The 461,373-nt window shown below is 51.4% G+C and carries 402 protein-coding genes, 5 tRNA genes, 3 pseudogenes, 3 riboswitches and 2 other annotated features (2 of these 415 only partly in view); of the genes and pseudogenes, 118 read left to right on the plus strand and 292 right to left on the minus strand.

Features of this window, described 5'->3' with window-relative positions:
* The 5 genes from NYE33_RS33540 to NYE33_RS33560 form a co-directional block, all read right to left on the minus strand.
* Window positions 1-2: a 2-nt sliver of a DUF4062 domain-containing protein gene (locus tag NYE33_RS33540; RefSeq protein ID WP_341069611.1), read on the minus strand. 1,183 nt of this gene lie to the left of the window's left edge; a 2-nt sliver of its 1,185-nt coding sequence is all that appears in the window; only part of the start codon is in view: it crosses the left edge, with 2 bases visible at window positions 1-2; its stop codon lies beyond the left edge, outside the window.
* 65 nt (window positions 3-67) lie between these two features.
* Window positions 68-1,198, minus strand: a complete 1,131-nt coding sequence (locus NYE33_RS33545) for a DUF4062 domain-containing protein (RefSeq protein ID WP_341069613.1) — start codon at window positions 1,196-1,198, stop codon at window positions 68-70.
* A gap of 15 nt (window positions 1,199-1,213) precedes the next feature.
* Window positions 1,214-4,150: a UvrD-helicase domain-containing protein gene (locus NYE33_RS33550; RefSeq protein ID WP_341069616.1), complete on the minus strand. Its 2,937-nt coding sequence runs from the start codon at window positions 4,148-4,150 to the stop codon at window positions 1,214-1,216.
* A 190-nt stretch (window positions 4,151-4,340) separates the two neighbouring features.
* Window positions 4,341-4,973 (minus strand): hypothetical protein, encoded by a 633-nt coding sequence (locus NYE33_RS33555; protein WP_341069617.1) that lies wholly within the window; start codon window positions 4,971-4,973, stop codon window positions 4,341-4,343.
* A 15-nt stretch (window positions 4,974-4,988) separates the two neighbouring features.
* Window positions 4,989-5,798, minus strand: coding sequence for a toll/interleukin-1 receptor domain-containing protein (locus NYE33_RS33560; RefSeq protein WP_341069620.1), 810 nt, complete (start codon window positions 5,796-5,798; stop codon window positions 4,989-4,991).
* Window positions 5,799-6,024: 226 nt separating this feature from the next.
* On the opposite strand from NYE33_RS33560, the gene NYE33_RS33565 reads away from it, so the two are divergent.
* The 3 genes from NYE33_RS33565 to NYE33_RS33575 are packed head-to-tail and all read left to right on the plus strand — an operon-like array spanning window position 6,025 to window position 10,204.
* Window positions 6,025-8,022 (plus strand): ATP-dependent nuclease, encoded by a 1,998-nt coding sequence (locus NYE33_RS33565; RefSeq protein ID WP_341069622.1) that lies wholly within the window; start codon window positions 6,025-6,027, stop codon window positions 8,020-8,022.
* A gap of 2 nt (window positions 8,023-8,024) precedes the next feature.
* Window positions 8,025-9,827, plus strand: coding sequence for an ATP-dependent helicase (locus NYE33_RS33570; protein ID WP_341069625.1), 1,803 nt, complete (start codon window positions 8,025-8,027; stop codon window positions 9,825-9,827).
* A gap of 38 nt (window positions 9,828-9,865) precedes the next feature.
* A complete protein-coding gene (locus NYE33_RS33575; RefSeq protein ID WP_341069627.1) occupies window positions 9,866-10,204 on the plus strand; it encodes a hypothetical protein in 339 nt (112 codons plus the stop codon).
* Between the two features lie 63 nt (window positions 10,205-10,267).
* Here NYE33_RS33575 and NYE33_RS33580 read toward each other — a convergent pair whose 3' ends face one another.
* From NYE33_RS33580 to NYE33_RS33595, 4 genes are all read right to left on the minus strand, one after another.
* On the minus strand, window positions 10,268-10,819 hold the full coding sequence (locus NYE33_RS33580; RefSeq protein ID WP_341069629.1) for a hypothetical protein: 552 nt from the start codon (window positions 10,817-10,819) through the stop codon (window positions 10,268-10,270).
* The gene (locus NYE33_RS33585; RefSeq protein ID WP_341069632.1) at window positions 10,812-11,597 is read right to left on the minus strand and encodes a hypothetical protein; all 786 of its coding nucleotides are present in this window, start codon (window positions 11,595-11,597) and stop codon (window positions 10,812-10,814) included. Before NYE33_RS33585 ends, NYE33_RS33580 begins: the two co-directional genes overlap by 8 nt.
* A gap of 343 nt (window positions 11,598-11,940) precedes the next feature.
* Window positions 11,941-12,873, minus strand: a complete 933-nt coding sequence (locus tag NYE33_RS33590; protein WP_341069634.1) for an AlbA family DNA-binding domain-containing protein — start codon at window positions 12,871-12,873, stop codon at window positions 11,941-11,943.
* Between the two features lie 243 nt (window positions 12,874-13,116).
* The gene (locus tag NYE33_RS33595; RefSeq protein ID WP_341069637.1) at window positions 13,117-14,109 is read right to left on the minus strand and encodes a toll/interleukin-1 receptor domain-containing protein; all 993 of its coding nucleotides are present in this window, start codon (window positions 14,107-14,109) and stop codon (window positions 13,117-13,119) included.
* Window positions 14,110-14,500: 391 nt separating this feature from the next.
* Here NYE33_RS33595 and NYE33_RS33600 point away from each other — a divergent pair, with 391 nt between their 5' ends.
* The 8 genes from NYE33_RS33600 to NYE33_RS33635 all read left to right on the plus strand — a co-directional run bounded on the left by NYE33_RS33600 (window position 14,501) and on the right by NYE33_RS33635 (window position 20,145).
* Complete coding sequence (locus tag NYE33_RS33600; protein WP_341069640.1) at window positions 14,501-15,007, plus strand: hypothetical protein; 507 nt, start codon at window positions 14,501-14,503, stop codon at window positions 15,005-15,007.
* 268 nt (window positions 15,008-15,275) lie between these two features.
* Window positions 15,276-15,926, plus strand: coding sequence for a DUF4304 domain-containing protein (locus NYE33_RS33605; RefSeq protein ID WP_341069643.1), 651 nt, complete (start codon window positions 15,276-15,278; stop codon window positions 15,924-15,926).
* A gap of 299 nt (window positions 15,927-16,225) precedes the next feature.
* Window positions 16,226-17,209 (plus strand): hypothetical protein, encoded by a 984-nt coding sequence (locus tag NYE33_RS33610; protein ID WP_341069644.1) that lies wholly within the window; start codon window positions 16,226-16,228, stop codon window positions 17,207-17,209.
* A 30-nt stretch (window positions 17,210-17,239) separates the two neighbouring features.
* Window positions 17,240-17,464: a hypothetical protein gene (locus tag NYE33_RS33615; RefSeq protein ID WP_341069647.1), complete on the plus strand. Its 225-nt coding sequence runs from the start codon at window positions 17,240-17,242 to the stop codon at window positions 17,462-17,464.
* 603 nt (window positions 17,465-18,067) lie between these two features.
* Complete coding sequence (locus NYE33_RS33620) at window positions 18,068-18,199, plus strand: hypothetical protein (protein WP_341069650.1); 132 nt, start codon at window positions 18,068-18,070, stop codon at window positions 18,197-18,199.
* 28 nt (window positions 18,200-18,227) lie between these two features.
* Window positions 18,228-18,359 (plus strand): hypothetical protein, encoded by a 132-nt coding sequence (locus tag NYE33_RS33625; RefSeq protein WP_341069653.1) that lies wholly within the window; start codon window positions 18,228-18,230, stop codon window positions 18,357-18,359.
* A 234-nt stretch (window positions 18,360-18,593) separates the two neighbouring features.
* Window positions 18,594-18,908, plus strand: coding sequence for a hypothetical protein (locus NYE33_RS33630; protein ID WP_341069656.1), 315 nt, complete (start codon window positions 18,594-18,596; stop codon window positions 18,906-18,908).
* A 238-nt stretch (window positions 18,909-19,146) separates the two neighbouring features.
* A complete protein-coding gene (locus NYE33_RS33635; protein ID WP_341069659.1) occupies window positions 19,147-20,145 on the plus strand; it encodes a hypothetical protein in 999 nt (332 codons plus the stop codon).
* 406 nt (window positions 20,146-20,551) lie between these two features.
* On the opposite strand, the gene NYE33_RS33640 is transcribed toward NYE33_RS33635, so the two are convergent.
* From NYE33_RS33640 to NYE33_RS33660, 5 genes are all read right to left on the minus strand, one after another.
* Window positions 20,552-20,947, minus strand: a complete 396-nt coding sequence (locus tag NYE33_RS33640; protein ID WP_341069662.1) for a nucleoside 2-deoxyribosyltransferase — start codon at window positions 20,945-20,947, stop codon at window positions 20,552-20,554.
* 288 nt (window positions 20,948-21,235) lie between these two features.
* Window positions 21,236-23,119, minus strand: a complete 1,884-nt coding sequence (locus NYE33_RS33645; RefSeq protein WP_341069664.1) for an S-layer homology domain-containing protein — start codon at window positions 23,117-23,119, stop codon at window positions 21,236-21,238.
* A gap of 300 nt (window positions 23,120-23,419) precedes the next feature.
* A complete protein-coding gene (locus NYE33_RS33650; RefSeq protein ID WP_341069667.1) occupies window positions 23,420-24,166 on the minus strand; it encodes a hypothetical protein in 747 nt (248 codons plus the stop codon).
* Between the two features lie 533 nt (window positions 24,167-24,699).
* Entirely contained in the window at window positions 24,700-25,209 is a 510-nt protein-coding gene (locus NYE33_RS33655) for a hypothetical protein (RefSeq protein WP_341069670.1), read from the minus strand.
* 33 nt (window positions 25,210-25,242) lie between these two features.
* The gene (locus NYE33_RS33660) at window positions 25,243-26,067 is read right to left on the minus strand and encodes a hypothetical protein (protein ID WP_341069673.1); all 825 of its coding nucleotides are present in this window, start codon (window positions 26,065-26,067) and stop codon (window positions 25,243-25,245) included.
* 398 nt (window positions 26,068-26,465) lie between these two features.
* On the opposite strand from NYE33_RS33660, the gene NYE33_RS33665 reads away from it, so the two are divergent.
* Window positions 26,466-26,786, plus strand: a complete 321-nt coding sequence (locus tag NYE33_RS33665) for a hypothetical protein (RefSeq protein ID WP_341069676.1) — start codon at window positions 26,466-26,468, stop codon at window positions 26,784-26,786.
* Window positions 26,787-26,988: 202 nt separating this feature from the next.
* Here the strand turns inward: NYE33_RS33665 and NYE33_RS33670 are convergent, their stop codons facing one another.
* On the minus strand, window positions 26,989-28,197 hold the full coding sequence (locus tag NYE33_RS33670; protein WP_042138433.1) for an IS110 family transposase: 1,209 nt from the start codon (window positions 28,195-28,197) through the stop codon (window positions 26,989-26,991).
* Between the two features lie 338 nt (window positions 28,198-28,535).
* Between NYE33_RS33670 and NYE33_RS33675 the strand changes: the two genes are divergently transcribed.
* Complete coding sequence (locus tag NYE33_RS33675) at window positions 28,536-28,820, plus strand: hypothetical protein (protein WP_341069677.1); 285 nt, start codon at window positions 28,536-28,538, stop codon at window positions 28,818-28,820.
* Window positions 28,821-29,180: 360 nt separating this feature from the next.
* Here NYE33_RS33675 and NYE33_RS33680 read toward each other — a convergent pair whose 3' ends face one another.
* Window positions 29,181-30,020 (minus strand): hypothetical protein, encoded by an 840-nt coding sequence (locus NYE33_RS33680; protein ID WP_341069679.1) that lies wholly within the window; start codon window positions 30,018-30,020, stop codon window positions 29,181-29,183.
* A 1,123-nt stretch (window positions 30,021-31,143) separates the two neighbouring features.
* On the opposite strand from NYE33_RS33680, the gene NYE33_RS33685 reads away from it, so the two are divergent.
* Complete coding sequence (locus tag NYE33_RS33685) at window positions 31,144-32,031, plus strand: trypsin-like peptidase domain-containing protein (protein ID WP_341069682.1); 888 nt, start codon at window positions 31,144-31,146, stop codon at window positions 32,029-32,031.
* A gap of 155 nt (window positions 32,032-32,186) precedes the next feature.
* On the opposite strand, the gene NYE33_RS33690 is transcribed toward NYE33_RS33685, so the two are convergent.
* The 5 genes from NYE33_RS33690 to NYE33_RS33710 all read right to left on the minus strand — a co-directional run bounded on the left by NYE33_RS33690 (window position 32,187) and on the right by NYE33_RS33710 (window position 36,654).
* Window positions 32,187-32,387 (minus strand): hypothetical protein, encoded by a 201-nt coding sequence (locus NYE33_RS33690; protein ID WP_341069685.1) that lies wholly within the window; start codon window positions 32,385-32,387, stop codon window positions 32,187-32,189.
* Window positions 32,388-32,796: 409 nt separating this feature from the next.
* Complete coding sequence (locus NYE33_RS33695; RefSeq protein WP_341069688.1) at window positions 32,797-33,354, minus strand: hypothetical protein; 558 nt, start codon at window positions 33,352-33,354, stop codon at window positions 32,797-32,799.
* Window positions 33,355-33,372: 18 nt separating this feature from the next.
* The gene (locus NYE33_RS33700) at window positions 33,373-34,164 is read right to left on the minus strand and encodes a type II secretion system F family protein (RefSeq protein ID WP_042140822.1); all 792 of its coding nucleotides are present in this window, start codon (window positions 34,162-34,164) and stop codon (window positions 33,373-33,375) included.
* Window positions 34,165-34,183: 19 nt separating this feature from the next.
* Complete coding sequence (locus tag NYE33_RS33705) at window positions 34,184-35,500, minus strand: CpaF family protein (protein WP_341069690.1); 1,317 nt, start codon at window positions 35,498-35,500, stop codon at window positions 34,184-34,186.
* Complete coding sequence (locus NYE33_RS33710; protein ID WP_076242372.1) at window positions 35,497-36,654, minus strand: hypothetical protein; 1,158 nt, start codon at window positions 36,652-36,654, stop codon at window positions 35,497-35,499. The genes NYE33_RS33705 and NYE33_RS33710 overlap by 4 nt, the downstream gene beginning before the upstream one ends.
* 293 nt (window positions 36,655-36,947) lie before the next feature.
* Between NYE33_RS33710 and NYE33_RS33715 the strand changes: the two genes are divergently transcribed.
* Window positions 36,948-38,138 carry a copper amine oxidase N-terminal domain-containing protein gene (locus tag NYE33_RS33715; RefSeq protein WP_341069693.1) on the plus strand — a complete coding sequence of 397 codons (1,191 nt, stop codon included), beginning with the start codon at window positions 36,948-36,950 and terminating at the stop codon, window positions 38,136-38,138.
* Window positions 38,139-38,247: 109 nt separating this feature from the next.
* On the opposite strand, the gene NYE33_RS33720 is transcribed toward NYE33_RS33715, so the two are convergent.
* From NYE33_RS33720 to NYE33_RS33730, 3 genes are all read right to left on the minus strand, one after another.
* The gene (locus NYE33_RS33720; RefSeq protein WP_336103098.1) at window positions 38,248-38,646 is read right to left on the minus strand and encodes a thiol-disulfide oxidoreductase DCC family protein; all 399 of its coding nucleotides are present in this window, start codon (window positions 38,644-38,646) and stop codon (window positions 38,248-38,250) included.
* Between the two features lie 127 nt (window positions 38,647-38,773).
* Window positions 38,774-39,052: a hypothetical protein gene (locus NYE33_RS33725; protein ID WP_039296361.1), complete on the minus strand. Its 279-nt coding sequence runs from the start codon at window positions 39,050-39,052 to the stop codon at window positions 38,774-38,776.
* A 283-nt stretch (window positions 39,053-39,335) separates the two neighbouring features.
* A complete protein-coding gene (locus NYE33_RS33730) occupies window positions 39,336-39,755 on the minus strand; it encodes an organic hydroperoxide resistance protein (protein ID WP_042140820.1) in 420 nt (139 codons plus the stop codon).
* A gap of 187 nt (window positions 39,756-39,942) precedes the next feature.
* Between NYE33_RS33730 and NYE33_RS33735 the strand changes: the two genes are divergently transcribed.
* Window positions 39,943-40,422 (plus strand): glutathione peroxidase, encoded by a 480-nt coding sequence (locus NYE33_RS33735; RefSeq protein ID WP_076242370.1) that lies wholly within the window; start codon window positions 39,943-39,945, stop codon window positions 40,420-40,422.
* A 139-nt stretch (window positions 40,423-40,561) separates the two neighbouring features.
* Here the strand turns inward: NYE33_RS33735 and NYE33_RS33740 are convergent, their stop codons facing one another.
* The 3 genes from NYE33_RS33740 to NYE33_RS33750 all read right to left on the minus strand — a co-directional run bounded on the left by NYE33_RS33740 (window position 40,562) and on the right by NYE33_RS33750 (window position 42,170).
* The gene (locus NYE33_RS33740) at window positions 40,562-41,476 is read right to left on the minus strand and encodes a polysaccharide deacetylase family protein (RefSeq protein WP_076242369.1); all 915 of its coding nucleotides are present in this window, start codon (window positions 41,474-41,476) and stop codon (window positions 40,562-40,564) included.
* Between the two features lie 123 nt (window positions 41,477-41,599).
* Window positions 41,600-41,682 (minus strand) — tRNA-Leu (locus tag NYE33_RS33745).
* Between the two features lie 119 nt (window positions 41,683-41,801).
* A complete protein-coding gene (locus NYE33_RS33750; protein ID WP_042134309.1) occupies window positions 41,802-42,170 on the minus strand; it encodes a helix-turn-helix domain-containing protein in 369 nt (122 codons plus the stop codon).
* Window positions 42,171-42,318: 148 nt separating this feature from the next.
* On the opposite strand from NYE33_RS33750, the gene NYE33_RS33755 reads away from it, so the two are divergent.
* Together NYE33_RS33755 and NYE33_RS33760 are read left to right on the plus strand one after the other, a co-directional pair.
* Window positions 42,319-42,516 (plus strand): Rha family transcriptional regulator, encoded by a 198-nt coding sequence (locus NYE33_RS33755; RefSeq protein ID WP_076242814.1) that lies wholly within the window; start codon window positions 42,319-42,321, stop codon window positions 42,514-42,516.
* A gap of 36 nt (window positions 42,517-42,552) precedes the next feature.
* Complete coding sequence (locus NYE33_RS33760) at window positions 42,553-43,194, plus strand: hypothetical protein (protein ID WP_076242368.1); 642 nt, start codon at window positions 42,553-42,555, stop codon at window positions 43,192-43,194.
* A gap of 19 nt (window positions 43,195-43,213) precedes the next feature.
* Here the strand turns inward: NYE33_RS33760 and NYE33_RS33765 are convergent, their stop codons facing one another.
* The 43 genes and pseudogenes from NYE33_RS33765 to NYE33_RS33975 form a co-directional block, all read right to left on the minus strand.
* Window positions 43,214-44,206: a hypothetical protein gene (locus NYE33_RS33765; RefSeq protein WP_341069696.1), complete on the minus strand. Its 993-nt coding sequence runs from the start codon at window positions 44,204-44,206 to the stop codon at window positions 43,214-43,216.
* Window positions 44,203-44,640 (minus strand): DUF3788 domain-containing protein, encoded by a 438-nt coding sequence (locus NYE33_RS33770; RefSeq protein WP_042134303.1) that lies wholly within the window; start codon window positions 44,638-44,640, stop codon window positions 44,203-44,205. Before NYE33_RS33770 ends, NYE33_RS33765 begins: the two co-directional genes overlap by 4 nt.
* A gap of 531 nt (window positions 44,641-45,171) precedes the next feature.
* The gene (locus tag NYE33_RS33775) at window positions 45,172-45,573 is read right to left on the minus strand and encodes a hypothetical protein (RefSeq protein WP_179093403.1); all 402 of its coding nucleotides are present in this window, start codon (window positions 45,571-45,573) and stop codon (window positions 45,172-45,174) included.
* 17 nt (window positions 45,574-45,590) lie between these two features.
* The gene (locus tag NYE33_RS33780) at window positions 45,591-45,743 is read right to left on the minus strand and encodes a deaminase domain-containing protein (RefSeq protein WP_081969850.1); all 153 of its coding nucleotides are present in this window, start codon (window positions 45,741-45,743) and stop codon (window positions 45,591-45,593) included.
* Window positions 45,718-46,404, minus strand: coding sequence for a hypothetical protein (locus tag NYE33_RS33785; protein WP_340947706.1), 687 nt, complete (start codon window positions 46,402-46,404; stop codon window positions 45,718-45,720). The genes NYE33_RS33780 and NYE33_RS33785 overlap by 26 nt, the downstream gene beginning before the upstream one ends.
* Before the next feature lie 373 nt (window positions 46,405-46,777).
* The gene (locus NYE33_RS33790; RefSeq protein WP_042134298.1) at window positions 46,778-47,119 is read right to left on the minus strand and encodes an Imm3 family immunity protein; all 342 of its coding nucleotides are present in this window, start codon (window positions 47,117-47,119) and stop codon (window positions 46,778-46,780) included.
* Window positions 47,120-47,151: 32 nt separating this feature from the next.
* On the minus strand, window positions 47,152-49,260 hold the full coding sequence (locus tag NYE33_RS33795; RefSeq protein WP_052421705.1) for a deaminase domain-containing protein: 2,109 nt from the start codon (window positions 49,258-49,260) through the stop codon (window positions 47,152-47,154).
* A gap of 109 nt (window positions 49,261-49,369) precedes the next feature.
* The gene (locus NYE33_RS33800; RefSeq protein WP_042134296.1) at window positions 49,370-49,669 is read right to left on the minus strand and encodes a WXG100 family type VII secretion target; all 300 of its coding nucleotides are present in this window, start codon (window positions 49,667-49,669) and stop codon (window positions 49,370-49,372) included.
* Between the two features lie 189 nt (window positions 49,670-49,858).
* Window positions 49,859-52,513, minus strand: coding sequence for a DUF5704 domain-containing protein (locus NYE33_RS33805; protein ID WP_341069700.1), 2,655 nt, complete (start codon window positions 52,511-52,513; stop codon window positions 49,859-49,861).
* A 718-nt stretch (window positions 52,514-53,231) separates the two neighbouring features.
* Window positions 53,232-54,467, minus strand: a complete 1,236-nt coding sequence (locus NYE33_RS33810) for an S-layer homology domain-containing protein (RefSeq protein ID WP_341069703.1) — start codon at window positions 54,465-54,467, stop codon at window positions 53,232-53,234.
* 40 nt (window positions 54,468-54,507) lie between these two features.
* Entirely contained in the window at window positions 54,508-55,437 is a 930-nt protein-coding gene (locus NYE33_RS33815) for a hypothetical protein (protein ID WP_341069706.1), read from the minus strand.
* A gap of 37 nt (window positions 55,438-55,474) precedes the next feature.
* Entirely contained in the window at window positions 55,475-56,026 is a 552-nt protein-coding gene (locus tag NYE33_RS33820; RefSeq protein ID WP_042134293.1) for a hypothetical protein, read from the minus strand.
* 15 nt (window positions 56,027-56,041) lie between these two features.
* Complete coding sequence (locus NYE33_RS33825; RefSeq protein ID WP_042134291.1) at window positions 56,042-56,404, minus strand: hypothetical protein; 363 nt, start codon at window positions 56,402-56,404, stop codon at window positions 56,042-56,044.
* Entirely contained in the window at window positions 56,404-56,943 is a 540-nt protein-coding gene (locus tag NYE33_RS33830) for a hypothetical protein (RefSeq protein ID WP_042134289.1), read from the minus strand. Before NYE33_RS33830 ends, NYE33_RS33825 begins: the two co-directional genes overlap by 1 nt.
* A gap of 24 nt (window positions 56,944-56,967) precedes the next feature.
* The gene (locus NYE33_RS33835; protein ID WP_042134287.1) at window positions 56,968-57,492 is read right to left on the minus strand and encodes a hypothetical protein; all 525 of its coding nucleotides are present in this window, start codon (window positions 57,490-57,492) and stop codon (window positions 56,968-56,970) included.
* 61 nt (window positions 57,493-57,553) lie between these two features.
* Entirely contained in the window at window positions 57,554-58,054 is a 501-nt protein-coding gene (locus tag NYE33_RS33840) for a hypothetical protein (RefSeq protein ID WP_341069709.1), read from the minus strand.
* A gap of 13 nt (window positions 58,055-58,067) precedes the next feature.
* Window positions 58,068-60,149, minus strand: coding sequence for a hypothetical protein (locus NYE33_RS33845; RefSeq protein WP_042134284.1), 2,082 nt, complete (start codon window positions 60,147-60,149; stop codon window positions 58,068-58,070).
* Complete coding sequence (locus NYE33_RS33850) at window positions 60,146-62,089, minus strand: pilus assembly protein CpaF (protein ID WP_341069712.1); 1,944 nt, start codon at window positions 62,087-62,089, stop codon at window positions 60,146-60,148. Before NYE33_RS33850 ends, NYE33_RS33845 begins: the two co-directional genes overlap by 4 nt.
* Window positions 61,986-62,816, minus strand: a complete 831-nt coding sequence (locus NYE33_RS33855) for a hypothetical protein (protein ID WP_336103508.1) — start codon at window positions 62,814-62,816, stop codon at window positions 61,986-61,988. Before NYE33_RS33855 ends, NYE33_RS33850 begins: the two co-directional genes overlap by 104 nt.
* A 2-nt stretch (window positions 62,817-62,818) precedes the next feature.
* Complete coding sequence (locus NYE33_RS33860) at window positions 62,819-63,397, minus strand: hypothetical protein (protein WP_042134276.1); 579 nt, start codon at window positions 63,395-63,397, stop codon at window positions 62,819-62,821.
* 5 nt (window positions 63,398-63,402) lie between these two features.
* Window positions 63,403-64,425: an SAF domain-containing protein gene (locus tag NYE33_RS33865; protein ID WP_341069715.1), complete on the minus strand. Its 1,023-nt coding sequence runs from the start codon at window positions 64,423-64,425 to the stop codon at window positions 63,403-63,405.
* Between the two features lie 45 nt (window positions 64,426-64,470).
* Complete coding sequence (locus NYE33_RS33870) at window positions 64,471-64,824, minus strand: hypothetical protein (RefSeq protein WP_144025951.1); 354 nt, start codon at window positions 64,822-64,824, stop codon at window positions 64,471-64,473.
* A 20-nt stretch (window positions 64,825-64,844) separates the two neighbouring features.
* Entirely contained in the window at window positions 64,845-66,296 is a 1,452-nt protein-coding gene (locus tag NYE33_RS33875) for a hypothetical protein (protein WP_341069718.1), read from the minus strand.
* Window positions 66,297-66,324: 28 nt separating this feature from the next.
* A complete protein-coding gene (locus tag NYE33_RS33880) occupies window positions 66,325-66,576 on the minus strand; it encodes a hypothetical protein (protein ID WP_042134268.1) in 252 nt (83 codons plus the stop codon).
* Complete coding sequence (locus tag NYE33_RS33885; protein ID WP_336103511.1) at window positions 66,545-67,303, minus strand: hypothetical protein; 759 nt, start codon at window positions 67,301-67,303, stop codon at window positions 66,545-66,547. The genes NYE33_RS33880 and NYE33_RS33885 overlap by 32 nt, the downstream gene beginning before the upstream one ends.
* A 20-nt stretch (window positions 67,304-67,323) precedes the next feature.
* A complete protein-coding gene (essC, locus tag NYE33_RS33890) occupies window positions 67,324-71,313 on the minus strand; it encodes a type VII secretion protein EssC (RefSeq protein WP_341069721.1) in 3,990 nt (1,329 codons plus the stop codon).
* Window positions 71,267-71,482, minus strand: coding sequence for a hypothetical protein (locus NYE33_RS33895; protein ID WP_341069723.1), 216 nt, complete (start codon window positions 71,480-71,482; stop codon window positions 71,267-71,269). The genes essC and NYE33_RS33895 overlap by 47 nt, the downstream gene beginning before the upstream one ends.
* A gap of 538 nt (window positions 71,483-72,020) precedes the next feature.
* Complete coding sequence (locus tag NYE33_RS33900) at window positions 72,021-72,278, minus strand: ABC transporter permease subunit (RefSeq protein WP_052421700.1); 258 nt, start codon at window positions 72,276-72,278, stop codon at window positions 72,021-72,023.
* 11 nt (window positions 72,279-72,289) lie between these two features.
* Window positions 72,290-72,454 (minus strand): hypothetical protein, encoded by a 165-nt coding sequence (locus tag NYE33_RS33905; protein ID WP_341069725.1) that lies wholly within the window; start codon window positions 72,452-72,454, stop codon window positions 72,290-72,292.
* Window positions 72,455-72,563: 109 nt separating this feature from the next.
* Window positions 72,564-72,646: transfer RNA gene (locus tag NYE33_RS33910), tRNA-Leu, on the minus strand.
* 4 nt (window positions 72,647-72,650) lie between these two features.
* Window positions 72,651-72,725 (minus strand) — tRNA-Glu (locus NYE33_RS33915).
* Between the two features lie 172 nt (window positions 72,726-72,897).
* A pseudogene (gene ald / locus NYE33_RS33920) lies at window positions 72,898-74,033 on the minus strand (alanine dehydrogenase).
* Window positions 74,034-74,257: 224 nt separating this feature from the next.
* Window positions 74,258-75,454 carry an ABC transporter substrate-binding protein gene (locus NYE33_RS33925; protein ID WP_042134262.1) on the minus strand — a complete coding sequence of 399 codons (1,197 nt, stop codon included), beginning with the start codon at window positions 75,452-75,454 and terminating at the stop codon, window positions 74,258-74,260.
* A 75-nt stretch (window positions 75,455-75,529) separates the two neighbouring features.
* Complete coding sequence (locus NYE33_RS33930; RefSeq protein ID WP_336101724.1) at window positions 75,530-76,231, minus strand: ABC transporter ATP-binding protein; 702 nt, start codon at window positions 76,229-76,231, stop codon at window positions 75,530-75,532.
* A 4-nt stretch (window positions 76,232-76,235) separates the two neighbouring features.
* Window positions 76,236-77,018 carry an ABC transporter ATP-binding protein gene (locus NYE33_RS33935; RefSeq protein ID WP_341069727.1) on the minus strand — a complete coding sequence of 261 codons (783 nt, stop codon included), beginning with the start codon at window positions 77,016-77,018 and terminating at the stop codon, window positions 76,236-76,238.
* Entirely contained in the window at window positions 76,987-77,955 is a 969-nt protein-coding gene (locus NYE33_RS33940; RefSeq protein ID WP_171717810.1) for a branched-chain amino acid ABC transporter permease, read from the minus strand. Before NYE33_RS33940 ends, NYE33_RS33935 begins: the two co-directional genes overlap by 32 nt.
* A 12-nt stretch (window positions 77,956-77,967) precedes the next feature.
* Complete coding sequence (locus NYE33_RS33945) at window positions 77,968-78,873, minus strand: branched-chain amino acid ABC transporter permease (RefSeq protein ID WP_039296535.1); 906 nt, start codon at window positions 78,871-78,873, stop codon at window positions 77,968-77,970.
* Window positions 78,874-79,346: 473 nt separating this feature from the next.
* Complete coding sequence (locus tag NYE33_RS33950) at window positions 79,347-80,429, minus strand: Gfo/Idh/MocA family protein (protein ID WP_042134256.1); 1,083 nt, start codon at window positions 80,427-80,429, stop codon at window positions 79,347-79,349.
* Window positions 80,430-80,447: 18 nt separating this feature from the next.
* Entirely contained in the window at window positions 80,448-81,365 is a 918-nt protein-coding gene (locus NYE33_RS33955) for a helix-turn-helix domain-containing protein (RefSeq protein ID WP_341069729.1), read from the minus strand.
* A gap of 42 nt (window positions 81,366-81,407) precedes the next feature.
* Window positions 81,408-82,412: a Gfo/Idh/MocA family protein gene (locus NYE33_RS33960; protein WP_341069732.1), complete on the minus strand. Its 1,005-nt coding sequence runs from the start codon at window positions 82,410-82,412 to the stop codon at window positions 81,408-81,410.
* 333 nt (window positions 82,413-82,745) lie between these two features.
* Window positions 82,746-82,834: transfer RNA gene (locus NYE33_RS33965), tRNA-Ser, on the minus strand.
* A 6-nt stretch (window positions 82,835-82,840) separates the two neighbouring features.
* Window positions 82,841-82,916: transfer RNA gene (locus NYE33_RS33970), tRNA-Asn, on the minus strand.
* A 104-nt stretch (window positions 82,917-83,020) separates the two neighbouring features.
* Entirely contained in the window at window positions 83,021-83,773 is a 753-nt protein-coding gene (locus NYE33_RS33975; RefSeq protein WP_076242348.1) for an MBL fold metallo-hydrolase, read from the minus strand.
* 133 nt (window positions 83,774-83,906) lie between these two features.
* Between NYE33_RS33975 and NYE33_RS33980 the strand changes: the two genes are divergently transcribed.
* Entirely contained in the window at window positions 83,907-84,335 is a 429-nt protein-coding gene (locus NYE33_RS33980) for an Lrp/AsnC family transcriptional regulator (RefSeq protein ID WP_179093399.1), read from the plus strand.
* A gap of 1,093 nt (window positions 84,336-85,428) precedes the next feature.
* On the opposite strand, the gene NYE33_RS33985 is transcribed toward NYE33_RS33980, so the two are convergent.
* Complete coding sequence (locus tag NYE33_RS33985) at window positions 85,429-92,337, minus strand: S-layer homology domain-containing protein (RefSeq protein ID WP_341069734.1); 6,909 nt, start codon at window positions 92,335-92,337, stop codon at window positions 85,429-85,431.
* Between the two features lie 227 nt (window positions 92,338-92,564).
* Between NYE33_RS33985 and NYE33_RS33990 the strand changes: the two genes are divergently transcribed.
* The gene (locus NYE33_RS33990; RefSeq protein ID WP_042134244.1) at window positions 92,565-93,206 is read left to right on the plus strand and encodes a pentapeptide repeat-containing protein; all 642 of its coding nucleotides are present in this window, start codon (window positions 92,565-92,567) and stop codon (window positions 93,204-93,206) included.
* Here NYE33_RS33990 and NYE33_RS33995 read toward each other — a convergent pair.
* Window positions 93,203-93,688: a SprT family protein gene (locus tag NYE33_RS33995; RefSeq protein ID WP_081969846.1), complete on the minus strand. Its 486-nt coding sequence runs from the start codon at window positions 93,686-93,688 to the stop codon at window positions 93,203-93,205. The genes NYE33_RS33990 and NYE33_RS33995 overlap by 4 nt on opposite strands.
* A gap of 121 nt (window positions 93,689-93,809) precedes the next feature.
* Between NYE33_RS33995 and NYE33_RS34000 the strand changes: the two genes are divergently transcribed.
* Window positions 93,810-94,169 carry a hypothetical protein gene (locus NYE33_RS34000; protein WP_039296308.1) on the plus strand — a complete coding sequence of 120 codons (360 nt, stop codon included), beginning with the start codon at window positions 93,810-93,812 and terminating at the stop codon, window positions 94,167-94,169.
* A gap of 127 nt (window positions 94,170-94,296) precedes the next feature.
* Complete coding sequence (gene cmpA / locus NYE33_RS34005) at window positions 94,297-94,434, plus strand: cortex morphogenetic protein CmpA (protein WP_099052445.1); 138 nt, start codon at window positions 94,297-94,299, stop codon at window positions 94,432-94,434.
* A 113-nt stretch (window positions 94,435-94,547) separates the two neighbouring features.
* Here cmpA and NYE33_RS34010 read toward each other — a convergent pair whose 3' ends face one another.
* Together NYE33_RS34010 and NYE33_RS34015 are read right to left on the minus strand one after the other, a co-directional pair.
* The gene (locus NYE33_RS34010) at window positions 94,548-94,715 is read right to left on the minus strand and encodes a hypothetical protein (protein ID WP_197074337.1); all 168 of its coding nucleotides are present in this window, start codon (window positions 94,713-94,715) and stop codon (window positions 94,548-94,550) included.
* Between the two features lie 124 nt (window positions 94,716-94,839).
* Window positions 94,840-95,334 (minus strand): DinB family protein, encoded by a 495-nt coding sequence (locus tag NYE33_RS34015; RefSeq protein WP_039296306.1) that lies wholly within the window; start codon window positions 95,332-95,334, stop codon window positions 94,840-94,842.
* A 182-nt stretch (window positions 95,335-95,516) separates the two neighbouring features.
* On the opposite strand from NYE33_RS34015, the gene NYE33_RS34020 reads away from it, so the two are divergent.
* Window positions 95,517-96,092, plus strand: coding sequence for a CGNR zinc finger domain-containing protein (locus tag NYE33_RS34020; protein ID WP_341069737.1), 576 nt, complete (start codon window positions 95,517-95,519; stop codon window positions 96,090-96,092).
* 3 nt (window positions 96,093-96,095) lie between these two features.
* On the opposite strand, the gene NYE33_RS34025 is transcribed toward NYE33_RS34020, so the two are convergent.
* Both NYE33_RS34025 and NYE33_RS34030 read right to left on the minus strand, forming a co-directional pair.
* Window positions 96,096-97,229, minus strand: coding sequence for a GGDEF domain-containing protein (locus NYE33_RS34025; RefSeq protein ID WP_341069740.1), 1,134 nt, complete (start codon window positions 97,227-97,229; stop codon window positions 96,096-96,098).
* 290 nt (window positions 97,230-97,519) lie between these two features.
* Complete coding sequence (locus NYE33_RS34030) at window positions 97,520-97,693, minus strand: hypothetical protein (RefSeq protein ID WP_042134236.1); 174 nt, start codon at window positions 97,691-97,693, stop codon at window positions 97,520-97,522.
* Window positions 97,694-97,825: 132 nt separating this feature from the next.
* Here NYE33_RS34030 and NYE33_RS34035 point away from each other — a divergent pair, with 132 nt between their 5' ends.
* Both NYE33_RS34035 and NYE33_RS34040 read left to right on the plus strand, forming a co-directional pair.
* Window positions 97,826-98,125 (plus strand): hypothetical protein, encoded by a 300-nt coding sequence (locus NYE33_RS34035; protein ID WP_042134234.1) that lies wholly within the window; start codon window positions 97,826-97,828, stop codon window positions 98,123-98,125.
* Between the two features lie 250 nt (window positions 98,126-98,375).
* Window positions 98,376-99,371, plus strand: a complete 996-nt coding sequence (locus tag NYE33_RS34040) for an S-layer homology domain-containing protein (protein WP_341069742.1) — start codon at window positions 98,376-98,378, stop codon at window positions 99,369-99,371.
* A gap of 150 nt (window positions 99,372-99,521) precedes the next feature.
* Here NYE33_RS34040 and NYE33_RS34045 read toward each other — a convergent pair whose 3' ends face one another.
* The 4 genes from NYE33_RS34045 to NYE33_RS34060 form a co-directional block, all read right to left on the minus strand.
* Window positions 99,522-99,722 (minus strand): hypothetical protein, encoded by a 201-nt coding sequence (locus NYE33_RS34045; protein ID WP_144025949.1) that lies wholly within the window; start codon window positions 99,720-99,722, stop codon window positions 99,522-99,524.
* Between the two features lie 131 nt (window positions 99,723-99,853).
* Window positions 99,854-100,045: a hypothetical protein gene (locus NYE33_RS34050; RefSeq protein ID WP_156118546.1), complete on the minus strand. Its 192-nt coding sequence runs from the start codon at window positions 100,043-100,045 to the stop codon at window positions 99,854-99,856.
* 113 nt (window positions 100,046-100,158) lie between these two features.
* Complete coding sequence (locus NYE33_RS34055; RefSeq protein WP_341069746.1) at window positions 100,159-100,572, minus strand: hypothetical protein; 414 nt, start codon at window positions 100,570-100,572, stop codon at window positions 100,159-100,161.
* A gap of 82 nt (window positions 100,573-100,654) precedes the next feature.
* On the minus strand, window positions 100,655-102,634 hold the full coding sequence (locus tag NYE33_RS34060; RefSeq protein WP_341069749.1) for a translation factor GTPase family protein: 1,980 nt from the start codon (window positions 102,632-102,634) through the stop codon (window positions 100,655-100,657).
* Window positions 102,635-102,926: 292 nt separating this feature from the next.
* On the opposite strand from NYE33_RS34060, the gene NYE33_RS34065 reads away from it, so the two are divergent.
* The gene (locus NYE33_RS34065; RefSeq protein WP_336101717.1) at window positions 102,927-103,901 is read left to right on the plus strand and encodes an S-layer homology domain-containing protein; all 975 of its coding nucleotides are present in this window, start codon (window positions 102,927-102,929) and stop codon (window positions 103,899-103,901) included.
* A 116-nt stretch (window positions 103,902-104,017) separates the two neighbouring features.
* On the opposite strand, the gene NYE33_RS34070 is transcribed toward NYE33_RS34065, so the two are convergent.
* The 13 genes from NYE33_RS34070 to NYE33_RS34130 all read right to left on the minus strand — a co-directional run bounded on the left by NYE33_RS34070 (window position 104,018) and on the right by NYE33_RS34130 (window position 118,905).
* Window positions 104,018-104,770, minus strand: coding sequence for a hypothetical protein (locus tag NYE33_RS34070; RefSeq protein WP_341069752.1), 753 nt, complete (start codon window positions 104,768-104,770; stop codon window positions 104,018-104,020).
* A 71-nt stretch (window positions 104,771-104,841) separates the two neighbouring features.
* A complete protein-coding gene (locus NYE33_RS34075; protein ID WP_340947728.1) occupies window positions 104,842-105,321 on the minus strand; it encodes a GNAT family N-acetyltransferase in 480 nt (159 codons plus the stop codon).
* A gap of 66 nt (window positions 105,322-105,387) precedes the next feature.
* Window positions 105,388-106,302, minus strand: a complete 915-nt coding sequence (locus tag NYE33_RS34080; protein WP_341069755.1) for a GNAT family N-acetyltransferase — start codon at window positions 106,300-106,302, stop codon at window positions 105,388-105,390.
* A gap of 920 nt (window positions 106,303-107,222) precedes the next feature.
* Window positions 107,223-109,385 carry a Tex family protein gene (locus NYE33_RS34085; RefSeq protein ID WP_341070088.1) on the minus strand — a complete coding sequence of 721 codons (2,163 nt, stop codon included), beginning with the start codon at window positions 109,383-109,385 and terminating at the stop codon, window positions 107,223-107,225.
* 693 nt (window positions 109,386-110,078) lie between these two features.
* Window positions 110,079-111,290, minus strand: a complete 1,212-nt coding sequence (locus NYE33_RS34090) for an MFS transporter (protein WP_042134223.1) — start codon at window positions 111,288-111,290, stop codon at window positions 110,079-110,081.
* 321 nt (window positions 111,291-111,611) lie between these two features.
* Window positions 111,612-112,253, minus strand: a complete 642-nt coding sequence (locus tag NYE33_RS34095) for a TetR/AcrR family transcriptional regulator (RefSeq protein ID WP_341070090.1) — start codon at window positions 112,251-112,253, stop codon at window positions 111,612-111,614.
* A gap of 202 nt (window positions 112,254-112,455) precedes the next feature.
* Window positions 112,456-112,806 (minus strand): type II toxin-antitoxin system PemK/MazF family toxin, encoded by a 351-nt coding sequence (locus NYE33_RS34100; protein WP_019913013.1) that lies wholly within the window; start codon window positions 112,804-112,806, stop codon window positions 112,456-112,458.
* A 3-nt stretch (window positions 112,807-112,809) separates the two neighbouring features.
* A complete protein-coding gene (locus NYE33_RS34105; RefSeq protein WP_039307597.1) occupies window positions 112,810-113,091 on the minus strand; it encodes a CopG family ribbon-helix-helix protein in 282 nt (93 codons plus the stop codon).
* 212 nt (window positions 113,092-113,303) lie between these two features.
* A complete protein-coding gene (gene alr / locus NYE33_RS34110; protein WP_042134217.1) occupies window positions 113,304-114,485 on the minus strand; it encodes an alanine racemase in 1,182 nt (393 codons plus the stop codon).
* Window positions 114,486-114,667: 182 nt separating this feature from the next.
* Complete coding sequence (locus NYE33_RS34115; RefSeq protein WP_042134215.1) at window positions 114,668-115,750, minus strand: LolA family protein; 1,083 nt, start codon at window positions 115,748-115,750, stop codon at window positions 114,668-114,670.
* A 299-nt stretch (window positions 115,751-116,049) separates the two neighbouring features.
* Window positions 116,050-116,949 carry a DUF4367 domain-containing protein gene (locus NYE33_RS34120; protein WP_042134213.1) on the minus strand — a complete coding sequence of 300 codons (900 nt, stop codon included), beginning with the start codon at window positions 116,947-116,949 and terminating at the stop codon, window positions 116,050-116,052.
* On the minus strand, window positions 116,946-117,509 hold the full coding sequence (locus tag NYE33_RS34125; protein WP_042134211.1) for a sigma-70 family RNA polymerase sigma factor: 564 nt from the start codon (window positions 117,507-117,509) through the stop codon (window positions 116,946-116,948). Before NYE33_RS34125 ends, NYE33_RS34120 begins: the two co-directional genes overlap by 4 nt.
* A gap of 193 nt (window positions 117,510-117,702) precedes the next feature.
* The gene (locus tag NYE33_RS34130) at window positions 117,703-118,905 is read right to left on the minus strand and encodes an MFS transporter (RefSeq protein WP_340947734.1); all 1,203 of its coding nucleotides are present in this window, start codon (window positions 118,903-118,905) and stop codon (window positions 117,703-117,705) included.
* 183 nt (window positions 118,906-119,088) lie between these two features.
* Between NYE33_RS34130 and NYE33_RS34135 the strand changes: the two genes are divergently transcribed.
* A complete protein-coding gene (locus NYE33_RS34135; RefSeq protein WP_042134209.1) occupies window positions 119,089-119,664 on the plus strand; it encodes a TetR/AcrR family transcriptional regulator in 576 nt (191 codons plus the stop codon).
* A 7-nt stretch (window positions 119,665-119,671) separates the two neighbouring features.
* On the opposite strand, the gene NYE33_RS34140 is transcribed toward NYE33_RS34135, so the two are convergent.
* The 3 genes from NYE33_RS34140 to NYE33_RS34150 form a co-directional block, all read right to left on the minus strand.
* Window positions 119,672-119,854, minus strand: a complete 183-nt coding sequence (locus tag NYE33_RS34140) for an aspartyl-phosphate phosphatase Spo0E family protein (RefSeq protein WP_039307562.1) — start codon at window positions 119,852-119,854, stop codon at window positions 119,672-119,674.
* Between the two features lie 264 nt (window positions 119,855-120,118).
* Window positions 120,119-121,024 carry a DMT family transporter gene (locus NYE33_RS34145; RefSeq protein WP_341069757.1) on the minus strand — a complete coding sequence of 302 codons (906 nt, stop codon included), beginning with the start codon at window positions 121,022-121,024 and terminating at the stop codon, window positions 120,119-120,121.
* Between the two features lie 173 nt (window positions 121,025-121,197).
* Complete coding sequence (locus tag NYE33_RS34150) at window positions 121,198-121,614, minus strand: MarR family winged helix-turn-helix transcriptional regulator (protein ID WP_039307558.1); 417 nt, start codon at window positions 121,612-121,614, stop codon at window positions 121,198-121,200.
* Between the two features lie 341 nt (window positions 121,615-121,955).
* On the opposite strand from NYE33_RS34150, the gene NYE33_RS34155 reads away from it, so the two are divergent.
* The 3 genes from NYE33_RS34155 to NYE33_RS34165 all read left to right on the plus strand — a co-directional run bounded on the left by NYE33_RS34155 (window position 121,956) and on the right by NYE33_RS34165 (window position 124,630).
* Window positions 121,956-122,492: a DoxX family protein gene (locus NYE33_RS34155; protein WP_042134203.1), complete on the plus strand. Its 537-nt coding sequence runs from the start codon at window positions 121,956-121,958 to the stop codon at window positions 122,490-122,492.
* Between the two features lie 208 nt (window positions 122,493-122,700).
* The gene (locus NYE33_RS34160) at window positions 122,701-123,825 is read left to right on the plus strand and encodes a stalk domain-containing protein (RefSeq protein WP_341069759.1); all 1,125 of its coding nucleotides are present in this window, start codon (window positions 122,701-122,703) and stop codon (window positions 123,823-123,825) included.
* 25 nt (window positions 123,826-123,850) lie between these two features.
* Window positions 123,851-124,630 (plus strand): TatD family hydrolase, encoded by a 780-nt coding sequence (locus NYE33_RS34165; RefSeq protein ID WP_341069761.1) that lies wholly within the window; start codon window positions 123,851-123,853, stop codon window positions 124,628-124,630.
* A gap of 344 nt (window positions 124,631-124,974) precedes the next feature.
* On the opposite strand, the gene NYE33_RS34170 is transcribed toward NYE33_RS34165, so the two are convergent.
* The 4 genes from NYE33_RS34170 to NYE33_RS34185 all read right to left on the minus strand — a co-directional run bounded on the left by NYE33_RS34170 (window position 124,975) and on the right by NYE33_RS34185 (window position 129,151).
* Entirely contained in the window at window positions 124,975-125,550 is a 576-nt protein-coding gene (locus NYE33_RS34170; protein ID WP_341069764.1) for a histidine phosphatase family protein, read from the minus strand.
* Between the two features lie 81 nt (window positions 125,551-125,631).
* Window positions 125,632-126,921 carry an MFS transporter gene (locus NYE33_RS34175; protein ID WP_341069767.1) on the minus strand — a complete coding sequence of 430 codons (1,290 nt, stop codon included), beginning with the start codon at window positions 126,919-126,921 and terminating at the stop codon, window positions 125,632-125,634.
* A gap of 86 nt (window positions 126,922-127,007) precedes the next feature.
* Entirely contained in the window at window positions 127,008-128,162 is a 1,155-nt protein-coding gene (locus NYE33_RS34180) for a winged helix-turn-helix domain-containing protein (RefSeq protein WP_341069768.1), read from the minus strand.
* 233 nt (window positions 128,163-128,395) lie between these two features.
* Entirely contained in the window at window positions 128,396-129,151 is a 756-nt protein-coding gene (locus tag NYE33_RS34185; RefSeq protein ID WP_336100494.1) for a YjgB family protein, read from the minus strand.
* 281 nt (window positions 129,152-129,432) lie between these two features.
* Between NYE33_RS34185 and NYE33_RS34190 the strand changes: the two genes are divergently transcribed.
* From NYE33_RS34190 to NYE33_RS34200, 3 genes are read left to right on the plus strand one after another with little or no spacing between them, the layout of a single operon-like run.
* Entirely contained in the window at window positions 129,433-130,092 is a 660-nt protein-coding gene (locus NYE33_RS34190) for an RNA polymerase sigma factor (RefSeq protein WP_341069772.1), read from the plus strand.
* Complete coding sequence (locus tag NYE33_RS34195) at window positions 130,089-130,433, plus strand: hypothetical protein (protein ID WP_076242330.1); 345 nt, start codon at window positions 130,089-130,091, stop codon at window positions 130,431-130,433. Before NYE33_RS34190 ends, NYE33_RS34195 begins: the two co-directional genes overlap by 4 nt.
* Entirely contained in the window at window positions 130,423-132,786 is a 2,364-nt protein-coding gene (locus NYE33_RS34200) for a carboxypeptidase-like regulatory domain-containing protein (protein ID WP_341069775.1), read from the plus strand. Before NYE33_RS34195 ends, NYE33_RS34200 begins: the two co-directional genes overlap by 11 nt.
* 93 nt (window positions 132,787-132,879) lie before the next feature.
* Here the strand turns inward: NYE33_RS34200 and NYE33_RS34205 are convergent, their stop codons facing one another.
* Complete coding sequence (locus tag NYE33_RS34205) at window positions 132,880-133,431, minus strand: RDD family protein (protein ID WP_336100491.1); 552 nt, start codon at window positions 133,429-133,431, stop codon at window positions 132,880-132,882.
* 20 nt (window positions 133,432-133,451) lie between these two features.
* Window positions 133,452-133,916 (minus strand): hypothetical protein, encoded by a 465-nt coding sequence (locus NYE33_RS34210; RefSeq protein WP_341069778.1) that lies wholly within the window; start codon window positions 133,914-133,916, stop codon window positions 133,452-133,454.
* A gap of 158 nt (window positions 133,917-134,074) precedes the next feature.
* Between NYE33_RS34210 and NYE33_RS34215 the strand changes: the two genes are divergently transcribed.
* Window positions 134,075-134,986 carry a copper amine oxidase N-terminal domain-containing protein gene (locus tag NYE33_RS34215; protein ID WP_336100488.1) on the plus strand — a complete coding sequence of 304 codons (912 nt, stop codon included), beginning with the start codon at window positions 134,075-134,077 and terminating at the stop codon, window positions 134,984-134,986.
* Here NYE33_RS34215 and NYE33_RS34220 read toward each other — a convergent pair whose 3' ends face one another.
* A complete protein-coding gene (locus NYE33_RS34220) occupies window positions 134,987-135,295 on the minus strand; it encodes a hypothetical protein (RefSeq protein WP_042134179.1) in 309 nt (102 codons plus the stop codon). It lies immediately after the preceding gene.
* A 201-nt stretch (window positions 135,296-135,496) separates the two neighbouring features.
* Between NYE33_RS34220 and NYE33_RS34225 the strand changes: the two genes are divergently transcribed.
* The gene (locus tag NYE33_RS34225) at window positions 135,497-136,477 is read left to right on the plus strand and encodes an N-acetylglucosamine kinase (protein WP_341069781.1); all 981 of its coding nucleotides are present in this window, start codon (window positions 135,497-135,499) and stop codon (window positions 136,475-136,477) included.
* 64 nt (window positions 136,478-136,541) lie between these two features.
* Here NYE33_RS34225 and NYE33_RS34230 read toward each other — a convergent pair whose 3' ends face one another.
* The gene (locus NYE33_RS34230) at window positions 136,542-137,450 is read right to left on the minus strand and encodes a L,D-transpeptidase family protein (RefSeq protein ID WP_336100486.1); all 909 of its coding nucleotides are present in this window, start codon (window positions 137,448-137,450) and stop codon (window positions 136,542-136,544) included.
* A 256-nt stretch (window positions 137,451-137,706) separates the two neighbouring features.
* On the opposite strand from NYE33_RS34230, the gene NYE33_RS34235 reads away from it, so the two are divergent.
* Window positions 137,707-138,270, plus strand: a complete 564-nt coding sequence (locus NYE33_RS34235; RefSeq protein ID WP_063779782.1) for a hypothetical protein — start codon at window positions 137,707-137,709, stop codon at window positions 138,268-138,270.
* A 119-nt stretch (window positions 138,271-138,389) separates the two neighbouring features.
* On the opposite strand, the gene NYE33_RS34240 is transcribed toward NYE33_RS34235, so the two are convergent.
* The 4 genes from NYE33_RS34240 to NYE33_RS34255 all read right to left on the minus strand — a co-directional run bounded on the left by NYE33_RS34240 (window position 138,390) and on the right by NYE33_RS34255 (window position 144,509).
* Window positions 138,390-139,397 carry a sugar kinase gene (locus NYE33_RS34240; RefSeq protein WP_341069785.1) on the minus strand — a complete coding sequence of 336 codons (1,008 nt, stop codon included), beginning with the start codon at window positions 139,395-139,397 and terminating at the stop codon, window positions 138,390-138,392.
* A complete protein-coding gene (locus NYE33_RS34245; RefSeq protein ID WP_341069787.1) occupies window positions 139,394-140,449 on the minus strand; it encodes an SPFH domain-containing protein in 1,056 nt (351 codons plus the stop codon). Before NYE33_RS34245 ends, NYE33_RS34240 begins: the two co-directional genes overlap by 4 nt.
* Window positions 140,450-140,797: 348 nt before the next feature.
* A complete protein-coding gene (locus NYE33_RS34250) occupies window positions 140,798-144,157 on the minus strand; it encodes an Ig-like domain-containing protein (RefSeq protein ID WP_341069790.1) in 3,360 nt (1,119 codons plus the stop codon).
* Between the two features lie 184 nt (window positions 144,158-144,341).
* Window positions 144,342-144,509 carry a hypothetical protein gene (locus NYE33_RS34255; RefSeq protein WP_341069792.1) on the minus strand — a complete coding sequence of 56 codons (168 nt, stop codon included), beginning with the start codon at window positions 144,507-144,509 and terminating at the stop codon, window positions 144,342-144,344.
* Window positions 144,510-144,597: 88 nt separating this feature from the next.
* On the opposite strand from NYE33_RS34255, the gene NYE33_RS34260 reads away from it, so the two are divergent.
* Window positions 144,598-145,617: an ABC transporter substrate-binding protein gene (locus NYE33_RS34260; RefSeq protein WP_341069795.1), complete on the plus strand. Its 1,020-nt coding sequence runs from the start codon at window positions 144,598-144,600 to the stop codon at window positions 145,615-145,617.
* Window positions 145,618-145,763: 146 nt separating this feature from the next.
* On the plus strand, window positions 145,764-147,476 hold the full coding sequence (locus NYE33_RS34265) for a helix-turn-helix domain-containing protein (protein WP_341069798.1): 1,713 nt from the start codon (window positions 145,764-145,766) through the stop codon (window positions 147,474-147,476).
* A gap of 813 nt (window positions 147,477-148,289) precedes the next feature.
* On the opposite strand, the gene NYE33_RS34270 is transcribed toward NYE33_RS34265, so the two are convergent.
* The 11 genes from NYE33_RS34270 to NYE33_RS34320 all read right to left on the minus strand — a co-directional run bounded on the left by NYE33_RS34270 (window position 148,290) and on the right by NYE33_RS34320 (window position 161,157).
* Window positions 148,290-149,795: an alpha-L-fucosidase gene (locus NYE33_RS34270; RefSeq protein WP_445669829.1), complete on the minus strand. Its 1,506-nt coding sequence runs from the start codon at window positions 149,793-149,795 to the stop codon at window positions 148,290-148,292.
* Window positions 149,796-149,809: 14 nt separating this feature from the next.
* Window positions 149,810-150,502 (minus strand): copper homeostasis protein CutC, encoded by a 693-nt coding sequence (locus NYE33_RS34275; RefSeq protein ID WP_341069803.1) that lies wholly within the window; start codon window positions 150,500-150,502, stop codon window positions 149,810-149,812.
* An 8-nt stretch (window positions 150,503-150,510) separates the two neighbouring features.
* Window positions 150,511-151,410, minus strand: coding sequence for an ROK family protein (locus tag NYE33_RS34280; RefSeq protein WP_341069804.1), 900 nt, complete (start codon window positions 151,408-151,410; stop codon window positions 150,511-150,513).
* Window positions 151,407-152,123, minus strand: a complete 717-nt coding sequence (locus NYE33_RS34285; RefSeq protein ID WP_042134161.1) for an N-acetylmannosamine-6-phosphate 2-epimerase — start codon at window positions 152,121-152,123, stop codon at window positions 151,407-151,409. Before NYE33_RS34285 ends, NYE33_RS34280 begins: the two co-directional genes overlap by 4 nt.
* A 93-nt stretch (window positions 152,124-152,216) precedes the next feature.
* Window positions 152,217-153,035 (minus strand): carbohydrate ABC transporter permease, encoded by an 819-nt coding sequence (locus NYE33_RS34290; RefSeq protein WP_336102854.1) that lies wholly within the window; start codon window positions 153,033-153,035, stop codon window positions 152,217-152,219.
* Entirely contained in the window at window positions 153,032-153,913 is an 882-nt protein-coding gene (locus tag NYE33_RS34295) for a carbohydrate ABC transporter permease (protein ID WP_336102855.1), read from the minus strand. The genes NYE33_RS34290 and NYE33_RS34295 overlap by 4 nt, the downstream gene beginning before the upstream one ends.
* Window positions 153,914-154,263: 350 nt before the next feature.
* Window positions 154,264-155,559, minus strand: coding sequence for an ABC transporter substrate-binding protein (locus NYE33_RS34300; RefSeq protein ID WP_076242318.1), 1,296 nt, complete (start codon window positions 155,557-155,559; stop codon window positions 154,264-154,266).
* Between the two features lie 182 nt (window positions 155,560-155,741).
* On the minus strand, window positions 155,742-156,938 hold the full coding sequence (locus tag NYE33_RS34305; protein ID WP_341069808.1) for a response regulator: 1,197 nt from the start codon (window positions 156,936-156,938) through the stop codon (window positions 155,742-155,744).
* A 3-nt stretch (window positions 156,939-156,941) separates the two neighbouring features.
* Window positions 156,942-158,792, minus strand: a complete 1,851-nt coding sequence (locus tag NYE33_RS34310; protein WP_341069811.1) for a cache domain-containing sensor histidine kinase — start codon at window positions 158,790-158,792, stop codon at window positions 156,942-156,944.
* A gap of 641 nt (window positions 158,793-159,433) precedes the next feature.
* Window positions 159,434-160,165, minus strand: coding sequence for a ThuA domain-containing protein (locus NYE33_RS34315; RefSeq protein WP_039309665.1), 732 nt, complete (start codon window positions 160,163-160,165; stop codon window positions 159,434-159,436).
* A gap of 113 nt (window positions 160,166-160,278) precedes the next feature.
* Window positions 160,279-161,157, minus strand: coding sequence for an AraC family transcriptional regulator (locus NYE33_RS34320; protein ID WP_076242317.1), 879 nt, complete (start codon window positions 161,155-161,157; stop codon window positions 160,279-160,281).
* 245 nt (window positions 161,158-161,402) lie between these two features.
* Here NYE33_RS34320 and NYE33_RS34325 point away from each other — a divergent pair, with 245 nt between their 5' ends.
* Window positions 161,403-162,023 (plus strand): sensor domain-containing protein, encoded by a 621-nt coding sequence (locus NYE33_RS34325; RefSeq protein WP_340947753.1) that lies wholly within the window; start codon window positions 161,403-161,405, stop codon window positions 162,021-162,023.
* A 123-nt stretch (window positions 162,024-162,146) separates the two neighbouring features.
* On the opposite strand, the gene NYE33_RS34330 is transcribed toward NYE33_RS34325, so the two are convergent.
* Complete coding sequence (locus tag NYE33_RS34330; RefSeq protein ID WP_341069813.1) at window positions 162,147-163,013, minus strand: GNAT family N-acetyltransferase; 867 nt, start codon at window positions 163,011-163,013, stop codon at window positions 162,147-162,149.
* 209 nt (window positions 163,014-163,222) lie between these two features.
* Window positions 163,223-163,675, minus strand: a complete 453-nt coding sequence (locus tag NYE33_RS34335) for a YhcH/YjgK/YiaL family protein (RefSeq protein WP_340947755.1) — start codon at window positions 163,673-163,675, stop codon at window positions 163,223-163,225.
* A 145-nt stretch (window positions 163,676-163,820) separates the two neighbouring features.
* On the opposite strand from NYE33_RS34335, the gene NYE33_RS34340 reads away from it, so the two are divergent.
* Window positions 163,821-164,423 (plus strand): hypothetical protein, encoded by a 603-nt coding sequence (locus NYE33_RS34340; RefSeq protein ID WP_042134142.1) that lies wholly within the window; start codon window positions 163,821-163,823, stop codon window positions 164,421-164,423.
* A gap of 8 nt (window positions 164,424-164,431) precedes the next feature.
* Here the strand turns inward: NYE33_RS34340 and NYE33_RS34345 are convergent, their stop codons facing one another.
* The 5 genes from NYE33_RS34345 to NYE33_RS34365 all read right to left on the minus strand — a co-directional run bounded on the left by NYE33_RS34345 (window position 164,432) and on the right by NYE33_RS34365 (window position 168,608).
* A complete protein-coding gene (locus NYE33_RS34345) occupies window positions 164,432-164,959 on the minus strand; it encodes an NAD(+) diphosphatase (RefSeq protein WP_042134141.1) in 528 nt (175 codons plus the stop codon).
* 159 nt (window positions 164,960-165,118) lie between these two features.
* The gene (locus NYE33_RS34350; RefSeq protein WP_076242314.1) at window positions 165,119-165,907 is read right to left on the minus strand and encodes a VOC family protein; all 789 of its coding nucleotides are present in this window, start codon (window positions 165,905-165,907) and stop codon (window positions 165,119-165,121) included.
* Entirely contained in the window at window positions 165,904-166,719 is an 816-nt protein-coding gene (proC, locus tag NYE33_RS34355; RefSeq protein WP_076242313.1) for a pyrroline-5-carboxylate reductase, read from the minus strand. Before proC ends, NYE33_RS34350 begins: the two co-directional genes overlap by 4 nt.
* Window position 166,720: 1 nt before the next feature.
* Window positions 166,721-167,563, minus strand: coding sequence for a MetQ/NlpA family ABC transporter substrate-binding protein (locus tag NYE33_RS34360; RefSeq protein ID WP_042134134.1), 843 nt, complete (start codon window positions 167,561-167,563; stop codon window positions 166,721-166,723).
* Window positions 167,541-168,608, minus strand: coding sequence for a uroporphyrinogen decarboxylase family protein (locus NYE33_RS34365; protein WP_341069816.1), 1,068 nt, complete (start codon window positions 168,606-168,608; stop codon window positions 167,541-167,543). The genes NYE33_RS34360 and NYE33_RS34365 overlap by 23 nt, the downstream gene beginning before the upstream one ends.
* A gap of 284 nt (window positions 168,609-168,892) precedes the next feature.
* Here NYE33_RS34365 and NYE33_RS34370 point away from each other — a divergent pair, with 284 nt between their 5' ends.
* Entirely contained in the window at window positions 168,893-170,062 is a 1,170-nt protein-coding gene (locus NYE33_RS34370; protein ID WP_042134131.1) for an amidohydrolase, read from the plus strand.
* Window positions 170,063-170,214: 152 nt separating this feature from the next.
* Window positions 170,215-170,949 carry a glycerophosphodiester phosphodiesterase gene (locus tag NYE33_RS34375; protein WP_042134129.1) on the plus strand — a complete coding sequence of 245 codons (735 nt, stop codon included), beginning with the start codon at window positions 170,215-170,217 and terminating at the stop codon, window positions 170,947-170,949.
* A gap of 376 nt (window positions 170,950-171,325) precedes the next feature.
* On the opposite strand, the gene NYE33_RS34380 is transcribed toward NYE33_RS34375, so the two are convergent.
* Window positions 171,326-172,177 carry a GGDEF domain-containing protein gene (locus NYE33_RS34380; RefSeq protein WP_340947756.1) on the minus strand — a complete coding sequence of 284 codons (852 nt, stop codon included), beginning with the start codon at window positions 172,175-172,177 and terminating at the stop codon, window positions 171,326-171,328.
* 234 nt (window positions 172,178-172,411) lie between these two features.
* On the minus strand, window positions 172,412-172,993 hold the full coding sequence (locus tag NYE33_RS34385; protein ID WP_341069820.1) for a histidine phosphatase family protein: 582 nt from the start codon (window positions 172,991-172,993) through the stop codon (window positions 172,412-172,414).
* A gap of 192 nt (window positions 172,994-173,185) precedes the next feature.
* Between NYE33_RS34385 and NYE33_RS34390 the strand changes: the two genes are divergently transcribed.
* The 16 genes from NYE33_RS34390 (at window position 173,186) to cysC (ending at window position 191,849) form a co-directional block, all read left to right on the plus strand.
* Window positions 173,186-174,337: a phosphodiester glycosidase family protein gene (locus tag NYE33_RS34390; RefSeq protein ID WP_042134127.1), complete on the plus strand. Its 1,152-nt coding sequence runs from the start codon at window positions 173,186-173,188 to the stop codon at window positions 174,335-174,337.
* A gap of 186 nt (window positions 174,338-174,523) precedes the next feature.
* Window positions 174,524-176,146 (plus strand): spore germination protein, encoded by a 1,623-nt coding sequence (locus NYE33_RS34395; protein WP_341069822.1) that lies wholly within the window; start codon window positions 174,524-174,526, stop codon window positions 176,144-176,146.
* On the plus strand, window positions 176,143-177,246 hold the full coding sequence (locus tag NYE33_RS34400; protein WP_340947759.1) for a GerAB/ArcD/ProY family transporter: 1,104 nt from the start codon (window positions 176,143-176,145) through the stop codon (window positions 177,244-177,246). The genes NYE33_RS34395 and NYE33_RS34400 overlap by 4 nt, the downstream gene beginning before the upstream one ends.
* Entirely contained in the window at window positions 177,243-178,475 is a 1,233-nt protein-coding gene (locus NYE33_RS34405) for a Ger(x)C family spore germination protein (RefSeq protein WP_341069825.1), read from the plus strand. Before NYE33_RS34400 ends, NYE33_RS34405 begins: the two co-directional genes overlap by 4 nt.
* A gap of 255 nt (window positions 178,476-178,730) precedes the next feature.
* Window positions 178,731-179,828 (plus strand): GerAB/ArcD/ProY family transporter, encoded by a 1,098-nt coding sequence (locus NYE33_RS34410; RefSeq protein ID WP_042140797.1) that lies wholly within the window; start codon window positions 178,731-178,733, stop codon window positions 179,826-179,828.
* 113 nt (window positions 179,829-179,941) lie between these two features.
* On the plus strand, window positions 179,942-180,904 hold the full coding sequence (locus NYE33_RS34415) for a helix-turn-helix transcriptional regulator (protein ID WP_042134118.1): 963 nt from the start codon (window positions 179,942-179,944) through the stop codon (window positions 180,902-180,904).
* Between the two features lie 84 nt (window positions 180,905-180,988).
* Entirely contained in the window at window positions 180,989-181,447 is a 459-nt protein-coding gene (locus NYE33_RS34420; protein WP_042134116.1) for an SRPBCC domain-containing protein, read from the plus strand.
* 298 nt (window positions 181,448-181,745) lie between these two features.
* Entirely contained in the window at window positions 181,746-182,000 is a 255-nt protein-coding gene (locus NYE33_RS34425) for a FeoA family protein (protein WP_340947761.1), read from the plus strand.
* Entirely contained in the window at window positions 181,997-182,728 is a 732-nt protein-coding gene (locus NYE33_RS34430) for a FeoB small GTPase domain-containing protein (protein WP_042134113.1), read from the plus strand. Before NYE33_RS34425 ends, NYE33_RS34430 begins: the two co-directional genes overlap by 4 nt.
* The gene (locus tag NYE33_RS34435) at window positions 182,706-184,115 is read left to right on the plus strand and encodes a nucleoside recognition domain-containing protein (protein ID WP_042134111.1); all 1,410 of its coding nucleotides are present in this window, start codon (window positions 182,706-182,708) and stop codon (window positions 184,113-184,115) included. Before NYE33_RS34430 ends, NYE33_RS34435 begins: the two co-directional genes overlap by 23 nt.
* A 1,260-nt stretch (window positions 184,116-185,375) precedes the next feature.
* Complete coding sequence (locus tag NYE33_RS34440; protein WP_341069828.1) at window positions 185,376-186,221, plus strand: STM4015 family protein; 846 nt, start codon at window positions 185,376-185,378, stop codon at window positions 186,219-186,221.
* The gene (locus NYE33_RS34445; protein ID WP_341070092.1) at window positions 186,221-187,699 is read left to right on the plus strand and encodes an STM4014 family protein; all 1,479 of its coding nucleotides are present in this window, start codon (window positions 186,221-186,223) and stop codon (window positions 187,697-187,699) included. Before NYE33_RS34440 ends, NYE33_RS34445 begins: the two co-directional genes overlap by 1 nt.
* Entirely contained in the window at window positions 187,696-188,481 is a 786-nt protein-coding gene (locus NYE33_RS34450; protein WP_341069830.1) for an STM4013/SEN3800 family hydrolase, read from the plus strand. Before NYE33_RS34445 ends, NYE33_RS34450 begins: the two co-directional genes overlap by 4 nt.
* 31 nt (window positions 188,482-188,512) lie before the next feature.
* On the plus strand, window positions 188,513-189,901 hold the full coding sequence (locus NYE33_RS34455; RefSeq protein ID WP_341069833.1) for an STM4012 family radical SAM protein: 1,389 nt from the start codon (window positions 188,513-188,515) through the stop codon (window positions 189,899-189,901).
* Window positions 189,898-190,800 carry an STM4011 family radical SAM protein gene (locus tag NYE33_RS34460; protein WP_341069836.1) on the plus strand — a complete coding sequence of 301 codons (903 nt, stop codon included), beginning with the start codon at window positions 189,898-189,900 and terminating at the stop codon, window positions 190,798-190,800. The genes NYE33_RS34455 and NYE33_RS34460 overlap by 4 nt, the downstream gene beginning before the upstream one ends.
* 488 nt (window positions 190,801-191,288) lie before the next feature.
* Window positions 191,289-191,849 (plus strand): adenylyl-sulfate kinase, encoded by a 561-nt coding sequence (gene cysC, locus NYE33_RS34465; RefSeq protein ID WP_076242303.1) that lies wholly within the window; start codon window positions 191,289-191,291, stop codon window positions 191,847-191,849.
* A gap of 206 nt (window positions 191,850-192,055) precedes the next feature.
* Here the strand turns inward: cysC and NYE33_RS34470 are convergent, their stop codons facing one another.
* Both NYE33_RS34470 and NYE33_RS34475 read right to left on the minus strand, forming a co-directional pair.
* Window positions 192,056-192,727, minus strand: coding sequence for a hypothetical protein (locus NYE33_RS34470; protein ID WP_341069838.1), 672 nt, complete (start codon window positions 192,725-192,727; stop codon window positions 192,056-192,058).
* Window positions 192,728-193,100: 373 nt separating this feature from the next.
* A complete protein-coding gene (locus tag NYE33_RS34475; RefSeq protein ID WP_341069840.1) occupies window positions 193,101-194,537 on the minus strand; it encodes an aminotransferase-like domain-containing protein in 1,437 nt (478 codons plus the stop codon).
* A 233-nt stretch (window positions 194,538-194,770) separates the two neighbouring features.
* Between NYE33_RS34475 and NYE33_RS34480 the strand changes: the two genes are divergently transcribed.
* Complete coding sequence (locus NYE33_RS34480; RefSeq protein WP_341069843.1) at window positions 194,771-195,721, plus strand: DMT family transporter; 951 nt, start codon at window positions 194,771-194,773, stop codon at window positions 195,719-195,721.
* A gap of 103 nt (window positions 195,722-195,824) precedes the next feature.
* Here the strand turns inward: NYE33_RS34480 and NYE33_RS34485 are convergent, their stop codons facing one another.
* A complete protein-coding gene (locus NYE33_RS34485; RefSeq protein WP_042134094.1) occupies window positions 195,825-196,418 on the minus strand; it encodes a hypothetical protein in 594 nt (197 codons plus the stop codon).
* A gap of 314 nt (window positions 196,419-196,732) precedes the next feature.
* Between NYE33_RS34485 and NYE33_RS34490 the strand changes: the two genes are divergently transcribed.
* The 3 genes from NYE33_RS34490 to glpX are packed head-to-tail and all read left to right on the plus strand — an operon-like array spanning window position 196,733 to window position 199,226.
* Window positions 196,733-197,377 (plus strand): helix-turn-helix transcriptional regulator, encoded by a 645-nt coding sequence (locus NYE33_RS34490; protein ID WP_340947771.1) that lies wholly within the window; start codon window positions 196,733-196,735, stop codon window positions 197,375-197,377.
* An 18-nt stretch (window positions 197,378-197,395) separates the two neighbouring features.
* Complete coding sequence (locus tag NYE33_RS34495; protein ID WP_039302045.1) at window positions 197,396-198,196, plus strand: pyruvate, water dikinase regulatory protein; 801 nt, start codon at window positions 197,396-197,398, stop codon at window positions 198,194-198,196.
* A 34-nt stretch (window positions 198,197-198,230) separates the two neighbouring features.
* Window positions 198,231-199,226, plus strand: a complete 996-nt coding sequence (gene glpX / locus NYE33_RS34500; RefSeq protein WP_340947772.1) for a class II fructose-bisphosphatase — start codon at window positions 198,231-198,233, stop codon at window positions 199,224-199,226.
* Window positions 199,227-199,671: 445 nt separating this feature from the next.
* On the opposite strand, the gene NYE33_RS36610 is transcribed toward glpX, so the two are convergent.
* Window positions 199,672-200,850 (minus strand): YsnF/AvaK domain-containing protein, encoded by a 1,179-nt coding sequence (locus NYE33_RS36610; RefSeq protein ID WP_445669830.1) that lies wholly within the window; start codon window positions 200,848-200,850, stop codon window positions 199,672-199,674.
* Between the two features lie 378 nt (window positions 200,851-201,228).
* Here NYE33_RS36610 and NYE33_RS34515 point away from each other — a divergent pair, with 378 nt between their 5' ends.
* The 4 genes from NYE33_RS34515 to NYE33_RS34530 all read left to right on the plus strand — a co-directional run bounded on the left by NYE33_RS34515 (window position 201,229) and on the right by NYE33_RS34530 (window position 204,850).
* Entirely contained in the window at window positions 201,229-201,540 is a 312-nt protein-coding gene (locus NYE33_RS34515) for a (2Fe-2S) ferredoxin domain-containing protein (RefSeq protein WP_042134087.1), read from the plus strand.
* 251 nt (window positions 201,541-201,791) lie between these two features.
* Window positions 201,792-202,637 carry an AraC family transcriptional regulator gene (locus NYE33_RS34520; RefSeq protein ID WP_042134085.1) on the plus strand — a complete coding sequence of 282 codons (846 nt, stop codon included), beginning with the start codon at window positions 201,792-201,794 and terminating at the stop codon, window positions 202,635-202,637.
* Window positions 202,638-202,796: 159 nt separating this feature from the next.
* A complete protein-coding gene (locus NYE33_RS34525) occupies window positions 202,797-203,786 on the plus strand; it encodes an aldo/keto reductase (RefSeq protein ID WP_039302057.1) in 990 nt (329 codons plus the stop codon).
* A 155-nt stretch (window positions 203,787-203,941) separates the two neighbouring features.
* Window positions 203,942-204,850 (plus strand): aldo/keto reductase, encoded by a 909-nt coding sequence (locus NYE33_RS34530; protein ID WP_341069846.1) that lies wholly within the window; start codon window positions 203,942-203,944, stop codon window positions 204,848-204,850.
* Window positions 204,851-204,969: 119 nt separating this feature from the next.
* Here the strand turns inward: NYE33_RS34530 and NYE33_RS34535 are convergent, their stop codons facing one another.
* From NYE33_RS34535 to NYE33_RS34545, 3 genes are all read right to left on the minus strand, one after another.
* Window positions 204,970-205,263 carry a hypothetical protein gene (locus NYE33_RS34535; protein WP_042134081.1) on the minus strand — a complete coding sequence of 98 codons (294 nt, stop codon included), beginning with the start codon at window positions 205,261-205,263 and terminating at the stop codon, window positions 204,970-204,972.
* 166 nt (window positions 205,264-205,429) lie between these two features.
* On the minus strand, window positions 205,430-205,579 hold the full coding sequence (locus tag NYE33_RS34540; protein WP_341069848.1) for a hypothetical protein: 150 nt from the start codon (window positions 205,577-205,579) through the stop codon (window positions 205,430-205,432).
* Complete coding sequence (locus NYE33_RS34545) at window positions 205,576-206,310, minus strand: ZIP family metal transporter (RefSeq protein WP_081969841.1); 735 nt, start codon at window positions 206,308-206,310, stop codon at window positions 205,576-205,578. The genes NYE33_RS34540 and NYE33_RS34545 overlap by 4 nt, the downstream gene beginning before the upstream one ends.
* Window positions 206,311-206,666: 356 nt before the next feature.
* On the opposite strand from NYE33_RS34545, the gene NYE33_RS34550 reads away from it, so the two are divergent.
* Entirely contained in the window at window positions 206,667-209,528 is a 2,862-nt protein-coding gene (locus NYE33_RS34550; protein WP_341069851.1) for an S-layer homology domain-containing protein, read from the plus strand.
* Between the two features lie 164 nt (window positions 209,529-209,692).
* Here NYE33_RS34550 and NYE33_RS34555 read toward each other — a convergent pair whose 3' ends face one another.
* The 20 genes from NYE33_RS34555 to NYE33_RS34650 form a co-directional block, all read right to left on the minus strand.
* Window positions 209,693-211,009 carry an amidohydrolase family protein gene (locus tag NYE33_RS34555; protein WP_341069853.1) on the minus strand — a complete coding sequence of 439 codons (1,317 nt, stop codon included), beginning with the start codon at window positions 211,007-211,009 and terminating at the stop codon, window positions 209,693-209,695.
* Between the two features lie 12 nt (window positions 211,010-211,021).
* The gene (locus NYE33_RS34560) at window positions 211,022-212,434 is read right to left on the minus strand and encodes a Zn-dependent hydrolase (protein WP_341069856.1); all 1,413 of its coding nucleotides are present in this window, start codon (window positions 212,432-212,434) and stop codon (window positions 211,022-211,024) included.
* Complete coding sequence (hutI, locus tag NYE33_RS34565; protein ID WP_341069857.1) at window positions 212,434-213,708, minus strand: imidazolonepropionase; 1,275 nt, start codon at window positions 213,706-213,708, stop codon at window positions 212,434-212,436. The genes NYE33_RS34560 and hutI overlap by 1 nt, the downstream gene beginning before the upstream one ends.
* Complete coding sequence (gene hutU / locus NYE33_RS34570; RefSeq protein WP_341069860.1) at window positions 213,708-215,387, minus strand: urocanate hydratase; 1,680 nt, start codon at window positions 215,385-215,387, stop codon at window positions 213,708-213,710. Before hutU ends, hutI begins: the two co-directional genes overlap by 1 nt.
* A 150-nt stretch (window positions 215,388-215,537) precedes the next feature.
* Window positions 215,538-215,660, minus strand: coding sequence for a hypothetical protein (locus NYE33_RS34575; RefSeq protein ID WP_341069861.1), 123 nt, complete (start codon window positions 215,658-215,660; stop codon window positions 215,538-215,540).
* A gap of 238 nt (window positions 215,661-215,898) precedes the next feature.
* The gene (gene hutH, locus NYE33_RS34580; protein ID WP_341069863.1) at window positions 215,899-217,443 is read right to left on the minus strand and encodes a histidine ammonia-lyase; all 1,545 of its coding nucleotides are present in this window, start codon (window positions 217,441-217,443) and stop codon (window positions 215,899-215,901) included.
* 347 nt (window positions 217,444-217,790) lie between these two features.
* Complete coding sequence (gene msrA, locus NYE33_RS34585; RefSeq protein WP_341069865.1) at window positions 217,791-218,768, minus strand: peptide-methionine (S)-S-oxide reductase MsrA; 978 nt, start codon at window positions 218,766-218,768, stop codon at window positions 217,791-217,793.
* A gap of 174 nt (window positions 218,769-218,942) precedes the next feature.
* On the minus strand, window positions 218,943-219,317 hold the full coding sequence (locus NYE33_RS34590) for a hypothetical protein (RefSeq protein ID WP_341069867.1): 375 nt from the start codon (window positions 219,315-219,317) through the stop codon (window positions 218,943-218,945).
* The gene (locus tag NYE33_RS34595) at window positions 219,304-219,480 is read right to left on the minus strand and encodes a hypothetical protein (RefSeq protein WP_156118540.1); all 177 of its coding nucleotides are present in this window, start codon (window positions 219,478-219,480) and stop codon (window positions 219,304-219,306) included. The genes NYE33_RS34590 and NYE33_RS34595 overlap by 14 nt, the downstream gene beginning before the upstream one ends.
* Window positions 219,477-219,731: a hypothetical protein gene (locus NYE33_RS34600; RefSeq protein ID WP_039302090.1), complete on the minus strand. Its 255-nt coding sequence runs from the start codon at window positions 219,729-219,731 to the stop codon at window positions 219,477-219,479. The genes NYE33_RS34595 and NYE33_RS34600 overlap by 4 nt, the downstream gene beginning before the upstream one ends.
* 690 nt (window positions 219,732-220,421) lie before the next feature.
* Complete coding sequence (locus tag NYE33_RS34605; RefSeq protein ID WP_341069869.1) at window positions 220,422-220,718, minus strand: hypothetical protein; 297 nt, start codon at window positions 220,716-220,718, stop codon at window positions 220,422-220,424.
* Window positions 220,719-220,760: 42 nt separating this feature from the next.
* Entirely contained in the window at window positions 220,761-221,096 is a 336-nt protein-coding gene (locus tag NYE33_RS34610) for a hypothetical protein (RefSeq protein WP_246354306.1), read from the minus strand.
* Window positions 221,097-221,263: 167 nt separating this feature from the next.
* The gene (locus NYE33_RS34615; RefSeq protein ID WP_341069870.1) at window positions 221,264-222,424 is read right to left on the minus strand and encodes a hypothetical protein; all 1,161 of its coding nucleotides are present in this window, start codon (window positions 222,422-222,424) and stop codon (window positions 221,264-221,266) included.
* A gap of 256 nt (window positions 222,425-222,680) precedes the next feature.
* Window positions 222,681-224,309, minus strand: coding sequence for a chaperonin GroEL (gene groL, locus NYE33_RS34620; RefSeq protein ID WP_039302101.1), 1,629 nt, complete (start codon window positions 224,307-224,309; stop codon window positions 222,681-222,683).
* A gap of 139 nt (window positions 224,310-224,448) precedes the next feature.
* The gene (groES, locus tag NYE33_RS34625) at window positions 224,449-224,730 is read right to left on the minus strand and encodes a co-chaperone GroES (protein WP_039302104.1); all 282 of its coding nucleotides are present in this window, start codon (window positions 224,728-224,730) and stop codon (window positions 224,449-224,451) included.
* Between the two features lie 323 nt (window positions 224,731-225,053).
* Window positions 225,054-225,818, minus strand: a complete 765-nt coding sequence (tatC, locus tag NYE33_RS34630; RefSeq protein WP_039302107.1) for a twin-arginine translocase subunit TatC — start codon at window positions 225,816-225,818, stop codon at window positions 225,054-225,056.
* 116 nt (window positions 225,819-225,934) lie between these two features.
* Window positions 225,935-226,177 (minus strand): twin-arginine translocase TatA/TatE family subunit, encoded by a 243-nt coding sequence (gene tatA, locus NYE33_RS34635; RefSeq protein WP_039302110.1) that lies wholly within the window; start codon window positions 226,175-226,177, stop codon window positions 225,935-225,937.
* Between the two features lie 128 nt (window positions 226,178-226,305).
* Window positions 226,306-226,791: a MogA/MoaB family molybdenum cofactor biosynthesis protein gene (locus NYE33_RS34640; RefSeq protein WP_039302112.1), complete on the minus strand. Its 486-nt coding sequence runs from the start codon at window positions 226,789-226,791 to the stop codon at window positions 226,306-226,308.
* Between the two features lie 90 nt (window positions 226,792-226,881).
* Complete coding sequence (gene moaC, locus NYE33_RS34645; protein ID WP_042134058.1) at window positions 226,882-227,358, minus strand: cyclic pyranopterin monophosphate synthase MoaC; 477 nt, start codon at window positions 227,356-227,358, stop codon at window positions 226,882-226,884.
* Entirely contained in the window at window positions 227,349-228,008 is a 660-nt protein-coding gene (locus NYE33_RS34650) for a 5-formyltetrahydrofolate cyclo-ligase (protein WP_341069872.1), read from the minus strand. Before NYE33_RS34650 ends, moaC begins: the two co-directional genes overlap by 10 nt.
* A 309-nt stretch (window positions 228,009-228,317) precedes the next feature.
* Between NYE33_RS34650 and NYE33_RS34655 the strand changes: the two genes are divergently transcribed.
* The gene (locus tag NYE33_RS34655) at window positions 228,318-230,273 is read left to right on the plus strand and encodes an ABC-F family ATP-binding cassette domain-containing protein (RefSeq protein WP_341069874.1); all 1,956 of its coding nucleotides are present in this window, start codon (window positions 228,318-228,320) and stop codon (window positions 230,271-230,273) included.
* Between the two features lie 867 nt (window positions 230,274-231,140).
* Here NYE33_RS34655 and NYE33_RS34660 read toward each other — a convergent pair.
* The 8 genes from NYE33_RS34660 to NYE33_RS34695 form a co-directional block, all read right to left on the minus strand.
* Complete coding sequence (locus NYE33_RS34660; protein WP_341069876.1) at window positions 231,141-232,709, minus strand: 2-isopropylmalate synthase; 1,569 nt, start codon at window positions 232,707-232,709, stop codon at window positions 231,141-231,143.
* Between the two features lie 81 nt (window positions 232,710-232,790).
* Window positions 232,791-233,090: a binding site (T-box leader), on the minus strand.
* 46 nt (window positions 233,091-233,136) lie between these two features.
* Window positions 233,137-233,431: a binding site (T-box leader), on the minus strand.
* A 54-nt stretch (window positions 233,432-233,485) separates the two neighbouring features.
* Complete coding sequence (gene tsaD / locus NYE33_RS34665; RefSeq protein WP_042134052.1) at window positions 233,486-234,535, minus strand: tRNA (adenosine(37)-N6)-threonylcarbamoyltransferase complex transferase subunit TsaD; 1,050 nt, start codon at window positions 234,533-234,535, stop codon at window positions 233,486-233,488.
* On the minus strand, window positions 234,532-235,056 hold the full coding sequence (gene rimI, locus NYE33_RS34670) for a ribosomal protein S18-alanine N-acetyltransferase (protein WP_042134051.1): 525 nt from the start codon (window positions 235,054-235,056) through the stop codon (window positions 234,532-234,534). Before rimI ends, tsaD begins: the two co-directional genes overlap by 4 nt.
* Window positions 235,053-235,886, minus strand: coding sequence for a tRNA (adenosine(37)-N6)-threonylcarbamoyltransferase complex dimerization subunit type 1 TsaB (gene tsaB / locus NYE33_RS34675; protein WP_042134049.1), 834 nt, complete (start codon window positions 235,884-235,886; stop codon window positions 235,053-235,055). Before tsaB ends, rimI begins: the two co-directional genes overlap by 4 nt.
* Window positions 235,883-236,374: a tRNA (adenosine(37)-N6)-threonylcarbamoyltransferase complex ATPase subunit type 1 TsaE gene (gene tsaE / locus NYE33_RS34680; protein ID WP_081956381.1), complete on the minus strand. Its 492-nt coding sequence runs from the start codon at window positions 236,372-236,374 to the stop codon at window positions 235,883-235,885. The genes tsaB and tsaE overlap by 4 nt, the downstream gene beginning before the upstream one ends.
* Before the next feature lie 237 nt (window positions 236,375-236,611).
* Window positions 236,612-237,622 (minus strand): DMT family transporter, encoded by a 1,011-nt coding sequence (locus NYE33_RS34685; protein ID WP_341069879.1) that lies wholly within the window; start codon window positions 237,620-237,622, stop codon window positions 236,612-236,614.
* 643 nt (window positions 237,623-238,265) lie between these two features.
* Window positions 238,266-238,451, minus strand: a complete 186-nt coding sequence (locus NYE33_RS34690) for an H-type small acid-soluble spore protein (RefSeq protein WP_039302140.1) — start codon at window positions 238,449-238,451, stop codon at window positions 238,266-238,268.
* Between the two features lie 12 nt (window positions 238,452-238,463).
* Window positions 238,464-238,643, minus strand: a complete 180-nt coding sequence (locus NYE33_RS34695) for a hypothetical protein (protein ID WP_341069881.1) — start codon at window positions 238,641-238,643, stop codon at window positions 238,464-238,466.
* A 214-nt stretch (window positions 238,644-238,857) separates the two neighbouring features.
* Between NYE33_RS34695 and ku the strand changes: the two genes are divergently transcribed.
* The 3 genes from ku (at window position 238,858) to ligD (ending at window position 241,901) form a co-directional block, all read left to right on the plus strand.
* Entirely contained in the window at window positions 238,858-239,850 is a 993-nt protein-coding gene (gene ku, locus NYE33_RS34700; RefSeq protein ID WP_336103790.1) for a non-homologous end joining protein Ku, read from the plus strand.
* Window positions 239,843-240,841, plus strand: a complete 999-nt coding sequence (locus NYE33_RS34705) for an ATP-dependent DNA ligase (RefSeq protein WP_256703720.1) — start codon at window positions 239,843-239,845, stop codon at window positions 240,839-240,841. Before ku ends, NYE33_RS34705 begins: the two co-directional genes overlap by 8 nt.
* A 175-nt stretch (window positions 240,842-241,016) precedes the next feature.
* Window positions 241,017-241,901 carry a non-homologous end-joining DNA ligase gene (gene ligD, locus NYE33_RS34710; RefSeq protein WP_076242282.1) on the plus strand — a complete coding sequence of 295 codons (885 nt, stop codon included), beginning with the start codon at window positions 241,017-241,019 and terminating at the stop codon, window positions 241,899-241,901.
* Window positions 241,902-242,093: 192 nt separating this feature from the next.
* Here ligD and NYE33_RS34715 read toward each other — a convergent pair whose 3' ends face one another.
* Window positions 242,094-243,002 (minus strand): YitT family protein, encoded by a 909-nt coding sequence (locus NYE33_RS34715; RefSeq protein ID WP_039302151.1) that lies wholly within the window; start codon window positions 243,000-243,002, stop codon window positions 242,094-242,096.
* Window positions 243,003-243,170: 168 nt separating this feature from the next.
* On the minus strand, window positions 243,171-244,601 hold the full coding sequence (cls, locus tag NYE33_RS34720; RefSeq protein ID WP_340947792.1) for a cardiolipin synthase: 1,431 nt from the start codon (window positions 244,599-244,601) through the stop codon (window positions 243,171-243,173).
* A gap of 213 nt (window positions 244,602-244,814) precedes the next feature.
* Here cls and NYE33_RS34725 point away from each other — a divergent pair, with 213 nt between their 5' ends.
* Both NYE33_RS34725 and NYE33_RS34730 read left to right on the plus strand, forming a co-directional pair.
* On the plus strand, window positions 244,815-246,038 hold the full coding sequence (locus NYE33_RS34725) for a M23 family metallopeptidase (RefSeq protein ID WP_076242280.1): 1,224 nt from the start codon (window positions 244,815-244,817) through the stop codon (window positions 246,036-246,038).
* 22 nt (window positions 246,039-246,060) lie between these two features.
* On the plus strand, window positions 246,061-246,510 hold the full coding sequence (locus NYE33_RS34730; protein ID WP_042134037.1) for a bactofilin family protein: 450 nt from the start codon (window positions 246,061-246,063) through the stop codon (window positions 246,508-246,510).
* Between the two features lie 55 nt (window positions 246,511-246,565).
* Here NYE33_RS34730 and NYE33_RS34735 read toward each other — a convergent pair whose 3' ends face one another.
* The 5 genes from NYE33_RS34735 to NYE33_RS34755 form a co-directional block, all read right to left on the minus strand.
* The gene (locus tag NYE33_RS34735) at window positions 246,566-247,357 is read right to left on the minus strand and encodes an ABC transporter permease (protein ID WP_042134035.1); all 792 of its coding nucleotides are present in this window, start codon (window positions 247,355-247,357) and stop codon (window positions 246,566-246,568) included.
* Complete coding sequence (locus tag NYE33_RS34740; protein WP_341069883.1) at window positions 247,350-248,276, minus strand: ABC transporter ATP-binding protein; 927 nt, start codon at window positions 248,274-248,276, stop codon at window positions 247,350-247,352. The genes NYE33_RS34735 and NYE33_RS34740 overlap by 8 nt, the downstream gene beginning before the upstream one ends.
* A gap of 515 nt (window positions 248,277-248,791) precedes the next feature.
* A complete protein-coding gene (gene gltB / locus NYE33_RS34745) occupies window positions 248,792-253,387 on the minus strand; it encodes a glutamate synthase large subunit (RefSeq protein WP_042140782.1) in 4,596 nt (1,531 codons plus the stop codon).
* A gap of 374 nt (window positions 253,388-253,761) precedes the next feature.
* Window positions 253,762-256,116: a YhgE/Pip domain-containing protein gene (locus NYE33_RS34750; RefSeq protein WP_341069885.1), complete on the minus strand. Its 2,355-nt coding sequence runs from the start codon at window positions 256,114-256,116 to the stop codon at window positions 253,762-253,764.
* A 197-nt stretch (window positions 256,117-256,313) separates the two neighbouring features.
* Window positions 256,314-256,889: a TetR/AcrR family transcriptional regulator gene (locus tag NYE33_RS34755; RefSeq protein WP_039302173.1), complete on the minus strand. Its 576-nt coding sequence runs from the start codon at window positions 256,887-256,889 to the stop codon at window positions 256,314-256,316.
* 296 nt (window positions 256,890-257,185) lie between these two features.
* Here NYE33_RS34755 and NYE33_RS34760 point away from each other — a divergent pair, with 296 nt between their 5' ends.
* Window positions 257,186-258,382, plus strand: coding sequence for a UDP-N-acetylglucosamine--LPS N-acetylglucosamine transferase (locus tag NYE33_RS34760; RefSeq protein WP_042134030.1), 1,197 nt, complete (start codon window positions 257,186-257,188; stop codon window positions 258,380-258,382).
* A 151-nt stretch (window positions 258,383-258,533) separates the two neighbouring features.
* Here NYE33_RS34760 and NYE33_RS34765 read toward each other — a convergent pair whose 3' ends face one another.
* Both NYE33_RS34765 and thpR read right to left on the minus strand, forming a co-directional pair.
* On the minus strand, window positions 258,534-259,442 hold the full coding sequence (locus NYE33_RS34765; RefSeq protein WP_341069887.1) for a cell wall hydrolase: 909 nt from the start codon (window positions 259,440-259,442) through the stop codon (window positions 258,534-258,536).
* 76 nt (window positions 259,443-259,518) lie between these two features.
* Window positions 259,519-260,130 (minus strand): RNA 2',3'-cyclic phosphodiesterase, encoded by a 612-nt coding sequence (gene thpR / locus NYE33_RS34770; RefSeq protein WP_341069889.1) that lies wholly within the window; start codon window positions 260,128-260,130, stop codon window positions 259,519-259,521.
* 91 nt (window positions 260,131-260,221) lie between these two features.
* On the opposite strand from thpR, the gene NYE33_RS34775 reads away from it, so the two are divergent.
* Window positions 260,222-261,178, plus strand: a complete 957-nt coding sequence (locus NYE33_RS34775) for a D-2-hydroxyacid dehydrogenase (protein ID WP_042134025.1) — start codon at window positions 260,222-260,224, stop codon at window positions 261,176-261,178.
* Window positions 261,179-262,181: 1,003 nt separating this feature from the next.
* Here the strand turns inward: NYE33_RS34775 and NYE33_RS34780 are convergent.
* The 3 genes from NYE33_RS34780 to NYE33_RS34790 all read right to left on the minus strand — a co-directional run bounded on the left by NYE33_RS34780 (window position 262,182) and on the right by NYE33_RS34790 (window position 267,463).
* On the minus strand, window positions 262,182-263,966 hold the full coding sequence (locus NYE33_RS34780) for a methyl-accepting chemotaxis protein (protein WP_076242277.1): 1,785 nt from the start codon (window positions 263,964-263,966) through the stop codon (window positions 262,182-262,184).
* A 227-nt stretch (window positions 263,967-264,193) separates the two neighbouring features.
* Entirely contained in the window at window positions 264,194-265,585 is a 1,392-nt protein-coding gene (ltrA, locus tag NYE33_RS34785; protein ID WP_081969899.1) for a group II intron reverse transcriptase/maturase, read from the minus strand.
* Window positions 265,586-266,053: 468 nt separating this feature from the next.
* Complete coding sequence (locus tag NYE33_RS34790; protein ID WP_042134021.1) at window positions 266,054-267,463, minus strand: deoxyguanosinetriphosphate triphosphohydrolase family protein; 1,410 nt, start codon at window positions 267,461-267,463, stop codon at window positions 266,054-266,056.
* Between the two features lie 246 nt (window positions 267,464-267,709).
* On the opposite strand from NYE33_RS34790, the gene NYE33_RS34795 reads away from it, so the two are divergent.
* The gene (locus tag NYE33_RS34795) at window positions 267,710-268,486 is read left to right on the plus strand and encodes a polysaccharide deacetylase family protein (RefSeq protein WP_042134019.1); all 777 of its coding nucleotides are present in this window, start codon (window positions 267,710-267,712) and stop codon (window positions 268,484-268,486) included.
* 143 nt (window positions 268,487-268,629) lie between these two features.
* On the plus strand, window positions 268,630-269,640 hold the full coding sequence (locus NYE33_RS34800; protein ID WP_042134017.1) for a substrate-binding domain-containing protein: 1,011 nt from the start codon (window positions 268,630-268,632) through the stop codon (window positions 269,638-269,640).
* Between the two features lie 92 nt (window positions 269,641-269,732).
* On the opposite strand, the pseudogene dhaK reads toward NYE33_RS34800, so the two are convergent.
* The 7 genes and pseudogenes from dhaK to NYE33_RS34835 all read right to left on the minus strand — a co-directional run bounded on the left by dhaK (window position 269,733) and on the right by NYE33_RS34835 (window position 280,032).
* Window positions 269,733-271,376: pseudogene (gene dhaK, locus NYE33_RS34805) on the minus strand (dihydroxyacetone kinase subunit DhaK).
* Window positions 271,373-272,473, minus strand: coding sequence for a glycerol dehydrogenase (locus NYE33_RS34810; RefSeq protein WP_341069891.1), 1,101 nt, complete (start codon window positions 272,471-272,473; stop codon window positions 271,373-271,375). Before NYE33_RS34810 ends, dhaK begins: the two are co-directional and overlap by 4 nt.
* 134 nt (window positions 272,474-272,607) lie before the next feature.
* The gene (locus NYE33_RS34815) at window positions 272,608-273,615 is read right to left on the minus strand and encodes a PocR ligand-binding domain-containing protein (protein ID WP_341069892.1); all 1,008 of its coding nucleotides are present in this window, start codon (window positions 273,613-273,615) and stop codon (window positions 272,608-272,610) included.
* 718 nt (window positions 273,616-274,333) lie between these two features.
* A complete protein-coding gene (locus tag NYE33_RS34820; protein ID WP_076247442.1) occupies window positions 274,334-276,544 on the minus strand; it encodes an alginate lyase family protein in 2,211 nt (736 codons plus the stop codon).
* 42 nt (window positions 276,545-276,586) lie between these two features.
* Window positions 276,587-277,456 (minus strand): carbohydrate ABC transporter permease, encoded by an 870-nt coding sequence (locus tag NYE33_RS34825; protein WP_042134005.1) that lies wholly within the window; start codon window positions 277,454-277,456, stop codon window positions 276,587-276,589.
* 24 nt (window positions 277,457-277,480) lie between these two features.
* Window positions 277,481-278,389, minus strand: coding sequence for an ABC transporter permease (locus tag NYE33_RS34830; RefSeq protein ID WP_042134003.1), 909 nt, complete (start codon window positions 278,387-278,389; stop codon window positions 277,481-277,483).
* Window positions 278,390-278,469: 80 nt separating this feature from the next.
* On the minus strand, window positions 278,470-280,032 hold the full coding sequence (locus NYE33_RS34835; protein ID WP_042134002.1) for an extracellular solute-binding protein: 1,563 nt from the start codon (window positions 280,030-280,032) through the stop codon (window positions 278,470-278,472).
* A gap of 224 nt (window positions 280,033-280,256) precedes the next feature.
* On the opposite strand from NYE33_RS34835, the gene NYE33_RS34840 reads away from it, so the two are divergent.
* Together NYE33_RS34840 and NYE33_RS34845 are read left to right on the plus strand one after the other, a co-directional pair.
* A complete protein-coding gene (locus tag NYE33_RS34840; protein WP_042134001.1) occupies window positions 280,257-282,062 on the plus strand; it encodes a sensor histidine kinase in 1,806 nt (601 codons plus the stop codon).
* Entirely contained in the window at window positions 282,049-283,668 is a 1,620-nt protein-coding gene (locus tag NYE33_RS34845) for a helix-turn-helix domain-containing protein (RefSeq protein ID WP_341069895.1), read from the plus strand. Before NYE33_RS34840 ends, NYE33_RS34845 begins: the two co-directional genes overlap by 14 nt.
* A 60-nt stretch (window positions 283,669-283,728) precedes the next feature.
* Here the strand turns inward: NYE33_RS34845 and modB are convergent, their stop codons facing one another.
* The 11 genes from modB to NYE33_RS34900 all read right to left on the minus strand — a co-directional run bounded on the left by modB (window position 283,729) and on the right by NYE33_RS34900 (window position 294,191).
* The gene (gene modB, locus NYE33_RS34850; RefSeq protein WP_042133997.1) at window positions 283,729-284,391 is read right to left on the minus strand and encodes a molybdate ABC transporter permease subunit; all 663 of its coding nucleotides are present in this window, start codon (window positions 284,389-284,391) and stop codon (window positions 283,729-283,731) included.
* Between the two features lie 29 nt (window positions 284,392-284,420).
* Complete coding sequence (gene modA / locus NYE33_RS34855) at window positions 284,421-285,200, minus strand: molybdate ABC transporter substrate-binding protein (protein WP_336101172.1); 780 nt, start codon at window positions 285,198-285,200, stop codon at window positions 284,421-284,423.
* A gap of 204 nt (window positions 285,201-285,404) precedes the next feature.
* Window positions 285,405-286,298, minus strand: a complete 894-nt coding sequence (gene nikC, locus NYE33_RS34860) for a nickel transporter permease (RefSeq protein WP_042133992.1) — start codon at window positions 286,296-286,298, stop codon at window positions 285,405-285,407.
* Between the two features lie 11 nt (window positions 286,299-286,309).
* Window positions 286,310-287,314 (minus strand): ABC transporter permease, encoded by a 1,005-nt coding sequence (locus NYE33_RS34865; RefSeq protein WP_042133990.1) that lies wholly within the window; start codon window positions 287,312-287,314, stop codon window positions 286,310-286,312.
* Between the two features lie 78 nt (window positions 287,315-287,392).
* The gene (locus NYE33_RS34870; RefSeq protein WP_341069897.1) at window positions 287,393-289,063 is read right to left on the minus strand and encodes an ABC transporter substrate-binding protein; all 1,671 of its coding nucleotides are present in this window, start codon (window positions 289,061-289,063) and stop codon (window positions 287,393-287,395) included.
* Entirely contained in the window at window positions 289,047-289,184 is a 138-nt protein-coding gene (locus NYE33_RS34875) for a hypothetical protein (protein ID WP_179093601.1), read from the minus strand. Before NYE33_RS34875 ends, NYE33_RS34870 begins: the two co-directional genes overlap by 17 nt.
* The gene (locus NYE33_RS34880) at window positions 289,184-290,176 is read right to left on the minus strand and encodes an ABC transporter ATP-binding protein (RefSeq protein ID WP_341069900.1); all 993 of its coding nucleotides are present in this window, start codon (window positions 290,174-290,176) and stop codon (window positions 289,184-289,186) included. Before NYE33_RS34880 ends, NYE33_RS34875 begins: the two co-directional genes overlap by 1 nt.
* A complete protein-coding gene (locus NYE33_RS34885; RefSeq protein WP_042133986.1) occupies window positions 290,173-291,162 on the minus strand; it encodes an ABC transporter ATP-binding protein in 990 nt (329 codons plus the stop codon). Before NYE33_RS34885 ends, NYE33_RS34880 begins: the two co-directional genes overlap by 4 nt.
* Before the next feature lie 271 nt (window positions 291,163-291,433).
* On the minus strand, window positions 291,434-292,399 hold the full coding sequence (locus NYE33_RS34890) for a helix-turn-helix transcriptional regulator (RefSeq protein ID WP_076247430.1): 966 nt from the start codon (window positions 292,397-292,399) through the stop codon (window positions 291,434-291,436).
* 234 nt (window positions 292,400-292,633) lie between these two features.
* Window positions 292,634-293,317: a hypothetical protein gene (locus NYE33_RS34895; protein ID WP_341069902.1), complete on the minus strand. Its 684-nt coding sequence runs from the start codon at window positions 293,315-293,317 to the stop codon at window positions 292,634-292,636.
* Between the two features lie 187 nt (window positions 293,318-293,504).
* Entirely contained in the window at window positions 293,505-294,191 is a 687-nt protein-coding gene (locus tag NYE33_RS34900) for a M50 family metallopeptidase (RefSeq protein ID WP_042133981.1), read from the minus strand.
* A gap of 212 nt (window positions 294,192-294,403) precedes the next feature.
* Between NYE33_RS34900 and NYE33_RS34905 the strand changes: the two genes are divergently transcribed.
* Complete coding sequence (locus NYE33_RS34905; protein WP_341069904.1) at window positions 294,404-294,913, plus strand: hypothetical protein; 510 nt, start codon at window positions 294,404-294,406, stop codon at window positions 294,911-294,913.
* Between the two features lie 52 nt (window positions 294,914-294,965).
* The gene (locus tag NYE33_RS34910; protein WP_042133978.1) at window positions 294,966-295,670 is read left to right on the plus strand and encodes an AIM24 family protein; all 705 of its coding nucleotides are present in this window, start codon (window positions 294,966-294,968) and stop codon (window positions 295,668-295,670) included.
* A gap of 82 nt (window positions 295,671-295,752) precedes the next feature.
* Here the strand turns inward: NYE33_RS34910 and NYE33_RS34915 are convergent, their stop codons facing one another.
* The 23 genes from NYE33_RS34915 to NYE33_RS35025 form a co-directional block, all read right to left on the minus strand.
* Window positions 295,753-296,208 (minus strand): Dps family protein, encoded by a 456-nt coding sequence (locus tag NYE33_RS34915; RefSeq protein WP_042133976.1) that lies wholly within the window; start codon window positions 296,206-296,208, stop codon window positions 295,753-295,755.
* 231 nt (window positions 296,209-296,439) lie between these two features.
* Entirely contained in the window at window positions 296,440-297,918 is a 1,479-nt protein-coding gene (locus tag NYE33_RS34920; RefSeq protein ID WP_042133975.1) for a potassium/proton antiporter, read from the minus strand.
* Between the two features lie 87 nt (window positions 297,919-298,005).
* Window positions 298,006-300,552, minus strand: a complete 2,547-nt coding sequence (locus NYE33_RS34925) for a discoidin domain-containing protein (RefSeq protein ID WP_341069906.1) — start codon at window positions 300,550-300,552, stop codon at window positions 298,006-298,008.
* Window positions 300,553-300,772: 220 nt separating this feature from the next.
* Window positions 300,773-302,287, minus strand: coding sequence for a glycosyl hydrolase (locus tag NYE33_RS34930; RefSeq protein WP_341069907.1), 1,515 nt, complete (start codon window positions 302,285-302,287; stop codon window positions 300,773-300,775).
* A gap of 211 nt (window positions 302,288-302,498) precedes the next feature.
* On the minus strand, window positions 302,499-305,003 hold the full coding sequence (locus NYE33_RS34935) for a PA14 domain-containing protein (protein ID WP_341069909.1): 2,505 nt from the start codon (window positions 305,001-305,003) through the stop codon (window positions 302,499-302,501).
* A gap of 13 nt (window positions 305,004-305,016) precedes the next feature.
* Window positions 305,017-305,097: riboswitch (cyclic di-GMP riboswitch) on the minus strand.
* Between the two features lie 137 nt (window positions 305,098-305,234).
* The gene (locus NYE33_RS34940) at window positions 305,235-306,608 is read right to left on the minus strand and encodes a sugar phosphate nucleotidyltransferase (RefSeq protein WP_042133969.1); all 1,374 of its coding nucleotides are present in this window, start codon (window positions 306,606-306,608) and stop codon (window positions 305,235-305,237) included.
* An 893-nt stretch (window positions 306,609-307,501) separates the two neighbouring features.
* A complete protein-coding gene (locus NYE33_RS34945; RefSeq protein WP_042133965.1) occupies window positions 307,502-308,842 on the minus strand; it encodes a UDP-glucose dehydrogenase family protein in 1,341 nt (446 codons plus the stop codon).
* A 4-nt stretch (window positions 308,843-308,846) separates the two neighbouring features.
* The gene (locus tag NYE33_RS34950) at window positions 308,847-309,947 is read right to left on the minus strand and encodes a glycosyltransferase (protein ID WP_042133962.1); all 1,101 of its coding nucleotides are present in this window, start codon (window positions 309,945-309,947) and stop codon (window positions 308,847-308,849) included.
* Between the two features lie 102 nt (window positions 309,948-310,049).
* On the minus strand, window positions 310,050-311,189 hold the full coding sequence (locus NYE33_RS34955; RefSeq protein ID WP_042133960.1) for a glycosyltransferase family 4 protein: 1,140 nt from the start codon (window positions 311,187-311,189) through the stop codon (window positions 310,050-310,052).
* Window positions 311,186-312,376, minus strand: coding sequence for a glycosyltransferase family 4 protein (locus NYE33_RS34960; RefSeq protein ID WP_042133957.1), 1,191 nt, complete (start codon window positions 312,374-312,376; stop codon window positions 311,186-311,188). The genes NYE33_RS34955 and NYE33_RS34960 overlap by 4 nt, the downstream gene beginning before the upstream one ends.
* Window positions 312,363-313,217: a glycosyltransferase family 2 protein gene (locus NYE33_RS34965; protein ID WP_042133955.1), complete on the minus strand. Its 855-nt coding sequence runs from the start codon at window positions 313,215-313,217 to the stop codon at window positions 312,363-312,365. The genes NYE33_RS34960 and NYE33_RS34965 overlap by 14 nt, the downstream gene beginning before the upstream one ends.
* Window positions 313,218-313,455: 238 nt before the next feature.
* Window positions 313,456-314,835, minus strand: a complete 1,380-nt coding sequence (locus tag NYE33_RS34970; protein ID WP_042133953.1) for an oligosaccharide flippase family protein — start codon at window positions 314,833-314,835, stop codon at window positions 313,456-313,458.
* Window positions 314,801-316,300 carry an O-antigen ligase family protein gene (locus NYE33_RS34975; RefSeq protein ID WP_042133951.1) on the minus strand — a complete coding sequence of 500 codons (1,500 nt, stop codon included), beginning with the start codon at window positions 316,298-316,300 and terminating at the stop codon, window positions 314,801-314,803. The genes NYE33_RS34970 and NYE33_RS34975 overlap by 35 nt, the downstream gene beginning before the upstream one ends.
* Window positions 316,301-316,331: 31 nt before the next feature.
* The gene (locus tag NYE33_RS34980; protein WP_039302998.1) at window positions 316,332-317,105 is read right to left on the minus strand and encodes a WecB/TagA/CpsF family glycosyltransferase; all 774 of its coding nucleotides are present in this window, start codon (window positions 317,103-317,105) and stop codon (window positions 316,332-316,334) included.
* A complete protein-coding gene (locus NYE33_RS34985) occupies window positions 317,102-318,448 on the minus strand; it encodes an O-antigen ligase family protein (protein ID WP_042133950.1) in 1,347 nt (448 codons plus the stop codon). Before NYE33_RS34985 ends, NYE33_RS34980 begins: the two co-directional genes overlap by 4 nt.
* Window positions 318,449-318,462: 14 nt before the next feature.
* On the minus strand, window positions 318,463-319,398 hold the full coding sequence (locus NYE33_RS34990) for a glycosyltransferase (RefSeq protein WP_042140779.1): 936 nt from the start codon (window positions 319,396-319,398) through the stop codon (window positions 318,463-318,465).
* Between the two features lie 25 nt (window positions 319,399-319,423).
* The gene (locus tag NYE33_RS34995; RefSeq protein WP_039302991.1) at window positions 319,424-320,116 is read right to left on the minus strand and encodes a sugar transferase; all 693 of its coding nucleotides are present in this window, start codon (window positions 320,114-320,116) and stop codon (window positions 319,424-319,426) included.
* Between the two features lie 30 nt (window positions 320,117-320,146).
* A complete protein-coding gene (gene galU, locus NYE33_RS35000) occupies window positions 320,147-321,037 on the minus strand; it encodes a UTP--glucose-1-phosphate uridylyltransferase GalU (RefSeq protein WP_042133948.1) in 891 nt (296 codons plus the stop codon).
* 46 nt (window positions 321,038-321,083) lie between these two features.
* Window positions 321,084-321,725: a CpsD/CapB family tyrosine-protein kinase gene (locus NYE33_RS35005; protein ID WP_042133946.1), complete on the minus strand. Its 642-nt coding sequence runs from the start codon at window positions 321,723-321,725 to the stop codon at window positions 321,084-321,086.
* Window positions 321,709-322,449 carry a YveK family protein gene (locus NYE33_RS35010; protein WP_039302983.1) on the minus strand — a complete coding sequence of 247 codons (741 nt, stop codon included), beginning with the start codon at window positions 322,447-322,449 and terminating at the stop codon, window positions 321,709-321,711. Before NYE33_RS35010 ends, NYE33_RS35005 begins: the two co-directional genes overlap by 17 nt.
* Window positions 322,450-322,812: 363 nt before the next feature.
* Entirely contained in the window at window positions 322,813-323,448 is a 636-nt protein-coding gene (locus NYE33_RS35015) for a response regulator (RefSeq protein ID WP_042133942.1), read from the minus strand.
* A 23-nt stretch (window positions 323,449-323,471) separates the two neighbouring features.
* Window positions 323,472-324,917 carry a sensor histidine kinase gene (locus tag NYE33_RS35020; RefSeq protein ID WP_256704006.1) on the minus strand — a complete coding sequence of 482 codons (1,446 nt, stop codon included), beginning with the start codon at window positions 324,915-324,917 and terminating at the stop codon, window positions 323,472-323,474.
* 827 nt (window positions 324,918-325,744) lie between these two features.
* Window positions 325,745-326,599, minus strand: a complete 855-nt coding sequence (locus tag NYE33_RS35025; protein WP_336101748.1) for a helix-turn-helix domain-containing protein — start codon at window positions 326,597-326,599, stop codon at window positions 325,745-325,747.
* An 84-nt stretch (window positions 326,600-326,683) separates the two neighbouring features.
* Between NYE33_RS35025 and NYE33_RS35030 the strand changes: the two genes are divergently transcribed.
* On the plus strand, window positions 326,684-328,618 hold the full coding sequence (locus NYE33_RS35030; RefSeq protein WP_341069913.1) for a glycoside hydrolase family 20 zincin-like fold domain-containing protein: 1,935 nt from the start codon (window positions 326,684-326,686) through the stop codon (window positions 328,616-328,618).
* A 399-nt stretch (window positions 328,619-329,017) separates the two neighbouring features.
* Here the strand turns inward: NYE33_RS35030 and NYE33_RS35035 are convergent, their stop codons facing one another.
* Window positions 329,018-330,094, minus strand: a complete 1,077-nt coding sequence (locus NYE33_RS35035; protein ID WP_340947821.1) for a Gfo/Idh/MocA family protein — start codon at window positions 330,092-330,094, stop codon at window positions 329,018-329,020.
* A 222-nt stretch (window positions 330,095-330,316) separates the two neighbouring features.
* On the opposite strand from NYE33_RS35035, the gene NYE33_RS35040 reads away from it, so the two are divergent.
* Window positions 330,317-331,255, plus strand: a complete 939-nt coding sequence (locus NYE33_RS35040; protein WP_340947822.1) for a hypothetical protein — start codon at window positions 330,317-330,319, stop codon at window positions 331,253-331,255.
* Window positions 331,256-331,339: 84 nt separating this feature from the next.
* Window positions 331,340-331,579, plus strand: a complete 240-nt coding sequence (locus NYE33_RS35045) for an NHLP leader peptide family RiPP precursor (protein ID WP_039302970.1) — start codon at window positions 331,340-331,342, stop codon at window positions 331,577-331,579.
* 15 nt (window positions 331,580-331,594) lie between these two features.
* Here NYE33_RS35045 and NYE33_RS35050 read toward each other — a convergent pair whose 3' ends face one another.
* Together NYE33_RS35050 and NYE33_RS35055 are read right to left on the minus strand one after the other, a co-directional pair.
* The gene (locus NYE33_RS35050) at window positions 331,595-333,511 is read right to left on the minus strand and encodes a sensor histidine kinase (RefSeq protein ID WP_231575288.1); all 1,917 of its coding nucleotides are present in this window, start codon (window positions 333,509-333,511) and stop codon (window positions 331,595-331,597) included.
* Window positions 333,512-333,627: 116 nt separating this feature from the next.
* Window positions 333,628-335,526 (minus strand): ATP-binding protein, encoded by a 1,899-nt coding sequence (locus tag NYE33_RS35055; RefSeq protein WP_341069915.1) that lies wholly within the window; start codon window positions 335,524-335,526, stop codon window positions 333,628-333,630.
* 275 nt (window positions 335,527-335,801) lie between these two features.
* Here NYE33_RS35055 and NYE33_RS35060 point away from each other — a divergent pair, with 275 nt between their 5' ends.
* From NYE33_RS35060 to NYE33_RS35070, 3 genes are all read left to right on the plus strand, one after another.
* Window positions 335,802-335,981: a hypothetical protein gene (locus NYE33_RS35060; RefSeq protein ID WP_042133927.1), complete on the plus strand. Its 180-nt coding sequence runs from the start codon at window positions 335,802-335,804 to the stop codon at window positions 335,979-335,981.
* A gap of 21 nt (window positions 335,982-336,002) precedes the next feature.
* Window positions 336,003-336,608 carry a hypothetical protein gene (locus tag NYE33_RS35065; RefSeq protein WP_052421682.1) on the plus strand — a complete coding sequence of 202 codons (606 nt, stop codon included), beginning with the start codon at window positions 336,003-336,005 and terminating at the stop codon, window positions 336,606-336,608.
* A 49-nt stretch (window positions 336,609-336,657) separates the two neighbouring features.
* Window positions 336,658-336,719, plus strand: a riboswitch (Fluoride riboswitch).
* Between the two features lie 64 nt (window positions 336,720-336,783).
* Window positions 336,784-338,091: a voltage-gated chloride channel family protein gene (locus NYE33_RS35070; RefSeq protein WP_042133926.1), complete on the plus strand. Its 1,308-nt coding sequence runs from the start codon at window positions 336,784-336,786 to the stop codon at window positions 338,089-338,091.
* A gap of 19 nt (window positions 338,092-338,110) precedes the next feature.
* On the opposite strand, the gene NYE33_RS35075 is transcribed toward NYE33_RS35070, so the two are convergent.
* Window positions 338,111-339,328, minus strand: coding sequence for an MFS transporter (locus tag NYE33_RS35075; protein ID WP_042133924.1), 1,218 nt, complete (start codon window positions 339,326-339,328; stop codon window positions 338,111-338,113).
* A 173-nt stretch (window positions 339,329-339,501) separates the two neighbouring features.
* On the opposite strand from NYE33_RS35075, the gene NYE33_RS35080 reads away from it, so the two are divergent.
* Window positions 339,502-340,224 carry a peptidylprolyl isomerase gene (locus NYE33_RS35080; protein WP_144026184.1) on the plus strand — a complete coding sequence of 241 codons (723 nt, stop codon included), beginning with the start codon at window positions 339,502-339,504 and terminating at the stop codon, window positions 340,222-340,224.
* A gap of 123 nt (window positions 340,225-340,347) precedes the next feature.
* Here NYE33_RS35080 and NYE33_RS35085 read toward each other — a convergent pair whose 3' ends face one another.
* The 9 genes from NYE33_RS35085 to NYE33_RS35125 form a co-directional block, all read right to left on the minus strand.
* On the minus strand, window positions 340,348-340,689 hold the full coding sequence (locus NYE33_RS35085) for a DUF898 family protein (protein WP_039302961.1): 342 nt from the start codon (window positions 340,687-340,689) through the stop codon (window positions 340,348-340,350).
* A 244-nt stretch (window positions 340,690-340,933) separates the two neighbouring features.
* Window positions 340,934-342,028, minus strand: a complete 1,095-nt coding sequence (locus NYE33_RS35090; RefSeq protein WP_042133922.1) for a Leu/Phe/Val dehydrogenase — start codon at window positions 342,026-342,028, stop codon at window positions 340,934-340,936.
* Window positions 342,029-342,210: 182 nt separating this feature from the next.
* On the minus strand, window positions 342,211-342,540 hold the full coding sequence (locus NYE33_RS35095) for a hypothetical protein (protein WP_076247394.1): 330 nt from the start codon (window positions 342,538-342,540) through the stop codon (window positions 342,211-342,213).
* A 37-nt stretch (window positions 342,541-342,577) separates the two neighbouring features.
* Complete coding sequence (locus NYE33_RS35100; protein ID WP_341069917.1) at window positions 342,578-343,279, minus strand: pirin family protein; 702 nt, start codon at window positions 343,277-343,279, stop codon at window positions 342,578-342,580.
* Between the two features lie 180 nt (window positions 343,280-343,459).
* On the minus strand, window positions 343,460-344,107 hold the full coding sequence (locus tag NYE33_RS35105) for a nitroreductase family protein (protein ID WP_340989043.1): 648 nt from the start codon (window positions 344,105-344,107) through the stop codon (window positions 343,460-343,462).
* Window positions 344,108-344,227: 120 nt separating this feature from the next.
* Entirely contained in the window at window positions 344,228-344,665 is a 438-nt protein-coding gene (locus NYE33_RS35110) for an RrF2 family transcriptional regulator (protein ID WP_340989045.1), read from the minus strand.
* 30 nt (window positions 344,666-344,695) lie between these two features.
* Window positions 344,696-345,271, minus strand: coding sequence for a hypothetical protein (locus NYE33_RS35115; RefSeq protein WP_336103547.1), 576 nt, complete (start codon window positions 345,269-345,271; stop codon window positions 344,696-344,698).
* 168 nt (window positions 345,272-345,439) lie between these two features.
* Window positions 345,440-346,372: a manganese-dependent inorganic pyrophosphatase gene (locus NYE33_RS35120; RefSeq protein ID WP_336103548.1), complete on the minus strand. Its 933-nt coding sequence runs from the start codon at window positions 346,370-346,372 to the stop codon at window positions 345,440-345,442.
* Between the two features lie 88 nt (window positions 346,373-346,460).
* Entirely contained in the window at window positions 346,461-347,300 is an 840-nt protein-coding gene (locus NYE33_RS35125; protein WP_336103549.1) for an AAC(3) family N-acetyltransferase, read from the minus strand.
* A 192-nt stretch (window positions 347,301-347,492) separates the two neighbouring features.
* On the opposite strand from NYE33_RS35125, the gene NYE33_RS35130 reads away from it, so the two are divergent.
* Window positions 347,493-348,476 carry a ring-cleaving dioxygenase gene (locus NYE33_RS35130; RefSeq protein WP_341069918.1) on the plus strand — a complete coding sequence of 328 codons (984 nt, stop codon included), beginning with the start codon at window positions 347,493-347,495 and terminating at the stop codon, window positions 348,474-348,476.
* 198 nt (window positions 348,477-348,674) lie between these two features.
* Here NYE33_RS35130 and NYE33_RS35135 read toward each other — a convergent pair whose 3' ends face one another.
* Together NYE33_RS35135 and NYE33_RS35140 are read right to left on the minus strand one after the other, a co-directional pair.
* Window positions 348,675-349,346: a stalk domain-containing protein gene (locus NYE33_RS35135; RefSeq protein WP_052421681.1), complete on the minus strand. Its 672-nt coding sequence runs from the start codon at window positions 349,344-349,346 to the stop codon at window positions 348,675-348,677.
* Between the two features lie 147 nt (window positions 349,347-349,493).
* A complete protein-coding gene (locus tag NYE33_RS35140) occupies window positions 349,494-350,177 on the minus strand; it encodes a YjjG family noncanonical pyrimidine nucleotidase (RefSeq protein ID WP_039302939.1) in 684 nt (227 codons plus the stop codon).
* Window positions 350,178-350,377: 200 nt separating this feature from the next.
* On the opposite strand from NYE33_RS35140, the gene NYE33_RS35145 reads away from it, so the two are divergent.
* Window positions 350,378-351,337, plus strand: coding sequence for an MraY family glycosyltransferase (locus tag NYE33_RS35145; protein WP_171720677.1), 960 nt, complete (start codon window positions 350,378-350,380; stop codon window positions 351,335-351,337).
* A 382-nt stretch (window positions 351,338-351,719) separates the two neighbouring features.
* Here the strand turns inward: NYE33_RS35145 and NYE33_RS35150 are convergent, their stop codons facing one another.
* From NYE33_RS35150 to NYE33_RS35175, 6 genes are all read right to left on the minus strand, one after another.
* On the minus strand, window positions 351,720-352,241 hold the full coding sequence (locus NYE33_RS35150; protein WP_144026182.1) for a mismatch-specific DNA-glycosylase: 522 nt from the start codon (window positions 352,239-352,241) through the stop codon (window positions 351,720-351,722).
* A 279-nt stretch (window positions 352,242-352,520) separates the two neighbouring features.
* Window positions 352,521-354,527 (minus strand): DUF6449 domain-containing protein, encoded by a 2,007-nt coding sequence (locus NYE33_RS35155; RefSeq protein WP_341069920.1) that lies wholly within the window; start codon window positions 354,525-354,527, stop codon window positions 352,521-352,523.
* Window positions 354,502-355,404 (minus strand): ABC transporter ATP-binding protein, encoded by a 903-nt coding sequence (locus tag NYE33_RS35160; RefSeq protein ID WP_042133894.1) that lies wholly within the window; start codon window positions 355,402-355,404, stop codon window positions 354,502-354,504. The genes NYE33_RS35155 and NYE33_RS35160 overlap by 26 nt, the downstream gene beginning before the upstream one ends.
* Window positions 355,397-355,786 carry a GntR family transcriptional regulator gene (locus NYE33_RS35165; RefSeq protein ID WP_042133893.1) on the minus strand — a complete coding sequence of 130 codons (390 nt, stop codon included), beginning with the start codon at window positions 355,784-355,786 and terminating at the stop codon, window positions 355,397-355,399. The genes NYE33_RS35160 and NYE33_RS35165 overlap by 8 nt, the downstream gene beginning before the upstream one ends.
* Window positions 355,787-356,039: 253 nt before the next feature.
* The gene (gene aguA / locus NYE33_RS35170) at window positions 356,040-357,140 is read right to left on the minus strand and encodes an agmatine deiminase (protein ID WP_076247379.1); all 1,101 of its coding nucleotides are present in this window, start codon (window positions 357,138-357,140) and stop codon (window positions 356,040-356,042) included.
* Between the two features lie 237 nt (window positions 357,141-357,377).
* The gene (locus NYE33_RS35175; RefSeq protein WP_341069922.1) at window positions 357,378-358,814 is read right to left on the minus strand and encodes an MFS transporter; all 1,437 of its coding nucleotides are present in this window, start codon (window positions 358,812-358,814) and stop codon (window positions 357,378-357,380) included.
* A 157-nt stretch (window positions 358,815-358,971) separates the two neighbouring features.
* On the opposite strand from NYE33_RS35175, the gene NYE33_RS35180 reads away from it, so the two are divergent.
* Entirely contained in the window at window positions 358,972-359,589 is a 618-nt protein-coding gene (locus tag NYE33_RS35180; protein ID WP_042133887.1) for a TetR/AcrR family transcriptional regulator, read from the plus strand.
* A 164-nt stretch (window positions 359,590-359,753) separates the two neighbouring features.
* On the opposite strand, the gene NYE33_RS35185 is transcribed toward NYE33_RS35180, so the two are convergent.
* On the minus strand, window positions 359,754-360,893 hold the full coding sequence (locus NYE33_RS35185; protein ID WP_076247374.1) for a polysaccharide deacetylase: 1,140 nt from the start codon (window positions 360,891-360,893) through the stop codon (window positions 359,754-359,756).
* Between the two features lie 503 nt (window positions 360,894-361,396).
* On the opposite strand from NYE33_RS35185, the gene qoxA reads away from it, so the two are divergent.
* From qoxA to qoxD, 4 genes are read left to right on the plus strand one after another with little or no spacing between them, the layout of a single operon-like run.
* Entirely contained in the window at window positions 361,397-362,413 is a 1,017-nt protein-coding gene (gene qoxA / locus NYE33_RS35190) for a cytochrome aa3 quinol oxidase subunit II (protein WP_042133885.1), read from the plus strand.
* Window positions 362,414-362,456: 43 nt separating this feature from the next.
* Window positions 362,457-364,406: a cytochrome aa3 quinol oxidase subunit I gene (gene qoxB / locus NYE33_RS35195; protein WP_171720564.1), complete on the plus strand. Its 1,950-nt coding sequence runs from the start codon at window positions 362,457-362,459 to the stop codon at window positions 364,404-364,406.
* On the plus strand, window positions 364,403-364,999 hold the full coding sequence (qoxC, locus tag NYE33_RS35200; RefSeq protein WP_042133881.1) for a cytochrome aa3 quinol oxidase subunit III: 597 nt from the start codon (window positions 364,403-364,405) through the stop codon (window positions 364,997-364,999). The genes qoxB and qoxC overlap by 4 nt, the downstream gene beginning before the upstream one ends.
* Before the next feature lies 1 nt (window position 365,000).
* The gene (gene qoxD, locus NYE33_RS35205) at window positions 365,001-365,294 is read left to right on the plus strand and encodes a cytochrome aa3 quinol oxidase subunit IV (RefSeq protein ID WP_039302907.1); all 294 of its coding nucleotides are present in this window, start codon (window positions 365,001-365,003) and stop codon (window positions 365,292-365,294) included.
* 200 nt (window positions 365,295-365,494) lie between these two features.
* Here the strand turns inward: qoxD and NYE33_RS35210 are convergent, their stop codons facing one another.
* The 15 genes from NYE33_RS35210 to NYE33_RS35280 all read right to left on the minus strand — a co-directional run bounded on the left by NYE33_RS35210 (window position 365,495) and on the right by NYE33_RS35280 (window position 392,416).
* Complete coding sequence (locus NYE33_RS35210; RefSeq protein ID WP_341069924.1) at window positions 365,495-366,580, minus strand: hypothetical protein; 1,086 nt, start codon at window positions 366,578-366,580, stop codon at window positions 365,495-365,497.
* A gap of 285 nt (window positions 366,581-366,865) precedes the next feature.
* Entirely contained in the window at window positions 366,866-368,575 is a 1,710-nt protein-coding gene (locus NYE33_RS35215) for a methyl-accepting chemotaxis protein (RefSeq protein ID WP_042133876.1), read from the minus strand.
* A 144-nt stretch (window positions 368,576-368,719) separates the two neighbouring features.
* On the minus strand, window positions 368,720-369,406 hold the full coding sequence (locus tag NYE33_RS35220) for an ECF transporter S component (protein ID WP_042133874.1): 687 nt from the start codon (window positions 369,404-369,406) through the stop codon (window positions 368,720-368,722).
* The gene (locus NYE33_RS35225; RefSeq protein WP_341069927.1) at window positions 369,379-371,220 is read right to left on the minus strand and encodes an ABC transporter ATP-binding protein; all 1,842 of its coding nucleotides are present in this window, start codon (window positions 371,218-371,220) and stop codon (window positions 369,379-369,381) included. Before NYE33_RS35225 ends, NYE33_RS35220 begins: the two co-directional genes overlap by 28 nt.
* Window positions 371,136-372,080 carry an energy-coupling factor transporter transmembrane component T gene (locus tag NYE33_RS35230; RefSeq protein WP_341069929.1) on the minus strand — a complete coding sequence of 315 codons (945 nt, stop codon included), beginning with the start codon at window positions 372,078-372,080 and terminating at the stop codon, window positions 371,136-371,138. Before NYE33_RS35230 ends, NYE33_RS35225 begins: the two co-directional genes overlap by 85 nt.
* On the minus strand, window positions 372,077-372,973 hold the full coding sequence (locus NYE33_RS35235) for a DUF4430 domain-containing protein (protein ID WP_341069931.1): 897 nt from the start codon (window positions 372,971-372,973) through the stop codon (window positions 372,077-372,079). The genes NYE33_RS35230 and NYE33_RS35235 overlap by 4 nt, the downstream gene beginning before the upstream one ends.
* 476 nt (window positions 372,974-373,449) lie before the next feature.
* On the minus strand, window positions 373,450-373,716 hold the full coding sequence (locus NYE33_RS35240) for a hypothetical protein (protein WP_341069932.1): 267 nt from the start codon (window positions 373,714-373,716) through the stop codon (window positions 373,450-373,452).
* Window positions 373,717-374,485: 769 nt separating this feature from the next.
* Window positions 374,486-376,645 (minus strand): S-layer homology domain-containing protein, encoded by a 2,160-nt coding sequence (locus tag NYE33_RS35245; RefSeq protein ID WP_341069934.1) that lies wholly within the window; start codon window positions 376,643-376,645, stop codon window positions 374,486-374,488.
* Window positions 376,646-376,837: 192 nt separating this feature from the next.
* Window positions 376,838-377,026: riboswitch (cobalamin riboswitch) on the minus strand.
* A 517-nt stretch (window positions 377,027-377,543) separates the two neighbouring features.
* A complete protein-coding gene (locus NYE33_RS35250) occupies window positions 377,544-380,726 on the minus strand; it encodes a GAP1-N2 domain-containing protein (RefSeq protein WP_341069935.1) in 3,183 nt (1,060 codons plus the stop codon).
* Window positions 380,723-381,985: a hypothetical protein gene (locus NYE33_RS35255; protein WP_042133863.1), complete on the minus strand. Its 1,263-nt coding sequence runs from the start codon at window positions 381,983-381,985 to the stop codon at window positions 380,723-380,725. The genes NYE33_RS35250 and NYE33_RS35255 overlap by 4 nt, the downstream gene beginning before the upstream one ends.
* Before the next feature lie 564 nt (window positions 381,986-382,549).
* Window positions 382,550-383,185, minus strand: coding sequence for a hypothetical protein (locus NYE33_RS35260; RefSeq protein ID WP_042133861.1), 636 nt, complete (start codon window positions 383,183-383,185; stop codon window positions 382,550-382,552).
* 35 nt (window positions 383,186-383,220) lie between these two features.
* Complete coding sequence (locus NYE33_RS35265; protein ID WP_042133858.1) at window positions 383,221-384,492, minus strand: vWA domain-containing protein; 1,272 nt, start codon at window positions 384,490-384,492, stop codon at window positions 383,221-383,223.
* Window positions 384,493-384,685: 193 nt separating this feature from the next.
* Window positions 384,686-387,109 (minus strand): transcription initiation factor TFIID, encoded by a 2,424-nt coding sequence (locus NYE33_RS35270; RefSeq protein WP_341069936.1) that lies wholly within the window; start codon window positions 387,107-387,109, stop codon window positions 384,686-384,688.
* Between the two features lie 4 nt (window positions 387,110-387,113).
* The gene (locus tag NYE33_RS35275; protein ID WP_341069937.1) at window positions 387,114-390,503 is read right to left on the minus strand and encodes a tubulin-like doman-containing protein; all 3,390 of its coding nucleotides are present in this window, start codon (window positions 390,501-390,503) and stop codon (window positions 387,114-387,116) included.
* A gap of 89 nt (window positions 390,504-390,592) precedes the next feature.
* Entirely contained in the window at window positions 390,593-392,416 is a 1,824-nt protein-coding gene (locus NYE33_RS35280; protein ID WP_336102412.1) for a vWA domain-containing protein, read from the minus strand.
* Window positions 392,417-392,658: 242 nt separating this feature from the next.
* Here NYE33_RS35280 and NYE33_RS35285 point away from each other — a divergent pair, with 242 nt between their 5' ends.
* From NYE33_RS35285 to NYE33_RS35295, 3 genes are read left to right on the plus strand one after another with little or no spacing between them, the layout of a single operon-like run.
* A complete protein-coding gene (locus NYE33_RS35285; RefSeq protein WP_341069940.1) occupies window positions 392,659-392,811 on the plus strand; it encodes a hypothetical protein in 153 nt (50 codons plus the stop codon).
* On the plus strand, window positions 392,804-393,727 hold the full coding sequence (locus NYE33_RS35290; RefSeq protein ID WP_039305825.1) for a hypothetical protein: 924 nt from the start codon (window positions 392,804-392,806) through the stop codon (window positions 393,725-393,727). The genes NYE33_RS35285 and NYE33_RS35290 overlap by 8 nt, the downstream gene beginning before the upstream one ends.
* Before the next feature lie 56 nt (window positions 393,728-393,783).
* Window positions 393,784-395,586, plus strand: coding sequence for a hypothetical protein (locus NYE33_RS35295; RefSeq protein ID WP_341069942.1), 1,803 nt, complete (start codon window positions 393,784-393,786; stop codon window positions 395,584-395,586).
* A gap of 118 nt (window positions 395,587-395,704) precedes the next feature.
* Here NYE33_RS35295 and NYE33_RS35300 read toward each other — a convergent pair whose 3' ends face one another.
* From NYE33_RS35300 to NYE33_RS35340, 9 genes are all read right to left on the minus strand, one after another.
* Window positions 395,705-396,037, minus strand: a complete 333-nt coding sequence (locus NYE33_RS35300; protein ID WP_336102416.1) for a hypothetical protein — start codon at window positions 396,035-396,037, stop codon at window positions 395,705-395,707.
* Between the two features lie 98 nt (window positions 396,038-396,135).
* Window positions 396,136-397,278: a 3-dehydroquinate synthase gene (gene aroB / locus NYE33_RS35305; RefSeq protein WP_341069944.1), complete on the minus strand. Its 1,143-nt coding sequence runs from the start codon at window positions 397,276-397,278 to the stop codon at window positions 396,136-396,138.
* A gap of 48 nt (window positions 397,279-397,326) precedes the next feature.
* Window positions 397,327-398,115, minus strand: coding sequence for a WecB/TagA/CpsF family glycosyltransferase (locus NYE33_RS35310; RefSeq protein ID WP_341069946.1), 789 nt, complete (start codon window positions 398,113-398,115; stop codon window positions 397,327-397,329).
* A 407-nt stretch (window positions 398,116-398,522) separates the two neighbouring features.
* Window positions 398,523-399,965 carry an MFS transporter gene (locus NYE33_RS35315; RefSeq protein WP_341069948.1) on the minus strand — a complete coding sequence of 481 codons (1,443 nt, stop codon included), beginning with the start codon at window positions 399,963-399,965 and terminating at the stop codon, window positions 398,523-398,525.
* The gene (locus NYE33_RS35320) at window positions 399,962-400,600 is read right to left on the minus strand and encodes a cysteine hydrolase family protein (protein WP_042133847.1); all 639 of its coding nucleotides are present in this window, start codon (window positions 400,598-400,600) and stop codon (window positions 399,962-399,964) included. Before NYE33_RS35320 ends, NYE33_RS35315 begins: the two co-directional genes overlap by 4 nt.
* Window positions 400,601-400,652: 52 nt before the next feature.
* Window positions 400,653-401,702 carry an ABC transporter substrate-binding protein gene (locus NYE33_RS35325; RefSeq protein WP_341070096.1) on the minus strand — a complete coding sequence of 350 codons (1,050 nt, stop codon included), beginning with the start codon at window positions 401,700-401,702 and terminating at the stop codon, window positions 400,653-400,655.
* 42 nt (window positions 401,703-401,744) lie between these two features.
* Window positions 401,745-402,554 carry an ABC transporter permease gene (locus NYE33_RS35330; protein WP_371916297.1) on the minus strand — a complete coding sequence of 270 codons (810 nt, stop codon included), beginning with the start codon at window positions 402,552-402,554 and terminating at the stop codon, window positions 401,745-401,747.
* A 111-nt stretch (window positions 402,555-402,665) separates the two neighbouring features.
* On the minus strand, window positions 402,666-403,451 hold the full coding sequence (locus tag NYE33_RS35335) for an ABC transporter ATP-binding protein (protein ID WP_341069950.1): 786 nt from the start codon (window positions 403,449-403,451) through the stop codon (window positions 402,666-402,668).
* 125 nt (window positions 403,452-403,576) lie between these two features.
* On the minus strand, window positions 403,577-403,951 hold the full coding sequence (locus tag NYE33_RS35340; protein ID WP_179093602.1) for a Na-translocating system protein MpsC family protein: 375 nt from the start codon (window positions 403,949-403,951) through the stop codon (window positions 403,577-403,579).
* 285 nt (window positions 403,952-404,236) lie between these two features.
* Here NYE33_RS35340 and NYE33_RS35345 point away from each other — a divergent pair, with 285 nt between their 5' ends.
* Together NYE33_RS35345 and NYE33_RS35350 are read left to right on the plus strand one after the other, a co-directional pair.
* A complete protein-coding gene (locus tag NYE33_RS35345; protein ID WP_341069952.1) occupies window positions 404,237-405,346 on the plus strand; it encodes an ATP-binding protein in 1,110 nt (369 codons plus the stop codon).
* 35 nt (window positions 405,347-405,381) lie between these two features.
* Window positions 405,382-406,083: a class I SAM-dependent methyltransferase gene (locus NYE33_RS35350; protein WP_341069954.1), complete on the plus strand. Its 702-nt coding sequence runs from the start codon at window positions 405,382-405,384 to the stop codon at window positions 406,081-406,083.
* Between the two features lie 655 nt (window positions 406,084-406,738).
* Here the strand turns inward: NYE33_RS35350 and NYE33_RS35355 are convergent.
* The 6 genes from NYE33_RS35355 to NYE33_RS35380 form a co-directional block, all read right to left on the minus strand.
* The gene (locus tag NYE33_RS35355) at window positions 406,739-407,245 is read right to left on the minus strand and encodes a hypothetical protein (protein ID WP_144026173.1); all 507 of its coding nucleotides are present in this window, start codon (window positions 407,243-407,245) and stop codon (window positions 406,739-406,741) included.
* 84 nt (window positions 407,246-407,329) lie between these two features.
* Window positions 407,330-408,253 (minus strand): ADP-ribosylglycohydrolase family protein, encoded by a 924-nt coding sequence (locus NYE33_RS35360; RefSeq protein WP_042133835.1) that lies wholly within the window; start codon window positions 408,251-408,253, stop codon window positions 407,330-407,332.
* A complete protein-coding gene (locus NYE33_RS35365; RefSeq protein ID WP_341069955.1) occupies window positions 408,250-408,624 on the minus strand; it encodes a hypothetical protein in 375 nt (124 codons plus the stop codon). The genes NYE33_RS35360 and NYE33_RS35365 overlap by 4 nt, the downstream gene beginning before the upstream one ends.
* On the minus strand, window positions 408,617-409,615 hold the full coding sequence (locus NYE33_RS35370) for a Gfo/Idh/MocA family protein (protein ID WP_042232765.1): 999 nt from the start codon (window positions 409,613-409,615) through the stop codon (window positions 408,617-408,619). Before NYE33_RS35370 ends, NYE33_RS35365 begins: the two co-directional genes overlap by 8 nt.
* 105 nt (window positions 409,616-409,720) lie before the next feature.
* Window positions 409,721-410,050: a nucleoside triphosphate pyrophosphohydrolase gene (locus NYE33_RS35375; RefSeq protein WP_144026174.1), complete on the minus strand. Its 330-nt coding sequence runs from the start codon at window positions 410,048-410,050 to the stop codon at window positions 409,721-409,723.
* A 671-nt stretch (window positions 410,051-410,721) separates the two neighbouring features.
* Window positions 410,722-411,438: a YceI family protein gene (locus tag NYE33_RS35380; RefSeq protein ID WP_336101046.1), complete on the minus strand. Its 717-nt coding sequence runs from the start codon at window positions 411,436-411,438 to the stop codon at window positions 410,722-410,724.
* Between the two features lie 189 nt (window positions 411,439-411,627).
* Here NYE33_RS35380 and NYE33_RS35385 point away from each other — a divergent pair, with 189 nt between their 5' ends.
* The 4 genes from NYE33_RS35385 (at window position 411,628) to NYE33_RS35400 (ending at window position 415,478) form a co-directional block, all read left to right on the plus strand.
* Window positions 411,628-412,308 (plus strand): response regulator transcription factor, encoded by a 681-nt coding sequence (locus NYE33_RS35385; RefSeq protein WP_042133826.1) that lies wholly within the window; start codon window positions 411,628-411,630, stop codon window positions 412,306-412,308.
* Entirely contained in the window at window positions 412,305-413,708 is a 1,404-nt protein-coding gene (locus NYE33_RS35390; protein WP_341069958.1) for a HAMP domain-containing sensor histidine kinase, read from the plus strand. The genes NYE33_RS35385 and NYE33_RS35390 overlap by 4 nt, the downstream gene beginning before the upstream one ends.
* A 97-nt stretch (window positions 413,709-413,805) precedes the next feature.
* The gene (locus NYE33_RS35395; protein WP_076247182.1) at window positions 413,806-414,300 is read left to right on the plus strand and encodes a hypothetical protein; all 495 of its coding nucleotides are present in this window, start codon (window positions 413,806-413,808) and stop codon (window positions 414,298-414,300) included.
* Between the two features lie 437 nt (window positions 414,301-414,737).
* Window positions 414,738-415,478 (plus strand): hypothetical protein, encoded by a 741-nt coding sequence (locus NYE33_RS35400; RefSeq protein ID WP_341069961.1) that lies wholly within the window; start codon window positions 414,738-414,740, stop codon window positions 415,476-415,478.
* 83 nt (window positions 415,479-415,561) lie between these two features.
* Here NYE33_RS35400 and NYE33_RS35405 read toward each other — a convergent pair whose 3' ends face one another.
* Window positions 415,562-416,464 carry a DUF6612 family protein gene (locus NYE33_RS35405; protein ID WP_076247184.1) on the minus strand — a complete coding sequence of 301 codons (903 nt, stop codon included), beginning with the start codon at window positions 416,462-416,464 and terminating at the stop codon, window positions 415,562-415,564.
* A 208-nt stretch (window positions 416,465-416,672) separates the two neighbouring features.
* Here NYE33_RS35405 and NYE33_RS35410 point away from each other — a divergent pair, with 208 nt between their 5' ends.
* On the plus strand, window positions 416,673-418,130 hold the full coding sequence (locus tag NYE33_RS35410) for an amidase family protein (protein WP_340947877.1): 1,458 nt from the start codon (window positions 416,673-416,675) through the stop codon (window positions 418,128-418,130).
* Window positions 418,131-418,148: 18 nt separating this feature from the next.
* On the opposite strand, the gene NYE33_RS35415 is transcribed toward NYE33_RS35410, so the two are convergent.
* Both NYE33_RS35415 and NYE33_RS35420 read right to left on the minus strand, forming a co-directional pair.
* A complete protein-coding gene (locus tag NYE33_RS35415; RefSeq protein WP_052421675.1) occupies window positions 418,149-418,469 on the minus strand; it encodes a YciI family protein in 321 nt (106 codons plus the stop codon).
* A 13-nt stretch (window positions 418,470-418,482) separates the two neighbouring features.
* Window positions 418,483-419,040, minus strand: a complete 558-nt coding sequence (locus tag NYE33_RS35420) for a DUF1273 domain-containing protein (RefSeq protein WP_042133814.1) — start codon at window positions 419,038-419,040, stop codon at window positions 418,483-418,485.
* Window positions 419,041-419,288: 248 nt separating this feature from the next.
* Here NYE33_RS35420 and NYE33_RS35425 point away from each other — a divergent pair, with 248 nt between their 5' ends.
* From NYE33_RS35425 to NYE33_RS35440, 4 genes are all read left to right on the plus strand, one after another.
* Entirely contained in the window at window positions 419,289-420,011 is a 723-nt protein-coding gene (locus NYE33_RS35425) for a hypothetical protein (RefSeq protein ID WP_341069964.1), read from the plus strand.
* A gap of 236 nt (window positions 420,012-420,247) precedes the next feature.
* Window positions 420,248-421,921, plus strand: coding sequence for a spore germination protein (locus NYE33_RS35430; protein ID WP_445669831.1), 1,674 nt, complete (start codon window positions 420,248-420,250; stop codon window positions 421,919-421,921).
* Between the two features lie 32 nt (window positions 421,922-421,953).
* The gene (locus tag NYE33_RS35435; RefSeq protein ID WP_042133808.1) at window positions 421,954-423,057 is read left to right on the plus strand and encodes a GerAB/ArcD/ProY family transporter; all 1,104 of its coding nucleotides are present in this window, start codon (window positions 421,954-421,956) and stop codon (window positions 423,055-423,057) included.
* A gap of 16 nt (window positions 423,058-423,073) precedes the next feature.
* Window positions 423,074-424,249: a Ger(x)C family spore germination protein gene (locus NYE33_RS35440; protein ID WP_341070099.1), complete on the plus strand. Its 1,176-nt coding sequence runs from the start codon at window positions 423,074-423,076 to the stop codon at window positions 424,247-424,249.
* A gap of 63 nt (window positions 424,250-424,312) precedes the next feature.
* Here the strand turns inward: NYE33_RS35440 and NYE33_RS35445 are convergent, their stop codons facing one another.
* Window positions 424,313-426,343, minus strand: coding sequence for a beta-galactosidase (locus tag NYE33_RS35445; RefSeq protein WP_076247199.1), 2,031 nt, complete (start codon window positions 426,341-426,343; stop codon window positions 424,313-424,315).
* A 118-nt stretch (window positions 426,344-426,461) separates the two neighbouring features.
* Between NYE33_RS35445 and NYE33_RS35450 the strand changes: the two genes are divergently transcribed.
* Window positions 426,462-427,298 (plus strand): AraC family transcriptional regulator, encoded by an 837-nt coding sequence (locus tag NYE33_RS35450; protein WP_042133802.1) that lies wholly within the window; start codon window positions 426,462-426,464, stop codon window positions 427,296-427,298.
* A 451-nt stretch (window positions 427,299-427,749) separates the two neighbouring features.
* On the opposite strand, the pseudogene NYE33_RS36615 reads toward NYE33_RS35450, so the two are convergent.
* Both NYE33_RS36615 and NYE33_RS35455 read right to left on the minus strand, forming a co-directional pair.
* A pseudogene (locus tag NYE33_RS36615) lies at window positions 427,750-427,933 on the minus strand (IS1182 family transposase); the annotation flags it as partial.
* Between the two features lie 271 nt (window positions 427,934-428,204).
* Window positions 428,205-429,119, minus strand: a complete 915-nt coding sequence (locus NYE33_RS35455; protein ID WP_340947881.1) for a LysR family transcriptional regulator — start codon at window positions 429,117-429,119, stop codon at window positions 428,205-428,207.
* 150 nt (window positions 429,120-429,269) lie between these two features.
* On the opposite strand from NYE33_RS35455, the gene NYE33_RS35460 reads away from it, so the two are divergent.
* On the plus strand, window positions 429,270-429,506 hold the full coding sequence (locus tag NYE33_RS35460; protein WP_144026175.1) for a hypothetical protein: 237 nt from the start codon (window positions 429,270-429,272) through the stop codon (window positions 429,504-429,506).
* A 28-nt stretch (window positions 429,507-429,534) separates the two neighbouring features.
* Here NYE33_RS35460 and NYE33_RS35465 read toward each other — a convergent pair whose 3' ends face one another.
* The 4 genes from NYE33_RS35465 to NYE33_RS35480 form a co-directional block, all read right to left on the minus strand.
* Window positions 429,535-431,568 carry a beta-galactosidase gene (locus tag NYE33_RS35465; RefSeq protein WP_341069967.1) on the minus strand — a complete coding sequence of 678 codons (2,034 nt, stop codon included), beginning with the start codon at window positions 431,566-431,568 and terminating at the stop codon, window positions 429,535-429,537.
* Between the two features lie 190 nt (window positions 431,569-431,758).
* Window positions 431,759-433,060: an ABC transporter substrate-binding protein gene (locus NYE33_RS35470; RefSeq protein WP_081971905.1), complete on the minus strand. Its 1,302-nt coding sequence runs from the start codon at window positions 433,058-433,060 to the stop codon at window positions 431,759-431,761.
* 58 nt (window positions 433,061-433,118) lie between these two features.
* Window positions 433,119-433,952, minus strand: a complete 834-nt coding sequence (locus NYE33_RS35475; RefSeq protein WP_039305922.1) for a carbohydrate ABC transporter permease — start codon at window positions 433,950-433,952, stop codon at window positions 433,119-433,121.
* Window positions 433,953-434,834 (minus strand): carbohydrate ABC transporter permease, encoded by an 882-nt coding sequence (locus NYE33_RS35480; RefSeq protein ID WP_042133796.1) that lies wholly within the window; start codon window positions 434,832-434,834, stop codon window positions 433,953-433,955. It lies immediately after the preceding gene.
* Between the two features lie 134 nt (window positions 434,835-434,968).
* Between NYE33_RS35480 and NYE33_RS35485 the strand changes: the two genes are divergently transcribed.
* The 3 genes from NYE33_RS35485 to NYE33_RS35495 all read left to right on the plus strand — a co-directional run bounded on the left by NYE33_RS35485 (window position 434,969) and on the right by NYE33_RS35495 (window position 438,699).
* The gene (locus NYE33_RS35485) at window positions 434,969-436,807 is read left to right on the plus strand and encodes a cache domain-containing sensor histidine kinase (protein WP_042140763.1); all 1,839 of its coding nucleotides are present in this window, start codon (window positions 434,969-434,971) and stop codon (window positions 436,805-436,807) included.
* A complete protein-coding gene (locus NYE33_RS35490; RefSeq protein WP_341069970.1) occupies window positions 436,804-438,465 on the plus strand; it encodes a helix-turn-helix domain-containing protein in 1,662 nt (553 codons plus the stop codon). The genes NYE33_RS35485 and NYE33_RS35490 overlap by 4 nt, the downstream gene beginning before the upstream one ends.
* Window positions 438,466-438,603: 138 nt before the next feature.
* Window positions 438,604-438,699 (plus strand): YjcZ family sporulation protein, encoded by a 96-nt coding sequence (locus NYE33_RS35495; RefSeq protein WP_231575287.1) that lies wholly within the window; start codon window positions 438,604-438,606, stop codon window positions 438,697-438,699.
* An 85-nt stretch (window positions 438,700-438,784) separates the two neighbouring features.
* Here the strand turns inward: NYE33_RS35495 and ltrA (NYE33_RS35500) are convergent, their stop codons facing one another.
* The 4 genes from ltrA (NYE33_RS35500) to yicI all read right to left on the minus strand — a co-directional run bounded on the left by ltrA (NYE33_RS35500) (window position 438,785) and on the right by yicI (window position 444,895).
* Window positions 438,785-440,176: a group II intron reverse transcriptase/maturase gene (gene ltrA / locus NYE33_RS35500; RefSeq protein WP_081969805.1), complete on the minus strand. Its 1,392-nt coding sequence runs from the start codon at window positions 440,174-440,176 to the stop codon at window positions 438,785-438,787.
* Window positions 440,177-440,631: 455 nt separating this feature from the next.
* A complete protein-coding gene (locus NYE33_RS35505) occupies window positions 440,632-440,916 on the minus strand; it encodes a hypothetical protein (RefSeq protein WP_336101354.1) in 285 nt (94 codons plus the stop codon).
* 87 nt (window positions 440,917-441,003) lie between these two features.
* Window positions 441,004-442,179, minus strand: coding sequence for an SGNH/GDSL hydrolase family protein (locus NYE33_RS35510; RefSeq protein WP_341069972.1), 1,176 nt, complete (start codon window positions 442,177-442,179; stop codon window positions 441,004-441,006).
* Between the two features lie 394 nt (window positions 442,180-442,573).
* Window positions 442,574-444,895 carry an alpha-xylosidase gene (gene yicI / locus NYE33_RS35515; RefSeq protein ID WP_340947886.1) on the minus strand — a complete coding sequence of 774 codons (2,322 nt, stop codon included), beginning with the start codon at window positions 444,893-444,895 and terminating at the stop codon, window positions 442,574-442,576.
* Between the two features lie 127 nt (window positions 444,896-445,022).
* Between yicI and NYE33_RS35520 the strand changes: the two genes are divergently transcribed.
* The 3 genes from NYE33_RS35520 (at window position 445,023) to rarD (ending at window position 447,478) form a co-directional block, all read left to right on the plus strand.
* Complete coding sequence (locus tag NYE33_RS35520; RefSeq protein WP_340989128.1) at window positions 445,023-445,940, plus strand: AraC family transcriptional regulator; 918 nt, start codon at window positions 445,023-445,025, stop codon at window positions 445,938-445,940.
* A gap of 115 nt (window positions 445,941-446,055) precedes the next feature.
* Entirely contained in the window at window positions 446,056-446,406 is a 351-nt protein-coding gene (locus NYE33_RS35525; protein WP_341069974.1) for a nuclear transport factor 2 family protein, read from the plus strand.
* A 193-nt stretch (window positions 446,407-446,599) separates the two neighbouring features.
* Window positions 446,600-447,478 (plus strand): EamA family transporter RarD, encoded by an 879-nt coding sequence (gene rarD / locus NYE33_RS35530; protein WP_341069977.1) that lies wholly within the window; start codon window positions 446,600-446,602, stop codon window positions 447,476-447,478.
* A gap of 86 nt (window positions 447,479-447,564) precedes the next feature.
* On the opposite strand, the gene NYE33_RS35535 is transcribed toward rarD, so the two are convergent.
* On the minus strand, window positions 447,565-449,649 hold the full coding sequence (locus NYE33_RS35535; RefSeq protein ID WP_341069980.1) for a class I SAM-dependent methyltransferase: 2,085 nt from the start codon (window positions 449,647-449,649) through the stop codon (window positions 447,565-447,567).
* Window positions 449,650-449,826: 177 nt separating this feature from the next.
* A complete protein-coding gene (locus NYE33_RS35540; RefSeq protein ID WP_341069982.1) occupies window positions 449,827-450,669 on the minus strand; it encodes an NAD-dependent epimerase/dehydratase family protein in 843 nt (280 codons plus the stop codon).
* A gap of 117 nt (window positions 450,670-450,786) precedes the next feature.
* Here NYE33_RS35540 and NYE33_RS35545 point away from each other — a divergent pair, with 117 nt between their 5' ends.
* The gene (locus NYE33_RS35545; RefSeq protein ID WP_341069985.1) at window positions 450,787-451,620 is read left to right on the plus strand and encodes a helix-turn-helix transcriptional regulator; all 834 of its coding nucleotides are present in this window, start codon (window positions 450,787-450,789) and stop codon (window positions 451,618-451,620) included.
* A gap of 89 nt (window positions 451,621-451,709) precedes the next feature.
* Here NYE33_RS35545 and NYE33_RS35550 read toward each other — a convergent pair whose 3' ends face one another.
* The 8 genes from NYE33_RS35550 to NYE33_RS35585 form a co-directional block, all read right to left on the minus strand.
* Complete coding sequence (locus NYE33_RS35550; RefSeq protein WP_341069988.1) at window positions 451,710-453,644, minus strand: cellulase family glycosylhydrolase; 1,935 nt, start codon at window positions 453,642-453,644, stop codon at window positions 451,710-451,712.
* A gap of 102 nt (window positions 453,645-453,746) precedes the next feature.
* Entirely contained in the window at window positions 453,747-454,757 is a 1,011-nt protein-coding gene (locus NYE33_RS35555; protein ID WP_076247225.1) for a carbohydrate ABC transporter permease, read from the minus strand.
* 24 nt (window positions 454,758-454,781) lie between these two features.
* Window positions 454,782-455,681: a carbohydrate ABC transporter permease gene (locus tag NYE33_RS35560; RefSeq protein WP_042133775.1), complete on the minus strand. Its 900-nt coding sequence runs from the start codon at window positions 455,679-455,681 to the stop codon at window positions 454,782-454,784.
* Window positions 455,678-458,257 carry a DUF5696 domain-containing protein gene (locus tag NYE33_RS35565; RefSeq protein ID WP_341069991.1) on the minus strand — a complete coding sequence of 860 codons (2,580 nt, stop codon included), beginning with the start codon at window positions 458,255-458,257 and terminating at the stop codon, window positions 455,678-455,680. Before NYE33_RS35565 ends, NYE33_RS35560 begins: the two co-directional genes overlap by 4 nt.
* A 14-nt stretch (window positions 458,258-458,271) precedes the next feature.
* Window positions 458,272-458,892: a YIP1 family protein gene (locus tag NYE33_RS35570; protein ID WP_042133771.1), complete on the minus strand. Its 621-nt coding sequence runs from the start codon at window positions 458,890-458,892 to the stop codon at window positions 458,272-458,274.
* On the minus strand, window positions 458,873-460,381 hold the full coding sequence (locus tag NYE33_RS35575) for an NHL repeat-containing protein (RefSeq protein ID WP_341069994.1): 1,509 nt from the start codon (window positions 460,379-460,381) through the stop codon (window positions 458,873-458,875). Before NYE33_RS35575 ends, NYE33_RS35570 begins: the two co-directional genes overlap by 20 nt.
* A 13-nt stretch (window positions 460,382-460,394) precedes the next feature.
* Window positions 460,395-461,243 (minus strand): carbohydrate ABC transporter permease, encoded by an 849-nt coding sequence (locus NYE33_RS35580; protein WP_341069997.1) that lies wholly within the window; start codon window positions 461,241-461,243, stop codon window positions 460,395-460,397.
* Window positions 461,244-461,299: 56 nt separating this feature from the next.
* On the minus strand, window positions 461,300-461,373 hold the 3' portion of the coding sequence (locus tag NYE33_RS35585) for a carbohydrate ABC transporter permease (RefSeq protein ID WP_081970408.1). 799 nt of this gene lie beyond the right edge of the window; only the last 74 of its 873 coding nucleotides appear in the window; its start codon lies off the right edge, out of view; its stop codon occupies window positions 461,300-461,302.

The following is a 461,373-nucleotide window of genomic DNA, read 5'->3' on the forward strand; positions in this document are numbered from 1 at the left end:
ATTAAATCCCCCCACTACTCAATATTATTAAGATAAAATGAGAATTAATTACTATGAGTTTATTGTGTTAACCATCAATTAATTGCATTAATTCTGTACCTTCTAAAGTAAGACTGATATTAGCGAAATTGACTGAAGTAATTACATTATTGTCGCTAAAAAAGGGATTTTCTAAATAGCAAATTAGTCCATCGTCTTTCAAATTAACTACTGAGCGCGCTACATCGGTATAGTCTTCCAATTGTGGGAACACAGTTTTAAACTCAAGGAATAAAATATTTTCCCCCTTTGCTCTGTTTAATCTTCTCATGATGTATTTTTCAAGTTTTGTAACTAACTCATATAAATTTATATTTTTTTCAGCTATACGGATTCCTCTCTCAGTAAGTGTATCGGTATTAATGGTATTTCTTGCTAAATAACTGTATTTCAGCAGGTATTTATGTGCTTTTTCAATTTCATTCACATGAAAATGGAGTTCTTGCCCAATAGTATGTATATTAACAGGATATTTCAAATGCATTTTATACATGTGTATCAGAATCGGTACATATCGTCCATTTAATTCTCTCACATATGTTAGATGATCATTCTTTTTAATCGGCGTTACTTTCGTTTCTCTTAGTTTTTGATTTTCAACTTGTAAAACATCCCGAAGCGCTTCTAACACCTGGTATTTCGCTTCAAATTCTCCCGATATCCAACCAGTTAAATACGGAAACTCTTCTTGTATTTTTGTAATTGCTCCAAGAACAGCTATTTTAATATCTTTGGTATCATTAAATTGACGAGACATATGGCTTAATACTTCTTGTTTAAAAGCTTGATATTTCGTGTAGTTTTCCTGTTCAATAAATTTTGAACCTTCCTTCGCTTTCATTTCATAAGCTTCTTCGGAAATGTAAACTGCGAATCGAGGTTTACCCGCATCTCCTGCGTAATCATATTCCCAATGAGTATAACTTTTCTCTGAAAGAGGCTCAATACTTCCATAACGGCTTCCTAAGATAAGTAAATACACATCCGATTCGTCAATCCAACGTTGGATCGTATCTCTTTGTGATTTCGAACCTGCTTGAAAGAGCTCCATTCCTGCAGGAATATGACCCGCCTCCAAAACTGCTTCAACCGCTGCTTGCCGTTCTGCAATTAAGTCAATATATGTAGATGAAATGAAAACTTGTAATTTCTTTTTCAAAATTATAACCCCCAACTAAATTGTTCTTATATATTCCTGTATATAGCGACAATTGTGTTTAAAATTTGTGCATCCATAAAACGGCCCTCGTGAACCTTTTCTATAGACTAAAAATCCCCCACATCGCGGACAAACCCTTGGCTTTTTTAAGATTTCAATATACCCATTGGTATAATCACAGCCAGGATAATTGGTACATCCCAAAAATGTCGTATTCCCCACCCTACGCGTTAAATGCCCCGTTTTGCATCTAGGACACTTAGGGTTCTCCCCTACACTTACTTCTTGCGTCACTAATTGATACGGAATCTTATCCTTCTCGATCAGCTCTTTCACAAAAACAGACATGCGCTGCTCAGAGGTCAGAATATACACGGAGTTTCGTGTACGCGTTAGTGCCACGTAGAAAAGACGTCGTTCTTCTGCAAATTCAAATACCTCTTGATCCGTCAGTACCCAAGAAAGCACAGGATCATCCGCGATTTTATTTGGAAATCCCACGAAACTGTTATCCGCGTTCAGCAAAATAACATGATCTTCTTCTAAGCCCTTTGATTTATGCGTCGTCAAAAATGGGAGCTGAAGCTCGTGATACTTTGAATAGGTAATCTGATTCTTTTCAGCATTCAAATAAAATTCAGGGTCCTCATTTAAGAACTGGATATCGAAGCCGTTTCTCCCCAACAGAAGAATCTTTGCCTTTTTACCATAGTCCTTCACAATGCGTTCAATGGCCACACGAAGGGCTATCCCCTTATCCTTTTGGTATCCCAATATCTGAATGGGCTCAGGATTTTGATGGTTGGATTTCAGTTCCTTTCGGAGCTGACTTTTATTCCGCATCACAAATCGTCCAGCCACATCTACAAGCTGCTGTGAGTTCCGATACGTCTGCTCGATCTTCATCAGCTCATAGACACCAAAATACTGGTCAAATTGGGTGAACAGTTGAAGATCACTACCCGCAAACCGATAGATCCCCTGCCAGTCATCACCCACACACATGACTTTCGCCTGGGTTTGATCACGAATCGCCTGAATCAACCCAAAACGGCTTTTCGAAATATCCTGATACTCATCAATGATGATATACGTATAAGGAAAACGCTGATTCTTTCGCCGCACGGTATCTGTCGCTTGGTTGATCATGTCGTTGAAATCGATACTGGGTATCTTCTTTAAATGATCTTGGTAGTAGGTGTAGATGGGCCGCACCAACGATAAGAACAAATCCATCCGTCGCTTTAGAAAAGGAATATCACGTTTATCCTGGTTTTGCTGAACAAAAATCTGAAGCTGATCTTCTTTAAAGCCACTGGACTTAAACAAGCTGATGAACGTCGCAATCAGCTTCACAAACTCCTTAAAATACTTATCCTGATTTTCTCTATAAACGCTATTGAAAATGGACAGATAATCAGCTTCTTTAAATTTGACGCCGTGCGCGAGTAATTGCTCCTTTAGATTTTCGAGCAGTATCCCCTGCTTATTGTAGTACGAATAAGTTTCAATTAGTTTCGTCTCTTGAGCTGCATGTTGTGCCCTTTTCCACCGCATTCCCTCTCGGTACTTTTCCTCTTCGATCGGGCTTAACCACGGTGTACGCTCCTTCTCATCCACACCGAAATGTTCAATATAGAGATCATATCCTGGGAGATAAAAATCGGGTTTGTACTGCCGATATTGTTCATTCCTCGTGTCTAGGGGATAATTTCGTTCATATTCGTATTCCACACAATTCAGAAACAGAAAGTTTGCAATCAGTGTCTCTTCAAAGCTTTTGACTGATTCGCCTGCTAAAGTTTTCATTTGACTTCGCTGCGCTTTCACTGTCTGGCTTGTATAGTTCGATTTATCCATCTTTCCCTTTAGCGTTTCAAAATCGATATTGCGATGGAAATCGTGATATTCTCCCAAATTTTCAAAATCGGAATAGTCCTTTGGAATACTCAAATAATATCCAAAAAATTCGATGAGATGGCGTATCTGCTGTCCATCTTCGAATATTTGATCTTTCATATACGATTGGATGACTTGATCTAGGCCATTAAAAATATCGGGCTTGGCCTGTTGATCCTTAGCTAAGATCTCAAGCCCAAGGGCATGAAATGTTTTCGCTTCTACAGGAATTCCAAGGCGATGCTTAATTCGTTCTGTCATTTCAAGCGCTGATTTTTTGGTAAAGGAAATCAGCAGAATTTCTTCTGGCTTTACGCCTTTACGCTCCACCAAGTGCTTTACTTTGCCCGCAATCGTTAACGTTTTTCCACTACCTGCTCCTGCCAAAACTAAGTTGCTGTCTTCATCAGTAACGACAGCGATTCGCTGCTGTGCATCTAAGGATTTTCCGTCAATATCAGCTAGGAGATTCTCTGCCTCCAGCAGTTCTCTCTGAATATATGCTTTGTTCCAATCTGAACGATATTGATTTAGTTTTTTGTAAATATCGATGCTTTCCGCCGTTGACTCGGAAATTCCGCTGATATCTCCCACATTGAAGTAATCAAACGTGTCTTTATATTGAGAAGCCAAATTAGTTGCCACCGAATGGGTTACATACTCTTTCCGAACACTCTGAATATCCAACAAAAAAGTCGCAACACGTTCCGTTTGTGCTGAAATTTCTTTATTTAATTGTTCAATGCGAGAGCAAAGCTCAGAGTACCTGCTCCAGTACTTTTCTTTCTGAAATTGAAATAAGGCATTTATTTTTAAGTATCGAGGATCATGATTACGTTCTATGGGTACTGATTTAAAATAACGCTCAAGCTTCGGGTTTATTATGTAAAGTAAATCCTGAGTATAATATTGATGCATTAGTTTTGATGTTGAATTTGCGACTTGTTCTTCCGATATGAAAAATCTCTGTAAAGAGAACTCTTCAAACCGCTTTTGTAATCTTATATCTGAGCCTGAAATAAGTTTTAATTGATAGTCAAGCTGCTTCAACATTTTATTCCATTTCCTATTTTTAAAATAGGTTATTATCCATGAAATCAAGTTGCATCACATTACCCTTCAAATTACAAAATAGAATTTAAAATCTTTAATCATTAACAATAAAGAAAAAGCGCCGTAAGGCGCTTTTAGTATTTAAGAGATAGGCCTACCCCAACAACTTACCTTTAATCAATTACTCCATCTATATTAATATATCTCTGGGGGCATTCATCTCAGTTTGCGAGATCCAATCAGCAACTCTATTCAGCATATCTTGTACTTGATCATGGCTAAGACCCTCATCTTTGGCAATAGTCCATACTGAGGCCATGTAGCTATCTACATTTCTAGGAAAAGAAATACTGTCTTGTACCATAGATCCGTAGAGAACATTGCTCTCATATAAACCGTCTTCTCCTTTGTACGACATATGGTCAATAAACCACCCCTTTGCAGTACGAGTGAGAGTATATTTATCATGATGTCCCCAACGACTCGAATATACATTAAATTCAAATTCATCATTTAAAGTATGGTCAATAGGATCATCATTTGCTGATGTATCTTCTATATATTTCAGTAAGTCTTCAGTAGGATGAATGTGGTTATAAAACTCTGGATCATCGGGTTGCATTCCACGATTCTCAATCATATATTGATGATGCTTAGGACGAGGTGATAGTTGCATATGAAGGTCGTGAGCTGCTTTTTTCATTTTTTCAAATGCGATATTAATTTTTTCTCTATCCGAACTCTGCCATTTCCTTACTATCGCAAGATTCTCTATAATCTCTTTTTTCAGTACTTCTTGTGCTGGATTTAAAGTTACTTTCATTATTTCAATCCCCTTTTACCCATAATATGGAGTATAACTAAATTCTATTTCATTCTCTGGATTTTGAGTTGGTGCATATCTAGAATCTTTTTTTTGAGTGCTGATAAAGATAATTCTGTTTTCGCCACTGTAAAGCAATTGATTATATGATTCGTCCTCGTACAATAAAGAATTCCCATAATTGTCTTTTAAATTGACTTTAATTGAATTAAATTCAATTGGATATGTTAAATTGTTTATTGTTCTTATTGCAATTCTAATATTCTGTTCTGGTAGAATTCTAACTGATTCCAACTGAACTTTCACGAATGAATTCTGTTCTAACTCAACACGCGCAGCATCTTTTATTCTTTTCAAAGAAGTATCACGAACACTTTCCCAAATATTATCATTTATTTTTATATGAAATTCATCTAAAATCAGCATTTTGAAATCATTGAGATTTGATTTATCGTCTAATTTAAGTGCATTCCGAGAAGGATCGATTGCGCCTGCAATTTGTTTATAAGAAAAGTTAGGCGTTATAAAAGTAGAATATCTTTTATTCTGAACCCAAGTTGCCCCCATTTCATTTAAACACGCATAACTAGCGTAATAATTATTAGAAAGAACATAAATAACCCATACATTCCCTCTAAGTTCTTGTTTTAAATAATCGTATATATTCACGTCTGGTGGTATATTGTGTCCAGGATATGAAGAACAAATGATTCTAACATCGTTTTCCTCTACTGCGGTTACCTTTATTATATTTACTAATTCATGTACGTACACTGAATCCTTATGCGAATGGCTAATTAGTATAGTGTCAATTGGTTGTGTCATATGTACTCCTTTTTTAAAAACTTAGTTTTAGAATTATTATCAACACCATAATTACACACACTTAATTCCCATAATTAAAACCTTCATTATCATCTATTATAATCCATTTTATTCCTATGGTATAGATCAACCTAAGATTCCAAATATATGTTTTCCCAAAATATAATATGGTCTATAATTTTGTTAGGCTGATTCTTTAGTCACAAAATAGCAGAGGAGTCTTTGTATGAAGTCACCCTATATTTCACGCATAAAGATAAAAAACTTTCGGAATTTTAAGGATATAGATGTTTCGCTAAGCCATAAACAAGTAATTATCGGCGAAAATAATATTGGTAAAACAAATCTAATCCGCGCCATACAACTTATTTTAGATCCTAGACTGAGCGATGCCGATCGTCAACTGGTCGAATCCGATTTTTTTAACGGCCTGGAAAGTCCAATGAAAAGCGGAGAAGAAATTGAAGTTTTAATTGAAGTGCAGGGGTTCGAAAACAATAAAACACTCCTTGCTGTTTTATCAGATGCTACTGTCTCCAAAATACCGCCAACCTTAAGACTTACCTATAGGTATTATCCTATTGAAAGGGGTGATGGTTCTTATGAGTATATGTTTACTATTTACCAGGGCGAGGATGAAACTAATTTATTCACCCATCGGCAAAGAAAGTATTTTAATATTCGAGTCATTAGTGCACTACGAGATGTCGAAAGTGAAATGAAAAATTCAAAAAAATCACCAATTACAGAACTTTTGAAGGAATATGATTTTGATAAAAATGAATTAGAAGTAATTACTCAGAACTTAAAATCACATAGTAATGAACTACTAACCATGGATGAAGTTCAAGACCTAGTGGTCAATATTAATTCAAGATTCAGTAAAGTCATTGGAGTCCAACCTGATTCCGAGCTTCACCTTGAAACAATGGATTTTAATCCTAACAGAATCTTAAATACACTTAAACTAATGATGGGACAGAATAAAAGACCCACAAGCGAAACAAGTATGGGTTTAACCAACATTTTATATATATCCTTAATTCTTCTTTCACTTGAGGACAAAACTGTACCTAGCTATCTTAAATCAAGTCATTATCATGCTTTACTTGCTCTCGATGATTCGGAAATCGTTGAAGATTCTTATGAAAAGACATCCAAAGGGAACTATACATTGAAGAATGAAATTGAAGAAGATACATTTGCTCAGTTGTATACTTTTATGGATAATTCCAGTCAAAATCCAAAAGGATTTACTTTGCTCGCTTTAGAAGAACCTGAAGCTCATTTACATCCTACACTTCAGCGCATTATCTACAAAGATGTTATGCATGGCGATTCCTCCATTTTGATGACTACCCATTCTCCACATGTAACATCAGTAGCCCCTATAGATTCTATAGTGCATTTACGCTGGACAAATGGTGGAACTAAGGTTACGACAACTTCAAATGTAGAATTAACATCTACTGAAAAACATGATTTAGAACGATATCTTGATGTTAAACGTGGTGAATTCTATTTTGGTAAAGGGGTTATTTTGGTGGAAGGAATAGCCGAAGAATACTTAATCCCTAAATTTGCAGAGCTATTAGAAAAGCCTCTAGACTTGAAAGGGATTCTGGTCTGTAATATTAACTCCACAGACTTCACTCCTTATATAAAATATTTAGATGGACTTGGGATTCCATATGTTTGTATAACAGATGGTGATTATTATATAAATGTTTTAGATGATAAGAAAAATGACGGATCATTCGTAAAGAAGTTCCATACAATCTGGAATGATAAAGACCCTGAACACAAATCATTTTTTTATCATGGATATGATAACGTAAATAAAATACTTATCAATCTCGGAAAAATAACAGATCAAACATATTTAAATGATGCAAGCTTATTTGCTGAACATAGCTTCTATATAGGTTGGTATACTCTTGAAACAGATATTATGCTTAGTTCATTTTCCGATCCTCTTGCCCGCAAAACTATATACAGTACATTTAATGAACTAACATCAGGTGGAGATCAACAAAAGCTTAACTTTAAAACAGAACTCGAAAATGGAAAATATGATGCTTGCCTTAGAAAAATTGAAAATAGTGATAACGGTATTGGGAAAGGCCGTTTCGCTCAGCGGCTATCAACAAAATGCCAAAAATCTCATATTCCAAAATATGTGCAATTGGCAATCGAAAATATCTATGAAAAAGTGGATGCTTAAAAATGAACTACTACAATCAAAAACTTGCTGAAATTAAACGGGACCCTTATCAAGATCAGGCGTTTAACTCCACTAATAGTACTGTTGTCATTGCTGGACCAGGAAGTGGAAAGACTACTGTTTTAACCTTAAAAATTATGAATCTTCTTCAAGAAACGATAAATGAACCCAGAGGTCTTGCTTGCGTAACGTATAATAGAGCAGCCGCTAAAGAATTTAATGATCGACTACGTTCATATGGTTATAAAGAAAGAACAAATGTATTTTTAGGTACTGTGCATTCGTTCTGTATTGCTGAAGTCATAAAACCATTCGCTCATCTTTTTGATTACTCTATTCCTATGCCACTAAAAATAATCTCACAAAAAGATAAGTTGCGAATTTTTAACGAGGTGCGTACGACTTTGAACTTAGATGTTCGCTCTTTATCCATCGAAGAGATGGATAAAGAGCGAACCTTAGGTATAACAGGATTAAGTAGAGTTAACGTTCCACGTTATGATACAGGACTAATGGCCGCTGTAGAATATGAAACTAGACTGCATGCCTTAGGTAAAGTGGACTATATCGATATAGTCAAATACGCTACCTTAATTATTCAGAATGAAAAGTATGTAAGAGATTGCTTAGAAGCAAAATTTCCGTGGATTTTAATCGATGAATACCAAGACTTAGGGAAGCCGTTACATGAGATGATCCTTTCCATATTCAATTCAACAAATATTAAAATTTTTGCAGTAGGCGACCCTAATCAGTCGATCTATAGTTTTAATGGAGCGATCCCTCATTATCTCCTGGAGTTATATGATATGCCTAATATAAATTCCATAAAATTATTAACCAACTTCAGAAGTAACCAAGGAATCATTAATGCATATCAACTCGCCTTGCCACCAGCAAGTGTTGCAAATTATAGAGCTGGTACAAGAATTGATGAAGATGCTGAGTTCAACTTTGTTACCTGCTCCAGGGGCATAGAGGACCAGTTCAAGGAAGTAGTTCAGTCAATTATTCCAAATTGTCTTCAGGAAGGTATTCCCTTCAATGAGATCTGCGTTTTGGTTGGAAATAATAATTATGCCAAACGACTGAGCGAACTATTTCAGGAAGCCGATATTCCTTATTACCTTAATAAACGCAAGGATTTCGAAATAACAGAAATAGTTCGCTGGTTAATTCAATGCGCCTCTTGGAGTATTGATTTAGGAAACGATTCTTTCACCAAATTGTATGAGTTCTGGGCTAATTTGTTCATACAGCACAACGGATACTCTATAATGGACAGCTTAATGGAAAAGAAAGTATTTTACGATGCCTTATGTACAAGTCAACAACACTCTGAAAGCCTTTCTCGCTGGCTTGTCTGGATCGAGGAAAAGTTGTCTTTAAAGAATACCTTAACAGACTCTGCTGCTTACCCCGATGAAAACGAAAATCTAACTACATTAATGGAGTTAGCGGCAAATGGTGAATTCAGGGAATTTTCCGTTGAAAAGTTTGTGAAAATTTTAAAAGTTGATAATCAGGTGACGATTTCAACCAGGCATAGTTCTAAAGGACTTGAGTTTGAAGTAATTATCCTCTTAGGATTAGAAGAGGAAAACTTTCCGTCTTATCGGAGTATCCAAAGTGTTGATCCTAACAAGATGGAAGAAGAATATAGAGTGTTTTTTGTTTGTATCAGTCGAGCAAAAAGGGTGTGTTATTTACTACGCTCTTTAACAGAACAAAATCAGTGGGGGCGAGTTTTTAATAAGCAGCCTTCTAGATTCTGGACGATGCTTTACGATGTTTACGGAAACTGATGTTGTAATTATCAAGATAGGAAATAGGAGCTGAAAATATGCAACAATTACCTAAAGTTTCTTCTTTACGCGATGCTGTACAAACTGTTATTTCTAGTAATAAGAAAGATGGCTATCCTCCTACCCGTTTTATTCAGATGACAAGCGTTAATGACGCTGAGTTAACGGGTGTATGCAGCAAAGTGATCATGAAGCCCGAATCCTTAACAGCCCTATATATGGCCATTTGTGGTAACCATCCCGAATTACTCACAATAGAAGATTTTGTTGCTGTATACGGTGAGGCTTGGGGTTTCCATACCGACATTATTAAAGAAGCTCAACGTCGTAAAAATCAATTTGATGAATGGGCAAAATGTACACGTTACATTCAATAGCTTTCATCATATAAAAAATCACGGGCAATTTAAATCGCTCGTGATTTTTTTATATACTTATTACTATTTGGCTTCATGTTCTAATTTTCTTTCGTGATACTCTTTTTCTTTTTGACAAATAAAAATCCAATAAAATTCAGATTTTTCCTTGAGTGCATTTTCTAATCTAAATGAAAATGGAAACTCTGATAACTCCACATTGAGTTTATCTAGACTTTTTCTTATCATATCCATTTTATTATAGAAATCATAAAAATTAAAATCTTCCTTTCCTTCACTCAAACTACGATGATGTTTTTCTAGATCATTTAAAATTTGTCTAAGCACTGAAATTGCCTTTTCTTGATCTTTGTTTTTCCGATTCCATAAATCCACACCTATTGCGAGTGCAGAGAAAAACAATATCAACAAAGCTAACAATATCTTAACTAGCTCAGAGAAAAAAGAAGAATATAGCGACGTTAACTGTATCATACCAATAAAAAGGATAATTACACTTGTGATTAGTGGAAATATGCTATAAAACAAGATACCTCTTTGATACTTGATGATCTTGCGAGCAACAGAAAAAGATTCAATTGTGAGTCGCTCATATGCACGAAAATAGTTATTCATTAATTTCCACCTCAGTTACTAAAACCTCATCGATGGATGTATCATCGGGATTGTTAGGTTCCCCTCCTAAATGATTCTTTAACAATTTCAAAATATGCGAAATTTCTTGTCTATAATCCAATGAAATCTCCAGAGATTGAACTTCTACTAAAAATTCATAATATTTAATATAATAATCATCATTAACCTTTTCTTTTTTATAAAAAAAATTTGATGCTCTGGACGACAATTTATATTCCTCTTGGGATAATAAACTTTCCAGATGCCTAGCAAAGTAAGGAAGTACGTTTAACGATTCAATCTTACCCCACTGTATAGTAAACGACCTAACTAAATCATCTAATAATTGCGACTTGCTTACATATAGCATTTCAGTATTAGAATATTCACTAGATACGATCTCAACCACTTCAATCCCCTTAATTACACCATCCCTCACTCTGAAAACATTCCATCCTCTATTCAGATAAATCTTGAGGACTTCTAATTGTTCTCGTTTTGAATTGGAATTTTTCTTATACGTAAGAATCATTATAAGTAAAGGTAGTATATAGCCTAACATACTTTCAATAATTACAATTATTTGTCCAGGTCCTACTATTTCAAAGTAAAAGGGAGTGTGAAAGAATACACTAACGCTATATAGAAAGAGCTCAATAAAAAACTGATTGTATGATCCTTGAATACGGTTAGACACATCAAACGATTTTAGCATATCGAAAGTTATATTATTGATTTTCCCATCAATTAAAGTTTGTAGATCAGATATTGCAATCATTAAATAAAAGAATGAAAACATAATAATAAACGAAAATGAAATTATAGAAATATTCAATAACATTTTGTATAATAATTTTTTCTCATCTCGAAATAAAAACCTTAACATGAAAAAAAGAAATAGAACTATACCAAAAACGAGTGGCAACATTCCATACATATCAGAGTACGTCATACAATACCTCATTAGCTTATTTTTTTAAAAGTTACTTTTTTTCACATAGTTTCTTTGATATCGATCCTAATAAGTTCTTTCATCTCCGAGTTCATTTTGAACTCCATTTCGTCATTATCTCACTCAAACTTATCTACAATTAGAGCAAGTGTACTTATTAAAAATCATTCTAGGATGAAACAATCTCAACTTTTTCACGATTCCAAAGGTCAACTATTCGCTTATTGCTTAATCGGGGAAATAAAATTCTTAAAAAGAAAATATGATTTTTAATCTCTTGGTCAGTCGGATCAGTACTTTCTCCATCGTATTTTTTCATAAAACGTTTTGTCATTTCCTTCGCAATTTGTTCCTGCTGATCTATATTTTCTAACTCTATATTTTTTGTACTTATCATAGGCAACAAATACAGTGAATATTTAAGTATTTCCCAAATATCATTTACGGTATCTTCCATTTTATCAACGGTATATTCTACATTACTTGAATTTGACTCGGCACTATCAGCAGCACTTTCGATTGTATCTAGCGACCACTGAATTGAATTCTCAAAGTCTTTTAGCATATCTAACATCTTATCTGTTTCATTAATAATCGATTCTCTTGTAATCGCAAGCTGCTGTTCCAAGTTTTCTGTGGCATCCTTGAAATTCGTAATAAATTTATCTCGTTCACTTTGCATAAACAATGCTAACAATTCATTAGGAAAAAGAGCTCGATTTCGACCATCATCCCTAATCTTATACATCCCATTTTCAGTACAGTAAGGCTTGTATGCTCCACTGGGAATTTCCACAACATAAACATCTTTACCTTCAATATCTACAGAACTAATCTTTAAGCTCACAGGAGGCCGACAGTTCTGAGTTTTGTTCATAATCATAAGCCTGTTGGAATCACTAATTTCACAGCCAACTACAGTTCCTTTTTGTCTACCTCCATTCGATACTTTATCTTTAACTCCAATTACGATGACGCCACCTTGAGAGGAATTAGCGAAGGCTACGATGTCTTCAGCCTTCAAACCAGAAACTATCTCTTTAAATTCTAATGTCGTGTTTTCTTCACTCTGAATTAGTTTTATTAACTCTCTTTTTCTCAAGCTTGACTCCCCTTAGTGTGATATTATCGATCACCAAAATTGTCATCTTTACACACCATCATTAATTTAATTATAATGCCATTTATTTCTTTGGCATATATCATTAAATCCTGATTATTCAACATTATGATTTATATACAACTGCTCAAATAAATCAGTTGGACTTTTATATTGCATTTAGAAGTGAAAAGAGAGTGGAAGATTAACCCCCCACTCCCCTTACGGTGATAATTCAAAATTACATTAATTTCGTAAAGAAGGTTCCAAATGTTGAATCCATATCCCTCCAGCTACTTCTCTCGGGGTAAGACTCTTTTCTTGCCTTCCAAAGGCACTAAAATTCATTTTTAGCTCCAATTGCTTTTCACTGTCCTCTTCACAGACAAGTGATTCATTATATGCATCATTATCAATACGACTATAAGAGTTACTATAGAAAAGAAATATCTGGTCATACCCACGGGTGAAAAAATTATCCCTCCATATTTTCAACGAAGCTTTTTGTTGACCATTCACATATAAAACAAAAATATTCTTTTTTTCGGATACCTTATCATTTTGAAACTCAAAATTCGAATTTTTCTCTTTTACTTTTTTAAGAATGCCTTCTAATGTTACGACAATTTCATTATAACTATTACGCATAAAATAGTTTCGATCCAAGTCTGTATTTTCCCTCAAGTTAGGAATTTTAAAATCATCAAAGCTAGTTTCCTTTTCAATCTTCTTGGCAATTGAAGTTCTAGACTTCAAAACTGGAATTTCCCCTAAAGGCTCTACCGCAAGCCATGGAACTTCCTGAATTCGATAAATAAGTTTTTCTAATGCCTCAGCATACTTTTGATCATTAGAAAAATCGATAACATTATATCCTTGCAGATGAAAGGGGAGTATTTTATTGAAATCACTTTGACCTCTTCCTAAAAAGATAAACTTATCTGGATTGTTCTTTAGAGTTTCAAAAGATAATATAGTTTCAAAACCAACACCTCCAGCTAGAGCATCTGCCTTTTGAGCATATTTCTCTGTAAGTACAAATATCACAAAATCTCGGTCACGCATATTTTGGACCATCATCACATTCAAGTTCGTAGTTTGTGTTTGCGTTATAGTTATATCAATTGAAGCATCTATCCCTCTTTTTCTAAGATCCTGCATTAATTCATAAACCCACTGCTGGTGCTCTGGGCTATCCCAGCTATAACTTAAAAAAGCTGTCTTGTGCACCGTTCCCATACAAATGGCCTCCCAGATAATTGTACTTGCTTCAAATATACAATTCAGATGGTTTAAAAATGATAATCTAAGCCTTTCCCAGCAGCAGCGGGTGTAAGCCCCATTTCTGCTACCAACAACAGTATATCAAAATCAATCAAGCCATTTAAAGAACGAAAAACCTAAAGTATATGTCCTTTCGTTTCTTTTTTATTTAAGTTTATATATTTGACTAATATAGGACTTAAGCAGGAATAAATCACTCTTTCATAGAATCCTCATTAAACGCTGGTGGGGATGGAATGTCATGACATCCATTAAGCCACGGGTAAATATGACAATACGGAGAGCATTTAACTCAGCATGAACTTGGAGGGTGTTTCTTTTGCAGATCATTATTCCTACACGGAGAGTGACTTTTAACCAAGAACAATTACACAATTGGATAAACGGAGATCGAGAATACTGTAGGGATTCCTATTGCAGAAATTTAACAGGCTCAAAAGGGTTTGGCGAATATATTGCGGGACAATTTTACGAATCATTAGGTTATCAGTGGATTCATCACGATTTTAATCTTTTAGGCGGAAACAAACCAGGTAAGTATCCCGAAGCCGAAACCATATTACGCAAACACTTCGGTGATCTACGATACGAGAGTGGTCGAGGGTACTATCCAGCTTTTTCTCAATTTGCGAAAACGGAAGAACCCGATTTATTGATTTTCAAACCTGACTTTTCCGAGATCCGATTCGCTGAATGTAAGAGGTTGGACACACAGGATAAATTACGCGAGAGCCAGATCAGAGGTTTGGCCCTTTTGAAATTATTATTTAACTGCACCGTTGAGGTAATCGAAATTGTCGATGAATCTAAAATTCAGCTTAATGAACCACAACCTGTGGTGTGGCAGTTTTAGCCAAACAAACTCATGATGGAATCATTCTAAGGACCCATCAAAGATGTAAAAGTCTTCATACTCATCATAATCCAGAAGGTCTCCAAACGAGCATTAGAGAGTGTTGTGTTGCTCAAGTTCCGTTTTAGAAAGAAATAAGGTCTTAACCATTGATGAGCTGATAAGTTATCAGGCAAATTCGTTAAGTTGATATCTCAGAGGGGATTATATATTCCCCCGAATTACAAGTCCCCCTACGATAGGAATATAGCTAAGAGGGTATACATAAATGAAAACAAGTCAATTTAGAAAGTTAATAAAGACAAATCTAGCGCCCGTATTACATGAACTTGGTTTTTCAGGAACAGATCATCATTTTGTTAAAGTTGATAAGAACCATGTAATAAACACTATTGTTATCCAGGCTGATAAGTATGGTGGCTCTTGCGTTGTTGAGCTAGGGGTTCATTTCGATTTCCTTCCAAACCCTTTGGGGGAATTAATTCCTGCCAACAAAATAACCGTCTATGACTGTGAATTTAGAACTCGCATAGTTCATGAGTTAACCTGGTTTCAGTCAAATGTTCTACGCAAAAAGAAAAGTGAAGCTTGGTTTCGATATGGCGATACAGAAGATGAATCAATCGCTGTAGTACAAAAAATGAAAGAAATGATTGTTCGTCAGGGGACAATGTACTTCGCTAAATTCAATGATTTCCCTCATGTAATAACCTCAATAACAACGAACGAGTTATCTCACCGTACGAAGATACTAGACAGCTATGGAGCACCTTTGGATTTAAGATTAGCCTTGTTAATCGCACGTACACATGCTTTTCTCGGAAATGCTGTAGACGCTGCCAATTTCGCTCATTGGGGACTTGAAAACATCGGTAACGCAACAGGGCTAATTCAGGACTTCACAGAATTTTTCGATTAAAGTAATAGGTAGATTAACGATCCCACGAGGAGGATGGTAATGTTCTCACTAATTGAAGATTTTCAATATCGAGAAAGTTACTTTATTACTGGGAACCCTTGGTTACCAATAATTATTATTAGTATTTTAATTATTTCCATTGTATTTATCTTTAAGCTACTAAGAAAGAAGCGTTGATTAACTTCAGATGCTATTGACCTCCCATGAAAATCAAATCTAACAGACAGGATTGGTTGTACGTGAACCCCATACATTACGAAATCATAAAGAAGAATCTTGCGATATCTTATAATGACAACGTGTTCGAACGGATATTACAATATGAAATTCAGCATCAAGTGGACCAATTAGATGTCGTAGAAGAACAAATCAACAGCTTCATTTATAAACAATATGGGAAGTCTTATGCTTCCTTTTTTTCAGATCAAAGCACAAAACTATTAAACAATGTACTCTTCCATACCTACAACTTCCATAAACATCACAAAAAACATTTCCGATATGAAGAAAATCTGACAGCTATGCTGCTTAAGACCGATTTACAAAATGTCGATTCTTCTTTTATCCGTTTGCCGTTTCAAAGCATCTATATTTCCGTACCTAAAAACAGCTTTAAATTAACCGCTGAGCAGAAGCATTTCTATGTAGAAGGATTCTATATTCACGAAGTAAACCTGGCTACTTTTAAAAGGGATCAAGTGATTAAAGAACTTGGTAAAGGGATTACTAAATTCACACGAATCTTAACTGTACTCGCCCCTGTAGGCAGTGAAGCCCCCCCTCCAATTGAGGACTACAACTACATCACTCTCAATTTACGATTTAAACGTGGCAACGTATTTGAACAGTTGGAAGAGAACTATAAGCGAGCAGGACTGATGGATTTTGCAGATCAAGCAACTGAAATCTTTTCATTTGTCATAAACGCTATTTTTTATTTAAATTCGTCATCAAAAGAAGTCGATTACGTCGAACTGAAGCAGGAAGTGGAGCAAGGGAAAACAGACGTGAATCGTTCAACCAGAGTTTCCAAGATTCCCTATTATGCCGTTGGGAAAACCATTGTGATTTCAAAACAAGGCGGAAAACCTGTTCCTGAAAACAACATGGTTCAGCAAGGCAAAGATAAAGTTCTTGATAAGCAATGGCTCGTTCGAGGTCACTGGCGTAACCAAGCGCACGGCGAGAAGCTTTTGCTTCGCAAGCTCATTTGGATTCAGCCTTATTTAAAGGGTAATCTTCAACAGCCCTTACTTCATACTGATTATTGGGCAAAGCCATAAAACTAAGAGAACTTGAGGAGGCTATTTTTAATGCATGAATTTGAAGAAGACGAATATCATGAAGGTGATTACGGAAAAAGAATATGTGATTTTTGTGGTAAAGAGGTAGATTGGACCGAACCCGTTACCGATATTGATGAAAATGGAAAAGAATTTGAGTTGCGTTCATGCTTGATGTGTTCTTTTGACGGAACAGGTATTGCTAGTAGAGAAGAAATTCAAGCAATGATGGATCAAATGAAGAAGGACAAATGAAATAAATTATGAAGAACGGCAAAAATTAGTTCAATGGCAACAGCGGGGACCAAGAATTGGGTAATAACTCCTTGGTGGCCGCTTCTTCTTTTCTTAATGAATATCCTTCCGAACATTCTGTAACTTCAAACGCAAATAAGAACTATCGTAACTTTGAATCGCCGATAAGCTTTATCTGCTTATTATTTGATTTTTCTCACATAGATAATCCCCGTTCGATATGCCTACAGTGACACCATTTCGGCCTTTGATGTGAAAATTCTTTTGGTCATATAATTCCCTCTATTCTAACAAGCCCCCATCCCGTGTATAAGCCCCTCTACTTCACCCTTAACATAACAAAACATCTTTGTCTCCCCTACTTCATAGAGAGAGTTAAGAATATCCATCTCCATCTTCCCAAATCGAATCATACGTTCGCCAGAACACTTGTTATTTCCACATTGAATTTTGTTCCTTTTTGTGGATAAATATATGGGAACATGCGTACTTTCCGTTAATATCCTGTGGACAAACTGTTAATAGAAAAATTTGTTTACAAACACAATATATTGGGTTAATCTTATTTTGTAATCACAATATATAGAAAAGGAGGTCTTCATCATGGCTAAACCTAGTTCCAAAAAAACTTCTAGTCCCAAGATGTCTACTGTTGCTTCGAAAGCTCTGCAAAGCAAACAAACAAGCAAACTAACCAAGTCTTTAGCTGCCAGCGTACTCTCTCAATCCAAATAATGTTAAATACCAAATCAAGGAGGAATCTATGAGCAAAACATTTAAGATTAGAGTCGGCGGATCGAAGTCACAAACCAAAAATGATCTAAAAAAGTTTGAACGAGAAGTCTCGCGTGAAATGAACAAGCAAGTTGATAAATTAATAAAAAAAATTAAGTAAGCATCATAACCTTAATTTCTCCTCCTTCAGATGCGGGTACATCTGAAGGAGAACTCTTAACTTTCAGGTAATATATTCTCGATCATTTGTGTCGAGTTAATCCTCTCCCGAATCACATATCCCCCATCCAAGAGTGGTTCTTAATCATATATTCATACTCTTCTTTTCGAAAATAACCATAGCTTCTACACATAAGGTTTATCATACAAAAATACTTGTAAAGGTGTGATCCAGATGGTAAAAGTAACTGGCTTTAAAGAATTAAACAACAGATTGAATCAAATAAGTAAAGGCGCTCAGGAGCTTGGTGCTCAAAAACAAATGTCCTTTGATGAGCTCTTCCCAGATTCATTTATTCAGAAACACACCCCGTCTGAAAATATCTCTGCTTTTTTAGAAGGCGTTGGCGTTAAATCCAAAGAAGACTTTGCAGCCCTTCCCCAGGAGGACTTAGAGAGCTATGTTCGTTCTACAACGAAGTTTTCGACGTTTCATGAAATGTCCCAAGCTGCTCTTGCTGAAGTCGTATATAAAAGATTGGGCCTTTAGTTTGACAGTAGACAAGCCCCTGCGTATCAGCAGGGGCTTGTCGCTAAGGATCGACTTCTAACTTTAAATAGTGCATCATAACACGTTCCGCCCTCTATATAATGAATAACACTGCACTTGGTTTACACTATAGAAATGATGAACCAGAATTGAGTTAACGGGCTGACACTTACAATATGTGTTAATGTTAACTTACAATAATAAGGGGTAGCGGAAAATGTACTAAGGAGTGTATCTCATGGCATCCGTCACACAAAGAGTAGAGAAATTCAAGCAGCCTTATGGAGGCTTTTTAAGACCAAACGATTTTACTAAAACAGTTTTCGATGACGGGATCGAGTTGTACTCAGAGGAGAATATATATGCTGGTTTAGTCGGGATAGCGGTAGATTATCTGATTCGCTTCATGACTGGAACCTCTGCGGAAAAGGCATTTAAGATTTCGCTGATTGGTTCTCAATACATGAAACAAGAAAAAAAAGCAAAAGAATTCATAAATCACATAAAGGACTTGGATGATCAATCCATAATTTATGCCTGTAAACTCGTAGGTTATGACGTGTGCGCTAGGGTGGGCACATTCAGGTATAAGCCAGTAGAAGACATTAATCCAGATGAAAACACTGTGTCTAACATTCGTACAATGGTGAATAGGAGCCTTTCTTTCTGGGAACATTCAGGACCAATTATTAAGGAAGGTTTCAATTTTGAATTAGCTTATACACCGACGATTACGTGCGGCGACGGGGATTATCTGACAGAAGATACTTTGTGGGATTTAAAGGTGTCTAAGAATTCTCCAACAAGTACGCATACTTTGCAATTGTTAGTCTACTATATTTTGGGTCTTCGCTCAATTCATTTGGAGTTCCAAAATATAAAAAAATTAGGCATCTACAATCCAAGGCTTAACATAGCCTATTTGTTAGAAAATTCAAAGATTGATTCTTCCGTGATAAAAGAGGTGGCTACTTATGTTGTAGGTGTTCATTCGCCCCTCGAAAGGTTTGAGACCCACATGCACGCCAAGGAGTGGGTTATCGTGTCTCCAGACGGCAAGACCTATCGTTGCAGCAATCTTAAGCACTGGCTGCGTGAGCACGAACATTTGCTTGATGGTACAGTCGCTCAAGCCTCGGACGGTATAAGAAAGATCAAATACTCCTTGCAGGGCAAACGGAAGAATAAGTCGTACCATTGGAAAGGGTGGCAACTCTTAGAGTGGGGCGACAATTAAAGTGACGATTCTCCATGCGTGAATCCGCGTTTTGGCCCAGTACCAGCGTATCTGACACCAGGGACAACGTTTGTAAATAAATGTTAGTATTTGGATTGGGGAAATTTCTTTTTTGATGGGAGTCGGAACAATCCTGTCCAATTTAGCCATCCCGACAGACCTCGATGAGAGAGTCTGTTTTTTTCAATACATAAGATAAGTTATGCACGCTGCGATCATTAAGCCTAACGGGCAGGTTAATTAAACAAGATAGGTGGTGATTTTATGTCGTATTTGACGTAAACTGTTCACTAGCGACTTCCCAGAGAGCGCGTTTTGAAGAGTTCAATATAAAAAGCAACAGCTGTCTTAAACCGAGAAATAAAGTCCTAGACTACTGTTGGTTTGTGGACTAATGCCTCGTTAGCTAATGATGCTGGTATTCAAGACAGACTGAATTTATTAAGTCATCTAAGGAGCCAATCCTCTGTTCTACTGAGTCTACATGATAAAATGTACATGTGTTTCCAATTTCATTTAGTTCATTAGTTGAGGAGTATAAATAAATTTTCTTTCTTGCTCCCAGAGCAATTCCTAACTCAACATGACTCCCTTTCCCAGCTGGAATCATGACAATCACTACATCTGCAGCCAAAACCCCAGAAACCTCTTCTTCGCCAATTTTACGGAGTTTGGTAATAGAGTCTATGTTCGAGTTTATTGTCCAGTCGTATGTATGTTGAAATCCATGTGCTTTCAAAGTCTCAGCGACTTCCCGCACTTTCTCTATATTTTTGAGACTAGATGCTATGTAAAATTTCATTTTGTTCCCCCACCCATAAAACCCTTATGTATGAATAAAAAAGCGCCTGCGGAGCAACTAAGTAGGCTTCCTTTTATGTCACATGCTCCCTTAGCTATGATCATTCTTGATGTTAAAAATCAGCGGCATAATGTCAACTTTATTTAATCAAATAGCTCCTACCGAGCGAACAAGCAGACACTATACTTTAGTTGTTACACCCACAAAAAAGGGAGAATCCACGTTCATGCGGCTTCTCTTCTTTTTTAGATATAATCTTTTCCAGCCATTCTTAAGTCGTTCTTTAAATTACTTCACTAGTCGGTTAGCCATAATAATGGCCTGTTCAATTGTTGTATTCTGTTTTGGAGCAAATGTAGTTTCACTCAGACCCTTCACAATATTTGCTGCTGACATTGCGCTTACAGCTTCCTTAGCCCAACTAGAGATTTGAGCATAGTCTGAGAAATTCTTTGTACTGCCTTTTTCTAATGTCTTTCCTGCTTTATCTACAGTACGTTTTAACATTGTCGCCACTTCTTCACGTGTAATAGTAGCTTGTGGAGAGAAAGTGGTTTCTGAAGTTCCCTTGACAATGCCTAATTCATATGCTTTCAGTATTTCAGGATTGCTAGTATCCTTAAAAGTATTCTTACTCGATAAAGGTGCTGACTTTTGAGTTAATTTCTCATATAGTTTAACAGCTATTTCACAAAATTTTTCACGTGTTATTGCCTTATTATAACTCAAATCTTTAACGGGAAGTGTAAGTCCAGATGTTCTAGCTGAACGCAAATCAACGAGTGCCCAGTCAGAGGCATCCTTGAATATTTTCCCTTCATGTATCTTAGCTGCTGGCTTTGGCGCTAATCCATTCCCATTCATAATTTTCCTTGGCAAGAGTGTATCATTTTCACCCTTCTCCAATATGTAGACCTCACCGTTTGTTCTTATTACAAACCCTTCGAACACATAGGAAACATCGTCCATAAGCTTACGGCTGTCATTATAATCAAAGAACCAAAGGCTATCGTCATTTTTAATATAATAACCTCCTGCTTCCGACCAACGCCCTCCATCCTTGTAATAATAATCTTCAAAAATATATTTTACATCTCGATCAATTATACCTCGTTCATAATCATCGGCGTGGGCATATAGGGTTCCATTATTCTTTAAATAGAGATCAGTTGTGAAATCCTTGATATCATTGCTTACTTTATTATCATTACGATACAGTGTCCCATCCTCCAATAATTTAATGTTACTATTGTTGGAATGGTTAACAATATTAGGGGCAGCTAAAGTATTAAATTCATTTTGACCTGGGAAACCAATATAGGTGTTACCTAATTTATCAATAAAGAATCCTTTATAACCTGGAGATTGATTTATTTGATCAAATCCATTGCCACCGTTGTAGTTGGGATTAATCTTATACACCAAATTTTCGGCAGAGTAGTAAGATGGATTAATGTAATCAATATTCTCAGCAATCTTAACCGCTGTGTTAGAACTTGCTTGATAGGCAAATGGGAAGAGCATGCTTATGGATATTGTCTGTTGAATATGCCTCCCACCTACTTCCTTATTTTCAACAGACACTTTAGGTATTACATTCTTATTTTCAATGAATAACTTTTTGTTTATATCTGGAATATCAGTGGGACTTCCCATTATGTATAATTCCCCATCATTAGTAAGAATGGTCGACAATTGTACAGTAGTAACCGATTCAATATCAGAAACTACACTGTAAGAATCTTTGTTGTAATTAAATCTGGCACTTTGTAACTCCATGATTTCACGTGATTTTAAATAAGGAACATCAATTTTGGATATCGACTTTACATTACTCATAATTTTCGAAAAATTACTTTCATTCATGTTTTCGTCTGAAGATAAAAACAGATCCCCATTATCATATAGAATAAAGTGCTTAAGTTTATAAGATTGCAAATCTCTGACATAATATTTTTGTCCTGCATAAGTAGATGAATAATCGTAACCACCATACTCCCACACCCTGTCCGAATACTCTGGTTGGAGCTCACTTTGTAAAAGTGTACTCCAATAATGAGTCTGCATGTCTCTTATGGGAACTTTAGAAGCTTCAGCAGACGCATAAAACGGGGATATTATACAAGTGAGCAAAGACATTAGAGCTAAAATACTTATTAGTTTTTTCTTCATAGTATACCTCTTCTCTCGATGATTGATTAGATTCAAGTATAAGTTATAAACCAAATTAAGGATACGTTAAGACATTGATTGTCGTTCTAAAAACCGTATTATGTCGGTTACGCTAACGGGAAATATAAGGTCAAGTAACAGCAGCGATCAAGACTTAGACAGTTAAGTCTTGATCGCTTTTCTATTATTAATATATGGGCCATTTGGACGCAAATAATAACTGTTACTTACTGGAACAGAAACTAATGTATTCTAAAAAAGCAGATCACTCATAAGAGCAGTCTGCTTTTAGTAGTAGTATTATTTAGCTTTAGCAGAGGAATAAGAATTTAAAAAATTAGTGATTCCATTTGGAACAAATATCTGTTTCTTATCATTGAAAAGGTCTGGAGACGTAACCGTGATAATTTTAATTGGTACTTTTGTGAGATTTGAAAAATATTGTTTATAGGCCTTATCATAGGCTGATTTTTTCTCTTCTTTTTGATTTACATAGAATAAATCTGAATTATCCGTCTTTTCTTGATCTATTAGATTGGCCTGAAAAATCTCTTTATCGTTAAATTTAGTTCCTTGAAGGCTAACCTCGAAAACTTGAGTACTATTTTCGACCGAGCTCTGTCTAGTTACAAATGCGATATAGCGATAAGCTCCATCTTTTTTGCTTTTATAAAGTTGTAGATTATCTGGCGCTAAAAATCCGCCCATTCCCACATTAAATATGCCCTCTGAAGAAGTACTCAATTTCTTCTGGTAAATAAATGGAACAACTTTTCCATTTTGAACAGCTACAGCAGATGTAATACTCGAAGCTAAACCCATTGAGAACCCTTGTATAAGTTCGGGGGTACCATCTAAGTTTAAATCTACTAAGGTGAAATAATAGGAGCTATCATAATAATTTTTATTATCTGTGAGAACCTTTTTAATATACTCAGAGTAAAGAATTTTCCATGATTTAACAGTATTTGCTTTTGCTGAAGCGGTTATGGGAACACTCCCCAATAATATCAGCAAAGCTGCAAAGATCCATGTAATTCGTTTCATGTTTTAGTAACTCCTTATCTTATTATTACGTACTCAATATTTAATAGTACTATTGAAAGTTGAAATTTTCCAGCAATAATATGGGGATTTTAACTTTCACTATAATATGGGTATTAAGTTAATTTATCGTGTTTTCACATTAAAAAATAAAGCTTTAATATACTTACAAACAATTTTACGCTCGGACGCAAATAATAATTATCGTTACTTTGAATCGCCGATAAGCCGAATCCGCCTATCATTCAATTTTTCTCACAAATATGAATCCCCATCCGTATGTCCAAAAGACCTCCCAATCAATATCACACTTTTTTATTCAGCATCAGTAGTGATGATTGTTTACACTCTATTGGCTTTTTGATTATAGATACTATAAATCCGTTTGCCATATTCTTCATTGCATTTCTAACGTGCTTCAGTATGTGTATATGCCATCCGCATGTCTACTAAATGGCGCCTACAAAGAAACAAGCCCTTGGTGGCCACCAAGGGCTTGTTGTTTAGAAACTAAAAACTGAACTTTCGGAATAAAGCTATAATATAAACTTTCTTACTTCGCGATATTTTTTATAAAAATTTTCAGTTAAAAAGAGATCCAGTTGCCCACCCTGCTCGCCTGATCTAGTCCCAATTGTAAATGCAGCTAACATGACAGTACTGGTGCTAATTAGTTTACTCGTCATATTTTCATCAAGGTGAACCTCAGAATATCCCTTTGCCGCAATGTTTTTACGAACTACATTAATATCCCCTTGAAAACCAGGGGATTCTAATAAGTGAAAAAAGTGCGCCCGAACATTTGCTAATACTTCATATAGGGTTTCTTGTGAGTATTCTCCCTTTTCGATTCTATCCCAAAACATGTTTAAGAACATATTCCAAATTTTTATGTACGCCACATTTATCTGTGCCGATTCAACACGAATTTCATCAGTCGATATAAATCCTAAAAAATCAAGAATCGATTTGCAATCTTCATTTCTAAGATTTTGTTGTTGAATGTTTGGTATCACTCTTTTTAAATAATTAAAGATCTCTTCCATTATACTTCCATCCTTTTCTTAATTTTTGGTTATTTAACCCCAAATGGATCTACTATATAACATTGTGGCTAACTGACGGTTAATATATTGTGGATCATTTGTTTGAAGTTGTTCTTTACATATGTTCCTTAAGTACAGTAATCCCTCAACATATTGATCACCTAACCCCGCTATATTTTCTAAAGCCCCCGAAAAAAATCCATGAAATTCGTGAAAGGACATATTTTCTACTTCTTTAACACTTCCAAAACCATTTACTTTTTTATCGATAATACCCTCATAAACAACTTCTTCTATATAACTCATAAAAGAATCAAAGAAAAGTTTATCTTTTTCAAACACGTAAGAAGTACGATTTTGATTTCCTAACGAATGATCAATAGATTTCGCATAATTAGGTTCACGATACACGGGAATTTTAAAATCTTGATCTACAAATCTCACATAAAAATATGTGGTTATCTGAAACGCTTCGTATAAACTCCGTTTAGCAAGTTCGATTGAAGTTCCATTACTATTATGAATAGTACTATTCCCTCGTATTCTAATTGAATGAAGAAGTGTTAATATTTCGTTGTCGAGATAATTCCCCCTCTCAAGTACATTCAAATTCAAAAAGAAGCTATCTGATTTTTGCACGTTTATAAATTCCAAAATAACCTGGACAAGTTCTTCCCCTAGCTTGCGTAATTTATATAAGCTAGTATCTGCGTCATTAAAAATATTATGTTCAGCCAAATAACCTAATTCGTATAATGAGGGATAAGCATTTTTAATAAACATAAAATTTGAGAACATAACTTCTCCTTTGTTCTTTCCCTTATCTTTTTCAATACTCTTAAGTATAATTGATATCATTATCTATTCTGTAAGAAATTCATATCGATTTCTATGCATTAATTTATTGACTTACGACCTCTACTCGCTGCTTACATTGTAGGACAGCGCGAGATACGGACAATCCTAAACCGTTCATGCGAGAGCGTCACTTACATTGTACCTTTTAACTATACTTACGCTAATGTGAATCTTTAGGTAACAGTAACAATAGTAATCAAGACTTAGGTAGATGTTCAAAATCAGTGGCTTAATCCTTAAATTTCTCATTGCCAACTTTATTAATCAATACATGACATGATGAAGGATATGAAAGAACTATAGAGCTATGATAATAGACAGCCGCTCACTCTGATGACTGCATTTGTTCAACTGACGGGCATGATGAGACGTTTATACTAAACGAGGGAGGAATTCAAGTGGAAATTGAGCCCTATAACGGAAGAAGTTCTAGTGGAAGAACCAAGTATTTTACTGTTACTGGTCCAAAGGGAATCCTGCAAATTGGTGTTACATATACGAACAGAAAGAAGAACGGTGTTTTCTTTAAACGTGAATTTCAAGTCGATGAAATTAATACAGGGAACGGTTGGACCGATGAATGTCCAGATACTCGGGCAATACTGCTTAACACCATCGGTGAAACGTTCGAAGGAAAGAGAGATCGAATAAAATGGCTCGAAGCCGTATATAATGGTTCGCGTCTTCCTAAAACGATCTCATCGATTGCAACAGATTAAGCTAAGGGAGAACTTCGGCCCGAAGAAATCACGAAAGGAGCTAATCACGTCGGTTGGTTGCTTTTGTTCATCTATACCAGCTAATAGCTTGTCAACATTACCAGTAAAGTGATTCTAAATCATGTGGTATAGTTAAAATGAGGCATGCCAAAAAACCCTCCAATTTTCTTTGTGTCTTGGAAGGTTATGCCAATAATATTTTTTAAATTGGACGAAATTCCTTTTTATTTTTTAAGATCGCATAGAGCCAATGGACGAGTTTATTTGCACATGCGATTAGAGCTACTTTATGTGGTTTTCCTTCAGCTCTCTTACGTTCATAGAACGCTTTGATTCGCATATTTCGGGAGCGTATAAGTCCACACTGAACAGCCATCACCAGTGCGTAACGCAGCTGCCTGGAACCACGTTTCGTGATTCGGTTTCGAGTCGCTGTAAACTTACCGGAAGCAAAGACACTCGGGTCAATGCCTGCGAAGGCGACTAACTTCTTAGGATGATCAAATCGTTCGACTTCTCCTATTTCGGATAAAATTGTTGCAGCAATTTTATGCCCAATCCCGGGAATCGACTGAATTAATTCATACTCTTCAATTTCTTCAGCCAGAGCATCTATGTTCTGTTCCAGTTCAGCAAGATGCTCTTGGTATTGAAGAATAAGGGTAATAAGAACTCTCATATTGATTAAATGACTTGCATACATGGTTTGCTGAAATGGATTTTGTTTTGCCGCATCTACTAATCGTTGAACCCGTTGGTTAATCCAGTCCTCTGAACGCCCCCGTTTCGAAGAAAGCAGTTCTTTCATCTTAGCTCTAAGTGTATCTTCATCCGTCTGTAAAACTAAATATGAGGTTGGGAATTCACTTAAAAACCGCAGTGAAACACCGGAATACATAGCTCCAAACACGCCTTTATAACCCGGGAAAACCTGATCTAAAACAGCTTGGAATTGCAGTTTAGTCGATACACACATCTTTGAAAGAGTCTCATATTGCCTTGTAAGATAGCGCAGATTGAGAAGTTGCACACCTCTTTTCTTAAAAGGTTCAAACTCTTCCCTGTAGTACAACTCACCCAATAGGTAAGCGTCAGCAGCATCCGTCTTTACTTTACGAAGCTGAGACTTTCTAAGCCGATTGGAGATTAGCGGGTTAATGACAATGTAAATATAGTGATGTTCCTCTAAGAACTGAACAACAGGGCTTTGGTAATGTCCTGTTGCTTCTAGAATAAGCAAAGGACGTTGTTTGGATACCGATTCAACGTCCTTTAAAACTTGATGTAGATTTGCTAGGCCATCACGAGTGTGCTCGAAGTGGAATGTCCCTCTGAAGAGCTTTCCGCGCGCTAAAAAGGCTTGTCCATGACTTTCTTCTTTTGAAATATCTAGACCGACAACTGGATTCATTTCATCTCATCTCTCCCTGTAAGTTTAAATTCACCGGCATCCCTACGGTTCTTCTTGTCGCTCCATAGCATCGCTTGTTATACGGGATCTTACGTCCCAACCAGCCTCAATCATGGTCATGACAAGTAGGGTGAACATTATAGCGCTCGGGATCAAGTCCCACGGGCAGGTACGTTCGACCAGGCTACTTTAATCCTCTATGCAAATGAAAAAAGGATCAACCAGAAAGAACTGGTTGATCTCATAATACGAACGGGCAGGTTAATGCAACTTTCTAACCCCCAACTCGTATACACGAATGGCATGGAAAAATAACCATTTTATGGGGGGAGATGTAGTTGAAAGCATCAAATAAAGTCGTTACGCAATTTCTCCTAGCAGTTTCAGTAATCGTAATGATCATAGGGTATATACAATTAAATAACTCTGTTTTATGGGGCACTGAAAAAGTACTTGAATATATGGTTGTGCAGGGCGGTATGGATTCAGTACAGTACAATATCATATTGCAAGGGTTTATAGAACAAATTAAGTGGAGTGGAAGCATTCTATTAGGACTTGGTGGGATTCTATTTATAGCCTGCATTGCTTTAGTTCTGAATAAGCGTTCAGGTTTGAACTAACGGGAAACATTAGTTTAATGGAAACAGCGGCAACCAAGACTTAGGCAGTTAAGTCTTAGTCGCCGCTTCTTCTTTTGATGAACCCCCAGCTTATCTTATTTAAGAGCATCCTTCCGAGCAATCTGTACGTTCGGACGCAAATAATTACTGTTATTCTTTGAATCAATGATGAGTTGTAGCTGCTTATCATTTGGTTTTACTCACATAGATGATTCCCCATCCATATGTCTACAGGGGCCACAATTTAAAATTGAACCTTTCAGATTATCATCCTTTGTTGGATGAATCGCTCTTTGCCCCTTCAGTAAACCAGATTCTTCACGTGCCGTCTAGAAGCCCTCTTAAAAAAAACACGTTAGTTTACTTAGGTCCCTCTAACAACCATTCTTTAAAAAGCCTCAGCGCAGATATCGTTGTAATTAATTTATATGCATCTATTTTACTCCACGCTGATGGATTATCCCTCCCATGAAGAACTCTGTTTCTATTTATTAAGTTCGAACGGGAGTTATTAAATGGTCTATTCTTAAATAAACTATTTTCTAGGAGATAAACAATGGATGACCCAATGATATTATCAAAGCTTGTTGTTTCATCTTTTTCTTTAAGTTTAGGCCGTATAACATTAATGAGTCTCCATCCAATATCTTCGGTTTGACCAATGTTTTTAAGCTCATGCTCAATTGCTGTTAGTAGTGATGGAATACAGACTTTAAACATATTACTTTCAATGGATTCAAAACACTCCCGATAAAATTCTTCCCAATCCTTATTACTTGAAGAGAGAATATACTCCTTCTCATTCTTATACAAGCTGAAACCATTTGCTTCGAAATACTCTAAAAATTGTTTATTCTTACTATTCTGAACATCTGTAGTTCCGCCAATCCGTCTATATTCAGGTAGAGACATACAAGCTGAAAGACACCAGCCATACTTCACATTGCTAACACATTCCTTTGTCAAATTTGTATAGAATTCTCCCCAATCATTTTCGGGGATCTCAGGAATATCAATCGTGGGTTTCTGTATTTGTTCAAGTAGTTCAATGTACTCCTCTATAGCTTCCAATATTGGTAGAATACATTCTAATTCTTGCGGCACCTTATCTTTAAAAAGCTTATGTACTGGTTTTGGCCATTTAGCATGTGTCTGTGACATCTCATTGATTTCATTGGAATCCTTTTCATTTAAACTCATCGTATCGCCTCCCTCTCTTACTTCTACTCCCAAAATACTACAAATCTGAAGTAGCCGACTACAACTCAAAAATCGCTTTCCTCAAATATCCGCTTATGTAATCAGGCAAATAAATAAATGCTTTCATTTAAGTTGCCTCAATCAGTAACACATAATCAATATCAGCGTTCCTATATTATCACGTCTAGCTGCGTCGGAATACAGGGCAGAAGTATTACGACATCGTGAAAATAAAGTTGCCCTCATGAGCTAAAATTGCCCAATGAAGCATTACGCTAAAGGGAAACATTAGTTTGATGGAAACAGCGGCGACCAAGACTTAGGAAATAAAATCTTAGTCGAAGCTTCTTTATTAATAAATCACTCCAGCTTAACTTATTAAAGAACATCCTTACGAACAATCTGTACGTTAGCTGTTGTTACTTTGAATCGATGATAGTGTAATCGCAGCATTTAAAGAAAATACGTAAGAAAAAAGGATAATGAAACAATAAATATAAATATATACATGTAAAAAAAAAGCCCCCTCGCAATGATCGAGGGAGCTGTCGGCGTTACTGATGTCCAGCGAGGTACATGTATACTATGAATATGCATGTTAGTGTTATTGAAGACCCTATCGAGTAAAAAACCTCGAACCTCCCTATAGTTTTGTTTTTCTCTGTATTCGAAAGCAGTGTGTCTTTGATGAGCACATAAAAAAAGGTTAACCACACACATGCAAAAACGAATAGCGCAAGAGCAGTAATACCGAAAGAATCACTAATAAAATTTTCCATACTAGTACCTCCATAAAAAAAAGGAAGACTATTTTATCTATCTAAATAGCCCTGTTTTGGACAAAAAAAAAGTCCGCCACATAATTATTTTACCATTAATTCCACTTAAATGTAATACCATAAAAAAAGATACAGCGCTATGTATCTTTTTTTTTAATTGACTCACTATACTAATGGTTTTAATACGCCTCAACGTTAAAGTCGAAAAATTATATTAAACTAACTTCTTCACCTGTTTGTTCTCATGCAATGTCTCACTCAATAGAAAATAAACTGTAATAAATGGCATATATTCCCCGATATTTAGGGAGTAAAATTGAAAAAAATACTAATCGGAGGTTTTCATGGACAACAAACAAGAACCATCCATTGAGGAAATTATCATCCCTCATTTGGAGCAAGCAAAAAAAATGCTTGCAAACAGAGAACAGGAAAATCTGAGTCAGCTATTGAGTGAAGTAATTGATCTTTTGCAGGATCACAAAGCGCAAATTGAGCACGGAGCGCTTAGAAACACAGCTTATGCCGATCTGCTCTTTCGCTATTTGCCATGTTTCGTGACTCCAATCATCATTACAGGGGAAGGAGAAATTCATAACGGTACCTGCTTTTTTGTGGAACTCGAAAACAAATGCATTGCCATAACAAATCATCATGTGGTCCAATTTTGGCGAGACCTTCGAAAAGAAGGAAAGCCCGCAGGTTTTCAAATTGGCGATCTGATTAGCACTGGAAATCTAGAAGAGCTGATCCTTGGCGATTCGGATTTACTTGATCTCGCCACGATACTAATTACCAGCGATATTAAAGAGGAACTGACACAAAAAGGAAAGCAGTTCTTCCGTTACCACCATACACGTAACGCTGAAGTGGGAGATCGGGTGTTTGCTTTAGGCTGGCCAGGCGTCCTGCGGGAAGACGAACCTGATGAGCGCCAAACCACCTCTTATTTTGTCGGAATCCAGGGAGATGTGATGGATGCGACCGACCGTAAGTTGATTGTGAGTCTAGATCGGGAAAATTGGGAAAAACATATGGGTGAACGGGAACTAGAAGAGTTGACTGTATTTGGCGGAATGAGCGGCGGGCCTATCTTCCTTTTTGTCGACGGTGTGCTCCATCTGGTCGGGGTGATCTTTCAAGACTTGGGTAAGGACGGTCTGTGGGGAGAGGGACTTCAAGCCGTTCATGCTCATTTCATAAAGCCAGATGGCTCGATTGAGGAGTTATGATTGGAATGATCAATGTCCATGAGAAAGGCATTGAAATTACTATAGAGTTACTCCTCTAACGGAAACATTAGTTTAATGGAAACAGCGGCGACCAAGACTTAAGCAGTAAGTTCATGGTCACCGCTTCTTCTTTTGATAAACAAACCAAACTTAGCTTATTGAAGAACATCCTTACGGTCGATCTGTACGTTCGAACGCAAATAATAACAGTCATTACTTTGAATCGCCGATGAGCTGTAGCTGCTTATCATTTGATTTTCTTCACATAGCTGATCTCCCATCCATATGTCTACAAGCGCACCAATTAACATTGCACTTCTTAGCTCATCATCGGTTGTGATGAATCGTTTATTCATTTATAACACTCCTCTTCTAATGGGCTCCATTTCGCGTATAAGCCCTCCTATGTTTTAACCTCATGTTCCCTTGTGTATGAAACAAAAAGGCGTCTGCGGAGCAATTAAGCGGGCTTCCTTTTATGTCACATGTTTCCTTAGCTATGACCATTCTTGATATTTAAAATCAGCGCCATCATCCTTCGTTTTTCCATTGCCAACTTTAAATTAATCGCTTCGGACGTTCTATATTCGATTTTCGGGCTTTTCATTGCCAACTTTAAATGCGCTTTTCCAACTTTAATTGTGCTTTGCCAACTTTTTTTATCATTGCCAACTATATTTAATCGAAACACCATTTTTACAATTAATTACATTTGATGATCGACTTTAATCTCTCATGATCAACTTTAATCTCTCATGATCAACTTTAATCTCTCATGATCAACTTTAATTTACTGGAACAGTTGACACAGCGGAGGATTGCCCGCTGCACCGTCTCGCCTGCACCAACAAGCAAGACTAGGCTATTCAGCAGCTCCGGCAGCTCAAGCAGGATTTGCTGCTCCCGCAGGCGCACCTTCTTGTGCAGGTCACTGACCATCGCAACCGGAAGTAGAACTGCCAGGAGGCCGCCAATTGAGATTCCCGCCTGCTCACCCGTAAACAAGGTTAGTGCGCTGCCTCCTGTGATCAACAGCCAGCTGTAGCTGAACATCTCTCCAATGAATAGCAAAGTTCTTTCTGCGCTATGGCGCATGCCGTAGATCCGCTGCAGTGAGCTCTGAATTTTGAACATTACTGCCGGGATTAGGCTAACGACCTTCCCCTTCTCCACAAGCAGCAGGATTGGCTCGCCCAGCCACCGCAGCCGGAGCCCTGCCATGGGCAGCTCACGCAGCGCTGCGTAGCGGCCGCTGCATTTGAAGCGCAGAATCATCCAGCCGGCGGTGAAGATAAGCATGACTGCAGCACATAACAGTGACATGTCAACCCTCCCTCCTCTTCACAATGGAATATCCATGATCTTGGAGGTCCAGAGATAGCAGAGAAATAAGGCAATCAGCGCCAGCGTGGAGACCCCTATTCCAGCACCTGTATACATCGGCTGCATATAGTCTCCCGCTGTCAGGCTCATGAACATCACCATCATCAGCGGAGAGACGAGTAAGGCCTTGGCCTCAAATTTCTTCTGGGCAATACTGACCGCAATATCCTGCTGAATATCCAGCTTCTCTCCAATAATTGTAGAAGTGCGGCGCACGATCTCCACGAGATCCCCGCCCGTCCGCTTGCAGACCATGAATACATCTGCAAAACGTTCCACATCCTCCATGCCTGCCCTTTTGCTGAAATCATACAGCGCCTCTTCTACCGGCTCCCCGTACTCCATGCGGGTACAGATAATATTCAGCTCAGCGATCATGTCACCGCTTCCCTCAGGGTCAAGCATCCGTAGATCAAGCACCGCCTCGCGAAATGCATTCTCTACCGACCGTCCGGCAGATAGCGATGAAGAGAGCGAGAATAGCATCTGCTTGAACTGCAGATTAAGCGCTGAGCGCCGGCGCTGGAGCAGATATTTGCGCAGCAGGCGGGGGCCGGCTGCACTGCCCGGCACAAGCAGCACAGAGAGAAGCAGATGATGATAGAACAGGTAACCAAGGCCAAATAACAGTACACCCCCTGTCAGAATGACCAGAATTCGTTGCATGGCGTTCAATTCGTACCGGGTATAATCCGGAAGCACTGCTTGCTCGCCCGCAGCAGACCCGCCAGGCGGCTGAACCGGCTTTATTCCTTTCGCGAATATCCTTCTATCCGCTTTGGGTACACTCTGGCTTCTGTTCTTCAAGGCATTCAGGACACAACCTCCTCTGGCTTCCGGCTGGCTGAGCTGAAGCGCGCAGCAATGAATAATCACTGATTCCGGCCATTCGCAGTTTGTTTATATGCAGCAGCGGATTGCCACAGGCGGCAAGGCCGCCAAGTACCCGGCCATCCCGTTCCCCGGTTTCCCGAAATTCATATAACGGATTCAGCTCGACCTCTCCGCTGCGCAGACCCGTAACTTCACAAATCTCCATGACTCTGCGCGAACGGTCCCGCAGCCGTGAGAGATGTACGAATATATCAATCGCTGACCCGATCTGCTGACGGACTACAGCTACCGGCAGCTCCGCAGCACTGAGGACCATAGTTTCCAGACGGCTGACCATATCATGCGCACTGTTGGAGTGGCCTGTTGATAAACTTCCGTCATGGCCGGTATTCATCGCCTGCAGCATATCCAGGCACTCTGCTCCACGCACCTCACCAACAACAATACGGTTCGGCCGCATCCGCAGTGAAGTGCGGATCAGATCGCGGATGGTAATCTCACCCCTTCCTTCCGTGTTGGCATTTCTGGTCTCCAGCGAGACCAGATTCGGGACCGTGACAATCTGCAGCTCCGCAGAATCCTCTACCGTAATCACACGCTCCTGCGGCGGTATGAACTGCGACAGGGCATTCAGAAAGGTAGTCTTTCCCGAGCCTGTCCCCCCGCTGATGAAGATGTTGTACTTGGCCGCAACCAGAATCTGCAGCAGCTCTGCAGCTTCCTGACTGAGCGCTTCACGCGTCACCAGCTCGGCCATGGTCATAGGTGTCTCAGGGAACTTGCGGATGGTCATTGCCGGGCCCCTTAGCGCAGCAGGCGGCAGCACGATATTGACACGCGAACCGTCCTGCAGCCGGGCATCTACAATTGGCGAAGACTCATTCACCACCCGGTTAACACCTGAGACTACAGTCTGGATAATATCCTCCAGCCGGCTTCTGGATTCAAAAGCCAGCGGCAGTCTGCGGATCATGCCATCCTCCTCCACAAAGATCTCCTCATGGCTATTGATCATAATCTCGGTAATGGCCGGATTATCTATCAGCGGCTGCAGGATATCCAGCCCCCGGAAGGAGTCGAACAGCTTCTTCACCAGCTCGTGCTTCTCCTTGGCCGTCAAAAATTGCAGATTGTCCCGTCCAAGAATAATCCGTTCAATAAAAACGGCAAGCTCATGGTTTCCTATGGCCGAAGTAACGTCCAGCCCTGCCCGGATGTCGCTGCGCAGTGCTCTGAACATTTCTTCATTCATGCAGAACTCCCGGTAAATACGCCCGGCAAAGCCGGTTCAATTATGCTTCTGCAGAGCTGCTGTACTCCCGCTATGAATTGAGGTGAGCTCAGGCACAGCTCTCCGTAATGCTGCATCCCCCAGGAAGGAATATACGGAAGTGTACCCGCCAGCCCGGTTCGGGCATCCGCGAGGTTGTCATTCACCGCATCCGAACAGCAGTTCATCACGAATCTGCTCCTGGCTCTCAGTTCCGTGGGCATGCCGGAATGCGGGCTGTCGAAGTAGGTAAGCCAGCGTTCCGTCTTGTGCCGGCTTACCTGCTCGTTCTTCAGTACCCACAGCAGGAGTCCGCATCTGTGTAATACAGCCTGAGCCCGCTCCTCCTCAATGCTTCCGGTATCCGCAATGATCACATCATAGCTTCCGGACGCAGCCAGCCCTTCTAATATCTCCAGCGTATCCTGCCGTGACATCTGAAGCATTTCCCTGAAATTCTCCACAGGTCTGAATGCATCACAACGCAGGCTATCATGCCTGAACGCATAATCCTTCCATAAGGGCTTCCCCCTCCCTCCCTTGTTCTCTCCCCCAGCCTTGAGTTCGTAGAGCAGGCGTTCAAAGCCCGGAGCGTTACCGCCCGGCATCCGCAGATATAATCCGCTGCTGTCCACACTCTCCAGGTTGAGGTAGAACACCGAGAGGCCGAGTGCACCAAGCTGCTTCGCCATATTCAGGGCAAGCGTTGTTTTGCCGCTGCTGCCGCTTGCCGAGACAACCCCCAGCAGCAGTGTTTGCTCCTTGGGAGCAGCAGCAGTCCTGACCCGCTTCAGATCACACAGCTGGAGAACGGACTCCAGCAGCGAGGGAAGCGCCTGGTATTTGGCAATCCTCATTCCTCCTGCCACATTACCGGCATTCGGCAGATCTCCCGCATCACTCAACACTGCCCACGGAACCGTGCTCCTTCCTTCCACCAGCCAAGCTTCAATGAAGGAAGGGTCACCGGCAACGGCATCCGGAATCTCGTCTCCCTTCATAAATTCCATAAAAGTGTCCAGCCTGCTGAACGCTGTGATCCGCAGCATTTCCCCATACTCACTATGGTGAAGATAATGCAGCAGCGGTTCAATGTACTCGCTCTCCCGGACTGCAAGTACAATTCTTGCCGTCATGAAATCACTCTCCTCTCAGAATATTGGCAAAAATGGCAGCAAAAAAAGCACCGCCAATAACCGTGGGATACGGTCATTGAACGGTGCTTCCGTTACTGTTCCTTAATTTACAGCTATAGTAGCATATATATAAGAGCTCAGCAATATCTTTTTTACCAATATCCGAGTGAACCTCCCAGAATCCCCCTACCTTACATGTCCTGCAAGGGATATGTGATCATTCTCCGCGTACCTTTATAATACATACGTACATACATAAGTTAGTCCAGATTATAGAGAGGAGTTTTACAATTATGAAACTAATTCCCGGATTCCTTGCCGTTCTTGCCTTATCCGGTGCAGTCAGCTTATCCGCTGCCGCAGCAGAACAACCTATTACAGTCCTGATTGATCAGCAGAAGCTGAACCTGAGCTCCAGCTCGCCGGTCAAAGACAACGATTCTATCCTCGTGCCTATGCGCCCGATCTTCGAGAAGCTGGGCCTGGAGCTTACCTGGGATGCCAAGACCAGCACCATCACCGCCAGTAAGGAAGGCCTGAGCATCAAGCTGCAGATCGGCAGCAAAAAAGCAAGCGTGAATGGAACGGTCAAGTCGCTGGTATCCGCTCCCCGGATGATTAATAATGTGACGTATGTCCCGCTGCGCTTCGTCAGTGAAGCTACCGGCAACCAGGTGAGCTGGGATGCCAAAGCTAATACCGTAGCGATTACCAGCGCAGCAGACACTGCTGCATCCACCAAAGAAATCTCAGCCCTGTTCGATAAGTACGCCGACTATTTGAATAATGAGAATGCCAAAGGTTTCGTGTCGCTTATCGATCCGCAGTCTCCGCTAACCGCGATTGGTCCGCAGCTTGAGGAACAAATGGCGGAGTATGATACCAAGACCACCATTGAGCAGCTGAACATTATTGATGTGCAGAAGAGTGAAGCAACTGTGCAGACGATCGAAACCAGCAAGAAGCTCGGCGGTGCTTTTATGCTGAACAGCAAAGCTGAGTACATCTATTCCCTGACCCGGAGTACCGCCAGCACACAGTGGCAGATCAGCAATCTGCAGATCAAAGCAATAGAGTATTCCCTTCCGGAGGGGACACTCGAAGCAGCAGTTTCGGTCCCCAAAGCTGAGGAAGATCTGATCAATGCTGTGGTTCAGGCTAATTTTGATTATACCAACAAAGAGAACCTGGACGGCCTGCTCTCGACCATTGACGAGACTTCTCCCGCATATACTCAGACCAAACAGGTGTATGCCCAGATGTTCCAGGTCTATGATCTGGATTCCGCTATCGAGTCTTCCAAGATCATTGATTATACAGCCGATGAAGCTTCCGTATATCTGGTGCAGACGACCAAGAAACTAAGCGGTCCTGCGTTACCGGATAGCCGCTCCACCACTGTGACAACCCTGAAGAAGTCTGCTGACGGCAAATGGAAGCTATCCCAGAGCTATATGCTTAAAACGGAACCTTTGAAGCCGTAAGGAACTGCTCAGGAAACATTGAATTCATCTGCGTCAAAATAATCTGCACCCCAAAAAGCAGTGCCGCCCTCAGAGGACGGCACTGCTTTGTATTAAACCCGGTTTCCGGCTACAGGAATCTCCGCTTCAGATCCGGTGACGGGAGCAGACACTGTTCATCCCGGCCGAACCAGCGGTAGCGGTTCCTTGCCACAAGCCTGTACAAGGCGTTACGCAGCGGTTTCGGCACCAGGATGAACACATATGCGAGCGGCCACGGAAACCGCAGTCTGCGGGCAATCCGCAGCACTGCAGCCGACTCTGTATAATAGCAGCCGTTCTCCACAAGCACCACAGTGTTTAACTGATTGCCGGGCAGGCTGCCAGCCCTCAGCAATTCCTTGGCCGGCTCACTCTGCAAGGAGGCGAACATGAAGTTCGCCCGGGGATCACGGGGAACAATGAACCGGACCAGCCCCTGGCACAGATGACAGACTCCATCAATCAGCACAATGGATTTACCCTGCATTTCCTTGTACTCTTCAGCCACTTCGCCGCCCCCTTCCTCTTAATCATAGTGTACCCTTCATATCCTCTTCTGAAAAAAAACAAAAAACGCGGGATAGCTCCCGCGCCTACAACGTCCGTACGTGTAATTATTCAGCAATTGCCTTGTTAATCCACTCGTCCCCGATCATTTGCCCTTCGAAATCAGCTGTGAAGGAATCCATGCATCTGCAGATGAAATCTTTGCGGCATACCGGACATGGCGTCTTGAGCAGGCGGCTGATGTTCGTCATTTTCCATTCCGGAAACCGATTGTAGAACGCGCGGCACTCCGTTCCGTCAGCAAGCTTGATAATGAACTCGTACAATCCTTCCTTATCATTGCTGCTGGCTTTGGTCACATTCGTAATATTCGGTCTGTAAGACATCTTCATCACCCATTATTTAAATTTTTGGTAGTTAATAGCACACGCGACATTAACAGATACTTAGACATATTAAAGAATTTCCGGGGTGATGTCAACCAAACAGCAAGCTCGCGCCCGCTATTTATTGCACTTCTAACCTTCTCCGACTCTATTTAGCCATTATTCCCAGCTTTGTTCATTCCTACCCGTTGTTTCTGCGGCTCCACATAGTATAAGACCGGACATCGGCTGTCCGGCCTTATACGGGAACATATCATTTTCAATGATATAACTTCACCATACCTTACAGTACGTTCAGTTCAACCTCAATATTTCCGCGGGTCGCCTTCGAGTACGGGCAGAAATCATGAGCTTTCTTCGCCAGATCTTCCGCTACAGACCGTTCAATACCCGGCAGCTTCACATCCAGTTTAACCGCAAGCTTGAAGCCTCCGTCGCTCTCGTCCTTGCCAATCAGCACGTTGGAAGTGATCTCCACATCCTGCAGCTTCACGCCCTCCTTACGGGCAATGTTGGCTAGTGCACTCTCATAGCAGGCACCATACCCTGCCGCGAACAGCTGCTCAGGATTCGTACCGGCACCGCCGGGACCGCCAAGCTCCTTCGGAATTTTGAGGTCATGCTTAAGGGCTCCATCCGATGATTCCACTGAACCCTCGCGGCCCCCGCGAACGGTTGCTGTAGCTGTATATAACGCCTTCAGTTGCACTGCAGTCATCTTTGATCTTCTCCTTTTTCAAGCGGATTTTGTACCGACACATACCTTTAACTTAAACATCCCCTGCATTTTGAAACGATTATGCAATGTTGTCACAACCTGGAGGGTTGCTTCTGACGGTGAATAGTGTACAATTAAATTGTGATAAATCAATGTTCGGGAGGAATTATCCATGAGTGTCTATGATTATGAAGCCAACACCCTTAAGGGCCAGGAAGAATCACTCTCCAAATACAAAGGTAAAGTACTGCTTGTCGTGAACACAGCCAGCAAATGCGGTTTCACTCCTCAATATAAGGGTCTCCAGGAAGTGTACGATAAATTCAAAGACCGCGGATTCGAAGTTCTGGGGTTCCCCAGCAACCAATTCGCCGGACAGGAGCCGGGTGAGAGCGAAGACATCGCCGAGTTCTGCGAGATTAATTACGGTGTAACCTTCCCTATGTATGAGAAAATCAATGTCAACGGCAATGAAGCCCATCCTTTATTCAAATATCTCTCCAAAGAAGCACCCGGCGTACTCGGCTCCAAGAGCGTGAAATGGAATTTCACTAAATTCCTGGTGGATCAGGAAGGCCGCGTGCTGAAGCGGTTCTCACCGCAAACCACACCGGACCAGATTGAAGCAGACATCGCCAAGCTGCTGGAGTAGAGCGACCTAATTCATCTGTCTGCCGCAAAATACAAACACCCTTACTGCCCGCATGAATGCCGGGTGTAAAGGGTGTTTTTTTCATCTTAAGCTTACCGGTAACTTCCTGTAATTAACCCCGGCGCAAGCCTTGCCTTATCTAGCCCAAGCGCATCTGTTCACGTACGTCCTTCCAGGATATCAATCGGATTTCTTCGTCCACCAGCAGCTGTCTGAATTCCTTGTCCATACACAAGTTATATTCCATTTCTCTTTTGGCCGAAGAGGGGGTAAGGGTGCGCATTTCAGCAGTGTCCCTTGAAGGGTGCACGACCAGCTCCGTTATTCCAGCTTTCATTTCTTGGATGGCCTGCGATAATTGCCGCCTCACATCAGGATAACCTTCCCCCTGCTCCTGCTCATAAGGCAGAATGATTAAATCATCAATCAGCGGGATTCCCCGGCGGTCTGCCGAATGAATTCTCTTCTGGAACAACTCCCGCATCTGCGGAGATAAAAAAGACTGGTTCACAATGTTCCGGGGCAGCTTGAACGGCAGCCGGTATTCCTCACACAAGTCGAAGGCCAGCTCCAGAAAATCGCGTCCGCCCGCCAGTCCCAATAGACTGCCCTCATGACTGTCCAGATGTGTCGGATCAATCCCCATCCGTATGGCGGCTTCGATCTGATTGCGTACTTCAGTCCTGACTGCTTCTTCAGCAGCCTGAAGCTCCACTTCAGCCGATGTCCCCCAAAAGTACCCCTCTTGAGTCATTAACGATTGAACCCTTCCATCTCTCGTCACCGGCCCCCACTTATACTGCGGGAAACTGGAAGTAAGCGTAAGATGCACACCGATATTCGCTTCGCGGTTATGTGCGGCATAGTCAGCTGCCTGCTTAGCCCAGGGCCCTGGCATCATAATCATGGCGGAAGTAATGGCCCCTGTGTCCCAAAGCTTCATAATCGCCTCATTCATAGAGTGGCACATGCCGAAATCATCCGCAGTAATAATCAGGCAGCGCCCGTTCAGACTCCGCTTCCCACTCCATTCTTTACTCCGTCCGGTATACATTATCCTCATCCCCTTCTTATTTGATTTCACTCCATGCTCCTGCAGCTGCAAACCCAAATAAACAGCAAAAAACCTGAAGTCCCTTATGGATAAGGAATTTCAGGTTTCTGCTGTTACATGTTATGCGGTAGAGAGGACTCGAACCTCCACGGGTATACACCCACTACCCCCTCAAGATAGCGTGTCTGCCATTCCACCACTACCGCGCGGTGTGTACAAATGTTAAAGCTTTGTTTGAGGCCAACATTCAATATTATAAATCCATTGCCGCAAAAAGTAAAGATCCCCTTTTAAGAATTTTCACTCCTGTCAGAGCATCGCTTATTTAATTAGAATTCCCGTCATCCGCCTTGCGCTTACGGTACTCTGTAAATTCAATGTATTCCTTGATAAACTCCTTCTCTTTCTGCAGCAGTTCATCCGTTTGGCAATTCAATTGCCGTATTTGGCCAAAAAAATAATCCTCTCCGCTTTCTTTCACCGTGTCCACACTCCGCTTGCCCAGAATCAGCCAATCGAGGCTGACATTAAAAAATGCGGCGATCTCAATCAGCTTATGCGTGCCGGGCGTCGACTTGCCCCGCTTCCAGTCTCCCATGTTGCCGGTGCTGATATTCAGCTGCTCACAGAAAGCTTTCTTCGTAAGTCCTTGCCGTTTGATGAGAGATTCAATTCGTTCGTAAATGGAGTGCATTCGGTAACCCGCCTTCCGCCAAAATGTTTTATACGTAAAAACGTTATTTTTTATTGTAAAATGACGTAAAAAAGTATATAATTAACTATTATTATGTCTTTTCCTAATTATAACATAGCGGCTGGATAGTCGATAAGAGGTGAGTGATCTGAACAGCAAACGACCTATTACTCCATATGGCTGGGCTATCAAACAGCGTCTGACAGAACTGCATTTGGACCAGAAGAAATTCTGTGAGTTACACGGCATCCCACCCTATCGGCTATCCAACCTGATTCACGGCACACGTAAAGCCGACCGCTACCGCCGCCAAGTCGCCGAACTGCTGAACCTCCCGCCATCCTAGCTTGTCATTCCTGCACCACCCAAGGAGCGATTACCATTGCCGGACAGTATCTCTTCTTCCATCATTCAATCCCTGAATGCCATGAAGCATAACTCGCTGGTAATCGGCAGCACTGGGGACATCCGTTTCGCCAGCGATCACTGGGAAGACTTTAACCGGCTGTACGGCTTCTCAAGTGCTGGGGACTGGCTCGAATTGAATGTGCTGGAGCTGTTTCGGCACAAGCTGGCTGATCCGGACGGGATGGTAAAGCTGGAGCAGCTGCTGTGTGATATTTTCAAGGGAATCCGCCTTGTTGCCAGCGCTCAGCTAACACTACTGACCTGGAATAACGGCAGCAGAATATTTCACCTGGATATCTTCCCGCTCCTTACTGAACAACAAGCACCCGCGCATCAGACTGCCGTCCTTACACTGCGTGATATTGGACCTTCCCCTAAGTCAGAGGAATCTGCCGGTCCTCCCCTTGTAACCCAGTGCCCCAGCGTCCATCTACACCCAAGCCCCCAGCTCGTGCCCATCTGTGCAGCCTGCAAATCAGTCCGCAGCAGCCAGGAGGAATGGATTACCATTGAACGTTTCCTGAAGCTGCAGCTCTCTTTACAGTTCACCCATGATATCTGCCCGGACTGTATCCGCGAGCTGTATCCGAAATATGCGGCGGCTCTGAAGTGGTGAATCCTGTTAATAAGCTCTGTTAGCGAGACCTTGCCAGAATAATTAATTCTCCATCCCATTCGGGAATAAACAAGTGGTTGTTATAATAGTCAAGACTGCAAATTTTGGGTAGCTGCAGAGCAAGCGGATTTATAGATATAGCTGAATCATTAATGTAAGAAGGGACTCTTGAAGTACGGCCAGCAATCGTGGTTATCCGCCCCGTTTCGTGTTCGACCGTTCGAACCACATGATTCTGTGTGTCTCCAATGAATAGATTGCCCGCCTCATCAATCGCCAAAGACCAGGGCCCATCGAAGTGCTCATCCTGATTAGATCCGAAGGTTGCCTCTAATGCCGAGCCGCCATCTCCGGAATAACCACCTGTCCCCGTACCTGCCACTCGTATTACTACATCACAGCTAACATCAATCATCCGTACACAATAATTCCCGCTATCCAGAACATAGATATTGCCATCAGGCCCGCGCCGCAGATCAAAAATCCAATTAAACTGCACTTCATCCCTTGCTGCCTTATCCTGCGCAACCCCTGGTACACCGTTACCGAAAGTGGTAAGCAGCCGGCCTTCAAGGTCGAACTTGTGCACTCTGCATCCGGTCACCTCATTAATCCACAAGAAACCGCCCGGATCATACTCGCAATTGCCGATGTCCTTCAGCCCCCATACGTCTCCGGCGATCAATAGCTGCGAACTGCCTGTAAAGTGATTTATCCGGAATACCTTGTTATTCCCGCTGCTTACAACCATGATTGTATCTGAATCTATTGTAGTCATATAAGTGGGGTTAGCCAGATCAACATGGATATGCCGGACTCCAGCCCTCACCGGTGACTTCCCGGCCGTCCAGCTGAGCGTATTGCTGCTCCTGCTTATTTTCCCCAGCCAATGTGTATCATGATCCAGTATGAACCGGTTCCCCTGACCGTCGTGAAAACCGAAATGACAGTATCCGTCGATAATTGTGCTCCGCTCTTCAAAATGCAGAATACGTTCAACCGTCCAGTTCATCGGCGGACTCTCGCTTTCCTCTTGATCAGAATCATCCTTTGGATATCCTCAAGCTGTCCGGCAGCTTCGACCCTTATCCATAACCATTTCCCGTCATGATACTGGGCTGCAGAATCATACACGGAGCGGAAAGCGCCGCTGAACTCTGCACATCTGTCCTGATATCCTTCAATCTCCTTTTTTCCAAGGACAAGCAGGACGGTAAATCCGTTTTTCTCCGGGAACATGTTAAATAGGGTTTTTCCACTTTTACGGTACCTGACGTTCCAGCCGTAATTCTTGCCGCCATAATTCCATTCGGCTACATGGTCGTAATGCTCCTCTGCAAAGCTCATTAATTGAACCCAGGCATCCTTCGCCCCACTTCCAAGAGATGAATACAGCTCGTCTTCCGTTGGCATTTCGTTTTTATCGGTAAACCGGTCACTATTCATACCTGCACTCCCCTGAATTTATGATTCAAAGCAAGCATTCGCAGGCTGTCATTACGAGTATTGTAGCATTTTATTGCAAAAAAACGGAAACCCTTATCGCTAAGGATTTCCGTTCTCCATAGCTTGATTCAATTCCGAAGGAATACCTTGCTGTGACAAATATACCCCAGATTTAACCAGTAGTGTCCGTTAGGCTCCATACCAGTGAGGACGGTCACTCTTGGCACGTAACTGCTGAAGCGCCTTTATCCATTGAAGCCAGCTTCTCATTACTAGGATGGTCTGACAGTAATACTGAAATGAATAGCAAGGCTAATCATGGTCGTATCTAACCATAATCAGCCTGCTTCGGTGACGAATAACGTTATTCGGTTACACCATTAAAGTATTCCCGTGCTTTCTAACAAAATAGTAAAATCTTCATAAGGGCATTACATGGTTATATCTGTTATTTGTTGACTGATGCTTTCATTCGGCACTAAGTAGCCTCCACCTGTTTAAGTTCGTAGTACCACCTTTACAACACTAACGTCAATCAACTTTCAAACCTAAGATGTATTCTACTCTTGACTTAGTAGCAAAGCTTGTCTCCCTAATTTTATACTCATCTTTACTATCAATTAATTTCTTACATACTTGAATATCTTGCACCAGCTTTTCAATGTCATTTTTATCTATATTTTCTTCGAATTCAACGTTTTCAAGGTAAATATCCAGCTTGTAATATATAAAATCAGCAATTTCTTTATATTTTAAACTCTCTATGGCAATAGAAATAAAATATAATGTTTTAGTAAATAAACTATCGTTTACTCTTCTCCAGTCTTCTTCCAAGGTTTTTGCTGAAACTTGAGCCACATTTAAACCTTCTTCTTCAATGTATTCCTCAAAATCTAGCCCTATTGATGATTTTATCGATTCATAACTTGTCATATTCATATCATCAGTCCTTATTTCATATTTTTAGAATAGACATTCAACTCAATATTTGGAAACTTACGTCTAAACCCCATAATTAAATTAGAACAACTTTGACACGCATCTAGTTCTGTAAACAAATCTATTCGCCCTTTAACATTAGGATCTTTTATTTGAGAGCGCATATTCTTCCTTCTCCAGCAGTGGTACGCTTTTGTCTGTAATGGAAGGATCGTAGTCACAGGCTTTGATAGCTGACTGCTTGTAATATCCGCTGAGGTCCTTCCCGGGCTGATACTGGACTTCGCTTATCCCCATCGACTTCAGCTTCTTGCGCGCTTCTTCTGCCTGCTGATGTGCAGCCTCCATTTGTGCCTGATTGCCAAAGGTCTTATACACCTCGTAGGCGGTCTGTGACTTTCCAATCTGCTCCCGTGCTTCGTAAATCTCTTTCAGCTTCATCTGCGCGGCCAGTCCATTGATGCTTACCAGGCCTGACTGCTGAATCATTCCCCGCAGCTTCTGCACCACCGGATCGCTGCTCCATTCATCCCTGGTACTTAGAATCGTTAACGTACATATCAGGCTGGTCACGGCCTTCTGTGCCAAGAAGGGGATAGAAAGTGGACCGAATGACCCACGGCTGCCTCCGCTTCCAAATAACCCTGCCAGTACACCCAGTTGCTGGCTGAGCTGACCTGCCTGCCGCTTATTCTCGGCTTGTACACCCTGGACGCCCTGAACGGCACTACGGATCAGATCCTCCAGCTTCTCAGCCTCGCTGGTTAATTCCTTGATGAGCAACTGGCTTTCTGATGGTTTGACCCTGCTAGGATGGTCTGACAATAATACTGAAATGAGAAAACAGGCCAATTATGTCGTTTTTGACTATAATTGGCCTGCTTCGGTAACGGAATAGCATTATTCGGGCTACAACATTAAAGTATCTTTGTACGTGCAATCAAAATAGTAAAAACTTTATCCGGGCATTATTATTGGTTGACTGATGCTTTCATTCAGACTCTGTGTAGCTTCCCAACAAAGAAAAACTTTGAAAAGCACGAAGTCAATCAAGGTTGTTTACTCCACCTGATCAAACTAAAATTGCGATAGTTCATACGGCACTTAATGCATCTATCTACCATCTACCATCAATCAGATAGTCACAGCACTAAAGATAACTCATTTTTAGCTCTATTTAAAAAACATATTCCCTTAATTAGGTTACTCTGAAAAGCCGCCTCCGTATCTCTTCTATCTCCTTTTTCACAATGTTTAGTTCAGCATCCTCAAATTGATTTAGTGTGTGCAATAATATATCGGCTTCTGTAAGTTTAAAAAACTCATCAGAAACATCGGGTCGAACTTCATTATGCTCAACGCTTAATTTCACCAAAATAATATAAATCATTAGTTTTTCCAATTCATTTGCTTCAATTACTGTTTCAAATTCATAAAGCGCTCTTTCAACTGATTGGGTGACATTCAGTCCAAGAGCTAAGGATTGGTCAAAATTTTCACGAACTATTTCACTAGCCTCTTCATAACTCCAAATCTCCATTGGAATCCTCTCTTCATTCAATCTTAATAGAATTATTTCTTTCCAGTATAAATGTTCAGTTGTATATTGGGATATCTTCTTCTAAATTCCAAGATAACATCACTACAGCTAGCACAGGCCAACCGTTCAGTAAATAAGTCAATAGTTCCAGTGGCTTGTGTGTTTTCCCCAAGTCTATATGCTACGTCTTCCAATATTTTAACTTCTGTATCCCATTCCCGGCTATAAGCTTTTTCTGTTCCAACATATCCATCCTTATCGACATTAATTGTTTCAAAGCTCCTTTGCTCTTTTGATTTTAATAAAATAAAACCGTCTGAACCTTTATCAGTTGCAAAGTTTACGCTACTGTGAGCTTTTAATTCATTAGGAAGTCCACTAATTTCTATCTTGGCAACACCTAGATTGCCAGATTTTTTGATTGAGCTTGGTAATTCACTTCTTATCTCATCAACTCGTTGTTGGAGTGCTGCTGCCACTCCAGTCTTTCCCTTCCCCCCAACCCGAACCTCCTCAAGCTCCTTACCCTTCCCATCAATCTCCGCCTTGGCCTTAGCGGTGCCATCCACCTCTTTAAACTTCACTTCACGGATAGACCCGTTCACGAGCTTCTTTACACTCGCCAGCCCTTTGCTGGCGGCGGTGAATAACGCATCTCCCGCTCCCGCTATTGTCGTGTTCACACCTACCGAGATTAAGCGCTCTCCCACGCTTTGCTTCCCATCATCCCGGTAATCGTTGATCGCGTCCATGGTTTCTTCAAGGGTTCCGCTGATCGCTCCGGCTACCATCGATTTAAGTAAGGTGGGCGAGAACTTACCTACCACGCCTGGTGTCTTCACTGCGCCCAAGAACTTCCAGGGCAGGCCGATGCTAATGAAGGTTCCGGCTATTTGTCCCGCTTTTTTTCCATACGGATCGTCCATTGGGTTCACATAGCCTTCCGGCATTGGACCTGCAATCCAGTCCCCCAGCATCCTTGGGAGTCCAAATGTGGCCGTGTTAATGGCTTGGACCATCATATTGCTTCCACCCATTAGGATGTTCGCCACTGTCTGATTCCCTACTCCGCTTCTCGCCAAACGGTCTTGATCTGCTGCTTCCTTATCCAGCTTCTCGTAATACGCCTTGAGTTCTTCATATATCCGGTCCTGTTCCTCAGCTGGTAAAGTAACCCAGTACGTTCCTTTCAGCCGCTCGATCACCGCCGGATCGTTCCGGTTCAGGATATCCGCTTCTGACACGCTGTTACGCGGGTCTACCGGCCCTATCGTTGCTTCCGGTTGGATCAGGGCCAACTGCTGCTTTGCCCACTCCCCCTGTATTCCCGGCTCCATCGCCATCCGCAGCAAAAGCGCATATTCTTCCTTCTCCAGCAGCGGTACGCTTTTGTCTGTAATGCTCGGATCGTAGTCACAGGCTTTGATCGCGGACTGCTTGTAATATCCGCTGAGGTCCTTCCCGGGCTGATACTGGACTTCGCTTATCCCCATCGACTTCAGCTTCTTGCGCGCTTCCTCCGCCTGCTGATGGGCCGCCTCCATTTGTGCCTGATTGCCAAAGTTCTTGTACACCTCGTAGGCGATCTGTGACTTTCCAATCTGCTCCCGTGCTTCGTAGATTTCCTTCAGCTTCATCTCCGCGGCCAGTCCATCGATGCTTACCAGGCCTGACTGCTGAATCATTCCCCGCAGCTTCTGCACCACCGGATCGCTGCTCCATTCATCCCGGGCACTCAGGATCGTTAACGTACGAATCAGGCTGGTCACGGCCTTCTGTGCCAGGAAGGGGATAGAAAGTGGACCGAATGACCCACGGCTGCCTGCGCTTCCGAATAGCCCTGCCAGTACACCCAGCTGCTGGCTGAGCTGACTTGCCTGCCGCTTATTCTCGGCTTGAACACTCTGAAATCCCTGGACGGCACTGCGTAACAGATCCTCTAGCTTCTCAGCTTCACTGGTTAATTCCTTGATGAGCACTTGAGCCTTTAGCAGCTCCTGCCCCAGCGGGATGCCGCCCCAGTCCGAGGCTTTTCCCTTGAACTGCAGATGCAGGCGGTTTGTGTCCTGGCTGACCAGTCCAATCTTCGTCCGCAGGCGCTCTACTTCATCGACATTGAACAATAGTTTCGTCGTCGCCATGGCTTCCCCCTGCTAGTTTCTAATAAAATCAGCTATGCAGTATGCTGCATAGCTGATTGCATTCTTATGTAGTGGGACTCTTGCTGTTTATTTGGATAAAGAAAATTATTTAGAAACTTTTGTTCTGAGCAGCTTTAATTTCTTTAGAAAGAGTTTCATAACTGTTCGAAACATTTCTCATATGAATTCCAATATTCTCAAGAGCTTGGCCAAATGCAGTAAAAGTTTTATCCATTCCTTTCACCTTTTCCGCAAACTCTCTTGCGGCAGTATCCTCCCAGATACTGTTCAACGTCGTAGCTGTAGTCGTAATTTTTTTCATTAAATTATCGTATTCTCCTTTTTGTTTTATAATATTCTCTGCAAGTGTTTTCAAACCATCATAGTTTACTGTTACTTTGTCTGCCATTATAAATCGCTCCTTATAAATCATATTTTTATATAAAAATGAACTTGAAAAACACAATTATTAATTTGAAGGAATTTCAAGTTCATTAGTATAACTCAGGTTTCACTTAATTTATTTATCGGATAAACGCGTAAATTATTTTATATTTTATTCCTTTAAAAGAACTTTTTACCTTAATTTAAATTATCTTCATTTCCCCTGCCCCTGATAGTCATTGCGCACCGAGAAATCCGATTCGAACAGGATTATATCTCCCGAGGTAAAGGAAAAGGTCTGCCCCATTTCATCTGTGTCTGCGGTCATCTGGCCCTCAATCGACCACATATTGGCTTCAGGCGCTTTGTAGCCCAGAATGCGGGTGCCGGCATCACTATTTTTGACCGTATAAATTTCGAACTTCACCAGGATATATCCGCCGGTAATGAACTCCTGTTCATGGCCGTCCAGTGCGCCTCCATAATGATTCGCCAAAGTCACAATGTTAGTCCCCTTGGGCAGGATATAAGGAGCTATCGGCAGGTTGTATTCCCCGTACCAGTGCTGCACGCTGCGTACTGCGGCAACGGGGTTTACTCCATTCGGAATATTCGTAGGACCGACTAAGGTACGGGATGTATAAGGCAGAATTTCCAGGTTATAGCCTTCGGAAATCTCGGTTTTACGCTTTATATACTTCTCGTAGAACTTCAGCCAATTAGTTTGTCCCCGCTCCGCCTCCGCGAGGATATAGTTATACTCATAGCTGGCCGCCGTGGATAACTCACCGCCTGATATATTCCGCAGGCCATCGGCCAAGCGGTAGGTGCGGGTATAGCTCAACTTGTCCTTCGGTGAGCCGACGCCGATCATCTTATTGCCCGAACCCGAGACGTCATAATACAAATCTACGGGCGCTGCACTTCCTCCGGTTTTCGGAATAAAGTAGAAGCTTGGCTCAATGCGAATTCCCTCTCCCGGCTGCCACAGATTCCCAATGGTCCGGAAATCGAACAGAAACGAGTAGCCGTTATGCGGAACCGTTATTTGCTCCGTGGGATGTGAACCTTTGCGGATAGGGAGATGCCACTGTCTTTGTCCGCTTAAAGCCGTTGGTGCACCATTCTCATCGTTCCCGCCCGTATAATACATTGCGCTGCTATGGTCCAAATTGCCCGTTCCCGTGCGGAATACTTTTTCAAACCGGAAATCTCCGATATCCCAGATCCGAAAATCGAACAGCCGCCCGACCACACCGACATTGAAGCTCTCTGCTGCGCAGTAATTCGCCAGATTACCGTTCAGATTAACCTGACACAACTCCGCCCCGTCTGAAGGTGCATTAATTGCCCAGGATTGTGTATGAATGGTATAGTCCCCTTCGTTAACCCAAGTAGGCATGGTAAAGTTCATGTACGGTGTCCCGACAGGGATGTTGATCCAGGTGTTTTCCGGGTAATACTGCCCCTCTTGGAACACACCGAACGGAAACTGGATGCGTTTGTTCTGCGTGTACTTGCCATAATCCCGGTTGCCGTAGCCGGGAATGTTCAGGTGCTGCCCGCTCTCTGTGAAATGAACAGTAAAGGGCCGGTCCAGAATCAGCACCGTCCGATCGTAATCCGGGTCCATCCGCTGGTCGTAAGGACGGTTATCATCCGGGAGAAGCGAATAGTTGACGACGGGTGTGTGTACGGTGATGGAGTTAATTCCATTGATTGGATACGACTGGTCCCCCTGTCCCTCCACATTCTCCGGCAGCATCGTGTAATATATTGAGCCAGAACTGGCCGCATTTGCCCGGTTGAGCAGACTCCGGTTAATCATCAACTGGCCTTGATAAAGTACATCGCCTCCGGTATCCTGCGGATCGGCAATCCTTCCCGGAACGGGCCCGGTCTTTGTAGAGACAGTGTCATCCATAATTATCTGTCCGTTGAATACCAGCCGGTCATTCTGCACCTTTGGATCGTTCGTTTGCGATTCTGCAAGACTCTTAAGCTCCGCTGAATCATCAACATCGTCCGGGCCAGGTTCATGGTCCCCACCATCAACCACCTCCGGCGTAAACGATAGGGTTCCTGTCTCTTGGGGAACAACATGCTCTTCCACCACTGTGCTATTGGCAAGTTCAAGCGCTGGAGGATTATAGTTATTAGGGTAAAGTGTGACTGAACCATCCGGCAGTGCATAGTTCTCCATCAGTGCCCGGTCGATTTGATAGACAGATAACTGATCGATCTGCCAGTACGCATATTCTCTAGGCGTCAGTTCAAAGGTATAGGTTTTGTCAAAGGATGAATCTTTGGGAATTGGATCTTGGGGGATCGGATCTCCACCATCCTCTCCCGGAAGATCCGGCTGCGCTTCCTCCCATTTAGTAGGATAGGTAACATCCACACTGCAGGAATAGCGTATCTGCCCTGCCATATTGGCAAAGGTATGTTCAAACAAATAATTCTTTCCCCACGCATTGGCGTATAAATGATCTGAGGTAGGAATTCCGGTCGGTGCATCAAAATGTATCCCATTCGCTGCATCATCACCCAGAATGACCCCGCTCGCTGCCGGGTCCATAAATGATGCTTGCGGAGCCGCAATCTTGTTCGGAGGTTGAATGGTGTAGGTGCATTCGCCTGAGCCGGAGCCTTCTCCCCCGCCTACGGTTATGGTAGCAGTTCCATATAGGGAATATGGATATTTGTTCCACTTGGCTGTGATATGTGCAGTTCCTTCTGCATGGGCCACTACTTTCCCATACTGGTCTACAGTAGCTACTGCTGAATTATCTGAGCTCCAGATCGTATTCGTTGTCGCCGATGTCACATCGTTCCAATTGTTGGAGAAATCGGTCATATCAGTAGCCATTGTCCGCACCTGAGCCTGCAGATTTTTCGAATCATTAACTTGAAGAGTAGCATTTTGGAGTACACGCATTTGTTTCTTTTCAACTACATATCCTTCGTATTTTACATCCATTGGAATATAGTATTCTGCTGTATATTTATTCGCCCCATCCGCTCTAGTACCAAATTTTGTTTTTAGATTATAATTTAACGGATAGCCCGTATAGACCTTGATGTTAGCTGTCATTGTACCTGCCTGAAACTCCGGATTTCCGCCAGCCACAGCTGGCGTATAAGTGGCCCCAACTGCTTTCCATGCCATATCTGATATTTCCAGATTTTTGATTTCAGATATGGGGAATGCATTTTCTCTTTGGTCTTTCATGGATTCAGGGGCATAATCTCTCATATCCAAAATAAAATCGGTACGTTCTTTCTTCGGAACCGCAGAGTCTCCAGATCCATTCGTTAAAGTTGTTTTTGGCCCGCCTGTATAAGTTGCTGTCCATTCGGGACCATCTGATTGCACCCATACGACTTTGGGACGTGCCTCTTTCTCACCTCTTACTTTTACTTTCACAGTCTGCATGGGTGCCAGACCTTGCGGAGTTACATCAATGTCTAGGACCCCCTCCGGGTATCCCTGATTAAATCCTGTTGCATAAGACGGAACTGGAAATAGAGCAAGTATTAAAGCTAGAAGGAGTAAACCTACGCCCCACTTTTTCATACCGCCTCACCTATTCCTCTTTCGGTTTATAATAGAGCCAGTATCCGTCATCCATCGTCAAACCCTTTTTACTTTGCCCAACTTCTATGAATTGCACCTGCCATAAAGTAACCCCTTTTCCGTCCATATAGTTTGCAAAGAATTGCTGAGGTTCATCATAGGGTAAAGTATTATATCCATATTTATTTTTAAGATTATCAGTCCTTGTTCTATTTCCTGTAAATAAACCACTATCATGATCACTGTAATAATCACCTATGGAGAATGGACTTTTCAACGGATAAATAGTAACTTCAACATACGCCCTATATACTCCAGGTTTATCTTGTTCAGCTATTATTTCACTTTCATCGAAAAACAAAGGTGCATAAATCCCTTTAGGATTTTTGGGATCCTGTGCATTCACAAAAATGAAATGATTTAATTTGACAATACAGCTTTTATTTTTGAATGTGAATGTTTTCTCAGCAGCATCATTAAAGGAAGATTTACCCGTCGTAAACGGACTGATGCTCTCCATATTCGTCCGCTTGGTTCCCACTTCCCGCAGCTCATTTAATCCCACGAAACTGGCTGCCGGCTGCTGACCGACCTCATTCAAACGCAGCAGGATAGCGGATGCTTCCGCTCGTGTCGCTTTTTGAGTTAATCCAAAGGATCCGTCCGGATAGCCGCTCATCAGCTTGGTCCCCAGCGAAACCGCAATATACGGAGCTTGGGACTGTGAGACTCCCGGTTTAAAATACTCTTTTACCGGAAGCACCGTTGTAACCGTGTCCCGCAAGGCCTCCTTATACTCTGGATCGGCTGCCGCAAGTCCGGATGCCATCCATTTGGCAATTTCCATCCGTGTAATAGGCGTGCTTGGCTTGAACCCGTTCGGATAATCACTGATATTAATGTATCCCAGTGCAACTGCCCGGTTCACTTCAGTCTCACTCCAATGCCCTGCCAGATCCGGGAAATTTCCCGGTTGTGCTGTCTCAGGCTGTACCTTCGACGCCCTTGCCAACAATGCCGCGAACTCTGCCCGGGTTACTGATCCATTCGGTTTGAATGTGCCGTCAGCATAACCTTTGAAGTAGCCATTTTTCACCGCCGTATCGATAGCCGCTTTAGCCCAGTGCCCTTTAATGTCCGTAAACGTAACAGTCTGCTCTGCTGCTAGCACTGGACGACTCTGCACCAACAAACTTGTGCATACCATAGAAACAATTAATAGGCTGTTAAGTATTATTTTTTTCATCCTGTCCCTCCTCTATTGGATTGAACTCATTCATTTGATTTCACCTAACCGCACAATCCTCCACAAAATACCCTTTCCTCGCAGCCTCCTCGGGATCGAACAGGCTCTCAATCACATTTGCTCCGGCAGGCAAGCAGCTTTCACCGTAGGCTGTACGCCGGCCTGCTGCATTCCGGGTTCCGATCAGCACTTTGCGCCGCATGACCGCGCCGCTGCCGAGGGAATAAGCATCCAGCAGCTCCCCGCCGGGAAGCGGATAGCCTTGTATAAAAGCCATCATCCCCACATCCTGTATCGACTGCTCCTGAAGACCGCGCGGCAGTGTGAACTGGATGGACAAGCCCATCCGCTTCACCAGCTCCAGGTGCCTGTTAATGGCCGTGGCCAGATCCTGTTCGACCAGTGAAGTGATCGTGCTCTGGCGGATCTCACGGAATAGCTCAAGTGAGTTGATAGGTGCGAGACTCGTCTCTGCAGCCAGCTCCGCATACTCTCCTTCATAGAATTCATTGGTCCCAGTGTCGTATACCCGTGCATTATCGTCCAAAGTGAAATAGAGCAAGTTACCATTCTGAAGCTTATAGTAGTAGGGCCGTTCCGGCCAGCTGACAGGCTTAAGCTCCTTCTCTCCTCCATTACTGGCTGTATCATCGAGCGTAACCAGCGTATATCCGCTATAACCGAACATCACAAGTGCCGGCATATGCATTTTCAGATTGTTCAATTCAGTCCTATTATTCTCCAGTCCGAATTTCAGCGCCAGGTTACTGTAGAACACACTCAGCACATCCTGATCCAGCTTCAGCTGGCGTTCCCGGCCATAATGGACTGCTGTTATCGTCGGCTGCATTTCCAGCCGGGACAGATAGTCTCCGGCATCATCCACTGCGGCCTGAAAATCATCGGAATAACGTTTGTACTGGTCTTCATTAAAGACCCGGAGGTCTTCTCTAGTATCATTAATAAGCACTAGCGGTATTACTATAATCAGAAAAACAAGCACTACACTAAGGGGCTTCACTTCGCACCATTCCCCCGTACTTCAAATTGAGCGGAATCAGCTCACTATGGAATAACATGGACCGCATCCGCGAAGCCAGTGTCGTCCCTGCGGATTCCACCCGGACATTGAACAGATCACCGACATGCATGGTGAACCTTCTGCCGGGAGCATCTGCAGCAAGCGAAGCTGCTGATCCAGGATACAGGACTCCCAATATATCCTTATTAAAATATCCGTCATACCTGACACTGAAGCTGTTCTGAAAGGTCGAATAATCATCAGGATTGGTGTATAGAGGCTCCAGGTTCTTTTTGTAATATTCCATTTGAACATCGAATACTGCATATGAAGCATCCAGCGTATGAAGAAACCTCTCATAATCTCCGACATCCACATACCCTTTGGCACGAACCGTATCTACGAACTCCACCATAGCCGCATTCGCTGCAAGCTTCGTATTCCTCTCTACTACCTCTGATTGGCGGAAGGCCGGGTAGACTCCAAACACAAATGCCAGCAGAATCACGATAATTACACCTTTTAGCGCATCTGCCATGCGGCTCCTCCTTTCTCAGCGGGCAGCAGAGATTTCCGTAACCATCTCATTAGTCCGCGTAACCCTTAGCTCATAAGCAACACCAGGCACACCCCGCAGATCCACTGCATCAAGGTCTGTTTCTTCATTAAATACAATGCCGTCTATCACTAAAATGTAATCCCCTTCGAGTGCCTGAGGAATCATACCAATTAGCTGCTCTCCTGAGACTTTCTTCAAATCACCAGTCCCTGTATAGGGGGCTAATGCAACTGTAGGCTGCTCCGGCCGACTGGCCTGAACAGTGCTGTCAGCTTCCAGGCGCAGAAACGTAAAGCCGCCAATTACGAACATGATCCAGGCGAATAGGGTTAGCAGGAATTGGGTGGCGGTTTTCATTACTTCACAGGGTCTTGATTAAACTCAATAATCCGGACCTCACCGTTTTTATCCCTATGCAATGTGGCTGTAAAGATAGAGAGCGTATTAATATTGCAGTTATAATCATTAGCCGCATTTACACTTTGATCGAGCATTTGGGATACGGAATAATTGTCAGCATCATCGTTTATATCTGAAAGATTAAGCTCTGTAGCCGCTGTTCCTTCGACAGCCGCTTTCGCTGGCACATAATAAGTTGTGTATGTATTCCGGGCATAGAAACCTTTCTTATTGACGCCTGTCTTAATCAGAATGGAAAATTGAGGTCTTCCCTTATACCGCATAGCAGCATTAATCACATCCTGACCGGACACATCCTTGTTATCATACATATTGAATTCCGCCTGATTGATCATTTGGGTCTGGGCCAGTGTCTGCTCCTGGGCACGGATAAAGTAATTGTTAATAATCAGATAAATACTTACCCCTGCAGCAACAATTAAGATGGTAACAATAATACCGATAACCCATTTCAGACCCGTTGAAATATTCTCCATCTTCAATAACTCCTTCCTGAATATTTATTTCTGCGTAAACACAATTAAACGCACTTCCTGATTACTGTCCCTGTAAACAACAGCTTTAAAGACGGATAGCGTATTTACCAAATGATTTTTATCTCCGTAGGAGGATGGTATCTTGGTCTGATCCAGCATTTCTGAAACACCGATGCCTGCATCGGAATTTTCAGTTTTCGTCAAATCAACAATAGGCTTATTTATATCAGTAGGCTGAGTATAGTTCTTCCCATATGTATTCTCTGCATAAAACCCTGTAGTATTTTCCCCGGTAATGATCTTAATCGCAAACTGCGGACGCCCCTTGTACCGCATCGCCGCATTGATTACATCCTGGCCGGACACATCCTTGTTGTCATAGCTGTTAAATTCCGCCTGATTAATCATCTGGGTCTGAGCCAGTGTCTGCTCCTGGGCGCGGATGAAGTAGTTGTTAATGATCAGGTAAATACTTACACCTGCGGCGATGATTAGAATGGTAACGATAATGCCGATGACCCATTTTAGACCCGTTGAAATATTTTCCATGAAGTTCTCCTCCTCACTTTATATTGAAAGGTTGCTTCTATATACTGTCAGTCCAACAACACTACTGTGCCTGAAAATAAATAGCCGCAATCCGCTCGTTCTTGTCTTTGATCAGCTTAGCCCTGTACCTGGATTGGGGGCTGATGTAATAGTGGCCGGATGCGTCCGAAATATCCTCATCGGTCCGACTGTAACCCGTCCCTTCTTTGAATTCCCCGCTTGAATAATCAAAATTACGGCAGGAGCCTTCATCACTCGGATTCATACTGAATTCCCTGTACGCCTCTTGCCCGTAGACATAAGGTCTTTGAACGTAGAGGCAGAAGCCCGGCTGTGACTCATAGCGGCGGTAAGCTGTAAGAATCTGTGAGCCGCTGACCAGCTGATTATCGAAGGCGGAATATTGCTGCTCCGACAACGCCCTCGCCTGTGCTGCTGCCTGGCTGTTCGCAAGCTCAACTACAGGCTGTGTTTTCCCCCACAGGAACAGGCCGGAGGATATAATGGCCAGCGTGATCAGAATGGATATGGTTGTTTTCAAAAAGCTTGCTATATTCTCCATGCCTGTAGCTCCTTCACATTTTGCCGGTCACAACAGTCAGGTCGCCCAGCTGCTGGAAGGCCATATAGACGAAGGGAAGCAGTAAATATAAGGTGAACGTTGCCTGCATCGGCAAGAACCCGAACATTTTGCCCAGTGTACTTTTCCTGCTGATTACCTTCTCGTAGTGCTCCTTGCGCTGATCCATCGCGAACGCTCTTTCGGCATCCATATCATCGAATGCTTTTTTTACCGGAATCAGATCAGCAGCAACCTGCAGGCGGTCAGCCAGCCGTTCCAGGGGAACAAAACGCGCATCCTCCTTCAGCTTCTCAATGGCATCCCAGCCTCCCGCTTCATAATCCAGCATGCAGCGCAGCAGCTGCCGCTCAAAGATATAACTGTAACGGTGCAGCCACTCTATAATTTCATACACGCTGATATTCGGAAATTGCGACAGCATCATCGACAGCGTATTGAAGCCGTCCACCTCATTCTGCATTTCCCATTTCCGCAGCTGGGTGCGGATAATCAGGTAAGCATCCGGGAGGAAGAAGCCTGCCGCAGCCAGCCCGAATGCCAGCAGCAGCTCATACCATTTGTAATATTCCCGGTGGTACTGCTCCACTCTGTTCATCAGCTGCTGTGCATAGGCATTCTGGTCCAGGCTGGACTGAAGAAACGGCTTATGCTCGGCCTGCTCCTGAATATATAGCAGCATCTGATCCGGTGTAATATCTCTCGCTACCAGTTCTCCAATCAGCGACTGCTCGAAGGCATACCGTTCCTCACTGAGCATCTTCTGGGATTCCGTCTGATTCCCGCCCGTCGTAATCAGTACATTGGGATGGAGGAGGTTATGTCTGATATTCACATGGATAGAGAACTGAATAATCACTACGAGCAGGAATATGCCCACTGCAGCCAGGGTCTTCTGTAAGTAGTAGGCATGATGGGAGAGGCCGGAGTTGGCATCCTTCAGAACACCCGCTACCTTAAAGTGGACGGGTTCATGCTCTTCCGGAGTAATCCGGTCCGTTACTCTGTAGACCCACTTGTTCTTCAATAGCCGGTTTAACCACTTGCCTTCATCCTTAATAGCCTGCGTATCCTCATCAACACCCTTCAGAATCCGCAAGGCAACGAACGATACAATAAACGTAATGTACAGCAGAATCAGTGAATACAATCCCCAAGCGGAATTATAGTAATTAGTCACAATCGGGAACATGCTCTCTGCCCATTTACGGATCGGGTCCAGCATGAATACCGGTGACACCGCTACAAAGACAATCCCGTACAACAACCGGTCAATCCGCTCACGGCGGTTGATATCCATATGGATCTCTTCTCTGATATTGCCAAGCATGGACAGATAGATAGAGCGCTCGCCCTTATGAATATCCGCATCGCCATATTCACCTATCTTGTAGCTCACTCCGGCCAATTGCTTCATATACCGGTTAGGTGCAACCTCATAATACCGCTGCAGCTCATCTTCCGGGTCCACCGCTGCAAGAATGCCGGCAATCTGTCTGGCATGCATAGCCACCATAGGCTTGGAACGCTCTGCAGAATTCTCCAGGCTGACCTGCACCATATGTGTCTGATGATATTCATGGCGGATATCCAGAATCATGGAAGACTGGTCATACAGCATCTGCTTGGCCAGACGGCCTATGAAGAGGTCGCTTAGAATTCCTCCCAGATAAATGGAAACCAGCATAATGGTTGCACGGCTGACCCAGGAAGAGGTCCAGAGAAAGGACAGCAGCGAGATCAGCAGAATACAGGCAACGATCATTAGAGTCAGTGCAGCTGCACGGCTTCTGATCATAATTTCATTTCCGGCATGAATTAAGGTGAGGCGGGACCGCATCCGGTGGAGCAGTTTTTTGATGACCGGAAGTTCATCAAGTACCGGATAGGCCTTATGAGCTTGTTCCAGCCATCTTTTGTCCTTGGTACGTGTAGGCAGCAGTGCCTTGAGGCGCCTTTGCTCCTGATATTGCGTGCCCTTCAGCTTACGCTGCACAATGCTGAGCAGGACAAGCAGGAGAGCCAGCAGGATGACGGATGTAACGAGAACAATCAGCACTATATTTTGCAGACTCATGCAGATTGCCCCCAGTACTTATCAATAAATGCAGTGAACTCCGCCGCATCATCCTCATCCATGTTTTTGCGCATTTCATCAATTTTCCGGCTGCTGATTGGATGCTTGACCACGTATTCTCCGGCTTCCCAGACAATGATATCCTTGTAATCATAAGAACGCCTGTCAGTCATCCGCCCGAAATATTCAGTCATGGTATCCATAAAAGCATCCAGCTTGTCCGTAATTTCAGCGCGCTCCGCGTAACTCCGGGGATATTCGAACTGAGGGTCGGCCGGAATAATCTCTGTAATCCGCTCAATATAACGTTTGCCGGCTCTGAGCACCAGATGGACGTTGAAGCCCAGCGCCTCAACCACCTGCACCTCGGCAATTTTTTCATTGCTGAATGCTCCCGAGGCAATCAGGCTGTTGCGGAGTGCACTGACGAGATTCGCCAGTGTTTTGCCGTGATGGGTAAACAAGGTATACTCAGAGGCCACCTGGGCTGCCTGAATGACATAACTGACCACACTGTGAGTGGCGGCTTCGCCGACAATGTTAACCGCACCATCTGTTTTCTTTTGTACATCCAGCCCGTCCTGACCGCTGACCGAGGGCGTTTCCCGAAAAGAAAGGATATTTTTACCCGGATACATTTTTCTCGCCCAAATTTCAAAAGAGGTCTCCTGAATCCGGATATTCTTCGCATCAATATATTTGATTAGCGCTTTGAGCAGCGTTGTTTTACCCGATCCCTGTCTTCCTGTAATTGCAGTTACTTGATGACCAAGGATGAGGTAGACCAGCATATGAATAGCAAGCGGCGCACCCTGATCTTTGATCTGCTGGTCCAGTTCTACCAGTGAATCATTGAATTTGCGGACAAAGAACGCCCAGCTCTCTGCCATTTTGGGCCTCACCACCACGACACGGCTACCGTCAGCCATATCGTTGATGATATAACCCTTGGATTCATTCAGCTGGCCTGGATTGCCGAAGCCGTAAATGTTCTGGCAGACCCGCTTCAGCTCCTTCTCGGAACCGAAGCTCAAGAATTCCAGATGAAGCGATTTCCCCCGGTAAAACGTCCATACCGCATCATAGGATTGCGGAATGAAATGCTGCTGTTTGGTATATTCCAGAAAATCAGTGGTTTGCACGACATCCGGAGGCATCCCGCTTGTTCCGCCATTCACACCGTCGATATTCTGATCCCGCAGCTCATCAATGACCCCAAGACCTTTATAAATTTGATAGGCCCGTTGTACAATAATTTCAATCTTGTCCTGCATGGACAATCCCGGATGCTCCGATTGATAGATGTGGCGGATCTGCTCTTCTGTAATCTTGTATCCCCGGGAACCGTCAGGCAGTCTTTGCAGAGTATCCAGACTATATTTGCTTACCATTACATTAAAGGCATCCTGCCCGTGATCTTTCTTGAAGACATGGAGCAGGATATCGAAGCAATCCTGTGAAGTCAGACGGCCCGCATGGCCGAAGCTGATGATCTTGTCCACATTTCCTTCATCCAGACCATAGGTCTGCACCAGCAGATCCTTCATGTACAGCTTGACGTATTTCTTGGCGGATAAATCACCATGCATGCAGCTTCTAAGTGCCTTCTGCAATTCTCTGCGCCGTGCTTTGCGGCGGTTATATTCTTCTTCGCTCGGACTGCCTTCATAGAGGGAAGAGGCGATAATCTCCTCGAACGCACGTCTCAGAAACAGCACGATTTCATTCATATCGTATTTCAGCTGCACGGATGGCGGAGCCGAGTTTTTACGTCTGCCCAGCCATAAGAACAGGAATACTCCAATAATAATCAGGACTATAAATATCAGGATAAGATTAATCATTTGCAGCTTCCAATTCCGGCAAGGCGGATATTTCCAGCGTCTGAAGAATAAGCTGGCCCATCCCCCGCACTGCAGCAGTGAAAGTTCCGTCTTCACTAAATTCCAGAAAACGGGTCCGGACCTCCCTAGCTTTCAGCAGGAACGGCACAGTCCGGCGCTCATTCTGTGCATCCATGAACCCGGTATGATAAGGAACTATGCCGACAGCAGATTTTTTCAGCCGGTATTGTTTAATAATTCTTTCCTTATTCATCCTTGAGCTGCGCTCGTAGGCACCCAGGCAATAGAGCACTTGCTTGTCGCCCGGCACAGGCGATCTTCCGCTTGTCTCAAAGTAGGTGTTCAGGCTCACCTGATTTTGACTCAGGTTCACAACAATCAAATCCGCCTGCTCCATAACCAGTGATACCACCTCCGGGTCATCTTCGGCCGAGAGGTCCACAAACAGAAGATCATAAAATCTTCTGTAATCTTTGAAAATATGCGGAAGTAAAAGCTTGGCCGTGTGCTTCTCTGTATTCAAAGATCCGCTTAACAGCTCCAGGCGGTCTTTAAGAATAGATTCCGCATGATCTCTTATCCCCTCGGGGGTAAGCATCCCGCACTGCACCAGCCGCTCAATGGCATCCATCCCCCCGGAAGTCGCCGCCTGAGCAGCCGCCCTTGTCTGAGAGAATACATGTTCAAGCACCCCTTGCTTCAAATGCGTGTGCGTCATCAGCACCCGGATATGATGATCCAGTGCAATCGTTGCCGCCACAACGGCCATATTTGAAGTTGTTCTCCCCTGCCCTCGGGCAGGCCCCCAAAACGCTACCAGCACCTTTACTCCCCCCGTTTCCTCGCATACTGCCATAATTTCTTGATGTCATTCTTAGGCACATTGCCGATTTCAATTAAAAAATCATTTACAGCCACGGCAAAATCCTTATCCACCTTAAGATTCACCCGTCCATCATGAACCCAGTCAATTCTCCGCTCTGCGCTGGTAATATAACTAATCTTGGAGGTGATTACCGGGTAATACCGGTCCACATATTTCAGTCCAAGCCCGCATTCCTCTTCGATAACAACCAGAAGAGCAGGCATATGCTTTTGATCCAGCAATTTATCCACATGTTCCATAGCCTGGCGCTCGTAGCTGGTTGCAAACACAATCTGCTCATCCTCCAGTCCTTCCGGATAACCATGATGCCAGTCATACAGGACAATATCCGGTCTGTCAGCCACATCCGGCTCAGCATCCCGTATCTGTATACCGGATACTTCTCCATCGAAATATTGATAATGCCTGTGGTTGTCCGAAATGATCATGACGTCATTGTTGTAATAGCCTTTTAACAGAATAGCGGCTACCAGGATGAAATCATGTTTCTCACAATCTCCGGCGACAACAATATTCAAATCTGTCACTCTCCTTCCAGCAGACTGTCTTCGCCTGTAGCTTCTGTATTCATCCCGCCCGCCGAACTCTGGTCTGCGCTGGAATCCACAGGTGCCTGATTACTCTGGTCAATGATTCCGTTAACCGATTGGCTGTTGTCCACTTGGGCAGCCTCAGCGGCTGCAGCTCCCTGCTCCGATTTCCGCTTAATTACACCGCTGCCGCTAGGGGCGTCGGCCCCGACACGTATGTTATCTTCATCTTCAAGGGCTTCAAGCCGTTTCTCCAGCTCTTTACGCAGATCCTCAGCCAGGCTCCACTTGGCCTGATCAATAATAAAGGGATTGCTTTTAATGACTTTCAATACATCCAGGTTAGGCACATAATTCACTACTGGCTCCGGCTGAAGCTCAGGCTCCACATACTGCTTCATATACAGCTCAGCATTGTTAATATAGGCATCCACTAAGGCTGCCTGAAGCAGCTGCGCTTCTTCTTCACTATCGTTGAAGAATGTATACTGATTCCCCAGGTCAACATCCTCGAGCGATTTCTTTCCAACAACTATGTAATCCTCACCGTTAGGAAATACGATTCGGATATCGACAACATCCCGTTTGGTCAGCCGCAGCGGAAGCTTGATATACTCTGTCTCTTCCTTACGTTCCGAAGGCTCAAGTCTCGCCTCATCACGCACCATCTCAGTAGTTACCGCTGTCCCCGGCATGGCATTGATCTTCAGGTATTTGCCGACGATTCCCTTGGAATCGCCGATCAGATTGTCCGGAGAAGAGAATTTGGGAAGCTTCTCTGCCATTACATCCTCTGCGGTAATTGCCTCACCGGCAAGCTTGGCGGAGACGAGAACATAGGCTGTCTGGGACTGGTCCATATACCGCTGCAGGACATCATCCTTGTCCGCCAGCTGTGCTTCATAAGCGGCCCGCTCATCAATTAGCCTGGCATTGTAGTGACGGTAGGTTGCGAACCATACCCCGGATGTTGCGACGGCAACAAGACAACCTGAAATTATCGTGTATCTCAACATTTTTTTCCGCTTGCGTACTGCCACTTCATGACCTCATTTCCATCCCTATTTGATTTTCCCTGTCTTTTTCGCTGCAGCTGCAGCTGCTGCTTCAGCCGCAGCCTTTTCACTGGCTTGCCGCTGTGCTTCCTTCACTCTTGCAGCCTCCGCCTCTTCTGTCCGCTGTAATTCAGTTGCATAACTCATCATTTCTGATTCAATCTGGACAATGGCGGCCTTGAACTGATTCATTTTCTTAATCCATTCTGTGCAATGCTGCTTAAACTCCTCACCGCCCATATCTACCCAGTAATCAGATACGCCTCCGATCGCAGTACTCATCTTGTCGCTGCATTCCTGGGCAGGAGCAAGCAGCTGATGGCAATTAAAAGCCATACTTCTAACCAAACCTGAATTCATAGCAGCCTCCTAGTTATGAATTAACGGCTCTCCGAAACAAATGAGAAACCGATACCTATTAACAGCAAAGTCACAAATAATACCGTTCCTGCGATGATCCAGAACAGCGTTTGCTTACGGATAAGCTTCTTCTGGACGGTCAACAGCTTCATAACCCATGCGACAGCCGCTTTATCCGGATAGAGCGGGTCCTGATGCGCCGGCATCAATGTTGCTTCAATTTCCGGGAAATCCTTCTTTAGCACTTGCAGCACTTCCTGATGCCCGTTCTCCAGCAGCAGTCTGCATCGTTTGCGTTCAAACGGGTTCAGGGTATTCAGCTTCTCTTTCAGCAGTTCATATTTCCACATAGCCCCGTTGCCTATCATCATTGGAATTTGTGAGTTCCACCACAGCTCCAGCCCGCCAGTCCCCTTCCGTTCACGGTGAATATCGAGCCAAAGAATGATATGTGTGAAGCCGCTGGCCAGAAGCTCGGACATATCCCAGGAATATCCGCGGCGGTAAAAAGTAACGCCTTCATATTCAAACATAGTGGACACGGAGTCTTCCTTCTCACCTTTAAATACAATCTGTTCAAGTGAGCCGATTTCCGGCCGGTCATCTCCGCAGACCAGTGGCTTCCAGCCCAATTCAGCCAGTCCTGCCGCAACCAGAAAAGCAGCTGCACCTACATCCTCTTCCCCGCCAACGCCGCACACCCCAATAACGAGGGGAACATTGCTGCCCAGTATTCTCTGACCCGTTACAGGCGCAGTTTGCTCCTCAGACGGTAGGGATTGCTCCAGGCTTTCCAGCGTTCCTGTTACGGAAGGTGCCGGAGACTCTGTTCTTGCCGGAGGCCTTGACCTTGTTGCAGTAGCCGCTGTGGCTGGACGCGCAGCATTGGCAGCCCTCCCGGTGTTACCTGCCGGAGCTTGCGGAGCGGCTGCGGGCTGCGGGCGGGTAAGCGACTGGACCGCTCTTACGGGAGCGGGCGGAAGCTCTTCCCTTACCGGAGCAGAGGTAGTTGCTGCCGATTGGCCTCTAAAGGAGAAAAGCCCCTTCTTCTTTCCTAGGATATGGTAGTAATCCCTTGTTGTTTTCTTTTCCTTAATCCAGTTCAGCAGATCATCGCCCTGGAATTCGGTGGTGAACTGCAGATCATGAATGTTCATATTTACCATAGACCGGATGAACTCAATATCTGTACGCAGCGCAGGGTCCAGCTGTACAATCAGTCTTGTATGCTTGAGATACTTGCGGATCAGTGTCATGAATCCGGTAATATCAGCAGCCTTAACCGGTGTACCCAGACCCGCTCCGCCCTCCATGATTACGATTGAGGAAGGATCGACCTCTTTACTGCTGAACCCGCTGATAAAGCTATGTAAGGTGGAGTGCTTACCTGAAATAACGTAGCCCTCATGCTCCAGCGCCCTTGACAGAAGCATAATGAGTTCAGGTGAGCAAACTAAATGTACGCTTTTCATAAGAAACCTCCTCGGGTAATTCACCCGCTTAGTAAGGTAATATCCGGATAATTGACCCGTCTCCTTGAATTACATCTGCCAGAAGCACCTGCAGTCCAAGCTCCGACCATCCCTCTCCGGTACTGCTGACCTCACATTTAAATTCCCAATCATCGGGGAGCCAGTTTGCCTGCTTCAGAAGCTCCACACATTCCCCCGCCGTAAGGAAGAGCGACACCTCCAGATCGAGTTCCTTCTCTCCTTTGCCTTTAAACTGAAATGTTGTTAATGCTGTCGACATATACGGCCTCCTCTGAGCGATGTGTCTCTTGCAGCCAAGCTATTAATCCCTCTACCGCTGCTGCAAAATGAACTGGAGTTCTCATGACTCGTTCTTCTGTCCCGCGTTGCAGCAGCGACATATGATCTTCATGTATCAGCAAATTCAGTTCACGTTGTACTTGTACCTTCTCCTCAGTGCATTGGATTTCCGCCAGAGAGAGTACTGATGCACCGGCCAACAGCATTTGTTCCACCCATTTTTCCAGGTCAGACTCTTTATCTGCAGCAAGGAATTGTTCTGAGTTACCCAGACCTTGCACTAACGGGGTTCTGTTCACTACCTGGAACACCAGCTCATGCCACGCATAAATTTCCTGCACTTTATAGCTGCTGCCATCCGGCTGATGTTCAAGCTCAAACCAGGTGCCGTCCCGGAAGAAATAGTAGACCTTAAGCGTCTGCTGATGCTTTTGTATAATCTGACACAGATATGCCGTACTGCCTGAGGCGATACGGATAAATTCATGAAGCCCTTCCTTCACCTGCGCGTTCCCCATAAAATCAGTCTCCAGATACCCTTTCCTTTCAAGCGATCTCATCTGTGCATCCATAAGGGCGCGCAGACTGCGCTCAGACTCCGCCTTGAGATCCGTATCCAGTCCCGGAAAGCTGTTTCCTCCCGTTAATGCCGTCAGATAGATAATTTCCAGAGCATGCAATTCAAACACTTCACGAACTGGTTTCATTGCTTCCTTCACCTGCTTATCTAAAGTTCTGTTATCATTTTGAGCCGCCGGATTACTCCTTCTGTAAGCAGCATCGCCTCACTGGCGTCCATTCCCCTGTTAAGCTCGTCGTAATCAAGGTGTTCCATCACGGCAGCATAGCACGTGTGATCACTTGGTGCTCCGCCCGACAACAGCGCATTTCCACTGTTAATCAGTTCACCCGCAAGTTCAGTGGTTAATTGCATTTTACTCAGCTCAACAGCATTGCTGCCGACCATCAGGAGCACACCCAGCCTGCCGCCAAATCTCGCAATCCGCTCTAGGTGATCCAGGGATTCATTGTCCATCAGATCAAAGGCTGATTTGAAATGCGGCATCAGAATTACGAGAAGCGGGTATTTGGACAGAATATAACCAGCTTCGTCAAATGCCCCAGGCTCCGGAGAATCGGCAGAGGCCTGCCGGGCATCATTTTTTCGCAGCTGCAGCTGTTCAATGAGTGATTGTGTAAGTTCCAGGAACGCTTCAGCCGTGTCCATATAACGGGTAAGAACAGGGTTGGCCCTCAGGCCCGCCAAGTTGGCCACACCGCTGTCGAGCAGATAGAATTCCTTAGTGACCTGGTCTGCCGAATCATGAAAAGTTTGCACTAATGAGTTGAACCTGAAATCCACCTGCTGCAAGCCGGTGTACGATACAACAAAGTTACTGACATGCTTGATATTGATCACTGCCGGAAGTGTGGTATTCCAATCCAACCCTACCGGTACAAGATATTCTCCATCCTCCGGTTGCGCCTTGGAGGCGCACTCCAGAAGCTCTTCCAGCGAAAGCTTGTCCGGAATTACGGCAATACCTACCGGTTCAATCTCTCCGGCCACAGCCTTCATCTCTGCACTAATCCTGCGAAGTGAGGCTGCAACCTGATCATCTGAGCTGCCTTCCCCCGGAAGTGCAGTATGGAATTCCAGAATCCGGTTATCTTTGAGCAGCCCGCGTCCCACAGTACTCGTTGGCTCCATCCCGTCCGTTCGGCCCAAAATGCTGCTGTAATCCAGCCTGTCAGACATTTGGAACACCAGAGCCTGCTTGACATTCTGACTGATCCGGTAAGGATAGGAGCTGACTGCATTGGCTGCAAATACAAAATAAATCCCGTAGTTTCCGCCTTCGCGCACCAGCTTCGCCAGATCTAATACATGGTCATCGTACGCTTCCGCAAATCCGGTGTAGTTATCAAGGAGAATAACAATGTATGGAACCTTTTCACCAGTTGCTGCACAGTAAGACACCAGATTACTAATGCCAAGCTGCGAGAATTTACGTTTGCGTTCATCCAATTGGGACAACAGCCAGCTGATCAGTTTAGCAAGCTTCTGTTCCTCCTCAGGATAAATAATATCGCCCAGATGAGGCAGCTCATGAAAGACACCCAGTGTCCGTGTACCGAAATCCAATATGTAAAAATGCACGTATTCAGGATCATATTTCAGGGCAAGCGACATAATAATGGTCTTCAAAAGCATGGTTTTGCCGCTGCTCGGCGCCCCGTACACAAGCAAATGTCCATTCAGGTTAAAATTAATGTCCAGATTGTATTGATCCTGATCCGCAGGGTTATCTACCCGCCCAACGGTTGCCGTCAGATTATCCGTTGGCTGCTGCCAGTGGATTCCATTCCAGATTTGCTGCGGCTCCAGCACTTCCGTAAGCAAGAGAGTCTCCGGAAGCGGAGGAAGCCACAACTGGAAGGCCTCCCGGATGGAGTGCTCGGCCGAAAGGGCAGCGATGTGATTAACCACTGCCTGAAGCTCACTTAGTTGCGAAGCCCCTTCACCACTCTTCACCTTCGGCAGCAGGGATCTCCGCTCACCGCCCAGGGTGACAATATCCATCTGAGGTCTTTCATCGCCCGCCGAATCACCACCAGCGTACGGTGCTCCGCTCCAGGAGGACTGGAATAGGGTGAAGACCTCATTATTGCCCACCTGCAAATATCCGCGGCCCTTCTCTTTGATCTCTGCCGCTTCAGGGCGTTTCAGCATTTCCTGGCTATCCGATGGTGTCTGCACCTTCAGACATAGCTTGAAACGCGAGTTACTCCAAATCTGCTCATCGACTACTCCGGATGGCTTCTGGGTTGCCAGTATTAAGTGGATACCCAAGCTTCTTCCTACCCGCGCCGCACTGACCAGCTCTTTCATGAATTCCGGCTGATCCGATTTCAGCTCCGCGAATTCATCCACCACTATGATCAGATGCGGCAACGGAAGACTGGCCTCCTTGTTGCGGTACAGGATGATGTAATTATCAATGCTGGTTACACCGGCATCGCTGAACAGCCGTTGTCTGCGCAGCAATTCGCTTTTGATGGATGCGAGTGCACGGTTAATCTGGTTGCCGCCCAGGTTCGTGATCGTTCCTACCAGATGGGGTAGCCCCTGAAACGCATTGGCCATTCCCCCGCCCTTGTAGTCAATCAGGACAAAAGCAACCTCATGAGGATGGTAATTTACCGCCAGACCCAGCAGCAGGGATTGTAGCAGCTCACTCTTCCCTGAACCGGTGGTCCCGGCAACCAGTCCATGCGGACCGTAGCTTTTTTCATGCATATCGAACAGCAGGGACTTCCCGCCCGCCCCGAGTCCCAAGGGAATAGACAGCGTCCGGTTGGCCTGATTTTTAGACCAGCGCTGTAGCACATTCAGCTCCTCCACCTGCTCTACCTCAAAGCTCTCCATGAAGGTGACCATTGGCGGAATATAACTGTTATTTTGCCCCTCCTTGATTCTAAGCGGAGATAACGAACGGGCAAAAAACTCTGAATGCTGCTTATCCAGAGAGTCAACTGTAAAATGATCTGCTAAATGATTTAATAGCTGCTTCGTATCTTTGCGGACCATTCCTTTACCGTCCCTGATTTCAAGAATGGCCTGGCAGTTAAGCGGCAGCGCAACATCTATCTTCTCAGAGATAAAAATACTCGTCGCGCCAAGCACAGAATTATTGGACAGCAAAACCTTCATCATTTCTGTGCTGTCCCACAATTCAGGAGCAAACACCAGGAATACATAATGTGGGGTCTGCAGCGTCTGCAAGCCATAGCCGCTCTGGCCGCTTTCCTCTCTTTTTCTAAGGACAGGGAGCAGTTCATCGGCAAAATTGGAGGCTTCGTAAGAGGTCGTAGCCAGACTTCTAAATCTCCGGCCTTTGTCCCATGTATGGGGCAGCCATTTCAGCCATGCCCAGTGTTCCAGATCCTCAGGCTGCATCACACATACGATTCTTACGTCATCGTAGCCCTGATGTGTAGTCAGATGAACGATAGCTGCATTCAGAAAATCGCGAACCTCCCGCTTTCTGCCGAATATGCCAAGCGTATTAATATTGCTAAGCGGAATGTACACAGGAATGTCTCTTACGAAATACATTTCTTCGCAGATTTTGGCAGCGATTTCTTCAAGCGGATTATCATCGTCGATTGCTTTGGTTCTGGGGCTGTATGTAGGTACCAGTGAAATGGGCTGTATCCCCACTCCGATCCGGATATTCAAGAAATCATCTTCAATTGCCGTTCTCTCCCATAGCTGCTTGCTTCTGCCGCGGACGATTTCAATGCAGCTGGAGATATCCGGATGTATGTATGTGTAAGCCTCGCGCTGCGTACTGGCAGCATTTTGCAGCTCATTGCGGACTTGGAATAAATAATTCAGATATTTCTTCTCCAGCTTTTTATTTTGCTCCAGATGCTTCTTCACACTGGATTTGTAATTCATCACCGAGATCATAACCGTTAGAAACGTCATACTCATCGTCGAGATCAACATCGTATACGACCTGGTCAAGGTTGACATGAAAATTGCAATCAGCATCATCCCGATCGGCGGAATAATAATGGTCAGCCAGGAGAAGGTCGGTTTGCCCGAAGGCTTGGCAGGGTCCTCCAGAGCCAGTTCGCCTTCCGGATAGCTTGGTTTAATTCTAGGGGTTCTTTGTACCTGATTGGTTAGCATTTCTTGTACGCTCATTTTTTTCATCACCACTGGATAGGAATTTTGGATTACCAAACTCATTTAATTTAAAATTTTTAATAAAAAAATATAAATTTTCATTAATTTGGGATTTATATTTAGCATTATCGGTAATCCTCGACAATAGTTTATATTTTCCATAACATTTATTGTTAATATAGTTCATTAATCCCTAATTAGTCACCCTTCTCTTTAACGTATTAAAATTAACAGAGTATAAAGATATAGTTCAATAGCCACTATGCTCATTTCTGCAAGCACCGGAATTATGCATAATGGCATATTTACTTTTTTTACCTAACCCCGATTACATTTACCATCCGTTTTCTGTCTTTACTTAAAATGTATTTTTTTCGTTAGTACACCCCCGTCAAACTTTTTTATTTATTTATCAGCCACTGCCGGCTTCTCTACTTCAGGACTTCAATACTATGAATAATGACTGTGTCAAAACTATTCCATTGTCCTATTAAAATAAAATACCTGCGGGAATTTACTTCTTAGCCTCAAGTCTTGAAGTACTCAAAAACAAATAGGCCGCCAAAATGGCGGCCTATTCTTCTGCTGCTGAACCTGGTTCAGGTATTCTGCTTGATTTCATATCCGTTTTTTGTCCTTACCCTTTAACCGCACCGCCAGTAAGTCTCCGGACCAATGTTTTGAAGCCGAAGAGGAAGAGGAGATCAGCGGAAGCGTGCCCAGGGTCAGACCCAGGATACTTGCCGAATAATCCGTAAGGAGATCAGCCCCAGGGTGCTGATGCCCGGCACCAGGAACGGAACTACGATTCTTGTGAGAATGGCCGATTCCGAGCAGCCGTCGATCCGCGCGCTTTCGATGACCTCGGTCGGGACTGAGGAGCGGATGAACTGGGTCATGAAGAATACGCCGAAGGCGTTGTTCAGTCCGGCCAGAATCAGCGGCGCATGGGTGTTGTTGAGGTGGAACCACTTCATTTCCATAACATAAGCAATCAGACCCAGGGCATCATATCGTATACTTTCTCCAGTGCAAGCGGCTCATCATCCACAAGCATGACCGAAATTACAAAATCCATTGCAGCCCCCCCGCTCCTGTCGATGTCTAATATATATGCAGGTATAACGGAACATAAGGCGCCGTCAATGGATGTACCCACAACAACAACAAAAAGCAACTCATCCGGAGACAAGTCGCTATTCTAAACGCTCTATTTATATAACAAAAAAACCCTTGAATCATCAAGGGTTTCCTGTCCATTACAATTATGCGGTAGAGAGGACTCGAACCTCCACGGGTATACACCCACTACCCCCTCAAGATAGCGTGTCTGCCATTCCACCACTACCGCATATTGGTGACTCGTATGGGATTCGAACCCATGTTACCTCCGTGAAAGGGAGGTGTCTTAACCCCTTGACCAACGAGCCAGATGATAATTTTGTGTGTTTGTCACAACAAAAATGAGTATATCAAACCTTAATGAATTTGACAAGCTTTATTTTCTCAAGAAAATATGAGGGAGAGTTGGGCGTGCAGCCTCCGCTTCTCCCCATCCCAGCCCCGCCTTCCCGCGAGGACAGAAACTATATTCTCCCATTCTTAAATACGTCCGCCAGCGGCAGCTAGGACACGGATTCCATCGGCACATTCATAGCCCAGACTCTGCGCTACTGCGGGATTCGTTACGTGTCCAGCTACCACATTCAAGCCGCGGGCAAGCGCCGCATTATTGACCGCAGCCACATGAATGCCATGATTGGCAATCTGCAGCGCATAAGGGATCGTCACATTGGTCAGTGCCAGTGTAGAGGTCCGGGCGACCGCCCCCGGCATATTGGCCACCGCATAGTGCACCACGCCATGCTTCACATAGGTCGGGTTCTCATGGGTTGTAATCCGGTCGATGGTCTCAATCGAGCCGCCCTGATCAATCGCCACGTCCACGATCACAGAACCCTCTGCCATTTGCTGCACCATATACTCTTTGACCAGCTTCGGCGCACGGGCACCGGGAATCAGTACAGCCCCGATCAGCAGATCGGCTTTGCGGACAGCCTGCTCAAGATGATAAGAATCCGACATCACCGTAATGAGCCTACCGCCAAAAATATCATCCAAAGCCCGCAGCCGGTTCGCATTCAGATCCAGGACTGTCACGCGTGCCCCCATCCCCAGGGCAATCTTCGCCGCATTGGTGCCGACAATACCGCCGCCGACAATCACTACCTCTCCAGGCTGAACTCCCGGCACACCGCCCAGCAGGACGCCTTTGCCTCCCTGCGGCTTCTCCAGCAGCCCGGCACCGATCTGCACAGCCATCCGTCCGGCAACCTCGCTCATCGGGATAAGCAGCGGCAGGGAGCCATCTTCAAGCTGGATGGTTTCATACCCTACCGCCGTCACCCCGCCCTCCACAAGCGCCTTGGTCAGAACCGCCTCCGGCGCCAGATGCAGATATGTGAAGAGAATCAGGCCTTTGCGGAAATAAGCATATTCCTCCGGCAGAGGCTCCTTCACTTTAATGATCATCTCCGCCTTGCCCCAGACTTCCGCAGCGGTGTCCAGAACTTCAGCACCTTTATCCAGGTATTCTTGATCTTCGAAGCCGCTGCCTGTGCCGGCAGAGGCCTGGACGAACACCTCATGCCCCGCCTTCCGGAGTGCTTCTACCCCGGCCGGGGTTATGGCGACGCGGTTCTCATTATTCTTGATTCCGCGGGTACGCCAACAATCATGCTGATTCCCCCTCAAAGTTTTGTAAGCATAACCTTCCTTGATATAACATCGGCAAAACTCGCTTCGGAAGCACAGGCAAAGTTTGGTGAGCATAGTGATATGAGAAAAGAAAGGCTCAGAATTGAGCCTTTCTCTTCTCAGCTAAGGTGATGCAGGAGGCCGCACGGCCTCCTGCGGTTTAGAACCCCAATTCCATTCACCTTAGTATATGCGGATTTCCTTCTTAAGGATTAACCTTTGTTTCGAAGGTCTGTTTACCGTCAACGAATTTCAGAACGACAGCCGCTTTAACCGGGTCATGTGTTTCGTTCAGGGTAATTTTGCCTGTAGCGAGCTGCAGATCTTTGGTTGCTGCCAAAGCTTCTGTAATTTTGGCCGGATCAGCTTCACCGGCACGGGTGATGGCATCAGCCACCAGCTTCAGTGCATCGTAACCAAGGGCAGCCATACCATCCGGAACTGCACCGCCGTTAGCTGCTTTGTAAGCTTCAACGAAGCTCGTTACTTCAGTAGCTGTATCTTCAGGCGAGTAGTGATTGGACATGTAAGTGTTCTCCAAGGCTTCTGCACCAGCGATTTCAGCCAGCTGCGGAGAATCCCATCCGTCGCCGCCCAGGAATGGAACGGTAATACCCATTTCACGGGCCTGTTTCACGATTTTACCAACCTCTTCATAGTAGCCCGGCAGGTAAATTACATCGGGGTTAGCTGCTTTGATACGTGTCAGAACGGCTTTGAAGTCAGAGTCTTTCTGTTGGTAGGACTCCTGGCTCAGCACTTCGCCGCCTTTAGCTTTGAAGGTCTCTTCGAAGAACTTCTGCAGACCTTTGGAGTAGTCACTCGAAGTATCTGTATAGATTACTGCTTTTTTGGCTTTCAGGGAGTCGATTGCAAAGTTAGCCATCACTTCACCTTGGAATGGATCGATAAAGGCTGCGCGGAACACATATTCATTCACATTGCCACTGCGCTCATCTACAGTAACTTTAGGATTGGTGGCACCTACTGCAACGAGTGGAATCTTCTTCTCGGTAGCAACCGGAACGATACCCAGCGTATTGGTAGAAGTGGAAGCACCAATGATTGTAACAACCTTATCATTGGTAATCAGCTTCTGTGCTGCTTGCGTTGCTTCTTCAGACTTCGAAGCGTTATCGGCAATTACCAGTTCCAACTGCTTACCAAGAATCCCGCCTGCTGCGTTGATCTCATCAACAGCCAGCTTCGCGCCCTTCGATGCGGAGTCGCCGAAAGAAGCTTGACCGCCTGTGAGCTCAAGGTCAGCCCCGATTTTGATTGTGCCTGCGGCAGCATTTCCGCCGCTTGCAGAGTTACCGCTGTTCTCTGTGTTGTTGCCACAGCCCGATGCTAATACCGCAGTCAGTACTGTCGACAAAATAATGGCCCCAATTTTCTTCATTGTTTCTCCCAGCCTCCCGATTAATTAATTTTTATATGTTGTTTCTGTGATGCTGCTGTAGTTAGGCGTATCTGTTTAGTGACCAAGATAAGCCATTTTGATTTCATCGGAATCGGCCAATTCCTTGGCGTCTCCTTCAAGTACTACCCTGCCTGTCTCCAGAACATAGGCACGGTCGGCGATTTTGAGCGCCTGATGTGCATTCTGCTCAACCAGCAGCACAGTGGTTCCGGCGTCATTGACTTCTTTAATGATTTTGAAAATATCCTGGACCAGCAGCGGCGCCAGCCCCATGGACGGTTCATCCAGCAGCAGCAGCTTGGGGTGTCCCATAATCGCCCGCCCCATGGCAAGCATCTGCTGTTCCCCGCCGGACAGCGTTCCGGCCTGTTGCTTCTTACGTTCCAGCAAACGGGGGAAGGTATTGTAGACTCTCTGGAAGTCAGCTGCCAGGCTGCTGGAATCCTGCAGATAAGCACCCAGCTCCAGGTTCTCCTCAACGGACATATTCGCGAAGACACGGCGTCCTTCAGGACAATGAATTAGCCCTTCCTTAACAATCGCTTGAACACTTTGACTGACAATCGATTTATCCAGGAATTCAATACTTCCTGTCTTGGGTTTAAGCAGCCCCGAAAGCGTCTTGAGCAGCGTTGACTTGCCGGCGCCATTGGCACCGATCAGTGTAACGATCTCTCCCTGCTTCACGTTGATGCTGAGATCCTTCAAGGCATGAATAGCTCCGTAATAAACATTGATTCCTTGTACTGTAAGCATAGTTCTACGCCTCCTGTCCCAAATACGCTTCGATAACCTTCGGATTATTCCGGATTTCCACCGGAGTTCCGTCAGCGATAAGGATTCCGCGGTCCAGGACGTAAATCCGGTTGCAGACACCCATAACCAGCGACATATCATGCTCGATCAGCAGAATGGTAAGGTCGAATTCCTCGCGGATCCAGGCAATGAGATTCATCAGATCACGCGTCTCATTCGGGTTCATTCCGGCCGCCGGCTCATCGAGCAGCAGCAGCTTGGGTCCGGCCGCGAGCGCCCGGGCAATCTCAAGGCGGCGCTGGTTACCATAGCTCAGATTGCTGGCTACCTCTTGACTCTGATCGGCAAGATTGAATATTTTGAGGATATCCATCGCCTTCTGAGTGATTTCGTCCTCTCCCTTGAAATGCTTCGGCAAACGGAGCATAGAAGAGAACAATGAGTGTTTCGCATGCTGATGAAAAGCAATTTTGACATTCTCCAGCACAGTCATAGCCGTAAATAAGCGGATGTTCTGGAACGTACGGGCGGCACCCTTATGGTTAATTTTATAAGGCTTCATACCGCCAATGGATTCGTTATTTAGAAGAATGCTGCCTGATGAAGGGGGGTACACCCCGGTCAGCAGATTGAATAATGTTGTTTTGCCGGCGCCGTTGGGTCCGATCAGCCCAATCAGTTCACCTTTATTAATATGAAGGGAAACATCACTGACTGCCTTAAGTCCGCCAAAGGATCGGCTGGCCTCCTTAACGTCAAGGAGCACTGCTGCCTTCGATTGCGTCATTTGCCTTAGCCTCCTTTTTGCCGAACTTGCCGAATGAGAATTTGGTTGTGCCCAGCAGACCGCTTGGGCGGAAGATCATCATCAGGATGAGCACGATGGAGTAAATAATCATGCGCCATTCCGGGAATTCCCGAAGGTATGTGTAGAGCAGGGTAACGAACACCGCTCCGACGATGGAACCAGCCGTGCTGCCAAGTCCCCCGAGAACAACCATAACGATAATTTCAAACGACTTCAGGAAGTTGAAACTGCCCGGCGTGATAACGTAGAACGTATGAGCTGACAGCCCGCCAGCAATCCCGGCAAACAAGGCACCGATGGTGAAAGCGATAATTTTGTAGCGTGTCGTATTAATACCCATAGCCTCTGCTGCAATTTCATTCTCACGGATAGCAATACATGCCCGGCCGTGTGTAGACCTAATGAAGTTATTAATCAGAACCACAGAAATCAGGGTGAAGAAGAATAACATCGTCCATGTTGTTTTGGCAGGAATACCGCTGAGCCCTGAAGCCCCGCCGACGAATTCTGTATTCAGCATGATAATCCGGATGATTTCACCGAATCCCAGTGTGGCGATGGCAAGATAGTCACCATTAAGCCGGAGGGTAGGCATTCCGATCAATACGCCGAATACCGCTGCCAGGAGTCCGCCTGCAATAATGGCTGGAACGAATGGCACGTTGTAGTCAAGGGTAAGGATCGCCGAAGTGTATGCACCTACGGACATAAATCCGGCATGACCAATGGAGAACTGCCCGGTAATCCCGGTAATCAGGTTGAGCGATACGGCAAGCATGATGTTAACACCAATTAGAAGCAGCATAGATTGGTTTACATCACTTAGCACTCCCGTTGTTAGAAGAACTTTAACGACTCCATAGAACGCAAGGGCAACGATAATGCCCATCCAGAACTTTTTATTTATATTTTTCACGGTAGTTCCCTCCTACACTTTCTCCCGGACATTCTTGCCAAACAGTCCGGATGGTTTAAAGATAAGGATCAGAATCAGTACCGCGAATGCCACGCCGTCACGCCATGAGGAGAACCCGAGTGAAGAAATCTCTGTCTCTACCGTTCCCAGCAGCAACCCGCCTACAAGGGCACCAGGAATACTTCCGATTCCCCCGAGCACTGCAGCTACGAATGCTTTGAGTCCAGGCATAACGCCCATCAAAGGATCGACTGAGTTATACGTCATTCCAAAAATGACTCCGGCAGCAGCAGCGAGCGCTGAGCCGATTGCGAATGTAGCTGAAATGGTGCGGTCTACGTTGATCCCCATCAATCGCGCCGCCTCCACATCGAATGATACCGCACGCATTGCTTTACCGGTTTTGGTATAACGGACGATATACTGCAGGACAAGCATTAGAATAATCGTTGTTAGCAGAATCATTATCTGATTGGATTCCACTTGGATGGAAGAACCGAACAGATGATATTGCTTCTTCTCCATAATATCCGGGAAGCCTTGAGCCTGAGGCCCAAGAATCAATACTCCGGTATATTCAAGCAGGAAGGATACACCAATCGCAGTGATCAACGCGGCAATCCGGGTTGACTTGCGAAGCGGCTTGTAAGCCAGACGCTCTATTGTGATACCGAGCAATGCGCTGATGGTCATCGAAATGATCAGCGACAAGAGCAGGACAACGATGGGCGGCAATCCGGCATTCGCCAGATATTTGGCACTGTAGAGTCCGATGAACGAACCTACCATAAATACATCGCCGTGCGCAAAATTGATCAGTTTGATGATACCGTAAACCATAGTGTAACCAAGGGCGATCAGAGCATAGATACTGCCTACGGAAATCCCGTTAATTAGTTGCTGAATGAAGTACTCCATCGCCATCCCCTTTTCCCCATAATAATCAAAATTCCCCTTTCTCTGCCTTGCCTCTCTTTTATTTCTTTATGATGTCATTTATATTAACACAAGGGTTGGGTGTCGTCACTAATTTTTATGTGAATTAATATAAAATTCAAGATTTAATGTTATGTTACATAACATGGTATGTGTAGTATTCGGTAGGTTTTTGTTAGTTTTCGAAAAATTCGTAGAAAACGGGAGTAAAACAGAGGATTTTAAAGCAGGATAGTTTTAGGATTTGTTTCCTTTTCTTATACAATACTTTATTTTCACGCAATTAATATAACATTTGTCTCTTTACAGCATCACTCCTTCAATTTATTAAAGGGGTAACGGGTTGAACCGGCAGACTTTTTGTCGTTATTTGTCTAGAAAGCAAATAAGCTGGCACCTCTTACACCGCGAGGTCCAGCTTATTTGCCTGATATATTCTGCAGACCGTCTAACGTTTAGTCCAAATAAACTGCCTTACCCGTCTGTGCAGATTCATAGATAGCCTCCAGAATCCGGGAGACTACATAAGCCTGTTCAGGAGTCACGACCGGATCTTTATCCTCTTCAATGGCTTCAATCCACTTTCTCAATTCCACATCTGTAGCCTTCTCTGTTTTCCCTTCATAGAAAGCTACTCCTCCGGCATCGAGCTCAATTTCATTCGTGTACAGCTTACTGTGCTTCTCCCCGTTAATTCTGAGACCATTCTTCATATCCGCACCCGCTTCCGTTCCGCTTAAGCTGCACTTGGCTTCATCCACGTCCAGCGAATTAAGCGCCCAGCTCGCTTCCAGCGTAATCGTTGCGCCATTCTCCATCACAATCATCCCGAAGGCGGAGTCTTCCACGGTGAATTTCTTCGGATCCCAGGGTCCCCAGGCATTTGCAGCCTCTTCTTTTCTGGAAAGCTCATGGTATTTGGTACCCAGTACAACCTTCGGCTTATAATTGTCCATCATCCAGAGCGTCAGATCAAGCGCGTGGGTTCCGATATCAATAAGCGGGCCTCCGCCCTGCTTCTCCTCATCCAGAAAAACACCCCAGGTCGGAACCGCTCTACGTCTGATCGCATGCGCTTTCGCATAATAGATATGGCCAAGCTCCCCTGCTTCGCAAACCTTTTTCAAATATAAGCTGTCTTGTCTGAACCGGTTGTCATAACCGATCGTCAGCTTCTTGCCTGTACGTTTCGCCGCCTCGGCCATACGCTTGGCATCTGCCGCTGTTTTGGCCATTGGCTTCTCACACATCACATGCTTTCCCGCTTCTAATGCCGCAATAGAGATATCCGCATGCGCATCATTTGGAGTAAGCACATGGACAATATCAATAGAAGCATCCTTCAATAATTCCAGATAATCCGTATAGACAACAGCATCCGCGTTTCCATATTGTTCTGCAGCCGACTCCGCCCGTTCCTTAATAATGTCGCAAAAGGCAACCACCTGGACCTTATCCTGTCTGCTCAAGCTCGGAAGATGCTTCCCGTTCGCAATGCCTCCACATCCGATAACTCCAACACGATACACTTTGCTCATACCCTCTCATCCTCACTTTTAATTTAATTTTTTGGACTTGCGGTAGGCCGCCGGAGTCATCCCGAGCCGCTTGCGGAAAACCGAATGCAGATAGGTCGCATTTGTAAACCCTTCGGACTCAGCAATGTGTTCTATCGGCAGGGTGCTAGCTTCAAGCTTGCTGCATACGGCCTCTAACCTTATATCTTCAAGAACCCGGCTGAAGGTTTTATCCGGATCAATCTGCTTAAATATTCGCTGCAGCTGCCTGGAGCTGATATTCAGCTTCTCAGCCACATTCTCCAGGGTCACGGTTGCTGAAGAATTCGCTTCCATGTATTGAATGGCATATTGATAGCGGTAGGCCAACATATCCCGGACCGGTGCCGAGGTTCCCATCCCGCCTGCATCGTAAGCTCTGGTTACCTTCAATAAAATACTGATCACAAGATGTTTAATAGAAGTATAATATCCCGTAAGCTTGCCGTCGCAGGCCTCATACGCTTCAAGAAAGCATCTCATAGCCTTGTGATAATCCTGCGCAGGTACAGGGGGAAGCTTCCTCAGCTTCTCAACGCATTCCTCGGCTTCCGCAACCTCCCATGAATCCGCATCTTCTCTGAGCTTTTCCGCAATATTGACATGCAGACACAACTCATCCATCGCCTCTTCCGGGTTCGCTTCCTGACGATGCATCACTCCCGGTCCGGTTAAGTAGAGCATTCCTTCCGTTAAAGCATACGCCTGCTCGCCAAGAATGACCGTTCCCTTGCCCCGTGGTATGAAATGAAATTCAAATTCAGCATGGTTATGGAAATCAATGACCTTTCCCGGCGGAAAAGAGGTCAAATGAAACCGGAGAACTGAAATTTCATAATGTCCCCACAGGATTGAAATATCCAGTCTTTCAAGCATATCCTGCTTCTCAAACATAATCCCGAAGGGAAAATGGCTCATTATAATCCTCCTGCTTAAGCTAAGCTCTTCATGGATGAGGGATCAGGCGTTCAATTCGTCTAACCGGATAACACGGCCTGCCTTCGCGGAGAGATTCGCCGCCTCCATTAACCTTGTAAGCTCAGTTGCGACTTGAATATTCTCGGCAGCAATCGTGTTGTTCTGAATGTGGGTGACCCATTGTTGAAATGCACTCTCCCGGTGGCCCTGCAGAGGCACATCTATCCAGGAATCCCCTTTGTCTGGCGCTTTAGTACTTCTAACGAGCAGCTTCTCTTCAGGCGTTCCGTATAAAAGGGTTCCTTCCGTTCCATGCACTTCGATCGTAAACGGTGAGTAGCTATTCACGAATCCGGCTTCCACCACACCAATAGCCCCTGAATCGGTATAGAGCGTCGCCACCGCGTTGTCTTCCACTTCCTTGCCTGTTACATATCCAAAGTTCGCACTTACACCGGTCACTTCTTGACCCAGAAAGAGCCTGGTCAGGTACATGGGATGACAGCCAAGGTCAATTAAGGCACCGCCCTGGCATTGCTCCAAGCTAAAGAAATGTTCGGGAAGCCAGTTTGCAGTTGCACCATTATGAGATAAGCGGACTCTGACATACGTTATTTCTCCAAGCAGTCCCTGGTTTAGAATTTCTTGAACCGATAAAGTATAACCATCATTTAGACGCGGGAGGGAAACCGTTAGCTTCACCCCATGACCCGAGACTTCTGACAGGATTTCATTGACCTCACTCAACGTTGCAGCCACAACCTTTTCGGTGAAGATGTGCTTGCCGGCTTGGGCAGCCGCAATGATGATATCCCGGTGCTGACAGGTTGGCGCGTCGACAATAACGGCATCTATATCCTTCCGGGCAAGCAGGTCTTCCAAGGAATCAAAAAACGGAACATTCAAGCTGTCCGCAGCCTTCTTGCCGCGCTCCGCATCCTCGTCCCACACCGCAGCGATTTCAGTATCACTATGTTCCTGCGCCTGCTTCGTATAATCCCAGGCATGCACATGCCAAAAGCTGATTTTGCCAATCCTAATGTTCATTCTCTTGCACCTCCATATATATTATTCTGACATTACCTATAAGGTATCATATAACATGCAGGTTTTTTAGTAGATAAATGCGACAATAACTATATGTAATTACGACATCAAAAAGGAACCCGCATACTTCAAGGCTTCACATCGCTCTGACTGGATGAACGCAAAAAAAGAAGCTCAAAATGAGCTCCTTTTGTATTAATACGTATGAATAGTTGCAGGAACGGAGAGAGAGGGATACTCTCACTGCGCGAGAGATTGCGAAGAATCCCTAACGAAGCTTATGCTCCAACGAACCACTGAGGGTTCTCATCCCAAACAGGGAAGTATATCATACGGAGAGAGAGGGATTCGAACCCTCGCACCGCTTACGCAGTCTAACCCCTTAGCAGAGGGTCCCCTTATAGCCACTTGGGTATCTCTCCAAGTAATGGCTCCCCGAACAGGACTCGAACCTGTGACAACTCGATTAACAGTCGAGTGCTCTACCAACTGAGCTATCAGGGAACATTAACATGAACAAGGATTAATTTATCATGATTCTTTAGGTTAGTCAAGCTTAGCGAAAGAGATTGTAAGAACGTTTACAAACTATACAAATTTCCTTGGGACTACACCCATTCTCCGTCCAAAGGTACAGCGACACGGTTAAGCAGTTCCTCTTGTTCAAGGCGGAGCTTCAGCAGTTTACGGGTAACGTGGCAGTGGTTAATGGCATCCATATGAACGGCAATCACGGATGCTTCCGGGGCTGCATGGCATACATCCACAATATCCTGTTCGTTCATAGTGATATGTCCTCCGCTTACGAAGCTTGCTCCTCCGGCATTCACGACGATAACTTCCGGGTGATAATCATCAAGTACCTGCCGGACTTCGCCGCACCAGATTGTGTCTCCCGCCAGATACAGATCGGGTTCTCCTTCCGCCTGGAATACGAAACCGGAGACTTTGCCCATTCTCTCCCCGATCTCTCCCGTTCCATGTCGGCCATCAGTACGCGTCAGGGTTACTCCACGCACAGAAGCTGCCGCACTGTCTTTAATCTCTGTAACATGGGCGAAGCCCTGCGCTGTAATTTTCTCTCCATCTCCCTCCTGGCATAGTACCGGAAGCTCATGCGACAAAAGCTCCGCCGCCGCTGCATCCCAGTGATCCTGGTGGAGGTGCGTCACGAGTACAGCATCCGGCTCCAGCCACTGCTCTACAAGCCCCGGTAAAGAAACCAGCGGATTCCGCTGCTCATTCGTGGTATTTATAATTGGCGGATTGACTCCCTGTGCACTCAGCATCGGGTCAACCAGAAAGGTTACGCCGCCGTATTCCAGCCATAATGAGGCGTGGCGGATCAGTTGGATTTTCATAATAAACACCTCTTTCTTATACTTGTGCTTGGGTTCTGCTACAATTAATTATAAATCGGCCGCAGATAAGAATACATTGTGCCGCGAAAGAGATTAGCCTGTTCTACTTTCACCCGGAAAGGAAATTACACTTATGATGCCCTACCTCATTGACGATACGGATTACCGCATCTTACAGCTTCTCATAGAAGACTCTACATTAAGCCACAAAGATATCGGAGCTGAAGTTCACCTGACCGGCCAAGCCGTTGGCGCGCGTATCCGCAGAATGCGGGAGCTGGAGATTATTGAAGGCTACACTATCCGCTGGAACCCGCTCCGGATCGGGCAGAATATGCATGCTTTTATTACGGTTTTTCTCAGCACCAACGCCGCTCATCTGCCCTTCCAGAACTTTGCGAAGAACCATACGAGTGTCGCGGAGCTGTACCGCATCAGCGGGGAGGGCTGCTATTGGATGCGCGTACGTACCGTGAATCAGGAAGCGCTGACTGCTTTTCTCGATGAGCTGCTGAGGTACGGCAATTACCGGGTCAACCTGGATATGGGCCAGATCAAGTAGTTCTGTTGCAGGCTGAGGGCAGGTATAGGGCAGGCAGAGGGCAGCAGAAGGCAAACAGAGCGAACCTTTTGTAAGGCTTGCCTTCCTTGCGGATAGGGGGCGAGGTTAAAGTCATAGTTAGAAACAAGTTATCCGGGCTGCGAATTAATTGGTTCTCTAGGAGTTGCACCCGCGAACGTGCTCACGATAGAACTACGTATGGAATCATCCATAAGACCGGCAGCGGAAGTAGCTATGGAACCAGCAGTGGGAGTAGCTATGGAATCAGCAGTGAGACCGCCCTAGGAAAACTTCAGCAAAAATTTCGACGAAAATATTATTTGCAACTGCAGATGAAAATTTAAAACACTCTCCACTCTGTATGCCCCGCTCAGCCGACTTTGGGTAAAATTATAGCTACTCTTCCTATATGAGCGGGAGTACTGGAGAATTGTTACCTTCAGATCCGGAATTGTTGTACTTTTTGCAAGATTTTTGGCGGTTTGGCGGTTGTGAACCCACATTGTTGTACTTTTTGCAAGAATTCTGACGGGTTGGCAGTTTTGAGCCTCAAATTGTTGTATTTTCTGCAGGATTTCTGGTAAGTAGGTAGTTTTGAACCATACATTGTTGTATTTCCTGCAAGATTTCAGCCGTCTCGCACCTCTCTGTCCCACCAATCTGCCGGCTTCGGGCGATATTAAACACACTTCTGCGTCTCTCCTTTTCTCCATTCTGTTGACTTCAGCTTATTCAAACACAATTCTGCGTCTCCGTTCCTCCAAACTGCCAACTTTGAGCGATATCAAAGACACGTCTGCGCCTCCGTCCCTCCAATCTGGCAACTTTGAGCGATACTTAGGATACTTCGTCGTCTCCTTTCCTTCACTCCATTCTGCCAACTTTCAGCTAATTCAAAGACACTTCTGCGTTGTATTTCCTCTTTAGTCCACTTCCTGCTTTAGTCTATTTCCTCTTTAGTCCACTTCCTAAGAACTAAAAGCACTGCCTCCTGGCCTAGATAAAAATAAGCCGCCGCAAAGGAAGACGGGGGAAATCCCGCGTTCCTTTGCGGCGGCTTGTAGGTTGTTCGTTAAGCCGTAACGACTAGCGGCTACTCGTTCAGCAGCTTGCCCGCACGGAGCAGGCGGGTCAGAATAACGGCGGTTTCTGCACGGCTGGTGTTGCTGTCCGGCGCAAAGTATCCGGCGGATTGGCCGTTCATAATGCCGGTGGCGGTTAATGTGCCCACAGCTTCCTTAGCCCAAGCAGAGATACTGGCAGCATCCTTAAATGTGCCTGGCCCCGGCAGTGCTGACGCAGAAGCTGCTTCATTAATTGCTGCATTGGCGTGAAGCAGCTTCCAGGCTCTGGCGGCCATGACCGCCATCTGCTCTCTGGTGATCATCGCATCCGGACGGAAGGAACCGTCCGCGTAGCCTTGAACCAGCCCCAACAATACGGCGGTCTCCGCGTCAGCGGCGTACCAGGAGCTGGCCGGCACATCGCGGAAAGCGACGGCTGCAGCCGGCGGCGCATCCGGCTGCAGGCCAAGCGAGCGGACCAGCATGGACGCGAATTCCGCCCGGCTGACGGTACGCTGCGGCGCAAAGACACCGGCCGACTGGCCGTTCACAATCAATCTGCTGGCCAGCAGATTGATCTCATCCTTGGCCCAGTGAGCGTAGATATCGCCGAAGCTTGCCGGATTCACGGCAACGGCCATTATACCTCCGGCCAAGCTGCTCTTAACGGTAACCCGGGTCACACCTGCCCCGGATTCGAATACTGCCGGAACGTAACGGAAGGTTCCGTCCTTGGCATTATAGACCAGCGCCACTGCTGTCTTGACGTCCATTACTTCGTTAATGGTGAATGTACGCTCGACATGTACAGTGCCGAAGCTTCCGGCCGGCAATGAGGTCTTGCCGTCCGTAACATTCAAGGTGAAGCCTGCCGGCGTTCCCTTCACCTTATAGTTCTGCTTGCCTGCAGCGGCAAGCAGCCCCGCAAGCTCCGCGCCTGTCTGCGGCGCGAGCTTGAACTCCAGCGTTCCATCAGGCAGCTTCGCGCCCTTCAGAACGCTGTCCGCCAGGGACAGCGGGAGACGGTAGGACGCGTCCCCGCTCCGCACCACCAGTACAGCGTCTGGACTCGCCGCTGCCGCTGCCCGCAAGGCAGTCCCGCTGAAGCGTGCGGTACCCTCTGCATCAGCCGCCACTTCAATTACCTTCTGCCCGGCGGCAATACTCTTGAGCTGCGCATCGTTATTAGCCGCAGGCACAATCACGGGCGCCGGAGTAGCCGTAGGAGTTGCCTGCGGGTTCGGGTTCGCATTCGGACTCGGAGCCGCCGTCGGACTTGGAGTCGGACTTGGAGCCGCAGTCGGACTCGGACTTGGAGTTCCCGGATCCACAGGATCGACAGGGTCAGCAGCCGATATCACAAGATCATACACTCTTGTGCTGCCAAGGGCGGACACGGTAAAGGTAGTGTTCCCTTTAGCAACTGCCTGCAGCTTCCCTTCTTCCACAGTGGCAAGGCTGCTGCCTGCAATACTGATGACTGCCTGTGCAGTGATATCTGTACCTTTCTGATCCATTACCTGCAGCTTGGAGCTGGTTCCCTCTTTTAATACCACAGGTCCGGTCTGTCCATCTCCAAGCTTGATCGAGAATGGCTTGACGCTGCTTGCGATACCTTGATTCTTCTCCAGAACCGTAAATGTTGACGAGGTGTTCGCCACCAGATTCATCCGCTCCCCGCGGATAATCAGGTTATCAGCCAGCAGACTGCCTCTCATCTCCTTCGTAATCTCTACTCCGTTAGTGCCTGCTCCATCGATCACGTTATCTGTTAGGGTGATTCCGTCCATATTCAGATTACCGTGGACGATGAGCCCGGAATAGGTGCTGTCCAGCGCAATGTTATTGCGGATTAGCACATTGCTGTTGATGTTATTTTCCCCGGTATAGAGCCATATTGCCCCCAGATTCACACCATAGCCGGAATCATAACTGCCGGTACGCAGCAGGGTGTTCCGCTCCACAACGGTCGTGCCCTGGAACGGCTCTGCGCTGAAGCGTGTGGATACAGCAATCCCCGCTCCGTTCGTCACCGTGTCCTTCACAATATTGTCCTGGATCTTATTATCCTTGCCGCCGAACACGACGATATTATCAGCCAGCCACGGCAGAGATACATTGTTAAAGCGTACCGTATTATTAAAGCTTGGCGTCCGCTCGCTGCCGTTGACATCATTCAGCCCGGCATCGGTGAAGGACCACATGGCGATACCATCATCGCCCGGATAGCGGATATCGCTCTGCTCCATCATGCTGTTCCCTGTACCTACAGCGAAGTTGATCCCGTCCGCCATCAGGTTGCGGATACGCAGCCCGGCCATATAGAGGCCATTGGTGCGCGCTTTCTCACCTTTGGGCTGGGTCAGCCATAAGCCTGCTTTGGTATGCTCAATCCATACATTCTGAATGACCGAACCTTGACCGAAGGCGCCGTGAAAAGCATTCGTAACCGCCTCATCGTCACGCACGTTAATGCCGCCCTCAATCAGCAGATCGTATACGCCGGTCTTGCCGCCGTGGCCGTAGAACTTGGCGCCGTTCAGCGTCGTGTACCACATGCCTGCGCCGCGGATCTCCGCATCGTCCAGATCCAGCAGTCCGCTGCCGACATTGAAGCTGCCTTCCGGGAACCAGACGCCTGCATCCTGAGCTTCGGCTACGGCAAGTGCAGCCTTAAATGCAGCAGTATCATCGCCATCATCCCCGGCAATGGCTCCAAAATCAGTGACAGACAGGAAGCCCTCAGGCTGAGCCAGCGCAGGTGCAACCTGCTCCATATCCGCCAGATCGATTACATAAGAGGCGGCATGATCATCCGCGCTTTTCTCTAGGCGGATTACTGCTCCTGCCGGAGCCTCACCGATCAGCGCATGAATCTCGTCATAGAAGCGGTGTCCGCTGCCTTGACGCGGGTCATTCGACCATGGGTAGCTGCCGTATTCCCAGGCGTATTTTGACGTGAGATTAAGCACCCGGCGTTCCCCATTCACGAAGAGCGACAAGGTTTCCTCTGCTCCCGCCCCATCCGGACTGTCCGGTATGGAATAACGGAGTACGATTGAATTCGCAGGTTTGGCCAGCGTAAATTCCACATACTCACCGGTGTTCTTCAGGATGACTGCTTCGCGTCCTGAAGCCTCCGAAGCCAGACTGCGGTATTTCCGTGAAGGCGTGACCTGTGTTCCATTCGTAACGGCATCCTCCGCTTCATAGCTGATATAAGGAAGCGTAGCTCCGCGGTAGGTTTTATTGATGCTATCTTTGACAGTCAGGCTATCGATAGTCATTCCGCTCAATGACGCCTCTGCGCCACTGAATGAAACCGTATTGATTCCTGTCCGCAGGTCAAGCGTAAGCTCAGCCGTCTGCCATACGGAAGCGGAGGCTCTGGCAGCAAGGCTTACATCGCCCTGCTTAAGACCATTGACCAGGGTCTCCAGCTCAGCCGCAGCGGCGGAAGCATTCCGGTAACGGAGCACAACGTCGTATTCCCCCGCTACATCAGCATTCACGGCAAACCGCAGCACCCCGTCCCCATGAAAAGCCTCTTGCCCGGCATACACAGCATCCTGAGCTACGGGAATGAAGCTCCACAGAGCGTCCTGTGCTTCAACAGCCCCCAGTTGAACTCCTGCTTCCCCGTGAGCAAGAGCAGATTGCTTATCCGCACTTAACAGCAGCCGGTATCCCAGCTTATCCTTGATATTCCACTGCGAATCTTCCTTGTCACCGGAATCCACGAGGACAACAGCGCCCTCCTGATCGCGCGCAAGATAATGGCCCGTCTGAACGTTCATCACCCGGTTCCGGCCATTGAAATCCTGCACCAGCCACTGCGCCTGGGCAGGACTTACGGAAGCATCAGCATAAACCAGCTTGCCGTCCTTTTCCGCCACTATCGTGCCGTCCATTCCTTGCGGTGCAATGGTAATGATATTCGTGTCGTTCTGGACCGGTGCAGCCGTATCCGTGTTTCTGGCTTCGCCTTCCGGCATGTTGAATTCTTGCGGTGCAGCTTCGAGTGTCCATTGCAATGACGCCTCAGTGTCCAGCAGCAATGCGCGCTCAGCATACCCCGTCTTATTCTGCAAATGGATGTACTCATCGTTATATTCACCGTAGAGACTGCGGATGGTGTAATGCTTGGCATCTGCAGCGAGACTGACATCCCATGCTGAAGCGCCGGTATCCGCCGGATCACCGCCGGTACTCTCCAGGAAGGAGTAATCACTATTTAGAGTAATATAATGGCCCGTGGCACGATTCACGATATATTGCTGCCCTGCATCCGTAACGATACTCCAGTGCGAGTAACCATTATCTGAAGCAGGCTGGCCGTACAGCACAACTCCGTGTTCGTTCTCATACAGGTAATCTCCGGTGCCTGCATTTTTGAACCGGACAGGGGCGACTGGAAGCGGCGGTACCGGTTCGAAAACAGGCTCAGCAGTAAACTGCGCACTGTCCCTGACGGCAGCATCCGCAGCCTTGCTAATCCGGATTACCGGATAGCCGTTATCATCAGCGGCGCCATACAGGTAATGGCCTGCCCAGGCACTTTTGAAGGTAGTACGTCCGGATTCCTGCATATCAACTATCCATCTGATGCTTGCCCAGACGTCATATACCGTCTGCTCCGTCCGGACGGGGCCCGCGGGCTCTTCCTGTTCAATGACCGCTGCCAGACTCTCCAGGGAAATGTACCTGCCGGTCCCTCTATTCTTAATCTTTACCGCACCGTTACTGCCCGGTATGTCGATCAGCTGCCAGACGAAGGAATCGTCTCCGGGAATAAGCTCTCCGTAAGTAGCCTGACCGACCGTGGGATCAGCAGCACCGCCACCGCCACCCGCACCAGCAGTTGCAGTATCACCTGCATCCAGAGCGAGCAATGCCTCTTCCTCTTTAGCAGCCTTCTCCGCTATATCCTCCAGGTCTCCGCCAGCCTGATCCTGCGGATCATACACATCCGCTGTAACTGTACCGTCATTAACCGGAAGTGTAACCTTCAGCACAGGAGCAGGAACAGCATCATCCTTAAGATACTGATCGGCCCCGTTCACTCCATCCAGCTTGAAGCGGAACAAATCATGTTTCTTCTCGGTTACGGGTACGAACTTCCACTTGGGACTGCCCCAATCGGGATTGATCACCCCATATTCGGCATATTTGGTCAGATTCTGCAAAGAAATATACTTCAGTGGACGCTTATTCGGCTCCTTATCCAGCACACTCGCGATCACATAGGTGCTGTCGCCGGTATTTCTGCCGGTCCAGATGTACGCCGGATCCACATTATCCTTACCGTCAAGCGGAGCCACTGAAATATGACCATCCGGCATCTGCGCTACATTCATGTAGTGGCCTGTTTTTTTATTCTGAAAAAGCTTGCGGCCATTGTACTTCTCAATCAGCCACTGGTCTGACCCATCCTCCTGCATATTGCCGTATTTCAGCACACCGTCGCTGCTCTCATACCAGTAGAAGGACTGCCAGGTATTCTGAATCCGGTAATAATGAAGGGAGCCGTCTGTCGGGACGTCCGGATCAAGCAGCTGCCACTGGGCAGACAGCGAGCTTGCATCAGAGCCTGCGCCGGCATGTCCGCCTCCAAGCAGAGACAGATAGTTTCCCGGAGTCCCTACATTCTCAATCGTCTGGTAGTCATCATAATCATCCGATTCATTGAAATCCCACTGATCGGAAGGCAGACTACTATTCATCGTCACGGCAGCAGCGGCACCATCCGCATAGTTCAGATAATGTCCTGTTGCTGCATTGCGGATGCGTTTATGGCCGTCATAGTCCTCGGCGTACCACAGGTATTGACTCTCATCTGCTGCATCCGGGGCGATAACCCCATGCTGGAGCTCGCCGCCTGCAGCTTCATACAGGAAATCGGTTGCTACTTGCGCATCGGTATAGGTGGTAATCCGCACCGGCTGCAGCTCGCTAACCGTGACGATCCGCCACTGCGCACTTGGATTGCCTCCCCAGCCCGGCCAATTGTTGGAGCGCACATCGCTGTCACCGTCATACTGGGGATTGAGCCATAATGCATTCCCGCCGTCGGTCAGACCCTGATTGCGGAAGGTTACGAGCCCTTCCCCGGAGGTGCCCGGTGCCGGCTCTTGTACCCACTCACTCAGATTTGCATTGGCCGGATCAATCTCAGCCGAGAAGACCCCATACCAATGCTCTTCATTCTGCTTGATGTAGTGTCCGGTCGCCCGGTTGCGGATCAACAGTGTCCCGGAATCTGTACCCGGTTCCAGAAACCACTGTGCTGCCTCATTACTGAGCGGCTGTGCACCGTGCTGTACCTTCCCCTCATTCTCAAACATGACGTTGCCCGGGCGCATCACACTTTCGATCCGGACAGGCGCTGCATTCAGACTCACAAAAGCCCACTGCGGACTCTCAAACGTAATGTTGATATCCGCACTGGCCTGGGCATAACCCAGCTGATTCTCCTCATGGATGACCAGCTTGCTCTCCTGAGCCGTCGCACTGCGGATGACCATATAGCCGGCTCTGTTTGAAGTATCTATCAGCCATTGGTCAGCGGTGCTCCCCCCGCCCGGGGCAGCAGCTGCCTTGAGTGAATCCTCTTTGCCCGCATTGCCTTCAAGCGTAATGAAGTGTCCGGTCTTCACATTCTGAATCCGTGATAAGCCGCCCTCCGTGACCACATTCCAATGGGAAGAGGTATCCGCCGGGTTAGTCATTCCGTAGCGGACAACGCCTTCGCTTGTCTCATACAAAAAATTGCTCTTCCACTTGTTCTTAATCAGAACAGTACCCGCTGGAATTTGCGCTGCGCCTGTTCCCAGGACACCCTCTGCATGGACGGAACCTCCTGTTCCCGCCAGAGACAGGTTCGGAAAAATAAGCAACAGCGCCAGCAGTCCCGCGACCACGGACCTGAATCGTTTCATAAGTGCGCCCCCTCTAACTAAAATGGACTTCTTTTTCATCTTAGTTTGGTAACGCTTACAAAACGATGTGTGATTTTATCCATCCACAGGTGTATTTGTACGTACATGCTTAAGGCGGGCTGTAGCCGCTGTAATTGACAAAAGCCCCGGTTCGCAGGATAGTTAACTCATTCAGCCGCCAAGTTGTCCATACTTGAACGGGTGGAACTAATTCTACGGAGGCATTCATGAATAACAAGATTGAACAACCCAGAATCCCGGAACCGGAGCTATTGCTGCCGCAGCAGATTCACTCTCTGTCTTCCAAGGACGAATTCAGCCGCTGTCTCATTTCCGGAGCGCTAATTGAATACCAGGATGCTGCCAGAGTGTCCTTTGATAAGGTTATTTTCAAAAATGTAACGATCACTGAATCCTCTCTGCACGGCATTGAGCTAACCGATGTCATCTTCGATCATTGTGACCTGTCCAATGTCGATTTCAGCGATGCCTTCATGCATAGGACAGAATTCAGGGATTGCCGTTTGATTGGCACGGACTTCACGAGAGCGAGGCTTCAAAATGTATCGGTGACCGGGTGCATCGGGGAGTTCGCGGTGTTCCGGTTTGCTAATTTCAAAGGAGCCTCCTTCGAGCGCAGCTCGCTGATCAGCGCCGATTATTATCAGTCCACCTTAAGCGGCCTCTATTTCTCGGAATGCAATCTGGATCAGGCCACACTGGCCGGGTGCAAGCTGAAGGATATCGATCTGAGCGATTGCGAGTTCACCGGCCTCGTGGTGGACCTCCAGGACCTGGACGGCTGTGTAATCTCTGCGGAGCAGGCGGCTTCTTTCGCCGGACTGCTGGGCCTGGTGATTAAATATTAAGTAGCCGGACCCGCACCTGCCTCCAGGGTGACCAGCTTCAGCTTGCCCGAACATTTCCCGCAGCGGTAACGCTTCGGATCGGCTCTGCGTTTGCGCAGATATTCGGTGGCACAGGCCACGCACACCAGCTTGTACCGGTAAGGCTGCGGCTTCCTCGCCTTGGCTCCCGGCAGTGTCTGGCAGTAGCGGCTGCCCCCGACCCGGGCGAGCAGTGTTTTGAAATCGGCATCCCGGTGCATATATCCCCGCTTCGCCAGATGCAGATGGTAATGGCAGAGCTCATGCTTGATGATTTTCTCCGTCTCCTCCCGGCCGTGGATGGCAAGCTGCTGGGGATTGATCTCTATATTATGGCTTTTGGTAAAATATCGTCCGCCCGTTGTCGTAAGTCTGCTGTTAAAGCTGGCTGTATGCCGGAAAGGCACGCCGAAGCTGTTCAGTGACACCTGCTCGATCCACTGCTGCAGCTCTTCGTTACTCATACTTATCATAGCGCTCCTTCACGGCTCCTCTCCTTAAGGAAATAAGATCTCTACTTGAATTGTAACTTGCCCATAGGCTACACTGTCAAGAAGGAAGACAAGTCCGGAGGGAGAATGAGTTATGCCGAAAATGCGGTATGTAATTTTGCAGCAGGATCAGGAACTGCAGTTCGTGGAGATGCCGGAGGAGTATGCTTACCAGCTGAGCGCCCTCAATCTTCGCCTGAATAAAGAAATTGACAAGCTGACTGCGGAGAATGTACCCGGTCTGCCGCGGGCGATTGCCGAGTGCGATTCCCTGGAGCTGCTGCGTGAGGAGCATCACCTGGAGTCCGGGCTGGCATATATCAACCGTCTGGAAAATGCTTTTGCCTCTATACAAGAGACTGAGTATCCGCTGATCTCGCTATTAACGGAAATCCGCGCGCTGCAGGCCCAGCTTGAGCAATGGTATGAAGAGGAAGAGGAAAGTGTGCAGTAGCTGGCAGTTGTATGGATGGAGCTGTAAGGCTAATTACCACATGTAAATGAATGCTGCTGCCGCACCTTTGGGCGGCCTTCCCCATATGCTATCTGTACATAGGATGCATGCCAGAGGAGGGGTACCCTTGCCGCAGTGGCTTTGCCAACAGCTCATGAAGGCTTATTTCAAGAAAGACCGCCGTCAGATCAAACTGCTGAATGAATGCTGGTTCTTTTACCGGAATTCTGCCGAAACCCGTGAATTCATCACCAAAGACGTATAGGTATTATTCCGCATTATATCCGCAAACGCCAAAAGGGAGTGCCCGTGCAGCCGTAGAATTCATGGCTGTGGGGCACTCCCTTTAACATATATATCCCGGCCGGATTCTGTTGCTTAGAACATCGGGAATACATATTTCACCAGGAAGAACAGCAGTCCAAAAATGATGATGATATATGCGGCATATTTAATAAAGGTGGATGCGACGAGACTGGAATCCGATTTCTTGTGCACCTCTGTCCGTTCTACTTCAACACTTCTGTCCTTGTAATTCGGTTCCATCTTCAATCTCTCCTCTCGGTTCGTTAGCTGTATGTCATCCATTAACCCCCGTATTTCAGACTGAAACAAAAAGAAACGGGCACCGCCCTAAGGGACAGCGTCCGTTTCTACAGGAAATCAGCTTTTAGTCAAAGCTGCGTTGGCCCGGCCAGGAGCCCTGCAGCTTACGGACCAGTACGATCTGTCCTGTATGATAGGAATCATGCAGAATCAGACTCATCACTTCTTCGCCCGGCGCATGCCCGGAGCCGCCCCATTCATAAGCGCCTTCCTCCAGGGCCACAATAATCTCCCGCAAAGAGGCATGAACAGACTTCAGCTTCGCAACTGCCTGGTTCCACGCCTCTTCCCCGCTCTCCGTTACCGTAAACGTAGCATCATTGCTCTCAAGATCAGGCAATTTCTCCAGACCCTTAAGCTTGCGCAGCAGACGTTCCTTATAATAAGTCAGATGATTGACGGTCTCCCAGATGGAATTGCCCGCTGCCCCCTCCGGCTTCCAGCTTGCCTGTTCACTAGTCACCCCTTCAAGCGCGTCTTTAAGCGGCGGCTGCCAATCCTCAACATCCATCACATAATCCCAGTTCTCCACCAGAACATCGCTAATCTTATTTTGCATATTTCACCCTCCTAAAGTTATATGGAACATCCTCTTCTCTGACTTTGGTAACGATTAAACAACCCAAATAACGGTTACATTAGAAATGTAGCATATTTGCCGGAGTGCTTCAAGTAACTAGCAAAACTTATTTTTAACTGTTACAATCAAAGGAAACATCGTGGTGAAAGGAAAGATGCAGCTTGCTGTGGGAGGATTTCATTAACAGCTACTGGCGGAATTGGCGGACAGGCGACCGGAGCAAGGACCGGGATAGGCTGGATGAACCGGAGTGGCTGGCAGAATGGCTGGCGGCACAGAAATTACCTGCGGCAGGACCGATTCTGCCGGTTGAACTGGAGCGGCTGAAGAAGCTGCGCGGATTATTATGGGACGAGGTACAACGGCTGGTGCAGGGACAACCTACGGAAAGCGCTCTGCTGGAACAGCTGAATCAATATATGGGTAACGGGCCTGTTCTGCGGAAAGTAGTCTGGGGTACCGGCGGCGAAGCCGGGATTTCATTGCTTCCCCAGCGTGCAGACTGGGAGCAGATTATGGCGGAGATAGCGGCTTCTTTTGCCGAAGCACTACTGGAGAAGGAAGCCTCACGTTTCCGGATTTGCGGAAATCCCGATTGTCTCTGGGTCTATTACGACGATACCCGCAACCGCTCGAAGCGCTACTGCGACGACAAGCTCTGCGGGAACCTGATGAAGGTCAGACGGTTCCGGGCGCGCAAGAAGGCTTCGGAGGATGAAGGAAATCTGCCGGACTAGCATTTAGACAGACTGCAAATGCCGGGTCTGCTGAAGCGGAGTCAATGTTGTGTTTTTGCCGGATTTTTTGGCAGTATAGAGCAGTTCATCCACTTCCTCAAACAACTGTTCTTTGGTGGCTCCTTCGGAGTAGCTTTTGAGTCCGATACTGACGGTCACTGCAGTATTCTCCAACTCTTCATGTAGAGTCTCCGACAGTTGCTGACGTACCCTGTCTGCCAGCTCGTAGGCTTCTTCATAGGTCTTCTCAAAAAAAAGAACCGCAAATTCCTCGCCCCCATAACGTGAGGCAATATCCGTTGGAGTGATATTATCTTTAATCACCTTGGCGACCCGCGCCAGCACTGCATCACCGGTACGGTGGCCGTATTTATCGTTAATCCGCTTGAAATTGTCAATATCAATCAAGGCCAGATGAAACGGCGCACCTTGATTCCCGTACTCCAGCGCTTTGTCGTAGAACTCGTGGAAGGAGATATGATTGTACAGGCCGGTCAGCGCATCCGTAGTGGACAGCTTGCGGATCACCGCGTTCTCGATCATCAGATTCTGCTTGGCCGTCAGTGTCGCTTCCAGATCACTCGCCAGCTCCCGCCCGTTAATAATAATAATGCTGGCTACCAGCGTGCCCACCAGCAGAAATAGCGGAATGGCAATCAGATCGAAATCATTCAGATAATATTTGAACCAGTAATCCCAGCGGTAGAGAATGAAGAACGCAGCCGCCTGCAGGGCAGACGTAAATAAGGTCAGATCCAGCCGGAAAAAGATCGCCGAAGCAAAAATCGGCAGCAGCATCAGCGCCCCGATAATCCGGATATCCATATTCAGATGGATAATCATCATGGCAATAATGGTCCCGGACACAAACAGCAGGACAAAGGAATATTTCGGCGCAATCGCATCAACGAACTGGGTCACCCCGACAACCGCACTCATCAGCAGCGTCGGGTAGAGCAGAACATCATAATAAAATTCATGCGGGCCCATTGGGTATGAAAGAAATAAAAAAGCCCAGAGCTGCGCAGCAAAATGCAGAGCAATTACGAGCCAATAGGTACGCAAAAAACGCTTGATCCACTTGGCCTGCCGCTGTGCGGAAGTATCCGAGGGGCCCAGGAAATCTCTTAATCTCAAACCATTCACCCGCTGCATGTAGATTTGATCAACACATTTCTATTATTTTAACATGATTTGCCCCGGGTACGATACTCACTTACGGGATATGTACTGATTTTTTTGGGGGTTAATGCGTCTACATATAGTGAGGGAAGTTACGAATGTCAGCCCTAGTGGAGCCTTGTGTGTCTGACAAATTCTAAGGTACGAAGGAGCTAGGAATTTCATAGGCGGGATATCAAAAAGCAAATAAAAAATGACCATCCAAATTGTGAGTTCTGGAGGCCATTACTTCTTCCAAACATGCTTTATTCTTCCGTCCCAATCTTTCCTTTTTCTTTTTCAAAATCTGCTATGTGTTGCTCGATCAAGTATTCGATCTGCATAGCAATAGACCGCTTATTTTTATCTGCGATATATTTAATTTTGTTGAAATTATCATCTTTTAAACGTAAAGTAAATACTCTTTTATCAGTTGCCATATGTTTGTACTCCCTAAAAGTGATGTCATTATTCTATCATTGTGAAAATAACGTTCATAGATTCACATTGACATCTAAGTGATGTCACCTTATAATTTTAGCTATATCATATTTTTTATCGGGGGAGCATACATGACAGATGTGGAGCATGCCTTTAACAAGTTTCTTTCCATACGTATGGAGTATATAGGAAGTTCTATACTATCTAATTCTGATGACTATAAGCATTTAATTTACGAATGCAATCAGTTGTTTGTAGAGTTGATTTCCTTGCTTCCCCAAGACTGCCAACTTCGTCTACAACATTATGAGACTAGTACCGTTCTACTCCAAAGTATTTCAGAAACGCTAATGTACAAGCAAGGCTTAAAAGATGGAATGAATCTCAACACTCTTCTACCCAATGAGTCACCTCAAAATAATCTTCAATAATTCCTTAGAACAGAAAAGTTCGTAATTGGCCTACTACAGCATCATTCCCTTTTTTCCACATTAGTATATCCTCATATTTCCACATTAAGATCCCGACAGTTTTACACTAACAACAAAAACAGCTTTCCCCCATTTCAACTTTCATAATTTCAGTTCTTTGCTCTCAATGCATACGCATACAGGAATTTTTCTTCGCCGGGTGCAACATTTCTCACCTAAAAGCCATCTTAATAGGTAGAGGTGATGCACAATGAGAACAACTAATATTATAAAGCGCGAAAAAAAAATGAGCATCGCGTGCGGAATCCTGGCTGCCAGCTTGTCGTTTGGAGCATCCGCTTTTGCCTTTTCTGATCTGAACGGACATTCTGCCGAAACCAAAATCAATGCGCTGCATGACGCCGGTGTGATTAACGGTATAACCAGCGATCTTTTTGCTCCCAACGCTAAAGTAACCCTGGCGCAAGGCGTTCAATTTCTCGTCAAAGGGCTGGCGCTGACGCCACTGACAGATACGGGCAGCACTTCCACGGCCAGCAGTTTTTTTGACAATGTAAAAGACAATGCCTGGTATGCCTCCTCATTCCTGACCGCCAAGCAGAGCGGTTTGACTCTGGCACAGAATGCCAATCCGAACGCAAACCTGACCCGCGCAGAATTCGCTCATCTGTTAACCGAAGCCTTGCAGAGCAAGGGTGATTTCCCGGTTACCAAAATGTATTTCATGGTCGAGGATGGCGACAAGCTCTCTTCCGATGTTATGAACAGCCTGCAGATACTGCTGAACACGAAGGTTATTACGCTGGACAACGGAAAATTCCGCCCGGCCGATATCATCACCCGCTCCGAGGCTGCTGTTATGGTTCATGATGCCGCTGAGTTTGCAGCACGGGCCATCAACCAAGACGATACAGTAATTGAGCCTTCTGAACCAGAACCAGTTCCGGTTAATAACTACGTTTCCAATGTTGTCCTGGAAAAAGCTGCTGAAGGCATCAATAAAGCCACCATCACCGTCGATAATCTGCCTAATCCCGGCTACGGCCTGGCGGTAGAGCGCATCGAATTCACCAGTCCCACCAAAGCAGTGATCTACTTCAAAATAACCCTGCCCGATCCGGATATGATGTACCCGCAAGTCATCACCAAAGGGACGGTCTCCACTTATCTGCCCGAAGGCTACACTGCTACAGCAGAGCCTGTAATGGGTTCGCGTTGGCTGCAGCCGGCAACCGATGTTGAGTGATTCTTGATAAAGACTTATTGTAAGGTTACAAGCAAATGAAAAACAGATCATGCCTGCATTCAGGGACATGATCTGTTTTTCATTTCACGCATTCCATTTTAAACAGTAGACGCATATTGCGAAGGACTACTTTCATCTAGCTATAGTAACCTATTTCTCTTTTGGAAGAAGCAATTCTCTTATAAAGGCGCCAACAAAACCAGAAAGAAGAACAATTACTACAATATTTAGTGATTTATCAAGTACTGAAGATGAAAAAATCACTCGAAAGCTCTTTGTTATGATGGTTATTACAAATACTAAAGACATAGTGATAAAACCTGCTCGGGCAGATATTTTCACTTCATTCATTCCTCTCTAAAACAAAATTACCAAAATCTAAAATATATTTATCACAAAGTGATTAAGTAATACGCAGTACGAGGAGGCCAGTAAAAAGCAGACCACTTACTAGCGGATTCTAAAGGAGCTCGTTTTAGAGTTCAAAATTTATCGGGATTTTTAATTCTAATTGAGGCTACTTCCCCACATTTTTTGCAGAATGTGTAAATAACCGGAGAACCAAAAGAAAATGTTTTACCAATCGGCATTACTCTAGCATCCACAGCGTTCACTTCACCTTTAGTAAAGGTAGTGCTTCCACAAGCTTTACAAGTTAAGCTTTCTTGGTTCATAATGGCCACCCCCAATAAAACATACGAATTATTCCAAATGGAGGTTTCATTATTAAAAAGCAGTAATGCACAGTTCGAAAATATTGGTTTTTTATATTGAATCTAATTCCCTCCTACGTATGAAAAACCGTCATCAGAAGAATCAGCAAACCGCTGATCAGCCCGAACAGTTCGAGTGCAAACATTCGGGAACGGATTTTGCGGAAAAATACGATAGAAGGATGGACCAGTCCAGCCGCCATATACAGAAGAGACAGCAGCAGGCCGAAGCTGAGCAGGGAAAAAATCGGGTTATCCGCCTGGGGCACACCAAGGAAAATGACCAGTAGGATGAGCGCGGTCAGCAAATACAGAAACCAGCGGGCAATTCGGATAGCTGGTCCGGATTGTACCGGGGGAGTGTTATCAGCGGCTAGCTGTTCACGGGTATGCTTCTCCAGTGCCCGCCGGAACTCCTCTGGATTCTCGTTGCGCATTCGCTGCATTTGGTTCGCATTGTCAATTCGCTGCTTCAGGCTTCTAAACATGCGGTTCTCTCCTCTCCATTGCTGCTTCTATCGTTATACTGTGCTACTGCTTCTCATGCCCTGCCTATTTCTTTTACCCATCCTACCCCTGCAGCGCCTTCCGCACGCTTAGAATATACTTGGCCTGATCCAGCGGGTTCACGCCCCGGCGGGTGCGCTCGGCAGTGACGTCCGGCGGGCACGGTTCATAGCCGGCAAAAAAGGAAGTAAACGTGCTCCGCCCCTTCGTGTAGGAGCTTAAGGTCACAGGATAATCTAGCGAGGTTGCCAGCGGCAGCCTGCCTTCGATGATCATCCGCTCGCCCTGCAGCACGGGCGGCTCGAAGGTGCCGCGCATCTGCACGAGGTCGTTCATCACGCGGCCGCCGTTCTCCTCAGGCACGACGATGCGCACCTGCAGGATCGGCTCCAGCAGGCTGGTGCCGGTATGGGCCAGCCCATCCATGATGGCCATGGGCGTAGCCACGGCAAAATCCAGCGGATGGGTATGCCACACATGGTGGTTCCCCTCCACCAGTGTGATCTTGAGGTCGGTGACCTCCCACCCGCGCAGACCCTGCTGCAGCGCCTCCGGCACACGGCGGGCCGTCTCATTCTGGTATTGCGGCAGCAGATCGGAGCTGCGCACCAATGATTCATAGACGAGGCCGCTGCCCGGCGGCCCCGGCTCTATCTGGAACCTCAGAATCGCCCAGCACGGCTTCGGCATCAGGTACGCAACGTAGCCTTCACCTGTGCGGCTTGGCGTTTCCCGGTAGATCACCGACGGCTGGCCGAAGGTAACCTTCAGCCCGAATCGCTCCTGCAATACACTATCCAGAATCTCCAGCTGGATCGGCCCCATCACCTTGATATGCAGCTCCCGCTCCTCCTGCAGCCACTGGGTATCCAGCAGCGGGTCCTCGTCGGCAAGCTCCTGAAATGCGGCAATCACCTTATGGTCGTCGGCATCCGCTCCCCAGAAGACACGAACGGTCAGCAGCGGGACGGCAAGCTTGGCCTCCTGCGGAATGGCCTCCGGTTGGCCCAGTACATCGCCGATCCGCACGCCAGACAGCCCATAGACTACAGCGATGTCACCCGCTTCCAGCGCCCCCACATCCTCGGTGCGTCCGCCTTCGACCTTGCGGATCTGCGTCACCTTGCCCTGAACCTCCTGCGTATAATTCATCACCGTGTCCCGGTTGCGGATAGTTCCTTGATAGAGGCGCACGAAGGCCATGCGGCCCATGCTTTTGTCACGCTGGATGCTGTACACGATGCCGGACACCGGCTGCTCCGCATCCCCGCCCGCGCGGGGGAAATACTGGGTCATGGCATCGAGCAGCGCCGTGACACCGAGACCTTTGGCCGCTACGCCATACACCAGCGGATACATTCTTCCTGCGGCCGTCCGAACGGCCAGCTCTCTTTTCCACTGCGCCAGTTCTGCCGCACCGCCCGCCATATACAGCTCCAGCAGTTCCTCGTCCCGCTCCGCGAGCGCTTCCAGCAGTTCTGTCCGCGCCGCCGCGTCCGCACCTTCACTCCACAAATCCGCCGCCCCTATGTATTCCCGTTCCCTATATAAGGGCTGCTGCACAGGCACAATATCCCCGGACAGATAGGTCCGCGCCTGAGTTAGCACAGCGGCTGGATCAGCGCCGATCCGGTCCATTTTATTCACGAAGATGAGCGTCGGAATTCCCAGCTTGCGCAGCGCATTCCAGATCATCTCACTCTGTGCCTGCACGCCCTCCACTGCTGACAGGATCAATACCGCACAATCCATCACCCGCAAGCTGCGCTCCACCTCGGACAGGAAATCCACATGCCCCGGGGTATCGACCAGGTTGATCTGCACTCCTTGCCACGTAAATGAAGCCAGAGCCGCCCGCACAGAAATCCCCCGCTGCCGCTCCACCTCCATGGAATCCGTCAACGCCGTTCCGCTGTCGACACTGCCAAGTGCGCGAATTCGCCCGCTCTCATATAATATATGCTCCGTCGTCGTCGTCTTCCCCGCATCTACATGAGCAAAAATCCCCACGTTGATCCGTTCAACCCTCTGCTGCTGAATCATCTATGTTCTCCTGTCATAAGCCGAATGTATGAATGCCTGATAGTGTTTGAATCCGTTTACTGATTCTACTTCAAGTGTACAGCCAAATGCCGCTAATGTTCAATCGGTAAGCACTTTCCCGGATGACGGCCCCGCGGTCTGCTGATACTAACAACAATGCGCCTTCTGCAATTAGGTTACTTGGTGACAGACGCACATTACTCAGCCCAACAACAATTTTTTCAGCTTATACAGAACTGCCTGCAACATTTCGGCCCCTTTGGCCATCTAAGAGTATAAGAGGTGAGGCACAATGAAGAATAAATCATCATTCCAGAAGCGCGCTACAAAAATCACTCTAGCGTGCAGCATTCTGGCAGCAACAGTATCATTCGGAGCATCGGCTTCTGCCTTTTCGGATCTGAAGGGCAATGCTGCCGAATCCAAAATCAATGCACTCCATCAAAATGGCATCATTAACGGAATTACCAGTGATATGTTCGCACCGAAATCCAAGCTGACTTACGCCCAAGGCCTGCAGTTCATCGTCAGCGGCCTTAAGCTGTCCCCACAGAATACAACCGGCAGCAAAGCCAGCGATTACTTCGACAAGGTAAAAGATAACGCATGGTATGCCTCCGCATTCGTGGCTGCCAAGCAGAGCGGATTGTCTCTGGACAAGTCCATCGACCCCAACGCGGCAATGACGCGGATCCAGTTCGCTCATTTGCTGACCCAGGCGCTGCAGAGTAAAGGGAATTTCCCGGTTACGCTGATGTATGCGAATATCACGGATGGCGGCAAGCTGTCTACAGCGGAGATGAACAGTCTGCAGATTCTGGTCAATACCCGCCTGATCATGCTGGAGAAGAACAACACCTTCCGTCCGAATGAACCGGTTACCCGTGCGGAAGCCGCTGTCCTAATCTATGACGCAGCCAAATTCGCCAAAGAGGTAATCACTCCGGATGACAGCGCCACTGCTCCGGTTAATGACTATGAAGCAGCGGTTACACTGGAAAAAGCGGCTACTGGTGTAAACAAAGCCACTGTCACAGTTGAGAATCTGCCTACCTCGGGTTACGGCCTGTCGATTGAGCGGATTGAATTCGGCGCTAACCAAACAGCAGTGATCTACTTCAAAGTGACTGCGCCGCCTGCCGGTTCCATGAATCTGCAGGTCATCTCTACCGCCTCCGCGGTAACTTACCTGCCTGAAGGGTATACAGCGGTAGCCAAATCCGTAACAGGTTCGGCTTCTGCTGCCGCTTCTTCCGCAGGGATGTAAGTGAGAAATTTATAAACGCATATACGTCAAAAGAAGCCGCATCGCCGTTGGGATAACCAAGGGATGCGGCTTTTTGCGATTTTACTAATAACTGGCTGGCGCTTTCAGTCCTTACGTTAAGGTGTCCACTGATCATGAATGATGCCTACAAGGATATGGTCCTGACCATTCTTCTCGAAAACCAGCCGCAGGCTGCGCCAATCCATGCCCTCTGCGGAAGGATCGATCCCCTTGATATAATAATCAACGAAATCATGAGTTTCCTTAGGATACACCTCGTTGATATTGTTCAGGGTTGTACCTTGCCCCTGGCTTTGATTCACAGCAACTTCAGCCTTCCCTGCAAAATCCTCATCGTACACATACTGCTTATAATAATCCGCAAAGGTTAGCTTAATCAGCTCTCCGGTACCGGCGAACTCACGCCATTCACGCTTTACCGGATCTTGCATTGCAGCTTTCAGCTCTTCCTGGCTTAACACAATGTCTTTATCAACATCAACATAAGCGTAAGGGGAGAAGCGGACCCCTCTGTCCCGGTGTACCCACGCGGCGAGCGTCTCCATACTCCCGTTCTTCAGCGCCCGCATTACTGTGGTTGCCGCTTCCAGCGCTGTAGGCGGTGTGCCTTCCTCCGGCGGTCCGGGGTCTTCCGCTACCGGAGTTGGTTCCGTACCCTCAGGACTTGGAGCAGGCGTTGCAGCCGGTGCCGGGGATGGTACAGCCGGAGCGGGCTCCTGAGTAGGTGCCTCTGTCTGATCCGGTGCGGGTGTTGCTTCCTGAGCCGTGTCAGGCGCTGAACTGCAGGCTGCAAGAAACAGCATTACAACCATCAGCGCAGTAAATCCAATAGATCTTGCCTTGTACAAGATATCCCTCCTCATTCTGCCATACTTACCCATTAGACGCTGCCCGGCCGGATATAGTTGCAGGGCGTTTGTCACTTGTCCAGGTAAGCGGCGGGAGGGGCTAGTTCACTGATTTGCAGCAGACGTACGATTTCACCGTCGATTACTTCTTCCCCAGCTTGTGAAAATCCTAAAGATTCATACAGCTTCCCCGCAATCAGATTGTCCGGCCGGTGTCCAATCATGATTCTAGTACATTTGGAATCACTCATCAGCTGAATCAATGTTTCCATTGCTGCCTTGCCATACCCTTTGCCTTGATGCTTGTGATCAACCATTAGGGCAGGAATCCAATAATTATCATCCTTGTCCGGACGGGTGCAAAATACGAGAAATCCGACTAGAACCTCTTCTGAGTAAATCGCACGCAATTCAAATTCATCAACATACTTCGATTCAGCAATCCAATAAACCACAGGTGCAGGAAAAACATTCAGCTGCTCTGGCTTAACCGTAAGCTGGGTACATTCATACCAATTCTCACTAGAGACAGGCTTTAGTTCCACAGACATATAAACTTCCTCCCAACTTTCACTGTGCGGATTTCACTGTGTAGAGGAATTCATCCTGAGTGATTATTACTCCAGCTCCGTATACAATCTGATCTCCTGCCGTCCCGTTTGGAAACCCACGGATGCGTACAGGGACAGTGCCGATTCATTGGTAGTCATGGCGATAAGCTGCGCCTGCTCCAGCCCGTGCTCCTTCAGATATGCCAGGGCGCGGACCAGCAGGGCCTTGGCGATCCCGCGTCTTCTCCATGGCTCACGGACAAACACGTCCTCGATAATGCCGTTCTTATCTTCCTGCCAGACCATCAGACTGCCGGCCACCTTGCCTTCATCCAGTACAACAGCCGATGTCCAAAGCGGATGCTCCTGATACTCCAGTAGACGCTCCAGTCCCAGCGGGACATCCGGCCAGATCTCCGCCTCCAGTTCCAGATAAGCTTCTCTCTGCTCCGGTGAATCCAACTGAACCCACGCTGATTCAAGCCCTGCCGCAAGCTCAACCACGGGTATTGGTTCGTTCAAGTCACGATGGAGCGTATATAACCGGCTATGCGGCAGGTAACCCAGATGCTGTGCGAAATAAGTGTTGCAGCTCTCTTCTGCGGCATAATTCCCCGTACACAGAACCGTTCCGTATTCCCGGGGCAGTGTCCCCTTCAGTTCATGCGCCCGTTCCAGCAGAAGGGAGTAGACACTGTCGAGCAGTCCGATATCCTGTTCACGCCCGGGCAGTGTTTTCAGATTCACAAAAATCTTATGTTTGCTTCCAGGCAGACGTCCCGGGGGAACCACATTGAAGATCTGCAGCTGGCCTTTGGCCACCATTTTGTCCCCTTCAAAGGCACAGATTACATTCTCCCAATTGCTCTCCTCCCCTACCCACCAAAAAAGCACATCCTCCTGTGCCGACACCCGCGCATACATTTCCCCAAGCGCCGCCATATCGTTCTGTCCGAAATTCCTGATTACTCTATTGCTCAATACCGGTCCGCCACCTTCTGTTTTTGTTCATCATAACACTGTGTGGAAGAGGGATTAAGATCATTAACAATTATAACTATTCTCTACCGCAGCTTGGCCCGGAGCGTTACATCTGCTATTTGGGGTTGCCAAAAAACGGCTGCGCCGTCCTGGTCAAGGAAGCGCAGCCGTCCGGCTGGTCATATGGGTTGTTCTTGGGTTGTTCTTGGGTTGTTCTTGGGTTGATGCTGATTTGGGTCTTATTCTGTCTTGATTGGTCATTAGCCGTGGTGTTTCGTATTCGTTTCTTCTGCTGCTGTATTCGCGGGCTGGTCATTATTAACAGGTTAGTTTGCTGGAGCTCCATAGTGACTATCCAAGATCCAGTTGCCCGGGTGCTCCACTCCAGTGTACATGTCGGCATTCTTCCTTGCGGACTCCAGAGACGTTATTTTGCGAAAATAACCTGTTCTGCTCCCCTTGCGGACTCAGAAGACGCTATTTGATCTTTCGGGCATGCCAGCAGACCTCGAGCCATGAAATAGAGGCCTTTGAGTCCGCAACCACGATCAAAACGCTGATTTCCGCAAAATAGGGTCATCTGAGTCCGCAACAGTTCGTGCAATAGAGCTCAGACGGGCCAGTTTCCGCGTGTTCGGCAAGCCCGGCCCAATGGGCCCGGCTTCCCTTGTGCCACGAGTCTGTGCCAGCCCCGGCAACTGCTTCTTGGCCCTATTTCACGCTGCAGGCCACCTATTTCGCTGCTCTGACTTCTCGCATGGCCAGCCTCGTATACCGTTTGCCCTTGCTTCAACCTGCCAGACGATGTAGCCGGCCTGCTTCACGCTGCCGCCCAGCTTGCAGCGCCGGTCTGACTTCTCACATGGCCAGCCTCGCATACCGCCTGCCCTTGCTTCAACCTGCCAGCGATGCCGCCGGCCCTACTTCACGCTGCCGCCCGCCTCGCGCGGCTGGCGCATGGTCAGGCTGACGCGGCCCTTCTTCAGGTCGACGCCCATCACCCATACGGTGACATTGTCTCCCACGGAGACCACGTCCATCGGGTGCTTCACGAAGCTGCCGCTCAGCTGGGAGATATGGACCAGCCCGTCGTTCTTGATGCCGATATCGACGAACGCGCCGAAATCGATCACGTTGCGGACGGTTCCCTGCATCTCCATGCCGGGAACCAGGTCCTCGATCTTCAGCACATCCGTGCGGAAGATCGGCAGCGGCAGCTCCTCGCGCGGATCGCGGCCCGGGCGCTGCAGACTCTCCAGGATGTCGCGCAGCGTAGGCACGCCGACATCCAGCTTCACAGCCAGCTCGGCGGCATCCTGCACCTCCAGCTGCTGGGCTACTTCCTTGCTGCCGAGCTTCTCCACAGCGAGGCCCAGCTCGCGGAACAGCCGGTCGACCACCGGATAGGATTCCGGGTGGATCGGCGTACGGTCCAGCGTGTTATCCCCTCCGGGGATACGCAGGAAGCCGATGCACTGCTCGTAAGATTTCGCGCCCAGGCGCGGCACCTTCTGCAGCGCCTTGCGCGTGGCGAACTTGCCGTTCTCCTCGCGGAACTTCACAATATTCTTGGCGATCGTCGCATTGACTCCCGCCACATAGGACAGCAGCGAGGCCGAAGCGGTATTCACGTCGACACCGACGTGGTTAACCGCCGACTCCACGACGCCCTTAAGGCTCTCTTCCAGATGCTTCTGTGACACATCATGCTGGTATTGCCCGACACCGATCGCCTTCGGGTCGATCTTCACCAGCTCCGCGAGCGGGTCCTGCACGCGGCGGGCGATGGAGGCGGCGCTGCGCTCCGCCACATCCAGGTCCGGGAACTCCTCCTGCGCCAGCTTGGAGGCCGAATACACGCTGGCCCCTGCCTCGTTAACGATCAGATAGGCCAGCTCAGGATTCCCGACCTCGGCAATAACCTCGGCAGTGAACTGCTCCGTCTCCCGCGAGCCGGTGCCGTTGCCGATTACGATGAGCTGGATGCCATATTTGGCAATCAGCTCTTTGAACTTGGCCGCCGCCTCTTTCTTCTTGTTGTTCGGCGGCGTCGGATATGTGACCGCTACCTCCAGCAGCTTGCCGGTATCGTCCACAACGGCCAGCTTGCAGCCGGTGCGGTAGGCCGGGTCTACGCCCAGCACATGGCGGCCCTTCACCGGCGGCTGCAGCAGCAGGCTGCGCAGATTTCCGGAGAAGATGGAAATCGCTTGCGCCTCGCCTTTTTCCGTCATCTCCCCGCGCACCTCGCGCTCGACGGAAGGTGCAATCAGCCGTTTGTAGGCATCCTCGGTCACTGCTTCGAGCAGCTCTTTGACCGGGGACGGACCCTTCACCAGCTTGCGGATAATGAAAGCGTGAATCTTGTCGGCAATAATCTCAATGCCGACCTTCAGCACATTCTCCCGCTCCCCGCGGTTGATGGCCAGAATACGGTGCGGCGGCATTTTGTGCACAGGCTCACGGTAGGAATAGTAATTCTCATATACGCTCTCCTGCTCCGCATCCTTCGCTTCAGAGACCAGAATCCCCTGGCTTGCCGTATACTGGCGCACCCAGGAACGGATGGCCGGATCATCGGCAATATTCTCGGCAATAATATCCATTGCCCCTTGGACAGCAAGCTCCGCACTGTCTACACCTTTATCCGCATCTATATATTTCGCCGCTTCTTCATAAGGATGGCCCTGGCGGCGCTGCTCCATGATCCAATCGGCAAGCGGCTCCAGCCCCTTCTCCTTGGCAACACTGGCCCGTGTCTTGCGCTTCTGCTTGAACGGACGGTACAAGTCCTCCACTTCCTGCAGCTTCACAGCCTTCATGATCTGCGCCTGCAGCTCCGGGGTCAGCTTGCCCTGCTCCTCAATGCTGCGGATGACATCCTTCTTCCGCTCGCCGAGGTTGCGCAGATATCCAAGCCGTTCTTCGATATCGCGCAGCGCGTTCTCATCCAGCTCTCCGGTCATTTCCTTGCGGTACCGGGCGATAAACGGAATTGTGTTGCCCTCATCCAGCAGCCCCACCGTAGTCCGTACCTGCTTCAGGCTAATGCCCAGTTCCTTCGCAATTGCTGCAGTAATCAGTTCCTGCTCCTGGCGGGCAGCCGCATCTTCCGCCGCTTTACCCGCCCCATTAGTATCAACGCTCAAGTATATCCCTCTTTCTATACGCAGTCTGAGTTCATAACTCTCTACTAAAATACTATCACAGTTTGCCGCAGGACCAAAGTTTGGCACGGTAAAGTACCCCCGCAACGCAAGCTACCAACCGGGTGATAACTCAGCAGATTTACGGGGACCCCAAAGCATATTCCGCCCGGAAGGCGAAATATACAGCTTACCAAGGTTAATTGGACCCTACCTTGCATACCTTTACCTTTCCCGTTTAAGGTTCCCTCAGGCACCCACCCGCTCTGCAACAATAGCTGGATAAACGTATCTTATTTTAGCTGTTTTGGAGCATTCGAGTGTTTTAGTTGGATAAACGTCATTTAATTCCATGCACTTCCTCAACTTTGGCTAATATGCCTTATATTAAGTGCTGTTTTTCCAACTGCTGTTTCAGAGGGGCTTCTCCACTTATGAGCAAGTGGAACAAATCCAACTCCCTGCCCCCCTGCAGCATCCCCTGGCTAATGAGGAGGTTTCCGGTGTCTTTACCCGCCCCAGTGGAGTTATACAAAAAACGGCTACACCGTCCCTCGCGGGACAGTATAGCCGATTCATAACCTCTAACGCTTGGACATGGTTATATAGGTATCCAACCTTCCCCTCCATTTACCGCATCACCGCACTCCGCCGGCTCCGTTTCCGCCGCCCGTAACTCAGCGACATGAGGAAGCAGAGCACCATGACGAGCGCAGCCGCCGCATATGGGAAATTCACATCCATATCGAACAGGATTCCGGCAACAATCGGGCCGGCAATATTGCCCAGACTGGTGTAGGCAGAGTTCATCCCCATGACAAACCCCTGCTGCGATTCATCCGCCATCTTGGAGAGCTGCGTACCGACGGCGGGGCGGAGAATATCCATCGCCAAGAATACGATGAAGGTCACTGCAACAATAGCTGCGAACCCGTGAACGAACAGCGTGAGGAAGATAGACAGTCCGGCAATGAGCAGACAGATGGAGATCACTCTATTTTCGCCGAAACGGTTCAAAATCCAGCTAAACACCGTAACCTGAACCACCGCACCCGCGATGGAACCGAACGTCAGGACGAACGCAATATCCTTGGGGGTGAACCCGAACTTATGATCCACAAACAGCCCGAACACTGTATCATAATTAGCCAGCCCGAAGGAGAGCACGAATATGATCACCAGACCGAAGAAATAAGGCTCGCGGTAAGAGCGCAGCATCTGCATTCCCAGATTCTCCTTGTTACCCTCATCAGACTTCGCTACATCACGCTTCTCCGCAGACAGTGATTCCGGCAGAACGGCAAAAGTAATGAGTGCGACAACGGCAGCCGCTCCGGCAGCGACGAAAAAGGGTACCCGGATGCCGAGCTCAGCCAAATATCCGCCAATTCCCGGCCCGATGATGAATCCCGTAGTAATGGCCGCATTGATCAAGCCCATACCTTTGGCGCGTTCTTCAGAAGAGGTCGTATCCGCAACATAAGCCATAACCGCCGGCATAATCATCGCCGCACCCGCACCGCCGAGCATTCTGGATACGAAGAGCAGCCAAGGCACATTAGCCAGACCAAAGAGCAGCTCCGACAAGGCAAAGACAATCAGTCCGGCGATAATGATTTTTTTGCGGCCCATCCGGTCCGACCAGTTCCCGGCAAACGGTGATACCAGCAGCTGCGTCAGGGCAAAAGCGGCCACCAGCAGTCCGACAACACTCCCGCCAATGCCCAGCTCATTCATGTAGGTCGGCATAATAGGGACAACTAGACCAATTCCCGTGAACGCCAAAAATATATTCAACATCAGGAGCAGCATCGCGCCCCGGTTTCTTAGTAATAATGACATTGTAAATCCCTCCGTAATTCCCGGGCAAATCTTCAGGCTCCAGGTGTGCTTCATTTCATGTAATAACAGTCTCTCCCATTAACGGGCGAAGAACTCATAACGGCGCGGGTACAGCTGCTTGCATAACGCCGTGGACAAGACCGACCATCCGGTCTATTTAAAATATAATAATTTATACGCTTCGCAACGCAAAAAATTATCCCTAGCTTTCACGCAGAAACAGCCTGAAAGCGATATGCAATATCGATGCCTCGGAAGCATAAGCTCCTATGAATGAAGCTTAGCCGTTTCTGCTTGTGGATTAAAAATCCCGTTTACCGTTCAGCTCTCCCGGGTACGCAGTCCTTGAAGCAGCAGCTGAATGGCCCCGCGGTAATATTCCCTGATATCCTCAGGCCCCTTGGCGAGTGCTGTAATCTCGCTGACCCTGCCGATCCCTTCCAGCATCCCGCTGACGATGGTCACATAGTTGTCCAGGTTGCCTGGAATCAGATATCCGGAATCCATACCCTCCTGAAGCAGGTCACGGCAGGCCTGTGAAGCAGATTCGTAGATCTGCGAGAGCCGCTGGCGCATATCATCGGTAAGCGTACGGGATCTGGCGTATTCCTCAAGTGCATGAATCAGCGGATTCTGGAAGTCATTCGCGTAATGATCTCCCAGCGCGAACAGCCTGGCTTCCGTCCCGGTGATCTTGCTCCGCAGCTCCTCCCACTCACAGAGCCACTTCTGGGTATCATCCTCCACCACATACAGGAACAGTTCATCCTTGCTGGGAAAATGGTGATACAGGCTGCCCTTGCTGACCTTGGCAGTTATGCAGACTTCATTCATACTTACCGCACCATAACCCTTATGTGCGAACAAATGTGAAGCATTCTGCAGAATACGGTTCTTGGTTTCTTCTCCATCCGAGCGTCCTTTGATATGTATCCCCCCTATAGACCGACTGACCGGTCTAATTGTAACATAAGGTCAAGCCCTTGCACAACACCCGGTGGAACTGCCAAATAACCCACACAGCGGGGCATTATCTTCAAGCATTACTCCGCTACTTTCCGTTGACCCCGAACGTATTCATTCTTATCCTTGTAAAAAAGGCATACCGGATACAATCTCCGGCATGCCTTTTAGTACAATTATTGATGTCATAGCCCTATAAGGTTCAGAAGTCAATCAGACCCAGGCTGATTTGCAGCGAATCATCCACCAGCTTCATGGTCTCATCGTCCAGGTGGGTGATCTTATCGGTTAAGCGTTGTTTGTCAATGGTCCGAACCTGCTCCAGCAATATAACGGAATCCCGGTCAAAGCCATGGGCAGCCGCATCAATCTCCACATGCGTCGGCAGTTTGGCCTTCTGGATCTGGGCAGTGATAGCTGCCACGATTACAGTCGGGCTGAAGCGATTGCCAATGTCGTTCTGAATGACCAGTACCGGCCTAACTCCGCCTTGCTCTGAACCCACGACCGGTGAAAGGTCGGCAAAAAAAACGTCGCCGCGTTTAACAATCAATATTTACACCCCGCTTACTAAGCGGCCAAGAGTACTGTCTGCATCTTCCTCTGCGAGAAAGGCCTCGCTTGCCATGGTCAAATTAATCTTAGCCATTTCCATGTATCCCCGCTGCATCGACTCCCGGATGGTACGTTTCCTCCGTTCGGTCAAGTACAGCTTCATGGCCTGCCTGATCAATTCACTACGGTTAGAGTTCTCCAATTGAACGATCCCATCCACTTCCTGCAAGAGATGATCGGGCAAGCTGATCATGATTCTTTTGGTGTTCTGCAAATTGGCCACCTTCTCTTCCACCCCCACAAACCTTCTGCCCTTGTGTTCCAGTGTTACAATATACAAGGAATTTTATACAAGGAATATATGCCGCCAGTATATCAAGTATGCTGCATCCCATTATAAACTAGAAATGGCGGTTCGTATAGACTATAAGTCACACGCTCTATACGGGTTAGTCCTTATTTTCAATTCCTGCACAAGGTCCCCTGGTCCGGGCTTCAAGTCTGCAGCAAGGGATTCACGAGGTTGGGTAACATGCCTTCGCGTACATATACGCGGGGCACCCGGTGAGCCAGCATACAGATGACTTCGTAGTGAATCGTCCCAAGATGGAGCGCCAGTTCGTCTGCCGTGATCGACACGGCTCCCTGGCGGCCGATGAGTACAACCTCTTCGCCAGCTTTGATTTGTTCCGCTTCTTCAGCGAAAGATTTGAGTGATACCATACACTGGTCCATGCAGATTGTTCCGACGACAGGAACGCGGCGTCCGCGTATTAGCACCTCCGCTTTGCCCGTTAGCATGCGGGAATATCCGTCAGCGTATCCCACGGGAAGCGTAGCGATTACCTCATCGCTGTCCGTGAAATACCGGGTGCCGTAGCTGATGCCTGAGTCAGGCGGCAGGGTCTTGATATAGACAGCCTGCGTCTTCAGCGTCATTACCGGGTGTAAAGCCACCAGCTCGCGGTTCACCTCACTTGAAGGATAGAATCCGTACAAGCTTATGCCTACACGCACCATGTTGCTGGATAAGAGAGGTGTATCAATGGCCGTAGCGCTATTGCCCGTATGTATGATCGGGATCTTAATATCCATGTCCCGAAGCGTTTCCGCCACGCTCATGAAACGTCGGTGCTGCATCAGTGTATAGCTTTTGTTCTGTTCGTCTGCCTTAGCAAAATGAGTAAACATGCCCTCCAGCTCCGCCTGCGCTACTGAATGCACTTCAGCAATGAAAGCAGGTGCATCGGCCGGTAATAATCCCAGCCTGCCCATCCCGCTGTCAATCTTGATGTGCACCTTCAGCCGGTGCTCCTTCTCTACAGGAAGCGCTCTAACAGCTTCCAGTACTTCCGGTGTGAACAGTGTTACGGTAACGTTATTCTTCCAGGCAACGGCTATTCCTTCAGGGGAGGTGTAGCCCAGCACCAGAATAGGAATTAGTATTCCCGCCTGACGCAGCTCCAATGCCTCATCCAAAAAGGCGACACTAACATAATCCGCTCCAAGTCGTTCCAGCTCCCGGGTCACTTCCACGGCACCGTGTCCGTACGCATTTCCTTTGACGCATCCCATGAATTTGGTCTCCGGCAGCAGTGCCGCCCGGAAAGCCTCATAATTGGCACGCAAATCATCCAGATTGATCTCGGCTACTGTCGGTCGATAGCTTGCTTGCACTTCAGGTTCACCTTCTTACATTGTAGTAAAACATCTACGCTGAAATCGCATAGAACTTGGGGTCTTACTGCAATGGTAATGCTTAGAGAAGGCCTCTGTCAATGTGAGCAGAACCAGCAAAAAAACGGATACTGCGTGTAGAGGAATATTTCCCACGTTGCGCAGTATCCGCCTACTGATATTTATTTACCCGATTGTTCCTCCATAGAAGCGGCAATTTGCATCATTTCCGTAACTGGCAGATTATCGCTCGTAATCCGGTACTCGACACCCTCATTCATCCAGGTCAATGTCTGCTGCTCGTCTCCGCTGAGAAGTGCCCAAGTGAACCCGAGATCGATCACACTGCCTGGAGCCAGCGATACCGCACGGTCCAGCGGACGGGCTTCCATAATGGTGTACTGGTAGATGCCGTCATAACGGATAAGCACCGCATGATCCTTGCTGCCTTCAATTTTGTTCGTATCCTTCAGCTTCACGCCTGCCGGAACATAATCCGGCTCGATGATTCCGAAGTCACCCATTTCTGCCGCAACCGGCTGGACGGCCTGTTCCCCGTCTTCCGCCACTACCGGATTACCGTTCTCATCCACCTCAGCTACAGTGCTCTCCGAAGGTGAGCCCGTGGCCATATTCTTTTGCATATCAAAAGAATCTGCGGCGAATTCCGGATCAAACTTGAAGCTGTCGAAGGTCACGTTAACGACAACCTTGGCTTCGGAATCCGATACCTGAACCTGCTTTGGTTCATAGGTTTTTTTGGCGAGCCAGATCTTCTGGCGGACCAGCGCGCTGCTCTGATAATTCGCTGCTACCTCAAACACATAATTGTCCCCGTCCTCTACGAACTGGCGGTTGTTGTCAGAGACAATTCCCTTGAGCAGCGTCTGGTACAGATATACCTGTCCCTGGCTGTCCGGCCAGTCGCTCTGGAACCGGAAGCTTTTGCCGAGGCTTGGTGTCAGAACGAATACGCCCTCATCATTGCGCAGCACAATCTGCTTCACATCCTTCTGGACATTGGACAGGCTGATCCGGTAGTAGGACGGATTCTTGTACCACACTTCCACTTTGTATTCCTGCGGCTGCTCCCCGGTGTACAAGGTCATCGTGCCTGAGCCTTGATAAGCTCCCTGCTTGCTCTCCAGCTTGTCAGACACACTATTCAAATCCTTGACCACAGAGGCGGCATCCTTCTTCCCGCACCCCGTCAATACTAAGGCCACGCTCATAATGATCGCGAGTACCCATGTTATCCGGCGCATGACATCATCCCCTTAACCTGTTTTGAATGCATTGATTAGTACATGTCTATGAAGGACTTGGCCTCAATATGCAGACGGGCATGACAAGCAGGCGGAGAAGTATTCATCCGGCCCCGAATCCGCTCCGGCCTCCCGGGAATCTTACAATCTATGTATGGTTCCTCTTATTACTTCTTATATAATAGAAACGCTATTTCAAAAAGCACCGGACCGCGTTCCCCGCTACGCTCGGGGGTTGCAGTCTGGTGCTGTGATTCATCCTGTTCCTGGTACCTGTTCCCTTCTCTGCTCCTGCCTGCTTACCAGTTGATGGACTCTGCGATCTTCATTACCTCAGCCCGGTCAAGGCCGCGGGTGCTGAGGCCGTACAGTACTCCGTTTGCTTCCCAGTCCAGACCTCTGCCACTGACTAGAACCGCATCGGTTCCCTTGATCTTCACCTGCTCTACCGTACCCTCTGTCGACATTGCAAAGGCGTTGTCCTCATTGGCCAGGCGCAGCTGCATCCAGATCCGCTTCCCCTTCTCCTTGCTGGAGAAGAATAATTCAACAACCTGACCGTTCACGCCTTCCTCGCCCTTGAAGAATTCTCCATGGTCGAAGGCGAAGCCCTCAGGCAGATATTCCGGCAGCTTTACTTTGAAGAGGGCGTATTTGTCCAGCTCCGCAGGCTCCTTGACAGCAAATTTATGCGCTGCCTCCTCTTTCTCCCGCTGCTCCTGCTCGCTCAGTGTAATCAGTTGATCCCCGTCAAAATCCACTATGGCCTCACCGGCTGCATTGAAGATGGCTTCCGGCATGGGGCGGAAGGAATTGACCGGATTGCCTTCCTGATCAAATATTTTGCCCTTCCAGGCATCCGGGAACACCGGCGGAACGCTCGCATCCATCTGACTTACCTCAATGTGTCCCAGATTTACCGACATTAGCACCCTCTCCAGCATCTCCTCCGCGAAAGAAGGTCTGACGAAGGAAACACTTACTATCCCTGCCACCAGAAGGGAAGCCACGATCATGGCCGGACGTCTAAACCGTTGTTTAATATTCATCTTTAATTCCTCCTGTTCCTGTAATGAGCGGCTTCTCACTTGGCGGAGAATGGCTGCCTTATCGGAGTCCCGGGAAAAGTCCTGCTGTGCCAGAAATTGTTCCAGCTCCAGCAGCTCAAGCGAATCCGCTGTCTCCTGCTTGTTCTTCATAGCCCTTCCACACTCCCTATTTCAGATTTCAGTTTCCGCATACTGCGATAGAGAATGACCCCAACGTTGCTCTCCGTCATTCCTGTGACCAGCGCAATTTCTGTATTCTTAAGATCTGCCCCGAATTTCAGCGCGATGATATTCCGCTCCTTCTCACTGAGCGTATCCAGCGCCAGCTTGAGCCTGTCACTTCGCTCGCCTTCGAGAATCAGGTCTTCAGGCTCCTTTTTGCCGGATACCAGCTCCCGGATTGCATCCAATGAGAAGAACCGGTGCCTGGCGCGGCTTCTGTAATAGTCATTCACTACATTCCTGGCAATGGCGAACAGCCATACCTCCAGCGGAGCTTTCTCCGGAGAGTAGCCGGGCAGCTTGGACAATGTCTTCTCGAACACCTGGCTGGCCAGGTCTTCAGCGGTATAACGGCAGTTCACCCGGTAGGCAATATAATTGAATATCCGTTTATAGTAGGTTTCAAAAACCGCTGTGAACTCCAGCTCGGTTTCCGTCTTTTCTTGAACTCTTCCGTGAATCAAAGGCAGCAATGCGCGCTCTTGCATCCTTAGAGGCCCTCCTTCCAGGCTGAATTTACTTGGCCAAGTAATTTACATGAGCTAGTACGCTCTTCATCCCGATTCCATTACATCACGCGGCAAAATAAAAAAGACAGAGGATCGAAGCTCCCCTGCCTACTTTAGTTATATTCGAAATATCCGGCTATGCGGATTATTGCTGAACACCATGCTCCCGGTCTTAAACCAGATTCTTCTTCTCGGTCAAAAAGTACACCAGAGCCAGCACCGGCAGGGCCAGCCCGATCAGTGTAGCCAGACTCCAGCCGCCGTAAGCATAAGCCCAGCCGCCCAGCGAGGAGCCTACTGCTCCGCCTACGAAGAATATCGCCATGAACAATCCGTTCAGCCGTCCTCTTGTTTCATTGCCGAGCGAATAAATCGCCCGCTGCCCCAGCACCAGGTTGCCGGATACACTCATGTCCAGCAGAATGGCCGTTAGAACCAGCAGGCCGAGTGTTAGATTCGAATCATCCCGGAGCAGATAAGCCAAGATAAAGGATACGGCGGCAAGTGAGATGGCCAGACCTGTAAGCAGTCTGGTCCAGCCCCGGTCTGCCAGTCTGCCCGCAATAGGGGCTGCCACTGCTCCGCCCACACCGGCCAGTGCAAACAGGGCAATTCCTTGCTGGGACAGGTGATAGTAGCTGGACAAGTACATAGGAACTGTCGTCCAGAACAGACTGAAGGCACCGAATAAGCTGGCCTGATAAATCGCCCGGCGCCGTAGAACCGGCGTTTGCATCCACAGTGTACCCAGAGAGCGGATTAATTGGCCGTAATTCAACGTAGGTTCTGGCTTGCGTGCCGGAAGTATGCGGGACAGAAGCAGGGTCAGGAGCGCAATCACAACTGCTGAGACCACAAATATAGACTTCCAGCCCCATAGTCCGGCCATGAAGCTTGCTACCGGCCGGGCAAACATAATACCCAGCAGCAGTCCGCTCATCACATTGCCTACCACACGGCCGCGTTCTTCCTCTGCTGCCAGATAGGAAGCATACGGCACCAATATCTGCGCAGCTACCGAGCCCAGCCCGATAAACATGGAGGCTGCAAGAAACAGCGGTGCATTCGGTGCAAGTGCCGCAGCTGCCAGTGCAGCTACAACCAGAATTAGTGACGTTACAGCTAGCCGCCGGTTCTCGATAATATCACTGAGCGGTACAATGAACAGCAGCCCGACAACATAACCGATTTGTGTCAGCGTCACAATCAGCCCCGTGGCTCCGGGAGACAGATGAATGGCTTGCCCGATCGGTCCGACCAGCGTCTGTGCATAATAGAGATTCGCCACAATCAGTCCGCAGGATACTGCGAGCAGAAATGTGATCCAATCGGGAACGGCTTTGTGATTCATAGCGGATACTGCTTGTTGTTTCATTAGTAACTCCACCTTTCAATTTGTAATACTGAACGTACAGTTTAGTAATTCCTATGACCAAATAATATACTAAACGTTCAGTATTGTAAATAGGCATTTTTATGTTATACTCCAGTTACAGATCGATCTTAAGTTTGGATGTCGCAGGTTATCTATGTAGTAATCTATTAGGAGGAACGAGCCATGGATAAGAAGAGAGGCCGGCCGCGCAATACGGAGGCGAAGAATGCCATTCTGAACGCTTCATATGATTTATTGCTGGAGATGGGATTCGGTGCAGTGACGGTGGAGAAAATCGCGGAACAGGCTCAGGTCAGCAAAGCGACCATCTATAAATGGTGGCCGAATAAAGCTGCGGTAGTGATGGACGGATATCTTTTTGCCGCAACCGCCAGGCTGCCTATACCGGACAGCGGCTCTGTGAAGGAGGACTTGCTGATTCATGCGGGAAATCTGGCCATGTTCCTGTCCAGCCGGGAAGGCAAAGTCATTACTGAACTGATCGGTGAAGGGCAATTTGACGCAGGACTGGCTGAGGCTTACCGCAGCAGATATTTCGGTCCGCGCCGCCAGGAGGCCTGGCAATTGCTTGAACGGGGAGTAGCCAGAGGAGAATTGAAGCAAGAGCTCGACATCGGGAGCAGCATCGACTTGATTTATGGGCCTATTTTTTACCGGTTATTGCTGACGGGGGATGCACTGAACGAGGAATCTGTCCGGAACTTAGTCTTGCTGGCGCTTGAGGGGATTCAGGCCTGACTGCAGTTTAACGCTTAGGATCGCGGTTTTTATCGATGGCATCCGCTTTATGATATTCATTAATGAGGTCGTCCAATTTTTTGGACTGTCTGATTACACTGGGATGCAGGCGGCCGTGCTGCTCTTCCATCTGGTTCAGCCGGGTCCGTTCTGCTTCGATATGCTTTTGTATAGCTTCCAAATGATCCATTATCTTCCCTCCTGCAAATATTTTATAAGGATATGGCGAATTGCAGGGTACTCCGTACAATGCAGTATGGCAAGTGGAAACGGCTTTGCCGTCCTTTTGTAAGGACGGTACCGTCTCAGCGAGAAATAGAAGGATAAGTTATCATGTGAAACATATAAATTCTTATATTTATAAAAAAACCACCGGATATACGGGAATCTTCCCCATCCGGTGGTTTTTGATTTTGTGCATGGTTATTGGAAGGATTCAGGGATTTCGTTCGATTTATTTCGCGGTCTCTTTAGTCCGTGATTTCAAAGAAACCATTACAGTCATAAGTACAACCATTCCCGCTCCCAGTGCCTGGTACAGATTGAAGGGGACGGACAGCCAGATTACGGAGGAGACAATAGCTGAGACCGGTTCCGTACAGGACAGCAGGCTGGCTTCATGCGGAGCAATGTGGCGGAGACTGCCGATGTATAGATAGAATGCGGCTAATGTTCCTAGCAGAATAACGAATAGTATAGCCAGAATGATAGACAGCGACCAATCAGCAGACGGTACGGACCAGACCGGATGAATCAGACTCATCCCCGCTCCCCCCACAATCATCCCCCAGCCCATCAGCAGTGAAGTGCTGTACAGCTTAAGCAGCGGACCGGAATAGAGTGTATAGAACGTCAAGGACACTGCGGATAGAATCCCCCAGATCAAGCCTCTCAGAGGAACGGTCAGCTCCGAGGAATCGCCGCCGGTCAGCAGTAAATACGTTCCTCCCAGCGCGAGTAGCGCACCGGTGATATCCAGCGGAGCCAGCTTGGTTTTTCTCCAGATAACAGTGTACAGGAGAATAAACAACGGGGCTAAATACTGCAGCAGTGTGGCGATTGCAGCATTGCCTGACTCAATGGAAGCGAAATACGTGTACTGTACCCCAAGCATGCCCAGCAGCCCGAACAGCAGCATTTGAAGAACGAATCTCCGGTCCAGCCACAGCTTCCATACCTGCGAGCCCTCCTTGCGGAGTGTAAACATCAGGAACAGCGCTCCCGATACCAGCAGTCTCAGGGTCACCAGCCAGGCCGCAGGCAGCATGGCCTGCTGGAACAAATGCTGGGCTACCGTCCCCGATACTCCCCATAATAACGCTCCGCCGGAGGCCATAATAATTCCTCGGGTCCGTAACATTGTCTCCATCCCTCCTGCGTATATGTATAGATATTTAGTGTTAATTATACGGAATTACCGGCTGTCTCTTCTGGTAGATAGATCATATCTGGCGGAGCATATCCCCCTTATTCTTCACAGCAAACAGAGCCTTTCGTTCTCGAAAGACCCTGCTTCTCCGGCATGCACTTGTATTACAGCTTAATCTTGGCAAGCAGGCTCATCAGCTGCTGCTTCTCTTCAGGAGCGAACTCCTCATAGACCGCTTCCAGCAGCGATTCGGATACCGCCTCGAACACCGGCTGCAGCTCCCGTCCTTTTGGAGTAAGAGATAATCTGAATATCCGTCCGTCCTGCTGGTCCTGCTCCCGTCTCACGTAATCCAGCCGCAGCAATTTGTCCACTAATGCCGTAATCGTAGACTTATCCTTATCAATCCCACGGGACAACTCGTTCATTGTAAGAGCTTCCCGGGCAAACAGCTGATACAGAATATCTCCGTGCGATGGAGCGATGCCGTGAATATCATGCTTTTTCAATTCCTGTTCAATGAACTTATTTCCGCGTCGGTGAATACGGCCAATGACCGCCAATACATTTTTTTCATTCATATCTTATATGGTAGATTTATATAAATTAGGTGTCAAGCGGCTTCGTCCAGCCCTCTAAAAGTATATATAATCCGGGTATTGAAAATTTTATGAAATATTAATCAAATTTTAGTTTGATATAAAATTTTATTTGGATTTTGTGATTTATATCACACTAATTGTGAAAAAAATCACTTAAAATTAAGGTATCGAAGATGATCATCCGATACACAGATAAAGATTTTCAGGATAGGTAGCTCACAGACAGTTAGCCAATAAAACTTAAGCCAATGCTTCCGAAGTGAGTTATGAACGACGTGACTTGCAGAAGGTATGCTAACTAAACTTTAGGAGTGGAGAGTATGTTCAACAACTGGTTTCGCACAAACAAAGCAGCTATGGTGCTGCTCACAATAGTACGTCTATATGTAGGTTATCAATGGATTGAAGCAGGCTGGCACAAACTTACCGGCGGTTTCGATGCTTCTGGCTTCCTGAAAGGGGCCATTGCCAAAAGTGTCGGTGAAGATGCCACTGTACAAGCCTGGTGGGGCAGCTTCCTGCAGCATGCGGCGCTTCCCGGTGTCAATTTCTTCAATCTGCTGGTTCCTGCAGGTGAATTTCTGGTCGGACTTGGCCTGATTCTGGGCACCTTCACTACCTTCGCCGCTCTGATGGGAATCGTTATGAACTCTGCCTACCTGCTCTCAGGCACGGTCAGCACCAACGTCCAGCTGCTGCTTATGGGAATGATCATTGTGGTCTCGGCGGCCAATGCCGGCAGAATCGGTCTTGATTATTGGGTCCTCCCTTACCTGCGCAGCTTGTTCCACAAGAAGGATCATACTCCCGCAGCCCGGCCTCTGGCTCCCGTTCAGGCTATGAAACGTTCCGTATAACTAAATTAATAGACTGTATCTTAAAGGACCCGCAAGAAAAGGACAGCATCCGCTTCCTTCTCCTGCGGGTCTTTGTCATACGCTTAGCGCGCAGAGCAGGTAACCGTAACAGGCTTGTCTTATCTTTGTTAACAGAACGTGACCCGCTAGCGGAGTTTTTCATTTATAATAAAATGGATTGGAATTTCCAGACTCCGGAGGTTATCTTATGAAAAAATTAATTGCCGCTTCCGCTATCGCCCTGCTCCTAGCAGGCCATGCGGCGGCTTCATCCATAAATATTGCCCATTCTGCTGCAGCTCCTCTATCCCTTAAGGTAGACGGACAAGCCGTTCTTCCCCAAGTTCCGCCATTTCATTCCAATGGGATATTATATGTACCGGCTCTTGCCCTGATGGAGTTTTACCCTGTCCAGCTGCAATGGAATAATGTCCTCAAGCAGCTTACTCTCACGACTGGCTGGGATAATAAAGTCCTTACCCCCGGCAGCTCCTCTATCCAGGTCCGCTATACACAAACAGATGGAAGTTATAAAGATAGCCTGGAGGCCCCTGTTATTCTTAAGGCCGGACATGTATATATTCCGGCAGATAGTATGAATTCGCTTACGGGTGCTACCACAGAGCTGGAAGCGGGAGGAACCCGGGTCGCGATTACGCCGGGCAGTCTCAGCACAACGGTCAGGGTTCCCGCTGAACCCCTCGTTGTGGCCGGGGATAATGCCAAGGTCAAGCTGTATGCTTCGCTGAAGGACGGCAACACCTACAAAGGATTCATCCTGGAAGTGAACGGCAAGAAGCACAGCTTCGACTGGACCGTAGACAGAGATTTCTCGAATCCGCCCCAGCTCTTCTATGCTGATATAGATTCTGACGGGAAGCCTGAAGTAACGGTTGTGTTCACAGTGGGTACCGGAACTTCGCTGGTAGTTCAGGAAGTACATGTGGTCAAGCCTGAACAATGGAAGGAGCTCTCCGTGCCTGCAGCGGACCAAGCGGCTTCTGCTGTAGTATCCTCCAGCATTTCAATAGATCAGAACGATGTGCTGCTGAAGCTTGAGCTCCAAGGAGCAACCCCGTCCAAAGTAACAATGAGAATTCCGGACCGTGCAGAAGAAGCATTGAAATATTTCGGCAAGACTGCCGGTATTGGTTCGGTTACCTATTACTCGGTGAAGGACGGCAGGCTGTTAGCGGATACCAGCCTAATGGTAGGAATGACCGAGAGCATGGGTACGCTGAAGCTGGTATACAAGGCAGGCGCAGCGGGGATGGAGCTCGGATCCATCACCTTTGAACCGCATGATACCACTCAGCAATTTGTAGTGAAATAACCTGCGGAGGAAGGAGCAATTACGCATGATTGATGCCCATATTCATCTGGACCAATATGAAGAGACTTTGTTATCCTCTTTGCTGCAGAACCTGCCGGAGCAGGACATTGAGGCGCTGATTGCTGTCTCGATGAACCTCGCCTCCAGTCTGCGTACTCAGGGGATAGCAGCCCGTTATCCCGGGCTGGTGAGACCCGCCTACGGCTTCCATCCCGAGCAGCCGCTGCCGCCGGAAGAGGATCTGGCCGCGCTGCTGGACTGGATCACGCTCCATGCCCCGGATATGACCGCTATAGGTGAAATCGGGCTTCCCTACTATTCCCGGACCGAAGCTATAGAACGCGGGGAAGCATGGGATATGGAACCTTATATCCGGCTTCTGGACAGACTCCTTGGTCTGGCGGCACGATTAGCCAAACCAGTGGTGCTGCATGCCGTCTACGAAGATGCCTGGACCGTATGTGATTTGCTTGAACAGCATCACATTACCCGGGCCCATTTCCATTGGTTCAAGGGCCCGGGAGTTACTGTCGACCGTATGATCAGCCGGGGCTATTATATCTCGTTCACTCCCGATATTCTCTATGAACAGGAGATTCAGGATCTCGCACGCCGCTACCCGCCGGAGCTGGTCATGGCGGAGACCGATGGTCCGTGGCCTTTTGAAGGCCCATTCACCGGGCGTACCACCCATCCGTCGATGGTGCATGACGTTGCCGCCGCCTGGGGAGCGCTGCATGGTTATACCGGGAGCGAGGCGAAGGCTATTTTAACAGCGAATACGGTGCGGTTCTACGGACTGTAGCTTAGCCGTCACCGTACCCCAGTGAATGATGGACTCCGCCGTGCCGCGGCGACCGCCAGCAAATCCTGTACAAACTACAACATTTCCCGCATTAAATGGGCCGCAATCTCAAATTGTTGTAGAAAAGGCAGCATTTCTCCTCCTCCAGGCGGTTTGGCGGGACAATTAATGTATTTCATACAACAATCCTCCGGATTGCCCGGATATCTATGGATCGAAGTTGCAATTTGTACAACTTTTTTGCTTATGCAAGCGAACTTAAGATGCTCACTCTCCTCCCTCGCGCCAAAGAACGCACTCAGCCCATCCGCGGCTTGGTACGTTCTTCCGGCCATTCTCCATGCTCATCCCTTAACTATAAGACGCTCCACCCCGGTCAGCTGGCCTGCCGAGAAGGCCATGACATAAATATCTGGCTTGGTGGTCTTCAGCAGGAAGTCCAGATCATATTCCGGGGCAAAATAGCCCATCATTAGCGCCATTACGAGCCCGTGGGTACCGATGGCAACTCTTTCTCCTTCATGTGCCTGCAGGATTTCCTGCAACGCTTCTACCGCCCTTGCCTGGCATTCGCGGTTCGATTCCCCGCCCGGCAGGGCATAGTCCGGATCGGCATACATCGCCTGAAGTGAAATAAGCAGATCCTCGTCCGGCAGTTGCCGGTTGCCCTCCATCCAGACCTTCTCTCTTAGATCCTCCTCGAGGGTAATTTCCTGCCCAAGTACCTTTGCCAAATCGGCAATCGTATGTATGGCGCGGAGATACGGGCTGCTGTACAGCGCGTTAATGCCTTCATTACGCAGGCATGCTGTTACTCTGCGGGCATCCTCTTCCCCTACAGGAGATAGGCCGCGCGTCCATTCGTCCACCCCGGTCCGGAGTGAATCCCCGTGTCTCACCATGTAAATATAAGTCGTCATTGGTTCCTCCTGAATATGTAATGTGGCAGTGCAGAAAAAGCCCCGAAGGGCTTGATCTTAAACTTACTGTCTGCCTTTAAGCTACCCCTGTTCTATTGCAGCTGCTGGCTGTACACCTTCCAGCTTGAGCTTGGCCACAGGCCAGAGCAGCCGTCCGAAGAGCAGACCCGCCAGACCCAGAAGGAGCTGCAGAAGGCCGATGTTGATAAAAATACGGGCAGGGCCTACATACTGGACAAGTATGCCGCCTAATAAAGGTGCAACAATAAGTACCGTGCTCAGTACGGTGTTCTGGATGCCGAAGATACGGCCGGTCATATGCGGCGGGGTTTCTTTTTGCAGACAATAATTGAACGTAACCATGAATACCCCGTTTCCGATCCCCAGTACAAATCCGATCAGCAGAACCCATACTATCGAAGCGCCGGGCTGAAGCAATCCAAGTGCAGCAATGGAACCGCCGATCAGTACATATCCCGAGCCGAGCCTCCAGCTATATCCCGTTTCGGGATTCAGCTTGTTCAGCAGAAGGATGATCAGCACAGCTCCTACTCCGGTAGCGGCTACCATCCAGCCGAGCAGGGATTCCCGCTCCGGTGCAAATACCCGGAACAGGCTGGTGAACTGGAAGTCGACCACCTGAAGTACAAGTGCCCCGGCCAGCCCAAACAGCATAGTATTCAGCAAAATCCGGCTGCGCAGCATGAAGCTCCAGCCTTCCCGCCACATCGTATGCAGCGGAATCTTGTCTTCCGGCGCCTCTGGCTGTTTGCTGTCCTCTTCATCTGTACGGATGTTCTTAACGGACAGCAGCAGCAGATAAGAACAGCCGCGCAGCAAAGCATTGATCAGTATGCACCATTGCGGCGTAAGGAAGGCGAGCGCCAGACCTCCGAGCAGAGGGCCGGCAATTTTGGAGCCCTGGTTAACCAGCCCATTGAGCGACGAGGCTTGCAGCAGCTGATCCTCTCTGACCAGGCTGCGGGTCAAAGACTGCTGGGCAGGCATATTCAGCGTGGATAGCGCTGAACGCAGCGCCAGCAAAGGCAGTAGCCAGAACATGCTCGGGGCGAATAGCACCAGTACAGTCAGCAGCGCAGTCAGCAGATCGCAGACACGCATCAGCTTCAGCTTGTTCAGCCGGTCGGCGGCTACTCCCGCAATCGAGCCGAACAGAATGCTCGGCAGCGCCAGCGCTACCGGAATAAGCGCCAGCATCAGCGGCCCGGCCTGCCAGCGGTAGCCGACCAGCACCTGAATAGCCAGTGCATCGAACCAGTCGCCGAAGCTTGCCGTGGCGAATGCGCTGTATACCCGCATGTACGTTTTGTTATGCAGCAGGCTGGTTCCCTGCTTGGTTGTAAGCTCCATCTGACATTCCTCCAGGTTACATGTAATATCATTGAATGTGCGAAACATTCATGATCCTACTGTAACGGAGAATTGTCAGAGAATTATCAGGGGGATTCGAGCAGCGGCAGCAGCAGATTTTCGAGAGGCAGTTCCAGCCTTAGCAGACCAAAAGCTTCAAGCTCTGCTGTAAACAGGCTCTCATACTTGCGCGCCAAGGAGCTCCCGGCCAGATACATCCGGCAGAAATGATAAATCCGGTACACCGAATAGAAGCGCAGCGGCACAAAGCCGGACATATCGAGCACCTGCAACCCCTCATGTATCAGTTTCTCTCCCTCTGCCCACTGTGCACGCCGAAGCGCCCACAGTCCCTTTACTACTTTGTAACCGCCCATCTCCCGCAGAAAAGGCTTGCCCCTCAGTGTCCGGCTGACGGTTTCATCCATACGATCCAGCTGCTCATCCCCGGTTCCCGCCACCAGATGAATGAACAGCTCCGTAATCTGCGTCGCCGGAACGAAGTTCTCATAATCCGGTTCGGATATTACCTGATAGGAACGTTTTAGGCGTTCCAGCGCTTTTTCCGGCTGGCCTGCCAATGTGTAGAGATCCAGCATGGTCAGAATCTCCAGTTCCATCTGTTCAGGGGGGTTCAGCAGTTTCCGCTCAATCAGACGCTCGGCGTATTCCACCTTCACCTTGGGGTCACCTATGAAGAAGTAGAACAGGTTGAGGTAAAAAAGCCGGTCCTTCAGCGGAACCTCATCCGTGTAGATCAGCCACTCCAAATCTCCCTGGACGAAATGAACGACCATGGAATAATGCGGGTCCAGCTCGTAGCCGAGAATATCCTGCTGGCGCGCGAGGGTCAGCATCGATTTGCCCTGACCGTAGATATGAAATTTCATGAATACCTCACTCATGGTATCCCGCAGCTCCGGATCATTCGTTGCAGGGGTCATTGCTACCCCTTCCGGTGAGCCCGGTACGGCCAGGCTATAACCGAACCCGCGGATGGTCTTGATATCAATCCCGCCCAGCCCGCGCAGCTTCTTGCGCAGCCGGTAGATATGATCATCGACGGTCCGTTCCACCGGATACTCCATCGGCCACACTTTATCGAGAAGCTGCTCGCGGCTGAAGGTCCGCCCCCTGTTGCGGTACAGAAACTGCAGAAGCGCAAACTCCTTGGGCAGCAGCTCTATGGTTAACCCGCCGGCAGATACTTTATATTCGCTTCCGTTCAACTCCAGATGCATAGCTGTGCCTCTCTTCTTTCTACAGATCAACCCATAAACTGATTATATCAGCAAGAAGTTCTGCGCACGATAGCAGCAGCTGCATTCATGAAGGGCAAATGCCCGGTACTTGTATCCGATGATCAAGAAGAGAAAAGTCCCTCCACAGTTGCCGCTGCGAAGGGACTCTTCTTAAACTTGCTCTACCTATGTGACAGCGGCTGCCGTAAATCCGGACACCTATAGAGGCTGATCTAGCCTGCCATATTGTTGAATGAATCCTGTTCGGAGAATACAGAGATATGATCCACGGTACCCGTTGAATCCGGAATGATGAACTTGAGCTGATACTGCTTGCCCGCCTGGTATATATAAATGTCATCACTGCCGTTCACGGAGGTAGCGTCCGGCTTGCCGAGGACTTCTTCAATCTGCTTCAGCGTCAGCTTCTGTAAGTCGGAGGCGCTTGAACGCACATCAAAGATTTGGCTGCCCTTGTTAAAGCCGATTACCACGTGCTTGCCGGCATACGTGGAATAAATGCCTTTGCCTGCCGATTCTTTGGTGTCCGGCTCTCCCCATGCTGCTTCCACATCATCAATGAGTCCGCTGTGTGCAGCATATTCCACGCCGGGCACCTTGCCCTGCTTGGCTAGCTGCAGCAGCTCTTTCAGCTGCTTGCTCAGCTCCTGCGGCGTGGCGGCCGCAGAGTTCCCGGCCGCAGCTCCAGGCTCAGCAGCCGCTGGTGAAGCGGCCGCTGGTGAAGCGGCCGCAGCAGAGCCGCCTGCGTCAGGCGCAGCTGTTGCTGCAGCGCCGCCAGCTTCAGCCGGCTCCGTGCCCGCCGCCGGGGCGGGACTCCCTTCCGGCTGTGCAGACGCCGGAAGCTCCGAGGCTTGCGCAGCCGCCCCTCCGGTATCCGCCGCATCCGGCTTACCGGAATTACAAGCCGTTAGACTGAGCATTCCGCCGAGTAGAATTATGCCTGCTATCGTTTTGAATGATGTGATCATGATGCCATCTCCTTCGTAATAGGTACCATCTTTTAAAGTTTAAACTGTTATCCTATGACGCAGTGTCCCCGTTAAAGGTTGCACGATGCTCCTTCTCAGGCTGCTCCTTCTATAGAACATTTTTGGCATGGAGCAGCTGGGGAATGATGCTGCCGCGTGAAGTTGCAGCGCTGCTCTCACCGCAGAACGCCCCCAAAGCTGCATTACCGGATCTGTTGCATTTAGTACAATAGAACTCCCTAAAAATTACCCGGAATTCGATTCTATTGCACTTTCTGCAATTGAGAAGCATATTCGCTGCTCAAGTCCTTCAATTCAGGAATTATTTCCCTGCGGCACGCAACCTTCCTCCCGCAGCACGCATCTTACTAATAAAGGGAGGGGAGCTTCATCTGGATATTATAGAGAGAATCAAAGCCAGGGATGAGTCCGCTCTCCGCCAGCTGATGGAGCAATATGGGGATATGCTGTTCAGGACCGCCTGGCTGCTGCTGCGTGACCGGCAATCTGCCGAGGAAGCCGTACAGGATACCTTCATTCAGGCCTATGCCAAAATCGGGCAGCTGAAGGACCCTCAGCGTCTGAGACCCTGGCTGATCACCATTGTGGTTAACCGCTGCCGGATGAGACAGCGGACATGGAGCTGGCGAAATATTTTTCCTGCGCCGGAGGGCGGGGCCTGGGTACAGAATGAAGCAGGCGCCTCCGCAGGCGCAGAAGAGCTGTTTATAGCAGAATGGCATAATCTGCAGCTAAGTGAAGCTGTAAGAAGTCTGGATTACATCTACCGCGAATGCCTGACGCTGTACTATTACCATGAGATGAGCATCCGTGAGATCAGCGGGCAGTTGAGATTACCTGACAATACTGTGAAATCCCGGTTATCCCGGGGACGGTTATTGCTAAAGCAGATTCTGGAGAAGGAGGGGCATGTTCTATGAGCAGTGAACAAGAACACATCAAACGCCGTCTGGATGAAGAGTTGAGCAGCCTCTCCTTCAGCGGACAGGAACGGGTTCTGCAGCAGACTCACCCTAACGTACCGCTGGCCCGCCTGCGGGCACTATGGAATAAGGAGCTGGAAATTCCACTCAAGCCACTGGGTGCGCTATCTGCACTGTTAATCGCAGGTGCGCTGATCCTCTGCTACCCGCAGAGCGGGACCCCGGAACATGAGGCCCGTACACTGCCGGCACAGGGCCAGCGGGAACTGATTGAAGCCGGCGGCAATACGTACTGGAAAGACATTTATGAACAGGCGGTGAGACGCCATGAAAATTAGAATCAAGGTCAAACAGCTGGTGCTGTTCGTCCTGCTTCCGCTTACGTTGTTGATACTATTACCGGGTGTTCTGCAGCAGGCAGCAGCGCCATCCGTTCAGCCTGCAACCTCCGCCACAGCGGATACCGGGGCCAAGGCACGCCAGGAACTGCTGAACACTCTGAATTCCAGCACCGGCAGCAAGCGTATGACGCTTATCCGTACCAGGATCATTGAGCCCGGCAATGCGAGGCCTCCATATCAGTACAATGTATATATCGGTTCTTCCTCAAGCCAGTGGAGCCAGAACAATAACGAAGAACCCCCTTCCCTACTGCTTCCCGGGGATAAGCTGCGGTTCCTGAGAGAGTATATGCTAGAAGGCCCTATAGACCGCTATCTGCTTACTGCGGCTAAACAGCTGGTCTATGAATATGATGTCCTGGGCACCGGAAGTGACGGAGACAAGGTCCTTACGGAGGCTATTGCAAGAATTAGCAGCAAATCCTCTTTGGCCAGAGAGCTGCTCCTGCTTCAGGCACAGCGGGCACTGAGTGCAGGGAATTGGGCGGCTGCAAAAGTGCTGCTCGTGCAGGCTGACTCCCCGGGGCATTATGGTGAAGAAGAATCAGATGCCCGTTCGGCCTGGCTGAGTGCACGGCTGCTCTTTGCAGAGGGAGACAGCAGCGGAGCGCTGAAGCTGATAAACAACGGTCTGGAGAATTACCAGGAGGTCCGTGACCGGAAGTATCAGGAGATGAACGATGGGAGTGGCGGGGACTCCCAAGACTCCAAAGACTTCCAAGGCTCCACGGGGGACTCTGCATCCGCACCGGAATCCTTTACAGCAGCTTCACAGTTTCTGGAGGAGCCACATTCTGAATCAGAGCGGCAACTGCTCCTGATGCAGAACGCTTTATTATCCGCTGCGGAAGCAGGAAACTCTGCTCCTGCCACCTTGTCAGGGACACTAACCTACAGCGACGGCACTCCGGTCTCCCGGGCAGGCATCTTCCTGCGGCCGGAGAGCGAAGTTAATCATAGTGTGTTATATGGCTCGGAGCCGTATGAAATCGTCACAGATGCACAGGGCCGTTTTTCCTTCTCAGGCGTCATTCCCGGCTATTATCAGTTATTTTTGGGCCTGAGCTTTGAGCAGATCGACGGCTGGACTTGGCCTGTACAGGCGGATGATTGGATCGAAATCAATCCAAATGACCGTTTGACCCACAATATTGACCTTCAGCCCTTGCTGGAGCTGAAGTCACCGGTGAATTCGCAGATCCTTACAGGTGATTCTGTAGAATTCGAGTGGGAAACTGTCCGGAATGCCGCCTCATACAGTCTCAGCGGCACAGTCTCAGCGGAAGGCAGCACCTTCAGTTATGTAATCCGCCAGCATATCACGGGTAATAAGGTTTCCATCCCAGTAACAGAGCTGTATAGCAGCGGCGGCTTCTCCACCAGCAGCAGCGGAGAAGGCTGGGAATCGGTTGAGCCTTCGTCTCTGCTCGGCTTCGCCGATCCAAGCGGCCGCTTCTCGTGGAGCATCGAAGCCTATGATGAATCCGGACGGGTGATTACCCGCAGCAATGGCTACCGGCTGAACGAGGACAACGTCGGCAATCTGCCTTTCTTCTATTTACATTCACGCAGTCTTACCGCTGCCGATCAGCTGGTTAAAGCGCAGAAGCTTGAGCAGTCACTGGAAGCGTACCGCCACGACTATGCCGGAGATCCGCAGGATGATCATGCCCTCAAGATGCTGGTTCATCTCATGACAGCCAAGGCTTCCTATACTAAAGACAAATCCTTAGAGGCCGCAACGATACCTCTGCTAGTGAAGCTTGTAGAGCTGCGTCCGACTGCAGACTATGTCTTCAACCTGGCGCATTACTACTATGAGCAGTCCGACTGGAAAAGCTACAATCATTATTATTCCTGGTTTCTTGAGCTGCGTGATCAGAAACCGCACAGCTATGATCAGGGAATTAACGCTACCGCGCTGATGTACCAGGGGAAATTGGACGAAGCCCGCAGGCAATTCGTCGCCTCACTGGAGGAGGATGGCAGCCACCGCTTCACCGGCAGCTATCTGGCTGCAGAGCTGGCGGCGGGACAGCCGCTCGATGCCGTACTAAAGCTTGCTCAGCGTTATCCCCAGCATAGTCCCGGCTCCAGCCCAGTTAACTGGGCGAAGCTGATAACCCTGATGAAGGCAGAGCGTACGGGACAGCCGGAGCTCTTTGACCGGGAGCTGGAACAGATGCTGAAGCTATACACAGCAAGGTCCGGGAAGCTCAGGGAATGGACCAGAGAAAGCGGGGATTCCGCGCTCAAAACGTTCATGAAGGCTGTTCTGGAGGTGGACTAATCCACATCCAGAACAGGGTAAAGGGGATAGAACAGGAGCGGCAGCGCCGCCTGGTCTATCCCCTTTGCAATTGGCTTATTCTATTCTTTTGGCTCAAACAAGACGGTCCAGTGCATTCTTCTTAACCACATAGGTTCCGGCCATCATATCATGCAGCGCCCGGTTGCGCCGGGTGAATGCAACGAATAGGCAATCGGCGACCACGACCCAGCCAAAGAACACATTCAAAATCGTAGCGAGCGGGGTCCAGTTGGCCAGACTGCTGGAAACCGCAGATAATTCCTCAGTGTTCAGACTCACAATAACCGCAAGAAAGCCGTTGACGATGAAGAAGAGATATCTAATCAAAGCCTGCTTCAGCGCCGGATATCTCCCGTCCTCGTTAATAATCCTTACCCCCAGAAGCAGTCTGCCCGGAGTGCCTCCATATTTGACAACCATGAACACATTGAAGCCTATCAGCAGCACAAACTGAATAAAAAGTGGAAACGCCGACTCCGCCGACTCTGCGGCAGAGACGCACAACCTGTTCAAAAAATAAGTAGGAATGGCCAAAATCAGAAAATCAATGAAGCTGATCAGCACCCTTTTCCAAAAACCTACATAGTCATCCAAATCGAGCTGTTCCTCTATCCGCTGCTCCATACTGTTCCCCCTCAGTGCTTCTACTTGCTATCCCTGGCTGAACCCATAATATCCTTCCCGGTCTGTATGGCCTCCTCTAGCGTATTAGCCGGACCCGAGATATATCCCTCTCCGGCTGCAAGCCCGTAGCGCTCATCAAGATGGGTCAGCATAATCCAGAACTTATCCAGCTTTTGAGACGCGATAACCGAACCAATCGAACGCCGTGACCGGTCTGCATCCAGGACCGTCAGAATTCCCAAGTAGTATCCGCCGCCATCCTTAAGCTTCACATCATAATGAAGACCTCCATCCAGTGTAAGCTCGCCGGTAAACTCACTGCTTCCGGGCACACCTCTCCATACTTCACCCCTCAGCCCGATTGCGCTATGCTTCACGACTTCATTATTGGAGTAGATCACACTAGGGTACACCCGCTCCACATGCTGCGGACGAAACCATACATAGCCCAGGGATGCTACGATCAGTACTGTTATTGCTGACACTATCCATGATTTCCGGGTCAAAGCTCTCCCCCTTTTCTATCAACTCCTATGAACTGTTGGAGTACAACTGGCATATACGCAACTTTCAAATAGATCCGGCGTCTATAACTGTATAATTTTAGTAAACCAACAAAATTTTCGAAGGAGGACTACTCAAGATGAAAGTCATCAAATTTATCTGCCTGCCGCTGCTGCTGTTAATATTGCTGTCCGGCACTGCCCTGGCCGCCCCTGCTTCAGCTCCAACCATTACAGTAGAAATAAACAACTCCACGATAAGCACGGACATTCCCCCTTATCTCACACAAGGCACAACCATGGTCCCGTTAAATGTAGTGAAGCATATCCCGGGGATTACTGTCGCTTGGAACAATGGCACCAAGACGGTTACAATTGGCCGCAGCGGGGAAACAATCACACTGGTTGCGGGTCACAAGACTGCCCTGATTGGAAGCAAACCAACCGCACTGCCTGTCGCCTCGGTTTTGCATAAAGGCAGAGTCATGGTGCCGATCCGCTTCATAGCAGAAGCTGCAGATGCGCATGTAGCCTGGAATGCTGCCACCCGGATTGTGTATGTCGCCAAAGCAGATGAGGCGCTGATCACTCAACTCCAATCTGCGAATCTGGGGGAAGCACGTACAGCAGCCCTTCATTTTCCCCGCGTTAGCACGCTTAAGCAAATCCCTATCATTAATGAGTCACAGAATCAGGACTATTATTTCCCGGAAGGCACAGCGGCCCGTTTCTTCATTCAAGGCGGGCCTGGTTTTTCGTATTATGAAGTTACAGGTAATTATGCGGAAGAGATCTGGTCTGCCAAAATAGACTATAGTGCCCCATCCTCTGCCGGACTCTTCTTTGTACCCTACAAAATTGTGGATCAGGCCGGAAAAATGCCCGCCTATAAGGGTAGCCTCGCATTCTATCATCTGATGCTTCCGGTTATGGAGGCAACCTATGGATTCATTGATGCTACGGGTGCCTCCAGGACGGTCGGGCAACAAAATATGAAGCTAAATGAGTTCTTTGAAATACCAGGGGAAGCATCATCCTCTGTACAAAACTAATTACATCCAGATCGGTACCGCAAACGGAACAAGAATCAGCAGCAGCGCGGCGACACTCAGACTCCGGGTCCACACCGGCTTCAGCTTCTGATTCTTCTCCGATTTGTACCAGCCCTTGAACTGCCAATAATTCCGGTACATCACTAAGAATATGAGAAAATTACCGATTACTGCAGTATACAAATACCCGGTCCATCCATATAACATTTTGAAGATCCACTGCTCCACACCCCCGAGTACACCTAGTGTCAGAACCAGCAGAACCACTAAACGCAGCATTTCTGCCATAAAACTTGCGAGTTTACTCATTTTGTCCTCCGAATCAATGTTTTCCAGTGCTCTTCTATAACTTCTATATTTACCCTGTTAATCCTGCTTCAGCAACAGCAAGCTCCCGGTATAGCGGCTGCCGTGAAGGAGTATTATCCCCTCGCAGTATCTGCCTGTGTCATATCCAACGCTGGAGTGATTATAGTATTCTGTAGAAAAGAACGTGAAGAGGTGTCCGGAATGCAGCGAACAGATGTTGTAATTGGAATCGATGGAGGAGGAACTCATACGCGGGTTATAGCCGCCGATATTGAGGGAAATGTACTAGCCTATTGCAAAAAGGGAAGCGCTTCCGCGTACCGGGACTCTGCCGCTCAGCATAACGTGAGGTCAGCGATTATAGAAGCGCTGGAAAGCGGCGGCATCGAGCCCGGCAGGGTCATCGGCATGGCTGCCGGGGTTGCCGGATATGACTCGCCGGAGGATTTGAACTGGATATTGCCGCTCACCGGGGTTCCGGAGCTGACTTGTCCGAGGTGGCACGTCAATGACGCGCTTATCGCCCATTACGGAGCACTGCTTGCGCAGCCCGGCATTATTGTCATCTCGGGAACTGGCTCCATCATTATTGCCATTAATGAAGACGGACGTTATTTACGCAATTATGATTTTCATCATTATGCCGCAAGTGCCGCCCGGCTCCTCTCATATGATACCGTCTTTGAAGTGCTGGCCGGTCACACAGATTCAAGCGATGAGCTGCTTGTCGCCCGGATGCTTGCGCACTGGAACGTTGCTGCAGCCTCTGAACTATATATGCTTGCAAGTAAAGGGTTTGACGATGACCGGAAAGCCCGGGACAGACGCTTTGGAGAATTTGCTCCTATAGTTACGGAAGAAGCGGAGCAGGGAAGCTCCACCGCCGTCCGGGTATGCGGCAGGGCTGCAGAGCAGATTAAGACGGGCATCGGTCTGCTGGCTTCTTCTTTTGCGCAGCAGACCGTCCCGGTAGCCTTCATCGGCAGTGTGGCAAACAGCAGGTATTTTCAATCGGAATTACGCAGTTTACTGAAGAACGGGGCCAACAAACAGTATAAGGTGGTAACGCCACAGCTCCCGCCCGAAGCAGGGGCTATCCTATATGCATTGGAGCAATTAGGCCAGCCGGTCACCGAAAATATAATCAGCCGGCTGCAGCATAGCAGCAAGCTGCCTCAGTGAGCATATACGCAGCGCGTGATTGCTACGGATAGACCTTCATCTGGCAGCTTCTAGTATAGGCGCATCACAGCTCCACAGCCGTCTCTTTGGCGTTCCATATGACGGGAAGGCCAAAGAGCGGCGTTAAGCTGCCTAAGGGAATATACAATCGCCCGTTTACAGTCCGCGAGGCCAGCATGGCCACCGTTTTGCCGTTCACCTTCGCTGTTTCGCTAAGCGGTTGATGGACCGCGGTATGCTCACCTATAGTAATGATAAGCGCTCCGGTTCCCGCTTCCTGCTTCAAGGTTCCCCCCAGCAGGGCAACCGATTCTCGGAGCGGAACGAATACCCGTGAATTCTCCAGCAGGAAAGAATCCTTAACCTCCAGCTTTTCTCCATTGATGATAAAGACGCCTGCAATCATTGTCGGCCCGGTGGAATAGCCGCTCTTCACTGCGATGCTTGCCATATCAAGTCCTGAAGTAGTAATGATCACGGGAGTGTTATTGGCTACCCTTGGATACAGCCAGTGGATATCCTCATTATGCATCCGGATGCATCCGGCGCTGACATATTTACCGATGGAGGCTTCATTATTGTTGCCATGAATGGCATAAGTCGTGCCGTAGGTATCGTTCACTTCCAGCCCCAGCCAGCGGTCGCCCAGCGGATTGGCCGGATCGCCTCCGGGAATCTTTTCTTTGTAATAGGGTCTGTTCTTGATTTTGACCACAATTTTGAAGCTGCCTTCAGGCGTCAGGCTCTTGTTCTTGCCGGTGGCGACCGGAAAAACCTTCTCCAGCTTACCGGCGCTGAAATAGGCCAGCTTATTCGTCTTTTTGTTCACAATAATCAGATCTGAGGATGATGATGACGCTGCTGCGGCTGATCCTGTGAAGCATGCTGTGAACAGCACTGCGAACACAAGCATAAGCTTGATGCTCCTTGGAACATAAGTTGTAGTCAGGCTGATACGCTCACGCAGATTCATGGTTGCCCCACCTCCAGGTTATGGGTGATACTGGAAACTCTTTTCTACATAGACGTCAGTCTGTCGCATTAGTTGCACAGCAGCTTGTACCTATTCTTATCAACTCGTCCCTGCGGATTTGAAGCAGAGTTTGCACAATTGTAACCGTTCAAGCGGTGCTTCGCGTGCGGTTTCATGAGGATGAATATTAAGTGCCTCCGCCAGAGATAATAAGCCCGCATGACCATTACAGCACCCGCCAAGGAGGCCATTTACTTTGAATTCAAACCATTCCAGCCAGATCAGCCAAAGCGAGCAAATCATCCAGCAGCTGATGACACAGACCCAGCAGGGCACGCAGAATTATCAGCAGCTTCTGCAGCAGGAGCAGGAGCATGCCGCCAAATTGCAGGAGCTCAGCCAGCACAGCAATAAGGCCATTCAGATGATTCAGCAGGCATTACAGGGCCATCAGACCGCTATGCAGCAGCTGCAGCAGGTCTCACAGTTAATCAGACAGCTGGAGCAGATTCCGCAGACTGCCGGCTACAATACAGGTGGTATTCAAAGATTCAATACCGAACAACAGGGCTTTAATACAGGAATCCCAAGCTTCAGTACTGGTAACTCTGGAAATCAAAGCTTCAGCACAGGCTCTGGAGGATATAATTCTTCCTTCAGCCCGTCCTTCACTTCCAATAGCCAGCCGGTAAATTCACTGCATAGCCCAATTAACTCTTCAATTAACTCTTCTTTTAACCCGCAGCCGCTGCATACACCCATGCAGACTAACCATTCCTACGGTTCACCGATGAATCAGGGACGCAGCTTCCAGCAGTAATATAAGCCGGACTACGCGGTTCAAGACAAAAGGGGTTCTCTCAGGCCGTACCAGCGGCACTGCGGAGAACCCCTTCTTTGCATCTGCACTTCGCGCCTGGGCATTCATACATATGCATGTTAGACTACCAGCCGTCCCCTCTTCTCCGCGAGGCCAATCGTCGCCTCTACGCCGGAGTTGAATTCCAGGTAGTCGCTCTCGACTCCATCACTGAAGATTACCCCGTCCTCCGGCATCTGCGAAGTAATTCGCAGCGGCATACGGCTGTTGATCCTGCCGAATACCAGACCAGCCGAAGTCGTCCGGCTGGGAAAAGGCTCCCGTACCGTAAAGTAGAGCTCCGGATGATCCCAGGCCAGCTTGAGCGCCGCCCCGTTTTCCTGCGGTCTGCCCCCATGTACAGACGCATGTGCTCCCAAGCCCGCCGTTACCGTCACCTGTTCCGCTGCCTGCCATTGCGCCGCCTGGCTGACAATTCCCGCTGCTCCGGCGAGAACGCTTTTGAGCCAGCCGGTGGAGCCCATGCCGGTAGAGACAATAATCCCGCTGGAGGACTGCTGCTCCAGTGTGCCGTTCAGTTCAAGCTGATAACGGGCCGAGACATGGGTCCGGCGGCCGATGAACAGATCGTTGACACCGTACAGGCTCTGGCCGTCATTCAGTTCTGCCCTGGCAAGGGTAACCTCGCGTACCTGCCGCTGGCTGCGGAGCACCTCCGGCACCAGCTGCCGCAGGTCCTTAACCGTGAAGGGCAGCAGCACACCATCCCAGCGCTGCGGGTCGGGATTTACACCGATCAGCGGCTGCTCCCGCAGGTATTTCAGCGTATTGGCAACCAGACCGTCCTGCCCCAGCACAACTACTGTATCCCGCTCTCCAAATATAAAGTTAGGCACATGCTGCCGGTCCAGAAGCTGCAGCCGGCCTACCGCGCTCAGCTCGGTTACAGCAGCCTCTACCGCCTTGCGGTAAGTGAAGTCCTCGCTCAAATAATCACTGAAATCGGCCCCCAGCCGTTCAATATAGAACTGGGCCTGCTGGATCGTATTGTAGCGGACCACCAGTTCTTCCAGGCGCGTCTTGCGCTTGATCAGAATAATCTTATTCTCGGATACCGGGCTGCTCATCGTCCGTTGCCTCCTCTTGCCGCGCCCGCTCCGTTACCCGGCGACCCGTCCATAATTCCCTGCAAAAGATCCGGGGTAATATTGAGCTGCCCGATCTTCCCGGCATTCTCAGCCAGCTCCTGGAACGCGATGGCAATCAGCTTATCCGGATTCATGCCTACATTCGTCAGTGCCTGAAGTACACCAGGTGCTACGCCCTGGAGCGAATTCATCACCGCCGATAACTCGTAGGCCTTGGCATCCGCTTCCGCTCTCTGATTCGCCACTGTCAATTCAATCAGCTCCTGCTTCTTCTCCTCCAGCGCAGTATCGAAGCTGAGCTGCTCCTCCTTCATCTCATTCTGCTTCTGCTTCACCGAGCGTTCGGCATCGAGCTGGGTTTCGCGGATCTGCCGCTTCTTCGTCTCCACGGCGATCTCCGTATTCAGCTCATTCTCCTTCACCCGCCGCTCCTGCTGAATCGAGGCATTGCGCCGTTCATAGAGCGCATCGTCGGCGCTGCGGAGAATCTCTTCGCGGGCCTGCGCCTCCAGCGCGCGCAGCGTTTCCTTATTCGGCACGATTGCCAGAATGGACAGCCCCATCAGCTCGATGCCCAGCTTCTCTATCTCCGCACTCTGTCCGATTTCGAGCGTAATTGTCTTAGCCAGACGTTCACTCGACTGAATGGCTTCCTTCAGCGGCAGCTGCCCGAGCTGCTTCTTGGTCAGCACCTTGGCGATATTGATCACCCGCTGGGCCAGCTTGTGCGGATCATCGGAGAGGTAGGAATTCTTCCGCAGATTATACGTATAGTTAAGAATCTGTGTAGTCTTGCGGTAATCCACGATCCGGTAGGTCAGCTGCCCCTGCACGGTCACCGTCTGATAATCAGCCGTAATTTCCTCGAACATGAACGGTACATCAATCGAAGAGACCGGCACCACTACAACCGAGGTCGTAGGCGCGTAATAATGGAAAGAAAGTCCTACACCTTCCTGCACTACCTTACCGTTCTTCACCTTAAGGACATATTCACTGGGCTGGAACTTTACGAAGCGGAATCCGAACATGGTCATTACCTCCTGTTGTTTATTTTAGTGATTGATATTAACTAAATGTTATTATTAATTTGTTATTAACAACATCTTAGCAGACTTTGATGATATTATCAATATGTTAATAACAAAAATCCGCAAAAAAAACACCTCACTCTCCAAAATGGAAAATGAGGCGGTGGAATGCAAGAGAGTCAAACGCAACTACGTTGAATATTTGGACTTCCGGCCGCTGTTGTCTACAGATTTCTTGATACTTACCGCAGTAGCGGTTGAAATCCGTAGACAAAGGCGGACGCTACCGCTCCTCCAGTTCCAAAATCCCCCTCCTTTGCGCCCCTCTCTTGCTTTGGTGTGAGTAAATTACTTAACAGTGACCTTTATCTTCACGGTTTTGCCGCCGTATTTCACGGATATGCTCGCAGTACCTTTACTGTTGGCCTTAATCAGGCCGTTTTTGCCGGTAGCTACAAGCTCCTTGGTGGAAGTCCAGACTGCTGTCTTGGATACATCCGATTCACTGCCGTCCTCAAAAGTAGCCGTTGCCGCCAGCTGCACCGACTGGCCTGCACTCAGCGTAAGATTCATCTGGCTGACCTCGAGATATTTCAGCACATCAACGGTTACGGGGACTTTGACGGTTTTGCCGCCGTATTTGGCCGTCACATAGGATTTGCCGTAAGCCACTGCCTTGACCGAGCCTCCGGTAACTGTGACGATCTTATAGCTTCCGCTTTTCCACTCCGCCTTGTCCGTCACATCCTTCGTTTTGCCATCGCTATAAGTGATGCTTACTGCGATTTTGGCCGTATCGCCGGATTTCATCGCCAGGTTGGTCACCGATGCTTCGATGACAGTGATCTGATCCACTTCAATGTTGACCGTCACTTTCTGCCCTCCATAGGAGGCGGTGATCGCCGTTTTGCCCTTCAGCACTCCGGTTACAAGACCTTTCTTGACCGTAGCGATTGTAGTCTTGGCCGAGCTCCAGTCTGCATCAGCCGTTACATCACTCTCTACACCTGCGGAATCCGTGGCAGTCAGTGTAATCTGCTCCTTGTCTCCGGCAGACATCGTAATCAGGCTCACATTGGCAGCCAGCTCATCCACAAGGCCCACATTCACGGTAATGGCCGCCTTCTCCGTACCTATTTTGGCGGTAATCACCGCTGTTCCTACAGAGAGGCCGGTAATCAGACCGTCCTTAACTTCGGCAATCTTCTCATCGCTGGAGCTCCACTCCACCTCACTCGTGATCGTCTTGTCGCTGCCATCACTGTAACTGCCGGTAGCCTCGGCCTGATAAGTCTCGTCTTCCTTCAGTTCAATGGTCTTGGCCTGCAGCGCCAGTTTGTCCGGTGTGCCTGCCGTGATTTTGACCGTTGCCGTCTTGCCGCCGTAAGAGGCCGTAATTACAGCACTGCCTGTGGCATAGGCGGTAATGGTTCCTTTGCTAACGTCAGCTACATCCGCATTATCCGTACTCCACACTGCATTCTCTGTGACATCCTGTGACGTTCCGTCTTCATAACTGGCCATAGCCGTTACCGCTTTGCTCTGGTCCTTGCCGAGGTTCAGCTTGCTGACCGTAAGATTCAGGCGCGCAGCTGTTTCGACGCTCACCGCAACGGTGAGGGTTTTGCCGCCATAAACGGCGGTAATTGTAGTTTTGCCGGACTTGTAGCCTGTAACCAGACCTTTGTTCACGATAGCGATATTCTCGTCAGCGGTGGTCCAGACTGCGCTGTCTGTCACCGTGCTTGGGGTGCCGCTTGCATCCAGGGCGGTCAGCACAAGCTGATGAGTTCCGTTCAGGCGCAGGTTCAGGCTGTCGTTATCGACGCTGAGCCTATTGCTTTTGCCAACTGCGGCAGTTGCAGTTACTGTCTTCCCGCCATAGGCTGCTGTTATCGTCACATTACCTTCTGCGTAGGTTGTAATACTTCCTTTATCCACATAAGCCACAGCTTCATCACTGGAGGTCCAGGTTGCCTTGCTGGTTACATCAGTTACCGTACCGTCCGCAAAAGTCGCCTTGAGCACAAGCACCTTAGCAGCATCCACCGCAAGATTCAGACTGGTTTCACTTAAGGCCAGATGTCTTGCTGTTCCCACATCAACGGTAACCGTGGCCGCCGCTCCATTATAAGTTCCTGTAAGGGTCGCCGTACCTACGGAATAACCGGTGATCAGGCCTTTGCTGACCATAGCGATGCTCTTATCGCTTGTGGTCCATGCCGCACTGCTTGTAATATCCGATGAGGACCCGTCGCCTGCAACGGCAGTCAGCACAAGCTGCTTCGTCCCGCTGATCTGCAGGAATACATTATCATCGCTGGCTACCAGTTTACTTACGGCTCCAACTTCCACCTCCGTCGAGGTTTCAAGTGTGCCATAGACGGCAGAGATTGTTGCGGTTCCAGCCAATTTATAAGTTGTGAGGGAGCCTTTTTTGACAAAAGCCACAAGCTCATCACTCGAACTCCATGCCGCCTTAGAAGTAACATCTTCTGTGCTGCCATCGGCATAAGTCGCCGTCAGAGTTAGCGCATGGGTGGAGCTTGTCTTCAGGCCAAGCTGTTCTTCGCTCAGATCCAGATACCGGGCCACCGCAACATCCACATCCACCTGTACAGACTTATCGCCATAGGCTGCTGTAATCGTCGCCGTTCCGGCTGTATAGCCGTAAACCTTGCCTTTGTATACATAAGCGATACTGGAATCACTCGAGCTCCAGACTGCGGTGCTGGTCACATCTTTGGTCGTCCCATCCGGGTAGACGGCGGTGAGTTTAAGCTGCTGATCTTCTTCCGTCTTCAGAAAAACACTCTGATCATCCACCACCAGCTTACTGGTCTGGTCAACCGTTACCTCTACTGTGGTAGTCTTGGTGCCGTATTTGGCGGTGATAACTGCCGTTCCCTGCTTGTAGCCGGTAATGACGCCCTTAAGGACATCGGCAACCGCTTCATCACTGGAGGACCAGGCAGCCAGGGACGTTACATTCTCCTGCGTGCCATCCTGGAAAGTAGCTGTAAGCTTAACAGCAGAGCTGTCTTTCAGCAAAAGCGCAAGCTCGGGCTGATCCGCTTCGATCCGGTTGGCTACCTCTACATTCGCTGTGACGGTGATGGTTTTTTTGCCATATACGCCTGTGATTGTGGCTGTCCCGGAGGATATCCCTTTGACTGCACCGTTCACCACGGTAGCTACCGCAGCATCGCTTGTGCTCCAGACTGCCTTGTTCGCCACCGTGGCGTCCGTTGTATTATCCGAATACGTTGCGGTCAGAATAATGCTGCCCGATTCGGCTTTGCGGAGATCCAGGCTCTGGACATTCTGCGTCAGCGCTTTAACCTTCTTGGTTACAGTAACCGTTGCGGCCTGGGAGAACTTCGTGCCGTCACTATATGTAAATACCGCAACAATTGTAGCTGTCCCTTCCGCCTTGGCCGTCACAATCCCGTTATATACGGTGGCTACCGCCGGCTTATCGCTGGACCAGTCACTGTTAACCGTCACGTCGCCTGACGTGCTGTCGGAATAGACCGCAGTAGCTGTTAGAGCCGAAGTCTCTTCCACCGCGAGCGTAAGTTCACTTACATTCAGCACAATTTTGGAGACCGTTACCGTGGTGGCTGCCAGCGCCAATCCTCCGTTAGTCAAGACCAGAAGCAGTGGCAATGCCATCAGCAAAAACCGGAAAAAGCTGTTTTTCTTCAATCTGTTATCCTCCTTGGTGAATTATGATTTGAATCTCTTATCGACATATCCCGGCTTTTAATTCAGGTACTAAAGACTTATATTTTTTCTTATAACAACGGTAATGAATCAGTTATTTATCTATGTATTTACACAATCCGCAGAAAAAGAACACCTCTAAATACACCCTGCTCAAGAGATAGGCTTAATGCATCATAACAACCCAAACTGAATGTAGTCTGAATAGCCTCATTCTTTTTTTAAAACCTGAAAATTCACAGCGGATATCCGGTTTTGCACAAGCTCCATTCTCTTTTGCACAAACAAGATTCTTCTTTGCACAAACTAAATTCCAGCTTTGCGTTTTGTCCATTGAGTAACGGATGGTTATCATCTATGATCATTTCAACGAGAATGATTATCATTATTGGTAATCGATATAATTGGGAGGCCTACTTACAATGAACAAGGCAAGACAACCTTTCGCTATCCTGTGCATCATCTTCCTGATGAGCACCTTACTGCTCGCCTGCAGCAGCACCAAGAATGATGAAGGCAACGCTGCAGCTAACACAGCTGCCGGCAATACAGCTGCAACCGCCGCTCCAACCGCAGAAGCTACTGCAGAAGCTACTGCAGAACCGGCAGCCACAACACGCTCTTACACCGATTACAAAGGCCATACGGTTGAGATTCCTGTGGACCCGCAGCGGATCATCTACTCCGGGGAAACTTACGGCGATCTGATTGCCCTGGGCGTACAGGCCATCGGCTATCCGCTCTCCATGGCTGAAGGCCAGGTGTTCAAGGACAAGCTGACCGGGGTAGAAGATGTCGGCTTCCCGATCAACCTGGAGAAGACGCTTGAGCTTCAGCCGGATCTGATCATCTATGCCGGAATTGAAGAGGCTGATTTCGATGCCTTGTCCAAAATCGCTCCAACCATTATCTTCGATACCTTCGCCCCGCTGAAGGAAAGGATGCAGGAAATCGGCGGTATCCTGGGCAAAACAACAGAAGCAGAAGCCTGGCTGGCCCAGTACCAGACGCAGGAAGACGCCATGTGGGCCCAGCTTAAAGCTTCAGGCATGAAGGAAGGCGAAACCGCCGCAGTCTTCACTTACTATCCGGGCGACAGACTGTTTGTAATGGCTACAACCGGCCTGTCACAGGTACTGTATGGAGAGAACGGATTCAAGCCTACTCCGGCGATCCAAAAGGTGCTTGACGCCGACATGGGCTTCCAGGAGATTTCGATGGAGGTTATCCAGGAATACGCAGGGGACCGTATTTTCCTTCTGACGCCGGTAGCTGACGAAGCCAAAGCATCGACCGACAAGCTGCTGGAAAGTGCAGTCTGGAAAAGCCTGCCGGCCGTTAAGAACGGCTATGTCTACACGCAGGACATCATGAAAACCTCCAGTGATGCCGCCACCAGAGAATGGCTGCTGGGCGAAATCCCCGCAATGCTGAATAAGTAACGATTACGCATGCAGACAGGACGAATATTAAAAGCAGCTTATCAACTAATGTTGATAAGCTGCTTTATTTTATATACAATGAGATTTATTGATAATCGTTCTCAATATACATATAAATTCAACTGCCCTGAAAGGAGTGCTGAGCCTTGAGACAGAATGCCCTGAACCCGGGACTCCCCCCTGCCCCCGCACTTGCAGCGGCTCCGGCTCTGCCGGCAGTTCCGCTCCGCTCCCTGCTGTTTCAGCTGAAGGGCATTGAGCTGGTAATCCAGAGTGCCGACACTGTGTCCGCTGTGCAGACTGCCGGTCAGCATACACTTCTGATCTTTACCGGAGGCCGCGGTGAACTCTGTATCGGGGAGCAGCCGGCCCTTTCAGTACATGCAGACAAGTGTTGTCTGCTGTCCCCCGGAACTTCCTACAGTACGGATAACGCGGAAATGACACTATACTATTATTTGATATCCTTTGCCGCTATTACGGCTGGAGATTCCCCTGCTTCCCATACAGCTGAATTGCTGCCTGGCCGGAAAGAGCTAATCGTCCACCCTTTCACCCGGGTGATCCGGCTCGCGGAAGAGCTGCTTGCGAACCAGGGCAGCGGGGACGAGCTCCAGTATTTCAGACAGCAGCTGCAGTTCCAGGAGCTGCTGCTCCTGCTGTTTGAACATAATTACTCCACCCGCCAGCTGCCCAGTCCCGCGCAATCCGTGGAGAGTACGATCCAATTCCTGCAGGATCATTATATGGAGAGCATTACGGTGAAGCAGCTTGCGGAGCTGGCACAGGTCTCTCCCTGGCAATACACCCCAATCTTCCAGAAGCTGACCGGCAAGCGGCCGCTCGATTATCTGACCGATCTGCGCATCGGGCACTCCAAGAACTATCTGCTGGAATCGGCCGAGCCGTTGCGCGAAATCGCCCGGCTGGTCGGCTTCTCCGATGAATATTACTTCAGCCGCCGCTTCCGGCAGAAGACGGGAGTCACGCCCGGGCAGTATGCCCAGGCCCAGCAGCGCAAAGTTACCGTCAAGGATTGGACGGGGCATGAAGTGGAAATTCCGGAGCGGCCGAAGCGGATTGTCTACCACGGGGAGACACTGGGAGATTTGCTGGCGCTGGGAGTCAAGCCTGCCGGAGGCGATGAGGCCTTTGCCCGGAACAGCGTCTATAAGCACCGGGTCAAGAATCTGGCCAATGTCGGCTTCCCGCTGGACCCGCAGCTGACCCGGCTGATCAGCCCTGACCTGATTATTATCGCGAATTCGGACGAGCGCGCCTATACGTGCGTCTCCGGTATCGCCCCGACCCTCACCTTCGATTCGTTCGCGCCGCTTGAGCATCGGCTGCGGATACTTGGCGGGTGGCTCGGCAGGCAGCGCGAAGCGGAAGCCTGGCTGGAGGCCTATCACGCCAAAAACGCTGCCATGTGGCAGCGTCTGTACGCAGAGGGACTCCAGCCGGGAGAAACCGCCTCCGCGCTGGTCTACGACCATGGCAACCGCCTGTTCGCTATGGCGATGACCGGACTGTCCACGGCCCTGTATGCTCCCGGCGGCCTGCAGCCGACGGCAGAGATTAAGGGCCTGCTGGACCAGGGGCTTGGCTTCGGCGAGGTTGATCCGGCGAAGCTGCACAGCTACGCGGGGGACCGCGTCTTCATGCTCATCCCGGAGCGCGAAGACTCGCGGGAAGCCATGGAGCAGCTGCTGCTGACGCCGCTGTGGAACAGCCTGCCCGCCGTACAGGAGGGCCGCGTCTATATGCTCGACGGCGCCAAATGGAATTCCGGCGATGCCCTGACCCGCGAGCGGCTGCTGACTCTGCTGCCCAGGCTGCTGGGGGGAGCGGGCGGGTAGGCGGGTTCGGGAATTCAGAGTGACTGGAACCTGGTACAATATCATAACTAAAGAAGTGAGTCCATTTAACAATGCAGTAACTGCTGTATTCCGTTCCAAATGGAAATTCAGTGATAGTTGTATAATGTGCAATTAAAAACAGCGAAAAGAGAGGCTTGCCTCATATAAGTGCAATCTGTACAACTAAAATTACCCAAATGAGTGAAAACAATCTACAAACAGCTATTTAATTGCACGAAATACAACTAAACGGATAATTGGGTGTATATCAGACGATTTAGTTGTACAAAGTGCACTTATGCACATCGCTTACCGCACACACCTAGGCATATACCGTAATCGGATCATCTCAGGCCATTAGCAAGCGATTTACCAAAATGGTTTTCACTAAATAAATCTGACGCTACACCAGGAGCTGCCCTAGATCGCCTGAATTCGTACCTCGGCAGAGTTCGTACAATAGATTTCTTCCTTTCAGCCACAATTAGGGACGATCCCTAAATTCTGTTGCAGTAAATACATTAGAATGCCTTTGCAGACCCTTAAAACCCCGATTCTGTTGTACAAAATACGATCAGCCGGCTGTGAGGTTAGTCCGGAGTGGCTTGGAGCCAGTTTGGAGCTTGTTGCAGCTTGTTGCAGCTGGTTTGGAGCTGGTTTGGACCGGTTTGCAGCTGGTTTGGAATTTGTTCGAAACATGCCGGCGACCCGGAGCTTGCCCAGAATATGCAACTTGGCCGGAATATGAAGCTTGCCGGATTCACCCGGAGCAGTCCCGTAACTCCTGCGCCCGCTCCTTTACAGCTCAAATGTCTATTTCGCCGCTTCAGGAGTAGAATACTTGATCTTCAATACCAGAATGCCCCGGCTGCGCATGTCAGAGGGCAGTTCTACAATCAGGCCTTCTCCGGCCCGGCTCCACTGCAGCTCCCCGTTCCAGCCCAGCAGCTCCACCTGCAGAATCTCTCCGGCAAGCTGCTTGGAGCGGTTGCCCAAGGTCTCGATGACTGTTGTTCCGCCCTCCGGCCAGCCCATAACAGCGGCATAGAGCAGCTCCCCGCCTCTGGCGGTGAAGCGGATATCCTGCGGGGTGAACGGGCTGCGCTTCGTATCGTTAAATGTTCCGCTGACGATCTGGGTCGGCCCTTCGCCATATACCTTCCAGGGCCGCGTTCCGTAGATCGCTTCCCCGTTTACCGCCAGCCAGTCCCCTACCTCCAGCAGCAGCTGCTGCTCTTCTTCAGGAATGGTCCCGTCCGCACGCGGCCCGACATTCAGCAGCATGACGCCGTTTTTGCTGACTATATCGACCAGGTCGCCGAGTATAACTCCCGAGGTCTTATATTTGTGGTCGGCAATATGGCACCAGGCGGTTTCACCTACCGAGGTGCAGGTCTGCCAGACCTCCGGATTAATATCGGCCAGCTGGCCCCGCTCCATATCATAGACGGCGGTTCCTTCGGCAAAAGCATCAAATTTATAGTTGATGACTGCCCCCTGGCCCCATTCGGCAGCCTTGTTGTAATAGTAGGCGGCGAGCTTTTGCAGATAAGGCTCGAAGACCGGCTGCTCGATCCACCAGTCGAAATAGACCAGCTGCGGGCCGTAACGGTCGATCAGGTCGCAGGTGCGGACCAGCCAGTCGTCCAGAAACTCCTCATTCGGCGGCAGAATCGGCAGCGGATACGCCGGATCACCGTAGCAAGACTGCGCCGGACCGTACAATTCCGCGTATTTCGGGTCCTGCACATCTGAAGGCAGCTCGCGGCCTCCGTTGTAGTACCACCAATTCTCCGCACGGTGGCTGGAGACGCCGAAGGTCATATAATGCCGCCGCACGGCTGCGCCAAGCTCGCCGATAATGTCTCTGCGCGGACCCATCCTGGCAGCGGTCCACTCCGAATAAGGGCAGTCATACATGGCGAAGCCGTCATGATGCTCGGCAACCGGCACTACGAACGCGGCACCGGCGCGCTTGAACAGGGCAGCCCACTCCTCGGCATCGAATTTCTCCGCCGTGAACTGGGGAATGAAATCCTTATAGCCGAATGTGTCCGGCGGGCCATAGGTCTTCAGATGATGCTCATACACCTCTGTGCCTTCCCTGTACATATTGCGCGCATACCACTCTGTCCCGAAGGCGGGAACAGAATACACACCCCAATGAATGAAAATCCCAAACTTCGCATCCTCGTACCAGCGGGGAACGGAGTACTCCTCCAGAGACTTCCACTCAGCTCTAAACGGGCCGTTCTCTACAGTATCCTTGATCTCCAGCTTCTTCTGTCTGCGCAGCTCATGCAGCGATGGTTTTGACAAGGAACTCACCTCTTCTATGGTTTGAGAATCTTGCGGACGGCTTCCAGCCGCCCGGGGTCAACCGGCCTCAGCGGATCGCCGTCCTCCCGGACAGCCGAACCGAAATGCACCCGGCGGACAGCCGTCCGGGAGATGAAATCCTGCAGACTTGCAGCGTTTAAGCCGCTGCCTGCAAGGATGGAGAGCGAAGAACCAGCGGACAGCCGTTCCAATACGGCAATCCTCGCCATACCCTCAGCGGAAGTAGCCTTATCGCTGCCGCCGGAGGTCAATATATCCGTAATCTGCGGATACCGCTTCAAGACTTCAAGCGCCTCAAGCTGATCCCGCACCTCATCAAAAGCCCGGTGATACGTTACCTCCATCCCGGCCGCAGCATCAAGCAGCCGGACCAGCAATTCTTCATCCACGGTCCCGTCACTGCGGAGCATGCCCGTGACCAGGGACAATCCGCCCACTCCGGCAATATGCCGGATATCGCGCAGCATCGTTTCCGCGTCGGATGGGTCATACCGGAAGGAGCGCGCATGCGGCCGCACCATTACTCTTATGGGAATACTGACCGCTTCCCGCACCGCTTCAACCAGCCCAAGGCTGGGTGTTAAACCGCCTTCCCGGATTCCGGTAATCAGCTCGATCCGGTCCGCTCCATAACGTTCAGCGGTAACTGCATCACTTACTGTCGTGGCTATAACCTCTAACAGCATTGTTCACTCTACTTCCCTTCCTTGTTCATAATCATCCGTGCCGCACCGATCATTCCGGCATCATTGCCAAGCTCGGCAGGAAGCATCTTAATGGACAGCGGTGACAAGGCGGCAAGCCCGCTCATCCAGGCATCCCACCATAAGGCATGGGATTCCGCGACTCCGCCGCCAAGAATAATCGCCTCCGGGTCCATGAAAGACTGGATATTATGCACGGCCAGGCTCAGGTCGTGCATATATCTCTTCATGGGTGCAGCCGCTGTGGCGCTGCCTGCGGCGAATTCCGCCAGCAGTCTGCGGCCGTCCCAGCCCTCCGCGGCTTCTGCGCCCAGCCGGCTAAGCGCCTTGCCGGACAGATAATGCTCGGCGCAGCCCCGCTGCCCGCAGCTGCAGGGAATTCCTCCGGGATGGAGCACCATGTGCCCGATCTCCCCGGCCCCGCCCTGTCTGCCTGAGATAGCCTCAGCATTATGAATAACAGCTCCGCCGACACCTGTACCCAGCGTCAGCATTACATAATGCTCCAGCCCCGCAGCCGCCCCGCGCCAGCCTTCGCCAAGAGCGGCTGCATTGGCATCGTTGCCAACCGACACAGGCAGCGCGAACTCCTCCTCCACAGCTTCCGCCAGGCGCATGCCGGTCCAGCCCGGCAGATTCTCCGTCGCATAGAGGACTACGCCTTCAGCCGGATCTACCCGCCCGGCAGTGCCTATGCCAATGCCGCTGATCCCGTATCCGCAGCACACAAGCTCTGCAATAATCTTCTTCAGCGCAGCGAGAATCCCTGCTGCCCCCTCGTTCACAGGCGTAGCGGTACTGCGGCGGGCAACAATCTCCCCTTGCCCGTCCACCACTGCCGCCTTAATGAAGGTTCCGCCGATATCGGCCCCGATATAATAGCGGCTCATCCTTCGGCCTCCGTTGTTGCGCCGCCCGCCTTCTCTTTCATCGCCTTCACATAACGGGCGGCTATCCACTGCGGACGGGTAATCGCCGAGCCCACGACGACGAAGTCCGCACCCAGCTCCAGCGCCGCAGCCGCCTGCGCCGGCTCGGATATCCCGCCTTCGGCGACTACCGGCACCTCCAGGACAGCAGACAGCCGTTCCAGCAGATCCAGATTCGGCAGCGGAGTTCCCAGCGTCTCTGCGGTATAACCGCATAGCGTAGTCGAGATGTAATCCGCGCCCCATCCGGCCGCCTGCACCCCTTCTTCGAAGGTCGAAATATCGGCCATCACCGGTATCCCCGCAGTCTTCAGCGCGGCAAGGGTCGCCTCCAGCGTGCGCCCGTCCGGCCGGAGCCGTCCGGTACCATCGATGGCCACAATATCGGCCCCGGCCGCATAGACGGCAAGTGCATCCTCAAGCGTCGGCGTAATGTAGACCTCACTGCCTTCATGCTGTATTTTGACCAGTCCGATCAACGGCAAGCCGGCGGCATCCTTAATCGCCCGGATATCCGCCAGTCCTCCGGCACGGATACCGGCCGCCCCCGCTTCCTTCGCCGCCATCGCCATCGCCACCATATGATGGCTTCCGAACAGCGGCTCGTCCTCCAGCGCCTGGCAGGATACGACCAGACCCTGATAGGGAATGAGACTCCCTGAACCTTTTCCCATAACCTCGCTCACCCTCCCTGCATATCATTTTCGCGTATCACACGGCTGCCCTCTTAACATTCTCTCATTCTTGCACCTTAGCCATCCAGCCTCCTAGCCCTTAACCGCCCCGCCCACCAGACCTTTAATAATGAAGCGCTGGACGAACAGGTAGAGAATGATGATCGGCAAGGCCACAAGTGCAGCACCGGCGAACATCTGCGGCCAGTTGGTGTTGTATTGGCTTTTGAAGGCCATGAGGCCCACGGGCAGCGTACGCATATCCGGCGAAGACAGATAGACCAGCGGATTGAAAAAGTCATTCCACGAGTTGATCGCCACCACGATAATACAGGTCGCCGTAATCGGCAGCGTCAGCGGAAAAATAATTTTCAGGAAGGTCCGCCAAGGTCCGCACCCGTCCACCAGCGCCGCCTCCTCAATTTCACTTGGCACGGTCTTGAAGAAATTCACATAGAGGAAGATCGGCAGGGCCAGCCCGGAAGCAATCTGGATCAGCGACAGCCCGACATGCGTGTTGAGCAGATGGATCTCCCGCAGCACCAGGAACGCCGGAATCGTGCCGGAGAAGGCCGGAAGGATCAGCCCCATCAGGAAGAAGGTCGACATCGCGTCCGATTTATATCTTTTGCCATGATGCAGACCGTAAGCGGCCAGCACCGAGACGCCGATGGCGGCTGCGGTTGTCATCACCAGTACCAGAATGCTGTTCCCGAAATACGGCAGCAGATTGCCGGTGCGGAACGCTTCGGTATAATTGCTCCACTGCGGGTCTTTGGGCAGGCTGAGCGGATTGATCGTTGACGGCGTCTGCAGCGAAACCGAGATCATGACCGCCATCGGAACGAGTACAATAATGAGCGCGATAATCAGCACGGTGTAAATAGAGGTTTTCTGTAATGTAGTCGTCAATTCGCCACCTCCAGACGGCTGAGCAGCTTCATCTGCACAAAGGTTACAACCAGAATCATCACGGACAGGATCATCGCCATCGCGGTGCCGTAGCCCATTTGCGAGGTTTTGAAGGCATATTGATAGATCATAATCCCGAATGTCTGCGTGGAATTGGCCGGTCCGCCTTGCGTCATGATGAAGACATGCTCGAACATTTTCATACAGCCGATCACCGACAACACTGTGTTCACAATGACCGAAGGAATCAGCAGAGGCAGTGTAACTTTCCAGAATTTATTCCACGGCCCCGCGCCGTCAATGCTTGAGGCTTCATATATTTCACCCGAAACGGATTGTAGTCCAGCCAAGTAGATCATCATTGAGTAGCCTGTGTACTGCCAGACCATGACGAGTGCAATCGCGTAGATTGCCAGGGAAGGATCACCGAGCCAGTCCAGCTGCGCCAGACCCTTCAGCCCGATTGCGGCAAAAAACTTCGGCAAAAATCCGACCATCGGCGCATACATGTAGCTCCACACATAGCCGATTACAACGGTGTTCAAGATAACCGGGAAAAAGATAATCGCCCGCATCCACACAATGCCCTTAAGCTTCTGGTCGAGCAGTACGGCCAGCAGAATTGATGCGCTATGCTGCAGCACGATGACTACAACGGAGAGAATCGCCATATTCTTCAGCGCCGTCAGGAGCAGCGGATCACGGAAGGCTTCGCGGAAATTCTCCAGCCCGACCCAGTCGGCCTTGAATGAGAAGCCGTTCCAGTCGGTGAAGCCGTAGTACAAGCCGCTGAAGATCGGTCCGGCAAAAAACAGCAGGTAGATCAGGAGCGCCGGCGCGATAAACAGCAGGTAATTGCGAAAATTCATGAATTTCATCTTCTGCCTCCATCCCTCACCCCAAATTTGGGTAAAAAAAAAGAAACCTAAGCGAAAGACAGGGTTGTCCTTGATCTGAGCTTTCGCTTATTCTCTTGTGTTGTGTGTGTTCTATAAAGATTGTGCCTGAAACTCCTCCCATTTAGGTTCAGCCGTGACTGCAGAGAATGTTTGGACCTCCGGCCGCTGTTATGTTTGGATTTCCTGATTTGGACCGCTGATCGCGGTAGAAATCCAAACATAAAGGCGGACGCTACCGCTCCTACAGTTCCAAACTTCTCTTCCGCCACTCTCCCTAAAAGGTATACTTTTCAAACCCAATCTTTATAGTTTTGTTTGTCTTATATGTTCTATATGTCCTTATCTTGAGCTGTTTGCATTTGTTCCAGCAGCTTGGTGGTGTCCACGTCCTGCTTCAGCAGAATCTGCTGGAAGATCGGGAACATTACCGGCTCGATGGACGAGGTCATGCTCGGGAAAATCTGGGCTTCGCTGGCGTCAATCAGCGGCTGGAGGGAAGCGGCCAGCGGGCTGTAGGTTTCGGAAGTGCCGCCTTTTACCGTTACCGCCTGCTTCGTTTCATCGGACCAGATTTTAGCCATTTCCGGCTCGGCCACGAATTCCATGAACAGCTTGATTTCTTCCTGATGCTTGCTCCAGGATACGCCAACCAGCAGGTTGTCGGACACCAGATTCGTTACGAGCGGCTGATCGCCGCGGTTGACCGGAATCGGGAAGGCACTGAGTTCAAAGGCGGAGAAGTCTGCATCAAAGTTCTCGCTGTAGCCCCATTCGCCCATCGGCCACATAGCGGCTTTGCCTTCTTTGAATACCTGCGCCACCTGGTCATAGCTGAGGCCGACGGAGTTCTCCAGCAGATAACCTTTATCCGCCAGCTCCTTCATGCCGTCGAAGTAGCCGGTGAACTCAGGATCGGTCCACTTTTTGTCTCCGCTGGCCAGCTGCGGGAATACGTCTGCATTGTCATGCTGATACAGTCCGAACTGTGAAGTGGTGATGAACTGGGTCGCCCAGCCGTCCTTGCTTCCGATGACCATTGGTGCGGTGCCGCTGGCTTTGATGGTCTCGCTCACCGCCATCAGCTCTTCCCAATTGGTCGGAATCGCAAGCCCCAGCTGGTCGAACAGCGTTTTATTATAGAACATTACGATCGGCTGGCTGTTATAGGGAACGCCGTAGGTTTTACCGTCCACTGTGCCCAGCTTCACCGCAGCTTCAAGATAATTATCCAGCCAAGGGCTGCCGGAGATGTCCATCAGGACATTCTCTTTGGAGAATTCGGCCACCTGATTCGGGAACAGCCACAGCATGTCCATATCGGACTTGGAGACAATCCGTGTACGGATGATTTCCCGGAATTGATCGTATACCTTGTCGTGCTCTATCGTGATGTAGGGATATTTCTCCTGGAATTTATCAACCACCGTCTGGCTGATCGGGTTCCATGTGGTCAGCTTCAGCACCACCGGCTCTTTCTCAGCATCCCCTTCTGCAGCGGAACCGCTTGTAGCAGCCGCTCCGGAATTACCGTTTGATGCCGCATTATTACTGCCGCAGCCTGCAAGAATGACCAACAACCCAAGACATAATACCGACAACCACCAGAACCCGCCTTTTCTTCTCATGTGTTAGCCTCCCTGACATTATGTTTGTTTCATGAGTTAATCGTACTCTGTTTGTGTCAGGTTAACTACCAGGTTGATCTGCTGCTTTATAGCTATTAATTGCTTATCTTGACCGCTCTGCCGGATGACTGATCCTCCAACTAGACGAGAATTGCGGTTTCCGTCAAATATTTGCTCTTTACTCACTGATTGCGGAATTCCAGTGGTGTCAGACCTGTGTCATCTTTAAACAGCTTGCTGAAATAATGCGGGTTGGCATACCCCAGCTCCTCAGCCACCTCGTACACCTTCCGGTTGCTCTCGCGCAGCAGCTTGCGGGCCAGGAGCATTTTTTTGGCGGTCATATATTCATTGAAATGCTGTCCGGTCTCCTTAAGAAACTGGCGGCTCAGATGGCTGACGCTGACATGAATCGCCTCTGCGGTCCGCGCCAGCGTCACATCCTCCAGCAAATGCTCATCGATATAAGCCGTTGCCAGCCGGATAATTCCGCTCAGCTTCCCGCCGCTCACCGGCTCACGCTCCGCCGCACTTCTATAGGCCTCCGGCAGCTCCGCCGCTGTCCGGTGAAGTCCGCTGCAGGTATACGCCATGCGGATGCCCAGCATTTTGTACAACCCTTGTTCCAGCTGATCCAGATAACCCTGCATCGCACCGGCTCCCGCTTCGTCAACGGACGCCTTCTGCGGCAGCAGCCAGACCAGCTCCTTGTTCTCCCGGCTGAGCAATATCCCGCCCCATTCCCGGGAAGTATATTCCTCCAGATAATACCGGAACGACATAAAGCGGGCCAGCGCTGCCTGCGGTTCAACCCCTTCGTTCTCGGCCATGCGCAGAATAGCCAGCCGGTAGCCCGCTCCATACAGGGACTCCAGTCCATACTGCTGCCACTGCTCCAGCCAATTCTCCAGGGCGGCCTGTGTCTCAAGCATCGACTGTAGGAATAGATCCCGGTCCTTATCGCTGTATCCCGGCACCTGCGGCACTGCCGCCTGATGAAGCTGCTCCAGGGTCCCCGCTGCTTTGAGCAGCGCCGCTGCAATCTCCTCGGCCGCCATCGTCGGCTTATGCAAATAATCAACGACTCCGATGCGGACAGCTTCTTTTACATAAGGAAAGTCCTCAAAGCTGCTGAAGAAGATAATCTGCACACTGGGGTACTGTTCCTTGATTCTGCGCGCCAGCTCCAGGCCATCCATACCCGGCATGCGGATATCCGTCATCACAATGTGAATCTCCTCCCGGGCCAGCACCTTAAGCGCCTCATGCCCGTTCGCAGCTTCGGCTTTCCAGGCAATGGCAAGCTCATCCCAATTCAGCATATAGCGCAGCCCCAGCCGCACAATGGTCTCATCCTCCACTACAAGCAAATTCCACATGCTTCATTCCTCCATTCGCGGCCGGGACGTATCTCCGTCCTCCGGTTGATAAGGCAAATATAATTCTGCCCGGGTTCCCTGGCCCGGACCACTCTTCAGCGTCAAGGTATACGGCGGTCCGAACCTAAGCCGGATACGGTCACGGACGTTGGCTACACCGATGCTTGAACCCGCGTTGCCGTCCCCATCAGGGGCTGGGCCCTGCTCTCTCTCGCCGTTGAGCACCTCCAGTGTATCCTGCGGTATACCGTGCCCGTTGTCCGTGATGGTGATCAGCAGCTCATCCCCGCCGTTCCCTGTTATCCGGGCACCCACCTCAATCAGCAGCGGGCCTTCGATATCGAAGGAGCCGTGAAAGATCGCATTCTCCATCAGCGGCTGCAGAATCATCGGCGGGACCATCGCCTGCCCGATATTCTCTTCAATCTGCCACTCCACCTTGAAGCGGTTCGTGTAGCGCAGCTCCATCAGCCGCACATAATGATGCAGCAGCTCCAGCTCCGCAGACAGCGGCACCAGCTCGCTGTCCAGCTTCATATTGGCATGCAGCAGCTTGTTCAGTGACTGCAGCAGCCGGGCGATGCCTTCCGACTGCTGCAGCACGGCCAGCATGCGGATGGAATTAATCGTGTTATACAGGAAGTGAGGAGCGATTCTCGCTCTAAGCGCATACAGCTCGGCCTCCCGCTTCTGCCGCTCCTTCTCTTCGATCGACTGGACCAGCACATCGAGCCGCCGCACCATCGTGACATAGCTGAGATGCAGCTGGCCGATTTCGCCCTGGACCGGCAGAGCCGCCGGAGTGATGAACAGTCCCCGCTCTACGTCGCGCATGGAAGAGATCAGGCTGCGGATCGGCCTTGAGAGGTTCCGGGCCAGCAAGAGCGACAAGACCGCAGCCGCCACACTGAAGATCAGCACCAGCACCACGGTGAAGTTGCGGATCACATTCGCATCGCCAAGCAGTTCTTCCCGGTCAATCATGAGATAGCTTGTCCAGCCCAAATACTCGCTGTGCGCATATACCCCGGTCGCCGCTGCCAGCCCGCCGCCCAGATCGGGCAGATTGATCAGGCCGCGGCTTGTCCCGCTGTGCGAGGACTTCTCTGCCGCAGCGCGGAGGAACCGCTCGTTGTCTCCGGTCTGTGTGGAATAGATCAGCTCCCCCTTCTCATCGGCCACAATCACATGCATGCTCTCCAGCTGGAAGGAACGGACAATCTTGTCCATGAAGTCAGGACGGATATCCACGGCTACTACTCCGGCCGGAGTGAAATCATCATTAAGCAGCACGCGGGAAGCGGTAATTGTGGGGAACGGAGCACTGTTGAACTGCCGCTCCAGCCGCAGTCCGGAGATGAATACGCCTCCGCTTCGCTTGAGGGTCTCCTTATACCATTCCTCGTCTACCGGACTTACGGCTTCATTAATGGAGGAGCGGTCGCTAACCCTGTAGCCGTAGATATTGCCTTTGGTGCTGTAGAATACCAGACCCTGAATCGTGGAGAAAATCGAAGGGTAAGTCACGAGCAGCTTGGCGAACTGCTGCTGGGTTTCAATCTCGCGGTAACCCCACTGGTCGCGGGGCACGTAAGGCTGGTTCAATATTTGAAAGATTTCCGGTGTGAAATAAGGAAAAGTACTGAAACGGTCCACATCCTCCACCTGGCGCTGGATCGCCGCATTCAGCTGTCCGGCAATGACGCCGAGATCGGCGTTCACCCGCGACTCCAGCGTGCTGACCGATTTGAAATATGCCATCGTGCCGATCACAATCGACGGGATAATCCCAAGCATGAAGAAGGCGAGCATCAGCTTGCTCTGGTATGTTAAGTTGTTCCACCGCCGCATCATCAGCCTCTCCTCCTGGTCCGTTAAATTTTATTCAGTATAAAGGATTCTGCAGACTGCTGCATGGAAAATAACGGAGTAAATATTTAACATCCTCTCACTCCAGACTTGGCAGAATAGCCAAACCCTTGATATACAAGCATTTATATCTAACATATATATGCCGCAACTTAATTGGTTTAAATTCAACATTGTTAGTTTATCTGCCACAAGCGTAAGGTTGGTCATGGCTAACCGGAGACGTGCGGGAGTGCGGGAACCTAGCGCTGAGCTTATAGCGGAAGCAGTCCAGCTAATGATAGATGTGGCGGAGGATGGTGTCGGCCAGCGGTGAAAGGCATGCGGCTTGTGAAGGCCGGCCTCAAAATGAAAATGTTGTACGTATTGCAACTCGAACCTCCCAATAATGGAGGATTCCTAAGGATTGTTGTACGAAATACAAGAATTCCCCCGCTTGGCCGCTTTCAGGAGAGAAAATGTTGCCTTTCGTACAACAATCCTGGATTAGAGCCGCTATCCTGAAGAAATTGTTGTATTTTCTGCAGGATTCTACAGCGTAACCCATCTGTTAGCGCGTCAGCACAAAAAACCGCCAGACCGTTAGGTCTGGCGGGTAACTTTTTCATCGACTGCAAGACTATAGGTTATACGCCTACTGTGCTTCTAATCGGCTCCAGCGCTTCGGAATGGCCGTACACCGGAACATCACGCTTGACCGGAGCACACCAGTTCACGCCGTTGATGATAACCTGCTGAATTTCCTTGTTGTAATAGGTTGGATAGGACTCGTGGCCGGGCTGGAAATAGAAAATATTCCCGCTGCCGCGCCGGTACGTTGATCCGCTCGGGAACACATTGCCGCCTTCGAACCAGCCGACAAAGATCAGGCTCTCCGGTGCAGGCACGTCAAAGTGCGCCCCGTACATCTCTTCCTGCTCCAGGTCAATATATTCACCGATGCCTGCGGCAATCGGATGGCTTGGCTCCATCACCCAGAGGCGTTCTTTCTCCCCGGCTTCGCGCCATTTCAGATCACAGCTTGTGCCCATGAGCTTGATGAAGATTTTGGACATGTGGCCTGAATGCAGCACCACCAGCCCCATCCCCTCCAGCACGCGCTTATGAATCCGGTTCACTACCTCGTCACTCACTTCCTGATGGGCAACATGCCCCCACCATACCAGTACATCAGTGTTATTCAGCACTTCTTCTGTCAGACCATGCTCCGGCTCGTCCAGCGTTGCCGTTCTTGTATCCAGTCCCGCTGCGCTCAGAAAAGAGGCCAGCTGTACATGTATGCCATTCGGATAGACCTGGCGGATTCGTTCTTCCTGCCGCTCATGGCGGTATTCATTCCATACGGTTACTCTGGTCACTATGGACACTCTCCTGTTTCAAAGATGAATTTTACGGTTAAGTTTAGTTTTTGACTACTTTTTATACCTCTATCATACAAATCTGCAAGCAGGCTTTCTTCCTGCATTCTTGCTCAATTATTCCCGGATATTGTCTTGCGGTATTTAAGCGGAGAGATCCCCGTAGCTTCCTTGAATAAATGGTGAAAGGTCTTCCCGCTGCCGAACCCGGCCGCTTCCGCTACCGCTGACATCGGCAGGTCTTCGTTGAGCAGAATCCACTTGGCCTTATTCAGCCGGTACTCCGTCAAAAAAGCGACAAAGGTCATACCCGTATTCTTCTTGAACAGCTTGGTGAAATAATACGGGCTGAAGCCCATGTATCCGGCCACCTCATTCAGTGTAATCGCTTCCTGATAATGCTGCTCTACATAGCTGAAGATCCGCTCCAGCCGCTCCAGCGTCTCTCTGGACTGGGACAATGTGTCTTCCGAGAACTTGGGCTGCTTCTTGACCCTGCTCTTCGGCACCTCCCGCATAATAACCGTCAGCATTTCAAACATCCTGGCCTTAATCAGATAAGCGTAGCCTTCCCGGCGCTGTGTATCCTCCTCATAAATGCTCTCAATCAGAGCCATCATACTGGCGGCAGCCCCTTTCGGCCACTTTGAACTGGAGAATTCCATCTCCGTGAACATATCCCGCAGCGGATAGTCATTGCCTCCCAGTGCTGCAACCTCCTGAAAGAAATTCAGATCAAACTGTATCACTACCCGCTCACTGTCAGGTGACGCCAGGAAATAATGCACATCTCCGCCGTTGATGAACTGCACTTCCCCCTGCTCCATGCGGATCGGCACATCATTGATTCCCAGATTCAGACTTCCTTTGGTTACATAGATAATCTCGATTTCTTTATGCCAATGCGGATAGGTCAGATCATCTCCTCCGCAGACCAGGCTGCGAAACGGAAAATGCTTGTCCACATCCGGAATTTCCAGATAGATATTCATAAGCGCGGCTCCTTGTCCGGGATATTGATCATTGCGTACTCTATATTCATTTTAGAGAAATACGCCTGCCCATGCCAACTTAAAGTAAAGGAGAGCTGCACTAGACCAAAGACCAGTATTATTCCCGCCTCCGGGTGCGTGTATTGTATGGATTTAACCTTTATACTGAAGAAGGTAAAATTTGGAGAGGGGTTGCCCTGATGTTACGACGAAGTATAAACGCGTGGAAAATGCTCATGCTTTCTTTGCCCAAAGGAATAATCGCTTTTGTTATTGCCATTACAGGCCTATGTGTAAGTCTGCCTCTGGTAATTATATGGGTTGGGCTGCCTCTGCTGGCCCTGACACTAACCTGGTGCCGCACGATGATGATCAGTGAACAGAAGGCTGCCGAAGCCTGGTCTCACGGTAAAGGGGGAGCCTCGCAGCATATTATGCCAGACCATCCGGCTGCCTTCCGCTGGGAAGGTCTGCGGACATTAGGAAACCACCTTCGCCAAGGCCAGTCGTACCGGGGAATCCTGTACAGCATACTGCAGCTGCCCGCTGGCATTCTGGGATTCACCCTTGCTCTTGCCCTGCCCTCGGTTGCCATTAGTGCCCTCCTGTCGCCTGTAGTCCAGAGAGTCAGTTCTTCCGTATTCTCCTATGACCAGAATATGCTGGACCCGGACGTCTTCGTGTTCCTGTCTGATACAACACCGGACGAACGCTCCTGGATCGTATGCGGAATGGGATTTGTACTGCTGCTGATGCTGCCGTTACTGCTTTCGGGCCTTGGACGTTTGTATACTGCCTGGATCAACATGATCTCTGGAACACACCAGGATGTGAAAGCTCCGCTCGAAATCCTACATAACGCTTAGAGGCTCCACTTCTGGCGAAGGTACCGGCTTGCACCTGTTGTACTATTCCGGTTCACGAAAAAACGGCGGTACATCACCATGATGCGCCGCCGTTTCTTTTCTGCATATGCACGCCTCATTCTACTAATCAAATTTTAACTGGAGCGAATCACAAATTGGTATATAGCCTATCTTTTGATAGATGCTATTAGATATGGGATTTGCTAAGTCCGTATATAAGACGCACTTCGTAAACCCTTTATCCAAGGCAAGCTGGCTTATTTGCGCCACAATTGAAGTAGCGTAACCCTTGCCGCGCTCATATGGAGGGGTATATACAAATGCCACGCCAATAGCCGTCTGCATTTCCCTTGTATATCCAGCCATAGAAACGGGTATCCCGTTGTCTTCTAAAATATAGATTTTTTTCGATGCTATCCGGTAGAGGTAAGGGTCTGCCTCTTGCGGGATGGACATTTCTGTTTGGCCATAACTCCCCGCTGCATAAAATGCTTCAGCCCAGTATGGGAAAAAGTGAATATCCTTTTCATTCAGCAATCGAACGGTACCAACCTTTTGAATGTCCGGGTTTACTGCCGTAAGTTCATATATACGCTGGCTCATGGTTGTATTACAGGTTATTCCCTTGCGCAAGGCATATTCTTTGGCAAAATACTCTGCCAGGTTTTTTTCGGTTGTCACACCTGGAATTTCACGGTCCTTCAACCCGTCTATCAGACAGTTTATAGCTTCCGGGTTAATGATGTTGTCTGTTGCATAAAGCGTAATATTGTGTGGCGGTGTCATTATGGCGGTAAGTTGTATGCCCTTAGCATCCGAAATAGTTGCCATTACCCAATTTACAGGGTCACGCCAGTCTGTTTTGTCTTTTCCTTCATGCCCAATGATGATATTGCCAAGAGGAATCAAATTTTGTGCTTCATGACGCATCAGGACATCATAGGTATCACGGTAAAACTCATGCACATCCGTATACAACTTGAATTGCATTGAAATATCACCCTTTCATCTGCTCACAGATCTACTTGTCCTCTTCACCGCATTTGGTCTAACAATCCTGCCCGAAAGCTTAATAAAAGCATCGTCAGTCTACAACTTTACTTTCTTTTGACAACGGGAAGCGTTGTTCCTGCAGCTTAACCAGAAACGGCTACACCGTCCCTGAGGGTCAGCATAGCCGTTGCTCCTTGTCCTAAGGACTATAGCTTAATCTTCAAAACTACCTTCCGCACAGCCTCGGGCTTGCCTGCTTCAATCCCTGTCATATGTCCGTCCTGCGGATAACACACGACAAGAGCACCCGGCCCTGCAGTTACCGTAGATTCTACTGCACCGGTGAAGAAGATCGCATCCTTCTCTGCGCTGTAGTCATCTCTCACATCAAGCTGCTCAACCGCAGCATAGCCGATCCGCTCTGTACCTTCCAGAATATAATGCAGATCGAGATTCACACGGTGCGCTTCCCAGAAGCATTCTCCGGCATCCTTGGTCTGATATTCGTTGATGAAATAGAACATCTCATCATTGACCTCATGGCGTCCGGCCGCTTGCCCGGTGAAATCGGTATCGCGCAGAAACTGCAGCCCCCTCTGGATCTTCTCTCCGTGTGCAGCCTCATCTTTGAGCAAATGGCTAAGTGTATCAACAATCATGCCTGGAATCCCCCTGGAATCTCTGAATTATTCCCCGCCTTGCAGAATACCCAAATAATATATGATCCCGGCAGGCCCGGTCTATGTATTTGTTCACGTACTCCCCGCATATCTATTAAATAGTTACCTTTTAGGAGGCGGTTCAGTGCTTATTATTCTGATGTACATGTTTGCTGTGCTTGGCGTTTCGCTCCTGCTGTCAGCTGCGGTGCTTCAGTTCATACGGTCCCATCCCCAAGCACCCGGCCGGAAAGAGGCCATCCATGCCTTGTCCGCATTCAATCTTAAGTTTCCCCAGCGGTTCATCACACCTGACGAATCCCATCTGATCGCCTTGGATGAGGCGGGCCAGACTATGGCCATCGGTCTGCTCCATCCCGGCAGGCAGGAGCCGGCTACAGCCACTATCTACACGTTCGATACCATTCTGGGAGCGGAGATCGTCGAGAATGCCTTAACGCTCAGCAAAGTCAGCAAGACCAGCCGGATTACGACCAGTGCGCCGAGAATCCGCCCAAGTGTAGCCGCCACCCCCGGGTTCGCAGAAGCTGTCCAAGCCGTAAGCAATGCCGAAGAGATCAGCGAGCTGACGCTAAAAATCTATTTTAATAACGCGGATACGCCTGTCGTATCGATTCCCTTCCTGCCCCGGCTGCTGCCGGCCCGAAAAACAGATCTTCAGTACTCCGCAGCCTTTCTGGAGGCGCAGCAGGTGCACGAGAGAATCCGCAATATCGTCTCAGCCTGAAATCATGCTTAACGTGAGGCCGCTGTGAAGCTCTCCAAGGTCCGTCCTTGTCTTAGCTTACCGATGATCGTCAGCAGGAAGCTCTCCGCGAGACTGCCCTTCAGTATGGCGTCCGCAGCTTCATCCAGCGTGAACCATGCCGCATGATCCAGCTCAGCGCTCATTGCGCTTAAGTCCTCCGTGTCAGCCACACTGATGAAATTAAGCATCAGCGTATTGGAAGGGGCGAAATACTGGCTGCGCATGTATTCATAAGCGATGATCTCAAGCCCTGCTTCTTCCTGCACTTCGCGGATCAGCGCTGCCTCGGCGTTCTCCCCTTTATTCACGTAACCGGCCAGCAGGATATAATCCTTGCGGTTATACTGCTGGATGAGCAGGATTCTATCCAGCTCCCTGTTCAGCACCGCTGTACTCATTGCCGTGCTGAACACCGGGAACCGGAACGCGGCACAGGACTCACAGTAGGGTACCTCCCCTTCTCCGTTACATTCCTTCAGGACCAGACGGCTTCCACATTCGAGACAAAACTTCAAGTGTATCGCTTCTTTCTGTTATGGGTATAGTTCAGACTTATTCTAAGCGATTGCTGAAGAACACACCAGCCGTAATTCATTACCGCACATAGACCGCTTCCCGGCAACAAAAAGCCCGCTGCCGGCAACACACGCAGGCAACGGGCTTGCAATTCGTCATTACTCGGCTGTAAACACATACTCGCCTTGAGCAATAGTGAGCGTACGGCCCGCCAGTCCCGGAGCATCGCCGCTTAGCAGCAGCCGGGTCATCTGCCGGTCTTCCCCGCGCCGGAATTCAAATACCTTATCGCCAACCGCCAGTGAAACGCTATCGCCGGGGGTTGCAGATGAACCGGCCTGGACTTCCGCCAAGCCGAAGATTTCTCCCCAGTGAGCCGCCGCCGCTGCCGGATCAGGTACGGAGAATACAGCACGGCGGACCGTCACTTCTCCTGCCGGATGGGGAACGATAATTCCCGCTGCCGTCAGCTCCTCTTCCCGCAGGGCATCGGTTCCCTTCCACTCGATTATGAAGGGATAGACCAGACCCTGGTAATGGCCGCCGATAGTCAGCATGCGCCATTCAATCCACTGTCCCTGTGCATTCAGCCGTCTGCCATCAAGTATGGGTGACAGCTTCAGGCCCTGCTTCTCCAGCGCTGATGCGGTTGCTTCAATATCATCGGTGCGGATCGCTACCCTGCTGAACCCTTCATGATCAGGCAGCAGATTCACGGCATCCTTCACTACCAGATTAGGGGTATCCAGACTTGCCGCTAATTCCCGGTCCTCAATCGCCAGGAATTCGATGTAGTTCAGCCCGAAATAGCTTAGCGCGTTATGAGTCCCCCACAGCTTATGCGATCCGCCGTAGGAAGCGGCCAGGCCATTGTCCCTGAAGGCTCCGATGGCCTGTTCAAGATCATTGACATAATGCACGGTATGATCCCACTGCAGCACGCTCATGACTTCACCTGCCCCAGCTCCGTTGTGCGTTTCACAGCAGCCTTGACACTGCGCTGAAGTCCGGCTGCGAAGCCGCTGTTGTTCAGCTCATACAGCGCGTGAATGCCAACTCCGCCCGGAGAGTTGTTGATGTCCAGCAGCTGCCGGGGATGCAGTCCGCTGTGCCGAAGCATGGCTACGGCCCCCTCTACATTCTCCAGCGCCGTCGTCCAGGCTTGTTCGCGCGGCAATCCTGCCAGCACTCCGGCATCGGCCAGGGACTCGATGAAATAATAGACATAATTCGGCCCGGCCACCCCGTACCCGGTAAAGATATCAATCAACGCTTCCTCCAGATACTGCACCTTGCCGAACCCGTTCAGGAACTCCTCCACCTGCTCCTTACCAGCGAAAGCGTTCAGAGCTGCCCCGCTGTAGCCGAGTCCGGTATCGGTCAGCGTATTCGGGATCACCCGGATAATCGGGCGTTCCGCTCCAACATAACCAGCCAGCCTATCGATGGTCACTCCGGCGACAATGGACAGGACCGCCGCTCCGCTTGACGCATAGCTGGAGATGGCCGCGCCAACAGCTGCAAGATCATCCTGAGGCCGGACGGCAATAATGATCAGCTCCGCTCCGGCAAGCTCCGCCTCCTGAGACTCTCCGGCTGCCCGCACGCCATAGGCAGTATTCAGATAAGCCGTCCGTTCTTCATGAATGTCTGCCACGCTGATCTGCTCAGCCTTATAAGTACCATTGCCAACAACGGCCCGGATGATCGCTTCCGCCATTTGCCCGCCGCCGATGAAATGAATTCTGCCCGCTGCCATATCAGTTCTTCTCCCAGGCATCCGGAAGGATGAAGCCGTCGTATTTATCCTGGGCGTTGATGTAATCCTCGAACTCCTGCGATTCATACGCTGCCTTCAGATCCTTGGCCCACTGGGTATCCAAATCGCCCTTGTTCACCGTTACGGTTACCCGGTGCTGCTCAGGCGTGTTCTCAATCTGGAGCGCTTCGGTAATCTGCCGCTTGGCATTGGCGATATAGTTGCCGTTCACCACGCCGTAATCCACATCGGCCAGCGAGACCAGAATCTGCGCCGAATCCAGCGACTCCAGCTTCAGATCGTATTTGTCCGGCTCCACACTGCTGAGGTTGAAGTCTGTGGTCCCGGCATCCGCCTTGACCTTCACCCAGCCGAGATCCTCCAGAATTCTTACCGCACGCTCCTGGTTAACCGGATCATTCGGCAGGGCAATCACAGAGCCGTCCTTCACTTCATCAAGCGATTGATGCTTCTCGGAATAGAGTCCCTGCGGTGCGCTCGGCACGAAGTTCAGCACAGCCATATCCGCATCCAGTTCCGCGTTGATGCCTTCCATGTAAGCCGTACTCTGGAAGATGCTTGCGTCAATGGAGCCTTCCTTCATCGCCGGATTGACCTGCATGTTCTGGGAGAAGGTTTTGATCTCCACCTTGTACCCTTCCTTCTCCAGAATCGGCACAATACCAAGCCGGAACTGTTCTTCATAGGTGCCCACGCCAAAGCCGACAACGATATCCTTCTTCTCTTCTCCGGTAGCCGTTTTGTTCCCGCAGGCTCCCAGCACGACCGACATCCCCACCAGAACCACAGCTGCCAATTTCTTAAACTTCACGATATTTTTCATTATTTGAACCCCTTTTCATATGTGACTCATGCGGAATAGAATCACGTAATGCCTGTAACGAACGATCTTCCACGGTAATCGGGATCGCGCAATTGGGTGCAAGCAGGAACGGCTCGTCCGCCATAAGGCGCAGGGCGAATTCAGCCTGTGCACGGATGCGCCCGGGATCATGTGCTGCGAATAAGGCATGATCCACTCCCCCCACCTTCGTCGGCCTCAGCTCTGCATGCAAACCGGGGTTACCCGGTGCTGCGGTATCCCAGCTGATGCCCTCAATGGGATAATTATTGAACCTTTCCGGCTGCGAATAGGCACCGCAAGTATGCAGAATCCTTTTGCCATAACCGGCGGCTTCCAGCACCATCTCATCATACGGCCGGGACAGCTCCTGAAACGCCGCATCATCAAAAACCCCCGGATGAGCAGTGCCGGTCACCGCATAAAAAATCCCGTCCAGCCCCCGTTTGCCCAGCTCCTGCACATAATCCGCCAGCGTCAGGGCGATGGCCTTCAGCGCTTGATGTACACCTGCACGCTGCTCCTCCAGCAGACTTTCCACGGTCACCGGCTCACGGCTGCCATAAACCGTGTCACCGGCATAAGCCGACTGGCCCGCCAGAAACAGCAGCACGGTAAGCGGCGAGAAAATGGTCTGGGTCAGCGGAGTATCCGGCAGGCCCTGGCGTATAAGGCTTACAGCCTCTATCTGCTCGGCCAGCGGCGCTGAGGCTGCAGCCTGCTGCGCCTGTATATTCCAGACATCCTCCGGCTTCCGGATCACCGCACGGGTCTGCTTGGGAAATACCGTACGGTAATCCGCGAAATCATAGGTGTTTCCCCATGTCTCTGCATAATACGTAGCCCGCGGATTGATTTTGACCCAGTCCCAATCGAATTGCTTCGTATAAGCTACTGTACTGTCTGCAAGATCACCGGCATTACTCTCCCGGTCTACGAAATGGCGCCAGCCGCTAACAATCGGCCGATCGGCCCGCTCCCCTGACAGCAAGGCCGCAAAACGCTCCTGTCTCGACCACTCTCCCATATGTTCTCCCCCTTCTGGATGCAACACATTGTCTCCGAAATATTAAATAAAGAGTTATTCTATCGGATTTAAATGAATTGGCCGTATAATAGCATGGGGAAAAATGAAACGTCAATGAGATATCCATCACTTTCATGAAATATTTCATAAATTCCCGGATCGTTAAATAACACATTGACAGCGCCTTTCCGTTAAAGGTATTATGCGCAGTAAATAAATCAATCGGATTAATCAGGAATCTACAGGAATGATAGATTAATTGGAGAAAGCGGGGCTGTACATCCATGCCGTCATTAACTCAAGATCAGGAACAGCAGCTGGCTCAGCGTTTGATTCAGGTGCGCAGGGAGCTTCATCAGCAGCCCGAGCTGTCGAACGAGGAATTTCAGACCACTGACAAGCTGCGCCGCTGGCTGGCTGAAGCGGGAATTACTGTGCTTGATCTTCCGCTGCAGACAGGACTGATTGCCGAGATTGGCAGCGGCCGGGGCCCGGTTGTTGCCATCCGTGCAGATATCGATGCCCTGCCTATTGAAGAGGATACGGGGCTGCCCTTCTCCTCCGTGATTCCCGGCAGGATGCATGCCTGCGGGCATGATTTCCACACGGCAGGCATCCTTGGCGCAGCCTGCTTGCTGAAGGCACAGGAAAGCGAGCTTGCCGGGACCGTCAGAATACTGTTCCAGCCTGCGGAAGAGACCGGGCATGGGGCCATAGCCGTACTCGAGTCCGGCGGGCTCCGCGGAGTAGATGCCATTTTTGGACTGCACAATAACCCGGACCTGCCAGCAGGCTCATTCGGAACACGCAACGGTGCACTTACTGCCGGTGTAGACCGGTTTGTCATTAAGGTTCTCGGCAAAGGAGGACATGCAGCTCAGCCGGAACGCGGCCAGGATACGATTGTAACAGCGGCGCAGATCATCACCTCGCTGCAGACAATCGTGAGCCGGCTTACCAGTGCGGTTGAATCGGTGGTGGTCAGCGTAACCCGGATACAGGGCGGCAACACCTGGAACGTCCTGCCCGGCGTTGTAGAGCTGGAAGGCACAGTCCGGACGTATAATGAAGCCATCCGCCAAGCCGTGCCACGGCAGATCCGGCAGATTATCGAAGGGGTCGCTGCCGCTGCAGGAGCTGAAGCACAGCTTGAGTGGATACCCGGACCGCCGGCAACGGTCAATGACCCCCGCTGGGCCGGGTTTGCCGCAGCGACTGCGGCCCGTCTTGGCCTCACTGTCTTTGAGCTTGATCCGCAGATGGGGGGCGAGGATTTCGCCTTTTATCTGCAGCAGCTGCCGGGCGCATTCGTCAACATCGGTACCGAAGGGGTTTACGGCCTTCATCACCCGCGCTTTGACGTCGATGAATCGGCGCTGCTGCCGACAGCACGGTATTTCGCAGAGCTTGCTGCTGCGGCCCTGAATGAGCTGGGAATTAATCCCCCATTCTAATGGCTTCTGCCGGTGCAAGGGTAATTTCCAAGAAATCACACCCTTTTCGCTGCTTGCGGACAGGGTTTCTTCATGTTATGTGGAATACACTACAAGGGGGCCCGTCCAACACGGGCATCATCACAACCAAGAGACGGAGGGAATTACAGTACATGAACATCATTAATTTCGCGCATCGCGGCGCATCCGCAGTCGCCCCGGAGAACACAATGGCGGCATTCCGCAAGAGTCTTGAGCTTGGCGCAACCGGCATCGAAACAGACGTGCAGATGACGAGTGACGGAGCCATAGTAATCATTCATGATGAGAATCTTAGCCGCACCACTACAGGCAGCGGATATGTGAAGGATAAGACGCTTCGTGAAGTGCTGGAGGTCGATGCGGGGTCCTGGTTCAGTCCTGAGTTCACAGGAGAGCGGATTCCGACACTGGATGAGCTGCTGGATCTGCTTCAGGGACGTGAGACAGTACTTAATATTGAGCTGAAGAACGGCACATTCCTTTATCCCGGTATGGAGGAAAAGGTAATAGCCGCTGTACGGGAGCAGGGCATGAGTGAGCGGGTAGTCATCTCCAGCTTCAACCACTACTCCCTTGCTTATTGCAAGTCGCTGGCACCGGAGATCCGCACCGGCATACTGTATGGCGAAGGCTTATACCGTCCGTGGGATTATGCGGCTACGCTTCAGGCGGATGCGCTGCATGCCCATTACTCTTCCGTTCTGCCGGAGTTCGTCACCGATGCAGCGGAGAGCGGAATCGTCTATCATCCCTGGACTGTAAATGATCCCGAACAGATGACCTATCTGATTGAGGCCGGAGTGGCCGGCATCATTACCGATCACCCGGATGTACTTGCCGGGCTGCTGGCAGCCCAGGGATTATAGTATTGGCAAAAAGGCCGGAGTGGCTGCTGCTTCCGGATCAGGAGCCGTCTGAAGCACTCAGGCAGCAGCCGTACCAAACAGAAACGGATACCGTCCTCTAAGGGATGGTATCCGTTTCTGCGTAAAGCTATCACTGTCTCATACCTGGCTCGTACCCGCCTCATACCAGGTTCATTGCTGGCCCCGGTATTAATGTTGTACGTACTGCAACTTTGCTTGCCACCTGCCCAGCTGTCCGGGAGAATTATTGCACGAAATACAAGAATTCTCCCGCTAATCGGCTTAAATGAGGAGAAATGCTGTATTTCATACAACATTTGATGATTAGGGCCGATTTCATGAGCAAAATGTTGTATTTTGGGCAGGATTTCACAAGCTACTGGGCTCTGGAGCTGCTGACCAGCTTCACAGGAGGAAGACTATTCTCCTGCTTATGGACCGCATAACGCCCGCTGCCCAGCTGCTTGGCATTGTACATAGCGGAATCAGCTTCCTGGAGCAGCCGCTTCCGGTCAATTCTGCCTTGGCTCATAGTGATGCCGACGCTCGCGGATACGAACAATTCATGCGTCTCCAACTTATAATTCCGGGTGATATTCTCCAGAACCTTAAGGGCCAGCTGCTCCGCATCCTTGCGGCTGCAGCGTTTGGCGATGATGACGAATTCATCCCCGCCTACCCTGAATATATGTCGTTTGCCTTTACGCGAAAATTGCTGCAGACTGCCGCCAACGGCTTCCAGCAGCAAATCCCCCGCATGATGGCCGAGCGTATCATTAATCGATTTGAAGCGGTTAAGGTCCAGATATAATACCGCAAGCTGTTCGCCTGATTTGCAGTGATCCCAGAAATGATCCATTCCATTCTTGTTGAGCAGTCCGGTTAAGGTATCCCGGTAGGCCAGTTCTTTCAGCTGCTCGCGCTCTCCGAGGAGCATACGCACACGCAGGAACAGGTACAATATTCCGGCGAGCGTAAGCACATAGAGTGCCATAGTAATAAACAGATTGCTATCTTCAGCGGTGAACCCCGACAAAGTTCTCTTGCCCAGCAGGTGCATGCTGCCAAGACCTGCACTAATAACTAGTACAACCAGGCTCGTGCGGACCGCGCGGGCTCTTTGGTGACATTTGGAGAAATTCCGCGTCAGCCTGAGGATGCTGTACACCGTTAGTACTCCAATGAGAATAGATAATACAGCCAGTATATAATTCCGGGCCTCTTCCAAATTACTCTGCCCTCCTTTGATAATCATATGATTTATCGCTTTTAAGCGCTACTGTACAGGGTTAGTCTGAACATATTCTGAACATTTCCGGCAGGTAAGGCCAGACTTTGCATAAATGCTAAGAATATTATCGGCAAAAGCTGCAGAATTGGCGATGGTATGTTCTGGGACATATGGAAGAGAGCCGCCCTTTGCACGGGAGACTCTCTTGTATTCCAGAATCGTCCAGACTGTCTATTCGTTCATATGTTCCACGCCATTGTACAGTTCGCAGGTCCAGCCGCCGGCATCTCTGATCATACGGGTAATTGAAGTATTCTTCAGCACTACACTGAGATCCAGTGAGGGAACAAGTCCTGCCAGCGTACTGCGCAGAATGGCGCCATGACTGACTATGAGGACATTGCGCCCCGGATGGCGGGCGGCAACCTCCTCAACAGCCCGGACACCCCGCTCCTGGGCCAGGTCCCGGCTTTCCAGCTTCATATCCATCGTCTTCCACCCGCTGCCGAACCGCTCGATCCGCTCCTTCTCCGTAGTCCCTTCTATTAACCCGCCGTTCATTTCCCGAATCCCCGGGATCAGACCAGCCAGCGGAATCCCCAGTCTCCCGGCAATGACCTCCGCCGTCTGTCTGGCCCGCAGCATATCGCTTGAATAGATATGATCCCACGATTCACTGCTGAGACGCTCTGCAAGTACGGCTGCCTGCCGGAAGCCCTCCTCGTCCAGAGGATTATCCGTATGGCCCTGTATCCGGCCTTCCTGATTCCAGAGTGTGCTGCCGTGCCGAATCAAGCCTATTCTTGTTATCATCGCTTCCCGCCTTTGTGCCAATATCCGTAAGTGTTTTCATTATAAACGAACAGCCCGCTCTATGCATGTTCCATTGACGGTCAAGAGAGCCCGCTATATTATAGTATTTCAAGTGCTTCTTTCTGGAGTCCGTTCCAGATTCATCCTAAACTGCAGTTATACTGCTACAAATTGAAGGAGATTTCGTTTACTATGAAAAGAATGTCCGTCCTCTTCACCGCTTTCTGTCTGCTTGCTGTACTTCTGTCCCCATTGCAATCCCGGGCCGCTGCGGCGGCACCAGCCAAACTTGCCGTCTATGTAGATAAGGAGAACCATTCGTTCATTCCGCTAAGATTCCTGAACGGCTTCGCCGGCATCCAGTCTGTAGTAAGCTCTGCCGGAGGACAGATCCGGGTAACACGCGATGATTTGTCTGTTACCTTCACTCCAGGCACGGCCGGAGCCTCCGTCAACGGCAAGCCCGTTACCCTGGGCGAACGTCCCTTTAGCGAGAATGGCATGACTTATATTCCGTTGTCTCTCGTCAGCCAGACGCTTGGCATACAGCTCCAGTGGAATAAAGATTCCGCATCGCTCAAGCTCACGAGCGGCGAGGCAACAGCCACCCTGCCCGTGCAGAATGGCGCCCTGATCAAAAGCGGTACGCCTGCTGTAGTCAGCGGCAAACATACATACAAGGTCGGCGGACGTTCCTTCTCCGTGCAGACCGTTACGGTCTCCCTGCTGCATCCGTCAGTGAAGCTGGATGCCGTTCTTGCCGGAAATACTGTCGGCAAGACAGAAGCGCTCGCCAGCATCGCTAAGCGCAGCAATGCCGCAGCCGCCATCAACGGCACCTTCTTCGATGCCTACACCAAAGGCACCTATTATGCTCCCTACGGCTATATTATCAGCGGCGGCAAGATGCTGAAGAACAGCCCCGGAGATAAGCGGACGGTCTTTGCCTATGACGGCAACCTTCTGGCTGAGCTGATTCCGGGCAGTGAATTCAAGAACCGCTTCGACAGCGGCTCCATTCAAGGAGCATTGCAGGCAGGCCCCCGGCTGCTGGTGAACGGCAAGGTATCCCTCAATGTGCTCGCCGAGGGCTTCAAGGACCCTAAGATATTGACAGGCGGAGGCTCCCGCAGTGCGCTGGGCCTGACGCGCGACCACAAGCTGATTCTGTTGACCTCCGGCGGGGCGACCATCCCCCAGCTGGCGGAAATTATGAAGCAGGCAGGGGCGTACCAGGCGATGAATCTGGATGGCGGCGCCTCCAGTGGTCTCTACTATAACGGCAAATATCTGACCACCCCCGGCCGCCTGATCAGCAATGCATTGGTCGTCCAGACCAAATAGTATCTGGCCATAAGCATCTATATGGAGGCATTTCTACCATCCTGAACAGGTTGGAGAAATGCCTTTTTCGCGTTCACAAGCCTGGATTTCACCTACTGATTCCGTAAATCAGGCAGAATAAGGAATCCACCTGCGGGGGATAATACAGCCAAAGAATCCAGAATCCAGCAGAAAGGAGCCCCGAAGATGCCGCAGAATCAGCAGAAAGGCCGGAAGACAGGCAAAGATCCCGTGGAAACCTCTGTACCCGCACCGCTCCCCCTGAACCCTTCACTTGAAGTGAATTTGCAGGAAATCGGAAAGAGGATCGGCAGCAGCTCGGATATCGTCATCCGCAACTTCACCAATGAATCCTTGAGCTCCCTTTCCCTTACGTTCATATATATTGACGGCCTGGTGAATGCCGATTCTGTCAACCAGACGGTGCTCCAGCCCTTGATGGAGAATGTGACGTTGAAAGGAGATTCAATTACCGCCGAAGCGGCTTTCAGCATGATCAAGGATCAGATGCTGCCGGTCGGGGGCGTCAAGGAAGGCAAGACGCTGGAAGTGCTGTTGGCTATGCTCTTTGAAGGCTATACGCTGATTCTGTTCGAAGGACTTCGGGTAGCACTGGCTGCGGATACCTCCGGCTGGGAGAAAAGAAGCATCAACGAACCTACTTCTCAGGGTGTCATCCGCGGTCCGAAGGAGGGCTTCACGGAAAGTCTGCGCACGGGCACCTCCATGCTGCGCCGCCGGCTCAAAACTACCGATCTGCGGATCGAAGAATATAAAATCGGCCAGCGTACCCAGACCGGAATCGCCATCATTTATTTGAAGGGCATCGCCAGCGAACAGGTGCTGACAGAAATCCGCCGCCGGCTGGATGCCATTAATACGGATGCCATTCTGGAGAGCAACTATATTGAAGAATTCATTCAGGACGGCGGCTTGACCCCCTTCCCTACTATTCAGAACACCGAACGTCCCGATGCGGTGGCCGGAGGCATTCTGGAAGGACAAATCGGGATTATTATTGACGGCACCCCCTTTGCCCTGCTGGCGCCGTCTACCTTCTTCAACTTCTTCCAGTCCAGTGAAGATTATTACCAGCGGTATGACATTTCCTCCTTTCTGCGGCTGATCCGCTACGGGGCTTTCTTTGTGTCGATGCTGCTGCCCGCACTCTATATTGCAGTCACTACCTTTCACCAGGAAATGCTGCCGACCACCCTGCTGATCAGTCTCGCTGCCCAGCGTGAAGGGGTGCCGCTGCCCGCACTGGCTGAGGCGCTGCTCATGGAGCTCACCTTCGATGTGCTGCGCGAAGCGGGGGTGCGCATGCCGCGTACCATCGGACCGGCTATCTCCATCGTCGGCGCGCTGGTGCTGGGCCAGGCTGCCGTTCAGGCCGGGCTTGTCTCGGCGGCTATGGTTATTGTGGTTTCTTTTACGGCCATCTCGAACTTTGTGATTCCGTCACTGGCGATCGCCAACTCCATCCGGCTGATCCGCTTTGTAATGATGTTCATCGCTTCAACGCTTGGCTTGTTTGGCATCATGTCCTTCATGATGGTGCTCCTGATTCATATGGCAGGACTGCGTTCCTTCGGCGTTCCCTATCTGTCTCCGGTAGCGCCGATGATTCCGCGTTATCTGAAGGATATCTTCATCCGCGTTCCGCTATGGAGCATGACTATGCGTCCCAAGACCGATCTCGGCAAAGAAACCCGCAGACAAGGGCCGAACCAGAAGCCTCAGCCTGTTGAAGGAGCGAATCAAGGAGCACCGGAACAGCCGAAACCTCAGGAGGAGGGTCCAGCATGAATGGAAAAATCGGCACCACCCAGGCAGCCATGCTGGTTGTTAATACGATCCTGCCGACGGCTACCGTCGTGCTGCCCATCATTATTAGCACCTATGCGGAGCAAGATGCGCCAATGGCGATTATTATGTCCACCTTGGCCGGGCTGCTTATTGCTGCAATTGTCGGGACTGTGATTCAGAACAGCAATGGCGCTCCTTTTCTGGACTGGATCAGGAAGGAAAGCTCTCCGGTTGTATCCACCATTCTCGGTCTGCTGATGCTGCAATACTATCTGGATACTACGGCAACGATCCTGCGTGAATTCGTCAATTTCATCAAAGACAATGTACTGATCAACACACCGGTCACCGTACTCGTGATCCTGATTCTCTTCATCACGATATATATGGTCAGACAAGGCATCGAATCCATCGCCAGAGTGAATACCCTGGTTATTCTGCTCTATTTCGTCTTCGTCCCCCTGTACCTGTTCGGGTTGTTAAGCGATCTGAATGTGCATAATTTATTGCCGATGTTCGATCATAACCTGGCTGAATTAACGCTGGCCAGCCTGACGCCAACCACCTGGATGTCTGAAGTGGCCGTGCTGCTGTTTCTGGCTCCTTACCTGCAATATCCGCAGAGAGCGCGGATTATCGGCTGGACCGGACTGCTGTTCGTCTCTGTTCTGATGATGTTCTCCCTGATCACTGCCCTGATGGTGTTCGGTCCGGATTTCATCAAGCTCAGCACCTATCCGGGCTTCTCTACCGTGGGCATTATCAGGATCGGAAGTTTCATAGAGAAGCTGGATATTCTGTTCATTTCCTATTGGGTGCTGTCCATCTATCTGAAATTCGCGATCTTCCTGTTTGTGACAGTAGAATGCTTCAAGCAGACTTTCCGGGTGAATAGCAGCCGGCCTTTTATCGGGGCGCTCGGTCTGCTCATTGCGCTGGAATGCCTGTTCTCCTGGCAAAGCTCGGCCAAGCTTAATATCTACAACAAGGAAGGACGTTTCGTGGTCTTCTTCCTGTTCAATGTGCTCGTGCCGCTGGGGGCTATCCTGCTGTACCGGGTCCAGAAGTCGAGATCCAAGCGGAAGGAGTTGGAAACATGAATACACAGAGAACGGCGCTGTGCCTCATCCTCTGTCTCCCGCTTCTGTCCGTTCTTCTCTCCGGCTGCTGGGATGACCGGGAGCTGAATGAGCTGGGGGTTACCTCCGGTTCGGCCTACGACTGGGAGAATAACGAGTGGAAAGCCACCTATCAGGTCATCAACCCCTCATCCGGTGCAAGCGGGATGGGCGGCAGCGGAGGTGGAAGCACAAGCTCACCGCCGTTTGTCACCTATACAGTAAAAGGGCGGACGATTATGGAAGCAATCGAGCGGTCCAATCTGACCAGCACGCGTGAGATGTTCTTCTCCCATTCGCGGATTACGGTCATCGGGGAAAGTCTGGCCAAGCATGGCATCAATCAGCTGATCGACATGTTCCTGCGCAAGCAGGATGCCCGTGAAACCGTATATGTGTTCATTTCCAAAGGCGAAGCAGGCGATATCCTGGATCAGCTGATGCAATTGACCAAAAACCAGGGCGCCGGTATCCAGCTCATGATTGAACAGGAGTCGCGGCTGCTGTCCTATTATCCGGGTACACGCCTGTTTGAGCTGGCGATGGCCCTTTCCTCCGAGTCCGGGAGTGCGGTATTGCCGGAGATTCTGCTTACGGGTCCGGATATTATGGATGAGACCAGCGAGACCGGCCGGACAGATCTGCCTTCACGCCTGGCGCTGGGCAGACTGGGTGTAATCAAAGGCGAGAAGTTTGTGGGCTGGCTCAGCCAGAAACAGGCCTTCGGCTTGTCTTTTATGACAGACAATATCAAGACTGCAACCATCGCCTTCGCTTCCCAGCCCCGGAAGAGCGACAAGCTTGACGCCTCGTTCATCCTCCAGAATTCCTGGACTAATGTACATCCCGTCTGGGCTAAAGACCATTTCATCATGGATATAGACATCAAGGGGAGCGGGGTATTAACAGAGCTGGGCAGCGTTATGGATCTGAATGACCGTAAAGCGATCAGTGAAATGGAAGCATCCCTCGAACGGCAGGTACTCGATCTCGTGAATAACTCCTGGACGGAGGTTAAAAAGCTCGGCGCAGATGTCACAGGCTTTGCGGTAAGAGTCCACCGCAGCGACCGCAAGCGCTGGAAGCAGATAGAGAAGGAGAAAAGCTGGGACAGCGTATTTCAGGAGATTGAGATCCGCCCGCATGTCTCGTTCCAGATTGAACGGACAGGCCTCAGCAATAAATCGTTCAAGTCTGTCCAGCAAGAGTAAAGGAGCTTCACTATGAAAATAGCTATAACTCTTATACTCTATATTCTTGCCTTCTTATGGGGCTGCACCAGACTGCGGGGAAAGGGCCGCCAGCTGCACCGCCTGTGGCTGGGCTGCATTCTTGTCTATTGCGCTTATATTAATATTTGCGGAATGACAAGAACCCCCTTCATTAGTGTCGGGATCTTGTATACGGCGTTCTTTCAGCCTATCGGCAGGGCAATAATCTATTGGTTAGGAGGCTGAATGCTGATTATGCCCAAAAAAGAACAGGTGTCCTCCCTGCAAATTGCGTTCATGATTATGCTGTTTGAAATCGGCAGCACGCCGCTGTTCCTGCTTGGAGGCAAGGCCAAACAGGATTCGTGGCTGGCAATGTGTACGGGTTCAGCCGCCGGATTCATCCTGCTTCTGCTTCTGATGTGGATTCAGCACCGTTCTCTGCATACAGATCTGATTGGAATGCTGAAATTTCATTTCGGCAGGTTTGCCGGCTCATTCATCGGCGGGGTCTATGTCCTCTATTTTGCTTATCAGTCCATGCGTAATGTCCGTGATTTAGGTGAGCTCACAGCAATCACCATGCTGCCAAGAACCCCGATGGCCGTAACGATGTTAGTCTTTGTGCTTCTTGCCCTCTATGCGATCTGGAAGGGGGCAGAGGTTATTTTCCGGCTGCCGGAGGTTCTGCTGCCGGTGATGATCTTCTTTTACATTGTGCTTGTTGTGCTGCTGGGAATTATGGGATCGATTGATTTCGGCCGGCTGGCTCCGGTCATGGAGGGCGGACTGATGCCTATCGTCAAAGCCGCGCTGCCGGATATCGTCTCGTTCCCGTTTGGGCAGATGATCGTATTCCTGATGCTGTGGTCCTTATGGGAGAAGCCCGGTGTGCCGGTAAAATATACGTTGAACGCCTATCTCCTGATCAGCCTGTTCCTGATTTTCATGAACGCGCTCAATGTGGCTGTTCTCGGTCCCGCAATAGCAGGGAGCAGCCAGCTGCCTTTTCTCAAAACTGTCCGGACCTTGTCGAACCTCAAGTTTGTGGAACGGCTCGATATCCTGGTGACCATCCAGCTCTTTCTGGGACTGCTGATTAAGATGATGCTCTTCTATTTCTGTTCGGTAAAAGCTATTGCGGAGCTAACTGGCAAACCGGCCAAATGGTGGGTCTTTCCGGTAGGCGCTATGATCTATGGAGCTTCCTTTCTGGAGCGCGACTACACGCAGCATATCGCCATCGGCCTGGGCCCCAGCCTCAAGCTTGATCCGGTGTTCCAGGTCGCTATCCCCCTGCTGCTGGCCATTTCCATATTGGTGCGCAGCGGGTTTAAGAGATCCACTTCGTAAGCCGGTCCCAGCCAGGCTACATTACCCGGCGGCGCTGCAGAAGGTTGGCAAAACGGGTTGTTGAAGGTAAACTGGCTGTTAGATCAGTCATTCTGCCTAGGAGGTTCAAGCCATTGGCCAAAGCCGATTATATGTTGTCTATACTCTGGATGCTGAAGCAGCGCAAAAGAACGGCCGCCGAACTGGCAGACGAGCTTGAACTAAGCGTCCGTTCGATCTACCGCTACATCGATGCGCTGTGCGCCAGCGGTGTCCCTGTAGAGGCCGATGCCGGGCCGGGCGGCGGCTTTTGGCTGCCCGAGCATTTCAGCACCGCTCCACTATTCTTCAATGATGGAGAACGGCGGGCACTTGTACAGGCATCTGCTTTTGCCAGGGGGAGCGGCTACCCTTACGTTGATGCGCTCGACGGGGCAATTGCCAAGCTTAAGCGTTACAGCAATGAGGCCCAGCTGTCGCAGATGGAACGCCATGAGAGCGGACTTGCGATCCTCCACTCCCCTGGAGAGCACCCTTCGCTGCTGCTTGAAGAACTGGAAGTCTGCACTGCGGAGAGTCTCTCTCTTCAGATGGAATACCGTAAGGGGAACGGTACCTCTGTTTCCTCCCGTTGCATCGACCCTTATGGTCTGGTGATGTGGAAGGGCCAGTGGTATCTCTCCGGCTTCTGCCATCTGCGCCAGGATATCCGCAACTTCCGGGTGGACCGGATCATCGGACTGCAGCGGACAGGGGCAGCCTTCCTTCGTCCTGACGGATTCTCGGCACGGGATTTCTTATTGCAGAGGCTGCTTCCTGCTGCAACGGAGCAGGACTCTGAGTTAACCGCTGTGGTCATCGAAGCGGCCGAAGCCACCCTGAACGATCTGTGCAGTCACTGGCTATTCGGGCATACGCTGGAGCGGCGCAGCACGGGAAGTGCCCGCTTTCTGCTGAATCAGGCTGCCTTACACAGCTTCGCCCCTTATTTCCTGTTGCCTTACGGAAAATCGCTGGCCATTGTGGAACCCGCATCCCTCAAGCACAAGCTGTCCAGGGTTGCTGCGGATCTCGCCGAACATTATAAGGATTCTTAATCTCCTGAGGGATCACTGACTGCAGCTGTCAGTGATCCTTGTGTATATTGTTCATGAATCCAATAATGCCAGGAGGAACAGGGAATGAGAGAATTGAAGTATGACTTCTATATTGGTGCTGCCGCTGCAGAGGTATGGGAGGCTCTAGTCTCCCCGGAGAAGGTCCGGCAAATCTATTACGGGAGTGTGATCCGCTCCAGCTTTGTTGTGGGTGAACAGCTGGAGTATGTAGGTCCGGGGGCTGCCGGGGAAGAAACGGTGCATGTCTACGGCACTCTGCTCGAATATGTTCCGCAGCAGACGCTGCGCTATTCCCATAAGACCGGTCCCTCTTATCTCACGAATAGAGAGGGTTATGAGTCTGTCATCTCCTGGAAGCTGGAGCCGGCGGGCGGCTGTACCAGGCTGACACTGGTTCATGGAGACTGGCATCCGGACGACCCTTCCTACGATGCCAGCAACAGTTCATGGTGGCAGATTCTCAGCAATACGAAGACGCTGGCAGAAACCGGCCGCACCCTGGATTTTGGCAGCCGGGAGTAAGGCAGCAGACAGCCTCCGTTATATTCAAACAAGTATCACCACAGAATAGACTCTTCTAATTTATTACTCTTCCGCTATCCCTGCTATAAAGAGGCTCGTGCCGCTTTTATAGCAGGGATTATTTCATTCTTTCCCTAGGGAAACATTCTTGTTGCAAGGACAAAATTATTTACATATACTAATATTGTGGCAGGCCGCAATAATCTATGCCGCGTGCACAATACACTATATAAATGCATACTCCATACTTATGGCTATATATTCATTCATTCCATTTCATACGAAAGAAGGAGATCTTATGGCTGAAGCCGTTATTCCATTGTCAGAAGCTTTGAACGGCAGTACGCTGCGCATCAGCGGCATTGAAGTTCAGGGCGTGCTGCGGAGAAGACTGCTTGATCTGGGATTCGTCGTCGGCAATGCTGTAGAAGTGCTGCGGCGCAGCCCGCTGGGAGATCCTACAGCATTCCGGGTAAGCAATACAACGATTGCCCTGCGCCGGGAAGAGAGCTCATTAATCTATGGTCAATTAATTGGAGGCGGTGAAAGATGAGCCAGTACACGGTCGCTTTTGCAGGCAATCCCAACACGGGTAAGAGCACGCTGTTCAATCTGCTGACCGGCATGCGCCAGCATACCGGCAACTGGGCAGGCAAAACCGTAGTCACCGCCGAAGGCGGGTTCTCCCACAGGAACCACACGTACCTGGCTGTGGATCTTCCGGGCACCTACTCGCTTTACTCCAACTCCGCCGATGAAGAGGCTGCGAGGGACTATATTATTTTTGAACAGCCGGATGTAACGCTAGTGGTCCTGGATGCTACCTCGCTGGAACGCAATCTTAACCTTGCCCTGCAGGTACTGGAGATCACCGGCCGCGCCGTGGTCTGCATCAATCTGATCGATGAAGCCCGCCGGCTTGGAATTGATATCAATCTGAAGCGGATCTCCAAGAGGCTCGGCGTTCCCGTAACCGCTATTTCTGCCCGTAACAAAATTGGTATTGAAGCGCTTCTTGATCAAATCGAGCGCGTGGCCACGGGTGCATTCAAGGCAGAGCCGCTGAAAATCACCTACAGCTCTGACATTGAGCAAGGCATTGCCGAGCTGATTCCTATGGTTGAGCAGACCATCGGTTCGAGATACCCCGCCCGCTGGATTGCCCTGCGGCTGCTGGATGGTGATCACAGCCTGCTTACTTCACTCAAAGCCCGCATGAGCCGCAAGGATATTCCCGTAAGTGAGGAGGTGGTCGGCCATGGAATCACCGCATGCCATTAACGGTCACGACCCGGTGGATTCTCTGCTCGCAGCCGCTAAGAAGCTGGCTGATCAAGGGGGAATCCGCGATGAGATTGTCAGCGGGATCTACGGCGTATCCGCCGGCATCTGCAGCGATGCAGTCACCTATCAAGATAAAAAGAAGCTGGGCAGCACCTATAAACTGGATAATATCGTTACCTCCAAGCTCTGGGGCTTCCCCATCATGCTTGCCGGTCTCGGCCTGGTATTCTGGATTACGATTGCCGGAGCCAACTATCCTTCAAGCTGGCTGGCCTCCCTCTTCAGCTGGATCGAAGGTTATCTGACTGCAGGATTCACTGCTGTTCATGCGCCGGCCTGGCTGCATGGCGTCCTTGTGCTCGGACTGTACCGCGGAACCTCGTGGGTCATCAGTGTCATGCTGCCGCCGATGATGATTTTCTTCCCGGTGTTTGCGCTGCTGGAGAATTTCGGTTATCTGCCCCGTGTAGCTTTTAACATGGACCGCCTGTTCAAGAAATCCGGCGGCCACGGCAAGCAGGCCTTAACGATGTCAATGGGCTTCGGCTGCAACGCAGCCGCCATCCTCTCGACCCGCATTATTGAATCGCCCCGTGAACGGATGCTGGCTATTCTGACCAACAACTTCGTGCCCTGCAACGGCCGGTGGCCGACACTTATCCTGCTCTCCTCCATGTTCATGGTCGGCGCGGCGACAACAGGAATGCTGCGTACGTTCTCCACAGCGCTGGTACTGATGGGCATCGTGCTGGTCGGCATTACCGTAACTCTGAGTGTATCCTGGGTCATGTCCAGAACAGCGCTGCGCGGTGTGCCTACCCATTACACGCTGGAGCTTCCGCCGTACCGCCGCCCGCAGATCTGGAAGACCATTGTCCGCTCCTCCAAAGAGAAGTCGCTGAATGTGCTGACCCGTGCTATCGTCGTCGCCGCTCCAGCTGGTATCATCACCTGGATTCTCGGCAATGTGTTTGTCGGCGGAGAGAGCGTGCTTAACCATATGGCTGCATTTTTCGATCCATTCGCTCAGCTGCTCGGTATGGACGGCTTTATTATCATGGCCTTCATCCTCGGGCTGCCGGCCAATGAAATTGTGCTGCCGATCCTGCTGATGGGCTACATGTCCTCGGGTGCCATGGTTGATATCGAAGGTCTTGGCAGTATCAAGGATATCTTCCTGAGCCACGGCTGGACCTGGCTGACGGCGCTGAATATGATGCTGTTCTCCCTGCTTCACTATCCTTGCGGCACCACGCTGGTGAACATCTACAAGGAGACCAAAAGCATGAAGTGGGCAGTGCTCTCCGCCGTCATTCCGCTCGGCATCGCCATCGCGGTAACCTACCTGGTTGCAGCCGCAGCACGGCTGTTCGGCTGGGTATGATGCCACGCCGCTGGCCCGGCTCCCCGCCGCTTAAGGCGGGGAGCCGGGCGATGGAGAGAGGCGACGAGCCAGGGCGATGGAGCTGGGCGCGCGGGCGGGACGCTGTGCGGGGCGACGGGGCGGGGCGATGGAGCCGGACGCGCGGGCGGGACGCTGTGCGGGGCGACGGGGCGGGGCAATGGATCCGGACGCGCAGGCGGGACGCTGTGCGGGGCGACGGGGCGGGGCAATGGAGCCGGGCGCGCAGGCGGGACGCTGTGCGGCCCCCTCCCCTTCCTCCCTTCAAAATCTTGCACGAAATACAACAATCCCATCGCGATAAGCGGCAAAAATCAAAATTGTTGTACAGAATACAACATTTCCCTTATTTTCATTGAATTTATGTAGAAATTCTTGCATTTTCTACAACAATTCTCTCTAATGTACCGTTATCTCTACCTCAAAGTTGTAATTTGTGCAACATTTGTTAGGAGAAGCGTTACATACGGGCTGCATAACTTCATTTCGCGCACGCAAAAGCCTAAAATTACTCTGCAGATACCTAAAACTCCATAAGTTTGCGAAAATCAGCCTCTCAAGCCACTCTTCCCCCATGCTACTCTACAAGCACCTCTACTACTGCTCTACTCCTACCCTACATCTGCTTACCAGCTACTCTCTTGCTACACTCCATGCTACTCTACAAGTACCTTTACTACTGCTCTACTCCTACCCTACATCTGCTTACCAGCTACTCTCTTGCTACTCCCCCCATGCTACTCTACAAGTACCTTTACTACTGCTCTACTCCCACTCTACATCCGCTCTCCAGCTACTCTCTTGCTACACCCATGCTACTCTACAAGCACCTCTACTACTGCTCTACTCCTACCCTACATCTGCTTACCAGCTACTCTCTTGCTACACTCCATGCTACTCTACAAGCACCTCTACTACTGCTCTACTCCTACTCTACATCTGCTCTCCATCTGCTCTCCAGCTACTCTCTTGCTACTCTCCTACTCTCCAGCTACTCTACAAGCACCTCTCCTACTACTCTACAACTACTCACCAGCTACTCTCCTACCACTATTCAGTTACTCTACAGCTACTCTACAGCTACTCTCCACACACCCTCATCCTACTCTCATATCCCTCCTACCCTACCGCTCCAGCTGCCGACAAACCCTCTCCCGTAACCTTCCGTCATGGACATTTGACTCCCCATCTGCTTAATGTTAGGGTGATTTGGAAGCCATAATTTTCCGGGAGGGAATGTTCATGACAGCAGTGAAGCTCAGTATCGATTACGATGCATTTGAAGAAGGTAAGCGGATAGAGACGGAGATTGAACAATTGAGCAAAAGCCCCGAAGCCGCTGAAGTAAGCAGTCTGACGATTGGCGATTGGGGGCAAGCCTACGAGAACAGCTCGGAGGATGCCGTCCAGGCGCTGGTGAAGCACAGTGCAAGTTTCCCTGCGCTGCGCAGGCTTTTTATCGGGGAAATGGGGTATGAGGAATGTGAAATTTCGTGGATTACCCAAACTGACCTCTCGCCGCTGCTTCCCGCTTATCCGGAGCTGCAGTCATTGACTGCGCAGGGAGGCACGAACTTGCGGCTGAGCCAGCTGCAGCATGAGAAGCTCGAAGAACTGATTATTATAACAGGCGGACTCGGCAAAAATGTCCTGGCCGATATCGCCGCCGCCAATCTGCCGAATCTGCAAAAGCTCGAATTATATCTAGGCGTGGACAACTACGGCTTTGACGGCGGTCTGGAAGACCTGTATCCGCTGATCGCCCCCGGAAAGTTCCCCAAGCTTACCTATCTGGGACTCAAAAATAGTGAAATCCAGGATGAAATTGCTGCAGCCTTAGCCGATGCACCTATTCTGGAGCAGCTCGAGACACTCGACCTGTCCCTCGGAACCCTTAGCGATACCGGCGCCGAGGTGCTGCTCGCCAGCGGGAAGATCAAAGGACTAAAGCTGCTCAACTTGAGCCATCATTATATGTCTGACGGAATGATTCAGCGCTGGAAGAACAGCGGACTGCCTGCCGATGTCAGTGACCAGCAGAAAAGCGACGACGAGGATGACTGGCGTTATCCGTCGATCACCGAGTGATGCCACCCGCAGAGCCGCTGATTGTGTTCTGCAATCCCGGCGACAGGCGCTCGGAAGGCATCCGGCAGGCGCGAAGCCGCCTCGGCATGCCTCCGGCGGTCCTGATTCCGTACGCCGGGCTGCTGCAGGGCCAGCCGCTGGCTGAATTGCTGGAGCAGGCGGGGCAGCGGCTGGACATGCTGGAGCAGGCGGGGCAGCGACTGGACATACTGCCGGAGCAGGAGCAGCCGATGGGCGGAATGTCCGGGCAGGCAGGGCAGCGGGTTGATGGAATGCGGGTGCTGGATGCATTGCAGGGACAAGCACAGGTTAATTCACCGGCACCGGACAGGCAGCCGGACCTGACAGAGCCGGCTGCCCAAGGCCGCGATAGCAGCCGGCAATCCAGGCTGGCCGCACCTGCCCCCGCAGCGCATGCCCCGGCCACGGCCCCGCCGCTGCTGCGGCTGGAGTCGCCGGGCGGCAGCTTCGAAACCGAGCGCGCCCTGATCGCGCTCGGCGCGCCGGATGCGCCGGACGCAGACGACTCGCTGCATCCTTACGGCGGCCAGCCGGACCTCCGTCCGCTGAGCTTCAAGGCGGCCGGCGCACTCAAGGATATGCCCGGCGTGCTGCATCATCCGTCCCAGTGGTTCCGCGGCTACTGCCGGCTGCTGGCCCGGATTCAGCGTGAAGCCGGGCAGCTCCTGCCCGCCGCCCGCTGGACCAACCATCCCGGCGAGATCGCCGCGATGACCGATAAACGCCGGACGCAGCAGCTTCTGGCTGCGGCTGGCGTTCCTATTCCCCGGCCGCTTAAGGGCAGCAGCGGAGAAGCCCCCGTGGACTACACCTCCCTCCGCGGGCTGATGCTCTCGCAGCGGATGCACCGCGTATTCATCAAGCTGGCCAGCGGCTCAGCCGCATCCGGCGTCATTGCCTATCAGCTCAATCCGGCAACGGGAGCTGAGGTGGCGGTCACTACCATCGGGGTCGAGAGCTATATCACCCGTCCCCCGGTGTATTATAATTCCGGCAAGCTGCGGCGATATACGGACTCTGCGCTCCTCGCCGGAATCATCAACTGGCTCTACCGCCACGGCGCCTATGCCGAGCAGTGGATTCCGAAGCCCGGCGCGGGCGGGCAATCGTTCGATATCCGCCAGCTGGTTGTTGCCGGTGTGGCCTGCCACTCGGTTGCACGGGTAAGCCGCACACCGATTACGAACCTGCATCTGCGCAGCCGCCGGATGACCCCGGCCGAAGCGGGACTCACGGAGGACATGCAGGCAGAGGTAAGGCATACGGCCGAGCAGTCTCTGGCTGCTTTTCCGCGTTCTTCCGTGGCGGGAATTGATGTATTGGTGGGGAGCACCGGGCGGACGTATACGGCGGATGTGAACCCTTTTGGCGACTTATTGTACGATGTGGAATACCACGGCTGCAGCACCTATGAATGGGAAATGAAACAGCTATCCGGGAGGAACCTGGCCCTATGACCGATATGAATGCCGTTGTCGGCACCCACGATATCTTAATGATTACGCTCGATACGCTGCGCTATGATGCCGCTGTTCTGGAGGAAGCCAACTGCCCCAACCTGTGCGGCAGCGGTTCCTGGGAAAAGCGGCATACGCCCGGCAGCTTCACCTATGCAGCCCATCATGCCTTCTTCGGCGGATTCCTGCCCACTCCGGCCACTACGAATAAGGCTGAGCATGTGCGGCTCTTCCATTCCCGGAATACCGGGCTCAAGACCCATCCCCATACCTGGCTGTTCGATACGCCGGATATGGTGTCCGGGCTGGCAGCGGCGGGATATCAGACGGTGTGTATAGGAGGCGTAATCTTTTTCAGCAAAAAGGTTCCCCTCGCCCGCGTCCTGCCCGGTTATTTCCAGCACAGCTACTGGCGGATGACGTTCGGGGTGACGAACCCGCGCTCGACCGAACATCAGGTGAATCACGCGCTCAAAATATTGAATAATACACCGCTTGACCAGCGTCTGTTCATGTTCCTGAATGTCTCGGCGATCCATGGCCCGAACAACATGTTCCTGCCGGGTGCGAAGCGTGATTCCGTGGACAGCCAGCGCGCTGCCCTCCGCTATGCCGACGGTGAACTAGGCCGGCTGTTTGCTGCCTTCCGCGAACGCGGTAACCCGGTGTTCTGCCTGGCGTTCTCCGATCATGGAGAAGCTTACGGCGAAGACGGCTACCAGGGCCACCGGCTCGCGCATGAAACGGTATGGAATGTCCCTTACCGCGAGTTTATTTTATAGCAATACCATCCCGCAACAGGAAGGAGAACGTATGACGTCAATCCGGCAATCCCTTCATCATAAGAGCAATGACGAAAGACCTCCCTTCTCCCCCGGGGAGCTTCAGGAATGGACCGGGCAGATTACGGCCAATCCTTACCGCAATTATCTCTATTCCTATCCGCACAAAACCGCTTACCGCGAGTTCGCAGTCCCCATTTCTTTAGAGGAACTATGGCGGGACGAGCCTGCGGAGAGTTTTTTCTTATATATGCATATTCCCTTCTGCGGCGCTCGCTGCGGCTTCTGCAACCTGTTCACCCTGCCTGATAAAAGAGCGAATGTTCACGCCGAATACGTGGATGCGCTGGAACGGCAGGCGAAGCAGTGGGCTGCTTTTACCAGTCACAAGCCTTATGCGCGCTTCGCCATCGGCGGCGGAACGCCAAGCCTGCTGGCTCCCGCGCAGCTGAACCGGCTGTTCGGCATTGCTGCGGATATCATGGGCGTCGACCTTGCGGCGACCTCTATCTCCGTCGAAACCTCGCCCGAGACGCTTACGGAGGAGAAGCTGTCGATCCTGAAGGAGCATACCGTCGACCGGGTCAGCATGGGGATTCAGAGCTTCGTGGCCGCTGAGTCGGCTGCCATCTACCGGCCGCAGGACCCGGACGTGGTATACCGGGCGCTTGAGCTGCTGGGTAAATATGATTTTCCCATCCTCAATCTGGATCTGATCTACGGGCTTCCGGGCCAAACGGTGGAATCATGGCTGTATTCGCTGAATCAGGCGCTGCTGCATGAGCCGGAGGAGATCTTCATCTATCCGCTCTACACCCGTGAGCACACGATTGTGAAGCCGGGCGATCTGCTGCGCCAGACTGATATCCGCCATGAATGCTATCAGGCCGCAGGCCAGCTGCTGGCAGAGCACGGCTACCGCCAGTACTCGATGCGCAGGTTCGCCAAGGAGAACGCAGGAACTGCTAAAGATATTCTCAATTACAGCTGCCAGGAGGAAGGCATGGTCGGCCTCGGCTGCGGTGCCCGCTCTTATACCCGGAATGTGCATTATGCCTCCCGCTACGGCGTCAGCCGCAAAGCCACGGAGAGCATCATCGCTGACTATGTAGCAGCCGAACGTTATGATACTGCTGACTACGGGATTGTACTGAGCCTTGCAGAACAGAAACGGCGCTTCATTCTCAAAGCTATCCTGCATAGCGAAGGTCTCACCGTGGCAGATTACAGCCGGAGATTCGGTTCTACGCTATGGGAAGATCATCCCGAGCTGGGTCTGCTGGTGCAGAGCGGGTTCGCCACGGATGAAGAGGGCATCCTGCGGCTTACTCCGGGCGGTCTCGGCTACTCCGATTCCATCGGTGACTGGTTCATCTCCGGCGAGATCAGGGAGCAGATGGAAGGGTTCATCCTGCCATGAAAGCGGTCCTCTACTACCGCGGCTCCCTCTCCTCCTGCAACTATGACTGCCCTTACTGCCCCTTCGGCAAAACAAAAGACAGCGCCGCCACCCTAGCCAAAGACCGTGAGCATCTTACGGCCTTCGTCCGCTGGGTGTCGGAGCAGGGAGCGGCAGGCCACCGGCTGTCTATTTTCTTCAATCCCTACGGCGAAGGACTGACACACCGCTGGTACCGGGACGCGCTAATCACTCTATCCCATCTGGAGCATGTGGACAAAGTCGCCATCCAGACGAATTTGTCGGCCCGGCTTGATTTCACCGCAGAGCTGAATCCGGCCAAAGCAGCCTTCTGGGCGACCTATCATCCCGGTCAGGTGAGTGAGGAACGGTTCCTGGCGCAGTGTATGACTGTATACGGGCAGGGCATTCCCTTCAGCGTGGGCAGTGTAGGTGTACATGGTGCTTTTCCCGCTATTGCTTCGCTGCGTGCCGCCCTGCCGGAGGATGTCTATCTGTGGGTGAACGCCTACAAGGACAAGCCGGATTATTATACGCCAGAGGATGTAGGCTTCCTTAGCGGGATAGATCCTTATTTCCGGATCAATGCCGTTGACTACGACAGTCTGGGCAAAAGCTGCAATGCAGGCAGCAACGTGTTCTATGTGCAAGGTGCAGGTCTCGTGAAACGCTGCTATAAGGACCGTGCGGTCATCGGTAACCTCTACCGCGATGGTCTCGAAGGACTTGCTGCGCAGCGCAGCTGCCGGATGAAGGTCTGCGACTGCTACATCGGCTATATCCATATGCCGGAGCTTGGCCTGGAGCAGATTTACGGCTCCGGATTGCTGGAGCGGATTCCTTACGGCGCGGGAGAGAGAATCCCAGACGAAATGAGGGAAATGGGGATTCAGCGGTGAGCGGTTTGGGTTGGCGGGTTAGGTTGGCAGATTCGATAGAATTGACACAGCGATGGATAGATACCGCTAAGGCAGGGCGAGTTCCAAACACAATTTCTCTTATATGTGGGGGAATGCAGACGCAGAGAGGCCACGAATAGGTGTATTTCGTACAATTAAAAGGAGGATAAACACCGGATTTGTGCGGATAAGTGTATTCTGTACAACTAAAAATGGCGGAAGGCGCTCCTTTGGGGAAAGTCAGTCCTTTTAGTTGTAGAAAGTGCAGCTATTAGACTGGAAAGACAATGACTGGTGACTTTAGTTGTAGTAAATACAGTTATTGTCGGATGAGGTTCTTGGCTTCGAGCAGAAGTCTGGTTCTATCTCCCAGGCCGCTATTTCGAAAGAGTACCGTTCAATGGATAGAGCAAATGTGGCTACAATATGGCTACAAGGTGGCTACAAGGTGCTTACAATGAAGCCAAAAGTTACGGGAGGACAAAGCAATGACGGCTCAGCTACATGCTCAGACACAAACAGGGGTAACGATATGGCTCACCGGCCTGTCCGGAGCGGGCAAGTCCACGCTTGCCGCTCTGCTCAAGGACCGGCTGCAGGAGCAGGGCCGGGCAGTGGAGTGGCTTGACGGTGATGAGCTGCGGCGCACACTGGGCCGGGGCCTCGGCTTCAGCCGCGAGGACCGGTTCGAGAATATCCGCCGGGCGGTCTATATTGCCGGCCTGCTGAACCGGCACGGCGTGGTCACCGTGGTCTCGGTGATCAGCCCTTATGCCGACATGCGCAGCTATGCCCGCCTGGAGCTGCCGGGGTTCGTGGAGGTCTATGTAGACTGCCCGCTCCCCGTCTGTGAAGCGCGGGATGTCAAAGGGCTGTACGCCAAGGCCCGCTCCGGTGAAATCCCGGCCTTCACCGGGATCTCCGATCCTTATGAGGCTCCGGACCGCCCGGAGCTGAGGCTGCTCACGGCAGAGCGTACACCAGAGGAATGTGTGGAGGAAATGATAGACTGGCTTACGGAGAACCGGCTCTATCAGCCTTGGCGCTAGAGTTAGAGTGCGGACATTCTCCTGCTTCGCCTGCGCTATGAGCATAATAGAAGGGAGACTTATAGTGTTTAGCCATGAGCCTCCCTTCTTATTGATATGAAGCTCCCATTCCTCCAACAAACTAGCCGCGTTGCTCAGGTATCCTCCAACGTCGCTTCCCCCCGTCACATCTTACTCCGCCTCATCCCGCTTTAATCTGCCTTACACTATTTTCGTGATTTGTTACTCTGACGGCGCTGCCAGGTTAGCCCTAGTGCTATCAAGATCACCATCCCCGCACCCGCTCCCACATATAGCAGCCATGGTGCTGTTGCTGAATGATTGTCTACAGGTACTGAAGGTGCATCACCTTCAGCGGTCTCCGGCGGAGCTGTCGGCGACCCGCCGCCGGTACCTGGCCCCAGCTCATTCAGATCTTCCTGCGCGTCAGCATACAGGGCAGTCCGGCTGCACAGGCTCGTAGTCAGCTCACTCTGTTCTTCATTCCCCTTCACTAGGTTTCCATCTGCTTCCGCTCCTCTTGCATAAACCATGTAGCGTTCACCCTCGGCGAACTCAAAGCCGCAGCTGTCTCCGGACTGCGCCGTACTTACGGTCACTTGATTACCCAAATCACCCTTCCAGCGGGCACCCACCTGAAAGGTAACCTGCATGGGATCAGCGCTGGATTGGATAATTCCGGATGGTTTGGCGACCGATATTACGGTGCCTTCAAACACAGCCGCACTGTCTTCCAAAGCCTCCAGCGGAGGAGCTGGTATGACACAAGAACAGGCATAGGTAACCTGCGGACGTACGGTCAGTAGTGTCATGAAGACAAGCAGGGCACACAGGAACATGAGCAGGACGCCCCGGATTCTTTTTATCGCAATCATCATAATCACTCTCCTTATTCTCCAGACGAAATTCCCAGAGAAAGGTTACTCTATAAACCATAAAATCCCATGCCAGCTAAAAGGCACGCGGGTATAATAGGACAGTCAGCGTAATAACAGCTACTTGATAACGCCTGCGTCACTGGCATGTGATAGCAAGCTGCGACCAGACTGCTACGTGATAACGGCTGCGTCATGAGCATGTGCTACCAGATATGCCTGACGGATATATGATAGCAGCTGGCTCATCATGTCTGCAGGCTAAACCCCAAGGCTTACCCGCGTCTACTTTCTGCATCTGCTTTCTGCATCTGCTTTCTGCATCTAATTTCTGCATCTGCTTTCTGCATCTGTTCTTCGTATTTACTCTCTAAATTCACTCTCTATGTTCACCCTCCGCCTCGATCTCCCGCGCAATTGCGGTCAGCTGCCGCATCCCTTCACGAAGCAGCGCTTCGCTGGCGAAGGAGTAGCTGAGGCGCAGCCAGGACTTCATCTCGCCCAGCGGATCACAGATTTCACCGGGAACGAAGGAGATGGACTGCTCCATACAGCGTACAAACAGCACATCTACGGACACTGTGTCCGGCAGCTTCACCCACAGGTTCAGACCGCCCTGCGGCGCTGTCCATTCCCAGCCGGCGGCAGCGAGCTCCTCCTCCATGATCTCCTTATGCACCTGAAGCGCGATCCGCAGCTTGCCAAGATGCTGCTGCAGGCGCGGCGAGGTGTAGTAGTGTAGGAAGATCTTCTGATTCAGCAGCGGCGTCCCGTTGTCCGCCAGCGACTTGGCGGCAATCATCCGCTCCATGAACGGATAACGGCAGGCTACTGCGCAGATCCGCAGCCCGGGGGCCACATACTTGCTGAAGCTGCTGATGTAGATGACCCAGCCTTCGGTATCATAGGCAAAAAACGGCGCCGGCGGCTCCTCCTCAAAGTGCATATCACGGAACGGATCATCCTCCACCAGCAGGCAGCGGTAGCGCTCCGCCAGCTCAACGAGCAGCTTGCGCTGCTTAGCAGGCACCGTATAACCCGTCGGATTATGGTGCGTCGGGTTAATATAGAACATCCGCGGCTTATGCCTGCGCATCAGTTCCTCGACCGCCGCCAGATCATACCCCTGCGGCGAGATCTCCACCGGAACCAGCCGCGCGCCTGCCCGGCGGAAAATATCCAGCGCCACACTATACGTCGGGCGCTCCACCAGCACGGCATCCATCGGGCCGAGCATGATTCCGGCGATCAGATTGATCGCCTGCTGCGCGCCCGAGGTAATCAGCAGCTCGCTGGCTGATAACTGCAGCCGGTACCGGTCATGGAAATGGCTGCTCAACGTTGCACGCAGCTCCTCATCCCCCTGCACGGTGGAATAGGTACCCATGACCTTCGGGTAGAGGTCGAATACTTTTTTGACATAATCGGACAGGAACAGGTTGGGCAGCAGACCCGGATCAATCAGCGCCTGAGAGAACTGGTAAGTCACCGGCTTCCGCTGAATATCGGACATCGGACTCTTGACCGTATACCCCAGCACTGCTGCTCCTTCTTCCACTGAGTTGGCCATCCGGCTGCCCGGCGATACATAATAACCGGATTTGTCTTTGACATACAGCATACCGTTCTCCGTAAGTGCCCGGTAAGCCTTAAATACCGTCAGCCGGTGGACACCCAGCTCATCCGCCAGCAGCCGGATCGACGGCAGCTTGTCGTGGGGCTTCCACTCCCCGCGCCCGATCCGGTTCGCCATGAACTCATAGACTTGGCGGAACAAGGGATTACTTTGCTCTGCTCCCACTGACTTCTTCATATACCCCCGCCCTCTCCACAATATACTCGCAACCGTCCCGCTGCCACAGCTCGCCGTTCTCCGTTCGCCGCTCACTCCAGCGCACACGTCCGCCAACTGCTCTTTGCCCTATTGTACAGCATTCCGCCCTGCAACTGTTCTGTGTTCTGCAATCTGTTCTGCGCCTATGAGGATATGATTAACAGAATACTTTAGGAGATTGCCACATTACCACCACAAAGGGGCACGGAAACATGATTATGTTAGCTTATTCACTGGTCTGTCTGATCTTCGGCACAACCTTTCTCGCGATCAAAATCGGCGTAGACGCCGGAGCGCCGCCGTTCTTCTCTGCTGGACTTCGTTTTTTCACGGCAGGGGCGGTGCTGTTCCTGTTCATGGTAGTGAAAGGCAAAGCCAGCTTCTCGCTGCTGCTGCGCAAGGAAATGCTGTTCACCGGAGCAACGCTGACCTTCGGCACCTTCGCCGCACTTTACTGGGCCGAGCAATATGTATCCTCCGGACTCGCGGCCGTATTATCGGCAACCGGGCCGATGATGATTCTGCTGATGCAGATGGCTTTTCTCCGGCAAAAGGCTCCCGGCTACTCGCTGTTCGGCTGTATCATCGGCTTCACCGGAGTACTGCTGCTTGTGCTGCCGAATCTTGCAGCTGATGTCACTCCGCTCTGGCTGATCGGCTGTGTTGTCGTCCTGATCGGAGAACTCTGCTATGCGGCAGGGGCGATCTACTCCAAAAAAGTAACCACTACCTTCTCCGGAGTATCCCCTGTGGCACTGAATGCGGCCCAGATGATGTACGGCGGAGCGCTGCTGTTCACCATCTCGCTATTTACCGAGCCGCTGCATCCCGCCTTCCTGTTATCGTTCAAAACCGCAGGCTCCCTGCTCTACCTGACCGTTGTCGGCTCCATGGTTGGTCATACCCTGTTCTACTGGCTCGTCTCCAAGACGAATCCCGTCTTTCCGTCGACCTGGCTGTATATCTCTCCGCCGATTGCCGTAGGGGTGGGCTTCCTGTTCTATAACGAAGCGGTAACCTGGGTAACGCTGCTTGGTGTATTCACCATTATTGCTGGCACGGTCCTTGTGAATGCAGGCGCGCTGAAGCAGCTGATTTTCAAACAAAAACCGGCAATACCCGTACTTCAAAAAACAAGCATTGAAGCTCTGCCGCAGGATTAATTAATCCTGCCCCTGTTTAGCAAAAACAGCCTGGACCCTTACAAAGGGCTCCGGGCTGTTCTGTTATTTTCACCCTATAGCTTAAGCACGCTGGGGGATAACGCTACTCCTCAGAGCTGAAAAACAAATTCAGCGGCAATTCCTCATCGCTCTCAAAACTGTTCGATATCCTGTAGGTAATATACAGCTTCTTCTCACCCTCGCCATATGTCCACGATTCTCGGATAAAGCCTATTGACGGCATGAGCGGAAGCGCCATCCGGTCAATCGTCTGAACCGATTGCTCGACTTTGTCAGCCTCTTCATCATCCGCAGGCTTGTAATGTTCCAGAAAAGCACGCACTAGCTCTCTCGCATCCTCATAACCGCTTTCCGATCTGGGAAAGACCGTCCCAATCCGGTAACCGATAATTGTATCATTTGTAACATCTGCCGTAATCTGCTGGATGAACTCCATTTGATTGACGGTCAGGACATCATCCTGCATGATTGTACCCAAATTCGGATCATATTCCCCCACAGCATCGGTAACCCCCAGAACGGCAAGCCCGTCTTCGAGCGGCTGGTTGAACACAGCCCTGTGCTCTTCCACCTGTGTGAACAATTCTGCGTACTTCGGGGTGTCCTTGCTGCATCCGGCAGATAACAGCGTTAGGATGACTATCCCGCAAATGAGAACGAAGCTTGATTTCCTCAAATGAATACACCTCCTTGCCTGATCAAACCTTACCATACATGTGAGGAAAGAGCATTAAATAAATACCATATATTAGAATATTTTCTTTTCCCTTAACGCAAATCTGATTAAGCTACCTATTTTTTCAGAAAATTATTATATATGACGTACTATATATTGCATTTATGATCATTATTGCGTATTATATAAGCAAGTTAGGGGATTTAATTCCAAATAGGACGTCTGAATGAAGAGGGGGAATCGGCGCACGGTGCTCCTTTTCTGCCAAGGGAGTGCCTGTATCTATAACGTAAACCGGAAAGTGGAGGAAAACTGTGATCGAACTGACAACCCGGCAATTGCAAATTATTGAGATTGTGAAAAAAAGAGCGCCGATTACCGGAGACCAAATCGCGGAAAGCCTGGGCCTGAGCCGGCCGACCATCCGGGGGGACTTGTCCATCCTGGTTATGCTCGAATATGTCGATGCGAAGCCGAAGGTCGGTTATTTCCCCGGTACCAAAGCCGCAGCGCGCCATAACAGCCGGGGGCTGCTGCAGGATACCAAGGTTAGCGATATCCAGAGCATCCCGGTCATTATCCGCGAGAATACAACGATTCAGGACGCCGTAGTTACACTGTTTCTTCAGGATGTCGGTACGCTGATCATCTGCGATAGCGACGGCAAGCTGACCGGTGTCGCCTCGCGCAAGGACTTCCTGAAGGTCACGCTCGGTAATCCCGGCGCGGTAACCATGCCTGTGAGCATGGTCATGACCCGCCAGCCCAAGGTAGTAACTGTTTCGCCCGATGACACGGTGCTTGACGCCGCGCAGCGCATGATATACCACGAGGTAGACAGTCTGCCGGTAGTTGTTCCCGGCAGCGGGGAAGGGTCCGGCTCAGGTCTGGACGTAGTAGGGCGGCTCACGAAGACTTCCATCGTGAAGCTTCTCCTCGAGCTTGAAGCCAAAGGATAACGGAGGAATCGATAGAGCATGGAGCCATCCACCCATTACATTACGATATGCTCGGATTCTATTGGAGATACGGCGGAAGCTGTCGTGCAGGCCGTCATTCACCAATTTCAGAATCAGCGTGTCACGATCAGAAGATACGGTAATGTCAGACATGAAGATGAACTGCGCAAATTAATGGAAGAGACCGCCCAGCTTCAGGGTTTCGTAGCTTATACCCTGGTCCAGCCGGAGCTGCGGGAGATGATCCGCGAGGAGGCGGTCCGCCTCGATCTGCGGATTGTGGATATTATGGGCCCGATGATGCAGGCCTTCATCGATACCTTCGATGATGCTCCGGAGGCCCGGCCCGGACTGCTGCATCAGCTGGACGAGGAATATTTCAGCCGGATCGAGGCGATTGAATTCACCGTCGCCTGTGATGACGGACGTGATCTCGGGGCCATGCTGAAGGCGGATATTGTTCTGCTCGGCATGTCCCGCACCTCGAAGACACCGCTCAGCATCTTTCTGGCCCACCGCGGCAAGAAGGTGGTGAATTATCCGGTCGTCCCGGAGGTCGGTCCGCCGCAGCAGCTGCTGAGCCTGCCGCCGAACCGGATCATCGGTCTGACCATGAAGCCGGAGTACATGCTGAAGATCCGCTCTGAGCGGCTGAAGATGCTGGGCTTGCCTACCGGCTCGCAGTATGCCAGTCTCGAACGTATTACAGAAGAGATGGAATATGCGGCAACACTGTTCGCCAAGCTGGGCTGCCCGGTCATTGATATTACGGATAAGGCGATTGAAGAAACCGCCGGCATCATTATGGGTTATATCTAATCTAACTATTCTAACTACACTGGAGGGAATCATTATGGAACGCGAATTGGCACTGGAAATTGTACGGGTCACTGAATTGGGTGCTTTATCCTCAGCACGCTGGATTGGCCGGGGCGACAAAAATGCGGCAGATGATGCTGCCACAACCGCAATCCGTTCCATGTTCGATTCTGTCTCCATTGACGGAACCGTGGTGATCGGCGAAGGCGAGATGGATGAGGCGCCGATGCTCTATATCGGAGAACGTGTCGGTAACCGGAACGGCCCTTCCGTCGATGTAGCGGTAGATCCGCTGGAAGGGACCGAGGTCGTCGCCTGCGGACTGCATAATGCACAGTCGGTGATTGCAATTGCTGACAAGGGCAGCCTGCTGCACGCGCCGGATATCTATATGGAGAAGCTGGCCTGCGGACCGGAGCTGGCCGGTAAGCTAAGCCTGGACGATCCGGCCGAAGTAACGCTGCGCAAAGCCGGCATGATCACCGGCAAAGCGCTCTCCGAGCTGACGGTGATGGTGCTGGACCGCAAGCGGCATGAAGGCTTAATCAGCATCCTGCGTGAAGCAGGCGTGCGCATCAAGCTGATCAATCACGGCGATGTCGCCGGGGCAATAGCCGCTGCGCTGCCGGACAGCGATGTAGATCTGTACATGGGCTCCGGCGGAGCACCGGAAGGTGTACTCGCCGCCGCCGCACTGCGCTGCCTGGGCGGCGAGCTTCAGGGCAGGCTGCTGCCCGAAGGCCCCTTCGAGATGCAGCGCTGCCTGCAGATGGGTCTGGACAATCCGGCACGGGTGCTGTCCATGGAGGATATGGTCGGCACCGGCGATGTCATCTTCGCCGCCACCGGGGTAACCTCCGGCGAGTTCCTCAGCGGCGTCCGCTTCATCGGCAAGGAACGCGCCGAGACCCATTCGGTGATCATGCGGGCGCAGAGCCGTACGATCCGCTACATCCGCAGCATTCATTTCCTGCCGGGCAAGGACATCCCGGAGGTCATTCCGGCCAGAGCCAATGCGGCCTTTATGTAGGCATCAAGGCAGCGGATAACAATTGTATTTCATACAGTTATAACAAGGTATACGCCCAGATTTATTACGCTAATTGTATTCTGTACAGCTAAAATAGCATGAGGTGAGCCTTTTGAGAGAAACTGGTCAATATAATTGTATAAAGTGCAACTAAAGCACTTCCCGGGCAATTTTCAGTGATTTTAGTTGCAGAAAATACAGTTAAAGCCTCGCCGGATTGGGTCCTCTGCTTCAAGCGGAATTTCATTCTGATCCGAGGATTACCGGTTCAATGAATATACAAAAGGGTTTCCGTGAAGTCCGGCTGGACTTCGCGGAAACCCTTTTATTTTCTCGCTGAAACAGCTCCATGATTAAAGTGACGGCAAGGCCGTTCCCACTAGCTTTAGCCTTAATGACAAATCCCGTCATCTAGCCTGTCAGAATGTTATAACGTCCCTGCTATTTAACGGCTGCGGCTGTGGTCTCTCAGCAGCTCGTCACTGCCGTCCACCTTCACTTCTCCGCTCTTGTCGACCCGTGCTTCCTCGCGTCTGACCGTATCCTGTACCTGCTCGGTTCCCTGAACCTCACGTTTGTGAATTTCGACTTCACCGGTAACGACCGTATTCTTACGGACCTCCACCTGCTCCTCGCTCACCGGGATTCGGATCGTTTCATCCGCGCCAACCGGCTCTGCTGTTGTGTCATTATTGACGGCACGCCGCTCAATAACAATCTCTTCATGGGTAACAGGGACATTGATCGTTTTCTGCTCTTCGATGATTTCCTTGTGTACGTTGACCTCACCGGTCTGCACCTTGTTCTTGGATACGTCCAGCTGTTCTTCACGCAAACGCAGCCTGCGGTCTTCATCCGGATCATTGAACCCGCCAGTTCGTGTACTATCCAGCGCCCCGTCTATGCCATTCGGCGTACCGGAATATACATCTCCCGTCATTCCCCGCCGGTTCACATCATCCAGTGCTCTTGTCCCCGGGAGATCATGCTCCGTTGCCGAATTCATCGTATCCAGCCCTGTATCGTCCCTGCCTTCAAGACCCGAGCCGTTGAACGCGGCATCCACGGTATCTGTTACCGAATGACGTGCGGTATCCGCAGCATCGCCGGTTGTATTAGGATCATCCATATAACGGTCTGCGTTCGCTGAATTATGGTTGCGGAAAATGGAGTATACATCACTTGCCCGCGTGTTATCTGCATCAACCATGACCAAAATGCGTCCTTCATCCACATAGTTGTCGTAACTCTCCGCTTCATCCTCCGGAATACCCAGCCCGATCAGACCGCCCACAAGCCCGCCTGTTCCTGCACCTACGGCTACTCCCGTCAATGTCGCGGCAATTGGTCCCGCAGCAATAATCGGCCCGATCCCCGGTATCGCCAGCGCGCCGATGCCTGCCAGCAGCCCGGTGACACCGCCGAGTATACCGCCTGTTGCTGCACCGGATGCCATGCCTTCAGGCGCCTTGGTTCCTGTCTCATCACTGATCGCTTCAACATCCCGTTTATTTCTCGCTATCACTGAGATATCCTCTGTCAGAAACCCGTGACTCTTCAAGTCTTCAATGGCCCGTGAAGCTTCATGCTCGGTATAGAATACACCTACAATTTTCTTGTTCATAACGATTCCCTCCTGGTAGCTTATTTTGTGAATAAGGTTAGTCTCACTTTAACTTTAACTTTCACATCCCTTACTTAACCAAACAGGCATCCGCGAAACTGATTTTTTATAAACTTGTAAACGTAACCTCAAAATTATTTATGAAACAGGAAATAACCAGGGAAATAATTTCCAAGCGGATTTCCTCCTGCATTCCGGACACATTTTACTCATATTCCCCGTTTCGGAGTCAGCATAGATAACACTTAATTATCCGCCTCATGGCATTTATTAATCCTTTTAGAACAATGGTCTCAACCGCATTACAGCACCGCCAAAAGAGGCTATACTCCTCATAAGACAGGTCAGCCACTCAGATATCTTATAGGGGGAACCGCGATGAATATGCGTTTGAAGGTGCTCAAGAAACATTTACTTTTCTGCTGCAGCGAACACTGCAATAACCAGGATGTTGAAGAGGTCATGCAGGAATTCAAAGAGCAGATGGTGGAACACGGGATTAACAAAACGGTCAAAATCAACAAAACCAGCTGTCTCGGCCTATGCGGCAACGGGCCTTTTGTCATCGTCTATCCTGACGGAATCTGGTACTACAATGTAACCACCGATGATGTGGCGCGCATTGTGGAGGAGCATCTGGTGAACGGTGTGCCTGTGGAAGAGCTCGTTATGCTCAAAATGGAAGCCTGACCCTGCCGAAGCTCCGGCATCTGTGTTATGAAATATGTACGTATGGTCCCTCTCCCCTTCAGCGGAGCCGGGACTTTTTGCGGTGTATCTGCCTTGGGGCCCCCGTAAAGTACCTGAGCAAATCATCGAAGCCAGAGCCTCACTTTATGGGGTTATTTTGCGGTTGATCAGCCTTAGTGGAACTGATGTATAATGGAGAATATACGCTTGTTAGGCAAAGAACACTCCCTATACAGGAAAGAGGCTGAAGCATGGCCATATTCAAATATAATTCCCATCGTCCGCACCGCACCAGTCCCGATCTCCATCTCCATTATTGGGGACAGGAGCAATGCGCACCCGGCCATTCCGTAGGACCCGGGGTCCGTGATTTATACAAAATCCACTTCATTCACGAAGGCACCGGCAAAGTCGTTGTCGGGGAAGCGAGCCACACGCTGGGGGCAGGACAAGCCTTCCTCACCTATCCCCATGTTGTGACGCATTATGCCGCAGACCAGGACAGTCCCTGGACCTATTCATGGATTGCTTTTACCGGAGAAGAAGCCGGATATCTGTTGTCGCGGACTTCGCTGTCGCCCGAGCAGCCGGTGTTCCCGATGGATCAAGAGCTGATGCCCTCTCTATTCGAGAGGCTGTCTGAAGCCGCCGACTGCCAGGATGTGCTGGATCTGCCGCTCAAGGTAATCCTCTATGAGTTCTTATCCCTGCTGCTGCGCACGGTTCCGGCCACTGCAAACCTGGTGATTCCGCGTCAAAAGAGTGTCTATGTCGAGCAATGCCTCCACTACCTGCATGCCCATTATTGTGAGAATGTCACCGTGGAGAGCATGTCCGCTTCTCTGAAGCTGGACCGCAAGTACCTCTCCACATTGTTCAAACGGACGATCGGTCTGCCGCCGCAGCAGTATCTGCTTAATTTCCGGATTGCCAAGGCCTGCGAGCTGCTGACCGAGACCAGCTGTACCATCGGCGAGATCTCGCATTCTGTCGGGTATCAGGACGCACTGCTCTTTTCCCGTATGTTCAAAAAGGTTAAAGGCTGCTCCCCCAAAGAATACCGCATCCGCCACACCGATACTGACATTGTTCTATAAACATCATCCATGCTGACATACGATTATCCGCACGGATTCGGTACAATAAGAACGTGGCCCGGCCGGAGAAGCAAACGCTAACATTCCCCGGATAGGGAGCGCCAGTTTGTACACATTAATCACAGAACACACTAACCAACAAATTGTAGGAGGAATAATATGTATATCGCTAGTCCTGAACGCTATGACACTATGAAATATAACCGCACCGGCCGCAGCGGCCTGCTGCTCCCGGCGATTTCGCTTGGACTCTGGCATAATTTCGGCGGCAACGATGTGTTCGAGAACGGCCGGGCCATGGTCCGCCGCGCTTTCGACCTGGGGATTACCCACTTCGATCTCGCCAATAACTACGGTCCGCCCGCAGGCTCCGCCGAAGAGAGCTTCGGACAGATTCTGAAGAAGGATCTCGCCGCGTACCGCGATGAGCTGATCATCTCCAGCAAAGCCGGCTACTATATGTGGCCCGGCCCGTACGGCGAATGGGGCTCCAAGAAGAATCTCGTATCCAGTCTGGATCAGAGCCTGAAGCGGCTGGGCCTGGATTATGTGGATATCTACTATCACCACCGTCCAGATCCGAATACACCGCTCGAAGAAACCATGTCTGCACTGGATCTGCTTGTACGCCAGGGCAAAGCGCTGTATGTCGGTATTTCGAACTACAAGCCTGAAGAAGCGCGTGAAGCCGCGCAGATTCTCCGCCGTCTCGGCACTCCCTGCCTGATTCATCAGCCGAACTATTCGATGATGTCACGCTGGATCGAAGACGGGCTGCAGGATGTGCTGGCTGAAGAAGGCATCGGCACTATCGCCTTCTCTCCACTGCAAAAGGGTATCCTGACCGACCGTTACCTGAAAGGCATTACCGCAGATTCCCGTGCAGCCGGACCAAGCGTGTTCCTCTCCGAGAAGGAAATCACGGCCGAGGTGATCGCCAAGGTAAGCAAGCTGAACGATATTGCCGCTGCCCGCGGACAGAAGATGTCACAGCTCGCCTTATCCTGGGTACTCCGCGGCGGCAAAGTGACCTCCGCCCTGATCGGCGCGAGCAAAGTCAGCCAGATCGAAGATGCTGTAGCTTCCCTGAATGCGCCTGAGCTCAGCGCAGAAGAGCTGGAGCAGATCGAGAACATTCTGCGCGGATAATCCGGCGTCTGGAAGGCTGAAAGACAACATCTATTCTTACTTATAACGGCAATCCTGCCCGCCCGGCTGACAGCCAGCGGCGGCGGGATTGCCGTTTTGGCGTATCAGGATGATATAATAGACACAATTACAGTAACGAAAGGACGTCAGGTCAGATGAACACTAACCGTTTGGGACAATCTGATTTATATGTAAGCGCCATGGGCCTCGGCTGTATGACGCTGGGGACGGATGAGGTGAAGGCCGCTGCTATTATTCACGAAGCGCTTGATCACGGAATCAATTTCCTGGATACCGCCGATCTCTACGATGAAGGCCGCAATGAGGAAATCGTCGGCCAGGCGATCCGGCACCGCCGTGCAGATGTAATTCTGGCCACCAAAGTGGGCAACCGCAGAATTCCCGGCCAAGAGGGCTGGAGCTGGGATGCTTCCAAAAGCTATATCCGCTCGGCTGTGAAAGAGAGTCTGCGCAGGCTGCAGACTGATTATATCGATCTGTATCAGCTGCACGGCGGAACGCTGGAAGATGAGATTGACGAGACTATCGAAGCTTTTGAAGAGCTGAAGCAGGAAGGGGTAATCCGTCATTACGGGATTTCCTCCATCCGGCCGAATGTCATCCGGGAATATGTGCAGCGCTCGGGAATAGTCAGTGTGATGAGCCAGTACAGCATTCTCGACAGACGCCCGGAGGAGAGCATCCTTCCGCTGCTGGCCCGGGAGGGTATCAGCCTGATTGCGCGGGGACCGCTGGCCAGCGGCACCCTGACAAAACATGGCCGCAGCAAGGCGGAGCGGGCATATCTGGACTATACTGCTGCGGAGCTGTCAGAGCTGCAAGGCCAGCTGATGCAGCAGACTACCCTCACCCGTACCTTGACGCAGACAGCGCTGCAGTATCCGCTGGCTGATCCTGCCGTTGCCGCAATTATTCCGGGGGCGAGCAGCCTTGCACAGCTGCGGCAGAATATTGCATCCGCTACCTCACCGCCGCTCTCAGCCCTTGAGCTAGAGGCTGTCCGTAAGGTGAGCAAGGCAGGACGGTATACACTGCACTTGTAGAGTTGAATGATTCCAAAGCGAAAGAAGCTGCCTTTGAAGCTGCAGGAAATCTGCAGTCATTGGACAGCTTCTTTTTCATACCTCCGGGGAACAAGTTTGAATTACAGCGATAAATCCGGTTAACCGTGCTTTCTCTTCTTAACGATCCATATAATCACCGAAGCTGCAAATACCAGGGCAGTAATGAGCCATGTCAGCAAAAAGGCCATACCCAGCCCAATATTCGCATCGAGCGCGTCTCTTCTGCTCTCCAGCACCAGCATCACCGCGAGCGGCGCCCCGCTGGCAATCAGCAGAACCGTCATACTGTAACGGGCAAAGTTCGTCCGTTTGTGAATGGCAGCATACAAGCTTATGAAACCAGCAACCAGAAGTACAAATGTCAGTAAAGCTTCCCAGGTTAGTCTGTCCATCAAATCACACCTTCCATCTTCAAGCTAGCGCTCTATGAATCGCTGGGATAACAGCCAGTATAGCTGCTTTGGGAAGCAGACGCAAATCGTGTCTCGCTTTCAGTTCAATACAAAAAACCGCCTGGTGTCTACACCATAGGCGGTCTTAATATTGAGATCAATGAAACTATAGTTTGGAGATCAATTGCACCGCTTCAGCCCGCGTAGCCTTCTGCAGCGGATTAAATTTGTTGCCGCCTTGTCCAGGATCAGCCCAAGCTTCCGGGCAGCGCTGGCATACGGCCGCGCCCAGGCAGTGATGGAACAAATCCGTCATCCGCCAAAAAACGTTGTAATATACACCATCGCCAGCAATCCAAATATAAACGAATAAGTCGAAGGCCGCTCATATCCATGGCCGTGGCTCTCAGGGATCAGCTCCTTATAGACAATGAAGAGCATCGCTCCGGCTGCGAAGGCCAGCCCGTAACCAACTACATTCTGCACATAGCTGGCTGTAAAATAACCGATGACCGCCGACACCATCTCCATGAGGCCGGTCAGGGCGGCAATAGTCAATGCCTTGCGCCGGGTCGCACGGGCATTCATCAGAAATATTGCCAGGATCAGGCCTTCCGGCATATTCTGGGCACCGATCGCAATAGCTACCATGGGCCCCAGGCTCGCCTGCTCACTGGCATAGCTGAAGCCGGTACTCAGACCCTCGGGAATATTATGAATGAACAGCGCGATCATCACGAGCAGCGCTTTGGAATCCAGATTGCTGAGACCGGGCTTGTTCTCCACATCAATATGCGGAATATGGCTCTCGATCAGATCAAGCAGAAGCACCCCGGTAATCAGACCCAGAGTAAGAGCGATGATTCCCGACTCTTTGATCGCCTGCGGCATCAGTCCGAAGGTGGTCGCGGACACCATAATTCCGGCGGTAAAGGCAACCAGCACATCCTTCCACAGCTCAGACAGCCGCTTCACGAACAGGATGGGAATCACGCCAAGAACCGTAGCCATTGCAGATAAAAAGCTGCCTAGAAACGCACTCGCCAAGTCTTCAACCCCTTTTGTGGACAGGACTTATAGACAAGCTTATGCTTCCGGCAGCCTTAAATATAACCAGAATTTCACTATTACGTATTATCCCGGTTTACAAAAACATTTACATAATAACGCAATTAATTAAATCGAATATCCTATTTTTATACAAAATACTACTTTTTACTCCAAAAAAACTAATATTTCATAGACATTCTTCGTCATTCAATAGTAGTATTTAACATTCAAAGGAGGTTCCTTTACATAACATTTACCTTTCCTAATTAGACTTTAATGAAAGCTGGTGTCAAGAATTGAAGAGAAAAAACAGGCTACGCCGAAACACACTTATTATATTACTATGTATTTGTATGAATCTCATGTCTTTGGGCCAATCATTCGCTGCTTCCAGTGCTCCTGATACTTCCGGGGCTACCGCTGTGGCCAAAGACGCAGCCGGTCATTGGGCGGAGGGTGTCCTTACGGAATGGCAGCAGCAAGGATTGCTTACCGGCTATCAGGATGGATCTCTTCAGCCTGACCACCAAATTACCCGTGCCGAATTCACAGCATTGATCAACAAATCCTTTGGTTATACGAATACAGCAGCAATCACCTATGCGGATGTCAAATCATCCAGCTGGTTCTATACGGATATTACCAAAGCTGCTGCTGCAGGATACATAATGGGATACCCGGATCAGACCTTCAGACCCAATCAGTCACTATCCCGTGAAGAAATGGCGGTCATTGTAAGTTCTGTCCTTAAGCTGAACGCAGTGGATATGGCCGCTTCATTTACGGATACGGCTGCAGGCCATGAGTGGAGCAAGAAGCAGATTAACGCCATTGCTGCAGCAGGCATTATGAACGGTTATGGTCAAAAATTCAGACCGCTCGCTACGGCTACCCGGGCAGAAGCTGTCAGTGTGCTGGACCGGGCCTTGAAACTCCAAACGTCCTCTTCCGCTAATACAATCGTTTACGATAAAGCAGGTAACTATGGACCTGAGACAGGCGTTGTCACAGTCAACGGCTCTGTGTATATTGAAGCGTCCGAAGTTGTGCTGAGCAATACCATCATCACAGGTGATCTGGTGATCAGCGAAGCTGTAGGCAAAGGTGATGTGACCCTGAAGAATGTCACGGTTAAGGGTACCACTACCATTGCAGGCGGCGGAAAGAACAGTATCCATGTAGTGGATTCAGTGCTTGTAACCGTCATTGTCAATAAGAAGGACGGCAGTATCCGAATTGTCACCGAAGGTACCAGCTCTGTTGAACAGATTACTCTGCAGTCAGGTGCACTGCTTGAAGAAGGCAGCGGAACCGGCAGCGGCTTCGGTAATATCGATCTCTCCGCAGCTATTCCGGCGAGTGCAGAAGTAGCTTTGGCCGGAACCTTTGAGACGGTAAATATATTCGCTACCGCTATTAAGGTCAACCTGACCTCGGGCTCCATCGGGCAGCTCACGCTTGCTCCAGGTGCCGCAAATACAAGAATTGATATCGCTAGCGGAGCAAGTATCAATACGCTGATTCTAAATGCTGTTGCCTCAGTAACCGGAAAAGGCTCCATTGGCACTGCCTTGATTAATACCAGCGGCTCGACCATCGCCCAGACTCCGGGACATGTGAGCTACGGCAATAATGCTTCAGCTGTTGTTGGCGCTCCGGTAGTGTCCGGAAACAGCAGCAATTCACACGCAGTAACCGAGGTGGTCTACGGATTCGAAGGTTATATCTCGGATGTGGACAATCACCCGGTAGCGGATATGACTATCCATTTCCGTAAAGGTCTTGCAGCGACAACCGGAACCATTGCCGCCAGCGTGATTACGGATGCGGAAGGCAAGTATTTTGCCAATCTGGCTCCCGGCATCTATACCGGAGAGTTATCAAAAGCAGGATATATTACTACTTACGTGATTGGCGCTTCGTTGACGACCCATAAGAACACTGAACAGAATGCTACAGCTATAAAAATCCCGGCTGCCGACGAAATCCGGATTGTTCTCACCTGGGACGAGTATCCGTATGATGAAGATTCGCATCTGATTGGGCCTGCACCTGGCAACCAATCCTTCCATACCTGGTACGGTGACAGAGAATTCTCCAATAATGATGTAGTGTATGCCGATCTGGATCATGATGACACCTCTTCATACGGTCCGGAGACTACTACCATCCGCAAACGTGTCGACGGCAAATATACGTTCTACGTCCACAACTTTAGCGGAAACGGAGCAGATCATACGCAAACCTTAGCTGCTTCCGGAGCCAAAGTAGAAATCTACAACGGCAGCAACGCAACACCGGTAAAAACTTACCATATCCCTGTTGCAGACAGCACCGATGAATACTGGCATGTGTTTGATATGAATGTTGCAGGCAGTGAGCTGAGCTTCACAGACACGAACATGTTGACAGTGAATCCCCCTTATGTTGAGGTTGATGTGAGTCCTACGCCTAATACCTACAACCTTTCTGTGGAGAATCATGTCGGTACCAACGACATTGTAAATGTTTATGGACTTGAGCCAGGAGATGTGATCTCTGTGTACTCAGAAGAGGGTGGAACAGCTGAACCATTGCAGACTGCAACAGTGTATGGTGAATCAACCAGTATTAGAATGACAGGACTTGATTTCGGAAAAGAGTATACCACTATCTATATTTCCCTGAAAAAGCCGAATCGTACTGAAAGCTATGCGATTCCTATCCCGGTGCTCTCCGAAGCATCTTATGCAGAACTGGCTACAACCATCGCCGGCAACTTCAAGGACCGGGTACTTCCCGGCACAATGACTGTTGGCCAAACGGTCTATATGGCTGATCCAGCGTTCGAGTGGCCTAGAGATTTTGATGTTAGAATTATGGATTTCCAAGCTCCATCTACCGTTACTGATGATGTATATCTACTTAGAGACTATTATTTATGGTACATGGATTATAACGGAACTGCAGAGCCGGTGAAATATAGTATTACGTTGGAGTTGAAACTCGACAGTTCTGCAGTTACCAAAGAAATCTTCATTACAGTTCCAAGCGTATTCACTGCGCTGCCTGAAACCATTGCCTATGCACGAACTCTGAATGACGATCGCCTTGCCGATCCTCTAACTGCCGCAGAAGTAGTTGTAAGCAATCCTGAAGCAACGGCCGAGCAATACATTCAGGCAATAAAAGATCTACATTGGATTTTCAGTTTAATTGCTAACGAAGAAGAATAGATCACGCAGCAGCCCAATTTAACATGTATGTTAAATTATATTTCCACACCAAATAGCCAGGCTTTCTATAGCCTGGCTATTTGGCATTCATTTGTCCAATTGCCTGACATCAATCTGACTACCTGGACTCCACCGTTCTATCATTAATCTATCCATTCCTCCCTTTACTTCGCCCACTTCTCAAACAACCGGTCTACCCGTCCTCCGATGGCTGCCTCGGATACTGCCTTGATCTTTCCTTGTTCAAAAACCACATTCCCGCCAACGACTACTGTCCGGATCGCTCCCGGCTGCATGGCATAGACCATGTTCGCGAACAATTCCCGCTTCGGAGCCAGCGACAGATCCTGAAGGTCGAGCGCCGCGAAGTCGGCGTGCTGCCCGGTTTCGAGCGAACCCACCGGCAGCTGCAGAATCTCCCCGGCACTCCGGGTGCCCATCCGGTACACCTGTCCGGCGGTGATGCAGGTACCGTCCAGCCGGCTGACCTTCTGCAGAAGCGCACACATGCGCATCTCCTCATACACGCTGATCCGGTTATTGCTGCAGCCTCCGTCAGTCCCGAGTGTCACTCTGACGCCTGCCTTCAGCAGGTCGGGAATGCGGGTCACCCCGTCAGCCAGAAACATATTACTGGACGGACAGTATGCCAGCGACCCGCGTCTTGCGCCAATCAGTTCAATCTCAGAATCCTCCACCCAGACCAGATGAACCGCAATCATCCGCTCATCGAGAACGCCCAGGGAATCCAGATAATGTACAGGCCGCAGGCCATAGTCACGCTGGATCTCTTCTACCTCGAACATTTCTTCTGCCACATGGATGTGAAAAGGTGTATCCAGCTCCATGGCCAGCTTATGCCCGGCCTTAATCATCTCCGGTGAAGCCGCATGCGGGCTATGCGGAGCCGGATGCACTGTAACCATGGGATTACCCTGATACTTCTTGGCTAATGACCGCGTCCGCTCTACAGCCTCCGGAACCTTCTCCCGGTAAGCAAGTGGTGCCCCGGTCCAGTCATACATCGTGCGGGCAAATACAAGCCGGATTCCCAGATCAACCGCGGCCCGGATCACAGCTTCATCGTAGACAGTTCCGCCGTTATGCACATAGAAGAAATCACAGACGGTCGTGATTCCGTAGCGCAGCATCTCTCCGAAGGCAAGCAGCGCGCCGGTATAGATGGCCTCTTCATCGAGAAGCGGTGTGTACTTGTACAGGGCCTGATCCCGCCAATCCAGAAACGGCTTATCAATCGCGATCCCGCGCAGCAGACTCTGGAAGGAGTGATTATGTGAATTGACGGTACCGGGAACGATAGCTCTGTTCTCCCAGTGGATGTGCCTGGCATCGGGATAGCGGCCCAGCAGCTCTTCACGTTCTCCCACATCCGTAATTATCCCGTTCTCCACCAGCAGAGCGCCATTCTTCTTGAATTCGTCCTGTGTGTACAGAACATCTGCTGAATATATTTCGCGCATGGTTTGGTCCTCCTAACGGCTTAGTTGCTCATCGAGTGCCAGAATAGACTGCAGCAGGACATTGCCCGCCTTCTCAATATCCGCTATCCGGCTCTCTTCCTCCGGGCAATGGCTTTTGCCGCCCAGACTCGGTACGAAGAGCATTCCCGCGCGGGTCAGTGAAGGCATATGCGTAGCATCATGACCAGCCATGCTGCCCAGCTGCAGAACCGGAATCCCCAGCGCTTCTGCCTGCGCAGCACTCACATCAATGACCCGTGCATCCATTGGCTGCGGCGCCTGATCCAGAATCAGCCGCCGCTCCAGCCGGAGGGCTCTGCTTCGGGCAATCCCCTCAGCCTGCTGGCTCCAGTCCCCTATCATCTCCTGAATCTGCTGGCGGTCCGCTCCCCTGGCCTCCAGGTGGAAGAGTACCTTCTCCGGAATAATATTGGCGGCATTCGGTTCATTGCTGATCCGCCCGATCGTGCCCACGGCTTCATCCGCCGGCTGCTTCCGGCAGACCGCTTCGAACGCCGGCATCATCTCGGAAGCGCCCATCAGCGCATCCTTCCGGTCCTGCATCAAGGTGGTACCGGCATGATTCGCTTCCCCCGTGACGGTAATCTCCTCGCGGTAAATTCCCGTGATGGCGGTGACGATTCCCACTGGAATGCCCCGGTCCAGCAGCCGCTTACCTTGCTCAATATGGACTTCGAGAAAAGCTGCAAACGCCTCGGGTTCCCTCCGGCATTGTTCGAAATGCTCAGGATCGCCGCCTGCCCGCCGCAGCGCCTCCGTCAGCAGCTGCCCCTGATCATTGCGCACTCCGGCAAGATCATCCTGTCTGAGCTTGCCCGAGACTGCCCGGCTGCCGAACGTAGACAGTCCGAACGGGTTCGGCTCCTCCGCGCTGAAGGAAACCAGCTCCAGCGGATGACGGGTGTTGATCTTGTTCTCTTCCAGTACTGTCATAACCTCCAGAGCCAGCAGAACGCCAAGCGCACCGTCATATTTCCCGCCGTTTGGAACCGTATCGATGTGGGAGCCAAATGCGATCACCGGAAGGCTCTCCCGTGCTCTGCCGGAAGCACAGGAACCGCCGGCAGCTACGGAATTTCCTGACGGATCGGAAATCCTCTGCCCATCCGGAACTCCTGAAACCTCTAAGTCTTCCGGAGCCTCTGGACACTCCATAACATCCGAATCTCCGGATATAGTCCCCTGTCCCGTTCCCCTCCGGGTGGCCCAGATATTCGCCGCTTCATCTACCCTGACCCTAAGCTGCAGATCCAGCAGCTTACTCTTGAGCCACTGCCGGGCGGCCAGCTCGGCCTCAGTGAAGGTCGTCCGGTCCAGCCCTCCGGTCTGCTTATTCAGGCCGAACTTGGCCAGCTCCCGGATGTTATTCTGCAGACGTTCCGCATTAATCCGCAAGGCTCTCATCACCATACCCTCCTTCCGTTCTGAATGACTGCCTCACCCTTCTTGAACACGGTATCCACCAGATTCACCGCATAATGGTATTGGAGGTAGAGAACATTCGGCGCGTCGAACATTACCAGATCTGCCTGTTTGCCAACCTCAATGCTGCCGATCACATCCGCACGGCAGATCGCATGTGCCGCGTTGATTGTACAGGCCGTCAGCACCTCCGCCGGAGTCATGCCCATCGTCAGGCAGCCCAGATTCATAATAAACGGCAGCGATTCCGTCGGGGAAGAGCCTGGATTGCGGTCGGTCGACAGCGCAACAGGCACACCAGCATTAATCAACGCCCGCGCATCCGCAGGCTTCGCCATCAGGAAGAAGGCTGTGCCCGGAAGCAATACGGCGATTACTCCGCTCTCCGCCATCGCCTGTATGCCAGCTTCGGAAGCATGCAGCAGATGATCCGCTGTCACTGCCCCCAGCTCGGCGGCCAGCTCCGCTCCTCCGCAGGAGACAATCTCATCGGCATGGAGCTTGGGCTTCAGCCCCCAGCTCCGGCCTGCCTCCAGAATGTCCCTGGACTGCTCCACCGTGAATACTCCCTCTTCGCAGAACACATCACAGAACTCCGCCAGCCCCTCCCGGGCCACAGCCGGAATCATCTCTTCAATCACACTTCGGACATATCCATCCGCATCGCCGCGATATTCCACCGGCACGGCATGCGCGCCCATGAATGTGGACACCACATCCACCGGATGGGAAGCATCCAGCCTCCGGGCCGCCCGCAGCTGCTTCAGTTCATCCTCCAGCCGCAATCCGTATCCGCTCTTGGCTTCGATGGTGGTAACCCCATGCGCCAGGAAACGGTCCAGCCGCTTCAAGGTTTCGGCGATCAGCTGTTCCTCCGTAGCTTCCCGGGTCCGTTCGGTGGAATACAGAATTCCACCTCCGGCATTTAGAATGTCCATATATTTAGCGCCCTGCAGCCGCAGATTCAGCTCAAACTCCCGGGAGCCGGCAAAAACGGCATGGGTATGGGGATCGACCAGCCCCGGCGTAACAGTCTTTCCTTCCGCTGAGAACACCGTCACCTGCTTATCTCCGGCATGCTGCTCCACATAGCTGCGCGCATCCTCATCACTGCCGACGAAGGTGAAGATACCGTCTTCAATCACGATTCCCCCATGCCCGATTAGCCCGAGCTCCTCCATCTCCTTGCCCGTCTTCGGCTTACTACTGGCACCGCCAAGCGTCGCGATTTGCGCAGCGTTCTGAATATAGATCATCACTTGACTCCTTTCGGGTCAATCAGCATGGGCATCACAATGCCTTGAGCCTTGGCTGTCTCCACAGCCAGGGGATACCCCGCATCCGCATGGCGGACTACGCCCATCCCCGGATCTGAGGTCAGCACCCGTTCAAGCCGTGCTTCCGCTTCCTTCGTTCCATCCGCCACCACGACCATTCCGGCATGCTGCGAATAGCCCATGCCGACGCCTCCGCCGTGGTGCAGCGATACCCAGCTGGCACCGGCAGCGGTATTGACCAGCGCATTCAGCAGCGGCCAATCCGATACCGCATCACTGCCGTCACGCATCGCTTCCGTCTCCCGGTTGGGGGAAGCGACAGAGCCTGCGTCGAGATGATCCCTGCCGATAACAATCGGCGCAGACAGCTCTCCGGCTGCCACCATATCATTGATAATCCGCCCGAACTTCGCCCGTTCACCGTAGCCGAGCCAGCAAATCCGTGCAGGCAGCCCCTGGAAGGAGATCTTCTCCTGCGCCAGAGTAATCCAGCGCTGCAGCCCTTCGTTATCCGGGAATGCCTTCAGAATAGCCGTATCCGTCTTATAGATATCTTCAGGATCGCCCGACAGGGCGACCCAGCGGAACGGTCCTTTGCCTTCGCAGAATTGCGGGCGGATATAGGCCGGGACGAAGCCCGGGAAGTCAAAAGCCTGCTTCACGCCTTCATCATAGGCAACCTGGCGGATATTATTGCCGTAATCGAAGGTAACCGCCCCCCTCCGCTTAAGCTCCAGCATCGCTTCGACGTGGCGGGCGATACTCTTTCGCGCCAATTGTATATATCCCTGCGGGTCCTCAATTCTTAGCTGCTTAGCCGTATCCACCGTGAAGCCTTCCGGCACATAGCCGTTCAGCGGATCATGGGCCGAGGTCTGGTCGGTCAGAATATCCGGGACAAAGCCCCGGGATATCATCACCGGCAGTACTTCTGCCGCATTGCCGAGCAGGCCCACCGAAAGTGCCCGCCCGGTGTCCCGGGCTGCTTCAGCCAGCGACAGCGCCTCATCCAGCGTTTCGGCCAGCACATCGCAGTAGCGGGACTGGATTCTTTTCTCAATCCGCGTCCGGTCCACATCGATGCCGATGAATACCCCGCCGTTCATGGTGACGGCCAGCGGCTGCGCGCCTCCCATGCCGCCGAGTCCCGCGCTAAACGTGATCGTCCCCCGAAGTGAACCGCCGAAATGCTGCCTCGCACACTCCGCGAACGTCTCATATGTCCCCTGCACAATTCCCTGTGTGCCGATATAAATCCAGCTGCCCGCCGTCATCTGCCCGTACATCATCAGCCCTTTCTGGTCCAGCTCATGGAAGGTACTCCAGTTGGCCCAGGCCGGCACCAGATTGGAATTGGCCAGCAGCACGCGCGGGGCATCACGATGGGTGCGGAAGACGGCAACCGGCTTGCCGGACTGTATCAGCAGAGTTTCGTTGTCCTCGAGCATCTTAAGGGAGCGCACAATAGCATCATAGCTCTCCCAGTTGCGCGCGGCCTTGCCGATCCCGCCATAGACAACCAATTGCTCCGGGTGCTCCGCCACCTCGGGATCGAGATTATTCATCAGCATGCGCAGCGCCGCTTCCTGCACCCAGCCCTTGGTGTTCAGCACGTTGCCTCTTGGCGCGCGGCAGACTCTTGGTTCATCCATATTCATATTCTTAACTCCCCTTCCTCCATTGAACATGCTTATCATGCCGGGAACCCGGTGACTGCTTACGCTGCAGATAACTCCCCTTCCAGCGGGAAACTTTCATACGTGGTTGAATGCAGCGTTATCCCGCAAGGTAGCGAATTGCATTTTCGATTAAAAATCCTGCACAAAATACAACATTCCCTTCATCAAATCGGCCGTAACCGGAAATTGTTGTAGAAAATACAGCATTCCTCCTCTTCCAACCGGCTTAGCGGGAGAATTGTTGTATTCCATACAACAATCCCCCTGAACACCCGGGTATCCAGGTATCAAAGTTGCAAAATTTACAACAATTATGCCTATAGCGGCTGAACTAAAGTTCTCAGCCGGCTTCCAGACATGAACTCCGAGTAAACTGTTACATTACCGCCCCATTGCCTCGTTTAAAACTCGCCAAAAGGCTTGATCGGCCGAACCCCGTCCTCCAGTAACTAACCGGTTAGCGGAATCGAATGTTTCTGCTTGCCCTTGATCAGGAATGAAACGGAACCAGTGCGAACAGCTCCTCCAGCACATCCGCTTCCTTCATCCACTCGGCGATGGTGGCGAAATCACCGGACAGGACCCGGTCCCCGTCCACGAACGGGACCAGCTCCCGGCAGCGGTCATACAGCCATTTCGTGCCCGCCCCGAGCAGCTGAGGCCCCCGAAAATCGGCAGCCTGCGCCCCGCAGAGCAGCTCGATCGCCAGCACCGCATAGGCATTGTCGACGATCTGCTTCGCCTTCCGGGCGGCGATCGTGCCCATGCTTACATGATCCTCCTGATTGCCGGAGGAGGGGATCGAATCCACACTGGCCGGATGAGCCAGTGATTTATTCTCGGACACCACAGACGCCGCCGCATACTGGGCGATCATGAACCCGGACTGCAGCCCCCCGTTCTTCGTCAGGAACGGGGGCAGCCCCTCGTTCAGCTGCGGATTAACCATCCGCTCGATCCGCCGCTCGGCAATATCCGCCAGCTCCGCCGCGCTGATGGACAGATGATCCATCGGCAGCGCAACCGGCTGCCCGTGGAAGTTCCCGCCCGAGATTACCTTGTCTTCATCCGCGAATATCAGCGGATTGTCTGTGGCCGAGTTGATCTCAATCTCCAGCTTCTCTGCGATGTAAGCCAGCGCATCACGGCTTGCACCGTGAACCTGCGGCGCGCAGCGCAGCGAATAGGCATCCTGCACCCGCACTTCCCCCTGATTAGTCATCAGCTTACTGCCGGCTGTCAGATTGCGGATATTATCGGCCGCCTGGCGCTGGCCTTGATGCGGACGAACCGCATGCGTCGCCGGGTCGAACGCATCCCGGACCGCCCGCAGCGCCTCACAGCTGAGTGCGGCCGTGCAGTCGGCCCAATTGGCCAGATTCAGCGCATCCCGGCAGGCCAGCGTGCCGACAGCGGTCATCACCTGTGTTCCGTTGATCAGGGCCAGCCCCTCCTTGGCCGCAAGGACAATTGGCGCTAGCCCCGCCTTGGCCAGCGCCTGAGCACCAGGCATCCGTATACTCTGATAATAGGCTTCGCCTTCGCCGATCAGAACCAGTACCATATGCGACAAGGGAGCAAGGTCACCGCTTGCGCCCAGGGAGCCTTTCTCCGGAATTACCGGAACCACGCCCCGGTTAAGCATCTCCACCATCAGCCGGATCACCTCCAGACGGATGCCGGAATAACCAAGGGATAAGGCGTTTATCCGCAGCAGCAATATTGCGCGCACAACCTCCTCCGGGAACGGCTCGCCAATTCCGCAGCAGTGGCTGCGGATCAGATTAAGCTGCAGCTGCTTCGTATCCTCCGGCGAGATGTACGTATCACTGAATTTGCCGAAGCCGGTCGTGAGGCCGTACACCACTTTTTTCTCCAGCAGGAGCTTCTCTACATATTGGCGGGTACGGTCCACCTTGCGGCAGCTCTCCTCGCTCAGGTCCACCATCCGATAATACCGGGCCACCTTAACAACTTCCTCAATGGTTAATGTATTGCCGCGGATCATGACGGTTTGATTGTCTATCTCGGGCATATGCCTCACCTGCTTCCCGGGTAATAGAAAAAGAAAAAGCCCATACCCTAATAGAGGTACCGGCTTCTATATCACTAATCGCTATATTACGGCTAATAATTCCTAGATATGATTGAATCCAAATCCATTCCCCTTCATGCTCCACGCTTCCGGACATCATCCCCCGCACTGAAGCCGATGCTTCTCCCATGCCGGAGATCTCCTCTTTTCTTGACGTTATATAATATGCCTTACACTCGCTAATCATGAATAATCCTCATTAAAAACAAGTTAGGGCAGGCCCCCAGATCCGGAAGCCTGCCCTAATACATATGATATTCCGTCCTGAAGTTAGCCTTCATCCGGAGTTAACCTTGGCTCTCCCGCTCAAACTGCTCTAAATACCGCCCAAGCCCTTTCTCCGCAAGCTCATTCTTCGGAATAAAACGCAGTGCGGCGGAATTCACCCGGTAATGCAGCTTCGCCGGCTCCGGGCCATCGTAGGATAAATCTCCCAGATAAGCCCCGCTCAGCCTGCTGCGCAGCACCGTCCGTACTTCACCGCTGCCGTAGTCCGCTTCTCGGCGGATCAGCCCCTCTTCCACCGGCTTGGTGAATCCGGGCCAGCCGGTGCCGGCATCGAATTTGTCCGTGGAGCTGAATAGCGGATCACCGCTGATCATATCGGCGTAGATCCCTTCCCCGAAGTGGTTCCAATACTCGTTCTGATACGGCGGCTCCATAGCCTTCTTCTGGGTGACCTCATATTGCAGCTCTGTCAGCTGCTTCAGCAGCTGCTTCTTGTCTTCGCGGCTGTTCCAGTGCAGCTCCGTGAAATCATCACGGCCTGAACCCTTCTGGTACAGCTTGTAGTCCAGCGGATGGGTTCTATAATAATGCTGATGCTCCGCTTCCGCCGGATAGAAGGCTGCTGCCGGCAGAATTTCCGTCACAATCGGTGCTTTGAACCGCTTGCTGGCCTGAAGCGCCGCCTTCGACAGCTCCGCCTTCTGCCGCTGCTCTTCACTGTGTACAAAAATCGCCGCCTCGTAAGCACGCCCCCGGTCCATAAATTGCCCGCCGCCGTCTGTCGGATCAATCAGCTGCCAATAAATGTCCAGCAGACGTTCATAAGAAAAACGTTCCGGGTCAAAGGTGATCTGCACCGCCTCCCTATGCCCTGTAGCTTCTCTTCCTAATGCCTCGTAGGTAGGATTCTCCGTATGTCCTCCCGTGTAACCGGATACCACCGAGATTATACCCGGCAGCTCGTCGAACGGCTTGACCATACACCAAAAGCAGCCGCCGGCGAAGGTGGCCACCTGGAGTGTATTGTTAGTAGTCAACCAGACCGCCTCCTTGTACTCTTTTCCCCTATTATATATGAATATCCTTTTTCACGAGAGCGGAATACGCTGTGAATGCTCCATACTTCCCCGGGAGATCCCTTCCGTTGGTCAGCTCGTCCAGCACAAGAATAGCTATGATGTGAATCTGTGTCTCTCTGGGCTTATTTAGGCCTATTTGAGTCTGTTTGATTGGTTTGAACGGGCCCGGTTCTTTTCTTCACGCCGGTTGGAATCCCATAGCTCCTTATGCATCCAGCCTGCGAATACGAGCATTACGAGGGTCAGAATCAGGACATACTCCCTCATGATGCCCGATAGGCTGCCGTCCGTATTATATCCGAGAATGATGTTCAGCCGCCCCCACAACAGATTGAGGCATAGCAGTGCTACAGCCCCGTAGGTAACCCATACACTCCGGAGATACAAATTATACGTCCGCAAGGGGCCTCGTCCCATAAAATACCTGCGGTAATGGATAACATAAGCAGTAAAAGCAATAAAGGCTATCGTTTCCAGTGTGATCAGTGTCAAGTCAACAATTTCCATGCAGATCATCTCCCCTTCTACCTAAGCCGGTACGGTGCAGATCAATGAGTCTCTCCAGATCATTGGATTCATACGCTTCCTGAATTTCGCCCAAGGTATCTATTTCATGCTTGACCCGGCTGGGCTTCATCTCGTGTTTTCTGAATATATCGAGGAGCTTCACTTGTTGACGACCTCCTCATCTTTAGGTTTCTTCTCCGCAGTGCCTCTCTCGATTAGCAGCTTGACGAGCGTACGGTTATATTCATTCAGCTGCTTTTCGTTCTCTTCATCACGTTTCTGGTAATTCTGAATCACTTTCTCTTTGTTCGCAATTTGCTTAATACTCCAGATTAATGCAGTAGATAACAGGACATTTAGCACGACCGAACCATTGTTATTCACAAAAAGGCCAGTCAATGCACTGAAATCCATGGGTAGTCCCCCCGTTCCTATAATGTAATCTAGATTCTGTCATCAGAAATGAATGCGCCCTTACCCCCTGTCCACTTTTTCGCCACCAGCCATTACTACCGCTCCAATCACAACACCCTCATAGTAATCTACTCTTTCAAAAGCATTTCTGATTGGGTGCAGCAGTATATTGTTAGAGCGGGGGCGGGTGGGTGTGCGGATAGATGTCCGACAAATGAAATTGTCTCTTCAGTGAGTATCCACAACAAAAAAACCTTGCCAGACCTGGAAAGGTTTTGAAAAAGCGAATAATTAACATAAATACAACACTTATTCGTTTGTAATTCTGGATGAAGTTCACTTTCACCCAATTTATAACTTCAGCATTGAAAAGTAAGGAGCTTGCCTAACGTAAGATTAATCAATTTTCAAATCTAAGATATATTCTACTCATGATTTAGCGGCATTCTGCTATGTGCATTGAACTCTTTCTTTATTCCTGATATTTGCACGTCAGCAGTAGTCATATTACCTTGTTTCTGTAAAACGGTTTCGGCAATTCGCCACCTGTAGATAGCAAGGACTTTTCCAAAGGACCTGCCAACAATGACACTACTCCCAGACAGTTCAGCCAATGCTCTGCGGACCAGCTTTCTTCGGGGTGGAATGCCCCCTTCCCCTTCCCCTTCCCCATTTCTACTGTCCCGAGCGTCAACTAATCCGCAAACTTCTCCGGTGAATCCAACATATGATCCGCCCGCTCTTTCGCTTACCTGTATATCCCTGCGGAAGATCGCCTGCTATGCCTAACGTTATCCAGTTGACAAAGTCATAAGGGGAATCTGTGGCTTTATCCGCACGGATTCTTAACGTATCCATGAAACCCGTCCCAATCTCTTTGAAACTGTCCAACGATTTTAACAATGCATTTTTCGGCTTCTCTGGTGCTTCCGCTTGTTCATCCGGCGCTTTGCTTTTAAACAGATTATAGCTTTCTAAACCTGCCATAGTTGATGCAATATGATGAGTCTGTTACCTATTTAAATAATTCTAGCTATCACTGTCATCATCCCATAGTGAATCAAATTCTTCATCCGTCATACCGCCACTTCCTTTTATATGAGGAGCGTAATAATGCCCATTTGCATCAATAATGTATTCAACCTGTGACTTTTCATCAGAAATAATAATAGAAAATTCACTATCCGCATGATAAATTGTAGGTTCTATTGTAACTAAGACAATCCATGTAATCCCTTCTACTCCATCAAATCCATCATATGATTTTACAGTTCTTTCATTATTAATTACAATTTTTCCTGATAAATTGTATTTCTCTGTATATGCCGAAGCAATCTCCAATGCTTGCTTACTTGATAAGTTCATACTTAATTGTTCTCCTTTCAATCTGTGAATCCTGTCCAATCTCGTGGTGGCCATTCTCCATGCCTTACTTTATAAATATACTTCATAGAAAATAATATTTCGGCTTCTGAAAACTTATCTTTGCATCGTCACCGTATCGGATGAGATCTCCTATCTGTTCGAAGCGCTCAAGCAGGGGGCGCAGGGGTATGGGAATCTGTGGCTTTATCCGCACGGATTCTTAACGTATCCATGAAACCCGTCCCAATCTCTTTGAAACTGTCCAGCGATTTTAAGAAAGCATTTTTCGACTTCTCTGGCGCTTCCGCTTGTTCATCCGGCGCTTTGCTTTTAAACAGGTTATAGCTTTCTAATTGCGCAAATGAGGAAGTTAACCGGGCGACGTCTCCCCAAGCTTCTGCACCTTGGTTCGACATCATATGTACGCCTAAATTGACCCCTGTAGCTATCATTTGCTTCATTGTAGCATGAATGCCTTCCAGCTGCCCCTTCGCCCAATTGCCCTGAGCTCCATCTTCCATCCCCATCCGCAGCAGCAGTAGATACGCTTCATTCTGTACCAGAGGTACGTTACCAGACGTAATGGACGGATCATACATACATGCCTTGACTGCCGGCTGCTTGAAGTAGACACTCAGATCCTTCCCCGCCTGGTACTGGACCTCATCCACTCCAAACGATTTCAGCTTCGCCCGTGCCTCTTCCGCCAACTGGTGCACCCTATCCATCTGCGCCTGGTTTCCAAATGCCTGGTACACGCCAAAAGCCGTCTGCGCCTTTGCGATCTGGTCCCGTGCTTCGTAGATATCCTTGAGCTTGCTTTGCACGGCAATGGAGTCCACTGTCTCCAGGCCGGACTGACTGTTCATGTCCAGAAGCTTCCGCACCATTGGATCGCTGTTCAGTTCATCCCTGCCGCTCAGGATCGCTATCGAAGAAATCAGTTTGGTTGATATCTTCTGGGCAAAGGCCGGAATTGGTAACCTTCCCACGCTCCCGAACCCTGCTCCAAAACTTCCGAACATACCGCCAAAAATGCCGAACTGCTGGCTGAGCTGGCCCGCCTGACGCTTGCTTTCGTCCTGCACGTCCTGAACACCCTTCACCGCTATCCGAATGAGATCCTCAAGCTTCTCCGCCTCTACAGTCAACTCGTTGATAAGCACCTGAGCTTGCAACCGGCCTGTCCCTATGGGTAGCCCGTCCCATTGGCTGGCCTGGCCTTTCAGCTGCAGGTACAAACGGTTCGTGTCTTCACTCACCTGTCCTATTTTCGCTTGCAGACGCCGGGCTTCATCGGCATCAAACACCATTTTTCCAGCTGACATTCCTTCCCTCCAATTCTTTATACACTACTTCATCGTTGGAAAGCTTATGTAAAACAAGAAGTTACTAATAACCTATATATCGGTTTTATTTTCCATTTAATCGCTAGTTATCCTTACTTTTGAATTCTCAAAGCTAAAAAAAGGCTTCCCACAAGTTCATTGAACTCGTGAGAAGCCTCTAATTGTATTACCCTATGTGGGGAATTGAACTCCCCAACAGCTCCCCCCTTGCCTCAGCAAGGGTTGTAAAGCTGTCTTACATCATGCCGCCCATACCGCCCATACCGCCCATATCAGGCATTCCGCCCTTTTCAGGTTCTGGCTTGTCAGCGATAACAGCTTCAGTAGTCAGGAACATTGCAGCTACGGAAGCCGCGTTCTGCAGAGCATAACGGGTTACTTTCGCAGGGTCAACGATACCCGCTTCGAACATGTTTACCCACTCATCGGTAGCAGCGTTATAGCCGATACCTACAGCTTCTTTTTTCAGACGGTCCACGATAACGGAACCTTCCTGGCCTGCGTTAGCAGCGATGGTGCGAACAGGTTCTTCCAGTGCGCGCAGCACGAGGTTAACGCCGGTTCTTTCGTCGCCTTCAGCTACTACAGCAGCAACAGCAGCATATACGTTCACAAGAGCAGTACCCCCACCGGAGACGATACCTTCTTCAACCGCAGCGCGGGTTGCGTTCAGGGCATCTTCGATGCGGAGCTTGCGCTCTTTAAGTTCAGTTTCAGTAGCAGCACCGACTTTGACAACGGCTACGCCGCCAGCCAATTTAGCCAGACGCTCCTGCAGTTTTTCTTTGTCGAACTCGGAAGTCGTTTCTTCCAGCTGGGAGCGGATTTGGCTTACACGTGCATTGATATCCGCCTTGTCGCCGCTTCCGTCTACGATTGTAGTGTTTTCTTTGGTTACGCGCACTTGGCGTGCGTTACCCAGTTGCTCGATGGAAGTGCTTTTCAGATCCAGTCCAAGCTTCTCAGTGATCACTTGGCCGCCTGTCAGAGCAGCGATATCCTGCAGCATAGCTTCGCGGCGGTCGCCGAATCCAGGAGCTTTAACAGCTACTGCATTGAACGTTCCGCGCAGTTTGTTCACGATCAGCATTGCCTGAGCTTCGCCTTCGATATCTTCAGCGATGATAACCAGCGGACGCGCCTGTTGAACGATCTTCTCAAGCAAAGGAAGAATTTCCTGAGTGCTGCTGATTTTTTTGTCAGTGATCAGGATGTACGGGTTCTCCAGAACAGCTTCCATTTTGTCCGTATCAGTAATCATGTACGGGGAAATGTAACCACGGTCGAACTGCATACCTTCTACCACTTCAAGCTCAGTCAGGAATCCGCGGGATTCTTCAACGGTGATAACACCGTCTTTGCCGACTTTTTCCATAGCTTCAGCAATCAGTTGGCCTACTTCTTCGTCAGCAGCAGAGATAGCAGCTACTTGTGCGATGGACTGGGAATCTTCGATAGGCTTGGAAATTCTCTGCAGTTCAAGAACAGCAGCTTTAACCGCTTTGTCGATCCCTTTACGCATAACCATAGGGTTAGCGCCTGCAGTAACGTTCTTCAGACCTTCACGGATCATGGCTTGAGCCAGAACTGTTGCAGTTGTAGTACCGTCACCGGCTACATCGTTAGTTTTGGTAGCAACTTCTTTAACAAGCTGCGCGCCCATGTTCTCGAATGCATCTTCAAGCTCGATTTCTTTGGCGATGGTAACACCATCATTAGTGATCAGCGGGCTGCCGAATTTCTTCTCAAGCACCACGTTACGGCCTTTAGGTCCGAGTGTAACTTTAACCGCATTTGCCAAAGCATCAACCCCGCGCAGCATAGCGCGGCGGGCATCTTCACTGAATTTAATTTCTTTTGCCATTGTGTTGTTAACCTCCTAAAAGTTTTGTGTAGCATTCGCTTCATTAATTTCACTTCGTACAAAACTCGCTTCGAAAGCATAAACTTAAGTTTTGTGTATATAAGTAATCGGGATCTAACTTATGAAAGGCTCTAACAGACTAGTCAAGAATCGCGTGAATGTCGCTTTCTTTCATAATCAGATATTCTTTGCCTTCGTATTTGATTTCAGTTCCGGCATATTTCGAGAAAAGCACACGGTCGCCTTCTTTAACTTCCAGCGCTACACGTACTCCGTCTTTCAAAGCTCCGCTGCCTACAGCGATAATTGTGCCTTCTTGCGGTTTCTCCTTGGAAGAGTCCGGAAGCACGATCCCGAAAGAAGTGGTTTGCTCTTGCTCGCTTGGTTCTACCAATACGCGTTCACCTAGTGGTTTAATCATGAAAAAATAGCCTCCTTTGAAATTATGTTGTTTACCTTGAAAACATAGATTGAACTGCCGGGAATCTTAGCGGTCCTTATGGCACTGTTGAGAATCAGCATACTTAAATGCTGTTTCGCCGGCCCATTCCCTATTTTCCACAGCGTTAGCACTCAACTGCTTGCAGTGCTAACAACAATTTTTATGATACTCAACTTGAAGACGGATTTCAAGTCCTTTTACGTAAAATCGTATTTGTTTTGGGGAAAATTATGGTTTCAGGGGTTGTCCGGCACACACTCTCTTACATTCTATCCACCAGGGGGCAAAATATGCCCCCTCCATTACTCCGCCTTAATATAACGTGCTTCCCGCTGCGCATCCTCCGCCAACTGCCTCCGGTAAACGAACGCAGACAGAAATACACTGAATTCATACAGCACCAGAAGCGGAATTGTCACCAGAAAATCCGAGATGAAATCGGGCGGTGTGATCACCACAGCAATAAATACAAGCGCAAAATAGGCATACCGCCGCATCCGGCGCAGGCGCAGCGGATTGAGCACTCTCAGCTTGGTCAGGAACATGACAATCAGCGGCAGCTCGAAGAGCAAGGCCAGCGGGATCACCAGACTGAACAGGAAATTGAAATATTCGGCTATGCCGTATGTCTCCTCAAGTCCCATGCTGCGCGTAATCGAGATCGTAAAGGACAAGGCCATAGGAAATACGATGTAATAGGCAAAGGCTATGCCCAGAATAAACAGAACGAACACATACGGCACATAACGCAGCGCTGCGCTGCGTTCAACGGGCCGAAGGCCCGGGCTGATGAAGGCCCACAGCTGAAAGACAATAAACGGCACGGAGAACGCCAGTGACACGGCCATGGCAATCTTCATGTACATGCCGATCCCGTCCCAGAAAGAGAAGGCATGCAGCACGAATCCCTGGGCAGGGTCAGCACTGATAAGATACAAATAGATCGGTTTGGCAACGAACAACCCGAGTACAAGTCCGGCTGCAAATACGATCAGCACGTAGATAAGCCGTCTGCGCAGTTCCGTCAGATGATCGACCAAAGACATTTCTTCCGCTTCCAGAGACATGACTGACACCACCCGAAATAAACTATGAAAATGGCTATATCGATTAGAGAAAAAAGAGGCGCCGCCCCAGTCTGAAGCAGACCTGGGTAAGACGCCCCTGCGTAAGTGGATGGAAATTATTCCGGCAGACGGCGGTCCTGCGGAAGTTCTGCTGCTACAGTCTGCGGAGCCGGAGGAGCAGGCACTTCACTCTTCCGGGCCGGTTCCGGTTCATTAATGATCTCCCGCGCCCCGTCCTTGAATTCACGGAAGGTACGTCCGACTGCCCGCCCAAGCTCAGGAAGCTTATTCGGGCCAAAGAGCAGGAGCGCCAAGATAACCAATAGAATAATTCCGGGTGCACCAATACCATTTAGCATTACTGTTTCCTCCCATCACTCTATCCGTTCATGATATCGTTAACGATAAATTAATAATACCATAACTTATATCACACATCCATCGTCTAGAGTGACGAATCATGCTGAAGTTACCGGAGCATGTGCACTTATTGCCGGTATTGTCCGGTAACCATCAGCAAGGCTTCAGGCAGCTGATCCATAATAGCCGCCAGGTTCTCATGCACACCCTTAGGATTGCCGGGCAGATTGACAATCAATGTCCGGCCGCGGATGCCGCAGATTCCCCGGAACAGCATCACCGCCCTGTTCTTCTGCATCACTGTGCTGCGCATCGCCTCGGAGAGTCCAGGGACTTCACGTTCAATGACACGCCGTGTAGCCTCCGGTGTAACGTCGCGGATCGCCAGATCGGTTCCCCCGGTAGTCAGCACCAGATCCGCCTGGAAATAATCTGTCAGTTCAATCAATGCAGCAATAATCTCATCCTGCTCATCGGGTACGATCCGGTATTCTACAATCTCGCCTCCAAGCTCTTCTTCCACCAGTTCCCGAATAACCTGGGCGCTCGTGTCTTCCCGTTCGCCTCTGGCCCCTTTATCGCTGGCCGTCAGGATTGCTGTTTTCCACGCCATAGGTTGTCCCTCCCTCTCTATGTACTATGTAAGTCCGGCTGCTTGATACAGCCGCTGCCCGCACCTTCAGCGTAAGTCTCATGCTGTTAGCTATTCTTCCTCCAGCGCGTAATCGCCATTCTTGCCGCCGCTCTTGGACACCAGCAGGGTAGGTCCGATAATCATATCCTTCTGCAGCGCCTTGCACATGTCGTATACGGTCAACGCCGCTGCTGAAACTGCAGTCAGCGCCTCCATCTCCACACCGGTTTTGCCGGTAGTCTTGACGGTTGCTTCTATATATAGTTCATCTTTGCTGTTATCCGAGAAGCTGATATCCACCCCGGTAAGCGGCAAAGGATGGCACATCGGAATCCAGGCGGAGGTCTGCTTGGCAGCCATAATTCCCGCAACCTGGGCTACGGCGAGCACATCTCCCTTGCTGATTCTGCCCGTTTTAATGGCGGTAAGCGTCTCCGGGGCCATCTGCACCCGGCTTCGCGCCGCCGCTGTCCGGCTGGTGACTTCCTTCTCGCTCACATCCACCATGCGGGCTCTGCCCTGTTCATTGAAATGAGTTAACTCCATGTCTTCCTCTCCTTCCGGCAGTCCCAAATGCCGTTCTCCGTAATCAGCACATCCATTAAGGCATCATGCTCTTCCAGCGGCACTTCAGGTACCAGCTGCAGGCTAAAAGCCAGTCCCACCCACAGGGGCCTGGCGGCAGATTCAGGAAGCTCTGCTTCCCACTCTGCCCGCAGGCGGTCATAGTAGCCCTGCCCATAGCCGAGCCGCCCGCCGCGCAAGTCGAAGGCCAGGCCGGGTACGAATACGGCATCCGGCAGGCCGGATCTCTCACTCTTGCCGGCGTAAGCGCCGTGACCTGCTATTTCGGTTACGGGCTCCGGTATACCGTAAGCTCCCGGAGCAAGCTCTTCCCAGGACCGGACCGGATGGATGCTCAGGACTCCGCTCTCCCGGACGACCCTCGGAAGCAGCACTTCATGTCCTCTGGCCCAAGCTTCAGCCAGCAGTGGGCGGCAATCCAGCTCAGAGCGGAACGGGGCATAGGCCAGCAGTGAATCCCCTTGCTCCTGAGAGAACCAGGTCAAGGCATGACTGCATACCAGAGCAGACAACCGGCCTCTCTGTTCCATGGATAGTCCGTCCCGGAGAGCGGCCTTCCCGGCACGCAGCTCACGCTTCCGGAGAGCAAGCCGCATGCTGCTGTCCTGCATAGGCAGCCGCCTCCTCTTCAACATGTTCCTAGCTTATCATAGTTTGTAAGCTCAGTTTACCACTCTTCTCCCCGGTTCGCCAAGGCTATGGCATTTACATTGTTAGAAGAATGTTCTGCGCACTGTCTTTGACCGTCCCGCCGTGAAATGCCGGGAGCCCGGACAGCTGATCTGCCGCCGTCAGGGCCCTCAGGAATGATGCAGCCCCCTCGCGCGGCAAACCTTTTTCATGTAAACTATAGAATAAGATTATTACAAGCCGGGCGTAATGAGCCAAGGCGAATATGCAAGGGCGGAGGTTTCATCAGAATGCTTCTTCAAGCGACAGGAATTTCGAAATCATATGGAATACAAAGCGTGCTGGACGGCATCAGCCTGATGGTCAATGAGAAGGAAAGAGTCGGTCTGGTAGGCGTCAACGGGGCCGGCAAGTCCACCTTCCTGCAGATTCTCGCAGGTGAGATGTCGTATGACAGCGGGCAAATTCATAAATCCAAAGAAACCACAATAGGGTATCTGGCCCAGAACAGCGGCCTGCAATCCGATAAAACCATTCAGGAAGAGATGCTCGCTGTTTTTGCGCCGCTGCTTGAGGCGGAGGCGGAGCTGCGGCAGCTGGAAACGGATATCGCTGATCCGGCGCTCGCGGAAGATCCGAAGCGTTATGAGGATCTGCTCGAGCGCTACGCCAGACGTTCAGACTGGTTCAAGGATCATGGCGGCTACGAGATGAACACACGGATTCGCAGCGTCCTGCATGGTATGGGCTTCGGGGAATTTGCACCCGAGACCCCGATCGCTACGCTCAGCGGCGGTCAGAAGACACGCCTGGCACTGGCGCGCATTCTGCTGCAGGCTCCTGATCTGCTTATGCTTGATGAGCCGACCAACCATCTGGACATTGAGACGCTCACCTGGCTGGAGGATTATCTGCGCGGATATCCCGGCGGTATCCTGGTGGTCTCCCATGACCGGTATTTCCTCGACCGTCTGGTCACGACCATAGTGGAAATTGAGCGGCACCAGTCCCGCAGATATACAGGCAATTACAGCCGCTATATGGAGCTGAAGGCAGCGGAATATGAGATCCGCATGAAGCAATATGAGAAGCAGCAGGACGAGATTTCGCGGATGGAGGATTTCGTACAACGCAATATTGTGCGGGCTTCCACCACCAAGCGGGCGCAGAGCCGGCGTAAGGCACTCGACAAAATGGAGCGCATCGACCGGCCGCTGGGCGATCTGAAGAAGGCCAGCTTCTCCTTCGAGCCTGACTTCATGTCCGGCAAGGAAGTGCTGCAGGTCCGCGAGGTCGCAGTAGCTTTTAACGAAGGGGCTGCCCCACTGTTTCGCAATGCTTCCTTTGAGCTTAGACGCGGCGAGACAGCGGCGCTGATCGGTCCGAACGGTATCGGCAAGTCCACGCTTCTGCAGTGCATGACCGGCACCCGTGAACCATCCGCCGGAACGGTCAACTGGGGAACCAAGGTGAAGATCGCTTACTACGATCAGGAGCAGACGAGGCTGAATCCGCGCAACACCGTCCTGGAGGAGCTATGGAGTGAGTACCCGATGCTGGAGGAAGCACGGATCCGTACCATTCTCGGAAATTTCCTGTTCAGCGGCGAGGATGTCCTGAAGAAGGTTGCGGCACTCAGCGGCGGCGAGAAAGCACGGGTAGCGCTGTCCAAGCTGATGCTGCGCGGAGCCAACATGCTGATTCTCGATGAGCCTACCAACCATCTGGATCTGGTCAGCCGTGAGGTGCTGGAAGCGGCATTAATTGATTTTGAAGGTACACTGCTGTTCATTTCCCATGACCGTTATTTCCTGAACAAAATGGCTGAGCGGGTGCTCGAGCTGCATCCTGGAGGTATTGATCAATATCTCGGTAACTATGACGACTATGTCGAGAAAAAAAGTGAACTTGAAGCCATTGCCGAGGAGGAAGCGGAGCTTGCCGCCGCCAAGTCCTCCCGGAATGCGGACAGCGAGGCTGCTGTTGCCGAGAAAGGGACCTCGCTCTCTTATGAAGCAGACAAACAGGCCAAGCGTGAGGAGCGCAACCGCCAGCGGAGGATCTCTGATCTAGAGGAGAATATCGCCAGGCTGGAGGAAGCCATCTCCGGAATTGAGCATGAAATGACCAAACCTGAGGTATATCAGGATTACCTGGCGCTTCAGGAGCATGAAAGTGATCTGAAGGACAAGAAACAGCAGCTGGCAGATTTATTTAGCGAATGGGAGCAACTGGCTGACGAATAATGTAAAGGCAGTAAAAAAATAAAATTCAACTGTTTCCGATTTGTTCATAAATAGTTATCCACAGCTCCATCCACAGTTTTCGTGCATAACTCCTGTTGAAAAATAGCCCTCCGGGGCTTTTTTTATGCGTAAAATCGCTATTTTCCTTGTCAAGGACTTTTTATCCACCGAATTATCCACATTATCCACAGTTTTCGCAAAAATGATTCAAGGTATAACCTTCTGTTTATGGCCTTCGAAAAAAAGGCGTTATTGCTGATTTTACACGGTTTTTACACAACTCGTGCGGAATATGTGGATAACGTTGTCCACAGCTTGACAAATGCCGCAATGGATCAAAATTTGTTGATTAAGGGATACAACCGTTGTTCCCATCGCCGTGCCCTCCAGATTTTTTCTTTCTGTTATCGGTGAAAATCCGGAGACTGCTGATGCTTCCGAAGTGCACTTTCCTGCGGAAAAAATTTCTGGCGGACGTTGCCGCGAGTACAATTCCCCTTACTTTTTGATGGGCCTCCACTCTGCATAATAATTTAGGTGGATAAACGTATCTTAATTTGGCTGTTTTGGAGCGTTTGAGATCATTAAGTGGATAAATGTCATTTAAATTCATGCAGTCTCCTCTAGCCTGGATATTTGCAGCCTATTAAGTGCTGATTATCCAATTGTTTCCTGGCAAGAGCTCCTCAGTTCATAAGCAAGTGGAGAAAATCCACCTGTTTCCGGCCGCCGGCACCAGCCAACCCCATCCCAGCTTCTTGCACCGCTTCTTCGGAGTTATCCGCTAAAAAAACGCGCCCCGCCGTGTCTGAGTGACATCGGCAAGACGCGTCCATGAAGTGTCTAATGCTGCATGCAGGGTAATGCTTAGCTGTTCACCGCAGTTTCCGTTTCCGGAGAATCCGCAGCCGATTCTGACAGCAGTGCTGCATTGCAGGCGGCAATGTAAGCAATTCCCGCTGCCATTACGATATCGTGATGGATGGCCGTCCCCCGGAACTTGGTGTCCTTCCATTCCACCATAACGGCAGCCTCAGCCTGGGCATCCCCGCCGCTGCCCAGGGAGTGCAGCTCCAGACCGTCGAAGCGGATATCCTCAGCGATCCCTTGCCCGATGGCGGCAATGATCGCTTCCAGCGGACCATCTCCGGTGCTGGTGTGCGTGGTTTCTGCGCCGCTCTGCAGATGGCGCACCGATACGGCGGCTACGCGGCGCGGCGCGCTGCCTGCCAGGACCTGCACCTCGCCGAGCGCATAGACCTGCGCCTGCTGACCAGTGGTGCTGCTGACCATCCGCAGCAGCTCATCATCGCTGACGGCCTTCTGGCGGTCAGCGGTTTCCTTGAAGGATTCATAGAGCGCGTCCAGCTCCGCTGAATCCAGGGCAATCCCGTACTTCGCTGCGCGGTCCTTCAGGGCATGCCTGCCGGAATGCTTGCCGAGGATGATCATGCTGCGCGGGATGCCCAGCCGTTCCGGGTCCATGATCTCATAGGTGCTGCGGTCCTTGAGCAAGCCGTCCTGGTGGATGCCGGATTCATGCTGGAAGGCATTCCGGCCGACGACCGGCTTGTTGAAGGCGATCGGGAAATGCATCGCCCCGCTGATCATACGCGAGGTATCGTACAGCTTCTCAAGCCGGATGCCCGTCTCAGCACCGATAGCATCCCCCCGTGTTTCCAGCGCCATAACCAGCTCCTCCAGCGCACAGTTGCCGGTCCGCTCGCCCACTCCGTTGACGGTGACCTCAATTTGTGTGGCACCGCCGGCAATCGCCGCCAGGCTGTTCGCCACGGCCAGCCCCAAGTCGTTATGACAATGGGCGCTATAGATGACCTTGTCGCCTCCCCGCGCACCGAGCCGCACACGCCGGAACATTTCCCCGTATTCCTGCGGCAGCGCATACCCTACCGTGTCGGGCAGATTAATAATGGTTGCACCTTCTTCAATCACCGCCTCGACCATCTCGATCAGATCATCGATTCCCGTCCGTGCAGCGTCCATGGCGGTGAATTCCACCACATCGCTGAACTGGCGGGCATAGGCTGTCATCTCGCGTGCGGCGGCAACTACCTCAGGTCTGCTCTTGCGCAGCTGATGGCGCAGATGAATGTCGGAGGAGGAGATGAACAGATGAATCCGCCGCCGCTCTGCATCCCGGGTTGCCCGCACAGCAGCATCGATATCCCCTTTGACCGCGCGGGCGAAGCCGCAGATCTCTACGCCCTGAATCTTGCGGGAGATGGTCTCCACCGCTGCAAAGTCACCCGGACTGGATACAGGGAAGCCCGGTTCCATGACATCCACGCCCAGCTCGGCCAGCTTGCCGGCCAGAATGATCTTCTGCTCCGGGGTAAGGCTAGCCCCCGGGGCCTGCTCTCCGTCACGCAGCGTCGTATCAAAAATCTGAATTCGTTTCTTTACCGGAATAATCATTGTTCATCCTCCTCAAATTGGGTTCATACAGCCAGCCTTCCAGCTCAACTTCAAAAAACACAAAAAACCGCCGTCTCTAATTAAAGAGACGGCGGGTCACCCCTCCGCGGTACCACTCTTTTTGACGCATAGGCTCCTGAACCTCATTCCATTCAGGCAGCCCAAGCTGCGTCCAGCTCCGCTTCATATCTCCCTGCTCCCGTAAGGGAAGCCTGGGGGATACGAACAGTCCGGTAACGGGGACATCCGTAACGGCGTACCTGAAGCTCTTTCCGCCGTTCCGCTCACGGGCGAGATTCGCCGGCCTCCGGTGACTGCGTCGCACCACCCGCAGCTCTCTGTTCACCTTGGCCGTCTACTGCTCCCGTTCATTGCGTGTAATTCTATGAGTGCCTATACCAGCGCACAAAAAAACCTGCCCTCTCATTCAAGAGACGACAGGTTGTTCACCCTCGCGGTACCACTCTTGTTGATACCCGGATCAGCAACTCTTCTGCTGCGCCTGCGGTATCCACTCAACAACCCTCTTACGGAGGTCAACCGTAACGGTGTACAAAAGGGCCCGGTCTACATTCTGCACCGGCCAGCACTCCCTGTTCAAGGAGTTCCCTGCTTCCACCGCTCCGCTCCCGGACGAGTTCAGGTCTCCTTCGACTGCGTCGCACCCTCCCGCAGCTCTCTTATCCCGGAGTTTCCTTACTGCTTCCAATCATCGCGTTTGTTCAAATATAAGATTCATGAATTGAACTGATTATACCCGGCTTCTCCAAAAGAAGTCAATAGGCAGATACAGACCATTTCTCCAGCGAGAAGCCGGGATCGGCGACCATATCCAGCGGAATCCCGCCTTCATGCTTCCATTTCACATAAGCTGCGGCCCCGATCATCGCTGCGTTATCCGTGCAATACACCGGCGGCGGGATGATCAGCTCGATCCCTTCTGCGGCGCATCTCAAGGTCAGCGCTTCACGGAGGCCCTTGTTCGCAGCCACCCCACCGCAGAGCAAAAGCTGCCCAGCGCTGAACTCACGTACGGCACGCACAGCCTTCTCAACCAGTACCTCAACAACCGATTCCTGGAAGCCGCGGGCAATTCCGGCCACATCCGGCTCCAGCCCCTTCATCTTGCTCTGGTTCACCGCGTTGAGCACCGCAGACTTCAGGCCGCTGAGGCTGAAGTCATACGAACCCGGCTCCAGCCATACACGCGGCAGCGGGAAAGCTTCTTCTGCTTCCCGCGCCAGGCGGTCCACATGGGGACCGCCCGGATAAGGAAAGCCCAGCGCCCGGGCCACTTTGTCGTAAGCTTCGCCGACAGCATCGTCCCGGGTGCGCCCGATGATCTTGAACTCGCCTTCCCGTTCCATCAGGACCAGCTCCGTATGACCGCCGGATACCACCAGCGTCATATTGGGATACTGCAGTTCCTTGACCAGCCGGTTGGCATAGATATGGCCGGCAATATGATGGGTGCCGATGAGCGGCTTGCCCCAGGCCAGCGCCAGGCTTTTGGCCGCCACGACACCGACCAGCAGCGCCCCGACAAGCCCCGGACCCTGGGTGACCGCCACTGCCGTCAGGTCCTGCGGCGAGATTGCCGCCTCGTTCAAGGCTTCCTCAATAACCAGCGTGATCACCTCTACATGCTTGCGGGAGGCCACTTCAGGCACCACGCCGCCGAATGCCCGGTGGGTCTCAATCTGGCTGGAAATGATGTTTGATAACACTTCACATCCGTCTTTGACTACAGCTACTGAAGTTTCGTCACAGCTCGTTTCAATTGCGAGTATATATACAGGCTTAAGTACGCCCGTTTCGGTCTTCATTTCAAGTCCACGCTTCCTTCCGTCAACCCTTGCTCCCCGTACTCCGGCAGATCCGCCCACATAATGAGCGCATCCTCGCGGTTGTCCGAATAATAACCCTTGCGGGTACCGGCAGGACGGAAGCCTTTTTTGCGGTATAAATTCTGGGCCACCTCGTTCGAGACCCGCACTTCAAGTGTTATGGATTTCATCCCGAGATACGCCGCCGTCTTCATCAGCTCGTCCAGCAGCCGGTCTCCCCATTTACGTCCCCTATAGGCCTCCAGCAGCGCAATATTCGTTACATGCGCCTCATCGACAATCGCCCACATCCCGGCGTAGCCGATGATATGCCCGGCCAGCTCCATTACCATATATTTGGCAAAATGATTATGGCTCAGCTCGTTGCGGAACGCTTCCTCCGTCCATGGCATCGTGAAGGCTTCGCGTTCAATCACAAGAATCTCAGGTATATCCTCAAGCCGCATCAGGCGGAAAACAAGCTCAGTCCCCTGATCTTTTCCTGGTTCCGATACCGTCATCCTTTATTCAGGCTCCCTTCACTGCTTCGGCGGAGATTAGCCTCCGCTTCGGTAAGCTGCGTATAATTGGGAATCAATACGTGAATATCTGCGCTTTCCTCATAGATGCCCGCTTCGGCCAAGAATCCGGTCCAGCGGCCTTCGAGTTCGTAAGACAGTGCCTGAACAATGCCAGCCCCGGCTAGCGGGGCCAGCGATTCTGCACTTCCATGCAGTGCCGTGTCCCCGGTGAACCATAGGGTGCCCGGCATCACGCCTTCTGCTGCAGCGTCCTTCAGCCGTTCTCCTAGCTCCCGCACCCAGTCTGCCATCAGACGGATGGCATCAGGCGCCAGCCGCTGCGGAGGGTTGCTCCCGTCCGCTGCAAAAAGCGCAGTGTAGGCTTGTCCACGGCGCGCGTCGATCAGCGGGATGATCCAGTCCGGACCCGTTGTCCCGTTCGCGGTCGTCACATCAGCCTGTCCGGCTTCCTGCTGGAGAGCCGCGGCATGATAACCGCCCCACGCCAGCGCATGCAGGCTGGACACCCCGGTGACCGGAACGTTCCAGGCCCAGGCCAGCGTTTTGGCTGCAGTTACAGCAATCCTTGTCCCGGTATACGATCCCGGACCGACACCGACTGCAATGCCGCCGATCATGTCTGCCGCCGTAGCCGAGGCCTGCAGCGCCTGTTCAATGATCGGCAGCAGATGTACCGAGTGATTCCGTTCCCCGGAAGCATTAATCTCATGCAACAGCTCCCTGTTCCCGGTAACTGCCACCCCCAGCACAGCCGTTGATGTATCCAGCGCCAAAAACCGCTTGCGCGGCTCATTATTAAGATTCGTCATGTTTCTTTACCCCACTTCTGGATCAGCGCCCGGCATACTCCGCCGTAAGGCTCCCCGATTCCGGTTACCGTAATCTCCCGCTTCTCCGGGCCGGCTGACTTCAGCTCTATATGCAAATGCCGCGGCGGCATCAGGTCCGTAATGATACTGCTCCACTCCACCAGGCTTACTCCCTGGCCGTAGAAATACTCTTCCAGCCCCAGCTCATCCGCTTCCTGGAGGGAAATCCGGTATACATCCATATGATACAGCGGCAGACGGCCCTCATACTCTTTGATAATTGTAAAAGTAGGGCTGTTCACAATCCCCTCCACACCTAAGTGGCGGGCGTAGCACTGCGAGAACGCGGTTTTGCCCGCGCCCAGATCCCCGTCCAGGCCGATCACCATCCCCGGCTCCGACACGGCTGCGATGGCGGCTGCAAGCGCCTCAGTGTCCTGAAGGCTGGAGGAACGGTAAGTAAACACCGTTTCAATATTATTGTCCAAAACTGCAACTACCACCTTTTAGAAAATATAAGAAAGGATATGTTTTACGCTATACTTTATCCTTCTATTTCTCGCTGAAACGGGTACCGTCCTTCAAGGACGGCGTAGCCGTTTCTACTTGATATCCCTTAACGGTTAACAATACTTTTAATTATATCGGTATGATACTTGCACCGCAACAGGCCGCTGTTATCTGTATATGGAGCCAGTGTACAGAGCTAACTGCACGGATTCTCATTATGTAACCTTCCTTCCGGCTGCAGGAACTTCAGCTCCTCCGCGCCGCTTCTCTCTGCCGGATGCCGCTTCTCCCGGATACCGGGAGAACAGACTGTGCAGCGCCATGCCGGCAATAATGACCGCAATCCCAACCCATGACAGGAGGGATGGCAGCGGGGAAGCCAGAATCAGCATCTCACCCAGCAGGGCAAACAGCACCTCCAGGGACTGGGTCGCCTCAACTGCCGCCAGGCCGCTCATGCTGCCCCGGACCATATCCGTAGCCCGGAAGAAGAGTACGGTAGCCACTATTCCTGAAGATAGGGCAACGATCACGGACTGTCCCGCTTGCGAGGACGACGGCAGGCCCGCGTCTGCCAGGCCATATAATGCGACTGCCAGCCAGAAGGGCAGGCTGGCCAGCGTCATGCCGAGAATCCGCTGGAACACATCCAGCCGGTCTCCGCAGAGCTCCATCGTCTTGCGGTTGCCGAGCGGATAGGCGAATGAAGCAATAAGTACCGGAATAATGCCCAGCAGCAGCTGGGATGGAGTCAGCTGGCGCGCATGTTCCACTTGCAGCAGCGCTACTCCGGCCAGAATGATCAGGGACAGGAGCAGCCCGCGGAGCGGGATTTTACCTCTTATGTATACAGAACCGGAAGGCCCGCTTACCCATTGTCCGAAGAATGGGGCGAGCAGCGAGCCCGAGATAATCGTGATCTGCCAGGTCCCCGCTGTCAGCCAGCCGGGTGCATACGCAGCCGCGAAGCATATAGGCGCATAAAACAGGCCGAAGCCGACCGTCCCCCATAACAGCCAGGCCCCCGGACGTTCTCTCATCGCAGCCAGCAGCGGCCTCAGCCGCCCTCTTCCGGCCACAAGGGCCAGCAGAAACGGCAGGGTAAAGAAATAACGCAGCGAGGCGCTCCAGGCCCAGCTTCCTCCCGCAAGCTCCATCCTACGGTTAAGCACAAAGGTTACCGCAAAAAACAGCGCCGAACAGATTCCAAGCAAAATGGGACGCACGCCTATCATCTCTTTTCGTCAAAATTCTTCCCCCAAATATAGGGGGTTATGGCGTTCGCCGTAAACCTTTGTGTCAGCTCTAAAATAAACTTGTGCGTGATGAAGTTCTGGTCAACTTCTGGCGGATTTAAAGAGACATCCCCCTTTATGTTCACCAACCATCCCCCTCCAGCACATTGTATTCGGTTTTTCGCATACATTTGGCTTTCTTACCTTCACAGTGACACATTGTATTCGGTTTTTCGCATACATTTGGCTCTCTTACCCTCGCAGTCGCACATTGTACTCGGTTTTTCGCATACATTTGGCTTTCTTACCTTCACAGTGACACATTGTATTCGGTTTTTCACATACATTGGCTCGGTTACCTTCGCATTAGCACATTGTATTCGGTTTTTCACATACATTTGGCTCGGTTACCTTCTCAGTGACACATTGTACTCGGTTTTTCGCATACATTTGGCTCGGTTTGCTGTAGCAACTTGCTCATCACTTAATTTCTAAACTACAAAAAACCGGCTGATCGGATACCTCCTCAACCGGTTTTATATACTCTTATTATCTGCCTAATCCGTTCTTGTTCGTTCCTATCCGTCCTTTTCTCTACCTCATCCGGCCTCTGCCTAAGGAGGCATCAGCCTATCTAGCTTCCCTGCTCCTCCAGCCGGTCTACACCAACGGTCCGTGTATTATCCGGGCGGGAGCCTACTTGTACAGTGGCCATGCCGTTATCGGCATCCACATGCTCAATCCATACCGGTTCACCATCGAGATGGACAGCAATCCTATCCTTGGAGGCGTAAATATCCCCCGCACGTTTCACATCCATTTTGTCGCCTCCCTATTCATCCTCATCTTCTGCAGAAAGATCACCTATGGTCGCATCAGCATCAAGCAGTCCGGCTTCGCCGTACAGCTCCTCTTCCCCGGGCTCCGCAATAATGCTCTCCCAATCGACAGCCTCCGCCGGGATATCCTGCTCGGACAGGACGTCGCTCCAGTTGTTCCGCTCTTTTTCCATAACGGCCTCCCTTGGCATGACTATCCAGCAATGACCAGCAATGAATGTCTCATTCACTGTGCAATGCGTATGCTGAACGGCTTTATTTTTTCCCATGAATCGCAAATAATGCATCCGGCTAGAAAAAGCCCCATCGCGTCATACTAAGCCATATTGATCGTGAACTCATGATACAGCAATTATAAACAGCACTTATACTCAGGAGGCGATTCTCATGCATACCGTTTGGAAAGGAGCCATCAGTTTCGGGCTTGTGCATGTTCCGGTCAAAATGTTCTCCGCTACGGAAGACAAGGATATCTCGCTGCGTTACATCCATAAAGAATGCGGAAGCCCGCTATCCTACGTGCGTAAATGCCCCGTGTGCGAGAAGGAAGTGGCCTGGGAAGAGATCGGCAAGGGTTACGAATATGAGAAGGGCAAGTTTGTCTTGTTCGATAAGGAAGAGCTGGATCAGCTAACCGAGGAGAGCAGCAAGAGCATTACGATTCTGGATTTTGTGGATTTGACGGAGATCGACCCGATTTATTTCCAAAAGACCTATTACCTGTCTCCCGATCAGGCCGGTGCCAACGCCTACCGTCTGCTCATGGAGGCGATGCGCCAGACCGGCAAAATCGGGATCGCCAAAATCTCCATCCGCTCCAAAAGCAGTCTGGCTGCGATCCGCGTCCTCGCCGACTGCCTGGCGATTGAAACCATTTATTACCCGGACGAGGTCCGTCCGGTATCGCAGGTCCCCGGTCTGCCGGAGCCGGGGATCGTGAACGACAAAGAGCTGGATATGGCCAAGCTGCTGATCTCCCAGCTGTCCACACCGTTTGAACCCGCTAAATACACGGACGATTACCGCCAGCGGATGCTTGACCTGATCACGCACAAGATCGCCGGTGAGGAATTCCATATTGCTCCGGCACGCCAGGAGAACAATGTCATCGATTTGATGGCTGCCCTGCAGGCCAGCATCGAAGCTGTACAGCATATTCCGTCCGACCCCGGACCTTCACTGTCCGGCACAGGAACCGGTACAGGCAAAAAGCCGCGGGCGGCTGCGGCCGGTAAGAAAAAAACGGCACAGGCCAAAGCCTCCGGAACCCCTGCCCCTGAACCGGAAGTGCCGGCAGTTAACGAGGCAACTGGCCCGATTCCGGTCATCGCTCCGAAGCCGAAACGCCGGACGGCCAAGAGCAAGGTAACCGGTGCCTAGGAGCAGGTCATCCGCACCTCCCGTTATTGGCGGTCCGCTTACGCTGCAGCCGGTTATTCCATTCGAGCCCGTGCTGGCCTCCAGGCTCCCGGAGGGCGAGGAGTGGATCGCCCAGATCAAATGGGATGGCGTGCGGATGCTCTCCTATTACGATGGAAGCCATGCCGAGCTGATCAACCGGCGGGGCAACCGGCGCACGCTGCAGTATCCTGAGCTTGCCAGACCGGAGGCGTATTGCCGGGCCGGTTCCGTCATTCTCGATGGTGAGATTATTGCGCTCAGCGGCGGCAAGCCCTCCTTCCATGAGGTGATGCGGAGGGATAGCCTGAAGAATGAAGCAGCGATCCGGGCGGTAAGCCCGCAGGTGCCGGTGCTCTACATGGTCTTCGATATCCTGTACTGCAATGGCATTTGGCTGCTGGACCAGCCGTTGTCCCGGCGGCAGCAGATGTTAAGTGAAATGCTGCTGCCCCATCCCCATGTGCAGAATGTGCCAAGCTACCATCAGCCCGCACAGCTGTACGCTGCCGCTCTGAAGGGCGGGCTGGAGGGGATTGTATGCAAAGAGCTCACCAGTACCTATGCCCCGGGAGGCAAAGATAAGCGCTGGCAGAAATGCAAAATTATCTCCGATGTCACTGCTGTAGCCGGCGGCGTCACCTTCCGTGACGGTCTGGTCAACGCCCTGCTCTTCGGACTGTATGATGATGAGGGCAAGCTGCACTATATCGGCCATGCAGGAGCGGGCAAAATGACCGTACAGGACTGGCGGAATTTGACCGCACAGATCAGCGGCATGATCACAGAGCAGATGCCTTTTGCAGAGCTGCCCCAGCGCAGTAAAGGCTCGGTCTGGATTAAGCCTGAGCTGGTGTTCAAGCTGCACTATCTGGAATGGAATACTTCCGGAACCTTCCGCCAGCCGGTCATACAGTCACAGGTAGAGCTCCCTCCGCTGTCCTGCCGCATGGACCAGAGAACACAGACGTAGTAACGGGATCACCGGGCCTGAGCCTTACCTGAGCTGCCTAATCTTGCCTGAGCCCTGTCTGAGCCTTGACTATGTCTAGTCTAAGCCTTGCACGAGCCTTGCATTGCCTGAGCCTTGCCTAAAGTCTCACCTGACTACGCCTCAAGCTCGTATAACTATACAAGGAGGATGCCGCATGCCGAAGACGATCAGAGGCTCCATTACCGCAGGGGGACATGAGATCAGCATTACGAACCCGGATAAGCTGCTATGGCCTGAATGCGGCATCACCAAGCAGGTGTATCTGCAGAAGCTGGCTGCGCTCTCCCCTTATCTGCTGCGCTATTGCCAAGGCCGCCTGCTTACGGTAATCCGCTACCCCCACGGTGTACCGGGGATGTCCTTTTATCAGAAGAATGCCCCGGAGCCGCTGCCGGAATTCGTGCATACAGCAACTCATGAGAATATTACCTATATTGTGCTGCAGGGGCTCCCGGAGCTGCTCTGGCTCGGCAATCTAGCCGCGCTCGAATTCCATCCCTCGCTGCATTATGCGGGCAGTGAGCTCCCCTGCGAATGGATGATTGATCTGGACCCCTCGCTTGAGGTCGAGCCGCGTATTATGGAGGCAGCCGCTACGGTGGGCGAGGTACTGAAGTCCCTGGGACTGGCCTCTGTACCCAAGACCTCCGGTGCCACCGGTGTGCAGATCATTGTTCCGGTGGAGCCGGGAGTCACCTTCGACGGCCTGCGCCGGGTAGGCCATTTCGTCGGCCGCTATGTTACGGAGAAGCGTCCCGATCTGTTCACTTTGGAGCGCCTGAAGAAAAACCGCGGGGACAAAATCTATTTCGATTACCTCCAGCATTACGGCGGCAAAACTCTTGCTGCGCCATACACCCCGCGGGCCCGTCCGCTGGCAACCGTCTCAACGCCCCTCCTGTGGGAGGAAGTGCAGCGTAACGTCAAGCCTACCGATTACCATCTGCTGAACATTGAGGAGCGTCTGGCCCGGATGGGCGATCTTATCGCCCAGGTCCCTCCGCAGCCGGTGGGTGATATTATTGCCAAGCTGCCCTGAGGATGGCCCTGAAGACAGCAATAAGCCCGCAGTTACCTATACTCTAGGCTGCGGGCTTATTTGGCGTCCAGCATATGGACGGAAGGTATTATATATGAGAATACGGCGCAGCAAGCACAGGCCGCCGCATTGATTACTCTGACGTTCGTAAATATACCTTCCTTCGAAAGCGCTCCGGTTATACCGTACTCGCTAATGGATTGCTTTTTTCTTAAAGCGGCCGCCTTTGACATCATGGATATTACCGATCGCGATGAATGCGTCGGAATCCCAATCTTCTACAATGGACTTAAGCTTGGCTTCTTCCAAACGGGTAATGACTACAAAGATAACTTTCTTGTTATCGCCGGAGAATCCGCCTTCACCATCCAGATACGTCACTCCGCGTCCCAGACGCTCCGTCAATGCTTCACCGATATCACGGAATTTATCACTGATAATCCATACCGATTTCGACTGATCCAGACCTTCAAGTGTAATATCTATTAATTTAAAAGCAATGTAATAGGCAATCAGCGAGAACATCGCATTATTCCAGCCGAAGACAAAACCCGCGCCGGAAAGAATAAACAGGTTGAAGAACATTACAACTTCCCCTACGGAGAACGGAAGCCTCTTGGACACAAGGATGGCCACAATCTCAGTACCATCAAGCGATCCTCCATAACGTACCACGAGTCCGACCCCGACCCCGAGGATAACCCCACCGAATACTGCGGCAAGCAGCGGTTCAACCGTAATCGGATTCACAGGATGGAGCAATTGCGTCCCAATGGACATTACAACTACAGCAAATAAAGTAGATAAGGCAAAGGTCTTACCAATCTGCTTATAACCGATCACCAGAAACGGCAGGTTAAGCAGTGTCAATAAAATACCCAGAGGTATATTGAAAATATGGGACAACATAATGGAAATACCGGTTATTCCGCCGTCAATCAACTCATTGGGAACAAGAAAAATCTCAAGCGCAACAGACATCATGGCCGCTCCGATGACAATCATCACAATCCGCTGGGCCAGCTTCGCTGTCTTGAAGGCTCCTGATTTCTGAGGCTTCTTCTGTTCCTCACTCGTAAAGATTTGTTGGCTTACAGTCATAGAACTCCCCCTATAAATAGTATATCTAAGAAGTATACGAAAGCAGACTTCACAGCTGCGCTTTCTCCCCTTTGCTTCTTATATTCCTATTATATCATAAAGGAAGCTCAAATAACGCATGGAACATGATATAACCTTCGATAAACGATGCTTACTTCACCTTTTATGTCATAAAAGCGGCGATAAGAGCTGACAGAGCCCCTCAATCAGTTTGACATTATGCGCTCTCTCCCTAAACTTTTTGGGATCGATGAATTCGCTGTGCTTCAGGTCCTGGCTGAAGTCCTCTGCCAGTTCCGCAATAATCGCCGGACGGAGCAGAACAGCCGTCAGTTCAAAGTTGGAATAGAAGCTGCGCATGTCCAGATTCGCACTGCCTACCGTTGCCAGCACGTCATCAATAATCATCACTTTGGCGTGCATGAAGCCTCTTGTATAGCGGTAGAACTTCACTCCGGCATCCTGCAGATTCTCAAGGTAAGACAGGGTTGCCTTATACACCAGCTTGTTGTCCGGCTTCGCCGGGATAATGATCCTCACATCCACTCCGCTTAGCACCGCATTCTTGAGCGCCCGGCAAATGGCCGGGTCCGGAATGAAATACGGGGAGGTCATCCAGATGCGCTCCTTCGCCGCACAGAGTGAAGCGAAAAACATTTCCTGTGTGGCATCAACCGCCCCATCGGGCCCGCTGGCTACAATCTGCACAGCATCCGGCCCGCTGCAGGCATGAACAGGAAAAAACCGCGGATGGCTCATAGTGTCACCGGCTGCCAGTCTCCAGTCTTTGAGAAACACATATTGCAGATGATACACTGCATCCCCTTCAACACGAAGATGCGTATCTCGCCAATAGCCCATCTTGGGGTCTTTTCCCAGATAATCATCACCTACATTCATTCCCCCGGTGAAGCCCGTCAGCCCGTCAACCACGAGTATCTTGCGGTGATTGCGGTAATTGAAGCGGCGGTCCAGCAGCGAAGTAAGCGGCGGCAGAAAAAAGTGAACCTGCACTCCTGCGTTCTTGAGCGTATTCACGAATCTCCGGCTCAGCTGATGACTCCCAAGCCCATCACATAGCAGACGCACCCTAACCCCCTGACGCGCCTTGCGGATCATAATCTCCTGAAACTGCCTGCCAATATCATCATCCCGGAAAATATAAAACTCCATGTGGATATGCTCTTGCGCATTCTCCATCACATCCAGCATCGCCTTATAGGCGTCCCCGGCATTATTGAGCACCTGACATTGATTATGGCTTGTAATGTGGCTTTCTGACAGGCCTGAGAGCAAATGCAGCAGTTCTTTACGGTTCTCAAACCCCGGATTTCCGGTTTCTGCCGTGCTTTTGACGATATGGATTTTGCCGGCAACATGGGCGCGGATCTCCCGCAGCAGGGACACACACCGTTTGCCAAGCTTCCGGCTCTGCCAATAATCCCGCCCGAGGAAATAATAGAACAGCAGCCCCAGCGGCGGACAGCAGAAGGTAATGCATATCCAGGCCAGTGCCCTCTGCGGACGGCGGAACTCCGATATAACGATAATGGCAATCTGTATGATAAAAAGACTTAAGATAACTGCGAATATCCTCATCCCGGACCTCCTAAAAGTTATGTTATTGAAGATGATCTACTACAGGTCTTGCCGTAACTCTCCTTCTTTATTCAAGCAAACCGTTGTCATGTTCGCCAGAGGAATGGAATACATAGAGTAGTAGGACGAATCGGATGAGCCCCGCTCTATAGCAATGTTGGATTCACTCAGTTCATACCACGCGGCTGCTAAAGGCCGCAGGAAGGAGATGTTATGAAGAGTCAGCCCGATCATAAAAAGATTACGCTGCTCGTCGTCCGTGAGGCCGGACGGCCTGTCAGACAGCTGCAGCTGTCCAAGCCGCTTGCCTTCGCCCTGCCTGCTGCGGCTGCCCTGTCTCTCTCCAGTCTGGTCACCTCCATGCATATTCATGCCTCCCGGTCCATTTCCGAGCTGGAAGCCGAAGCTGCGGCACTATCGCTGACGAATATCCGGATGGAGCTCAAGGTCGCCGACAAGGACCAGGCGCTGCTGCAGCTCCGCAGCCAGGTGACCGAGCTCTCGGAGGAAGCCCAGAGCATTAAAGACAAGCTGAAGAGTGTCTCTGAACTGGAGCAGCAGCTGCAGTCGCTGATTGAGAAAGAGACGACCTCTTCTTCCGGTACAGACAATGAACCCACTGCCTCTGCAGCTTCTGCCGCAAGCAGCCAGCCGTTCATTGCCGCATCAGCCAAAGTTGCTGCAAGCGGAACTAAGGGAGACGTCAAGGGAACCATAAGCCGTTCAAGTACGGCTCCGTTCCTTGCAGAGCATCCATCAGACACCTCTTCCGGCACTTTGTCTGCAGTTGATTTCCGTTTCGGGGTAGTTACCGCTGCATTAGGAAGTACAGTGCCCCCCCAGGTCGGCGGGGAGTACATCGCTGTATATGCCAATGACCCGCTGGAGCTGGTTCAGGAAACAAGAGACGACTACGAAGAAATAAAAACGATGCTGGAGGAAATGGTCAGCCGTATCTCCACTACAATTACAGAGGCCGAAAAAGCCAACACCCTGGAGGCTAACCTGCAGGCCAAGAAGGCAAGTGAAGAAAAAGCGAGACTGGCCCCGGCTGTCCTCTGGCCCACAGGCTCGAAGGTGATCACCTCCAGCTTCGGTTATCGTTCTGATCCCTTCAAGGGGGTCTCTGCCTACCACTCCGGAATCGATATTGCCGGCCGCATCGGTGACCCTGTATACGCAGCGATGGAAGGTGTGGTCACTTCTGCCGACCAGCTGGGCGCCAGAGGCAAATATATCATTATCAAGCATGCGAACGGGCTGGAAACCTGGTATATGCATTTGAACGGCATGGTGGTCTCGCCCGGTGACAAGGTCAGCAAAGGGGAGCAAATTGGTATGCTCGGCAATACCGGACGCAGCACAGGTCCCCATCTCCATTTCCAGGTTGTGAAGCAGAATAAGCCGGTGAATCCGCTGAATTATGTTAAACCTTAAGAATACAAGGAGGAATGCAGGCATGTGGAACAAACGCAAACAAAGTGCTCCATATAAATCGACCGATTCACTTATCGGACATGGAGGCACACTTGAAGGTAAAGTCCATTGCGATACCAATCTGCGGATTGAAGGGAATTTCAGCGGGGAAATCCTGTGCCAGGGCACAGTTACGGTCGGCGAACAGGGAACGGTCCACTCCAGCATTAAGGCGCAGGAGGTTATTATTGCCGGCAAGGTCTACGGCGACGTGACCGCCAACCAGAAGCTGATCATGACCGAAACCGGACAGCTGCACGGTAATATCGCAGCCGGCGCACTGAGTATTATGGAAGGCAGCGTGCTGAACGGGTCCGTAGCCATGGCCGAACAGCCCGCCACAGAGACAGCGGGCGGGCTTCAGGCAGATGGTTCTACGGACAAGGCAGGTAAGCGGGGTTCCCATAAACAGAACAAACTGGAAGCAGGCTGAGCGGGCATAACCCCGCATATGCTTGCTTCCAGTCCTTGTAGAGCCTTTTACCACATTAAGCTGCGACATCTCTTTTACGGAATACAACCCAAGAGACGAGCATGAAAATAACGTAATACACCGCGAGGACAGCAATTGCGAATCCTAACGTAGCGCCTCCGGGGCCGGTGTCCGACAGCAGATAGCCGCTTAGATTCATATGGGCAAAAATCAGATAGTTAGCCCACTCATACCGTTCCGGGCTGAAGATGGCGATAAAGATATCTTTGGTGAACATGATGGACAGCGACAGTACAATCGCAAGGCCGCTGGAACGAAATACGCTGGAGATCATAAAGGCAATGGCTGCTGTGAGAAACAGCTCAATGTAGGCGCACATAATCGTCAGAAAAACGTATTCGCCCTGGCTCCAGGCCATCGTCGGCCCCCCTATCGAATCCACGGCCGAGGACGAGAAAATCAGGGCTGAGCCATAACCAAACACGATCAGCAGCAGAGTGCTGAACAAGCTGAAGAGCACCATCGATATATATTTCGAGAGCAGGATTTTGGAGCGGCTCCAAGGGCGGATCAGCAGCAGCTTAATCGTTCCCCAGGTGAATTCGCCCGCAACGGAGTCAGCAGCCACCAGGGCTGTGAAGATGGTGTTCAGGAAAAAAGCGATCGCTACGGTAGTCTGGAAGCTGTCCCATAACCCGATCGTTACCTCATTGCCTCCGCTGGTGAAATGGATTAGCGCCGGAAACAGCGCACTCATAACCGCCAGAATGAACAGCATAATCCATGTCCGCAGACGTCTGTAAATTTTGATATTCTCATTATGTATGAGAGCAGCGAACTCACCCAATGCCTTCACCTCCTGTAATCTCCAAGAATTGATCTTCCAGTGACCGGAACAGCGGCTTGATGCTGTACACTTTAATTCCGCCGGCCACCAGCTTCGCGTTGAGCTCGGCAATTTCCTCCCGCACCGCCTCTACAGCAATGCCCCCGTCCTTCACCACGCCACGGCCCATCAGTTCCAGCGCAGCTTCAGGCTGATCTACTTCGAACAGGGTCTCACCCACCGGCGCCATCACATTGCCTACAGCCTTAAGCTGTTTCACTTCGATCAGGCGGCCGTTCTGGATAATCGCCACACTATCACACATGAGTTCCATTTCAGCAAGCAAATGGCTGGAGACAAAAACAGTAGTACCTTCCTTCTGGCACAGCAGGCGCAGATAATCGCGCAGCTCGCGGATGCCCTGCGGGTCCAGCCCGTTGGTCGGCTCATCGAGAATCAGCAGCTTCGGCCTGTGCAGCAGTGCCTGGGCCACACCCAGCCGCTGGCGCATCCCCAGAGAATAGGTCTTAACCTTGTCGTTGATTCTCTGGCCGAGACCTACCAGCTCTACGACTTCATTAATCCGCTCCTTGGTCACACCGGGGACCATGCGGGCGTACTGGCGCAGGTTCTGGTATCCGGTAAGGAACTTGTACATTTCCGGATTCTCCACAATCGCCCCTACATTCGCTATCGCCTCTTCAAAATGGTCTTTAATACTGCGTCCGCAGATGAGAATATCCCCGCGGCTAATGGAAATAAGCCCTACCATCATGCGGATGGTAGTTGTTTTACCGGCACCGTTCGGACCCAGGAATCCGAAGATTTGCCCGGGCGGAATATCGAGGGTCAAGTCGCTGATCAGCGTTTTGGAGCCGATCTTTTTGGTAACCCCCATCAGGCTGGCCACAGGTTTCACAACTTCTGCCGTATTCGGCATAACTTCACTTCCTTTCGTCGGTTTGGATGAAACGGACTTGCGCTTTCGGATAAGGTGACTAATAGAAGAACTGAAGAGGCTCCAATGCAGATGTTAGCCGTAACTGCGGTGAATGTTTGGACTTCCGGCCGCTGTTGTCTGCAGATTTCTTGATTCATACCGCTTTTGCGGTGGAAATCCGCAGACTGCTTATGCTTCCGATGCTAGCTTTCCTACGGAAAGCTTTCAGGCGGACGCTACCGCTCCTACAGTTCCAAACTTCCCCTCCGCTACTCCCATCTTAATATTGTCTCTTTCAGTTCAAGCTATATTAACCTTATCGCTGTATCAGCAACCCGTTTCATACATTTTTATATTCTACCATAGCTTTCCTTTTTCCTGAAATTAGGAAAGAAATGCAGTAATAGTAAAAGGGACAGTATCTTCCCCGTCTGATACGGGTAAGAATACTGTCCCTTGATCGTATAGTGCACACCGGCAATACCGGATGCATTTAAAAGTTGAAACCTTAAACCTTAGCCGCCGACACGGGCAAGCTCACGCATATTCGCTTCAAAAGCAGCCATCAGGGCAGCTTCGCCGGTCAGGCCATTCTGCTCCACCTTGCGGATCTGCTCCATCATCCGTTTGTAATCCTTCGGAATGACACGGGCAAACTTCGGCAGGGCCTGATCCCATGAATCGAGAATCGCTCTGCCCGCATTGCTGTCTGTAAGCTCGGTATGACGGGTAATCAGGCTATGCAGCTCAGCGATCTCATCCGCCTCCTCCACACGCTCCAGCAATACCATTTCCAGGTTACAGCGTTTGATGAACGTGCTGTCCGGATCATATACGTAGGCGATACCGCCTGACATCCCTGCCGCAAAGTTGCGGCCGGTTTCACCCAGAACAACCACACGGCCGCCAGTCATGTATTCGCAGCCGTGGTCGCCCACGCCTTCAACGACTACATTCGCCCCGGAGTTGCGGACTGCGAAACGTTCACCCGCAATCCCGCTGACATAAGCTTCGCCGCCAGTCGCTCCATACAGCGCCGTATTCCCGATGATGATATTATCTTCAGCGGCAAAGGTTGCCTTACGGGACGGTCTGATAATCAGCTTGCCCCCGGACAGCCCTTTACCGACATAGTCATTGGAGTCGCCTTCGACCGTAATCGTGATGCCCTTCGGTACGAATGCGCCCAGACTTTGTCCGGCCGAGCCTGTGAAATACAGCTTGATGGTGTCATCCGGCAGACCTGCTGCGCCATATTTGCGCGTCAGCTCGCTGCCCAGAATCGTACCCACTGCACGGTTGACGTTCGTGATCGGCAGGGATGCTTCAACTGCTGTGCCGGATTCCAGTGCAGGAGCGGCAATATCGAGCAGGTGAGTCATATCCAGCGTTTCTTCCAGGCCATGATTCTGGTGTTTGCTGCGGAAGCGTGTGCTTCCTTCCGGCATAGCCGGTGTATGCAGCAGGCTGTTCAGATCGACACCCTTCTTCTTCCAGTGGGTCGAAGCCTGAACCGCATCCAGGCAATCCGTGCGGCCGACCATTTCTTCAATGGTGCGGAAGCCGAGCTCAGCCATAATCTCGCGCAGATCCTGTGCTACAAAGGTCATGAAGTTAACGACATGCTGCGGATCTCCCATGAAGTTCTTGCGGAGCTCCGGATTCTGCGTAGCAACGCCGACCGGGCAGGTATCCATCTGACACACACGCATCATGATACAGCCTACAGCTACCAGCGGTGCAGTAGCGAAGCCGTATTCTTCAGCGCCAAGCAGAACAGCTACTGCCAGATCACGCCCGCTGAGCATCTTGCCGTCTGTTTCCAGTACAACACGGTCGCGCAGATTGTTCAGCATCAGTGTCTGGTGTGTCTCAGCCAGACCCAGCTCCCAAGGCAGTCCGGCATGACGGATGGAGTTCATCGGTGAAGCACCGGTGCCGCCGTCATAGCCGCTGATCAGGATAATATCGGCACGGCCTTTGGCCACACCGGCGGCAATGGTGCCTACGCCGACTTCGGATACAAGCTTAACGTTAATATTGGCACGAGGATTGGCATTCTTCAGATCATAGATCAGCTCTGCCAAATCCTCGATCGAGTAAATATCATGATGCGGCGGCGGTGAGATCAGACCTACACCTGCTGTAGAGCCGCGGACTTCGGCAACCCAAGGATATACCTTGCGGCCCGGAAGCTGTCCGCCTTCACCCGGCTTAGCGCCTTGTGCCATCTTGATCTGGATCTCGTCGGCATTCACCAGATAGTTCGAGGTTACGCCGAACCGTCCCGATGCCACCTGCTTGATCGCACTGCGGCGGGAATCGCCGTTAGCGTCCGGAATGAAGCGCGCCGGATCTTCCCCGCCTTCGCCGGTATTGCTCTTGCCGCCGATACGGTTCATCGCAATGGCCAATGTCTCATGGGCTTCCTTGCTGATCGAGCCGAAGGACATGGCGCCGGTCTTGAAGCGTTTCATGATCGATTCCGCCGGTTCTACCTCATCAAGCGAAACGGGTGCATTAGTCGATTTGAACTGCAGCATCGAGCGCAGAGTCTGGTGTTTCTCGCTTTCGCCCTGAACAAGTGCCGCATATTTCTTGTACATCTCGTAATCTCCGCTGCGTACGGAATGCTGCAGCAGATGAATCGTCTGCGGGTTGAACAGATGCTCTTCCCCGTCACTCCGCCACTGGTATTCACCGCCGGAATCCAGCACCTTGTCGTTGCCGTCTTTGTCGGTGAAGGCTCGGTTATGGCTGGCAAGTGCTTCTAGAGCCACTTCCTCCAGGCCAATTCCCCCGATACGGGATGGTGTCCAGGTGAAGTAACGGTCTACGAACTCCGAGTTCAGGCCTACAGCTTCAAAAATCTGTGCGCCGCGGTAAGATTGAATTGTGGATATCCCCATTTTGGACAGGATTTTGACAACACTCTTCGTAGCTGCCTTGATATAGTTCTTCACAGCCTTCTCATGCGAGATTCCGCGGAGCAGGCCTTGGCCGATCATATCATCCAGACTCTCGAAGGCCAGATAAGGGTTGACCGCACTGACACCATAACCAAGCAGAAGCGCATAATGATGAACTTCACGCGGTTCACCGGATTCCAGCAGGATACTGACCTTGGTCCGTGTTCCCGAGCGGATCAGATGGTGATGCAGGCTGGAGACAGCCAGCAGCGCCGGAATAGCAGCATTGTCGCGGTCTACCCCGCGGTCTGACAGAATAAGAATATTATGTCCTTTGGCCATAACACGGTCTGCCGCCTCATTCATACGCTCCAGAGCGATACGCAGCCCTTCCGCCCCCAGCTCTGCCGGGAAGAGAATCGGAATGGACATCGATTTGAAGCCGGCACGGCGTACATGACGCAGCTTGGCGAAATCCTCGTTCGAGAGAATCGGAGAATCCAGCGAGATCTGACGACAGCTCTCCGGTTCTGCTTTGAGCAGATTGCGTTCAGGCCCGATCGTTGTTGCCGTGGACGTTACCAGTTCTTCACGGATCGCATCAATCGGCGGGTTGGTTACCTGGGCAAACATTTGTTTGAAGTAGTTGTAGAGCCGCTGCGGACGGTCAGACAGTACCGCCAGCGGTGAATCATAACCCATGGACCCGACAGCTTCGGCACCTGTGGATGCCATAGGCTCCAGCACCTTGCGCAGATCTTCAAAGGTATAACCGAACGACTGCTGAAGTTGCTGCACGTTATCATGCTTCGGATTCGGCAGCTCCGGTGCTTCCGGAAGCTCATCGAGGCTGATCAGGTGCTCATCCAGCCAATCCTGATAAGGCTGCTGCGAAGCAATTTCAGCCTTGACCTCTTCATCAGAGATAATACGGCCCTGCTTCGTATCCACAAGCAGCATACGGCCCGGTCTCAGGCGGTCTTTGTATAGTACATCCTCTGCCGGGATGTCTAGGACTCCCGCTTCGGAGGACAGAATGATCAGATCATCTTTGGTGACATAATAACGCGCAGGACGAAGACCGTTACGGTCGAGGATCGCCCCGATTTGCACGCCGTCGGTGAAGCCCATTGCGGCAGGCCCGTCCCATGGCTCCATCAGGGTGCTGTGGAATTCATAGAAGGCTTTCTTCTTCTCGTCCATGCTGTCATGATTGCTCCAAGGCTCAGGAACCATCATCATCGCAACATGCGGCAGGGAGCGTCCGCTCAGGTACAGGAACTCGAACGTATTATCGAACATCGCAGTATCGGAGCCGTCGGGGTTAACCACCGGCTTGATCTTGCCGAGATCCTCTCCGAACACTTCGCTCTTGAACAGCGACTGGCGGGCATGCATCCAGTTCACATTGCCGCGAAGGGTGTTGATTTCGCCATTGTGAATCATGAAGCGGTAAGGGTGGGCACGTTCCCAGCTTGGGAAGGTATTGGTACTGAACCGGGAGTGGACAAGCGCAATCGCCGACTCCAGCTTCTCATCCTGCAGATCCAGGTAGAACTGTCCAACCTGTACAGTAGTCAGCATGCCCTTGTATACGATCTTCTTGCAGGATAAACTCGGTACGTAGAAGGATTCCCCCTCTTCTGCTCCGCCGTAGCGGATCGACAGCTCCGCACGTTTGCGGATCACGTACAGCTTGCGTTCAAAAGAAAGATCATCCTTAATTCCTTCAGAGCGGCCGATAAATACCTGCCGCACATAAGGCTTGGCAGCCTTGGCCGTCTTGCCGAGCATTTCGTCAAAGGTAGGCACATCGCGGTAGCCGAGCACCTGCTGGCCCTCTTCAGCGATAATCTCGCTCAGGAGCGCCTCATGGCGGGTCCGGATCTCCTCGTTATGAGACAGAAAGATCATGCCCACGCCGTAATGGCCCTGTTCCGGCAGCTCAAAGCCAAGCTTCGCTGCTTCGCCGGCAAAGAAACGGTGCGGAATCTGCAGCATAATGCCGGCTCCGTCACCAGAGTTCGGCTCGCTTCCCTGGCCTCCCCGATGCTCCATATTAAAGAGCATAGTCAGAGCATTGCTAACAATATCATGGGACGGTTTGCCTTTAATATGGGCAACAAATCCCATGCCGCAAGCGTCTTTTTCGAACTGAGGATCATAAAGGCCCTGTTTGCCGGGCAGTTCAGTGTGTCTCATCATACGCAACCTTTCTATTATAAAGTAGACGGAATTCCAGGAAAATTTTTCAGAGGAAAATCTTAATAATTATTCAAGCCAGATTGGTTATATTATTTTATCATCGACCTGACATGAGCGCAATTTAAACTTTTTTATGAGCTTGATTAACAAATGCTTTTGCAGCGCAGCTTTAGCGGATAAAAGCGTAAAAAATCTTCTCAGTGCATAATTATGCATAAAAGACGAATAAGTTCTTATGCATTGAAAGCGTTTCATTTATTTTCCTGCCATCGGTATGGCACTTTTTTTACCCATTTAGTTTTCTGTATAAGCCAAAAACGCCCCCTCAGGGGCGTTTTTGTGTCCTCATATTTACAAGAAAATGTGTTCCATTATACAGTCAAAACTTGTTCACTTTTCAGCAGAGCTTCATTACCGCGGTCACGGGTCATGAAGTAGGTGAAGGTAAGCGCCAGGAATACTATGCCGTAAGCGGCCAGCAGTCCGGCATCATTCCACATCGAGCTGAAGTCGCCAGTGGAGATGACTGCCTTGAAGCCTTTGACACTATAAGTCATCGGCAGCAGCGGATTGAAGATCTTCATCCAGTTAGGAATCAGCTCCAGCGGGAACGTACCCGCACTCGTAGTCAATTGGAAGATCAGAATCAGGATGACTACGAAACGGCCCGGCTGGTCAAGCCAGGTTACGATCGCCTGGATCATCCACATGAAGGCAAGACTGGTGATGAAGGAGAAGGCGTAGAACAAGCCTACACTCTGCACTTCAAGGCCCAGGCCGTACAGAACAATCAGGATGGCGAGAAGTGCCTGGAGCAAGCTCATCATGGAGAACGTAAGAGTACGGCTCATGAACCGGTTGAACCGGCTGGCTCCGATCACTTCAGATTCACGCATCGGAATAACAATCGTACAGATCAGTGCGCCTACGAACAAACCGAGCGACAGGAAGTAAGGGGCGAACCCTGTTCCATAGTTCGGTACCTTGCTGACTTTCACTTCTTCAATCTGTACCGGCTGGGCAAACATGGATACCAGCGCATCGCTCTTGTTCACAGCATTAGTCTGCGTTGCAGCATCGCCCAGCTTGCTGGCCAGCTCACCGGAGCCTGCTTTCAGCTCATCCAGACCGTCCTTGAGCTGGCCTGCTCCGTCACTCAGCTGCTTCGAGCCGTCAGCTACAGAGCTGAGGCCGCTGCCAAGCTGTCCTGCGCCGCTCAGCAGCTTCGCTGTACCGGCTTCAAGCGCCTTGCCGCCGTCTGCCAGCTTCGCACCGCCTGCGGCCGCTTCGTCCAGCTTCGCGCCGAACTGCTGCATGCCTGCCGACAGCTTAGCACCGCCTGCTGCAAGTGTGCCCGCGCCAGCCGCCAGCTGCTGCTGGCCTTCCAGCAGCTGTGCGCTGCCGGCGTTCAGCTGCTGCGCTCCGGCATGCAGCTGCGTTACACCTGCATCAAGCTGCTGGGAACCGCTGTGCAGCTGATTCGCTCCCTGCACTAGCTGCTCCTGGCCGCTGTGCAGTGCCGTTGCTCCTGCCAGCAGCTGCTCCTGGCTCTGGTCCAGCTGTGCAGTGCCGGTCGCCACTGCTGTACTTGCCGCCAGCAGCTTCTGTACATCCGGGCTTGCCGCAAGCTGCGGGTTCGATTTCGCCAGTGCCTGCAGACCGTCTGCTACCGCCTTGGCTCCGGCTGCCGCTTTCGCACTGCCTTCCTTCGAAGCCGTAAGACCGGCTTCGAGCTTCGCGCTGCCTTCTGCGGAAGAGGTCAGACCCGCTTCCAGCTTCGCGCTGCCGTCCACCACCGACTTCGTGCCAGCCTGCAGCTTGGCGGTTCCGTCTACGGCCGACTGTGTGCCGTCCTTGAGCGAAGCCGCTCCGGCTGCAGTCTTCTGCAGCCCTGCATCAAGCTGCTTGCTGCCTGCTGCCGACTGGGTTACACCATCCTGCAGCTGCTTATGTGCTGCGGACAACTGCTGAAGCCCTCCGGCCAGCGTGCTGCTGCCGGCTTCCAGAGCCGCTGCTCCGGTATTCAGATCCGTCACACCCTGGGTAAGCGGCGCTACACCATCGAGCAGCTTGCCGGTGCCTTCAGTCAGGACAAGCAGATTGTCCTTCAGCTTAAGCGCTCCGTCATCCAGCTTGGTGGCACCGTCAGCAAGCTTGGTGGCGCCGTCCCCGGCTTCGCCAAGCCCGCTGGCGATATCCGTGATTTTATCAAATACAGATTCGGTATACGCTTCTGTGATCTTGGCAGACACTTTAGTCTTGATATCCTTCACTGCCGTGCCGCCGATCTGGCCAGCCAGGAAGTTGTAGCCTTCATTCGGCTCGTAGATGATTTTGGCCGGCTGCGGATCCGCATCCAGCAGGGTAGTAGCTTTGGCCGAGAAGTCTTCCGGAACAATAATCGCCATATAATAGGTATTGTCCGCAAGTCCGGCTTCCGCTGCTTCACGGCTGACGAAATTCCACTTGAACCCGTCCGTCTTCTTCAGCTCTGCAACCAGGTCTGTTCCTGCGCTCAGCTTGGAGCCCTCATAATCAGCACCTTTATCTTCATTTACGACAGCGACGGGAAGCTCGTTCATTTTACCGTAAGGATCCCAGAATGCCTTCAGGAATAATCCGCTGTACAGTACAGGAATGAACAGAATGGCAAACATGGAAATACGCATCTTGGGATTCTTAAAAACCGCGCCAAGGTCCTTGATAAACACGGATAAAGATTTCATTCTGGTTCTCTCCTTCTAATCATATGCTCTCTTTAAAATGCTATAAATTCCTCTGAAATGATATTTTCGTGAATGTTACAGTAACACTGGTTGACCATTTTCCCCATTCAGTCAGTCAAGAGCAAAAAAAATTTTGCCTGTTCACATCAGGGAAAGCGCAGGTTCGCAGGACGCCGTCCCTATACCGGACTTAAATTTTACTGTGACAGGCCTTCTGCCAAAAATAAATGAAAGTAGCATTTAATCTGCTCTTTGGTCAAAGGCACATGCACCTTGCTCAGTTCAGCAGTAAGTACGATATAAAGCCTGAACATTACTACCGAGACAATCTGGGGATCGCAGGGTTTGATCTCCCCTTGACGGATTGCCTGTTCCACCTCCCGTTCCAAATATTCAAGTACGACACTCTCGATCTTGTCGAGCCCATCACCGGCCTGCGGCGTTCCGAAATCACGACTTTCCTGGGACAGCTTAATGAATAGCTCATGTTCGCTCCGAAATTCCAGCAGGGCGTCCAGCACGCGGTGCAGATTATCAAAAAACGGCTTGTCGCGTTTAATCTCCCGCTCGGCGATTCTTTTCATCTCAATAATGACATCTCGCAGAATCTCGTCAAATAATTGTTCCTTGTTCGTAAAAAAGGTATAAATCGTCCCTTTGCCGACATTGGCAATCTTGGCGACCTGATCCATTGTAGTTGCCTTATAGCCGAATAATGAAAAAGATTTCGTCGCCGCCTGAAGCACCTGCTGCCTTCGATCTACCACAGCCACCCGTGCACTCCCTTTCGTCAGGAAATATCATTGCGTCCGCGTTCTGACCAATTTACTAATCCGGTCACTCGGTCAAGACCAACTTTATCACGATGCTCCTGCCAATGCAATACTTGTGCCCAACTTTTTTTATTTTATTGCAGTGTTTTAACTTTCTATTTACGTCTTATTTGTATAATGTGAGAAAAGAAGCAAAAACCCTAGTATAATATAATAGAACATGAACATGGGATCTCGAATGAACCGATGAAGAGAACTCGTAATTCTACCCATGATGGAAAGTAGCAGGTGAACTTATGCGAAAGAAAAGAGTACTGCTGTTTTCGGAAGGCTTCGGCACGGGCCATACAGGGGCAGCCTATGCTCTGGCCGAAGGAATAAGACTGCTGAGTCCGGATGTGCAGTGCCGGGTCATTGAGCTTGGAAAATTCCTCAATCCTACGGTCGCACCATGGATTCTTTCCGCTTACCGCAAAACAGTCAGCAGCCAGCCAAAGCTGGTCGGCATGATGTATAAGACCCAATATCATAAATCACTGAACCGGTTGACTAAGCTGGCTCTTCACCGGATTTTTTATACACATGCCTCACAGGTCATAGAGCAGCTTAAACCCGATTTGATTATCTGCACTCATCCGATTCCGGCCGCAGTCATCTCCAGATTGAAGCAGCAGGGGCTGGATGTCCCGCTCTACACGCTGATTACAGATTATGATGCTCACGGCAGCTGGGTGAACGCCGAAGCCGACCGCTATCTCGTCTCTACTTCACGCGTCAAATCGATTCTTACCGGACGGGGCGTATCTCCTGAGCTGGTGACGGTTACCGGCATCCCGGTGCATCCGAAGTTCTGGGAGCGCCATAGCAAGACTCAGCTCCGCAAGGAGCTGGGGCTCGCCGACATTCCTACCGTGCTCATTATGGGCGGCGGCTGGGGGCTGATGTTCGGGAAGGACATCATGAATTCGCTCACGGCCCGGATGGATGAGATCCAGCTTATATTCTGTATGGGCAGCAATGACAAGCTGGTAGCCAAAATGAAAGCCAACCCGCTGCTGGACCATCCCAATGTAAAGATTCTCGGCTACAGCAGCGAGATCAACAAATTAATGGATGCTTCCGATCTGCTGATTACGAAGCCGGGCGGAATGACCTGTACTGAAGGTCAGGCCAAAGGCATTCCGATGCTGTTCTACAGCGCCATCCCGGGGCAGGAAGAGAAGAACAGCCAGTATTTTGTAGAGCTGGGGCTGGCCGAGGTACTTGATTCGGAAGTGGTGAACAAATGGTTCTCCATGCTGCTGCATGAATATGCCGGACTTGAATTACAGCGGAAACGCCGGACTTCCCCTGAACGCCAGCAGCCTCAGCATTGTGCAGCTACTGTGCTCCAGCTGCTGGGCAAGCCCGCCAGCCAAGCTGTTGCCGAATCCGAGTCGTGGAGCTCCCCCTCACAGGTGCGCAATGAAGAGGCTGTCTATGTCACCCCGTAGACGGACCCCGGTGAACAACAACATAAAGAACCTCCAGCCACTGGTAAGCGTGGATTTGGAGGTTCTTTTGCATTACATAAGATGAGAATGCAGCGGAAACCTTCTCCGCGCGCAACCAGCGTGAATTCGGATGGCAAGAATGTAACAGTGATTATTTGTAGAAGGTATGATTGCCGATGGTCTTAAGGAGTGTCCGTGAATGATGCACAGTAAGATCCTGCGCGAGCGTCAGCGATAAGAAGAAGTACGTGTCATCCGTAACTTCCTTAACTCCCATAAGTGCAGCATTAACAGCCTTGATACTGTCTGCGTTGGGCTTCACACGCTTTAGACGGCCGTTGGCGACAGGACTGAATTGGCTTTTTTGATAGATTACATCATGAATGGTATCGGGAAAATTGGCTGACCGCAGCCGGTTCAGAACAACGTTGGCAACTGCCACCTTGCCCTGGTACGGTTCGCCTTCTGCTTCTGCCATGACGATTTTTTGCAGCAGTAGCAGGTCTTCTTCGGATACGGCGTAGCTCCAGGTAGCTTCAGCTTGCTGCTCCTGGCTTAGTAGCTTGGTCCGAGAGAAGAACAATGTTGCGGGGGGATGTTGCTGAGTTGCCGCTTTGACTTTATTTACGCTCGTTGTCCCCTTGGCCGCTTTCTTCAGCGCTTGCGCCGCTGACGGCGTTGCTTTCACCACAGTTACCTTAGCCTTAGGCTTAGGCTGAACGGCGCCCGTCTTCGCAGCCTCTTGACGCTGCAGCTTCTCGGGGCTTAACCATCCGGCGCTTACCATGCGGGCCCAGGTGTGGACCGGTTCGGCAGCTGTGGTGTAAAGCATGGGAATCATTGTGCTGGATGAAGGGCTTGTCCTATATACAGCAGATGCAGCTTTCGGAACACTGGGCTCCAGAGACTCTTGGCCGGCAGACTTCAATTTACCCATTTCTATTACATTCTCCCCGGTAGCAGCAGATCCTTCGGGGTTCATCAAACTTATCGCTGAGAAAGACACTAAAATTACGCTAACCAGCAGCGCAATACAGCGGCTCTGTTTAAATATTAACATTATTTACCTCCTATTTTACGGCACACTCCTATTGTATGTAACCGAAAATGGAAGCTTTGAAAACTTTCTTGTCGATTTATGTTGAGAAAAATGTAAATTTTTCGGTCATTTCATACATAGGAATGGCATGCATCCTGGTAGCATACACCACAAAAGCATCCACCGTCCAGCCTAAGTCTGGAAGTAAATTGCCTGCGGGACGTCCCTTTACCCGTAAATTTTCCAGCCGCTCCAGCGTAAACGGCTGCTCCTCACGGTATTTACGGGCCAATGTCAAATGGGGATTATACGTTCGCGTATCCGCCGTGAACCCTAACGGAAGTGTCGCGGAAACCACCTTTTTCTGCAGCTCCCTGAGCGGCTCGAGCTCCCCGGAAACCCCCGTCCAGAGCACTCTTGGCGAGTCCGGGAGGCCGAATGTGCCCCATTCTCCGAGCTTCAGCTGAAAGCCTTTGCTTGACGAGGAAACTTTCCGGAGCGCCGCGAACAGGGCCGGGATATCCTCCTTCGGAGTGTCGCCAAGAAATTGCAGCGTAATATGGAAATCTTCAAAATGTGTCCATCTGGCAAATTTAAGTCCGGAAGACACGCGGGCAGACTCATTTTTAAGATAATAGCGCAGCGCTTCCGGCAAAGGTATCGCGATAAACAGACGCTCAAATTCTTGCTCCGGCTCCTTATGTTCCATTCTAATTTCACCTTTCCAGGCAGATTTGTTATGCTTATTCTATACTTATCGTCCATTTCTCTACTGAAATGTAGAATAGGAGGGAACCAACATGACTAAATCCATCGTTTGTATGCAGCATTTGTCAGATGGGCAGCAGGAGCTGATCCGCGCCGCTGCACCAGATTATACCCTTACCCTCGGAGATTCCAGGAATCCGGACCTTGAGCTGCTCTCCGGTGCGGAAATTATCATCGGCTGGGGAAAAGGCGCCAGTGATACTCTTCTGCGCCAGGGTTCTCCGCTGCGCTGGGTCCAGGCCTGGTCTGCCGGTGTGGAGAAACTTCCGCTCGAAGCCATGCATGAACGCGGGATTCTGCTGACGAATGCCAGCGGTGTTCATGCCGAACCGATTACTGCCGTTATCTTCAGCTTCATGCTGATGTTCACCCGGAACATGCATACCGCTATCCGCAACCAGCAGAACCGCCGCTGGCATTCGGATGGACAAGAGAGTGAATTGACCGGCAAGACGGCAGTGATTGCCGGAACTGGCTCCATCGGCAGTGAAACCGCCAGAATTGCCAAGGCTTTCCGTATGAAGACGATCGGTGTGAGCCGTTCCGGCCGGCCGGTTGACGGCTTCGATGAGGTCTTCACGACCGGACAGCTGAAGGATTCCGTGAGCGACGCCGATTTTATTATCAACACTTTGCCGATCACCGACGAGACGCAGGGAATATTCGATGCAGACATCTTCTCCGCTGCCAAGCAGGGGGCTTATTACATTAATATTGGCCGCGGAGCGACTACCAATACGGACGATCTAATCTCAGCGCTGCACAGCGGACAGCTTGCCGGTGCCGGACTCGATGTCTTCGAGAAAGAGCCGCTGCCGGAGGATCACCCTCTGTGGGGGATGGAGCAGGTCATCATGACCCCTCACTGTGCCGGGGTAACCGACCGTTACGCGGACCGGGTAGTGGATATTTTCGTTGAGAACATGAAGGCCTATCTGGAGTCCGGAACGCCTTCACTCAATCTGGTCGACTACAGCCGCCAATATTAAGCCTCCGCCGCCTGGGCTGGCGGGGTTGCTGTGGGATATGCGGACCTGTTTGTAACTTGCGGGTTTAAAGTTGCCTCCTGCGGCTAAATGTTGTACATATTACAACATTGGATGTTAGATAAAAGGGTTTTCTAGAGAATTGTTGTATGAAATACAACAATTCTCTCGTTAATCTGCCGGATGGAGGCGAAATGATGCCTTTTGTACAACAATTTTCCGTTAACGTCGATCTTTTGAGGAAAATGTTGTATTTTGTGCAGGATTTCAACTATATAGACTATAGATTGAGCTGGAAAGTACCTTGCTCCGTAGAACCCTGCACTGGCAAGACTCCTGCGCAGACAAGTCTATTGTGAACTAGCTAGTGCGGAGTGCATTGCAATTACTTTAATTGTATTTCCTGCAGTTAAATAACGGCGAAAAAACGGATTTGCCCGGTTAACTGTATTCTGTACAACTAAAATAGCAGTACGTCTTTTTTCCCGGAGTATGGGGGATTTTAACTGCAGAGAATGCAATTAAAGTCCTCGCAGCACAATAACCGATCGCTTTAGTTGCACAAAATACAGTTAGTTAGTACTTAGGCAGCGCGAATTTCGTCATCAATTAGCCAAGGAGTTCGAGCCTGCAGTTCGAGCTAGGAGCCGGGAACACTCCCAGTTTAAGCTGTATAGCAATTTAGTATTAGGTAACATAACTTTGCTCTCCCCAGCACATTACCAAGACAAAAACAGCCTCTGCTAACCTAAGCAGAGGCTGTTTTTATATTCCCACATCACTATATAGTTTGAACTTGAGATTTACAACTAGGGAGAAGTGGCGGAAGAGAAGTTTGGAACTGTAGGAGCGCTAGCGTCCGCCTTTGTTCACGGATTTCCACCGCTACTAGCGGTATAAATCAAGAAATCCGGGAACAACAGCGGCCGGAAGTCCAAACATTCTCTGCAGTCACGGCGTATCCCTAAGTATTAGAATTTCACTGCTTCAGCCTATATAGCCCCCCTCACACTTGAAACCGAGTGACCGACTCCTTAAGCTCAGTAAGCAGCAGCTTCAGATGCTCGATGCCGTTGGCCACTTCCGTAGTCGCGCTGAGCTGCTCGTGAGCCGAAGCTGAAGTCTCTTCTACACCGGCCGCAGATTGCTGGGCGAGTGCCGAGATATGCTGGCTGAACTCGTTCATGGTTTCACTGGCTCCGGTCATCTGCTCCAGATCCTTGGCCATTCCTTCCACCGTGAGCGCCATTACCCCCACCGAGCCGTTGATATCGGCCAGGGCTTCGCCCGTCTCGACAATCTGCCGGCTGCCCTCTTCCGTCTTCGCCACGCCGCCGCGCAACTGCTCAACCATCGCTCTGGAGTCATGCTGGATTCCCTGTGTAATTCCGGTAATCTCCGCTACGGTCCGCTGCACATCCTCCGACAGCTTGCGCACCTCCTGTGCTACTACCGCGAAGCCCCGGCCGCTGTCACCGGCTCTCGCCGCTTCAATGGCCGCATTAATCGCCAGCAGATGCGTCTGCTCGGAGATGCTGCGGATGGAGCCCACAAGCCGGAAGATCCCCTCGTTCTTGCGGTTCAGCTCCTCCACCGTGTCCATAGACTGCGATACAGCGTCCGCAATCTGGTTCATTTGCGCCACCGAGCTTTCCATGAGCGCTTTGCCTTTTTCACCCTTCTGCCGCACCTGCTCCGAATGAAGCGAGAGGTCAATTCCCCTGCCGGCAAAATTCTCAATTATAGCGTTTAACTCCTCCACCGCCTTAGAAGCATCTACCGCTGCTTCGGCCTGGCTTCCGGAGGCTTTGGCCAGCTCTTCCATGGTCAAGGCAATCTGGCTGCTGCCCTCCTTGGTATCGGAAATCGTATGCATCAGCTCATCGCCCTGTTCCGAAATCACCTCGGAGACATTTCTGATCCGGTTCACCATTTCCAGCAAGGTACGGTTAGTTTCGTTAACGGTCTTGGCAAGCTGGCCGATTTCATCCATATTGCCGATCAGGGTATCCTCTGCGGTCAGATCACCGCCGGAGATCCGCTGCAGGTGTACGGTTACCTTTTTAAGCGGATTGATCATGGTCTTACGGATCACCATGTTAATCATTCCGATGACTACCAGGACAATCAGCACAGTTACAATACTCAACGTCAGGGAAGTGTGGAAAATCTTCTCGGAAACTTTGCCCTCACTCGCTGCTTCATCCTGAGTGTGTGCAACAAGCGCGTCCAGATCAATCTGCATCGAATTAAACGCCTCAATCCCCTTGTGGGATACCTCCAATGCTAATTCCTCGTCATTCGAGCTGCTGAGCAGGATCGCCTGATTGTTGACGGTCAGGAACTCTCCCCATTTCCCGACGAGCGACTGTAATTGCCCCAGCTCCTGCTCTCCCCGCAAGGTGAGCTTGTATTCCTTTAATGTATCTGACACTTTGCGGATGAATTCAGCCCGCTCTTCCGCAAGTGTGTTTTTCTCTGCGCTATCCGTGCTCAGAATATGCTGCATGCTGATCGCCATAACATGCTCTGTCAGGTAATTTACATTGTGGATTTTATCCAGTGCGGGAATGCTCTGATCAATAATATTGCCTGTGTTCTTCTGCATACCGTTCATTTGATAGAGCGAGACCCCGCCGGTAACCAGAACCAGTACTGCCAAAGCCGCATAACCGGAGGCAATCTTGAATCCAATACTTTTACTTCCTTTAGCTACTGCGGTCTGGCGCATTTTTTTAGTTCCACTCACCCATTTTTTAACTGCACTTTTCAGTTGTTGACCCTTGCCCATCTACGTGCGCCTCCTCAAACATTTTCCGAAAACATGACCGGAATTCCATTCTATTACATTCCATTTTCATAAAAGAACAAAAAAAAATAGGTTGCTAGTACTATTTCGGCAAAACACCCAAAAAATTTTATATGTATATCCAGAACTAATCGAGTAGGAGGGGGCGGCAAGCCCCCGTCCTCTCACACCACCGTACATGCGGGTCCGCATACGGCGGTTCCAAAAGGTTAACAAAGTTCCAGATAGCGTGAAAGTAAACTCTTCAGCCCTTTTGCTTCCCAATAGGAAGTCGAAAGGGCGTTATTCGTGTTCCGGGACATTTCCCACGCGCCTCGCCGCGAGTTGGCCATCTTAAAACAAGCCCACTTTGGAACCCCGAGTGCTCGAAGCTCGCGGATTCGTGTACGTACTCGTTTCCACTGTTTCCACAGACACATTCGAAGTCTCCTCCGAATCCACTGGTCCAGTGTTTGGAAGTGTGTCTTCGCCGAGGCTAGACGGAAATAACCGAGCCAACCCATCAGATAGCGGTTCAGTCGGTAAATCCTTTCTTCCATGGAAATGGACCAGGTACGTTTCGTTAGCTCTCGAATTCTCCCTTTAAAAGCTGCGAGACTCTTCGGAGCAATCCGAATCGTTGCCTGTTTCTGGCTCAGGAAACTGAATCCTAAGAACTTTCGGTGCCAAGGTCTCGCTACCGCACTTTTCTCCCCGTTTACTTTCAGTTTTAGCTTTCCTTCTACAAACCGACTTACCGATTCCATGACACGCTCGCCTGCTCGTTTACTCGCCACAAAGATATTACAGTCGTCCGCGTAGCGTACGAATCGCAAACCTCGCCCGGTCAGTTCCTTGTCCAGATCATCCAATAGAATGTTTGCTAGAAGCGGACTAAGCGGACCGCCTTGTGGCGTTCCCTCCCGGCTACGCTCCCATTTTCCATCCACCATAACTCCGGCGTTTAAGTAAGCACGGATTAGCGTCAGCACTCTTTTGTCCTCCACTTTCCGCGCCACTCTTGCCATTAGCATGTCGTGGTTTACCTTGTCAAAGAATTTCTCCAGATCCAAATCCACGACCCATCTGAGGCCGCCTTGGATATATCTTTGGGCTTGTTTAACGGCGTCATGCGCGCTCTTCCCCGGCCGAAAGCCGTAGCTGTACCACGAGAATTGTGCGTCAAAGATCGGGTTCATGACTTGTAAAAGTGCTTGCTGGAGGAAACGGTCCATCACAGTCGGGATGCCTAGCTGCCGTACACCGCCTCCAGGTTTGGGGATTTCCACCCGTTTGACTGGCGCAGGTCTGTAAGTTCCCGTCAGAAGTTCAGTTTTCACCGATGCCCAGTGCGTATTCAGGTAAACTTGTAGATTCGCTACCGTTACACCGTCCACACCGGGCGCTCCTCCATTTTGCACCACTCGTTTGTAAGCGAGTCGAAGGTTATCTCCTTTGAGCATTTGCTCCAGCAAGTTGTTCTGGTCTTCGCGAGAGGAAGGGACGACTTGTGCCGACGAAGAACTCGGCGCTCCGGCATACCCTGACGGCTTCACCGCTTCTCTTTGCCGCAAGCTCCCTTGCGAGATATTCTGCTGTCGTTGCTCTTCATGCGAACGCATCGCTTTCCTCTCTCCTTTCGGTTCAGCCCTTCCGTAAATTGTTGCAACAGCTTACGTACTATGGCTTCTGCTGACTCCTGCCAGTTCAGCGCAGCCTCTCAGCTACGGTTACAAGTTTTTTTTCTTGCTTATCTGACAGGTCTCCCCAGATAAGAACGTCATCTGTCTGCCCGCGACCACTGGAGTATACCGCGCCAGCCCTTGGCGGCTTTGGATTTCGTCATGTTTAGGTGACTCATCCGACTGACACAGCCTCAAATCCAGTTCGTGTACCTTGGCCCGTGCTTTTGCCTCCGGCTTCCTTCAGATTCCACCTCACGGTGGACACCCTTGCCCTTGGCTAACGGTAGGCGCTCGCCAGCCCCCGTTCGGGACTTTCACCCTAAAGATGACGCCCATGCTGGGCGTACTAAAAAAAGTACCCGCCAGCCAAACCGGCTGACAGGTACTATTGGCGCAGAGCTATGCCTAATCCAGATCGTAAATCGAGCCTACCTTTAGTCCATACAGCTCATTGTAGATTTTCTCGGCAAACGCATCGGTCATCCCGGCGATATAATCTGTCACCATATGCTCCCAGGTCCAGATGGGCCTGGCCGACCTCTGATCCTTCTCATACCGCTGCAGCCAGTCGCTCGGAATAATACTCCGCGAGGTCTCGGGATCCAGGAAGGCCTCCCACAGCCGCCGGAGGATCCATTCACTCCGTTTCTGCAGGCGCTGCACACGCAAATCGCGGATCATCGTTACCCAGGCGAAGCTTTTGAGCACACTGACCGTCCGCAGCATATCCTCATCCTCCTGGCCTTCCTTGATGAATGTAACCTTCTTCCAGTCCCCGTCCTCGATGACGCCGAGACTGGCGACGAAAGTACTGACCCAATAAGCTTTAACTTCACGGCGCGTGCGGGAGTAGTCATTCTCACAGGTTGGCATTTTCTCCATCCATACCCGAAGGAATGAGCTAAGCACTTCCTCCACCTTGGCGCTGATCGCCTCGGCCTGCCAGCCTGACCAGAAGGCATCCTCCAGCGTCGTGATCTTCTCAACAATCAGCCGCTGAATGTATTCGTCGTGCATGAAATGCTCGTGTACCTCTATCTTGCCGGCCTTGATGCCGTCTTCGAGGTCATGGGCCGAATAGGCTATGTCATCGCATAAGTCCATAAGCTGTGCTTCCAGTGTCTTCTTGCCTGCCGGAACCCCCCACTGGGTGCGGATCTCGTTGATGTATTCCCATTCATGCAGGTACATGCCCTTCTTCAGCACAGTACCGGGAAACGGATATTTGTTAATGCCCAGCAGCACCGCATCCGAGAGGTTCAGTCCATCGATATTCTCCCGTTTCTCCAGAAACATGATCAGGCGGAAGTTATGGGCATTGCCTTCAAAATGTTCATATTTACGCTTCATGCTCTCATGGATCGTCTGCTTCTGTACCGGACCGGCCCCGGACTTCGCGGCAGCCTCCGCTGTTTTCTTGGCAATAAGCCCTTCCAGCAGGCTGTCCAGCACCTCTTCCCCCTTATGCCCAAACGGCGGATGGCCGAAATCATGCGCAATGGCCGCACATTCCACGACCTCCGGATCGATGACCAATCCCGGATTCTCAGCTGCCCCCGTCTCTACCTCAGGATAAGAACGCAGCAGACTCTTGGCCGCTTCGCGGGCAATCTGCGCCACCTCCAGCGAGTGGGTCAGCCGTGTGCGGTAATAATCTCCGGTGCCTGCACCGAATACCTGTGATTTGCCTTGCAGCCGTCGAAAGGTCGGCGAATGGATCAGACGCGAATAATCGCGTTCATATGCGGCTCTGGATGTTTCCAGCCGGGTAATTTCCGGATATTGCCTATGCTCTCTTTTCTCAATTAGTGTCATCTCCGCTGCCCCTATTCCATTGTTCTGTATTTAGTATCTCATTATAAGTCATTTCCGGCAGAACTTTCACTCTAAAATGCGACCAGATAAGTTTCCGGTTCAGATGTTACTTTCATCTTTATCATTAACCTTCCAGTTCGCTCTATATAAAATGCATATTTCCCGGGGCAAATGGAGCATTCTAAGGCTCAAGCAGCGCAGGAACGGCTTATAAAAACACAGGGTGTGGAGTGAAACTTGAGACGCATGAAAAGAGGAATCCGAATCACTGCCGCGGCCCTTGCAGCGCTCGCGCTTATGCACGGCTCTGCAGACATTGCCCTTGGCAGCCCGAACAGGGCCAAGAACCGCTATTATTATGAGGAACGGGGCGACATGATCTGGGAGGTGCAGACCAGCCAAAAGGTTATTGCACTCACCTTCGACGACGGCCCGGACCCCTTCGAGACGGATGGCATTCTGGAGGTACTGCATGAATACAATGCGAAATGCACTTTTTTTGCAATTGGCAAACGGATCGCCGCTTATCCCGAGGTCGCCAGACGCGTCATTAATGAAGGCCATGAGCTTGCGAACCATACCTATAATCACGTTTATTTCAAAAAACCGGTCTCCGGGCAGCAGATTCAGGAGGAGCTGGAGCTGACGGAGAAGGAGATTGTCAAAGTATCCGGCAAACACAGCAGCCTGTTCAGACCGCCGGGCGGAATGTACGACGACACGATGATTGATGTGTCCAACAGCATGGGCCTGAAGCCGGTGCTCTGGTCCTGGCATCAGGATACCCGCGACTGGAACCGCCCGGGAGTCTGGAGCATCTCCAGCAGAGTGATCCGCAATGCCCGGAATGGGGATATCGTTCTGTTCCATGACCATGTCCATGGGCAATCGCAAACGAAGGAAGCGCTGAAGATTATCCTCCCCGAGCTTGAGAAGCAAGGGTTCCGGTTCGTCACTGTCTCCGAGCTGATCACGTTATCCGATGCGCAGCAGGCGAAGACAGAGCGGCACGGGACTTATTGAAGCTCCGTCTGCCGCTCTCCGCTTGCGGTCCGGGGGTTTCTTAGATTGCGCAGGTCCACAAAATAAGGTAGTCTTGAGCATTATAAGCATTATATGGCTACCTGTGACTTCTGCCGCAGTGCATCCCTGGGAGGGTTTAATTCATGTCTGAGAATACTTCCTATACCACCGAGGAAATCGCCCGGTTACTCAAAATATCCAAACTTAAAGTCTATGATCTGATCAAAAAAGGAGAGCTGCCCTCCTACCGTGTCGGCAAACAGATGCGTGTTGACCTCTCTGATCTGGAGGCATACAAGCAGAATTCCCGCAGCAGCGGGGCTTATGGGCATCCGCTCCCCGGCGGAAGCGGATTACAGGAAATACAGCCGCTGCAGACGCCCGCTTCCTTCGCGGCTCCGTATCAGGCCTTTGCCCCTCCGCCCCCCCATACCGGCAAAAGCACCAGTATGAATGTGGTCATTACCGGCCAGGATATGTCGCTTGATATTCTGGCGACCTATCTGGAGCGTACGCTGCCGTCCACCCGCCCGCTCCGTTCGTATGCCGGCAGTCTGGACAGCCTGATTGCCATGTATCACGGGGAATCGGATATTGTCAGCACCCATCTCCTGGATGGGGATACCGGCGAATATAATCTGCCTTATATCCGCAAGCTGCTCGTAGGCTTCTCTTATATCGTAGTGCATCTGCTATCGCGCAGTGCCGGGTTCTATGTGCGGAAGGGCAACCCCAAAGGCATCCGCGGCTGGAGTGATCTCCGGCAGAGCGGGCTGACCCTGATCAACCGTGAACGCGGCTCCGGGGCCCGGGTGCTGCTGGATGAGCAGCTCCGCCTGCTCGGAATTCCATCCGCATCGCTGGAGGGCTACGGAACCGAAGAGAACAGCCATCTGGCTATAGCCGGCATGGTGGCGCGGGGCAGCGCCGATGTGGGCATCGGCACCGAGAAGGCCGCCAAGATTATTGACGGCATTGACTTCATTCCGCTCACCACGGAACGCTACGATCTGGTCATGGTCAAGAAGCCCGAGAATGAACAATGGATCAGCACGGTTCTTGATATTCTGCGTTCATCCGCCTTCCAGAACGAGCTGAAGTCCATTCACAGCTATGACCTTACCGAAACAGGGAATATTATATACGAGACTTGAACTAGCGGAACAGCAAAGGGACGCCCGGCGGAGATATACCACCGGGACGTCCCTTTGCGCTGCATCTGTATTTCAATCGGGGTCTTCAACCCTTACTGCTGCATCCGGTCTACAATCCCGGTGAACAGAATACCTATCGCTGTAGCTCCGGCATCGGGGTGGCTGAGGCTCCGCTCGCCCACATAGCTTGCCCTGCCTTTGGAAGCGATAATGTCTTTGGTGTGCTCGGCTCCCTGCACCGCCGCTTCTGCGCCCTTGCGCATGCTGATCAGCAGGGCGTCGCCACTCTCCGCACTCTTCCGCTGAGCTTCAGCAGCAGGAATCAGTGCATCGAGCAGCGTCTTATCGCCAAGCTTCGCTCCGCCCCGCTTCTGAATCCCTTCCGCTGCATGCTCCAGCAGCTCGGCAAGTTCAAGTCCGCTTAGCTCTGTCCGGCCCTTGGCGTATTTCGCCGCGCTGCGGAAGGCCGAGCCCCAGATCGGACCCGAAGCGCCTCCGCAGTGCTCAATGATCACCATTCCGCAGGCTTTGAGGAATTCACCGATTTCCTCCTGCGGCAGCTCCTCCCATTCCAGTTTCAGCTGCCGGAAGCCTTTGGCCAGCGACATGCCGAAGTCCCCGTCTCCGGCAAAGGAATCCAGTTCACAGAATTCGACTTCCTTCTCAATGATAAGCTTCGCCATCTCATCTATCATCACTACTATATCAGCTGTAAGCAGCTTCTCCATTGCTTCCGCCTCCTAACATCTATAAGCTGCCGTCTCCGCGCTATAGTCGAGTGCCTGCTTCAGCTCATCATCCAGCTTCAGCAGGGTGACCGATGCTCCCGCCATATCAATCGCACTCATATAATTACCGACAAAGGTCCGGTATACCCTAATCTTGGCTTCCTCCAGCAGCAGGCTGACGGAACGGTTCAGAATGTACAATTCCTGCAGCGGCGTTGCCCCGAAGCCGTTAATCATCAGCGCGACCTCTTCCTCCGGGTTAACCGGCATATCGGCGAGCAGCGCCTGCAGTGCCTTCGCGGCCAGTTCATCGGCCGGAACGAGCTTTTCCCGGGCAATACCCGGTTCGCCGTGAATGCCTACACCGAATTCGATCTCATCCTCTCCAAGCGCGAAGGTTGGTGAGCCTTTGGCCGGCACGGTACAGGAAGTCAGCGCGAAGCCGATCGACCGGACATTGCGCACTGTTTTCTCCGCGATGGCCTTGACCTCCGGAAGTGTATCTCCCCGTTCTGCAGCCGCTCCGGCGATTTTATGCACAAACACCGTTCCGGCCACGCCTCTTCTGCCTGCCGTCGATGCATCGTCCGCTACGGACACATCATCGTTCACATACACTTTTTCCACGGTGATATCGTCATCTTCGAACGCCATCTCCGCCGCCGCATCGAAATTCATACAGTCGCCGGAATAGTTCTTGATAATCAGCAGCGTTCCTTGGGAGGAAGCCGTCTTCGTAATCGCATTGTAGACCTGAATCGTCGACGGAGATGCAAACACATCACCGCATACCGCCGCATCCAGCATTCCCTTACCTACGTATCCGCCATGCGCAGGCTCATGTCCGCTGCCTCCGCCGCTGATCAGAGTGACTTTGTCCGGGTTCAGCTCTTTACGCGTAATGATCTTGTATTTCCGGTTCCACTCCAGCAGCTCCGGATGGGCAAGCACCATGCCCTCGATCATCTGCACGACTACATCTTCAGGGGCGTTAATGATCTTCTTCATCTGGCTTCGCCTCCGCTTCCGCCCAGCCGGTCCGCAGCCAGAATGGCCGCATATACATCATACTTCGTCACCGGGAACGGCATATTATGAATGGACTCCCCTTCGGCACAGGCTCTTTCGGCCACCGGCATCAGCCGGGCTTCACTGATATCTGTAACACCCAGGTCCTTCAGGCAGGTAGGTAATCCGAGCGACTTGCAGAAGCCAAGCACCGTGTCCAGTTCTTCCTGCGGCGCATTCTCCAGCACCATGTGCACCAGCGTGCCGAAAGCCACCTTTTCCCCGTGATAATAATGATGAGTCTCCTCCAGAATGGTCAGCCCGTTATGCACGGCATGCGCTGCGGCCAGTCCCCCGCTCTCGAATCCAAGCCCGCTGAGCAGGATATTCGTCTCGATAATATTCTCCAGCGCCTGCGTAACTACCTTGCTGTCATTGGCCGCTTTGGCCTTCAGTCCGTCCTCCAGCAGTGTTTCGTGGCAGAGCCGGGCCAGCTCCATCGCCGCCTTCGTGCTTACGGCCCCGGAATTGTTATAGGTGAACCCTCTGACACAGGATCTCGCCTCAAAAAAGGTCGACAGCGCATCCCCCATCCCGGCCACCAGAAAACGCGTCGGCGCATTGGCAATGATTCCGGTATCCACCAGCACCACATTCGGATTCTGCCGCGCATACAGATAGGATTCGAACTCGCCATGCTCCGAATAAATAACGGAAGAGCCGCTGCACGGCGCGTCGGTCGCCGCAATCGTCGGTACGACAATAATCGCAATTCTCGCCCGGTTGGCGATCGCTTTGGCTGTATCCAGCGCCTTGCCGCCGCCGAGGCCAACAATCACATCACAGCCTTCTGCTGCCGCGAACTGCTCCAGCCGGCCGATCTCCTTAAGCGTACATTCCCCGCCGAACCCGCCGGTTACGAATTCGAACCCGCCTTTGGCAACCGCTTTGTCCAGGTATTCCTGAACCCGGGCCTGATCATCCTTATGCGCCACCAGCAGCGCTTTCCGTCCATAGATCGTTACATAGTCCCCGATATTGTACAGTTCATCCCTGCCCTGAACATATTTAGAGGGAGAGGTTAGTATTTTTCTCATTTCACAGCACTCCTTAGGCAGGATTTGTAAACGCTTCCTATTCAGTATAAATGCTTTGCTGCTGTTTGGCATTGCACGATCCTGTATAGAACTATTCCGTCATTTCATCCTATAAACTCCCAGCGCAGCGCGGATTATGCACGGCTCTTCAGGCGGTAGACCGCCGGTGTTTCTCCTGTAGCTTTTTTGAAGGTCCGGATGAAATACCCGCTATCCTCAAAACCCAGCGAATACGCGATGCTCACTACAGATTCTTCACCCTCCACCAGACTACGTTTCGCTTCCTCCAGCCTAAGGCTATTTATATAGGAAGAAAAGGTGCTGCCCGTCTCCTGCCGGAACAGTCTGCTGAAATAGTCCGCGCTGATCCAGCATAACTGGGCCATGTCCGCCAGTCTCAGCCGCTCCCGGAAATGCCCATGCATATGCTCCAGCGCCGGCTTCAGCCTCAGGCTGCCGCCTATTGTGCCCGGAGCTTGTTTCCTGTCAGCGGGCTGGTCCGCCTCCTCCTGTACCTGCTGCCGGGGAATCTCTTGTACTTGCGCTGCTCCTTCTGTAAGCTTCACATCCGCAGCAGCTGCAGAAGTGCCGAATACATAGGTCCGATTCCTGGCGCCTATCCTGCCGGTTATATAATGGCTCATGTGGGTGACCAGACGGGCTACGGATTCGATCCGTTCATAAGACATCTCCGGAAGGCTCCGGTAATATTCCTCCAGCATGCTGTCATGCTCCCTTTGATCTGGAGTGCTGGTTGCGCTCAGCATATCAAGCTTCTTACCGGTATCCTGTGCGGGAATAGAGATCTGCCCCAGCATAATGGAGCCAAGGTACTTGCTGCCGACTACCAGCGGTACCGCCATATCCACAATCCCCATATGGCATTTATAGACATAGGGACGCTGCATACTCTGTGCGGCATATCCCCCGCGGTAATCACAGCTCTCACATAACCGGGAGGACTGGGTGGCCGATCTCATCGCTCTGCAAAAGTCCGTGCATTTGCTGTGCCGGGTCACCGGCTTGCCGCCAGCATCAACCGTAAGCACAGCCATATCCGTCACCGCAGCAAGATCGTCCTGAATGATCTGCAGCGCCTGTGTATCCACGACATCCTCAAGCAGTTCCAAAGAGTTCCTCATGAGTCCCTCCATTATCATTCAAATTATATCTAAAATTATAACATGATAACGATTGCAACAAGGGGATTCGGCGCAAACATTTTCAATTCTTGATCCTAGCCGACCGTAGTGCCGTTATTTATCGAAAGGGAAACGTTGTGCCGGGCTTAAAGGCTTATGCACACTTGCGTTCTCTCCAGCAGGCGACCAGGTACTTGTCCAGCCCACTTCGGGCGGAATTCGCCTACTTCGGGCGGAATCAAGAGCTTTTATGCTCTTGATTGGCTCGTCCAGACCAATTGTATTCGAAATATCGAATACAATGAACTACTGTGAAGGTAACCAGACCCAATGTATGCGAAAAACCGAATACAATGAGCTACTGTGAAGGTATCCAGACCCAATGTATGCGAAAAACCGAATACATTGAGCTACTGTGAAGGTAACCAGACCAATTGTATGCGAAAAACCGAATACAATGAGCTACTGTGAAGGTAACCAGACCCAATGTATGCGAAAAACCGAATACATTGAGCTACTTTGATGGTAACCAGACCCAATATATGCGAAATTTCGAATACATTGTAGCCACTGTGAAGGTATTGCGCCCTTCCTTCTCTCAACCCTCCCACTCCTTTAAGCTCTCCCTTTCGAAGGAGCACTTAACCGTAAATTCTTATATTTACAACTAAAACAACGCCCACCCCGGTACAGGATGGACGTTGTTCTTTTCAAACCGCTATGATTTGGATTCCGTGATCACAATAACATCCCGGCTATAGCTCCCCCCGGCAAACTCCAAGCCTGCCGGCTCTTCCTTGCGGGGCAGCAGCGCTTCGGCAATGATATTGCCGGTGTGATCGAGGTAGCCCGCTACCTCTACACTATTATGGTATAAGCAGATTTCATCCACTCGATCTCCCATTATAATACGCAGGGCCGTTGCCTCTTCAGCAGATAGCTCTTTCCCGTTCATCCGTGCAGGCAGGGGCTCAATGGTCACCTTAGGTTTCTCCGTTCCGAACGGAACGGCAAGCGTTACGATTGCCGTCCTCCCCGTCACAGTTAGCGAACGCTTCACCACCGGACTCTCAGCATACTCCCCCTGCTTGAAGATCAGGCCCTGCTCAAGCACCAGCTGGTCCTCAGCGTGGCCGGATGGCAGATGCAGCAGCAGCAGATTAGCCCCCTTCAGTTGAGTGGACACTTCCCCGCTGCGGCAGTCATATCCCGCTCCGCCTGTAGGCAGATGAAAGTACTGCTCATAACGGTGCTGTTCCTCCGCTTCAAACAGATCCACAATCAGCCAGTAGCTGTTCTTGATGAACAGCACCTTGCGGGAATGGATGACCGGATCATCGTAACGGGTATAGCCGTAATGGCTCGCGAAGCTGTAGTCATAGGCTGCACTGGACTGGACGTCCCAGATTCTGCAGGCTGCCGTAGTCGGCGTATTCCAGTGAAAGCTGCGGACATGCTGGTCCTGGCCATCCACCACTACGGTATTATGGGCCCGGGTGGATACCGTATATTTACGCTCCTTGTTCCACTCGAATAATCCCATGCCTGAATCCGCCAGCAGCTCGCGCCCTCCGGCGTAGAGCACCAGGCTCAGCGCATCCGAATGGGCATGTCCGCCGACTCCAATCCCTGCACGCATCGCCATGTACATGTCTTCCCTGCTCCAGCCCTGTCTGGAGGTAATGTAACCTCCAATCGGGAAGCAGGCTGCCGTTTCGGCAGGCTGCTTCGCCTTCAGCTGCTCATATTGCTGCACCGCTTCCGGCCCTATTCTCCAGAGCAGCGAGAACGGCAGCCGCTCATGCCCCAGCGCTTTGAAATCGCCGCGCTGATACAGATAAGCGCCCAGACTCATGACATTGCGCAGCTCACTGACCACCTGCACATCCGTATCGCCGAATTTGACCAGCTGTCCGTCGGGGGCCAGCAGATGCATCGTCACGGTGAACATTTTCTCCAAGGTGTCGCGATACTCCCCGGCGTCAATTCCAAGCTTATGGAACAGTGCCACCAGTTCATACAGATCGCGCATCACGATCAGATGATAATTCGGACTGCCTTCGAACTGTACCCCATCCGCATATACGTTCTGGCGGATATATCCCGGCAGCTCACGCAGCCCGTACTCCAGCCATTCTGCGGAATCCTTCAGCTCCGGCAGGAGCAGCGCCGTCTGGATCAGCCCCCGCAGCTGCATGCAGACATGGTTGCCGCCGCTGGCATGATATTTGCGCACATACTGCCCGTGCTCCTGGAAGGACTTGATCAGCTTCAGCTTAACCGCAGGTTCAAACGCAGGTGAGCTGAAGAAGATAATGAAGGCTTCCGGCAGCATAAACAGCCGCACCCCGACAGACAGCGGGTCCCAGGTCGAATGCTCGGAACGGAACGTATCATCGACAGGCATCCTATTATCATCGATGAAGTCGCTGATCATGTCATTGAAGCATTTGGCGTATTTCTCATCACCGGTCAGCGCATAAGCTCTGGACAGATGCTTCACATATACGAACCGGGTCAGATGCAGCTGATACTGTGAGCTGTCATACAGCCAGCTGTTCCAGTCATAGGTTCCACGCGGAAAGACCACTCTTTTCCCTTTAAATAGCGGGATATCCCCTTCCACGATCCGGTCTGCCTCAGCGATTGTCTGCTGCGCTTCCTCCTCATGGCCGTAGTAGCTTGCGGCATACGCCTGAAGCTTGGGAACATCCTTCACTTCAAAGTAATATCTCCCGTTGTTACCTGCTGCAATGACCTCCAGATAGGCATTCCGTGCAGCCGGGACATCACCTGTCTTCAGCTGTGCGGCCACACCGGCAAGCTCAGGTCTGCTCAAGTCCAGCATGGTGCCGAGGAATTCTTCATCCGACAGCTGCGGCTTTGTATATATAGGATTATGGCGCAAGTCTTTATATCCAATCGTCATTTGAACCCTCACCTTTATTGGTTTAACGGATCTCATCCGCGTCTATTCCTTGATCGAACCCAGCATGGCTCCCTTGGCAAAATACTTCTGCAGGAACGGATACACGATTACAATAGGCAGCATAGCGAGCAATATCGCCGCATTCTGGACATTGGGTCCAAGGTTGGCCGCAAGCTGTGCGTCAACTGCAGCCTCTGCCGAAATATTGGAGGCGCTGATCGCCACCATCTGCCGCAGGAGCGGTTGAATCGGCCAGCGTGATGTATCATTCAGATAGATGACCGCAGAGAAGAACTCATTCCAGAACTGCACCATGAAGAACAGCGTAAACGTGGCGATGATCGGCTTGGACAGCGGGAGCACGACCGAATACAGAATTCTGAACTCTCCTGCCCCGTCAATTCTTGCCGCTTCATCCAGACTTTCCGGCAGGCTCTGGAAGAACGAGCGGATGACCATGATATTAAAAGCACTGGAAGCCGCCGGAAGCACCACTGCCCAGTAGGAATCGATCAGACCCAGATTTTTGACCACCAGATAACTGGGAATCATACCGCCGTGAAAGATCATGGTGAAGAAAATAATCAGCAGCATGATGCGGCGGCCGGGCAGAAACTTCTTGGATAAGGCATAGGCCAGGGTAATCGATACAAACAGGCTAAGCAGCGTACCCATTACCGTGATAATCACGGAGTTCTTGACCGAGGTCAGGAACGTATTCGCATTCAGCAGATAGCTGTAAGCATCCAGCGTCCAGTGCTTGGGCCAGATGAAGAAATTCCCGGCCATTGAATCTCCGGGCGGACTGAAGGATACCGCGATAATGTATAGAAAAGGCAGAATAACCAGCAGACTGATTAAGCAGATAATAACTACAATAATGGTGTCAAACCATGTTGCCTTGAGCTTCATAACGTCTCCACTCCTGTTCTTGTTCTAGAATATGCCTTCTTCGCCAAGCAGCTTTGCCGCATAATTGGCCCCGACTACAAGGATCAGACTGGCAACGGATTTGAACATGCCTACGGTAATCGCGAAGCTGTAATTGAATTGCTCCAGACCGATATGGTAGACGAACAGATCGAACACATTGGAGACATCCAGGTTGAGGCTGTTGGTCATCAGGAAGATCTGCATAAAGTTGGAGTCCATAGAGGAGCCCAGACGGAGCAGCAGCAGTATAACAATCGTGCTCTTGATGCCGGGGAGGGTAATATGCCAGATGCTCTGCAGCCGGCTCGCTCCATCCACTTTGGCCGCTTCGTACTGCTCCGGGTTGATTCCTGCCAGTGCCGCCAGGAAGATAATTGTCCCCCAGCCTGCATCCTTCCAGATGGACTGGAAGATGACCAGCGGCCGGAACCATTCATTGCTCACCAGGAAATTGGCATTGCCGTCAAACCACTGGCTGAGATAATGATTAATAACGCCTGAAGGCCCGAAGAACGAAATCGTAATCCCGTAAATGACGACCCAGGACAGGAAATGAGGCAGATAGACGATCGTCTGCGACACCCGTTTGAACACTTTGAGCCGCACTTCATTCAGGAGTAACGACAGGAGTATCGTAAACGGAAAATAAATGATCAGGTTCAGCAGGCTGATCAGCAGTGTATTTTTCAGCAAAATATAGAAATCGGAGGTTCCGAAAAACTGTCTGAAATTATCCAGCCCCACCCACGGGCTGTCCATAATGCCTTTGAACGGGCTGTACTCCTTGAAGGCTAGAATAAGTCCCGACATCGGGATATAATGAAAAACCAGAAAATAGAGAATGCCCGGTGCCGCCAGTAAATAGAAAGGCCATAATTGATTAAACCGTTTAGGACGCAAAGTTCTCTGCACAGGCTAAACCTCCTTATCCATGGGCAAAAGAAAGGGGAAGCCCCCTCCTTTGCCTCTGTGTATATTTATGGGTGTCTTATTTAGTGCGCTGCATTATATTGATCCAGCAATTCCTTGGCTATCTGCATACCTGCACCATTAGTCCAGGTATCAATCTCCTTCTGCACATCTTCCCAGGTGCCTTCACCCAGCACATATTTCGTCATCACGGCGCTCATTTTTTTGTAGCTGTCCGGATTCTTGCTGGCGAACTGTGAGTTGTAGCTGAGGAACGGATTCTCAACACCGATCTTGCTGATAATATCCAGCGTCGCCTTTTGCTGCGCCAGAATCTCCGGCTCCTTGGAGCTGGCGTATACATATGGATCTACCCGGTTCTCCAGCACGAATTGGCTCGGCTTATCCAGGTCGTATTGCTTCTTCTGCTCTTCAGTCTGCACAGCAACACCATCTTTGAAGTCACTGGAGTGAATGCCGGTAACTCCCGCTTTGGAGAATGCTATATTCTCCTCGGAGGCGGTGAAATCAAGGAAATCAACAATCTGCTGAACCTTGTCTTCCGGTACGGAGCTTGGAATGACCCACAGCCCGTAGTATCCGCCGAGTACAGCAGCACCTTTGTGTCCGTCTGCCCCTTCGAGAACGTCGACAATGGCAATTTCAGCATCCGGATCTGTCTGCTTCAGCTTCTCCACATTGGCCTCTCCCAGATCGCTGACATTCCCCACAAAAGCACCAGCTGTGCCTGCCAGGAACTTGCTCCGTGCCTGGCCCTGATTCTTGAGCACCGGCGCATCCTTGTCAATCAGGCCTTTGCTCCAGGAATCTCTCAGCCACTCCAGGAATGCCTTGTATTCGGGAGTCTGGAAATCGCGCACAGCATTCCCGCCGTCCAGCTTCCACACATTAGGAATGCCGAAGGCAAACTGAATCGGAAGCACACCTGAGAACGGTCCGGGACTGTTGACTCCGTCTGAACCATAGATCGTAAACGGAATGGTTTTGCCTCCGCCCGCCGGATCCTTCTCCTTGAATACAGCAAGTGCATTCGTCAGCTCATCCATCGTCTTTGGCACAGCCAGATTGTATTTGTCCAGCCAGTCCTTACGGATCAGGATATTGGCTTCCCCTCCGCCGTACAGGCCGCGCGGCCGGGGAACTCCGTATACCTTGCCGTCAATTCTGATTCCATCCCAGACAACATCATCGATCTGGCTGATATTCTCCGTCTTCTCCAGATAAGGCGTCAGATCATGGAACGCGCCCATCTTCACCAGGTTATTGAATTTGTCATCCTTTCCGCCGTCCATGAGCAGCAGATCATAGGAATCACCTGCCGACACGGCTACGGAGAGCTTATCGGTATAGGCCTCGGAGGGTACGAAGGTCACATCCAGATCAACGTTGCCGCGTTTCTCCAGATCCTCCAGCGCTTTATTGCTGCCCATCTCCGGCGGATTGCCGAAGAGGATCGTCATCGCTTTGATGCTGGCCGGCTTGCCGCCAGTCTCTGTCTGTGCGCTTCCATCCGGTGAGGCTGTGCTGCCTGCTGCAGAATTGTTGTTACCGGAGCAGCCTGCCAGGGCTGTTGCCATTAATGCTGCTGATGCCATAAGCGGTACAAGCTTTCTTGTAAAATTCATTGTTATCCCCCATTCGCTTGTATTGAGTGCGTTTACATTGTTCTTACACTTTGGATTATAGAAGACACCGCAGGTAGTGAACATGCCGGATTCGAGCCAAAGTGTCACCATTCTTAAGATTCCCTCGGATCTGTGTTTCTCCTTATTCTCCAATGTACTATAATCTTTATAGGATAGCCTATCCAGCATCCAGCGTCTAAAACCGGTTAACGGAAGGGGTTCCTATGAGTTCACCATTTTTCAGCTTTTTGCGGCGGAGCTTCTATATCAAGATGATTCTCGTCATGTTCGCCATCTCCGTGATTCCGCTGATTGTATTGTCTATTATCTCTGTAAGCGTATCCACCACAACCGTTGAGAAACAGGTGAACCGTCTGAATGCCCAGCTTGTCAATCAGGTCGTAGACCGGATTGAATTAACCATGACCCGGCTGAGGGAATTAAGCGAGCAATACTCACGTATTTCGTCGATTCAAGGCGCGCTGGTTTCACCGTCGGCCCAATATTTTGAAGAGGTTGTCCGCAAAAAGGACCTGATCTCCGTGCTCAGCAGCGCCTCGGCGATTATCGGGAATGTAGAGGGGCTGCAGGTCTATTCAGCTATTACAGGGGAAGTGCTCTCTTCTACGGAGGCTCCGGCTGCCCTTGCGGATTCCCCTTACCGGCCGCTGATTGAAACGTATTTGGCCTCGGGGAAACCTAATATTTTTCTGGATAAGCACTCTTTGCCGGAACTTGCGATTCTGGACTCTTCCACCTATTATATCTCACGGGTTCCCTTCGATTTGTATGAGGACTTGAAGGGAGTGCTGCTGATCTCCATGAGCAATAACCAATACCAGCGGCAGATCGAGAATATTCAGCTCGGGAGCGAGGGCTCCATTTCGCTGTTGACCGAAGACGGGCTGACGATTGCTACAACCAGCAAGCTGGAGAAAGCCGAGGATACCCGGCGTGTACAGGGTATTCTCAAGCACTGGAAAGAGCTGAACCGCCCCGATCAATTCGCAGCCGGCTCTTCCATTGTCTCAGTAAAACAGACCTCCACCTACGACAACTGGATCGTGGTCTCGGAGATTCCGTCCAAGGAGCTTACCGCCAGCGCAGACATTATCCGGCGGACCGTAACTTATTTCCTGGTCATTCTTGCGGTGCTGGGGGCACTATGCGTTGTCGGGTTCGGGTATCAGTTATACCGGCCGCTGCAAGCCGTGAAGCGGCAGGTCGATGCGCTTAAGAAAGGGCATTTCGAGGCCCGGGTCACTCATTTTGCCAATAATGAAATCGGAGATCTGGGCCGGATGCTTAATACGATGGCTGTCCGCATTCAGGATCTGCTGGCAGATTTGCATGATTCGGAGGACCTGAAGCGCAAGCTGGAGATTAGAGCGCTGCAATCGCAGATTAATCCCCATTTCATGTACAATACCTTAAATACCATCCGGATGTTCGCCATGATGAAGGATTATGAGAAGATCAATTCGCTGATGGGCCGGCTGGTCGCGCTGCTGCGGTACTCTATGGAGAATTTCGAGCAGACCGTGCAGCTTCGGCAGGAGCTTGATTACTTGGCGGATTATGTGGGGCTGCTCAATATGCGGTATAAATGTCAAATCCGGCTGGAGTCAAGCATCGAGGAGCCGCTGCAGAGTATGCAGATTCCGAAGCTGAGCCTCCAGCCGCTGATCGAAAATTCTGTGTTCCATGGGATTCTTCCGCGTAAAACGCCGGAAGGGCATATCAGTATACGGGTCTTCACCGATACCGGGAAGAACTATATCATCCTTGAGATTACTGACGACGGGATTGGCCTTGCGGAAGCCGAACTGAAGAAGCTGCAGCTCCATCTGCTCCATGAAGAGTCCACGGAGAACATCGGGCTGCAGAATGTATGGCTGCGGATGAAGCTGCTGTTCGGAGGGGACGCGCAAATTCTGCTCTCCAGTGCTCCGGGTGAAGGGCTGACGATCCGTATTATGCTGCCGTCTGAGAATGTTCTTGTAAAGGAGGAGCCTCATGAATCCCTATAGAGTTGTGCTCGTGGAGGACGAAATTCCGGCAAGAACGGTATTCCGGCATTTCATTGAAGAGCGTACCGATTTGTTCACGCTGGTCGGCGAAGCCGAAGACGGCCGGGACGGACTGGAATTGTTCCTGAAGCACAAGCCGGAGCTTGTCGTAACCGATATCACCATGCCGGGCATGAATGGGCTTGAGATGCTAAGTGAAATTGAGAAAAGCGGAGAACGTCCGCCGCAGATCATCATCCTTACCTGCCACCAGGATTTCCATTATGCCCAGCAGGCCATTCATCTGAAGGCTGCAGCCTATCTCATTAAAGATGACTGTCTTTCTGATCCCGGCCTGTTGACCCGGACGATGGAGGAGCTGGCCTCCCAGGTGAACTCACTTGATGAAACCCGGGAAAAGCATCTCCAGCTGGAACAGCAGGTCCGCCTCAGCGAGGTGGAGATTGAGCAGAGCCTCTTTCTGGATATGCTGCTGAATCCGGCGGCAGAAGCCAAATGGCTGCGCAGTCTGGAGGACGCTCAGCTCCCGCTTCACGAACAAAGCTTCAAGGTATTGCTGCTGGAGCTGGACAGGAATTCCCTTCGCTTCCCGATCGATCAGCTTGAAGAGCTGAAGCTGTGGCAATTCGCCGGAGTCAACGTACTCAAGGAGCTGCTGGCCGGCGTAGGCCCGAATAAAGTCATCGCGCTCGACAAGGGACGTTTTCTCGCCATATACACCGATACGTCAAAGGCTATGCGCCCCAATTTCCCGGAACAGGTGCTGGATTCCTTTGCCGCCAATCTCAAAATGAGCTGCATTGCCCTGCAGTGCAGCTTCGGCCAGGGACTGAAGGCCCGGCCTGAGGCACTGAAACGGCTGGCTTCTGCCCCCTATCCTTTCTTTTACCGCTTTGGCGATAGCATTGCTATTGAGGATTGGGAACAGATCGCCCGTTTCCAGCGGATTCCGGAGCCCCTTAGCCGATTCTGGAGCAAGGTACTCAAGAAAGCACTGCTGGAGCCGCATTTGAACACGGCTGCACTGGAGCAGGAGCGCCTCTCCTTATACCGCCAGGCTATGGAGCAATCCTGGGACCCGGAGCAGATCAAATCCTTATATTTGAGAGTCTTCCTGGATATGAGCCATAACGTTATTGGAGCAGAGGGCGGTGCGGATCTCGAAGCGGACCTGCGTAAAAAAATGGAGCTGTGCCAAACCTTCAACTCCGTACACGAGGCGACCTGTGATTATTTCCGCAAGCTTCAGCAGCTTCAGGAGGGCGGCCGGAAGATCGATGCTTCGATTACAAGAATCATTCAGCATATGCGCGAAGACCTCAGCTATCCCTATAAGCTGGAGGAGCTGGCAGCTTCGATTAATTACAGTGTGCCTTATTTCAGCTCCATGTTCAAAAAAGCAGTAGGCGAAAGCTTCATTCAATACCTGTCCCGTCTGCGGATTGAAAAGGCAAAGCTGCTGCTGCTTACCACGGATCATAAGACATTCGAAATTTCCGAATCTATCGGTTTTGAGAATTACCGGTCCTTTAACCGGATCTTCAAGAAAGAGACCGGCGTATCCCCTTCCGATTACCGCAGAATGGGTATGGGAATGCCCCAATGATAAACCCCCGGTATCTCCAGAATTTCTGGTGATGCCGGGGGTAATTTAGCTTACACTCCGTCAGGATCGGCGGTTAACAAACATCAGCATAAGGGCCGAGATGACAATGATTGAGCATACCCACATCCAGGCCAGCGTCATGTTGCCGCCGTCAACCGCTACATAGATTGCGGTCGGCACCGTCTGGGTACGTCCGGGGATGTTCCCCGCTACCATAATCGTTGCGCCGAATTCGCCCAGCCCGCGGGCAAACCCGAGCACGTAACCTGCGGCCAGTGAACGGCTGGCCAGCGGAAGGGTTACATAGCGCAGGACCTGAAGCTCGCTGGCTCCCTGCGCCCGAGCGGCATCCTCAAGATCCTTCTCCACCCCTTCAAAGCCCGCCTTGACTGTCCTGTATACCAAGGGGAAAGCAACCACTACTGCGGCAATGACTGCCGCGCCCCAGGTAAACAGAATGGTATGCTCGGTGAACTGCTCATACAGCCTGCCAATCCAGCTCCGCCGGCCGAGGATCACCAGCAGGACGAAGCCGACAACCGTCGGCGGCAGAACCAGCGGAAGCAGCAGGACCGTTTCAACCAGGCTGTGTCCGAAGAACCTCCGCCCTGCCATCTTCTTGGCTGCGAGCGTAGCCAGTAAGAACACTATAATGCTGGTAATCACTGAAATCTTGACCGAAAGCCAGACCGGGGCGAAAAAATCGGTCCAATTGATCTCCATCTCTTCTCACCCCATTTATATAGTAGTTATTATTGTGCTAATTGAAAGCCGTAGCTTGTAAATACCGCGTCCGCCGCTGTTGTCTGTACATAATCGTAGAATGCCTTGGCCTCCGCCTGATGCGGGGACTCCTTAACAATGCCTACCGGATAATTAATGGCCTTGTGCACATGTCCGCCCACTGTCAGGGCAATCTTCACTTTGTTCGACGTAAGCGCGTCTGTCTTGTAGACGAAGCCGGCATCTGCATTGCCTGTTTCCACATAAGACAATACCTGACGGACATCCTTGGCAAAGACCAGCTTGCTCTGCAGCGTATCCCATACCTTCTTAGCCGTCAATGACTGCTGCGCATATTGCCCGGCCGGCACGGATTCCGGCTGGCCGACAGCCACCTTCTTGAAGGCTTTATCGGTAAGCTGGGTGATTGTAGTAATGGAAGTCTTCGAATCAGAAGGCACCACGAGAACCAGCTGATTCTTCAGCAGTTCCGTATTATCACTAATGAGCCCGCCATCTACCAGGGCAGTCATCTGTTTGTCTCCTGCAGAGAAGAACAGATCGGCCGGAGCGCCTTGTTCAATCTGCTTTTGCAGCGTACCGGAAGCACCGTAGTTAAAAACAAGATCAATACCGGGATGCTGCTTCTCGTAAGTCACGGCAATCTTGTCGAGACTGTCCTGCAGGCTGGCTGCCGCAGATATAATAATTTCAGTTTTCTTAGCTGCCTGTGCCTGTTCACCAGGTGCAGCAGACAATCCCGCCGCTACCAATCCCGCCACTAACACTAACCCCAGCTTCTTGAACATTTCCATTCCTCCCATGTATGTATCTTATATATTTTGGTGCTATTCTAGCACATCTTTTTTGGTTTTACTATACGTTTTGATTATGTTTGATTATATTTAGTTATTATTGACATGAACAAGTGATAATTCCAGCTGTAAGTATAGCTACTCAGAAAAAATAGCCCTTACAAGCCAAAGGCCTGCAGGGCTATCAGTGAACAGAAGTTAATTCTTCATACGCGGGTCAAGCACGTCGCGCAGGCCGTCCCCTACCAGGTTGAAGCCTAGCACGGTCAGCATAATGGACAGCCCCGGGAAAATAACCGTCCAGGGTGCCTTCTGAATGAACTGCCGTGAATCCGAGAGCATCTTGCCCCATTCCGGATCGGGCGGCTGTGCGCCGAGTCCCAGGAAACCAAGTGCAGCTGCCTCAATAATCGCAGTGGCGATGCCAAGTGTCCCTTGCACGATAATCGGCGTTAAGCTGTTCGGCAGAATATGGGTCAGCAGAATGCGGTTATTCGTCATTCCGATCGCCCGGGCTGCCGTAATGTACTCCTCCGATTTCAGAGAGAGTACCTTGGCCCTTACCAGCCGGCCATAGGTAGGGATATTAACTATGGCGATGGCATATAGCGCATTCTGCAGCGAAGGCCCCAGAATGGCTACGATGGCAATAGCCAGCAGAATACTCGGGAAGGCCAGCAGAATATCGAACATGCGGGAGATCAGCATATCGATCCATTTGCCGTAGAATCCCGCAAGAATCCCCAGAAACGTACCGACAACAATGGAACCGATAACCGAGAAGAAGCCCACCCAGAGAGATATCCGGGCACCGTATAGAATACGGGTGAACATATCTCTGCCCAGATCATCTGTACCGAACCAGTGGTCAGCGGACGGCGCCTTGAGCCGGTTGACCAGCTCCTGCTCCTTGAAGCCGTAAGGCGCGATGAAGGGTGCCAGCAGGGCAATCAGCACAAAAAACACAATGATGCCAAGGCCGAGCATCGCTGTCTTATTCTTGCGGAAAGCCTTCCACGCATCCCGCCAAGGCCCGGAAACCTTGTCAGCAGGTACAGCCGGGGGCGTTACTTGAATTGATGCCTGTCCCATAGGTTCCCCCCTCACTTGTAGTTGATGCGCGGATCAATGACGGCATAGAGCAGATCCACCAGCAGATTAATGAATACGAAGATAAAAGCAATGATCAGGATACCGGTCTGGATTACCGGATAGTCGCGTGAGCTGATCGCCTCAAATATATATCTTCCCACGCCCGGCCAGGCAAAGATTGTCTCTGTCAGCACCGCACCGCCGAGAAGCGCACCTGTCTGCAGACCTACTACGGTCAGCACGGGAATCAGCGCATTCTTAAGTGCATGCTTATATACGACAAGGAATTGCGACAATCCTTTGGCCTTTGCCGTACGGATATAGTCGGAGTTCATGACCTCCAGCATGCTCGAACGGGTCATCCGGGCAATAATTGCCATCGGAATGGTGCCCAGTGCTATGCTTGGCAGGATCAGATGCTTAATGACCGTCCACAGCTGGCGCCAGTCTCCTGCCAGTATCGTGTCGATCACATACAGATTGGTTATACTCTCCACTGGATTCCGCTGATCCATTCTGCCTATCGAGGGCAGCCAGTGCAGCTTCAGCGCGAATAACATCTGCTCCATCAGCCCCAGCCAGAAGATCGGCATGGACACGCCAATGAGCGCTATAATCATCGCGGTATAATCAAACCAGGAATTCTGCCGCCAGGCACTTAGAATACCGGCGTTCACTCCTACAATCGTAGCGAACAGCATACTTGCTGCCGTAAGCTCCAGCGTTGCCGCCAGATAAGGCATAATCTCTTTGGCAATCGGTGTTTTGGTCCGGATCGAGGTTCCCAGATCGCCCTGCACCAAATCGCCCATATAGTTGAAGTATTGCTGCAGCCATGGTTTGTCGAGACCAAGCTGCTCGCGCAGCGCCTGTTTGGACTGCTCGGTTGCCTTTTGGCCCAGAATGGTTTCTGCCGGATCACCCGGAATGGCATGAATAATGGAGAAGACGATAATCGTCATTCCGATCAGCACAGGAAATAAAACCATGACACGTTTTAATAGGTAGGAGTTCAAGTTGGCTCACCTTCCAGTGGTCCTTAAGCATAACTTGCCGCCCGGCATGCGGCGGCAAGGAAATGCTTATGGAGCATACTATTCGAAGTAAATTTCGCTGTAATATTCCGTACCTGTAGGGCCTGGAACGAATCCTTTCAGATTGGCCTTCGCAGCCAGCAGCGGTGTAGTGTGCACAAGCGGAATCCACGGTGCATCCGCTTTGATGATCTCCTGAGCCTGTTTGTACAGGTCGGAGCGTTTCGCCTGATCCGTTTCCTTCTGGGCATTGATCAGGATCGTGTGCAGATCTTCATTCACATAGAAGGAACGGTTGTTACCAGGGATAGCATCCTTATCGAGCAGGGTATACAGGAAGTTGTCCGGGTCACCATTGTCGCCGGTCCAGCCGAGCATGTAGATATCATCTTTCTCGCCGGCTTTGGTATCATCCAGATAAGTCGCCCATTCCGGGGATTCAATAACCGTCTTCACGCCGATTTTCTCCCAGTCTGCCTGGATCGCTTCAGCAACCTTCTTGCCGTCAGGCATGTAAGGACGGGATACCGGCATAGCATACAGGGTTACTGTATCCGGCAGACCGTCAGGGTAGCCAGCTTCCGCAAGCAGCGCCTTCGCTTTGTCCAGATCGTATGCATAATCCTGCACAGCATCGTTGTAGCCCCACAGTGATGGCGGCATCGGGTTAACAGCGGCACTAGCCTGGCCCGAGAAGAATGCATCAATAATAGCTTGTTTATTCACCGCATAGTTAAGGGCCTGTCTTACTTTCACATTATCAAAAGGTTTCTTCTTAAAGTTGAAGCCGAGGTATGCGACATTGAACGGCGGACGTTCAATCTTCTGCAGCTCAGTGTTACCTTCAAGTGTAGACAGGTCATCCGGGCTCAAATCCTCCATCAGGTCGATCTCGCCGTTCTGCAGGGCATTGAAGCGTGCCGAGTTGTCGGGAATGGAGCGGACGATCACTTTGTTCAGCTTAGGAAGGCCTTCTTTCCAGTAGTTCGGGTTCTTGTCCAGTGTAATGGAATCATTATGCTTCCACTCCGTGAACACGAAAGGTCCTGTGCCTACCGGCTCGTTCTTGAAGTTCTCCTTCTTCTCCTGGATGGCAGCAGGGCTGGCAATCCCGAAGGAGGTCATAGCGATATTCTGCAGGAACGGTGCCTGCGGCTGGTTGAGTGTGAACTCTACCGTAGTGGCGTCTACAGCCTTAACCTCTTTGATTACACGGCTGCCGTCCGGACCGAACATCGAATCATAGTAATCAAAGGAATCGCCTTCGAACTTGAACTCACTTGCCGGATCACTCCAGCGCGTGAAGTTGAAGACTACTGCTTCAGCGTTGAAATCCGTTCCGTCATGGAACTTCACGCCCGGATGAAGCTTGAAGGTATACGTCAGACCGTCAGCAGATACCTCCCAGCTGTCCGCAAGGGATGCCTGTACTTCAGAGGTGCCGGGCTTGTATTCCAGCAGGGAATCGAATACCTGGTGGGCAATCTTCAGGGATTCGCCATCGGTGACAATGGCCGGATCCAGCGATGCAGAATCGCCGCCGCGCCCAAGAATCAGCGTATCCTGAGTGTTAGCCGATGTTTCAGGTGAGCTCTCCGGTGCTGTAGTCGCCGCTGCATTCGTGCCTGCAGTCGCTTCTGTGCCTGCGTTGTTATTGTTACCCCCGCAGCCGCTTAATGTTAATACCGCCCCCAGCGTTACTGCCAGTGCAAGACTACTCCACTTCTTCATCTCTAGAAAACTCCCTTCTCTCATTAAAAGTATTAAAGCGTTTATATGGAGCTGCGCCAAAGCGCTGCCATATATCAGGGCCAATGCATAGAGAGCGGTATTGAATTCTTCCTTCTTTCATTAGGCCAGCCGGGAACGGACTTCCTCATCATACAGATGGCACGCGGTCAAATGTCCGGCCCCTGTCTCCTGCAGCGGCGGTCTGACATTACGGCATACCTCCATCACCCTGGGACAACGTGTATTAAAAGCACATCCGACCGGTGCATTCGCCGGACTCGGCACCTCACCCTGCAGAATGATCCGTTCCTTGCGGATATCAGGATCGGGCTCAGGAACTGCGGACAGCAGTGCCTGCGTATAGGGATGCTGCGGATCGGCATAGAGCTTATGCTTATCAGTGACTTCAACAATCCGTCCCAGATACATGACGGCAACACGGTCGCAGATATGCTTCACCACGCTGAGATCATGGGCGATGAAGATATAGGTCAATCCGAATTCCTTCTGTAAATCCTGCATCAGGTTAATGACCTGTGACTGGATCGATACATCCAGTGCAGATACAGGCTCATCGGCGATAATCAGCTTCGGCTGGAGCGCCAGTGCTCTGGCAATCCCGATCCGCTGGCGTTGTCCGCCGGAGAACTGATGCGGGTAACGCTGCAAATGCGCTTTAGCCAGCCCGACTACATCCGCAAGCCGTTCTACTTCAGCCCGGCGCTGCTTGGCATCGCCTACTCCGTGCACGATCATCGGCTCTTCAAGAATACGCTGTACGGTATTGCGCGGATCTAAGGATGAGAACGGGTCCTGGAAAACAATCTGCATCTCCCGGCGCCGCTTGCGCATCTCCTCTATAGATAGCTTCGTGATATCCTGACCTTCGAACCAAACCTCTCCCGCCGTGGGCTCAATCAGCCGAAGCAAGGCACGGCCGGTTGTGGATTTACCGCAGCCGCTCTCTCCAACCAGGCCAAAGGTCTCACCTTTGCTTACCGAGAAGGAGATATCGTCCACAGCCTTGACATAACCCTGCGCGCGATTGAAGAACCCTTTGTTGATCGGATAATACTTCTTAAGGCCCTTGACCTCTAGCAGGCTCTCACTCATACCGCATCCTCCTGTTGACTTTCATGCAGCCAGCATCTGCAGCTGTGCTGTTCCTCCTGGAGCGTAAGCTTCGGAAGACTTTGACGACAGATATCCATGACATCAGGGCAGCGCGGCGCGAACCGGCAGCCCTGCATTTCTTTGCTGAGAATCGGCACATTGCCCGGAATTGAATACAGTCGTTCTCTGGTTTCATCCATCCGCGGTACCGATTCGATCAGCCCCCGGGTATACGGATGCAGCGGATTCTTGAAAATATCACGTACGCTGCCTTCCTCCACTACCTTGCCGGCATACATAACCGCAACACGGTGGCACATCTCCGCTACAACACCAAGATCATGGGTAATCAGCATAACTGCGGTACCCTGTTCTTCGTTAAGCCGGCGGATCAGATCCAGAATCTGTGCCTGAATCGTTACATCAAGCGCAGTCGTCGGCTCATCGGCAATCAGCAGCTCCGGACTGCAGGAAATGGACATGGCGATCATTACACGCTGGCGCATGCCTCCCGACAGCTGATGCGGATATTCATCAATAATGGCCTCCGGCCGGGGAATGCCAACCTTGCGGAGCATCTCTACAGCGTGCTCCCGGGCCTCCTTCTTGGAGAGTCCGCGGTGCAGGCGTACGGTTTCTATAATTTGCTGTCCGACCGTGAACAGCGGATTGAGCGAAGTCATCGGTTCCTGAAAAATCATCGAGACCGAGTCACCGCGGATCTTACGCATCTCTTTCTCTTTGAGCGGGACAAGATCACGGCCCTTCAGCAGGATACGTCCGCCCACGATTTTTCCCGGGGGATTCGGAACCAGCTTCAGAATGGACAGGGAGGTTACGCTTTTACCACAGCCGGATTCGCCTACCACACCCAGAACCTCACCCGGATTAATGTACAAATCAACACCGTCAACTGCAGGAACTTCACCGCGGTCGGTAAAAAAGTGGGTGTGCAAATTTTCAATTTTTAGAATGGGCTGGATCAAATCTCTACCTCTCTTCTACTTAAAAATTGAACAAAGGTCAAATGACAGGATAGAAAATATATTTAAAAAGTTAGATATATTAACGAATACCTGACATGACACGTTACAATAATCCGCTTAAATACACATTGTTGTTATTTAATGTATAACTTACTATATATACCCCGACTAGACAAGGAAAATTTGCACATATAACTAACACGAGTGTTTTGGTATGAATAATTACATGCCCAACCTGTGTAAATACCTATATATAAAAAGAAAAACTGCGCTATTTGTATAGCGACAGCCATTTCTCGAGCTGATTTCTGAGAACTTCCCGGTAGTAGACCGGCTCCATAATCTCAGCTTCTTCCTCGTATCTCATAATCCAGTGAACAAAGCCAATATCCTGCTCCACCGCAACCTTAAAATGCAGACAGCGGTTCTGGCGGTCCACCCTGCTGGGCTTCACAAACATCTCCTCATGCTTAAGCCTCTCCATCATCCGTTCCGAGAACTTGACTTTGAATTCTACCTGCAGACTATCCTGATCCAGAGACCACTTCTGCTCCATAAAAGCCTGTAAATCAAATTTATCCTTGGAGAACCAGCTGTCCAGCGGCTTCACACTGGAAAACCCGTTAATATGAAAGGTGCGGATGATCCCGAAGCGATGACAAAACCCAATCAAATGAAAACGATTCTCCAACGGGACCAGGCAGTAGGGATCAATTTTGATACCTTTTTCTTCGTATGCATTCTCACTGTAGTCCGCCTGTATACTGCGCTGCTTCATCACGGCATCCAGAATGCCGGTCAGATAGAATGGCTGATCTCCATGAGATCCGCTTCTCTCCATCCAATGCTGACCCGCTTCCTTCTTCGCGCTCTCCATCGTTTCTTCCCTTTCTGCCTTTTGCTTATATTCTGCGGCCATCACTTTCTCATAGGCGTCTTCGAAATCCGGGGGCAGTAAAGGTTTGATATCCGTCATAATACTGCGCAACTGTGAAAATGCGGCTGCTTCTTCTTCTGACCAATCCAAAGGGTACAGTGCAAAATTACCGATAAAAGCATATCCCTTACCGTGTCCCATATGGGTAATGGGGATATGCATGGCACTGAGCGCATCCATATCCCGGTAAATCGTTCTCTCACTGTTGCCGCATCGTTCCGCCAGCTCACGGGCCAGAATTCCCGGTTTGGCTTGAACTAGCGTAATAATGCGCATCAGCCGGATTAATCGGTCTGTCATTTTCAGTTCTCCTTGATTCATGGTAAAATAGACCCATTATTTTTAAATAAACTAGTTATATATATCTATAACCAAGGATGTAATAACCGAGATAAGAAAATATAATAGAACTATTTTACTATATTACCACATTTATATATTACACGATTCGTTATCTATTTCTGCGAATTGGATTCAAATTTTAACCTATATGTATGATCACTGCCTATTGTATCCCTGCTGCATTCCTTACATTTATCTCGTTACAACCTTTCCCAAGAGAGTCATCTCCACCTCAAGCTGCTTATAGAGTGCTTCCGCTTCCTTTACAAGCTGCATATCGCCGGAACGTGCAGCGAGCAGCAGCAATTTATCCCCCTGACGCCGCAGCTTCTCCGTGGAGACCTGCTGCTGATTTTGGGCTCTGGCCACTTCCCTTTCTGCTAATAATCCCTCCATTTTGAGCAGTTCTACATGCTTCTCAACATGAAAACAACACTGAGCGCCCAGTACATCCGTATGATGTGAATATTCCATTCCGAGCTTCTTGAGCGGCAGCTCACGTATACGTTCTACCGTGGGCTGTCTGTATTGCCACTGCAGCCAAAGCGCCTCATGTATGCCTGCAGGCATGCCTGACATCGTAAATTCCAAAGCAATAAACCTGCGTTGCCCGGAATGGATTTTGCCCAGCTTCAGCAGCAGTGAGCGTCCTTCTCCTTCTTCTGCTGTACACCCGTAGCATCCGGTCACCGTAACGTGGCTTTCCAGCCATACACGCAGCTCAATTTCCCGGGCTACAACCTTTCGGCTTTTCTTGCGGAATTCCTCTCCTTGTGACACTCCTTTCCACTCCACGAGCAGGATAATATTCTTCGCACCTCCTGCTAAAATCCGATCCTGGCTCCAAGTAAATATGGGCTGAATACTTGCTTGCATATTTCCACCTCTTTCTTTTTTTGGGTCTTCTATTAATGTACCAATAATGGCGGACAACTCCTTGTCATGGAATATATGTTCGGTCCTATAATATCGACAAAAAAAGAGCCAACCTACCACTAAAGGTAATTGCCTCTTTGCGAAAGTCTATTATTTTGTCAAAATATGACGAACACAGTTTTGCGCATTATAGGCTTCTTGCCCGGTTAGCTTTTTTTTCTTCCCTGAAAAAAAAGCCCAGCGCCCACTTGGCACATAGCAGCGAGAAGAGGAAGAACAGCAGTGCCCACAATATAGCCGGCAGCGGCGTTAATCTGGCCAAATTTGCTGCATCCCCCGCACGGGAAGGCGTCAGTACCGAAGCCGTTACCAAAAATAGCGTCCCCATTACGGACTCCTCCAGAGTCAGAAATGCAAGAAATAAATAATAATATTTGCTGACCTTCGGCCAAAGGAACAGCATAGCGGCATTCAGCAGAATAAAACCGCTCAGCCAAATCATCCCAAAGCCGCCCCGTACATAGAGCACCAGCATCACCAGCGCAACACCGCTGGCCATAATCAGCCCCCACTGCCGCTTGTCTCTACTATATAGATAGAAGAGCAGCAATGAGAACAGTGAAGCCAGAGGATAACCGGCCAGCGATACAAGAATTGCCCTCCCCCCTGCGGCAATCGCTGAATAGGTTACACCGCTATGGTCGGGATGCAGCTCTATCCGCAGCACACTCCCCGAGAGCAGCAGGGTTACCAGCGCATGGCCGAATTCGTGAAACATCGTATCCAGATTACGGAATAAGGATGAGAACGGAATAAACCGGGTCAACAGTGCAGAACCTGCCAGAAACAACAACGTTTTGAGCCATTTATTCACTCGAAGCAGCTCCTTTCCGTTCAAAGTATACGTTAATTTATGTGCACACTCAATATAATAGAAACCTTCATATGATTTGTACTGTATTACACATATGGTTACCTGCATAGACAGGAAGGGTAATTATGCCTAAAGCTGCCCGCACTGCCCAAATCAGGACCGGCTATGATAAAATAAGAATACAACAAGCCTATAACAGGTGGTGATCATTAATGAACAAACGCGCAACAAGAAATATGATAAAGCTGCTGGGGTCGGCCTTGCTGCTGCTCGGGATTTCTTTCACTTATGATATCCCTGAGGCCAAAGCCAACTATTTCACTGATTTATATAATGGACTACAGAGCTTCTCGGAGCTGCCCGGTGAAGTCAACAAACTGCAGGAGAGCTATCAGCAGACGGCGGAGGAACTGCAGAAAACAAAGGCGGAGCTTGGAACGGCAGTGGACGAGCTGGGGCAGACAAAAGACCAGCTGGACCAGTCTCTGCAGCAAATGGCGACCTACCAGGCCCAGAATGCCGCGCTGCAGGAACAGAACCGCCAGCTCAGCCAGGTCGTCGATGAACTGAAGAATGACCGTACGGCACGGGAAAATTACTATAACCGGATCAAGGTGACGGTAATCACCGGACTTGCTCTTATCCTGGGTTATTTCCTGCTGATCCGGCTGCTGCGCTTCACCATGCGCCACCGTTCCAGAAGAAGCGACCGGCTGCGTTAAGGCTGGAGGAAGAAGCGCATGTATACAGCACTGCACGAGGGGAGCATAAGGAATGAATGTTGATGTCCAGGATGAAGGCGACAGCGGCAGCGGACAGGCCGTTGCTTTTACCGTCGCAGAGAATGAAGAGGTTCATGTGCTCCATCCGCAGCAGATTATAGCCTATCAAGGCCCCTCTTCAGGACGGGCGGACCGGCTGATGGATGTGAAGGGCATGTACCGCAAACGAAAGCTGATCCGCTCGGATATCACCGGCCCCTGCCGGTTCGTCGCTGCATTGCCGCCCGGTTACCGGGTCAAGACGCTGCAGCTCGACGGCAAGAGCGATCTGCTCTATGATTTCAGGCATCTGTTCTTCTACAGTAAGGGAGTCACCATGCAGACCAGAGTATTGAATATGAAGAATATGCTGATTACCCGGGATATCGTCAAGGTGAAATTCTCCGGTCATGGCAGCATCGGCATTCTGACAGAAGGTACAGTCTGTGAAGCCGAGCTTGACCCGTTTGATCCGCTGTATGTCGATGCCGGCAGTATTATTGCCTATCCCGAGAATGCCCGGCTTGAGCTTACGGTCTACGGCAATCATCTCGCCAGCCAGCATATGAGCTATCACTGGAAGATGACCGGCCACGGGCCTGTGCTGTTCCAGGCCGGACGCCAGAGCAGGCGTTTTCAGCGGGATAATAATGAAGACGGCATTATCAAACGGTTCCTGCGCGAGGCGTTGCCGTTTGGCGGAGTATTTATCAAGTAAACCTGCCGGGATAACCGGCCATACTGCAAAGAACGCCCGTGCGGATACCACGGGCGCTCTTCTTTTATACTATTGTTACGGTTTAAGCCAGGTAAGCGTTCAGCATCCAGGATGTTTTCTCGACGCTTGTTCTAATACCGATCAGCAGGTCAGCCGTAGGCTGGTCGCTAAGCTCTTCGGCAGCAGAGATTGCCTGCTTCAGCTCTTCGGCTACGGCAGTGAAGTCCTTAACCAGCTGCGCTACCATTTCCTTCGCGCTTTCGCCGCCGGTTGCTTCCTTCAGTCCGGAGAGAGCCAGATATTGTGTCATTGTGGAAGCAGGTTGTCCGCCAATGGCGAGCAAACGTTCAGCCAGCTCATCCACATAACCGGCAGCTTCATTGTACAGCTCTTCAAATTTCTCATGCAGCGTGAAGAATTGTGCTCCGCTGACATACCAGTGGTAATGATGCAGCTTCACTCCAAGCAGCGTCCAGTTCGCTGTCTGACGGTTCAGGGCAGCATGCAATTCAGTATGGCTTTTAACTTGTGTACTCATTCTAATAACCTCCTGGGATGTGTATTTATTTGTTATTGTATTTAGACTCATTCTAAATCTATATACAATTTAACACAGATTACGCCTTAATGCAACTCTGTTTTATGATATAGGGTTACTGCAAATTCTAGCATTCCCCTTTCGGAACCTCCTATTATTTCGGTCACAATGCTGTAAAATCTGCTATATTGACACAAATCACTTCACCCGGCAGAGAAGCTCACATTTATCCTAAACCGATGTGATATCTGTCTCCGCCGCCTTCCCCTTCCCGCTCCGGAAGATCGCCCGCATCTCGTCCCGTTTGGTCTTGGGGCTGAGTACATATACTGTATCACCCGGTTCAATAACCGTGCTGCCATGCGGCGTCACGATGCTCTTGTTGCGGATAATCGCGGTGAACAGGATATCATCCGGCAGCCCGATCTGCGCAATCTGCATCCCGGCAATCGGCATATGCCGGTCAATCCCGATGTGGTTAAATTCGGAATCCGTCTTGCCAAGAGCCACGAGCTCCATCAGCGACGGCTGGGATGCATCCTCCCGTCCTACCAGTCTAAGCCGCGATGCCAAGGGCGAAATGGTCGTTCCCTGAATGACCGCCGAGGTCAGGACTACGAAGAAAACGACATTGAAGAACAGCCGGCCCTGCGGAAGCCCCGCGAGCAGCGGGTAGGTCGCAAGCACAATGGGGACGGCGCCCCTGAGTCCGGCCCAGGAGATCAGTGTCTTTTCGCGGAAGGAGAACTTGGCAAACAGCAGACTGATGAATACACCCGCAGGTCTTGCTACTACCATTAGAATAACGGACAGCAGTATACCCTGCCAGGCAATATCCGCCAGCTCCTGGGGAAAGACCAGCAGTCCGAGCAGGATGAACATGGCAATCTGCATCATCCAGGCAAAGCCGTGATTGAAATTCATGATCGTACGGTGATACATCAGCTCGGAGTTCCCCAGCACCAGCCCCATGACATAGACGGCAAGCAGACCGCTGCTGTGGACCATCGCCGAAACCCCGTAGGTCAGAACCGCAAAGCCGATGGCCATCACCGGGTACAGCCCGGTGGAGTCCAGATTGATCCGGTTGATCAGATATGTAGCCAGCTTACCGATAAGAATCCCCAGCAGGAGACCAATTCCCATCTCCCAGAAGAAGGAGAGCACCAGACTCCAGATTGCAGTATCAGGATGCTGTATCCATTCTATCAGGGAGACGGTGAGGAATACCGCCATCGGATCGTTGCTGCCTGATTCTGCTTCGAGTGTAGAGGTCAGGCGTTTATCAATGTTTTTGCCGCCCAGTACTGAGAACACCGCAGCCGCATCCGTCGAACCGACAATCGCCCCGAACAGGAAGCTCTCCGCCCACGGCACGCCTAATATAAATCTGGCAAAAACACCGACAACCCCCGTTGTCACAAGCACACCTGCCGTAGCCAGCGACAGCGCCGGCTTCATGACCGGACGGATATCCTTCATACTCGTCTGCATTCCGCCTTCAAACAGAATAACCACAAGCGCAAAAATCCCGGCGATCTGTGTTAATGAAGCATTGTTGAAATAAATGAAATGGCTGAGCACCATCCCGGCAGCGATAAACAGAACCAGTGCGGGCATTCCAAAACGGGTGGAGAATTTGGTGGACAGCACGCCTACCAGCAGCAAAGCCGCCAGCAGCAGAATAATTTGATCTGCAAGATGAGTCATCGATCCGGTTCACCCCTTTCCCATTCATACTTCGCAGCAAAAAACCCCGGTGGCTTCTTAAATCCACGGAGCTTATTATGCCGTCCTTTATTCTCTTGAATACACCTGCAGCTCCTGAATCGACCAATAGTTGCCTCCGGAACCTGTCTGCTGTATGCGGATATAACGGGTTTGGACCTGGGAAAAAGCAATTCTTGTCAACTCCAGCTTCCCTTTGCCGGATGCTACCTGTGTCCAGCTCTTGGCATCATCGGATACCTGGACGGTATATCCCCGCGGATAATCATACGACGATAAAGTATAAATCAGCTCTATGGCTTCTATTGCATGTACTGCACCTAAATCAATCTGGAAGTATTCACCTGATGCCTGGTGTTTACCGGTATCCCAGCGTGTGCGCCGGTCCCCGTCAATGGCACTCTCCGGCTTCGAGGCTGCCGTGTTCACATTAGACGTAACCTTCCAGCCGGTCCGGTCCAGCGGGACGAGTCCGGTTGCTGTAATCTGCGTCTTCTCCGACATGACGCCAGAGCCTGACACTCTTACCGCATAAGTATACAATGTGCCCTCCTGCAGTTTGCTGTCAGTGTACTCTGTGCTCTGCACACCTGCCGCAATCACTTTCAGTTCACTGCCCGGGCCGTCGGCCCGGAGCACTTCATAGCTTGCCCCGGGAGCCTCCAGCCAGCTCAGATGCATCGACAGCCCTTTGACTGCCGCGGCCTTGAAGCCTTGCGGCGCCACATCCGCTACTTCGGAAGAGGGCTGCAGAATATACTGCACCGCCTCACCCGGAGCCAGCGTTTCGGTGAATTCCAGCACAGGCGTAGCATTCCTGCCCGACATATAGCTGCGTGCCTCTTCATAAGTATCTCCGCGGCCAAAGCGTTCACCCTCATATACGGTCTTCTCCGGCATGGTCACCTTCACTTTAACCGTCTGCTCGGTTTCTTCGAAATTGACAAAGTTCACAAGCAGTTTGTTGGATGTGGCTCCGCTGCCTGCCAGAGGCTCAAGGGTGGAAGTGTCTACCGCCCGCACATACACCAGTTTGTCAGCCAAATCATCTTTGTTCGTAATCTGGTAGCTCAGCGGCGCCCCGTGTGTGGCATAAGCCAAATCCAGCCGGCGCATAATACTTACGCGTGAGTCTTCACCTTCTTTGGTATAATAAATCTCTGTAGCTCCCGGATCATGTTCCTCCAGGTTGAAGCCGTACTTGAACAGACTGAAGTTCTTGAAGAAAGCGGCATGCTGCACAAACATATCGGCATATCCGATATGCCCCCGCATAATCCGGTCAAACACCGCCGCAGTCCGCTCGGACGCGCCGTATTGATAGGCATCCACATGAGAATCCGAGGTGCCGAATTCGGTGGTGAGCATTTTTTTGCTGAGACCGTCTACAGCTCCCCCAAAGGTCTTCAGGTTCTCTGTAAAGCTGCCTCCATTGCTGAAAATGTAGGATTCACCATAGGAATGCCCATTGGTCAAATCCGTTACTTCCTCCAGCTCGTTCCGCTGCTCCGGGTCCCGTTCCCAGCCGTCCGGATCTCCGCACTGCTTAAGCGTCCCCTTCTGATTACCACAGGAATCTTCGCTGTAACCCGGCCAGTATGCCCAGCCCGGGGCCACCGTCTGCAGATGCGGTGCGATCGTCTTGCCTTTCTTATTCAGCCAGTCGGCTATCGCCAGATTGACTGCTTTGGAACGGTTGAACAGTCCGGGCTCATTATCCACCTCATAATACTGGAAATACTGGCCGTACTGCTTGAAATAATCGGTCAGCTTCTTCTCCGCATCATCCGGCAGTGAACCGTCTTCCTTGAGCTTGATATCACCCGTGTACAGATAGAGGGCAACAGCCTGCATATTATAATCCTTCAGGACCTCGTAGTACTCTCCCATATTCTCACAGGATCTGCCTACATCGCTGGCACAGCTGGTCCGCATAATGTTGCCGCTGTAGGCTAAACCCAGCCATTTCATAATATAAGGCAAATGCGTAACTGCACCTTTGTCAAAATAGAACTGTTTGTTGTTGACCATGGTTCCGGTCAGCGTATAGCTCCCGTGAATCGGCTCCTTGACCGGAGTCTTCAGTGCTTTCAGACTAAGGTTATCCCATGTCCACCAGTTATACTTATCCTCCGCAGCGGAGGAATAGATCCCGCGCGCTGCCCGCAGCGTCAGCTCGTTGGTTCCGCTGATGAGCTGTTCTTTGGGAATGTACAGCTCATAGGTTTTGCGGAAATCGTATTTACTGTCCGTACCGTCCACACCGGCAATCTGAATAATCCCTGACAGCTGCCGGTTAGAGAATACGCTCATCTGCGGTACGGATTTGTAGGCATCAAGGATGCTGACACGAAATAAGACCCCGTTAACCGGGATCTTATCCAGCTTGTAGGTAATCCGCAGTTCAGGATTGGTAGCGCCGTGCAGCCCGGACGGGATACTCTGAAGCTCCGCCGCCTTCACTGCGGTTGAAGCAACGCTGAATACCCCCTTGGCCCCGTTTGATCCGACTGCTGTAAACTCTGCGGCTGAACCGTCATGCTGGCCCAGCTTCCATAGCACAGTCCCCTCCGGAACTGCGGGACCCGCATCCTTGGCCGCAGATAATTCCGACATGTCAACTTCCACCTCGCCGCTATTTGTCCCATCCTCTCCGAAGACAGAAACGGACAACAGAAACAAGATGATCAATGCTGCAAATTTTAGTAGTAGATGAATGGGTTTATTTCTCTTTGTTTTGAGTCTAGTCCTCATTCCCTTGTCCTCACTTTCTTCCAGGGTGGCTGTAATGTACCGGTTTCCGTAGAGCCGCATTCGTGATGACCAGCTTCATTCCTCAAGGAAGAGTCAGCGCGTTCTGGGGAATCACCGCCTGCTTCTGGCGCGGGCTTTGCCACATCAGACGGACGCTTGCGTCACCGTGATTCTCATAATACTCCACTTTAATATCGTAGGCAGTTGCGGCTGTAAGAGTTATACTTCCCTCCCGGCTGACACCGCTTTGCTTCTTCCAGCTGTCAATGATCAGCTTGCCGCCGATCCACACACGGATGCCGTCATCGGAAGAGGCTGTAAAAGTATACTTTTCACTGTAGACTGGCTTGATCTTACCGGTCCAGCGTACGGAAAAAGAGTCCTTGCCGATTCCCGGCGCTGGTGAATCCCCATGCCAGTTGAAGTCAATCCTGTTGTCATTCCGGGTAAGCAGCGGTTTGCCGGACAGCTCCGTATTGCCGAAATACTGCCCCTTGAGACCGTTGCGAGATACCGCTGTAAGTGCGTTGAGCTGAGCACTCAGTGCCAGCTTGTAATCATCCCGTGATACGGTGTACTTATTGCTCATAAAGCTTTGAATTTTCTGGAGATTATTATTCTCGAGCAGCATTTTCCCCCATGTCATCGTATATACCCATTTACTCTGGGTTTGAGACAATATGACAGGGTCTGGAAGCTCTCCGCTCTCCCCGATACCGATGGGTTTGCCGTCAGCCAGCTTCAGAAGGTTCTCGTAATAGGATTGCTTAAAGTCATTGTTATAAATATCGGCTGCCAGTACATCCACCTTGGCGGCACCCGGATAATAATTGCTGTAAGCCTTTGCCCACTCGTTCGGTGCATTCGGGTTCCATACCCACAGCAGATTATTCAGCTTATGCGTGTTCACCATACGGTCGTACACTATATCCCACAGCTGGGCAAAGTTATCCTTTTGCCCCCACCAGAACCAGTTGCCGTTCATTTCGTGATATGGACGCCATAAAACCGGAACTCCGGCATCCCGCAGTTCACCCAAGTACCCGGCTACCTCATCCAGCTCGGCGATTAGAGCTTTGTACTGCGGGGTTCCCGGAGTAACATAGGCGTCAAATTTATCCTGGCTCAGATTCATTTTCACATTAGCCCATTCGGGAGAGGTTCCCGGCAGATTCTGATGGAAGGTCATCGCCACAATGCCTCCGCCTTTGTGCCACTTAATGGCACTGTCTACGACAGCCTGACGCTGCCTGGCAATGGTCTCCTTGGACTGGTTGTTAATAGCTCCCAGCTCGTAGCCGTGCAGAACGGCATACTGTCCGCTTGCATTTTTAAGCTTATTATTGAATTCATCGGGGCTCTCCAGATAATCATGCTGGCCGGAGATCATACCTTTGCCGCTGAGATCGGACAGATAGCTGAGCAGTGCAGCAGCTTCCTTGGAAGCGGAGGGATTAACGGGTTGGATGGAAGCGGCAGGAGTGTTTACGGGGCGTGCTACGGGAAGACTGCGCGCCTCCCCCCATGGCAGAAGTGAAAGGATAAGGATAATTGGAATAATTGTTGTATATAGCCTGTACTTACGGTAAGTGTTCAATATAATCTCCTTTCCCCGGGTTTCACTGCCGCCTTAGGCGTGCAGGTATGCAGTTCTCTGTTAAGAGGCTGCAATGAATTAACCGGATGGTCTATAGCTTAGTAGCCCTGCTAATAGCAGGGCCATTAAGATTGGACTTTATAGGATTTAGAATTGTAACGTCTTAACCAGTATCAGCGCCAATAATGAATACAGCTGCGGGGGTATGAACTTAGGAAGCGGAAGGGAGAAACAGTGCGCTCGCGGGAACCGTTGCCTTAACTTGGCTCGAACTCTCCCACATCAGGCGTGCTCTGGCATCTCCTTGATTCTCATAGTACTCCACTTGAATATCATATAGCTGACCGGCTGTCAGGCTTATGCTTCCTGTGCGTTCGGTCCCGCTCTGCTTCATCCAGCTGTCGATCACAAGCTCACCATTGATCCGTACGCGGATGCCGTCATCTGAAGTGGTATAAATCTGATAAGTCTCAGTGTATAGCGGCTTGAGCTTACCGCTCCAGCGTACAGAGAAGAAATCTATGCCGATTGCGGCATCCGGCGTGCCTTGACGCCAGTTGAAGTCAAGCACTGCATCGGTACGTACCACTGCCGGAGCACCAGACAACGTCATATTATTGAAATATTCCGCAACCAGCCCATTCGCCGCAGGAGCCTCGGCCGTAAGATTCTCCGGTAATGGAGCTTCTGCCGGCGTCGGTACCGCTGTTGGCGTTGGTGCCGCTGTCGGCGTTGGTGCCGCTGTCGGCGTTGGTGCCGCTGTCGGCGTTGGTGCCGCTGTTGGCGTTGGTGCCACTGTCGGCGTTGGTGCAGCTGTTGGCGTTGGTGCCACTGTCGGCGTTGCTGTTGGCACCGGTGTTGGTGTTGATACTGGTAACGGCGTTGCTGTTGGTACTGGTGTTGCAGTCACAGCCGGAGCATCCAAAGCTGCTTTGCTGGCTGAAGAAGCAGCCGTGTTCACAAATAACGCACTTGTAGGGACAGTTGCCTTCGCCTGGCTTGGACTCTGCCACATCAGGCGGATATTGGCATCGCCGGCATTCTCGTAATACTCCACTTTGATATCATAGAGCCGGCCTGCTTGCAGAGTTATGCTTCCTGTACGCTCGGTACCACTCTGTTTGGTCCAGCTGTCGATTACAGCTGTGCCGTCAATATAGACGCGGATACCGTCATCGGAGGTAGTGATAATCTGATAGGTTTCACTGAAAGACGGTTTGATCTGACCCGTCCAGCGGATGGAGAAGCTATCCACTCCGAGCTTGGCATCCGGCGCTGCCTGGCGCCAGTTAAAGTTCAGCAGCGCATCATTCCGGACCAGAACCGGAGTGCCCGAAAGCGTCATGTTCTTGTAGTATTCCCCCTGAAGACCATTCTGAACGACGGGGGCCGTCACAGTATCATTGGAAGCAGGGGGCGGCGTCAGCACTGGTATCGGCATTGCTGTCGGTACCGGCGCTGGCGTTGCTGTCGGTACCGGCGTTGGTGTTGCTGTCGGTACCGGCGTTGGCGTTGCTGTTGGTACCGGCGTTGGTGTTGCTGTCGGTACCGGCGTTGGTGTTGCTGTCGGTACCGGCGTTGGCGTTGCTGTTGGTACCGGCGTTGGTGTTGCTGTTGGTACTGGCGTTGGTGTTGCTGTTGCTGTTGGTTTCGGCGTCGCCGTAGCAAATGTGCCTGCTTTATAATCGTCCCGGGTCACAGTATAGCTGTCGCTCATGAAACCTTTGATGGTAGCAACTGTGTTGGTTTCATACAGCATTTTTCCCCAGCTCATCATATATACCCAATTTTTCTGTGAGAGTTGCAGCTTTGCTGTGCTTGGCATTTGTCCATTCTCGCCAATGGCAATCGGTTTGCCATTCGCAAGTGCGAGCAGGCTGTCATGATATTTATTCATATAATCGTTCTCATATATATCTGCCGCGAGTACATCCACCTTGTCAGCCCCCGGGTAGGTCAGCGCATAAGGATCAGACCAGGCATTGGGTGCATTGGGGTTCCATACCCACAGCAGGTTGTTTAATTTATGAACGTTTACGAAACGGTCATACATAATATTCCAAAGAGCAGCAAAGTTATTTTTCTTCCCCCACCAGAACCAGTCACCGTTCATTTCGTGGTAAGGTCTCCAGAGTACGGGAACACCAGCATCCCGCAGGCTTTTAAGTGAAACTGCCACTTTGTCCAGATCTGCAATCAATGCAGTGTACTGTGTTGTACCCGGAGTAATATATTTATTGAATTCCGCCTGGCTCAGCGGTTTCTGAACATTGGACCAGAGGTATGCGGTACCGGGCAGATTCTCATGAAAAGTCATGGCTACAATGCCGCCGCCCTTATACCAGTTGATCGCGCTGTTCACAACATTTCTGCGTTGCGCCGCTGCTGTACTTTCCGATTGCCCGCTGATTACGCCCAGTTCATAGCCGTGAAGAGCAGCATATTGTCCGCTGGTTCCTTTCAGCTTGTTGCTGAATTCGTCCGGACTTTCCAGATAGTCATGTTGGCCGGTAATAATGCCTTTTCCAGTGATAGAATACAGATCATCCAGCAATCTGACTGCTTCGGTTGAAGCCTCCGGATTAACGGGCGCTTTGGAACTAGATGCAGCTTCTGCAGATGAAGGCATTCCGCCGAGTCCCAGAGGTACTGCAGTCAATAAAAGGGCCAGAGACAGCACAGTGCACAGCAAACGAGACTTACGGTAAGTTATCAAAATCCATCTTCCTTTCGGTAGCCAGGCTGCCACTCTTGCGAAGGCCCTATAGCTTTGCGTCCCTATCTTTCGATTAGGTTTGCCTTTGTCGTATTGGAAGGATTAATCCCTCTTACCGTAAGTATCGTCCCTATTTAGTTTTAATTTAGAGCAAAAATGAAATTTTCTTAATAAATGGTTCTTAATACCTGTTTTGGATTTGTAACAATTGGTTATATAGATAGATTAGACCTATGAAATGAATTGCTGCAAGGCGATATCTTCCCAATCCAAGGTGATTCGGATGTTATCTTCCTCCACCAGCTCAGAGCCGGTCTGCACTTCGATAAATTCCATATCTGTCAATGCCAGGATCGCATGCTTGGTGCCTTCCGGAATCCGTACGACATCCCCCGCCTTCACATTATGCATTTTCTCATTGAGCACAATGCTGGCTTCACCGCTGACAATGGTCCAGATTTCACTGCGTTTGTGATGCAGCTGATAGCTGATATTTTTACCTTCAGAGATAAAGATTCGCTTCGTCAGCACCTCATTGCCTTCCGCATATTTCACATAATCAATTACCTTGTAGTGGCCCCAGCGGCGTTCTTCGTACATCGGTCTTTGTTCAAAAGATTTCAGCACTTCTTTAATGCGCGGGCTCTCCGCCTTGTGCGTAACCAGAATTCCGTCCGGGCTGGCGGCGATAATCAGATCCTTCGCTCCGATCACGGTGATCGGAATGTCCAGCTCGTTGATCAGGCAGGTGCCTTCGGAATCTGCAGTGACGAAGCCTTTGCCGACATGATTGCTGGTCATTTCTTCAGTCAGCGTGTTCCAAGTGCCCAGATCCTTCCAGAATCCGGCGTAAGGCTGAACCACGATATTCTCTTCTTTTTCCACCACTTCGTAATCAAAACTGATGGAAGCCAGCAGTTTATACTGCTTCTGCAGTTCCTCATAGTTCAGCGGCAGTCCTTTGCGCTGCAGAATATCCAGCAGATAACCTAGACGGAAAGCAAACACGCCGCAGTTCCAGAGCGCGTTCCGGCTGATCAGCTCCTCAGCCTGCTTGCGGTCCGGCTTCTCCTGGAAGTGGCTCACCTGCAGATACCCGCTCGCCCCCGCTTCGGCGCTGGTAGGAATGATATAGCCGTATTTCTCGGAAGCATGCTCCGGAACTACGCCCATCAGCGCCAGATTGGCGCCGCTCTCCAGCATCGTGCTCTCCAGCTGCAGAACGGTTTCGAAGAAGGACGACTCCACATAAGGATCGACGGGCAGGATGGCTACCGTCTCGCTTGGTGAAACACCGGCGACCGAATACAGATAAGCTGCTGTCAGTGCGATGGCAGGGAAGGTATCGCGCCGCTCCGGCTCAACGATAATCGGCACCCCGCTGCCCAGCTGGCTCTGAATCATCTCTACCTGGCTGCGGCCGGTAGCCAGGTAGGACGATTCCGCCATCCCTGTCTCCTGCAGCTGTCTCCATACCCGCTGTACCATGGATTCCGGTTCACCTGCCGGGCTTTCCAGTACTTTCAGAAATTGCTTCGAACGTGAATCATTGGACAAAGGCCAGAGCCGTTTACCAGAACCGCCTGATAGAAGTACTAGTTTCATAAGTGAACCCTCCTAAGTTTATATGATGTCGCGAAAATATCGGATTGTTATTGGGAGCTGGCTGCGTTTGCTTAAGCCTAAAAGCGGCTGTTATGAGGGTCACTGCAAGGAATGTTTGGACTTTCGGCCGCTGTTGTCTCCGGATTTCCTGATTTAAACCGCTTATCGCGGTAGAAATCCGGAGACAAAGGCGGACGCTAACGCTCCTACAGTTCCAAAATTCCTCTCCGTTCCATTACATAACAGCTGGCTTATTCGCTTCGCCCGCAGGCGAAGCTCCCGGCTAAAGATCCGGCTATTGCCGCTTGGTTGAGCGGCAATTGAATCAGCTGCTGCCGCTTGTTGTTGCGGCAATTGAACCTGCGGCTGCCCCGCCTGCTTTTGCGGGGACAAAGCCATTCACGCTTGTTCCAAGGCGGCGCCGCTCAACTATGCGGCGGTGAGAGATTTAAGGGATTAAATGCATCTTGTTCCAAGGGATTTCCGCTCGCTGTAGCAGCGAAGGGGAAACATAACACTCTTGTTCCAAGGTTTTACGTTCACTTACGCGGCGGTGGAATCAAGAGCACTAATGCCCCTCATTTCCTCCATTGGCCCACATCCGGTGCATTCAGAGGAATTTATCCCTTAATTTCCCCGTACAGCACACTTTCGGCGGAATTAGAGGGGTTTTTCCCCTTAATTTCCCCGTACAGCACACTTTTGACGGAATTAGAGGGATTTTTCCCCTTAATTTCCCCGTACAGCACACTTTCGGCGGAATCAGAGGGAATTATCCCTTTAATTTCCCCATACAGCTTACTTTCAGCGGAATTAGAAGGGTTTTTCCCTCTAATTTCCCCGTGCATCACACTTTCAGTGGGAGGCTGCGGGATCACTGATAGACCAAGAGCTTAGACCGCGCCAGCAACGCTGGCGGAGAATCCGCTAAGGCCGCCCATCTGCGGGCGTCCGACAGAATGATACTCCAGGCCGGTTCCTTCGATCTGCTCTTTGCTATAGACATTGCGGCCGTCGATCAACACCTGACGGCGCATGCTCTTCGCCAGCAGATGCAGGTCGATATCCTTGAACTGGCTCCAGTCGGTCAGGAGGCATACCGCATCGCTGCCTTCGGCAGCCTCTTCCGCCAGCCCGCACCAGCGAAGCTGCGGGTGATCATATTGCGCCCGGAAATTCTCGGCGGCAATCGGATCATAGAGCTTCACCGTGGCGCCTTCGGCTACCAGCGCTTCAACGATTTCACGGGCAGGCGCCTCGCGGACATCATCAGTGTTCGGCTTGAAGGCGAGGCCCCAGATGCCGATGACTGCGCCGCGCAGGCTGCCCAGCGATTCATGGAGCTTGGAGATGATCATGAAGCGCTGGCCTTTATTGACCTCGACCACCGATTTCAGCAGCTTGAACTCGTAATCCACGTTACCGGCAATCTGGATCAGCGCATTGGTGTCTTTCGGGAAACAGGAGCCTCCATAACCGATACCGGCCTGCAGGAAGGTAGATCCGATTCTCCGGTCCATTCCCATGCCCTCGGCCACCTCGGTTACATCAGCTCCCACTTTTTCGCAAATATTGGCGATTTCGTTAATGAACGATATTTTAGTAGCCAGGAATGCATTTGACGCATATTTAATCATCTCGGCGCTGCGGATATCCGTGACGAACACATTGTCTGTGAAGCCCTGATGAAGCTGGCGCATCATCGGCTCAAGCTCAGGATTATCGAGTCCGATCACGATCCGGTCGGGATGCAGCGTATCGCGGATCGCGGAGCCTTCACGGAGGAACTCAGGGGCGGAGACAATGTCGAAGGGATGATTCGTGTGCGAAGCGATCAAATTGCGGATTTTCTCATTGGTGCCTACGGGTACGGTTGACTTGGTCATGATGACCTTGTAGCCTTCCATTGCCTGCGCAATTTCAATGGCTGCCCCTTCGATATATCTTAGATCCGCTTCACCGCCCGGCAGTGAGGGGGTCCCTACGGCAAGGATGACGATGTCGGAGCGGCGGACCGAATCCTTAAGATCGGCCGAGAAGCTCAGCCTGCCCTCACGGAGATTCATTTCGATCAGTGCCTCAATACCCGGCTCATAGATTGGGGATTCCATCCGGTTCAGCTTCTCGATCTTCGCCTCATCCTTATCCACACAGATGACATGATTTCCGTTAAGGGTGAAGCAGACACCTGAGACAAGACCTACATATCCGGTACCGATTACTGCGAGTTTCATACAATCATCCTCCTTTTAGGAAATTGACGTAGGCCTGTTCCACATACTGCTTGAACTGGACCATAAACGCCTGCTCATCAAATTTACGTGCATGGCCCATAATCTGCTCGATATCCCACGCATAGGATTCTGCTTCATCTATGGCCTGGAGCAGATCATCAACTTCCTGGTGCTGGAAGAACACGCCGTTGACGTAAGGAATAATCGTGTCCAGCGCTCCTCCGGCCTGATAGGCGATGACCGGTCTACCTGCTGCATTCGCCTCCAGGGGCGTAATGCCGAAATCCTCTTCTCCGGGAAAAACAAAAGCCCGGCACTGCGACATCAGTCCAGTCACTTCTTCATCCTCCAGCCGGCCCAGGAAAGAGATATTATCCTTAGCCATGCCTTCCAGACGCTTGCGGTCCGGCCCGTCTCCCACGATGTACAGCTTTACACCGTTACGGTTGAACGCCTCTACTGCCAGATCGATCCGCTTGTAGGAAACCAGCCGGGATACGATCAGATAGTAATCTCCAATGGTAGGGGAGCTGGTGAAGCGCGCTGTATTGATCGGCGGGAAGATCACATCGGAATCCCGGTGGTAATAATTCTGAATCCGCGTCTTCACGACGGAGGAGTTGGCTACGAACTGATTTACATTTTTGGAGGTACGCTGGTCCCAGTTCTTCAGCCGCTGCATATACACCTTGAGCAGTCTTTTGAATAATCCGGAATTCGACTGCCGCTCCATGTAAGTGTCATAATCCCAGGCGAACCGCATGGGGGTATGGCAGTAACACAGATGAAATGTAGACTCGGGCACCTGGATGCTTTTCATAAAAGCACTGCTGGAGCTAAGGACGATATCATACCCGCTGAAGTCCAAATCGCGGACGGCCATGGGATAGAGCGGCAGCACCCCTTTGAAATTCCGCTTCACGCCGGGGATTTTCTGCAGCCAGGAGGCCCGGATATCCGCATCTTTGAGGTTATCGGTCAGGCGGCTTCCGTTAAAAACCGTTGTGAAGATCGGAGCATCCGGATACATGTGATGAAAAACCTCCACCACTCTTTCCGCTCCGCCCATTTGGATTAAGTAATCGTGCGCTATCGCAATTTTCATGTGAATCATCCTCAAAGTTTTATGGAGCAGCATCATCAAGCAGTGAACGCATGGTAGAAACGGATAGTGAAGCAAGTCTTAAGCATTGTCCAAGTACGAGGGTCAGGTAACCGCCAGCAAACCTTTGTAGTAAGCGACGATATCCTTGACCGTATTCTCGATGACAAAGTGCTCTTTCACCCGTTTCATTCCATTATCCGCCATCCGTCTACGCTCTTCGGGATGGTTCAGCATCCAGGTGATGGAGTCTGCAAGTACAGTAGCATCTCCCGGCTGGATCAGCATTCCTGTTACGCCAGGAACTACAATCTCAACCGGTCCGCCTTCATTGGAGGCAATCACCGGCAGTCCAGCCGCCATACCTTCGACGATGACCTGGCCAAACGGCTCGGGGGTGATCGACGTGTGAATCAGTAAATCGGCTTTGTTCATAAGTCCTTGTATATCATCTACATGACCCAGCAGGCTGACATTGGTAATGTTGCCTTGCTGCATCTGCTGAATTAATTCCTGTTTGTATTCCTCTTCCCCGAACAGCGCGTCTCCGGCAAGCCAGAACTTCACCCGGCTGTCATGCTTGAAGGCCTTGGCGGCTTCCAGTACAATATGCTGGCCTTTCCAGTGAGCCAGACGTCCCACCAGCAGGACGTTGAAGTCCTTCTGGTCCCGCTTGCCTATCCCTTCACCGATCGCTTTGGCAAAAGCGGAGTAAACAACCAACGTCTTCTTCGACCGCGGCAGCTCCAGCGCATTCAGCGTGGAATGGGAATTGGCGATGACGCCGTTCGGCAGCAGGCGTGACAGCAGCCGGATCGCCTTGGCGACAACCGGCTTCAGGTACGGGGCTCCGATATGGTCCCGGATATGCCAGATCAGGGGCACTCCGGCTTTTTTGGCAGCCACCGCTCCGTAAAATGCCGATTTCAGCGAATTGGTATGCACGCAATCGACCTTCTCCTCTTTGAGCAGCGGAGCGAGCTTACGGCCGTAGGCCAGCAGCTTCATTGCAGCCGCCGGGGCGCCGAGGTTCACGGCATTGCGTCCGCGGCTGCGGATGCTCTCATCCAGCGGGATAATGCGAACATCAATGCCCTTCTCCCGCAGCCGTTCGGCCAAAGTGCCTTCTTCCGCCAGAATCACCAGCGGGCTAATCTGTTCACCGATGTTGGTGAGAATGTTGAACAAGGCAACCTCTCCGCCGCTCCATTTGGCGGTGTGATCAATATAAGCGACTTTGATCATCCTACGCTCACACCCTTTCCCAAAGTTTCGAGGAATACGGACTCCACTTGATCGCCTACATGCTGCCAGGTATATTTCTCCAGCACATGATTCCGGCATTCGTCACGGCCCGGCAGCAGCTTGCGGTTGCTCAGCATATGAATCATGCCTTCTGCCATATCGTCGCTGCCTGCACTCTTGAACAGCAGCTCCGGCCGGAAGCCCTGCAGAATCTCCTTGTTGCCGCCGACCGGAGTCGCCATTACCGGAAGGCCGGAGGCCAGCGCCTCCACGGTGATCAGGCCGAAGCCTTCCAGCGCCTGCGAAGGAACGACGAACATATCCGCCGCCTGATAATAGGAGGCCAGCTCATGATCGGGAATATAGCCCAGGAGCCGGACCTTGTTGCCCAGTCCGTAATCGGCTATTTTCTCTTCGAGCTCACCGCGCAGCGGGCCTTTGCCCCCGATCAGCAGAATTGCGTTCGGGAACCGCTCGGCAACCTGCTTCCAGGCTTCGAGCAGCTGCAGCAGCCCCATCCGGTTCATCAGCCGCCGGACCGTCAGCACGGTAGTTGCACCTTCCGGCAGATTCAGTGTCCGCCGGATCGCCAGCCGGTTGGTGGAAGGCACGAACCGTTCCACATTAGCCGCACCCGGAATGACGATGATCTTGTGCAGCGGCACCCCGTGCAGATCATGCAGCATACCCCGGAAGTATTCGCTCAGGACAATGAATTTGTCTGCCAGCTTGTAAGCCTTATGTTCAATCGATTTGGCAATCGTTGTTTTCACCTTGTGCCTGATGCCTTGACCTTCGATCTTCATCTCTTCATTCCAGGGGCCGTGGAAGGTCATAACCACCGGAATGCCCCGCTTCTTCGCTTCTATCGCCGGCCCGATGCCGTAAGGTGCGAAGTGGGTATAGAGGATATCAATCCGCCCGCTGCCGTCTCCCATCAGGTCCGCCGCCTTGCGCTGGAAGGCATCCTTGCGTTTCCAGATCGTCTCCTTGGGATCACCGGCGTTGTGGATGATCAGTTCCTTCGGGGTAGCAGGTGTCTCCTGACTACAGATCAGGGCATGCACCTGGTTCCGTGAGGAGAGCTGCTCACATACGGATTTGAAATAGGTGTTCAGTCCTCCGGGCTGTAACGAGGGCCAGCTGAGGCCGGTCGTCATAATGTTCAATCCGTCATTGTACGACATAGCTTCTCTCCCCTTTGTTCTCCTTGTCGGCCTGGCCCATGGCATTATGCCGGGTCAGCTTGCCGGAGCTGTGTAATTCGTAATGCTTGAAGCCGACCATGAATTCATACATCACCCAGAATATCGATACCGCGAAGCCTGAAATTCCTTTTTTGAATAATCCGTGCACGAAATACTTCTGCAGGAAACGTGCCGGCGGCCGCAGCAGCAGGTGGCTCAATTTGAACGGCTTGCCGCTTTCAAAGGCGCTTTGCGCTTCCAGATCCGTGTATTTGTTGAACCGGGCCACGTGGTCGTTGATGCTGCGGAAGCCTTGATGCCACAGCGTTCCGTTCAGCTTCACCGTCCGTTCCTCGGATACCTCGGGCATCTCATGCACCAGGCTGTTGCGGATGCCGTACTCCTTGCGGTTATACAGCCGCACCAGGTACTCACCCTTATCCAGCCATTTGCCGAGAAAATCACCAATCCGGTATAGCGAGAACGCTACGGTAGCATCCGTAAGTCCCGGCTTGCGCTCCAGAATATCCCGCGCCAGCTCTTCACTGACCACTTCGTCGGTATCAATCAGGAAGACCCAATCATGGACGGCGCGTTCCACTCCGAATTCCCTTTGCTTCGCGTATCCGGGCCATGGGTTAACGTACACCCGGCATCCCAGGCTCTCGGACAGCTGGACCGTCCCGTCTTTGCTGCCCCCGTCGATTACAACCACCTCGTCGGCGAACAACCGGCAGGACTGAATTGCTGCGGAGATTCGAACTTCGTCATCCTGAGCAATGATGACCGCCGATATCGGGTAACTCCCCCGGCCGCCAAGCACGCTTGTCATTGAATCCATGAAGGTATCCTCCTTTGCCGTTTATGAGCGGCGCATCGTCATTTTCAGGAAGATTTGGGCTTCCGATCGCTGTTGTCTTCTGATTTCCTGATTAGGACCGCGGTAGCGGTAGAAATCAGAAGACAAAGGCGAACGCTAACGCTTCTACAGCTCCAAATTTCCTTGCCATTCCTCAAGCGCCGTTCATTTTGTTATTAAGCAAAACGTAGCTCACAAGTTACACTGTTCGCTGCCTTGCTTACACATCCATAGGTTTCTTGCGAATATACGAATTCATCGTCGTCTTCAGCCACTGAAGGTCCTGGGCGTTAATAAGCAGCCGCGGAAGCTTAACCTTCAGGTTGTATCTGATATTAAGAATAATGAACAGGAACCGCAGCACTGCCGAGGAGAGCATGGCCACTCCGGCTCCGAACAATCCGAACTTCGGCACCAGCAGGAAGAGCAGCGGAATCACGAGGATGAGGCCGACTCCCTGAAGGATGGATACGAACTTCGGCTTGCCCAGCGCCATGAACACCTGGGCCAGAATCAGCGTCCCTCCGCTGATGGTCACTTCCAGCAGCAGCAGGCGGAACACGGTAAGCGCCGTATTGAAATCCTTGCCGTAGAGCAGAGGGATGACGAACGGGGCAACCAGCATCAGGAACACTGCGCCTAGCAGAGTACAGGTAGTACTGATCCGGAAAGCCTTGAAGGTAAGGGCTACCGCTTCGTCCTTCGACATCTCGGAGGCTTTGGGGAACAGGACCACCGTAATCGAATTGGAAAAGAAGTTGACCATTCGCGACAAGCTTACCGCAACCGCATAGAGCCCCAGATCGGCCGGCCGGAGCAGCCCGGCAATAATGATCTGGTCTATGTAATAAGAGAACTGTCCAAGCAGGTCATTACCATAGGAGCCCATACCGTAAGTAAACAATCTTTTGAAGTTAAGATAGGCATCCCGCAGCTTTACTTTGTAGGTGCGGAGCAGCGAGACCGTCATTCCGATGAACAGCGGAACCGACGGGACCAGATAGGCCAGCGCTGTTGTATAAGGATTCATGTGTCCGGTCAGGATGAGTATCCCAATCGCGGCCAGCGTCAGCAGGGGAATCAGATAACGCAGCCAGTTGAAGGTTTTGTAATCGCCTCTGAACTGGAACGCCGCATTATTGACCTGTGAGACCACAATCAGCGGACACAGGATCATCGACCACTGGGCGAAGACCACAACATCATGGCTGAAGGACTTCAGCCAATACGGGAGAACAATAATTCCGATGATCATGGCCATGGTTCCGAACACAAGTCCGATCAGCAGCGCCACCCTGTACAGCACCCCGGCTTCATCCGGGTTTTTCTTGGCGTTGTAGATCAGTGCCGAGGGGATACCGAAGCTCATGCTGAACGCCAGGAATTGTGACCAGTTCACCATAGCGGTCTGTTCCCCCCGACCTGTCGGGCCGAGATACCGCGCGGTCAGCACGCCGGTCAGCATATTGACCAGCAGAATCAGTACGCTGACGAACATTGTTTTGACGGCAGCCGAGCTATTGTCCTTACTCTTCGTGAAGCGCCGGAGGGAGGACCAGACTGTACTAGCGGGAAGTGATTTTGCGTTCAACTGCTGCATGTGGTATACCCTTCTTTCTGCTCTGAGTAATCTCTTTGGCACTGAGTCCGAGTCCGATCAGCATCCAGATCAGATAACCCTTAAGGCCCGGAAATCCGTTATCCGATACCAGACTTACCACAGCCCCCATCCATGCCGCCAGCGACAGGCGGGCATAAGGCTGAAGATGATCCTTGCTGGTTACTCTGACGGCAATCTCTTTAATGACGGCCCCCAGGGCTCCGAAAAAGAACAATGCGCCGAGTACTCCGAAGGTAAGCAGCAGTGCGATCACACCGTTATCCATGTTCCCGTATTCACCAAGCTCCCCGCCGTTGCCGATCTTCGTCCCCTGTCCTACACTGCCGATACCCTGCCCGACCGGATTACCTGCCACCATCGGCAGCATGTTCGTCCAGAGGCTGAGACGTTCATTGTAGGAATGATCCTCCTGCACCGAGGTGAGGGTCTCCATCCGGGCGACCAGCCCCTCTGCCCCCGGCAGCTTGGGAACAATCGTGAACAGCGCGGCTGCCACGAATCCAAGCTGCAGCAGGGTTTTCCATTTGCCTTTGGACGGAGAGGAGGCAATGTACACCAGCAGCATCACCAGCAGGACCAGCCATGCGGAACGCACCAGCGTAGTCAGCAGGCAGACTACTACGAGCAGAACACCGATCCAGCGCAGTGTCCCCTGCCATCTTTTCTCCAGAATCATCGGGACCAGTGCGAAGACCAGGAAGGTTGCCGCCGGGCCCGGAGAATTCAGAGTGGAGAACACCCGGATCTCCAGGGGATACGGTGTGCCGATGGACATCATATCCGCGTTCCGCATCCAGAAGGCGTCCCACGGGGGAACCGTCAGATACTGTACAATTCCATATGCTGCAACCAGCACGGCGATATTCGCAAAAGCGTACAGCAGCCGGTCGATATCCTTCGGTTTGTACTGGGTTACCGCGAAGAACGGAATCAGCAGCAGTGGAACGATATAATTCGCCAGATCGTATACCGAGCCAATGCCGTTCTTCGCGAGGCCAATCATCGCGCCGTAGGCCAGCGCAATGGAGAACAGCAGAAGGATCCGGGTAGAGGATTTGCGGATCTTGTGAATCTCCTTCAGCACCGGAATGGCTAAGGTAGCTCCGGTGAGCAGGGGAGCCAGACTCAGCAGTGATACGGAGTGATACACCCCTTCATACCAGTCTGCGATCCGCCGCAGCTCCGGGGCAACCGCCCAGATCAGCAGCGTGTAAGGAATCAGCATCCGTGTATTCAGCAGCGCCAGCAGGAAGGCCGGGAAGAGGATTCCTGCCAGTATCACTCCCTGCAGACTGTTTGATGAGCTGAGCTTCGCACTGGCGAAGCCGATCAGCAGCGGCAGAATCACTGCTGCGCCGCAGATCATGGTCATCACTGCCGCTGACTTCACAGCTGATCTAGAGGGAAGACTCAGACTGTTCTCATCCCTGCTTAGCATCTTCATTCCCCCGCCTCCCGTCTCCGCCGCTTCTCGTTTATTGCGATTTGCTGTTCTTCACTTTATCCCGCTTGCGCAGCTCCTTGAGGAGCAGCACCAGGAACTGGGCATCATCGACCAGGTATCTTTTCCATAGACGGCCCGGCTCCTGACTGAGCCTCCACAGCCATTCCATTCCGGTTCTCTGCATGAAATCCGGAGCCCGTTTGACCGAGCCTGACAGGAAGTCGAAGGTTGCGCCCACACCGATCGAGATCGGCGCCTGATAAGAGGTATAGTGACGGTATATCCATTTCTCCTGCTTCGGCGCTCCCACGCCTACGAACACAATATCCGGCTGACTCTCGGTCAGCATCTGGATAATCCGCTGGTTCTCTTCTTCGTTGTGCTCAAAGCCGTAGGAAGGAGAATAGCAGCCGACAACATTGATACCCGGATAAGCTGCTTTCAGGTTCTTCGTCGCCTGCTCCGGCACGCCTTCCGCTGAGCCCAGGAAGAACAGCCGGTATTTCCTTTGTTCAAAAGCATTGCCCAGCCTGCTGAACAGGTCCGCTCCCGATACCTTTTGCTTCAGCGGCTTACCGAGCATTTTGGAAGCCCAGATGAGCGGCATTCCGTCTGCCACAACAGCTCCGGCTTCGGAATAGACCTCCTGGAACTCTTTGTCCTTGCGGAGCTTGATCACATGATCGACATTGCATGTCAGGATGTAGGACTGGTTCCTTTCCTGAATCGTTTTGTCAATGTAATCGAGCAGGTCCATGAAATCATAGTTATCGAAATTGACATCGAACATATTCACTTGGTTCATCGTATCACTTCTTTTTGTGGGGAATCGGCCAGCTGTGAAGATCGATACAGGCAGTTCAGGTACCAACAGAACGGAATGATGAATTGGACCGTCGACAGCGTGTTATCTGTAAATGAGTAGATCAGAAACGCTGCTATAAAGAGCAGATAATAAGGTTTGACCGGCGGTGCCAAAGCCCTGTACACCAGAAGGAACACAGCCAACAAGGAAAGCAGCAGCAGGATTGCGCCGAAATACCCTCCATCGAAGTAGAAGCGGATATACTCATTGTGAGGAACAACAAACCCTTTGTAGAGCGATCCGTCATTCGCCACCGTCACCGCTCCAAGACCCCGTCCCGCATAGGGGGAATCCTCCGCTTTGTTCAGGAAGTACTCCCAGGCTTCCGCACGCCCTGACAGGTCGACCCCCGTTTCCGTCGTACGTTCGAAGGAACGTTTCTTGATGTTATCGAGCTGCAGGTATACTGCCGAGGTGATCACGAGCAGTGAACACAGCAGCGGGATTAGAAATTTCGTTTTGCCTTTTAAATACTGGCGGGAGATGTCGTAGAAATAATAGAGCACCATCAGGACCAGCGCCAGGATCGGCCCCCGTGTCCCGGTTCCAATGAGAATCAGGAAATTCAGACCCAGCATTGTGTAGTAAAAGCGGATATGCTGCGGGCTTCGCTTAATTTCAATGAACGCGATCGCGACTCCCATGAACGCCAGCATAGCCAGATGCGCCGGAATATTCGCCCCCTGAATCCGTACTGCGCCGGTGAATTCGATGTCGAGTAAGGAATGCAGATGAGCCGCCTGCAGCACCACTCCGGCCAATACACTGACCAGCGGCAGCAGGGTGATGATGCGGATTTGCTTCTCAGCCACCTCCTTCTTCCAATTGATAAGCAGGAATACGAAGGGCAGCGATAATCCGATAAAAGCTTTGACTGCAATCGATGAGCTCATCTCCGGCAGCCAGATGGAGAAGGTGAAGGTGATGAAGACCAGCGCCAGCATCGCCCACAGGGGCTGGCTGAGCCGGAACTTCAGGCCGTTGACCAGAATGCACGGCACCAGCAGCACCAGGATAACCAGTTTGTAGAGTGAGAGAATCTCAACACCGAACATACTGCCGCTGAACAGGAAATTAATCGAGACTGCGGTGGTCAGCAGAACGAAGTAGCTGATCAGTTCCGGACGGGAGATGGAGACGAACAGCAGCATAATCAGGAGTACAGCAGCTACGGCTATGACCGGCTGGTAGATGACCGCTGCCCCCAGGAATAATGCGGACATGAGATAGAGCATTCCGTATGGCAAAGCGTTTATTTTGGAGCCCCATTCAAAATTAGTCATGTCACGCACTCCCCTCACCCCGCTGCGGATTCCCTCTTCCGGTTCCAAATCATATGGAGAGTTCCGCGAATACTCTCCAGCCGGCATTTGTTCAGCAGCCTTCTTCCCTGACTGCGGGAGAGAATGGAATCTGCCAGAATGTACATCACCTTGGCCCCTGTTTTACCCAGCAGCAGCAGGTTGCCCTTCATCCCTTCGCTTTTCATCGCGTTCGAGATGCCTTGGCTGTAATAACGTTTCATAATCCAGTCTTCCGTCAAACGGTTAGCCGGTACGAAATGATCCACCGCCATCTCCGGATGATAGAGAATGGAATGCCCCTCCTGCTGGATTTGACCGAACAGCCAGGTCTCTTCACCGGAGAGCAGCGAATCACCTTTTCTCCCCAGCTCCAGCGGAAACAGGCTGATGTCGAACACGATCTTGCGCATCGCCATATTGGCTCCGCAGGGGTGCAGACGCTTCGGATATTCCCTGATCCGGTTGCCCAGATCAACTATGGTATATGGAAGCTCGAATGGCTTAATCAGCCATTCCGGCCGTTTGCTCTCGAAGATCGGAGCAATTTTACCGCCCATCGCCATCACTTCCGGCTTCTGCTCAAACGTACTGACGATCGTACTAATCCAGGTCCGGCAAGGTATCGCATCATCATCCAGGAAGGCGATGAGCGGCGATTTGGAAGCCAGAATCCCCGTATTCCGGGCCGCCGACAGTCCTTGCACCGGCTCCAGAAGATAACGGATATCCATATCAGCACCATAGGTATCAATAAACCTCCGGATAGCGGCTGCCGTATCATCCTTGGAACTGTTATCCACTACGATGATTTCGGCGTGGTCCAGATTCTCCAGCGGAAGCAGCGAATGAAGAGTCTTGACCAGCAGCGCCGACCGGTTGTAGGTGCAGATGATAATGGAAATCTTAGGTACTTCTCCGTGTACAAGCATCGGCATTCACCCAATTCCCATAATTTTAATAAGCATTTTTGGAGCCGAGCAGCATCAGGCCGGTTTTGACAATGATCTTAAGATCCAGCATAGTGCTGCGCATGTGGATATAGGTCAGGTCCAGCTGGACCATTTCGTCAAAGCCAACGCTGTTTCTGGCATTAACCTGCCAGTACCCGGTGCAGCCCGGTGTAACCATCAGCCGTTGTTTGTCATACTCCGTATACTGCGCCACCTCTTCAACGAGCGGGGGACGGGGGCCTACGAGACTCATATGGCCCATAAGCACGTTCCAGAGCTGAGGCAGTTCGTCAATACTTGTCTTGCGCAGGAATCTTCCTGTCCGCGTGATGCGGGGATCATTCTTGATCTTGAACATTGCGCCGCTCACCTCGTTGTAGGCCATCAGATTGGCCTTCAGCTCCTCGGCATTGGAGACCATGGATCTGAATTTGTACATAGGGAACAGCTTCTCATCCTTGCCGACCCTGTTCTGGCGGAAGAATACTTTGCCTTTAGGATCCTCCAGCTTGATTAGGACAGCCACCACCGCGAACAGCGGCAGCAGCACGAGAAGGCCAAGAGCGGAGAAAAAAATGTCGATAATCCGCTTCAATACCAGATAGGAATCCATTTCCTTACTTCCTTCATTGGCATGCAGCATGTAAAGTTTCGGCAGGACGGCCTCATAGTCTTCCGGCAGTTTTTGCATGCTCATCTCTCCTCATTCCTCCTAAATATTGTTGGTTCAGCTGCTCAGCGTGGTTTGTCCGGCCTGTTTCAGCCATTCCGACATTGCATCCATGACCTGATAGCGCAAATCCTCGCTCTGTAGAGCAAATTCCAGTGTGGTCAAAATATAACCAAGGCGTTCACCAACGTCATATCGTGTACCATCAAAGTTATAAGCATATACCCGTTCGCTCTGGTTCAGCTTCTGGATCGCGTCCGTGAGCTGAATTTCACCGCCCGCGCCTTTTTCCTGAAGGTCCAGATACTTGAAGATCTTCGGTGTGAACACGTAACGCCCCATAATCGCCAGGTTGGAAGGAGCCGTTCCGAGCGGAGGCTTCTCCACGAAGTTGTTAACCCGGTAGAGCCGTCCGTCCTGCAGATCCGGTTCGATAATCCCGTAGCGGTTGGTGAATTCATCAGGGATGACCTGAACACCAATCACTGAATTCTGTGTTTCTTCATACTGGTCAATCAGCTGCTTCAGGCAGGGGACCTGTCCGGTTACAATATCATCGCCGAGCATAACGCCGAAGGGTTCATCCCCGATAAACCGTCTGGCACACCATACGGCATGGCCCAGACCCTTTGGTTCCTTTTGCCGGATATAGTGAATTTCCACTTTTGAGGAACGCTGTACTTCTTTGAGCAGCTCCAGCTTACCGTCTTCCAGCAATCTGGATTCGAGTTCAAAGGCATTATCGAAATGATCCTCAATCGCCCGCTTTCCTTTACCGGTAACGATGATGATGTCTTCGATCCCGGAAGCGATTGCTTCCTCCACGATATATTGAATCGTTGGTTTGTTGATAATAGGCAGCATTTCCTTAGGCATCGCTTTGGTTGCCGGAAGGAAACGTGTGCCTAACCCGGCTGCCGGGATTATTACCTTTTTGACCTTTTTCATCACACATACCTCCCAAAAGTTTCATTCACCTTGCCGCTTCAGTACATTATTTGGTCTGGTTCATCGCAATTCCGAGAATTCTCACACCTGTCTGTTCCATAAGAGCCTTCAGCTTGCGGAGAGACTCACGCTTCGTCCGGCCATGTCTGGCCACGATGATTACACCGTCTGAGAGCGGAGCCAGAATGCGGGCGTCACTGAATTCCACCGCTTGCGGCGAGTCCAGCAGAATCAGATCAAAGCTTGCTTTCAGTTCTTCCAGCAGGGCTGACATCTTGTCGCTCCCGAGCAGATCCGGGGGACTGACACTGGTAATACCGGCAGGAATTACGGCCAGATTAGCCAGGCTGCCGTATACGGCAATATCTTTGGTTTCCTCATAACCGGCCAGATAAGCGGCCAGCCCTTGGCTTCCTTCTACCTCGAACACACTGTGCAGTCCGGGCTTCCTCAGGTTGCAGTCTACAACGGCAACCTTCTTGCCGTCCTGGACAAAGGATACGGCCAGATTGGAGAGAATCGTTGTCTTGCCTTCCCCGCCTTCCGCAGAAGTGAAGAGCAGCACCTGTCCACCATTGCCCTTCAGCAGACCGAGCTGGCGGATGTAGGTACGCAGCGAGCGGAAGGATTCAGAGATATGCGAGGACGGGTTCATGTCCGTAATCAAACTTCTATTCAGCCGTAACATAAGCGCCCTCCCCTACTCTTGCCTTGGCATTTGCCGCCTTGCCCAAATCACGTTTACGGATTGCCGGAATACTGGCAATGACCGGAAGGCCAAGATCGAACTCTGCTTCCTTCTCGGATCTCAATGTACCGTTCAGCGTTTCCATCAGCAGGATGATTCCTACTGCCGCCATCAGCGAGACTACAAAGCTGATGATAATGTTCATGGTAGAACCGCTATTGACCGGTCCAGGCTGATTCGCCGGGTCCGCCGGGGTCAGGAACGTTACATTGTCCAGATTCATCAGTGCCGGCAGGCTGCGGATGAATGTTTGTGAGACCGCGTTTACGATCGTAGCTGCGGTGGCGTAATCCTCATCCTGCACACTCAGATTAATCACTTGGCTTTTCTCTGAGGATTTGATCTGCAGCTTGGCAGCGAGTTGGCCTGCCGTCAGACCGAATTCGGGATGCTCCGCGATCACACTCTTCATAATCGTTGGTGACTTCATGATTTCCTTATAGCTCTCGATGAGGTTAAGACTGAAGTTGAGTGCGTTGAGATTGTTGCTCTCGGGAACATTTACGACGTTGTTGACCAGTAGCTGTCCAGAGGCGGAGTAGACGGGGACAACGAAGTTTTTGCTGACATAGAAGGTGGTGGCGCAGGAGATAAGCACGAACACCGTGATTAACCATAATCTTTTTTTAATCAGGTTAATGTAATCCAAAATCGTCTTTTCCACAGTAACCCTCCTTCCGCATGTGTTCATTTTGAAAGCAATCATGAAAATTTCAGAACTCTTGCTTTTATTCTATCAACGCGCAACATTTGTCACATGCCTCATAGCATCCCTTTACACTTCACTTTCGTGTGATGCCGTTTAGTCCCTAAGAGGGTAGGGATGGTATACTTTAGTACCATACGACTGGTAATAACTAACAGCATCCGGTAGCGTTACCTACTTCACGTGTCACTTCATGCTTTTGAAAGATAAAGAAACTGTTCAGAAAATGTTCAGATGCTCATGCTAGGGTAGGGACCAAAGGGCACAAAAAAACACGGACATCACTGTCCGTGTTCATGAACCATCCGTTATGAGGTAACCTTAGTCGTACGACATCTCGTATTTGGTAAGCCCAACCGCATTGGCATATAATGCTGCCTGCGTCCGGTCCGCTACCTGAAGCTTCGCCAGAATCTGGCTGACATGCTTCTTGACTGTGAATTCACTGATGAACAAGCGGGAAGCGATCTCCCGGTTGCAGGCCCCCTGTCCAAGCTCAATCAACACTTCCTTCTCTTTCGGTGTCAATTCATCCGTTGGACTGTTGCCGCTCATCCGCATCTTGTCTTCCATCAGGCCGGGATCATAATACTTTCTGCCTTTGTGCACCAGTTGAATCGCAAACAGCAATTCCTCCGGCAAAGCTTCCTTCAGCACGTAACCGTCTACCAGCACTTCTTCCGCCTTCAGGAAATCCTCCCGGCTTGCGGAGGACGTAAGCAGAATGAACTTACTGGCAATTCCGCGTATACGGGCTGCCTTGATAATGTCCAGACCCGATTCATCGGCAAGCTTCAGGTCAATCAGCACAAGATCAGGCTGTATCTCTTCTATAACGAGAAGAGCTTCCTGGCCATTCGTAGCCTCACCGGCAAACTCCAGATTAGCCTGCATTGAAATCACAGCAGCCAATCCTCTTCTCACCAAAGGGTGATCATCAACAATGACGATTTTCACTTGAACGACCTCCTGCCTAAAGTTTATGCATTTTTTAGTTCAGCCACACCGACAGGGATTGAGATCAAAATTCTGGTGCCTGCATTCTCACTGCTGGACAACTGGAAGTCACCGCCAAGGGACTGTGCCAAATATTGCATATTCTTCATTCCCAGTCCGCCGGTGTTATCCTCGGACTCGGTCCAGATCAAGTCCGTATCAAATCCGACGCCATCGTCGATAATCGATAGTCTGATCCATTTGGGCTTCAGGGACAATTCAACATCCACCCGGCTGGCCGCACCATGACGTATGGCGTTGCCTGTCGCTTCGGAGATAATCCGGAAGAGCGCCTTGTGGTAAGGATAAGGGAGACTGAAATCATCCCCCGTTATTTTCAGTTCAATTTCCACATCATTGAGCCGGGACAGGCTCTTGAGATGGGAGCGCACCATGCCAAGCCAGCTGGGGCCGCCGCTCTTCTTGGAGCTGAGGCTGTAGATGGTGATCCTGAGTTCCTTGGCCACCTTGGTGGCTGAATCGTGGATCAGCTCAATTTGCTCCTCCAGCTCGCCTTCGGACATTTTGCGCCAGGACTGCTTCAGGGAATGCGTAGCATATACAATGCCAAAAAGGCTCTGCGATACACTGTCATGCATTTCATCGGCTATCCGGTTCTGTTCGTTCGTGATGATCAGCCGGTTCTCGATCACGCCCAGCTCATGGCGCTCAAGAATAATCGCACTCAGCTCCGACAGGAACATCAGCTGCTGGATATACCATCTGCGGCCTTCCAGCCCTTCCGAGGATTCCAGCCTCACGCCGATCATCCCGACGAAACGTGTACTCATCCTTACCGGCATCAGCAGGAAATCTCCAAGACCCGGCAGACTCTTGAATACCGGTTCCCGCTGCAGCCTCCATTCATGCTCATGCTTCTCCAGCTCCATGAACAGAAACCGTTCTTCCTCATGCTGCCAGCCCGTCTGCCGGCTCTCCGGAGCGGGTTCTCCGCTCTTCTTCGCGAACCAGAACAAGGCCTTCTCCAGCTTGGTAAGCTTTACAACGTAGTCGGTGATGACTTGGCCTATGTTCATGAAATCATGCTGGCTCGATGTTTCCACGATGTGATAAAGCGACTTGATATGTTCCATGGTATCGTTGGTCCGCGCGTTTGCTTCCTCCCGTTGCCGCTTTATCCCGTTAACCATTTGCATAACTATAACCGCAAGAGCCAGGGCTAGAAACATGTTGCCGTTCGTAAGCACGATTTCGGAGAAAGATTTCCCCGCAGAACCGGAGAGAAAATAACATAGCGCGGCAACGATGCCGAAATACCCGAGAAGCAGGCTCCAGACAAAATAGTATGATAGCGATCCAGCAGCAATCAGGACGGGACTCAGCACATACAGCTTAAACGGGCTGTCATATCCCCCTGTAAATAGCGTCAACACAATGATTCCCGCCAGCTCTATACAGATAACGAGCATAAGAATACGCGGTCTTGCACGAAGCCTCCGGTAATAGAAAGTGAATACTTGAGCAAATAAGAATAGCACAATGATTAGTAGGGATTTGTATATTACGGAAGGCCCCGCAGGAACCATGAGGAACATAAACGATGTGAGGGACAAAGAAATGGTTCTGTAAAAGGCGATCATTCTGTCTTCGGCTGTTGCTTTAATTTTCATCCCACCACCCTATTCTCCAGTTTGTGGAAAATTCGAGCTTATTCTAAGCTATGTTTAAAAGCATCATACATGAGAAAAATCACAATAACAAGTTTCGCTTTTTAATGACAGCGTTTACTTTTAAAATAAAAAGCATGTCATTAACCTTTTTTTACAAAATCGCACTCAGTTATATCCATAATTCCAAATAATAGCGCATTCATGGTCTAACAATGATTTCCTGCACAAGACAAACAGCCTGTCCCCCTGGAGGGACAGGCTGTTCGTTATATAATATTCACAACCGTCATGATCATTCTGTCATCTGCAGTCTACTCAGTCACCGCCGGCAAGGCTGTTTGCTGCTTGGCCTTATTACATATGCAAATCTGGTAACGCTGTTCGCCAACGATATGATACCCGGTGGACAGAATACGTAAGGTATGGTTTCTTGCGTCCACCTTATGGAGACTGCGGCAACTGATGCAGTAATATTCTCTCATGGCTTCATCTCCGGCATAGTCTAGAAGAACTATTCAAAAAACTGCTAATATGTTCTAAATCATATCACTGTCTTTTTCAGCATGTCAACAATAATCTGCAAATTACGACATATATCCAGAAATAAAGTAGAATTATGTCGGTTTTTATACGTTGCTGCGGCAGTTCTGCGGAGAAATGCCCATATATTTCTTAAACAGCCTTGAGAAATAGAAGGAATCCCTATAATGAAGCATTCCCGCGATTTCCTGTACCTGCAGGGAAGTGTTGAGCAGAAGATGTTTGGCTTCTGCCATTTTGAGACGGTGGATATATTCATGCAAGGGGTAACCGCTGCTTCTGCGGACCGTACGACGGAGTGTGGACATGGAGATGTGCAGACCTGCAGCGATTCCAGGCAGATCAGGCTTCTCATAGATGCAGGCATTCAGCGCTTCGCGGATATGAGACATAGGTTCTGCCTGCAGGAGCCGGTTATTGCCCTGGATACGCAGTGAACATTCCAGCAGCATCTCTTCGAGCTTCATGGCCGCCCGGTCCGCATCTCCGGGAGCCCCGCCGTCCATTAGCCCCAGAACCTCTTCAAACAAGGCCGTAAGTCCCTGCACCCCATCCGCCTGACAGACAGCCCCGCCGGCTATCATTCCGGTCTCCAGCCATTCCGTGACACGGCTTCCGGCGAAATTAATATAGTATTCATCCCAATACCCTCCTGAAGGCGGTCCGAAACTGTAGGTGCAGCCGGGACGGAAAAAGAACAGGCTCCCTTCACGGACCTGCTGCTCCTTGCCTCCGTTCTCACTATAAGAACCGCCACCCGAAACTATGTATACAAGCGCCCAGTGCTCGAACACCACACCTGAACGAAAAAGCGTTCTTCCCGGCAGATGACCCGCTTGCCCTATCCGTATCGACTTCAGCCGGAGCCTGGAAGCCTCAACCTTGGGATCGATAATCCGGATCGGATAGGGACTGATCATATAATCCATGAGCTTGGGCATACATTGCATTCCTCCACCTGTTTAGGAGTGATATGGTTGTAATGAAGATGATCATATTCTACATGAATAAGAGGTGTCCACGCTATGCCTGAAAACAGTAATTTACAGTTGCTCCCTTACCCCCAGCAGGTCACAGTATCCCAAGGCCAGTTTCTCATTCCCGCCAAGGGGAGTATTGTTCTGGCCGGTGAGAGGAATCAAACCGCACTCCCGGCAGCACGCAAGCTTCAACAGGTTACTCTACAGGCGGTTCAGCTCCGTCTGTCTCTGTCGGTGGGGATACGCCCTTCCACCGTTTCCGCCTTTACCTTCAGCTATAATGCCCTGCTGGCGGCCGGAGCCTACGAGATTCACATTGATGAACACGGAATCACCATTGCCTATGGCTCCCCGGAAGGCGCTTATTATGCGGCCGGTACGCTGAAGCAGCTGCTGGAGCAGTATGGCAGAAGTATTCCCCAGCTGCTTATCCGTGATCAGCCGGACTTTGCCGCCAGAGGACTCATGATCGATATCAGCCGCAACAAAATCCCCAAGCTGGAAACCCTGTACCGGATCATTGATCTGATGTCCGATCTGAAGCTGAATCAGTTACAGCTATATATAGAAGGAGTTCCATTTGCCTATGAGTCTTTCCCGCAGGTCTGGGAGCTGGAAACGCCCATTACCGGGGAGGAAATTCTGCTGCTGGATGCCTACTGCCGTGAGCGTTATATCGAGCTGGTGCCTAACCAGAACAGCTTCGGCCATATGGAGGGCTGGCTGACCCGTCCTGAATTCAATAGTCTGGCCGAAATTCCCGAAGGCTTCATGCTCCCTGATCATATGTATGACAGCGATCTGTATCCCGACGGGCTGTTTATGCATCCCGGAACCTTCGATACGGAAGATCCGCAAGTACTGAAGCTTCTGGGCACAATGTATGATGACCTTCTTCCTTACTTCCATTCGCAGCTATTCAATGTCGGATGTGACGAGACCTATGAACTGGGACTTGGCAAAAGCAAAGCGAAGGCTGACTCCACCGGTAAAGGCGAGCTCTATCTCTCTTTCCTGGAGAAAATCCACGGGCTCGTTACGGAGCGCGGTAAAACCATGCAGTTCTGGGGTGATATCATTATCCAGCATCCGGAGCTGATTCCCCGCCTGCCGAAGGATATTATCGCCATGGAATGGGGCTACAGCGCCGCTCATCCGTTCGAAGCGGATACCCTGAAGTTCCGTGAAGCGGAGATTCCGTTCTATGTCTGTCCGGGAACCAGCTCCTGGAATTCACTTACCGGACGGACCGACAATATGCTGGCTAATCTGCGCAGCGCGGCAGTCCACGGCAAACGTAATGGTGCAATCGGCTATCTGATTACAGACTGGGGCGATTTCGGCCACTGGCAGCATCTGCCGGTCAGCTACGCCGGATTCGTATACGGGGCTGCACTGGCCTGGAATGTGGAGGGCAACCTTGAAGCGGATGTTGCCGAATACCTGAACACCTCCATCTTCCATGACCGTTCCGGAGCGATCGGGCAATTACTGCTCGACCTCGGAAATTATTATACCTTCGAATCCGGAACCCTCCGCCCGAATGATACGGAAATGTCCATGCTGCTGCGCAGCAGTCTGGGTCATGTGCATCTGGCAGAGAAGATGACCGGAGAGCAGCTTCAGCAGCTTGAGCATTACATCACCGGCATAGAAGCAAAGCTTGAAGGGCTCGCCCTGGAATGCGATGATGCCGGTCTTGTCGCAGAAGAGCTAAGCAACGGGATTCACTTTGTGAAGCATGCCGTGCAGCTGACCCGGCTTAAGAAACAAATGGCCGGGGCAACGCCGCAGATTGATGCGGCACTCGTTCATGAGCTGATCCATGATCTGGATCTCCTGCTTCATCATTACCGGCAGCTTTGGACCCGCCGCAACCGGCTCGGCGGCCTGGAGCAAAGTGTGTCGAAGCTGGTACGCCTGCGCGGAGAGTATGTTGCGCTTGCAGCCAAGCTGAGTGAGGCTGAAGTACAAGGATAGAGCTAGTCCTAGGACTATACCCGCGCTTAGTGTGATCAGAACAGGTAAGCGCAAAAAAATGTTGTAAGAATTACAACTTTAACCTCCTGATAGGCGGGCTTTTAGAAGGAATGTTGTATGGAATACAACAATTCCCCCGCTAAGCCGGTTGGAAGAGGAGAAATGCTGTATTTTCTACAACAATCTCCGGTTAAGGGTTATATATCTCGAAGAATGTTGTATTTCGTGCAGGAATTCTGATCGAAGTTGTACTGGAATGCGGTACCCAACCATTCATGATCTCTAAACAAATGAGTCCCTATCCACAATAGTGGAATGGGGACTCGTTTGTTCACTACATCCGGCACTTCCCTGATCCTACTCCGCTCTTCCATCCGCCATCCGCCATCCGCCAGTTGGTCACTCGGCCGCCCAAGGCTGAGTAGTAGAGCGGACAATCTCACCGCTTGCCGCAGCCTGCTCCATCAGCAGCGCCAGATATTGATCCTGGCTACCCTCGGCCAGGCTGTAGAATGAAGGGCCTCCCTCTACGTGCCGCTGCATTCTGTCCAGACTCTCGGCGATAGCAATTTCTTCCTCCGTTAGCCGGGCAGGAATGAAGGGATTGCGGTACAGCCACTCCCCGTCCCCCATAATCCCCCTGAGATATAAGCCCTCCAGGTTCCCGCCGTGGCCGGCATCAATCCGGCTCAGCCTGCTGTAGACTGGAGTGTCATAGCTCTGCAGCCAGGAGACTTCATCGTTCATCATCTCTCCACGTTCCCCCCGGACGAGCACCCGGCCAGCGCGAATCCAGGAGAAATACTGGTCACGGGTGAAATCATAGACCCCGAGCTTGCCGCCGAAATCCAGGACAGCCAGCGTTTGCTCGGTCTGCACCAGCTCCTCGGCAGCCGGAGGCCCGCTGCGCTGCGGACCGTTAATAATCGAAGAACCGAAACGCTGTGCACGGATACTCACATTCTCGAAGCGGAGATCCAGCAGCTGCCGGATCAGGCTGATCCCGTGATATCCATGGGCCGCTGACACCTGCGCCTGACTGATTGTCCCGAGGCGTCCTGAGCGGGCCAGCCTGATCCGGGCTGCATGCATCGGCTGGAACATATACTGCTCGGCTATCTGGATAACGGCTGAACGGTCCAGCGCATTCCATAGCTGAGTGAGCTGTTCCAGATCCGGTGCCGGCGGGGTTTCCGCCAGGAGCGGAATCCCTTCCGCCGCCAGTCTAATGATGAAGTCTTTACTGGCCTCCCGCTTCAGGCAGATAACAGCAAAGGAATAGCCGCCTGCTTCAATAAACGTATCGATGGAAGTATATACTTCCACTCCCCAGATTCTCTTCAATGCTTCCGCTTTATCCTTATTACGGACGTACATGGCCCCTACGGCAAAGCGCTCCGGAAGTGCTCTGGCGATCCGCAGATAGAATTCAGCCCGCCAGCCTCCCCCCACCAGTCCGAACCTGATAATATCCATGCTTAACATCCTTCCTTTCTGCACTGCTCACATAGTGTTATTCTGTTGCTCCAGCCTTCTCCAAGCCTATAATCTCTGCGGTTAAATAGTCCGTTAGACCCCCAGGGACCTCATTTCCAAAATTGGATTGAAATAGGCTGAATCTAGGACTATAATCATGACAAATACCCACTTTTTTCCTAATAGTAGAAGAACAATACATTGTTGACAGGAGACAAGCCTATGGATTGGCTTCATGATTACGAGGACGAGCTCCGCCTGGTTTTTCAGGAGAGCTGCACGGTTATCTCAGCGTTTCCCAAGCCGCTTAATGCCCAAGGCCTGTCCTATCTTGATCAGTTTAACGTATTTAGGGCAGGAAGCCACAAAAATTACATATGTTATCTTCTCCCCTTCTGGCTGCAGGACAGATGCGGCCTGAGTATCCCCCTGACCCGTCAAATGTCGGTCGGCAACGTCTTTTTTATGCTCTATTTTTTCCTCCAGGATGATCTGATGGACAGTAATGAGCTCTCCGCTGCACAGGCACTGCCGCTGGCCAATCTGCTCTATGTCGAGTTTCTGAATATTTACCGTCCGCTTTTCCCGGCGGATTCCCCGTTCTGGTCATACTTTGGGCGTTATATCTCGGAGTGGGCAGACAGTGTAAGCGGTGAAGCCGGCGGAGATTATTTCCTGAGGGACCGCCTCCGTATCTCCCACAAAGCCAGTCCGCTTAAGCTTACCAGCACGGCGGCACTGCTGCTTTCAGACCAATCCCACCTGATAACTGAAGCTGAAGAGATGATTCATGGCGTACTGCTGACCTTGCAGATGCTTGACGACTATGAGGATTGGGAACAGGATTTGGAGGAGGGAAATTACAATTGCCTGCTGTCGCTGGCACGCTGCCATGGGGAGGATGAAGGAGTACCGTTCACTAAATCATCGGTGAAGGATTTTATTTTCACAAATGGCGGGCTTGCTTCGTATGCGGGGACAGCTCTGGTTAATCACAGCACACTGGAAGCCTTCACGCTGGAGCTTCCCCATCTGTTATCCTTCCATCAGGTGCTGGTGAAGAACCTGCAGCATATGGCCGCAGCGATCGAAGCCGAGAAGCAATTATTGCAAAGCGGAGGGCTCAATTATTGGTTAACCAAAAATATGAATATTTTATAAAATATATAAAAAAGCAATAGAATTATAGATTGGCCTATGTTATGCTTATCAGGAAAATATAACCATTTTGAAAGGGTGATTGTATTGTCAGACGCAATTCTTAAGAATCAAGTGATTCAGAAGGCCTGGGAAGATCCGAGTTTCAAACAGAGACTACTCACAGATCCGAAAGCAGCCCTCAAAGAAGTGCTCGGCATTACCCTTCCTGATAACATTACACTTAAGACAGTAGAGGAAGGCTCCAATGAGTTCTATCTCGTTATTCCTCCAAGTCCGGCCTCCGGAATGATGAAGACTAATGTCTCTGCGCTCGGCATCTGGTAACTTTCACTAATGAAATCAAGCTAATAGGGAGTTGGAATCATCCGGACCTTCTGCACGCGGCAGAATGGTGATGGATTCGGTTCCGGCTCCTTTTTTGCTCATGAAGCGGATTTCACCCTCCATCGCCTCGATAATACGGAAGGTAACCATCAGTCCAAGACCCGTACCTTTTGTTTTGTTGGAAGAGAAGTACGGTTCACCCAGCCGGCTGAGGACCGCAGGCTCCATCCCCGCCCCGTTATCCTTGACATGAATGTATACTTTATCCCCTTTACCATAGGCCAGCAGGTGGATCGCGCCGTCTTCTCCCAGTGATTCGATACTATTCTTGATAATATTGATCAGCGCCTGCTTGAATTTGGACGAGTTGCCCTTAACCCATAAGCAATCCTCAACATCCAGAATCATTTTGCCTCCATTTAAATGGCACAGCGGCAAGAGTATGCTCTGGATATGCTTGAATTCTTCGTTCACGTTAAGCAGGGAAATCTGCTCAAACTCCGGTTTGGCAAAGGTCAGGAAATCCGTGATAATACTTGCTGCACGGTCCAGTTCACTGAGAGCCATGAACAGATATCTCCGCTCATCGCCGTTCGACTTCTCGCTGAGCAGCTGGAGGAACCCCCGGGTAACCTGAAGCGGGTTGCGCACCTCATGGGCTACAGACGCTGCCAGCTCGCTGATAATCTCCATTTTCTCCGAACGCTGCAGTTCATTGTTGAACAGCTCCAGCTCACGCGAATATTTCACCACCTGCTGATGATTCTGCGCCAGCCGCCGGCCCAGGATGACAATCAGTGACAGGATGAATACTACCAGCGCCCATTTCCAGTAGAACAGGTCATAATTTCCGCCCTTAACATAATACCAGACCAGCTCCGAGGCTCCGGTTAATGCTGCAGTACCGAAACCAATGGCGAAAATGATGGCATCCTTATTGCGCTTCAGGGAGAATATGATCACGCAGGCGATTAGCAGAATGAATTGCAGGATCATGATGATCCCAAGAATCTTAGTCGAGACAAAATAGTAGAATTCCAAAATCCGGTCGCCGGAGAGCGTATTAATAATCAGACAGAGGATGCAAAAAAGGGAGTAAACGGACTCGAATTTACGGAATGAGCGGATGATGCCGAATTTGCCGCCGCCGAATATTTTCTCAAACAGAAAGGTCAGGGAAGGCAACAGCGACAATAGCGCCACGTCAAAGAACACCACGCTGACCGGTCCCAGATAACTGTAGAAGGTATATGTAAACGGTGAGTAGGTAATAGACAGCACTCCGGTGGAGGCTATCACTATGGCTAAGGAAGCTGCAACCGGGAAGTACTCCTTGTTCAGATAAAATGAGCAGACAAACAGGACCACCGCCACGAACACAAAGGCGCCGCCCAGGATCACATCGATAAGTCCATTTTTAATATAATCCTTGATCAGAACACTATGCTCACCGACCACGATCTTATCCTTGATTCCAATCCGGTCCTTCAGGGTTTCCGTCCAGATATACATCGTTTTGCCGTTGTCCGTCATATCCAGAGGCACAAGCAGCGAATAATTATCCTTAATAAAGCTGCGGTCGCTCTCAAAAATCAGCCGTTCTTCCACGTACACTTTGACATGCAGGGCATAGATCGCATCAATATAGACGGAAGGGGCTGCGTAGCTATATGAGGGCAGTGTTAGCTTCGTCCAGGCGGAGGATACCCCGGAAGGCAGCTGAGGCATCTCTGTCTTCGCTTCAACTTCCATCCATCCCTCGGTTTCCCTCAGAGGAATCTTACGCCCGCTGTCTCCCGGACCCTCCTGCCACTTCATCTGCCAATGGCTGATCTCGCTGGCAGGGTAGTAACTTTGCGCTGATACCAGAAACGGTCCACAGGTTACTGAGAGCAGAAACAGCACTAAGGTTATATGTAAACTTTTGAACATCAAAGACATGCAAGCACCTCAGAAGAAAGTTTCAGAAACAAAGTTCTGTTAGTGTTAGTATTTCGCTCCGCCCTCCGCCCATCCCTTCAAAAAAACGGAATAAACAAAAATAATTCCTAATTATTACCTGAGGCTGGTAATTTAACAATAACCTCTGTCCCCTCACCCTTCCTGCTCTGAAACTCTATGGAACCGTTCATCGCTTCAATAATCCGGAAGGTAACCATGAGTCCAAGCCCCGTCCCCTTCGTCTTATTGGAATAATACGGCTCCCCCAGCCGGGCCAGCTCGCTGACCTTCATGCCTTCGCCGTTATCCTGCACACTGATGACCACATGATTGCCTGTCTTCCAGGCGGTTACTATAATCAGGCCTTCCTCCTGCAATGACTCAATGCTGTTCTTAATCAGGTTAATGAATGCCTGCTTGAATTTGGCCGGACTGCCCGACACTTGAAGATCCTCCTGCAGATGCAGTTCAATGGCTCCACCCTGCAGATTGGCGAGGGGCACCAGAATGCCTGATACATGCTTCAGCTCTCCGGAGACTTCAAATACATCTACCGTATCCATACCCGGCTTAGCGAACGTCAAAAAGTCGGTAATGATGACCGAGGCCCTGTCCAGCTCCTCCATGGCCATCTGCAGATACTCCTTCTCCTTCTTGCCGGAGCGTTCTCCCAGAATCTGCAGGAAACCGCGGGTTACCTGCAGGGGATTCCGTACCTCGTGGGCAACCGAGGCAGCGAGTTCACTGATAATCTCCATTTTCTCCGACCGCTGCAGATCATTATTGAATTTCTCCAGTTCCCTGGAGTATTCCAAAGCCTGCTCATGACTCCCCGCAAACCGTCTTCCCAGAATAACAATCAGGGAAATAACGAACAGAACCATTCCCCATTTCCACCAATACAGATGATACCTCTCCGAAGAGAAATAATAGATCAGCAGCTCACTCAGGGACAGGAAGGCTAACACAGAGAACCCCATCGAGAAAATCACAGCATCTTTATTGCCCCTGAGGGCATAAGTCAGCGACATATACAGCAAATAAACAAACTGCGCCATAATCAGCACACCTGTCACATTGATGGTCAGGAAGGAGTACAGGTAGTCGAGCCGGAATGAGAGCACGGCATTCAGTGCAAGCGCACCCAGGCAGAACAAGGAGTAAGCCAGCTGGAAATTGCGCAGCCGGGTGGTATATCCCCGCTTGCCGGGTCCAAATAATTGTTCAAAGTAGATCGTAAACGCCGGCAGAAGTGTGAAGAGTGCCAGATCGAAGCAGATTCCCGTAAGCCGCTCCTGGCTGTTCACGATCAGCCGCAGGAACGGAGAATACGTAATCAGCAGCACGCCAAAGGATATAATGACCAGAATCAGAAATAATCCGCCCGAGAAAAATTCCGGTTTAAGGAACAACAGACAGATCATCAGCGCTCCGCCCATAAATATCAGTGCCGCTCCAATGACAATATCCACCAGATCCTGCTTCACATAGAAGGACAGCAGCTTGTCATAGCTGCCGACCCTGACCTTACCCCCGATGCCGAAATCCTTGCCGCCGCCGGCACTCCATAGATACAGCTGCTTGGCACTGTCCTCCCCGCATAGCGGAATTAGCACCTTGTTGCCGCTGTAATTGACCACCTCACTGGAATCATAGATGAGCTGGCGGTCTATATATGCTTTAAGGCTGTCGCCGTATACTTTGTCAATCAGGAGTGCTGAATTCGCCTCTGTCCGCGGCAAAGAAAGCCGCAGCCAGACTGAATCCGCACCTGCAGGCGGTTGCGGCCTGCCTGCCCGCGCCTGTACAGTCCGCCACTCCCCGGAAGGAGCCGCCATCGCCTCCTGAATATCATGTAGAGCTGCATGTTCCCATTTAAGCTGCCATGCCGGGAGGGTTACTTCTTTATGTCCGCCCCATTCCATGGCAATGCCAACCGGGATTATGGCAATTACAAGCAGCAGCATAATTAGTGCGGCTGCTGTTTTGGTTGAAGGCAACTTCATTGTGGCACCCCAGTGAATCCTTAGTTGTATTTATGTAGTTCATATGATTCTTATTTTCGACAACGTTCGCACTATACCTGCCTTATCCTGCAAAAAACCTCGAAAAATAGAAGGATAAGTTAGCTTGTGAAGCCTATGCATTCTTATATTTACGCGTTAATTGTGGTTATTCCACGGGTGGAATGAATATATTAACAGAATGGCTGCCCGGGTGCCGAACAGATTCGCCGCTGGTTTAAAGGGTATACAATTACTATAGGTAAAGGAGGCTCGCGATGGACACTCATAAGAAACCTGCTGATGGTGAAGAACAAGACCGTGAGGACCTGATTACCGAGCGGGATATTGATGAAGAGTCCGGACTGTTTCAGGAAGGCACCTATCCCGGCGCACTTCCGGACAAGGATCAGAAAGCTGCGGTTAATCATGCTGTCCCCAAAGAGGGGCAGACTTAAAATAAAGGGAGCTGAACAGCAATGGGCAATGAATTCAATAAGACCGAAGCCGACTTTGTGTACGAGCGTTATACCAAAATGGGCGGCATTTCCCCGGAACAGGATATTCCGCTGGAAGAATTGCGTCCGCTCGGCACGATTACCGAACAAAGTCCAAGTGATGAAGTGGACACCGCCGGGAACCGGCCGCTTGAATCTGCTCTGGCCAGCCACGATCCCGCTAATTTCACACCCATAGATTTCGACGGTGTGGTGGACGACGGTTCCGATCCGGCACTGGTCGGCGATAATATCCTGGCTGCCGACATCGGACTGAATGTGCCGGATTCCGGGCTGGGCCCGCGTGCAGACCGGAACCCCCCTCCGCCAGGGACTCCGGCGCCGGAACGGGACGAGCTCCTGGAATCGGATGCACTGTACGCTGCCGGCGCGGCAGGCCTGACCGGCAATGTAATTGATTATGCGGATGAGGAAGAGCTGCTGGAGGAAGAGGAAGAGCTTCCGCTGGAGGATATTCCGGATGCCGACGATATTGATCCCGGCAGCGCGATCGACCCGGTCTCCCCGGACCCCGACGCAATGCCCGGAACCGATGTGCTGAACGGCTCGAGCGGCGAAGAGGACTAAGCGGCATAACCGTATTGACATTTGAACGAAATAAACTTACTATAATGGCATTCAATACGGCGATGGAGTTCGCCATAACCGTCCTTCGGGACTAATGACTCCTACCAGTGATCACTCGCTGGTAGGAGTCTGTTTATTTTCAGGGAGCAGACTCGGGATATGGGGGCATAGCAGGATGAAGAGGAAGTATGCACGGTGGGTGGAGCTTGCAGCACGGCAGAGCCAGCTCGCTCTTTGGAGTACATTTGTGAAATGGGTGGTGCTGGGGGGAATGGTGGGACTATTGTCGGGGAGTGCCTCGGCTATTTTCCTGAAAAGCCTGGAAGCCGTGACCAAGGTCCGGCTGGAGCATGCCTGGCTGCTGTTCCTGCTTCCTGTGGGGGGCGCTCTGGTTAGCGGCATGTACATGCGTTACGGCAGGAATAGCGCAAAGGGTAACAATCTTATTCTGGAGCAAATTCAGCAGGGAGATGAAGCGATTCCGCTGCGGATGGCGCCTCTGGTCCTTATCGGGACACTGATTACTCATCTCTTCGGAGGTTCTGCCGGGCGTGAGGGAACGGCTGTGCAAATGGGCGGCAGTCTGGCCGATGCGCTGGGAAGACGGCTCCGGATCAACTCCCTGGACCGCAAAATTCTGCTCATGTGCGGAATCAGCGGAGGTTTCGGCTCGATCTTCGGGACCCCGCTGGCCGGAACGGTCTTCGGTCTGGAGGTTATCGCCATCGGCCTGATCAGCCACAAGGCCCTGCTGCCCTGTTTCGTTGCCAGCTTCACCGGTGATCTTGTCGCTTCCCGCTTGTGGGGTGTGCACCATATCCACTATCAGGTGGATGTTGTCCCCGGAATGGATGCGCTGGTGCTGGTCAAAGTAATTGCCGCGTCCATTGTGTTCGGTCTGGTCAGCCTGCTGTTCAGCGAGCTTACCCATTATCTGAAGCGGACCTTCACCGCCCTAATCCGTAACCCTATGCTCAAAAGCGCCACCGGCGGTCTTATCGTTATCGCCCTGGTGTACATTGCCGGTACACGGGATTACCTGGGCCTCGGGATTCCGCTAATCAGCGGTTCATTTACGGGGGATGTCCATCCTTTCGCCTTTCTGTGGAAGCTGGTCTTCACAGCCTTCACCCTAGGGACTGGTTTTCAGGGCGGCGAGGTGACCCCGCTCTTTGCCATCGGAGCTACTCTGGGGAATAGTCTGGCCGGCTTACTTCATCTCTATGGACCTTTCCTGGCTTCGCTCGGCTTCATCGCCGTTTTCTGCGGAGCGGTCAATACACCGATCGCCTGCTTCATTATGGGCATTGAGCTGTTTGGCTCCGGCGGAGCGGTATACATGTTCATCGCCTGCGTAATCAGCTATCTGTTCTCCGGACACAGCGGCATCTACAGTTCCCAGCTCATCGGCATCTCCAAAAGCGCACTGCTCCCTGTTCCTGAAGGGACAACGCTGGCCGCCGTCAAAGAGCTTCACAAGTAGAAACAGCGGCAGTTACTTCTCAAGGTGTCACCTGGATTCCCGCGTGCGCGGCATTCACCTTCGATTCCAGCTTGTGGGTCTTCACGAGTACAGCCGCTACAAGCAGCATGACGCCGTTAATGACAAATACCCAGCGGATCGGCAGGAAGGCTCCGAGCAGACCTCCGATAATCGGTCCCGCCATCGTTGCCAGTTGGCTGGCCGCCTGATTCAGCCCGAAGGCCCGTCCGCGAAATCCCGGTTCAATGACCTGGACTATCATCGCGTTAACGGAAGGAAGCACACCGGCATAGAAGAGGCCGTAGGCAAACCGCAGAATAGCAAACTCTACATAACCTGATACAAAATACTGCAGAATATTCCCGATCCCTCCGCCAATCAGACCGATGAAGAGAATAAAGCCATAGCCTTTGCGGCTGCCGATTCTTCCCCACTGCGGTGCCATAATTACGGTAGCGATACCGACTGCCGAGAAAACGATTCCGGAGCTAAGCGAGGCGCTGCTGCGTGAAATCCCCATGTCCAGCAGATAGATCGGCAGCAGCGGCTCCAGAATCATGACGGAGAAGGTACTGATGCCCGCAAGCAGAAGCAGGGTGATAAATGCCCGGTTCTGGCCGGCTTCCCGGATATCATCACTTACCCTGGAACGCGGGGCAGAACGGTCGAAGTTCTCTTCCTTGGCGAAGAAGGTAGCGATCAGCGCGGAGACCAGCACAATAACAGCCGAGAACAGGAACGCAACACGGTTGCTGGAATAATAGCTGACTACGCCGCCGATGAGCGGCCCGATGATGCTGCCGGTGGCTCCGGCTGTAGACATGATGCTAAGCGCATAGCCTGTCTTATCCTCCGGTGTGTTGGTCGCTACCATAGCAATTGCTGCCGGAACGAACCCTGCGAGCAGTCCCTGCAGAATCCGCACGACTAAGAATACATAAGGATCATGCACGAAGAAATTAATCAGATACAGGGCCGCCAGGCTGAAGCCCGAACGGATAAGCATCGGCTTGCGGCCGTATTTGTCGGCAAGTGAACCCCAGTAAGGCGAGATTAGCGCGCTGGCCAGAAACGTAATGCCGAAGCTGACCCCAGACCATATCTCCAAATGGCTTGTAACACCTAACTGGTCGCTAAGAAAAATTGAGAGGAACGGAATCGAGATCGAATATGCCGTACTGCAAAAGAAAACCCCTACCCAGAGCACGATCAGGTTCCGCTTCCATGAAAAACTCATGCTGTACACATCCCTTCAGCGTTTTTTTGGAAGCACTTCTCCCATTCTACCCCTCTTTGAAGAATGTGCCAATCCCGGCCGGAGGGGCAGGCTTTGCATGAAGCGGGACAAAGAAGGTATGATACTAGGGAGACTGCACCTATTATTCAAAGATAAAAGGAGAGATTTGTACCGTGAAGCTTACTACTAGAAAACCCGTCATCCTGCTGGCGGCGATGTGTCTGATGCTCGTGATTCTGGCGGGCTGCGGCAACAAGCCTGTGAACAATAATGCTGCTGCCGGAAACGGAAATAGTACTACCGCCGGCAGCGAGGCTACTACGGCGCCACAGGATAATGCTGCTGCAGCTACGGAAGGCGTACCTTCAGCCACGGCCAGCCATCCGGTAGTTACAATTGAAATGGATAACGGCGCCATTATTAAGGCTGAGCTGTATCCCGAGGTTGCCCCCAACACGGTCAACAACTTCATTTCGCTGATCCAGAAGGGCTTCTATGACGGAACCATCTTCCACCGGGTTATTCCCGGCTTCATGATTCAGGGCGGCGACCCTGACGGTACAGGTATGGGCGGTCCGGACTACAGTATCGCCGGAGAGTTCTCCGCCAATGGATTCACCAATAATCTGCTGCATACAGAAGGCGTTCTATCCATGGCCAGAAGCCAGGATGTGAACTCGGGAGGCTCGCAGTTCTTCATTATGGCCGCCGCGTATCCGAGCCTTGACGGCAGCTATGCCGCTTTCGGCAAGGTTACCGAAGGACTGGAAGCCGTCCAGGATATCGTCAATCTGCCGCGTGATGCTAATGACCGCCCTGAACAGCCGCCGGTGATGAAGAAGGTAACGGTCGATACTCTCGGCGTAACCTATCCGGAGCCGCAAAAGGTGCAATAACCGCTATTTATCCCGTACCCCGCTGCCGCCCTTCCAGCAGCGGAATTGCAAAGCAAGAGCCATCCTCCGGTTACGGACGATGGCTCTTGGTCTGTCTTACGTATTCTTAAATCATGCGGCGGATTATTGGAAATGAGTATTCTTCGTTCTCCACTGCTCCAGCTTAATTCTTACCCAGAAGCTGTAGATGCCGAGCGTTATTAATGACAGCAGGAACCACTTGATCCATTGTCCGAACAAGCTTACGGCACTGCCGTCAAACCGCAGACGCTGCCCGTTAACTACGGTATGCTCCACCTTCCAGCGGTAGATCATCACCACAGACCAAGGATAGCAAATTCCGAGGGTACACACCGTAACCAGCCAGCCTGCCAGGCACCAGCCAATATACTCGATAAGTGTCCCGTCAAAGTACGACTCCCTGCTTCCGTAATTCATTGCCGCATTCATATTCACCGCTGCCATGTGTCTCCACCTTTCAATCCTGCAAGATCTTTCCTGGTTCTATTTTCCTTATTATCCAAGCCGGCTACTGCTACATTTCTCACTATTCTGCATGAAATAGCAAACGAATTGTCGAATGATCTGCTATACAGCCTAAGAAACGGCCCTGTTCACCGCCGATTAGCGGAACAGGGCCGTTCATGTACAGATTCAACGCAACCCGGATTATGCAGCGGGATCACCGCTCCCGCCCCGGCTGCTCACCTTATCTTCTGCTAAGGGCATGCTGCCCGTTGCGCAGGAAGGTACTGCGGCTGTTACGCAGCAGCGAGATCCGCTCCTCTGCGAGCTGATCCGCTGCAGCGTAAGCTGGAATTCCGCTCAGCTGGGAGATTTCCAGCACGCGGGTGATGCTGTCGTAGATTTTGGCGATTTGCTTGAACGCCCGTTCCTTGTTATAACCGTTCAACTCGTCGGCGATATTGATTACACCGCCGGCATTAATGACATAGTCCGGGGCGTAGACAATCCCCATCTCATGCAGGGCATCCCCGTGGCGCGGTTCTTTAAGCTGATTGTTAGCGGCTCCCGCCACAACCTTGGCTCTCAGCAGCGGCAGGGATTCATCATTAATGGTGGCACCGAGTGCGCACGGCGCGTAGATGTCACAATCCGCCTGAATAATCTCACCCGGGTCCACCGCTGTAGCCCCGTAAGCCTCTACTGCCCGGCTGACAGCCTCCTTATTAATATCTGTGACGATCAGGCGTGCCCCCTCCTCGTGAAGGTATTTGCACAGCGTGAAGGATACATTGCCGACACCCTGCACGGCAACGGTTCTGCCGTTCAGTGAATCACTGCCGAATGCCGCCTTGGCCGCTGCCTTCATTCCCCGGTATACCCCGAAAGCTGTAGCCGGTGAAGGATTGCCGGATGAACCGTAGGTAGCCGAGATGCCGGTGACGAAATCCGTCTCCTGATGGATGATGTCCATATCCTCTTCCGTAGTGCCTACATCCTCGGCTGTAATATAACGGCCGTTCAAGCCCTGTATGTATCTGCCGAAGGCGCGGAACATCGCCTCATTTTTATCTTTTTTGGGATCCCCGATAATCACCGTCTTGCCGCCGCCCAGATTCAGCCCGGCAACCGCATTCTTATACGTCATGCCCTTGGCGAGCCGGAGCGCGTCCACAACCGCCTCTCCCTCTGTAGCATAGGTCCACATTCTCGTTCCACCCAGTGCGGGACCCAGTGTTGTGTCATGAATAGCAATGATTGCCTTCAAGCCTGATGCCTTATCCTGACAAAACAGCACTTCCTCGTAGTCGTCCCGCTCCATTGCCGCAAACAATTCCATTAGCTTCATTTCTCCTGTCTCCACTTTATGTACATGTTACGTTTCATAACAAAGCTAGACCTTTCAGGACATGTTGTCAATATCTTTTGTCCCATTTTCAGCTTTTTTCAGCAAAATCCAGCAAGCACCAGACATCAACCTCACGCGAAGCATTAGAGAGTCAGATTGATGTCTTTGCAGCTTTATTCCCAGTATTGGTCCGGCCGGTATTCGATCTCGGATTGCACAGCTATCGTCAGACGGCCCGTGGCCGCATCATATACTACAGGATGATCACCTACGTAATACCAGTGCTTAATCACCGGCCCGCCAGCCGGTTCCTCGAAACGGAATACATTCAGCTCAGCCTTGAGTTCAGCAACTGCCGCACCCTTATCAGCCGGAACTCCGGTTAGGGTAATCACGGTTAGCCCGCCCTGCTCATCAAAGGTATAGCCTATGCCATCTGTACTGCTGATCAGCATACGCCCTGTTACGGAATGCTTCACCAGTACTCTTTCCTGCTCTGCCATCAAGGATTCCTCCTCCACATTTAGGTTTAAGCCTTATTTAAGGCAGATCAATCAGCATGACAAGCATATCCCCGTCTGCCTGCAGCTCCAAATGGCTCACCCCTTCAATCCGGGCAGAATCTCCCGGCTTCAGCACAGCGTCCCCGTTCAGCGTAATTTGTCCGCCGATTAAATAGACGAAGATCCGCCGGCCCGGCTCCTGCCGGAAATCAAGCAGCCCGCCAGCCTGCGCTCTGCCCAGATAGATGGTCATATCCTGGGCAATGCCGACGACCTCCGCCGAGGCTTCAGCTGCCACTACCGGAAGCAGTCTTCCATCCAGATTCGCCGGATCGAAGCGTCCTGTCGCATAGGAAGGAGCCGTTCCCCGGGTACGCGGCATGAACCACAGCTGCAGCAGCCGCACCGGCTCGCTGTCAGAAGGGTTATGCTCTGTATGAATGGCGCCCGTTCCGGCTGACATCCGCTGAATGCCGCCAAAAGAAGTCTCCGCCACATTGCCAAGGTTATCCTCATGGCGCAACACGCCGGACAGCACAATGGAGACAATCTCCATATCACTGTGCGGGTGGGCACCAAAGCCTCTTCCCGGAGAGATGGTATCATCGTTGCAGACCCGCATCGGGCCGAAGGCTGTATTATCAGGATCATAGAAATCGCCGAACGAGAAGACATGACTGCCCTTCAGCCAGCCGTGATCGAACCGGTGTGCAGACTCTGCAGGATATACTGTAATCAATGTGATCTCCTCCTAAAGGCTGTTATGGTCTGTCTTAATGAATTTCAGGGTCTTCCATACCTTCAGTGTAGCAGAAAGCTCCGCAAACAAGAAGAAACGGGCACCGGCCCTTGGGGCGGCATCCGTTTCTTCAGAAGACAGCAGGTTCAGTAATATAGTGTGAAGCTTAATCCTTCAGAATTAGGCCTGAAAAGCGTTCCATTGCGCAACTGCTTCCAGCGGAAGTCTGGCTGTCGGCCGTCCCTCTACAGCTGCCTTGCCCAGTGCAATGAGCATCACCGGCACATAACGCTCCGTAATCCCGAACAGCGCCTTGAAGCTGTCGTGCACGAATCCGCCCATAGGCACGGTATCATAACCTCTCGCCTTGGCTGCCAGCATAAGCTGCATGGAGATCAGCCCTCCGTCGATCAGCGCAATCTCCTTCAGCTTCTCAGCAGGCATGCCCGAATAGCCGTCATAGCTTCTTTTGGCCATAGCCGCACCTATTTCCGCTGTGACATAACCGGCTGCTTCTGCGTACTGATAGATGGTCTCCGCGTTGCGGTAAGCCTCCAGATCGCCAAGTACGGCTATCGTTGCTGAGGATTCGGTAATCTGTGCCTGGTTATGGGCGATCGGCAGGAGCTGCGCCTTCACGTCCGGGTCGGTAATAACAATGAACCGCCAAGGCTGCAGATTGGACGAAGACGGGGCAAGAATCGCCTCTTCGAGGATCTCCTTAATCTCCGCATCGGATATTGTCCAGGATGGATCGTATTTCCGCACAGAATGCCTATCGCGAATCACCTTGCCGAATTCCTGTTCTACCTTTAGTTCTGCTGACATACGCTCATCCTCCTCTTCCTCTTCCTGATCCAAATAAGCACTTCATCAACCGCTGTATTCTAGCGCCAGCGTTTAACTGTATAATATTACGCACAGTATAATTCAAAAAAAAGCACCCTGTCAATCTTCCGTTTTGCGCACCATATCGGCCAGCGTATAACGTTCCAGAACTCTTAGCGCACTCTGGTCCAGCTCGTCCAGCAATTCACCATAGGCAACCTTCATTTGTGTCCCCAATGCATTTACACATATTGTATCACTATGACCATTATCGCGTCCTTCTCCTGCCTCCATAGCCTGATAAATCTCAGCAAGCGTCAACTCTTCCGGCGCCCGGTTAAGCAGATATCCTCCGTCACGCCCCTCGCGGGTTACCAGAATCTGCTCACGGGTCAGATTAGCCATAAGGCGCCTCAACAGTGTGGCTTCAGACGACAGCAATCCGGCGATTTCGCAGCTGGAACAGGTACTACCTTTTTTCGCGAGAATTACCAATGCCTGCAGTACAAGACCAAACGACTTATATTGGGGAGCTCCGCTGTTTCGTGTTTTTGCCATATTCCCCGCTCCTCCTTCATGATGAAGACCCTAAGTGGTCGATATCTGCAGTTCGGAAACGATGAACCATTTCTTGGATGCAGTGTCTTTCAAATAGACCTGGATCGTATAGCTGCCCTTCTCCGTGAAGGTGTAATTATACGCCGCCGACTTGAACCAGAAGCTCTCCTTCTTCTCCGTAATCTGCTGATTGTCCACGGTATCCGTTTTGCCGGCCGGGTCGGTAATTGTTATTTTCAAATCAGAAACATCCGTTTTCAGCTGATCCACCTGCACCAGGGTGTAGAACGTGCTGCTGGATGCGGTTCTTACTTTGCCGAAAATGGTACCCTTTTCATCAAGCAGCACCGTGTTCACATTGGGCTTATAGATACGGACCGTCCCCGCCGACTCGTCCAGAGACAGGATCGCATGCATATTGTCTGGAAGCTGGTCCAGCGGCACATAGGTCTGGCCTTCCGATGATATCCCCGGCTGCTTTTGAAGCACATTATTTATGTATACAGAGAGATCCGTTTTGCCCGCAGCAGCATACAGCAAAGTTCCTCCTGAGATAATCATCAGTCCAAGTGTGGACACCGCCAGCTTACGTATCTTCCCCATCATTTCCGTCCCCCTCAAATATTCCTATGCTGATTATACCCGCCAAACCGGAAGGAGTTGCTGTCAATTGTAAAATAAAACCGGTTGCTTCATCCTGTTAAGGATGCTGCAGCCGGCTTTATATAAAATTATGAATAATTTACTGTTCCGGATGAGTTCCTGGCGTGCCTGTTACAGCTTGGCAATCGTCTCGGTCAGCACCGGTACGATCTGTGATTTGCGGGAAACTACACCCTTCAGCACAGCTTTGTTGTCGTCCAGCTTCACATTGTAAGCCTGCTCCACGGCACCGGCCACGCGGCCCAACGCCAGTCCAACCGAATCGTTGTTCAGGATATCGGTAACTACGAACAGGAACAGATCAAGTCCCTTGTCGTCGATAATCGCGGTAAGGGCTGTTTCCAGCTCTGCCTGCTTGGAGAGCACATCGTTCACATCTACCGCATTGACCTGGGCGATCTCCACTTTGTATTCACCCATTTTGAATTCCTTGGCATCCAGGGAGATCAGCTGGGCAATACTCTTGTCGCTTAGGTCCGCACCCGCTTTGAGCATGGCAAGGCCATAGCTGTCAGCGTCTACACCAGCAATGTCAGCCAGCTCACGGGCAGCGGCAACATCTTCATCTGTGCAGGTCGGCGATTTGAACAGCAGGGAGTCGGAAATGATAGCGGAGAGCATCAGACCGGCGATGTCCTTCGGAATGGCTACACCATGCTCTTTGTACAGCTTGTTCAGGATTGTTGCAGTGCAGCCTACCGGCTCTGCACGATAGTACAGCGGATGAGCGGTTTCAAAGTTGGCAATCCGGTGATGGTCGATAACTTCAACCACACGGACCTGATCGATATCATTCGCACTTTGCTGGCGTTCGTTATGGTCAACGAGAATAACCTGCTTCGCTTCAGCGGCAACATTCTCCACGTGGCGCGGTGCCGGTACCCCGAAGTGATCAAGCGCATATTGGGTTTCTCCGCTGACTTCTCCCAGCCGGACCGGCTCGGCATCCCAGCCCAGTTCCTTCTTGAGTGCTGCATAAGCAATTGCTGAACAGATGGTATCTGTATCCGGGTTTTTGTGTCCAAAGATCAAAGTTTTTGTCATTTCCAATCTCCTTACTTTGTTTTTTGTGAGAATAATATACCATACATTGATAGGGCCTTGCCAGAATGAACAGATACCCGGCCCCGGATTAAGGGCGGGAGCGCTCCCGGGCTGGCCGGTGCTGCGGAATTCCCGGCTTCGTCTTGGGTAATGCTTCAGGCACATCCCCTCCGCTTAGCGGTTCATTGTCCGAGAACAAATCCGGATTGTCCTCCAGCATGCGGCTCAGGATATCCGTGGTCTCCACGGTTCCGCAGATCATGACTCCGGCATCCCCGAAGCTCCCCCGGCGCAGAGCGCCGCCTTCCTCCAGCACAGGCTCCACTTTCCAGAAATGCTGCGACCAGGACAGCCCGGAATGTCTGCGTGAAGGAACAGCGATTTCCTCCCCTTCAGGTGTCACAGTGTAGAGCAGTTCATGCCCGTCCGTCATTCTGCCGGGGATATCCACCCACTCTTCAATGCCATGGATGAAGGTATTCCTCCGCAGATCCACACCCAGCAGCATAATCTCTGCCTTGCGGTCCAGCAGCTTACCGTAGACCGAGCCTCGCGCGCAGGGCGTATCCCAGCGCTGGTCTCCGGCAGTGAAGGCCGCCGCGTCTGCTCCAAGCGCAGCTACAGAGTGGGTCGGATGCCAGGAGCGGATCACACCCGGCCGCTTCCGGAACAGCTCCGGCAGGATGCCGACACAGACGGGTGACTCCAGAACAGAGAACTTCGGGTTCGCCCCGTTAATATATGACCAGGTATGTGCCGGCAGGACAAGCAGCCCTTCCTTCATATATTCGGAGAGCGCATCCAGTACGGTGTCCGCCCCTCCTTCTACTTCACCGATGCTTTTATAGGAGGAATGAACCAGCAGCGTTCCGCGCGGATCGATTCGCAGGTTCTCCAGCTGCCGCAGCAGACTTGATTGGGTATGCATGTTTACCCCCGCTTTCTTGGATACTATATAGGATTATAAAATACATCTTGCATTTATTCTTATTAACTATTAAAATTATAGTAACTTAAAAATACTCATTAAGTATCCGGTACGTTCAAATACATCCGCTTAAGGTCACAAAATTATAGCTGCTGCTTACGAAGCGGCAAAACTTTATTAGGAGGTCTTCCCATGAGTTTAACATTAAAAGGGCTTCATCATGTATCCGCCATTACAGCCAAAGCACCGGAAAACTACAAATTCTATACAGAAGTGCTCGGACTCCGCCTGATCAAAAAAACAGTAAACCAGGATGATGTCTCTGTCTATCACCTGTTCTATGGTGATGAGACCGGGAATCCGGGTACGGAGCTTACCTTCTTCGAGCTGCCGAACGCCGGCCGCAACCGCGACGGCAACAACAGCATCTCTGCACTTTCACTCCGTGTACCAAGTGATGATGCGCTGCTCTTCTGGACCCAGCGGTTCACGGTGTTTGGTGTAGAGCACGATGAGATTACCGAACGCGGCGGCCGCAAGACGCTGGCCTTCACCGACCACGAGGGACAGCGCCTCATCCTCGTCTCGGATGAGCATAATCAGGGCATGGCCGGCGGCAAGCCCTGGGACAAGAGCCCCGTACCGGCGGAATATGCCATTGTTGGACTGGGTCCGGCACATCTTACAGTGGAGACTGCCGAACATACGGCACTGATTCTGGAAGACCTGCTCGGCTTCCGCCGCGCAGGCACTTATCCTTCGCCGGTAACCGGACAGCCGGATGTCATCGTGTTCGAGACCGGAGAAGGCGGGTCCGGCACGGAGATTCATCTGGAGGAACGCAAGGATCTGCCGCAGGAGCGCCTCGGACGGGGCGGTGTACACCATGTCGCCTTCCGCGTGGATAACGAAGAAGAGCTCAAGCTGTGGATCGAACGTATCCGCACCGTGCAGCTGCCCAATTCCGGATTCGTCGACCGCTTCTACTTCCGCTCACTGTACTTCCGCGAGCCGAATGGAATCCTGTTCGAGCTGGCTACGGATGGACCGGGCTTCGCCACCGATGAAGAGGTGGAGCATCTCGGGGAATCACTGGCCCTGCCGCCGTTCCTGGAGTCGAAACGTGAACAGATCGAAGCCCATTTGAAGCCGCTGGATACCCGGCAGCAGGCTTAAGGCGTCTGCCCGGCTGGCGGGCACAGCATCTATCCTGCTCAGAGGACCCACGGACAGCGGACAATCAGGGTCTCCGGGTGCAGAAGTCCGTGTACCAGGCACCTCCTGAATCTGCAGCATCCCAGCAAAAACTCCGGGCCGACAAGCGGCCCGGAGTTTTGAGTCTGTATACGGCTGTATGACGGCATACTTACTCCGTTAGCTCTCTGACCAGGTAACGGTGAAGATATTGAAGCCCGGCCGGGCAGTCGAAGCTTTACCAGTGATCGATACCGGGCTTGTACCACCGAGTCTGCCGGTAATTTTGACCGTGCTGGCGGATACGGTCTCAGAGGCATTATCGAGCCGCTTAATCCGCACATATTCACTGTATACGAATCCCATCATGTCCAGCGTTTCCTGCGTGGAGTAGCTGAAGGCTACCTTTTTCACACCGTTAGCATCCGTATCAAGGGTAGTCGCAATCAGGGCATCGGCCGGAATCGGGAAATCCTTCGGCAGATTAACCGGCCGGGCAGTACCCTCTACCGGAGCTGTAGTCCCGCCGCCAGCGGAGGTTCCCGGTGAAGGAGTGACCTCGCTGCCGGTACCGATCCGCACTTTATAATTCGCGGCATCATAAGTTATCGGCACATCCAGCGCATCCGCGATCGAACGGATTGGCAGGTAAGTGGTGCCTTCGTAGGTGATTGGCGTTAGAGTTTTGCCATTGCCGTCCTTCAGCCAGTAAGGAGTGCCATCCACCACAATCCCGAGACTGTGGTTGAGATAGGCTTTGATCTGCTGCAGCTTGGCGCCTGCGTAGACTCCTGCCGAGCCGGTTACCGTAAGTCCGGTGACCACGGCGGCAATCAGCCATTTTTTGTTCATAGTAATCCTCTCCCGTGTGTTGTTATCAATATAGGATGAATATAGCGTCCTTATATATTTAACACAGGGGAGAATCTTTCAACCTCCCGGAAGCCAAGTTCAAGAAGGATTGGCGCGCCACTTCACCCGCCTGCCACAAACTTCGCCCTAGCGCACAATCTCCAGCAGCTCATGTAAACTGCGGATTTCATAGGTAGGCAGCACATCCGGATCTCCCGGCTTCTCCAGCGGATTGAACCAGCAGGTATCGATGCCATAATTGATCCCGCCCTGGATATCCGAGGTCAGGGAGTCACCGACAATCAGCACCTTACTTTTATCGGTAATCTTAAGCCGCTCAAAAGCATAGTCAAAAATCCCCGTCTCCGGCTTCTGATACCCGGTCTCCTCAGAGATAATAATCGCCTCGAACACCTCGCTCAGCGGCGAACCCTTAATTCTGGATTGCTGCACATCCTTGATTCCGTTCGTAATAATCGCCAGCCTGCATCCGGCAAGCTCTCCGCACAGCTCTATCGCGCCTTGAATCAGGAACGTGCCTTCACCGAGGAACCGCAGATAAGCTTCGCTGAATTCATCCGGCTTAAGCTCAAGGTGATGTGCGGCAAACAGCCGGTTGAACCGCTCCACCCGCAGCGCGGCAGAGGTAATCCGCCCCTGCTCGAAATCCTTCCACAGCGAATGGTTAATTGCTTTGTAGCTGGCCGCATAGTCCTCTGCCCCTGTCGGCAGGCCAAAATGGGCAAAGGCGTGGTACAAGGCATGGCTCTCCGCCATCCCGTAATCAAACAGCGTATCATCAGCATCAAATAAAATACATTCGTATTTCAAAATAATTCCCTCCATCTCGTTTGCTGGTTCGACAACGTATAACCTTCTGCGATATAATTTAGGACAGACCAGCCCAAGCAGAAACGGCTTTACCGTCCTTTTTTTAAGGATGGTAGCGTTTCTGCGAGAAATAGAAGGATAAGTTATCGTGTGAAACCTATATGTTCTTATATTTTAAATAAATCAACGGGGTGATTGTCATTTTATACGTTTTAGCGTTTCTCGTGTCATTTTTTATCGTTTATCTGCTGATTCCCCCTCTTGGTAAGCTCGCTTTCCGCCTTGATTTTGTGGACAGGCCCAGAGAAGATGTAGAACGCAAAATACATAGGGAGCCGATTCCGCTCACGGCCAGCTATGCCATATTCGTAGGCTTCTTTATTACATATCTGCTGTTTGCCCGGGATTTCTCACTGGAGACGCTGGCCCTGTTCATCGGCGGCGTGCTGCTGCTGACAATAGGAACCATTGATGACTGGTACAAAACCAAAGGCAAGGACTTCCCGGCGCTTCCGAAATTCATTGTTCAGATCGCCGCAGCGATTCTCGTCTTTTTCTCAGGCAATGCCTTCACGGGATTCATCAATCCCTTCTCAGGAGATTATATCTCACTGCCATTCATTCTGCAGTTCCTGCTGACGATTATCTGGATCTTCGGCGTCACCACGGTGATTAATTTCTCTGACGGCATGGATGGCCTGGCCGGAGGACTGACGGCGATCTCGGCAGTAACCCTGTTCGTAGTCGCCATTACCATGGGACAATCCTCGTCGGCCATCATGGCGATGTCGCTGATCGGGGTCACAGTCGCGTATCTGCGCTACAACAAGGCTCCCGCCAAAATCTTCATGGGTGACGCCGGCGCCACCTTCCTCGGCTTCATTCTGGCCGTGATTGCGCTCGACGGTGCCTTCAAGCAGGCAACGGTGCTGTCCCTGTGCATCCCGATTCTTGCGCTCGGCGTGCCGATCTTCGATAATATTTTTGTTGTCGTCAAAAGGTTCCTCAAGGGCCAGGCCATCTATCAGGCCGACGCCACCCAGGTTCATTACCGCCTGCTCAAAGCCGGCCTGAACCAGAAACAGGTCGTTGCTGTGCTGTATCTGGTCAGCGTCTGCCTGTCGTTATCATCCATCATTCTGCTGCTGATTCAGATCTAACTATGTAAGCCCCCTTAAGCCTTTGAGCTGAGGGGGCTTTTGTTTTACCTGCAGTTCACTGCAATTGTTCGAATTTACCAGCTTTATCCGCTTATCCGCGTTCCGGGGCAAAGATCTGGTGACCTTTTATAAAATCCTACCTATAATACAACATTCCCTTCATCCTATGGGCCTAAATCCAGAATTGTTGTACAAAAGGCATGATTTCGCCTTTCTCTAGCGGCTTAGCAGGATTATTCTTGTATTTCATACAACAATCCGCCTGAATACCTGGCTCTCAATGAATCAAAGTTGTAAAACGTACAACTTTCAGGTCTACAGGGCTTCCTCAGAAGTCCCCATCCTGCGGAAACTACGAATCAAGTATATGGCGGCCCTTGCCTCAAGTCTCCTTCTCTTCCGTAAAATCATGCAGACGCCGGTAAATATCCACGATCTCCGGCATTGGCATACGGACGAGACCGCTGGACGAAGGCGCGACAAACTCCCGCACTCCATCCACCACCGGAGTCACCCCCTCCTGAAATCCCCAGTCCGCTTTGGTTCTGCGGCTGAATTCCGTGTATACGCCTTTGCCGACAAAGCAGGCGATCTCCGGACGGTATTGCTCCAGCTTGGCCCGGAGCAGCTCCCGGCCCTGCGTGTATTCCTCCCGGGTTATATCTTCAGCGCCTACCGTGGGGCGGGCGACAATGTTCGTGAACCCGTAGCCCAGCTTCAGCAATTCGCCGTCCTCCGAGGCATCATACAGCCGCGGCGTCAGACCGGACTTATGCAGGATGCGCCAGAAGTTATTGCGCGGATTGGCATAGTGGTGACCCAGCTCTCCGGAACGGATGCTGGGGTTAAATCCTATGAAGACGATCTGCAGTCCATGATCCAGATGATCCGGTACCTCTTCCATTAAAGTTCCCTCCTTACACGGCAGCTTCATGTGAGTCATTATGCTTACTTTATATAAGCATAACCCAAGCAGAGGCTTAAGACACGCAAGCGCCTCATTTCCGCACCTCATTTCCTCCCCGGCACGCTTCGGGCGGAATAAAGAGTATCCATCCCGAATGCAGCAGCCTCATTCTCTATTTCCCCCATACATGCGGCAGAGCAATGCCCCCGTCCGGGAAACATCACCGGATACGGGGGCATTAGTCTGACTTTGGTTTAATTTTAATAGACAAGATGACTATGGTAGAAGGGCCTTTAGCTCTGGCGTTACGTCTTGTTCGTCTATTGAGATGTAACTCGTCATTCCAATTTTGTACTCTATCTTCACCACGTACCTGCCATCTTGTCCGGTGACATTCTGACGGTGCTGCAGAATATCATCAATAAGTGTCTTATCTTTAACTGTGACTGAACGTTCCTCGTTGCGGGCCAGATTCAAACGCCGTTCAATACTGCCACGAAGCGCTGAAGCCATTCCATCCTTGTTGTAATCTTTGAAAATTACAGCCGACAATACGTCCTTTGCTGTTGCCTTAACTTTATTAGCATAGCCCTTCTGTTCCAGCCAGGTCCCCAATTCATGGTATGAAGGATACCACGGATAAGAATAATAGCGCTGATAACCTGTTGAATCCGGTTTATTGACTAACTCAATGGATGCCCGCTCAAGCTGACCGGAAACCTGATCTTCATAGGACATATTCAATACTTCCCGCTTCAGAATCTCCTTAAGCTCCTGAACCTCCTGCCGGTCAGAAATACTGACCGCCTTATCCAGATTACTCAGTCTGAAGCTGTCTACATTCCGGTCCAGCATGGACAGAACATATTTCACGCGCTTAAAGTCCGCATTCTCCATTATGGCTTTCAGTTCCGGCTCGAAACCCTTGGCCGGAACATTGTAGGTCCGCATCAGCTTCCGCCCGCTCTCCAGCTTATATACCAGGGTGAACTGCCGGTTACCCGTATAATCATAACTCGGCGCATTCCCGGGATCCGGCCTCAAAGTAACAATCGCATGATGCAGCGCAGTGACAGCTTCAATGTACCGCGGATCCGTGGATAGAATCTCTTCCTCCGGTTCCTTAATGCCGTTAATCCCTTGTGGTGGATCCTGGGTTAAGAACTCGTAATTCCCCCCGGCATATACCGCAGTCACTTTATCAACCTGTGGCACCCTGTCCTCATACCCGGTTAACCCTGACACGGGAATGTAGAGCAGCAGACCCAGCAGCACGCTGTAGACCGCGAATTCAAGCGGCAGCCTGCGGGTCAGAATATGCCAGGTTTTACGGAGAATCATCTCTACTACAATGTAACCAACCAGCCCTCCGATAAAGACACTGCCGATGATCCAGCCAAGCTGATTCCGCCCGGTACCGAAGTAAAGGCTGGCCAGAAGCATACTGCACAGCATCACACCGGCTTTGAACAGCGGATTGAAGTAGGAGAAGGCCAGAGCCTGACCGGCTTTTTCCCCGTGGCGTTTACGGTACAGCAGGAAGGACAGCGCCATGAACACAGCGGAAAGAATGGCATATACCCACGTCTCCACACTAGTTAAAGGCTCCACGGACAGGTCCATAATACGCAGAAGCGGTGCCCAGTTATTCAGGATATTCTGCAAGCCGGACCATTCTGGATACCCGTAGAGATATCTGTTCAGATGCAGGTCGATGAATTGCAGGAGTGCAGCGGGAAGAACCAGCAGGATGAAGATCAGGATTCCCTGGAGAATGGTCTGTCCCGTGCAAATGCCTACAAATACCGTGAACACAAATAGAAACAGCGTCAGCAGGCTGACGGTCAGGCACCATTCCCAGACATCGGCTGCGTTGTAGATATACATGATGCCGTCCAGCGGGCGGATGATAGCCGCAACCGCAGCCGTAATCCAGACAGGCGGAAGCAGCAGGAGCAAACCGCTCAGCGTATGGGAAGCCAGCAGATGCGAGCGCCGCAGCGGCAGGCTGTGCCACAGGTCGGAAGGCATTTTGGACTGCAGATAACGGAACAGGAATAAGCCGGCTCCAACAGGAAAAGCAACAAGGAAAGGTGCAATATCTATGCCAATGTTAAAAAGGTCCGGTATCTCCATCGGCTCCGTAAAACGATAGCCGTTCATGAGTATCTGCAGCGGGAATATGAACAACAGTACCAGTGTATATAGAATTCCGATCCAGCCGTGCTGGCGCAGATTCTGGCGGATAATGCTGCTGTTAAAGAAGTATCGGCTGCGCGTCATAACCGGCATCCCCCATTTCATAAATAAAGATTTCCTCCAGCGTCAGCGCCAGCAGATCGAACACATAAGGCTCGTAGACATGAAAAGCCTGGGCGATCCGCTCCCGGTCGCCTTTTACAATATACAGGCTGACACTCCCCCGCTGCTCCTGATGGAGAATCTGCAGCTTGGCCTCCAGCGCCGCAGCATGGCGTTCATCGCGGAAAGCCACCTGGATCTTATGCGTGTCCGCCTTCAGATCATCCAGATCCTTCTCGACCAGCATCCGGCCTTCATGCATAATGCCGACATGGTCGCATAGATCTTCGATTTCCCGCAGGTTATGCGAGGAGATCAGCACGGTAAGCTCCCGCTCGGCCACCTCCTGGAACAGCAGATTCTTGATCTGCCTGCGCATGACCGGGTCCAGCCCGTCGATCGGCTCGTCCATAATCAGCACATCCGGCTTGCAGCTGAGGGCCAGCCAGAAGGCGGCTTGGCGCTGCATTCCTTTGGAGAAACGGCTGAGCTTGCGCCGGGTATCCAGCCGGAACGCCGTCCCGAGCTCCTCGTATCTCTTCTGGCTCCATTCCGGATAGATGGAACGGTAGAATGCCGCCATACTTCTGATAGTTGCCTGCGGGAAGAAATAAGGACTGTCCGGCATGAAGATCAGCCTGCGCTTCACCTCAGGAGCTTCGAACACCGGCTGGCCGTCTATTTTGACACTCCCTGTTTCAGGACGATAGATACCGGCGAGCGTCTTCAGCAGCGTTGTTTTACCGGCTCCGTTGGAGCCCAGCAAGCCGTAAATGGCGCCTTTATGTACAGTCAGCGAAATGTCTTCAACAGCCTTTTCCTCCTGGAAAATCTTGCTCACTCCGCGTATCTCAATCATGGCTGTTCTCCTCTCTTCTCTTATCCAGCGCCTGGCGGTACAGCGCACTCATCTCACTCTCCGTGAATCCGAGATAGACTGCCTCTGCCATCAGCCGCAGCAGCTCTTCCTTCAGCTCTGCCCGTTTACTCTCATTCTGTCCGTGCTGCAGCGGGGCTACGAAATTGCCTTTGCCCTGCAGTGAATAGATGTAACCTTCCCGCTCCAGCTCCCTGTAGGCTTTCTGGATCGTATTGGGATTCACCGTAAGCTGCGAGGATAAAGCCCTCACCGAAGGCAGCTGTTCATCCGCCTGCAGAATACCATGCATAATCATCTCTTTGACCTTACCGGTCAGCTGTTCATAGATCGGCTTGCGGCTGCGTACATCGAGTTCGAACATGACAGTCCTCCTTTCATATGATGTTTCACAGGGTGTCAAGGTGTATTAACTGTACTACTATTATTAATACAGTTGCGGTTATATGTCAATCATTAACATACAAGCATTGATTGAACCTTAACCAGCGCTTTTCCAGCGAGTCGGCCGGGTAAACCGTTTCACTCCATGCACAAAAAGAACCCGGGCCACAAGAGGAACCGGGTTAGACGATATGCCGGCCCGTTTCGAGCCCGGTGCAGGTGCAAGTGCAAAACTACCAGCCCCGGGGCTGCTGCTGGGTAATACAGTGAATATTCCCGCCGCCCAAGGCGATCTCACGGGTATTGACCTGCACCACCGTGCGGTCTGTGAATAACTGCTGCACGGTCTCCAGCGCCTCCCCATCCCGTCTGTCCCCGAATGCCGGCATTACCACTCCGCCATTGCAGATATAGAAATTCACATAAGTCGCAGCGAATGTTGTACCTGAGGCACGGCTGTAGCTGCCGCTGGCCGGGTCGATCCATCCCGCCTCTTCATCTGTAATGATCAGCCGCTCCGGGATGTGCAGCCGGTGAACCTCCAGTTTGCGCCCGCGGGCATCCCTCTGCCGGATGAGCCGTGAATAGGCTTCGTGCAGCACCTCATATTGCGGATCTTCCCGGTCGTCCGTCCAGCTCATCACCACTACGCCCGGCTTCACAAAAGCGGCCACCTCATCAATATGCCCGTCCGTCTCATCATCGCTCATTCCTCGGGGCAGCCAGATAATCTTGTCTACGTTCAGCGTATCGCGCAAATAACCCCCGATCTGCCTTTTGGACAGATGAGGGTTGCGGTTCTTATGCAGCAGACACTGCTCAGTAGTTATCAGCGTACCTTCTCCATCCACATGAACAGCTCCGCCCTCAAGGATGAAATGCCGCAGGTCATAATAGTCCAGCTTCTCGATCTCCAGCACCTTCCGCTTCACCAGCAGATCCTGGTCCCAGGGAAAATACAGCCCTCCGTCCAGTCCGCCCCAGGCGTTGAACCCCCAGTCAATTCCCCTCACCCCGCCGCTGCTGTTCACTACAAAGGTCGGGCCGATATCCCGCATCCACGCATCGTTCGAGGAGATCTCCACCACACGTACCTGCGGCGGCACAAGTGCCCGGACATGCTCATATTGGGCACTGATGGTGCCTATCGTTACAGGCTCAAACTCCGCAATCGCTGCCGCCACTCTGGCAAAAGCAGCCTGCGCCGGCTTCGCCCCCAGCCGCCAAGTGTCCGTCCGGGTCGGCCAGAGCATCCATGTCCCCTGATGCGGCTCGAATTCTCCGGGCATACGGTAGCCGTCTTGTCTGGGTGTACTGGTAATTCTGCGTGGCATAAGCATCCCTCCCGGCACTTGAACAGGATGGGGACCGCAGAGAACGCTGCCCGGCATCTCGTCCTGTTCCAATTTATGCGGGGCCGGGACTTATTGCTACGATTCGGAACACCGGTGAACAAAATAATCACTGTCCAGTTTCGCAAACAATTAATTTTCGTTGTTATAAGAAAAATATTATTTCAGGGATTCCGCCAGACACAGACAAACAGCTGTAGAGATACGACACACTAATTATCAAACGCTGCCCCGCCGCTGTCTGCGTTCATCACTGAATAAAGCTGCGGCGATGCCGGGAAGGATCAGGTAACTTGCGAACTTATAAGTCTGGCTGAAAGCATCTACGGCAGCCTGCTGCTGCACATCCGCTCCAGGTATCACCCGTATGTTAGCGGAGCCCGCTGCTCTCAGCTGCCCGGCTGTATTATGCTGCAGCACGGTGACGATAATGGCCACGCCGATTACACTGCCGAGTGACTTCGCCATATTGGTTACCCCTGAAGCAATACCCACCTTGTCTTCAGGAACGACCCGGATCGCAGAAGACATCACAGGTGCCATCGAGAGCCCCACGCCGAGGCCGACCAGCGCGAGCCGGAGCATCACCGCGCCCAGTGTAGAGCCGGCGTGCAGCCCGCTCATGGAATAGGTGGCACCGCCTATCAACACCATGCCTGCTGCAGCAAACCGGCTGCTGCCATATTTCGCAGACAGCGGTCCGGAAATGGCTGAGCTGGCGATGGAGCCGACTGCCATCATGGAGAGAACAAGGCCCGCCTTCAGTTCCGACACCCCCATCACCCGGGTCAGATAAAAGGAGGTCAGCAGCGAAACATTCATCAGCGCCGCACCTAAGATGATCATAGAAACCGATGTGCTGTTGAATGCTCTGATCCTTAGTAATGACAAGGGCAGCATCGGCTCCTTCCCCTTGTACTGCGTAATAAAAAAGAACACCACAAACAATACTCCCGCAGCCAGCAGCGCTAGGAAAATCCGTGAGCTCCAGCCGTAATCCTGCACTTTGATCAGAGCATATGTAAGGAAGAACATCCCTCCGGTGATCCCCAGGATCCCGGCGTAATCTATGGAACGGCCCGCTGTGTTATCCCGCGATTCCTTAATGAATATGGCCGTCAGCACAATACTCAGCAGCCCAAGCGGCACATTCACAAAAAAAATCCATTCCCAGCTCAGCTTCTGTGTCAGAATCCCGCCAAGCGCCGGACCGCTTGCAGCCGCCACCCCGGAGATGGCACCCCAGATGCCGATAATCACGCCGTGCATTTCTTTGGGAAAGGTTGTGGTAGTCAGCGGAATCGTGACCGGCACAATCACCGCACCGGCCAATCCCTGAATGACTCTAAGTGCGATAAGCATACCGAGTGAAGTAGAGAGACCCGCCAGCAGGGAGCTCAGCGTAAACAACGCCACTCCGATGAGGAACACCTTCCTCCGCCCGAACTGATCGGCCAGACGGGAGGCGGTGAGTATAAACACGGCGAATGCCAGATTATAGCCGTTCATCACCCAGGAGACTTGTGCTACACTTCCGCCGAAATGACGTGTCATCTCCGGCAGGGCAATATTAATAATCGTCGTATCTAGCAGCGCCATGAAAAAGCCCAGGACTATTGCCGTAAAAGATAAAGCTCTGCGTGTTCTGATGCCCATCTCCATCACCCTTCAAAATATGAAATAAAGTTCATATTCGCATTATATGAACCAAAGTTCATATTTGTCAATTACAAAAAATGAACTATAGTTCAACTTTTATTGACAGCTCAAAACTGCTCCTCTAGAATTTGTACTATAAGGGGGACCTTAAGACATGGGTGAAATCGAGGACAAAGTTAGAACTCCGCAGCAGGAGCGCAGTATCAGAACCAAGGAAGCCATTATCCGGGCGGCAATGAAGCTATTCTCGGACAAGGGCTTCCATCAGACCAATACCAAGGAAATCGCAGCGGCGGCCGGGGTATCCACAGGCAGCTTCTATTCCTATTTTATTGATAAAAGAGCCGTATTCATCGATGTTCTCCATATGTACGGCGATGACCTTCTGGCCAGGATCGATGCTTCAATGTCAGAGATTAATTTCGAAACGATCGGCCGCTCCGAGCTGATTCTGCATCTGATAGACACCCTTCTGCTCTCGCATAAGGCGTTTATCGGATATCATAAAGATCTGAGCATCATGTACCACAGTGATGAGGTCATCAAGCAGCTGATGGATGCCCAATATGAAACAGGCCGGCTCAGAACGCTTAAGTACCTGCAGATGGGTCAGGATGAATTGAAGACTGAAGACGTTGAGGCAGCTTCCGTAATTGTGTTCGAAGCGGTGAGCGCGATCGTCGATGTCATTTCCTTCTCCCCGCAGCGGATTGCCGTGGACCGGTTGAAGTCGGAGCTGGTCAATATGCTTGTCCAATATCTGTACAAGTAGCGCCTCCGATACTCTCGTGCTAACACATCTGGCCGCTGATTCAGCCGGTGCGGACCTGCATTGTTGTACTTTATGCAGGATTTCCGGCGATTCGGCGGGCCGCAAAAAAGAGCAAGCCGCCGTAAATTCCCGCAGCTTGCTCTTTTGCATTCAAATCCTTCTGATCACCGTTTATCCTTCCAGAAATTCACCGGCTCCATATCCTTCGTAATGACCTGGAAGGTGTAGCCATCCTTCTTAAGCGCTTCTAGCAGACGCGGCAGCACCTTGAGGGTGGCCTTCTGATCATGCATCAGAATAACCGGATTGGTCTTCGACTTCTTCAGCGTGTGAACCTGCTCCATTACTGTATTGTAGATCTTGTCACTGTCCTCTTTGTATCTCCAGTCATTCGAATCCACATTCCAGTCCCAGAGATGATAGCCCTGACCCAGCACCTTATCCCGGAAAGACTTGGTGAAATACGGTTTGCTTCCGTAAGGCGGCCGGATTAGCGTTGTAGTAGCACCCGTCAGCTTCTTGAGGACAGCATTATCGCCCGACATCTCCGCCAGTGCCGCAGCCGGGGAAGCATAGAATTTCTCCTTGCGGTGTGTCATGCCATGAAGCCCCAGGCCGTAGTCCTCCTTCACAATCCGCTTCACCTGCGAAGGATATTTGTTCATATTATTTCCCAGCATGAAGAAGGTTGCCTGCACCTCATACTTGCTTAAGATATCCAGCAGCTGGGAAGTCGTCGCCGACGGGCCGTCATCAAAAGTAAGATACACGGTTTGTCCCGGCTTGCCGGGTTCAGCGGATGGCGCAGGAGCCGCAGGCACTGTTTCCTTCGGCTTCAGCTCTGCTGCATACTGGGCGACAAAGGCTTCATCCGTAAGCCCCGCCGAGCCGTCCTTCACCCGGAGTAAATATTTATCCCCCGCAAAGGATATGATATACCCAAGATACCCGCTTACTTTCAGCGGAACCATAAGTTTACCGTCCTGCAAAAAAGTGCTCACAGGCACCACTGTGCCATCTTTGAGCACAGCGCCGGCATCGCCCTGCAAGGTCAGCGACCCGGAGCCGCCAGACACCAGAACTCCGTCGGTCAGGCCGGTAAGCGTCCATTTTAATTCATCGGCCAGAGCACGCAGCGGGACATAGTAAGTGCCTTTTACAGACACGGCTTCTATACCGCTCAATTTATCGTTGATCCCGAGCTTCAGTACATTAGTCTTACCTTCAGCATTAGCAGGGATCTGTACAAGACCCGTAATCAGGAATAAAGAGAAGAATAACAGCATTATTTTTTTAATGGGCACAGCAGCAATCTCCAATCTATGTATATTTGTCTATTACTTTATCACACATAGATATAACGTAATTTGAGAGATTGTAACCGCAAGCTAAAATATTGTTACCCTTTTTGCAATGAGAAAATGATTATTCAGCTTTTTTTCTGAAATACGACAATTCGCGTCGAATGCTGTCACAGCAAGCAATATGCGGTTAAATCACATCTTTTTGACCCAAAATAAATGTGACAAAATTAATAACAATTGTGCAATCTTGAACAAAGTTTGAACAACCTTAAAATTAGCTTAAACTGCGCCACTACAGTGATCTTTATCATACCTTTAAGTAGTTGTAACAATTTGATCACACATATTTAACTTGTTCGCCATTTTTAAGGTCTTTTTTAGCTTAATATACAAAATATGTATTTTGCATTATGGGTAAGTAGTTCTTACTATAGATACAGGTTAAGTAGTAAGACCGTTAATGAACGGCGAATGAAAAGTAGTATTGAAGGAAGGAGTTCTATATGAAAAAAAAGGGACCGTTATACGCTTTGTTTCTAAGCCTGATCCTTCTCCTGCCGGGATGCAGCTCGATCGCTGTTCTGAACCCGAAGGGGCCGTCTGCAAGGACGTTATCGGACACCATCATTCTCTCCATTGTTGTAATGCTTGGTGTTCTGGCAGTTGTCTACATCTTATATATCTTTGTTCTGGTGAAATACCGGGCGAAGAAGAGTAACGAGGGTTACATTCCTGAACACGAGGAGGGCAACAAGGTACTTGAAGCGATCTGGATTATTATCCCGATCATTATCGTCGCCTTCTTGTCAGTTGTAACCGTCAAGACAACTACCGAGGTTGAGAACGTGGCCGCGGATTACAAAGATCAGACACCGCTGGTCATTTACGCATCATCCTCCAACTGGAAATGGCATTTCAGCTATCCGGAGGAAGGCATTGAAACGGTTAACTACGTGAATATGCCTGTGCATCGTGCAGTTGAATTCAGAATGTACTCATTCGGCACCATTACCAGCTTATGGATTCCACAGCTTGCCGGACAAAAGTACGCCATGAGCGACATGCTCACCACGCTTCACCTTTCTGCTGATACCGAAGGCTCTTATATCGGAAAGAATGCCAACTTCAGCGGTAAAGGCTTTGCCCACATGGAATTTGAAGCTCTTGTTATGAGCAACAAGGATTATGACGAATGGGTGAATGACGTCAAGGAAACCGCGCCAGAGCTTACAGAGGATGAATTCAAAGGCCTGCTCGCCACGGACTTCCTCGGACGCAAAACCTATTCCTCGACCCATTTGGAGTTCAGTCCTCCCCCTGGAGACCACAGTGAACACATGAGTGGTGACGGAAGTGAGATGGATATGGACAACGGCAGTGAAGAGCATCAGGATAACAAAGAGATCCACCCTTCTCCTGAGCCGTCCAGCGGAACCGAATTTGACAGCGAACCTGATCCGGAAGTCGAACAGCCGCTGCCAAGCTCACCCGTAGATGCCGAGACTCATGATGGCCACTAGCTCTGCAAGAGCTTAACGTAACACACTGAAAGGAGCCACCCTAATGGATTTAGACAAATTTAAGGTTCACGGCGAACCCTTGATATACGGAGCCATGGTCAGCATTGCACTTGCCACCATCGGGATTCTCGTCGGGCTTACCTATTTCAAGAAATGGGGATACCTCTGGCGTGAATGGCTTACTACTGTAGATCACAAAAAAATCGGTGTCATGTATATCCTCGCGGCGCTGCTCATGCTGTTCCGCGGCGGTGTGGACGCGATGATGATGCGTCTGCAGACGGCAGCGCCGGAAATGAAATTCCTCGATGCCCAGCATTACAATGAGGTATTTACCACGCATGGCCTAATCATGATCCTGTTCATGGCCATGCCGTTCATCATCGGTCTGATGAATGTGATCATTCCGCTGCAGATCGGCGCGCGTGACGTCGCGTTCCCGCGGCTTAACGCCGTCAGCTTCTGGCTCTTCTTCATGGGGGCCATGCTGCTGAACATTTCCTTCGTTATCGGCGGATCGCCGGATGCCGGATGGTCAGCCTACTTCCCGCTGGCGAGTCTCGAATTCAGCCCGACGGTCGGTAACAACTACTACTCTCTGGCTCTGCAGATTTCTGGTATCGGGACGCTGATTACAGGGGTCAACTTTATCGTAACGATTCTCAAGATGCGCGCACCGGGCATGAAGCTGATGAAGATGCCGATGTTCACCTGGTCCGTACTCATCACCAACGTCATTATCGTCTTCGCCTTCCCGGTACTTACTGTCGCGCTTGCGCTGATGATGTTCGACCGCCTGTTCGGCTCCCAGTTCTTCACGATGGCCAACGGCGGGATGGATATGCTCTGGGCCAATCTGTTCTGGGTTTGGGGTCATCCGGAGGTCTATATCGTTATTCTGCCGGCCTTCGGTATTTATAGCGAAATTATCGCCACCTTCTCCAAAAAGAACCTGTACGGATATACCTCAATGGTATTCAGTATGCTGATTATCTCGCTCCTGTCCTTCCTAGTATGGGCTCACCATTTCTATACGATGGGTCAAGGCGCCATGGTCAACAGCTTCTTCTCGATTACCACAATGGCTATTGCCGTACCTACAGGGGTTAAGATATTCAACTGGCTGTTCACCCTGCGAAAAGGCAGGATTACCTTCACAACGCCAATGCTGTATACGCTCGCCTTTATTCCGATTTTCACCATCGGCGGGGTAACGGGTGTCATGCTCGCAATGGCCAGTGCCGATTACCAGTATCACAACACGATGTTCCTTGTGGCGCATTTCCACTATGTGCTCATTCCGGGTGCCGTGTTCGCCGTCATCGCCGGGTTCCATTACTGGTTCCCTAAAGTGTTCGGCTTCCGCCTGAATGAACGGCTCGGTAAGCATTCCTTCTGGTGGATCGTGATTTCCTTCAACGTAACCTTCTTCCCGCTGTTCTTCCTGGGTCTGATGGGAATGACACGCCGGACGTATACCTATTCCGAGGAATCAGGCTTTGGCCCGCTGAATATGCTGTCCTTCGTAGGGGCAGTCGGGCTGGCTATCGGATTCCTGCTGCTGGTCTACAATATTTACTGGAGCACACGTTATATGCCTAGAGACACAACAAGTGATCCATGGGATGGACGGACACTCGAATGGGCTACGCATAGCCCGATGCCGATCTACAACTTCGCAATTGTCCCTACTGTGCAGACCCGTGATGCCTTGTGGTCCGCGAAGCAGGACAATATCCCGCTCTATGACGACAAAAAAATCACCAAGATCCATATGCCTAGCAATACCGGCAAGCCGTTCATTCTGGGCGTGATCTTCTTCATCCTGGGATTCTCCCTGGTATTCAGCTTATGGATTCCGGCCATCCTCTCAGGTATCGGTGTCATTGTCATGCTGGCCTTCATGTCCTTCGACCGGGATCACGGCTACTATATTTCGGCTGAAGAGGTTATCGCTACAGAAAAGAAATTGAAGCGGGGTGAGACTGTATGAAAATAGATGCGTCCAAGCCGCTCGAATATTCAACGGAAGAGAACAGTAACAAGATCTTCGGCTTCTGGGTCTTTCTCGGAGCTGAAATTCCTCTCTTCGCCACATTGTTCACTGTTTACTTCGTAATGGTCAACCGCTTTGCCAGCGGACCGAGCGCCAGCGAGCTGTTCAAAATCGGCCCCGTGCTGATCGAGACCTTCCTGCTGCTGTCGAGCTCCTTCACGATCGGCCTGGCTATCCATGCCATGCGGCATGGCTATAAGAAAGCGATGATGGTCTTCATGGCCATCACGCTGCTTATGGGCCTCGGCTTTATCGGCATTGAAATTGACGAGTTCTTCACTTACGTCCATGAGGGTGCGACCCTGCAAACCAGCGGTTTCCTCTCCAGTCTGTTCGTACTGCTCGGAACGCATGGTGCCCACGTCAGCTTCGGCTTCCTGTGGGGAGCGGGAATCATGATTCAGCTGTGGCGCCATGGCATCACACCGGCCACCGCCAACAAGGCTTTTATCTTCTCCCTGTTCTGGCATTTCCTGGACGTTGTCTGGATCTTTATCTTCAGCTTCGTCTACCTGAAAGGACTGATGTGACATGATGAAGCAACTGTTCCCAATTCGCCATGTGATGGGTTATCTGGCCTCTCTGGTCCTTTCTGCCGCTGCGCTGATTGTCATCTACGGAGATCTCTCCTCCGGGGCCAATATGGCCGTGCTGCTGATTACAGCGCTTATCCAGGCTTCTCTGCAGCTGTTTGTATTCATGCACATCGGGGAATCGGCCGACTCCAAGAAAGAGCTGTACATCAACATCGCCTATGCACTGTTCGTGGGTCTGGTTACCATCTTCGGAACCCTGTTTATCTTCGTGTGGGGCTGGTACTCTTAAACTTTATGAGGGGCGGGAACGCCTCTTCTACGCAGCATAATAAAAGCGGTCCGTTTCCGGTATGTTCCGGGACGGGCCGCTTTTTTGGTGCAAATCATGAATTAATATTGATGTGGTCGTAACTGCGGTGAATGTTTAAACTTCCCCCTCCGTCACTTCCATCTTGTATTGTCCATTCAAGTCCGAAAGCTAAAAAATCACTAATCCTGCAACTGCACCACACTGCTGCTGCTCTCATCCCCGCTCCATTCGGTATACGCCAGCTGTTTGCCCGAAGGGCTCCAGGAGGTCGTCAGATTCCCTGTACCATCTGCAACCTTGACAGACTTACCCGATTCCAGATCGTAGACATAAAGAGCAGTAGAGGCCGTACCGTCCCCGTCAGCGGACATGCTGTAGGCAATCATCCGCTGGTCCGGCGACCAGGAGATACCGCCAAGCTCCGCGCCTTCCACGATAATCTTCTGATTTCCCCCGTCTGTATCAGTGAGGAGCAGCGCTTGTGCGGAATCCTTATATTGCTGGACCAGCAGCTGATCTCCGCCCGGTGAAGGAATTACGCTGCCGACACGGTCAATTTTCAAGGTGGCTTTTTCCTTGGTATTCAGATCGAAGGTTTGCAGCGATTCGCCGGAATTGGAGGTGTAATAAATCTTATCTTTGATTTGCCGGACAACAATCAGTCCTTCACCGCTAAGTCCCTCTACCGCAGCGATCTTACCGGAGGTATTTGCTGTAAAAGCACCTCCGCTGTATGCAGGTCCTATAACGGTGTCATCATCAGCCCACCGGGCGCTCATAGCTCCTGCAATGTCATCGCCTGTGATACTGAAGGTCTTCTTTGACCCTAAATCCATCACATAGTAGACCGGATCTCCTAATGAGAATTCACTATACAGCAGATGCTTGTGATCGGATGACAATACAGCGTCTCCCAGAAACACATTTTTCTGTTCCTTGATCAATTCAAATTCTTTGGTATCCAGGTGGTAGAAGTACAGGCTTTTGGGCAATGAATCCGCGAGCTCCTCCAGACTCATTTTACCTAACTTGTCGTTCTCCTTGGACACTACAACCGTATCCTCATCCATCCAGTCAGAAATAACTATATTCTCATAATGCCTGATCTCCCCCGCCGCTACCCCAGGCCCGGCTGCTTCCCGGGTTGGTTCGGCAGATTTGACGGGTTCAGCCGTGGCATTATTTCCGTCCTGACCTGCACTGCAGGCAATAAGTGTGCTCAATAATACCGGAACTAGGGCCAGTTTGAATATTGGGGTCCTCATCCTGTAAATCGCCTCCTTGAATTCAGGTTCACATCCTGGAATGAACATCCAATCATGGAATCATGGAATCAGGAATCGCGCTCAAGGCGCCCTTCCGTTTCCTTAGCAATACCCCGGAGCTGCTCTCCCGGTATCCTTAAAGACGTGAGCAGTAAGCCGTATGTTGCAGGAAGCTGCCTGTTGTTGTAGGGCCGGATGACCTTATTCATTCAAAAAAAGCCTTGTTCAGCTGCAGATAACAGGAAACTCCCTGCAATCTTTAGCCGAACAAGGCTTCAGTAATTCCTATAGCTTGAACCGGGCCAGATGCTTCTGCAGATCCTCGGCCAATGTGGCGAGGTACTGGGCAGAGGAAGACATCTCCCCCATTGCGGTCAGCTGCTGCTCACTCGCTGCGCTTGTGTCCTGAACATCACCGGCGCCTTTACGCGAGATTTCATCCACCTCAGCCATCGCCTGGGCTACGCCCTCCGATTCCTGGGCGACATGTCCGATAACCTCCGTAATCAATTCCATCTGCTCGCTGGCTGCTTGAATAGAGGTCTGTATCTCAGTAAATGCGGCGGAGACCACTTCGCTTTGTGCTACGCCATGGGAGACAATCCCGGAGCCCAGCTCCATGGATTCCACTGCACTTTCAGTCTGCTGGCGGATATGGGTAATAATCTCCGTAATCTGCAGCGAGCTTCTTCCGGTAGCTTCCGCAAGCTTGCGGATTTCACCCGCAACGACAGCGAAGCCCCGCCCATGCTCTCCCGCTCTGGCCGCTTCAATCGAGGCATTCAGTGACAGCAGATTAGTCTGGGTAGCAATGTCATTGATGGTTGTGATGATCGTGTTGATCTCTTCGGATAGGCTGCCCAGACTGCCGACAATACTCTGGCTTGCCGATACACTGGAGTCAATCTCCCGCATTTGGGCCAGAATCCGTTCAACCGCTTCAACGCCCCGGTCCGTTGATGAGGCAGCCTGTGCCATCAGACCGTTCATTTCACTGCCGCTGTGCCGGGCCTCGTTAATATCATACGTCATCGTCCGGACGGACCGGGCGGTACGTGCGATGCTCTCGGCCTGTACATCGAATCCGGCAGCGATTTCACTTGAGGTCTCGGCGATCATCTGGGAAGCATGTGCCGTCTGTTCTGCGCTGGCACTCATCTCCTCTGAGGAAGCCGACAGAATCTCGGCACTCTCGGAAACTCCGCGCATCATATTCTGGAGGCCTTCCAGCATTGTATTAAACGAAGTGTTAATCTGGCCGATTTCATCCTTCGACTGATACGAGGCGGCAGCAGTCAAATCCCCCTCCTCTGCCCGCTTCATCAGCTGCTGCAGTTCCTTGAGCGGTTTCGTAATCAACCGGGTAATCATGATGCTGATCACAATACTCAGAACCCAGGCAATAGTAATCAGAATACCGCTTAAAGTGATGGAGCTTTTGGCGCTTGCTACAGTATCCTCATTATGCGCGGATGAATCCTGTACAAGCAGGGCCGCAGTATCCTCCAGCAGGTTAACCATCGTCCGGCGCGATTCACTGAACGCTCCACCCGAGAAAACCTGATACCCCTCATCATTCAGATTATTGTCGGCAAGATGGATGATATTATCACGCTGGGAGCGGTAGTCCGGCAGAAGGAGCAGGTATTCGTTGATATTAGCCGCGATTTTGTCATTGCTGAACTCAACCGTCTTGAGCTGCTCTAAAAGTTCATTGTTCGTAGTGATATTCGTTTCAATAGCCGCCTTAAGCTCCAGACTCTTGGCAGCATCCCTGGTAATGAGATCCTCCAGAAGAAAAGATTCGATCGCCCGGTTATTCCCGCGGATCTCCGTAATGAGATAAATCGGCAGCAAATTCTGTTCGTATGTCTCCTGGGACCTGTCCGCCATTCTGCTGGTGGTCATAATGCCTGTCGTCCCAATGCCTATGAGTAACACTACAATCACTGCAATCAGCAAAGTCATTTTATGCTTAATCTTCAGATGTCTCATTTCTTATAATCCCGCCTTCTCGATATCTTGCTGTAACTGTATTTATCGGAGAATTAGGCCAAAATGTTGATAATTCGCTGAAAAAAATGTCGAAAAAAGAAAAATATTATCGATTCATATGAACAAAGACCTATAAACAGCTTTTCACTCTTGAAGCAGTCCATACTTCTTGCGGAATCTCTTCAGCACTTTGGTCCATCCGCCGGCCAGAATAGCCAGGAACAAGACATTGGATAAAGCATGGGCCAGGTCAAAATAAAAGCTGGCTCCATAGGTCGCTGCCACAAGCCCCCAGCTGAACGCATCCGGGAGACTGAGAATAACCCAGAGATTCATAATCCAGCCGAACAGGAATCCCCATATAAAACCGAAGATCAGCAGCCCGGGCCGTTTCTTCATCCACCAGGTATTCCGCAGCCAGCCTGCCGTAAGTCCGGTCATCCCCCAGGCGAACATCTGCCATGGTGTCCAGGGGCCCTGACCGAAGTAGATATTCGAGACCAGCGCCGCCACTGCACCGATGACGAACCCTGCCTCTGCGCCAAAGACATAAGCCGACAGAATGACAACGGCAGACACGGGCTTGACCCCAGGCAATGCGGCAAAAGGAATCCGGCTGACCGCAGCAATAGCAGATAATACGGCCAGCAGCACCAGTTCACGGGATGCCAGCTGTCGGCGCTCCAGACGGAGAAACAGCGGCAGCAGCGCAGCCAGCAGCAGCACCAGGCTGAGCAGCACATAATGACGGTCTTTCAGCGCTGCTGTTAGCGCGAGGCCAGCCACGAATAATCCCAAAGCAATCAGCAGGGGGGCGCGGAACCGGACCATGTTCGAATCACATCCTCTATTGTCAATGCCTGCGGCAGTAAGTCCCGGACCATACGGTTGACTGCCGTAGTATAGAAATAATTACTGCTGAAGAACTCTGCCGGCGCCCCTTCCGCTGTTATGCTGCCGTCAAACAACAGCGCACAGCGGGAAGCATATTTAGCGGCAAACTCCACATCATGCGTTACGATCAGAATACTGGCCCCCTGCCTGCGCAGTTGCTGGAGCAGAGCAGCCAGCCTGTCCTTGGCTGCCGGGTCGAGCCCCTTAGTCGGCTCATCCAGCAGCAGGATATCCGGCTTCAGCAGCATCATCATGGCAAGTGCGGTCTGCTGCTGCTGGCCGCCGCTGAGATCATGCGGATGGCTCTGCAGCACCTCGCGGAGCCGGAAGACTTCCAGCAGGGCATCTATTTCCCGCCCGGCTTCTTCCAGGGATGCCCCGGCATACTGCGCCATATGCTGCAGTTCCTCAGCCACAGTATCATAACTGAAATAGAGCAGCGGATTCTGGGCCAGAAGCCCGGTTGTACTCCCCTTGGACAGCTCGGCCTTGCCGCGCTGCGGCTTCATCAGGCCGCCCAGTACATGGAGCAGGGTCGACTTCCCTGCACCGTTCCCGCCCATAACCGCCAGAAGCTCTCCCCGCCTCAGCGTTAGCGAGAGCTTCCTCAGCACCTCCCGGCCTTCCTTGTCGTAGCGGAAGGTAACCTCTCTGCAGCTGAGCAGAATTTCTGCGGATGGTGCAGGAAGTTTCACGGGTGAATCAGGATTCCTCACCTGGCTGAAGGAATTAGACGGGGAAGTAGCGGGCTCAGCACCTGCATTGGCGGGAGTGACTGTACCCGGAGCTGCAGCAGTTTCTTCACGGGAGACAGCAGCAGGTAATCCTGCGCCGCAATTAGCGGCCGGATGATCACGAATGACAGTGGCGCATACTCCAGCTTCTGTCACAGTAGAAGCTACCGCTGCCCTGGAATGCACCCAGCGTTTGCCCTCGCGTACGGTCAGCGGAATATTCTCCGGCGCGGCTGTTCCCGCTTCCGTTGACAGCGCCAGATATAACCGTGAAGCTGCCGGAAGATAAGCCTGACGCGAAGCGAGTGATGCGCTGCCGGCTTGCTGAACGAAAGCGCGCGGGCTCGCATCTGCCACCAGCCTGCCGCCCTCCAGCATCAGCACACGGTCGGCGAGCGGCAGCACCTCCTCCAGCCGGTGTTCGCTGATGATTACCGTCACCGACATTTCCTCGTTCAGACGCTGCAGCGCCATAATGAATTCCCGGGCAGCTACAGGATCAAGCTGTGAGGTCGGTTCGTCCAGCAGCAGCACCTTGGGCTGAAGCAGCAGCACCGAGGCCAGATTAAGCAGCTGCTTTTGCCCGCCGGACAGCTCATGCACGGATTGGTAGAGCAGGGGCTCCAGCCCGAATAATGCGCAGATCTCAGCCAGCCGGGTCCGCATCACTGCAGGCGGTATCCCCAGATTCTCCATGGAGAACGCCAGCTCATGCCAGACGGTATCCATCACGATTTGCGCATCCGGATTCTGGAAGACCATGCCGATCTCCCCGGCGGCAACGGCTGCGGGAAGCTCTGGCAGGAGCTGCCCTTTATATGTCAGGCTTCCGCCGAACATGCCTACCGGAGCAAGCTCGCGTTTCAGATGGCGCAGCAGTGTCGTTTTGCCGCCGCCTGACGGACCGCAGAGCACTACGAATTCGCCTTCTTCTATTGTGAACGAGAGCTCATGGAGCGAGTCCCTGTCTTCTTCAGGATAGCGGAAGGATACTTGTTCTGCTTTGAGGATCTCCATAACCATTTCTCCTTTCCTTCCAGACCTGCAGGGAGCAGGACGAACAAGCAGAAGCTGCCGTACATCACGGCATCCTGCCAGCCGAAATCCATACTCTTCATCCGGGGATAAATCTCCAGCGTACCGTAGCCCTGCAGCCAAAAGAACAATGCAATCATACCGCTGAGCGTCAGTACCAGCAGAATCAGCTTATCCTGCCGATCCGGCTTGTATATACTGTACGTGCTGCGTTTGGCAACCCCGTAGCCGCGGGCCGTCATGGAATCTCCGGTCTGCAGCGCTTCCTCCAGCGACCAGGTGAGCAACACCTTCAGCAGCGTCATGCCGTCTTGCATCCGCTTGCGCAGGCTTCCTGTGCGGACATCCACCCCGCGCAGGCGCTGGATCAGGGTAATCTGGCGCAGCCGCCGCTGGAATAAGGGGACGAACCGGAGCGCCATCAGCGTAAGTAATGCCGTTCTTGGCGCAGCGGCAGCGAACAGGTACATGAATTTATCTGTCGTTACCGTGTAATTGTATGAAATGAACCAGATGAAGATTGTCAGCAATACGGTCATCATTATAAGTCCGTACAGCACAGCCTCCAGCGTAATCGGCTGATCCAGCCAGTAGAAGAGAATATGCGCACCCCTGTGCGAGAACAGCGGATTCAGCACTGCGACTGAAACCCCCATCAGGAGCATAAAAGGCAGACCGCGCAGCAGCGCCTTCCCTTGGCCCTGCAGCAGCAGCAACGCCAGCAGACCTGCTATTTCCGTAACCAGAAACAACGGATGAAGCCCCAGCAGGGCGAACAGCAGCAGCCCGGCATAATAGAGCAGGGCTACGGCAGGATGCATGGACCGGAAGCCGCTGTTCATGGCGCCGCTGCCCCGATATCCTTGCCAAGATCAAGCGTATACAGCCACTCTACCGTATCTCCGGGCTTCATAACCCAGCTGCCGGAAGCCTTGGACGGAAACTCTCCGTTCACCTTATACATCCAGCCGCTCTCTGCCCCGTGATCATATTCGTACAGATTATCTATACCTTCCACATAGGCAAAGGTTTTGCTGCCCTGATATTCCATCTGGATCTTGTGCTGGCGGGTAATCCGTCCCAGCAGCTCCAGCGCAGTCTCATTCTTCTCTATTTCATAAGCCGCCGGGGCCAGAATAACGCCGTGCTCCTCATCTCCAGTAATGGAGAGAGTCACCGTATTCACCGGCGCGGCGGTGGCGGCCGGAGCTGGCGCGGCTGGCTTGCCGGAGGCCGCCGGGGCTGGCGCGGCTGGCTTGCCGGTGGCGGCCGATGCTGGCGCGGCGGGACTGCCCGTAGCCGCCGGGGCTGGCGCGGCGGGACTGCCCGTGGCCGCCGGGGCTGGCGCGGCGGGACTGCCCGTAGCCGCCGGGGCTGGCGCGGCGGGACTGCCCGTAGCCGCCGGGACTGGCGCGGCGGCACCGGTGTGGCCGGGCGCCGGCGCGGTGGCCGCCGGCACCGGGGCTTGCGTAACGGGAGCTTGCTCCGTTACGCCGGGGGCGGCTCCGGCTGGCGCTGCGCCGGAGCTGGAAGCTGCCATGCCGTCCGCCGTGGCGGAGGGTATGGCAGTGCCCTCAGGCCGCGGCGTCTGCGCGGCCTGGGAACTGGCGGGCGGCACAGGCCCGCCGCCTGCGGAATCCGGCTGCGCCTTGGAGCAGCCGGAGAGCAGCAGGACAACCAGGAGCAGGAGCAGCGGATAAAGCCTCGCCCTTCCTGATTTCAATAGACTGAACATTACCTCAAGCACCTCCACAAAAGGGAAAAGAACGGGGGCAGTCAGCCTGTTCCCCGTTCCGTCCAAACACCTTATGATTTCTTAGTGTGACTTATACAAACTAATCCTTAGCAAAGCACCATCAGCCAGCCCCTTGGCCGCCTGAGCATCCAGCCCCGCAACCCGAAGGAGCTTCTCTATCGGCTAAGATCAGCCGCTTTAAATACTGGCTGGCACGATACTCTCAGTTTCATTAGCTCTAGCTTCATTAGCTTCATTAGCTCTAACCCCACTAGCAGTAGCATCAGTAGCTTCTTCAGCATTAGCTCTAACTTCACTAGCAGTAGATTCATTGGCTCATTAACTCTAGCCTCACTAGTAATAGCTTTATTAGCTTCATTGGCTTCATTGGCTTATTAACTCTAGCTAAACTAGCTCTAGCTTCTTCAGCATTTGCTCTAGCCCCACTAACAATTACATCATTGGCTTCATTGGTTCTAGCCCACTAACGGTAGTTTCATCAGCTCTAGCCCCACTAGCAATAGCTCCATCAGCTTCATTAGCTCTAGCCCCACTAGCAGTAGCATCAGTAACATCAGTAGCATCAGTAGCATCAGTAACATCAGTAACAGCAGCATCAGCAGCATCAGCAGCAGCAGCAGCAGCAGCATCAGCAGCATCAGCAGCATCAGCAGCATCAGCAGCAGCATCAGTAACATCAGCAGCATCAGTAGCATCAGCAGCATCAGTAGCATCAGTAGCATCAGTAGCATCAGTAGCATCAGTAGCATCAGTAGCATCAGTAGCATCAGTAGCATCAGTAGCATCAGTAGCATCAGTAGCATCAGTAGCATCAGTAGCATTTTAAATCATCGGCTCAATCCGGGAAAGCATGCCTTCCCGAGCGAAACTCCACAAAACATTCCTCCGCCGGAACAGTAAATGGATTTATGACACTTGTTTATCCTATACGGACTTCACTGCCGATCCTAGTTGGATTAATGACACTTAATTCTGCCCCTAGCCGGGTCATTCGCTAATTCATGCGAGATTAAGTGTTGTTTTTCCAACTACGCCGCCATATCGGGAGATTTACAGGGAACTAAGTGACATTTTTCCACTTATATATCCCACCAGCACCCCGCACTATCGCTTTATTAGGCTGCTCCATGCAAAATCTTGCAGAAAATACAACTTAACTCCCTTAATCCTTAGGCATTCGGAAGGATTGTTGTATTAAATACAACAATCTTCCCGCTACAACGCTTGTTAGAAGAGAAATGCTGCCTTTTGTACAACAATTTCCGATTATAGCCGCGATCTTGATTGAAATGTTGTATTATGTGCAGGATTTTAAACAAGCATTCGGATTCCCACCCCAAACGCGGGTTAAAATCATGAGATTCTTGCCCCAGCAGCTCTACAATTCAAATTTCACTGCCGTGAAGACTAAGTTATATATTCATATTTAAGGTTTAGCTTATCTAGGATCTTTTCTTCATCAAGGCTCTTCTTCCTTGACCCATATCCTTCCTATGGCAATCTAACCGCTACAGCAGCGGCCATTTCTCTGGTTACAGCTGTGGCAGGAGCGAATTCGCCGCCGGTACCGCTCATAATTCCAAGTGCGGTTACAGTACGTACCGCCGTTAATGCGTAGGCGCTGATCTGGTCTTCATCGGTGAATTTTCCGGTTCCGGCTGCTGCCGAAGCTTCGTCCAGCTTCAAGGCTCTCACGATCATTACAGCCATATCCTGGCGGGTAACGGGGCCGTCCGGTTTGAAGGCTGTGCCTGCTACTCCGCTGACAATTCCCAGTTCCTTCGCTTTGTTCACTGCTCCATAATACCACGCATCCGCCTTAACATCACTGAAACTCTGGGCTGACGATGCCGCAGACGGCTCGTTGCCGGTCAATCTAAGCAGCAGTGCCGCAAATTCAGCGCGGGTAATATTCTGCTTCGGTGCGAACACGAGGCTGCTCTCACTGACACCGCCCATCAGCTTGCGGTCATAGGCCGTGTACACTGACTCCAGCGCCCAAGGCGAGATTGACTTCACATCGGTAAAAGCAGCACGGTCAGCCGCAGCAGAAGCCACGGTCAGCGGCTGCGAATAGCGGACTACCGCAGGTGTGCTGTCTTTGAGATATCCGGTAACGGTAATCGTATATTTATTCGCTGGCAGGCCGCCGGCAACAACAGCTGAACCCGCAGCATCCGTAACAGCAGTTTTACCGCCGATGGATACCTGAACCCCTGCGGCTGGCGAGGATACCGGGTCGGAAGTGAAGGTCGCTTCATTCCATACCCACTGCTTTTGAGTTACTTTTACAGTAATATCTTGTCCAGGCTGCGGCTGTGCAGGGGAGACCGTCACGGACTCTACCACCTGTGTGTTATCCCCGCCATAATAGACAAGCACGCGGTCATTCTCCGCAAGAAGGAAATCACCCATGCCTACACTTGGATAGATCCACGCTCCACCGCGGGCTACAACATACATCCACCCGTCATAGCCGCCAAAAGCACCCGCAGTTACGCCGCCGATTCCCGTCACGTAATTGCCAGCTTCATTGACCAGGGCCACCTTCTTCGCCGCCGCTGCCTTCTCCAGTGCTTGAAGTACATTTCCCGCATATACAGTGCCTTCTGCCAGGGTTCCGTTAGGGCTCTCAATGGCAACGGACACACTAACCTGAGGACTCTTCACAGGTGAATTGCTAAGATCATAGAGCTTGCTGCCTGTGCTGAAAAGCTTGTAAGCTACCAATGCTTCCAGTGCCTGCTCTGTCGAGAGCTGATTGTAGCTTCCCCCCGCTGTATGAGCGAACCCGCCATCTGCTGCACTATAGCTAAGAAGCTTACTGACAAGGTTTACATTGCCTACGGTATACTCCGCCCCTGCCGGGTCAATGCCAAAGGAGGACAGACCAATAATGGCTTGAGCGACACTCTCGCTGCTGTCACCATAGCCGCCGTTCTTGTCCTGTGCAGTCGCCAGCCAGGCTGCCGCCCGCTGTCCTGCGGTATTGACTGCCGGATCATCCTTATGTCCTGCCAGCACAGTAAGCACCATCGCCGTCATGTCCGGATCACTAGCCCCCGTAGTCAGAGTGAAGCCTCCGTCAGTGTTCTGCTTGGACAGGATCTCAGCCAGCAATTTAGCTGGGGTCCATTTCGCATTGTCAGGCATAGTATAAGTTCCGGAATCAAGCGCCAGCAGTACATAGGCTGCGTTGTTCAGCGTCTGGCCGGTAATTTTATCGTTATTGTAGAGCTTCTCAATCAGATTGTAGCCGGCAACATCCGCCGGATTCCCGCCAAGCGCCCTAACCGCAAGCGTAATCCGCGCATAGTCCGTAGCTCTGGCGTAGACACCCTTGGCTGCGGCTACTTTACTCTCAAGCGCCTTTAAATAACTATCCGGAACCTTATAGCCCGCCTGCGCTAGGCCGATGGCCTGCCAGTCGGACTGGACTCCGGCCTTCAGCACAAACTCCGAAGTGGCATAGACTGCCTCAGCTACGCTAACTGCTGTGCCTGAAGGTAGAGATGCCGCGTTATTCCCAGTGCTCGCAGCCGTCTCTGCAAAAGCCTGTCCCGCCGGAGCTACAGCCGCTCCCAGAACCGCGAACATCATGACAACGATCAGACCCAGCCGGATAAACTTGGATGATAAATTGTTCTTCATTGCTTGACCTCTTTCTGTGAATAGAATGGTATAGATGAATCCTGCGTCCTCCGCTGATGCGGGTGCAACATAAAGACCGCCCTGTACAGGGCGGCCGGGGAAGGATACAATACATGCAGCTGATATGAAGTTTCCCTCACACAGCCACTGCTTATATTTGCACCTGTTCCGCATTCTTACCCCCGAAGAATAGAAACAACAACGAAAAAGGCAGGTCTCCTGGCTTAAGCTTCATTGCTTCCCCCGCCTTCCCATCCTATTATCAGACAGTGGCTTCTCAGGAGTCGCTCCGCATTTACAGTGGCGGGACCGCACCGGACTTGCACCGGACTTCCCTTTTAAGCAGATTACAATCGTAGAACCGGCATGGGTATCTGTTGCATGACTACGCCTGTTTCTACGGAAATCCGCACCTTTTTCCAAAGCTTATTAAATTTGAATATTCACAAACAATCATATCTACTATTCCCCTGTATGTCTATAGACAAGCTGTTTCAATTATAGGCACAACCGGCCCCTTCCGCACAAAAAGTCCTGAACAACACTCGCCGCATTCTCCCGGCATATCATGCTGTTCAGGACTTAAATAGTGATGCTTCCGCTTCCGGCAAGAGCCGGCAGCTGGTTGATTGTATTATGTACAACAGAATGGGAATAAAAGGCGGCCATAATGCATTCTGCTGTATTTAGTACAATTGATTTTGGAATATACCCCTTATAAGCTCTAAAATCCGGATTCTAATGTACCAAATACAATAGAACGCATAATAGGGCTGATTATTCCTGATTTGAGTGTACAAAGTACAATGACCTCTCTGCCAGCTTACGCGGAAGCACCGTTGATGAAATGCCGGACTTCTCTTACATCCGGCTTCGCCCAATTCAGGCTCTCACCCAATCATTCCGCATCCGTGTCCGGGCTGGCGGAAGGAGTGGGGCCGGTGCCGGGTGTAGTCTCCGGAGTAGTGCTCGGGGTACTTCCCAGAATGCTCCCCGGACTAGCCTGTAGCTTCAGCGTATAGATTCCCGCAGTGATCACATCACCCGCGGCCAGCTTTGCGCCCGGCTCCAGCTCCACCGTCACTTCATATACGCGCGCAGGTGTTCCTGCGCCCGATGCGCCCGCCGCCGGGGAGGCTTCGGCTTCATCAGAGCCGCCGCTATTTCCAGCGGCTGCATTTCCGGTCGCCCCGCCGTCAGTCCCGACGGCTCCCTCATCAGAGCCGCCGTCATTTCCGGCGCCCGATGCACCCGCCGCCGGGGAGGCTTCGGCTTTATCAAAGCCGCCGCTATTTCCAGCGGCTGCATCCCCATTCGCACCGCCGTCAACTCCGGCGGCCAGGCAACTGCTCGCAGTTGCTGCAACCTTGTAAGTGTCCGCAACGTTATTACCGGACATCACGATGATCTCCGCCGGGTTAAAGGCGGAGCATTCCGCCACAGAGGCAAAGCTGAACACCAGCTTGACGCCTGCCTCCCCGCTGCTTTCAGCCCCGCCAGCATTCCCGCTGCCTGCCTCCCCGCCGCCTTCAGCCCCGCCAGCATTCCCTGTACCTTCTGTTCCACCATTTCCGGTTCCTGTGCTTGTCCCGGCACCTGCCACTCCGCCAACCAGCCGTACAGAGACCGGGCCTTGCTCTTGCCCATCCGCATTGTGGATATCACCCCGAATCGGGCTCACAGTCGGCTGCGGTGCAGCGGTATCCGCATCCGGCCGCAGCCAGCTGATAGCGATGATGGCTATGATCAGTACGATCCCAAGCACGCTGCCGGAGATCAGGATCTGAAATCGGCTGCGGCTGACCCACCGCGCCAGCGGCGAAGCCAGCTGGGAGCGGGCTTCATTATAGACATTCTGCATGGCGGGCGTTGCAGCCGAGCTATAGCTTTTGCGGAAATCACGGTTCTTGAACGCCTCGCGGTCGTTCTTCAGGAAATACTTCAGCACCGCCCGCCGGTAATTCGGCCACAGCTTCTTGCTCGAGATGGTGAACAGCCGGTTATGCTGCGACCAGGCCAGGAAACGGTAAACCGTTTCCTTATCATTGCCCGCTTTGCGTGCCACCAGCTCCAGCAGCGCATCGTAATCAAGCGGACCGCCCTCACGTTCACTGCTGTGGTAGAAGGCCAGCGGCAGCCGTTCGAACGGCTCGATGCTCCGCGACTCCTTCAGCCAGCGTCCTCCGAGCAGCTGTACATCATCCAGCTCCCGGGGAGACAGACCGGCGAAAATCTCCTCGTCCGGCTTCTCCTCCCCGAACCAGCGGTACGCAGCGCGCAGCGCATTCGCTTTACGCTTAGCGATTGCATCCAGCGGCGGCTGCCAATCCGCCGTATCCCGGTAGCGCAGGAAGGAAATCTCCAGCAGCTGCTCCATCGTCAGCTCGTCCAGCGAGATCCGGTTCAGCAGGAAGCGGTCGGCAACGGTTCCCAGCTCCTGCAGCAGTGACAGCGCTTCAGCATGTACACCGCCGCCTCTGCGGCGTTCTTTCTCGGCCTTCTGCACCGACTCATGAACCGATGCCACCGCCGCCACCGGATCATTGTCCCGCTGCAGCTTCTCCAGCAGATATTCCTTGACGGTATCGCGCACGAAAGCCTGCTGAAGCGCCTCCGGAAGGAAACGGCCCCAATGCGCCACGAACCGCAGAATATCCGCCGATTTCGGCGCGTCAGCCAGCCGGGATTCCATATAAGGCTCCAGCAGCGCTTTGCGGAAGATAGGCTGGGCCAGCACTCTTTTGAAGAAGGCCGCACTAAGCTCATCGTTGCCCTCAATAATACCGTAAGCGGCAGCAAGCGCATCCTCACGTCCCGCCGACTGGCAGTTCAGCATTCCGTTGATGAAGTAATCCACAATTTTGACCCGGTAATTATGGCCCGGCAGCGCAAAATACTCCTTGAACCACTCCAGAATCTCCGGCGCCGGTATCCCTTTTTTGCGGATCAGATCATACTCACGGTCGAACCGCTCCAGGAACATATCATTTAGCCGCACCCGGGATTCCAGCGCCCCCTCCGGCTTCAGATAGGACAGCAGACCGCCGAGCACAGCGTTCTTGTTCCCAGTATATAAATCTTCATTGCCCTGCTCAATCTCATAAAAGACAGCCAGCTCATTGTAGAGTGCCAGCGACAGCTTGCGGTCCACGCTCTCCCCAAGCAGCAGGGAGTCGGCGAATCTGGCGAAATCTCTGAGACTCCCGCCCTTTTGCCCCAGCGTCTTCCAGGCCAGGTCTGCATACGTCTGCCGGGACTCCCCGAAATCGGCATTCAGAATCCGCGCGCCTGCCAGATCAAAAATATAATCCTTCTCAATACTCCGGTCCCCCGGGCGCAGCGAGCCCTTCTCCACAAAGGTCAGGTGAATATATTTGCGGCTCTGCGGCTCTTTGGCATAAGTGATCACTCCCAGCCTGCGGCGGAAGTCATGCGGCATTGAAGCATAGAGGACCTCCGTCAGCTCCACCGCACGCTGCGACAACTCACTGATCGGTACATCCAGCGCTACATAGATCTTCTTCTTGCCGGCTACGGACAGCATGACCGCCTGAAGCAGGGCTTTGAACAGCTCTTCGGTGAATCCGAGGCTGCGAAGTACGGTCAGCGGGTCTGCAGACTCTTCACGGACCCCGACTGGAATGGACTCCAGCTCAGGCAGTGTTCCGCCCGGCTCCCCCTCATAACTCCGGGCAAAGCCGGCATGCAGCCATTCCCCGTACCCCTCAACAATCTCCTCCGAGCGGATAGGCGGCACCACGAAATTATGGGCAAAAAAAGCGCTCCGCTGCCCCGTGAAATCCGCCGCCAGATAGCGGCTCAGGCCAATCACTGTCTCATTGCTCTCCGTATGGAACAGATGCAGCGCGTCAGGATACAGCTCCTCATCCTTCTCACCGCGTGCCGCGAGCTCGGCCGGAGCATCGTAGAGGCAGAAGGGATGCAGGATTTTTTTGACAAAATTATTGTCGAGACTCTCCGATTTCGCTACCGTATCGAATCCCTCTGTCGCCCGGTAAACGCCGCGGCGCTCGCGGGTATACATCTGCTGGGTGATCATGGACCCTGAAAATCTGTTCACGGCCCGTCGCTCCCCTCAATATAATTCAGCTTGTGCAGCAGCCAGATAAACGGCTCGTCCACACGGATCGGACTGACGACACCCTCCACCTTCTGATTGACCGGATTGCTGCCCAGCGCAGATACCGCGAAGTAACCGGTGTTGGCAAAGTACACATCCATCGTATCCTTGAACGGACGGTCGACCTTCTCGATAAAGCGGCGGATTTCACCATCGATGTTATGGAACTCGTCCAGATTCAGCGTGTTGCGGTGCACATAGTTGTTGAACACGTTGCTGTTGGACTTGATGTAATCGCCATCCTCATCCTTGAGTGAGTGCAGCATGTCGCTTTTGGCCAGTACAATGGCCGTTGGAATATTGGTTTTGCTCTTCTCCTGATAAGCGATGAAGTCGCCGAACATTGTCAGCACCACATCACGCGGCTCATCGTACTGCGACACCCACTCGCCCGGACGGTCGCCGAAGTTGATGCGGATTTTCTCGCGGATGGAGCGGATCTGCAGCGGATCGACCATGAACAGAATGCCTGCGGAGTTCTTGATATGCTGGCCGTGCAGGCCCAGATAGTCCTGATCGACCATCCCTTCACCGGCAACATCGAAGAACACCAGCGTCAGCGGGGGCTTGGATTCATCCTTGAACACGAACTGGAAAATGAACGGCTCCTGCATCTTCTCCTTCTGGGTAGAAGCGAGCAGATCTCCCCGCTCGAACAGCGGCTCTTCGTACAGGGTGCGGAATTTGCGGCTGATCTCGGCATTCAGCGGCATACAAGCCGCGTCAAAATGTCCCGCTGTCGTATGCTGCAGCGTATGAATCAGCGAGGTCATATACACCGACTTCCCTACCTGGGAAGCGCCGATAATCGAGATAATATTGCTCGGCACCTTGCCCGCCGTTACAGGCAGCTCATTATGGCAGGACGGACATAGCCGTCTGCGGGTCAGCACGCCATAGCGGTCGGTGATTCCGGTCAGCACATGGTCCGTATAATGATGATACTCCTCCGGAATATCCGCCGGGTTCAGTATCGCTTCCAGATCGTCTACCGTATCGAGGCCGAAGCGCTCACGGTACTTATTCAGCAGATCATCTTCGCCCAGCGCATAATTCTCGTCATCCTCACGGCTGTGCATGGCCCGGAACACCACTTCCTCCGGCTCAAAGCGGGAGAAGCAGTACGGGCAGACGATATCATAATACAGAGGCCTTGCCGGGGCCTGATTCTTCTTCATGAAGCGGCTAAAAAAAGACATTTCTCTTCCTCCTCAACGTTTTGTCCGGCAGCTCAGGTAAATGGGCGGCTGACAAAACTGGCTTCGAAAGCATAATCTCCAAGTTTTGATGCAGCAGCTCAGGCGAATGAGTTGCTGACAAAACTGGCTTCGAAAGCATAAGCCTAAAGTTTTGCCGCAACAGCTGCTCAACGAACGAGCTGCTCGCAAAACGGGTATCGCACAAATTTGCTTCTATATCTGAGCGCAGACGGTCCGCTCGCTTAATTTCTCCGGCCTTACACACTGCACTTCCCCGGCATTCCGTTTGTACGCGGTTCTTGGAGCGCATATAACTGCACTTTGTACAGCTATATTACCGTTTCCGCCCGCTTGCGTCCGAATAGCTGCAGTTCGTGCAACTATACCGGAGCAGAGAGCATGATTAGAGGCTTTTCCCGGGATATAGATGTACAAAATACAATTAAACATCCCGTACAGCAGAAATCTGCCACTTTAGCTGTATGAAATACAGTTATTCCATATCTGGACGTATCCGGCTGAGCTCCGCGCTCCAACTAATATTCCTTACACCCTGCCGGCCGGTCACTCCGGCACCAGCTCGTAATATAAACCGTACTTGCGGCCGTCCGTGAAAAAGATCCGGATGAAGTCGTCTTTGCCGACCTCAATCGGCGGAAGCTGATTTCGTCCGGGGGCGAAATCCTGCACGAACGGGAAAAGCGCCCCGTCCTCCCTGGAGGCGGGATGGCCATCCCGCTTCTTCACGTAGCATAGTACTTCCTTCGGTACAGGCACCTCAGCGGTAATTGTCATATGCACGGTTTTCAGCTTACTAAACAGGCCCTTTTTGTGCTGGACGGAATAATAGATTCTCGCTTTGCCCGCGCTTACCAGTGTCTTGTTGGCACCGTCCCGCTGACGCACCAGCAGCGTCTCCCCGTTCCCGGCCAGCCGGGCATAGATGGTATACGCCACCAGCCCGATCTCATCCAGCCGGTCACGGTAACCGTTATTCGCTTTGTACTCTTCACGTGTGTAGAGCTTCATGCCGGAAGGCGGATGTTCCTCATCCTCCGGTGCCTCCGCAGAGGCTTTATGAATACATACCGCCTGCACGCCATCCGGCCAGCGCCACCGCAGCGTGCAGAACCGGTCTTCCACTCTGGATACCACTTCGGCTATAACCGGTGCACCAGAATCAACCTCGGCGTACTTCATGGCAACATGCTCCTTTCATTAGGTAACCATCGGACTCAGAATCCCTTACTGCCGCGGTTCCGGCGCGGCGGAGGGAATCCGTCCGCAGGTGCGGCCGCGGCTCCGGCGGCTCTCCCCTTGCGGGACAGGCGTCCTTCCCCTACAGGTACTACATAAGTAAACAATGTAAGAATAGCAACGAGCACCAGCAGTGCCAGCAGGCGGATCATTGGATCTGTAACCGTATCCCCGTTGAGACCGAATTCGAGAATCAGTCCGGCAGCGAGCCCGGATAATGCGCCTCCGAAGCTGAAGCTGCGGGCCAGATGGCGGTTATCGAATATAATGCCAAGCCCGAGGCCCAGTGCGGTACCAATCAGGATCAACGCAAGAATCCGCACTACAGCATAATAAGGACTGTCTGCTGCCCTATCACTGCGCTCGGTGAGCAGGGTCCGGTCGCCCAGACGGTCATAAATCTGCTGGAATACCTCGCCCAGACGGTTCGCATCTGTAACATCATAATACTGGCCGCCTGTCACGCTGGCGATATCCTGCAGAAGATTGGAGCCGGACGGATCATCCAGGGCAAGCCCGATGGTATTGACCGCAATGCCGCGGTCTACAAATGCGGTCAGCTCAGTTGACGTATCAAACTGGCTGAAGCCGTCAGATAACAGAATGACCATCGCTCCGCGGTCCGCCCCGTCTTCATTGATGACATTCATCGCTTCTGTAAGAGCCCCGCTGATATTCGTTCCGCCCTCGGTAGTCACCAGGCTGCTGATTACATCCGACACCTTCTGGCGGTTCTCCGCCTTCGAGAGCGGGATCAGCGGCTGGACCACGGAAGCCTCATGGCTGAACGTGACCACGGCTACCTTGTTGTCTTCATCCAGCTGCTGCACCAGTGCTCTGGCTGCTTCGTAGCGGCTGTTATTGGGGTCGCTTTCCAGCATGCTGCCGGAATCATCGATGACCATGATCACATTCTTGACCGGCTTGATGCCGCCAAAGTTCAGTTCATACACGAACTCGGTCAGCGTACCTATGCCAAACAGCAGCACCACTGCCAGCGGAAGCATTTTCCATGACGTGCCGAGATAACGTAGCTTCCAGGACTGGCCATTCAGCTTGGGCGAGATCGTCTCGGCAACCACGCTGCCTATAGAGACACAGAGCGCGACAAGGGCAAAATAGATCCCAACCAGTACAATCGGCGGCAGGTCATACGGCCTGCGGTCCAGGAGCAGCTCGCCAAGTACAAAAGCCACACCGCCGCCCAGCAGACTGAAGAGGAGCAGGAGGAGATTGATTTTACGCTGCATTAATATTCATCCTTTCCGGAAAAACCTTAATAATAATGCGCTTGAAACCGGCGCAGTGGGGCTGGAGTTTCTACTGCAGGGTGAATAGGCTGCTAATTCTATTCTGATGCATTCTGTACAACAGACTCCCTGAAAAAGGATCTGAAATTTCATTCTATTGCACTTCCTGCAGCAGAATGAGAGAACATTGTCCTCATCTCATCTCCGGCAATTGCTCCTCAGCAAGACCGTGCAGCTCATAGCCGTTGCCCGCATAGGTCTCATAATATACCTTGCCGTTGCGGTAATAGAGCAGATCCTCCAGGTGGAAGCCGCCCATCAGATTCAGCTTCTCCACTCCGCTCCTGCGCTGCTCATGCACGAAGCCCAAGCGGTAGATGCGGGTGGTCTCGTCAGCACCGAAGGCATAGCGCAGGAATTCGGAGGCACTGTCGCCGAAAAAGTATTTCTCCTCATGCCGGTGCTCCTGCGTATATTCAAACAGGCGGACATTCATTGCCGCCTCCTCTTCGAGACTGCGGTAGAGCTGCTTGAACAGCTCCTCCTTGGAGACAATGTCCCGGTTCTCATAGGCCGCCGCGACATTGGCACGCCGCAGCAGCTCTTCCTCGAACGGAAGCGTGAAGGGCCCTGCCGTCAGCAGCTCCCGGCGGCAGATTTCGATCAGCCGCTCAGCCACGGCATCGCGGCCGCGCCGCAGCAGCTCTGAGAGGCTGCCCATAAACCGCTCACTGAAGAAGATATCTCCGCCGCGTCGGGTCTCGATATCCTTCATGACCTCTTCCGTCACGCTGCGGTAATATTCCATGATGTTCTGGTCCACGGTGTCCTTGCTGCGGCCGATGCTGGCAAGGGCCAGGCTATGCAGCTCCTCCTCCAGCGCTTCCATCGCCAGGACCTTGGCTCTGCTGTCCGCATGCAGCTGCTCAAGCGCCGCATCATAGCGGAGGCAGAGGGCAAGCTCGCTTTCGAGCCGGAGAATCTCATATTTCTTACCATATACGGTATCAAATAAATAATGAATGAAATTACGCACAGTCCGTTTATCCAGCAGCGGCACCCGCTGGAACGGCTGGCGTTCTACACTCTCCGCATAGAGCCGTTCCAGCTCCTCCTGCGCAGAGAGCAGTGCCGAACGCAGTCCGCCCATATGCTGGCGCAGGGCATGAAGCATACTCCCTCCGCCCTCCGCCAGCTCGGCTGTCCATTCTGCGAGCTGATAGAAGGTCACCGGCGGAGTTGCCTGCTCCTCGGCGGCCAGAACGCCGGCCCACTCCCGGGCAGGGTCGATGGCCGCAGTCCTTCTTGCGGACACTTCCGCAAAGTTGCTGCGGAAATAGGCCTGCCCGCCTTCGCCGAAGAGCAGCTCCTCGGCTTCGCGCAGCGATAGCGCTCTGAGCTCCGAGTAGGACGGGCGTCCATGGCTCATCAGCCCGGTCATCTCCGCAAGGCCGGTGTCATCCGGCAGCAGTTCCGCCGCGCGGGCACGCAGGGAATCCGCTCCGAGGCCCAGCAGCGCCTGCCGTTCCTTAAGGCTCCGGCTGTTGCCGGCACGCAGCTTCTCAGCCAGGTAATGCAGGGCATGGTAGAGCACCGCCAGCGCAATCTGCCGGTTCGGCCTGCGTACCGCCGAGAAACCGGCCGAAGCATAGCCTTGTCTGCCCGTGCTGCCCCGTATGCCGCTTTTGAAAGTCATATTATTGTAGCCGCCATGCCCGGAAGCATGATCAGCCGCAGGCCGGACACGGTTCTTCAGCAGGCTGATATGGGCAATAATCTCATAATTGTCGTCCATCCCGTGAACGGACATCAGTCCGCGCTCGTTCTTGTCGGAGAGCAGATAGACCAGATCGAACAACGCGGAAGGACCATGGCCCACGGGGATGGACAGCCCTTCCTCCGTAACCAGAAGCGGAGCGCTTAAGGCATAGTCCGCCGCCTGCATCCCGTCCAGCTCACGCAGAAAAGCCAGCCCTACCGAGCTGGAATAGCCAAAGTTATCCCCTTGCTCCCGCTCGTTGATCAGCGCATACAGATCGGTCTGCACCGACTTGAACGACTGGCTGAGGATGGCGCGGGCCAGCAGGGCAACCTCCGGCAGCAGCACATTAAGCGGATCATCGACCCGCGTAACGATGGACAGATGGATGACATCGAACGAAGAATACAGCCGTCCGTAGTCCGCTATGCTGTTGCTTAACTGGCGCAGTGTCCGGTTCATCCCGGCCAGGTACTGGCTGTCCTCATGAAATTCACGGTACAGCTCTCGCCGGACCGTCCGGGGATCACGGCCCGCCGTGTTAGGCAGGGCCATGTGCAACACGCGTTCATGAACGCTGCTGTTACCGCTGCCGATCCATCCCTTGATTCCATCCTTCTCCTGCGTACTGCCGCTGCCGCTGGGAGAACCCGCGTGCAGCGCCATGACACCGCCTGCATTGTCCCATTTGCGCTCGCAGCGTTCCAGCACCGGACCGATGGCCGGGGTCACCTTGTCGCCGAGGAACAGAAACAGAGCAGGGTAATGGATGCTGCTGCGCCCATCCCCCTTGTTATGCTGCGCTTCCTCCTGCGCAGCGTACTGCTCTGCATATTGTAAGGCCTGATCTCTGATCATAGGCCTACTTCAGCTTTCTGCGGATGCTGCCGAGCTTACCGGTCAGGCTCTTGTAGAAGCCGTACATTTCATCGCCGTTCGCATGCTCTACCCGCTCATATTCCAGGCTGTCGCGCGCCTCCAGGAACGATACATACATCCCTTCCAGCTTATACAGCAGCGGAGTCACATCCTCCGCCGCCGTCATCTCTCCGGCCCGGCGTGCCGCCTTGCGCAGCAGGAGACTGCGGCTTTTCTCATCCAGCGCACGGAAATGGCGGTAGACGGCATACTCCACATAGCTGCGTTCCTTCATCAGGTTCGCGAACGGCTCCCAGGCATCTTCGTCCTCGTCACGGTCATAGACATAGAGCGCACCTTTTTTGGTGATGGTATCGGTGTACAGCGCCTCGATGAACTGGTCGATCCACTTGTCTTCATCCAGATGCTGGTGGACCAGCACTTCGAGTTCCGCTGCCTTGGCCGACAATACGTCGTATTTCGCCAGCTCTTCACGGACACGGGCAATCAGCTGCGGGGAGCGGATCAGGTTCTCCTGGGCCAGTTCACGGTTGATGCTGCCGAAGATGTCCTTAATTCCTTCACGTTCCAGGCCGCCCGAGCGCAGCGCTTTGAGCTCTTCAGCGGCTTTTCTCACTTCGCCCAGATTCGGACGCGAGGAGCCAAGCTGCAGATCATAGCCGCTTAGCATTTTATCCAGATCAAACGGCTTCGTGAAGATGACCGAGAAGCGGCTGCTCGTATTCTCGTCGATGCCTTTCTCGATAATTACACCAGCCTCCAGGGCACGTAAGAAATCCGCACGCACTCTGGCATTATAATCACGGACCCGCGCATTAACGTAGGTATCGCCCCATGATTTCTCCGGAATCGGGGAAGGCAGGTAGGTCCAGTTATCCTTGTCGGTCATCACCAGATGTCGGCCAATGCCTTCCTTGTCCAGGATGGTCCGTTCATAGTTCTCCTCGAACACCCGCAGCGGCGTATACACAAACAGCGGCACCCCGTTACGTGTATTGAGCCAGAAAATCCGGTTCTTAACCTGGCTTTCCTTGATCGTGAACTGCGATTTGCCGAGTGCATTGTTCTGATAATTGCGGATTCCCTTCAGAATACCCGGCGCCTTCACCGGCACGGATACGAAGCCCCAAGACGGGAAGTGCAGACTGCCTGAACTGTTGCTGAGGTGGAAAATCGGCACCGCATCTTCATCCAGACGTCCGGCGATAATCCGCTCAACGAACTTATCCAGCGGCTCCTCGCGCCCGTATTTCATCACCAGGAAATCTTCCATTGAACGGGTAATGAGATCACCGAACTTGTCGCTGAGGAATTCAGAGATCGAACGGACGATATCAATCTCCTGCTCTTTGACCCAGCGTCCGGAATGCTTCAGCATTTCGCGCGTGAAATCACGGATCAGATCGTCGCCGTCCTTCTGGTCCATCACCTTAGAGATGGTTGCCGAAATATCCGGCACATTGACGATATTCCAATAGTAGGTTTTGTTGCCCTTATGATCAGCCTGCTCTTCGCCATTGATCAGAATGTCGCCATTCTTCTCGAAGATTGAGCTGAGCGCCGTCAGAATCTCTGTGAATACGCCGTAGATCCGGCTGTTCTCTTCATTCAGAAGCTCGTACAGATCCTCGTAGAACTGGATCATCTGCTCGGTGCGCTCCACATCGGCATGCAGCCAGTATTCATTGATCTTGGCTTCGATATAGGCGTTCTTCTTCTTCTCCTTGGAGACAAAAGCGCTGCGCGCATCGCCCAGCTTCTCCTCTGCACTGTCCTGCGCCGTCTCGATATCACGCGGCAGACGGAGCAGGCTCTCCCGCAGCGCTTCAATATACGACTGGATCAGCTTCAGGATACAGAAGCCCTTCTCCGTGTAGAGCAGCCGGGATACATAGAACGGCCCCTGCTCCGGATGCAGGAAGATCCGCTCCAGCTCCTCGCCGAAACGTCCGGTGATTTCACCCGGCAGCTGCTTCTTCGCTTTGATGTATTCTTCCCGCGCACGGGCGAGGAAGTTCTGTTCCAGCTCCGTATCCATGCTGACCACCTGGTTCTTGACCACATTGGCATGGCTGAGGCGCTCACTGTTCTGATAGCCGGGCAGCGGCTCAGGCACACGGGACTCGAAGGTCTTGATCATTGTATCGAGATCAATGCCGAGCTTGCGTGCCATCTTCTCCACATCCTCCTGCCCCGGGGCGTGATGGAACATCTTGTCCATCTTGTCGAAGAGGCGGAAAGCCAGATATGTGGTCATTTCCTCAATCGGCAGCACCGCCGAGGAAGCGCCGATAATGTTGTATTCATAATTCGCAGGATACGTCTTGTTCATCTGCGCAATGTTGGTGCGGATGTTGCTGATATAGTCATGGATGGCGAATTCCTCGCCGGAGGCTTTTTCCTCGCTGGCCATGAAGTTGGTGATATTCTCAGCCGTTACATTCATGCAGTAATCATAGGCATTCTCCAGCAGCTTGCCTTCCGTATTCGTCGCCGAGATGAGATGACACAGATTGAACGGCGGCAGCGGCGAATTGACGCTTAGAATATTGCCGTACTGCTGGTGGAACCGTTCTCCCCGGCTGTCCACATTCATCCAGTAATCCAGCTCTTTGAGCGCAGCATAACCGTTTTTGCGGATATACTCGCGGGTATGCTCGCTGAGGCTCTTGTTCGCCAGATTCACATCCGGGGTGAACAGGTAACCCAGCGTATTCACGCGGTCGATACCGGCAGCGCCATAGTCACGTTCAATAATCCCCCGGACAATGTAGGCAATATCCAGAAAGGCACCGCTGCCTGTTCCGCCGGACAAGCCGGTAAGCAGGAAAACCATCAGCTTCTTGCTGGTGCCGACCGACAGCGTCTTGATCTTCTTATCAATCGCAGCCACGACCTGATTAATCTTCGTGAACAGCAGCAGGCGTCCGGCCTGGCGCACCCCGGCGGCTCCGTTCATACCGTCCGTGATACTCAGCTCCGGCGACAGCCAGTCTGTAATGTACGAATCAAGAATGCTGCGGTTCTGCAGCAGTCCGCCGATCTCGGCATTGGCCAGCAGCACGAATTCATTCTGCGGGTCGAGGCCGATGCCTTTATATTTTTTGCCGCGGTCCTGTTCATTGGTCTCGAACGCCAGGAATTCCACATTGTCGGGCTTATCCCGTTTCTTCTTGGACAACGGATCCTCAGGCAGCTTGAAGCGGCGGTTAATCTGGTATTTCAAGCGCAGCAGGGCATCGATGCCCGTGCCGCCAAGTCCGATAATCAGAATCGGGTTGTCTATGGTGTCCACTCTTATTTTGTCGCTGACGATCCCTCCGCCAAGCGATACATCGAGCTGCTGAATATGTTCTCTTACTACCGGTTTCATAGGTTATCCTCCTAAAAGTTATGCGTAGCGCTTCTTCCTGAACATGCTTCGTTCAAAAATTCACTTCGGAGCTTACGCTTAGTCTGCTGTTATATCAAATATTCGAGTAATATCGTCTTATCTACCGTCTGCAGGGAGACCGATACGCGGTCACCGCTCTTCATCTCAAGGCCCCGCGAGGTATCGGCGGCGCGCCCTGACCGCTCCACTGAGATTCCTTCTCCTCCGCGCAGCATCAGCCGGTCATTGTTCCCCGGAGTGAAGACCAGCTTCTCGCTCTCCTTCAGTTCAGGCGCCAGCTGCAGCAGCTGATGCAATGTGAATTTGCCGCGGAAGCCTGCAAGCTTCTTGTACTGCGGATAGGTCTTCTCTCCGGTATTGCCGTCCAGCACTTCCACAACCAGCTGTCCGACAAAACCGCGGTTTGATCTGCGGCGCAGCAGCCAGAATGCGGCGGCGGCGGCCAGCAGGAGTACAATCCCGCCTATAATATAGTAAAGAGTGTTCGAGGACTTCTGATCCGTAACCGGTTCTTCACCAGTGCCTGCCCCCGTGGCCGGAGGACTTGTAGCCACCGTTCCTGTCTTGGCGTTGATTGTCAGCACATCGCTCTCGCGGTAGAAGCTGCTCTCTTCGGCCCGCACCTTAAGTTCATAGGCATGATTGTCTTTTATTTCAAAAGCACCCTTGAACTCAGCACCTGAATTGTCGAGCGCAATCTCCTCCACAGTCCCCGTATCGACATCCGTAGCCAGCAGCACTGCCTTCATCTCCTGGTACAAGCTGCTCTCTGTAACCTCAGCACCGTTGCTGAACAGATGCGAGGAGATATCGACGGTGTCACCTTTGCGGTAGGACTGGGAAGGCAGCGCATCGATCTTAAGCTCCAGATCATAGTTGAATACCAGATTGATATCAATTTTGTCCTTCGCCACACCCTTGACCTGGAGCTTCCAGTCTCCCTGCTCCGGCGAGAGCAGCTTGATCAGCGTGTAGGTAGAAGACTTGGACAGCAGCACAGCATCCGAGGGAATCGCTACTTCCTTCCCTGACGGATCACTCAGCTTCGCCGTTACAGGCTGCGAGGACATAATTGAAATATTCGCTTCCAGCACACTGCCGTTCGGCACATTGACCGTCACTTCCTGATAATCGCCGTTTGCCGTAATCGACGGCACCGGCACGACCTTCAGCTTCAGATGGCTGGCAAAAATCTCGCTGAGAATCTGCGGAAGATCATCCGCGGAATCCGTTGTGAATGCCTTGCCGCCTGTCTGATCGGACAGATTAGACAGAATATCCTTGTTCAGCTTACCATCCGCATTGAGCCCGATCGTATACACCGGGTACCCCTTCTGCTTCGCAGTTTCTACAGCGGCCTTCAGTTCCTGATCGGACTGGGCCTGCGTAGCGCCGCTGGCTTCATCTAAGTCATTGTTGCCGTCGGCCAGCATCACGATCATCGGCTCATGGCCAGGATCGCTGCCGTTCTCCAGCACCTTCACAGCTTCTTCCATTCCGACCGCTATATCCGTGTAGGGTCCACGGTTCAGCCCGTCGATGAAATCCTTCAAATCCTGTTTGTCCCCGGCAGAGGTGATGCCAAGCAGGGCCTTCTCGCGCTGCACCTTGTCGGTGTAGGCAACGATCCCCACCTTGTCTCCTTGCGTGGACAGCATATCTATGAACATCTTCATCGCTTCATTCGCGATCTTGTTCTTGTCGCTCTTGTTCATCGAGTTGCTGACATCAATCAGCAGTACAGCATCAATATGGGACGGCGCCGCAGAAGCAGCACTGGCCGCTGCGCCTCCGAAAGGCAGGACAGCGATGCATAGGATCAGCAGCAATACAGGAAAAATGCGCTGCAGTCTATTCTTGATCGTTCTGGGGTTACGGTGTGTACGAAGCATAAATAGGGCTCCTCTTGTGTTAAATTCGGCGGATCTGGCAAATCCGGCAGCATAGCTAAATTCTGTAAATAGTATGCCATTATGATATAATTAAACCTTGTAAACATCAACATAGTGACCGCTGGACCGGCACTCCCGTCTGGTAGAATCGCCATCTTGAAGCGGATGGATTATTCTAAGTATACGCCGTGTTCCTGAATATTTGATTAAAAGACCGTAACCAGAGAGAAAGGAAGAGTTCCATGATTACATACGTCATACTCGGAGTAACGTTCCTCTATGCCGTTATTCAGATCTCCTTATACGCTTCACGCCAGCGGAAGCCGCTTACCCGTCAGGACATAGACGAGCGGCTCCTTGCTGCACTGAACGGAGGCGACTCTACCCGTGAGTAAGAAGAAACCTGTTACCTTCCGGCCGTTCAAGGCTCCCCGCTATTCTTATGAGAAGCTCCGTATCTGCCGCCGCTGCGGGCGTTACACCGCCCTGGGCGAGGAACGCTGCACCCGCTGCGGCCGTGCCTCACTGACTCCCGTGGAGAAGCAGGCGGTATCCATTGCCGGGCGCAAGATGCATACCCGGCTGCTGCTCATCCTCCTGCTGACTCTGGCTTCGGTTTATTTCGGCCAAAGCCTGCAGCAGATGGCGCTAAGCGGTGCCGGCGGCATCGTGATAGCCGGACTGGTCTACTATACGCAGCGAAAAGTACGGCAGAACGAAAATCTGTATGCCCTTAATGAGCTGCTGGGCCGGAACATCCTCAGAATTAAGGAAGATCTGGAGCTTAACCGCCAGGAGGCAGTATCCGTCCTCCGCGAGAATGATGTCCTCGCTTATGAGAAGCTCCGCGAGATCTCCATTCTGCTGCGCGGAGACCGGATCTCCCGCCAGCGCGTAGCCCTGCTGCACGGCTTCCAGCTGCGCAAGGACATGGTTCTGGAGCTGGAACAGCTGCTGCTGAAGGACTTCGAGCCGCTGCTCGCTGAATATATCGGTGAAATCGCCAAGGTCCGGCCCGATTTGATTAAAGACCGCACCCTCCGCTATGTTAAGAACTACGAAGTGCAAATTCTCGAAATGGACAAAGGGCTGGCTATTCTGACTGTCGTTGCCGGGGCAGCGGTACGCCTGAAGCGTTATGCACTGCTCTATTCCGGGCTGATCGGAAGATATGTACAGGAGCTGCCCAAGGACCGCTTCCTGCGCTTATCCCGGCTGATTGCTGCGAACCCCTATGAGCCGTGGAACGGCCTGGATGCCAAGGTGGCGGAAATCCGCGAGCTCAAGTACCGGTGGGACCCTGAAGTATAAGGATGATAGCTGGCAGCACGCGCAATCCTTATATCCGAATAAAGGGGCTATACTATATGACGATCAAACAAGCATTAACCCTGCGGAATATTATGATCATTCTGTGTATCTTCATGCTGGTTCTGCTGGGACAGAAGGCTCTGGGGATAGAGGACAAGATTCAGACCGTGCGTGAGGCTGAGCGGCTGTATGCTGCAGGAGAGCTCATCGCTGCCGAGAACCAGTACCGGCTGGCAACGGCAAATACGGCAATCTTATACAAGGAAGAACAGATTAACGCACGGCTTAAAGAGCTCGCTCCCATAACGGCTATACGCAGCAGCCTAAGAGGACTGGTATTAACCCTGGAAGACCAGTTGACGGTCAAGGATTTCACCGGATATATGGAGAGTTATGCCTCCCTGCTCAGCCTGAAGAGCAAGTATATGGTTACGGGAGGACCTTATGAAGTCTATTATCGCCAGCTGTCCGCTGATTCAGGCATTTCGGAGAAGATGACGGCAGGGTTCCGGCAGTTCAAGGAGCAGTTTCTTGCCGGGCTCACGGAGAGCCAGAAGAACGCAGCGAATAACACGACCGGCGCCGGAAGCGCAGAGAGCGTCAAATGGAGCCTGCTGCAAATCCCCGAGGCCTATTACGGCGGGGCCGGGGCCAAGGAAGAATTACTGGCCGCGAAATTCGAGGCTCATGACACCGCCAGGCTGAAGGCTCTGGCGGCAGCCGGAAGCTTCCAGCCTATGCTGGACAGCGCCTTATCTATGGAAGAGGCTTATCAAAGCCATAGTTATACAGCGGACTGGATAGAGGAGCAGGTTCAGGAAAGTACCACACTTATTCTGAACAAGGACCTGGACGGCGATCATACCTCCGCCTTCGCCGGACACGCTGTGGCCTACCGCAAGTATGCTGAGTCAGCTGGCCTGAAATCTTCCAAAGTGCTGAAGCTAATCGACAGCAGCACCACCAGGCTGCTCCGCGAGGCGGCGCGCCAGGTCCGGGGCGGACAATATGCCGAAGCCATCCGGCTCTACGGGAATCTTAATCCGCTGCAGGACACCTCCGAGGCGGTTGCCGCTGCGACACTCGCCTGGAATACCGCTGAACCTGTGCGGCTACTGCCCGGGGGAGATGTCCAGGGCAGCTATAAACTTACGGCCTCCGTCACCGGACGCTATGGCGCTAAGGTGGCTGTGGCCGGAGTGGGCGCCAGCGGCAGGCTGGTCTACGCCGATATGAGCGATGACGGAACCCTCTCCACCCGCACCGGCGATTTGGTTGCGGATGCGGCTGCGCTGATAGAGCTTACTTTTGACGAGTCATTGTCTGTCTATTCAGAAGTACCTGTAGTTACAGCTATAGGCAGCCGAGAGGACGGGCGCCGTACGTTCACCGCCTACACCATTAGGCCCGAGGGGATCTCGCAGCTGTTCAGCTTTGCCGGCAGCGGCTATGAGCTGATTGCAGAAGACGGCTCCATCCGCGTATCGGATACAGACCTCGCCGACGGTCAAGACGGGCAGACGGCCATTTTCCGCCAGGTGAACGGCGCGTATGAGTTCTCGGAAATATACCGGGAGGTTACGTATACACCTATAGATGCTTCACAGCTGGAGCTTCATCCTTATGAGAAGGTGACTCTCTCGTGCAATATTTACATCGACTCTGCCGGGAGAACGGTCGCCAGCTCGAACGGGCGTTATCTGATCCTTCAAGGCGAAACCGGCGGGGTTACCGGATTAGCTGTCGCCAGCGGCCAGTTCGAGAACGGCTATGAGCATGCGCAGACGGATGCCGGCGAGCAGTATGTACCTGTCTTTATTGTAGATTCGATTGGTAGTTTAAGCATTCAGATGCCCTGATGCCGCTGATGTTCCGGTCATGCCAGAAGACGCAAGAGATGAACGGTGATTCTGCCGTTTGTCTCTTGCGTCTTCTTTTTGGGGGAACCCTAATTCCCAATTCTAACTGCTGACTGGCTTAAGCACGCCCGGCCTTGGCGGTTTGCAGTTTTCTTTTGCGGCCGAATAAGCGTAAATATCGTTTGCGGGTATACAGCACATCCGCCGATGCCGTCAGGGTAACCTTCACCTCAGTGAGCACCGCCTGCGTTTCCTTCACAGCCTGCTTCATCCGCCCGAGCTCTGACTTCACACCTTCCGATCTCGACTTCGCTTCATCCAGCGTCTCCTGCACATTCGTTTTGAACTCATCCACCGGAGCCTTCAACCCGTCCACCGATTGCTTCACACCGTCCAGCGACTGCTTCAGTCCGTTGATGCTTTTCTTAAATTCCTTCAGCGGGTTGCCCATATCGATTCCTCCTAAATTCCCTTTATCTACATTTACCCAGATTGGAGGGGGCAGCTTCCCGATCGGTTAAAATAAAGTGCAGCACTCTTTAATATGCATCAGTTGCCGCGCATTTCCTCCAGCAGCTCCATAATATCCGCCTCTTCAACCGGAACCGAATAGGAGCCGTCTGCGAAACGTTTCATCTCCCCGATGCCGTCCTGGAAGACGAAGCGGATGCGGCCGCTGCGCACTTTTTTGTCCGTGTACATCTTGTCCACCAGTGCCCTGTTAGCAATAGAATCCGGGATTTCCGTCGGCAAGCCTGCCTTCTTCAGCAGTGAGACTACACGATCAGCCTGCTCAGCCGTCATATATCCATACTTCACACCCAGCCTGGCCTGAATGACAAGCCCGACAGCAACAGCCTCACCATGCAGCAGCTGGTAGCCGCTGAGCGCCTCAAGCGCCCGGCCCGCCGTATGCCCCAGATTCAGAATCTGCCGCAGGTTGCTCTCATGCTCATCCTGTTCTACTACTTCGTATTTGATCCGGCAGTTCGTCAGCGCGATATGCCCGCATACGTCCGCATCCAGGATAAGCCCGCCCTGTTCTGAGATGACCCTGCCGATATTCTCCTCCAGGTAACGGAAGAATGTCTCGTCCGCCAGGCAGGCATGCTTGATCGTCTCCGCCAGACCGCTGCGGAACTCACGGGCCGGAAGGGTGCGCCATGCTGCCAGGTCTATGTACACTTTGCGGGGCTGGTGGAACACGCCGATCAGGTTCGTGGCGACAGGTGTATTCACGCCGGTTTTGCCGCCGACAGAGGCATCTGCCGCTGCCAGCAGAGTGGTTGCATAATTCAGGGCAGGGACCCCGCGGCCAAAGGTGCCGGCCAGAAATCCCGCCAGATCCGTTACGGCTCCGCCGCCCACGGCAATAATGCAGCAATCCCGCCCGTAGGCCTGGCTTAACAGCTGGTCTTCCAGCAGCGCCTTGGTTTCACGGGTTTTGGAGCTCTCTCCGGCCGGAAAAGAAAATAAATCCGCCTGGAAGCCGCTTTGCCGCAGCAGCTCCAGTAAGGGACGGCCATACAGCGGCTCGACCGTAGAATCGGTAATAATGGCGAACTTGCTTACATCCGGCAGAAGTCCCTGCTGCAGATCGCGGATCAGGGAACCGAACAGACCCTCGCCAATCTCAATAGTGTAAGAGTGATCGACTACTTTTTTGAGTACCACTTCAAAGCTCTTAGACATAGGCTCTGCCCCTTTCCTGTTCAACACTCTTCAATCGAATTGTCTCCTTCATTTGCGGATCATCGTCCGGTAGACGAATTTGGGCAGGGCGGATTGTCTGCGCCAGCGTGATTTCTGGCCTTTGGCAACGGGTGCGAACAAGAGCCTGTGGGCCCACTCCAGATTCAGCTTTTTCCAGATGGCCGGTGCCGGCTTCACTTTGCCCGAGATTACGTCCAGACTGCCGCCAACGCCAAACACAACCTTAACCCCGCTGAGCGCCTCCTTATGCTTATACAGCCATTTGTCCGAGTAGGGAGCGCCCATGGCAAGAATGAGAATATCCGGCTGGGCCTGCTGAATACCGGCGATAATTCCTGGCTCCTCGGCCGCTGTAAAGAATCCGTGATGCCTTCCGGCAATCTTCACCTGCGGATAGCGCAGGGCGATTCTCTCCACCGCTTGTCCGCTGGTCACTTCATCCGTTCCGAGGAAATAGAAACTCCAGCCCCGCTCATTCCCCTTCGCAAGCAGGCTCAGCAGCAGATCGTAGCCGGTCACCCGCTCCGGAATGGGATTCCCCTGTCTTCGTGCCGCCATTACAATCCCGATCCCGTCTGGTACGATCAGATCCGCCGAGCAGATGATCTCGCGGAGTCTCCCGTCCGATTGACTGGCCAATGTAATCTCCGGATTCGCTGTAATCAGGTGAAACAGCCCTCCCTGTCCGCCCCCGATGTGCCTGTCCAGCAGCGAGGTTGTCTGTTCAAGCGTCAGCTTGGAGAATGGAACTCCGAGAATGGAAACCTTGTCCTTCATCGTTTCACCTGTCCTTCCCAATCCTGTAGAATAACCCACTGCACCGCGGCTCTCCCAGAACCGAATGCATTGAACCGGTATAAACCAGCTTGTTATGTATGCCTGTTACCTGAAACTGATTGAGCGAGCCGCAGTCCACCCGAACGCCCGCAATATCCGCCATCCTCCAAGCCAATGCCGTTCACTGTTAACTTTTATGTAAAGCAGGCTATGAATCTCATAAGATAACCATATATTTACACGGGCAATTCCACCATACCAACATCGGTATTTCTTTTCAATGCTGAAAATTACTTTAGCTGCTTCCGGCTTCTCCGCATCCGCGGACGCAAAGCTCCGGATGCTCCCGACATGGTCATTTGCCGATGGAACTAACCATTTTAAGAAGCGGGACCTCCTTCTTGTTTCAGCACGAAAACCTCTGCCCGGCGGGCAGAGGCTCCTTCTTATTTATAGGGTATATGCAGTTGCTCCGCCCCTTTGCGCTTGCTGCTGTGACGGAAAGAATACAGCTGCCAGACTGAAGAAAGGCCTACGGCGGCTGCACAGACTACGAATACGGCCAGATAACTCCCGTTCGGACTACCTCTGCCGCCAATCATCAGTCCGCCTGCCGCCGTGCCGAACATCATGCCAATGTTGCGCGACAAGGCAAGCAGGCTGCTGACCCGGCCAAGCTGCGATTTCGCCGCCAGCCCCATAACAATACTTGTGTTAGGTGAAGTAATCATCCCCATTGCGCAGCCGAGCAGCATAACCGGCAGCACCATGGCACTTGTCCTCAGCACAGGTGAGCCGAAACCCAGCGCCAGCAGCGTGACACTCATCAGCAGCAGTCCGGCCGTCAGGATGCCGAGCGGCCCTTTGCGGTCCGCGATGCTCCCGCTGACAGGAGCGGTCACCACCAGCGCCAGCGGGTATCCAATCATGATCAGCCCCACCCAGGCTGGCTCAGCCCCGGATATACGCAGTAGCGAGGGCAAAGCCAGCTGTGCGGCGAAGGCCGCCATATATGTGATAACCGTAATGGCGATGCCGGCGGCAAAGCTCCGGTCAGTGAACAGGCTGACACCGCTGTCCGCTGGCGGGAATTCACCAAGCGCCCCCCTCTTATCCCTGCTGCGGGAGAAGCGGGCATGTGCCGTATAAGCGGCCGCCATCCCCGCTGAAGCCGCCAGCAGCAGCAGCACGGGCAGAGACAGGAATGAGGAGCGGCCGCCGAGATCGAAGGCGATCATCAGCGAGGAGAGACAGGCCGCAAACCAGGCTGCTCCGGCGAGATCCAGCCTGCCTCCGGCCGTTTCCGTATCCCGGGGAATCAGCCTGTGCGCAAGCACGCCTACGCCCGCCGCCACTACGGCCAGCAGCCAGAAGTTGCTCTCCCAGGTGAACCACTGGATCAGGAAGCCGCCAAGACCGGGACCTGCCATGGAGCCGGCAGCGACGAAGGTGCTCATCAGCCCCAGTGCCCTGCCCCGCTGCCCGGCCGGAAATACAGAGACAATGAGGGCCATATTGGTCGCCTGATACATGGAGGCGCCGGCTCCCTGCATGACTCTGAAGCCAAGCAGCATGGCTTCGTTCTGGGCAAGCGCACAGCCCAGGGCTCCCGCCGCGAAAGCGAACAGGCCCAGATTATGCACCTTACGGCGGCCGAACCTGTCTCCCAGCCGTCCCATTACAGGCAGCAGGACCGAGATCACCAGCAGATAGATACTGACGATCCACTGGGCAGAGGCCACCGGAAACCGCAGATCAGCCGCAATATCGATAAGCGAAATATTGAACATACCGGCAGACAGATTGGACAGAAAGGCCCCAAGGCAGATGACCACCTTGACCGCCGTATGGTTTACGGCTTCCCCGGAAGACCGTACCGGTGAATTCATAATATCCGCTGCAGGGCGGGCTGATTCCACATCTTCCAGCTTTCTTCAATATCTGCGGCTGAAGCCACCACGCCGAAGTAGCCCTTCATGTTCTCCAGCGTCATCTCATGAGCGGCCCGGGAATAGGAGGCACAGGCATCCTGAACCATCACAATCTGATAATCCAGCATGAAACCGTCCCTTGCCGTCGACTCCACGCACACATTGGTACTCACTCCTGTCATAATCAGGGTTTCGATCCGCTGCGAACGCAGCACAGAATCGAGGCGGGTATTGATAAAAGCGCTATACCGGTGTTTATTGACAATAATCTCCTCAGGAAGCGGGGCCACCTCATAGAATTCAGCCCCCCAGCTTCCTCTGCGGCAGACTCCCAGCGAACCGCGCCCGGAGCGGGAAGTCCAAACGGGCGAATCGGTCGCCTTTTCATGGAAGGTCTGGATATAGATCACCGGCACGCCCTGTGTTCTCGCTGCCGCGATCAGCCCATGCAGCTGCGGCATCATCTCGCGTACGGCTGACACATCACTTCCGCCAGTGGCGAGTGCTCCTTCCTCATGGCAGTAATCATTCTGCACATCTACTATAATAAGTGCGGTTTTATCAGGCATAATCAGATCGGCAGTTAATTCCATCATCTTCACCTCTTTAGTTTTTGAAGGCCTATGGTACGGTGTTCAGCTTAGCTTATTTCACTGCTGTCTTGTTCACAAACTGCATATCGACCAAGTCCTCGTAGGTATATTCGCCTTTGTAGATTCCGGTCTTAATCATCACGTTCATGTCCTTATCCAGCGCCTCCTCCGAAATGATCCCATCCGGACTCCAGAGCCGATCGGCATACGCCCGGTCAAGCGCAGCTTGTGCCGCTTCATCGGATAGTGTAGGGAATTCAGCCTTCAGGACGCTCATCGCCAGAGCTTTATCCTCCTGGATGGCTTTCAGTGCTTTCACAACGGCGTTAACCGCCTTCTGCACCGTTTCCGGGTCCTTCTCCAGTGTCGACTTCTTCACGCTCAGCACAGAGTAGGCATAGTCGCCCATATCATGGAACTTGTAAAAAGGTTCTTCCCATACCCCCTTGGCGATCCCGTCACTGATCTGCGGCTCGGCGCCGTTCGCAATATCCGCCGCACCCTGCTGAACCATTGCTACCACGGTTGAACCATCCGCCGGCTCGAGCAGCCGCACATCCTTCTGCGGATCAAGCCCCAGCTCCAGAAGCAGATATTGGGTCAGCAGGTTCGGGGTTCCGCCATGCCGTCCGGCATTCAATTTCTTATCCTGCAGGAAGGCTTTCAATTCCTCATCAGAGCTGCCCGCAGGGGCTGTCCCTTTCTTGGCCATCAGGTAAACATTCGCACGGTTAACCACATTGCTGACTGAAACGATCGGGTCGGAGTTGCCGATATTCGCCAGTGCATTGGATTCCGGTCCGCCGATGACGCCCCAGGCATCCCCGCTGACCACCGAGGTCACATGTGTACCGCCGGCAGCCTGAAGCATTTCAACCTCAAGCCCTTCATCTGCAAAATATCCCTCGCTTTGCGCTACATACAGCGGCAGATAACCTGTGTAATGCAGCGGCTCGGCAATGACCAGCTTCTTGAGTTTTCCCGCTTCGTTGCCGGCAGCGGCGGCTTCAACTTCCGCATTCCCTTTGCTGCTGCATCCGGAGAGCAGGATCATTACGGAGGCAAGCAGGACGGCGGACAGCTTCACTTTGGTTACATTCATCATCAGGTTCTCCCCTTTATCTTATATAGGATTGCTTAGGTCTCAAGCCTTCTTCATCCCGTATCCCTTGGACAGCCATTTCTCCAGCAGGACCACTCCCGCATACATCACCATCGACAGAACGGACAAGACTACAACTCCCACCCAGACGAGATTGATATCAAGGATCGTACCGGCGTAGATCACCATGCGGCCAATCCCGTGGCTTGAAGCAATGAATTCCCCGACAATCGCACCGGCCAGCGAGAGGGCAATATTAATCCGCAGACTGCTGATCATCCAGGGCATCGCCCAGGGAATGACCACCTTGGTAAACACCTGATGGCGTTTCGCGCCCAGCGAATACATCAGCTTCTCCATATCCTTGTCCACACTCTGCACGCCGCTGTGCGCCGACAAGGCGGCAACGACTACCGTCATGGCAAAAGCGAGCGCCACCTTGGAGAAGAATCCGATGCCCAGCAGAATCACCAGCACAGGAGCAAGCGCCAGCTTGGGCATGGCATTGAGCAGGATCAGGAACGGTTCACTGATGCCGGCGAATCTGCGTGACCACCAGAAGGATAAACCGAGCAGCGATCCGATCAGGGTCCCGCCGATGAAGCCCAGAATCGTCGAGCTGGAGGTATAAGCGATATCCTCCAGCAGAGTACCCTGCGTCATCTGTATCCATGTTGTGCTGAGAATCCGTACCGGGCTGCTCCAATAGTATGAATCCATCCAGCCGATCCGCGTAAACAGCTCCCAGCAGAGTACGATCAGCAACCCGACCGTCAGCCGCCCGATTCCAACAATCCGCTGTGTCCGGCGCCTTGCCCCCTCTTCATCCACGATGACGGGTTCCTTCTGCATTTTCTCAGGCTTGACCGAATGGATCGGGGCCGGCTCCAGCTTGTGAATCACATACCCTTTCTTTTGTACACTCTCCATGGTTGTTCTCTCCTTCTGTAAGTTTTGTAAGTTCTACGAGATATGGGCTGCCGGCTCTTCGCCTCCGCCTGACAGCAGGTCCAGCAGATGGGCTTTGAGCTCCATAAATGACGCAGATACCGTATCCTCCTTATGTCTCGGGCGCGGCATATCCACAGAAATCTTGGAGATGATTCTGCCCGGCCGCCCGGAGAAGACATAGATGTCATCAGACAGGTAGATGGCTTCATCAATATCGTGGGTGACGAATAACACCGTCTTGCGGAAATCCTCCCAGATCTCCAGCAGCCAGTTCTGCATGGTCAGCCGGGTCTGGGCATCCAGTGCGCCAAAGGGCTCGTCCAGCAAAATAATATCCCGGTCGTACAGCAGCGTGCGGAGCAGCGCTGCCCGCTGGCGCATGCCTCCGGACAATTCTGCCGGATAATGGCCGCCGAAGCCTTTCAGTCCATAACGGTCCATCAGCGGCTGGGCCCGGGCTACCGCTTCCTTACGCGGCACACCGCGGATCTCCATGCCCAGAATAATGTTATCCAGGATCGTCCTCCAGGGGAGCAGCATGTCCTTCTGCAGCATATATCCGACATATCCGGTCTTTAAGGCGATATCCTCACCATCAGCAAGCACGCGGCCGGTAGACGGCGGAATCAGTCCTGCTATGATATTGAACAATGTGGATTTGCCGCAGCCGCTGGGGCCGATTATACTGACAAATCTGCCTTGCTCTATAGAGAGATTCGTCTCCTGCATGGCGATAATCTCCTGGCCGTCACGGCGGAACCACTTGCTCACACCGGCAATCTCAATCTTTGCTTTCATAGAATCAGCTCCTTATTAGGTTTAACAGCATTTGTAAGCCCGGATAAACAAAAAGCCGCCAGTTTTAGACACAGCCCTAGAGGGCAGATGTCCGAAAACTGACGGCAGGCCGGCTCTCCGGAAGATCAGAGTTCCAACGTAACGTTCAGGTAATGCTCGAGGTCCTTCTCCAAAATTATGATCGTACCGGAATACTCGGTCTCCACATCATAATCTTTAAGAACGGCCTTGATATTCACTTGAAATTCATCCAGAAATGCCTGCTTGATTTCACACTTGAATACTTCATGCAGCACCAGATTAATCTGGCGGCTGGCCGTGGCATCATGGGCATCCAGCACCTTCAGTACGGGCACCCGGCTGTTAATGGATAGAATAATAATCTTGTTCCCCACGAAGTCGACCTTCTGCTGCTTGACGCCGGCGTTAAACAGCTTCTTGTTGATTTCGTTATAAATCCTTAAAATATCCTGTTTCCATTGTCCGGCGGAAGCGATCATTGCGATCACACCTTCATAGCTATTAATAATGTTACATTATGTCACAAGTACGTCAACAACTGCATCATTGTCCACCGCTTATACATCATTATAGATAAAAAGGTAGAGTTGTCAATAAATTTACGTAAGATAAATTAACATCTTAATTAATATTTCGGATTATATGTAATGTTAGTTTACACATAAAAAGATATCATCCTAAATATTTACAAAATAACGCTAATGAATTACAATCATTACGTAACTACGTAATTACATAATTTTGAAAGCAGGTGATCTTCCTTCATGACCCGTGACTTAAGCAGCGAACTGGATACGCTGAAGCAGCAGGTTGCCGAGCTTCAGGCGGCCGTCCAGCATTGGAACACTGAGCGGAGAAGCTTGGCAGGCCATGCTGATCCGCCGGAATCTGTGAATTCAGCCGCAGAAGCGGGGCTGCCCGGCGCGGGACGCGGATCTGTATTTTATTCCGGCCATGCCCGTCTTAACGGACAAAGCTACCGCTGGGAACCCCATGAGCGTCCGATGGAACAGCTGCTCGAAGTGAACAACGAGAAATCAGCCAAAGTACTGGCGGCATTAAGCAACCGGCAACGGCTGGACATTCTGAAATCCGTCATTCAGGAGCCGCTTACGGGCAGTGAGCTGGTGGAGCGTCTGGGTATGGGCACTACCGGCCAGCTGTATCATCATCTCAAAGCATTGACTGGCGCAGATTTATTAGTGCAGGAGAGCGGAGGCCGTTATGCTTTCCCTTCTCACCGCCTCCTCCCCTTCCTCCTGCTGCTGGCTTCGGTTAGTACTCTAGAGGATACAAGTGACTATATGGACACGATGAGAACGAGAAATAACGCGGGGATTTATCTGGGTCCTGCACACAATTTCGATGTCCACCATCTGCTGTGGGCTGTTATCGAGAATCCGGTGATGGAGCATGCGGCCGGATATTGCAGCGAAATCGGGATATTCCTGCATGATGACGGGAGTGTCACCGTAACAGACAATGGACGGGGAATTCCGGTAGCGTCTCTACCAAATTCCAACATACCAGCTGCGCAATCCATTCTGACCGATATTCATAGATTTAATGGAGACGGAGCTTTTAAGGTGCCTGGTGCTGAGCAGGGAATCAGCATTGCCGTGGTCAACGCCCTCTCCGGCAGACTTACCGTTGATATCCGGCGCGGCGGCAGAATGTACCGCCAGGAGTATAGGCATGGTGTGCCACAGTCCGGACTGATGACGGTTGGAATCGCGAAGGATACGGGGACAAGTGTGACGTTTAAGCCGGATCAGGAATTTCTGGGCACAGGCTTTGAACAGGCACGGCTGAATGAACACAGTCATGAGCTGATGAAGGCATATCCGGGGCTCTCCATCTTCATTAACAACTAAACCGGGTGAATGAAATGAAAGGAGACTGCTGCTATATGAAACATGAAACGATCTATAGTCATGAGGATACGCTGAAGATGCTTGACTCTCTTTTTCGGGAAGAAGGGCAATGGTGGGATCAGTTCTACGGGGACCGGAATAAAGGGATTCCTTTCTTCAAGGATCGTCCGGATGAGAATTTGGTTGAATACGTAAGCAAGCGGCATATTACACCCGGCAAGGTGCTGGAATTAGGCTGCGGGGGCGGCAGAAATGCGGTTTATCTGGCTCAGCAGGGCTACGCCGTGGATGCCATTGACATCTCTCGGGCAGCGGTAGAATGGGGAAAGGAACGCGCCAGCAAACATCAGGTGGAGGTGAATTTCGCCCGCAGCAATATTTTTGACCTAAGCCTGGAGCCAGGCAGCTACGACCTCATCTATGACAGCGGATGTTTCCATCACATCTACCCCCACCGGAGAGTTACCTTCCTCGAATTGGTGAACAGGACACTTAAGCCTGGCGGGTATTTCGGACTGGTCTGCTTCGCCGCCGGCGCCATGGGTGCGGAGATCACAGATTGGGAAGTGTACCGGCAGCGGAGCCTCCGGGGCGGACTAGGCTTCACCGAGGATAAGCTTAAGAGCTTCTTCAGCGGTTTGGAGCTTATAGAGTTCAGACGCATGCGCCAGATGGATCAGAAGGATGTGCTGTTTGGTGAAGCTTTTCTGTGGACTGCCTTGTTCAGAAAAAATTAACGGAGTACTTGTCCTTTTTCACATCTACTCCATGTCAGGCTTGCCGTAAGTGTACGGCTCATCAACCCTATCGCTGGCACAATGTATTCGGTTTTTCGTATACATTCGGCTCATTTACTCTATCGTCGGCACAATGTACTCGGTTTTTCGTACATTCGGCTCATTTACTCTATCGTCGGCATATTGTATTCGGTTTTTCGCATACATTCCGCTCATCAACCCTATCGTCGGCACAATGTATTCGGTTTTTCGTATACATTCGGTTCATTTACCCTATCGCTGGCACAATGTATTCGGTTTTTCGTATACATTCGGCTCATTTACCATATCGTCTGCACATTGTACTCGGTTTTTCGCATACATTCGGCTCATTCACCCTATCGCTGGCACCTTGTATTCGGTTTTTCGCATACATTCGGCTCATCAACCCTATCGTTAGCACAATGTATTCGGTTTTTCGTATACATTCGGTTCATTTACCCTATCGCTGGCACAATGTATTCGGTTTTTCGCATACATTCGGCTCATCAACCCTATCGTCGGCACAATGTATTCGGTTTTTCGCATACATTCGGCTCATCTCTACCTGTCTTTCTCTTAAGCCCCCGCCGAAAGGATCGCCGTACGTAGGAGTGCCGCTGCTCTCCGCTTCCGACTAACCGGAATTTCTCCGTGACTGTGTACCGGCTTTCCGCCGCAGCAGTGCTGCAATCCACGCTACAAGGATAACCAGTGCGATCCCGCCAGCCAGAATATAAGCATTATAGAACAGGTTGTTGGTATATTGATTGATCCAGCCGAAGCGGAATACGACGGAATCCTCATCTCTGGTGAAACCTCTCAGATGTACTCTCAACGCATCGACATATCCGGTTTCCAGCCAGATGGCGAGCGGCAGCACAATAAGCGCTGAGACGGCAATCAACAGACTTGGTATGCTGAATACGGATTTCATCCGGAATAATCGGTAGAGCACCATGCCCGCACTGCACAAAAGAATAATGCCAAACAGCCATCCCGCCGCAAGCATGATAATTCCCGGATTGCCGTTGCCGGATATCGTTCCGCCGGTTTTATATGTGAATGTCATCCCATCCGTCAATACTACCAGGATGATGTTAATCAGCAGCCATATCAGCAGTTTCCGCCAACCCTTGCCCATATCCATTCTCCCCTTTCCATAATTAAAAAAGGCTGAGTGCCCGTTATAGATGCGCTCAGCCTGCCTCATGCAGCCTATTTCCTTCTATTCCACCCGTTCTGTAAACAACCGGCCGGCGTAGTCACTGATCAGCTCACGCATGGCCAGCTTACTCCGCCATTCTGCCGGTATACCATCCAGCCCGTAATACGCTCCGGCGATCTGGCCGTAGACCGCCCCTGTGGTATCGGCGTCATTGCCCAGATTCACAGCGAGCAGTGCGCCCTCCGCAAAGCTGGAGGATTTGTGAAAAGCCCACAGTGCCGCCTCCAGCGACTCTACTACATATCCCGAGCCTTGGATATCAGGCGGCTCCTTGATCCGGTAGGAGCCATACTTAATATTCAGCATATGCGGCGTCAGGCTGTCTTCATTCAGCCAATCACGGTAAGCCTCCGGAGCCAGCATGTCCTGCTTGCTCCACCCGTGCAGTCCGGCAAGGATGTACGCCGCGAGCAGACGGCAGGCATCCAGACATTCAACTGCGCCATGCGTCGTTCTTGAACTGAGCGCCGCATAGCGGATAGCTTCTGCAGGATTCTCTGCGTAGTACATGACCACCGGCGCAAGCCGCATAATGGAGCCGTTCCCGGCAGAATGAGGATCCTCCGATCCGCTGAACCCTTCGCCGCCGGCTTCGAATTGATGCAGCGCTGCGCGTGTCGCATTGCCGATATCGAAACATTCGCCGGTACTGCTGAGCTCTCCTTCGCGGTACCACTTCACATAACGCTGCATCTGATCCACAGGATCAAATGCCTGCTTCGTAAGCAGACTCTCCGCAAGGCAGAGCGCCATTGACGTATCATCGGTCCACTGTCCCGGCTGGAGACCAAATACCCCGCCGCCGACAATATCCGTAAGCGGCTCAAAGGTTCCGGGTGCTTTGAACTCAGCGGTCGTTCCCAGCGCATCTCCAGCGGCCAGACCCTGCAGGCAGCCCTGGTAGCGGTCAGCATTCAATGTCATTTGGTTTCCCCCTTTTTCCTCCTTCTTACGCTTGCAGCTATACTATTGCTGATTAGAGCGATTACGGAGTACAAGATGCCATAGAACAACGCACCGCTTCCGTCAAACAACACGTAGATGGATAACACGAACAGCGGCAACGGCAACAGGCATACCAGCAGGTTGAAACCCAGCTTAAGTCCCGAATCCGCAGCAAGAATCAGCACGGCTGTGGGATTCACCAGAACCAGCAGCAGCAGCCAGCTGCCAAGATCCTCCATTACCCCGGAACCGCCGCTTTGAAAATACGGGATCACCAGAAACAATACAAGATAGACTACAGTGTGAAGCAGAAGCTTGCGGGATAATGGCGTCAGGTTCAGTTTATTCACCGGGATACTTAAGCCCCCATTGTTCACGCACACCGTCCAGCAGCTTAAGAATCGCAACGGACTCATCCAGCGTCATCACCGGGCTTTCCGTCAGCCCTGCCTGAAGACAACGTCCCACTTCCTCAGCTTCAAAAGAATACCCGATCGAAGCACGGTCATCCTCAAAGGTCTCCACCAGCTCCCCGCCGATATACAGCTCAGCCGATTTCGGATTTACCAGCGTGCCTTTGACCACGATATAGCCTTCAGTTCCATAGACATAGGCTTCTTCATGCAGCTTCAGGCGAATCCCGCCGTTCAGGGAAGCCGACTTGCCATCCCCATAAGACAGCAGCAGGGAGAAGTGCTCGTCCACACCAGTCTCGCCGATATGTACGGTGCTGGAGACGGCTTCCGGGTGAGGTCCGAATACCATCGACGCGAAGGAGATGGGATAGATACCGACATCCAGCAGGGCTCCGCCGCCAAGGGCCGGGTTCAGCAGACGCCCCTCCGGATTCCAGTCCGCGCGGAAACCAAGATCCGCTTTGACCAGCCGCACTTCGCCGATACGCTCTGCTGCGAGCCATTCTCTAACCTTGGCATTGGCCGGAATATAGCGGCTCCACATAGCCTCCATCAGGAACAGCTTCTGCTGGCGGGCATACGCCACGATTTCTTCCAGCTCTGCACTGTTCACGGTAAAAGGCTTCTCACAGAGCACGGCTTTACCGGCACGCAATGCGAGCAGCGCATTCTCTTTGTGGAACGGATGCGGCGTTCCAATATAAATCGCATCCACTTCAGGATCGCTGACCAATTCCTCGTAGGTGGCATATGCCACAGGGATGCCGTGATTTCGGGCAAACTCATCTGCGCTTTCCTGAGTGCGCGATCCAACCGCATAAGCCACACCATTGCTGGCATGGGCCAAATCTGTAGCGAACTGATGGGCGATCCAGCCTGTGCTGAGAATGCCCCATTTTATCATGTAAGCGTTATCTTCTGTCATTAGTTAAATCCTCCTCTTAAATGAAACTTAGTCCCTATGATTCTATCAAAATGTGCCTGGTGTGTACATGTTGCCCGCTTCCCGCCGTCCGCCGGGTTAATACTATCAGCCCCTGTTCTCTACCTGCAGCAGCAGAATCCGGTCCTTGAACCCGCCGCGGCGCTCCGCTTTGTCAGCACGGATCTGTTCCAGAATACCGCTGTCCCCGCCATGGGTTACCGCCAAAGCCCGGATGACTTCCAGCAGATCCGCCAGCTCCTCGAGCGCCTGTCCGTCATTGTCCTCCCGTAGATACTCTGCCAGCTCCTCATGCAGCTTCGCACGCAGCTCCCGTATATATTCCTCCTCGTCCATGATTCTTGTCCTGCAGGTTTGCCCGTTCGCCGCAATCAGCGCCGGTATTCCGTCACGCACCAGTTTCGGATAATCAGCCAATTTCATTGTCTCCTTCGGGATGTATTGAATTTATAGACATTTTTATGTACGATCTGCGGATGAATCCAACTACAAATCATAATCCATTGAATCAAACATAATCCATTGAAGCCAGCTCATACTTCAGAGGTGAAGCATTATCACCAGCAGTCACACCAATTTCCCTTTGTTCTGCCGGGCAGTGCCGCCTTCGAAATGGAGGGTGAATAGTTTGTTCCGGACCCGCAATAGGGCATAGAGATTTCTCCTCTAGTACACCATCAAATGTTCAACAAATCAACTCATCCGCCGGTGAAAAGGACTGAGAATCCTCTATTCCAGTTAATCAGATGTATTTGCTGGCCAAACGGACTCAGAATCCGTTAATTGATGGTTCACACCCCTATCGGGCATAAAAAAACAAGATAAGTGATTCTCAGTCCGCTTGAGCTCCATAAAGAGGCTTTTGGAAGAAATAACGGCTTCTCAGTCCGGTTCATTCCATATAAAGATAAAGGCACTATATAGATTGAACCGGGAAAATTCCACTGTGGGGATTAGCCGTGGCTGCAGAGAATGTTTGACTTCCGGCCACTGTTAGGTTTGTATATATACCCGAACCAAAAACTCTCCCCGTCAGCCGCGAATCCGCAGTGACGGGGAGAGCTTCTTATTAACAATCTAATCCTATATTATTTGCTCAGTACAAGCTCCAGGCGGACCTCAAGGTTATTCTCGGTATCCAGCACAATCGAATGCGGATTGCTCATGCCGAAATCTTCAAAGGTAACCATGGTTGTGCCCGACAACATGAGCTGTCCGCCGCTGTATACGGCTTGCGAGTCAAACGTAACATCCTTCTCTATCCCCTTGACTGTCAGCGTACCCTGGAGCTCAACCGGCACCGCTGTGCCCTCCGTCCATTCCGCCGGAAGCTCCGAGAAGGAACTCACGGTAAATGTGGACTCCGGGAACTCCGTCACTGCCAGGAAGTCTGCTCCCTTGACATGCTCGTCCCGCTGGCCGTTGCCGGAATCCAGCGCACTCATCTCTACGGTTCCTTCGCCCGTCATCGAGCTGGCATCCTCCAGGTTCACATTCCAGTTTCCGGTAACGGAAGGGTCTACGAAGTTAACAGTTTCTTTGGAAGTTGTCACTGACCAGTAGACTTTGGACGTATCCGCAATGCTCCAGGCACCGTTCAGCTGCTCTGCCGTAACTGCAGCACCAGTCGCTGCCGCCGCGTTCGCAGTTCCCGCTTCCTGGGTCTCAGTTCCTTGACTCTGCGCAGGAATAACAGATTCGATCTCAACATTATTGCCCAGGCTATTGTTAAGTAACATGAATGCTGAGATAGCTCCTGCGATAACGACTACGGCTGCGATTAAGGCGATTGTTTTCTTCTTCATCTTATTCCCTCCATCCAATTCTCTGTATGCCCTATTAGGCTTGGTTCCCATTCTAACAAAGCAATATGTCGGGAAGAAGTCAAAACACACCGGCCCGCAGTATGGTAGAATTGTCGTAATTTTAACTAACACATAGCCGTAGCCCCGGGAGAAGCATTCCCCGCCGGGCCTGAGAAGGAGGCTGAATAGATGAAATCCATTCTGATTGTTGAGGATGAGGAGGCGATTGCCCGGGTGCTCAGTGCTTATCTGCGAAAAGCGGGCTTCCACGTCACCCGTGCCGCCGACGGCCGGAGTGCCCTGGAAGCCTTCGAGGTGGCGCCGCCCTCGCTGATTCTGCTCGATATTATGCTGCCGAACATGGACGGCTTCGAGCTGCTCGGACTGATCCGCGAGAAAAGCAGCTGTCCTGTCATTATGCTCACGGCCAGGGACGGCATCAATGACCGGCTGGCGGGATTGGACGGCGGGGCCGACGACTATATGTCGAAGCCGTTCATTCCCGAGGAGGTTGTCGCCCGCGTGAACGCGGTGCTGCGCCGCCCCTCGCAGTGGTCGGACGGCAGCCGCAAGCGCCATTTCGGCAGCCTGTTCATTGATTACTCTGCGCGCAGTGTGTTCCTGAACGGGGCTGAGGTCAGCCTTAGTCCGCGCGATATGTCCGTGCTGCTGTTCCTGGCCGAACGCCCGAATCAGATCTGCACCCGTGACCAGCTGCTGGAGCATGTATGGGAAATGGATTACGAAGGAAGCGACCGGGCCGTTGACCTCTCCATTAAAAGACTGCGCCAGGCGCTCTCGCACTGGCCGGACAATGAAGGAGAGATCCGTACCCTGAGAGGAACAGGTTATCAATTATGGACAACATGAACAACAGAACAAAGAAACCCACTTCGATCCTCTCCTACTGGACCGTCCGTTACCTGCTGATTATCAGTATCGGGCTGCTGCTGACGGCGCTGGTAACCTTCTGGTGGATTCAGCAGGAAGCGATGAACAACCGGATGCAGACCACCGGCCTGCTGGCCCAGGAGATTGCCGACCGCAGCGTCGGCACGGACGGACAGCTCGCCATCACCCAGGGCCTCGACAAGCTGGTCGAGGACCGCAAGCGGTTCTTCAAGGTAACCATGGAAATGTGCGTGATCATTACCGGACCTTCGGGCGAGCTGCTGTATTCCCAGCCTCCTCTGACGGATGAAGAGATGCGGCATAAGCTGAATGATACGCTGACGGATTCCCGCAGCCCGGAATTCAAGGCCGCCGCTGCGCAGATCCAGGGAGATCAGGGAACGCTCGGGCAGGTAATCGTCCTGCAGTCCAAACGTTCCCTGCGTCATATCCCGCAGGAAGAGATCACCTTCTTCTCGATCATCATTGTCTTCCTGATCATTTTAAGCTGGCTGACGATCTACCTCTTGTCGATCAAGCTGGCCAAGCCGATTCAGCGGGTCGCTGCCGCTGCTGCACAGATCAGCGGCGGCCAGTATAACATCGTGCTGGAGACCGGAGCCAAGGAGCGGGAAATCCAAGAACTGCTGGTATCCTTCCAGGAGATGGCGGGCAAGCTGCAGCAGTTCGAGCAGTCCCGGGCCGTCATGCTGGCCGGAGTGTCCCATGAACTGAAGACCCCGGTCACCTCTATTAAAGGACTGCTTCATGCGGTCCGCGAGGGTGTGGTCGAGGGAGATGAGGCCGGGGAATTCCTCGATATCGCCTTACTCGAAGCCGAGCGGCTGCAGCGCATGGTCGCGGATCTGCTCGACTATAACGCGCTGACAGCGGGCATTGTCGCCGTCCGTCATGATAGGCTGGAGGCCGCTCCGCTGCTGGAGGAAATCCTCTATCAATGGAAGCTGACCCAAGGCGAGGATGTCTGCGAGCCTATCCTTCATCTGCCGGAGAGCCGGCTGTTTCTGCGGGGAGATCCGCTGCGTATCCAGCAGATTATCGTCAATCTGCTCAATAACAGCGTGCAGGCGAAGGCACAGGACCGCAAGCTTCAATTAACGCTGGAGCTTGCGGCCACGCCGCAGGGCAGCGCCGAAATTACGGTGACAGATAACGGATCGGGTATTCATCCGGAGAGCCGGGAGCTGATCTTCGAAGCCTTCTTCCGCAGCACTGCCAAGCAGAGCGTGCTGCGCGGACTCGGGCTAGGCCTGACCTTCAGCAGGCTGCTCGCCGAAGGCATGGGCGGCAGCCTTGAGCTGGGCAGCGCCCCGCAGCAGGGCTGCTCGTTCGTGCTGCGGCTGCCGCTTGCCGGTTGAGCCGGCTAAGGGCCGTAACAGTTCCGGCAGGCTATATAGTCCACTGCCCGCCGGCATGGTATAATCAACTGACGAAAATGCGAACCGGAGGCTGCATATGCTTACTTTTGAACAGAAATTAGCTATTCTTGATTCCTACCCCCAGCTGGAACGGCGGAATGTCTCGCTTGGGCGGGTGAACTACCACTTCGAGGAGAGCCGGCATGACAAGAAGACCGTCGCTTCCCATCTCCACCCGAACGGCAACGGCTTCGTCTATGCCGGCCTGCTGCGTGGCTATGAGAGTGATGACAAAGGTCTGGTGAACATCAGGGATTATTCGGAAGCTGAACTGCGGGAACTGGTGGATGCTTCGATTACGTCTCTATCCATGTTCATTCCCGATGCCCCTGCTCCGGCCAAAAGAAAGAAAAAAGCGCAGACTGGTACTGAATCTCTATGGAAGAATGAGGATGGCCACACGCTGAGTCTAAGATTCGAGGAAGATCTGTGGTACCTGTATGCAGGCCTCCAGCTGGAGATGGCCTTCGAAACCGTAGAAGAAGCCGAGGAGTATTTGGCGGAAGAGGGATTTGTCCGGGAACAGGAGTAACTTCCTGATTACCCGCCAGCTTTCCTGTAAGGTACATTCAACGCAAAGCCTGTAAACCGCATTTTATCTGCGGAATACAGGCTTTTTAAAATCCTGCCCATAATACAACATTCCCCTCGTAATCCCGGCTATAATCGGAAATTGTTGTACAAAAGGCAGCATTCCTCTTCCCACATAGCATGAAGCGGGACAATTCTTGTATTTCATACAACAATCTGTCCGAACACCCAGGGATTTAGGAAGCTAAGTTGTACTACGTACAACAATTAAGCCCATTAAGCCTAAACCCTATGAAACATAAAAATTCCAGGTTCTCCCGGCAACGAATCCGGTATGGGCGGTTTATGTCTTTGGCAAATTTATAGTATTTATAGGGCAACCCCCTTATACTATAGCCAATGCTATGATTTCCATATTTTTCTTAAGGAGGATGAGCAATGAACAATCCGGAAGGCGGAGCGCCCTTTACGAATCCCGGAGGACCAAATTCAGATAACGGGCAACCGCAGCCCCAGCGCAGAACATCCGGGCAATGGGACAATCTGCTCCAAGATGAACGCGTCAGGCAGGCTAAGCAGGTCAGTAAACAGTACTGGGGATTCTTCTTGAGTGCTCTAACCCGTCCTTACAGTACGATGAAAGAGGTCCAGGCCGCCCAATTATTGAACAGTCTGATTACATTTGGACTGACGGTAATACTGTCAGCACTATATTTTCTCACCTGGTTCATCAAATGGGACATCTCGCCAATCATAGGCCCCGGATTTCTGAAGCCGCTTCTATTAACGGCTGCAGGAATTGCCGTTGGCTGCGGGACTACTTATGCCGCACTCCGGCTGGAGAAGGTCAGCTTTGATCTCAAGCTGCTGATCGTAAGATTCGGCACTCTGCTCGTTCCCGCTGTAGCGCTGCTGGTTCTGGCTATCCTGTCGCTGATCCTCAGCCTGTATTCCTTCTCGGTTCTCCTGCTTATTCTGTCCTTTCTTTTCGTCTTTGTCAGCATCAACACCGTGGCGTTTCAATATCCGCTAAACACCTCCAACCGCGGAATCGATACCCTATACCTGATTGCCACTGCAAACGTTGCAACCGGATATATATTCTACAAGCTGGTAATTTCGGTATTGGCCGGAGCAGCCTACGGACTGTTCAACAGCATGTCCCCCTTTGGCCTGTAAACATGTAATCAGCATTGCCATGACCAAACAGGAGGACCCGGTGTACGGGTCCTCCTGTTCTGCATGATTTATATTGGGGCCTGTTACTGGGTTGCCGGCATTTGAGCCTCCTGCGCCTCCAGAGCTTCCTGCGGAACCTTGATCTCCGTGATCTTGTTATGATCGCTAATGGTTGCCTTCATCTTCATATCCATCGAGACGGTCTGTTCACCGCTGCTCATATCCATGACCAGATTAACATCCGATGAAGTCGGGAAATAAGTCTTCTTGTCCACGGTGTAAGCGATGTTCATGCTCTTGATATTCATCTGCTCCATCATCGCAGTCATCTGGCTGTCTACACTTCCGCTCTGGTTCAGATAGCTCTTCGCCAGATTCTTGACTTCTTCACCAGATACTTCTGCTGTTATCAGATAATTGTCACCTTCCTCGGTGATTTTCGTCTGGTCAGCAATTTGGTTGAACTGCTCCAGCTGCTTCTCAGGATTTGCAGACTGCTGCATGGCAGCGGTCAACTGCTCAGTCATCGCAGCCGGCATCTTAACCCACTGCCCGTTCGTCAGCGAGAAGAAACCGTCTGCGGTTACATACTGCTCCATCTTCTGTTCTCCCTGGCCTGCCAGAGTCATAACGATCTCCTGATGCATTTCCAGCGGATCTTTAGTATATTCAGCTTTCACTGCCATCTCAATGGCTTGTTCCTGATTGGTTTCGCCCTGCTTAACCACCATATTCTGCTGAATTTGCGAGTTCATGGCGAAGCTCTTCAATTCCGATTGTGCAGCAGCCGTCTTCTGCAGCAGTTCCTCCAGAGCCGGAACGCCGGCGGATGTCTGTTCGGCTGGGGCTGTAGTGGCGGTAGTACCGGCAGCTGCTGCCGGGGCTTCAGAAGCATCAGCAGCCGGCTGAGCCGTTTCATTGTTGCCGCATGCGGTTAAGGCAGCAGACAGAATAACCCCCATGAATAATGCAGTCCATTTTCTCAAGTTGTAATCCTCCTAATCGTTATTGGCAAGATGTGTTAGTGCATGTCAACTATTAACCACGGGAGATACGCCTCTAACATTTCTTTAAGAACTAACATGAACTGTAAGAGTAACCCGGACAGCAAAAACAACACTATGAAGACAGGGAAAACTATGGTTAGATGAAGGAGAAAACCTATAACCTAGAGGGAAAGAAGCGTGAACCCGCATGAGTTTTGAAATCGTAGAGGCTACCCTACCGGAGATTCAGGCCGCTCTGGATTCCGGAGAAATCACTTCCAGACAATTAGTCCTTATGTATCTTGAACGCATTGCAGATCATGACAAAAACGGCCTGACGATCAATTCCGTGCTGGAGATTAATCCGGATGCGCTGTTCATCGCTGAATCCCTGGACGTGGAACGACAGCTTCAGGGGTCCCGGGGACCGCTGCACGGTATACCGGTATTGCTGAAGGACAATATCAACACAGGGGATAAAATGCATACCAGTGCGGGTTCGCTGGCTTTGGCGGATTCTTTTGCGCAGGAGGATGCCTTCATTGTTACCAGGCTGCGCGAAGCCGGGGCGATTATTATGGGCAAGGCCAACATGACGGAATTCGCCAATTTCATGACGAACGGCATGCCCTCAGGCTTCAGCTCCCGGGGCGGTCAGGTGCTTAACCCTTACAATATCTCCACGCCGACAGGCGGCTCCAGCGCCGGATCTGCAGTGGCGGTTGCCTGCAATTTCTGCGCCGTGTCCGTAGGAACGGAAACCTCGGGCTCGATCCTCAATCCCGGCAACCTTGGATCGGTCATCGGCATCAAGCCTACTGTAGGAATGATCAGCCGCTCCGGCATTCTTCCGCTCTCCAATACGCAGGATACCGCCGGACCTATGGCGAGAACCGTCCGCGATGCTGTACTTCTGCTGAATGCCCTGCTTGGACAGGACGACAGCGATGCCGCAATGGGTACGAATACAGGCAGACTGCATGCGGATTATACGGTCTTCCTCGATGCAGACGGCCTGAAGGGTGCGCGCATCGGGATTCCGCGGGATTATTATTTCGAGGAGCTTACAGACGAACAGCTCGCGCTGTTCAATGCCTCAGTGGACAGAATGCGCGAGCTCGGGGCGACCATTATTGATCCGGCTGAGATTACAACTGCACGGGAGATCAGCTATTCCTCTGTGGTGCTGAATGAGTTCAAAACCTCACTTAACGCCTATTTGGCAAAACTGGGCCCGGGCGCTCCCATGCGAACCCTGAAGGATATCATTGATTTCAATCATGCCCATCCGGTAGAGACACTGAAGTTCGGGCAAGCCACCCTGCTGGATGCCGAATATACCACCTCCGGCACCCTCACGGAGCCGCAGTATCTGCGTGACCGTGCGACGGATCTGCGGCTCTGCAAGGAACTGGGTATCGATGCCACTATGCGGGAGCATCAGCTGGATGCCCTCTTATTTCCGGCTGACTTTGGCGCACGAATCACGTCAAGAGCCGGTTACCCGTCCATTGTAGTACCGTCCGGCTACACATCGGCTGGCGCTCCCTTTGGAGTAACCTTCTCGGCACGGGCTTATGAGGAACCGGTGCTCATACGGCTGGCTTATGCCTACGAACAGAATTACAAGGTCCGCAAGGCGCCTTCGCTGCAGAGCTTCATCTAAAATTTTCTTGTAAGCCGCCTAATCGGCGGCTATGCCCATGTGCCTGTTGCCTTCATGGGACAGGCCCCAGGTGCGTAGTTCATAGCTGCGGATACCCGATAGTACATAGGGGTCCCGCCCGGCAATCTCTGCTGCCTCTTCACGGGAAGCGGCGCGGATAATGACCATTCCGCCGGGACTGTCACTGAAGGGCCCGCACAGCACCAGCTGTCCACTGCGCTCCAGCTCCTGCAGATGTCTGACATGCGCCCGGATGATATCCATATCTCTGCGGTCCTGTGCAGTCGGGCTCAGCAATATTACATAACAAATATCCTCTTCAGCCTGCTTTTCACTCAACCTGCTCTCCTCCTCATTCGTAACCGCGCTGGCTCTCTTCGTCGGCAATGTTCTGAATCTCCTCGGCATGCATCAGATAGAGTTCATAATCACCTTCAGCATGCAGCTTCATTGCCCGTTCCTTGGTGAATTTCGCACTGCCTTCCGCAGCATCCTCGTCGTAGAACAGCAGAATCCCGTCGCTTTTGCGGAACAGCAGATCATCTCTCGCCCTGAACTGCCAGCTGCCGTCATAGGGTGCATTACTCACAGCTCCGTAGTAGTCTGCTCCGGCAATAATACGGCGGTATTCATTCTGCTTCTCTTCCTTCCACTTCTCTTCCGGGGCTGCATGGGCTGTAATGATCCCCAGCTTCAGTCCGGGGTATTGCCGTTTCAGCTCAAGCACAACCTCGCAGGCCCATAGATCGACGCCGTATTGGCCGGGAGTGATAACCCACTCCACCCCATCTTCTATCAGCGGAACGAGCCGGTTGGCGAGCGCTTTTTTGATATAAGGAATCCCCTGATGTTTGCTGTCGTAAATCCCGAGCTCATGCGCACGGTAGCCTGTTACCAGTAAGGTTTTCATGTGCTGCCTCTTTCCTGAACGCTTCATTCCTGTTCTCTGTCAAATCCACTCTATTATGCATTATATAACATTTCACCAAGCGATACTTCCGGGAAAGCTCTGCCTAACTTTAAGCCTGTTTTCAGGAGCGTCTGATATATTGTCCTCCAGGATAGTGTTAAACCTAATCCCAGGCTTTTTATGCCAGCATTATACGACAACAGGCGATGAAGTTTATACACACCATACAGTTTAGGAGGACTATGAATATGAAAAAACATGTGCCTTATATGATGGCCGGCAGCCTGCTTGCTGCGATCCTGCTTGCCGGCTGCAGCTCGGATACAGCTCCGGCGGCAGCAACCTCAGGCGACATTCAGACAGCCCAGACCCAGAGCGGCAGCGAGGCGGCTCAGCCGGACGGGACTGCCGGGGCAGGCCAGAACCGGATGGACCGGGCCGGGATGAATATCGGCAAAATCAAGAGCATCAGCGGAAACACCATCACAATCTACACCGCTGATATGCCGGCACGGCAGCAGAACGGCGGAGAGGGAACCGCACCGGAGGGCGGGGCAGCGGCTCCCGGCAACGCGGCAGGCGCCCAGGCGGAGGGGCAAGGTACTCCCCCTGAAGGCGGACAGCCCACAGACGGGGGAGGAAAGGACTCTGCGCAGGGCGGCGGACGTCAAGGTGGCGGCATGATGCAGAACTTCTCCGAAGAGACCACCGATATCACAACCGGAAGTGATACCCAGTACGTATCGGTCACCTTCGACAACGGCGCTCAGACGGAGACAGCACTCTCCCTGTCCGATCTGAAGGCTGACGACATTATCCAGTATACGCTGAAGACGGATACTGCCGAGGCAGAGAAAATCACGCTCAGTACAGGAGGCTTCGGCGGTGGTGGAATGGGCGGCGGCGGACGGGGTCAAGGCAAGGCACCGGCAGGCGATGCCGCGGCAAGCGGCTCGGCTACCGGCAAGTAACAGAAGAGGCGGGCTACAGTAGTCAGAGGACCCGGTGATTCGTTAATTCCGGAGGCCGTCAGCGGGCGGAAAGGCGGCACCCGTCATTCCATTAAATTCTTATCTTAAATAAAAACCGGAGGCGCTTCCACAAGAGCGCCTCCGGTTTTTATTTATATTTTTCAGAGAAATGACTAAATCGAAGCAAACTTTGGAAAACTTCATTAACACGGATTCTTAATTTCTGCGGCTGGGGGATGATCAGATTGCTTGCTACCATTGTATCCTATATACCCGGCTGGGCAATCTTTGGTCAGGCGGGTGTTGCGCTGCTCGTTCCGCTCGTCCTCGGATACCTGTACAAAGCTTTGTACCTGCTGGTAGGGAGCGGGCGGGGGCAGTCTGGCTACGGCACCAAGACCGTTCCCCGGTCACAAGCACAGTCTGCAGCTGGGGCAAAATCTGGCACACCGGCTTCAATCCCCTTCAGCGGCAACTATACTACCGACCTGCTGGCGGTGAAGAACGCTATCGGTGCCAACAGTGACCTGCATATCCGGGAATTCACGATCGCGAATGGCGGAGGCCGGGGAGCGCTGATCTACGTAGACGGCATGCAGAATGACAGGATTCTTAATATGCGGATTATGCAGTTCCTGATGTACGAGATACCCGCCGGCCCGGTGTCTTCTGCAGAGATTGCCAACCAGCTGCTGCCCTTCAGCCAGCTTAATGAAGCGGACAGTGTGGAGAGCTTCAATAAATCTGTCCTCTTCGGCCACACGGCCCTGCTGATTGAAGGATTGCCCGGTGGTCTGCTGATTGAGCTGCCCGGAGGAGCCAACCGCACGATTGGGGAGCCGGTCTCTGAGGCCCTGCTGCGCGGGCCTAGACTGGGCTTCTCTGAAGTATTAAGCGAGAACACCTCCATGCTCCGGCGCCAGGGCTTCAGTGACCAGCTCGAGATGAAGACCTACCGGGCAGGCAACACCATTCAGCGGGATATAGTCCTGGCCTATATGAAGGATATCGTCAATCCCGAGCTGCTGGAGGAGGTTACGAACCGCATCCGCAAAATCGATATCGATTTCCTCGCCGAATCCGGCTATATCGAGCAGCTGATTGAAGACAACTATCTCAGCCCCTTCCAGCAGGTCCAGGATACTGAACGGCCGGACAGGGTCATTAGCGCCCTCTTGGAGGGACGGATTGCGATTCTGCTGGACGGAACACCGTTCGCACTGATTGTACCGGTTACCTTCAGTATGCTGCTGCAATCGCCGGAGGATTATTATGAGCGGTGGCTTCCCGGCACACTGCTGCGGCTGCTCCGTTTTGCATCGGCCTTCCTGGCGCTGATGGCCCCGTCCCTGTATATCTCGTTCATCTCCTTTCATCCGGGGCTGATACCGACGGAGCTGGCGATCAGCATCATTAAGACCCGGCAGGGTGTGCCTTTTCCTTCATTAATTGAAGTGCTGATTCTGGAAGTCGCCATCGAGATTCTCCGCGAAGCCGGAATCCGGCTGCCGAAGCCTATCGGCCCGGCCATGGGTATCGTCGGCGGTCTGATCATCGGGGATGCTGCAGTTCAGGCGGGCATCGTCAGCCCTTTTCTGGTCATAGTGGTTGCTGTCACGGCTATCTCGTCTTTCGCTATTCCCATGTACAGTGCGGGAATCACACTCCGGCTGCTGCGCTTCGCCGGCATGCTGTTCGCAGCAGTGCTCGGAATGTACGGCACCATTCTATTCTTCCTGCTAATCTGCTGTCATCTCACCAAGCTCAAAAGCTTCGGTGTACCTTATCTGACGCCGGTATCCCCTTTCCGGCTGAGTGATTGGAAAGATCTGTTCCTGCGTGCTCCGATGGCTCTGATGAAACGCAGACCGGTGATGATGAAAACCAAACAGGATAAACGAAAATCATAACCGCGCCTGCGCGCAAGGAGGAAGAGGACTTAATGTTCGTACGCACCGATGATAAAATCACGGCTACACAAGCGGCCGTTTTCTTGAACAATACATTGCTTGGCGCGGGGATTCTTACGCTTCCGCGCAGTGTGAGCGAATCAGTCAAAACCCCTGATTCCTGGATATCCGTCCTGCTAGGCGGAGCCATTGTGATGCTGGTTGTATTCATTATGGTGAAGATCAGCCAGCAGTTCCCGGGCAAAACTGTATTTCAATATGCCGCTCAGATTACAGGCCGGGTATTCGGCGGATGCCTGTGTTTGCTGCTGGTTCTTTATTTCATCATTATTGCCGGCTTTGAAATCCGCACGCTGGCCGAGGTCACCTTGTTTTTTCTGCTGGAGGGAACCCCCATCTGGGCAGTCATCCTTCCTTTTCTCTGGCTCAGCACCTATCTGGTATACGGAGGCATTAACTCTATTGCCCGGGCCTTTACGATTGTGTTCCCGATTAGCATTATGATACTGCTCATTTCCTTTATACTCAGCGTACGGCTGTTTGATATCAACCATCTGCGTCCCGTGCTGGGCAACGGATTGCCTCCTGTATTCGCAGGGTTGAAATCCACTGTGCTCGTATTCACCGGTATAGAAGTTACGATGACACTTGTAGCATTCATGGAGAAGCCCAAACTGGCGGTCAAAGCCATGCTTGGAGGCCTCGCGGTCTCGCTGGGGCTCTATTTCCTGACCGTGATCATGGTTATCGGGGGCATTTCCGTTAATTCCGCCATCACCAGTACCTGGCCTACCATCGATCTGATGCGCAGCTTCGAGGTGCCCGGTTTTTTCTTCGAGCGTATGGAATTCCCGTTCATGGTCATCTGGCTGATGCAGATGTTCTGCAACTTCAGCAGCTTCTTTTTCCAGTCCACGCTTGGCATTTCACAGATCTTCAAGATTAAGGTTCATCCGATTATTTATGCTATGGTTCCCGTTCTGTTCCTATCGGCGATGCTGCCCAAATCCATGACCGACCTGTTCGCACTCGGGGATGCCATCGGCAAAATGGGGATTGTTCTGTTCCTGCTGCTGCCTGTGCTGCTCTCGGTTATCTGGCTCATCCGTGTGAAGGGGCTGAAGCAGCATGTGTAGACGGAGATTCTTCCTTATGCTGTGCTGTCTGATGCTTCTCGCCACTCAGACCTCCTGCTGGAGCAGCAAGGAGATTGAAGATCTGGCGTTATACTCCGGCCTGGCTCTGGATGTCGGGGAGCCCACCGTGACGGAGCAGGCGCTGGAGGATCAGGGGGCGACTTATCCCAAACGGAATACAATTACAGCCACCATACAGCTCGTTCCGGCAAATTCCGTAGGAGGGACAGGTCGTCAGAGCAGCAGTAGTAGTAGCAGTGATCCTCCCTATCTGAATGTAACGGGCACAGGAGATTCTTTGCTGGAAATATTCCGCCAGTACTCGCTCCGCCTGGACCGGCCGATTATCGGGCATCACCTTAAGGTTATTGTGGTCACGACCGAGCTGCTTAAGCAGCAGAAAATAAATCAGTTAATGGACTTTGTGCTTCGTGATAATGACATCCGCCCCAGTACGATGGTGTTCTTAAGTCAAGGCCAGGCAGTGGAGACGCTGGTTTCCAAACAAAAAAATCAAATTCCCTCATTTCATATCAGGGATATGATTCATAATCAGAGACGGACAAGCAAGGTGCTGGACCCGGTCATTTTATCCAAAATGGATGCCCTGATGTATTCCAAACGAAGCTTTGCGCTGCAGAACCTGGTGACAGCCAATGGCGAAGTAGAATTCTCGGGTGCCGGTATTATTAAAGGAGATACAGGTCACTGGGTAGGAATGCTGAATCAGGAGGATACCGAATGCCTGTCCTGGCTCACCAACGAGGGCAAGACCGGGGTCATCAAAACCCACGACTGGAACAATCAGCCGATGACCTATGAAATGAAGGCTATGAAAAGTAAAATCACTGCCGTCACCGACGGCGGCAATCTGGCCTTTGACGTTAAAATCACAACGGAAGGAAGGCTCAGCGAAACCTGGAACGCCGAGGAATACCCTTCCGCCACAAAGCACGCACAAAAAGCAGAAAAGCTGTTCAAGGAAAAGCTGGAGCAAATGATGCAGGCGCTGATTCAGAAGCTGCAGTCCGACTACAAGGCCGATGTCGCCGGATTCGGCGACAGGCTCAGTATCCAGAAGCCGGCATTATGGAGAAAGTCAGAGGACCACTGGGATGATGTATTCAGCCGGACCCCCATTCATATCAATGTTGAGCTGAAGATTACGGAATTCGGCTCCTTTACCAAATAAGATGGCAAAAACGCCGTCGCCCCTAGCGTACGGGCGGCGGCGTTGCAATATGCCTTCTCTAAATTACTGTTTATCCGACAGAATCATTACTCCGCGGCCCGGCACTACAGTGGAACCGCTGCATTTCTTGCCTGTCAGCAGATCTGTCCGCTCGCCGGTGCCGATATCTGCACTAAGCTCCTCTGCGGAATGATTCAGCAGGAACAGGTAGGATACGCCTTCCTTCACCCGCTGAACGGATTCAATGCCTTCCGGCGCATTCACCAGCGGGACAATGCCGTTCTCTGCGCTCACCGTAGCCAGGAATGCGCGCAGGAACGCAGCATCGGGACTGGTGGCTACATAATAGGCTTTGCCTTCGCCGAAGCGGTTCACGGTCAGGGCCGGCATCCCCTTATAGAAGTCAGTGCCGTACTGTGCAAGTACTTCCGCACCTTCGGAATGAATCAGATCGCAGAGCAGACCGCAGGAATAGGAACGGTTAAGCTGACCCCATTCCTGGTTCATCACGATCTCATTGCGCATATCCGGCAGCAGGGCATCAATCTCTTCAGCCCAGATCCCCAGCACCTTGCGCAGCTCGCCAGGGTAGCCTCCAACGGTAACCAGATCGTTCTCGTTAACGATACCGCTGAAATAGGTTGTAATGAACGTTCCGCCCGCTTGAACGAAGGCTTCCACCTTCGCGGCAAACCCCGGTTTGATCATATACATCACCGGTGCGATTACAACCTTGTACTTCGTTAAGTCCTCTTCTACGCCAATCATATCCGCTTCAATATTCTGCTGATACAGTGCATCATAATAGCTGTGAATTTCCTTCACATAATCCAGTGCAACGGTCGGGCCGCTGGATAGATCAAGCGCCCAGCGGTTCTCCCAGTCATAGATAATCCCGATCTGCGCCGCACTGCGCGCATCCAGCAGCTCATCGCCCAGCTGCTCCAGCTCCCGGCCAAGCTCGGCACATTCACGGAATACCCGGGTATGCTCATGTCCGACATGCTCAATGACCGCACCGTGATACTTCTCGCATGCACCGATAGACCGGCGCAGCTGGAAGAACAGCACTGTATCTGCGCCGCGCGCCACCGCCTGATAGCTCCACAGGCGCATCACACCCGGACGCTTCACGGAATTGTAAGGCATCCAGTTCTGCTGGCTTGGTGTCTGCTCCATCAGCATGAACGGCTGGCCGTTCTTCAGCCCGCGCATAAGGTCATGCGTCATAGCTGTATGGCTGACCGGTGTATCCAGCGCCGGATAGTTGTCCCAGGAGATAACATCCATATATTTGGCCCATTCGAAATAGTCCAGCTCCGGATAGAAGCCCATCAGGTTAGTGGTAATGGGAATATTCTTGCTGTGTTCCCTGATTGCGGCATGCTCAAGCTTATAGCATTCCAGCAGGCTGTGGGACATGAATCTGCGGTAATCCAGCGAAATCCCCTGGAAGTTCGTCCGATTGCCGTTCCACTCTTCACTGAGCTCGTTCGGGACTACGATCTCTTCCCAGTCATAGAAGGTATGGCCCCAGAAACGGGTATTCCAGGCTTTGTTCAGCGCATCAAGTGATCCGTAACGCTCCTTCAGCCAGACGCGGAAGGCCGCTTCAGACTGCTCGGAATAATCATATCCGCCGTATTCATTGGAGATATGCCAGATCAGCAGCGCCGGATGATCCTTGTAGCGTTCCGCCAGCTTGCCAGCCAGCCGTGCAGCATATTCACGGTACACCGGGCTGTTCGGATTAGAGTTATGGCGTCCGCCGAATTTGCGCTTTCTGCCCTGGACATCCACCCGCGTAACCTCTGGATAGCGGTGAGCCATCCAGGCCGGATGCGCCCCGGTTGCAGTAGCCAGACATACATAGGTTCCATTCTTATATAGACGGTCGATTAATTCATCCAGACCGCTGAAATCATACGTATCTTCGGACGGCTGAAGCGTTGCCCAGTTGAACACATTGATCGTAGCGACATCGATCCCTGCAAGCTTGAACATCCGTTCATCCTCTGCCCATACCGGGGCATCCCACTGCTCCGGGTTATAATCTCCACCATACCAGATCTTCGGCAATTTCTCGTTGATCATACTTTGCACATCCTTTATAGTATAAGTATATTCTTATTTTAAACATTAAAATAAGCGCTTTATATATAAAATAAAAAACCTATCATATAATAATATGGAACTACAGGAGTTGACATTTATGCCAGTTAGCACCGTGCGCAGAATCGTGTTCGCCCAGGAGAGCGGCCAGCAGCTTCCGATTGCCCTGGATAGTATGGGCTATAACCCCGATCAGGAGAAAGTCTCCCGCCCGCAAGGCTATCATACCTATCACTGGCTGCAAACCGCGTACGGTGAAGGCATCATTCATTTCGACAACAAAAAAATAACACTCGCTGAAGGCAGCGGCATTCTGCTGATGCCGGGTATGCCGCACGGCTATGAATCCCTCTCTTCCGAGGTATGGTGCACCTATTATCTCACCTTCGGCGGGACTTCAGCCCGGCATATTCTGGATTCGCTCGCGATGAATACCAATCTTCTGTACCGCTGGGAGAATGAATCACCGCTCCGCCATATGCTGAAGGAGATGCTCGACCGCCATGATGCTTCAAGCGACATGTTCAATCTGGGTGAATCTACCGACGCCTACCGTTTCCTGCTGACGCTGAACAAATACGGGCAGCTGCACAATAACACAGCGATCTCCCGCAATGTGGACAAGCTGCAGCCGCTGCTGAAATGGATGGACAGCCACTACGGCGATCCCGAGGTCGGTCTCTATGATCTCGCTGGCCAGCTCGATGTATCCGGGCGCTATCTGAACAGCCTGTTCCTGCAGACGTTCGGCCTCTCCCCTTATGCCTATTTCGTCCGGCTGCGAATCCGCAAGAGCAAGGAGCTCCTTGTCACCCAGCCTGCGCTTACGGTAAAAGCAATCTCACAGCGCGTCGGCTTCCGCGACGTCAGCCACTTCGTGGCTACGTTCCGCAAGCAGTCGGCGATTACGCCGGAGCAGTTCAGGAAGCTGCATTAATCCTCCCGCCCAATCCGGGACAAGCACTTTGGTTATATGATTTATCTGGCCTGATTTCGGTACCGCATCCCTTCCAGACTGACAGCCCCCAGATTTTCAGTTTCTCCTTACTCTCATAGCGAAAAAAGCTTCTGTCCGGCTTTATACGTCCACGTATCTCCGGCTTCGTCGTATGTCCAGTTCTCTATCTTCCCCATATCCCGCGTCGCAAGTTCAAGTTCAGTGATAGTTGTATTCTGTACAATTAAAAACAGCGAAAAGGTATGCTTGTCTCTTATAACTGTAGTCTGTACAACTATATTTGCCCGATTGGTGAAAATGAAGGTTCAAATGGCCGTTTAATTGTACGAAATACAACTAAACGGATAATCGGTTGTAAATCAGACGATTTAGTTGTACGAAGTGCAATTAAGCATATCTCACCCCATACCGTAATCGGGTCACTGTAAACGATTGGGCGGGACGAATAGGTGCGCCGGGTATAGGCGTAGATGATGACTTTGGTGAGCCTTTCAGGAGGGTAGCTGTCGCGGCCGCCACCGGGAATAGGCAACGTCAAAGAGGGTGTCGTTCAGCCGGTTGACGGCTGCACTCACTATACGAACGAGGTGGTTCAAAGGTGAGTCCCCTGAAAGCTTTCTGTAGGAAAGCTCATTTCGAAAGCATTCGCAGGCTCCGGATTGTCTCCGCTAAGTGAAATGAAAAAAAGTCTGGAGAGCACAGCGCCCCAAACAACGGTCCGTTCGCAGAGCGTCCATCCAAGTGCTCACGTTGATCCTGCTTAAAAACAGAGGGCTATCCCAAAGCCAATATATGGCTTTTGGGACAGCCCCAAGAAAGATAAAGGAACACCTTGCCCACAATCTCCAGAAGGATGGACCAGGTACATGCGGTATGCTTCATCTGTCACTTAACAGTTCTGCCGCTGTCCGCCGTCATATCTGGCCCGCTCACCGCTTCAGGCAGCCCTGCCTTAAGCTCTTCTATAAACTCCCGGAAAGCGCTCGTCATATAGAGGTCACGCCGCCGGATGAACACTGTCGGAACCTCCGCATACTTCTCCGGGAACGGATAAATGCGGATGCCTTCCGTTACATTCATCCGGGTGAAATAGGATAAAGGCAGCACCGCATAGCCGATTCCCGCTTTCACGCAGCCGAGGAGTCCCTCCATCGTCCCGAATTCCATCACCTTGCCCAGCCGGCCGCCCTCTTCGGCGAGCCATTTCTCCAGCCTGCTCCGGTACAGGCACTCTGAATTCAGCATCAGCAGTGTCTTGTCATGTACAGAGCGGATGCCCTGATAATCCATCGTATCCGGAATGACAAGTCCGATCCGCTCATGGATGAGCAGCTCCTGGACAATCTCCGGATGCTCAACCGGTCCGTCGAGAAAGGCTCCGTGCACGGTATGCTGCAGGACAGAATCAATAAGCTCCCCCGCCCGTCCCACCTGCAGATGAACTTCAACATCAGGGTAACAGACCCGGTAAGCGGATAGGATGGCAGGCAGCCGTACAGCAGCCGTCGTATCCGAGCCGACCGTTATTGAGCCTTTGGGTACCGGCGAATCCAGCACCGCCTGTTTGGCTTCGTCCAGCAGCTTAAGTATCCTGACCGTATATTCCATGAACGTCTGTCCCGCTGAAGTCAGCGTGATCCCCCGGCTATGACGGTAGAAGAGCGGAGTCTTCAGCTCCTGCTCCAATTGCTGAATTCTGGCTGTCACATTCGACTGCACATAGTTTAGGCTTTGGGCTGCTTTAGAGATACTACCTTCTTCAGCAACCGCCTGAAATACTTTAAGAAGACCCATATCCATACCGCATCTCTCCCCCGGATCACCCATCAGCCACAGTGATGGCCACCATCATTTCCCTTCATTATACATGATCCGCTTCGCAGATTATGATGAAAATATAAAAGAAACACTCTGCCTCTGCCGGATGGCACAAACTAATAAGGAGTGATTATGATGGGAAATAAACAATGGAATTTCAAGATCCCCGGGAACCCGGATGGTAAAGAATTAACTATAGATACGAATCAAATCACAACGGTCTATGACCTGCTGGACATGCTCCGGCAAGAAGAGCTTCAGACTCCGCAGAAGGAACAGCAGCCAGGATTGAATCCTCCGCAATCCAGAGCAGTGGTAATCCCCTTGATCTCGCGCATGCTGGACAAGAGACGCCATCCTTCCGCCTGAGTGTCAACACCCCGCCAAGCTTCAGCCTTCAGCCGTGAGTCTCCAGAATTTCTACACCATATGCCGCAAGCTCTACCGGACCAGATATCGGGGTACCGGTAAGAGCGCTGCGGTAGAGCTTGTCTAACCCCACCGTCTGAGACGTCCGGCTGAGATTCAGCAGAAACAGCAGCTCTCCCTTTGATCCTGTGCGCGTGAAGGCCTGCACGCCGTCCGGCAATTCCGGGAACAGCGTTAGTCCCGCATCCGGTGCGATATCCCCCAGAAGCTTCAACCAGTAACTCTCCTCCGCATGGGTACCGATATAATAAACCCTGCCCGCCCCGAAGCGGTTAACCGTAACCGCAGGAGCACCGGCAAAGAAATCATCCTCATACCAGGCGATCGCCTCGGCTCCCTCCGGCCGCAGAATGTCGCACCACTGGCTGCATTCATACCGGGTTCCGTCAGAGCCGCGAAGCAAGTGGACCTCGCCTCCGACCGGATCATATTCCTCCACCGTTACGCCCGCCGCCCGGGAGAAGAGTCCCGGCAGCGGCTGCATCATACAGATGTTGTTCATATTCTTCACACCGCTGCGGCTGGTAAGGATTACTGTACCGCCTCCTGCTGCAAAGTCCTCCAGCAATTGCGCGGCTGCTTCATCATGTAGATACAGGCTTGGGGCAATCACCAGCTTGTATCCCGCTAGCGGCTGCCGCCAGCCGATGATATCACAGCCGATACCATGCCTGGTCAGCGCCCGGTGGTACTGCTTAATGTTCTCATAGTAGTCCAGCCCTTCCGCCTGGGGCTGAATACGCAGCGCCGCCATCTGCTCATGCGAATACAGGATAGCCGCCTGGCTAATAACCCGGGTCCCCTCCAGCAGCGGAGCCAGACCGTTCACCTCGCTGCACAGCTGCGCGAATTCGGCAAATCTCCGCCCGGGCACATTGCTGTGGTCAATCAGCCCGTGCCAGAACTGCTCCGCTCCGGCAGCCGCGCTTCTCCAGCGGAAATGCACCACGGTATCCGCACCTCTGGCAATTGCCTGCCAGCTGTACGCGCGGATGAGCCCCGGATAAGGTGTCCGCCACATCGGGAACCAGCAGCCCGGCGGACCGCTGAGCTGCTCCATGATCCAGAAATTGCGGCGTTTGATGCCCCGGGTCAGATCCAGGGATAACGCCCCGCTGTATGGCGCGGTCGCCTGCTTCTGCGGTGAGGGGTTCGGATAATAGTCGAAGGACGCGACATCAAGATCCTCGGCCAGCCCGTGCATATCCAGCCGCTGCGGATAGCTGTGGAAGTTATGGGTGATGAAGTGCTGCGGGCAGATCGCGCGCAGCACCTCCGTCTGCGTCTTCTGGAAGGCAACCGCCGCCTCCCACTGGAACCGCTGGAAATCCAGCAGCATCGAAGGGTTCTGGAACGGCGAGCCGCCATAAGGAACCGTCAGTTCATCCCAGCTGCTGTACTCCCCGCTCCAGACCACAGTTCCCCACTCTGCATTCACTTGTTCCGTGGTGCCGTACTTCTCCCGGACCCAGCTGCGGAACGCCAGGTTGCAGCTGTCACAATGGCAATCCAGCATGCCGAATTCATTGTCCGTCTGCCAGCCGGTGACAGCAGGATGGCTGCTGTAATGAAGGGCCAGCGCTTCAACAATCCGGGTGCCATACTTACGCAGCGATGCGCTGTTGTAACAGCGGTGTCCGCGCACGCCCGGATGGTACACGCCTCCATCGGCATATACCGGCAGCACATCCGGGTAAGCGGAGGTCAGCCAGCGCGGCGGTGTCGTTGTCGGCGTCCCGATGACAATCTGAATCCCGTACGCATGGAACAAGTCCAGCGCCCGGTCCAGCCAGGCGAAATCAAACTTCCCTTCCTCCGGTTCAAGCCGGCTCCAGGCAAACTCCGCTACCCGGACTACCTTGACTCCGGTTTCCTTCATTAACTTGATATCCGTCTCCCACATAGACTCGTCCCAATGCTCAGGATAATAGTCCACACCGATCTGCACCTTGCTGTAGCTGTTCAGCTTCATAAGTTCCACCAGCTCCCTCTCCTCATTCATGCACAGAGTCTTTATGAATAGAGTATATCTCAGCTGCCTGTTCGCCGGATAACCAAAAGGACGCCCCCGCCTCACCTCATATGCTGAGATAGACTGGAGCGTCCTGGCAAATCCACTTTATCCGGGTGTAGGTCCCTATAAGGACTCTCTATTTAACCTAACATTACAATGACTTGCTTGCAGGGGCTGATTATTTCTTCAGCTTGTCCCAAGCGGCCTGCATGCCAGTTTCCCAGCCTGCTTCGTCAACTTTGCCGGCGATCAGCTCTTGAATAACGCTGGCGAATTCCTGAGTTACACCATCAGGGAATTTCGAAGCCTGCAGTCCGTAGACTTTACCTTCTTGAACATAGTTCCATACATCCGCACCAAGCAGACCGATATCTTCAGGTGTTGCTGCAATGGTGGACAGCGCAGGGATGAACTTCCATTTTTTGACGATATACTCTTTACCCATGTCAGAAGTTACGAGCCAGTTCAGGAAAGTCTTAGCTTCTTCCTTGGATCCGGATTCCTTGTTAACGACCAGGTTCGCCGGAACACCTACAGACAGCTTATCGTTCATAGCAGGATCATCGTTGATTGGCATAGGGAACATACCGATGTTCATGTCAGGAGTAATGTTGTCAACCAGTGTCTGCGCCCAGTTGCCTTCCTGCATCATAGCGGTTTCGCCATTGGCGAACATAGCCAGGTGAGTGTTAGCATCTGTAGTTAAAGGATTCTTCTGTCCGTATTTCACAGTCAGGTTGAGCAGGTTGCTCCAATCCTTGAATTTCTCGTTGCCTACGATTGTGGAAGTTCCGGCGTTCAGGCCGCTGATGAATTCATCTACATTATCCTGCTGTGCAAAAGCTACGCTAATGCCCTGGATCCCCAGCAGCCACCATTCCTGGTATGCGTTGCCGAAAGGAATAACGTCAATGGCCTGCAGCTTTTTAGCCGCTTCTTCCAGCTCAGAGATCGTTTTTGGCGTTTCAGTGATACCGGCTTTAGCGAACAGATCCTTGTTGTATACATAACCGATACCTTCAAGGTTCATTGGCATACCGTAGGTTTTGCCGTCTTTCGTCATTGGCTCAGCTGCCAAAGGAATCAGATCCTTCACCCAAGGCTGATCGGACAGATCTTCGAGCTTGTCGCCCCACAGTTCCATTTCAGCGTAACCGCCGTTACTGAAGATATCAGGAGCATCGCCGGAAGCGAATTTAGTCTTCAGGGCTGCAGCATAGTCTGCACCGCCGCCGACAGTCTGGATGTCCAGCTTAATGTTAGGATATTCCTTCTCGAACTCAACCTTAAGCTCGTTGAGGCCTTCTACGATTTCGGTTTTGAACTGGAAAATCTTAACCGTTTTCACTTCACCGGAGTTGCCAGCGCTTCCATTTGATGCATTATTTGAAGCGGTATTGTTGTTACCGCCGCATGCTGCAAGCACGACAGACATCAGCATGACGCTGGACAGCATCACTGCAGAGCGTTTTTTCATCATTTTTATTTCCCCCTTGAATAAGTTAACTGCTTAATATGTGGAACGGGAGCCCGGTGAATTAACCCTTCACCGAGCCAGCCGCTATTCCCTCAACAATGTAACGCTGCATGAACAGATAGAAAATCACAATGGGAGCAACCCCGATAGTCAGTGCCGGAAGCGCCATATCCCACTGCTTCGTATACTGCCCGAAGAACGAGAAGGTCGCCAGCGGAATGGTCCGCAGTTCAGGTGCCTGAAGAATCAGCGATGGAAGCAGATAGTCATTCCAGATGCCCAGGGCATTCAGCACGATAATCGTCATCAGCATTGGCTTCAGCAGCGGAAGCACAATCCGGAAGAAGGCCGAGATCGGATTACAGCCATCCACGGTTGCCGCTTCTTCAATTTCCAGCGGCACGGACTTGATGAAGCCGTGGAACAGGAAGATCGCCATCGGAATACTAAGTCCCAGATTGGAAATAATCAGTCCCGTGAAGGAGTTATTCACATGCAGAATGTTAACAACCTTCAGGATCGGAATCATGATGGTCTGGAATGGAACGACCATAGCGGCTACGAACAGCAGCAGCAGAACCTGGTTGAACCGGTTGTTGGCACGCACCATGCGGTAAGCCGCCATTGCGCTGAACAGCGAGATCAGCACCACACTGATGATCGTAACAATCAGCGAGTTGCGGAAGGCTTCGGAGAACCGGGCCAGCTTCCAGGCATTAGTATAGTTCGACCACATGAAGGTCTGCGGCCAGCTGGCCGCATCGCTCAGGATCTCACCGAAGGATTTCACCGAGTTCGCCAGCAGGAAATAGAAAGGAGAGAGGAACAGAAGTGCCAGAAGAATCATAATCACTTCAATTCCGATATTCCATCTGCCTTTTGATTTAGCATTCATTTAAGCTTCTACCTCCTTGCTCTTCGTTACACGGACCTGAATCACTGTGATCAGTGCGACAATCACGAAGAATAACAGCGCTTTTGCCGTACCCAGACCGTAACGGTTGTTCAGGAAGGCTTCATTGTAGATATTCATAGCAACGGATTCCGTCGATTTGAACGGCCCGCCTTTGGTCAGCGACAGGTTCAGGTCGAACATTTTGAAGGACCAGGAAATCGCCAGGAACAAACCGATCGTCACCGCAGGCATAATCAGCGGCACGATAATGTTGCGAAGCACCTGCATCCGGGATGCGCCGTCAATCTCGGCAGCTTCGAGCACTTCTTTGGACACGTTGCTGAGCGAAGCGATGTAGATCACCATCAGATAGCCGGAAGACTGCCAGATGAACACCATAACGATTGCCCAGAAGCCGGTTGTTGCATCCCCGAGCCAAGGAAGGTTGAAGAAGGACCAGCCTGTCATATCGCCCATGGTGGCGAAGCCTTTAATGAAGATGAACTGCCATATAAAACCAAGCAGCAATCCCCCGATCACATTCGGCATGAAGAAAATGGTCCGGAGCATATTGCGTGTCTTCAAAGGTTTAGTCAGCAGATAGGCCAGGAAAAAGCCTACTACATTGGTCAATACCACTCCAAGGACCGTGAATCTTACGGTGAACCAGAAGGATGACCAGAAATCGGGATCATTGGTAAAAATCATTTTAAAGTTCTCAAAGCCGACCCAGCTAACATTACCCGATACGCCGTTCCAGTCTGTGAAGGAATAGTACATCCCCATCAGAAAAGGAATAATCGTGATCAAGGTAAAAAACAACAATGCCGGGCCAACGAAAAATACTTGTTGACCTAATTGGGACAACTTATTGCCGCGCATGTAATGGTCCCCCTTTCTTTTACTCACTCACTTGTTTATGATCTAAACATATTATCTGTTTTTTACAGAGTCCCTTACACCTACGCAAGTGATCTTTAGGGTGTAAAATATTGATCGGATGTGAAGCGAGCCTCATGAAATGGAACAGTATCCGTACCAAATTGATCGTTTTTTTACTCCTGCCAACATTAATCTGTATTATGGCTACTATGTTCGTCAGCTATTCCTATACGACCAACTCCCTCAGAACACGGGCTGTCGACGAGAATAAGAATCTGCTCTATCAGGGCTCCAAGAACATTAACAGTCTGATTGGGGAGATCAACCGTTTGTCACTCAGTGTGTACTCTGACTCGGATTTCTACCGGCTGCTTGAAGCCGGGCACGACGATCTGTCCTCCGACATCGCAATTTACAATTCGCTCAGCTACATCTCCACCTCGCTGCCTAATATCTCACAGGTGTACTTATATGGCGTCAAAGACGGTAAAGCTACACTGATTACCGATAATACGACACCCAAGCGCTGGCTGGGAGACACACCCTACCAGGAATCCAACATTACAGGGAGCTCCCCGGTAAAAGTGCAAAGCACCCATCTAAGCGACGCCTACGGATTAAGTCTGCCACTAACGCAGTTCGTACCGGAGCCTGTTTTTACGATGCACCGCAGAATTGAGCGTATTCCTTCCTCTGAAGCACTCGGCTATCTCTCGATTGATGTCAAGCTCGCAGCTCTTGGTGATATAGTAGACCAGCTATACGACCAGGATCAGGAAAACATCTATCTGGTGGACAGCGCCGGCAAGCTCGTATACGGACCTGACGCCGGCACATTCGGCCAACCGCTGGATGCAGCATGGTACAATAAACAGATGGCTGACAGCATGGTGACCCAAGGGCATTTTGAGCAGGACAACTCTGTGTTCATCTATCAAAAGATCGAAAGCATAGGACTGAGCTGGACGCTCGTCAAGCAAATCCCTGTCTCCTATCTGTTCCGTGAAGCCAAGGAGGCCGCCGGCATTAACCTGCTTCTGCTCTTCGTGCTGATGAGTATGATCATCGCCCTGACGATTCTGATCTCCTTCCGGATCACCGCCCCCATCAAGCAGTTGACCCGGTACATGAATCAGGTGCAGACCGGTAATCTTGAGATTGATATCCGTCCGGCAGGAAAAGATGAGATCGGTGTGGTCACGGAGCATTTCCGCAGTATGATGGACACGATCAACAACCTGATTCTGCGCGAGTACAGGCTGGAGCTGTCGAACAAAACCAATGAGCTGAGGGCGCTGCAGTCGCAGATCAACCCGCATTTCCTGAACAACACCCTTCAGATTATCGGTACACTAGCCCTTGAGCTGAAGGTGCCGCAAATCTATGGTCTGCTCTCGGCACTGGCCAAGATGATGCGCTACAGCATGTACAATGATGAGAAGATTGTGACGATCCAGAATGAACTGGAGCATGTTAAAGCGTATATTGAGCTGCAGAAGGAACGTTTTGAAAACAAGTTCAGTTTCCGCTACGATATGGAAGACTCCTTGTTGCACGCGCTGATGCCCAAAATGATCCTGCAGCCGATTGTGGAGAATTACTTCAAGCATGGGTTCAACCTTGCCCGCACGGACGGATTCATTGAGATTACGGCAGCCAGACTTAGCCCTAGCCGGATGGAGATCAGTATCCGGAACAACGGCCTCTCGATTCCGGCCGTGAAGCTGGAGACGCTGCGCAAGGAGCTGCAGCAGCCCAGAGCTGTTGAAGAGCTCGACATGATAAAGAACTCAGGTCAGGACAGCTACAGCAAACGTGATGCTCCCGGTGCGGGAATCGGCCTGGGTAATGTATTGGCCAGGCTGCGGCTGGTTTGCGGGGATGATGCTTTGCTGACGGTAGATAATCTGGAGACCGGCGGGGTTATCATCCGGCTGGAAATTGAGATATTAGTGGAGAGTGAACGGATATGAAGGCGCTTATTGTGGATGACGAAGCAAGAGTCCGGAAGGCCGTCCGGCTGCTGGTGGACTGGGATGCGCATCAGATTGATGAGATTCTGGAAGCAGGGAACGGCAATGAAGCCATCGGGCTGATCCGCAAGGAGAAGCCGGCGCTGGTGATTATGGATATGATGATGGAGTCAGGCAGCGGCGTTGAGCTGATGACCTGGGTGGATGAATTCGCAGGCAACACCAAATTCATTGTTGTCAGCGGGCATGATGATTTCGACTTCGTGCGCCAGACCGTCCGCCACGGCGGCATTGACTATATTCTTAAGCCGATCGAAGCGGATATGATTAATAACGCAGTGTCCAAGGCAGTTGCCGCCTGGCGCTCCGAAGAAGAGGAGCGCAGCCACCGTCAGCTCCAGAGCCTCCGGCTGAATGAGATCAAGCCGATCTACGGGGAGAAGCTGCTCTCCGCGCTGATTGATGACAAGGTCAATGCCGAGGCCTCGCTGCGCAGGCTGACCGGTGATGGAATCATTCCGCAGAGTATACAGGATGCACGGCTGATCCTTCTGCAGACGGACAGCGGCAACAATCCGCTGCTCAAACGGTTCGGGGGCGATAGTGAGCTGATGTACTACGCCATCGTTAACATCTGCAATGAATTCCTGCAGCTGCAGCGTAAGGGCGTTGCCTTCCGGTACTGGGGCGGTCCGCCGGAGATTGCCATCATTCTCTGGGATCTGGAGGAGTCTGTTATCGAGCTGATCAGCCGGATTAATCAGGGGATCTACCGTACCCTGCAGTTCCGCATGCATTTCGGAATCAGCACCGCAGGCACGTTCCCGGGACAGCTGCCGGCGCAGCGCACAGAAGCCGCCGAAGCCCTGCTGCGGCGGAACCTGTTACGGCATGAGGATTACTGCCATTTCTCCCCGGGTGCGGGAGCCGGCGGCATGGCGGCAGACAGCCGTGATTCCGCCAACACGGAGGCGGAGGCACCGCTGAACTTCGCCGATGTCCAGGAGGACTGGCGGATGGCGGTCATCAGCGGCACCACTGAAGCCATATCCGCCGCCGCACAGCATTGGACCCATGAGCTCAGCCGCAGAGGTGTCGTTACCCCGCAAATGCTGAATTCGTGGAAGGCGGATGCCCTCCTGTTCCGTTCCCGGCTGGTCCGGGAAGCGCTGGGCAACCAGTCGGACAGTGTGCTGGCGGAGCTGGAGCAGGCTGATCTGCTCAGTCCTTCACCGCTGCCAAGCGGTTATTCCTTCTCCCTGTTCGCCTGGCGTGACTGGTCCTTTGCGCTGATGCAGCAGCTGTCCCAGACGCTCTCGGCCAGACACATGAAAGAACGGAACCCGATGACGGAGATCGTTAAATATATTGAGCAGAACTACCCGTCTGACCTCTCCCTGCAGGAGGTTGCCGGCAAATTCTATGTCAGCCGTGAGTATATCTCGCGTAAGTTCAAACAGGAATACGGCATCAACTTCTCCGACTACATCGGCAGCGTCCGCATCGAGAAGGCCAAGCTGCTGATGCAGAATCCCAACCTGAAGCTGGCGCAGATCTCGGAGATGGTCGGCTTCCACGACGTCAAATATTTCAGCAAGGTCTTCAAGAAGCAGGTCGGCTGCCCGCCGAAGGATTTCCGGGGGCAGGCGGAGCATTGAATGCATTGAAGACATTATCCATTCCCGCTTCTATTTCTTACCCGGCTTTGAGCTTTAAATTGGCCGATGGTCTATACCCGAATGACCAAAAGTGCATATCATGGTTCTGAAAGATGATATTGCGAAGGAGGTAAGACGATGAGCGGTTGCGGAAATGTCGGTGGACTTTTTACTTCTACCACTACAATCTTAGTCCTTTACATTCTGCTGGTGATCATTCTCAAAACATTCTAACCAATCAATCGAGTAGGAGGGGGCGGCAAGCCCCGTCCTCTCACACCACCGTACATGCGGGTCCGCATACGGCGGTTCCAAAAGGTTAACAAAGTTCCAGATAGCGTGAAAGTAAACTCTTCAGCCCTTTTGCTTCCCAATAGGAAGTCGAAAGGGCGTTATTCGTGTTCCGGGACATTTCCCACGCGCCTCGCCGCGAGTTGGCCATCTTAAAACAAGCCCACTTTGGAACCCCGAGTGCTCGAAGCTCGCGGATTCGTGTACGTACTCGTTTCCACTGTTTCCACAGACACATTCGAAGTCTCCTCCGAATCCACTGGTCCAGTGTTTGGAAGTGTGTCTTCGCCGAGGCTAGACGGAAATAACCGAGCCAACCCATCAGATAGCGGTTCAGTCGGTAAATCCTTTCTTCCATGGAAATGGACCAGGTACGTTTCGTTAGCTCTCGAATTCTCCCTTTAAAAGCTGCGAGACTCTTCGGAGCAATCCGAATCGTTGCCTGTTTCTGGCTCAGGAAACTGAATCCTAAGAACTTTCGGTGCCAAGGTCTCGCTACCGCACTTTTCTCCCCGTTTACTTTCAGTTTTAGCTTTCCTTCTACAAACCGACTTACCGATTCCATGACACGCTCGCCTGCTCGTTTACTCGCCACAAAGATATTACAGTCGTCCGCGTAGCGTACGAATCGCAAACCTCGCCCGGTCAGTTCCTTGTCCAGATCATCCAATAGAATGTTTGCTAGAAGCGGACTAAGCGGACCGCCTTGTGGCGTTCCCTCCCGGCTACGCTCCCATTTTCCATCCACCATAACTCCGGCGTTTAAGTAAGCACGGATTAGCGTCAGCACTCTTTTGTCCTCCACTTTCCGCGCCACTCTTGCCATTAGCATGTCGTGGTTTACCTTGTCAAAGAATTTCTCCAGATCCAAATCCACGACCCATCTGAGGCCGCCTTGGATATATCTTTGGGCTTGTTTAACGGCGTCATGCGCGCTCTTCCCCGGCCGAAAGCCGTAGCTGTACCACGAGAATTGTGCGTCAAAGATCGGGTTCATGACTTGTAAAAGTGCTTGCTGGAGGAAACGGTCCATCACAGTCGGGATGCCTAGCTGCCGTACACCGCCTCCAGGTTTGGGGATTTCCACCCGTTTGACTGGCGCAGGTCTGTAAGTTCCCGTCAGAAGTTCAGTTTTCACCGATGTCCAGTGCGTATTCAGGTAAACTTGTAGATTCGCTACCGTTACACCGTCCACACCGGGCGCTCCTCCATTTTGCACCACTCGTTTGTAAGCGAGTCGAAGGTTATCTCCTTTGAGCATTTGCTCCAGCAAGTTGTTCTGGTCTTCGCGAGAGGAAGGGACGACTTGTGCCGACGAAGAACTCGGCGCTCCGGCATACCCTGACGGCTTCACCGCTTCTCTTTGCCGCAAGCTCCCTTGCGAGATATTCTGCTGTCGTTGCTCTTCATGCGAACGCATCGCTTTCCTCTCTCCTTTCGGTTCAGCCCTTCCGTAAATTGTTGCAACAGCTTACGTACTATGGCTTCTGCTGACTCCTGCCAGTTCAGCGCAGCCTCTCAGCTACGGTTACAAGTTTTTTTTCTTGCTTATCTGACAGGTCTCCCCAGATAAGAACGTCATCTGTCTGCCCGCGACCACTGGAGTATACCGCGCCAGCCCTTGGCGGCTTTGGATTTCGTCATGTTTAGGTGACTCATCCGACTGACACAGCCTCAAATCCAGTTCGTGTACCTTGGCCCGTGCTTTTGCCTCCGGCTTCCTTCAGATTCCACCTCACGGTGGACACCCTTGCCCTTGGCTAACGGTAGGCGCTCGCCAGCCCCCGTTCGGGACTTTCACCCTAAAGATGACGCCCATGCTGGGCGTACTAAAAAAAGATAAGGACCTGCTTACGCAGGCTCTTATCTTTTGAGTTAAGACAATAAAACTATAACCAGCAATTCGAACAGTACCAGGGTCAGGATGGCTTCATCGCTGCTTCCGAAGGCGCGTCCTGCTCCATGATGATTCTGTACCCCCATGTATAACAATCCTCTATCGCAGCCGAGAATTCTCCCAGTAACGACCTGGCCGTCAATCGTCTGCACCCGGACAATCCGGTTCACATGTTGTCTGCATACACTGTGCAAGTGATGCCGAACAGACTTCAGACTCTGAATATAATTTTGATCTGCTTGATACAGCACTTTGGGCTGCATTGGTACTCCCGCTTGAATGCTCACTACAGGCACACTACCCTTCTGATAAAGTACTACATAGTATGCCTAGTGCATTCAAGAAGTTCGTTACAATTGTTTCCCGTACCACTCCAGAAAAGCATCCGCCACTGCCTTGCCGGCGGTGCCGTTCGGATGCGGATCGAACTCATCGCTCATATACTCCGGTCTGATTCTGTGATCTGCCGGAGCAGGTACAGACAGTACCGCCGCGATATCGAACACGCGGTCCACCCCGGCAGGAGGGTTCGTCAGGATCGTCTCATTCACCTTGCGCCAGTATGCTTCCCGTTCCCCCTCGAAATTGAACGGCGGCACGGTGCTGAGAATCACGGCAGTCTCAGGCCGCGCTTTCTTGATCGCGGAGATAATATGCGTGAGGTCTGCCAGCAGCTCCGCCCCCGAGCGTTGCCCGATATCCAGATCATTCACTCCAAGCACGATCAGTACTTCATCGCCCTGCTGCGCCTTGTGCAGCCAGGCTCCATCGGTGGCGACATCATAGGCCCGGCCCCAGCCGGAGCCGATATTCCACAGCCCGTACTCCGTTCCTAATCCTTCGGCAATTCTTGCCGCCCAGTAGGAATACTCATCCTTCGCGGTCCGTACGCCTTGCGTAATTGAATCCCCCAGGAAGACCAGCTTCTTCGTTACATTCTTCTTATACCCCAGGAAGCTTGGCAGTACCTGCAGCTTGTCCGACTCACTGAACGCTTCGGCTGTCTCCTGAGCGGCCAGATTGCCCGGCGCATCGTAGCCGGAGACCAGCATGCCCTCCACATTGAAGGGGATCGACTTGCCGGCAGCTGCCGTCTTCAGCGTCCAGGTGAAGGCCAGGTAATGCCCTTCCGGCAGCTCCAGCAGCGCTTCATCGCTCCAGAACTGCTCGCCCGGAGCAACGTTCCGCGAGGCTTCGCCACCGAAGGTTACCGGAACCTGCGAACCTGGCACAACTGTACCATCCGGCACGGCTCCGCCATCGGCTACATATGCCGCTTCAATGCTCCACTCCCCGCCCGGTTCACTGGCCGCTGACTCCGCGCCCAAGTCCCATGTCGAATCCACAGCATTGCTGTGCCAGAACTTCAGTGTCAGGCTGCCATTCTCCCGCAGGCGGACATAGGTCCGGTAGGTATGGGTGAACGGCTCGGGCGAGTTCATTATATGATTAGCGGCTGCGGATACTGCCGTTGCTGAAGTGAATTCAGACTGGCTGTACACTCCTGTATTAACTTTATTGCTCATAGCATTCTATTCTCCTATCGTTGCTGACAGAAATGAGATTATTAGTTCACAGCTTACCTGTAATAAATGGAAAAAGGCAATAATGTTGTACGTTCTACAACTTCCATGCATGAATAACAGGCTGTTTGAGAGAATTGTTGTACGAAATACATGAATTCCCCCGCAAAGCAGCCGAGAGAAGGAGAAATGCTGCATTGCATACAACAATTCCCGATTTGGATCGATAATAAGTGGAAAATGTTGTATTCCTTGCAAGATTTGCGCGGCAAGAACAGCTTGAAGTTCCAATAGCCTCAAATACCGTACCCGCTGTTTAATCCTCAAAAAACTCTCTGATACACCGGGGACGAATGTCCCCTGTCATCAGAGAGCTTGAGTATAAGGCGGTATAAGCTTATTTCAGTGTAATAGTGAACGATACGGATTTGGCTCCGGTGTTTACTTTCACTGTAGTTTCATCTGCTTGTTCAGCACCTTCTACAGAAGCGATAGCGCCGAGATCCTTCACAGCCAGGGTGAATGCTTTGCCGCTGCCTTCTGCAGTTACAGTTATGGTATTGCCGCTGCGTGCAGCTTCCACCTTCAGCTCAGGAGCGCCGTTGATGTCGCGTACGGTTGCAGTTGTAGCCTTGCCATCCTCCAGGGAGTACAAGCCAAACTTCACGCCTTCGGCAAAATCATAATCCGGGCGGCTGTCTTCGCTGCCCACGGCAAGCAGGGAGTTCTGGCGTACGAACAGCGGCAGGCTGAAGAAGTCATGCTTCTCTTTGCGCCATGATCCGCCCACTACGGTCTCACCGTTCAGGAGATGCGTCCAGCGTCCAGCCGGCAGATAGTATTTCACTTCGCCGTTCTCCTGGAAGATCGGAGCCACGAGCAGGGAATCGCCCAGCATGTACTGGCGGTCCAGCACTTCGCAGGTTGGATCTTCCGGGAATTCCATCACCATCGCCCGCATCGAAGCCCAGCCCTGTTCATGCGCCTGTCCGGCTACATCATACAGGTAAGGCATCAGGCTGCACTTAAGCTTGGTGAAGAAGCGGGTAACATCAACGGCTTCATCATCGTAAGCCCAAGGCACACGGTACGAGGTGCTGCCGTGCAGACGGCTGTGGCTGGAGAGCAGGCCGAAGGCCAGCCAGCGCTTGAAGACATGCGCCGGAGCAGTGTTCTCGAAGCCGCCGATGTCATGGCTCCAGAAGCCGAAGCCGGACAGGCCGAGCGACAGGCCGCCGCGCAGGCTTTCTGCCATGGATTCATAGTCAGCGTAGCAGTCGCCGCCCCAGTGAACCGGGAACTGCTGTCCGCCGGCGGTTGCCGAACGTGCGAACACGGCTGCTTCGCCTTTGCCAAGCTTCTCTTCCAGTACTTCAAAGACAACCTTGTTATACAATTGTGTGTAGTAGTTGTGCATTTTGTGCGGATCGGAGCCGTCGAAGTATACAACATCCGTTGGAATGCGCTCGCCGAAATCGGTCTTGAAGCTGTCTACGCCCATGTCAACCAGATCACGCAGGTAACCCGCATACCATTCACAAGCCGCAGGGTTCGTGAAGTCCACGAGTCCCATGCCCGCTTGCCACAGATCCGTTTGGTAAACGTCGCCGCTCGGTTTTTTGAGCAGATAGCCGTTCTTCTTGCCTTCTTCAAACAGCGGTGAACGCTGTCCGATGTAGGAGTTGATCCAGACGCAGATCTTAAGCCCTTTCTCATGCAGGCGTTTCAGCATGCCCACAGGGTCCGGGAACACACGGGAATCCCACTGGAAATCGGTCCATTGGTATTCGCGCATCCAGAAGCAGTCGAAGTGGAAGACATGCAGCGGCAGATCGCGCTCAGCCATACCTTCTACGAAGGAGTTAACCGTAGCTTCATCGTAGTCCGTAGTGAACGAAGTGGTCAGCCACAGGCCGAAGGTCCATGCCGGTGGAAGCGCAGGCTTGCCGGTCAGGGAAGTATATTTAGTAATAACTTCTTTGATTGTCGGCCCTTCAATGACGAAGTATTCCAGGCTCTCTCCAGCTACGCTGAATTGGGCTTTCTTCACCTTCTCAGAAGCGATTTCATACGACACCAGTTCAGGCTGGTTCACGAATACGCCGTAGCCTTTGCTGGTAACATAGAATGGAACGTTCTTGTAAGCCTGCTCGGAGCTTGTACCGCCGTCTTTGTTCCACAGGTCAACTACCTGGCCGTTCTTCACAAAAGCAGTGAATCGTTCACCCAGACCATACACGAATTCGCCGATGCCGATATCCAGCTCCTCACGCATGAACGTGTTGCCGTCCTGATCAGTGATATAGGCCATCGATTTGTAACCGCTGCCTGTAATGCGCTCGTCGCCGCGGTAGAAGTCTACCGACCAGTGAGTTCCCTTGTTGATGACCACGCGGAGTCCGCCGCTGATCAGCACGGTCTGTGCTTCGGTTTCTTCGATTTGAACGTGGTCACCAGTTCCCTGGGTCAATTCAAAAGAAGGACCGCGGTCGATAACGCCGTCATTATGAATAATCTTAATCCCAACCACACCCGGAAGCGGGGAATGGAATTTTACGGTAAGCAGTGTGGAGTTAAGTGTTGCTGCACGTCCTGTAATCGGAGTTGTCTGCGTAATTGCTGTCAGACCTTCTGCAGTTTTTTCCACCGCATAGTTCTGAACTGCACCATTGATTGTGATTCCGTCGCGAACCAGCCAAAGGCCGTCTGTAAATTTCATGTGAGCACTTGCCACCCTTCAATTTGGTGTTTATAGTTGCATTATAACGATAACAAAATCACAAAACTACTATAATATAGCTAATTTATAACACTATTTTGATGTTTTACCTACAAGGAGGGCCATAATGGACCGCACATCGCAGCGATTGCTCAAAGAAGACCGTGAACACGGGGATGTTATGTTTCCCTTGGCCGCCTATTGGATAGAGCTCCCGGCCGGAGCCCCTGTCCTGGATACCCACTGGCATGAGGAAGCGGAGTTCTTCCTGCTGCTTGAAGGCGAGATTCTCTTTCAGGTGGATACGGATTATTTCACGCTCCGCCCCGGCGAAGCCGTCTTTATTGAATCCGGTGATATTCATGCCGCCTATGCGGCTCTGGACACTCCCTGCCGGTTCTGCGCACTTGTCTTTCACCCCGATCTCCTGGCCAGCGCCCAATATGATACCATCCAGCAGACTGTAATTCTGCCGCTTCAGGAGAAACGCCAGAGCTTTCCGCGTCACCTCACCTCCTCCGTACCTTGGCAAGGAGAGCTTCTGCTGCACCTGGAGCGGATGATGGAGGCATATGATAATAAAATGCCCGGATTCGAGTCCTTTATGAAAGGAACTTTGCTGATCATGCTCTCACAGATTGCGCCGCCGGGACGTTCGGTGAACTACAGCCAGTCGGCAGGCGCGGATACCACGAAGATCGACCGGCTGAAGAAGGTCATCCTCTATATCCAGGACAACTATCAGGAGCCGATCCGCACGCGCGATCTGTCCGAACTGATTCCGATGAGCGAGGGGCAGTTCTGCCGGTTCTTCAAAAGCATGACCCGCAAGACGCCCGTCGATTATATCAACTCCTACCGGATCCGCCAGGCCGCAGCCCTGCTGCAGCAGAGTGACCGCAAAATCTCCGATATCGCCATGGATGTCGGCTTCGACAACGTCAGCTACTTCATTAAAGTCTTCCGCAAAGCGATGAACTGCTCGCCTTCCGAATTCCGCAAGGATGCTATTCCGGGAGCCGGTCAGGGCCAGCTTTATCCGTAAGATCAGCTCCGTACAGATTACATTGTCTGCTTACCGATGCCCGGATACGTTTAAGTTACGTGTAAGGGTGGAGCCATGCCGCTTCCGCTACTCTACTTACAGGAGGCAGATCACCATGAATCAACATGTCACTATGCCGAGTGAGGTACAAGAGTTCTACAATGCCATTAACCAATATCAGCCTGAAGCCTTTATAGAATTGTTCACACCCGGCGCCAGCGTTAAGGATAACGGTAAAGAGATTGCGGGCAGGGAGGCTATACAGGCCTGGGGAGAATCAGAGCTGTTCTCTGCCAAGGTCCGCTATACGATCATGGAAATAGAAGAATCCGGGGAGTTCGTCGCTGTGACAGCAGAGATGGAAGGGGAATTTAACAAGAACCGCGTTCCCGATCCGCAGCTGTTCAGACACGAGTTCAAGGTGCAGGGCGGTAAAATCAGCTTACTTAACATCACGCTTAAGTAGCGATACAGATTTCATTAATAATGTGAAGGGGCCGCAGTCGCGCGGCTCCTTTTTGTCGTTCGACACAGAGCATTTCGTCTATCGTGCTTACGGAGCGAAGCTCAGCTAAATACATGATGCGGAATGCCTGATATAATGAACGAATTGAACCTAATATTTCCATTCTTTTGATTCTTCGGGCAGGGGTGTCATTATGAAAAAAGGCATTATTTATGCCGTTCTATCCTATCTCATCTGGGGGTTTCTGCCGCTCTACTGGCGGCTGTTCCAGGCTATGCCCGCGTGGGAAATACTTGGGCACCGGATTGTGTGGGCTTTCGTTTTTGTAGCCGTACTGGTTACGTGCTCGCGGCAGTGGGGGCGGCTGAGGACTATCTTTTCAAGCACCAAAAGCACCGTAGCAGTTGTCCTCTGCTCCTTCTTCATCAGCATGAACTGGTTCCTGTTCATCTGGGCCGTGAACAATAATCACGTGTTGGAGACCAGCCTCGGCTACTACATGAATCCTCTCATCAGCGTTCTATTTGCGGTCATCTTCCTCAAGGAGAAGCTGTCAGCGTGGCAATGGGCGTCTATTCTTCTGGCAGGCACCGGTGTGGGGATTATGGCAGTCCAGTACGGGCAGGTTCCATGGGTGGCAATTGCGCTGGCGGTCACGTTCTCCCTGTATGGTCTGGCCAAAAAGCTTGCTGGGCCCGATGTTCTGCTCGGCCTGACCGGGGAAACACTGATGGCCATGCCAGTTGCGCTGGGCTATCTGATCTACATTCAGTCGCAGGGCACAGGAACGTTCGCTTCGCTGTCTCCCCTGCTGATGATCGTCCTGCTGCTGTCCGGAGCCGCTACGGCGATGCCGTTGTTCTGGTTCGCCAAGTCTATGCAGCTGCTCCCGCTCTCCATGGTCGGCTTCATCCAGTACATCTCGCCGACGACGAGTATGCTGCTGGCAGTATACCTGCTTGGTGAGCCCTTCTCGCAAGGAAGGCTGGTCAGCTTCTCCTTCATCTGGGTTGCCCTGATTGTCTACAGTGTGGCCGGCTTCAGGAAATCCAGGCTGCCGGCCACCAACTGATCGGTCAGTTTATCGAAAAAGGGCATTACCAGCGCCGGACACGGCTGTGGTAATGCCCCTTTTATGTTCCACTCAAGCGCCCGGCTTCAGCCCGCCTTACGGATTACAATGAAGCAGGTGCTGTCCGGCAGTGCGGCCGCCTGCCCGCTCTCATCCATCACCACGACCCGATCCTGCAGCGCCTCCGTATACCCTTCCTGCAGGTAATGGCGGAAGACTTCGATCTTCGCCTGATCACCAAGCGTCTGCTCAATGAACGCGGCATATTGCGCCGGTGTAAAGTATCCGAACTGCTCCTGTACCTCATGTATATAGGCTTCCTCGCCCCAGGTATACGTGTACAGAAACTCCATCGCATCATTCACCGGCATGAGGACCTCCCGGAAGCCAAGCTGCTCATACCGGATACTCCGGCCGGCAAAATCCTTCGCATACCGCTCCAGCCACGCCATTCCGTCATCCTCCAGGAACCGCACTCTCCGCTGCTGATCCTCCGGCTCACTCATAATACCGTCGCGGATAATAATGACTCCGCCGTCCGCCAGCACCCCGAAAGCGCTGGTTAACGCAGCAGCAACCGTCCCGTGATTGAACTTCTTCCCGTCCAGCGGGACATAGGAATACAGCTCATGCAGGATGGAGGAGAAAATCACTGTGTCGACCGTCCCCGCCTCCACGTAATCCTTCAGGTTCAGCGCATCGCCCTGGAGCACCTCCCAGCGGTGGTCTTCCCGCTGCTTGCGCTGCCGCAACGCTTCAATGACATTGCTGGAGATATCGATACCCACCGGAATCACGTCCGGCATCCGCTGCTCGATCAGATCCAGCAGCACCCCGCCGCCCGGCCCGATGTCCAGCACCTTGCGGCCGGTGACGTAATCCAGAATAACCGCCTTATAATCTGCCGTATCATTCATCTGGCTTAAATACGTATCCTCGTTATGGAAGCGGTCGAACGCATCCCGGCGCAGATCGAACAGATCGAACAGCAGCAGCACCGCCCGTTCATACAGCGCCGACTTCTCGGCCTCTATGCAGAATTCAATCAGCTTCTCAGCCGCCGGGGAGAATTCGAAGTTGAAGAACAGCGTGTCGGGCAAATGCTCCTTCCGCAGCAGCCGGTGCAACAGATGCGGATTGCCAGAGGGCTGCTCCCCGCTGTAGATCTCAGTCCAGTCCAGCTCAGACAAGTATTTCTCAATGATCCGTTTCTTGTACACGTTGATCTTCTTGCTGCCCTTGTAGTCATAATAAATGCTGTTCATCACCGCTTCGAAGCTGATATGGTTCAGAGCGGACAAATCACTGCTAGCGGAGAGGCTTACTACTTTGAGGAACTGCTCCAGCGAGAAGGTCTGCAGTGCTGATTCCACATACCAGAAGGTGACAGGCTGCAGCGGCTCCAGTACAGCAGGATTGAAGCCCTCCTGCACAAGACCGCTCCACTCCGTCTCATAATCCTCGCCCTGCGCGATAGACCCGGAGCGCATTCTCCGCAGACGCTCCTTCATGGGGACTTCATCATGCAGATTCCCTGAGGAGATTACGACAATCAGCTCCATCACCTGAGGGCGAACCTCCTGCCACAGCTCCGGGGCTACGGCAGAGATAATGCAGTGATTCAGGGCGAACAGCAGCCGCTCCAGCTCATCTGCAGTCAGCAGCCCCTGCTCCACCAGTCCGGATAACGGAAGATTGACCGAAGGCGGAACCTCGCCGCGGATCTGCTGCCCGATCAGCCCGTGGGTTTCGATCAGCCGGTGCACGATCAGCCGCTTATCCGCAGAGGCAGCGTCCTCCCGGTCATCCTCTGCATAACGCAAGTACAGCTGTGCCGAACCGATATTATGCACAAATATATTAATGCCTTCTTCCTGCCAGCTCCTGCGCTGCCGGATCGTACCGCCCTTGGCAGTCTCCGACCAGATCAGCGTCTCTTCAGCCAATTCCCTGATCCAGTAGGATAGCGGCAGACTGTCCAGTACGCGCAGGCTGCGCTCTACGTAATCCAGCACCGGACTCTGCTGCTCCAGTTCCCCCAGCGACTCTACCCGTTCGAGGTTCACAATCGTCTGCTCGGCCTGAACGATATATTCCAGCCACAGACAGCCTTCACCGGGGAGCCTTCCTTCTTCGCGGTATGTTTCAATAGCCTGCAATGATTTCAGCATTTGCCTGCCTCCCTATGTAATAACGATCTCTATACAATAGCCCTGCTGGCTGCGGTTGAATCAGAAATACACTGTTCATATAACAAACCGCAAGCTTCTGAAGAGAAGCCTGCGGTCAAGAAAATTCATTACTATTGTATATTGTATACCAGATTGCCGGGAGAAGATAAATCCAATTTAAAGTGCACCTGCATCCCTAGCCGTATAGAATGACGGGAAAATCGGGCGGTAATGTAATTCGTCTCTGATCCGGGTGGTATCAATGACACCCTCCCATGGATTGAATTCCTGCTGCTGCGCTTCCGGGGAGGTTTCAAAATGATGCAGCTTCTGCAGCTCCGCAATGGAGATCGGTGCGTCGTCGCCGACGTTGTAGATCCGGCCATCTATCCCGTCTGCGGAAGCTGCGAGCAGCAGGGCCTGACCTACATCGGCATGGTGCGCCATATGCATTCTTTTCGCCGGATTCCAATTGCCTGCGAGCGGCAGAAATTCCGTGATATGCGGGTCCCGCTCACCGTAGACAAAAGGCAGCCTTACAATGCGCAGGCCTAATCCCTGATCATGATGAAGCTGCAGCAGCGCTGCCTCAGCCTTGGCTTTGGACTGCGGATAAGCAAACGCAGGCTTCAGCTCGTCATCCTCCTGACTGGGTCCCGCGTTACTTCCGGAGCCGTAGACATTATTGGTGCTCGCAAAAACAAACCTTGGCACCCCCGCCTCCAGCACTGCCTTGGCCAGAGCGATGCTGCCATCGAAATTGGATACCCAGGTGGTATTCTCGTCTACCCCGCGGAACTGAGCTGCCAGATGAAATACAACATCAATCCCCCTTAGAGCCTCCACATATCGGTCCGGCTGCAGAAGCTCGCCTTCTACAATCTCAGCCCCCAGCTGCTTAAGCCCCTCTGCCTTGGCAGCATCCCTAATCAACAGCTTAACGTGATGACCGCGCTGCAGCAGACGCGGAACGAAACGGCTGCCTACTTTACCGGTGGCTCCAGTTACAAATATGTTCATAGTTCAAATCCTCCTAAGTTTATAGATGCTATACTGGCAGTATAATAGAATGTGTAACTGGCATCCTTCCTGCGTTTATCGTAGGACTGTCAGTGTCAGGATAAGGAGGAGTTCAACATGGAAGAGATTTCTTCCAGGATGCCGTTAGGAGAATTTCTGCGTTCGCGCCGGGAACGTCTGACTCTTGAAGAAGCCGGGTTAGTGTCTTATGGAAGGCGGCGGACTCCGGGGCTCCGCAGGGAAGAAGTGGCCCAGCTTGCCCATATCGGAACATCATGGTACACCTCTCTGGAGCAAGGCAGAAGCATCAACCCTTCAGAGGATGTACTGAATAACATAGCAGAGGCGCTGCGGCTGACCGAAGATGAACGCCACCATCTTCATCTTCTTGCCAGACCGGTGCAGCAGCAGGCAGTAGTAGATCAGCAACTGAACACAGGCCTGGAACGGATGATTAAGGCCCTGGAGCCTAATCCGGCCTTCGTAATCGGGAGATGCTGGGATTTGCTGTTATGGAATCAGGCAGCGGAGCTGGTTTTCGGCTTTCCTTCATTCTCAGAGGGTGAGCAGGAGCGTCCCAATTGGATGAGACTGTTATTGACGGGCGGGAAACGAAGAATGAATCCAGAGGACTGGGAGAGTAAAGCAGAAGTCATCGTTGCACGCTTTCGTGCGGATTACGCACATTTTCCTAATGACCCGAGGTTCAAGGAGCTTATCGGGGAATTTATGCAGAGCAGCCCGCTGTTCCGCGAGAAATGGCCGCTGCATGATGTTCAGGTTGTAACGGACTGCCACAAACAGTGGAATGCGCCAGGCATCGGGGAGCTGGAGTTCGAACATATGACCCTACAGCCCCAGGGCCATCCGGATCTGAAGCTGATGATTTATACAGCTACTGCCGAAACAGCTGCGCGTCTGCAAAGTCAAATGAACACCAGCGAACATTAATCATGCATTTATGGGTTCAAAAATAACAGCAGCAAACGAGGACATGCTTCTCCCGTCCATGGTTGCTGCTGTTTCGTTATCCGCTAAGCCTATCTTCTACCCGCTCTCCGCCAGTACATGGCCGCTGCCGATACAACGATCAGCGCCGATACAGCGAGCAGGATCATCAAGGTTTTGCTGCTGCCTTGGCTGGCTTCCTCTGGCTGGACAGCTTCAGCAGAATTCTCCACTGAATTTGCTGCTGCAGTATCTGTTGATGCCGGTTCAGCGGATTCCGCCAGCACCTCTATAGCCTGCCCGTCCGCTTCTTCCGCAGCCAGCGCTGCCGCCTTTTCTGCATCCTCTACAGAGACACCAACGATTTGACTGCCGGTCTTGGTAATCGTATACGGGATAACTGCACCGCTGCGGAAATGCATCTTCAGCTGCACTTCCCCATCCTTCACTTCTTTCCAGAATTCATCCGTGAATTTGATTTCTCCGGTGGTATAGTCCGGATAGAAGGATTTGTAATACTCCTTGAAGGGAGTCCAGTCATTCGGTCCGGCAGTACCGCCAGCCGTATAGACAGCCTCCAGCGTTGCCAGGCTGTCCCCGTTGAACCAGACCGGAATCGTGTATATCCCCTCCGGAGCCTGCGCACTGATCAAGCTCGGCGTGTCGTAATAGATAAGATTCATTCTCCAGTCAGCACCCGCACTGAATCTGGCAGTCAACACTGCATTAATTCCGTACTTCTGCGTAATAAGCTTCTGAAGCAGCGCGGATTTGAGGATAAGGTTATCTCCCTCAAGCTCATAATCCGTTCCCTTGACTAACGCCTGTTCCTGATTAAGCAGCGCCGTGAACGTGTTGCCGTTCAAATTCAGGGGAATGGCGGTATCCTTGATTTCCGCATCCTTTAGAATATAGACCGAATCCGTCTCCGCATTGGAGGAACGGCCTTTCCAGCCCTGCTTCATCACCTGATGAAGCTCCTCGTCTACCCACTTGAACGTGCGCCGGTCGAAATGCTGCCCGTTGTCCCATAACATCAGCGGCATTTTTTTCTCATAGGCATAGTAGGTAACATATTCAAAAAACTTCAGAATCTCACCATGCTGGACCGTACTCAGCGATTTATCGAACCCGAGCAGGCCGAATTCCCCGACGATTACGGGAATGCCTTTGGCCGTGAAGGTCTCATAAGCCCGGTCAAACGCCTGAATCAGATCCTCCCTGGCCGTGGTATCGAACGTGGTCGAGCCCCCAAGGTTCACACTGAACGCATAATAACCATAGTAATGGAACGTTGCTATCAGTCTATCATCATTTAATTTCTTGATGGTTGCGGCTAATGCATCCAGTCTGGCCTGGGTAGGGGCAGCAGTGAGCGTAGAAAGTACCAGCGGCCGCTGCTTGTTGTTCCCTCCGGAATGCCGGACAATAGTATGAAAGGACACATTCAGTTCATCCAGCATAGTAAAATATTCCGGACTGTCCTTACTCCAGTCGTCGGAGAAACGCGGCTCATTCAGACTCTCGAACATCAGGCTGTCCGGATAATTCTTGAAATGCCCGGCAATCTGCGTCCAGGCGGCATTGAATCTGGCCAGCACCTCATCATGCTCCGCTGCCATGTTCATCACCCAGTTACTGTCATGATGAAGATTAATAATCACATGAAGGTTCGCAGCCAGCGACCAGTCAACAACCTCCTGAATCCGGGCCATGAAGTCCTGCCGGATTGCATAATCAGGAGCATCGCCCATCCTGTGCTTCCAGGTAACCGGGATACGGATGCTCTTATAGCCCTCCTCCGCAAGCTGCCCGATGAAGGCCTGGGTCACGGCCGGGTTCCCCCATGAAGTTTCGTCCCCGGAGGCCTCGAAGGTATTCCCCAGGTTCCAGCCCGGTCCGAGCGATTCTACATAAGCCTGCAGGGCACTCTTCTTCTCTTGGGATTCCGCCTGCGCAGGAACTGCCGTCACCATGACAGCCAGCAGCAGTATACAGGTAATGAAGAATGAGCGTTTCAGCTTCATCTCAGGCTCCCTTCCTAATCACTTCTAAAATATACGAGCTCATTCAACTGCTGCTTAATTCGTCCTGTTCCCTCAAGACTGGAAGCTCCTCCTTCGTCTGGATCAGCCGATAATTCCGCTGCGTTCCACACTCTCTACGAAGTAACGCTGCACCACCATATACAAGGTAATCAGCGGAAGAATCGCCAGCAGGATGCCGGTATCGATAATCATCGCTACATGATTGGGGTCTGCCTTGACACCCGATCCCCCGCCTACCCCCAGCAGTCCCGGCAGCAGGGCATTGGCCTGCGCGGCCAGCGAGCTGACCTTCGTAGGCATAAGTGCAATTTCACTCATGAACAGCGAGGTGAAGAAGGTATCGTTATACTGCCAGACGAAGCAGAACAGGATCACCGTAATCATCGGCGAGACCGCATTGGGCAGCATGATCCGCAGGAATGTCTTCACTCCCCCTGCACCGTCAATCAGCGCCGCTTCCTCAATCTCCTTCGGCATCCCCTTGAAGAACTGGCGGAAAATATAAATGAACAACCCCGCCTTAAGTCCGATGGCTGTCGCGGATGTAATCATTGAAGGCCAATACGTATTCAGCAGATTTATGCCGCTTTTCCCAGTAATCAAATGAATAATCCCCATAATGTCAAAGCTTCTGAAATGCAGGTACATCGGCACCATCAGCGTGCTGGTAGGGACAAGCAGGGTCAGAATGACTAGCGCGAACAGGATGTTGCTTCCCGGAAAGCTGAACCGGGCGAAGCCGTAACCGGCCAAAGCGCAGGAAGCCGTGGTCAGCACCGTAGTCACTACGACGAAGAGCAGCGTATTCCCCAGCAGCGGGAAGTAGTCCAGAATCTGCATCGCCATTCTGATGTTATCCATAGTGTAGTGGACCGGAATCATATAAATCGTCGGATTGTAGATATCCGCTTTATCCTTGAAGGCGATGGAGAACTTCATAAGCAGCGGGTAAATAATGATGAAGGAGATCCCGATGACCAGCGCATAGCGGAACAGTGCGTATAGAAGATCCACTGCTTTGCCTTTTAGCTTATGGACTCTATGGTGATTCGCCTCCCTATGAGCAGGCTGAACAGATTGAGGAGCTTGCATAGCCATATCCTCCTTTGCGATTCATCAATTGTAATGCACTCTTTTGGACAGTACGTATCCTACAATAATCAGGACGATGCTAATAATCAGCGTATAGATCCACGACATGGCCGCACTGAGACCAAAGTTCTGGGTGGTGAACGCGGTGGTGAAGATCATTTGCGTTACTTTGCTGCCCGTGAAGGAATCAATAATGGTGTAGATCACATTGGTCAGGATAAGCGGGCTTACCAGCGGGAAGGTGATTTTCCAAAAGGATTCATAAGCGGTCGCCCCTTCAATCTTCGCTACCTCGTACATCGCCCCCGGCACAGACTGCAGCGCGGCCAGGAAGATTAGAATCTGTACACCCGAGCTCGTAATAATCTCATAAATCCGCAGGATGGCATCCACAATGTAATCCACGAACGACAGCGGCAACCCGATATCACTCAGAATCATCACCATCGCCATGACGTTGTACTGCGAGCCGGATTGACCGAGTTCATTCACAGCCGTGGCATCCCCCACCAGATTGATCAGTCCGGAAGCTTCTGCCGCCGATATAGCATTCGAAGCCAGAATAACCGGCAGGAAGAATATCGCACGGGCCAGAACTCTCCCCCGGAATTTCTGATTCAGCAGCGTTGCCGAGAACAGGCTGAAGAACAGGATCATCGGAACGTTAAGCACCATATCCCTGACGGATTCGGTGAGTACGCGGTTGAAGGTGGCATCTACAAACAACGCATTGTTGAAATTAGACCAGCCCACCCAGTCCAGTGTGAACCCGGTCGGATCGACATTTAATTTGCTGAAGCTGAATTTGATGGACTGAATGAGCGGAGCCGCGAACATGAATACGAATCCAAGCAGCCACGGCGTAATAAAGGCGATTCCCAGCCAAGAGCGCTTGTGATTTAAGCTGAGCTTGCTCCCCCTCATGACTGCCCACCTTCTATCCCATATTGTCCGGCTCCGACAGTGAAGCCGTGTACGGAGACTGGCATGTCTGTGTAATTTACATAGATTGAAATCCCGTTGCTGTACTGCACCTCCACAACACCCTCCTGATGACGTATGTGATTCACAATCTGCGCGTTCTGTACCGGAGAGAGCACTTTACTGACTTCCTTGTACAGCGAAACCGCCTGACCGTACCAATCCTGATAACTTGTGGCATACATGTCGTCAAAATGAGTGTATTTCAGCTTGGAGGACGGCTCATACGACCAGGAGAAATGCGGCGCAGCCCCAAGCTCAATAGAGCGGAGCAGCTGCACCTTGAGATCCTGCTCATCGTTCAGATTCACCGGCGTCCCCGTATAGCTGATGTAACCATGGACAACCATTTCATAGAACGGGATTTCTTCATCCGTCAGCACGAAGCCGCTGGAGGCGGTCGGTACATTGATCAGATGATCCGAGTAAGGCCATGCATACGCATTGCCTCCGGCGACCATCGTCTGGCCGATGCTCTGATCCAGCTTGCCCAGCTGCTCTTCTACAATTTGTTTGGCCGTCTCCCGCTGAATGACCCGGCTGACCCGGAAATCCGAGCTGAGCACACTGCCGAGATCCCGCAGGGATACGCCGTTGAACCCATAAGCTTTATACTTGCTCATGAATGTGTCTACATAATAGGGCAGCTTGGCCGGGGACAACAGATAGTAGCTTCCTAGCGTCATATCCATCCGGTTCAAGGCCCGGTTGTACGGATAGAGCTCCGCTTCTTCCCGGGTCACGAACCGCGAGGCATCGGAGGAAGGCGTGAAGCCGCCATCATCGTGATAAATCTTCTGGAAGGCCACATCCGGGAATAACACACCTCCCGCCTGTTCCAGCTTCTCTGATAATTCTAGAAGCTCCTTTTTACTGCCCAGCACACTTTCCGTCTTCAGCTTATCCGGTGAAGCGTGATTCACCCCTTTGGCAGACCAGCCGGTATAGCGCATAAGCAGCCGGTCAACGCCATCCTGCTTCAGTTGTTCAGCAATCTGTGCCGCCTGTCCGAAGGTGGTCATGGCAATCTCGGACCGGTAAGGGACGCCGAGGAACGACTTCTGCTTGTCGACTGCCCCCAGCATATCGAGATAGAAGGGGACATCCTGTCCGGTCTCCAGAGGCTGCAGCACCTGCTCCGCCGCCAGCTTATTCCGGTACAGCTCAGCCATTCCTGAATAATTGGCTTTATCTTTACCGAGGAAGCTGTAGCGGACCTCAATATCGCCTTTGTAAATCTCTTCATTTAACAGCTGGATTTCCTGAATGGTAGAACCCGTATACAGCTCAAGCTCATCCTCCCCCCGCAGGGTGTAGCTGCTGTGGATGAAGTTGTAGGAGTTCTTCTTGCCGCTGATATCTGCGGCAATGCTGGCTATGGCATCGCCTTTCTCGATCACGGCAAACCATGCGGCATCCTCTGTTTTCAGGCCAAAGACCGGCATTCTGGCACTCTCGCTGACCTGCCCGCGTCTATAGCTGTTATCATTCGGGTCCGGGCCGTATACACGCTGTACATACTGCTCTTCCTTCACTTTTCCGTTATTCAGATAGATCAGGCTGCCGGAGCCGTCCGGAACGAACATGTAGCCGTCGCTCTGCTGATCCGCTGCTCCGAACATATTCAGCAGCTCCAGGCTGCGGATCTGATATTCACCGCTCTCCTTGACCTGGTTCACAGGAATAGTTACTACCAGCGACCCTGCATCCAGCCGGTATTCCAGCGGAATGATGAAGTTCGGCTTGCTTGCTCCGGAGCCGCCCTCCACTCCGTTCTCCTCATTATCGAAGGCCAGATCTTCCGCAGAATAACCGGATTTGTTGAAGGCCGCAGTCATTTTGCTCAGCACCAGCGGCTTCGAGACCTGGGCATCAATGCGTTCCAGAACTTCCGGGTCACCTTCTTTCGGATAATAACGCTGCCCTACATACTTGGCGCTGGACGCATCCAGATTAGCCTGGACCTTCTCTTCCATTCTTGTCTTGCTGATGAACTTGGGCAGCGCATCAATCCCGATCGATGTATCTCCAATCGTATATACAATCCGCAGCCCGTTCTTGATGCTCTCAGCAGTGAATTGTTTGCTGCTGATACTCTGGGCGAAGTTCGTATAGGATTCAAGCGTCCCTATAGAGTCGCGGAACAGTACGTTCAGCTGCGAGGACAGCAGCTCCTTCTCGAATCCCGAAGCCAGGGTATCCTGCCCGCGGCCCGCCGGATTGCTGTACCAGATCTGGCCTTGGCGTTTATCCTTCACGGCAATTTCCGTTGTCTCAGGATTGAAGTATAAGGACAGCTCAGATTCATCTGCTGCAAGCTGCATGCCCGGTATACCCCCGGACGAATACGGCAGTGCGGTGAACCCGGTTCCGGCCTCCAGCTCATCTGTTACTTCCATATAGGCCGAGGCTTCCACCGCCTTCACTCCGCGTGAGGAGAAGAATACGGCAGAACCGGCAAGAATAAGCATGACTGCGGCACAGGCGAGCACCGCGACCAGCATTTTACGATTTTTCACAGGTGCGGCCTCCTTTACGTACGGAAAATTAATTCCCGGTAAATGTTAACGAAGAATTCTATAATCTGCTGAAGCATGCTTAATACGAGCGTCCCCAGAAACACGACAATTCCCATGACAATAACCGTGAGCAGCATCGTGACTATGGTTTTTAGCACGGTATATTGATGAACGGTCATAATGCCGACGAATAATAACGCGACGAACCATATGGAGGATATCGTCATCATCAGATAATAGAAGGCTGTTTCTTCCTCCGCCATAAACCGGCTGGCCAGGATCATCGGCACATAAATGATTACAATCGGAACTAGCGCATAGGCTGTAGCCATCATAATTTCTTTGAATTTGCCTTCCCCGTCCATGAGTGTGGTGATCGCCCAGTTGGAGAGGCACCACAGGAAGAAGGGAAATATAATCGTGAACAATTGCGTGATGCTGTTCAGATGCCGGGGGTCGTTATAATTCACCAGGAAACCCGCAAACTGATCCTTCAGGATCATCGAAATCACGACCAGCAGCAGAATCGTCAACGCGACCCGGACCTTCCCTTTGCCTTCGTACTTCATATCCCAAAAGCTGTCAAACGGATGCACAATGAGGTGCAGCGGGAATTTAATGAAATCCTGCCTCATGGGCGTTCCCCTCCTTAAGGTTTGGCGAAGCCTGCCTGGATGCGGTTAACCGCCGCTTCCTTCTCCAGAAGCTGAAGAGCTTATAAGACAGCCAAGCCAGCACCAGGATCATTACCGCTGTCAGGAAGGTTCCGAAATGCTCCTGCATGACTTCTCTCCGGTACCGTTTGAAGGCTACCGAATACCCGTTGCGGTCCATTCCGAGCTTGAAATATTTAAGTGCCTCTTTGTTTTTTTTGTCCATCAGCAAGGACTTGCCAATGCCGATATAAGCGATATCGTAGTTCGAGTTCAGCTTCAGGACTTCCCTCCATACCGGCACAGCGAGCGTATCTTCACCATTGTAGTGATACCCCACCGCTTCATTGACGCTTGTGCCGAACCGGGTCGGCCTGAACACGACAATGTTGCCTTTCCCCCGGTCCAGTACGAGCTGGTTCCCCTGGGAGAACTCTACCGCTGCCGGTATTTTGAAGGTCCCGGTCTGGTTGCCTTTGCCTCCGTAGACATAGAGAAGATCACCTTCATCGTTATACGTGAACACCTTGCCCTGATTGGCATCAAGCGCACTGTACATCCCGTTCGCCAGCACTTTAATATCTGTGAACTTGGACGGTCCATCCGCCCTCCGGTACCGGATATCGCCTTTAATGTCGAAATATCCGAACCGCTTCAGTACATCCTCCCCGGAGGGATTCAGCCGTTTGATCGGCTCCTGCGAGCCCGGATCAATATTCGTCGCATAGAGGAAACCTTTGGCATCCACATCAACATTGGAGAATTCTGTAGGCACAAACAGCGCCATCTGCGCTTTCTGCGCTTTGGTTGAGACCAGCCGCCACAGATATTCGGTATAGTCACGCTGTACCTTGTTCGTGCCGACGTAGCCGATGAATTCACCGTTCTTATCAAACTGCATGATCCCTTCGAAGATCCCTTTAGCGATGACATAGACACGTTCAGCCTGATCTACAGTCACTTTCACGGGTATAAACTTGAAGTCCGCCGGCAAAATATCAGACGCCGGCTTCTCCACCATGCCGAGCAGCTCCCCTTCCGGGGACAGGATCACCACACGCCCGTTATCCGTATCGGCAACATACAAATTGCCGTCTTCAGTAATGTACAATCCGGACGGATTCTTGAATGTATCCTCCGTGCCCAGATTATCGAATCCGGTAATGACCTTAACGACCTTCCAGTCCGGGTCCAGGCAAATAATCCGCCCGTTCCCGCTGTCGGCTATATAGATCAGTCCGCTTGCCGCCACGGCCATGTCGCCGGGTTCCCGGAAATCGCCTACCCCAAGATCCTTGCCGGTCAGGATACGCTCAGGGATATACGCCGCAGGAGCGGGCACCGCTTCTTCCCAATAGTTATAGTTGTAGCTCTCATAAGGCGCAGAATCTGCATGCGCCGGAGCGGGAGCTGCATACACAATCAGCAGGGATGCCGCCATAAGTGACAGCAGCCATTTTTTTGCGATCAACTGCGTTCCCCCCTTAATCCTTCATTCCCGAAGTTGCCATGGTCTCTATAATCCGGCTCTGCGAGAACACAAACAGCGTGATCGGCACGCTCATCAGAATGAGGGCCACCGCTGCCGCCGGACCGGAACGGGCAATCCCTCCTGCAACCACCTGGCCCGCTGCAAAGTGCAGTGATTTCAGCTGCTCGCTGTAGATGAACCCGTTGCCGTCGCTGCCCCAGAGAATCTGGAATAACAGAATGATGAGTGTCAGCCAGGCTGGCTTAACATTCGGCATCACGATCGACCAGAAAATACGGTATTCGCTGGCCCCGTCAATCTTAGCCGCTTCCAGCAGCACATCGGGAATCTGCTCCATAAATTGCTTCATCAGATAGAGGCCCAGTGAATAGGCAAAGGCTGGTATGATAACTGCCCAGTACGTATCGATGAGGCCCAGCCAGGACATGATCATATAGTTTGGCATAGCCGTCACCGCCGGTGTGAACATCAGCGAGAGGACAACGATGCTGAACAGTGCTTTTTTGCCCGGAAAATGATGTTTGGCCAGAGGGTACGCTGCCGCCGAAGCCAGCAGGACATGCCCGATAATCCCTGCACCGGTAATGAACACCGTGTTGAAAATATACCGGGAGAACGGCACCCATGAATTCCCCAGCAGGTTGAACAGATCGATAAAGTTGTTCATCGTCGGGTGCCGGACAAACAGGGTCGGCGGGAAGATGAAGATTTCGTCCAGCGGCTTGAACGCATTATTAATCGCATACACCAGCGGCAAAATCATAAACGCCCCGAATACAGTAAGCAGGGCAAATAAAGAGAAGATGCCCCAGGCAGAGCGGTTCACCCGCTTCTTGGGCATCCGTAAAGGCCGGTTTAACCGTTTGGAACCTATTTGAAAGGGGGTATTCATGTCTTCTATTCACCCACCTTTCTAAGAAGCTTCTGCACCACCAGGTTGGTGCCTACCATGATGAAGAACAATACAGTAG

The sequence above is a fragment of the Paenibacillus sp. FSL R10-2199 genome (assembly GCF_038000235.1).
GTDB lineage: Bacteria > Bacillota > Bacilli > Paenibacillales > Paenibacillaceae > Paenibacillus_AQ > Paenibacillus_AQ phytohabitans.

Coding starts and splice junctions, on each gene's coding strand:
- NYE33_RS33625 (WP_341069653.1), top strand. CDS start 18,228: ATGAGCAAAACATTTAAGATTAGAGTCGGCGGATCGAAGTCACAAACC.
- NYE33_RS34800 (WP_042134017.1), top strand. CDS start 268,630: ATGTCTGAGAATACTTCCTATACCACCGAGGAAATCGCCCGGTTACTC.
- NYE33_RS34825 (WP_042134005.1), bottom strand. CDS start 277,456: ATGAAGCTCAAGGCAACATGGTTTGACACCATTATTGTAGTTATTATC.
- NYE33_RS34605 (WP_341069869.1), bottom strand. CDS start 220,718: ATGGCAGGTTTAGAAAGCTATAATCTGTTTAAAAGCAAAGCGCCGGAT.
- NYE33_RS35125 (WP_336103549.1), bottom strand. CDS start 347,300: ATGCATACCCAATCAAGTCTGCTGCGGCAGCTGGAGAACCTGCGAATC.
- NYE33_RS33570 (WP_341069625.1), top strand. CDS start 8,025: ATGAACTACTACAATCAAAAACTTGCTGAAATTAAACGGGACCCTTAT.
- NYE33_RS35220 (WP_042133874.1), bottom strand. CDS start 369,406: ATGGTCCGGTTCCGCGCCCCCCTGCTGATTGCTTTGGGATTATTCGTG.
- NYE33_RS34790 (WP_042134021.1), bottom strand. CDS start 267,463: ATGACACTAATTGAGAAAAGAGAGCATAGGCAATATCCGGAAATTACC.
- NYE33_RS34470 (WP_341069838.1), bottom strand. CDS start 192,727: ATGATGATTGCGATAAAAAGAATCCGGGGCGTCCTGCTCATGTTCCTG.
- NYE33_RS33945 (WP_039296535.1), bottom strand. CDS start 78,873: ATGGAGTACTTCATTCAGCAACTAATTAACGGGATTTCCGTAGGCAGT.
- NYE33_RS35450 (WP_042133802.1), top strand. CDS start 426,462: ATGCCAGTTAGCACCGTGCGCAGAATCGTGTTCGCCCAGGAGAGCGGC.
- NYE33_RS34980 (WP_039302998.1), bottom strand. CDS start 317,105: ATGAACCAAGTGAATATGTTCGATGTCAATTTCGATAACTATGATTTC.
- NYE33_RS35465 (WP_341069967.1), bottom strand. CDS start 431,568: ATGAATGAGGAGAGGGAGCTGGTGGAACTTATGAAGCTGAACAGCTAC.
- NYE33_RS33620 (WP_341069650.1), top strand. CDS start 18,068: ATGGCTAAACCTAGTTCCAAAAAAACTTCTAGTCCCAAGATGTCTACT.
- NYE33_RS35410 (WP_340947877.1), top strand. CDS start 416,673: ATGAGTTTTGAAATCGTAGAGGCTACCCTACCGGAGATTCAGGCCGCT.
- NYE33_RS35470 (WP_081971905.1), bottom strand. CDS start 433,060: ATGATGAAAAAACGCTCTGCAGTGATGCTGTCCAGCGTCATGCTGATG.
- NYE33_RS35425 (WP_341069964.1), top strand. CDS start 419,289: ATGAAAAAACATGTGCCTTATATGATGGCCGGCAGCCTGCTTGCTGCG.
- NYE33_RS34385 (WP_341069820.1), bottom strand. CDS start 172,993: ATGATAACAAGAATAGGCTTGATTCGGCACGGCAGCACACTCTGGAAT.
- NYE33_RS34400 (WP_340947759.1), top strand. CDS start 176,143: ATGAATGGAAAAATCGGCACCACCCAGGCAGCCATGCTGGTTGTTAAT.
- NYE33_RS35475 (WP_039305922.1), bottom strand. CDS start 433,952: ATGAATGCTAAATCAAAAGGCAGATGGAATATCGGAATTGAAGTGATT.
- NYE33_RS34750 (WP_341069885.1), bottom strand. CDS start 256,116: ATGAAATCTTTATCCGTGTTTATCAAGGACCTTGGCGCGGTTTTTAAG.
- NYE33_RS34135 (WP_042134209.1), top strand. CDS start 119,089: ATGGATAAGAAGAGAGGCCGGCCGCGCAATACGGAGGCGAAGAATGCC.
- NYE33_RS35255 (WP_042133863.1), bottom strand. CDS start 381,985: ATGTCTTTTTTTAGCCGCTTCATGAAGAAGAATCAGGCCCCGGCAAGG.
- NYE33_RS34365 (WP_341069816.1), bottom strand. CDS start 168,608: ATGGGAGAGTGGTCGAGACAGGAGCGTTTTGCGGCCTTGCTGTCAGGG.
- NYE33_RS33775 (WP_179093403.1), bottom strand. CDS start 45,573: ATGACAAGTTATGAATCGATAAAATCATCAATAGGGCTAGATTTTGAG.
- NYE33_RS35570 (WP_042133771.1), bottom strand. CDS start 458,892: ATGAGGCAGGATTTCATTAAATTCCCGCTGCACCTCATTGTGCATCCG.
- NYE33_RS34115 (WP_042134215.1), bottom strand. CDS start 115,750: ATGCGCCGGATAACATGGGTACTCGCGATCATTATGAGCGTGGCCTTA.
- NYE33_RS34245 (WP_341069787.1), bottom strand. CDS start 140,449: ATGTTCGGATTCCGCTTCGTAAAGTTCCAGCCCAGTGAATATGTCCTT.
- NYE33_RS34330 (WP_341069813.1), bottom strand. CDS start 163,013: ATGCAATTCAAGTTGTATACGGATGTGCATGAGTTTTACCGTGATACC.
- NYE33_RS34920 (WP_042133975.1), bottom strand. CDS start 297,918: ATGACTCATCTTGCAGATCAAATTATTCTGCTGCTGGCGGCTTTGCTG.
- NYE33_RS34945 (WP_042133965.1), bottom strand. CDS start 308,842: ATGAAACTCGCAGTAATCGGTACCGGATATGTAGGTCTTGTCTCAGGT.
- NYE33_RS33885 (WP_336103511.1), bottom strand. CDS start 67,303: ATGAAACCAGTTCGTGAAGTGTTTGAATTGCATGCTCTGGAAATTATC.
- NYE33_RS36610 (WP_445669830.1), bottom strand. CDS start 200,850: ATGAACAAGAAAATTGTAGGTGTATTCTATACCGAGCATGAAGCTTCA.
- NYE33_RS35095 (WP_076247394.1), bottom strand. CDS start 342,540: ATGGCAGAGCAGGAAAGAGTACTGGTGAAGCATTCCGTAACAGGGCGT.
- NYE33_RS35395 (WP_076247182.1), top strand. CDS start 413,806: ATGCTTACTTTTGAACAGAAATTAGCTATTCTTGATTCCTACCCCCAG.
- NYE33_RS34960 (WP_042133957.1), bottom strand. CDS start 312,376: ATGTCGTACAATGACGGATTGAACATTATGACGACCGGCCTCAGCTGG.
- NYE33_RS35165 (WP_042133893.1), bottom strand. CDS start 355,786: ATGTTCGAACTCGATGTACGCAGCCGCAAGCCGATCTATGAACAGCTG.
- NYE33_RS35455 (WP_340947881.1), bottom strand. CDS start 429,119: ATGGATATGGGTCTTCTTAAAGTATTTCAGGCGGTTGCTGAAGAAGGT.
- NYE33_RS34725 (WP_076242280.1), top strand. CDS start 244,815: ATGAAGAGTCAGCCCGATCATAAAAAGATTACGCTGCTCGTCGTCCGT.
- NYE33_RS33770 (WP_042134303.1), bottom strand. CDS start 44,640: ATGAATAGTGACCGGTTTACCGATAAAAACGAAATGCCAACGGAAGAC.
- NYE33_RS33980 (WP_179093399.1), top strand. CDS start 83,907: ATGATGCCCTACCTCATTGACGATACGGATTACCGCATCTTACAGCTT.
- NYE33_RS34905 (WP_341069904.1), top strand. CDS start 294,404: ATGAACAAACGCGCAACAAGAAATATGATAAAGCTGCTGGGGTCGGCC.
- NYE33_RS34535 (WP_042134081.1), bottom strand. CDS start 205,263: ATGGACAGACTAACCTGGGAAGCTTTACTGACATTTGTACTTCTGGTT.
- NYE33_RS33840 (WP_341069709.1), bottom strand. CDS start 58,054: ATGGAGAATATAGCAAGCTTTTTGAAAACAACCATATCCATTCTGATC.
- NYE33_RS34870 (WP_341069897.1), bottom strand. CDS start 289,063: ATGAAGAAGTGGAGTAGTCTTGCACTGGCAGTAACGCTGGGGGCGGTA.
- NYE33_RS34310 (WP_341069811.1), bottom strand. CDS start 158,792: ATGATGCGGCGGTGGAACAACTTAACATACCAGAGCAAGCTGATGCTC.
- NYE33_RS34320 (WP_076242317.1), bottom strand. CDS start 161,157: ATGAATATCTATCTGGAAATTCCGGATGTGGACAAGCATTTTCCGTTT.
- NYE33_RS34730 (WP_042134037.1), top strand. CDS start 246,061: ATGTGGAACAAACGCAAACAAAGTGCTCCATATAAATCGACCGATTCA.
- NYE33_RS34925 (WP_341069906.1), bottom strand. CDS start 300,552: ATGTCGGAATTATCTGCGGCCAAGGATGCGGGTCCCGCAGTTCCGGAG.
- NYE33_RS34215 (WP_336100488.1), top strand. CDS start 134,075: ATGAAAGTCATCAAATTTATCTGCCTGCCGCTGCTGCTGTTAATATTG.
- NYE33_RS33880 (WP_042134268.1), bottom strand. CDS start 66,576: ATGTCGACAGCATTAACAACATTTCAGTTTAAAGGCAAAGGAGAGAAG.
- NYE33_RS34205 (WP_336100491.1), bottom strand. CDS start 133,431: ATGGAGCAGCGGATAGAGGAACAGCTCGATTTGGATGACTATGTAGGT.
- NYE33_RS35245 (WP_341069934.1), bottom strand. CDS start 376,645: ATGAAGAACAATTTATCATCCAAGTTTATCCGGCTGGGTCTGATCGTT.
- NYE33_RS35065 (WP_052421682.1), top strand. CDS start 336,003: ATGGGCAATGAATTCAATAAGACCGAAGCCGACTTTGTGTACGAGCGT.
- NYE33_RS35005 (WP_042133946.1), bottom strand. CDS start 321,725: ATGTTACGGCTGAATAGAAGTTTGATTACGGACATGAACCCGTCCTCG.
- NYE33_RS33705 (WP_341069690.1), bottom strand. CDS start 35,500: ATGAATGAAGAAATGTTCAGAGCACTGCGCAGCGACATCCGGGCAGGG.
- NYE33_RS34045 (WP_144025949.1), bottom strand. CDS start 99,722: ATGAATGAAGTGAAAATATCTGCCCGAGCAGGTTTTATCACTATGTCT.
- NYE33_RS34055 (WP_341069746.1), bottom strand. CDS start 100,572: ATGTTTAGAAGCCTGAAGCAGCGAATTGACAATGCGAACCAAATGCAG.
- NYE33_RS35340 (WP_179093602.1), bottom strand. CDS start 403,951: ATGATCGCTTCCGCCGGACAATGGAAACAGGATATTTTAAGGATTTAT.
- NYE33_RS35525 (WP_341069974.1), top strand. CDS start 446,056: ATGAATCAACATGTCACTATGCCGAGTGAGGTACAAGAGTTCTACAAT.
- NYE33_RS33650 (WP_341069667.1), bottom strand. CDS start 24,166: ATGAAACGAATTACATGGATCTTTGCAGCTTTGCTGATATTATTGGGG.
- rimI (WP_042134051.1), bottom strand. CDS start 235,056: ATGACGGTATCGGAACCAGGAAAAGATCAGGGGACTGAGCTTGTTTTC.
- NYE33_RS34420 (WP_042134116.1), top strand. CDS start 180,989: ATGAGAGAATTGAAGTATGACTTCTATATTGGTGCTGCCGCTGCAGAG.
- NYE33_RS33820 (WP_042134293.1), bottom strand. CDS start 56,026: ATGGCAGATGCGCTAAAAGGTGTAATTATCGTGATTCTGCTGGCATTT.
- NYE33_RS33780 (WP_081969850.1), bottom strand. CDS start 45,743: ATGCGCTCTCAAATAAAAGATCCTAATGTTAAAGGGCGAATAGATTTG.
- nikC (WP_042133992.1), bottom strand. CDS start 286,298: ATGGGACAGGCATCAATTCAAGTAACGCCCCCGGCTGTACCTGCTGAC.
- NYE33_RS35510 (WP_341069972.1), bottom strand. CDS start 442,179: ATGAGCAATAAAGTTAATACAGGAGTGTACAGCCAGTCTGAATTCACT.
- NYE33_RS35230 (WP_341069929.1), bottom strand. CDS start 372,080: ATGAACAGCGGCTTCCGGTCCATGCATCCTGCCGTAGCCCTGCTCTAT.
- NYE33_RS34220 (WP_042134179.1), bottom strand. CDS start 135,295: ATGAGTAAACTCGCAAGTTTTATGGCAGAAATGCTGCGTTTAGTGGTT.
- NYE33_RS33810 (WP_341069703.1), bottom strand. CDS start 54,467: ATGAAAAAAATAATACTTAACAGCCTATTAATTGTTTCTATGGTATGC.
- NYE33_RS33565 (WP_341069622.1), top strand. CDS start 6,025: ATGAAGTCACCCTATATTTCACGCATAAAGATAAAAAACTTTCGGAAT.
- NYE33_RS34575 (WP_341069861.1), bottom strand. CDS start 215,660: ATGGAATACAACAATTCTCCCGCTAAGCCGGTTGGAAGAGGAGGAATG.
- NYE33_RS33595 (WP_341069637.1), bottom strand. CDS start 14,109: ATGGGAACGGTGCACAAGACAGCTTTTTTAAGTTATAGCTGGGATAGC.
- NYE33_RS33735 (WP_076242370.1), top strand. CDS start 39,943: ATGAGTGTCTATGATTATGAAGCCAACACCCTTAAGGGCCAGGAAGAA.
- NYE33_RS35270 (WP_341069936.1), bottom strand. CDS start 387,109: ATGATCAGAGATCAGGCCTTACAATATGCAGAGCAGTACGCTGCGCAG.
- NYE33_RS34560 (WP_341069856.1), bottom strand. CDS start 212,434: ATGAGAGCCTTGCGGATTAATGCGGAACGTCTGCAGAATAACATCCGG.
- NYE33_RS34435 (WP_042134111.1), top strand. CDS start 182,706: ATGGAATCACCGCATGCCATTAACGGTCACGACCCGGTGGATTCTCTG.
- NYE33_RS34165 (WP_341069761.1), top strand. CDS start 123,851: ATGATTGATGCCCATATTCATCTGGACCAATATGAAGAGACTTTGTTA.
- NYE33_RS34275 (WP_341069803.1), bottom strand. CDS start 150,502: ATGCTGTTAGAGGTTATAGCCACGACAGTAAGTGATGCAGTTACCGCT.
- NYE33_RS35210 (WP_341069924.1), bottom strand. CDS start 366,580: ATGAGGACCCCAATATTCAAACTGGCCCTAGTTCCGGTATTATTGAGC.
- NYE33_RS33830 (WP_042134289.1), bottom strand. CDS start 56,943: ATGGAGAATATTTCAACGGGTCTGAAATGGGTTATCGGTATTATTGTT.
- NYE33_RS33660 (WP_341069673.1), bottom strand. CDS start 26,067: ATGATATCAATTATACTTAAGAGTATTGAAAAAGATAAGGGAAAGAAC.
- NYE33_RS33995 (WP_081969846.1), bottom strand. CDS start 93,688: ATGAGTAACGAAGAGCTGCAGCAGTGGATCGAGCAGGTGTCACTGAAC.
- NYE33_RS35115 (WP_336103547.1), bottom strand. CDS start 345,271: ATGATGGGGAAGATACGTAAGCTGGCGGTGTCCACACTTGGACTGATG.
- NYE33_RS33725 (WP_039296361.1), bottom strand. CDS start 39,052: ATGTCTTACAGACCGAATATTACGAATGTGACCAAAGCCAGCAGCAAT.
- NYE33_RS34450 (WP_341069830.1), top strand. CDS start 187,696: ATGACCGATATGAATGCCGTTGTCGGCACCCACGATATCTTAATGATT.
- NYE33_RS33605 (WP_341069643.1), top strand. CDS start 15,276: ATGAAAACAAGTCAATTTAGAAAGTTAATAAAGACAAATCTAGCGCCC.
- NYE33_RS33960 (WP_341069732.1), bottom strand. CDS start 82,412: ATGAACATTAGGATTGGCAAAATCAGCTTTTGGCATGTGCATGCCTGG.
- NYE33_RS35550 (WP_341069988.1), bottom strand. CDS start 453,644: ATGAAGCTGAAACGCTCATTCTTCATTACCTGTATACTGCTGCTGGCT.
- NYE33_RS34410 (WP_042140797.1), top strand. CDS start 178,731: ATGCCCAAAAAAGAACAGGTGTCCTCCCTGCAAATTGCGTTCATGATT.
- hutH (WP_341069863.1), bottom strand. CDS start 217,443: ATGCCCGAGATAGACAATCAAACCGTCATGATCCGCGGCAATACATTA.
- NYE33_RS34255 (WP_341069792.1), bottom strand. CDS start 144,509: ATGGACAAAACGCAAAGCTGGAATTTAGTTTGTGCAAAGAAGAATCTT.
- NYE33_RS34305 (WP_341069808.1), bottom strand. CDS start 156,938: ATGTGGAATTTGCTTGTAGTGGAGGATGAGACCATTGTGCGGCTGGGG.
- NYE33_RS33875 (WP_341069718.1), bottom strand. CDS start 66,296: ATGAAAAGCGTACATTTAGTTTGCTCACCTGAACTCATTATGCTTCTG.
- NYE33_RS34690 (WP_039302140.1), bottom strand. CDS start 238,451: ATGGATGTGAAACGTGCGGGGGATATTTACGCCTCCAAGGATAGGATT.
- NYE33_RS35335 (WP_341069950.1), bottom strand. CDS start 403,451: ATGAAAGCAAAGATTGAGATTGCCGGTGTGAGCAAGTGGTTCCGCCGT.
- NYE33_RS33555 (WP_341069617.1), bottom strand. CDS start 4,973: ATGAAAGTAACTTTAAATCCAGCACAAGAAGTACTGAAAAAAGAGATT.
- NYE33_RS34000 (WP_039296308.1), top strand. CDS start 93,810: ATGCCGAAAATGCGGTATGTAATTTTGCAGCAGGATCAGGAACTGCAG.
- NYE33_RS35260 (WP_042133861.1), bottom strand. CDS start 383,185: ATGAAGTACGCCGAGGTTGATTCTGGTGCACCGGTTATAGCCGAAGTG.
- NYE33_RS34610 (WP_246354306.1), bottom strand. CDS start 221,096: ATGAACTTATCAAGTAAGCAAGCATTGGAGATTGCTTCGGCATATACA.
- NYE33_RS33695 (WP_341069688.1), bottom strand. CDS start 33,354: ATGTCACTGTTATGTGCTGCAGTCATGCTTATCTTCACCGCCGGCTGG.
- NYE33_RS35295 (WP_341069942.1), top strand. CDS start 393,784: ATGACGATCAAACAAGCATTAACCCTGCGGAATATTATGATCATTCTG.
- NYE33_RS33560 (WP_341069620.1), bottom strand. CDS start 5,798: ATGACACAACCAATTGACACTATACTAATTAGCCATTCGCATAAGGAT.
- NYE33_RS34150 (WP_039307558.1), bottom strand. CDS start 121,614: ATGAATGAAAAAAATGTATTGGCGGTCATTGGCCGTATTCACCGACGC.
- ku (WP_336103790.1), top strand. CDS start 238,858: ATGCATACCGTTTGGAAAGGAGCCATCAGTTTCGGGCTTGTGCATGTT.
- NYE33_RS33805 (WP_341069700.1), bottom strand. CDS start 52,513: ATGGCTACTGATATGACCGATTTCTCCAACAATTGGAACGATGTGACA.
- tsaD (WP_042134052.1), bottom strand. CDS start 234,535: ATGAAGACCGAAACGGGCGTACTTAAGCCTGTATATATACTCGCAATT.
- NYE33_RS35555 (WP_076247225.1), bottom strand. CDS start 454,757: ATGCAAGCTCCTCAATCTGTTCAGCCTGCTCATAGGGAGGCGAATCAC.
- NYE33_RS33990 (WP_042134244.1), top strand. CDS start 92,565: ATGAATAACAAGATTGAACAACCCAGAATCCCGGAACCGGAGCTATTG.
- NYE33_RS34540 (WP_341069848.1), bottom strand. CDS start 205,579: ATGACGGATTTGTTCCATCACTGCCTGGGCGCGGCCGTATGCCAGCGC.
- NYE33_RS34990 (WP_042140779.1), bottom strand. CDS start 319,398: ATGCTTGTACACGGAGAAGTACCTAAGATTTCCATTATCATCTGCACC.
- NYE33_RS35580 (WP_341069997.1), bottom strand. CDS start 461,243: ATGCCCAAGAAGCGGGTGAACCGCTCTGCCTGGGGCATCTTCTCTTTA.
- NYE33_RS35215 (WP_042133876.1), bottom strand. CDS start 368,575: ATGAGACATCTGAAGATTAAGCATAAAATGACTTTGCTGATTGCAGTG.
- NYE33_RS35505 (WP_336101354.1), bottom strand. CDS start 440,916: ATGCAGCCCAAAGTGCTGTATCAAGCAGATCAAAATTATATTCAGAGT.
- NYE33_RS33825 (WP_042134291.1), bottom strand. CDS start 56,404: ATGAAAACCGCCACCCAATTCCTGCTAACCCTATTCGCCTGGATCATG.
- NYE33_RS35560 (WP_042133775.1), bottom strand. CDS start 455,681: ATGAGGGGGAGCAAGCTCAGCTTAAATCACAAGCGCTCTTGGCTGGGA.
- aguA (WP_076247379.1), bottom strand. CDS start 357,140: ATGCCACGCAGAATTACCAGTACACCCAGACAAGACGGCTACCGTATG.
- NYE33_RS35300 (WP_336102416.1), bottom strand. CDS start 396,037: ATGGGCAACCCGCTGAAGGAATTTAAGAAAAGCATCAACGGACTGAAG.
- NYE33_RS35275 (WP_341069937.1), bottom strand. CDS start 390,503: ATGAAACCGGTAGTAAGAGAACATATTCAGCAGCTCGATGTATCGCTT.
- NYE33_RS33765 (WP_341069696.1), bottom strand. CDS start 44,206: ATGAACTGGACGGTTGAACGTATTCTGCATTTTGAAGAGCGGAGCACA.
- NYE33_RS34300 (WP_076242318.1), bottom strand. CDS start 155,559: ATGAGAAGAAAAGGCGGGTTCTGGTGGTTGTCGGTATTATGTCTTGGG.
- NYE33_RS34335 (WP_340947755.1), bottom strand. CDS start 163,675: ATGATTGTTGATACACTTAGCCATTTGCTCAAAGATGAGGCTGCACAC.
- NYE33_RS34060 (WP_341069749.1), bottom strand. CDS start 102,634: ATGATTCAGCAGCAGAGGGTTGAACGGATCAACGTGGGGATTTTTGCT.
- NYE33_RS35315 (WP_341069948.1), bottom strand. CDS start 399,965: ATGAATTCACCGGTACGGTCTTCCGGGGAAGCCGTAAACCATACGGCG.
- groL (WP_039302101.1), bottom strand. CDS start 224,309: ATGGCAAAAGAAATTAAATTCAGTGAAGATGCCCGCCGCGCTATGCTG.
- cysC (WP_076242303.1), top strand. CDS start 191,289: ATGACGGCTCAGCTACATGCTCAGACACAAACAGGGGTAACGATATGG.
- NYE33_RS33750 (WP_042134309.1), bottom strand. CDS start 42,170: ATGCACTCCATTTACGAACGAATTGAATCTCTCATCAAACGGCAAGGA.
- NYE33_RS35345 (WP_341069952.1), top strand. CDS start 404,237: ATGACCCGTGACTTAAGCAGCGAACTGGATACGCTGAAGCAGCAGGTT.
- galU (WP_042133948.1), bottom strand. CDS start 321,037: ATGAAAAAGGTCAAAAAGGTAATAATCCCGGCAGCCGGGTTAGGCACA.
- NYE33_RS34390 (WP_042134127.1), top strand. CDS start 173,186: ATGAAAAGAATGTCCGTCCTCTTCACCGCTTTCTGTCTGCTTGCTGTA.
- NYE33_RS34965 (WP_042133955.1), bottom strand. CDS start 313,217: ATGGATTCAATGACAAGCGTGCTTGGCGGCCGGGGGAGTTACCCGATA.
- NYE33_RS34240 (WP_341069785.1), bottom strand. CDS start 139,397: ATGAGCAGCCCGGTATCCGAGAATAAGATTATTCTGATCAAGCGCAAG.
- NYE33_RS34840 (WP_042134001.1), top strand. CDS start 280,257: ATGAGTTCACCATTTTTCAGCTTTTTGCGGCGGAGCTTCTATATCAAG.
- NYE33_RS34050 (WP_156118546.1), bottom strand. CDS start 100,045: ATGAACCAAGAAAGCTTAACTTGTAAAGCTTGTGGAAGCACTACCTTT.
- tsaB (WP_042134049.1), bottom strand. CDS start 235,886: ATGACGAATCTTAATAATGAGCCGCGCAAGCGGTTTTTGGCGCTGGAT.
- NYE33_RS33640 (WP_341069662.1), bottom strand. CDS start 20,947: ATGAAATTTTACATAGCATCTAGTCTCAAAAATATAGAGAAAGTGCGG.
- NYE33_RS34145 (WP_341069757.1), bottom strand. CDS start 121,024: ATGTTACGGACCCGAGGAATTATTATGGCCTCCGGCGGAGCGTTATTA.
- NYE33_RS33615 (WP_341069647.1), top strand. CDS start 17,240: ATGCATGAATTTGAAGAAGACGAATATCATGAAGGTGATTACGGAAAA.
- NYE33_RS34065 (WP_336101717.1), top strand. CDS start 102,927: ATGAAGAATAAATCATCATTCCAGAAGCGCGCTACAAAAATCACTCTA.
- aroB (WP_341069944.1), bottom strand. CDS start 397,278: ATGTCTAAGAGCTTTGAAGTGGTACTCAAAAAAGTAGTCGATCACTCT.
- NYE33_RS34260 (WP_341069795.1), top strand. CDS start 144,598: ATGAACAAGGCAAGACAACCTTTCGCTATCCTGTGCATCATCTTCCTG.
- yicI (WP_340947886.1), bottom strand. CDS start 444,895: ATGAAATTTACAGACGGCCTTTGGCTGGTTCGCGACGGAATCACAATC.
- proC (WP_076242313.1), bottom strand. CDS start 166,719: ATGGCAGCGGGCAGAATTCATTTCATCGGCGGCGGGCAAATGGCGGAA.
- NYE33_RS34475 (WP_341069840.1), bottom strand. CDS start 194,537: ATGAAGAAGTCAGTGGGAGCAGAGCAAAGTAATCCCTTGTTCCGCCAA.
- NYE33_RS35320 (WP_042133847.1), bottom strand. CDS start 400,600: ATGGAATTAACTGCCGATCTGATTATGCCTGATAAAACCGCACTTATT.
- NYE33_RS33975 (WP_076242348.1), bottom strand. CDS start 83,773: ATGAAAATCCAACTGATCCGCCACGCCTCATTATGGCTGGAATACGGC.
- NYE33_RS33790 (WP_042134298.1), bottom strand. CDS start 47,119: ATGGAGATTTGGAGTTATGAAGAGGCTAGTGAAATAGTTCGTGAAAAT.
- NYE33_RS33740 (WP_076242369.1), bottom strand. CDS start 41,476: ATGTATACCGGACGGAGTAAAGAATGGAGTGGGAAGCGGAGTCTGAAC.
- NYE33_RS35130 (WP_341069918.1), top strand. CDS start 347,493: ATGAGTTTAACATTAAAAGGGCTTCATCATGTATCCGCCATTACAGCC.
- NYE33_RS35155 (WP_341069920.1), bottom strand. CDS start 354,527: ATGACGCGCAGCCGATACTTCTTTAACAGCAGCATTATCCGCCAGAAT.
- NYE33_RS35430 (WP_445669831.1), top strand. CDS start 420,248: ATGATCAGATTGCTTGCTACCATTGTATCCTATATACCCGGCTGGGCA.
- NYE33_RS34120 (WP_042134213.1), bottom strand. CDS start 116,949: ATGAAGAACAAGCAGGAGACAGCGGATTCGCTTGAGCTGCTGGAGCTG.
- NYE33_RS35400 (WP_341069961.1), top strand. CDS start 414,738: ATGAACAATCCGGAAGGCGGAGCGCCCTTTACGAATCCCGGAGGACCA.
- NYE33_RS33685 (WP_341069682.1), top strand. CDS start 31,144: ATGGACAACAAACAAGAACCATCCATTGAGGAAATTATCATCCCTCAT.
- modB (WP_042133997.1), bottom strand. CDS start 284,391: ATGGAGATCAATTGGACCGATTTTTTCGCCCCGGTCTGGCTTTCGGTC.
- NYE33_RS34440 (WP_341069828.1), top strand. CDS start 185,376: ATGACAGCAGTGAAGCTCAGTATCGATTACGATGCATTTGAAGAAGGT.
- NYE33_RS34455 (WP_341069833.1), top strand. CDS start 188,513: ATGACGTCAATCCGGCAATCCCTTCATCATAAGAGCAATGACGAAAGA.
- NYE33_RS34715 (WP_039302151.1), bottom strand. CDS start 243,002: ATGACTGTAAGCCAACAAATCTTTACGAGTGAGGAACAGAAGAAGCCT.
- NYE33_RS35240 (WP_341069932.1), bottom strand. CDS start 373,716: ATGCTACTGATGCTACTGATGCTGCTGATGCTACTGATGCTGCTGATG.
- NYE33_RS35385 (WP_042133826.1), top strand. CDS start 411,628: ATGAAATCCATTCTGATTGTTGAGGATGAGGAGGCGATTGCCCGGGTG.
- NYE33_RS33900 (WP_052421700.1), bottom strand. CDS start 72,278: ATGGAAATGAAGTGGTTCCACCTCAACAACACCCATGCGCCGCTGATT.
- NYE33_RS34780 (WP_076242277.1), bottom strand. CDS start 263,966: ATGGGCAAGGGTCAACAACTGAAAAGTGCAGTTAAAAAATGGGTGAGT.
- NYE33_RS34995 (WP_039302991.1), bottom strand. CDS start 320,116: ATGAGCATGCAAAAACTGCCGGAAGACTATGAGGCCGTCCTGCCGAAA.
- NYE33_RS33720 (WP_336103098.1), bottom strand. CDS start 38,646: ATGCAGGGTAAATCCATTGTGCTGATTGATGGAGTCTGTCATCTGTGC.
- NYE33_RS34015 (WP_039296306.1), bottom strand. CDS start 95,334: ATGCAAAATAAGATTAGCGATGTTCTGGTGGAGAACTGGGATTATGTG.
- NYE33_RS34955 (WP_042133960.1), bottom strand. CDS start 311,189: ATGATCAAAGTCGCTTATATTGATCACACCGCCAAATGGAGCGGCGGA.
- NYE33_RS33575 (WP_341069627.1), top strand. CDS start 9,866: ATGCAACAATTACCTAAAGTTTCTTCTTTACGCGATGCTGTACAAACT.
- NYE33_RS35330 (WP_371916297.1), bottom strand. CDS start 402,554: ATGCAGAAGGAACCCGTCATCGTGGATGAAGAGGGGGCAAGGCGCCGG.
- NYE33_RS35390 (WP_341069958.1), top strand. CDS start 412,305: ATGAACAACAGAACAAAGAAACCCACTTCGATCCTCTCCTACTGGACC.
- NYE33_RS33835 (WP_042134287.1), bottom strand. CDS start 57,492: ATGGAAAATATTTCAACGGGTCTAAAATGGGTCATCGGCATTATCGTT.
- NYE33_RS34175 (WP_341069767.1), bottom strand. CDS start 126,921: ATGGAGCTTACAACCAAGCAGGGAACCAGCCTGCTGCATAACAAAACG.
- NYE33_RS35085 (WP_039302961.1), bottom strand. CDS start 340,689: ATGGCAGCGGTGAATATGAATGCGGCAATGAATTACGGAAGCAGGGAG.
- NYE33_RS33925 (WP_042134262.1), bottom strand. CDS start 75,454: ATGAAGAAAATTGGGGCCATTATTTTGTCGACAGTACTGACTGCGGTA.
- NYE33_RS35445 (WP_076247199.1), bottom strand. CDS start 426,343: ATGATCAACGAGAAATTGCCGAAGATCTGGTATGGTGGAGATTATAAC.
- NYE33_RS34820 (WP_076247442.1), bottom strand. CDS start 276,544: ATGACGATTGGATATAAAGACTTGCGCCATAATCCTATATATACAAAG.
- qoxC (WP_042133881.1), top strand. CDS start 364,403: ATGAAAATAGATGCGTCCAAGCCGCTCGAATATTCAACGGAAGAGAAC.
- NYE33_RS34010 (WP_197074337.1), bottom strand. CDS start 94,715: ATGGAACCGAATTACAAGGACAGAAGTGTTGAAGTAGAACGGACAGAG.
- NYE33_RS35535 (WP_341069980.1), bottom strand. CDS start 449,649: ATGCTGAAATCATTGCAGGCTATTGAAACATACCGCGAAGAAGGAAGG.
- NYE33_RS34030 (WP_042134236.1), bottom strand. CDS start 97,693: ATGGCAACTGATAAAAGAGTATTTACTTTACGTTTAAAAGATGATAAT.
- NYE33_RS33580 (WP_341069629.1), bottom strand. CDS start 10,819: ATGAATAACTATTTTCGTGCATATGAGCGACTCACAATTGAATCTTTT.
- ltrA (WP_081969899.1), bottom strand. CDS start 265,585: ATGCGTTCGCATGAAGAGCAACGACAGCAGAATATCTCGCAAGGGAGC.
- NYE33_RS34845 (WP_341069895.1), top strand. CDS start 282,049: ATGAATCCCTATAGAGTTGTGCTCGTGGAGGACGAAATTCCGGCAAGA.
- NYE33_RS35285 (WP_341069940.1), top strand. CDS start 392,659: ATGATTACATACGTCATACTCGGAGTAACGTTCCTCTATGCCGTTATT.
- NYE33_RS35105 (WP_340989043.1), bottom strand. CDS start 344,107: ATGTCAGCAGAACTAAAGGTAGAACAGGAATTCGGCAAGGTGATTCGC.
- NYE33_RS34285 (WP_042134161.1), bottom strand. CDS start 152,123: ATGGGAAAAGGTTCAGGGAGTCTCATTCCCTATCAGGGTCTGGTCGTA.
- NYE33_RS33550 (WP_341069616.1), bottom strand. CDS start 4,150: ATGTTGAAGCAGCTTGACTATCAATTAAAACTTATTTCAGGCTCAGAT.
- NYE33_RS35110 (WP_340989045.1), bottom strand. CDS start 344,665: ATGGCAAAAACACGAAACAGCGGAGCTCCCCAATATAAGTCGTTTGGT.
- NYE33_RS34525 (WP_039302057.1), top strand. CDS start 202,797: ATGTATATCGCTAGTCCTGAACGCTATGACACTATGAAATATAACCGC.
- NYE33_RS35380 (WP_336101046.1), bottom strand. CDS start 411,438: ATGAAGAAGAAAACAATCGCCTTAATCGCAGCCGTAGTCGTTATCGCA.
- NYE33_RS34890 (WP_076247430.1), bottom strand. CDS start 292,399: ATGACAGACCGATTAATCCGGCTGATGCGCATTATTACGCTAGTTCAA.
- NYE33_RS34895 (WP_341069902.1), bottom strand. CDS start 293,317: ATGCAAGCAAGTATTCAGCCCATATTTACTTGGAGCCAGGATCGGATT.
- NYE33_RS33715 (WP_341069693.1), top strand. CDS start 36,948: ATGAAACTAATTCCCGGATTCCTTGCCGTTCTTGCCTTATCCGGTGCA.
- NYE33_RS34985 (WP_042133950.1), bottom strand. CDS start 318,448: ATGACTAATTTTGAATGGGGCTCCAAAATAAACGCTTTGCCATACGGA.
- NYE33_RS34795 (WP_042134019.1), top strand. CDS start 267,710: ATGAAAAGAGGAATCCGAATCACTGCCGCGGCCCTTGCAGCGCTCGCG.
- NYE33_RS34160 (WP_341069759.1), top strand. CDS start 122,701: ATGAAAAAATTAATTGCCGCTTCCGCTATCGCCCTGCTCCTAGCAGGC.
- NYE33_RS34765 (WP_341069887.1), bottom strand. CDS start 259,442: ATGTTAATATTTAAACAGAGCCGCTGTATTGCGCTGCTGGTTAGCGTA.
- groES (WP_039302104.1), bottom strand. CDS start 224,730: ATGATTAAACCACTAGGTGAACGCGTATTGGTAGAACCAAGCGAGCAA.
- NYE33_RS34880 (WP_341069900.1), bottom strand. CDS start 290,176: ATGAGTGAGAGCCTGCTAGAGGTCAAGGGCCTTAAGAAGTATTATCCG.
- NYE33_RS34430 (WP_042134113.1), top strand. CDS start 181,997: ATGAGCCAGTACACGGTCGCTTTTGCAGGCAATCCCAACACGGGTAAG.
- NYE33_RS35440 (WP_341070099.1), top strand. CDS start 423,074: ATGCTGTGCTGTCTGATGCTTCTCGCCACTCAGACCTCCTGCTGGAGC.
- NYE33_RS34180 (WP_341069768.1), bottom strand. CDS start 128,162: ATGCATCTGGAGTTGAACGGAAGCGAATATAAAGTATCTGCCGGCGGG.
- NYE33_RS35355 (WP_144026173.1), bottom strand. CDS start 407,245: ATGGGCAAGGGTTGGCGGAAACTGCTGATATGGCTGCTGATTAACATC.
- NYE33_RS35225 (WP_341069927.1), bottom strand. CDS start 371,220: ATGGAGATCCTCAAAGCAGAACAAGTATCCTTCCGCTATCCTGAAGAA.
- ltrA (WP_081969805.1), bottom strand. CDS start 440,176: ATGCGTTCGCATGAAGAGCAACGACAGCAGAATATCTCGCAAGGGAGC.
- NYE33_RS34515 (WP_042134087.1), top strand. CDS start 201,229: ATGAATATGCGTTTGAAGGTGCTCAAGAAACATTTACTTTTCTGCTGC.
- NYE33_RS34655 (WP_341069874.1), top strand. CDS start 228,318: ATGCTTCTTCAAGCGACAGGAATTTCGAAATCATATGGAATACAAAGC.
- NYE33_RS33895 (WP_341069723.1), bottom strand. CDS start 71,482: ATGAACTATATTAACAATAAATGTTATGGAAAATATAAACTATTGTCG.
- NYE33_RS34940 (WP_042133969.1), bottom strand. CDS start 306,608: ATGAAACTAGTACTTCTATCAGGCGGTTCTGGTAAACGGCTCTGGCCT.
- NYE33_RS34775 (WP_042134025.1), top strand. CDS start 260,222: ATGACTAAATCCATCGTTTGTATGCAGCATTTGTCAGATGGGCAGCAG.
- NYE33_RS34375 (WP_042134129.1), top strand. CDS start 170,215: ATGAACATCATTAATTTCGCGCATCGCGGCGCATCCGCAGTCGCCCCG.
- NYE33_RS33865 (WP_341069715.1), bottom strand. CDS start 64,425: ATGTTGAGATACACGATAATTTCAGGTTGTCTTGTTGCCGTCGCAACA.
- hutU (WP_341069860.1), bottom strand. CDS start 215,387: ATGAATATGGATGAACCAAGAGTCTGCCGCGCGCCAAGAGGCAACGTG.
- NYE33_RS34530 (WP_341069846.1), top strand. CDS start 203,942: ATGAACACTAACCGTTTGGGACAATCTGATTTATATGTAAGCGCCATG.
- NYE33_RS33630 (WP_341069656.1), top strand. CDS start 18,594: ATGGTAAAAGTAACTGGCTTTAAAGAATTAAACAACAGATTGAATCAA.
- NYE33_RS34075 (WP_340947728.1), bottom strand. CDS start 105,321: ATGTCTGTGGAACTAAAGCCTGTCTCTAGTGAGAATTGGTATGAATGT.
- NYE33_RS34520 (WP_042134085.1), top strand. CDS start 201,792: ATGGCCATATTCAAATATAATTCCCATCGTCCGCACCGCACCAGTCCC.
- NYE33_RS34760 (WP_042134030.1), top strand. CDS start 257,186: ATGCGAAAGAAAAGAGTACTGCTGTTTTCGGAAGGCTTCGGCACGGGC.
- hutI (WP_341069857.1), bottom strand. CDS start 213,708: ATGATCTATATTCAGAACGCTGCGCAAATCGCGACGCTTGGCGGTGCC.
- NYE33_RS34810 (WP_341069891.1), bottom strand. CDS start 272,473: ATGAGAAAAATACTAACCTCTCCCTCTAAATATGTTCAGGGCAGGGAT.
- NYE33_RS34295 (WP_336102855.1), bottom strand. CDS start 153,913: ATGAAATTCATGAATTTTCGCAATTACCTGCTGTTTATCGCGCCGGCG.
- NYE33_RS34495 (WP_039302045.1), top strand. CDS start 197,396: ATGGAGCCATCCACCCATTACATTACGATATGCTCGGATTCTATTGGA.
- NYE33_RS33845 (WP_042134284.1), bottom strand. CDS start 60,149: ATGAGTCTGCAAAATATAGTGCTGATTGTTCTCGTTACATCCGTCATC.
- NYE33_RS33955 (WP_341069729.1), bottom strand. CDS start 81,365: ATGAGCCATTTTCCCTTCGGGATTATGTTTGAGAAGCAGGATATGCTT.
- NYE33_RS35060 (WP_042133927.1), top strand. CDS start 335,802: ATGGACACTCATAAGAAACCTGCTGATGGTGAAGAACAAGACCGTGAG.
- NYE33_RS34910 (WP_042133978.1), top strand. CDS start 294,966: ATGAATGTTGATGTCCAGGATGAAGGCGACAGCGGCAGCGGACAGGCC.
- NYE33_RS35325 (WP_341070096.1), bottom strand. CDS start 401,702: ATGAATGTAACCAAAGTGAAGCTGTCCGCCGTCCTGCTTGCCTCCGTA.
- NYE33_RS34405 (WP_341069825.1), top strand. CDS start 177,243: ATGAATACACAGAGAACGGCGCTGTGCCTCATCCTCTGTCTCCCGCTT.
- NYE33_RS35050 (WP_231575288.1), bottom strand. CDS start 333,511: ATGTTCAAAAGTTTACATATAACCTTAGTGCTGTTTCTGCTCTCAGTA.
- NYE33_RS35040 (WP_340947822.1), top strand. CDS start 330,317: ATGGATTGGCTTCATGATTACGAGGACGAGCTCCGCCTGGTTTTTCAG.
- NYE33_RS34660 (WP_341069876.1), bottom strand. CDS start 232,709: ATGATTATTCCGGTAAAGAAACGAATTCAGATTTTTGATACGACGCTG.
- NYE33_RS33930 (WP_336101724.1), bottom strand. CDS start 76,231: ATGCTTACAGTACAAGGAATCAATGTTTATTACGGAGCTATTCATGCC.
- NYE33_RS34590 (WP_341069867.1), bottom strand. CDS start 219,317: ATGGAAATTGTTGACTTGACACTGATCACACTGGAAACGATAGCCTTT.
- NYE33_RS34600 (WP_039302090.1), bottom strand. CDS start 219,731: ATGGATTTCAGTGCATTGACTGGCCTTTTTGTGAATAACAATGGTTCG.
- NYE33_RS34170 (WP_341069764.1), bottom strand. CDS start 125,550: ATGACGACTTATATTTACATGGTGAGACACGGGGATTCACTCCGGACC.
- ligD (WP_076242282.1), top strand. CDS start 241,017: ATGCCGAAGACGATCAGAGGCTCCATTACCGCAGGGGGACATGAGATC.
- NYE33_RS33795 (WP_052421705.1), bottom strand. CDS start 49,260: ATGGCGACGACGAAACTATTGTTCAATGTCGATGAAGTAGAGCGCCTG.
- NYE33_RS35070 (WP_042133926.1), top strand. CDS start 336,784: ATGAAGAGGAAGTATGCACGGTGGGTGGAGCTTGCAGCACGGCAGAGC.
- NYE33_RS33680 (WP_341069679.1), bottom strand. CDS start 30,020: ATGAGTTTAAATGAAAAGGATTCCAATGAAATCAATGAGATGTCACAG.
- modA (WP_336101172.1), bottom strand. CDS start 285,200: ATGTTCAAGAAGCTGGGGTTAGTGTTAGTGGCGGGATTGGTAGCGGCG.
- NYE33_RS34225 (WP_341069781.1), top strand. CDS start 135,497: ATGCAGCGAACAGATGTTGTAATTGGAATCGATGGAGGAGGAACTCAT.
- NYE33_RS33935 (WP_341069727.1), bottom strand. CDS start 77,018: ATGACGCAATCGAAGGCAGCAGTGCTCCTTGACGTTAAGGAGGCCAGC.
- NYE33_RS35030 (WP_341069913.1), top strand. CDS start 326,684: ATGCCTGAAAACAGTAATTTACAGTTGCTCCCTTACCCCCAGCAGGTC.
- NYE33_RS35520 (WP_340989128.1), top strand. CDS start 445,023: ATGGACCGCACATCGCAGCGATTGCTCAAAGAAGACCGTGAACACGGG.
- NYE33_RS33635 (WP_341069659.1), top strand. CDS start 19,147: ATGGCATCCGTCACACAAAGAGTAGAGAAATTCAAGCAGCCTTATGGA.
- NYE33_RS34125 (WP_042134211.1), bottom strand. CDS start 117,509: ATGCAAGAGCGCGCATTGCTGCCTTTGATTCACGGAAGAGTTCAAGAA.
- NYE33_RS33585 (WP_341069632.1), bottom strand. CDS start 11,597: ATGATTGCAATATCTGATCTACAAACTTTAATTGATGGGAAAATCAAT.
- NYE33_RS35055 (WP_341069915.1), bottom strand. CDS start 335,526: ATGAAGTTGCCTTCAACCAAAACAGCAGCCGCACTAATTATGCTGCTG.
- NYE33_RS33655 (WP_341069670.1), bottom strand. CDS start 25,209: ATGGAAGAGATCTTTAATTATTTAAAAAGAGTGATACCAAACATTCAA.
- NYE33_RS34035 (WP_042134234.1), top strand. CDS start 97,826: ATGACAGATGTGGAGCATGCCTTTAACAAGTTTCTTTCCATACGTATG.
- NYE33_RS35265 (WP_042133858.1), bottom strand. CDS start 384,492: ATGCAGCGTAAAATCAATCTCCTCCTGCTCCTCTTCAGTCTGCTGGGC.
- NYE33_RS35090 (WP_042133922.1), bottom strand. CDS start 342,028: ATGGAATTGTTTGCGGCAATGGAGCGGGACGACTACGAGGAAGTGCTG.
- NYE33_RS33985 (WP_341069734.1), bottom strand. CDS start 92,337: ATGAAACGATTCAGGTCCGTGGTCGCGGGACTGCTGGCGCTGTTGCTT.
- thpR (WP_341069889.1), bottom strand. CDS start 260,130: ATGGAACATAAGGAGCCGGAGCAAGAATTTGAGCGTCTGTTTATCGCG.
- essC (WP_341069721.1), bottom strand. CDS start 71,313: ATGAGCGTACAAGAAATGCTAACCAATCAGGTACAAAGAACCCCTAGA.
- NYE33_RS35495 (WP_231575287.1), top strand. CDS start 438,604: ATGAGCGGTTGCGGAAATGTCGGTGGACTTTTTACTTCTACCACTACA.
- NYE33_RS35035 (WP_340947821.1), bottom strand. CDS start 330,094: ATGGATATTATCAGGTTCGGACTGGTGGGGGGAGGCTGGCGGGCTGAA.
- NYE33_RS34360 (WP_042134134.1), bottom strand. CDS start 167,563: ATGAAAAATATCGTGAAGTTTAAGAAATTGGCAGCTGTGGTTCTGGTG.
- NYE33_RS35025 (WP_336101748.1), bottom strand. CDS start 326,599: ATGCCCAAGCTCATGGATTATATGATCAGTCCCTATCCGATCCGGATT.
- moaC (WP_042134058.1), bottom strand. CDS start 227,358: ATGGAGTTAACTCATTTCAATGAACAGGGCAGAGCCCGCATGGTGGAT.
- NYE33_RS35175 (WP_341069922.1), bottom strand. CDS start 358,814: ATGGGCATCAGAACACGCAGAGCTTTATCTTTTACGGCAATAGTCCTG.
- NYE33_RS34555 (WP_341069853.1), bottom strand. CDS start 211,009: ATGCGCGAAATATATTCAGCAGATGTTCTGTACACACAGGACGAATTC.
- NYE33_RS34090 (WP_042134223.1), bottom strand. CDS start 111,290: ATGTCATTATTACTAAGAAACCGGGGCGCGATGCTGCTCCTGATGTTG.
- NYE33_RS33800 (WP_042134296.1), bottom strand. CDS start 49,669: ATGGCAGACAAAGTAACAGTAAACTATGATGGTTTGAAAACACTTGCA.
- NYE33_RS34815 (WP_341069892.1), bottom strand. CDS start 273,615: ATGAGGAACTCTTTGGAACTGCTTGAGGATGTCGTGGATACACAGGCG.
- NYE33_RS35485 (WP_042140763.1), top strand. CDS start 434,969: ATGAAATGGAACAGTATCCGTACCAAATTGATCGTTTTTTTACTCCTG.
- NYE33_RS34425 (WP_340947761.1), top strand. CDS start 181,746: ATGGCTGAAGCCGTTATTCCATTGTCAGAAGCTTTGAACGGCAGTACG.
- NYE33_RS35235 (WP_341069931.1), bottom strand. CDS start 372,973: ATGTTCAGTCTATTGAAATCAGGAAGGGCGAGGCTTTATCCGCTGCTC.
- NYE33_RS33950 (WP_042134256.1), bottom strand. CDS start 80,429: ATGAGCAAAGTGTATCGTGTTGGAGTTATCGGATGTGGAGGCATTGCG.
- rarD (WP_341069977.1), top strand. CDS start 446,600: ATGAAAAAAGGCATTATTTATGCCGTTCTATCCTATCTCATCTGGGGG.
- qoxA (WP_042133885.1), top strand. CDS start 361,397: ATGAAAAAAAAGGGACCGTTATACGCTTTGTTTCTAAGCCTGATCCTT.
- NYE33_RS34875 (WP_179093601.1), bottom strand. CDS start 289,184: ATGAAAGAAGGAAGAATTCAATACCGCTCTCTATGCATTGGCCCTGAT.
- NYE33_RS35350 (WP_341069954.1), top strand. CDS start 405,382: ATGAAACATGAAACGATCTATAGTCATGAGGATACGCTGAAGATGCTT.
- NYE33_RS34230 (WP_336100486.1), bottom strand. CDS start 137,450: ATGAATCTGCGTGAGCGTATCAGCCTGACTACAACTTATGTTCCAAGG.
- tatC (WP_039302107.1), bottom strand. CDS start 225,818: ATGTCTCTGGAAGCGGAAGAAATGTCTTTGGTCGATCATCTGACGGAA.
- NYE33_RS33670 (WP_042138433.1), bottom strand. CDS start 28,197: ATGAATCCAGTTGTCGGTCTAGATATTTCAAAAGAAGAAAGTCATGGA.
- NYE33_RS33870 (WP_144025951.1), bottom strand. CDS start 64,824: ATGAATTCAGGTTTGGTTAGAAGTATGGCTTTTAATTGCCATCAGCTG.
- NYE33_RS34650 (WP_341069872.1), bottom strand. CDS start 228,008: ATGCAGGACAGCAGCATGCGGCTTGCTCTCCGGAAGCGTGAGCTGCGT.
- NYE33_RS35460 (WP_144026175.1), top strand. CDS start 429,270: ATGATGGGAAATAAACAATGGAATTTCAAGATCCCCGGGAACCCGGAT.
- NYE33_RS35435 (WP_042133808.1), top strand. CDS start 421,954: ATGTTCGTACGCACCGATGATAAAATCACGGCTACACAAGCGGCCGTT.
- NYE33_RS34140 (WP_039307562.1), bottom strand. CDS start 119,854: ATGGATCATTTGGAAGCTATACAAAAGCATATCGAAGCAGAACGGACC.
- glpX (WP_340947772.1), top strand. CDS start 198,231: ATGGAACGCGAATTGGCACTGGAAATTGTACGGGTCACTGAATTGGGT.
- NYE33_RS34640 (WP_039302112.1), bottom strand. CDS start 226,791: ATGGCGTGGAAAACAGCAATCCTGACGGCCAGCGATAAAGGGGCCAGA.
- NYE33_RS34155 (WP_042134203.1), top strand. CDS start 121,956: ATGTTCAACAACTGGTTTCGCACAAACAAAGCAGCTATGGTGCTGCTC.
- NYE33_RS34195 (WP_076242330.1), top strand. CDS start 130,089: ATGAGCAGTGAACAAGAACACATCAAACGCCGTCTGGATGAAGAGTTG.
- NYE33_RS35160 (WP_042133894.1), bottom strand. CDS start 355,404: ATGATTGAGATACGCGGAGTGAGCAAGATTTTCCAGGAGGAAAAGGCT.
- NYE33_RS33690 (WP_341069685.1), bottom strand. CDS start 32,387: ATGAATAAACGATTCATCACAACCGATGATGAGCTAAGAAGTGCAATG.
- NYE33_RS33710 (WP_076242372.1), bottom strand. CDS start 36,654: ATGACGGCAAGAATTGTACTTGCAGTCCGGGAGAGCGAGTACATTGAA.
- qoxD (WP_039302907.1), top strand. CDS start 365,001: ATGATGAAGCAACTGTTCCCAATTCGCCATGTGATGGGTTATCTGGCC.
- NYE33_RS35360 (WP_042133835.1), bottom strand. CDS start 408,253: ATGACATTGAATGCTGACCGCTACCAGGGCTGCCTGCAGGGTCTGGCC.
- NYE33_RS34040 (WP_341069742.1), top strand. CDS start 98,376: ATGAGAACAACTAATATTATAAAGCGCGAAAAAAAAATGAGCATCGCG.
- NYE33_RS34350 (WP_076242314.1), bottom strand. CDS start 165,907: ATGAGCGTGCTGCAGTGGGATCATACCGTGCATTATGTCAATGATCTT.
- NYE33_RS35545 (WP_341069985.1), top strand. CDS start 450,787: ATGGAAGAGATTTCTTCCAGGATGCCGTTAGGAGAATTTCTGCGTTCG.
- qoxB (WP_171720564.1), top strand. CDS start 362,457: ATGGATTTAGACAAATTTAAGGTTCACGGCGAACCCTTGATATACGGA.
- NYE33_RS35540 (WP_341069982.1), bottom strand. CDS start 450,669: ATGAACATATTTGTAACTGGAGCCACCGGTAAAGTAGGCAGCCGTTTC.
- NYE33_RS34695 (WP_341069881.1), bottom strand. CDS start 238,643: ATGGAAAAAGAGCGGAACAACTGGAGCGACGTCCTGTCCGAGCAGGAT.
- NYE33_RS35370 (WP_042232765.1), bottom strand. CDS start 409,615: ATGACAGAAGATAACGCTTACATGATAAAATGGGGCATTCTCAGCACA.
- NYE33_RS35075 (WP_042133924.1), bottom strand. CDS start 339,328: ATGAGTTTTTCATGGAAGCGGAACCTGATCGTGCTCTGGGTAGGGGTT.
- NYE33_RS35490 (WP_341069970.1), top strand. CDS start 436,804: ATGAAGGCGCTTATTGTGGATGACGAAGCAAGAGTCCGGAAGGCCGTC.
- NYE33_RS34740 (WP_341069883.1), bottom strand. CDS start 248,276: ATGCCGAATACGGCAGAAGTTGTGAAACCTGTGGCCAGCCTGATGGGG.
- NYE33_RS34200 (WP_341069775.1), top strand. CDS start 130,423: ATGAAAATTAGAATCAAGGTCAAACAGCTGGTGCTGTTCGTCCTGCTT.
- NYE33_RS34185 (WP_336100494.1), bottom strand. CDS start 129,151: ATGATCACATCATTCAAAACGATAGCAGGCATAATTCTACTCGGCGGA.
- tatA (WP_039302110.1), bottom strand. CDS start 226,177: ATGCTAAATGGTATTGGTGCACCCGGAATTATTCTATTGGTTATCTTG.
- NYE33_RS34950 (WP_042133962.1), bottom strand. CDS start 309,947: ATGAAAATTGCGATAGCGCACGATTACTTAATCCAAATGGGCGGAGCG.
- NYE33_RS33645 (WP_341069664.1), bottom strand. CDS start 23,119: ATGAAGAAAAAACTAATAAGTATTTTAGCTCTAATGTCTTTGCTCACT.
- NYE33_RS34835 (WP_042134002.1), bottom strand. CDS start 280,032: ATGAATTTTACAAGAAAGCTTGTACCGCTTATGGCATCAGCAGCATTA.
- NYE33_RS34550 (WP_341069851.1), top strand. CDS start 206,667: ATGAATCTCATGTCTTTGGGCCAATCATTCGCTGCTTCCAGTGCTCCT.
- NYE33_RS34395 (WP_341069822.1), top strand. CDS start 174,524: ATGCCGCAGAATCAGCAGAAAGGCCGGAAGACAGGCAAAGATCCCGTG.
- NYE33_RS34970 (WP_042133953.1), bottom strand. CDS start 314,835: ATGCAGCAGTTGAACGCAAAATCACTTCCCGCTAGTACAGTCTGGTCC.
- NYE33_RS35135 (WP_052421681.1), bottom strand. CDS start 349,346: ATGAACAAAAAATGGCTGATTGCCGCCGTGGTCACCGGACTTACGGTA.
- NYE33_RS34370 (WP_042134131.1), top strand. CDS start 168,893: ATGCCGTCATTAACTCAAGATCAGGAACAGCAGCTGGCTCAGCGTTTG.
- NYE33_RS35420 (WP_042133814.1), bottom strand. CDS start 419,040: ATGAAAACCTTACTGGTAACAGGCTACCGTGCGCATGAGCTCGGGATT.
- gltB (WP_042140782.1), bottom strand. CDS start 253,387: ATGAGACACACTGAACTGCCCGGCAAACAGGGCCTTTATGATCCTCAG.
- NYE33_RS35280 (WP_336102412.1), bottom strand. CDS start 392,416: ATGCTTCGTACACACCGTAACCCCAGAACGATCAAGAATAGACTGCAG.
- cls (WP_340947792.1), bottom strand. CDS start 244,601: ATGAGGATATTCGCAGTTATCTTAAGTCTTTTTATCATACAGATTGCC.
- NYE33_RS34480 (WP_341069843.1), top strand. CDS start 194,771: ATGATTATGTTAGCTTATTCACTGGTCTGTCTGATCTTCGGCACAACC.
- NYE33_RS34915 (WP_042133976.1), bottom strand. CDS start 296,208: ATGAGTACACAAGTTAAAAGCCATACTGAATTGCATGCTGCCCTGAAC.
- NYE33_RS34975 (WP_042133951.1), bottom strand. CDS start 316,300: ATGAAGATGCTAAGCAGGGATGAGAACAGTCTGAGTCTTCCCTCTAGA.
- NYE33_RS34130 (WP_340947734.1), bottom strand. CDS start 118,905: ATGAAACAACAAGCAGTATCCGCTATGAATCACAAAGCCGTTCCCGAT.
- NYE33_RS34460 (WP_341069836.1), top strand. CDS start 189,898: ATGAAAGCGGTCCTCTACTACCGCGGCTCCCTCTCCTCCTGCAACTAT.
- NYE33_RS35180 (WP_042133887.1), top strand. CDS start 358,972: ATGGGTGAAATCGAGGACAAAGTTAGAACTCCGCAGCAGGAGCGCAGT.
- NYE33_RS34445 (WP_341070092.1), top strand. CDS start 186,221: ATGCCACCCGCAGAGCCGCTGATTGTGTTCTGCAATCCCGGCGACAGG.
- NYE33_RS34615 (WP_341069870.1), bottom strand. CDS start 222,424: ATGTCAGCTGGAAAAATGGTGTTTGATGCCGATGAAGCCCGGCGTCTG.
- NYE33_RS34280 (WP_341069804.1), bottom strand. CDS start 151,410: ATGAGCCGCTATTATATCGGGGCCGATATCGGCGGAACCTTCATTAAG.
- NYE33_RS35020 (WP_256704006.1), bottom strand. CDS start 324,917: ATGCTCGTTATCTGTATAGAGCTGGCGGGAATCATTGTGTTGACGCTA.
- NYE33_RS35480 (WP_042133796.1), bottom strand. CDS start 434,834: ATGCGCGGCAATAAGTTGTCCCAATTAGGTCAACAAGTATTTTTCGTT.
- NYE33_RS35120 (WP_336103548.1), bottom strand. CDS start 346,372: ATGACAAAAACTTTGATCTTTGGACACAAAAACCCGGATACAGATACC.
- NYE33_RS35150 (WP_144026182.1), bottom strand. CDS start 352,241: ATGGAAGAGGTACCGGATCATCTGGATCATGGACTGCAGATCGTCTTC.